The 461,373-nt window shown below is 62.6% G+C and carries 298 protein-coding genes and 13 pseudogenes (2 of these 311 cut by a window edge); 130 read left to right on the forward strand and 181 right to left on the reverse strand.

Annotated elements, in window-relative coordinates; translation table 11 throughout:
* The 8 genes from PCOSP_RS16080 to PCOSP_RS16115 form a co-directional block, all read right to left on the reverse strand.
* On the reverse strand, nucleotides 1-688 hold the 5' portion of the coding sequence (locus PCOSP_RS16080; protein WP_041023099.1) for an acyl-CoA dehydrogenase. Its footprint begins 440 nt before the window's first position; only the first 688 of its 1,128 coding nucleotides appear in the window; it begins with the start codon at nucleotides 686-688; its stop codon lies beyond the left edge, outside the window.
* A gap of 9 nt (nucleotides 689-697) precedes the next feature.
* A complete protein-coding gene (locus PCOSP_RS16085) occupies nucleotides 698-1,885 on the reverse strand; it encodes an acetyl-CoA C-acyltransferase (RefSeq protein ID WP_464708998.1) in 1,188 nt (395 codons plus the stop codon).
* Between the two features lie 12 nt (nucleotides 1,886-1,897).
* Nucleotides 1,898-2,659, reverse strand: a complete 762-nt coding sequence (locus tag PCOSP_RS16090) for an SDR family NAD(P)-dependent oxidoreductase (protein WP_139643051.1) — start codon at nucleotides 2,657-2,659, stop codon at nucleotides 1,898-1,900.
* A 16-nt stretch (nucleotides 2,660-2,675) separates the two neighbouring features.
* The gene (locus PCOSP_RS16095; RefSeq protein WP_464708999.1) at nucleotides 2,676-4,340 is read right to left on the reverse strand and encodes an AMP-binding protein; all 1,665 of its coding nucleotides are present in this window, start codon (nucleotides 4,338-4,340) and stop codon (nucleotides 2,676-2,678) included.
* Between the two features lie 241 nt (nucleotides 4,341-4,581).
* The gene (locus PCOSP_RS16100) at nucleotides 4,582-6,039 is read right to left on the reverse strand and encodes an ArnT family glycosyltransferase (protein ID WP_464711953.1); all 1,458 of its coding nucleotides are present in this window, start codon (nucleotides 6,037-6,039) and stop codon (nucleotides 4,582-4,584) included.
* A 67-nt stretch (nucleotides 6,040-6,106) separates the two neighbouring features.
* Complete coding sequence (locus PCOSP_RS16105) at nucleotides 6,107-6,400, reverse strand: lipid-A-disaccharide synthase N-terminal domain-containing protein (protein ID WP_041023770.1); 294 nt, start codon at nucleotides 6,398-6,400, stop codon at nucleotides 6,107-6,109.
* A gap of 1 nt (nucleotide 6,401) precedes the next feature.
* Complete coding sequence (locus PCOSP_RS16110) at nucleotides 6,402-7,145, reverse strand: glycosyltransferase family 2 protein (protein ID WP_024777317.1); 744 nt, start codon at nucleotides 7,143-7,145, stop codon at nucleotides 6,402-6,404.
* 30 nt (nucleotides 7,146-7,175) lie between these two features.
* Entirely contained in the window at nucleotides 7,176-8,147 is a 972-nt protein-coding gene (locus PCOSP_RS16115; RefSeq protein ID WP_464709001.1) for an NAD-dependent epimerase, read from the reverse strand.
* A 583-nt stretch (nucleotides 8,148-8,730) separates the two neighbouring features.
* On the opposite strand from PCOSP_RS16115, the gene arnB reads away from it, so the two are divergent.
* The 8 genes and pseudogenes from arnB (at nucleotide 8,731) to PCOSP_RS16155 (ending at nucleotide 17,527) form a co-directional block, all read left to right on the forward strand.
* Nucleotides 8,731-9,879: a UDP-4-amino-4-deoxy-L-arabinose aminotransferase gene (gene arnB / locus PCOSP_RS16120; protein WP_175385002.1), complete on the forward strand. Its 1,149-nt coding sequence runs from the start codon at nucleotides 8,731-8,733 to the stop codon at nucleotides 9,877-9,879.
* Nucleotides 9,876-10,895, forward strand: coding sequence for an undecaprenyl-phosphate 4-deoxy-4-formamido-L-arabinose transferase (arnC, locus tag PCOSP_RS16125; protein ID WP_139643069.1), 1,020 nt, complete (start codon nucleotides 9,876-9,878; stop codon nucleotides 10,893-10,895). The genes arnB and arnC overlap by 4 nt, the downstream gene beginning before the upstream one ends.
* Entirely contained in the window at nucleotides 10,892-12,883 is a 1,992-nt protein-coding gene (arnA, locus tag PCOSP_RS16130) for a bifunctional UDP-4-amino-4-deoxy-L-arabinose formyltransferase/UDP-glucuronic acid oxidase ArnA (RefSeq protein WP_175385001.1), read from the forward strand. The genes arnC and arnA overlap by 4 nt, the downstream gene beginning before the upstream one ends.
* On the forward strand, nucleotides 12,883-13,767 hold the full coding sequence (gene arnD / locus PCOSP_RS16135) for a 4-deoxy-4-formamido-L-arabinose-phosphoundecaprenol deformylase (protein WP_139643076.1): 885 nt from the start codon (nucleotides 12,883-12,885) through the stop codon (nucleotides 13,765-13,767). Before arnA ends, arnD begins: the two co-directional genes overlap by 1 nt.
* Nucleotides 13,764-15,401: pseudogene (arnT, locus tag PCOSP_RS16140) on the forward strand (lipid IV(A) 4-amino-4-deoxy-L-arabinosyltransferase); the annotation flags it as partial. The gene arnD and the pseudogene arnT, both read left to right, overlap by 4 nt.
* A 7-nt stretch (nucleotides 15,402-15,408) precedes the next feature.
* The gene (gene arnE, locus PCOSP_RS16145; protein WP_432779147.1) at nucleotides 15,409-15,753 is read left to right on the forward strand and encodes a 4-amino-4-deoxy-L-arabinose-phosphoundecaprenol flippase subunit ArnE; all 345 of its coding nucleotides are present in this window, start codon (nucleotides 15,409-15,411) and stop codon (nucleotides 15,751-15,753) included.
* A complete protein-coding gene (gene arnF, locus PCOSP_RS16150) occupies nucleotides 15,750-16,151 on the forward strand; it encodes a 4-amino-4-deoxy-L-arabinose-phosphoundecaprenol flippase subunit ArnF (protein WP_464709002.1) in 402 nt (133 codons plus the stop codon). Before arnE ends, arnF begins: the two co-directional genes overlap by 4 nt.
* Nucleotides 16,148-17,527 (forward strand): UDP-glucose dehydrogenase family protein, encoded by a 1,380-nt coding sequence (locus PCOSP_RS16155; protein WP_139643086.1) that lies wholly within the window; start codon nucleotides 16,148-16,150, stop codon nucleotides 17,525-17,527. The genes arnF and PCOSP_RS16155 overlap by 4 nt, the downstream gene beginning before the upstream one ends.
* A gap of 25 nt (nucleotides 17,528-17,552) precedes the next feature.
* On the opposite strand, the gene PCOSP_RS16160 is transcribed toward PCOSP_RS16155, so the two are convergent.
* Together PCOSP_RS16160 and pssA are read right to left on the reverse strand one after the other, a co-directional pair.
* Nucleotides 17,553-18,569: an AraC family transcriptional regulator gene (locus tag PCOSP_RS16160; RefSeq protein ID WP_139643090.1), complete on the reverse strand. Its 1,017-nt coding sequence runs from the start codon at nucleotides 18,567-18,569 to the stop codon at nucleotides 17,553-17,555.
* An 11-nt stretch (nucleotides 18,570-18,580) separates the two neighbouring features.
* A complete protein-coding gene (gene pssA, locus PCOSP_RS16165; RefSeq protein ID WP_464709004.1) occupies nucleotides 18,581-19,924 on the reverse strand; it encodes a CDP-diacylglycerol--serine O-phosphatidyltransferase in 1,344 nt (447 codons plus the stop codon).
* Nucleotides 19,925-20,117: 193 nt separating this feature from the next.
* On the opposite strand from pssA, the gene PCOSP_RS16170 reads away from it, so the two are divergent.
* The 4 genes from PCOSP_RS16170 to PCOSP_RS16185 all read left to right on the forward strand — a co-directional run bounded on the left by PCOSP_RS16170 (nucleotide 20,118) and on the right by PCOSP_RS16185 (nucleotide 22,879).
* Nucleotides 20,118-20,687 (forward strand): TetR/AcrR family transcriptional regulator, encoded by a 570-nt coding sequence (locus PCOSP_RS16170; RefSeq protein ID WP_139643663.1) that lies wholly within the window; start codon nucleotides 20,118-20,120, stop codon nucleotides 20,685-20,687.
* Between the two features lie 57 nt (nucleotides 20,688-20,744).
* On the forward strand, nucleotides 20,745-21,224 hold the full coding sequence (locus PCOSP_RS16175) for a nuclear transport factor 2 family protein (RefSeq protein ID WP_175362715.1): 480 nt from the start codon (nucleotides 20,745-20,747) through the stop codon (nucleotides 21,222-21,224).
* Nucleotides 21,225-21,743: 519 nt separating this feature from the next.
* Nucleotides 21,744-22,046, forward strand: coding sequence for an IS3 family transposase (locus PCOSP_RS16180; RefSeq protein ID WP_047230570.1), 303 nt, complete (start codon nucleotides 21,744-21,746; stop codon nucleotides 22,044-22,046).
* Nucleotides 22,043-22,879 carry an IS3 family transposase gene (locus PCOSP_RS16185; RefSeq protein WP_254705043.1) on the forward strand — a complete coding sequence of 279 codons (837 nt, stop codon included), beginning with the start codon at nucleotides 22,043-22,045 and terminating at the stop codon, nucleotides 22,877-22,879. Before PCOSP_RS16180 ends, PCOSP_RS16185 begins: the two co-directional genes overlap by 4 nt.
* Before the next feature lie 273 nt (nucleotides 22,880-23,152).
* Here PCOSP_RS16185 and PCOSP_RS16190 read toward each other — a convergent pair whose 3' ends face one another.
* Nucleotides 23,153-24,214, reverse strand: coding sequence for a zinc-binding metallopeptidase family protein (locus PCOSP_RS16190; protein ID WP_175362716.1), 1,062 nt, complete (start codon nucleotides 24,212-24,214; stop codon nucleotides 23,153-23,155).
* Nucleotides 24,215-24,463: 249 nt separating this feature from the next.
* On the opposite strand from PCOSP_RS16190, the gene PCOSP_RS16195 reads away from it, so the two are divergent.
* A complete protein-coding gene (locus PCOSP_RS16195) occupies nucleotides 24,464-24,865 on the forward strand; it encodes a hypothetical protein (protein WP_024777662.1) in 402 nt (133 codons plus the stop codon).
* Between the two features lie 9 nt (nucleotides 24,866-24,874).
* Here PCOSP_RS16195 and PCOSP_RS16200 read toward each other — a convergent pair whose 3' ends face one another.
* From PCOSP_RS16200 to PCOSP_RS16260, 13 genes and pseudogenes are all read right to left on the reverse strand, one after another.
* Nucleotides 24,875-25,486 carry an RraA family protein gene (locus tag PCOSP_RS16200; RefSeq protein ID WP_464709005.1) on the reverse strand — a complete coding sequence of 204 codons (612 nt, stop codon included), beginning with the start codon at nucleotides 25,484-25,486 and terminating at the stop codon, nucleotides 24,875-24,877.
* Nucleotides 25,479-26,300, reverse strand: a complete 822-nt coding sequence (locus PCOSP_RS16205) for an IucA/IucC family C-terminal-domain containing protein (RefSeq protein WP_265067898.1) — start codon at nucleotides 26,298-26,300, stop codon at nucleotides 25,479-25,481. Before PCOSP_RS16205 ends, PCOSP_RS16200 begins: the two co-directional genes overlap by 8 nt.
* Nucleotides 26,301-26,304: 4 nt before the next feature.
* Nucleotides 26,305-28,188, reverse strand: a complete 1,884-nt coding sequence (locus PCOSP_RS16210) for an IucA/IucC family protein (RefSeq protein ID WP_464709007.1) — start codon at nucleotides 28,186-28,188, stop codon at nucleotides 26,305-26,307.
* Nucleotides 28,185-28,967 carry an HpcH/HpaI aldolase family protein gene (locus PCOSP_RS16215; protein ID WP_464709009.1) on the reverse strand — a complete coding sequence of 261 codons (783 nt, stop codon included), beginning with the start codon at nucleotides 28,965-28,967 and terminating at the stop codon, nucleotides 28,185-28,187. The genes PCOSP_RS16210 and PCOSP_RS16215 overlap by 4 nt, the downstream gene beginning before the upstream one ends.
* Nucleotides 28,961-30,817: an IucA/IucC family protein gene (locus tag PCOSP_RS16220; protein WP_464709010.1), complete on the reverse strand. Its 1,857-nt coding sequence runs from the start codon at nucleotides 30,815-30,817 to the stop codon at nucleotides 28,961-28,963. The genes PCOSP_RS16215 and PCOSP_RS16220 overlap by 7 nt, the downstream gene beginning before the upstream one ends.
* Before the next feature lie 16 nt (nucleotides 30,818-30,833).
* Nucleotides 30,834-32,204, reverse strand: a complete 1,371-nt coding sequence (locus PCOSP_RS16225; RefSeq protein WP_175385066.1) for a DHA2 family efflux MFS transporter permease subunit — start codon at nucleotides 32,202-32,204, stop codon at nucleotides 30,834-30,836.
* A gap of 32 nt (nucleotides 32,205-32,236) precedes the next feature.
* Nucleotides 32,237-33,447 (reverse strand): annotated as a pseudogene (locus tag PCOSP_RS16230) (type III PLP-dependent enzyme).
* Entirely contained in the window at nucleotides 33,440-35,224 is a 1,785-nt protein-coding gene (locus PCOSP_RS16235) for an IucA/IucC family protein (protein WP_464709012.1), read from the reverse strand. The pseudogene PCOSP_RS16230 and the gene PCOSP_RS16235 overlap by 8 nt, the downstream one beginning before the upstream one ends.
* Nucleotides 35,225-35,397: 173 nt before the next feature.
* Entirely contained in the window at nucleotides 35,398-36,774 is a 1,377-nt protein-coding gene (locus PCOSP_RS16240; protein ID WP_175362724.1) for a diaminobutyrate--2-oxoglutarate transaminase, read from the reverse strand.
* Nucleotides 36,775-37,091: 317 nt separating this feature from the next.
* Nucleotides 37,092-39,514: pseudogene (locus PCOSP_RS16245) on the reverse strand (TonB-dependent siderophore receptor).
* A gap of 67 nt (nucleotides 39,515-39,581) precedes the next feature.
* On the reverse strand, nucleotides 39,582-40,526 hold the full coding sequence (locus PCOSP_RS16250; protein ID WP_175384986.1) for a FecR domain-containing protein: 945 nt from the start codon (nucleotides 40,524-40,526) through the stop codon (nucleotides 39,582-39,584).
* The gene (locus PCOSP_RS16255) at nucleotides 40,526-41,035 is read right to left on the reverse strand and encodes a sigma-70 family RNA polymerase sigma factor (RefSeq protein WP_175362726.1); all 510 of its coding nucleotides are present in this window, start codon (nucleotides 41,033-41,035) and stop codon (nucleotides 40,526-40,528) included. The genes PCOSP_RS16250 and PCOSP_RS16255 overlap by 1 nt, the downstream gene beginning before the upstream one ends.
* A gap of 468 nt (nucleotides 41,036-41,503) precedes the next feature.
* A pseudogene (locus PCOSP_RS16260) lies at nucleotides 41,504-42,024 on the reverse strand (SgcJ/EcaC family oxidoreductase).
* 185 nt (nucleotides 42,025-42,209) lie between these two features.
* Between PCOSP_RS16260 and PCOSP_RS16265 the strand changes: the two are divergent.
* From PCOSP_RS16265 to PCOSP_RS16280, 4 genes are read left to right on the forward strand one after another with little or no spacing between them, the layout of a single operon-like run.
* The gene (locus tag PCOSP_RS16265) at nucleotides 42,210-43,394 is read left to right on the forward strand and encodes a sensor histidine kinase (RefSeq protein WP_139643156.1); all 1,185 of its coding nucleotides are present in this window, start codon (nucleotides 42,210-42,212) and stop codon (nucleotides 43,392-43,394) included.
* Nucleotides 43,391-44,059 carry a response regulator gene (locus PCOSP_RS16270; protein ID WP_139643159.1) on the forward strand — a complete coding sequence of 223 codons (669 nt, stop codon included), beginning with the start codon at nucleotides 43,391-43,393 and terminating at the stop codon, nucleotides 44,057-44,059. The genes PCOSP_RS16265 and PCOSP_RS16270 overlap by 4 nt, the downstream gene beginning before the upstream one ends.
* The gene (locus PCOSP_RS16275; RefSeq protein WP_175384984.1) at nucleotides 44,056-46,368 is read left to right on the forward strand and encodes an ATP-binding protein; all 2,313 of its coding nucleotides are present in this window, start codon (nucleotides 44,056-44,058) and stop codon (nucleotides 46,366-46,368) included. Before PCOSP_RS16270 ends, PCOSP_RS16275 begins: the two co-directional genes overlap by 4 nt.
* Complete coding sequence (locus PCOSP_RS16280) at nucleotides 46,365-46,829, forward strand: response regulator (RefSeq protein ID WP_024777679.1); 465 nt, start codon at nucleotides 46,365-46,367, stop codon at nucleotides 46,827-46,829. The genes PCOSP_RS16275 and PCOSP_RS16280 overlap by 4 nt, the downstream gene beginning before the upstream one ends.
* 190 nt (nucleotides 46,830-47,019) lie before the next feature.
* Here PCOSP_RS16280 and PCOSP_RS16285 read toward each other — a convergent pair whose 3' ends face one another.
* The 3 genes from PCOSP_RS16285 to nirB form a co-directional block, all read right to left on the reverse strand.
* On the reverse strand, nucleotides 47,020-47,460 hold the full coding sequence (locus tag PCOSP_RS16285) for a CBS domain-containing protein (protein WP_139643164.1): 441 nt from the start codon (nucleotides 47,458-47,460) through the stop codon (nucleotides 47,020-47,022).
* Nucleotides 47,461-47,667: 207 nt separating this feature from the next.
* Nucleotides 47,668-48,045: a nitrite reductase small subunit NirD gene (gene nirD, locus PCOSP_RS16290; RefSeq protein ID WP_464709015.1), complete on the reverse strand. Its 378-nt coding sequence runs from the start codon at nucleotides 48,043-48,045 to the stop codon at nucleotides 47,668-47,670.
* Nucleotides 48,045-50,606, reverse strand: coding sequence for a nitrite reductase large subunit NirB (gene nirB / locus PCOSP_RS16295; protein WP_464709016.1), 2,562 nt, complete (start codon nucleotides 50,604-50,606; stop codon nucleotides 48,045-48,047). Before nirB ends, nirD begins: the two co-directional genes overlap by 1 nt.
* Here nirB and PCOSP_RS16300 point away from each other — a divergent pair.
* Nucleotides 50,596-50,769 (forward strand): hypothetical protein, encoded by a 174-nt coding sequence (locus tag PCOSP_RS16300; RefSeq protein ID WP_175362731.1) that lies wholly within the window; start codon nucleotides 50,596-50,598, stop codon nucleotides 50,767-50,769. The genes nirB and PCOSP_RS16300 overlap by 11 nt on opposite strands.
* A 370-nt stretch (nucleotides 50,770-51,139) precedes the next feature.
* On the opposite strand, the gene PCOSP_RS16305 is transcribed toward PCOSP_RS16300, so the two are convergent.
* Nucleotides 51,140-51,757, reverse strand: a complete 618-nt coding sequence (locus PCOSP_RS16305; RefSeq protein ID WP_175362732.1) for a TetR/AcrR family transcriptional regulator — start codon at nucleotides 51,755-51,757, stop codon at nucleotides 51,140-51,142.
* Nucleotides 51,758-51,843: 86 nt separating this feature from the next.
* Here PCOSP_RS16305 and PCOSP_RS16310 point away from each other — a divergent pair, with 86 nt between their 5' ends.
* The gene (locus PCOSP_RS16310; protein ID WP_464709018.1) at nucleotides 51,844-52,476 is read left to right on the forward strand and encodes an NAD(P)H-dependent oxidoreductase; all 633 of its coding nucleotides are present in this window, start codon (nucleotides 51,844-51,846) and stop codon (nucleotides 52,474-52,476) included.
* Nucleotide 52,477: 1 nt separating this feature from the next.
* On the opposite strand, the gene PCOSP_RS16315 is transcribed toward PCOSP_RS16310, so the two are convergent.
* Entirely contained in the window at nucleotides 52,478-54,049 is a 1,572-nt protein-coding gene (locus PCOSP_RS16315; RefSeq protein ID WP_464709020.1) for a L,D-transpeptidase family protein, read from the reverse strand.
* 177 nt (nucleotides 54,050-54,226) lie between these two features.
* Here PCOSP_RS16315 and PCOSP_RS16320 point away from each other — a divergent pair, with 177 nt between their 5' ends.
* A complete protein-coding gene (locus PCOSP_RS16320) occupies nucleotides 54,227-54,907 on the forward strand; it encodes a murein L,D-transpeptidase catalytic domain family protein (protein WP_464709021.1) in 681 nt (226 codons plus the stop codon).
* A gap of 220 nt (nucleotides 54,908-55,127) precedes the next feature.
* Nucleotides 55,128-56,084 carry a class I SAM-dependent methyltransferase gene (locus PCOSP_RS16325; RefSeq protein ID WP_175362735.1) on the forward strand — a complete coding sequence of 319 codons (957 nt, stop codon included), beginning with the start codon at nucleotides 55,128-55,130 and terminating at the stop codon, nucleotides 56,082-56,084.
* Here PCOSP_RS16325 and PCOSP_RS16330 read toward each other — a convergent pair.
* From PCOSP_RS16330 to PCOSP_RS16350, 5 genes are all read right to left on the reverse strand, one after another.
* Nucleotides 56,053-60,726, reverse strand: a complete 4,674-nt coding sequence (locus tag PCOSP_RS16330) for a dermonecrotic toxin domain-containing protein (RefSeq protein ID WP_464709023.1) — start codon at nucleotides 60,724-60,726, stop codon at nucleotides 56,053-56,055. The genes PCOSP_RS16325 and PCOSP_RS16330 overlap by 32 nt on opposite strands.
* Nucleotides 60,723-61,172 carry a hypothetical protein gene (locus PCOSP_RS16335; RefSeq protein WP_464709025.1) on the reverse strand — a complete coding sequence of 150 codons (450 nt, stop codon included), beginning with the start codon at nucleotides 61,170-61,172 and terminating at the stop codon, nucleotides 60,723-60,725. The genes PCOSP_RS16330 and PCOSP_RS16335 overlap by 4 nt, the downstream gene beginning before the upstream one ends.
* A 146-nt stretch (nucleotides 61,173-61,318) precedes the next feature.
* Nucleotides 61,319-61,921 (reverse strand): LysE family translocator, encoded by a 603-nt coding sequence (locus PCOSP_RS16340; RefSeq protein ID WP_041024012.1) that lies wholly within the window; start codon nucleotides 61,919-61,921, stop codon nucleotides 61,319-61,321.
* 51 nt (nucleotides 61,922-61,972) lie between these two features.
* Nucleotides 61,973-62,809, reverse strand: a complete 837-nt coding sequence (locus tag PCOSP_RS16345; RefSeq protein ID WP_139643189.1) for an AraC family transcriptional regulator — start codon at nucleotides 62,807-62,809, stop codon at nucleotides 61,973-61,975.
* Nucleotides 62,810-63,028: 219 nt separating this feature from the next.
* Nucleotides 63,029-63,454 carry a GlcG/HbpS family heme-binding protein gene (locus PCOSP_RS16350; protein ID WP_139643191.1) on the reverse strand — a complete coding sequence of 142 codons (426 nt, stop codon included), beginning with the start codon at nucleotides 63,452-63,454 and terminating at the stop codon, nucleotides 63,029-63,031.
* Nucleotides 63,455-63,670: 216 nt separating this feature from the next.
* On the opposite strand from PCOSP_RS16350, the gene PCOSP_RS16355 reads away from it, so the two are divergent.
* Nucleotides 63,671-64,756, forward strand: a complete 1,086-nt coding sequence (locus tag PCOSP_RS16355; protein ID WP_139643193.1) for an aromatic ring-hydroxylating dioxygenase subunit alpha — start codon at nucleotides 63,671-63,673, stop codon at nucleotides 64,754-64,756.
* Entirely contained in the window at nucleotides 64,753-65,703 is a 951-nt protein-coding gene (locus PCOSP_RS16360) for a PDR/VanB family oxidoreductase (protein ID WP_464709027.1), read from the forward strand. The genes PCOSP_RS16355 and PCOSP_RS16360 overlap by 4 nt, the downstream gene beginning before the upstream one ends.
* Before the next feature lie 116 nt (nucleotides 65,704-65,819).
* On the opposite strand, the gene PCOSP_RS16365 is transcribed toward PCOSP_RS16360, so the two are convergent.
* The 4 genes from PCOSP_RS16365 to PCOSP_RS16380 all read right to left on the reverse strand — a co-directional run bounded on the left by PCOSP_RS16365 (nucleotide 65,820) and on the right by PCOSP_RS16380 (nucleotide 71,361).
* Complete coding sequence (locus PCOSP_RS16365; RefSeq protein WP_139643199.1) at nucleotides 65,820-66,533, reverse strand: GntR family transcriptional regulator; 714 nt, start codon at nucleotides 66,531-66,533, stop codon at nucleotides 65,820-65,822.
* A gap of 420 nt (nucleotides 66,534-66,953) precedes the next feature.
* Nucleotides 66,954-68,831: a feruloyl-CoA synthase gene (locus PCOSP_RS16370; RefSeq protein ID WP_464709028.1), complete on the reverse strand. Its 1,878-nt coding sequence runs from the start codon at nucleotides 68,829-68,831 to the stop codon at nucleotides 66,954-66,956.
* A gap of 143 nt (nucleotides 68,832-68,974) precedes the next feature.
* The gene (locus PCOSP_RS16375; protein ID WP_464709029.1) at nucleotides 68,975-70,423 is read right to left on the reverse strand and encodes an aldehyde dehydrogenase; all 1,449 of its coding nucleotides are present in this window, start codon (nucleotides 70,421-70,423) and stop codon (nucleotides 68,975-68,977) included.
* Nucleotides 70,424-70,530: 107 nt separating this feature from the next.
* Nucleotides 70,531-71,361, reverse strand: a complete 831-nt coding sequence (locus tag PCOSP_RS16380; RefSeq protein WP_464709031.1) for a p-hydroxycinnamoyl CoA hydratase/lyase — start codon at nucleotides 71,359-71,361, stop codon at nucleotides 70,531-70,533.
* Nucleotides 71,362-71,576: 215 nt separating this feature from the next.
* On the opposite strand from PCOSP_RS16380, the gene PCOSP_RS16385 reads away from it, so the two are divergent.
* Nucleotides 71,577-72,062, forward strand: a complete 486-nt coding sequence (locus tag PCOSP_RS16385; protein ID WP_139643205.1) for a MarR family winged helix-turn-helix transcriptional regulator — start codon at nucleotides 71,577-71,579, stop codon at nucleotides 72,060-72,062.
* Between the two features lie 152 nt (nucleotides 72,063-72,214).
* Here the strand turns inward: PCOSP_RS16385 and PCOSP_RS16390 are convergent, their stop codons facing one another.
* On the reverse strand, nucleotides 72,215-73,519 hold the full coding sequence (locus tag PCOSP_RS16390; protein ID WP_139643208.1) for an OprD family porin: 1,305 nt from the start codon (nucleotides 73,517-73,519) through the stop codon (nucleotides 72,215-72,217).
* 311 nt (nucleotides 73,520-73,830) lie between these two features.
* On the opposite strand from PCOSP_RS16390, the pseudogene mhpT reads away from it, so the two are divergent.
* A pseudogene (gene mhpT / locus PCOSP_RS16395) lies at nucleotides 73,831-75,041 on the forward strand (3-(3-hydroxy-phenyl)propionate transporter MhpT).
* 5 nt (nucleotides 75,042-75,046) lie between these two features.
* Here the strand turns inward: mhpT and PCOSP_RS16400 are convergent.
* Nucleotides 75,047-75,682: a hypothetical protein gene (locus tag PCOSP_RS16400; RefSeq protein ID WP_464709032.1), complete on the reverse strand. Its 636-nt coding sequence runs from the start codon at nucleotides 75,680-75,682 to the stop codon at nucleotides 75,047-75,049.
* Between the two features lie 238 nt (nucleotides 75,683-75,920).
* Here PCOSP_RS16400 and PCOSP_RS16405 point away from each other — a divergent pair, with 238 nt between their 5' ends.
* Nucleotides 75,921-76,772: a CAP domain-containing protein gene (locus PCOSP_RS16405; protein WP_139643216.1), complete on the forward strand. Its 852-nt coding sequence runs from the start codon at nucleotides 75,921-75,923 to the stop codon at nucleotides 76,770-76,772.
* Nucleotides 76,773-76,805: 33 nt separating this feature from the next.
* Here the strand turns inward: PCOSP_RS16405 and PCOSP_RS16410 are convergent, their stop codons facing one another.
* Nucleotides 76,806-77,699, reverse strand: a complete 894-nt coding sequence (locus PCOSP_RS16410; RefSeq protein ID WP_464709034.1) for an NAD(P)/FAD-dependent oxidoreductase — start codon at nucleotides 77,697-77,699, stop codon at nucleotides 76,806-76,808.
* 137 nt (nucleotides 77,700-77,836) lie between these two features.
* Between PCOSP_RS16410 and PCOSP_RS16415 the strand changes: the two genes are divergently transcribed.
* Complete coding sequence (locus PCOSP_RS16415) at nucleotides 77,837-78,286, forward strand: Rrf2 family transcriptional regulator (protein ID WP_139643222.1); 450 nt, start codon at nucleotides 77,837-77,839, stop codon at nucleotides 78,284-78,286.
* 63 nt (nucleotides 78,287-78,349) lie between these two features.
* Here PCOSP_RS16415 and mqo read toward each other — a convergent pair whose 3' ends face one another.
* From mqo to pedF, 10 genes are all read right to left on the reverse strand, one after another.
* The gene (gene mqo, locus PCOSP_RS16420; protein ID WP_139643224.1) at nucleotides 78,350-79,993 is read right to left on the reverse strand and encodes a malate dehydrogenase (quinone); all 1,644 of its coding nucleotides are present in this window, start codon (nucleotides 79,991-79,993) and stop codon (nucleotides 78,350-78,352) included.
* Nucleotides 79,994-80,500: 507 nt separating this feature from the next.
* The gene (locus tag PCOSP_RS16425; RefSeq protein WP_464709036.1) at nucleotides 80,501-81,871 is read right to left on the reverse strand and encodes a hybrid sensor histidine kinase/response regulator; all 1,371 of its coding nucleotides are present in this window, start codon (nucleotides 81,869-81,871) and stop codon (nucleotides 80,501-80,503) included.
* A complete protein-coding gene (gene ercA, locus PCOSP_RS16430; RefSeq protein WP_464711954.1) occupies nucleotides 81,855-83,012 on the reverse strand; it encodes an alcohol dehydrogenase-like regulatory protein ErcA in 1,158 nt (385 codons plus the stop codon). Before ercA ends, PCOSP_RS16425 begins: the two co-directional genes overlap by 17 nt.
* Before the next feature lie 131 nt (nucleotides 83,013-83,143).
* Nucleotides 83,144-83,215, reverse strand: a complete 72-nt coding sequence (gene pqqA, locus PCOSP_RS16435; RefSeq protein ID WP_003243383.1) for a pyrroloquinoline quinone precursor peptide PqqA — start codon at nucleotides 83,213-83,215, stop codon at nucleotides 83,144-83,146.
* A gap of 238 nt (nucleotides 83,216-83,453) precedes the next feature.
* The gene (gene exaC, locus PCOSP_RS16440) at nucleotides 83,454-84,974 is read right to left on the reverse strand and encodes an acetaldehyde dehydrogenase ExaC (protein ID WP_139643228.1); all 1,521 of its coding nucleotides are present in this window, start codon (nucleotides 84,972-84,974) and stop codon (nucleotides 83,454-83,456) included.
* Nucleotides 84,975-85,246: 272 nt separating this feature from the next.
* Nucleotides 85,247-87,022 (reverse strand): PQQ-dependent methanol/ethanol family dehydrogenase, encoded by a 1,776-nt coding sequence (locus PCOSP_RS16445; RefSeq protein WP_175364156.1) that lies wholly within the window; start codon nucleotides 87,020-87,022, stop codon nucleotides 85,247-85,249.
* A gap of 288 nt (nucleotides 87,023-87,310) precedes the next feature.
* Complete coding sequence (locus PCOSP_RS16450; RefSeq protein ID WP_464709037.1) at nucleotides 87,311-88,237, reverse strand: quinoprotein relay system zinc metallohydrolase 1; 927 nt, start codon at nucleotides 88,235-88,237, stop codon at nucleotides 87,311-87,313.
* A 16-nt stretch (nucleotides 88,238-88,253) separates the two neighbouring features.
* Nucleotides 88,254-89,012: a quinoprotein dehydrogenase-associated SoxYZ-like carrier gene (locus PCOSP_RS16455; protein ID WP_464709038.1), complete on the reverse strand. Its 759-nt coding sequence runs from the start codon at nucleotides 89,010-89,012 to the stop codon at nucleotides 88,254-88,256.
* 10 nt (nucleotides 89,013-89,022) lie between these two features.
* Complete coding sequence (locus PCOSP_RS16460) at nucleotides 89,023-89,898, reverse strand: substrate-binding periplasmic protein (RefSeq protein ID WP_464709039.1); 876 nt, start codon at nucleotides 89,896-89,898, stop codon at nucleotides 89,023-89,025.
* Between the two features lie 5 nt (nucleotides 89,899-89,903).
* The gene (pedF, locus tag PCOSP_RS16465; RefSeq protein ID WP_139643242.1) at nucleotides 89,904-90,365 is read right to left on the reverse strand and encodes a cytochrome c-550 PedF; all 462 of its coding nucleotides are present in this window, start codon (nucleotides 90,363-90,365) and stop codon (nucleotides 89,904-89,906) included.
* Between the two features lie 253 nt (nucleotides 90,366-90,618).
* Between pedF and exaA the strand changes: the two genes are divergently transcribed.
* Both exaA and PCOSP_RS16475 read left to right on the forward strand, forming a co-directional pair.
* On the forward strand, nucleotides 90,619-92,484 hold the full coding sequence (exaA, locus tag PCOSP_RS16470) for a quinoprotein ethanol dehydrogenase (RefSeq protein ID WP_139643245.1): 1,866 nt from the start codon (nucleotides 90,619-90,621) through the stop codon (nucleotides 92,482-92,484).
* Nucleotides 92,485-92,625: 141 nt separating this feature from the next.
* On the forward strand, nucleotides 92,626-93,267 hold the full coding sequence (locus PCOSP_RS16475; protein WP_464709040.1) for a pentapeptide repeat-containing protein: 642 nt from the start codon (nucleotides 92,626-92,628) through the stop codon (nucleotides 93,265-93,267).
* Between the two features lie 16 nt (nucleotides 93,268-93,283).
* Here PCOSP_RS16475 and PCOSP_RS16480 read toward each other — a convergent pair whose 3' ends face one another.
* A complete protein-coding gene (locus PCOSP_RS16480; protein WP_139643252.1) occupies nucleotides 93,284-93,922 on the reverse strand; it encodes a response regulator in 639 nt (212 codons plus the stop codon).
* Complete coding sequence (locus PCOSP_RS16485; protein ID WP_464709041.1) at nucleotides 93,919-95,178, reverse strand: sensor histidine kinase; 1,260 nt, start codon at nucleotides 95,176-95,178, stop codon at nucleotides 93,919-93,921. Before PCOSP_RS16485 ends, PCOSP_RS16480 begins: the two co-directional genes overlap by 4 nt.
* A 374-nt stretch (nucleotides 95,179-95,552) precedes the next feature.
* Here PCOSP_RS16485 and PCOSP_RS16490 point away from each other — a divergent pair, with 374 nt between their 5' ends.
* The 6 genes from PCOSP_RS16490 (at nucleotide 95,553) to PCOSP_RS16515 (ending at nucleotide 100,751) form a co-directional block, all read left to right on the forward strand.
* Nucleotides 95,553-96,719 carry an ABC transporter substrate-binding protein gene (locus PCOSP_RS16490; protein WP_464709042.1) on the forward strand — a complete coding sequence of 389 codons (1,167 nt, stop codon included), beginning with the start codon at nucleotides 95,553-95,555 and terminating at the stop codon, nucleotides 96,717-96,719.
* A gap of 27 nt (nucleotides 96,720-96,746) precedes the next feature.
* Nucleotides 96,747-97,736, forward strand: coding sequence for a YVTN family beta-propeller repeat protein (locus PCOSP_RS16495; RefSeq protein WP_464709043.1), 990 nt, complete (start codon nucleotides 96,747-96,749; stop codon nucleotides 97,734-97,736).
* Nucleotides 97,733-98,464 (forward strand): ABC transporter ATP-binding protein, encoded by a 732-nt coding sequence (locus tag PCOSP_RS16500; protein WP_139643268.1) that lies wholly within the window; start codon nucleotides 97,733-97,735, stop codon nucleotides 98,462-98,464. The genes PCOSP_RS16495 and PCOSP_RS16500 overlap by 4 nt, the downstream gene beginning before the upstream one ends.
* The gene (locus PCOSP_RS16505; protein WP_139643272.1) at nucleotides 98,461-99,252 is read left to right on the forward strand and encodes an ABC transporter permease; all 792 of its coding nucleotides are present in this window, start codon (nucleotides 98,461-98,463) and stop codon (nucleotides 99,250-99,252) included. Before PCOSP_RS16500 ends, PCOSP_RS16505 begins: the two co-directional genes overlap by 4 nt.
* 244 nt (nucleotides 99,253-99,496) lie before the next feature.
* Complete coding sequence (locus PCOSP_RS16510) at nucleotides 99,497-100,030, forward strand: PQQ-dependent catabolism-associated CXXCW motif protein (RefSeq protein ID WP_139643276.1); 534 nt, start codon at nucleotides 99,497-99,499, stop codon at nucleotides 100,028-100,030.
* Between the two features lie 55 nt (nucleotides 100,031-100,085).
* Entirely contained in the window at nucleotides 100,086-100,751 is a 666-nt protein-coding gene (locus PCOSP_RS16515; RefSeq protein ID WP_041021386.1) for a response regulator transcription factor, read from the forward strand.
* 142 nt (nucleotides 100,752-100,893) lie between these two features.
* Here PCOSP_RS16515 and nahK read toward each other — a convergent pair whose 3' ends face one another.
* The 5 genes from nahK to PCOSP_RS16540 form a co-directional block, all read right to left on the reverse strand.
* Nucleotides 100,894-103,536, reverse strand: a complete 2,643-nt coding sequence (nahK, locus tag PCOSP_RS16520; RefSeq protein WP_241802048.1) for a hybrid sensor histidine kinase/response regulator NahK/ErcS' — start codon at nucleotides 103,534-103,536, stop codon at nucleotides 100,894-100,896.
* Entirely contained in the window at nucleotides 103,466-104,629 is a 1,164-nt protein-coding gene (gene nosP / locus PCOSP_RS16525) for a nitric oxide-sensing protein NosP (RefSeq protein ID WP_464709044.1), read from the reverse strand. The genes nahK and nosP overlap by 71 nt, the downstream gene beginning before the upstream one ends.
* A 183-nt stretch (nucleotides 104,630-104,812) precedes the next feature.
* A complete protein-coding gene (locus PCOSP_RS16530; RefSeq protein WP_464709045.1) occupies nucleotides 104,813-105,997 on the reverse strand; it encodes a porin in 1,185 nt (394 codons plus the stop codon).
* Between the two features lie 323 nt (nucleotides 105,998-106,320).
* Nucleotides 106,321-107,595, reverse strand: a complete 1,275-nt coding sequence (locus PCOSP_RS16535; protein WP_464709046.1) for a glucarate dehydratase family protein — start codon at nucleotides 107,593-107,595, stop codon at nucleotides 106,321-106,323.
* Nucleotides 107,592-108,989: an MFS transporter gene (locus PCOSP_RS16540; protein ID WP_464709047.1), complete on the reverse strand. Its 1,398-nt coding sequence runs from the start codon at nucleotides 108,987-108,989 to the stop codon at nucleotides 107,592-107,594. Before PCOSP_RS16540 ends, PCOSP_RS16535 begins: the two co-directional genes overlap by 4 nt.
* Before the next feature lie 108 nt (nucleotides 108,990-109,097).
* On the opposite strand from PCOSP_RS16540, the gene PCOSP_RS16545 reads away from it, so the two are divergent.
* Nucleotides 109,098-109,994, forward strand: coding sequence for a LysR family transcriptional regulator (locus PCOSP_RS16545; RefSeq protein WP_464709048.1), 897 nt, complete (start codon nucleotides 109,098-109,100; stop codon nucleotides 109,992-109,994).
* A 682-nt stretch (nucleotides 109,995-110,676) separates the two neighbouring features.
* Complete coding sequence (locus PCOSP_RS16550) at nucleotides 110,677-111,111, forward strand: nuclear transport factor 2 family protein (RefSeq protein ID WP_464709049.1); 435 nt, start codon at nucleotides 110,677-110,679, stop codon at nucleotides 111,109-111,111.
* Nucleotides 111,112-111,249: 138 nt separating this feature from the next.
* Here PCOSP_RS16550 and PCOSP_RS16555 read toward each other — a convergent pair whose 3' ends face one another.
* Complete coding sequence (locus PCOSP_RS16555) at nucleotides 111,250-112,173, reverse strand: LysR family transcriptional regulator (RefSeq protein ID WP_139643297.1); 924 nt, start codon at nucleotides 112,171-112,173, stop codon at nucleotides 111,250-111,252.
* 127 nt (nucleotides 112,174-112,300) lie between these two features.
* Between PCOSP_RS16555 and PCOSP_RS16560 the strand changes: the two genes are divergently transcribed.
* Together PCOSP_RS16560 and PCOSP_RS16565 are read left to right on the forward strand one after the other, a co-directional pair.
* Nucleotides 112,301-112,507, forward strand: a complete 207-nt coding sequence (locus PCOSP_RS16560; RefSeq protein WP_003202537.1) for a tautomerase family protein — start codon at nucleotides 112,301-112,303, stop codon at nucleotides 112,505-112,507.
* Between the two features lie 306 nt (nucleotides 112,508-112,813).
* Nucleotides 112,814-113,548 carry an SDR family NAD(P)-dependent oxidoreductase gene (locus tag PCOSP_RS16565; RefSeq protein ID WP_464709050.1) on the forward strand — a complete coding sequence of 245 codons (735 nt, stop codon included), beginning with the start codon at nucleotides 112,814-112,816 and terminating at the stop codon, nucleotides 113,546-113,548.
* A 121-nt stretch (nucleotides 113,549-113,669) separates the two neighbouring features.
* On the opposite strand, the gene PCOSP_RS16570 is transcribed toward PCOSP_RS16565, so the two are convergent.
* Both PCOSP_RS16570 and PCOSP_RS16575 read right to left on the reverse strand, forming a co-directional pair.
* Nucleotides 113,670-115,799, reverse strand: a complete 2,130-nt coding sequence (locus tag PCOSP_RS16570; protein ID WP_464709052.1) for a TonB-dependent siderophore receptor — start codon at nucleotides 115,797-115,799, stop codon at nucleotides 113,670-113,672.
* 288 nt (nucleotides 115,800-116,087) lie between these two features.
* Complete coding sequence (locus tag PCOSP_RS16575) at nucleotides 116,088-117,491, reverse strand: aminotransferase-like domain-containing protein (protein WP_139643305.1); 1,404 nt, start codon at nucleotides 117,489-117,491, stop codon at nucleotides 116,088-116,090.
* A 136-nt stretch (nucleotides 117,492-117,627) separates the two neighbouring features.
* Between PCOSP_RS16575 and PCOSP_RS16580 the strand changes: the two genes are divergently transcribed.
* From PCOSP_RS16580 to PCOSP_RS16655, 16 genes are all read left to right on the forward strand, one after another.
* Complete coding sequence (locus PCOSP_RS16580) at nucleotides 117,628-118,794, forward strand: MFS transporter (RefSeq protein WP_175363591.1); 1,167 nt, start codon at nucleotides 117,628-117,630, stop codon at nucleotides 118,792-118,794.
* A 225-nt stretch (nucleotides 118,795-119,019) separates the two neighbouring features.
* Nucleotides 119,020-119,691: a GntR family transcriptional regulator gene (locus PCOSP_RS16585; RefSeq protein ID WP_139643311.1), complete on the forward strand. Its 672-nt coding sequence runs from the start codon at nucleotides 119,020-119,022 to the stop codon at nucleotides 119,689-119,691.
* Nucleotides 119,692-119,938: 247 nt separating this feature from the next.
* Complete coding sequence (locus PCOSP_RS16590) at nucleotides 119,939-120,742, forward strand: hypothetical protein (protein WP_464709053.1); 804 nt, start codon at nucleotides 119,939-119,941, stop codon at nucleotides 120,740-120,742.
* Between the two features lie 114 nt (nucleotides 120,743-120,856).
* Nucleotides 120,857-121,789 carry a 4-hydroxyproline epimerase gene (locus PCOSP_RS16595; RefSeq protein WP_464709054.1) on the forward strand — a complete coding sequence of 311 codons (933 nt, stop codon included), beginning with the start codon at nucleotides 120,857-120,859 and terminating at the stop codon, nucleotides 121,787-121,789.
* On the forward strand, nucleotides 121,786-122,904 hold the full coding sequence (locus PCOSP_RS16600) for an NAD(P)/FAD-dependent oxidoreductase (RefSeq protein WP_139643319.1): 1,119 nt from the start codon (nucleotides 121,786-121,788) through the stop codon (nucleotides 122,902-122,904). The genes PCOSP_RS16595 and PCOSP_RS16600 overlap by 4 nt, the downstream gene beginning before the upstream one ends.
* 149 nt (nucleotides 122,905-123,053) lie before the next feature.
* On the forward strand, nucleotides 123,054-123,290 hold the full coding sequence (locus PCOSP_RS16605) for a 2Fe-2S iron-sulfur cluster-binding protein (RefSeq protein WP_175363589.1): 237 nt from the start codon (nucleotides 123,054-123,056) through the stop codon (nucleotides 123,288-123,290).
* Nucleotides 123,287-124,543: an FAD-dependent oxidoreductase gene (locus PCOSP_RS16610; RefSeq protein ID WP_464709055.1), complete on the forward strand. Its 1,257-nt coding sequence runs from the start codon at nucleotides 123,287-123,289 to the stop codon at nucleotides 124,541-124,543. Before PCOSP_RS16605 ends, PCOSP_RS16610 begins: the two co-directional genes overlap by 4 nt.
* A gap of 175 nt (nucleotides 124,544-124,718) precedes the next feature.
* The gene (locus tag PCOSP_RS16615; protein WP_139643329.1) at nucleotides 124,719-125,468 is read left to right on the forward strand and encodes an AraC family transcriptional regulator; all 750 of its coding nucleotides are present in this window, start codon (nucleotides 124,719-124,721) and stop codon (nucleotides 125,466-125,468) included.
* Between the two features lie 231 nt (nucleotides 125,469-125,699).
* Nucleotides 125,700-126,518: an ABC transporter substrate-binding protein gene (locus PCOSP_RS16620; RefSeq protein ID WP_139643332.1), complete on the forward strand. Its 819-nt coding sequence runs from the start codon at nucleotides 125,700-125,702 to the stop codon at nucleotides 126,516-126,518.
* 10 nt (nucleotides 126,519-126,528) lie between these two features.
* A complete protein-coding gene (lhpI, locus tag PCOSP_RS16625) occupies nucleotides 126,529-128,307 on the forward strand; it encodes a cis-3-hydroxy-L-proline dehydratase (RefSeq protein ID WP_464709057.1) in 1,779 nt (592 codons plus the stop codon).
* On the forward strand, nucleotides 128,300-128,965 hold the full coding sequence (locus PCOSP_RS16630) for an amino acid ABC transporter permease (protein WP_047702931.1): 666 nt from the start codon (nucleotides 128,300-128,302) through the stop codon (nucleotides 128,963-128,965). The genes lhpI and PCOSP_RS16630 overlap by 8 nt, the downstream gene beginning before the upstream one ends.
* 9 nt (nucleotides 128,966-128,974) lie before the next feature.
* The gene (locus tag PCOSP_RS16635) at nucleotides 128,975-129,625 is read left to right on the forward strand and encodes an amino acid ABC transporter permease (RefSeq protein ID WP_041024840.1); all 651 of its coding nucleotides are present in this window, start codon (nucleotides 128,975-128,977) and stop codon (nucleotides 129,623-129,625) included.
* Nucleotides 129,618-130,340, forward strand: coding sequence for an amino acid ABC transporter ATP-binding protein (locus PCOSP_RS16640; RefSeq protein ID WP_024777747.1), 723 nt, complete (start codon nucleotides 129,618-129,620; stop codon nucleotides 130,338-130,340). Before PCOSP_RS16635 ends, PCOSP_RS16640 begins: the two co-directional genes overlap by 8 nt.
* A 106-nt stretch (nucleotides 130,341-130,446) precedes the next feature.
* The gene (locus PCOSP_RS16645; protein WP_464709058.1) at nucleotides 130,447-131,475 is read left to right on the forward strand and encodes a trans-3-hydroxy-L-proline dehydratase; all 1,029 of its coding nucleotides are present in this window, start codon (nucleotides 130,447-130,449) and stop codon (nucleotides 131,473-131,475) included.
* A gap of 168 nt (nucleotides 131,476-131,643) precedes the next feature.
* Nucleotides 131,644-132,561, forward strand: a complete 918-nt coding sequence (locus tag PCOSP_RS16650) for a dihydrodipicolinate synthase family protein (RefSeq protein ID WP_055137750.1) — start codon at nucleotides 131,644-131,646, stop codon at nucleotides 132,559-132,561.
* 257 nt (nucleotides 132,562-132,818) lie between these two features.
* Nucleotides 132,819-133,376, forward strand: a complete 558-nt coding sequence (locus PCOSP_RS16655) for a DinB family protein (RefSeq protein ID WP_464709059.1) — start codon at nucleotides 132,819-132,821, stop codon at nucleotides 133,374-133,376.
* Nucleotides 133,377-133,438: 62 nt separating this feature from the next.
* On the opposite strand, the gene PCOSP_RS16660 is transcribed toward PCOSP_RS16655, so the two are convergent.
* The 5 genes and pseudogenes from PCOSP_RS16660 to PCOSP_RS16680 form a co-directional block, all read right to left on the reverse strand.
* On the reverse strand, nucleotides 133,439-134,503 hold the full coding sequence (locus PCOSP_RS16660; RefSeq protein ID WP_254705014.1) for a 2,3-butanediol dehydrogenase: 1,065 nt from the start codon (nucleotides 134,501-134,503) through the stop codon (nucleotides 133,439-133,441).
* Between the two features lie 81 nt (nucleotides 134,504-134,584).
* Nucleotides 134,585-135,697 carry an acetoin dehydrogenase dihydrolipoyllysine-residue acetyltransferase subunit gene (locus PCOSP_RS16665; protein ID WP_464709061.1) on the reverse strand — a complete coding sequence of 371 codons (1,113 nt, stop codon included), beginning with the start codon at nucleotides 135,695-135,697 and terminating at the stop codon, nucleotides 134,585-134,587.
* Nucleotides 135,697-136,713, reverse strand: coding sequence for an alpha-ketoacid dehydrogenase subunit beta (locus tag PCOSP_RS16670; RefSeq protein ID WP_139643351.1), 1,017 nt, complete (start codon nucleotides 136,711-136,713; stop codon nucleotides 135,697-135,699). The genes PCOSP_RS16665 and PCOSP_RS16670 overlap by 1 nt, the downstream gene beginning before the upstream one ends.
* A gap of 35 nt (nucleotides 136,714-136,748) precedes the next feature.
* Complete coding sequence (locus PCOSP_RS16675) at nucleotides 136,749-137,726, reverse strand: thiamine pyrophosphate-dependent dehydrogenase E1 component subunit alpha (RefSeq protein ID WP_047702923.1); 978 nt, start codon at nucleotides 137,724-137,726, stop codon at nucleotides 136,749-136,751.
* A gap of 3 nt (nucleotides 137,727-137,729) precedes the next feature.
* Nucleotides 137,730-138,811, reverse strand: a pseudogene (locus tag PCOSP_RS16680) (ATP-NAD kinase family protein).
* A 345-nt stretch (nucleotides 138,812-139,156) separates the two neighbouring features.
* Between PCOSP_RS16680 and PCOSP_RS16685 the strand changes: the two are divergent.
* Nucleotides 139,157-141,037, forward strand: coding sequence for a sigma-54-dependent Fis family transcriptional regulator (locus PCOSP_RS16685; RefSeq protein WP_464709063.1), 1,881 nt, complete (start codon nucleotides 139,157-139,159; stop codon nucleotides 141,035-141,037).
* A 10-nt stretch (nucleotides 141,038-141,047) separates the two neighbouring features.
* Here PCOSP_RS16685 and PCOSP_RS16690 read toward each other — a convergent pair whose 3' ends face one another.
* The 3 genes from PCOSP_RS16690 to PCOSP_RS16700 all read right to left on the reverse strand — a co-directional run bounded on the left by PCOSP_RS16690 (nucleotide 141,048) and on the right by PCOSP_RS16700 (nucleotide 143,054).
* Nucleotides 141,048-141,380, reverse strand: coding sequence for a hypothetical protein (locus tag PCOSP_RS16690; RefSeq protein ID WP_373682438.1), 333 nt, complete (start codon nucleotides 141,378-141,380; stop codon nucleotides 141,048-141,050).
* Nucleotides 141,381-141,483: 103 nt separating this feature from the next.
* On the reverse strand, nucleotides 141,484-142,695 hold the full coding sequence (locus PCOSP_RS16695) for a cytochrome c biogenesis protein DipZ (protein ID WP_464709064.1): 1,212 nt from the start codon (nucleotides 142,693-142,695) through the stop codon (nucleotides 141,484-141,486).
* A gap of 95 nt (nucleotides 142,696-142,790) precedes the next feature.
* Complete coding sequence (locus tag PCOSP_RS16700; protein WP_175363581.1) at nucleotides 142,791-143,054, reverse strand: DUF2790 domain-containing protein; 264 nt, start codon at nucleotides 143,052-143,054, stop codon at nucleotides 142,791-142,793.
* A gap of 232 nt (nucleotides 143,055-143,286) precedes the next feature.
* Here PCOSP_RS16700 and PCOSP_RS16705 point away from each other — a divergent pair, with 232 nt between their 5' ends.
* The 4 genes from PCOSP_RS16705 (at nucleotide 143,287) to PCOSP_RS16720 (ending at nucleotide 150,722) form a co-directional block, all read left to right on the forward strand.
* Nucleotides 143,287-144,027, forward strand: coding sequence for a response regulator (locus PCOSP_RS16705; protein WP_139643369.1), 741 nt, complete (start codon nucleotides 143,287-143,289; stop codon nucleotides 144,025-144,027).
* Nucleotides 144,024-145,346: an ATP-binding protein gene (locus tag PCOSP_RS16710; protein ID WP_464709065.1), complete on the forward strand. Its 1,323-nt coding sequence runs from the start codon at nucleotides 144,024-144,026 to the stop codon at nucleotides 145,344-145,346. Before PCOSP_RS16705 ends, PCOSP_RS16710 begins: the two co-directional genes overlap by 4 nt.
* Nucleotides 145,347-146,205: 859 nt before the next feature.
* Nucleotides 146,206-148,005: a thiamine pyrophosphate-requiring protein gene (locus PCOSP_RS16715; RefSeq protein WP_464709066.1), complete on the forward strand. Its 1,800-nt coding sequence runs from the start codon at nucleotides 146,206-146,208 to the stop codon at nucleotides 148,003-148,005.
* 143 nt (nucleotides 148,006-148,148) lie between these two features.
* Complete coding sequence (locus PCOSP_RS16720; RefSeq protein ID WP_464709068.1) at nucleotides 148,149-150,722, forward strand: bifunctional diguanylate cyclase/phosphodiesterase; 2,574 nt, start codon at nucleotides 148,149-148,151, stop codon at nucleotides 150,720-150,722.
* Nucleotides 150,723-150,862: 140 nt separating this feature from the next.
* Here PCOSP_RS16720 and PCOSP_RS16725 read toward each other — a convergent pair whose 3' ends face one another.
* The 3 genes from PCOSP_RS16725 to PCOSP_RS16735 form a co-directional block, all read right to left on the reverse strand.
* Nucleotides 150,863-151,909: a class I SAM-dependent methyltransferase gene (locus tag PCOSP_RS16725; protein WP_464709069.1), complete on the reverse strand. Its 1,047-nt coding sequence runs from the start codon at nucleotides 151,907-151,909 to the stop codon at nucleotides 150,863-150,865.
* 272 nt (nucleotides 151,910-152,181) lie between these two features.
* Nucleotides 152,182-153,267: an alpha/beta hydrolase family protein gene (locus PCOSP_RS16730; RefSeq protein ID WP_464709071.1), complete on the reverse strand. Its 1,086-nt coding sequence runs from the start codon at nucleotides 153,265-153,267 to the stop codon at nucleotides 152,182-152,184.
* Between the two features lie 358 nt (nucleotides 153,268-153,625).
* A complete protein-coding gene (locus tag PCOSP_RS16735; protein ID WP_139643387.1) occupies nucleotides 153,626-154,633 on the reverse strand; it encodes an NAD-dependent epimerase/dehydratase family protein in 1,008 nt (335 codons plus the stop codon).
* A gap of 110 nt (nucleotides 154,634-154,743) precedes the next feature.
* Here PCOSP_RS16735 and PCOSP_RS16740 point away from each other — a divergent pair, with 110 nt between their 5' ends.
* Entirely contained in the window at nucleotides 154,744-155,352 is a 609-nt protein-coding gene (locus tag PCOSP_RS16740; protein WP_464709072.1) for a TetR/AcrR family transcriptional regulator, read from the forward strand.
* Between the two features lie 36 nt (nucleotides 155,353-155,388).
* Here the strand turns inward: PCOSP_RS16740 and PCOSP_RS16745 are convergent, their stop codons facing one another.
* From PCOSP_RS16745 to PCOSP_RS16835, 19 genes are all read right to left on the reverse strand, one after another.
* Nucleotides 155,389-156,624, reverse strand: coding sequence for a hypothetical protein (locus PCOSP_RS16745; RefSeq protein ID WP_464709073.1), 1,236 nt, complete (start codon nucleotides 156,622-156,624; stop codon nucleotides 155,389-155,391).
* The gene (locus PCOSP_RS16750) at nucleotides 156,621-158,150 is read right to left on the reverse strand and encodes an acyl-CoA dehydrogenase family protein (protein WP_464709075.1); all 1,530 of its coding nucleotides are present in this window, start codon (nucleotides 158,148-158,150) and stop codon (nucleotides 156,621-156,623) included. The genes PCOSP_RS16745 and PCOSP_RS16750 overlap by 4 nt, the downstream gene beginning before the upstream one ends.
* Complete coding sequence (locus tag PCOSP_RS16755) at nucleotides 158,147-159,133, reverse strand: SDR family NAD(P)-dependent oxidoreductase (protein WP_175386388.1); 987 nt, start codon at nucleotides 159,131-159,133, stop codon at nucleotides 158,147-158,149. Before PCOSP_RS16755 ends, PCOSP_RS16750 begins: the two co-directional genes overlap by 4 nt.
* A complete protein-coding gene (locus PCOSP_RS16760; protein WP_139643398.1) occupies nucleotides 159,130-160,347 on the reverse strand; it encodes a beta-ketoacyl-[acyl-carrier-protein] synthase family protein in 1,218 nt (405 codons plus the stop codon). Before PCOSP_RS16760 ends, PCOSP_RS16755 begins: the two co-directional genes overlap by 4 nt.
* The gene (locus PCOSP_RS16765) at nucleotides 160,344-160,601 is read right to left on the reverse strand and encodes an acyl carrier protein (protein WP_055134400.1); all 258 of its coding nucleotides are present in this window, start codon (nucleotides 160,599-160,601) and stop codon (nucleotides 160,344-160,346) included. Before PCOSP_RS16765 ends, PCOSP_RS16760 begins: the two co-directional genes overlap by 4 nt.
* A 16-nt stretch (nucleotides 160,602-160,617) precedes the next feature.
* Entirely contained in the window at nucleotides 160,618-161,397 is a 780-nt protein-coding gene (locus tag PCOSP_RS16770) for an outer membrane lipoprotein-sorting protein (RefSeq protein WP_464709076.1), read from the reverse strand.
* Nucleotides 161,394-163,754 carry an ABC transporter permease gene (locus PCOSP_RS16775; protein WP_464709078.1) on the reverse strand — a complete coding sequence of 787 codons (2,361 nt, stop codon included), beginning with the start codon at nucleotides 163,752-163,754 and terminating at the stop codon, nucleotides 161,394-161,396. Before PCOSP_RS16775 ends, PCOSP_RS16770 begins: the two co-directional genes overlap by 4 nt.
* A complete protein-coding gene (locus tag PCOSP_RS16780; protein ID WP_464709079.1) occupies nucleotides 163,751-164,437 on the reverse strand; it encodes an ABC transporter ATP-binding protein in 687 nt (228 codons plus the stop codon). The genes PCOSP_RS16775 and PCOSP_RS16780 overlap by 4 nt, the downstream gene beginning before the upstream one ends.
* An 18-nt stretch (nucleotides 164,438-164,455) precedes the next feature.
* Nucleotides 164,456-165,586: a hypothetical protein gene (locus tag PCOSP_RS16785; RefSeq protein ID WP_139643410.1), complete on the reverse strand. Its 1,131-nt coding sequence runs from the start codon at nucleotides 165,584-165,586 to the stop codon at nucleotides 164,456-164,458.
* Nucleotides 165,583-166,035: an SRPBCC family protein gene (locus tag PCOSP_RS16790; protein ID WP_422775802.1), complete on the reverse strand. Its 453-nt coding sequence runs from the start codon at nucleotides 166,033-166,035 to the stop codon at nucleotides 165,583-165,585. The genes PCOSP_RS16785 and PCOSP_RS16790 overlap by 4 nt, the downstream gene beginning before the upstream one ends.
* Before the next feature lie 14 nt (nucleotides 166,036-166,049).
* Nucleotides 166,050-168,662 carry an aminotransferase class III-fold pyridoxal phosphate-dependent enzyme gene (locus PCOSP_RS16795; protein ID WP_464709080.1) on the reverse strand — a complete coding sequence of 871 codons (2,613 nt, stop codon included), beginning with the start codon at nucleotides 168,660-168,662 and terminating at the stop codon, nucleotides 166,050-166,052.
* Nucleotides 168,659-169,687: a fatty acid desaturase family protein gene (locus PCOSP_RS16800; protein WP_464709081.1), complete on the reverse strand. Its 1,029-nt coding sequence runs from the start codon at nucleotides 169,685-169,687 to the stop codon at nucleotides 168,659-168,661. The genes PCOSP_RS16795 and PCOSP_RS16800 overlap by 4 nt, the downstream gene beginning before the upstream one ends.
* Entirely contained in the window at nucleotides 169,684-170,706 is a 1,023-nt protein-coding gene (locus tag PCOSP_RS16805) for a hypothetical protein (protein WP_464709083.1), read from the reverse strand. The genes PCOSP_RS16800 and PCOSP_RS16805 overlap by 4 nt, the downstream gene beginning before the upstream one ends.
* Before the next feature lie 12 nt (nucleotides 170,707-170,718).
* The gene (locus PCOSP_RS16810) at nucleotides 170,719-170,985 is read right to left on the reverse strand and encodes an acyl carrier protein (protein ID WP_139643421.1); all 267 of its coding nucleotides are present in this window, start codon (nucleotides 170,983-170,985) and stop codon (nucleotides 170,719-170,721) included.
* 43 nt (nucleotides 170,986-171,028) lie between these two features.
* A complete protein-coding gene (locus PCOSP_RS16815; protein WP_464709084.1) occupies nucleotides 171,029-172,729 on the reverse strand; it encodes an AMP-binding protein in 1,701 nt (566 codons plus the stop codon).
* A gap of 249 nt (nucleotides 172,730-172,978) precedes the next feature.
* A complete protein-coding gene (locus PCOSP_RS16820; RefSeq protein WP_464709085.1) occupies nucleotides 172,979-174,433 on the reverse strand; it encodes an amidase in 1,455 nt (484 codons plus the stop codon).
* A gap of 12 nt (nucleotides 174,434-174,445) precedes the next feature.
* On the reverse strand, nucleotides 174,446-175,720 hold the full coding sequence (locus PCOSP_RS16825; RefSeq protein WP_464709086.1) for an MFS transporter: 1,275 nt from the start codon (nucleotides 175,718-175,720) through the stop codon (nucleotides 174,446-174,448).
* Between the two features lie 11 nt (nucleotides 175,721-175,731).
* Complete coding sequence (locus PCOSP_RS16830) at nucleotides 175,732-176,664, reverse strand: SphA family protein (RefSeq protein WP_464709087.1); 933 nt, start codon at nucleotides 176,662-176,664, stop codon at nucleotides 175,732-175,734.
* Nucleotides 176,665-176,735: 71 nt separating this feature from the next.
* Nucleotides 176,736-177,692, reverse strand: coding sequence for a helix-turn-helix domain-containing protein (locus tag PCOSP_RS16835; RefSeq protein WP_139643435.1), 957 nt, complete (start codon nucleotides 177,690-177,692; stop codon nucleotides 176,736-176,738).
* A gap of 180 nt (nucleotides 177,693-177,872) precedes the next feature.
* Between PCOSP_RS16835 and PCOSP_RS16840 the strand changes: the two genes are divergently transcribed.
* Both PCOSP_RS16840 and PCOSP_RS16845 read left to right on the forward strand, forming a co-directional pair.
* Nucleotides 177,873-178,880 carry a GlxA family transcriptional regulator gene (locus PCOSP_RS16840; protein ID WP_464711956.1) on the forward strand — a complete coding sequence of 336 codons (1,008 nt, stop codon included), beginning with the start codon at nucleotides 177,873-177,875 and terminating at the stop codon, nucleotides 178,878-178,880.
* A 47-nt stretch (nucleotides 178,881-178,927) separates the two neighbouring features.
* Nucleotides 178,928-179,833 (forward strand): hypothetical protein, encoded by a 906-nt coding sequence (locus PCOSP_RS16845; RefSeq protein ID WP_464709088.1) that lies wholly within the window; start codon nucleotides 178,928-178,930, stop codon nucleotides 179,831-179,833.
* Nucleotides 179,834-179,847: 14 nt separating this feature from the next.
* On the opposite strand, the gene PCOSP_RS16850 is transcribed toward PCOSP_RS16845, so the two are convergent.
* Complete coding sequence (locus PCOSP_RS16850) at nucleotides 179,848-180,786, reverse strand: LysR family transcriptional regulator (RefSeq protein ID WP_464709089.1); 939 nt, start codon at nucleotides 180,784-180,786, stop codon at nucleotides 179,848-179,850.
* Nucleotides 180,787-181,147: 361 nt separating this feature from the next.
* On the opposite strand from PCOSP_RS16850, the gene PCOSP_RS16855 reads away from it, so the two are divergent.
* From PCOSP_RS16855 to PCOSP_RS16865, 3 genes are all read left to right on the forward strand, one after another.
* Nucleotides 181,148-181,798 carry a response regulator transcription factor gene (locus tag PCOSP_RS16855; protein ID WP_139643441.1) on the forward strand — a complete coding sequence of 217 codons (651 nt, stop codon included), beginning with the start codon at nucleotides 181,148-181,150 and terminating at the stop codon, nucleotides 181,796-181,798.
* Nucleotides 181,799-181,898: 100 nt separating this feature from the next.
* Entirely contained in the window at nucleotides 181,899-182,276 is a 378-nt protein-coding gene (locus PCOSP_RS16860; RefSeq protein WP_139643444.1) for a response regulator transcription factor, read from the forward strand.
* Between the two features lie 634 nt (nucleotides 182,277-182,910).
* Entirely contained in the window at nucleotides 182,911-184,113 is a 1,203-nt protein-coding gene (locus PCOSP_RS16865; protein WP_464709090.1) for an NAD(P)/FAD-dependent oxidoreductase, read from the forward strand.
* A 218-nt stretch (nucleotides 184,114-184,331) separates the two neighbouring features.
* Here the strand turns inward: PCOSP_RS16865 and PCOSP_RS16870 are convergent, their stop codons facing one another.
* Complete coding sequence (locus PCOSP_RS16870; RefSeq protein ID WP_464709092.1) at nucleotides 184,332-185,279, reverse strand: hypothetical protein; 948 nt, start codon at nucleotides 185,277-185,279, stop codon at nucleotides 184,332-184,334.
* 139 nt (nucleotides 185,280-185,418) lie between these two features.
* Nucleotides 185,419-185,877 (reverse strand): metallophosphoesterase family protein, encoded by a 459-nt coding sequence (locus tag PCOSP_RS16875; RefSeq protein WP_464709093.1) that lies wholly within the window; start codon nucleotides 185,875-185,877, stop codon nucleotides 185,419-185,421.
* A gap of 117 nt (nucleotides 185,878-185,994) precedes the next feature.
* Here PCOSP_RS16875 and PCOSP_RS16880 point away from each other — a divergent pair, with 117 nt between their 5' ends.
* From PCOSP_RS16880 to PCOSP_RS16890, 3 genes are all read left to right on the forward strand, one after another.
* Complete coding sequence (locus PCOSP_RS16880) at nucleotides 185,995-187,563, forward strand: sensor domain-containing diguanylate cyclase (protein WP_464709095.1); 1,569 nt, start codon at nucleotides 185,995-185,997, stop codon at nucleotides 187,561-187,563.
* Nucleotides 187,564-187,682: 119 nt separating this feature from the next.
* Nucleotides 187,683-189,683 (forward strand): peptidase U32 family protein, encoded by a 2,001-nt coding sequence (locus PCOSP_RS16885; protein ID WP_464709096.1) that lies wholly within the window; start codon nucleotides 187,683-187,685, stop codon nucleotides 189,681-189,683.
* Between the two features lie 409 nt (nucleotides 189,684-190,092).
* Nucleotides 190,093-191,832 (forward strand): dipeptidase, encoded by a 1,740-nt coding sequence (locus tag PCOSP_RS16890; protein ID WP_464709097.1) that lies wholly within the window; start codon nucleotides 190,093-190,095, stop codon nucleotides 191,830-191,832.
* Nucleotides 191,833-191,911: 79 nt separating this feature from the next.
* On the opposite strand, the gene PCOSP_RS16895 is transcribed toward PCOSP_RS16890, so the two are convergent.
* On the reverse strand, nucleotides 191,912-192,139 hold the full coding sequence (locus PCOSP_RS16895; protein ID WP_464709099.1) for a DUF3079 domain-containing protein: 228 nt from the start codon (nucleotides 192,137-192,139) through the stop codon (nucleotides 191,912-191,914).
* Nucleotides 192,140-192,327: 188 nt separating this feature from the next.
* Between PCOSP_RS16895 and PCOSP_RS16900 the strand changes: the two genes are divergently transcribed.
* The 4 genes from PCOSP_RS16900 to PCOSP_RS16915 are packed head-to-tail and all read left to right on the forward strand — an operon-like array spanning nucleotide 192,328 to nucleotide 195,446.
* Nucleotides 192,328-192,858 (forward strand): iron transporter, encoded by a 531-nt coding sequence (locus PCOSP_RS16900; RefSeq protein WP_464709100.1) that lies wholly within the window; start codon nucleotides 192,328-192,330, stop codon nucleotides 192,856-192,858.
* 2 nt (nucleotides 192,859-192,860) lie between these two features.
* Nucleotides 192,861-193,220 (forward strand): cupredoxin domain-containing protein, encoded by a 360-nt coding sequence (locus tag PCOSP_RS16905; RefSeq protein ID WP_464709101.1) that lies wholly within the window; start codon nucleotides 192,861-192,863, stop codon nucleotides 193,218-193,220.
* A 22-nt stretch (nucleotides 193,221-193,242) separates the two neighbouring features.
* Nucleotides 193,243-194,097 (forward strand): FTR1 family iron permease, encoded by an 855-nt coding sequence (locus tag PCOSP_RS16910; protein WP_464709102.1) that lies wholly within the window; start codon nucleotides 193,243-193,245, stop codon nucleotides 194,095-194,097.
* Nucleotides 194,085-195,446, forward strand: a complete 1,362-nt coding sequence (locus tag PCOSP_RS16915; protein ID WP_464709103.1) for a 4Fe-4S binding protein — start codon at nucleotides 194,085-194,087, stop codon at nucleotides 195,444-195,446. The genes PCOSP_RS16910 and PCOSP_RS16915 overlap by 13 nt, the downstream gene beginning before the upstream one ends.
* Before the next feature lie 274 nt (nucleotides 195,447-195,720).
* Here the strand turns inward: PCOSP_RS16915 and PCOSP_RS16920 are convergent, their stop codons facing one another.
* The 12 genes from PCOSP_RS16920 to PCOSP_RS16975 all read right to left on the reverse strand — a co-directional run bounded on the left by PCOSP_RS16920 (nucleotide 195,721) and on the right by PCOSP_RS16975 (nucleotide 212,234).
* Nucleotides 195,721-197,340, reverse strand: coding sequence for a methyl-accepting chemotaxis protein (locus PCOSP_RS16920; RefSeq protein WP_175386222.1), 1,620 nt, complete (start codon nucleotides 197,338-197,340; stop codon nucleotides 195,721-195,723).
* A gap of 110 nt (nucleotides 197,341-197,450) precedes the next feature.
* The gene (locus PCOSP_RS16925; RefSeq protein ID WP_464709104.1) at nucleotides 197,451-198,146 is read right to left on the reverse strand and encodes an anaerobic ribonucleoside-triphosphate reductase activating protein; all 696 of its coding nucleotides are present in this window, start codon (nucleotides 198,144-198,146) and stop codon (nucleotides 197,451-197,453) included.
* Nucleotides 198,143-198,304 carry an anaerobic ribonucleoside-triphosphate reductase gene (gene nrdD, locus PCOSP_RS16930; protein WP_139643483.1) on the reverse strand — a complete coding sequence of 54 codons (162 nt, stop codon included), beginning with the start codon at nucleotides 198,302-198,304 and terminating at the stop codon, nucleotides 198,143-198,145. Before nrdD ends, PCOSP_RS16925 begins: the two co-directional genes overlap by 4 nt.
* Nucleotides 198,305-198,333: 29 nt before the next feature.
* Nucleotides 198,334-200,349 carry a ribonucleoside triphosphate reductase gene (locus tag PCOSP_RS16935; protein WP_464709105.1) on the reverse strand — a complete coding sequence of 672 codons (2,016 nt, stop codon included), beginning with the start codon at nucleotides 200,347-200,349 and terminating at the stop codon, nucleotides 198,334-198,336.
* Between the two features lie 261 nt (nucleotides 200,350-200,610).
* Nucleotides 200,611-201,603, reverse strand: coding sequence for a GTP 3',8-cyclase MoaA (gene moaA, locus PCOSP_RS16940; RefSeq protein WP_464709106.1), 993 nt, complete (start codon nucleotides 201,601-201,603; stop codon nucleotides 200,611-200,613).
* Between the two features lie 25 nt (nucleotides 201,604-201,628).
* Nucleotides 201,629-202,573 (reverse strand): peptidylprolyl isomerase, encoded by a 945-nt coding sequence (locus PCOSP_RS16945; RefSeq protein ID WP_464709107.1) that lies wholly within the window; start codon nucleotides 202,571-202,573, stop codon nucleotides 201,629-201,631.
* A 10-nt stretch (nucleotides 202,574-202,583) separates the two neighbouring features.
* Nucleotides 202,584-203,264, reverse strand: a complete 681-nt coding sequence (gene narI / locus PCOSP_RS16950; RefSeq protein ID WP_175363906.1) for a respiratory nitrate reductase subunit gamma — start codon at nucleotides 203,262-203,264, stop codon at nucleotides 202,584-202,586.
* Nucleotides 203,257-204,012, reverse strand: coding sequence for a nitrate reductase molybdenum cofactor assembly chaperone (gene narJ, locus PCOSP_RS16955; protein ID WP_464709108.1), 756 nt, complete (start codon nucleotides 204,010-204,012; stop codon nucleotides 203,257-203,259). Before narJ ends, narI begins: the two co-directional genes overlap by 8 nt.
* 2 nt (nucleotides 204,013-204,014) lie before the next feature.
* Nucleotides 204,015-205,553, reverse strand: a complete 1,539-nt coding sequence (gene narH / locus PCOSP_RS16960; protein ID WP_448643246.1) for a nitrate reductase subunit beta — start codon at nucleotides 205,551-205,553, stop codon at nucleotides 204,015-204,017.
* Between the two features lie 10 nt (nucleotides 205,554-205,563).
* Complete coding sequence (locus PCOSP_RS16965) at nucleotides 205,564-209,331, reverse strand: nitrate reductase subunit alpha (protein ID WP_464709109.1); 3,768 nt, start codon at nucleotides 209,329-209,331, stop codon at nucleotides 205,564-205,566.
* Between the two features lie 226 nt (nucleotides 209,332-209,557).
* Complete coding sequence (locus tag PCOSP_RS16970; RefSeq protein ID WP_464709110.1) at nucleotides 209,558-210,955, reverse strand: NarK family nitrate/nitrite MFS transporter; 1,398 nt, start codon at nucleotides 210,953-210,955, stop codon at nucleotides 209,558-209,560.
* The gene (locus tag PCOSP_RS16975) at nucleotides 210,933-212,234 is read right to left on the reverse strand and encodes an MFS transporter (RefSeq protein WP_217505838.1); all 1,302 of its coding nucleotides are present in this window, start codon (nucleotides 212,232-212,234) and stop codon (nucleotides 210,933-210,935) included. Before PCOSP_RS16975 ends, PCOSP_RS16970 begins: the two co-directional genes overlap by 23 nt.
* A gap of 306 nt (nucleotides 212,235-212,540) precedes the next feature.
* On the opposite strand from PCOSP_RS16975, the gene PCOSP_RS16980 reads away from it, so the two are divergent.
* From PCOSP_RS16980 to PCOSP_RS16990, 3 genes are all read left to right on the forward strand, one after another.
* Nucleotides 212,541-214,340, forward strand: a complete 1,800-nt coding sequence (locus tag PCOSP_RS16980; protein WP_175386238.1) for a HAMP domain-containing protein — start codon at nucleotides 212,541-212,543, stop codon at nucleotides 214,338-214,340.
* Nucleotides 214,337-214,984 (forward strand): two-component system response regulator NarL, encoded by a 648-nt coding sequence (gene narL / locus PCOSP_RS16985; RefSeq protein WP_175363901.1) that lies wholly within the window; start codon nucleotides 214,337-214,339, stop codon nucleotides 214,982-214,984. The genes PCOSP_RS16980 and narL overlap by 4 nt, the downstream gene beginning before the upstream one ends.
* Before the next feature lie 648 nt (nucleotides 214,985-215,632).
* Nucleotides 215,633-216,310 (forward strand): Crp/Fnr family transcriptional regulator, encoded by a 678-nt coding sequence (locus PCOSP_RS16990; RefSeq protein WP_175363900.1) that lies wholly within the window; start codon nucleotides 215,633-215,635, stop codon nucleotides 216,308-216,310.
* A 63-nt stretch (nucleotides 216,311-216,373) separates the two neighbouring features.
* On the opposite strand, the gene PCOSP_RS16995 is transcribed toward PCOSP_RS16990, so the two are convergent.
* From PCOSP_RS16995 to norR, 8 genes and pseudogenes are all read right to left on the reverse strand, one after another.
* Nucleotides 216,374-216,751, reverse strand: coding sequence for a putative zinc-binding protein (locus PCOSP_RS16995; RefSeq protein WP_464709111.1), 378 nt, complete (start codon nucleotides 216,749-216,751; stop codon nucleotides 216,374-216,376).
* A gap of 1 nt (nucleotide 216,752) precedes the next feature.
* Nucleotides 216,753-217,226, reverse strand: coding sequence for a ubiquinone anaerobic biosynthesis accessory factor UbiT (gene ubiT, locus PCOSP_RS17000; RefSeq protein WP_464709112.1), 474 nt, complete (start codon nucleotides 217,224-217,226; stop codon nucleotides 216,753-216,755).
* Nucleotides 217,220-218,110: a U32 family peptidase gene (locus PCOSP_RS17005; RefSeq protein WP_139643520.1), complete on the reverse strand. Its 891-nt coding sequence runs from the start codon at nucleotides 218,108-218,110 to the stop codon at nucleotides 217,220-217,222. Before PCOSP_RS17005 ends, ubiT begins: the two co-directional genes overlap by 7 nt.
* A gap of 10 nt (nucleotides 218,111-218,120) precedes the next feature.
* A complete protein-coding gene (gene ubiU / locus PCOSP_RS17010) occupies nucleotides 218,121-219,116 on the reverse strand; it encodes a ubiquinone anaerobic biosynthesis protein UbiU (RefSeq protein WP_139643523.1) in 996 nt (331 codons plus the stop codon).
* An 81-nt stretch (nucleotides 219,117-219,197) separates the two neighbouring features.
* Nucleotides 219,198-220,444, reverse strand: a pseudogene (locus PCOSP_RS17015) (molybdopterin molybdotransferase MoeA).
* On the reverse strand, nucleotides 220,441-220,995 hold the full coding sequence (gene moaB, locus PCOSP_RS17020) for a molybdenum cofactor biosynthesis protein B (protein ID WP_175363897.1): 555 nt from the start codon (nucleotides 220,993-220,995) through the stop codon (nucleotides 220,441-220,443). Before moaB ends, PCOSP_RS17015 begins: the two are co-directional and overlap by 4 nt.
* Before the next feature lie 88 nt (nucleotides 220,996-221,083).
* Nucleotides 221,084-221,731, reverse strand: coding sequence for a pyridoxamine 5'-phosphate oxidase (gene pdxH, locus PCOSP_RS17025; protein ID WP_464709113.1), 648 nt, complete (start codon nucleotides 221,729-221,731; stop codon nucleotides 221,084-221,086).
* A 190-nt stretch (nucleotides 221,732-221,921) separates the two neighbouring features.
* A pseudogene (gene norR, locus PCOSP_RS17030) lies at nucleotides 221,922-223,453 on the reverse strand (nitric oxide reductase transcriptional regulator NorR).
* Between the two features lie 160 nt (nucleotides 223,454-223,613).
* Between norR and ytfE the strand changes: the two are divergent.
* On the forward strand, nucleotides 223,614-224,291 hold the full coding sequence (gene ytfE / locus PCOSP_RS17035; RefSeq protein WP_464709114.1) for an iron-sulfur cluster repair protein YtfE: 678 nt from the start codon (nucleotides 223,614-223,616) through the stop codon (nucleotides 224,289-224,291).
* Between the two features lie 134 nt (nucleotides 224,292-224,425).
* On the opposite strand, the gene PCOSP_RS17040 is transcribed toward ytfE, so the two are convergent.
* Both PCOSP_RS17040 and PCOSP_RS17045 read right to left on the reverse strand, forming a co-directional pair.
* A complete protein-coding gene (locus tag PCOSP_RS17040) occupies nucleotides 224,426-224,866 on the reverse strand; it encodes a hypothetical protein (RefSeq protein WP_175363850.1) in 441 nt (146 codons plus the stop codon).
* 22 nt (nucleotides 224,867-224,888) lie between these two features.
* Nucleotides 224,889-225,994 (reverse strand): annotated as a pseudogene (locus PCOSP_RS17045) (NnrS family protein).
* 658 nt (nucleotides 225,995-226,652) lie between these two features.
* Here PCOSP_RS17045 and PCOSP_RS17050 point away from each other — a divergent pair.
* Nucleotides 226,653-227,336 (forward strand): Crp/Fnr family transcriptional regulator, encoded by a 684-nt coding sequence (locus PCOSP_RS17050; protein WP_139643547.1) that lies wholly within the window; start codon nucleotides 226,653-226,655, stop codon nucleotides 227,334-227,336.
* A complete protein-coding gene (locus PCOSP_RS17055; protein ID WP_464709115.1) occupies nucleotides 227,333-227,533 on the forward strand; it encodes a protein DnrP in 201 nt (66 codons plus the stop codon). Before PCOSP_RS17050 ends, PCOSP_RS17055 begins: the two co-directional genes overlap by 4 nt.
* 4 nt (nucleotides 227,534-227,537) lie before the next feature.
* Here PCOSP_RS17055 and PCOSP_RS17060 read toward each other — a convergent pair.
* The 6 genes and pseudogenes from PCOSP_RS17060 to PCOSP_RS17085 form a co-directional block, all read right to left on the reverse strand.
* Nucleotides 227,538-229,375, reverse strand: a pseudogene (locus PCOSP_RS17060) (nitric oxide reductase activation protein NorD).
* A 180-nt stretch (nucleotides 229,376-229,555) separates the two neighbouring features.
* Nucleotides 229,556-230,983: a cbb3-type cytochrome c oxidase subunit I gene (locus tag PCOSP_RS17065; protein ID WP_139643557.1), complete on the reverse strand. Its 1,428-nt coding sequence runs from the start codon at nucleotides 230,981-230,983 to the stop codon at nucleotides 229,556-229,558.
* Between the two features lie 3 nt (nucleotides 230,984-230,986).
* Nucleotides 230,987-231,427, reverse strand: coding sequence for a c-type cytochrome (locus PCOSP_RS17070; RefSeq protein WP_464709116.1), 441 nt, complete (start codon nucleotides 231,425-231,427; stop codon nucleotides 230,987-230,989).
* Between the two features lie 236 nt (nucleotides 231,428-231,663).
* Nucleotides 231,664-231,921 carry a cytochrome C oxidase subunit IV family protein gene (locus PCOSP_RS17075; protein WP_175386257.1) on the reverse strand — a complete coding sequence of 86 codons (258 nt, stop codon included), beginning with the start codon at nucleotides 231,919-231,921 and terminating at the stop codon, nucleotides 231,664-231,666.
* 12 nt (nucleotides 231,922-231,933) lie between these two features.
* Nucleotides 231,934-232,518 (reverse strand): cytochrome c oxidase subunit 3 family protein, encoded by a 585-nt coding sequence (locus PCOSP_RS17080; protein WP_175386259.1) that lies wholly within the window; start codon nucleotides 232,516-232,518, stop codon nucleotides 231,934-231,936.
* Entirely contained in the window at nucleotides 232,502-233,305 is an 804-nt protein-coding gene (locus PCOSP_RS17085; protein WP_139643565.1) for a CbbQ/NirQ/NorQ/GpvN family protein, read from the reverse strand. Before PCOSP_RS17085 ends, PCOSP_RS17080 begins: the two co-directional genes overlap by 17 nt.
* Nucleotides 233,306-233,503: 198 nt before the next feature.
* Between PCOSP_RS17085 and PCOSP_RS17090 the strand changes: the two genes are divergently transcribed.
* The 11 genes from PCOSP_RS17090 to PCOSP_RS17140 all read left to right on the forward strand — a co-directional run bounded on the left by PCOSP_RS17090 (nucleotide 233,504) and on the right by PCOSP_RS17140 (nucleotide 242,786).
* The gene (locus PCOSP_RS17090) at nucleotides 233,504-235,183 is read left to right on the forward strand and encodes a cytochrome D1 domain-containing protein (protein WP_139643568.1); all 1,680 of its coding nucleotides are present in this window, start codon (nucleotides 233,504-233,506) and stop codon (nucleotides 235,181-235,183) included.
* 24 nt (nucleotides 235,184-235,207) lie between these two features.
* Nucleotides 235,208-235,519, forward strand: coding sequence for a c-type cytochrome (locus tag PCOSP_RS17095; protein WP_175363857.1), 312 nt, complete (start codon nucleotides 235,208-235,210; stop codon nucleotides 235,517-235,519).
* A gap of 157 nt (nucleotides 235,520-235,676) precedes the next feature.
* Nucleotides 235,677-236,006: a c-type cytochrome gene (locus PCOSP_RS17100; RefSeq protein WP_175386261.1), complete on the forward strand. Its 330-nt coding sequence runs from the start codon at nucleotides 235,677-235,679 to the stop codon at nucleotides 236,004-236,006.
* The gene (locus PCOSP_RS17105) at nucleotides 236,003-237,181 is read left to right on the forward strand and encodes a cytochrome D1 domain-containing protein (RefSeq protein ID WP_464709118.1); all 1,179 of its coding nucleotides are present in this window, start codon (nucleotides 236,003-236,005) and stop codon (nucleotides 237,179-237,181) included. Before PCOSP_RS17100 ends, PCOSP_RS17105 begins: the two co-directional genes overlap by 4 nt.
* A 2-nt stretch (nucleotides 237,182-237,183) precedes the next feature.
* Nucleotides 237,184-237,642 carry an Lrp/AsnC family transcriptional regulator gene (locus PCOSP_RS17110; RefSeq protein ID WP_175363860.1) on the forward strand — a complete coding sequence of 153 codons (459 nt, stop codon included), beginning with the start codon at nucleotides 237,184-237,186 and terminating at the stop codon, nucleotides 237,640-237,642.
* The gene (ahbB, locus tag PCOSP_RS17115; protein ID WP_139643581.1) at nucleotides 237,639-238,151 is read left to right on the forward strand and encodes a siroheme decarboxylase subunit beta; all 513 of its coding nucleotides are present in this window, start codon (nucleotides 237,639-237,641) and stop codon (nucleotides 238,149-238,151) included. The genes PCOSP_RS17110 and ahbB (PCOSP_RS17115) overlap by 4 nt, the downstream gene beginning before the upstream one ends.
* The gene (locus tag PCOSP_RS17120; RefSeq protein ID WP_139643583.1) at nucleotides 238,144-238,587 is read left to right on the forward strand and encodes an Lrp/AsnC family transcriptional regulator; all 444 of its coding nucleotides are present in this window, start codon (nucleotides 238,144-238,146) and stop codon (nucleotides 238,585-238,587) included. Before ahbB (PCOSP_RS17115) ends, PCOSP_RS17120 begins: the two co-directional genes overlap by 8 nt.
* The gene (gene ahbB, locus PCOSP_RS17125; protein WP_139643586.1) at nucleotides 238,562-239,095 is read left to right on the forward strand and encodes a siroheme decarboxylase subunit beta; all 534 of its coding nucleotides are present in this window, start codon (nucleotides 238,562-238,564) and stop codon (nucleotides 239,093-239,095) included. The genes PCOSP_RS17120 and ahbB (PCOSP_RS17125) overlap by 26 nt, the downstream gene beginning before the upstream one ends.
* 151 nt (nucleotides 239,096-239,246) lie before the next feature.
* The gene (gene nirJ, locus PCOSP_RS17130; RefSeq protein WP_464709119.1) at nucleotides 239,247-240,428 is read left to right on the forward strand and encodes a heme d1 biosynthesis radical SAM protein NirJ; all 1,182 of its coding nucleotides are present in this window, start codon (nucleotides 239,247-239,249) and stop codon (nucleotides 240,426-240,428) included.
* A 25-nt stretch (nucleotides 240,429-240,453) separates the two neighbouring features.
* Nucleotides 240,454-241,293, forward strand: a complete 840-nt coding sequence (cobA, locus tag PCOSP_RS17135) for a uroporphyrinogen-III C-methyltransferase (protein ID WP_175363863.1) — start codon at nucleotides 240,454-240,456, stop codon at nucleotides 241,291-241,293.
* Nucleotides 241,290-242,786 (forward strand): cytochrome D1 domain-containing protein, encoded by a 1,497-nt coding sequence (locus tag PCOSP_RS17140; RefSeq protein WP_464709120.1) that lies wholly within the window; start codon nucleotides 241,290-241,292, stop codon nucleotides 242,784-242,786. Before cobA ends, PCOSP_RS17140 begins: the two co-directional genes overlap by 4 nt.
* Before the next feature lie 326 nt (nucleotides 242,787-243,112).
* Here the strand turns inward: PCOSP_RS17140 and PCOSP_RS17145 are convergent, their stop codons facing one another.
* Nucleotides 243,113-244,579: a hypothetical protein gene (locus tag PCOSP_RS17145; protein ID WP_464709121.1), complete on the reverse strand. Its 1,467-nt coding sequence runs from the start codon at nucleotides 244,577-244,579 to the stop codon at nucleotides 243,113-243,115.
* 204 nt (nucleotides 244,580-244,783) lie between these two features.
* On the opposite strand from PCOSP_RS17145, the gene PCOSP_RS17150 reads away from it, so the two are divergent.
* Nucleotides 244,784-247,441, forward strand: coding sequence for an excinuclease ABC subunit UvrA (locus tag PCOSP_RS17150; protein ID WP_464709122.1), 2,658 nt, complete (start codon nucleotides 244,784-244,786; stop codon nucleotides 247,439-247,441).
* A gap of 384 nt (nucleotides 247,442-247,825) precedes the next feature.
* Complete coding sequence (locus PCOSP_RS17155) at nucleotides 247,826-248,554, forward strand: LuxR family transcriptional regulator (protein WP_139643606.1); 729 nt, start codon at nucleotides 247,826-247,828, stop codon at nucleotides 248,552-248,554.
* An 82-nt stretch (nucleotides 248,555-248,636) separates the two neighbouring features.
* On the opposite strand, the gene PCOSP_RS17160 is transcribed toward PCOSP_RS17155, so the two are convergent.
* On the reverse strand, nucleotides 248,637-249,236 hold the full coding sequence (locus PCOSP_RS17160; protein WP_139643608.1) for a LysE family translocator: 600 nt from the start codon (nucleotides 249,234-249,236) through the stop codon (nucleotides 248,637-248,639).
* Nucleotides 249,237-249,827: 591 nt separating this feature from the next.
* Here PCOSP_RS17160 and PCOSP_RS17165 point away from each other — a divergent pair.
* Nucleotides 249,828-250,601: an acyl-homoserine-lactone synthase gene (locus PCOSP_RS17165; protein ID WP_139643611.1), complete on the forward strand. Its 774-nt coding sequence runs from the start codon at nucleotides 249,828-249,830 to the stop codon at nucleotides 250,599-250,601.
* Between the two features lie 32 nt (nucleotides 250,602-250,633).
* Nucleotides 250,634-251,500: a helix-turn-helix domain-containing protein gene (locus tag PCOSP_RS17170; RefSeq protein ID WP_139643615.1), complete on the forward strand. Its 867-nt coding sequence runs from the start codon at nucleotides 250,634-250,636 to the stop codon at nucleotides 251,498-251,500.
* 56 nt (nucleotides 251,501-251,556) lie between these two features.
* Here PCOSP_RS17170 and PCOSP_RS17175 read toward each other — a convergent pair whose 3' ends face one another.
* From PCOSP_RS17175 to PCOSP_RS17185, 3 genes are read right to left on the reverse strand one after another with little or no spacing between them, the layout of a single operon-like run.
* Nucleotides 251,557-254,640, reverse strand: coding sequence for an efflux RND transporter permease subunit (locus PCOSP_RS17175; RefSeq protein WP_464709123.1), 3,084 nt, complete (start codon nucleotides 254,638-254,640; stop codon nucleotides 251,557-251,559).
* Entirely contained in the window at nucleotides 254,637-255,731 is a 1,095-nt protein-coding gene (locus PCOSP_RS17180; RefSeq protein WP_434007080.1) for an efflux RND transporter periplasmic adaptor subunit, read from the reverse strand. The genes PCOSP_RS17175 and PCOSP_RS17180 overlap by 4 nt, the downstream gene beginning before the upstream one ends.
* An 8-nt stretch (nucleotides 255,732-255,739) precedes the next feature.
* Nucleotides 255,740-257,170, reverse strand: a complete 1,431-nt coding sequence (locus PCOSP_RS17185; RefSeq protein WP_464709124.1) for an efflux transporter outer membrane subunit — start codon at nucleotides 257,168-257,170, stop codon at nucleotides 255,740-255,742.
* A gap of 339 nt (nucleotides 257,171-257,509) precedes the next feature.
* Between PCOSP_RS17185 and PCOSP_RS17190 the strand changes: the two genes are divergently transcribed.
* Entirely contained in the window at nucleotides 257,510-258,850 is a 1,341-nt protein-coding gene (locus PCOSP_RS17190; RefSeq protein ID WP_464709125.1) for a diaminobutyrate--2-oxoglutarate transaminase family protein, read from the forward strand.
* A 616-nt stretch (nucleotides 258,851-259,466) separates the two neighbouring features.
* On the opposite strand, the gene PCOSP_RS17195 is transcribed toward PCOSP_RS17190, so the two are convergent.
* The 9 genes and pseudogenes from PCOSP_RS17195 to PCOSP_RS17235 all read right to left on the reverse strand — a co-directional run bounded on the left by PCOSP_RS17195 (nucleotide 259,467) and on the right by PCOSP_RS17235 (nucleotide 339,671).
* Nucleotides 259,467-261,428, reverse strand: coding sequence for a MacB family efflux pump subunit (locus tag PCOSP_RS17195; protein ID WP_464709126.1), 1,962 nt, complete (start codon nucleotides 261,426-261,428; stop codon nucleotides 259,467-259,469).
* A 2-nt stretch (nucleotides 261,429-261,430) separates the two neighbouring features.
* On the reverse strand, nucleotides 261,431-262,582 hold the full coding sequence (gene macA, locus PCOSP_RS17200) for a macrolide transporter subunit MacA (protein ID WP_139643634.1): 1,152 nt from the start codon (nucleotides 262,580-262,582) through the stop codon (nucleotides 261,431-261,433).
* A 78-nt stretch (nucleotides 262,583-262,660) separates the two neighbouring features.
* Nucleotides 262,661-293,557 (reverse strand): non-ribosomal peptide synthase/polyketide synthase, encoded by a 30,897-nt coding sequence (locus PCOSP_RS17205; protein WP_464709127.1) that lies wholly within the window; start codon nucleotides 293,555-293,557, stop codon nucleotides 262,661-262,663.
* 807 nt (nucleotides 293,558-294,364) lie between these two features.
* Nucleotides 294,365-307,522, reverse strand: a complete 13,158-nt coding sequence (locus tag PCOSP_RS17210) for an amino acid adenylation domain-containing protein (RefSeq protein ID WP_464709129.1) — start codon at nucleotides 307,520-307,522, stop codon at nucleotides 294,365-294,367.
* Nucleotides 307,519-325,905, reverse strand: a complete 18,387-nt coding sequence (locus PCOSP_RS17215) for an amino acid adenylation domain-containing protein (protein WP_464709130.1) — start codon at nucleotides 325,903-325,905, stop codon at nucleotides 307,519-307,521. Before PCOSP_RS17215 ends, PCOSP_RS17210 begins: the two co-directional genes overlap by 4 nt.
* A complete protein-coding gene (locus tag PCOSP_RS17220; protein WP_464711958.1) occupies nucleotides 325,821-326,816 on the reverse strand; it encodes a condensation domain-containing protein in 996 nt (331 codons plus the stop codon). Before PCOSP_RS17220 ends, PCOSP_RS17215 begins: the two co-directional genes overlap by 85 nt.
* 75 nt (nucleotides 326,817-326,891) lie before the next feature.
* A pseudogene (locus PCOSP_RS17225) lies at nucleotides 326,892-336,567 on the reverse strand (non-ribosomal peptide synthetase); the annotation flags it as partial.
* Nucleotides 336,568-336,877: 310 nt separating this feature from the next.
* Nucleotides 336,878-338,575, reverse strand: coding sequence for a cyclic peptide export ABC transporter (locus tag PCOSP_RS17230; RefSeq protein ID WP_139650322.1), 1,698 nt, complete (start codon nucleotides 338,573-338,575; stop codon nucleotides 336,878-336,880).
* Nucleotides 338,576-338,609: 34 nt separating this feature from the next.
* Nucleotides 338,610-339,671, reverse strand: coding sequence for a TauD/TfdA family dioxygenase (locus PCOSP_RS17235; protein ID WP_139650323.1), 1,062 nt, complete (start codon nucleotides 339,669-339,671; stop codon nucleotides 338,610-338,612).
* A gap of 346 nt (nucleotides 339,672-340,017) precedes the next feature.
* Here PCOSP_RS17235 and syrB1 point away from each other — a divergent pair, with 346 nt between their 5' ends.
* Genes syrB1 through PCOSP_RS17250 form a run of 3 tightly spaced genes read left to right on the forward strand, consistent with a single transcriptional unit; the run spans nucleotide 340,018 to nucleotide 344,086 of the window.
* Nucleotides 340,018-341,862: a syringomycin E biosynthesis L-threonine--[L-threonyl-carrier protein] ligase SyrB1 gene (gene syrB1 / locus PCOSP_RS17240; RefSeq protein WP_464709131.1), complete on the forward strand. Its 1,845-nt coding sequence runs from the start codon at nucleotides 340,018-340,020 to the stop codon at nucleotides 341,860-341,862.
* A 17-nt stretch (nucleotides 341,863-341,879) separates the two neighbouring features.
* Entirely contained in the window at nucleotides 341,880-342,815 is a 936-nt protein-coding gene (gene syrB2 / locus PCOSP_RS17245; RefSeq protein ID WP_139650325.1) for a syringomycin E biosynthesis L-threonyl-[L-threonyl-carrier protein] 4-chlorinase SyrB2, read from the forward strand.
* Nucleotides 342,816-342,874: 59 nt separating this feature from the next.
* The gene (locus tag PCOSP_RS17250; protein ID WP_139650326.1) at nucleotides 342,875-344,086 is read left to right on the forward strand and encodes an alpha/beta fold hydrolase; all 1,212 of its coding nucleotides are present in this window, start codon (nucleotides 342,875-342,877) and stop codon (nucleotides 344,084-344,086) included.
* A 249-nt stretch (nucleotides 344,087-344,335) separates the two neighbouring features.
* On the opposite strand, the gene PCOSP_RS17255 is transcribed toward PCOSP_RS17250, so the two are convergent.
* The gene (locus PCOSP_RS17255; protein ID WP_464709132.1) at nucleotides 344,336-344,695 is read right to left on the reverse strand and encodes a GFA family protein; all 360 of its coding nucleotides are present in this window, start codon (nucleotides 344,693-344,695) and stop codon (nucleotides 344,336-344,338) included.
* Between the two features lie 146 nt (nucleotides 344,696-344,841).
* Entirely contained in the window at nucleotides 344,842-345,183 is a 342-nt protein-coding gene (locus tag PCOSP_RS17260) for a carboxymuconolactone decarboxylase family protein (RefSeq protein WP_024780206.1), read from the reverse strand.
* Between the two features lie 108 nt (nucleotides 345,184-345,291).
* Between PCOSP_RS17260 and PCOSP_RS17265 the strand changes: the two genes are divergently transcribed.
* On the forward strand, nucleotides 345,292-346,197 hold the full coding sequence (locus PCOSP_RS17265) for an AraC family transcriptional regulator (protein WP_464709134.1): 906 nt from the start codon (nucleotides 345,292-345,294) through the stop codon (nucleotides 346,195-346,197).
* 44 nt (nucleotides 346,198-346,241) lie between these two features.
* Complete coding sequence (locus PCOSP_RS17270; RefSeq protein WP_464709135.1) at nucleotides 346,242-347,051, forward strand: HD domain-containing protein; 810 nt, start codon at nucleotides 346,242-346,244, stop codon at nucleotides 347,049-347,051.
* On the opposite strand, the gene PCOSP_RS17275 is transcribed toward PCOSP_RS17270, so the two are convergent.
* From PCOSP_RS17275 to cynR, 3 genes and pseudogenes are all read right to left on the reverse strand, one after another.
* Complete coding sequence (locus tag PCOSP_RS17275; protein WP_139650329.1) at nucleotides 346,984-347,439, reverse strand: hypothetical protein; 456 nt, start codon at nucleotides 347,437-347,439, stop codon at nucleotides 346,984-346,986. The two genes, PCOSP_RS17270 and PCOSP_RS17275, sit on opposite strands and share 68 nt — an antisense overlap.
* A gap of 197 nt (nucleotides 347,440-347,636) precedes the next feature.
* Nucleotides 347,637-348,047: pseudogene (locus PCOSP_RS17280) on the reverse strand (site-specific integrase).
* Between the two features lie 12 nt (nucleotides 348,048-348,059).
* Nucleotides 348,060-348,950, reverse strand: a complete 891-nt coding sequence (gene cynR, locus PCOSP_RS17285) for a transcriptional regulator CynR (protein WP_175364045.1) — start codon at nucleotides 348,948-348,950, stop codon at nucleotides 348,060-348,062.
* Nucleotides 348,951-349,060: 110 nt separating this feature from the next.
* Here cynR and PCOSP_RS17290 point away from each other — a divergent pair, with 110 nt between their 5' ends.
* The 3 genes from PCOSP_RS17290 to PCOSP_RS17300 all read left to right on the forward strand — a co-directional run bounded on the left by PCOSP_RS17290 (nucleotide 349,061) and on the right by PCOSP_RS17300 (nucleotide 350,597).
* The gene (locus PCOSP_RS17290; protein ID WP_139650330.1) at nucleotides 349,061-349,720 is read left to right on the forward strand and encodes a carbonic anhydrase; all 660 of its coding nucleotides are present in this window, start codon (nucleotides 349,061-349,063) and stop codon (nucleotides 349,718-349,720) included.
* Between the two features lie 40 nt (nucleotides 349,721-349,760).
* Nucleotides 349,761-350,231 (forward strand): cyanase, encoded by a 471-nt coding sequence (gene cynS, locus PCOSP_RS17295; protein WP_041024129.1) that lies wholly within the window; start codon nucleotides 349,761-349,763, stop codon nucleotides 350,229-350,231.
* 111 nt (nucleotides 350,232-350,342) lie between these two features.
* Nucleotides 350,343-350,597 (forward strand): DUF2790 domain-containing protein, encoded by a 255-nt coding sequence (locus PCOSP_RS17300; RefSeq protein WP_139650331.1) that lies wholly within the window; start codon nucleotides 350,343-350,345, stop codon nucleotides 350,595-350,597.
* A 1,031-nt stretch (nucleotides 350,598-351,628) separates the two neighbouring features.
* Here the strand turns inward: PCOSP_RS17300 and PCOSP_RS17305 are convergent.
* The 8 genes and pseudogenes from PCOSP_RS17305 to PCOSP_RS17340 form a co-directional block, all read right to left on the reverse strand.
* On the reverse strand, nucleotides 351,629-352,105 hold the full coding sequence (locus PCOSP_RS17305; RefSeq protein WP_024777265.1) for a nuclear transport factor 2 family protein: 477 nt from the start codon (nucleotides 352,103-352,105) through the stop codon (nucleotides 351,629-351,631).
* A 253-nt stretch (nucleotides 352,106-352,358) separates the two neighbouring features.
* Nucleotides 352,359-352,904, reverse strand: coding sequence for a TetR/AcrR family transcriptional regulator (locus PCOSP_RS17310; protein ID WP_218938881.1), 546 nt, complete (start codon nucleotides 352,902-352,904; stop codon nucleotides 352,359-352,361).
* A gap of 193 nt (nucleotides 352,905-353,097) precedes the next feature.
* Nucleotides 353,098-353,523, reverse strand: a pseudogene (locus tag PCOSP_RS17315) (transposase); the annotation flags it as partial.
* Between the two features lie 649 nt (nucleotides 353,524-354,172).
* Nucleotides 354,173-355,783: an AAA family ATPase gene (locus PCOSP_RS17320; protein WP_464709136.1), complete on the reverse strand. Its 1,611-nt coding sequence runs from the start codon at nucleotides 355,781-355,783 to the stop codon at nucleotides 354,173-354,175.
* A 27-nt stretch (nucleotides 355,784-355,810) separates the two neighbouring features.
* The gene (locus tag PCOSP_RS17325) at nucleotides 355,811-356,332 is read right to left on the reverse strand and encodes a 4Fe-4S single cluster domain-containing protein (protein ID WP_464709137.1); all 522 of its coding nucleotides are present in this window, start codon (nucleotides 356,330-356,332) and stop codon (nucleotides 355,811-355,813) included.
* Nucleotides 356,333-356,962, reverse strand: coding sequence for a DUF2997 domain-containing protein (locus tag PCOSP_RS17330; protein WP_464709138.1), 630 nt, complete (start codon nucleotides 356,960-356,962; stop codon nucleotides 356,333-356,335). It abuts the gene before it with no gap.
* A 2-nt stretch (nucleotides 356,963-356,964) separates the two neighbouring features.
* Nucleotides 356,965-357,957: a hypothetical protein gene (locus tag PCOSP_RS17335; protein WP_464709139.1), complete on the reverse strand. Its 993-nt coding sequence runs from the start codon at nucleotides 357,955-357,957 to the stop codon at nucleotides 356,965-356,967.
* A 240-nt stretch (nucleotides 357,958-358,197) separates the two neighbouring features.
* Nucleotides 358,198-358,623: a hypothetical protein gene (locus PCOSP_RS17340; RefSeq protein WP_464709141.1), complete on the reverse strand. Its 426-nt coding sequence runs from the start codon at nucleotides 358,621-358,623 to the stop codon at nucleotides 358,198-358,200.
* 220 nt (nucleotides 358,624-358,843) lie between these two features.
* Here PCOSP_RS17340 and PCOSP_RS17345 point away from each other — a divergent pair, with 220 nt between their 5' ends.
* The 3 genes from PCOSP_RS17345 to PCOSP_RS17355 all read left to right on the forward strand — a co-directional run bounded on the left by PCOSP_RS17345 (nucleotide 358,844) and on the right by PCOSP_RS17355 (nucleotide 361,343).
* Nucleotides 358,844-358,969 (forward strand): hypothetical protein, encoded by a 126-nt coding sequence (locus tag PCOSP_RS17345; RefSeq protein ID WP_464709142.1) that lies wholly within the window; start codon nucleotides 358,844-358,846, stop codon nucleotides 358,967-358,969.
* Between the two features lie 56 nt (nucleotides 358,970-359,025).
* Nucleotides 359,026-359,418 (forward strand): hypothetical protein, encoded by a 393-nt coding sequence (locus PCOSP_RS17350; protein ID WP_464709143.1) that lies wholly within the window; start codon nucleotides 359,026-359,028, stop codon nucleotides 359,416-359,418.
* 299 nt (nucleotides 359,419-359,717) lie between these two features.
* Nucleotides 359,718-361,343 carry a methyl-accepting chemotaxis protein gene (locus PCOSP_RS17355; RefSeq protein WP_175364035.1) on the forward strand — a complete coding sequence of 542 codons (1,626 nt, stop codon included), beginning with the start codon at nucleotides 359,718-359,720 and terminating at the stop codon, nucleotides 361,341-361,343.
* A gap of 92 nt (nucleotides 361,344-361,435) precedes the next feature.
* Here PCOSP_RS17355 and PCOSP_RS17360 read toward each other — a convergent pair whose 3' ends face one another.
* From PCOSP_RS17360 to PCOSP_RS17390, 7 genes are all read right to left on the reverse strand, one after another.
* Entirely contained in the window at nucleotides 361,436-361,621 is a 186-nt protein-coding gene (locus PCOSP_RS17360; protein ID WP_175364036.1) for a DUF1289 domain-containing protein, read from the reverse strand.
* 27 nt (nucleotides 361,622-361,648) lie between these two features.
* Nucleotides 361,649-362,575: a CDF family Co(II)/Ni(II) efflux transporter DmeF gene (gene dmeF, locus PCOSP_RS17365; protein WP_464709145.1), complete on the reverse strand. Its 927-nt coding sequence runs from the start codon at nucleotides 362,573-362,575 to the stop codon at nucleotides 361,649-361,651.
* An 8-nt stretch (nucleotides 362,576-362,583) separates the two neighbouring features.
* Nucleotides 362,584-362,859, reverse strand: coding sequence for a metal/formaldehyde-sensitive transcriptional repressor (locus PCOSP_RS17370; protein ID WP_139650336.1), 276 nt, complete (start codon nucleotides 362,857-362,859; stop codon nucleotides 362,584-362,586).
* 230 nt (nucleotides 362,860-363,089) lie between these two features.
* Nucleotides 363,090-363,869, reverse strand: a complete 780-nt coding sequence (locus PCOSP_RS17375; RefSeq protein WP_464709146.1) for a hypothetical protein — start codon at nucleotides 363,867-363,869, stop codon at nucleotides 363,090-363,092.
* 62 nt (nucleotides 363,870-363,931) lie between these two features.
* A complete protein-coding gene (locus PCOSP_RS17380; RefSeq protein WP_464709147.1) occupies nucleotides 363,932-365,824 on the reverse strand; it encodes an FUSC family protein in 1,893 nt (630 codons plus the stop codon).
* Between the two features lie 65 nt (nucleotides 365,825-365,889).
* Entirely contained in the window at nucleotides 365,890-366,798 is a 909-nt protein-coding gene (locus tag PCOSP_RS17385) for an efflux RND transporter periplasmic adaptor subunit (RefSeq protein WP_464709149.1), read from the reverse strand.
* Nucleotides 366,799-366,808: 10 nt separating this feature from the next.
* Nucleotides 366,809-366,997: a DUF1656 domain-containing protein gene (locus PCOSP_RS17390; RefSeq protein ID WP_139650340.1), complete on the reverse strand. Its 189-nt coding sequence runs from the start codon at nucleotides 366,995-366,997 to the stop codon at nucleotides 366,809-366,811.
* A 126-nt stretch (nucleotides 366,998-367,123) separates the two neighbouring features.
* On the opposite strand from PCOSP_RS17390, the gene PCOSP_RS17395 reads away from it, so the two are divergent.
* On the forward strand, nucleotides 367,124-367,918 hold the full coding sequence (locus tag PCOSP_RS17395; RefSeq protein ID WP_464709151.1) for an AraC family transcriptional regulator: 795 nt from the start codon (nucleotides 367,124-367,126) through the stop codon (nucleotides 367,916-367,918).
* Nucleotides 367,919-368,075: 157 nt separating this feature from the next.
* Here PCOSP_RS17395 and PCOSP_RS17400 read toward each other — a convergent pair whose 3' ends face one another.
* The 3 genes from PCOSP_RS17400 to PCOSP_RS17410 form a co-directional block, all read right to left on the reverse strand.
* A complete protein-coding gene (locus PCOSP_RS17400) occupies nucleotides 368,076-368,687 on the reverse strand; it encodes an aspartyl/asparaginyl beta-hydroxylase domain-containing protein (protein WP_024780235.1) in 612 nt (203 codons plus the stop codon).
* 117 nt (nucleotides 368,688-368,804) lie between these two features.
* On the reverse strand, nucleotides 368,805-370,175 hold the full coding sequence (locus PCOSP_RS17405) for an MFS transporter (protein ID WP_139650342.1): 1,371 nt from the start codon (nucleotides 370,173-370,175) through the stop codon (nucleotides 368,805-368,807).
* Complete coding sequence (locus tag PCOSP_RS17410) at nucleotides 370,172-371,176, reverse strand: cupin-like domain-containing protein (RefSeq protein ID WP_139650343.1); 1,005 nt, start codon at nucleotides 371,174-371,176, stop codon at nucleotides 370,172-370,174. The genes PCOSP_RS17405 and PCOSP_RS17410 overlap by 4 nt, the downstream gene beginning before the upstream one ends.
* A 362-nt stretch (nucleotides 371,177-371,538) precedes the next feature.
* Between PCOSP_RS17410 and PCOSP_RS17415 the strand changes: the two genes are divergently transcribed.
* The 11 genes from PCOSP_RS17415 (at nucleotide 371,539) to PCOSP_RS17465 (ending at nucleotide 414,857) form a co-directional block, all read left to right on the forward strand.
* Nucleotides 371,539-377,799, forward strand: a complete 6,261-nt coding sequence (locus PCOSP_RS17415) for an amino acid adenylation domain-containing protein (protein ID WP_464709152.1) — start codon at nucleotides 371,539-371,541, stop codon at nucleotides 377,797-377,799.
* A complete protein-coding gene (locus PCOSP_RS17420) occupies nucleotides 377,745-387,665 on the forward strand; it encodes a non-ribosomal peptide synthetase (RefSeq protein WP_464711959.1) in 9,921 nt (3,306 codons plus the stop codon). The genes PCOSP_RS17415 and PCOSP_RS17420 overlap by 55 nt, the downstream gene beginning before the upstream one ends.
* A 3-nt stretch (nucleotides 387,666-387,668) precedes the next feature.
* Nucleotides 387,669-392,114, forward strand: coding sequence for an amino acid adenylation domain-containing protein (locus PCOSP_RS17425; protein ID WP_464709153.1), 4,446 nt, complete (start codon nucleotides 387,669-387,671; stop codon nucleotides 392,112-392,114).
* Nucleotides 392,115-392,125: 11 nt separating this feature from the next.
* Entirely contained in the window at nucleotides 392,126-400,309 is an 8,184-nt protein-coding gene (locus tag PCOSP_RS17430; protein ID WP_464709155.1) for an amino acid adenylation domain-containing protein, read from the forward strand.
* Nucleotides 400,264-401,247, forward strand: a complete 984-nt coding sequence (locus tag PCOSP_RS17435; protein ID WP_464711961.1) for a thioesterase domain-containing protein — start codon at nucleotides 400,264-400,266, stop codon at nucleotides 401,245-401,247. Before PCOSP_RS17430 ends, PCOSP_RS17435 begins: the two co-directional genes overlap by 46 nt.
* 663 nt (nucleotides 401,248-401,910) lie before the next feature.
* The gene (locus PCOSP_RS17440; RefSeq protein ID WP_464709156.1) at nucleotides 401,911-403,173 is read left to right on the forward strand and encodes a glycosyltransferase; all 1,263 of its coding nucleotides are present in this window, start codon (nucleotides 401,911-401,913) and stop codon (nucleotides 403,171-403,173) included.
* Nucleotides 403,174-403,266: 93 nt separating this feature from the next.
* Nucleotides 403,267-410,532, forward strand: coding sequence for an amino acid adenylation domain-containing protein (locus PCOSP_RS17445; RefSeq protein ID WP_464709158.1), 7,266 nt, complete (start codon nucleotides 403,267-403,269; stop codon nucleotides 410,530-410,532).
* A gap of 92 nt (nucleotides 410,533-410,624) precedes the next feature.
* Nucleotides 410,625-411,812, forward strand: a complete 1,188-nt coding sequence (locus PCOSP_RS17450) for an FAD-dependent monooxygenase (protein ID WP_464709159.1) — start codon at nucleotides 410,625-410,627, stop codon at nucleotides 411,810-411,812.
* Nucleotides 411,813-412,307: 495 nt separating this feature from the next.
* The gene (locus tag PCOSP_RS17455) at nucleotides 412,308-413,135 is read left to right on the forward strand and encodes a helix-turn-helix transcriptional regulator (protein ID WP_139648462.1); all 828 of its coding nucleotides are present in this window, start codon (nucleotides 412,308-412,310) and stop codon (nucleotides 413,133-413,135) included.
* Nucleotides 413,136-413,219: 84 nt separating this feature from the next.
* Entirely contained in the window at nucleotides 413,220-414,644 is a 1,425-nt protein-coding gene (gene adeC / locus PCOSP_RS17460) for an AdeC/AdeK/OprM family multidrug efflux complex outer membrane factor (protein WP_139648460.1), read from the forward strand.
* A gap of 60 nt (nucleotides 414,645-414,704) precedes the next feature.
* Entirely contained in the window at nucleotides 414,705-414,857 is a 153-nt protein-coding gene (locus PCOSP_RS17465; RefSeq protein ID WP_434007070.1) for a hypothetical protein, read from the forward strand.
* A 176-nt stretch (nucleotides 414,858-415,033) separates the two neighbouring features.
* On the opposite strand, the gene hemN is transcribed toward PCOSP_RS17465, so the two are convergent.
* The 3 genes from hemN to PCOSP_RS17480 all read right to left on the reverse strand — a co-directional run bounded on the left by hemN (nucleotide 415,034) and on the right by PCOSP_RS17480 (nucleotide 418,279).
* Entirely contained in the window at nucleotides 415,034-416,422 is a 1,389-nt protein-coding gene (gene hemN / locus PCOSP_RS17470) for an oxygen-independent coproporphyrinogen III oxidase (RefSeq protein ID WP_464709161.1), read from the reverse strand.
* The gene (locus PCOSP_RS17475) at nucleotides 416,419-417,741 is read right to left on the reverse strand and encodes an oxygen-independent coproporphyrinogen III oxidase (RefSeq protein ID WP_249776329.1); all 1,323 of its coding nucleotides are present in this window, start codon (nucleotides 417,739-417,741) and stop codon (nucleotides 416,419-416,421) included. The genes hemN and PCOSP_RS17475 overlap by 4 nt, the downstream gene beginning before the upstream one ends.
* A 94-nt stretch (nucleotides 417,742-417,835) precedes the next feature.
* A complete protein-coding gene (locus tag PCOSP_RS17480) occupies nucleotides 417,836-418,279 on the reverse strand; it encodes a CopD family copper resistance protein (protein ID WP_139648454.1) in 444 nt (147 codons plus the stop codon).
* Between the two features lie 383 nt (nucleotides 418,280-418,662).
* Between PCOSP_RS17480 and PCOSP_RS17485 the strand changes: the two genes are divergently transcribed.
* Entirely contained in the window at nucleotides 418,663-423,948 is a 5,286-nt protein-coding gene (locus PCOSP_RS17485) for a putative Ig domain-containing protein (RefSeq protein WP_464709162.1), read from the forward strand.
* A 26-nt stretch (nucleotides 423,949-423,974) separates the two neighbouring features.
* A complete protein-coding gene (locus tag PCOSP_RS17490) occupies nucleotides 423,975-424,271 on the forward strand; it encodes a hypothetical protein (RefSeq protein ID WP_464709163.1) in 297 nt (98 codons plus the stop codon).
* 297 nt (nucleotides 424,272-424,568) lie between these two features.
* On the opposite strand, the gene PCOSP_RS17495 is transcribed toward PCOSP_RS17490, so the two are convergent.
* From PCOSP_RS17495 to PCOSP_RS17505, 3 genes are all read right to left on the reverse strand, one after another.
* Nucleotides 424,569-426,149, reverse strand: a complete 1,581-nt coding sequence (locus PCOSP_RS17495) for an aldehyde dehydrogenase (NADP(+)) (RefSeq protein ID WP_464709164.1) — start codon at nucleotides 426,147-426,149, stop codon at nucleotides 424,569-424,571.
* Between the two features lie 13 nt (nucleotides 426,150-426,162).
* On the reverse strand, nucleotides 426,163-427,155 hold the full coding sequence (araD1, locus tag PCOSP_RS17500; protein ID WP_139648448.1) for an AraD1 family protein: 993 nt from the start codon (nucleotides 427,153-427,155) through the stop codon (nucleotides 426,163-426,165).
* Nucleotides 427,156-427,311: 156 nt separating this feature from the next.
* Nucleotides 427,312-428,634: an MFS transporter gene (locus PCOSP_RS17505; RefSeq protein WP_139648446.1), complete on the reverse strand. Its 1,323-nt coding sequence runs from the start codon at nucleotides 428,632-428,634 to the stop codon at nucleotides 427,312-427,314.
* A gap of 193 nt (nucleotides 428,635-428,827) precedes the next feature.
* Here PCOSP_RS17505 and PCOSP_RS17510 point away from each other — a divergent pair, with 193 nt between their 5' ends.
* From PCOSP_RS17510 to PCOSP_RS17520, 3 genes are all read left to right on the forward strand, one after another.
* Nucleotides 428,828-430,564, forward strand: coding sequence for an IlvD/Edd family dehydratase (locus tag PCOSP_RS17510; RefSeq protein ID WP_175364113.1), 1,737 nt, complete (start codon nucleotides 428,828-428,830; stop codon nucleotides 430,562-430,564).
* Between the two features lie 201 nt (nucleotides 430,565-430,765).
* Nucleotides 430,766-431,485 (forward strand): FadR/GntR family transcriptional regulator, encoded by a 720-nt coding sequence (locus PCOSP_RS17515; protein ID WP_024776976.1) that lies wholly within the window; start codon nucleotides 430,766-430,768, stop codon nucleotides 431,483-431,485.
* Between the two features lie 138 nt (nucleotides 431,486-431,623).
* Nucleotides 431,624-436,327, forward strand: coding sequence for a dermonecrotic toxin domain-containing protein (locus PCOSP_RS17520; RefSeq protein WP_464709166.1), 4,704 nt, complete (start codon nucleotides 431,624-431,626; stop codon nucleotides 436,325-436,327).
* Between the two features lie 166 nt (nucleotides 436,328-436,493).
* On the opposite strand, the gene PCOSP_RS17525 is transcribed toward PCOSP_RS17520, so the two are convergent.
* From PCOSP_RS17525 to PCOSP_RS17560, 8 genes are all read right to left on the reverse strand, one after another.
* Nucleotides 436,494-438,869: an efflux RND transporter permease subunit gene (locus PCOSP_RS17525; protein ID WP_175385702.1), complete on the reverse strand. Its 2,376-nt coding sequence runs from the start codon at nucleotides 438,867-438,869 to the stop codon at nucleotides 436,494-436,496.
* 43 nt (nucleotides 438,870-438,912) lie between these two features.
* Nucleotides 438,913-439,965 (reverse strand): WD40/YVTN/BNR-like repeat-containing protein, encoded by a 1,053-nt coding sequence (locus tag PCOSP_RS17530; RefSeq protein WP_139648437.1) that lies wholly within the window; start codon nucleotides 439,963-439,965, stop codon nucleotides 438,913-438,915.
* Between the two features lie 650 nt (nucleotides 439,966-440,615).
* A complete protein-coding gene (gene pepN, locus PCOSP_RS17535) occupies nucleotides 440,616-443,273 on the reverse strand; it encodes an aminopeptidase N (protein WP_464709168.1) in 2,658 nt (885 codons plus the stop codon).
* Between the two features lie 13 nt (nucleotides 443,274-443,286).
* Nucleotides 443,287-444,117, reverse strand: a complete 831-nt coding sequence (locus tag PCOSP_RS17540; protein WP_024776981.1) for a DUF2797 domain-containing protein — start codon at nucleotides 444,115-444,117, stop codon at nucleotides 443,287-443,289.
* Complete coding sequence (locus PCOSP_RS17545) at nucleotides 444,114-444,374, reverse strand: YeaC family protein (protein ID WP_041024166.1); 261 nt, start codon at nucleotides 444,372-444,374, stop codon at nucleotides 444,114-444,116. Before PCOSP_RS17545 ends, PCOSP_RS17540 begins: the two co-directional genes overlap by 4 nt.
* Before the next feature lie 69 nt (nucleotides 444,375-444,443).
* Nucleotides 444,444-445,319 carry a rhomboid family intramembrane serine protease gene (locus tag PCOSP_RS17550; protein WP_175385700.1) on the reverse strand — a complete coding sequence of 292 codons (876 nt, stop codon included), beginning with the start codon at nucleotides 445,317-445,319 and terminating at the stop codon, nucleotides 444,444-444,446.
* Nucleotides 445,316-446,290, reverse strand: coding sequence for a metallophosphoesterase (locus PCOSP_RS17555; RefSeq protein ID WP_373682516.1), 975 nt, complete (start codon nucleotides 446,288-446,290; stop codon nucleotides 445,316-445,318). Before PCOSP_RS17555 ends, PCOSP_RS17550 begins: the two co-directional genes overlap by 4 nt.
* A complete protein-coding gene (locus PCOSP_RS17560) occupies nucleotides 446,287-447,177 on the reverse strand; it encodes an NAD(+) kinase (RefSeq protein ID WP_024776985.1) in 891 nt (296 codons plus the stop codon). Before PCOSP_RS17560 ends, PCOSP_RS17555 begins: the two co-directional genes overlap by 4 nt.
* 103 nt (nucleotides 447,178-447,280) lie before the next feature.
* On the opposite strand from PCOSP_RS17560, the gene PCOSP_RS17565 reads away from it, so the two are divergent.
* Nucleotides 447,281-448,246 carry a DUF1853 family protein gene (locus PCOSP_RS17565; protein ID WP_464709170.1) on the forward strand — a complete coding sequence of 322 codons (966 nt, stop codon included), beginning with the start codon at nucleotides 447,281-447,283 and terminating at the stop codon, nucleotides 448,244-448,246.
* Between the two features lie 131 nt (nucleotides 448,247-448,377).
* Here PCOSP_RS17565 and PCOSP_RS17570 read toward each other — a convergent pair whose 3' ends face one another.
* The 3 genes from PCOSP_RS17570 to PCOSP_RS17580 all read right to left on the reverse strand — a co-directional run bounded on the left by PCOSP_RS17570 (nucleotide 448,378) and on the right by PCOSP_RS17580 (nucleotide 450,741).
* On the reverse strand, nucleotides 448,378-449,661 hold the full coding sequence (locus PCOSP_RS17570) for an arsenic transporter (RefSeq protein ID WP_139648427.1): 1,284 nt from the start codon (nucleotides 449,659-449,661) through the stop codon (nucleotides 448,378-448,380).
* A gap of 37 nt (nucleotides 449,662-449,698) precedes the next feature.
* Complete coding sequence (locus tag PCOSP_RS17575) at nucleotides 449,699-450,049, reverse strand: metalloregulator ArsR/SmtB family transcription factor (RefSeq protein WP_139648425.1); 351 nt, start codon at nucleotides 450,047-450,049, stop codon at nucleotides 449,699-449,701.
* A gap of 134 nt (nucleotides 450,050-450,183) precedes the next feature.
* On the reverse strand, nucleotides 450,184-450,741 hold the full coding sequence (locus PCOSP_RS17580; RefSeq protein WP_139648423.1) for an NADPH-dependent FMN reductase: 558 nt from the start codon (nucleotides 450,739-450,741) through the stop codon (nucleotides 450,184-450,186).
* A 183-nt stretch (nucleotides 450,742-450,924) separates the two neighbouring features.
* Between PCOSP_RS17580 and PCOSP_RS17585 the strand changes: the two genes are divergently transcribed.
* Together PCOSP_RS17585 and PCOSP_RS17590 are read left to right on the forward strand one after the other, a co-directional pair.
* Entirely contained in the window at nucleotides 450,925-451,158 is a 234-nt protein-coding gene (locus PCOSP_RS17585) for a hypothetical protein (protein ID WP_024776992.1), read from the forward strand.
* 78 nt (nucleotides 451,159-451,236) lie between these two features.
* The gene (locus tag PCOSP_RS17590; RefSeq protein WP_139648421.1) at nucleotides 451,237-452,130 is read left to right on the forward strand and encodes a LysR family transcriptional regulator; all 894 of its coding nucleotides are present in this window, start codon (nucleotides 451,237-451,239) and stop codon (nucleotides 452,128-452,130) included.
* On the opposite strand, the gene PCOSP_RS17595 is transcribed toward PCOSP_RS17590, so the two are convergent.
* The 4 genes from PCOSP_RS17595 to PCOSP_RS17610 all read right to left on the reverse strand — a co-directional run bounded on the left by PCOSP_RS17595 (nucleotide 452,096) and on the right by PCOSP_RS17610 (nucleotide 455,240).
* On the reverse strand, nucleotides 452,096-452,710 hold the full coding sequence (locus PCOSP_RS17595) for a GNAT family N-acetyltransferase (protein ID WP_139648419.1): 615 nt from the start codon (nucleotides 452,708-452,710) through the stop codon (nucleotides 452,096-452,098). The genes PCOSP_RS17590 and PCOSP_RS17595 overlap by 35 nt on opposite strands.
* 281 nt (nucleotides 452,711-452,991) lie before the next feature.
* Nucleotides 452,992-453,744, reverse strand: coding sequence for a DNA polymerase III subunit epsilon (dnaQ, locus tag PCOSP_RS17600; RefSeq protein WP_139648417.1), 753 nt, complete (start codon nucleotides 453,742-453,744; stop codon nucleotides 452,992-452,994).
* 196 nt (nucleotides 453,745-453,940) lie between these two features.
* On the reverse strand, nucleotides 453,941-454,393 hold the full coding sequence (gene rnhA, locus PCOSP_RS17605) for a ribonuclease HI (RefSeq protein WP_024776996.1): 453 nt from the start codon (nucleotides 454,391-454,393) through the stop codon (nucleotides 453,941-453,943).
* A gap of 88 nt (nucleotides 454,394-454,481) precedes the next feature.
* Entirely contained in the window at nucleotides 454,482-455,240 is a 759-nt protein-coding gene (locus PCOSP_RS17610) for a class I SAM-dependent methyltransferase (RefSeq protein ID WP_175363698.1), read from the reverse strand.
* Nucleotides 455,241-455,305: 65 nt separating this feature from the next.
* Between PCOSP_RS17610 and gloB the strand changes: the two genes are divergently transcribed.
* The 4 genes from gloB to PCOSP_RS17630 all read left to right on the forward strand — a co-directional run.
* The gene (gloB, locus tag PCOSP_RS17615; RefSeq protein WP_464709172.1) at nucleotides 455,306-456,073 is read left to right on the forward strand and encodes a hydroxyacylglutathione hydrolase; all 768 of its coding nucleotides are present in this window, start codon (nucleotides 455,306-455,308) and stop codon (nucleotides 456,071-456,073) included.
* Nucleotides 456,074-456,172: 99 nt separating this feature from the next.
* Complete coding sequence (locus tag PCOSP_RS17620) at nucleotides 456,173-457,624, forward strand: transglycosylase SLT domain-containing protein (RefSeq protein WP_175363696.1); 1,452 nt, start codon at nucleotides 456,173-456,175, stop codon at nucleotides 457,622-457,624.
* A gap of 236 nt (nucleotides 457,625-457,860) precedes the next feature.
* Entirely contained in the window at nucleotides 457,861-459,693 is a 1,833-nt protein-coding gene (locus PCOSP_RS17625; RefSeq protein WP_139648411.1) for an extracellular solute-binding protein, read from the forward strand.
* On the forward strand, nucleotides 459,690-461,373 hold the 5' portion of the coding sequence (locus PCOSP_RS17630; RefSeq protein WP_175363695.1) for an extracellular solute-binding protein. The gene runs 170 nt beyond the window's last position; the window shows 1,684 of its 1,854 coding nt (coding positions 1-1,684); the start codon lies at nucleotides 459,690-459,692; its stop codon lies beyond the right edge, outside the window. The genes PCOSP_RS17625 and PCOSP_RS17630 overlap by 4 nt, the downstream gene beginning before the upstream one ends.

Consider the following 461,373-nt stretch of genomic DNA (forward strand, 5'->3'; position numbering starts at 1 on the left):
AGCCTTCACCCTCCTCCCCCAGGCGATTGGCGACCGGGACTTTCACATCCTCGAACAGGATCTGGCAGGTGTCGGAGGCGTGCTGGCCGAGTTTGTCCTCGACCCGCGCCACGCTGTACCCCGGTGAATCGGTGGGCACGATGAACGCGCTGATGCCCCGCTTGCCTGCACTCGGATCGGTCACCGCGAACACGATCACCACCCCGGCGTTCTGCCCGGAGGTGATGAACTGTTTGCTACCGTTGAGCACGTAATGATCGCCGTCCAGTCGTGCCCGGGTCTTGAGGCTGCTGGCGTCCGAGCCGGCCTGGGGCTCGGTCAGGGCAAAGGCGCCGAGCATCGCGCCGCTGGCCAGGGGCGTGAGAAACCGGGCCTTCTGCTCATCGCTGCCGAACTTGAGGATCGGCACGCAACCCACCGAATTGTGCACGCTCATGATGGTCGAGCACGCCCCGTCGCCGGCGGCGATTTCTTCCAGGGCCATGGCGTAAGTCAGGTAGCCGGTGTCGCAACCGCCCCACTGTTCCGGCACGAGCATGCCGAAGAAGCCCAGTTCGGCCATCTCGGCGATAGCTTCCCTGGGAAAGCGGTGCTCGCGGTCCCACTCGGCGGCGAACGGTTTCAAGCGTTCCTGGGCGAACTGCCGGGCCACGTCGCTGATTTGTGTCTGTTCTTCAGTCGGGAGCATGGTGATTCCTTAATACAGGCATTCAACGGCCATGGCCGTGGCTTCGCCGCCGCCGATGCAAATCGCCGCAACGCCGCGCTTGAGGCCCTTCTGGCGCAGGGCCGAGAGCAGCGTCACCAGGATCCGTGCCCCGGAAGCACCAATCGGGTGGCCCAACGCACAGGCACCGCCGTGGATGTTGACCTTGTCGTGGGGAATTTCCAGCTTGGCCATGGTCACCAGCCCTACCACGGCAAACGCTTCGTTGACTTCGAACAGATCGACTTCATCCAGCGACCAGCCGGTCTTTTGCATCAGCTTCTTCACCGCGCCAATCGGTGCGGTGGGGAACAGGCTCGGCGTATCGGCAAACGCCGCGTGGCCGTGAATCACCGCCAGGGGGGTCAAGCCGCGCTGTGCCGCCTGGCTCTGGCGCATCAGCACCAGGGCAGCGGCACCGTCGGAAATCGAGCTGGCGTTGGCCGCCGTCACCGTGCCGCCCTCGCGGAATGCCGGCTTGAGGGACGCGATCTTGTCGATTCGCGCCTTGGGCGGCTGTTCGTCGTGGCTCACCGTGACCTGTTCCTTGCCGACCATGACCTGCAGCGGCACGATCTCGGCGTCGAAACTGCCGTCCTTGATCGCCTGCTGGGCGCGGGTGGTGGACGCAATGGCGAAGGCGTCCTGGGCCTCACGACTGAAACCGTTGGCTTCGGCGCAATCCTCGGCGAAGGTGCCCATCAGGCGGCCCTTGTCATAGGCGTCTTCCAGGCCGTCGAGGAACATGTGGTCCAGGACCTTGCCGTGGCCCATGCGCAAGCCGCTGCGGGCACGGTCGAGCAGATATGGGGCGTTGGACATGCTTTCCATGCCGCCGGCCACCACCACCTCGGCACTGCCGGCCACGAGCATGTCATGGGCGAGCATGGTCGCTTCCATGCCCGAGCCGCACATCTTGTTCAGGGTGGTGCAACGGGTCGATTTGTCGAGCCCGGCACCCAACGCCGCCTGCCGCGCCGGAGCCTGGCCCTGGCCGGCGGCGAGCACGCAGCCGAACAGCACTTCTTCGACGGAGCCCGGGGTGATACCGGCGCGCTCCACGGCGGCCTTGATCGCGGCCGCGCCCAGTTGCGGGGCGCTGAGGCTCTTGAGTTCGCCTTGGAAACCGCCCATTGGCGTGCGGACGGCGCTGACGATGACAATCGGATCGTGGGTCATGACAAATTCTCCTTACTTCGCTGCCATGCGCAAGGCACCGTCGAGACGGATCACCTCGCCGTTGAGCATGCTGTTTTCAATGATATGCCTGACAAGCGCCGCATACTCGGCGGGTTTGCCCAGGCGCGGCGGAAACGGCACGCCGGCGGCCAGGGATTCACGGACTTCCGGGGTCATGCCGGCCATCATTGGCGTTTCGAAAATTCCCGGGGCGATGGTCATCACGCGGATGCCGAAACGCGCCAGTTCCCGGGCGGCCGGCAGGGTCAGGCTGGCAATGGCGCCCTTGGATGCCGCATAGGCCGCCTGGCCGATCTGACCGTCGAAGGCAGCCACCGACGCGGTGTTGATGATCACGCCGCGCTCGCCGTCGGCATCGGCCTCGGTTTCGGCAATGGCCGCAGCGGCCAGGCGCAGCAGGTTGAAGCTGCCGATCAGGTTGACGTTGATCACCTGGCTGAAGCTGGCGAGCCCGTGGGGGCCGTTCTTGCCGAGGATCTTTTCGCCACGCACGATGCCGGCGCAGTTCACCAGGCCGTTCAGGCCGCCAAATGCCTCGACAGTGGCCTTGACCGCCGCTTCGGCCGCCGCCTCGTTGCTGATATCCGCTACTACGCTCCGGCAGCCGAGCTTCTGCGCCTGGGCGGCCACGGCCTCGGCATTGAGGTCTACCAGCATCACCTTGGCGCCGGCCTTGACCAACAGCTCGCCGGTGGCCGCACCGAGGCCGGACGCACCGCCGCTGACGAGGAAAATTTTATTGTCGATCTGCATCATGGTTTCCTTGGGTTCAAGCTGAAACGTTCTGCGCCGCCGCTTCTTGGGCTTTGGCAATTTCCTGGTTGCGCAAGATAAAGCGCTGCAGCTTGCCGCTCGGGGTTTTCGGCAAGTCGCTGACAAATTCGATTTCACGGGGATATGCATGGGCGGCCAGGCGCTTGCGCACGTGTTGGCGCAACTCTTCGGCCAGTTCTGGCGCGGCACGGTACTGGGCACTGAGCACGACGAAGGCCTTCACCAGCTCGGTACGCTCCGGGTCGGGTTTGCCAATCACCGCGGCTTCGACCACCGCCGGGTGTTCGATCAAGGCGCTTTCCACGTCGAAGGGACCGACGCGGTAGCCCGAGGTGGTGATCACGTCATCACTGCGACCGACGAAACTGATGCTGCCGTCCGGGTTCAACTCGACGGTATCGCCGCTCAGGTAATAATTGCCGACGAACGCCTTGGTGGGCCCGCCCTCATAACCGGCGAACCAGCACATCGGCGACTGGCTACGGTCGACGGCGAGAATGCCCGGCTGGCTGACGCCCAGCTCCTGGTGACGGTCATCCAGCACCACGATCCGGTGGCCCGGCGAGGCAAAGCCGGCCGCTCCCAGGTGCACCGGATGTTCAAGCCCGTGGTGATTGCACAGCACCATGCCCAGTTCGGTCTGGCCGTAATGGTCGTGGATCACCACATCCAGGTTATCGGCGAACCAGCGGATCACCTCCGGGTTCAGCGGCTCGCCGGCGCTGCTGACGATGCGCAGCCGCCCCTTGATCGAGCGGGCGAACTGCTCGCCTCCGGCAATCAACAGGCGATAGGCGGTGGGCGAGCCCGTGAGGTTGGTGATACCGTATTTGTTGATGACCCGGCACGTGCTTTCCAGGGTGAAGGGACCATCGTAGAAGGTGATGGGATGGCCCATCGCCAACGGGCCGGTCACGCCGAAGTAGATACCGTAGGCCCAGCCCGGATCGGCAACGTTCCAGAAAGCATCTTCGGGACGCAGGTCCACGGCGTCACGGGTGTAGCTCTGGAAGGCAACGATGGCCTTGAGCGGCACGGACAATGCCTTGGCCGGCCCGGTGGTGCCGGACGTGAACATCAGCAGGAATGGGTCTTCACCGGTGAGCATGACCGGCTCGCACTGGTTGGAGTGGTTCGCCACCTCAGCCCAGAAACTGTAGTCGCCCCGCACGATCCCCCGGCCTTGTTCGCCGCCGACGGTGACGACGGTGGGACAACCGGTCACTTCGTTGAGCTTGGGCCGGTTGACGCTGTCGGTAACGACGATGCGAGCCCCGGAGCTGCCGAGACGGTGCTCGATGGCCTTGGGTCCGAATGCGGTGAACAATGGCTGATACACGGCCCCGATGCGCCAGGTGGCGAGCACCACGATCAGCAGTTCCGCGGTACGCGGCAGCAGGCCGGCTACCTTGTCGCCCTTGCCCACGCCCTGGGCCAGCAGGAAATTGGCGAAGCGTGCAGCGTTGTCCTGCAGGTCACGGTAGGTCCAGGTCGCATCGCTGCCGTCACGGCCCTCCCAGAACAACGCGATGCGACCCGGCAACGCGTGCCGGTCGCAGCATTCGACGCAGGCGTTCAACGCCTCGAGCGAACCGTGGAGTGCGGCATCGACAGTGTGCAGGTAATCGAACTGCGACGTGGCGGACGAGTAATCGCGCATGACTAGAATCCCTCTGTACTTTTTATTGGTTGGGGGAACCGTGGACAGAGGAATACTCGCGCCGAAGGGCTTGGGCGGCAATGGTCAAAGCTATCAAGTTGGCTGACTGGTTTGGCCATGGTTTGGGGGTGGGTTGCCGGTCATGGCCCTATCGCGAGCAGGCTCGCTCCCACAGGAGATCTGTGCTCACCGCGAAACCCTTGTGGGAGCGAGCCTGCTCGCGATAGCAGTCTCCCAGTCGCTACAAAGGCTGCTTCCACGCAAATGAATACACCTTCCCCGGTGCCGGAGGCTGGCACCGCTGGTTATCCGCATCGGCCCCCACCAGGAACCACTCGGCCCTGGAGGTCTCGCCGACGCTGTGGGCCTTTTGCGGGTCGTAGCAGCGCGCCAGGTCCCGCGCAGGCACCAGCGCATAGGCCTGCGGGTGGCTACGAAGCCACAGCGCGGATTGCTCCAGGGATTGATCGCTATAGAAACCGAAGTGCACGATGGGTTGTCGGGCGAACAACCAGTGCCCTTCACGCCAGCCCACCAGCACCAGTTCGGCGTTGTTGCTCAATCGCGCGACGTCAGCCATGAGGGTTTCGTGGGGGTTGACGCCCTCCTTGTGGGGCTCGACGAAGCCGCGGACAAACCAGGCACACAGCCACACAACAGTCAGGACAACGAACACCGTCCTGCCCCGCGGGCGCCGGCTGAACCAGCAGCGCAACATCCACGGAACCAGCGGCGCCACCAGCAGGATCAACCCTGGCAATGCCGGAAAAATATACAGCTTGCGCTTGCCGCTGCTCAGGCTGAAGAACAGCAGCACCAGCAGCACCCACCCGAGCAGCACCAGCACCCGCCCATCGTGCTTGAGCAATTGCCTGCGCCAGGCCGGCACCAGCCAGGGCAGCATGAAGAAAATCGGCAACCAGTACTTCGGTATCACCTCGACGAAGAAGTACCAGAAGGGTTCACGATGCTCCCACGCGTTGGCATAGCGACCCGCCGTTTGCTTGAACAGGATTTCCTGGGCATAGGCCAGGCTGTCGGCACTGCCCTGCGCCACGATCAACAACAGCGGGCCCAGCCATACCGCAATGGCCGCCAACGCCACCAGCAGCCCCAGCCACCAGGCAGCGGCTTTTCCGGGCATCGGCGTCACACCTTTCCAGCCTTTACGCACCGCGTAGGCATAAGGGATCAGCATCAACACCGGCAGAAAGCCGACCCCTTTGCTGATGATGCCAAACCCCATCGCCGCACAGGCGATGTAATACCAGCGCCAGTCCGGCCCGAGCAACAGGTGCCGGCACAGGCCATAGAGACCGAGAATGGTCCAGAGCGCGAGAAAACCATCGATCTGTCCAGTGCGCAGAATACTGTAGGTCTGGTAGGTCGCCAGGAACAGCAGCGCCGCAATCACTCCGATGCGCCGCCCCCATAGGCGCCGGCCCAGGTCATACAGGCAGGCCGTGGTCACGCTGCCGGCCAACAGCGCGGGCAAGTACAGGGCAACTTTTGGCAGGTGGGTCAGTTGCACGAACAGCGCCACCGCCCACATGAACAGGGGCGGCTTGTCGGCGTAGATTTCCCCGGCCCGATGGGGAATGAACCACGAGCCGTTCTGCAGCATTTCCAGGGCCACGCCGAGGAAACGTTCTTCATCGACATTCAGCGGTTGCCGCCAGCCGAGCCCGGCACCCACCATGACCAACGCCAATAGCGCAAAACCCAGCCATTCCCATCGTGGGGAAGATAATCGTATCCGCACCGTTTCAGCCCCTTTTGTCCAGCTCAAGGCCTTTGTGCTCGTGCTGCCTGGCGATCAACTGCAAGTTGCGCAGGTACACGATGAAGCCGAAGGACTGGCCGAGGATGAAGACCGGGTCTTCGCGATAAATGGCGTATGCCAGCAGTAACGCACTGCCGACAATGCTCAGGTACCAGAATCCCACCGGAATCATGCTGCGCTTCTTGTATTCACTGTAAAGCCACTGCAGGGCAAAGCGCCCGGTAAAGACCAACTGGCCCATGAATCCCACAGCCAACCACATCGATTCCCTGCCCATGTCAGGCCTCGCTTTCTTGCGCGTTAACGTCCAGACGGGTGCGTTTGATCAACCACCACACTCCCAACAAATCGACGATGCCCACCAGGGCCCGGTCCAGGTTCCCGTAGTTGGACACCCCTGCCCCGCGTTCACGGTGATTGACCGGCTGAACCAGCATCCGGCCGTTATGACGACGGATCAGGGCAGGAATGAATCGGTGCATGTGATCGAAGTACGGCAGGCGCAAAAAGGCCTCGCGCTCGATCAATTTGATGCCGCATCCGGTATCCGGGGTCTGGTCTTTCAGCAGACTGGCACGCAGCTTGTTGGCAAACCGCGAGGCCCAGCGCTTGCTCGCCGTGTCGCGACGGTTCACCCGATGCCCCGCCACCAGCTTGACGCCTGCGGGCTTGCCTTCCGAACCGCGCACCAGGTCGAGCATTTTCGGCAGATCGGCCGGGTCGTTCTGGCCATCGCCATCCAGGGTCGCCAACCAGTGCCCGCGAGCCACCACGGCGGCATGGTGGATGGAGGTGCTCTGTCCCAGGGAGCGGGCATGGCTGAGCACTCGCAGCTGAGGGTAGCCCTGGCCTTGCAGCGTGCGCAGTTCGGCCGCAGTGGCGTCGGTGCTGCCATCGTCCACTACGATGACTTCAAAGGCCTCGTTGACCAGCGCTGCGCGCACCTCCTCCAGCAACGGAATGAGATTGCCTGCTTCGTTCTTCGCCGGGATCAAGACGGATACATAAGGGGTTTCGTGCATGGTTTTCCTATGGACATTCGAAATGCGCGGTTAAACGCGGTAATAGTCGCGGTACCAATCGACAAACGACCGCACACCGCTGGACAGCGAAGTCAGCGGGCGAAACCCCACCCGATCTTCCAGGTCACGGGTATCCGCCCACGTGTTGAGCACATCGCCTGACTGCAACGGCAAGAAGTTCTTGATGGCGCGGATGCCCGTCGCCTCTTCGATGCATTCGACAAAATGCAGAAGCTTCACCGGCGAACCGCGTCCGATGTTGTAGACCTTGTTCGGTGCGCCGCTTTCGTCGGTAGGCGGGCGTGGCAGCAATCGCACGAGGCCTTCGACGATGTCGTCGATGTAGGTGAAATCCCGAGACATCGCACCATCGTTGTACACATCGATGGCGCGGCCATTCAGGATGGCGTCAGTGAACTTGAACAGCGCCATGTCGGGTCGGCCCCAAGGCCCATACACGGTAAAAAAGCGTAGGCCGGTCGTGGGAATGCCGTAGAGATGGGAATAGGAATGCGCCATCAACTCATTGGCACGCTTGGTCGCGGCGTAGAACGACATGGGTCGATCGACCGGGTCGGTCGTGGCATACGGCAGGTGATCGTTCAATCCATACACCGAACTACTCGAGGCATAGATCAAGTGCGCCGGCTCATGGGCACGGCAGGCTTCGAGGATGTTGAGAAAGCCCACCAGATTGCTTTGCGCATAGGTATCCGGACTGTCGATGGAATAACGTACGCCGGCCTGGGCAGCCAGGTGAATGACCTGCTCGAAACGCTGTTCGGCAAACAGATCCAGCAGTGCTTGCTTGTCGGCCACATCGAGCCAGCGGAACTGAAAGTTGGAACAGGCCTCCAGTTGCGCAAGCCGGGCCCGTTTCAACTCGATGCTGTAATAGCCATTGAGGTTATCGATACCAATGACCTGATGGCCGTCGGCGCATAAGCGTTTGACGGTATGAAAGCCGATGAAGCCAGCGGCGCCGGTGACCAGGACTCTCATGCGCCGGACTCCTGCCCAACCAGGAGGCAGGAGAACGCCTTGAAACTGACATACCTGCTACTCAAAACAGTCACTTGCATACTTCACTCTGTTTGATGGCCCGATTTTTCGGAACTTGCAGAGCTTTTATCAAACTTAAATGACGGTTTTGTGATCGAAACATGACTTGCTGGAAGCGCGAATGCGCGAACGTGAAAGCCATCAGGGTCGCCAGCCTGTTGATAGGACTAAAAAGACATGTGCCTAGGCAGAATAAAATGTAATACAGATGAAAAATTACCTGTAAGCATTCTGCCACTAGCCATGTAAGAGTCAGGCTCGAATGTGAAAACTTCCTAATTAAGTGAAGTTTTTTTTAATCAGCTTTTTTTCACACTTCTTTCAAAAAAAACCGCCTAACCTCAATAAATACGGGCTAACTCGTCTTGAGTGCCTCCTGCCCAAGCAACGCTGAAACACTTCCTACGGTGCTTTCCTTACGAGGTAACTCCTTGATACGGCCCTATTTTTAGCGTCTACGCTGTCGTTGGATCCAATCTCTCGTTTTCAACGCTTACTTACTCTTCAGATCCTTGGGGTACCCATGAGTCAATCGTTTCTTCCCTTCTCTCGCCCCAGCATTGGCGATGAAGAGATTGCCGCTGTAAATGAGGTACTGCGCTCCGGCTGGATCACCACGGGCCCGAAAAACCAGCAACTTGAAGAGCAGTTCGCCGCCTATGTCGGCTGCCGGCACGCCGTTGCACTTTCTTCGGCCACCGGCGGTATGCATATCGCGTTACTTGCATTAGGCATTGGCCCGGGCGATGAAGTCATTACGCCGTCCCAGACCTGGGTGTCGACGGCCAACATGATCTGCCTGCTAGGCGCCACACCGGTGTTCGTCGACGTGGACCGCGACACGCTCATGAGTGATCTGTCGAGCATCGAAGCGGCCATTACCTCGCGTACCCGGGCGATCATCCCGGTGCACTATGCCGGCGCCGCGTTCGACCTCGACCCTCTCCATGGGTTGGCGGAAAAACACGGCATCGCCGTTATCGAAGACGCCGCGCACGCGGCTGGCACCCTTTACAAAGGGCGTCACGTCGGCGCCAAGGGCACGGCCATTTTCTCATTCCATGCGATCAAGAACATGACCTGTGCCGAAGGCGCCATGTTCGTCACGGACGATGAAGCACTCGCCGCCCGGGTGCGCATGCTCAAGTTCCACGGCCTCGGCGTCGACGCCTACGACCGCCTCACCCATGGTCGCAAGCCTCAAGCGCAAGTGATGGAACCAGGCTTCAAATACAACCTGGCCGACATCAACGCCGCCATCGCTCTCGTGCAATTGGAGCGCCTGGACGACATCAACGCCAAGCGCACCGACTTGGCCAAGGCGTACCTGCAACGACTGGAAGGTTCAAAGGTGCAGCCATTGGCGATTCCGGCGTATGCGCAGCAGCACGCCTGGCACCTGTTCGTCCTGCGCATCGATGCCGAGCGCTGCGGCCTGGACCGCGAAGCGTTCATGAAAGCCCTGCAGGCGCAGAACATCGGCACGGGCATCCATTTCATCGGAACGCACCTGCACACCTACTACCGCCAGCGCTTCCCCGACGTCCATCTACCCAATACCGAATGGAACTCGGCACGCCTGTGCTCGATTCCGCTGTTTCCCGACATGACCGGCGATGACGTGAATCGCGTCGTCGACACCATTGAAAACGTCTTGGACGCACACCTGTGAAACCTTACCCGATCAATTGCGTGTCGATTGTCATACCGGTCTACAACGAAGAAGAGAGCCTGCCCGAGTTGCTTCGACGTACCGAAGCGGCGTGCCGGCAACTGCACCACAAATACGAAATCGTGCTGGTCGACGATGGCAGTCGGGACGAGTCGGCGCAGATACTGGAAGAAGCCGCGACGCTGCGGGGCAGCCCGATCGTCGCGGTGATCCTGAACCGAAATTATGGTCAGCACGCCGCGATTATGGCCGGTTTCGAACACTGCCAGGGCGACGTCATCATCACCCTCGACGCTGACCTGCAAAACCCGCCCGAAGAGATTCCGCGCCTGGTGGCCCAGGCCGAACTGGGCTATGACGTGGTCGCCACGGTACGCAATAACCGCCAGGACTCGGCCTTGCGGCGCTGGCCGTCGAAGCTGATCAACCTGGCGGTGCAACGCTCCACCGGCGTTGCCATGAGCGACTACGGCTGCATGCTGCGCGCCTATCGGCGGTCCATCGTCGACGCCATGCTCGCGTGCCGCGAACGCAGCACCTTCATCCCGATCCTCGCCAACAGCTTTGCCCGGCACACCACGGAGATCCTGGTGAGCCACGCCGAGCGCGAGCACGGGGAATCGAAGTACAGCGCCATGCGCCTGGTCAACCTGATGTTCGACCTGATCACCTGCATGACCACCACACCTCTGCGGCTGCTGAGCATCGTTGGTTTCGCCATGGCCGGCCTGGGGGTGCTGTTCGCCATGGCCTTGATCGTGCTGCGGCTGGTCTTCGGCGCTGGCTGGGCCGGTGGCGGGACGTTCGTGCTGTTCGCCGTGCTGTTCGTGTTCACCGGTGGGCAATTCATTGGCATGGGTTTGCTGGGCGAATACCTGGGGCGGATGTACAGCGACGTGCGTGCGCGCCCGCGGTTCTTCGTCGAAAAGGTCCTGCGTGGACAACCCGCCACGCCGGCCCCCGTTATCACCGTTGACGGCCTAACCTCCACTTCTTCAGATCAGGTTCTCTCATGAGCAAAAAAGCCGTAGTTTTCGCCTATCACGATATTGGCTGTGTCGGCATCGAAACCCTGCTCAATTCCGGCTTCGACATTGTCGCGGTGTTTACCCACGCCGATGACCCCAAGGAGAACACCTTCTACGGCTCCGTCGCCCAATTGTGTGCACGCAAGAGCATCCCGGTTCATGCTCCCGAAGACGTCAATCATCCGCTGTGGATCGAGCGCATCGGCAAGCTGGATCCCGATTACCTGTTCTCGTTCTACTACCGTCATTTGTTGAGCGAACCGCTGCTCGCCATTGCCCCTAAAGGCGCGTTCAACCTGCACGGTTCCCTGTTGCCACGTTATCGCGGGCGGGCGCCGGCCAACTGGGTACTGGTCAACGGTGAAACCGAAACCGGCGTGACCTTGCACCGCATGGTCAAACGCGCGGATGCCGGTGCGATCCTGGCCCAGCAAAAAGTTGCCATCGAGCGCAGCGACACCGCGTTGAGCTTGCACGGCAAATTACGCCAGGCGGCCAGCGACCTGCTGCGCGACACGCTGCCCAGCCTGCTTGCCGGTGAAGCCAGCGAAAGGGAGCAGGACGAATCCAGGGCCACGGTGTTCGGTCGGCGCACGGCAGCTGACGGCAAGCTGGTCTGGCAACGCCCGGCCGAGGAACTGTTCAATCTGGTCCGGGCCGTGACCCAACCCTATCCCGGAGCGTTTTGTGCCGTCGGTGAACACAAGCTGATCGTCTGGAGCGCGGAAGTCGTCGAGGGCAACGAAGGCCAGGATCCGGGGCGCGTCATCAGCGTCGATCCACTGCGCATTGCGTGTGGCGTTGATTCCCTGGTGATCACCTCGGGCCAACGCAACGAAAACGGCCTGTACCTTGGCGGGCCACAACTGGCCAACGAACTGGGACTGGTTGACGGCTCGGTGCTACGCGGCACGGAGTCTCGCCGGGGGCCACGACGCACACGGGTGTTGATCCTGGGCGTCAACGGCTTCATCGGCAATCACCTGTCGGAACGACTGCTGCGCGACGACAAATACGACGTCTATGGCCTGGACATCGGCTCCGATGCCATCGAACGCCTGCGCAGTCATCCGCGTTTCCATTTTGTCGAAGGCGACATCAGCATCCATTCCGAATGGATCGAATACCACATCAAGAAATGCGACGTCATCCTGCCGCTTGTAGCCATCGCCACACCCATCGAGTACACCCGCAATCCGCTGCGGGTGTTCGAGCTGGATTTTGAAGAGAACCTGAAACTGGTTCGCTACTGCGTCAAGTACAACAAGCGGGTGATCTTCCCCTCGACGTCCGAAGTCTATGGCATGTGCCAGGACAACAACTTCGACGAAGATACCTCCAACCTCGTTGTCGGCCCGATCAATAAGCAGCGCTGGATCTACTCGATTTCCAAGCAACTGCTCGACCGGGTGATCTGGGCCTACGGCCAGAAAGGCCTGAAATTCACCTTGTTCCGCCCCTTCAACTGGATGGGCCCGCGCCTGGATCGATTGGATTCGGCACGCATCGGCAGTTCCCGGGCGATTACCCAACTGATCCTCAATCTGGTGGAAGGTACGCCGATCCGCCTGTTCGATGGCGGTGAGCAGAAGCGTTGCTTCACCGACATCGCCGACGGTGTCGAAGCACTGGCGCGGATCATCGACAACGAGAATGACGCCTGCAACGGGCAGATCATCAACATCGGCAACCCGGACAACGAAGCCAGCATTCGCCAATTGGGCGAGGAGCTGCTGCGACAGTTCGAGGCGCACCCGTTGCGCGACAACTTTCCGCCTTTCGCCGGGTTCCGCGATGTCGAAAGCAAGGCCTTCTACGGCACCGGTTACCAGGACGTCTCACACCGCAAACCAAGCATCGCCAATGCCAAGCGCCTGCTGGACTGGACGCCAACCGTGCAGATGAGTGAAACCATCGGCAACACGCTGGACTTCTTCCTGCGCGAAGCCATGCTCGAAATCGCGGACAAGCGTTGATGCAGGCGGGTCTTCGAATCGATGTCGACACCTACCGAGGCACGCGCGATGGCGTGCCGCAGTTACTGGAGATTCTCCAGGAAGCACAGGTCAAGGCGACGTTTTTCTTCAGCGTCGGGCCGGACAACATGGGCCGTCATCTGTGGCGCCTGCTGCGGCCGCAGTTCCTTTGGAAAATGCTGCGCTCCAACGCCGCGGGACTCTACGGCTGGGACATCCTCCTGGCCGGCACCGCCTGGCCCGGCAAGCCTATCGGCCGCGACCTCGGGCACCTGATGCGTCAGGCCCGGGCGGCTGGCCATGAAGTCGGCTTGCACGCCTGGGACCACCATGGCTGGCAGGCCAACGCCGGACGATGGGAACAAGCGCGGCTGATCGAGCAGATTCGCCGAGGGGTAGACAGCCTCAGCGATATCCTCGGTGAGCCCGTTACGTGCTCGGCGGCGGCCGGTTGGCGCGCGGATGAGCGTGTGATCGAGGCCAAGCAGGCGTTTGGCTTTCGCTACAACAGCGACTGTCGGGGGCAGAGCCTGTTCCGGCCCGCGCTGGCCGGTGGAAGCCTGGGCACGCCGCAGATCCCCGTTGATCTGCCGACCTTCGACGAGGTGGTCGGCCCAAGCGTCATGGCCAAGGACTACAACGCTTTCATCCTTGAGCGCTTTGCCGCCGGAAAACTCAACGTCTACACGATCCATGCCGAAGTCGAAGGGATACTGATGGCCAACCATTTCCGTCAATTGCTGGCGCAGGCGCGCCAACGAAGCATCCGCTTTCAGCCCCTGGGCGATCTGCTGCCCACCGCCGTTGACGGCTTGCCTGCCGGTCGTGTGAAGCGCGGCACGCTCGAAGGTCGTGAAGGCTGGCTGGGAGTGCAAGGCGCATGAGCAAGCCTTGGGCACTACCCCTGCTGCTGGCGACCTGCCTGTTGGCATACCTGCTGCCGCTGGGCAGTCATGGGCTGTGGATTCCCGACGAAACCCGCTACGCCCAGATCAGCCAGGGCATGCTGCTGAGCGGCGACTGGGTCTCACCCCAGTTCATGAGCCTGCGCTACTTCGAAAAACCAGCGGCCGGCTATTGGATGATCGCCGTCGGCCAGGCACTGTTCGGTGAGAATCTGTTCGGTGTGCGCATTGCCTCGGCCATCAGCATCGGGCTCAGCGTGATGCTGTGCTACCTGCTTGCCCGCCGTCTCTGGAACGACCCTCGCAAGAGTTTCGTCTGCGCGCTGTTGTACATGAGCCTGACCGTGGTCGCTGGCGCCGCGGGCTATGCCAACCTCGATCCGCAGTTCACCTTCTGGGTCAACCTGAGCCTGGCGGCGTTGTGGTTTGCCCTGGACAGCGGTGCCCGCAGCCAACGCCTGATCGGCTGGACGATGCTGGGGCTGGCATGCGGCATGGGTTTCTTGACCAAGGGTTTTCTCGCCTGGTTGTTGCCGGTGCTGATCGCCCTGCCCTGGATGGCCTGGCAAAGACGCTGGCGTGAATTGCAGGTCTTCGGGCCGCTGGCGATTGCCGTGGCCATTGTTGTCAGCCTGCCCTGGGCCTTGGCGGTGCACATCGAGGAACCGGATTACTGGCGGTTCTTCTTCTGGCACGAGCATATCCGGCGCTTTGCCGGGGACGATGCCCAGCATGACGCCCCCTGGTGGTTCTATCTGCCGCTGCTGGTGGCGTTCAGCCTGCCATGGGTGGCCCTGTTGCCCGCTGCGTTGCGGCAAGCGTGGCAGGCACGGCGCCAGGCGAATATCGCGTTCCTGTTGTTGTGGCTGTTGATGCCGCTGCTGTTTTTCAGCCTCAGCAAAGGCAAGTTGCCGAGCTACATCCTGCCGTGCCTGTTGCCGTTGGCGCTGCTCCTGGGCCATGCCCTGGCGGACCGGCTGGAACACAAGCAGGGCCGCGCCCTTGCCATCAACGGCTGGCTCAACCTGGCGCTGGGCCTGCTGATGCTAGTTGCCCTGGTCTACCTGCAACTGAAAAAACCGCTGTACGACCACGAACCGCAACACCTGGCATTGCTCTCCCTCGGCCTGAGCGGCTGGATCGTGACCAACCTGTTACAAGTCCTTCAACCGTTGCGCTGCTGGGCTGCCCCGGCCTTCGGCAGCCTGCTGCTGATCGGGTTGCTACCGGCCGCGATGCCCGCGTCCGTGGTCACCAACAAGATGCCCGATCAGTTCATCCTCGAACATCTCGATGCCCTCAGCCATGCCGACAAGTTGCTGAGCAACGATCTTGGCGCCGCGTCCGCCCTCGCCTGGCGCCTGAAGCGTAAGGAAGTGGCGTTGTACAACACCATTGGCGAGCTGAAATATGGCCTTGCCTACCCTGACGGCCTACACCAACGGGTCGACCCGCCACAGATCGAGCAATGGATGCGTGACGCCCGTCGAAGCGGTTCGGTCGGCGTGGTCATGCGGGTCAAGGGAGAGGAAGAACTTCAGGAAATCGAACGGTTGCCCAAGGATGGGAAACGTTATGAACGGGGCAACCTGCTCATCCTGATTTTCCCCAGGACGCGTCATGAGCCTGTTGCTGTTATTGGTGGCCTGCGTGCTGACGTGCCTGGGACAGATTGCCCAGAAGTACGCCGTCGAGAGCTGGCGTGGCCGATCATCGGGCTGGGGCGAGAAACTGTGCTCGCCGTGGCTGTGGCTGGCGCTTGCGGCGCTGGGGGCCGGGCTGCTGGTGTGGTTGCTGGTATTGCAGCGCCTCGAAGTGGGCATCGCCTACCCGATGTTGAGCCTGAATTTCGTATTGATCACCCTTGTGGCCCGATTTGTATTCCATGAGCCCGTCGACCGTCGTCATTGGCTGGGCGTCGCCCTGGTGATCGTCGGCGTGATGTTGCTGGGGCAGCACGCATGAATCTTCGTCGCGGTGTCATCTTTGCACTGGGCAGCGTGTTGCTGGTCAGCATCGCGCAATTGGCTTTGCGCTGGAGCATGAGTCGTCTTCCGCTGCCCGGACAGTGGCTCACCGGCAGCCTCGATCCAACGGCGCTGGCCGTGGTCGTGGGCGCCATTTTTGCCTACGCCTTGTCGATGCTCTGTTGGCTGGTTGCGCTGCGAGACCTGCCGTTGGGCCGCGCCTATTCGCTGCTGAGCATCAGCTATGCGCTGGTGTACCTGCTTGCCGCCGCGCTGCCGCTCTTCAATGAAGGCTTCAGCCTCTCGAAAAGCCTCGGAGTGACCCTGGTCATCCTCGGCGTCCTCACCATCAACTCTCGCCCCGCTCAAGCATCCGCACCCAGGAAGGTCGTATGAAAATCAGTGTATTCGGTAGCGGCTATGTCGGTCTGGTCCAGGCAGCCGTCCTGGCAGAGGTCGGTCATGATGTCGTCTGCATGGACATCGACTGCGAAAAGGTGTCCGCCCTCAATCAGGGACACGTCAGCATCTTTGAACCTGGCCTGGCCGCGTTGGTAAAGGACAACCTGGACAACGGAAGGCTGCGTTTTACCTGCGAGGAACAGCCGGCCGTGGAGCATGGCAAGGTCCTGTTCATTGCCGTAGGCACGCCTTCGCACCCGGACGGTTCGGCAGACCTGAGCAGTGTCTTCGCAGTGGGTGAAGCCATCGCCCGGCACCGTAGCGAGCCCGTCATCGTCGTTGAAAAATCCACGGTCCCCGTGGGCACGGGGGATGCCCTGCGTGATCGGATGAACGAGGCCCTGCGACGCCACAGCCGGATACTGGATTTCGATGTCGTCTCCAACCCGGAGTTTCTCAAGGAAGGCTCGGCCGTCGCCGATTGCAGGCGTCCTGACCGGATCGTCATCGGGTGCGAGCGGGATGATGTCCGTGACGTGATGCGTGAACTCTATGGGCCGTTCAATCGCAACCATGAACGCATCATGTTCATGGACCTGCGCAGCGCCGAGCTGACCAAGTACGCGGCCAACTGCATGCTTGCCACCAAGATCAGCTTCATCAACCAGATCGCCGAGCTGGCCGAGCACCTGGGCGCCGACGTCGAATCGGTACGCCTGGGCATCGGTGCCGACTCGCGCATCGGCTATGACTTCATCTACCCCGGCTGCGGCTATGGCGGCTCCTGCTTTCCCAAGGACATGCGCGCATTGATCCACAGCGCCCAGCAGGCCCAGTGCTCCAATGACCTGTTGCAGGCGGTGGAAGCGATCAACCAGCGACAGAAGCAAAAACTGTTCGAGCGAATCAATGCGTTCTACGAAGGTGACCTGCAAGGCCGGACGTTCGCGGTGTGGGGCCTGGCTTTCAAGCCCAACACCGATGACATGCGGGACGCGCCCAGCCGGGTACTCATGGAGGCACTGTGGGAAGCCGGCGCTCATGTACGGGCATTTGACCCGGAGGCCATGCGCCAGACCCAGTCGTTGTACCAGGATCATCTCAATCTCAGCCTGATGGGCACACCGGAAGCGACCCTCAGCGGTGCCGATGCGCTGATCATCTGCACCGAGTGGCAACAGTTCAAGGCACCGGATTTCGACCTGATCCAGAAACGGCTCAAGGCCCCGGTGATCTTCGATGGCCGCAATCTGTACGACGCAGAGCGCCTGGCGCAGCGGGGGTTCCAGTACTTTCCGATAGGCCGTGGCGATTCGTGCAAGTTGCCGATCTCGCATCAAACAAAGTGGGAGCCCCGTATCGCGCGCTGAAAGCTGAAAGCCGGGGCCCGATGAATCAGCGGGGGTCGTTGAGAATCAAGCTGCGATAATGCCCCGGATTGGACCCGGACCACTTGCGGAACGCCTTGTAGAACGAACTGGCATCGGCGAAGCCCAGGCGCGAAGCAATGTCGACGAAACTGATGGAGGGTTCGGCGAGCCAGGTGATCGCCAGCTCCTTGCGCACGCTGTCCTTGAGTCCCTGATAGGTCTGCCCTTCTTCCGCCAGGCGCCGGCGCAGGGTCGACGCCGACACGCACAACTGCTGGGCCAGGGCTTCGGTTTCCGGCCATTGCTCGGCCGGCAACTGGCGCAGGTCGTGCCGGATCCGGCTGGCAAGGCTCTGCGGGTCGCGGTATTTGACCAGGATATTGGCCGGTGCCCGGGCCAGGAAACGCTTGAGTTCTTCGACACTGCGGCGGATAGGCAGGTCCAGGTACTCGGCGGCGAAGATCATCCGGGTACGGGGGCGGTCGAAGCGCAGGTTCTGGGAAAACATCACCCGGTAGTCGTCGCAGAAGTCCGGCGCCGGGCAGCGCAGCTCGACGGACAGAATGGGAATGCGCCGTCCAGCCAGCCAGCAGGCCACGCCATGGACGATCATCCAATAGGTGAAGTAGGTAAAGGCCCGACGTGGCTCCTGATCGTCTTCCAGCAAGACGATTTCCGCCAGGCTCTGCTGACGCACCCACTGGGCCGGCAACTGTTCAAGCATCAGCGACAGGAACCCCAGCCCCGCCGTCAGGCCGGCCGCCAGGGTTGGCTGCGCCATGGCGCACTGGCACAAGAACGCCAGGCTGCCGGACTTGAGCTTGCGCGGGTCCATGCCGAAGAACTCATCGTCCAGGCGCCTTGCGAGCAAACGCCAGAGCCGCGCATAGGCAGCGGCCGGCACCCGCGCCTGAGGGTTTTCGAGCCACGCGGGAGCAATGCCGACCTTGCTCAGCACTTCATCGGTGGCAGGGCCTGGGGCGCAGCTTTGCAGCAGCGCCTCACGCACCAGCTGGATGGAGATGGTGTCTTTTTCGGCCATGGCGCCGGTGTTCACAGGATCCGGTAAAGCAGCCGCTCGATCCGCACCCGGCTGACCCGTTTCAGGAACTTGGCCACCGCCGCCGGGTAGTCCGGCAACGCTTCCAGGTCCAGGTAGCGTTCGATTCTGCGGGTATGCCGGTAGATCTGCTCGAGCTCGGCCTGACGCGGTTCCAGCAACTCCCCCTTGGGGTCGTCCAGCAACAAGGCGTTTTCCAGGTCCAGGCGAAAGGCCCGCGGATTCAGGTTGTTACCGGTCAGCAGCGTGTAGCGCTCGTCGACCCACATGCCCTTGAGGTGATAGCTGTTGTCGCCGTCACGCCACAGGTGCAGGTTCAACTGACCGCTGTCGATGTAGCGCTGATGCCGCTTGGCGAAGCGACGCAGGCTGATTTCATACAGGTAAGGCAGCGCGGCGATGATCTTGAACGGCTCGCTCGGCGGGATGAAGAAGTCGTTGGCGGTCTTGTCGCCAACGATGATATCGATCTTGACCCCACGGGCCAGGGCGCGGTTGAGCTCCCGGGTCACCGCCAGGGGCAGGTTGAAGTAAGGCGTACAAATGGTCAGTTGCTGGCGGCTGCTGGCGATCAGTTCGCCGATGACCCGACTCAACGGATTGTTCTTGCCAACGCCCAGCAACGGGCTTACCGACAGACCACTCTTGTCGAGGCTACCGGCCGTGGTGTCATAGGCCGCGTACTTGAGTCGACTGCGCAGGTCGCCAATGTCCTTGCGCAAACTGCGGGTGCTGGGCAGGTTCGGCAGGTCCAGGCGATGCACCGCCTTGGAGGTGATCAGGCCGTGCTGCACCAGGTGATGCATCGAATCGGCCAGCGCCGTGTTCTGCAGCAGGTGATAGCGGTCGTAGCGGTACTTGTCGAACTTTTGCAGGTAGACGTTGTTCAGGCTCGCGCCGCTGTAGAGCACGCAATCGTCGATCACGAAACCTTTCAAATGCAGCACCCCGAACAGTTCACGGGTCTGCACCGGCACACCGTAGATCGGCACTTCGCTGGCATGGATGCGCGTCTGCTCCTGGTACCACGCCGAGTTGCCCGGCTGCTTCTTGGCGCCGATCAACCCGCGTTGGGCCCGCAACCAGTCCACCACCACGACCACGTCCAGTTCCGGACGCGCCGCTTTGGCGGCATGCAAGGCATCGAGGATTTCCTGGCCGGCTTCGTCCTGTTGCAGATACAGGGCGACGATGTAGATGCGCTGGGTGGCCTGGGCGATTTTCTCCAGCAGGCAACGGCGGAACTCGGCTGCGCCATCGAGGATGGTCACGGCATCGGCGGTCAGTGCAAAGCTGCGCAGCTTGGGCAGCAGGGAGCGTTTGAAAAGCGACGGCATAGGGCTCGCAAAAGGTCGATTCCGAAGAGCCGCTGAGCTTACACCATGGCGGATGGGTTTGGGACTCTGAGGGAGCACAGCTTGCTCGCGATCACGATGGCGGAGCCCCATCGCCAGCAAGCCATGCTTCAAAAAGGGCAACCACAGGAAAAAACATTTGACCAAGAAGAACGATCGTTCCACTGTATTCGCCATGAACGAAATCATCAGTAACGACACACGAGACATCATCCTCGATGTCGCCGAAAAGTTGATCTATAAAAGTGGCATTGCCGCCACTGGCATGGATCTTCTGGTGAAAACCGCCGGCGTCTCCAGGAAAAGCATCTACCGCTATTTCGCCAACAAGGACGAGCTGATCCTGGCCGCCCTCGCGCGAAGGGACGAGCGCTGGATGCACTGGTTCAGCACCGAGGTCGACAAGGCCCCTACCCCGGCTGCACGGTTGTACAACCTGTTCACCGTGCTCAAGGGCTGGTTTGACAGCGACGGCTTCAGAGGCTGCGCGTTCATCAATACCAGCGGTGAAACCGGAGACCCACAGGACCCGGTTCGCCAATTGGCGAAGTTGCACAAGCAGAAGTTGCTCGATTACGTCACCCGGTTGTGCGTTGAACAAGGCGCCGAAAATCCCGAAGCCCTGGCCCGACAACTGCTGATTCTGATCGATGGGGCCATTACTGTCGCACTGGTCATGGGCGATCACAGTGCCGCCGATCACGCCCAGGACATGTTGAGAGTGTTGTTGGTTGAAAAGAAGTAGAAATCCTGCCTCATCGAAGGTCATGAAACTTGATTCATCACTCGCTGGAGAATTGCCATGTCTTCCCCTGCTGAAGCTCGTCCGCCGTTGCCGCCCTTCACCCGTGAATCGGCCATCGAGAAAGTTCGCCTGGCCGAGGACGGCTGGAACTCTCGTGACCCACAGCGAGTGTCCCTGGCCTACACCCTGGACACCCAATGGCGCAACCGCGCCGAATTCGTCCATAACCGTGAAGAAGCGAAAGCCTTCCTGACCCGAAAATGGGCCAAGGAACTGGATTATCGGCTGATCAAGGAACTCTGGGCATTCACCGACAACCGCATCGCCGTGCGTTATGCCTACGAATGGCACGACGATTCGGGCAACTGGTTCCGCTCCTATGGGAATGAGAACTGGGAGTTCGATGAACAAGGCCTGATGTGCAACCGCTACGCCTGCATCAACGACCTGCCGATCCAGGAAAGCGAACGCAAATACCACTGGCCCCTGGGCCGCCGACCGGATGATCACCCCGGGTTGTCCGAACTGGGGTTGTAGACACAACACCTGCCAATACCTGAGCTCAATGTGGGAGCGAGCCTGCTCGCGATAGCGGTGGGTCTGCTTGCTCCGGTGTTGAAGGTGCCGCCGTCATCGCGAGCAGGCTCGCTCCCACAGAGAACCTGCGGTGGGACTCAAATCCTGCTGCACCGTGGGCCAATTGTGGGAGCGAGCCTGCTCGCGATAGCGGTGGGTCTGCCCGCTCCAGTGTTGAAGGTGCCGCCGTCATCGCGAGCAGGCTCGCTCCCACAGAGAACCTGCGGTGGGACTCAAATCCTGCTGCACCGTGGGCCAATTGTGGGAGCGAGCCTGCTCGCGATAGCGGTGGGTCTGCTTGCTCCGGTGTTGAAGGTGCCGCCGTCATCGCGAGCAGGCTCGCTCCCACAGAGAACCTGCGGTGGGACTCAAATCCTGCTGCACCGTGGGCCAATTGTGGGAGCGAGCCTGAACTGGCCTAATGATTTTGGACACTTCAATCGGGCGCTATGATGGCGCCCAAATCTGAGGTGTTTGGCTATGCGTAAATCTTATTCCAGTGAGTTCAAGCTCAAGGCTGCCAGCATGGTGCTGGACGAAGGCCAGTCAGTTCCTGAGGTCTGTGCCAGTCTGGATATTGGCCCTACTGCCTTGCGCCGTTGGGTCGACCAGGTTCGCAAAGAGCGCTTGGGGTCGACCCCGGAAGGGGCCAAGGCGATTACCGCCGATCAGCGAGAGATCCAGCAGCTCAAAGCGCTGCTCAGGCAAAAAGACCTGGACATTGAAATCCTAAAAAAGGCCAGTGCTCTCCTGCTTTTGGACTCCAAAGATCATTCTCGTTGATCAACGAGCTGGACGAGCAGTACGGCGTTAACAATTGCTGCCGGGCGTTTGGAGTCAACCGCAGCAGCTTTTACGCCTGGCGTCAGCGCCAAGGCAAGGTGAAGCCTGAGCGGGAGAAACTGAAAGCCGTGCTGATCGAACATCACAAGGAATCCAGAGCGTCCGCAGGGTCTCGTACTCTTTCCAAGGAGCTGCAAGCCAAGGGGCATCGCGTTGGGCGCCATATGGCTCGCAGTTTGATGCGCGAAGCCGGTGTTGCCAGTCATCAGCGGCGTCGGCACAAGTACAAGTCTTGCGGCGTGGAAGCGCTGGTGGCGCCGCATGTGCTCAAACGCAAGTTTGATGTCACTGCGATCAACCAAGTGTGGTGCGGCGATGTCACGTACATCAAGGTCGGCAGACGCTGGATGTATTTCGCAGCGGTTTTGGATCTATTTGCTCGTCGGATCGTGGGATGGTCATTTTCAATGATTTCCGACGCCGCTCTGACCTGCGAAGCGTTGCGGATGGCGGTTCAATTGCGAGGGCGCCCAAAAGAGGTGTTGTTTCATTCTGATCAAGGTTGCCAATACACCAGCCACAAATTCAGGAATGAGGTGCGCAAACAAGGGCTTCTGCAAAGCATGAGTCGCAAAGGTGAGTGCTGGGACAATGCCCCGATGGAGCGTTTCTTTGGCAGCCTGAAGTCAGAGTGGGTGCCCGAAGCGGGCTACAGTTCGGAGCATGAAGCCCGCGTGGATGTGCAACGCTATGTGATGCGATACAACAACGTCAGGCTCCATAGCTACAACGATTACCGGTCGCCGGTAGCTATGGAGAAACTGGCGGCGTGAAACCTTAACTGGTGTCCAGAATTACTTGACCAGTTCAGCCTGCTCGCGATAGCGGTGGGTCTGTTTGCTCCAGTGTTGAAGGTGCCGCCGTCATCGCGAGCAGGCTCGCTCCCACAGGGAAGCTCGGTGAGACTCGAAACTTGCAGGCACCTTGGTCCCATGTGGGAGCGGGCTTGCTCGCGAAGGCGGTGTGTCAGTCGACAGGATCATCACTGATCTACCGCTTTCGCGAGCAAGCCTGCTCCAACAATAGGGGTCACTGGCCGCAGGGCCTCATCGATTGAGCAGGAACTCCAGCAACGTCCCCGCGCAGGCTTCAATGCTGCCTTCCAGGATCAGCTCATACCCATGGGTGTTTTCCGTGGGTATCGCGATACAACCTCCCATGGCCGACACGCCGCTGCCCATGACGGCGCTGGCATCACTGGCAAAGTCCACAAGCAATGCAAATTGCGGCGCCAGGCCGCAGCGTTCGCCGGCACGGTACAGCTGGTCGACAATCCAACGGCTGTAGCAGCCTTTTTCGTCCCCCGTGTTGATGATCGGGTTGACGCTCAGCCGGGTTCCGTACTCCTGAACCACCGGCCCGACCTCAACTGCTACGGTCACCTCGCCCGGTAAGTGGGCGGCGGCGTATAGCGCTCCGGCGTTGGACTCTTCTTCCTGGGTGGTGAACACGAAATACACCTCACCGACCAGCTCTGACCGGCGTTCGGCCAACAGCGCGGCGGCCTGCAGGGTCGCGACCATCGGCGCACGGTCGTCGAGAAAATGCGCGGCAATGGCATCGCCCACCCGAAACGGCCGGCGCCAGTGCTGGCTCAGCACCACCCGCGTGCCGGGGCGCACACCGTGGCGGTGCAATTGTTCCCGGGAGCAACGGGTGATCACGTGGACATCTTCCCAGTGCACATTCCCGGACAGGACATCCGCCCCCTGATGGGTTTCGGCCGTGCTGTGCATGGAGCCGAACGACAACACACCCGGGATGAAATCCCGATCGCCCAGGATGTCCACCGGGCACACGCCGAAGTTGATCGGGTTGGCACCTCCCAAGGCCACCACCCGCAGTGTTCCATCGGGTTCGACGCGTTTGACCAGCATGGCGATTTCGTCCAGATGCGCCATGACCCTGACCGGCGTTTGGCGGCCGCTACCGCTGGCGGTACCCTCGATCAATCCGATGACGTTTCCGGCCGGGTCGACCCAGGTCTTGTCGCAATGGGGCTCCAGTTCCCGCAGGCAGATTTGCCGGACTTCGTCTTCTTGCCCGCCCGGTCCGCGGGCCATCAGCAGCGCTTCCAGCATTGGTAATGTCGACAGGTTCACTTGCATCGATCAGGTTCTCCTTATGCTTGCCAGAGTCGTCGCTGTGGGAGCGGACCGAAACGTACTTGTCTCTCTTGAGGGGGCTGGCTCTGGAAAAATTTGATCGAATCGGCGGATAAACAGACGAGCGGGCCAGGCCAGGTGACAGACCGGCGGGCATATGGCAGGGTTGACCCCAGTATCGCCAGGCATCACATTGCCTGGGCCGCCGATGACCAAAGGGCGGCTTTGTCGTAGCGCAGACTTGTGGAGCCCATGACCGCGTCGATTCCGATCCGCCCCCCCTGCCCGCCTGGCGTCTGCGATTGCGGGCGCGATGCCTTGCTGGAAACGGCGGGCAGCGATCTGCGCATCCTTTGCCTGAATCGCCAGGAAGAAAAGCGCTTGCTCGAGCGGCTGGAAAACATCCAGGACCTGGCCGAGCTCGAACGGTTGCAACAGCGGCTTTACGAAAACCTGGGCATCCGCCTGACCATCGAGCCGGGCTACAACGAAGTCCGGACCATGCGCGGTATCGCCATCGAGTTCCAGGAACAACCCGGTCTCTGCCGCAAGATTCGCCAATCGATCCCGGCCGCCATTCGCCGCGGGCTGGAAAAGCGCCCGGAAATCGCCTGGCGCCTGCTGGACGCCCACGATTTGTTCCGCGACGCCTGAGGCTCAGCCTCAGCGCCGGATCCGGTGCAGGAACTCGGTTCTTTTCTGCCGATCCGCCTGCTCTTTCGCCAGCAGCTTGGGCAGCAGATCGGTGGCCTGTCGCACCCCGAGGATGAACACGCCGTCATCATCGCCGATGGCAATGTCCCCCGGATGCACAGTGACACCCGACACCCGGATCGGCTGATTGACTTCGCCGCCGAGCCCAAGGCTACGGGTCGTGAAAGCGCTGACACTGCGACTGAACACCGGCAGGCGATGGGCCCGCAGGGCGGCCACATCGGTCACCGCGCCGCACACCACGACGCCGGCCAGGCCTTTGATCAGTCCGGCCAGGGTGCGCAATTCTCCCCAGCAAGCGCAATCGGGGTCACCCACGCATTCCACCACCAGCACATCCCCCGGCTCGCTCAACAGCAAGGCTTCGCGCAAGACACTGCCGTCGGGTGTGAAGAGCCTGACCGTGACCACCCTGCCGAGCATGCGCAAGTTATCGAACAGCGGGCGAATACCCCGCAGGTAACCGCTGTCGGTGAAGTGCCCCAGGGTGGACGAAGCGATACCCCGGTACTGTGCCAACAGCGAGTCAGTGACCTGCGCTGGCGCGATTGAATCATTCATGTCTTGTTCTCTTGCGCAGCAACGGGCAGGCCGAACAGTATTCGACCGGGTTGCTCGCTTGGTAATAGAAACAGCACGTGCGCCGCAATCGCCGACAGCCTCCATCGGCAAGGGGCATGGGGGCGCGACGAAAATGCTGCAACGGGTTGTAATCCAGGCCGAACAGCCCAGGATCGGCCTGGTTCAGCAGCCAGTCGAAGTCGGCGTCGATGCGCCGGCGCGTGGACGCGTCCCGCAGGCTGTCCATGCGTTTTTCATACAGCGAATAGACCCGCACCGCCGTGTTTTCCCAGAGGATGCGTCGGGAGATGCCGCTGACCTGGGCGAACCGATCCCACAATGGCTTGAGCAGCCCGGCGAACAGGCTGCCGACCACCGCTTCACGCCAGGCCTGCCGCTCGCCGGCGGCATAGGTCCAGGGCTCCAGGTCCAGCAATGGCATCGACGAGGTCCAGCGTCCCTCGTCGTGACCGTATTCGATGACGCTGTTGTCCAAGGACATCAGCAGCCCCTTGTCGCATGCCGACAGCGCATACAGGCAGGTGTTGGTGGTGAGGAACGACATTCGCTTGCTCAACAGCGAGGCGGTGATTGCCCGGGACGGTGAGCCAAGGACCGGCGTCAGCTCGTCCAACAGCCGCAGGCACACACCGCCATTCAACAGTTCATGGGCCGCCAGGGAACGCGACGAATCGCGTTCCCCTGCCGGTTTCAACCGCAAGGGGCCGCTGAGCACCGCCCACTCGCCAGCCGTAAACCGGCGGGCCGCATCGGTGAATGCCGGTTCGATCCCGAGCCCACGAGTGACCGCCATGCCCTCAGGCCTCCAGCGACAGCCGGCGGAACGGGTTGACCACCTCGCCCTTGCCGAACGGCATGCTGCCCGGCCCACCGGCCCGCTCGATCATGGGCGTGAGCAACAGTTTCTGCGGCCAGTTTGGCGAGTCGAACAACTGCGCCTTGAGCATCGCCCGGGCCTCGGCGTCGAAGTCGATGGTCTCGATCAACTCGTCCAACACGTCCCGCAAGGCCTGCCACAAACCATTCACCGGCATTGAGTAGACCTGCGCCAGGGTGTCCATGATTGCGCGCATGTTGACCTGGATGCCCAGGGTCTGCAGCCAGAACAGCAGGTCTTCAGGACGCTCGTGGTACAGCGTGTTGGCGTGGCCTTTCTTGATGCGGTACACCGGGTCCGCCATGCCGTTGCGCTCCAGCCACGGCACGAAGATCCGCAGCGAATCGTGGTCGCGCAGCAGCAGGCCTTCGGCATGGCCGTCCTTCCACACCAGCACCGCGTTCTGGCCGTGGACTTCCCCCAGCATGCCGAGGCGAAACATGCGCAAGTTGATGTCGAAGAAGCTGCGGGCCAGTTCGCGGAACAGGGTCATGACCGACTCGGCGTCCGCCGGCAGGTTGCGATACCGCATCCAGTCGTCGAAGAAGTGGCGGTTGCTGCCCGGCAGCGGCGTGCCCAGGGCGGCCATAGGCAGCAGGCGGGTGTCGGCATCGTTGAGCAACGCGCTCGGGTAACCTCGGACCATGGCCGACAGGTGCCTCGGCGCCTCGTCGAACAACGTGGCCTCGGGTGGCATGAACGCCCACCACTTGCCCTCATCGCACAGGTGCAGCGACTGACGCAGGGTCGCGTCTTTGTCCAGGACCTCGTGGAGCAAGGCTTCGCTCAGGCCGCCATTGATCATCTTCACCGCCGGCAGATAGCGCGACGCGCCCAAGGAGTGAATGGCCATCGGCAGCTTGAGGTAGTCGGCGCTGTCGAAGCACGAAGTCATGGAGCGCAGCGACGAGGTGGCGAAGAAATCGCCCTCGTTGAAGCTCAAGCGCTGGCAGTCACCCTTGGCGAATACCTCACCCAACTGTTTGTCGAGCACATGTTCCCACTGCCATGGGTGGACCGGCAGCGCAATGTGGCTGTCGGCCAGGCCCCTTGCCTGCATTTCTCCGGCGAGTCGGGCCTGCATAGGCTCAGGCAACAGATAACGTGCCGGATAACACTGCGCCAGGTCCCCCACGCCTCCACCGCATTGCAGAAGCGTGCGGTCCACCGCCACCCAGTTCAAGGCCACCGGGCGGGCGAATTCGGCCTGGTAGCGCAGGTATTCCTCGTCGTCGAGCCCTTGCTTGGCTTTGGCCAATGGGTGATAGGGACGATCGCGCAGCGAAGCCCATTGTTCCATGGTGCGGAAAAACGTCGCCGGATCCTGGGCCATCAACTCACGGTCATCCACCGTATGGGACAGGGACAACGCCGTCTGTTTGACGCTGGTGCGCAGCACATCGAGAAACAGCGCCAGCCCTTTATCGTTGTCCTTGAAGCGCTCGGCCATCGAGCCGAACGCGCGCTTCATGAAGTCTTCCGGGGAGAGCACGGTCCATTGTTCCTCCTGCCGGGCCAGCACCGCTGTGCCCGGCACTTTTTCCCACTGCTGGGTGATGCCCGCACGCAGGGCAACGCTGATGAAGCGCTGTTCGGTCGGGTCGTAGCACCAATCCCAGATACGCTGCTGCGGGGTCAGCCCGGCGAGCGTCGGCGCTGTCGGGTGGGCCTGCTGCCAGTCGCTGATGCGTACCAGGGGCAACGGCTCGCTGCCGAAGAAATGTTCGGCCAGCAAGCAATCCACCAGATCCTGCATGACGATATCGGCGGCTTGGGCCAGGGCTTGTGAGGTCAGGCGAGTCATCTTGATTCATGTCCTTCTGAAGAAAGTGTGGCCAAGCGGCCCTGGAGGGCGCGAAACGCAATGCCGCGCTCGTCGCCCAGTACAAAGGTGTTCACCCCTCGGGTACGCCAGCGGGCGTGGTCGTCGGGTTGGCGGGGAATGGCGCAATAGGGAATGCCGGCATCGCGGGCCGCCTGCCAGGTGTCCAGCAGCGCCTGTTGTACCGCCGGCGTGTTGATCTGCCAGGGCGTGCCAAGAGACTGGGACAGGTCCGCCGCGCCTTCGAGGATCATGTCCAGGCCGGGCACCGCCGCGATGTCCGCCGCACGCCGCACGCCTTCGGCGCTTTCAATCATCGCCACCACCATGATTTGCGCGTTGGCCAGTCCCACGTACTCGGCCAGGCTGTGTTTGCCAAACGAACCGGGGCGCCCGGCATTCAGGCTGCGCCGCCCCAACGGCTGGTACTTGCATGCGGCAATCGCATCGGCCAGTTGTGCCGGGCTTTCAATCATCGGCAACACGACGCCCTGGGCGCCGCCATCGAGCAGACGTAGCAGGGTTTTCGGATTCAGGTCCGCCACCCGCACCAAGGGTGTGACGGCGTAGGCTTCGGCCATGCGGATCATGTGCTCCACGGTTTCCGGGTTGATCAGCACATGTTCCATGTCGATGATCACGAAGTCGTAGCCCGCCTCGGCGATCAACTCGATTGCCATGGCCGACGGAATCGAACTGATCAGGCCATAGGCGGCCTGTCCCGCACCGAGCTTGAGTTTCAGTTGATTGGTTCTCAGCATGTCTGCGGCCTGAAGGCGTGCAGTGGATTGGGCACCGACTTGAAGCGCCGCTCCCCGTCCCCCAGCAGGCGACGCTTGGTCAGCTCTTCCACTTCATAGGACGGTGCGAACACGTCGAACAGTCCGAAGCGCTCGCGGTGTTGCGGGTGCGCAGCCTGGTAAGCCGTGATGACGTCGGCGGTCATCTGCCAGAAGCGGGTTTCATCCAGCTGATAGTGCTGGCGCAGGAAAATCGCCATCTCCGCCAGGCAAATGAAGAAGAAACAGTCGCAGGAGAAATCCCGCACCGCATTCACGTCATCGGTGAGGATGAACGAGTTGCGGTTCAGCTTTGCATGGCTGGCGGGCAATGGCACCAGGGTCGGGCACAGCTGCGGCCGCGCCAGGTGCGCCGGGGAGTAACGCACCCCATCGTGGAAGTCCTTGAGGGCGATGCGTTGCGGCCAACCGTCCCGGGTGATCAGCACGATGTTCTGGCCGTGGGACTCCATGCCGATGCCTTCGGCGTAGAGCATGTGAATGATCGGCGGCACCGTGACTTCCAGCAGCCGCCGGGTCCAGGCCTGCAAACCGTACTGGGCAATCCAGGCATCGATGAACGGCAGTTGCTCGCCCTGGCCGTAGCGGTTTTCCACGTGGCTCAGCCCGTTGAACGGCACCGCTTGCTCATCGGGTTTGAGATAGGCATGAATGCTTTCACGCCAGATCGCGCCGAGGGTGCCATAGGCTTGAGGCGCGCGGGTGGCCGGCAGGTGGTCGTAATTGAAGCTGACGCCGGCCACCTCACCGAGGATGACGAAATCCAGGGCACGGGCGGTGCTGTCGGTGGCGATCAGCTGCTGCAGCCAGTCGGTGATGATCGGGCCGTTCATCACGGTATGCCGCGCCAGAATGCGTGTGCTGGAGGTGTTGGTCATGCTCATCGCCAGCTTCACATAGGGGCGCTCGGGTGCGCTGGCGTTGGCCAGGGTGCGGATCGATTGCTGGGCCTTGTACTGCTCCTGCGAGGTGCCCAGGTAGATCAATTCGCCGCTGAGCAGCTCGGGGTAAAACCTCGGGACAATGGTGTTTTCCCACTGCCATGGGTGGACGGGAAGCACCCAGTAAGCGTCCGGCGACTGACCGCGGCCTTCGAGGATCGTGGCCAGCTGTTGCAGGCGCGTCTCCCCTGCTTCCTGGCGGATGAACGCGTCGAAATCCATCTTGCCGGAATGGTTCATCGCCCCGCAGGACTTGGCCACGGCCAGCCAGACGATGGCGATGGGGCTGGCGAACTCCGGCCCGTAGCGGGTGTTGTCGTGCAGGGAGAAACCGATCCGCGATTTGTAGCACGGGTGGTAGCTGTGGGCGTCCATGAAGTGCTGTTCCAGCGCATCCACATCCAGCCGATGGGGCGCACGTGGTGCACGGTAGCCTTGGCTGCGGGATTGCAGATCCTTGAGCTGGGTCTGTTCCAGTTCCTGGATAAAACGTGGCAGGTGGGCGCTGCCTTCGAATTCGCCGAGCAGTTCCGCCAGGGCCTGGTGCAGGTCGGGCGCCTGGGATTGGCCTGCGGCATCGACGCGCTCAAGGCTGGCGTGATCCAGGCGGATCAGCTCGAAACTGCTGCTACGCAGGCCGTTGCAGTGGTATTGCACCGGTTGTTGCGCGGCATCGGTGCCCTGCACGATGAAACGATACCGGCCGTTCGCAAGCGCCTGGCACTGATACGCCAGCACGTCTTCGTACAGCAGGGTTTGCAGCAGTTGACCGACCACCCGCTGTTGGACTTTTACCCGGACATCGGCATCGGTGCCCGCCAGCCAGGCGCCTGGGGCGGTGGACTGCGGGGCTTGTTCAAAAATCGTCATGGGAATTCCTTATCGATTAACGTTGTTCGAGGGCCGCGGATGGCGCCGGGGCCGTCCGTTCCGGCATGGGGAAGCGCCAGGCGCAGGGCAAGGCCAACAGGATCAGCACGCCGGTGGCGATAAACACTTCGCTGACAGCACCCGAGGTTCGCAGCGCAGAACCCGCTTCGGCGCCCAGGCGCATTTCCAGCCAGAGCGAGGCGATCACGATGGCCAGCGACGACACGAGGCGCCGGGAGATGTTGTTCATCGCCGCGCCCTGGGTGACCATCGGCTCCGGCAAGGCGTTGAGCCCGGCGGTGGTCACCGGCATGTAGGAAAGCCCCAGCCCGGCACCGCGCGCCATCATCAAGACGAACACCGTGGCGAGGGTGGCCTGCGGGCCGAGCATGCCCAGGGCCAGGGTCGAGGCGCCGGTCAGCAACATGCCCACCGACACCACGGCCCGTGGCCCATGCCGGTCGAGCAGCTTGCCGCCCATCTGGCCGAACAGGCTGGCGAATCCGGCGGTGCACAGCAGGGCCAACCCGGTCCAGATCGCGCTGTAGCCCAGCACCATCTGCACCAGGAGCGGCACCAGCACCAGGCACTCGAACATGCCCACCGATTGCACCACGGCGATGATCACGCTCAGGCGGTAGCCGCGCAGGTTGAAGATCCGCAGGTTGAGCAGCGGCTCCGAACGGCTCAGCTCGACGCGCACGAAGGCGATCAGGCACAACGCGCCGGCCGTCAGCATTGCCAGGTTGAGCGGATCCAGCAGGCCGTCGGCGTGGTGCAGGCGACTGGTGGCGACCATCAGCAAGCCAATGCCCGAGGCGATCAGCAGATACCCGGCGAAATCGAACGGCTTGCGCTCCGGCGGTTCGGAAGCCGGCAACACGCCCAATCCCAGGATCAGCGCCACCAGCCCGATGGGCACGTTCATCAGGAACAGCGAGCGCCAGCTGAACCACTCCAGCAGCAGGCTGCCGCACAATGGCCCCACCGCCGGGGCGAGCATCACCACGGCACTCCACAGCCCCGTGACCCGCCCCCGCTCGTCCTTGGCATACACCGAGAAAATGATTGCCAGGGACAACGGGATCATCAGCCCGCTGGCGATCCCCTGGACCACCCGCGCCGCAATCACCAGCACTATCGAGTCAGCCACCGCGCCCATCAGCGAACCGCCGATGAACAGCGCCACGCCCCACAAGTACAAGCGCTTGCGGCCGAGGCGATGGCTCAGGAAGCTGGTCAGCGGCATGGTCATGCCCATGGCGGTCATGAAACCCGCGACGATCCAGGTCGCCATCAGTGGTCCGATGGCGAACGCCGCCATGAACGCCGGTAACGCCGGGTTGAGCGAGCTGTTGTTGAGGCTGACCGTGAGGGTGCCCAGCATGACGTTGATCACCACCCAGTGACGCGGCACCGTCACAACCGCGCTCCAGTCGCAGTGGCGCCGACAAACTGCTGCAGCGGACGCGGATGACACAGGAAGTCCGCGTGGGAGATGTTGTAGCCATAGGCACCGGCCATGGGCAGTACCAACAGGTCCCCCACCTCGGCCCCTTGCAACTGGCGGCCGCGACTCAGTACATCCTTGGGCGTGCACAGCTGGCCGACCACGGTCCAGGCCTGCGCGGTGTCCGGCTGCGGCTTGCGCCGACGTGGCAGGTGAATGACCGGATGATCGTGACTCTGGGCCGCCGGCAGACGGAACTGGTGGGTCCCCCCCCGACAGACCAGGAAGTGCTCGCCATGGCTGGTCTTGGTGTCCAGCACTTCGATCACGTAGTAACCACAGAATGCGCTGATGAAGCGGCCGGGCTCGAAGCGCACCACCGGTGGCTGCTCATGCTGCGCCAGGGACTTGCCCAGGTGCCGGCACAGACGCTGCCAATCGAAGCGCTGCCCGCTCAGGTAGTCGACACCAATGCCGCCGCCGACGTTCAGGTGGGTCGGCTGCTCATCCCCGGTCGCCAACGCCTTCCATTCGGTCCAGCGCTGCAGGTAGAAATCCAGCAACTGCTCGTGACGTTCCACCGAGTTCTGATGGGACATCGCATGCACATGGAAGCCTTTGAGGCTCAGGTGACTGAACGCTTGCACCCTTCGCACGGCTTCCGGCAGTTCCGCTTCGTCGATGCCAAAGGGCGTCGCGGTGCCGGCCATCGCCAGTTTGCTCGACAGGGTCGACGGCAACTGCGGGTTGATGCGGATGAACACCGGTTGGACGCGACCGGCCTGTTGCGCAAGACGTTGCAGGCGGTCGATCTCATTGAGGCTTTCCAAATGGATGGCCTCGACCCGGTTCTCCAGGGCGGCACGCAGATCCGAATCGAGTTTGCCCGGCCCGGAGAACACGTAGGGCTTACGCGTCGGGCATGCCACGACCCGCTCGATCTCGCCGCCCGAGGAAATTTCGAATCCACTGACCAGGGGGCCAGGGCCGCGAGCATCGGCGCTTCGCTGTTGGCCTTGATCGCGTAATACAGCTCCACACCGGCGGGCAGCGCGGCCATGACGTCGCTGACATGACGGGTCAGCGCCTCAAGGTCATAGACAAACAGCGCCAGTGGGTCTTCGCTGGTGCGTCGGGCCGCATCAATGGCGGCCATCACTGTTTCAGGCAGATCACGCATAACGCACCTCCTCGCCCCAGGGCGAACGCAGGCTGACGTAACCGGCCTGACGATCGGCCTTGGCGGCCAGGCGCACCTTCAGATTGGTTTTGCAGGAAATCGATTCGCCGGCGATCAACGCGTCCAGTTCCGGCGCCGGCCGTACCAGTTCCTGACGAATGCTGCGCAGTTGACGCGCCACCCGTTCCCACATCAACGGGGCCAGGTGCGGACGCTCCCAGCTCAGGGCCAGCACCGCTTCCGACAGATTATTGATCAGCAGGCAATAACTGATGCGACTCCAGCCCTGCTCACGGCTGTAGACCAGCGACTGGCGCACCCGGGGATGCAGGCCGACGTCAATGCCGGACATGCCCAGTTCCTCGGTCAGCTTGACACCTTCGAAGTCCCGCAGCAGCAGTTGCTGTGGCTGGCCGTCGTCGTGAATCAGCACGCTGTTCTGCAGATGGGGTTCCATCACGACGCCATGGTTGAAAAACAACGCCAGCACGGGACGCAGCAGCAGCGCCTGGTAGCGGTCGAACCAGTCGAGCAATTGCCCGTCATCCAATGTCCGGCCGTTGAAACCTTGCAGGAATTCATGGACCAGCGGCTGGGAATGAATATCCCGAGCAAACAGCGTACCGGCCATGATGCTCACGTCTGCGCCGCCGCGACGGCAGAAGTTCTCGCGCAGGATCGCGCCGGTCTGCTCGCGGAACCAGTGGCTGTCGGCTTCGCTCGCATGCTTGGGCGCCCAGCTCAACGAACCCGGCTCGGCCACGGTGGACAGGCCACCCAGGGTTTGCGGCTGGGTCTGCTGCAAGCGCTGGAACAACTGGTCGATAATCAGGGTGCTTTCCAGCTCATACCAGGCGTTCTTGCGCACACAGTTGGTGATGCGCACGTTCAACGAGCCCTTGATGAAATAGTCATGCCCTTCGATGTACCAGGTGCGCATGGAGGCCGTCGGGCTGGCCAGCGCGCCAGTGGTGCCCAGGTCCCGCAGCTCGCCCAGTTCCAGTTGCTGTTGCACCCGCCGGTCCTGTACGAACAGCTGTGCCTGGACCGGGTGCAGGCAGATGATCGCCCGGTCCGGCCGGGCACGGCTCTGATCGGCGAATCCGGCCAGCACTTGCTCTTCGGTCAGCCCGTTGGCGGAGATCCGCAGTCCTTCGCGCGGGACCTCGAACAGGTGCAACGCTGTCCGGGCCTGGAACTCGGGAGCGTAGGTTTCCTGGGCCAGGTGGGCTGGCCAGAGCCGCGCCTTGGGCGCCGGATGATTCGGATGACCAAACCACAACCCCTGCTCGCTGGCCAGGTAGTTGCTCAGTGGCGCCGGACCATTACCGTCGATGTTGTGGGCGACGATGGCGGCGGTCAGGGACTGGCTTTGCAGCACCTGTTCGAGCAACTCGTCGTTGCTGGCGCGGGTCATGTGCTCACAGGCGCCGAGCAGTTGCGCGACGAACTCGGGGAACGCCAGGTTGCTCCACGACGTATCGCCCTGACGCGCATACACATCAGACAGGTAGCGATGGCTGCCAAGACGATCGCGACGATCCACCAGCACGAAGAACTGTTGGCCGTTGGGCAGGCTGATGGTCAGGGGAATCCCCTTCGATTGCAGCCCTTCCAGATAACTTCCAGGTGCAATGCCGCGCATATCCTGGGGCCAGTGATAATCCAGGCAGTTTTCCGGCAGCGCGAACTCCTTGATCAAACAATTGAGCAAGGCACGAGTGCTCGCCAATTCGCTGACGCGGTGGGATAAAGCAGTACGATCGGGATATTGCATAGTTGCTCCTCGTAACCTGCGGGTTACGGATGACTTCATGTCTGGGCAAGTTCGCTTTGTGTTCAGCGACAAGACAATAGGTGCCCGCCTTCCCAACTCTGGGAAATTTGTTTAATGCCGTTTAACCAGTGACTGATATGACTGATATAGCCAGGTATATATCGAGTGGTTGTTTAATGGCGCTCTTGCGAAAGTGCAGCCTGCAACGCTTGTTCAAATCGTTCCATTGCCAGGGCACATTGCTCATCGTCGATGATTAACGGCGGCAACAACCGGATCACGTTGCCCTGGCGCCCCCCTCGCTCCAGCAACAGTCCGTGGTCGAAGCAGTGTTTCTGAATGGCGACGGCGAGGATGGGGTCGCCCGGGTAGCTGTTCAGGCGGTCGGGGGCCTGGCGCTCATCGACGATCTCGATGCCCAGCATCAGCCCACGCCCTCGCACCTGGCCGAGGGCCGGATAACGTTGCTGCAGCTCCACCAGTCGAGTCTTGAGCCAGGCGCCACGACGTGCGGCCTGGGCTGGCAGGTCCTGTTGCTGCAAGGCGTTGAGCGTCGCCAACCCCGTGGCCATGGCCATCTGGTTGCCCCGGAATGTCCCCGTGTGAGCGCCCGGCTGCCACGCATCGAACTCACGCTTGAGGCCCAGCACCGCCAGCGGCAATCCCCCTCCTACCGCCTTGGACATGACAATGATGTCCGGCTCGATCCCGGCGTGCTCGAAGGCGAACATCTTGCCGGTGCGACCAAAGCCCGCCTGAACTTCATCGATGATCAGCAGGATACCGTGCCGCTGGGTGACCTCGCGGATACGGCGCAACCATTGGGGCGGGGCGCAGTTGACGCCGCCCTCACCCTGCACCGCCTCGAGGATCACCGCCGCTGGCAGCGACACACCACTTTCCACATCCTCGATGAACTGGGTGAAGTAATAGCCCAGCGCTTCGATCCCGGCTTCACCGCCGATGCCCAGCGGGCAGCGATACTCATGGGGGTACGGCATGAATTGCACGCCCGGCATCAAGGACGCCACAGCGTCTTTCGGCCCGGTGTTACCCGTCACCGACAACGCACCGTGGGTCATGCCGTGATAGCCGCCGCTGAAGCTGATGATGCTGCTGCGCCCGGTGAACGTCTTGGCCAGCTTGAGCGCCGCCTCTACCGCGTCCGCCCCGGACGGCCCGCAGAATTGCAGGCAATAGTCGCGTCCCTGCCCCGGCAGCAGGCTCAACAGCTTTTCACTGAAGGCGTCCTTCTGCGGTGTGGTGAGGTCCAGGGTGTGCATGGGCATGCCCGAGGAGATGAAGTAATCGATGCTGGCCATGACGTCAGGATGGTTATGCCCCAATGCCAACGTCCCGGCCCCCGCCAGACAGTCGAGGTAGGTCTTGCCTTCCACGTCCGTCACCCAGACGCCATGGGCCTTGGCGATGGCCAGGGGCAACTTGCGCGGGTAACTGCGAACATTGGATTCGAACTGGCCTTGGCGGCGCAGATAATGTGCATTGTCCTTCTGCAAAGAATCGATGCGTACAGCGCTTTCATTCAACATGAGAATCAATCCTGATTAAGTCCCGATATGCAAATTATTCTCATTCGCTGATGAGTGCAATATTTAATTTCAAATAAATTGGGAATTTTTCGCGATCCATTTTTATTAAATGACGCGCAGGGGAAATTCACCGAAATGAATTGGAGTATTCAGGAATAAACATAGGGACAAGGCACTTTAATATCAGCACCGAAAGCAGTGTTAATCAGCTTTTATATCGAATTACAGGCCTCAAATAATTGCAGATTAATATCAACCAATATCAGAACGATATATAACAATAGGTAAATAGCTCCGTCCCTGGAGCTGTACACCGTTTAGAAATCCACGGTAGCCGACAGAAGGCAGGTGCGCGGGGTCGACAATGTCAGACCGGGCTCGCTGTCATCCGAAGCCCCGGCTGAACTCCAGTAGCGTTTGTCCGCCACGTTCTCGACGTTGGCACGCAGGGTGATGTTCTTTTCATCGACCTTGAAGCCGTAACGTGCACCGACGTCGAAGCGTACCCAGGAATCGATTTCCTTGGTGTTGGACTGGTCCAGATACTGCGAGCTGGAATAGATGCCGCGGCTAGTCAGGGTCAGGCCCTGCACAGTCGGCACGTCCCACTCAGCGCCCAGATTGATGTTGTACTTCGGCGTGGCCGGCGCGCGGTTGCCGTCGTAAGTGCCGCCGGTGGTGTTGGTCAGCTCGCTGTCGATGTACATCACGCCACCTAGCAGGCGGGTGCCTTTGAGGGGTTCACCGAAGACGCTCAGTTCCACGCCGGTGTTTTCACGCTTGCCATTCGGACCGAAGACACGTGTCGTGGCGTCGGTCGCGTAGGCCGGCTGCTTGATCTGGAACAGAGCGGCAGTCAAGGCGAACGGACCGGCGTCGTACTTGGCCCCTACCTCGACCTGGCGACTGATGAATGGCGGGAAAATCTCATCCTCGTTGATCGAGGTTGACGGCGCGATCTTGCCCTGGCTCAGGCCTTCCATGTAGTTGGCATACAGCGACAGTTTATCGGTGGCCTTGAACAGGATGCCGCCCGATGGCGAGACTTTTTCCTCATCATAGGCAGTTGCACCTTTGATCCCTGCGGTCCAGTCATCCACTTCCACCCGCTGCCAGCGGGCACCAAGGGTCAGCAGCAAGCGGTCATCGAAGAAACCCAGGGTATCGGATAGCGCCACGCCGCTGAAGTGATTCTCGGTGTAGACCTTGTCATCCTTGCGCGTAGGAGTACTTGGCGTCGTGGTTTCCACCGGGTCATACAGGTTGCTGCTGCCGTTGGCATAGCGGGCACCGCCGTTGGTGAAGTCCATGTAGAAATAGCTGGCGGCCAGGTTGACTTCATGACTTACCGGCCCGGTGTGGAACCAGTTGCGCACCCCGACATTGGCCGTACGGACACTTTCATCCCGAGAGAAATCACGGGGGAAACAGTGAAATCGCCAGCATCATTGGTGATCGAAACATTATGCCGAAGAAAATCATGATGACTCTCACGCGCACCGACACCGCCGTATAGCATCGTTGAGTCACTGACATCGTACTCGGCGTTCACCATGCCGAAGGTGTCGTTGGTGCGTGCCTTGCTCCAGGGCTGGGCATAGTTGCTGCGCACATCGCTGGCATGGGGGACCTGTGCGTTGGCGCCGACCTGCACACGTTCCTGCGGCGCATCGGTATCGCGCTCGGTATGGCCGATGTCCGTGGAGAGACGCAGCCGTTCGCCGCGAAAGTCCAGGCCAACCACCGCCATCTCGCGGTCCACGCTCTGGTGATCCCATTCGGTGTCGCCGGACTGCTTCACACCGTTGAAGCGAATGCCGAACTTGTTGTCTTCGCCAAAACGTCGGCCGACATCCACGGCACCGCCGAGCTGGTTGTTGGACGCGTAGCTGCCGGTGAACGAGGTGATGGGCTTGTCGGTGGCGTGCTTGGGCACCACGTTGATCCCGCCGCCTACGCTGCCTCGCGGCGAGATGCCGTTGATGAGCTGGCTCGGTCCCTTGAGGATGTCGACGCGTTCAGCCATTTCCATGTCGATCGTATAGGTCGGCAGGATGCCGTAGAGGCCGTTGTAGGCCACATCGCTGTTGAACAGACTGAAACCGCGGATAGTGAACTGCTCATACCGCCCACCCGCCGGGTTGGTCGCACGCACCGAGGGGTCGCTGTTGACCAGGTCGCCCAGGGTTCGGGCCTGTTGGTTCTTGACGGTCTCGCTGGTGTAGGTGGTCATGCTGAACGGCGTTTCCATGAAGTCGCGCGAGCCCAGCAAGCCTTGGGAACCACGACGCGCGACCTGGCCACCGGCGTACGCCTCGCCCTCCTCCGAACTGGCGGCGCCGAGGATCGAGGTGGGCGCCAGTTGCAGACTCCCCCCTACCTGCGCCGGGGCCAGGATATAGGCCTGCTCACCCACCGATTGCAGTTGCAGGCCGGAACCTTGCAACAACCGGGCAAACCCCTCCTCCACCCCATATTCGCCCGAGAGTCCGGCGCTGTTGCGACCACTCACCAGCGCCGGATCCACCGACAGGTTGACACCCGCCAACCCGGCGAAGCGGGTCAGTGCCGCGCTGAGGCTGCCGGCCGGCACCTGGTAGCTGCGCCGGGCCGCTTCTTCGGCATGGCTGGATGAGATGAAGAACGGGCTGGCGCTCAGGCTCAGCATGAGACTCAGGTTCAACAGCGGACGCCAGCCGGCAAGGGCCGGGCGAACATGCAAAGGGACTACTGCGGACATTGGAAGGAGCTCTCGTTTTTGTGCACTTGCCTTGAATGACAAGCGAGACAAAAAAAGGGGACAGGCTTCAGGCGATATTTTTTCGAAGCGTCAGAGTGACCCAATAACGGGTGCGCATCTGGATATCCAGGGGCAAGCTGGCCGAAAGTAAAGCGAGGACTTTATCGGTGTTTTCCAGACGGAAACTGCCGGTTACCCGAAGCGACTCCAGGGCGTCGTCCCAGCGCAGCACACCCGGACGATAGCGGCCCAGCTCACGGAGAAAGTCCCCCAGCGGCTGGTTCTGCGCCACGAGCACCCCGTCGCGCCAACCCGGTTGCGTGACGTCGAGCCCGACCACTGGCCCTGCGCCTGCTGCGTGGAGGCTGGCCTGCTGGCCCGCCTCCAGCCGCAGCACAGGTCCGTGCAACGGTTGCAGCTGTGCCGAACCGCTGACCACCGACACCCGGCAACCTTGCTCACCCAGGCGCACGCAGATTTCACCCCGCTTGACGGTAATCAGCCCATAGGGCGCCTGGACAGCCAAGGGCGTGACACCGCTGACCTTCAGGGCCATTTCGCCCTGCACCAGCACCAGGCGCCGGGCCTTGAGGTCCAGGTTCACGGCGCTGTCGGTGTTCAGTTGCAAGAGGCTGCCATCGACCAGCGACCAGCTCCGCTGTTCGCCGGTGGCGGTGTGCAGATCGGCGCGCCAGGCGTCCAGTGGCAACGCCCGGCCCAGCATCCAGGCCGTTGGAACCAGCGCGGCGACACCCAGTGCGCGCTTGAGTACGGCACGCCGGGGCAAGGATGGACGATCCAGGGTCGCCATGCCCAGCGAAGGCGGTACCCCGGCGAAGCGCTGACGCAGTCGCTGGGCCTTCTGCCAGGCCGCTTCGTGGTGAGCGCTGCTGTCGCGCCAGCGTTGCAGGCCGGCGGAGTCGAACTCGTTGCCGCCGAACTCCATCAGGGTCAGCCAGCGGGCAGCCGCCCGGGCGACCTCCCGAGCCTCGGACGACGGGGCCGGACGCATCAAAAGTCCACCAGCAGGCAATGCTCATAGGCTTGGGCCATGTAGCGCTTGACGGTGCGTTCGGACACCTGCATGCGCTCGGCGATTTCCCGGTAACCCAGGCCTTCGAGCTGACTCCACAAAAAAGCCCGCCGCACCTGGGGCGGCAGGCCATCGAGCAATTCGTCCAGGGCATGCAGGGTTTCCAGCAGCAGCCAGCGTTGCTCCGGCGACGGTACGCACGCTTCGGGCAGGCTTGCCAGGGCATCGAGGTAAGCCTGCTCCAGATTGCGACGGGTATAGAAATTGCTCAGCAGCCGCTTGCCCACTGTGAGCAGATAGGCCCGTGGTTCATGCAGGTCCGCCAGGGGTTGGGCACTGGACAATACCCGCAGGAAAGTATCCTGGCGCAGATCCGCCGCATCCCAGGCATTGCCCATGCGCCGCCTCAACCAGCCTTCCAGCCAACCGCCATGGTCACGGTACAACGCGTGAAGGGAGTGCTCCGCCGGCGTAGCTGCATCAAACATGTCAAGAAGCCCTGCGCATGGAATGTCTTAAATGAGACTGATTCTAATTAATGTTCGCGAGCTAATCCAAGTCCTTTGTGCGGCGAGATGTGTAAATAAAGGCGAAATCGAGGGCTCTAGGCCAACCATCTCTTGTGGGAGCGAGCCTGCTCGCGATAGCGGTCTGCCAGTCAACACCAATGCAAGCTGACCCATCGCTATCGCGAGCAGGCTCGCTCCCACAGGGGAATTGTGGGCCTTCAGGACTTTCGCAGACGCCGCGCAATACTGTGGGGCGGCGGCCAGACGCTGGGATTGGATTCAACCGGGACATGGTGGGAGCGAGCCTGCTCGCGATAGCGATGGGTCAGTCAACATCGATGCAAGCAGGTCTACCGCTTTCGCGAGCAAGCCCGCTCCCACAGGGATCTTTCTGACACACAAAAAAAAGCGCCCTTGGGATCAAGGGCGCTCGGGTGGCGTGGGATATCAGTGGCTGGCGTGCAGGACTTGCGGCACTTCCGGCATGGCCGAAGAGTGGTGGTTGATGATCTTCCACTGACCGTTCAGGCGCTCGTAGAGGTAGGTGTAGCGCGCCTGCACATCCTTCTTGCTGCCATCGGCATTGGTCAGGGTGAAGGTGTAGACCCCACTGTCCATCGCCGCGTCGGGACCCAGGTGGCGGATTTCCCGGTAGTTGATCTGCCCACCGGCTTGCCCGCCAGGAAGTGCTCGAAATAATCCTGGATCTGCGCCGGCGTGGTGCGCACTTTGTTGGAAAGGGTCGGTTGCAGAATCGCATCCGGCGCGTAGAGCCTGGTCATTGCGCTGGCACTGCCGCTCTGCAGGGTCTTGTTCCATTGGTCGAACAGCGCAGCGATCTCCCGATCGTTCACGTTCTTGGGTTGTTCGGCCACGGTGCGATACACAAAAGGCGTGGCATCGGCGGCATGGACAAAAGGCGTGGTCAGGACAAAAAAAGTGGCGAGGGCCAGGGTTTTCATTTTCATCGTAGCGTTCCTTTCGGTATTAATAGCGTCGGTTTCAATGGCCCCACTTTGCCGTTCGCAACGGCCCCCGCCATCGGCCAACCGGTGCCAATCGACTATGCCGATCGGCAGATAGGCCCGGCGCCGATGACGCGCTCTAATACCCACGTCGCGACCGGACCGGTCCCTTTCACGCTGGAGCCTCCATGCAAAGCCCACCCCATGATCCCGGCAGCGCCCTGGCCATTCGCAGCCAGTATCGTCAGTCGCAAAGCCGCGCCGCGCGCCTGGGCCTGTTGTTGGGCACTGGCCACGAACTGACCCGATTGCCCTTGGCGCAAATGCGCCAGCGTGTTGTGCAAAGGGCCTGCGCGTTCATCGCCATGGACCATGGCCTGCTGCTGGAGTGGACACCCGATCACCCGGCAAGCGCCCTCGCCAGCCATGGCAATGGCGAGCGACTCGATTGGCTCGCCAGCCTCGCTCATTCGCCACTATCCGGCCCGCAGTGGCTCGAATACCCCGACAGCCCCCTGCCCCAGGTCCTGCGGGTCCCGCTGCGAGCCGCCGACGGGACAGTGTTCGGTGTGTTGTTGCTGGGCAACAGCGTGATCATCAGCGCGCCCGACAACGAAGACATCGAATCCCTGCAATTGCTGGCGACCCTGCTGGCCGCGCACCTGGAGAACCATCGGCTACTCGAAGCCCTCCAGGCCCGCGAGCGCACCATGTCCGAACTGGTCCACCGGCTGTTCACGGCCCAGGAAGACGAACGCAAGCGCGTGGCGTATGACCTGCATGACGGTCTCGCGCAGAACCTGGCCGGCCTGCATCAGCGCTTGCAGGGGTTCGCCGGACGCTGTCCGGTGTTGCCGCCCGACCTGGCGAGCGAACTGCAAACCATCCTGGCGTTGGCCCAGGGTTGTGTCGGTGAGGGCCGGCAACTGATCGGCGGCCTGCGCCCCCATGTGCTGGATGATTTCGGCCTCTACAAAGCCGTCGACAAGGAAGCCGATCGCCTGCGCGAGGCCGGCCTGACAGTGGATTGGGTCGAACACAGCGCCGCGCGTCTGCCGGGCAATACCGAAATCGCCCTGTTCCGCATCGCCCAGGAAGGCATCAACAACATCCTCAAGCACGCCCGGGCCGGCCACGTGAGCCTGGGACTCTCGATCAGCGACGGCCAGGTGGCCCTGCGGGTGGAAGACAATGGCCGTGGCTTTGCCCTGGAGCAACCCATCGAAACCAACGGCACTCGCCATCTGGGCCTGGCTGCCATGCAGGAGCGGGCCATCCTGCTGGGCGGCCAACTGACATGTTTGAGCCGGCCCGGCGACGGCACCCGATTGCAGGCCAGCGTGCCGCTACCCCTCCACGGAGCACATCCATGACCTCTCCTTTACGGCTGCTGCTGGCCGACGATCACGAAGTCACCCGCGCCGGGTTCATCGCCCTGCTGGCCGGCAATGCCGGGTTCGAGGTCATCGCCCAGGCCCGCGACGGCCAGGAAGCCCTCGACCTGTGCGAACAGCTGCAACCGGACATCGCCATTCTCGACATCCGCATGCCGGTGCTCAACGGCCTCGGCGCGGCGCGCATCCTGCAGCAGCGCCAGCCAGGCATCAAAGTAGTGATCTTCACCATGGACGACAGCCCCGACCATCTGGAGGCGGCCATCGGTGCCGGCGCCGTCGGCTATCTGCTCAAGGATGCCAGCCGTGATGAAGTGCTGGACGCACTCAAACGGGTCGCCCGGGGCGAAGAAGCACTGAACAGTTCAGTCAGCGCGCGCCTGTTGCGGCGCATGACCGAACGTGGCAGCAGCGGCACTGCACAGCTCCAGGCCCTGACTGCGCGGGAACGCCAAGTGCTGGGACTGGTGGCGGGCGGCTTCAGCAACCGTGAAATCGGGGAAAAGCTCGGCATCGCCCCCGGTACGGCCAAGGCCCATGTGGAGCGGGTCATCGGCAAGCTCGGGGCTGCCGACCGGACCCAGGCCGCCGTGCGAGGCATCGCCCTGGGATTGGTGGCACAACCCGCCGGGCAATGGCCATGAAATACCTCGCGGCCCGCCGCTGGGCCGACCTGCCGCTGCGGGGCAAGGCGTTGGTGGTGATTTCCCTGCCGCTGGTGGTGCTGCTGCTGTCGCTGGTGCTGATCTACATCACCGAGCGCCAGACTGCCCGGGCCGAAGAAGATGTCCGTCGGGTACTGCGTGTCCAGGGCGATATTCAGACGGTGCATACCCTGCTGGCGGAAGCGGCGGCCAGTGTACGTGGCTACCTGCTGACCCGACGCGAGGACTTCCTGCCCGGCTATGAACAGGCCACGCTGCTGATCGAGGCTGCCCTGCAACGCCTGGACCACAATGTCCGCGACGCCAGGATGCGCGAACACCTCCAGACCATCACCCCGCTGATCGATGAGAAACTCAACGGGCTGGTGGAACTGCGCAGCGGCAAGAGTGGCGACACCGAGGCCATCACCGCGCTCCTGATCAAGAACAAGCAAGTGCTGGACGTGCTGCGCGAACAGATCAACGCCATGCGCATCCGCGAGGATGCCCTGCTCGCCGAGCGCAGCGCCGCCGCGTCGGCCACTCGCATGCGATTGTTGCTCGCCACCTTACTGGCGGCGGTGTGCGGCCTGTTCGGCGCGATTGTCGCGGTGCTGTTCCTGTCCAAGGGCATCGTGGCTCGGGTGCAGCAGGTACAACGTAACGCCCAGCGCCTGGCATTGGGCCAACCCTTGCTGCCGCAACCGCCGGAGCAGGATGAAATCGGCCAGTTGGGCACCCGCCTGGTGGAGGCCGGACAATTGCTGGCCGAGCGCGAGCGGGCGCTGCGCGACAACGAGGAGCGCCTGCGGCTGATCATCGACGGCGTGAGGGACTACGGGATCTTCGCGCTGGACGCCAAGGGTTACGTGACCACCTGGAACGCCGGCGCCGAACGGATCAAGGGCTACACCGAGCAGGAAATCATCGGCCAGCATTTTTCGCTTTTCTACCTGGCCGAAGAATGCCCGGCGCATCCGGAGATGGCCTTGCGCGAAGCCATGCGCGACGGCCATTACATGGAAGAAGGCTGGCGTTGTCGCAAGGACGGCAGCCGCTTCTGGGCCAGCGTGGTCATCACCGCTCAGTACGACAGCACCGGCGCCCTGCGCGGCTTCTCCAAGATCACCCGTGACATCACCGACCGGCGTGCCGCCGAGATGGCCCTGAGCACCGCCCGCGAGGAAGCAGAGAGCGCCAGCCGGGCCAAGAGCGAGTTCCTCTCGCGCATGAGCCACGAACTGCGCACGCCCTTGAATGCCATCCTCGGCTTCGCGCAACTGCTGGACATGGACTCCACGGCCGGTCAGCGTCCCCAGGTCAGCCACATCCTGCGCGCCGGCCAGCACCTGCTGGCGTTGATCAACGAGGTGCTGGACATTGCCCGGATCGAGGCGGGTCGCTTGCCGCTGAACATCGAGCCAATTCCCCTGGCGACGGTTCTGCACGAAGCCCTGACGCTGGTTTCACCCATGGCTGCCGACGCCGGCATTCACCTGGCCGAGCTGCCGCCGCTGCCCGATGGCAGCGGTGTGCTGGCCGACCGTCAGCGGTTGGTCCAGGTGCTGCTCAACCTGTTGTCCAACGCCATCAAATACAACCGGCCCGAGGGTGAAGTGCGCATTGAGGTGGCCGTCCTGGACAAACGGGTGGACATTGCCGTCAGCGATACCGGGCGCGGCATCGCCCCGGAGCAGTTGGACCAGTTGTTCAAGCCGTTCGAGCGCCTGGGCGCCGATCCCCAGGTCGAGGGCACCGGGCTCGGCCTATCCCTGAGCAAAAGCCTGCTGGAGATGATGCAGGGCAATCTTCAGGTGCGCAGTGTGCCGAACGAAGGGTGTTGTTTCACCTTGCAGTTGCCAGGCGCCCAGGTCGTCACCACGCATTTGCCGCCTATCGCGGCCCTGGCGGTTACCCGCCCGCCCGTTGAATACCATGGCAGGGTCTTGTGCATCGAGGACAACCTGTCGAGCCTGGCGTTGATCGAAACCCTGATGCAGCGCCGCCCCGGCATCCAACTGCTGTCGAGCATGCAGGGCCAGATGGGCCTGGATCTGGCACGCCAGCATGCGCCGCAACTGATCCTGCTGGATGTGACGCTGCCGGACCTGGAAGGCCTGGAAGTCTTGCGTCGCTTGCGCCAGTCCCCGGCCACCGCGTCCACCCCGGTACTGATGATCACCGCCGATGCCAGCGACCTGACCCATCGCGCCCTCCAGGATGCCGGTGCCACGGCGATCCTGACCAAACCCATCCATATCCAGGCCTTCCTGGCCCACCTTGAACGTTATTTACCGGAGCCTGCATGAATCGAGACCTGCGCATCCTGATCATCGACGACCAGCGCCCCAACCTGGACCTGATGGAACAACTGCTGGCCCGCGAAGGGTTGCACAATGTGCTGAGCAGCACCGAGCCTCTGCGCACCCTGGATCTGTTCAACAGCTTCGAGCCGGACCTGGTCATCCTCGACTTGCACATGCCGGCGTTCGACGGTTTCGCCGTGCTGGAACAACTCAACAGGCGCATCCCGGCCAACGATTACCTGCCGATCCTGGTATTGACCGCCGACGCCACCCGGGACACCCGCCTGCGTGCCCTGGCCCTCGGTGCCCGGGACTTCATCAGCAAACCCCTCGATGCGCTGGAAACCATGCTGCGCATCTGGAACCTGTTGGAAACCCGGGCGCTCTACAAGGCCTTGCGCGAGTTGATTCCGGCCCAGCAGATCGAGCTGTTGCGCCAGCATCGGCCAGGGCCAAGCCAGTAGGCGCTGTGGGCTGTGGGCTGTGGGCTGTGGGCTGTGGGAGCAAGGCTTGCCCGCGACTGCAGTAGGTCAACCAGCAAAAATGTCGCCTGGTCTGCCCCTATCGCGAGCAAGCTTTGCTCCCACAGGGTTTGCGCCGGCTGCCTGGCATCAAGGCAAGTCCTTGCTCCCATAGTAACCTGTGGGTACGGCCTCAATGACCGCGAATGTAATGCTCCAACTGCCGAATCAGATCCGCTTGTTCGACGATGGCCTGCTTCACCAGGTCGCCAATCGACAGCAGACCGATCAACTGCCCGTTATCCAGCACCGGCAAGTGCCGCAGGTGGCTGTCGGTCATCACTTCCATGCAGCGCTCGATGCTCTGCTGGCTGTCGGCGGTGACCACCGGCGCGCTCATAATGGTGCGCACCGACGTCCCCACCGAGGAGCGTCCGTGCAGCACCATTTTGCGCGCATAGTCCCGCTCGCTGAACACCCCCACCACCTGGCCGTCCTCGATCACCGGCAACGCGCCGACGTTCTTCTCGGCCATGATCCGCAGGGCTTCGAGCACCGTTTGGTCAGGCGCAATGCTGTGGACGTGCTGGTTTTGCACACTCTTGAGTTTCACCAGTTGAGCGGCGGTTTTCATTATCGATCCCCAACTTCACATAAAGGGCAAACAGCAAAATTCGATTCAGACACAATCCCTGTGGCGAGGGGATTTATCCCCGTTGGGCTGCGAAGCGGCCCCTGCATTCCGATTGATACACCGCAGCGGCAAAAATATTTGGGGCTGCTGCGCAGCCCAACGGGGATAAATCCCCTCGCCACAAAAGCAGTGTTCCCGAAGGCGCGATCAATCCTCGCCAATCTCCACCACATCACCATTCAACCGCACCGGCCACACCCGCAGGCGCTGTTCCGGGTATTCCAGGCAATGGCCGTCTTCCAGGCGGAAATGCTGCTTGTACATCGGCGAGGCAATCACCAGATCCCCCTTGATGCTGCCCAACAGGCCGCGGCCGATGACATTCGCGCCCGACTTGGGGTCGCGGTTGTCGATGGCGTACAGCGGCTTGTCCTGCTGTTCGGGCAGATACAGCAGCGCCACCTGGCTGCCGTCGTGCCAGGCGACCACGCCGGAGTTGGGGACCAGGTCTTCGCGGCTGCACAGGGCACGCCATTGTACCTGGGCTGCGGCGGTGGGAATACGAACGACGTTTGACTGGCTCATCAGAGCACCTCCTCGGTGACGGGAATCAGGTGAAGTTCGCCGGCGTGAACCGGGCGACGCTGGCCGCGCTCGCGGACAAAATGCACATCCGGATCGCCGCGCTTGTCGTTGACGAACGTGCGGAAACGCTTGAGTTTTTCCGGATCCTTGAGGGCGTTGGCCCATTCGCATTCGTAGCGGTCGACCACCAGTTGCATCTGGGCTTCGAGCTCGGCTCCCAGGCCCAGGCTGTCGTCGATGATCACGTCCTTGAGGTAGTCCAGGCCGCCCTCCAGGCTTTCACGCCAGACCGATGTGCGTTGCAACTTGTCGGCAGTGCGGATGTAGAACATCAGGAAACGGTCGATGTAGCGGATCAGGGTTTCGTCATCCAGGTCGGTGGCGAACAGCTCCGCATGCCGGGGGCGCATGCCACCGTTGCCGGCGATATAAAGGTTCCAGCCTTTTTCCGTGGCAATCACGCCGACGTCCTTGCTCTGGGCCTCCGCGCACTCGCGGGTGCAACCGGACACCGCGAACTTGAGCTTGTGGGGCGAGCGCAGGCCCTTGTAGCGATCTTCGAGGGTCAGGGCCATTTGCACACTGTCCTGCACGCCGTAACGGCACCAGGTGCTGCCCACGCAGGATTTCACCGTGCGGGTGGATTTGCCGTAGGCATGGCCCGTTTCGAAACCGGCTTCGATCAGCTCGGCCCAGATGTCCGGCAACTGGTGCAGTTGGGCGCCGAACAGATCGATGCGCTGGCCACCGGTGATCTTGGTGTAGAGGTCGTATTTCTTCGCCACCACGCCGATGGCGATCAGTTTGTCGGCGGTGATTTCCCCGCCGGCAATGCGCGGCACCACCGAATAGGTACCGTTTTTCTGCATGTTCGCCATGAAGGTGTCGTTGGTGTCCTGCAACGGCACCAGCGACGGATCCATGATCGGTTGGTTCCAGCACGAAGCCAGGATCGAGCCCACCGCTGGTTTGCACAGGTCGCAACCGGTGTGCCCACGGCCGTGTTTGGCCAGCAATTCGTCGAAGCTGATGATCCCTTCCACCCGCACCAGGGCGTACAGCTCCTGGCGGGTGTAGGCGAAGTGTTCGCACAGGCTCTTGTCGACAGTGACGCCACGGGCGACCAACTCATGTTCGAACACCTGCTTGACCAGCGCGGCGCAGCCGCCGCAACCGGTACCGGCCTTGGTGTCGCACTTCAGTTGTCCCAGATCCGTGCAGCCGCCGTCGATGGCCGCGCAGATCGAGCCTTTGGTGACGTTGTGGCACGAGCAGATGGTCGCCGCTGCGGGCAGCGCGGCCGGGCCCAGGGTCGGTGCGCCTTCGGAGGTGGGCAGGATCAGGCTGGCGGCATCCTTGGGCAACGCAATGCCGTTCTGCATGTACTGCAGCAAGGTGTCGTAGTAGCTGTTGTCACCCACCAGCACCGCGCCGATGACACGCTTGCCATCGGCGTCCACCACCAGTCGCCGGTAACTGGCGCTGGTTTCGTCGATGAACTGGAAGCTGCGCGAGCCCGGCGTGTGGCCGTGGGCGTCGCCGATGGAGCCAACGTCGACGCCGAGCAATTTGAGCTTGGTGGACATGTCGGCGCCGGTGAACGGCTCGCCGCTGTCGCCGCTCAGCTGGGCCGCGACGCTGCGGGCCATCTGGTAACCCGGAGCGACCAGGCCGAAGATGTTGCCGTTCCAGGCCGCGCATTCGCCGATGGCATAGATGTCCGGGTCGCTGCTCAAGCATTGGTCATCGATCACGACGCCACCGCGCGGACCGATCTGCAAATCGCTCTGGCGGGCCAAGGCATCCTGGGCGCGGATACCGGCGGAGAACACGATCAGGTCGGTTTCCAGGAAGTCGTCGTTACCGAAATTCATCCGATAGCGGTAGTGCTCACCAGCGCTGATGGATTGGGTGCCCTTGGACAGGTGCACGCCGACACCGAGTTTTTCGATGCGCGCCTTGAGGGCCAGGCCGCCCTGCTCATCCAATTGCACCGGCATCAGCCGTGGGGCGAATTCCACCACGTGGGCTTCCAGGCCGAGAGTCTTGAGGGCATTGGCCGCTTCCAGGCCCAGCAGGCCGCCGCCAACCACCACGCCACGACGGGCATTGGTCGCAGCGGCGCGGATCGCGTCCAGGTCTTCAAGGGTGCGATAGACCAGGCGGGAGTCACCGTCGGCGCCTTCGATAGGCGGCACGAACGGGTAGGAGCCAGTGGCGAGTACCAGCTTGTCGTAGCCGATGCGTTCCTGGCCGGTGACAACCTGACGGGCCTGGCGATCGATCTCCAGCACCGGTACGCCCAAGTGCAGCGTGACGCCGGGGGTCTGGTACAACGAGGCTTCGCCGAGGGCCAGGGATTCGGCGTCGCGGCCAGAGAAATACTCGGACAGGTGCACGCGGTCATAGGCACGCATCGGCTCTTCGCTGAACACATGCAGACGGTAATGGTTGAGGGCACCGCGCTCGATCAATTGTTCGACGCAGTGATGGCCGACCATGCCATTGCCGATCACGATCAGCGTTTGCAGCTTGTTCAGGGAAGCAACGTTGGAATTCATAGAAAGCACCCGACAAAAGCCCATCACGGTTTTGAAAGCAAAAAAAAAGACGCCTGAAACCTTGCGGTTCCAGGCGTCTTTGCCTGTTCTGTGCGGTATCGACCCGACGACTGCGCCCGATCTACCGTTATTCCCCGGCCTGCTGGCGCTCGATCTTCGTTGACCGACGGGGTTGCCCGCTCGATTGTATTCGCGGCGGGCCTGGGGGATCTCTTGCAGCGAGCGTGCCAACCCTCATATTCCACAGGCTCCAACCGGCTCTACCCTTGTGGGGACGGGCTTGCCCGCGAAGAGGGCCTTCCCCTCACCCTGGAAATCCAGAATCCGCAGCACCGGGGCAGCTGCCTTCCCATGGTGCGACCCGAGGCTGCTGGCTTCATAAAAGTGCAGTGTTTCTTGCAGGATCAGAGTTGAACAGGCAGGCCTCATCGCGAGCAGGCTCGCTCCCACAGGGTCTGGTGACGAACACAGAAGCTGCGTCTGCCATAAGTCCGATGTGGGAGCGAGCCTGCTCGCGATTACGGTGCTCAGTTTTAAGGAGTGCGGGCGGCTCTCTGCACCATCGCGACGATACTCACAAACAGCTCTTCCTTCGCTTCGTCAGCGCTGACCTCACCGATGGCGGCCGCGTTGGACAGCGCCTCTGCTGCTCCCAGCATCGCTCGCAGGCTCGCCTGGGTGATCGTTCTCGTACCCGCGAACGGTTCGAGGACGGTCCGGCATTTGTCGAGAAATATCGCTTCGTACTCCCGCTTGATGTTTTCCAGCTCCGGTGAACTGGTCAGCGCAGCAATCACGCCCGGAATTTCCCGCCCCTGCTGCAACACGCATTCGACATAGGAAGAGGCGATCACCCGGGCCCGGTCTTTCAGCGTCGGTTCGCTCGCTTCAAGGGCTGCGTCCATGAGCCCTGTCTGGCGGACATCGAAATCCTGGTAGAGCGCCGCCAGCAGCCCGGACCGACTGACGAAATGATCATAGACGATGGGTTTGGTCACTCCGCCCTGATCCGCGAGTCGGGCCAGGGTCAACGCGTCACTGCCCTCTTCCCGTACCAGCCGCCAGGCGACGTCCAGTAGCTGTCGTTGCCGGTCCTGCCGGGATAAGCGACGACGAGGTACAGACTGCGATTTTTCACCCGTGCTTGACATGCTTACTTTACCAACCGTAACTTACTAAGAGTAACTTAACTAAGCATAACCGCTTCCCCGTCGTTGTTACCAGCAGGAGTTTTGCCATGCACGCACTCATCGTTGTGGCTCATCATGACCCACGTTCCCTTACCCATAGTCTTGCTGGAAAAATAGGCCAAGGCCTGACCCACGCCGATCCCAACCATACCTTCGAGATAGCCGATCTGGCCGCTGAAGGCTTCGACCCGCGCTTCAGTTTCGCCGACCACGCAGTCCATCGCCGCGAAGCTTCGCCACCGCCAGACGTACTGGCCGAGCAGGCGCGAATCGAGCGTGCCGATACGCTGGTACTGGTCTACCCCATTTATTGGTGGTCGATGCCCGCGTTGCTCAAGGGCTGGATCGACCGAGTATTTTCCAACGGCTGGGCATTCGATTTCAGCCTCGACAAGCCGTTTATCCAGAAGTTGCAGCACCTGCGCGTCCATCTGGTGGCGGTCGGTGGAGCCGATGCCGACTCCTTCCTGCGTCATGGCTATGGCAAGGCGATGACCACGCAAATCGATCATGGCATTTTTGATTATTGTGGCGCCCAGGTACTGAGCTCGCACCGTTTGCTCGACTCGGAAATCATCGATCCGCAACTGCACTTGCAAGCCGCCGTCGGCATTGGCCAGCGGTTGTTCGCGACGGTGGACAAGACGGTACAGCTCCACCCGAGTGCCACCCCCGCGTGACTCAGAGTGCTCGACCGCGGGCCGCGGACAGCTTCACATCCCGCCCATAGACATCCGGGATATACACCGCCTGGCCCTGGCTGTCCGCCTGCACCGTCCAATAACCCAACAGGATCGGCATGGGTTTGGCCAGCCTGAACTCATAGGTCCGCCCATCGGCCAGCAGGGTGTCGGTGCGCAGGCGTTCGGCCGGAGTCAACAGCAGGTCCCGCAGATGCATCACTTGCTCGATCCGCACACATCCCGAACTGAACGCCCGCGGTCCCTTGCTGAACAAGGCCTGGCTGGGCGTGTCGTGCAGGTACACGGAAAACGGGTTGGGAAAGCGAATTACCAGTTTGCCCAACGGATTCTTCGGGCCAGCATCCTGACGCAGCATCAGGTCGCCCGGATGATCCCAGTCGATGTCTTCCGCCATCAGTGGCAGGCCATCGCGATCGATGATCTTCAGGTTCTGGCGGCTGAGGAACTCAGGATCGCGGCGGATCTCCGGCAGCTTGTCTTCTTTCAGAATGGTCGGGGGAATGGTCCAGGTGGGATTGAGGGTAAGCCTCGTCACCCGGGATTTGAGCAGCGGCGTTTCCCGCTCCGCCCGGCCCACCTGGGTGCGGGTTTGCCAGACCGGCGCGCCTCCCTGGTACACCGTCAACTGGGCCGCCGCGACGTTGACCAGCACACTGTCAGGTTCCAGGTCCTGGGCCAGCCAGCGCATGCGCTCCAGATTGATTCGCAGTTGCTCGCGGCGCATGGCCGGGCTGACATTCAGCTCGGTGACGGTCCAGGGCCCCACCACGCCATCGGCTTGCAGTGAATGCCGGAGTTGGAAGCTTTTCATCGCGTCCACCAGGCTCGGGCTGTAATGCTCGTCGCCCACGGCCGGCGGCGCACTCAGGTAACCTTCGCTGAACAACCGTCGCGCCAGGGCCGGCACCCGGGTGTCCTGCTTGTCCGGTTGCAACAGGGCCCCTGTGGGCACCGGCTGCCATTCGGACAAAGGTTGTTGCCGCTGCTGGGCATAAAGCCTGCGCAGGTTGCGATAAAGTTCCAGGCTTGGGCGGGCTTGTTCAAAGGCGGCGGCCAGGTTGTTCAAGCCCGGCCCGGCAATGGCCAGGATCATGGCCTGGCGGTCCTGGGGCTGCGGGCTGGCCTTCCACACCGGCTCCAGGCGGTCCTGGGGCAAATAGCCAAAACGCAGTTCATGCAAGGCTTGCAGGTAGCGCTGACTGATGGCGATGTCGACACAGGCCGGGCTCAGGGAGGTATCGGCGGCCGGCAAGCTGTAGCGGGCCGGGTCCAGTCCATCGTCGGCCAGTTGCTGCAACTGAACCCGCAAGGCCATCAGCCGTTCGTCGTCCGACCAGATGGCCTGGCCGGCGTTTTGCTCGTAGAACGCCTGCAAGCTCAGCATCGTCGGAAAGTCGACACCGCCGGCCAGCACCGGACAAGCCTCCGATAACCGCACCAGCGTGGCCTGTACCGGTGGCAGATCGCCAAACGAAACGTCACCGGCTGTCGCGACCAATGGCGAAGCGAGCAATAAAAGGCTCAAGTAACATACGGGCTTTTTGAACAACTGCTTTACTCCAATCCATGGCCGTCTCGTTGACGGTTGACTTTGCGACAGGTACGACCCGCCATCATGATGCACACGAACAATTACGGACGGGATGCCGCACACACACATCAGCCTGTAAACCCGCGTGGATTCTTTTCAGCCACGCTCACGCTCATTCGCCGGCTCTGCCTGGCCATGGCAGCGCTAGGCGCGGTATGCGCTCCGGCGCTGGCCGCGCAGGCGAATGCTCAACAGCTTTACAACAGCCTCGCCCACGCCGCGCCGGAACTCAATCCCCTGGCACTCAAAAGTGCCTTGAGCGCCATGCAATGCGCGGTCGCCAACGGTGCGCGCCAGGCCCGTCACCTGGCGGTGATCGACTATTCCCAACCGTCCACAGCCCGGCGCCTGTGGATCTTCGACCTGCGCCAGAAGAAGCTGGTACTGCGCGACCTGGTGGCCCACGGGCAGAAATCCGGGGAGAATTTCGCCACGCAGTTCTCCAATCGCCTGGGCAGCTACCAGTCCAGCCTGGGGTTGTTCCGCACGCAGGAAAGTTATCAGGGCACCCATGGTTATTCGCTGCGCATGGACGGCCTGGAGCCTGGCTTCAATGACCAGGCCCGTGACCGAGCCCTCGTGATCCATGCCGCCGACTACGTGAACCCGTTGTGGAGCTTGCGCCAGGGTCGTATCGGCCGCAGCCAGGGTTGCCCTGCTGTGCGCCCCCAGGTGGCGCGCCAGGTGATCGACAAGCTCAAGGGTGGGCAATTCATGTTTTCCTGGTACCCGGACCCAAGCTGGCTCAAACGTTCGGCCTACCTCAACTGCCAGCCGCAACAGGTGGCGAGCATTCTGGCGACCAGTGGTGGCTGACTGTAGTCCGCTATCGCGAGCAGGCTCGCTCCCACAAGGCATCGAGTGACCGCCGATTTCGCGGGCGCAAAAGGACCAATGTGGGAGCGAGCCTGCTCGCGATAGCGGCCTCACATTCCACAGCCTGATTGGCTGACACACCCCAGGCCACTTCGCCACAGATTGCGCCCGGTGCCACTGTGGTTAAAATGCCGGCCTTTCGAATCGCCGGCATTGCCTGATGAACCCTGAAGCCCTTCAAACCCTGCAGACTCACTTACTGACCGCCCTGGCGTCCGTGCCGGAAGAAACCCGTCGCCTGTTCCACGGCCGCGGGCGCTGCTGGCCGGGGCTGGAGCAGATCACCGTCGACTGGCTCCAAGGTGTGGTGCTGGTTTCCTTGTTCAAGGAGCCTGCGCCTGAACAGTTGGACGACCTGCTGTCGACGCTGCTCGCCATCGCTGCCACGCCGGCATGGCAACACAGCAAGGCTCATACCCTGGCGGTGCAACACCGTTATCTGCCGCAGAGCCTCACCCAATGGCTGGTGGGCGAGCCCATCGATGAATGGACCCTGACCGAAGGCGGCTTGCAGTACCGGATCGACCTGGGCAAGAAGCAGAACAACGGCCTGTTCCTCGACATGCGCTACGGCCGTGACTGGGTCCGGGCCAATGCCGCCGGCAAGCGCGTGCTGAACCTGTTCGCCTACACCTGCGGTTTCTCGGTGGCGGCAATCGCCGGTGGTGCGCAGCACGTGGTCAATCTGGACATGTCCCGCGCGGCCCTGAGCCGGGGTCGCGACAACCATCGCTTGAACGGGCATGACCTGGGCCAGGTGAGCTTCCTCGGCCACGACCTGTTCAAGTCCTGGGGCAAGGTGATCAACAGCGGCCCCTATGACCTGGTGATCATCGATCCGCCGACCTTCCAGAAAGGCAGTTTCCTGCTGACCAAGGATTACCAGCGGGTGCTGCGCCGGCTGCCGGAACTGCTGGCCGCCGACGGCACCGTCCTGGCCTGCAGCAATGACCCGGCCACCGGCCCGGACTTTCTCATCGACGGAGTTACCCGCGAAGCCCCTGGGTTGGCCTTCAGCGAACGCCTGGCCAACCCGCCGGAATTTCCCGACGTCGACAGTCAATGTGGCCTGAAGGCCCTGGTCTTCAAAGCGGCAGCACCGGCCACCAGGCATTGACCAGGCCCATGGTCACCCGACGCACCAAGGCCTCGACTTCCCGGCTCTTGACCGAACGGTAGATGGCCATGGTGCGGCGCAGTTGATCCTCGGTGAGGGTCACCGGCCGGCCGGCGGCCCAATCCACATCCGCGACGGCTTCTAGCCCGATACGACGCCAGACCGTTCGCCCGCCTTCCGTGACCGGCTCCAGGGCGCTGGGCAACTCGGGGTCCGGGTGTGCCAGGTTGTCCAGCATCACCTGGGGCCATCGGGAGGGATTCACCGGCCCGCTGAAGGCATTCACCAGGTCGTCATCGAGGGTTTCCCAGATCGCCAGCCCTTCAGCCCATTGGGGCGACATCAATTCCAGGTAGGGCCGCCACAGCATCTCGCCCGGGCTCGGGGTCTGATCGTTGCTGTTGAACGTGTCCTGGGCATCGCTGAGCCAGTCAATGAACGCGTCCCGGGTCATCTGCGCTTCGAGTTGCGCGGGGTCGGGAAATCGCTCCATCAACACGTATTCCCAATTGGACAGGTGATCCGTCAGGAAACCGGCAAAAGGCGCACCGTGTCGGGAAAGGCGCGCGCGCATGACCGACTGGAACATTCTGAAGTGCAGTTCCAGTTCGGGGAGGTCCGGCTGCTCCCTGTCCAGAATACGGGCTTGCAGACGCGTGCGCAGTTGCCGCAGTTGCTGGTCGAAGTCGCCGATCAACGTCGGCAGACGGTCATAGGCGCCCGGAGAGCCCATGTAATGCTGCAAGACCGCAGCCGCCCGCTGGCGAACGCTGAATGACAACCCGGCGGTTGTTCCACTATCGGCATCGCGCACGAGCGTAGAGAACCAGTCGATGAAGCTGCGCATCCCCGGATCATCGCGAGCGACCTCCAGGGCCCTCTGGAGCGAGGGCGAAATGTACAGCCAATCATCGATAGTGTATCGGAAAGACTCGGGGAAAATCACCCGAAGGGCGTTGGCCTGGACACTGGGCAGCGGGTTGTCGTCGAGCCAGACCCCAAGGGAGTCCAGGTCGCTCAAGCGGGCGAGCACAGGCAACAGGTCATCCTGGATGCTGGTGATGCGATTGCCGCTGAGGTCGACGACGAACGTATCGGAAATGAACACCTCGGTGTGCCTGGCCAGCACTGACAATGCCAGTTGAGGCACCCGATCGAGCCCGGTCCGGCTCAACTCCAGGGTCATCAGGTTCACCAGCTCTGGCAGATCAGGCAGGTCCCGGCAGTTATTTTCGTTCAAGCGCAGTTCTTGCAAAGCCGTGGCGGTGCGCAGGAACACGCTGCCCTCTTCATCCAGGCGCAAGCCGCAGCGCGCCAGGTTCAGCGAGCGCAAATCCGGCAGCGAAGAGGTCAGGGCCTGCAACTGTTCAGGTGTGAAACTCAGGTTGTCGGCCCATATGACTTCACGCAGGGAGGGTATTCCGGCCAGGCTGCCGATGGCGGCAATCACCTCGGCATTGGTGCCCGCCTGTGCGCTGCCGATCCCCGACAGGTCCAGGGTCCACAAAGGGATATAGGGATCGGTACCCAGCAAAGGTGCGAATACATTCGCGTCCAGGTGCAGCGGGTTGCGGCTCAACGACAGATCCACCAATGCCCATAGCTGCGCCACCGCAACGGGGACAGCGGTGAGATGATTGTCCTGCAGGTTCAGCGAATCGACGCCGGGGAACATCCGCAGGAAATCCGAAGGATCCTCCACCAGCCCCAGGTTGGTCAGGATCATCGTCTCGATATGTTCCAAGCGCACAGTCACCGGAGGCAGCCGGCCGAGGTTGACGTTTTCGATCCGCACCACCAGTTCACTGCCCTCGCTGCCCGGATCAGGTGCGCGCTGCCAGGCACGGCGGATAATCCGGGCAACGCTCCGACGTTGCGCCAACAGTGCCTCACGGTCCAGCGTCTGCTCGACGGGATGGTGAAATCCTTCCTGCTCTTCCCACTGGCGCAACCCTTGGTCCAGGGTGGTCCAGTCGTTCTCCAGGCGGTTGATCAAGTCATCGAAGCGAACGCCTTCGAGTTGGGCCTGCTCGACCAGACCAAACCGCAACCGTGTCAGGGCATCCCCCGCGTGAGCCGGATACAGCCGTTCAAGCCGCTGGTTCAAGCTACCGCTCCAGTCTTGCAGCGGCAGCCGGCCACGGCCGCTGAGCGGATAAACCAGGTGCCCGTTCAACCACAGAGGCCGCGACCCAAGGCTGCCCAGGCGGCGCATCGCCAGGTAGGGACGCAACGCTTGCCGGTCATCCAGGGCTTGCACCAGCAACTGGTTACGTAACTCGTCCGCCTCCCAGATGTTCAAGCCCAGCGCCCTGCGGGCATCGTCCGGCATCGCCCTTAGCAGTGCACTTTCCAGGTCCATGGCGCTTGCCAGTTCCTCGCCGGTTTCGTCAAAGGGGCGATACCGGTCACCTTCCTGGCGGATGACTTTGAACGAACCACCCTGCCCCACCTCAATCGGGTCCGGCAGCTCGCGCAGCCACAGGCGCAGGTGCAGCCGCCCCCGCAACGAAGGGGTATTGGCCAGCAGGTTGATGACGATGCGGTCTCGATCGACCGTGCTTTCACCTCGCGCCAAGGCGCGCAAGGCCCGACTCAGGCGCAGTTCGCGCAAGGCTTCGGCCCCCTGCTTGCCGAGTGTTCCAGTCACCCGCCCTTCGAGTAAACGCTGTCGATCCTGACCTGATACGTTGCGGACAAGCTCGTTGGCAATGGACTCAGGCAAACCCGGGAACGCCCGGATCAAGGGAACGGCCAGCGGGTCAAGCGCGATTGACTTTGCCATGGCCAGGGTCACCCGCTTGGCATCGCGCTCCAGGCGCGCGGCCCAGCGCGCGGCCAACAAGCGACTGCGCTCCAGCGGGCGCAAGCCGAGGCTGTTCTGGCCCAGCAGCGCGGTCTGCTCATCCACGTTCAGCCCATCCAGGATTCGAGCGGCCCAGTTATCCCGCGCGAGATCCGCTCGCATTAACAGGATAGAGCGCGTGTCGGCCGCATCGCCCACAGGGTAAATTCGCATCCCATCGTGGTAGCGCAACGTCATGTCTTCCGGCCAGCCCGGCAGCTCCGCGAGGGTCTGGACGATGCGAAAATGCATGCCCTGGGGGGCTTCGCCACGGCGTAGACGGTCAATGGTGTGCCGCACCCATTGCCAGTTCCGGGCCTCATCCAGGGCATCGGCCAAGATGGCTGGCATCGGCTGTGCCTCGACTTGCAGGTAGCGCAAATGCGCCTCGCTGATGCCAACCTGGCGTTGCACGCTGAGGACCGTAGGGTTGTCCAGTTCGGCAGGTGTCTCGGCAAACGTGCGCAGCAACTCCAGATTACCGCGCTGCAACGGGTTGCGATGCGCCCACTGCCAGCCACGGGCGCGGCTCCATTCCAACGGCGGCGTGACGCCCCTGTGCCCCGACGGCAGGCGCAGGCTCAGATTGTCCTGTGTGCCTTGTACTTCGAAATAACGATCCTCGATCCGCACCCAGGCCGCGTCGGTCGTGCGCCAGACGCCCCAGGCGTCCTGCTCGGCCTCCACCGGCGGCAGGCGCCGCGCTTCGAAGGGACGGACGTCGCCATTCCACAACCGGGTGCTACCGTCCGCCACGGGCATGGGTTCAATGGCTGCACCTATGAACCCCAGGTAGGCGCCTTGAGCGACCCCGAACAGCACATTGAAAATATGCTCGATCCCCTCTTGTGCGTGGCCTTCGTTGAACGCCTGGATACCTTCGAAAATCTCATACGCCAGGCGCACCCCACCGACCACCGCGGCCCCCATGCCGATGGGCACGCAGAACGGGAAAAAGGTGGCCGCGAGCATCAGCGAACGCTCGAGCAGACTCTCCCAGTATTCCAGCCGTGCCAGCAGCGCCCGCCAATCCTGATCCCGGGTCGACACCATCAATGCCGAGGCGTTGCCCAGCGCATGGCCCCGCCACTCATGGTAGGCGGCGTGCCAATGATCCTCGCGCACCTCATTCAGGCCCCAGGCGACCCTGGGCACGGGGATCCGAATGCGACGGGGATTGCCGCTCTCACCCTGCTCGCCCTCACGCCAACCGGTGATGCGAGCATGGATTTCCTGGAACAGATTGGGGTTGTCGGTGATCGTCCACTCCACCTGATCGTGCAGGGCCTCCCCCAGGCTCGCCTGCAGACGCAGCGGGAAGTATTGCGTCAGGCTCTGGCGATAGCTGCGTTTACGGACCCGCTCGGTCAGCTCCGACGATAGCGCCTGCAAACTTGCGAACTGTTTGAGCGGAGCCACGGTATCGTGGGGCATGTGCAGGACGATCGGACGAACACCGCTGGCGTCGCTCGCCAGCCCCCAGTACACCCGGGCGCCGAACAACGGCGCGGACAGCAGCTCCAGCGCCTTGACCTCGCAGGCCAAGGGCGTCACGGGCCGCGCTTCCAACTGGACACCGGCATGGGCCAATAGCCGTTCACCGGTGCTATCCAGGCGTCCGGCCAACTTCGCCTCGTAGGCATCATGAGCCAACAGGCTGCGTGCATACGCCATGTAGGCCTTTGCTACGACCGGAGTCTCACCGGCGATGCGGGGCAGCCGCTGTTCGAGCTTGCGCCGATATGTCCCACCGACGTCCACCTGCCGACAGAGGCTGGCGAAACTGGCCGGCGTCATATCCAGTGGCGCACGGTTCGTTGGGCTGTCCCCCTGGTTGAATTCTCCCGGCCTGCCCTGGATGAACAACTCACCCTTCTTATCGAAATCCCCCCGATAACCGCGTCAGCGGGAGGGTAGTTGCCCATGGCCGCTTCGATCACCGACAACGAGGGATCGGTCACGAAAGGCCCACGCCTGACCCGTGCCCGGCGTATGGCATCGGCGACGCTGCCGCCGCCATTCACCCGGATCCAGCCTTGGAGCTGCGGCTGCACCTTGAGCAGATCGAGGGTAAAGGCATAGGGCGATGGCAAGTCGGTAAGCAACGCATTCAGCGCATCGCTGTCGCGCTGCAGTTGCCGGGTGAGTACCTTGAAGCGTTCCTGCTGGGGTCGTGTGGCTCGTTTCAGCCAGGCGGGCAGCCGGGCCTGGATGAACTCGACATGGGTATCGAGGGTAGACATGGTGGACCTCCATCCTTGGGGGCGATTGGCAATCGAGATGCGCTCAACCGGCGCGAACCCGATGCTCCAAGAAATGGCCGTTTTTTAAAACCGCGCAACCGTTGCAAGGGGTTGCGGGCTTTGGTAGCCACGGAGGTCACCTCCCCTCACACCAGCAAGGTCAGCCACGCCGAGGCCAGCAGCAACAGCGCCATGGTCCGATTGAACCGTCCCATCGCCACGGCGGAACGGCAGAACCTGGCAGCACCGAGGCCCAGGTAAGCCCAGACGGTCATGCAGGGAATCGAGATCGCAAAAAATGCCAGGGACAGCCACAGGACCCGCACGGTACGGTCGGCTTCGGCGCCGGCAAACACGCTGACCACCGCCAGCGCCATCATCCAGGTCTTCGGGTTCACCAACTGCAAGCCGGCCGCCCCGACCAGACCGAGCCTCGGTCCCTCGACGGGCTGGTCGGGATCGATGGCCTGGGCCGGCGCGCTGAAAATCTGCCAGGCCATCCAGCTCAGCCAGGCGATGCCGGCCCAGGACAGTGCCGTTTGAATCGTCGCGTGGCGGGCCAGCACGTCCCCCAGCCCCGTGCCCACCAGCAACACCAGCAAAGCCGCCGCGGCACAGGCCCCGAGGATGATCGGGACGGTGGTCGGCAGGCCAAAGCGCGAGCTGTGGCTCAACACCAGGATATTGGTCGGGCCGGGGGTGATGGAGGCGACAAACGCGAACAAGGCAAACGGCAGTAACTGGTCCATGGAGCAATTTCTCGGTGAAGGATTAACCTTATCCTCCCCCGTGGACCGGGCTCAGTCTGGAACAATTGAGCAGCGCTTGCGGTAGTCCGCCGGGCTCAAGCGATAGGCGCGCTGGAACCAGCGGCCCAGGTGACTCTGGTCGGCAAACCCGAGCTGGGCCGCCACGGCCACAGCGCTCTCGCCGCGGGCCAGCAGACGTCGCGCCCTGGCCAATCGCAACTGGATCAGATAAGCGTGGGGGGCCAGGCCGAACGCTGCCTTGAACGCACGGGTCAGACGGAACCGATCGACGCCGGTGACCCGCGCCAGATCATCCAGGCCGATGTCTTCGTTCAGGTGGCTGTGCAGATAATCGCGAGCCTGCTGCGCAACCAACGGCAGGCGTGGGTCGGGGTTGATCCGCGCCCGCCAGTGCAAGTGCTGGGTCAGGTTGGCCAACAGAGTGTCGAGCGCCGTCTGGCGGACGATGCGGATTTCCTGGTCGTGCAGGCTCTGGAACGCCAGGGCCGTCGCGTTCGCCAAGCGTGCATCGTCGGCCAGGGTGGCGGCGAACCCCAGCTGTGCGTTGTCTGGCGCGACGTCGAACAACGAGCGCAACTCTCGCTCCAGCCAGTGGGGCTCCAGGTATAAGGTGCGATAGGTAAAACCGCCGACCTGGGGCGCATGCCCATCATGGAGTTCTCCAGGTTCCAGCAGGAAAACCTTGCCCGGCGTGCTGTTGTGCTGCTGGCGGCGGCAATGGAACTGCTGTACACCCTCCTCGGTCACGCCGACCAGGTACGCATCATGCCAATGGGGATCGTAGGCATGCCCTTCAAAATGCGCGCGCACGGTCTCGATACCGGACGTGGCGTCCTGCTTGAGATCGATCCAGTTGCGCGAGGTCATGGGTAATCCTGTTCGATTTATCCGTTTGAGCAGATTAACTGCTCAGCGCGAGGCCTGTCTGGAAGATTTGTGCAGCGAATTCTGAAGACCCTGCGCAGATCCCTGTGGGAGCGAGCCTGCTCGCGATGACGGAGTTCAGCCACTGCAGGGTCGACTGATAGACCGCTATCGCGAGCAGGCTCGCTCCCACATTGGACACACTGGCGCTCCCCACTCCGATCAAGGATCAGGAACCAGGGCCGGCAACACCGCTTCCAGCGCCAGTCGCGCCAGTTCGGCGTCCTGCTCGGACTTGACCCCGGATACGCCGATGGCCCCGATGCACTGTCCATCATGGCGAATGCTCACACCGCCTTCGAGCATGCCATGCAGATGTGGCGCACTGAGGAAGGCGTAGCGACCTTCATTGATCATGTCTTCGAAAAACTTGCTGTCACGCCGGCCCATGGCGGCGGTGCGGGCCTTTTCCGTGGCGATGTAGGCCGACAACGGCGAGGCACCGTCCAACCGCAACAGGCCAAGGGGATGGCCGCCATCGTCCACCACACAGACCGACACGGCCCACTGGCGCTGATGCGCCAGCTCCTTGGCTGCTACCAACAACTGTGCAACATCTTGTTCAGTGAGGACTGCCTTGGTTTTCATGAATCACTCCGATGTGCCACGCAAGAACCCGTGTCGCAGTATGTCCTTGGCGCCAGTTCGAGCCAACCCGTGCGAAATCCTGCTCGTCGAGCGACAACACCAATGGATCCACTAAAAATGAAATCCCCCTCAATTCGTCGATAATACGTTGACAACAAAACTAGTTAAGAGACTTAATGGATCCATAGAAAAACAAAAACCACCTGGAGACCCGTCATGTATCCCAAGAACGCCTGGTACGTTGCCTGCACCCCCGAGGAAATCGCCGAGAAGCCCCTGGGTCGTCAGATCTGCGGCGAGAAAATGGTTTTCTACCGTGGCCATGAAGGCAAGGTCGCCGCTGTCGAGGACTTCTGCCCCCACCGCGGCGCCCCGCTTTCCTTGGGCTACGTCGAGAACGGCAACCTGGTGTGTGGTTACCACGGTCTGGTGATGGGCTGCGATGGCAAGACGGTCGAGATGCCAGGGCAACGGGTGCGCGGATTTCCTTGCAACAAGACCTTTGCCGTACAGGAACGCCACGGATTCATCTGGGTCTGGCCCGGCGACCAGGCCTTGGCCGACCCGGCACTGATCCATCCTCTGGAATGGGCGGAAAATGAAGAATGGGCCTATGGCGGCGGCCTGTTCCACATTCAGTGCGACTACCGCCTGATGATCGACAACCTGATGGACCTGACCCACGAGACCTATGTGCATGCCTCGAGCATCGGCCAGAAGGAGATCGACGAGGCGCCACCGGTGACCACAGTCGAAGGCGACGAGGTCATCACCGCCCGACACATGGAAAACATCATGGCCCCACCGTTCTGGCGCATGGCCCTGCGTGGTAACAACCTGGCCGACGACGTACCGGTGGACCGCTGGCAGATCTGCCGCTTCACCCCGCCCAGCCATGTCATGATCGAAGTCGGCGTGGCCCATGCCGGCAACGGCGGCTATCACGCCGCGCCGCAGTTCAAGGCGTCGAGCATCGTGGTGGATTTCATTACGCCGGAAACCGAAACGTCCATCTGGTATTTCTGGGGCATGGCCCGGCATTTCCAGCCCAAGGACGAAGCCCTGACCGCGAGCATTCGCGAAGGCCAGGGCAAGATTTTCAGCGAAGACCTGGAGATGCTCGAGCGCCAGCAACGCAACCTGCTGGACCATCCGCAACGCAACCTGCTCAAGCTCAACATCGATGCCGGTGGCGTGCAGTCGCGTCGGGTGCTGGAACGCTGGATCGCCCGTGAGCGCGAGTCCCAGGCGGGGTTGATTGCCAGTACCCATCAGCCACAACCCGCGGAGCAACGGCCATGATCGAAGTTCAGGTCGCGGCGCGGCACAACGAAGCCCTGGACATCTGCAGCTACGAGCTGACCCGTGTCGACGGCCAGCCTTTGCCCGCCTTCACGGCCGGTGCCCATATCGATGTGCATTTGCCGGGTGGGGTGATTCGGCAGTATTCGCTGTGCAACCACCCCGAGGAACGGCACCGTTATCTCATCGGCGTGCTCAAGGATCCAGCGTCGCGGGGCGGCTCAAGCAGCCTGCACGAGCAGATCCTGCCCGGCGTGCGGTTGTTCATCAGCGAACCGCGCAATCTGTTCCCCCTCGCCCTCCAGGCCCGGCGCCATCTGCTGTTCGCCGGAGGTATCGGCATCACGCCGATCCTGGCCATGGCCGAGCACCTTGCGCAGAGTGGCGCGATGTTCGAATTGCATTATTGCGCCAGGTCCCTGGAGCGGGCCGCCTTCGTCGAGCGCCTGGGTCAGGCTCCGTATGCCGATCGGGTGTTCCTGCATTTCGACGAAGCGCCCGAGACCGCACTGGATACTGCTCGGGTGCTGGCGTCGCCCAGCGAAGACGTGCACCTTTATGTCTGCGGCCCCGGCGGGTTCATGCAACATGTGCTGGACACCGCCAGGGCCCAGGGCTGGCAGGACGCCTGCCTGCACCGCGAATACTTCGCCGCCGCCCCCACCGATACCCGCGCCGACGGCAGCTTTGCCGTGAAGCTGGCCAGCAGCGGCCAAGTGTTCGAAGTGCCCAAGGACCGCAGCGTCGTGCAGGTGCTGGAAAGCCATGGCATCGAGATTCCGATCTCCTGCGAGCAAGGTGTCTGCGGCACCTGCCTGACCCGCGTACTGGAAGGCGTGCCGGAACATCGCGACATGTTCCTGACCGAGGCCGAGCAGGCTTGCAACGACCAGTTCACGCCGTGCTGCTCCAGATCGAAGACGCCGTTGCTGGTGCTGGACCTCTAGTCCCCCAGCCTACCCTATCCCTGTGGGAGCGAGCCTGCTCGCGATGGCGCTGGATCAGTGAAAGACCTGTAACTGATACACCGCCATCGCGAGCAGGCTCGCTCCCACAATGGTATTCACTCGGAACGCAAGATCACCTTCATCCGCTCATCCGCCAAGGTCGAGCCGAACACCTCGGCGTAGCGCAAGGTGGCGTTGGCATGTTCGCGCATGATCGCCTCGGCCCGCGCGCCCTGGCGATGGATCAGCGCGTCGAACACCGAGTGGTGTTGCATGTGGGCATAGTTGAAGCGCCGATACTCGCCGGCCATGTTCTGCCGATCCACCGCCAGGGCGGTGACTGAGGCGAATGGCAGATGATCGTTGCGAGCCAGCGCATCGGCAATGGCCGGGTTGTGGCTGCCCTCGACTATCACCTGGTGAAAGCGCATGTTGAGGTCGTGATAGACCTCCAGGTCTTCCTCGGTCACGTAGCCCTTGGCGAACAGTTCGTCGCCCTGCACCAGGCATTGTTCGAGGATGGCGCGGGCCTCTGCGTCGAGGCCTCGTTCGGCGGTCTGGCGCGCGGCCAGGCCTTCCAGCACACCGCGCACTTCCACCGCGCCGGCAATGTCCTCGGCGCTGACCGAACGCACCTGGAACCCACGCCCGCCGAAGCGCACCAGCAACCCCTCCTGCTCCAGCGTCCTGAACGCCATGCGAACCGGCATTCGCGACACGCCGAACCGTTGCGCCGTGGGAATCTCCATCAACCGCTCACCGGCCGCCAGCTCGCCAGAGGCAATCATTCTGCGCAACGCAACCAGCACCGTTTGGCCGGGCTTACTCATCCGGGGTACTTCCAGGGAAAAGAGACCGCCATAGTAAAAGCAAAACCCCGTGGGAGCGAGCCTGCTCGCGATGACAGTAGATCAGCCATTGCAGCGTCGACTGATAGACCGCTATCGCGAGCAGGGCTCGCTCCCACAGGGGATTTGGGGCCGGACGCGGAATGTGTGTCCACTGCAGAAGCCCTGTGGGAGCGAGCCTGCTCGCGATGGCGGTGGGTCAGCCACTGCAGCGGCGACTGATAGACCGCTATCGCGAGCAGGGCTCGCTCCCACAGGGGATTTGGGGCCGGACGTAGAATGTGTGTCCATTGAAGAACCAGTGTGGGAGCGAGCCTGCTCGCGATAGCGGTGGGTCAGTCGCTGCAGAATCGACTGGTAGACCGCTATCGCGAGCAGGCTCGCTCCCACTGGGTTGGGTGTTTAACGGGTAGGTGTTGCCCGCAGGATCGACTCATCTTCGCCGCGGTATAGCGCTTCGACTTTCGCCGCCCGCCATTGCAACACCGCCCGCTGGTTGATGGAGCCCTTGTCGGTGATTTCGCCGCGGTCGATGGACGCCGGTTCATCGAGCAAGGCGATCCACTCGACTCGGCTGGCATTGCCGCTGGCCCCGTGGTTGAGGCGTTGCAGCCAGTCGGCGAACCAACGACGGACCGGGGCGCTGGCGAGTACCTGGGCATCGCTGGCGTCCGCGGGCAGGCCCGACAGGCGTCGGCATTCGGGAAGCCGCGGGAATACCAGGGCGCCCAGGCATTCGCGATCCGGCGCGGTCACCACCAGGTCCTGGACGTAGGGCGTGCCTTCCAGCACCGCACGGTTGCGCAACGGCCCGACGCTGACGAACACGCCGGAGGACAGCTTGAAGTCCTCGGCAATCCGCCCGTCGAACATCAACCCCAGTTGCGGATTGGCCGGATCGGCCAACTTGATCGCATCGCCCGAGCAATAGAACCCGTCCTCGTCGAACACCTCGGCCGTCTGCTGCGGCGAGCGCCAGTAGCCGGGCATGATGTGCGGCCCGCGAAAGCGGCCTTCGAACTTGCCGTCCACCGGCACCAATCGCACTTCGCAACCCGGCGCCGGCAGGCCGATGTAGCCGGCCATGGACAACGGTCCAGTGGTAAAGGTGCAGGACGGAGAGGCTTCGGTCATCCCCAGCCCGGCCATCATGCGGATCCGTTCGCCGCAATGCTGCTCGGCCACTTTGTCGAGCCGGTCCCAGGTGCTCTGCGACAGGCCGGCGGCGGCAAAGAAAAACAGGCTGACGCGCTTGAAGAAGCGCTCGCGCAACTCGCCATCGCGCTCCAGGGCACTGACCAGTTCCTCCCAGCCCTTGGGCACGGTCAGGTAGGCAGTCGGCGAAATCTCCTTGAGGTTGCGCAAGGTTTCAGCGAATCCCTGGGCGGTGGGCTTGCCGTCATCCAGGTAAAACGTCCCGCCGTTGTACAACACGATGCCAACGTTGTGACTGCCGCCAAAGGTGTGGTTCCACGGCAACCAGTCCACCAGCACCGGCGGTGCTTCGCCGAACACCGGAAAGGTCTGCAACAGCATCTGCTGGTTGGCACAGAGCATGCGCTGGGTGGTGACCACGGCCTTGGGCAGTTTGGTGGAACCTGAGGTGAAGAGAAACTTGGCGATACTGTCGGGGCCCGTAGCGGCAAAGGCATGCTCGGCCTCGGCACCGCCGGGCTGCGCCAACAGGCTGGCGAAGCTTGCCCGGGAGCGCCCCGCCATCTCGCCATCCACCGTGATCAACGGCACATTCGCCGGTAATACCGCATTGACTGCACGTTCAAACGGCGCAGCCTGGCTGACGAACACCAGCCCCGGCTGCAGCAGGTCGCAGACATGCCGCAGCTTGGCAAAATCCTGGGACAACAACGAATAGGCCGGCGACACCGGACAATAGGGAATGCCGGCATACATCGCCCCGAGGGCCATCTGCAGGTGTTCGATGTCGTTGCCCGAAAGCAGGGCCAGGGGTTTGTCGGCAGACAATCCATAAGCCAGCAGGCCCTGGGCAATGGCGCGGACGCTGTCGAGCATTTCGGCGTAGCTGACCCGACGCCAGTCACCCCCTCTCTGCCGGGCAGCGATAAAGGTCTGTTGTGGGCGCACCTGGGCCCAATGCACCAGCCGGTCGAGCAAGCGCGCCGGCAATGGGGCCAGGGCTTCCAGGGAGCGCATGTGCAAGATGCCCTGCTCCTCACTGACCTCAACCGCAGGGTGACCAATCGACACCTGGCGGTAGAGCCCGGAGCCGGGTTGGGAGGACGATCTGAACTCGGAACTCACGTACATTTCCTCCACCAAGGCACACTCGGGTCCCGCGATGCGAGTGGAGTGTGGCAGCGTCTGGCTGCGACCTTGTTATTGTTATGTCTGGCCTGCATCGGGCGGCGGTTTTCGAGGCACCGCCACCCGCAATGCGATGGATATCAGATCGGGTAGTGCCGGGGACCGTTCTGCAAGGTCACCCAACGCAACTGGGTGAAATGCTCGATGGACGCCTTGCCGCCGAAGCTGCCGTAACCACTGGACTTGACTCCGCCGAAGGGCATCTGCGCCTCGTCGTGCACGGTCGGACCGTTGATATGGCAGATGCCCGATTCGATCCGTTGAGCCAAGGCCAGTGCCCGGCTGGTGTCGCGGCTGAAAATGGCCGCCGACAGGCCGAATTCGGAATCGTTGGCCAGGCGGAGCAAGGCTTCGTCACCGCTGCCGCGCAACAACACCGCCACCGGACCAAAGGACTCTTCACGGTACAGGCGCATGTCCGGCGTCACCCCATCGAGCAGGGTCGGTTGCAGAATGCTGCCCTCCAACTGGCCGCCCGCCACCAGCGTGGCGCCTTTGGCCAGGGCATCGTCGATCATGCCCTTGATGCGCTGGCCGGCACTGACGTCGACCAGCGAACCCAGCACCGAATCACCGCTGGCGGGGTCACCGGCACGCAAGGTGGCGATCTTCGCCTTCAACCGGGAAACGAAGGCATCGGCCACGCTCGTGTCCACGATCAGTCGCTCGGTAGACATGCAGATCTGGCCCTGGTTGAAGTACGCCCCGAAGGCAGCCGCTTCCACCGCGGCGTCCAGGTCGGCGTCGTCCAGTACGAGAAACGGCGCCTTGCCGCCCAGTTCCAACAGCGCCGGCTTGAGGTGACGGGCCGATAACTCGCCTACGATACGTCCGACGTGGGTCGAACCGGTGAAGTTGACGCGGCGCACCGCCGGGTTAGCGATCAGTCGCTCAACGATCACCGCAGCGTCCGCAGGCGCATTGCAGATCACGTTGACCACACCATCACCCAACCCGGCGTCCTGCAGCACCTGGCCGATCAAGCGGTGCACCGCCGGGCTGATCTCCGACGCCTTGAGCACCACGGTGTTGCCGCAGGCCAGGGGCATGGCGATCGCGCGGGTGGCGAGAATCACCGGGGCATTCCATGGTGCAATGCCCAGCACCACGCCGCAGGGCTGGCGCAGGGCCATGGCAAAACTGCCGGGCACGTCCGAAGGAATGATTTCGCCGTTGATCTGAGTGGTCATGGCGGCGGCTTCGCGCAGCATGTTCGCCGCCAGGTGCACATTGAAGCCATACCAGTTGGCCATGGCGCCGGTTTCGCCGGCGGCGGCGATGAACTCAGCGCTGCGGGCCTGCAACTGCTCGGCCGCCCGCAGCAGACGGCTGCGACGTTCGTTGGGGGCCAGCGCGGCCCAGGCGGGAAACGCGGCATGCGCGGCGGCCACGGCCGCGTCGGCGTCTTCCACCGTGGCGGCGGCCACACGGGACACCACTTCTCCAGTCACCGGATTGCAACGCTCGAAAGTCCGACCGTCACGGGCGGGGCACGACTGGCCGCCGATCAACAGGGGCACGTCCAGCATGGTGATTCCTCTTTATTGTCTTTATCGGGAATACGTTCACGGTAGCGCCAAGGGCCTTTGACGAACAGCCTGCGGGCGCTTCTGGAGCCACCCGCTGCGCCTGCGTCTCAGCGCTTGTAGGCCTGCAGGCCCGGCTTGATGCTCTTGTCGTCGAGGAACTGCTTCATCCCTTGTTCGCGACCGCCCTCTTTGTCCAGCAGGCGCGACTGGTCGAGCTTGGCGTACAGGTAGTCTTCGTTCTGCTCCCAGGTCAGTTCGCGGCAACGCTTGAAGCCGTGCTTGGCCGCCCGTAGTACCACCGGGTTCTTCTCCAGCAGGTTGCGCGCCAGCTCTATCGTGACCTCACGCAGTTGCGCCAGGGGTACGCTTTCGTTGACCAGGCCCATTTCGGCGGCCTTCTGCCCACCGAAGGTCTTGCCGGTCATGATGTAGTACAGCGACTGGCGATGCCCCACGGTATCGGCCATGGCCTTGCTGACGAGGTTGCCAGGCGGGATGCCCCAGTTGATTTCCGACAGGCCGAACGTGGCTTCGTCGGCGCAGATCGCCAGGTCGCATGCCACCAGCGGGCTGAAACCACCACCGAAGCACCAGCCGTTGACCATGGCAATGGTCGGCTTGGCGTACATGCGCAGCAGTTTCCACTGCCACTGCGAGGCTTCGCGACGGATCTTCTCCTGGAGGATTTCCGGTCCGGCGTCCACCTCACGGAAATACTCCTTGAGGTCCATGCCGGCGGTCCAGGCATCACCGGCTCCGGTCAACACGAGTACGCCGGCCGCCGGATCCTGCTCCAGGGCTTCCAGCACGTCGATCATCTCGCGGTTGAGGGTCGGGCTCATGGCATTGCGTTTTTCCGGGCGATTGAGGGTGACCCAGGCAATGCCTTCCTCGACGTCGACTTTGACCGTTGTCCAACGACCTTCGTAATTGCTCATGACACGTGCTCTCTTGTTCTTTGGCTGAAGATGAACAAAAGCTAAACCGCAAAACTAGTTATGTCAATTAACTATTAATCGGTTTACCCAGGTTTTTTCGTTCACAAAAATGAAGCCTTAGATCAATGAATTCGCAATCGACCATAGCCATCGCGGCATAACCTCGGCAAACTGGATAGCCTTGTTAATAATTAACCTTGAGGATGCTTTTTTCGATGGCCAAGTCTTCCAAGCTTGCCGAACCCGCCGGGAGCGCAACTGACGGCGGCGACGTGCCGGCGCCGCTGGACTCCGCGCTGGATGACCTGATCGGTTACGCCCTGCGTCGCGCCCAGCTGAAACTGTTCCAGAACCTCATCAGTCAACTGGCCGTTCATGACCTGCGGCCGGCCCAGTTCTCGGCGCTGGCGATCATCGACCAGAATCCGGGCCTGATGCAGGCCGACCTGGCCAAGGCCTTGGCGATCGAACCGCCACAAGTGGTGCCGCTGTTGAACAAGCTGGAAAGCCGGGCGCTGGCCGTGCGGGTGCGCTGCAAGCCGGACAAACGCTCCTATGGGATATTCCTGAGCAAGACCGGCGAAACCCTGCTCAAGGAACTCAAGCAGATCGCCGCCCAGAGCGACCTCGACTCCACGGCCGCCCTCTCCGGTGCGGAGCGGGAAGAATTGTTGCGGTTGTTGAAGAAGGTCTATCAGTAGCAGGATGCTTTTGTGGCGAGGGGATTTATCCCCGCTGGACTGCGCAGCAGTCCTTTGAACGGTCTCCTCGGTGAGCCGGCCCTTTCGGGGCTGCTGCGCAGCCCAGCGGGGATAAATCCCCTCGCCACAAGAACCCTGGATCCCCCCATCCTTCACCAAATGGGCACGCTGTACGTCACCAGGAACCGTGTCTGGTTTTCATCGCGAAACGCCGCGCTGCCCGGAAAATCATTGCGATAGATCGACTTGCGCGCAAGCAACCCGACATCCTTCAGCGGGCCGCTCTGGATCACGTACCCCAGCTCCATCTGGAACTCGCGCTCCTTGCGATCATCGGCACCGAGGGCGGCCAGGTCAATGTGGTCACCGCGTACATAGCGCAAGCGCGTCCTCAACCCGGGCACGCCGACCGCGGCGAAGTCGTAGTCATGGATCGCCTGCCAGGTGCGCTCCCGGGCATTGAGGAAATCCGAACTCATGGTCATCTCGCTCAACCCCATCAACTCGGTGCCGGACACGTAGGGCGTGGCGGTATCGCCGCTGGCGTGCATGTAGCCCAGGCTGACCCGATGACCGCCCCAGCGATAGCCGACCAGCGCCGAGACATTGCGGTTGTCCACCTTGCCGGCCTTGGCGGCACCGTCTTCACGGCTGAAGAAACTGCGCAGGTCCGTGGTCAACATGCCGTCGCCCAGGGTCAGGTTATGCAGCAACGCCAGGGTGTCCTGCTGATACAGGTCCGCCACTTCGGCGTGATAGGCGCGCAGGCCGAGGTCTTTGGTGATCTGGTAATCACCGCCGACATACGCCATGTGGGAGGCAGTGGCCGCACCGTTGAAACGGCGATTGGGTGACGCGATGCTCATCGGCTGGTAATCGGTGGAGTCGCGTCGGTTGATGCGATCGATGTAGCCGGTGTTCAGCGTCAGCCCCTCGATGTCCTTGGAACTGAGGGTCGTGCCGCGGAAGGTCTGCGGCAGCAACCGTGACGGGCTGGCGAACGCAAACGGCAGGAAAATCGACACATCGCCGGTCTTCACGAGGGTCTGGCCGAAGCGCAGCTTGCCAGTCAGCGCCAGGCGTGAATACTCGTCCGCCGCGCGCTTGTCGCTGCTGGACACCGGCAGCAGTTCGGTGCCGCTGCGATCGGGCGAAGAGTCGAGCTTGATCCCCAGCAATCCCCGGGCATCCACGCCGACACCGAAGGCACCGGGGGTGAAGCCCGACTCCATGTTCATGATCACCCCCTGGGCCCATTCCCTGGCCGCCGTCTTGGCACCGTCATCCTTGTAATCGCGGTCCATGTAGTAGTTGCGCAGGGTCAAGGTGCCATGGCTGTCGTCGATGAAGCCCGCGGCCCACGCAGTGGTCGAGGATAGGCCCAGCCCCAGGACCAGCAGATGAGCGAGACGTGTAAAGGGGGCTGCTGCACAAGCACCCCGGACAAGGTTCGGCATGTTCGAAAGTCCTTTTTATTGTTGTTGTTTTTCTGCGGTCCCCACAGCTGGATGAGGACACGGAACAGAAGAATGGAAACCGAGCGCCCTCCCCGTCAATCCGAAATGACCGATAATCGAACATTAATATCATTAACCATTTTTACGGTTTTTCTAAAATCAATATTCAACTTACTGATTTTGTTAGTAATACCTGAAAAATACCGCACCAATTCGACACGATTCATTTTTTAGTTAGCTTTGTTAATCTGATTCGGCTTACCGGCTGGCTGAGAGTCGGGCCCCTGACAAAAACAATAAGAGGACTTGTCATGAATCATCCGGCGCGTCGTGCGACGCTGACCATCGCCTTGTGTTTCATCGTTGCGCTGATCGAAGGTTTCGACCTGCAATCGGCCGGTACCGCGGCTGCCGGCCTGCGGCAGACCTTCGTGCTGGACCCGAAAATGATGGGCTGGGTGTTCAGTGCGGGCATCATCGGGCTGCTGCCCGGGGCCTTCTTCGGGGGCTGGATCGCAGATCGCATCGGCCGCAAGAAGATCCTTGTCGGCGCCGTGCTGGTGTTCGGTGTGTTTTCCCTCAGCACCGCTTATGTCGAGCAGTACGCCAGCCTGCTGCTGGTGCGTTTCATGACCGGCCTTGGCCTGGGCGCCGCCCTGCCCAACCTCATCGCCCTGTGCGCCGAGGCCGTGGGCGAACAGCGACGGGGCACGGCCATCAGCGTGATGTATGCGGGTGTGCCGCTGGGGGCGCGTTGGCGGCCGTGGTCGCGATGCTGTTCGGTGAACACTGGCAGATGACGTTCTTCATCGGCGGCCTGGCGCCACTGCTGGTCGTACCGCTCATGCTGCTGTGGCTGCCGGAATCCAGCGCCTTTCGCCAGGCGCAGGATGTCGGCGCCGAGGCGCGTACCTCGACTGGACAGGCGTTGTTCGGTGACGGTCGGGCCCGTACCACCTTCGCGCTCTGGCTGAGTTATTTCTTCACCCTGACGGTCATGTACATGCTGCTCAACTGGCTGCCGTCGTTGCTGTTGGAACAGGGCTTCAGCAAGCCCCAGGCCGGGCTGGTACAGATGCTGTTCAATATCGGCGGAACCCTCGGCTCGTTGCTCGGCGGCCTGTTGCTGGACCGCTGCAACGGGATCAAGGTGGTGCTGTTCGTCTATGCCGGGTTGTTGAGTGCCCTGGCCGGGGTCGGCTTGTCGGTCGGTATCGTACCGATCGCCGTCGCCGGATTCTGCGCCGGCCTGTTTGTCATGGCCGCACAGTTGGTGCTGTACGCCTTGGCGCCGCCCTCTTATCCGACGGCCGTACGTGCCACCGGCGTCGGTGCGGCAGTTGCCATCGGCCGACTGGGCTCGGTCGCTGGCCCCCTGGCTGCCGGGCAGATCCTGGCGGCCGGGGCTGGGACCACGGGGGTGTTACTGGCGACGTCGCCGGGGTTGTTGATCGCGGCGTTGGCGGCAATCAGCGTGATGGTTCGCGCGGTGCCGCTGGGTGGGGTGCAGGCGGCGCGTTGACTGTCTCAATCCGTGGTGCTGGCCGCCAGCACGCTGAGTGTCCGGCGTCGGGGGTTCCAGATGCTGAGGCACCACACGCCCCACCACTCCAGGCCGTCGTCGAAATAATCACTCCAGGGGTCCCGGGCGGGATCGGGCTCGTCGCTGGCCAGCCAGTCGAGGTTGAAATTGTCGACCCAGTTCAGTACTTCCACCTCGACGCCCGCCTCAAGCCCGAGCAGGCCGAGCCACTCCCTGAACAGCGCTTGTAAGTGACCATCGCCGAAGCGGGTGCCGTAAGGCGGCTCGCAAAAGGCCTCATACAAGGCAAAAGGCGGTGGATTGTGCGCCTCCCTGTCGGTTCGCATAAGTTGCGCGACCTCCTGCCGGTCCAGCGGCTTGGCTCGGGCTTTGTCCAAGTCCCAGCTCATGCCGGGAGGCGCGGTATCGGCATAGCGAGGATCGAGGATCATCTGGCGATGTCGCTCCAGCCACAGATGCCTGATGGCGAGGAATAATTGATCCACGGCCTGGCGGTGATGCACCGGGGTGATCACCTCACCAACCTCCGGGGCGAGCACGATAAATTCAAAGGCGCACCCGGCCTCTTCCATCCGCTGGCGCAGCGATGCGCTGGCCTGCTGCTCGATCACTTTCAACATGACGGGCTCCGTTGATCTTCGAGGCACCCCCACCTGGCGCTAGGCGATACTTCAGATTTTATGGCTTTGAAATGACAATCATGGATTTATTCGGCAGAAAACTGATCCCACTACATGAGGATTGTCCCAAACGGTACCAGACGGTACTGTCCCGGGATTTTAAAAGAGCGTGAATACCGTTGCCCCAGCGGGGCAAAAATTGCGCATCATAGGCGCCGTCCGCTCAAGGGAGATTTACATGCGTGCCATTTCATCCATCCTGCGCCTGGCCGTGCTGTCGCTGGGGCTGGCGTTCACCGTCGGCGCCGTGGCGACCGAAGAGACGAAACTGGTCGAGTCCATCAATCTGTATCGCAGCCAATCCCAAAGCTGCTCGGGCCAGGCCTCCCTGGAGTTGCCGCCGCTGGCGATGGACTCGCGGTTGATCCTGTCGGCCAACGGCATTGGCGATCTACAGCAAGCGCTGGCACGCGCGGCCTATCCGATGGTCAACGTGCAGGCCATCAGCCTGTCCGGCCCCCGTGACGCACAAGCGGCGATGAAAGCCGTACAGGAAAGCTTTTGCCAAGTGGTGTTGGACCCACAGTTTGTCGACATCGGCGTCAGCCGGCTGGATCGCGAATGGCGCATTGTGCTGGCGCGCCCCTTGTTGTCGGGTCGCCTTGCGGACTGGCAGGGCGAAGGCCAGAAGCTGCTGAAGCTGATCAATAGCGCCCGGGCCCAGCCGCGCCGGTGCGGGAGCGAGGCCTTCGCCGCGACCACACCACTTGCCTGGAACGCCACCCTGGCCCTCGCCGCCGTGAACCACACCCGGGCCATGGCGAACAACAATTTCTTCGACCACAAGGACCGCGATGGCCGCATGCCGGGCGACCGCGCCGAACTCGCCGGCTATCTCGGCCAATTGATCGGCGAGAACATTGCCGCCGGGCAGGACACGGCCCTGAAGGTGGTGGACGGTTGGCTAGCGAGCCCAGGACACTGCGCCAACCTGATGAACCCACAGTTCCGCGAGCTGGGCGCCGGTTATGCCGTGGACCCGAAGAGCGATGCGGGCATCTACTGGACCGCCATGTTCGGCACTCAATAGCGTGCTAGAGGGGCCGCGCAGCGGCCCCTGGACTTACTCCTTCGCAAATATCAACGACCGATGCACCCCCGACCCGGCCCTCACTCCATCGCCCACGGACAGCGCGACCGACCCGAATGGCATCGCCGCATCGCCGCAGGCAAACACCCCCGGTACGCTGGTTTCGCGGGTCAGATCAGTCTGGATAAAGGCTCCGAGTGGACCGTCTTCCAGCTCGCAGCCAAGGGACGCGGCCAGCGAGCCAGCCACGCGGGTATGCGGCAAAACAAACAGTCCGTCGATCGCCATCACTCGGCCATTTGCCAGAACGACATTGGCCCGCTCTCCCTCTATCCGTTCGACACGTTCCGACACCAGGGTCACCCCCCGCTGCTCAAGACTGGCCCGCTGTTCCGGGTCGGGCTCGAACGCGCCATTGAGAAAGAACGTGGTAGGCCCCCAATCCGGGAGCATCAGCGCATGGTGCAGCGACATTTCTGACGTTGCTAACACGCCAATAGGGCCTTGCTGCAGTTCATAACCGTGGCAGTAGGGACAATGGAAGACGCTTTTACCCCAGCGCTCCGCCAACCCGTCCACCGCCGGCAGATCATCGATGACCCCCGTGGCCAATAGCAGGCGCCGGGCGCTGTAGGATTGGCCCTGGGCAGTCTCCAGGGTGAAACCACCCGCCTCGGGAACGGCGCTGATGGCAGTGTCCGAGCGCCATTCCACGGTGGAATAGGCCATGAGCTGGGATCGGGCGTCATCGGCGATGTCACCGGGCGCCCGGCCGTCCTGGCCAAGAAAGCCATGGGAGGTTGCGGCGAACCGGTTGCGACGCTGGCCGGCGTCGATCACCAGCACGTTGCGCCGGGCACGGGCCAGTTGAAGCCCTGCGGACATACCGGCGTAACTGCCGCCTGCGATGATGACGTCGTAGTGCATGATCGATCTCCAAGGGAAGGGTCGACGGGATGAAAGTCTCGACACATCGTAAGTTCCTTGAAAAGCACCTGTCAACGATCTCGTAACTTTTGCCATTACAGGCGATACTCGCAGCCGAAGCCACAGAAAACGCCATCATGAGAACCGACACCCGCCTATCGCGCATGCTCCACGTCCTGATCCACATGGACCGCCACCAGCAATCCGCCACCTCGGACACCATCGCCCAGATGTTGGGCACCAACCCGGTGGTGGTGCGCAGGACCATGGCATTGCTCAAGGAACAGGGCTATGTCACCTCGGAAAAAGGCCATCGGGGCGGCTGGACCCTGAGCAAGCCCCTGTCGGAGATGACCTTGCTCGACATCCACCAGGCCTTGGGCAGTACCTCGATTTTCTCCATCGGCTTGTCCACCGACCACCCGCAATGCCTGGTGGAACAGGCGGTGAACGGCGCGTTGACGGAAGCCTTCGATGAGGCCCAGGCGTTGCTGCTCAAGCGTTTGGGCAGCATTACCCTGGCGCAATTGGCGGAGGATTTTGACCGGCGCTTCCGAGACACGCCCACGCCCGCGCCTCACCGCTGACCCCAGCATAAAAAACGCCGCTCAATGAGCGGCGTTCTTGTACAGCACCAGACAATGTCCGGTTTACAGCGCCATGTCGGCCGCTGGGTTGCCGTCGTTTTTGGCTGCCGGCTTGGCCGGTGCCGCCGGGGTACCTGGCTTGCCGATCGCCGGTGGCGGATCCAGTTGCAGGACCTCGCTGGTGTAAGCCCATTCCTGAGCCACGCGCTCAGGGCTGTCGTTGAGCTTGGTGCCGTAGCTTGGCACGATCTGGTGCAGCTTCTCCTGCCAGGCCGGGCTGGCGACCTTGTCCTTGAAGACCTTCTCCAGCACGCTCAGCATGATCGGTGCTGCGGTCGAAGCACCTGGCGAGGCACCCAGCAGGCCGGCGATGCTGCCGTCCTGGGAAGCAACCACTTCAGTACCGAGTTTCAGCACGCCGCCCTTCTCTTCGTCACGCTTGATGATCTGCACGCGCTGGCCGGCCTGCCACAGGCGCCAGTCTTCCTGCTTGGCTTCCGGGAAGTATTCCTTCAGTGCATTGAAACGGTCTTCGTCCGACAGCATCAGCTGGCCGGCCAGGTATTCGACCAGTGGGTACTGTTCGATACCGACCTTGGTCATCGGCCAGACGTTGTGGGTCGTGGTGCTGGTCAGCAGGTCGAAGTACGAACCGTTCTTCAGGAACTTGGTGGAGAACGTCGCGAACGGGCCAAACAGGATCACACGCTTGCCATCGAGCACGCGGGTGTCCAGGTGCGGAACCGACATCGGTGGTGCGCCAACCGAAGCCTTGCCGTAGGCCTTCGCCAGGTGCAGTTGGGCGACGGTCGGGTTCTCGGTCACCAGGAACGAACCACCCACCGGGAAGCCAGCGTATTCGCGGGCTTCCGGAATATCGGACTTCTGCAGCAGATGCAGAGCACCGCCGCCGGCGCCGATGAACACGAACTTGGCGTCGGTCTCGGTTTCGGTACCGTCCTTCAAGTTCTTGTAGGAAACGCGCCAGGTGCCGTCTTCATTGCGGGTGATGTCTTCCACTTCGCTGGACAGTTTCAGCGAGAAGTTCGGCTTGGTTTGCAGATAGGCGGCAAACTGGCGGGTGATTTCGCCAAAGTTCACGTCGGTACCCAGTGGGCTCCAGGTGGCCGCGACTTTCTGGCTCGGATCACGCCCTTGCATCATCAGCGGAACCCACTTGCTGATCTGCGCGGGGTCTTCGGAGTACTGCATACCGGCGAACAACGGGCTGGCCTGAAGGGCTTCGTAGCGCTTCTTCAGGAAAGCGATGTTGTCGTCGCCCCACAGGAAGCTCATGTGCGGCGTGGAGTTGATGAACGAGCGCGGGTTCTTCAGCACGCCGTTCTTGACCTGCCAGGACCAGAACTGACGGGAGATCTGGAAGGCTTCGTTGATCTCGATGGCCTTGGCGATCTCGACCTTGCCGTCCTTGTCTTCCGGCGTGTAGTTCAGCTCGGCCAGCGCGGAGTGACCGGTACCGGCATTGTTCCAGCCATTCGAACTTTCTTCGGCAACACCGTCCAGGCGCTCGACCATTTCCATGGTCCAGCCCGGCTCCAGCTCATTGAGCCAGACGCCGAGTGTCGAGCTCATGATGCCCCCACCGATGAGCAGGACGTCCACTTTTTTTGCCTCGGCGGCGTGCGTGGTCGCAAGACCCATCGCCATCGCCAGGCCCAGTAGCGCCGTGTGTGTTTTCTTCAACATGTGTGTATCCCTAGGATGGAACGCCATTCCGCCCTCCGGTCTGTTCAAGGATAGACCACGCCTATGGCCGGCAACGCCAGCGTGACGGGTTCGAATGGACTGGAGGATGGACCTACAGGGCCGCGCAATACAGCGGCCTCGGTTTATGTCTCTCCGGCACTGACTTCTTGTAGGTCTTGGCTTCAGCTGGGTGAGGGACACTGCAAAACGGTCTTGATCGGGGCTGGCGTGGCCGTGCCCGATTGTCGCAGCGGGGGGAGTTTACATAATGAAATAACCAGACCGAAGCCTCTTTTTACATTCGGGGCGAAAACGCCGACCAAATGGCGGCGTTTTGATGGCGGTCTTCAGCTCGAAAATATTTGAGGGTTACTTGCAAAACCCTGTGGGAGCGAGCCTGCTCCGGGCGGCGATCCGACGATGACGGCGGCACATTCAACATCAATGCAAGCTGACCCACCGCTATCGCGAGCAGGCTCGCTCCCACAGAGGGGGTTGCGGTGGAGGCTAGCCCAGCAACTGGCTCAACACCGCCCGCAACTTGCCCGGCTTGACCGGTTTGTTGAGCAGCGGCGCATTCAGTTTGCGCAGGGCGCGACGGCACTGGTCGCTGCGGTCGGCGGTGATGATCACCGCCGGGATGGTCTGCTGGAAATGCTCACGCAGGTGCTTGACCACTTCGCACCCGACCACCCCGTGATCCAGGTGGAAATCCGCCAGGATCAGCTCCGGTGCGTGGCCTTGCAGCACGTCGATAGCAGCCGCTTCGTCGGTGGCGGTCAGCACGTCGCAGCCCCACTGCCCCAGCAACGCGGCCATGCTTTGCAGGATGCTGAGTTCATTGTCGATCACCAGCAGCCGGCGTCCGGGCAACGGGTTGCCGGTCATCGCCTGGACGGGCGTCTCGGACAACGGCAACGGTTTTTCATCCGACAGCGGCACTTCGATGCTGAACACCGAGCCGCGTCCTGGCCGGGAACGCACCTGGACCCGATAGCCGAGAATATGGGCGATGCGCTCGACGATCGCCAATCCCAACCCCACGCCTTTGCGATCCGCCGCCCGGCCCACGTCCAGCTGGTTGAACTCGAGAAAAATCGATTCCAGGCAGTCGGCGGCAATGCCGCGTCCCGTGTCCCAGACCTCCAGGCTCAGGCGCCCTCCCCGGCGCCTGGCGGCCAGGAGAATGCCGCCGTGGTCCGTGTAGCGGCAGGCGTTGCTGAGCAGATTGCGCAAGATCCGCGTCAGCAGACGCAGGTCGGTCATGACCACTTCATCACCGAAGCGCGCGCGCAGCGCCAGTCCCGCGGCGCCCGCCACCGATTGAAACTCGGAAACCAACGGCGCCAGCAACTCTTCCAGCCGATAGGACGCAACGTCCGGGCGAACCGCAGCCTGGTCCAGCCGGGAAATGTCCAGCAGGTCGGTGAGCAGGTCTTCCGCGCCCTCCAAGGCCTGGTGAGTGCGTTCCACCAGGACCTGCTCGGGGGTCGGCAACTGGCGCTCGCGCAGCGTGGCAATCAGCAGGCGCGCGGCGTTGAGCGGCTGGAGCAGGTCATGGCTGGCGGCGGCCAGGTACTTGTCCTTGCTGCGGTTGGCGGCCTGGGCGGCGTCGCGGGCGTCGCGCAACTGCTGCTCGACGAGCTTGCGCTGGGCGATCTGCTGCTGCAGGTTGTGATTGGCTTCCAATAGCTCATCGGTGCGTTCGGCCACCCGCTGCTCCAACTGATCGTTGAGTTGTTGCAGGCGCTGGCGGGCCAGCTCCAGGTCTTCGAGGCGCGCCGCCAGTTCGGGATAATGGCTCTTGCGCGTCGAATGGTTGCCCAACCCCAGCAGCCCGGCCAGGGCTTTTTGCTGTTCGTCAGAGGGCTTCGCCATAGACGACCTCGACATCCCGCTGGCTCGACTCCCGAGGGTTGGTGAGAATGCACGGATCATGCATCGCGTGCTGGGACAGGAAAGGAATATCCGAAGTGCTCACGCCATGCAGTCCCAGGGTTTCGTGGAAACCGATGGTGCGCTTGAGCGCGATCAGGTGTTCCACCAATCGCGTGCGGATCTGCCGATGATTCAATCCACGGCAGTCGATCCCCAACGTTTCGGCGATCACCTTGAAACGGTCCGGCGCCGAGTTGTAGTTGAACGCCACCACATGCTCCACCAACACCGCGTTGCACAACCCATGAGGCAGGTCCAGGAAGCCCCCCAGGCTGTGGGACATGGCGTGCACGGCACCGAGAATGGCATTGGAGAACGCCAGCCCGGCCTGCATGCTGCCGAGCATGATCTTTTCCCGCAGGGCGACATCCGCCGGGTTGGCAATCATCTGCACCAGGTTGTTGTTGATCAGCCGCATCGCCTCCAGCGCGTGGGGGTCGGTGAGCGGGCCGTGGCCGGTGGAGACGAAGGCCTCGATAGCATGCACCAGCGCGTCGATGCCAGTACAGGCCGACAGAAACGGGTCCATGCTCAGGGTGGTTTCCGGGTCGATCAGCGAGACATCCGGCACGGCGGCCTTGCTGACGATGGAAAACTTCATGCGCTCCTGCTGGTTGGAGATGATCACGAACTGCGAAACATCGGCCGAGGTCCCGGCTGTGGTGGGGATCAGGATCAGCGGTGGGCTGGGCACGTGCAGGGTGTCGACGCCTTCGAATTCGAGAATGTTGCGGCCATGGGCGACCACGATCCCGATGGCTTTGCCGCAGTCCATGGGACTGCCGCCACCGACCGCGACGATGACGTCACAGTGGTTTTCCCGGTACAGCTCGGCACCGAGCATCACTTCCTCGACACGGGGGTTGGGCGAAACGCCACTGTAGATGCAGTAATCGATCCCCAGGGCCTGGAGGCTGGCCTCGACATCACCCACCCAACCGGCGGCGATGACGCCTGGATCGGTGACCACCAACACCTTTCGCGCGCCGAAGGTCTGGGCGTAATTACCGACATTGTGCCGGCAACCGGCACCGAACATGATTTCAGGAGAAACGAACTTGCGCAGCGGACTGAGGCTCATCTTTTCGGGTACATGGCTCATTGGTAAGCCTGTTCTTATTGTGTTGGATACCCAGAGCCTAAAGCATCCCGCCGTTAATGCAATCAGACCAATGGGTAGCCCGGCCTGAACGCTTCAGGCCGGGCCGACGCTTATCGATTGGCGAAGTACATCGTCACTTCGAAGCCGATACGCAGGTCGGTGTACGCGGGTTTAGTCCACATGGGTCTTTCCTCTTCTTGTACCGGGCGATTCCGGCAAGGTCATTAATGCACGGGGTGCCGTGGGTTCGAATGCTACTTTCGAAGCGGTGGAGGGGGTGCGTTGGTAGCAGGTCCTACACATCAAATGTGGGAGCGAGCCTGCTCGCGATGGCGGCGGGTCAGCCAACACAATCGTCGACTGATCCGGCCTCATCGCGAGCAGGCTCGCTCCCACAGGGTTCAGCGCTGTTTCCGAAAGTTAGAAAAAGCCCAACGGATTGATGTCATAGCTCACCAGCAGGTTCTTGGTCTGCTGGTAGTGGTCGAGCATCATCTTGTGGGTTTCACGCCCCACGCCAGACTTTTTGTAGCCACCGAACGCCGCGTGGGCCGGGTACAGGTGGTAGCAGTTGGTCCACACGCGCCCGGCCTTGATCGCCCGGCCCATGCGGTAGGCGCGGTTGATGTCGCGGGTCCACAGGCCGGCGCCGAGGCCGAACTCGCTGTCGTTGGCGATCGCCAGGGCTTCGGCTTCGTCCTTGAAGGTGGTTACACCCACCACCGGGCCGAAGATTTCTTCCTGGAACACGCGCATCTTGTTGTGGCCCTTGAGCAGGGTCGGCTGGATGTAATAACCGCTCGACAAGTCACCGTCCAGACGCTCGGCCGCGCCACCGGTCAGCAGTTCGGCACCCTCCTCGCGGGCGATGTCCAGGTACGAAAGGATCTTGTCGTATTGCTGCTCGGACGCCTGGGCGCCGACCATGGTGTCGGTATCCAGCGGATTGCCACGCTTGATCTTGGCGATTTTCTTCATCACTTCGGCCATGAACGGCGCGTAGATCGATTCCTGCACCAGGGCGCGGGACGGGCAGGTGCAGACTTCGCCCTGGTTGAAAAACGCCAGCACCAGGCCTTCGGCCGCCTTCTCGATGAACGCCGGCTCGGCCTGCATGATGTCTTCGAAGAAGATGTTCGGCGACTTGCCGCCCAGCTCCACGGTGGACGGGATAATGTTCTCGGCGGCGCACTTCATGATGTGCGAACCCACCGGGGTGGAGCCGGTAAAGGCGATCTTGGCGATACGCTTGCTGGTCGCCAGGGCTTCGCCGGCTTCGCGACCAAAACCATGGACGATGTTCAATACACCGGCCGGCAGCAGGTCGGCGATCAGTTCGGCAAAGACCATGATCGACAGCGGCGTCTGTTCCGCCGGCTTGAGCACGATGCAGTTGCCGGCGGCCAGGGCCGGAGCGAGTTTCCAGGCTGCCATCAGCAACGGGAAGTTCCACGGGATGATCTGCCCGACCACGCCCAGCGGTTCATGGAAATGGTAGGCCGTGGTCAATTCGTTGATCTCGGCCGCGCCGCCTTCCTGGGCACGGATGCAACCGGCGAAATAACGGAAATGATCGGCCGCCAGCGGTACGTCGGCATTGAGGGTTTCGCGCACTGCCTTGCCGTTGTCCCAGGTTTCGCTGACGGCGAGGATTTCCAGGTTCTGCTCGATACGGTCGGCGATCTTCAGCAGCACCAGGGAGCGGTCTTGCACCGACGTCTTGCCCCAGGCATCGGCAGCAGCATGGGCCGCATCCAGGGCCTTGTCGATGTCGGCGGCGCTGGAGCGCGGGAATTCGGCGATCACCTGGCCGTTGACCGGTGAAGTGTTGGTGAAGTATTCGCCATGCACCGGCGCGACGAATTCGCCACCGATGAAGTTGCCATAGCGCGGCTTGAAGGAAACGACGGCGCCTGGGGTTCCGGGTTGTGCGTAGATCATGATGGGCCTCTGCCTGGTCGATGCCTGTCACGGGACAGGCGATAGGCCGATGGTAGAGAGCCCCGCCGGCCAGACGAATGCGTCGTTGGCAGGAGGGGCTCTCGTTATTTGGTCGTAGGTTTTCCGCAATTTCTGAATGGGTCTGGCTTTTGTGGGAGCGAGCCTGCTCGCGATGGCGGCGGATCAATCAACCTGGATGTTGAATCTCATGGCCCCATCGCGAGCAGGCTCGCTCCCACAGGTTGCGCATCTACAGTGGATGTAAGATCAGCTCAACGCTTGGTCACCAGATCCTTCGGCAGCTTGAAGGTCCAGAGCATCCCACCCTGGTTGAAGTCCTTCACCCGCTTGGCCACTTCGCCGCCCCACAGCGGCACCGCGCCGCCCCAGCCGGACACCACGGAGACGTACTGCTCGCCATCCATTTCCCAGGTAATCGGCGAGCCGAGCACGCCGGAACCGGTCTGGAATTCCCAGACCTTTTCCCCGGTCTTGGCGTTGAAGGCCTGGAGGAAGCCTTCAGGCGTACCGGTGAATACCAGGTTGCCCTTGGTGGTCAGCACCCCGCCCCACAGCGGCGCGTAGTTCTTGTGGCGCCAGACTTCCTTGCCAGTCTTCGGATCGATGGCCCGCAGCACGCCGATGTAGTCCTCGTTCAGCGGCTTGATGGTGAACCCGGCCCCGAGGAACGCCGCGCCTTTCTTGTAGGCGATGCCTTCGTTCCAGATGTCCATGCCCCACTCGTTGGACGGTACGTAGAACAGCCCGGTGTCCTGGTTGTAGGCCATGGGCATCCAGTTTTTCGCACCGAGGAACGCCGGGGCGACGAACACCGAACTGCCCTTGGCTTCAGTGCCCGGCGCGCCCGGACGGCTGGCCTCGTTGTAGATCGGCCGACCGTCCTTGTCCAGGCCACTGGCCCAGGTGATCTTGTCGACGAACGGGAAGCCACGGATGAACTTGCCGTTGGTGCGATCAAGCACATAGAAGAAGCCGTTACGGTCGGCGGTGGCCGCAGCCTTGATGTCCTTGCCGCCTTCCTTGTAGTTGAAGGAGATCAGCTCGTTGACGCCGTCATAGTCCCAACCGTCGTGGGGCGTGCTCTGGAAGTGCCACTTGATGCTGCCGTCGTCCGGATTCAGGGCCAGGCGCGACGAGGAATAGAGGTTGTCGCCAGGACGCAGGTGGGAGTTCCATGGGGCCGGGTTGCCGGTGCCGAACAGCAGCAGGTTGGTTTCAGGATCGTAGTAGCCGCCGAGCCAGGGCGCAGCGCCGCCGGTTTTCCAGAGGTCTCCCGGCCAGGTCTTACCGGCCTCGCCGCCGGAAATGCCATTCTCGACCGCCTTGCCGTCCTTGTAGACGTAGCCCATGTGCCCTTCCACGGTCGGCCGGGTCCACAGCAGCTCACCGTTTTTCGGGTCGAAGGCACTGATCTGGCCCACCACGCCAAACTCGCCGCCCGCCACGCCGGTGATCAGCTTGCCGTTGACGACGATAGGGGCAGCGCTGATGGAGTAGCCTTCCTTGTGGTCGGCGACTTTCTTGCTCCACACCACCTTGCCGGTGTCCTTGTTCAAGGCGACCAGCTTGGCATCGAGGGTGCCGAAGAACACCAGGTCGCCGTACAACGCCACGCCACGGTTGATCACGTCGCAGCAGGGACGGATGTCATCGGGCAGGCGCGCATCGTACTGCCAGAGCTTCTTGCCGGTACGGGCGTCCACCGCGAACACCCGCGAATAGGATCCGGTGAGGTACATCACCCCATCCTTGATCATCGGCTGGGCCTGCTGGCCGCGCTGTTTTTCACCGCCGAAGGAGAACGCCCAGACTGGCCGCAGGTCCTTGACGTTGTTGACGTTGAGGGTATCGAGTGGGCTGTAGCGCTGGCCCTGGACGCCCAGGCCATTGGTGACGATCTGTTGCGGGTTCTTCGGGTCCTGGAGAATTTCCTGATCGGTCACGGCGGCCAGGGCCGAACCCGACAGCAGCATGGCACTGAGCAGCAGGCTCACGGCGAAGGGTTGGCGACGTGCGGGATGAGTCATGACGGCTACCTCTGCGGTTATTGTTATACCCGGGAAATTTTCCCGGTCTGCCACAGATTCTTGGGCTCGGGGCCGCTGCCAACAATTGCACGCTGTGTTGAGTTTTCTAGTTCCTTGGTACATGTAAGAGACACACACAATCCCTTGTGGCGAGGGGATTCATCCCCGCTGGGCTGCGCAGCAGCCCCAAAAATAGTCCAGTCGCCACAAAATCGGAATGCCTGAAAAGGGGGCCGCTTCGCAGCCCAGCGGGGATGAATCCCCTCGCCACAGGTTTCATCTGCCCTGCTATTTGGCATCCACCCGCTTCATCCCCACCCGCTCATACCGCGGATAAAGATGACTGACACTGCGAATCAGCTCATAGCGGCTCAGACTGATCCCGGCAAAGCGCTCGGGAATGGGGCTGCGGATCATCTCGGCCATGTCGTCGCCCCGGGTGGCGCCGTCGCGCATCAATTGATCGAGCCAGCCCAGGTAGTCGCGCATCTGCGCAAAGGGCCCGGCATCGCTCGCCACCGGCCCATGGCCGGGAACGATCAGCGTCCAGGGCAAGGCCTGCAAGGTGTCCAGGTCCTTGAGCCACACCTCCAGTCCCGGGCTGTTTGGCGTGGTCAGGGCCCGCTCGTAGAACACCAGGTCGCCGGCGAACAGCACGCCGGTGGTTTCGTCCAGGATCGCCAGGTCAGCCCCGGTGTGACCGGCCAGTTGCAGTAGCCGCAGCGAATGATTGCCCACCTTCAGCGTACCGGGAGCCAACACCTGGGTCGGCAGCAGCACCTCGGTGCCACGCATCCAGTCGCCCACCAACCGGTACATGTTTTCCGCCATGGCGTCGCCTTGCTGGCGGAGCAGGTCCGTGGTGCCTGCCAGCGCGCCGATAGGTACGTCGCTGAAGGCCTGGTTGCCCAACACATGATCCGGATGATGATGGGTCAGCAGCACCTGGACCACCGGTTTGTCCGTGGTCGCCGCGATGGCCTGGCGCAAGGCTTCCCCGTAGCGCTTCGACGGCCCGGTGTCGATCACCACCACACCGGCGTCGGTGACGATGAAGCCGGTGTTGACGATGTTGCCACCGTTGTCCTTGGCGAAATTCTCGGTGCTGCCTTCCAGCAGCCACGTGTCCTCGGCGATCTGCCGGGGCTTGAGCGAATAGTCCGCCGCGCTGGCCCACACCGGCAGGCACAAGCAGAGCAATAACATCCAGCGCATGGCGCGCTCCTTGGGGTCAGGGGATCGCCGCCTCGAATTGATTGCCGCTGTTGTCGCGCAACATCAAGCGGGTCTGCCCGGGGCCTTGTACGTCGAAGCCCAGGTTGGGGTTTTCGCTGACTGCCGGGAACAGCTCCAGGCGCGCCAGCACCCGGTTGTCGGCGTCGAGCAATTGAGCCTGGTTGAGGAAGAATTCAGGAATGCCGCTGACCAGGCCGTTGTCCATCGGATGGGCCACTTGCACGCGCAGGCGACTGGTGTCGCCCCGGGGATAACGGGCACCGAGCACTTCGCCCAGGTGTTCCTCCCACCCCGGCTGGGTGCGCACCACACTGGGCGCGGTACAGCCACCGCCGGCCGCGTCGATCAGGGTCGAACCAACGTGCCACAGGCCGTCGCGGGTCTGTACGGCGGCGCGCAATGGGGTGGCTTGCTCGATGCGGATGCGGATCGACAACCAGGGCAACACTCGCTCCCCCGGCTGGAAATCGACGATCCTGGGCAACGGATTGAGTTCTGCCCAGGCCAGTATCCGGACCACATCACCGGTAAAAGCGCGGGCATCGATTTCCAGGGGCACCTGGCGGGCATCTTCGGCAAAGGGAGGCGCCAACAGCCGGACCCGCTCGTCGAACACGAACGGTGCGTCGCCCAGCAGTTGCTTGTGATAGAACGCCCACATCACCGACGGAACCGGGTCCTTTCCCGGTTCGACCGCTGCCAGCGTCATCATTGGCAAGCCGAATCCCAGCAGGCAACACGCGAGCCATTTCATCCCTGCGCTCCTATTGATACATCTCCGGCACGTCGTAACGCAGGCCGTAATGGGCATAGACGGCCTTGAGGCTGCCGTCGCGGATGAGGCCTTCCAGCGCTTCCTCCACTGCATAGGCCAGTTGCCGGTTGCTTTCATGCACCGCCATGCCGATTTCCCAGCGCTGCTTGCCCATGTTCGGGTAGGCGTTTTCCGCCAAGGCCAGTTGCGCATCGGCGGCCTCGTGGACCTGCCAGTCGACCTCGCCGCGCATGGCCATGACAGCGTCGACCTCACCCGCCTGCATGGCCTTGAACGCCTGGCCGACGCTGGGGTAGTGATGGGTCCTGGCACTGAGCATGCCGTTGAACACCGACGTCAGGTAGAACGACGGCACGCTGTCGACTTCGACCCCGATGGGATGCTGCTGGAACACCGCGACGCTGCCCACCGAATCCAATCGACGGCGGTCATAGGCCACTTGCCAACACTCCTGCTGGTAAGGCCCGAACATCACCACCTGGGCATTTTCCAGCTCACCGATGTCGTTGCGTCTTTGCACGTAGTCGTGATCGTAGGGCACGCGCATCATCATGTCGGCCAGTTGACGGCCGTGCAGCGGACTGCTGCGCCAGATGTAATCGCGCAGGTCGTCGTCAAGCTTCTCGCCGGGGGGCGCCCAGATCAGCTTCAGCCGCACACCCAGCGCCTTTGCCAGGGCCTGGGCCAGTTCCACATCGACGCCCCTGGGTTGGCCGTCGGCTTCGAAGCTGTACGGTGCGAAGTCCTTGTAGACCGCCACCTTCAACTCACCGGCGGCAATCATCTGGTCGTAGCTGCGCACTTGCGCCTGCACGGCCTGGCTACACAGCAGCATGCTGCAGATTATCCACGCGAACAGGCGCATGGCGATCACTCCTCGACGTGCACGCTGTCAAGGTAGGTGCGCACCGCCCAGAGCGCTTCCTGGCTCAGGTAATCGGCCATTTTCGGCATGTAGACCCGACCGTCGCGCACCGCGCCATGGCGCACCCGTTCGACGAACCATTCGTCACCGGCTTCGGCGGCGTCCAGCATGCGCAGGTCGGGCGCGATCCCGCCGGACTTGGCTTCCAGGCCGTGGCAGGCCGCACAGTTCTGGTTGTACGCCGACGAGCCGATCTCCAACGCCCGGTCATGCTCGGGCGAAGTGCGGTAGGGGTTCACGGAAGCCCAGCCGTCGCCGTCCAACGCGACGCCAGTATCCTTGATCGGGGTCAGGCCCTTGGTCTCCACTGCCTGGGGCACTACGTTGCCATGGGCCCATACGGAGCCTGCGCCGGCCAGCCCCATCAGCAAAGCGGTAGCGATGATGGCGTTGCGTTTTGTTGTCATTGTTATGCCCTCTGGATTGCACGCTGACCTCTCTACAGAGGCCGTGCCGTCATCTTAGGAATCGAGCCGCTCCAGCCGAATGCTGCTTTGGTGGCCGGGTCCTAGTTCCTTGGTAGCAGGCCGTCCGACGCAAGTCGCAAAGACAGGCGGCTCGGGAAGTCTTCCCGGCAAAGGCGGGACTTTTTCCGTATCGGCAGGCCCCCGGCGCGACCCAACCTAGTCATGCCTAAACCTTTCACTGGGAACTGCCACCATGAGAATAAAAACGCTACCCGCCCTCTCCTCCCTGACGGTCGCCTTGCTGCTGGCCGGCAGTCTGTCGCTGAGCCCCTTGGCCAGCGCCGCAACGCCGGGAGTCAGTTGGGAAGACATTGCCAACGATCACCTGACCACCAAGGACGTGCTGCAATACGGCATGGGCACCAACGCCCAGCGCTGGAGCCCGCTGGCCCAGGTCAACGACAAGAACGTGTTCAAGCTGACCCCGGCCTGGTCCTACTCATTCGGCGACGAGAAACAGCGCGGCCAGGAATCCCAGGCCATCGTCAGCGACGGCGTGGTCTATGTCACCGGTTCGTATTCACGGGTATTCGCCCTCGATGCCAAGACCGGCAAGCGCCTGTGGACCTATAACCACCGGCTGCCGGACAACATTCGCCCGTGCTGCGACGTGGTCAATCGCGGCGCGGCCATCTATGGCGACAAGATCTACTTCGGCACCCTGGATGCACGCGTGGTCGCCCTCGACAAAAACACCGGCAAGGTCGTATGGAACAAGAAGTTCGGCGATCACGCCGGCGGCTACACCATGACCGGCGCCCCGGTGCTGATCAAGGACAAGACCAGCGGCAAAGTGCTGCTGATCCATGGCAGTTCCGGCGATGAATTCGGCGTCGTCGGGCAGTTGTTCGCCCGCGATCCCGACACGGGCGAGGAAGTCTGGATGCGCCCCTTCGTCGAGGGCCACATGGGCCGCCTCAACGGCAAGGACAGCACCCCCACCGGCGATGTGAAGGCGCCCTCCTGGCCCGACGACAAGACCACCGAAACGGGCAAGGTCCAAGCCTGGAGCCACGGCGGCGGCGCGCCCTGGCAGAGCGCCAGTTTCGACCCCGAGACCAACACCATCATCGTCGGCGCGGGCAACCCCGGCCCGTGGAACACCTGGGCCCGGACTGCCAAGGATGGCAACCCCCACGACTATGACAGCCTCTACACCTCCGGCCAGGTGGGCGTCGACCCGAGCACGGGCGAAGTGAAGTGGTTCTACCAGCACACGCCCAACGATGCCTGGGACTTCTCCGGCAACAACGAGCTGGTGCTGTTCGACTACAAGGACAAGGACGGCAAGGTCATCAAGGCCACCGCCCATGCCGACCGCAACGGTTTTTTCTACGTCGTGGACCGCAACAACGGCAAGCTGCAGAACGCGTTCCCCTTCGTCGACAACATCACCTGGGCCAGCCACATCGATCTCAAGACCGGTCGCCCCGTGGAGAACCCCGGCCAGCGTCCGGCCAAACCGTTGCCCGGCGAAACCCGCGGCAAGCCGGTGGAAGTCTCGCCGCCGTTCCTGGGCGGCAAGAACTGGAACCCCATGGCGTACAGCCAGGACACCGGGCTGTTCTACGTCCCGGGCAACCAATGGAAAGAGGAATACTGGACCGAGGAGGTGAATTACAAGAAAGGTTCGGCCTACCTCGGCATGGGGTTTCGCATCAAGCGCATGTACGACGATCACGTCGGCAGCCTGCGGGCGATGAACCCCACCACGGGCAAGGTGGTCTGGGAGCACAAGGAGCCGTTGCCGTTGTGGGCCGGCGTACTGGCGACCCAGGGCAACCTGGTGTTCACCGGCACCGGTGACGGCTTCTTCAAGGCGTTCGATGCCAGGACCGGCAAGGAACTGTGGAAATTCCAGACCGGCAGCGGCATCGTCTCCCCGCCCATCACCTGGGAACAGGACGGCGAACAGTACATCGGCGTGACCGTCGGTTATGGCGGTGCAGTGCCGTTGTGGGGTGGTGACATGGCGGAGCTGACCAAGCCCGTGGCACAGGGTGGCTCATTCTGGGTGTTCAAGATTCCAGGCTGGGACAAGGCCACGGCGCAGAAGTAGCGCGCCCCCCTCAAAAATCAATCCCATCCCCCTGTGGGAGCGAGCCTGCTCGCGAAGCGGTGTGTCAGTCGACATCCATGCAGGCTGATCCACCGCTTCGCGAGCAGGCTCGCTCCCACAGAGCTTACCGAGTCTACTGCCATGAATTACTTACCCCTTGCATTGCTGCTCGCCCTCAACGCCCACGCCGACGACACCGAAGCTCCCCTGACCCTCAACGGCTGCGTCATCGCCGAATCCAGCCAATGTCCCGGTGCCGATTTACGCGGTGCTCAACTGGCTAATCAGGACTTGCGCAAGATGAACCTCAGTGGCGCGGACCTGCGGGGTGCCGATTTGCGCCATGCCCGGCTGGACCTGGCCAACCTCGAACGGGCTCGCTTGCAGGGGGCCAACCTGACCCGCGCCAGCCTGCAACAAAGCAACCTGCGCCTGGCGGACTTCACCGATGCCACGCTCAAGGCGATCCAGGGCTGGGGGCTGTTCGCCCAAGGCGCACAATTCCAAGGTGCCGACCTGAGTGCCGCGTACCTGCAATTTTCCCGGCTGTCCGGTGCGCGCCTGCACGACGCCAACCTGCAAGCCGCCGACCTGGAAATGGCCTGGCTGAGCAAGGCTGACCTCAAGGGCGCCGACCTGCGCGACGCCAACCTGCAGGAAGCCAAGCTGGGGGAAAGCAACCTGGAACAGGCCAACCTGAGCGGCTCACGTCAGCACTACGGGAATTTCCAGGGGGCGAATATGGAGGGTTGTACCGGGTGTCCAACGTCTTGGGCCGAGTAACTCACAGTGCCCACGATCACCCCGCCACCCGCACCACGCCCATGTCGATCCCCAAATGCACCAGCTCGGCATGGGAACTGACCTGCAGCTTGCTCTTGAGCAGCGTCAGGTGATTGGACACGGTCTTGGCGCTGATGCACAGCTGCTCGGCGATCGTGCGTGCGGGCGTGCCCTTGGCGAGCATGACGAAAATTTCCAGCTCGCGTTGGGTCATGCATTGCAGGCGCGGGTCGGCGTCGTGCCGGGAGCTGGCACAGGCCAGTTGGGTCGCCAGGGATTGTTCGATATAGGCATGGCCGGCCAATACCCGTCGCACCGCCTCCACCAGCACCTGGGGCGCCGAATTCTTGGTCAGGTAACCCGCGGCGCCGGCGTCCAGCGCCTGGCGTACCAGCGGTAACTCATCGTGCATGCTGAAGAACAGCACGCGCAGTTGTGGCAGGCGTTGGCGCAGGCGCCGCGTGGTTTCCAGGCCACTGATGCCGGGCAGGCCGAAATCCATGATCACCAAGTGCGGCACCTGCTCCTGCACCTGGCACAGCGCCTCTTCACCCGTGGCCGCCTCGCGGACCTGCAAGTCTGGCATCAGGGCCCGCAGAAGGCTGGCGAACCCCTGCCGAACCACCGCATGGTCATCCACCAATAAAATATTCATCGCGCCTCCAGGGGGATATTCAAAGCCAGCGCCCAGCCGGCACCGGGGCGGCAGATGACACGCAGCTCGCCGCCCAGGCTGCGAGCCCGTTCGGACATCGAATGCAGGCCGACACCCGGTCGGGGCGGCTGCGTCGCCCCCTGGCCGTTATCGCGCACCAGCAGCCGCAGACGTCCGCCGCGCTGACGCAGACGAATCCGTACCCGGGTGGCGCTGGCATGACGGGCAACGTTGGTCAGCGCCTCCTGGACCAGGCGATACAGCTGGGTCTTGTCTGGCCCGGACAACAACGGCAACGCGGCGTCGATCCGCAGCTCACAGGCAATGCCATGGGTGTCCTGACACTGCCGCGCCAACAATCCGATGGCTTCGTCCAGCGGCAAGTGCTGCAACACCACCGGGTACAGGTCGTGCACCAGTGCCCGAAAACCCTGTTGCAAGTGCTCGCAGTGATCTTCGAGCTGGCTGACCGTCTGCTCCAATACCAACGGCTGGTCGGTGACCAGGCGCAGCAGGCAGGCACGGGCGCGGATGCCAGCCACGTATTGGCCCAGATCGTCGTGCAGGGCCTGGGCCAAATGGGTACGTTCCTGTTCCTGCACAGCCAGCAGTGCCTGGGTGAGCCGGGTGTTATCGGCCTGGGATTGGGCCAGGGCGGCAGTCATCCGGTTGAAGTGTCCCGCCAGTTGCCGCGCCTCCGGGATGCCTTCGGCGGGCAGGCGCACCCGCAGATCGCCGGCCGATACCTGGCGCAGCGCGTCGAGCAAGTCATCCAGCAACCGCATGCCCCGATGCACCGCCCAGCGGATCACCAGCAGGCTGAGCGACAAGGCCATGGCGCAGACGCCCAGCAGTTGCACCAGCGAATCAAGGATTTCTTCGATTTCATCCCGAGGATCGACGGCGATCCAGGCCCGACGACCGTCGCGCAGATCCACCACCTGAGGCGCCGGGCCATCGACCAGCACTTGCCGGCCGAGCCAGGCCTTCAGCCCGCTGTCGACGCCCGCCGGCAGGCTTTCCCCCGCCGCCAGCCAGCGCACCCGCACATGGCGCAGGCTCCCGGTCAGACGCATCTGGAGGCTGGCCGGGTCGCGCTCGGCGGTTTCGCGCAGGTATTGCACCACGGAACCGGCCGATTGCAGCTCGCGCTTTACGTCGGTCATGGCTTGATGCAGCAACAGGCCCCCACAGGCCAGCGTGACCAGGCCGAAGAAGGCCACCACCCACAGATTGATCCGCCACAGGGCCGACATGCTCAACACCCCATCACTGAATCGACACATGTCACTTGTGGGAGCGAGCCTGCTCGCGATGAGGGCGGCACATCCACCCTCTCTGTCGGCGGGACCACCGCTATCGCGAGCAGGCTCGCCCCCACAGGGGGGCGGCGGTGACTGCCGGGCAAGCGGTCGACCCCAATCAAGCTCAGGATGAGCAACAGCGGCAGAAGCAACGCCTTGAAAGTCCGCACGGTCTGTCCGCTCCCTGATGAATGACGGTTGTCCGCATCCTAAAACGCCAACATTGACGACGAGTTACTACCTTGGTACTGCCCCGGCGGTACTTTCTGCATATTTCCCCCCGATCAAGGGCTTCCTATGCTGGCGCTACCTGCAATGGAGGTGTCATGCGCCGGCTCGTCAGTTTCACCTTGATCGCCCTGATGGCAGCCACCGCCGCCCAGGCCGAGGACGCGATGCCGTTGCAGGTGCGCATCGGCTACCTCGGCTATCGCCCCGACCCAGGCCCGCTGCTGTCCAACGTCATTGCCGAACCTGCCGATGCCGGGCTGCGCGGCGCCGAGCTGGCGATCATCGACAGCAACAGCACCGGCCGTTTTCTCAAGCAGGAATACCGCCTGGAAAGCGCCAGCGTCGACAGTCCCGAAGCCTTGCTCCAGGCCGCTCGTACCCAGCACGACCAGGGCCTGCGGCTGTTCGTGGTCAACGCCCCGGCCGCCAGCCTGCGTCAGCTCAGCGCCGCCCTGCCCGACAGCCTGCTGTTCAATGCCGGCAGCGCTGATGACAGCCTGCGCACCACCGACTGCCTGGGCAACGTGCTGCACAGCCTGCCCGACCGGGCCATGCTCGCCGATGCCCTGGTGCAATTCAGCGTCGTGCGCAAATGGCAGAAGGCATTGTTGATCGTCGGGCAGACACCCGAAGACCAGGCCTATGCCAGTGCCCTGCGCCGGGCCATGAAACGCTTCGGCATGAAGACCGTCGCCGAGAAAGCCTGGCAGTTCGATAACGACCAGCGCCGCAGCGCACAGGCCGACATGCCGCTGTTCACCCAGACCGCCGAATACGACGTAGTGCTGGTGGCCGATGAGCGTGGCGACTTCGGCGAGTACCTGCCCTACCAGACCTGGTACCCGCGTCCGGTGGCCGGCACCCAGGGTCTGACGCCCACCGGCTGGCACAAGACCGTGGAAACCTACGGCGCCGCGCAACTGCAAAAGCGCTTCGAAGCCCTGGCCGGGCGCTGGATGAACGACCGCGACTTCGCCGCCTGGATCGCCGTGCGCAGCGTCGCCAGCGCAGTGAGCAAGCTGCGCCAGGCCGACCCGTTCGCCATTCGCCAGTTGGCCTTGAGTGATCAGTTGCCCCTGGACGGTTTCAAGGGACGCAAGCTCAGCTATCGCCCCTGGAACGGACAACTGCGCCAACCGATTCCCCTGGTCCAGCCGCGGGCCCTGGTCAGCACCTCGCCACAAGACGGCTTCCTGCACCCCACCAATGAAATGGACAGCCTGGGCTACGACCGGCCCGAAGTGAGCTGTCGCTACCCCTGATCGACAACAACAATAAGGAAAACCGCCATGCGCCGCCCGCTGTTCCAACCGATCCTGCTCCGTCAGGTGCTCGCCCTCGGCGCGGTGTTGCTCGCCACCGGCCCTGCCGCCGCCAGCACCGCCTGGGTCTCGAACGAAAAAGACAACAGCCTGAGCCTGATCGACATGCAGAGCCTGGAAGTGGTCGAAACCCTGCCGGTGGGCCAGCGTCCGCGGGGTTTGCTGCTGTCCCACGACAATCGCCTGCTGTACATCTGCGCCAGCGATTCGGACCGGGTCCAGGTGATGGACGTCGCCACCCGCAAGATCATCAAGGAACTGCCATCCGGCAAAGACCCGGAACAATTTGCCTTGCACCCCAACGACCGCTGGCTCTACGTTTCCAACGAAGACGACGCCCTGGTGACCGTCATCGATACCCAGACCTCCGAGGTGCTGGGCCAGATCGGCGTCGGTGTCGAGCCCGAGGGCATGGCCGTCAGCCCCGACGGCAAGTGGACGGTCAATACCAGTGAAACCACCAACATGCTGCACTGGATCGACACCAGCACCCAGACCCTGGCCGACAGCACCCTGGTGGATCAGCGACCACGCTTCGTCGAGTTCAATCGCGACGGCAGCCAGCTCTGGGCCTCGGCGGAGATCGGCGGCACCGTGACGATTCTCGATGTCGCCACGCGCAAGGTACTCAAGACCCTGACCTTCCAGATCAAGGGCGTTCACCCGGACAAGGTCCAGCCGGTGGGCATCAAGCTCAGCGCCGACGGCCAGTTGGCCTTCGTCGCCCTGGGCCCGGCCAACCATGTGGCGGTGATCGACGCGAAGACCTTCGAAGTCCTGGATTACCTGCTGGTGGGCCGCCGGGTCTGGCAACTGGCATTTACCCCGGACCAGCAACAGTTGCTGGCCACCAATGGCGTCAGCGGCGATGTCTCGGTGATCGATGTGCAGAGCCGCAAGGTGCTCAAGTCAGTAAAAGTCGGGCGCTACCCCTGGGGTGTGGTGGTGACGCCATGAACGCCCTGGAGGTCAGCGATCTGAGCTTTGCCTACGGGCCTCGCGAAGCCCTCAAGCAGATGAGTTTCAGCCTCGCCGCCGGGCGCTTCGCCGCACTGCTGGGCCCCAACGGCGCCGGCAAATCGACGCTGATCGCCCTGCTCACGCGCCTCTACGATGTGCAGCATGGCGAGATCCGTGTCGGCGGCCATTCCTTGCAGCATTCGCCACGGCCGGCCCTGCAACAGTTGGGCGTGGTGTTCCAGCAAAGCACCCTGGACCTGGACTTGAGTGTCGAACAGAACCTGCGCTATCACCTCGCCTTGCACGGTTTGTCGCGGCGCGAAGGGATGGCCCGAATCGACGCCGAGCTGGCTCGGCAGCAGTTGACCGAGCGACGCCATGAACGGGTCCGAGCGCTCAACGGAGGGCATCGTCGCCGGGTGGAAATCGCCCGGGCGCTGTTGCACGAACCTCGCCTGTTGCTGCTGGACGAACCCAGCGTCGGCCTCGACCCGGCCAGCCGCCAGGCTCTGGGCCGGCACATCCGCCAACTGTGTGACGAGCAGGGCATCAGCGTGCTCTGGACCACCCACCTGCTGGATGAAGTACAACCCTGCGACGATCTGCTGATCGTGCACCAGGGCCGCCTGGTCGCCAGCGGCCGTGCCGAGGCCGTGAGCCAGGAACATGGCGGTACCTTGGGTTCGGCCTTCACCCGCTTGACCACCTCGGGAGCCCAGGCATGAACGCGTATTGGCAATGTTTCAGCGGCATCGTCATGCGCGAATGGCTGCGCTTCGTATTGCAGCGCACACGGCTACTGAGCGCCCTGGTACGCCCGCTGTTGTGGCTGCTGGTGTTCGCCGCCGGTTTTCGCGCGGCACTGGGCATCGCGATCATTGCGCCCTATGACACCTACATTCCCTACGAGGTGTACATCGTGCCTGGCCTGGCCTGCATGATCCTGTTGTTCAACGGCATGCAGGGTTCGCTCTCGATGGTCTACGACCGGGAAATGGGCAGCATGCGGGTGCTGCTGACCAGTCCCCTGCCCCGGGCTTTCCTGCTCGCGAGCAAATTGCTGGCGACGTCGTTGATCTCGTTGCTGCAGGTCTACGCCTTCCTCGCCATCGCCTGGCTGTATGGCGTCCAGCCGCCGGCCATGGGTTTGTTACTGGCGCTGCCGGCGCTGTTACTGGTGGCGCTGATGCTCAGTGCCCTGGGCTTGCTGTTGTCCAACGCGATCCGCCAACTGGAGAACTTCGCCGGGGTGATGAACTTCGTGATCTTCCCGATGTTCTTCCTGTCCTCGGCGCTGTATCCGCTGTGGAAGATGCTCGAAGCCAGCCCCTGGCTGTACTGGTTGTGTGCGGTGAACCCGTTCACCCATGGCGTGGAACTGGTGCGTTATGCCTTGTATGGACAGTTCAACCTGCTGGCGATGACGGTGTGCATGGGGTTGACCCTGGTGTTCGCCCTGCTGGCGGTGTGGACCTTCAACCCGCAGCATGCGGCGCTGCGCAAGGCCGGTTGAACCCGTCTCTGCATGCCTCTCGAAAGTGAACCCACTGTGGGAGCGAGCCTGCTCGCGATAGCGGTGCTTCAGTCACATGCTTACTGACTGATCAACCGCTATCGCGAGCAGGCTCGCTCCCACAAGGTTCGGCGGCGTGCATGACTGAATTTACGACTTTAGTACTGCTTTCCCTGTCCATGGTCGCATTCCCAAGACCGCGACCCTGTCATGTAATGGACGCATAACAATAAGGACCAATCCTATGCTCCGTTTACTGACGGTCGTCTTGCTGGCCCTGTCGTTGAATGTCGCGCTGGCCGACACGGCGCTGTTTTCCCCCCAGGGCTATCGCATCGACCGGTATCGCAGCCCCACCCCCGACGCAGTGGAAGGCGCCCGGACGGTCGATACCCCGGCGTTGCAGCAATTGCTCGAACAGACCCCCACCCCGGTGTTGATCGACGTCTACCGTCGGCCCTGGGTCCAGGGACGCTTCATCGACAACGAGCCCCACACCAATCTCCCCGGCAGTCTCTGGCTGGCCAATACCGGCGACGGCGAGCTCGACCCGACCTGGCAGGATTACTTCGCTCACCACCTGCGCCAGGCCACCGCCGGGCGTGCGGATCAACCGTTGGTCTTTTATTGCCGCTCCGATTGCTGGCTGAGCTGGAACGCGGTAAAACGCGCCGCAGCCATGGGCTATAAGCATTTGTATTGGTATCGCGACGGCGTCGATGCATGGGAGGCTGCCCACCTGCCCCTGCAAGCGGCGCAGCCTGAACCCTTTCCCTGATCTTGAACGTGCGTGCAACTGCTCCAGCCCCAACACAATAACGAGGTGAATGGCCATGTATAAAATCCTGATAGCCGACGATCACCCACTGTTTCGCGAAGCCATCCATAACGTCATCAGCGACGGTTTTCCGGGCAGCGAGGTCATGGAAACCGCCGACCTGGACAGCGCCCTGGCCCTGACCGCCGAGCACGACGACCTGGACCTGATCCTACTGGACCTGAACATGCCCGGCATGCACGGCCTCAATGGCCTGATCAACCTGCGCAACGAGGCCCCGACCATTCCCGTGGTGATCGTCTCCGCCGAACAGGACAAACAGATTGTCCTGCAGGCCATCACCTACGGCGCGGTGGGGTTCATCACCAAATCCTCGCCGCGCTCGCAGATGACCGACGCCATCGAGCAGATCCTCAACGGCAACGTGTACCTGCCACCGGACATCATCCGTACCCAGAAGAACCCGGTAGGCCGGCGCCTGAACGAAACCCCGGCCTTCCCGCCCGAACTGCTCCAGGCCCTGACCCGCAAGCAACTGCTGGTGCTCGAGCGCATGACCAAGGGCGAATCGAACAAACAGATCGCCTACACCCTCGACATCGCCGAAACCACGGTCAAGGCCCACGTCTCGGCGATTCTGCGCAAACTCAATGTGCACAACCGGGTGCAGGCGATTCTCAGTGCGGGGGATATTGATTTCGGGGCGTATCTGCGGCGTTGATGTTCTGCGCCCTTGCGGGGAAAAACTTTGTGGGAGCAAGGCTTGCCCGCGATGAAGGCCAAGTGTTCTTTCTGACACTCCAGCGCCTGCATCGCGAGCAAGCTTTGCTCCCACAGTTGCTTTGCCACAAAAAGTGTTCGGCTCAGGGACGGTTGGATTGGGCCAGCAAATGACTCATCGCAATCTTCAGCTTCATCGGCCGCACCGGCTTGTGCATCAGGGTGTGCCCACGCTCGCGGATCTGTTGCTTGAGTTCGTTGCTGTAGTTGGCGGTGATCAGCATCGCCGGGATCGCTGAACTGCGGCTGGCGTTGATCCGGGCCACGGCGTCGACGCCGTTCTGGTCGTTGTCCAGATGATAGTCGGCGATCAACAGGTCCACCTCGGCGTGGTCGCTGCCCACCTGACGCGCCAAGTCCTGCTCCGACAGCGCGGTGATGACCCGACAGCCCCAGCCTTCCAGCAACGTGCGCATGCCTGCACAGATCGCCGCGTCGTTATCCAACACCCAGATCCGCGCCCCGCGCAAGCGCTCGAGCATCGGCTCGCTCATGTCCACGCACGGCACCGGCTTGGGCGCGGTGGCGCTCAACGGCACGTCGATAGCGAACATCGACCCCTTGCCCGGCCACGACCGTACATGAATCCGGTGACCGAGGATCCCGGCGATCTTCTCGACAATCGCCAGGCCCAGGCCCAACCCACGGTCCTGGTCCGGACGCTGTACATCGCCGCGCTTGAACTCCTGGAAGATTTCTTCCAGGCGCTCCTCGGCAATACCGATGCCGGAGTCCCAGACCTGGATCGACACCCGCTCGCCGTGGCGCCGGCACCCCAACACCACGCGACCGCTAGGGGTATAGCGGATGGCATTGCTCAGCAGGTTGCGCAGGATCCGGGCGAGTAATTGCATGTCACTGCGCACCAGCACCGAACACGGCACGAAGCGCAGCGCCAACCCCTCGCTGCGGGCGACCTGGGCGTACTCGGCGGCGAGGTTGTCGAGCAGTTCGCTGAGGGCGAACGGCGCGATGTCCGCCTTGATCACCCCGGCATCGAGCTTGGAGATGTCCACCAGGGTACCCAGCAGGTTCTCCACGTCCTGCAAGGAATTGCTGACGTTGCGCACCAAGTGCGCATTCGCCACCGGCTCACGCCGTTCGAGCAAGGCGCTGGTGAACAGTCGCGCGGCGTTGAGCGGTTGCAGCAGATCGTGGCTGACCGCCGCCAGGAACTTGGTCTTCGACAGGTTGGCCTGCTCGGCCTCGCGCTTGGCTTCACGCAGGCGCAGTTCCACGCGGCTGCGCTCATCAATCTCGCGCAACAACTGTTCGTTGAGCGTCGTCAGTTCAGCCGTGCGCTCCTGGACCCGCTGTTCCAGGTTCTGGTAGGCCTGGTGCAGCGCCTCGGCGGTGCGGCGCCGTTCGGTGATGTCGCGGATCAGCACGAAAATCCCCACCACCTCGCCATTGGCCAGGCGGTTCGGCACGTAGGAACGCAACATGTAGCGTTCCTGGTTGTTGATGTTGGTTTCGGCGAATTCGAACGTCACGCTCTCCCCGGCGAGCGCCCGGGCCACGTAGGCCTCCAGGCGCTGGTAATGCTGCTCGCTGTGGGCTTCGCGCAGGCTCTGGCCGAGCATCACGCCACGGGGCCAGCAATACCACTGTTCGTAGACCTTGTTGGTGAATTCATAGACCAGGTCGGCATTGACGTAGGCGATCAGCGCCGGCACATGGTCGGTGATCAGGCGGATCCAGCGCTCGCTTTCGCTCAACGCCTCGGCATGCTGGTAGCGCTCGGTAATGTCGGTGAAAGTGTTGACGTAGCCACCGGTGGGCAGCGGATGGGTGCGGATTTCCAGGACCCGGCCATCGGAGAGGCGCTGCTCGCGTTCATGAATCAATCGACCATTGCTGTCGCGGCTGGCCGGGGTCAATAGTTGCAGTTCGCTGTCGGCAATCACTTCGTTGAACGGCCGGTGTGCCGCCACCGGGGCCAGGCCGCTGAGTTCCAGGAAGCGCCGGTTCCACAACTCCAGCACGCCCTGGGCATTGACCATCGCCACGCCCTGGGAGAGGTTGTCCACCGCACGCTGCAACAGGTGGGATTTCTGCGCGATGGCCTGCTCGCGGCGCACGGTTTCACTGAGTTTCACGTCGGTGATGTCGGTGAACAGGATCACCCGGCCACCCTCCTGGGTCGGCCGCTCGCTGACCTGCAACCAGCGGCCGTTCTGCAGCCGGTACAGCACATGTTCATCGTCCTGGCCGCGGTTTTCTTCGCTGAACAAGCCGTTGGCGGTCATCAGGCGCTTGACCTCGCCCAGGCGCATCCCGGCCATGATACGCACCCGACTGTGGGCCCAGAACGCCTTGAAGCGGCTGTTGAACAGGACGATGCGCTGTTGTGCGTCGAACAGCACGAACGCATCGGAAATACTCTCGATGGCATCGATCAGGTGCCGATGGGCCGTTTCCGCCCGCAACCGCGCCTCACCGAGCAGATGATTGCCGGCCTTGAGCTCGGCCATGGCCTGGTTCAGCGCATCGGTGCGCTCGCGCACCTGCTCGGCCAGCACCACTGAATGCTGGAACGCCGCATACGGGTCACTGCCCCGGGTCACGCCGGATTCCACCCGCTCGATCAGCGCGGCGTTGATACGCTGCAACTTGTGATTTTCGTGTTGCAGTCCGGCAATCTGCGCCTGCAGATCAGCGATGACCGGGGACGCGATGTCGGGCAATGGCAACTCCGGTAAAGGTCTGGTTGATGTGCATGCCATTGAACTGTTCTCCGTAGGTGTTGAAACCCATCACCCGTTGTTTGCGCAGGAACTGGCCGATCTGCTCCAGGCCGCCACGACCTTCCAGCTCCAGGCGCCTGAGGAAGCAGTCGCAGCCGATGGTCAGCAACAGATCGCCGAGCCGCGCCTGCAAGCCGTCAAAGAGGTTTTCCAGGTTGTTCAGCAAGGGGCCCGGAGTCATGGCCGTGAGGACGATGCCGTTCTCCACCGCGCAGTAGAAACTCAGGCTCATGTCCGAGTGCACCTGTTGGACGGCCCGCACGTAATACTGGTCGTTGATGCGTACCGCCAGCGGATGGGCGGCAAACACCCGGTAGTCGAGGGCGCTCACTGGCACGCCGATATGCCGGGCGTATTCCTCCGCGGCGGGTTCGGCGTTGAGTTCGTAGACCCGGCGCGAAGCGCTGTCGGCACCGGTCACCACCAGTTTTTCTTCCCGGGGCAGAATGTGATGGGTGGTGAAGACCTCGAATTCCAGCCAGGTATTGATCAACACCACCACGGCCGCGCCGCTGTGGAACTGACCCTCGAAGTACACATGGGTGTGGGTCAGGTAATTGTCGTCACCGGCCGAGCCACCAAAATGCGGGATGTCTCCCAGGGCAGCGCTCAGCGCCGCCAACACCATCTCTTCGCGGCTGGAGAGGCCGTCGAGCAGGGTCAGTGCGAAACTGTGACCCTTGATCGGGGCCAGAGCATTGCTGCGGCAGCCGCTCGCCAGTCGCTCGACCATCTGCTGGGCGTCGATCAGGCTGAAGTCGCCCATTTCACCGATCAGCTCGGCAGCAATGGAAAAATGCCGGTGATCGAACCCCACCGCCGTCACGCAGTTACGGCCATAACCCTGGGCGGTGATTTCCCCTGCACTGGTGCAACCCACCAGGCGAATCCCGCCGAAGCTCTGCGACAACGCCTGGCCGAGGGCCGGCAGATCGTATTCTGCGGAACAGAAAAACAGCACGAAGCCCAGATACGGATGCAGCAACTGCCGCGCCAGTTCCTGGGCCACTTGCTCGACATCCATTGCCTGGGACATCGCGCTTACCACGCCTTCGCTCTGGGCCTGCTGCATCTTCGCCTCCGTGACAGGAGCCTTGAGTGTACGAAGCCGCGCCGGGCCCACGAATGCTACTTGGGTAGCGGGTGTGCGCTTCCATGGGATGAGAACGGTGGCGGCCCGGGCCGCGATGCGCACGGCTGGGGCCACCACAAACTCTCGAACACCGAATCCCTTTGTGGTGAGGGGATTCACTTTTTACCAGGTCAACACAGCCCCCACCGCAAACGTATCGGTGTCTTCATTTTGGGCGCTGGTGTCGTGGCCGTTGATTTCGAACTGGTTGTACTCGGCCACGAGCTTGAGGTTGTCGTTGATGTCATGGAACAGCGCAATGCCGCGGGTTTCGTAGTCGGCGCCGCTGCCCACCACGCCGTTGCCATCGTCATCGGTCTTGCCGTAGGACAGCGCCAGGCGGTTCTTGCCCAGCTTGTAGGAGCCTTGCAGCAGATAGCCCTTGCTGTCGACGTTGCGCAACGTCGCTTCGCCGGCGTTGTTGGTGAAGAACGGGTTGATGCCCTTGGCCGTGAACCCGGAGCCGGTGAGCGACAGGCCGCCCATCTTCGCCTGCACGCCATAACCCAGACCTTTGGAGGTCACCGATTCGACGGTGGAGTCGGTGTTGTCAGAGGTCTGGTAGCTGCCGTTGAGCCAGCTGTAGATCTTTGCGCCGCCGAGGTCGAACTGGTAAGTGATCTCGCTCTCGGTGCGCGGGTTTTCCTGGTAGGCCTTGCCGGTGGCGCTGTTGTCGTTGGTGTCCACCGGGTCCATGATCCCCACCGCCACCCGCAGCCCGTCCATGACCGGGGTGCGATAGGTGATCTGCGAGGTCGGGAACGGATAGGGGTAGCCGCTGCCAATGTTGCCGAACGACACGCCACCGCCGTCCACCAGTCCCAGGGTGTCGCTGACCTGACCGTAGCCGGCGAGCAATTCGTCGAGCAGGATGTTGGAGCGGGCGAACAGGCCGAAGTCCTTGCCGATCAACACCTCGCCCCACTCCGGGTTGGCGACGGTGCCGTAGAACTGGCGCACGTCGATGGCAGTGTCGGTGCCGTTGGTTTCGCTGTCGTTGATAGTCACCCAGAACGAGGTGCGAGCGCCGAGCTTGAGGTCATCGACCTGCTTGCTCATGTTGAAGCCCAGATAGTTTGGCAGGAAACCCATCTTGACCCGCGCCTGGCGCCGGTCGTATTGGTCCCCTGCCCGGTCCACGTCGCTGTTGACGTAGAAGGCGTTGATGTAGCCGTCGGTGGAAAAGGTGGTCTGGTCCTTGTCGTACAGCATGATTTCAGCCTGGGCCCAAGGCGTCAGGCCGAGGGTCGAGAGGCTGGCGATGACCGCAGGCATAAAACGGCGACGGGTATTCTTATTGTTGTGCATGGCGCGCTCCGCAACAGGGGACGGGATGTCGGAGGCGATTATCGAAAGGCTGCGGGCCCCGCCATACGCTGCCTTGGAGGCAATTGGCGGGTGCTTTGGAAGCGCCGGCCCGGCGCGGCAGTTTGGGTGTACGACTGCACTGCCGGCGGACGCGGTACTTTGGGTGTGGGCTGGCACATCTACTTGTGGCGAGGGGATTTATCCCCGCTGGGCTGCAAAGCAGCCCCCCATTCTGTCTGGCATACCGAGTTGTCGGGTTTTAGGGCTGCTCCGCAGCCCAGCGGGGATAAATCCCCTCGCCACAAAGGCCTCCTTGCTTCAGTTCAGAACCTCGGCTTGACGGTCTTCCAGTCCGGTCGGTAGCGCTGCATCTGCCGCACATCGTCGCGCTGGCGAATGCCGCAGCGCAGGAACTGTTCATGCAACATGCCCAGTTGGTCCCGGTCCAGCTCCAGCCCGAGTCCCGGTGCCCGGGTGATTTTCACGCAGCCATCGACAATCGGCAGCTTGCCCCCCTTGATCACCTCCTCATCCGGCTCTTGCCATGGGTAATGGGTGTCGCAGGCATAGTCCAGGTTCGGCACCGCGGCGGCCACGTGGGCCATGGCCATGAGGCTGATGCCCAGGTGCGAGTTCGAATGCATCGACACGCCGAGGCCAAAGGTGTCGCACATTTTCGCCAGCGCCTGGGTGTCCCGCAGGCCACCCCAGTAATGATGGTCGGCCAACACGATCTGCACGCTGTTCAGCGCTACGCTGCGGCGAAACTCGTCGAAATCGGTGACCACCATGTTGGTCGCCAACGGCAGGCCGGTGCGCTTGTGCAGCTCGGACATGCCCTCCAGCCCCGGCGTCGGGTCTTCGTAATACTGCAGGTCATCGCCCAGCAGCTCGGCCATGCGAATGGAGGTTTCCAGCGACCAGTTGGCATTCGGGTCGATGCGCAACGGGTAGCCGGGAAACGCCTGTTTCAGCGCCTTGATGCACGCCACTTCATGCTCCGGTTCCAGTGCACCGGCCTTGAGCTTGATGCTCTTGAAACCGTAGTCGGTGATCATGCGCCGGGCCTGGGCGACGATCTGCTGTTCAGTCAGCGCCTCGCCCCAGCTGTCCGGCGGATACGGCGAATCGATGTGCTCGGCGTACTTGAAAAACAGGTACGCACTGAACGGTATTTCCTCGCGAATCGCGCCGCCCAGCAGATCCACCAACGGCACGTTCAGGTAATGGGCCTGAAGGTCCAGGCAAGCCACTTCAAATGCCGAGTAGGCGTTGCTCACGGCCTTGCTCGCATGGGAGCCCGGCGCCAGTTCGGCGCCGGCGACACTGGCGGGCCGTTGCGCGGCGACGGTGGCCTGGACGATGGCCCGCAACTGGTTGAGGTCGAACGGGTCCAGGCCGATCAACTGGTCCTGCAGTTGCTGCTGGATCGCCAGGGCCGGGGCATCGCCGTAGCTCTCGCCCAAACCGATGTAGCCGTTGTCACTCTCGATCTCGATGATCGAGCGCAGCGCAAATGGCTCATGGATGCCGCTGGCGTTGAGCAATGGTGGATCGCGAAAGGCAATGGGGGTGACGGTGACGCGTTTGATCTTCATACAGCGGCTCCCGATGGGCCAGGGTTCAAGGCTCGGTGGTTTTCCTGCGGACGGGCCTGCGCGGGGGTTTCGCGCTTGCCGGACAATGAGCTGGGCGTGTCACGCCCCGGCGAAGTGCGGGCGAAAAAGATCACCACGGCGGCGATCAGTGAGGTAATCGCCAGGCCGTACAGGCCGCCCTCGATGGAGCCGGTGGTCTGCTCGAGGAAGCCGAATGCCGTCGGTGCAACGAAGCCGCCGAGGTTGCCGATGGAGTTGATCAAGGCAATCACCGCCGCCGCGATGCGGGCGTCCAGGTAACCCTGGGGAATCGGCCAGAACAACGCCGACGCCGCCTTGAAACCAATGGCCGCGAAACAGATGGCGACGAAGGCGAAGATTGGCCCGCCGGTGGTGGACATGAACATGCCGAACGCCGCAATCACCAGGGTCGCCGCGACCCACGCCTGCTGGAATTTCCATTTGCCGGCCAGGGCTGCGAAGCCGTACATCGCCACGATGGAAATGATCCACGGGATGGAGTTGAGCAAACCGACCTGGAAATCCCCCAGGTTACCCATTTTCCTGATCATGCTCGGCAGCCAGAACGTGGCGCCATAGATCGTCAGGGCGATGGAGAAATAGATGAAACAGAACAGCGCGATCTGCCGGTCGGCGAGCAGCTTGAACATCGATGGCTTGACCACCTGTGCGGCTTCCCGGGCCCGCTGTTCTTCGGCAATCGTCGCGCTCAACACGGTTTTCTCTTCGGCGGTCAACCATTTGGCCTGGTTGGGGTGCGATTGCAGCCAGAACCAGACAAACCCGCACAGCACGATAGAGGCAAAACCTTCGATCAGGAACATCCACTGCCAGCCATGCAGGCCCAGGCCGCTGACATTCAACAGCGCACCTGACACCGGCCCGGAAATCACCGAAGCGATGGCCGAACCGCTGAGGAAGATCGCCATCGCCTTGCCGCGCTCGTTGGCCGGCAACCATTGGGTGAAGTAGTAGATGATGCCGGGAAAGAACCCCGCCTCCGCTGCGCCGAGAATGAAGCGCAGCACGTAGAAACTGGTTTCGCCGCGCACGAAGGCCATGGCCATCGCCGCCGCGCCCCAGGTGAACATGATCCGCGTCAGCCAGGCCCGGGCGCCGTAGCGTTGCAGGAGCATGTTGGACGGTACTTCGAACAGCGCGTAGCCGACGAAGAACAGCCCGGCGCCAAGGCCGTAGGCGGCGGCACCAATACCCAGGTCGGTTTCCAGGTGGCTGCGCACGAAGCCGATGTTGACCCGGTCGATGTAGTTGACGATGAACATCACCACCACCAGGGGCAGTACATGACGTTTGACCTTGGCCGCGGCGCGCGCCAGGGTACTGTCATCCGTGGAGTCCGGTACGTTGTTCAAGGGGAGCCTCCCAATCGTTGTTTTTGTGGGGAACGGCTCGATGATGGACGGGGCACATTGTTCCCGTCTAATCTAACTTGGCACTTGATTGATACCTGGATTGAATCAATGTTTGAACTGGCCCAGCTGCGCTGCTTTACCACCGTCGCAACGGAACTCAATTTCCGCCGCGCCGCCGAACGGTTGAACATGACCCAGCCGCCCTTGAGCCGGCAGATCCAATTGCTGGAACATCACCTGGGCGTCGAACTGTTCACCCGCAGCACCCGCAGCGTTGCCCTCACCGCCGCCGGCCGGGCTTTTTTCATCGAGGCGCAGAACCTGCTGGAGCAGGCGCAACAAGCCGCCACGGCCGCCCGGCGCTTCGCCCAGGGCGACATCGGCTCGGTCACCATCAGCTTCGTCGGCAGTGCGGTGTACGAGTTCCTGCCCAAGGTCATTGCCGAAGCACGGCTGAAACAGCCCCAAGTGAAAATCGTCCTGTCGGAAATGAACACCTACCAACAGCATGAAGCCTTGCGCGCGCGACGCATCGACCTGGGCATCGTCCGCTCGCCACTGCTGGAAACCGGCTACGCCACCGAATGCCTGGTGCGCGAGCCCTTTGTCCTGGCGGTGCCTGCGAGTCATCCGCTGGCCCGTGCCGAATCCGTCAGCGTCCAGGACCTCGATGGCGAGCCGTTTCTGATGTATTCCCACTCCGCCTACCCACCCTTCAACGAATTGCTCACCGGCATGCTCCGCTCGGCCCGGGTCGCGCCGCAATTCGTGCAATGGCTGGGCTCATCACTGACGATCCTGGCGCTGGTCAACGCCGGCATGGGCCTGGCGCTGGTGCCGCGCTGTGCCACCAGCGTGGTGTTCAAGCAGGTTGTGTTCCGGGAAATCGATCTGGGCGAAGGGGTACAGAGCGAGTTGCATCTGGTGTGGCACGAAGACAATGACAACCCGGCGTTCACCATGTTACTGGAAGGGATTCGGGGGCGGTTCGGGGGTGATTTCTGAAGCATAAGTGAATCGCCTGCCAGACAGGCTCAGATAACCTGCCCCAACTGAATAAAGAGACCAAATACCGCCTGAAAGTCTTATATAAAACTGTCAAACCTGACAGTTCTCTATTCAATAAAAATAAAAAACAATCACGTCTCCGCCCCCTTCGGAGAACGCGAAATGCGAAACCACACTTGTACTGAACAGAGCTTTAAAAATTATCGTCCTGACGACTTAATCTTCATTGAAGGTAAGGACGGTTCAAGTAAAAAAGTTTACTTCAAATTTGTTTTTGCTGGACGACTTAGCTATAAAGATATGAATTCCAATGAGTACTCAGTTGAAGTTTCAGAATTATCTGACACCTATCAAATCAGTTAACTTCCTGTCAGAAGCCAGGGGGTTCATCTATTCATTTCAGAGCCTGATTGCAACTATCAGGCTCTTTTTTTACGTTCCACGCACACGGTCAACAAAGGAACATCCGCCCTTACGGTCCAACGGGTCGTTCCTGAGTGCCTCTGCACAACCCAGCAGGAGCATGCTCCCTCTCCACAAGGCCTGCGAACGATGCGCACGCTTTGCCACGACCCACACCTTCGCTATCCTCACGCTCAAAACAGTTGTACGATGACAGACGAGCACATTCCAAAGCGCTCACACTATTCCTCATACCTACAACAACAAGGAAACACCCATGAAGAAAGCGACATTGCTCATCAGCTTCCTGTGCCTGTTCAGCGGCTACGCAGCCACGGCCGTTGCTTCGGCCGAGCAAGACGTGGCCCAGGCCGTCGACCACCTGACCCAGGCCATGCTGCACAAGGACATTCCCCAGCTTCAGGCCTTGGCTGCCGAGAACCTCACCTACGGTCACTCCAGCGGCAACATCCAGGACAAGAAAGCTTTCATCGCCGACATCGAAACCGGCAAGAGCGCGTTCAAGACCCTGGAAATGAAGAATCAGAAAATCACCCTGTCAGGTGACACCGCCCTGGTGCGCAACCATTTCTCGGCCCAGGCGATCAAGGGCACCGACATCGTGCCGACTGAAATCGAGAACTTTCAGATCTGGCAGAAGCAGAAGAATGGCAAGTGGCTGCTGATCGGGCGGCAGGCGTTCAAGTTCTAATCACTTCCACAGGGTCTGTCAGTAGACAGTGATCTTGCGGTCAACCCAGGACCCAATGTGGGAGCGAGCCTGCTCGCGATGGCGTCAGTTCAGTGACTACCGCTATCGCGAGCAGGCTCGCTCCCACAGGGATTGCCCTTAGCCGCCAGCCCACTGCTCCCGATGCTGCAACAGGAAATCGACGAAGGCGCGAACCCGTTGGGGCATGTAGCGGCCATGGGGATAGAGCAAGGTGAAGGGACGTGAACGACCACTGAATGGCTGCAGCACTTCCACCAGGTCTCCGTCCGCCAGTTCCTGCTCGACTATGAAGCGGTAGGTCTGGAACAGTCCCGCGCCATGCTTGGCCAGCGTCACCCCACCCAGCACATCGTCCGAACAGCAATAGTTACCCTGACCGAATACCTCCCGCTCCTTGCCGTCGACATTGAACAGCCAGGAAATTCGCCGGCCGCTGCTGGGCAACTCGAACTGGATGCATTCGTGATCGTCCAGGTCTTCGAGGGTGCGCGGCGTGCCGACCCTGCGCAGATAGTCCGGTGCCGCGACCACCACCAGCTTCGCATCCTCCAGCAAGCGTGCAATCAGAGAAGAGTCTGGCTGGGCGCGGACCCGAATCGCCAGGTCATAGCCCTCGGCGACGAAGTCGATATTCCGGTTGCTCAGGTGCACGTCCACGCTGACTTGCGGGTACAGCGCACGGAATGCCGGCAGCAAGGGCAGGATCCGGTGATGACCATAGGTCGTGGGCAGGCTGATGCGCAGTTGCCCGGACGGCATCGATTGCGCCCCCATCATCTCCTGTTGCGCCTCCACCAGTTGGGTCAACGCCTGCCGGCACTGCTCGAAATAGGTCTTGCCGGCGTCGGTCAGGCGGATGCTGCGGGTGGTGCGTACGAACAGGCGCGAACCCAGGCGTTCCTCCAGGCGAAAAATCGAACGGCTCACCGCCGCCGGGGTCACGCCTGCCACCTGGGCCGCTGCCGTGAAGCTGCCCGCTTCGGCTGCCAGGCAAAACAGTTCTATGCTGCCCAACTGCAGGTCTTCGAAATGTCGCTTCATAATTCGTTACACCGTGTATCAACTGAAGATCGCAGAAGTCTGTTTATCAGCCCGTGGCGTATAAATACAGTGGCTTCGGTCGCGCTGGGAAACCTGCGCGCCTTCTCTCAACCAGCAGGAGTGCAACATGCCTTTCGTCAATGTGCGTATCACCCGCGATGGCGTCACCCGCGAACAGAAAGCCCAGGTGATCTCGGAGATCACTGAAACCCTCCAGCGTGTACTGGGCAAGGATCCGCACCTGACCCATATCGTGATCGAGGAAGTCGATACGGATAACTGGGGTTATGCGGGCATGACAACCACGCAATACCGAAGTCTTCCCAAGGAGTGAGGATCTGCTTTCATCGAGCCCGGCTGATTGACCGGGCTTTTTTATGTCTGTCGGCCCTATTTCCCCCTGTGGGAGCGAGCCTGCTCGCGATAGCGGTGTGTCAGCTGAAAATTGTTCTACTGACAGACCGCTATCGCGAGCAGGCTCGCTCCCACAGGGGCTTGGGTTGAATGGAAGATTGATTACATCAAGTATCAACTCAAGTACCACCCGCCCCGTTTATCAATCTCCAGCGCATCAATACCCTGATCTCAACCAGCGCCACTACCGGCGCAGCGGTTCAACTCAACGATCAGGAGTCACATCATGAGTCTCAACAAAACCGTCATCATCACCGGCGCCTCCAGCGGCATCGGCCTGGGTCTGGTCAAGGCGTTTCTGGACCGGGGTTATAACGTGGTCGGCAATGCCCGTTCCCGCGCGGGGCTGGACGACGCCGCCGGGCGGTTCGATCATTCGGCCCGTTTCATCGGTGTGGCCGGCGATATCGCCGCCCCTGCCACGTCGACCCAGCTCATCGCCAAAGCCATCGAAGCGTTCGGCGCCGTTGATGGGCTGGTGAACAATGCCGGGTTCTTCCTGCCCAAACCCTTCACCGAATACAGCCCCCAAGACCTGGAGTCGTTGCTGGACACCAACCTCAAGGGACTGGTCTACGCCAGCCAGGCGGCCGCCGCGCACATGATCGGTCGCCGGCAGGGCTTCATCATCAACATTTCCGCCGCTGTGGCCCTGCAGCCGAATATCCAGGTGCCAGCCGCACTGCCGGTGTTGATCAAGGGCGGCGTCAACCAGATGACCCGGGCCCTGGCCCTCGAGCTGTCGCCGCACAACATCAAGGTCAACGCCGTCGCGCCCGGGATCATCGATACGCCGATGCATGACCCGGCCCATCGCGAATTCCTCAACCACCTGGCCCCGGCCGGCCGCGTGGGCACCATCGGGGAAATCGCCGAGGCCGTGCTGTATCTGGCGAGCGCCGACTTTACGACCGGCGCGGTACTGCCGGTGGATGGCGGGATGAGCACGGGTAAGTGGTAGGCATCGCCACAGCCCCATTGTGGGAGCGAGCCTGCTCGCGATGGCGGTGTGTCAGCTGGAAATTATTGACTGACAGACCGCTATCGCGAGCAGGCTCGCTCCCACAGGGAGTGCACTTGCTTTAGAGGGTATAGGAAATGCCCGCCTGCACCGTTCGCGGTGCGCCCGGGTAGGCGTAGACGTTGCCGAAGGCGCCTTCCTCGTAATCGGCGTCGAACAGGTTCTTCAGGTCCAGGTTGAGGCGGATCCGTTCGTTGACCTTGTAGTAGCCGAGCAGGTCGACGACGGTATAGCTGTCCATCGAGAACGCATTCGCCGCGGTCTGGCCCGCCCGCTCATCCACGTATCTGACCCCTGCTCCCAGGCCCAGCCCCTTGAGGCCACCGTCCTGGAACTCGTAGACGTTCAACAGACTGAAGGTGTTCTTCGGCACGTTGAGCAGGCGGGTGCCGCTGGGGATACTGGTGTCCTTGGTCACTTCGGCATCGACATAAGCATAGCCGCCGATCATGCGCCACTCCGGTGTCAGGTTGCCCGCCACGTTCAGGTCGAAGCCACGGCTGCGCACTTCGCCTGCCGCCACACTGAAAGTCGAATCCACTGGATCGGTGGTAAGTACGTTGCGTTTTTCGATCTGGTAGATGGCGGCATCGACACTCAGCTGACGATCCAGCGCTTCCCACTTCACGCCCATCTCATAGGACTTGCCCTCTTCCGGCTTGAATCCGCCACCCTGACGGCTGGCACCGGTGTTGGGCTTGAAAGAACGGGCAGTGTTCGCGTAAACGGCCACTGTGTCAGTCAGGTCGTAAATCACCCCGACCCGCGGCGTGACCGCGCTGTCATTCTTGTCCCAGTTCCTGCCATTGGGCACGAAGGTCTCGTACTCATGTTCAAAGCGCTCGAAACGCGCCCCCGCCAACAGCTTCAGGCGCTCGGTGAGCGCCACCTGATCCTGGACGAACACACCGAATGTCTTGAGGTTTTCCTGGTCGTCGGTGGGGGTACGTGTCAGTGCCGGACGAGGCTGACCATACACCGGATCGAAGATATCGATCGGGTAGGCACCCGGCCCGGCGGCGGAACGCTGAATGATCGACTGATAGTCGTAGTCTTCGTACTCGACGCCGGTCAACAACGTGTGCTCGAACCCGCCGGTTGAAAAGTGCCCGGTGAGGTTGAGCTGCGTGTCCCGGTCGGTCCATTCCAGTTTGCGGTAATTGAAGTTACGGCCCAGGGTGCGGCCGTCGGCGGCGATGCCGTTGCCTTCCACCGCGTTGCCCTGCAAGGTGCCGTCGAGCCACTGGGTGCCACCGGCCAGGGTCCAGTCGTCGTTGAGCATGTGCTCGAAACGCAGCTGCGCCATGTTGTTGTCGTTGTGCAATTTGCCGGCGTCTTTTTCGCCGAAGAAGGTATCCCGGGAGGCCGTGCCACGCTGGCCAGCGTAATGCGTCAGGCCACGGTCCAGCGGATGGTTGTTGCGCATGAAGTCGCCTTCGAACGTCAGGCGGGTGGTGTCGTTGACCTGCCAGCTCAGCACCGGCGCGACGCCATAACGCTCGGTCTCGACATGGTCGCGGAAGGTGTCGCCACCCTCACCGATCACGTTCAGGCGATAGGCCAGGCGCCCCTCCTCATCCAACGGCCCGGATGCATCCAGCGTGCCGCGACGCATGCCCTGGTCGTTGAGCTGGCTGCCCAGGGTCACCGTGCGCTCGGCCAGCGGTTGCTTGGACACCACGTTGAATGTGCCGCCTGGATCGCCACGGCCGTACAGCATGGTCGCCGGGCCGCGCAGCACTTCAAGCCGCTCGATGGTATTGGCGTCGGGCATGTTCGGGTAGCCACGGTTGATCGGGAAACCGTTGCGGTAGAACTCTCCGGTGGTGAAACCGCGCACCGTGAACGTGGTCAGGCCCTGGCCGCCGAAGTTGTTGGCCCGCCCCACGCCACCCGCGTAATCGAGGGCATCCTGCAGGCGTGTAGCGCCGAGGTCTTCCACCACGTCGCGGGACACTACGCTGATGGATTGCGGGGTTTCATGAATGGCGGTGTCGGTACGCGTGGCGCTGGCCGAACGGGTGGCGTGATAGCCGTTGACGGGCCCCTGCGCGGTTTCAGTGTCCGAAAGCCCCACGATGTCCGTGGCCTGCAACTCCAGCGGCGTCGGGTCCGGGGCGATGGGCTCATCTGCCCAGGTGGAAACGGAACAAGTCTGGAGCACACACAGTGAAACGAGAATCCGACGCATCGAAACACAACCTTAATGGAAAAACCGACCGTCTCCGGACAGTCGACAAGAATGTGTCGCGAAAGATACAGCAACTCATTCCTGTTTGATACAAATTCCCATTAGCATTCCGCAGCCTGCGGTCACCATCGCCACTCGAGCGCCATCAAATCAAGGATCAACAACGAAGCACTCTGTGGGAGCAAAGCTTGCTCGCGATTGGAGATCTCAGTCGGTAACAATGTTGGCGAGTCTGTCGCCATCGCGAGCAAGCTTTGCTCCCACAGAATCATGCATTCCTACCAACTCTCACAGAGCTTCATTTCTCTGTTCAGCCAGCGACGCCTCTTCGATTCGCCGGAAAAACGTCTGCGCACGAACATCCTGAACGAACGCCACGTTCAGCCGCAGCCAGTCGCACGTCTCCCCAGCCGGCATGAAACTGGCGCCCTGTGAGAGCTGGACCTGCGCTTCACGAGCGATCTGCAGCACTTGCTCGCTCTCCACATATCGGGGCCTGGCCCACACGAACAGGCCTCCGGTCGGCTCGGCGAAGACCTCCCAATGCGCCTGGTCAAGCTGGCGCAGCGTACTCGCCATCTGCTTGTTCAAACGCTGGCGCAAGCGTTGCAGCAACTTGCGATAAGCGCCATTGGCGAGCAGTGTCGCCACGACATTTTCCGCCAACAGCGAGCAGCCGATGCCGGTCACCATCTTGACCTCGGCCAGCCGGTGGATGACGTCGGGCTGGGCGACGACGTAACCGATGCGCAGCGAACTGGACAACGTCTTGGAAAAGCTCGCCAGGTAGATCACCCGGTCCAGGCCATCCAGAGTCGCCAGGCGGGACGTCGGCCCATTCTGGAAGTCGGCGTAGATGTCGTCTTCGATGAGGCGGAAATCGTGCTGGTTGGCCAGTTGCAGCAGTCGATACGCGACGCTCGGCGCGAGGCTGGTGCCGGTGGGGTTCTGGTACATGCTGTTGATGAAAAAGTAGGTGGGTTTGTGCTGTTCGAGCAAGTGCTCCAGGCTCTCGATATCCGGGCCTTGGGGACCTCTCGGCACCGCCACGGTCCTGACCCCGTGCAACCTCAACAAATTGAACAGGTTGTAGTAACCAGGGCTTTCCACCAGGACCAGGTCGCCGGGCTTGAGCAGCGTGCGCACCAGCAGGTCGAGGCCATGACTGGCGCCTTGGGTGGTGAGGATCTGCGCAAGATCGGTGTGTATGTCGATCAGGCCCAGGCGTTTCTGGATGTGCTGGCGCAGATGAACAGAGCCCAGGGGCGTGCTGTAGTTGAACAGTGCCTGATTGTCGCTGCGCACCACCTGGCGGATCGCCTGACCCAGATCGGCGTCGTCGCGCCAGGTGTCGGGCAGCCAGCCGCAGCCGAGCTTGAGCTGCGTCGATTCGTTGTCGAATAACGTCCATGCCCCCTCACCCGTTTCAACATCCGTTTCCAGGGGCCGAGATACCTGGTGCGCGACGAAGAAACCCGATCCATGCCGGGACTCCAACACCCCGCTGGCAACCAGTTGGTCATAGGCCTTGATCACGCACGACAGGCTGACGTCGTTTTCCTGGGCCAGTTGCCGGATGGAAGGCATTCGGGCACCGGGGCGGATGCGATGGCTGCTGATCCAGCCCACGAGCTGAGTCATCAATTGCCGGGTCACGGGTTCGACGGCATTTCGGTCGATGTTCAGGTCCATGCTGGGTGCTCTTGAAGTGTTCGCCGATTTCAAGCGAACAGTTAATCACAAAACCCCTAGGCCTGTTCCTTGTTCCCGCGAAGCCCGGCAGTGATAGTCCAGCGGACGCCTACTCAACGACTCCCGGGGAACACGCTTGGACGCACAACATCGACACTCATGGGGACTGGCTTTCGGCCTTTGCCTGATCACCCTTGCGGTCAACCTGCAGGCGCCGCTATATACCACCTATGCCCAGGCATCCGGCTACGGCGCCGGTGCCACGGCGGTCGCCTTTTCGTGCTATGTGCTGGGGGTGTTGCCGGTGCTGCTGGCCTTCGGCGGGCTGGCCGACCGGGTCGGACGCCGGCCCCTGATACTGCTGGCGCTGGGTTTGTCGATGCTGGCGACGGTCGTCACCTCCATCTGGCCAAACCTCGTCGCGCTGGGCCTGGCGCGGCTGATGATGGGCGTGGGCACGGGCCTGGCCTCGGCTACTTCGACGGCCTATATGACCGAACTGATGGCCGGCGGCGATAGCCGCTCCGCTGCCAATCGGATCACCGCCAGCACCTCCCTGGGGTTCGGCCTGGGGGCCGCATTGACCAGTCTGTTCCTCTTTGTCCATCAGAGTGTCGTGCCCGGCAGTTTCTGGCTGCAACTGATTCTGGCCGGTATCGCGATCGTCGTGGTGTCCAGGCTGCCGGACCCTGCCGCCAGAACGACTCGGGCGCCGATGCTGCGCCTGCCGCTGTTCCCCGCCGGCAGCCTGCCCTATGGCTTCTCCATGCTGCTGGCCTGGGCGACCTCGGGCCTGGTCATCGCGATACTGCCCTCGGTGCTGGCACGCCACGATCTGCAGCAATGGTCAGGCCTGTCGACCTTCACGGTGATCAGTTGCGGGTTGCTGTTCCAGCCCTGGGCCCGCCGCATGCAGCCGGCCAGGGCCACCGGGTTTGGTTTACTGGTACTGCCCTTGAGCTATGCCCTGCTGGCCTGGGGCGCGAGCACCGGTTCGCTGATCGCGGTGTTGCTCGGGGCGCTGGGGGCCAGCAGTGCATGCTACGGTTTTCTGTACCTGGGCGGGCTATCGGCGATCACCGCACTGGCCGGCCAGGAAAAGGCCCGGGTCAGTGCCGGGTTCTTCCTGTTCGCGTACGTCGGGTTCAGCATTCCGGTGGTGGTCACAGGCCTTTTGGCTGACCGATTCGGCGCCGATGTGGCGTTGGTCCTGTTCGGGGTGGCGCTGTCGCTGGGTGCGTTGGTGACGGGATGGGTCATCGTGCGGACAGAGGCGTATGTCACCCGTATGTCCCACGGCTGACACATCCCCCTGTGGCGAGGGGATTTATCCCCGCTGGGCTGCGAAGCGGCACCCTGGATTAAAGCGGCACCCAAATTGCGTGATTTTGGGGCCGCTTCGCGCCCCAGCGGGGATAAATCCCCTCGCCACAAGGGTTCACTCGTCTGGAGGGTAGCGTCAAGATCCGAGACACCACCTCCGCCAAGTCGTATACCATATCCCCAACTCAGCAACCGACCCGCCGCCGTGACTTTATCCAAGTTCAAACTGCCCGACCTGGGCAACACCCCTTCTACTTCGGAAATCATTACCCGTCACCTGCGCGAAGCCATCGTGGCCGGGCATTTTGCCGAGGACGAGCCGATTCGCCAGGACGATATCGCCCGTCAGTTCAACGTCAGCAAGATCCCCGTGCGCGAAGCCCTCAAGCGGCTGGAGGCCGAGGGGCTGGTGATGTTCCAGCGTAATCGCGGCGCGATGGTCACGCGGATTTCCGAGGTGGAGCTGGCGCAGATGTTCGAAGTGCGGATGTTGCTGGAGGACAAGGTGCTGCGCCTGGCGATTCCCAACATGACCGAAGACACCTTCGCTCGCGCCGAGGCGATCTGCCGCGAGTTCATCGGCGAGGACGACGTCGGGCGTTGGGCCGAACTCAACTGGCAGTTGCACGCCTGCCTCTACGAGCCGGCACAACGGCCCTTCCTGGTCGGCCTGATCCGCTCGGTCCACGACAAGCTGGAGCGATACCTGCGCATGCAGATGAGCCTGTCGGCCGGCAAGGAACGCGCCGATCACGAGCACCGGGAAATCCTCGATGCCTGCCGTGCCGGTGATGTTGAACGGGCGGTGAAACTGCTGGACGAACACATCGCCGGTGTCTGCAAGACGCTGTTCGAGTTCCTGCCTTCCAGCCATTGAAGCTGATCGCTAAAAGACAATGCCGGGGCGCTGAGCGACCCGGCATTTTTTTTGCGCATATACATATGTACCACCAGGGTCCTGCCATGCGGCGCCAGAATCGGTGACTTCTTAATCAGAGATAGAACGCACCTCCAATCATGACCGACACCATTGTAGACACCCTGACGGTGACAGCCTCGATCACCAATGAACATTGGGCTGGCACCGACGACACCCTGTATGTGTCCATGGCCCCCTCAGCCAGATGCAATTATTCTGTGAAGCCCCGCGAGTCGGGCAGACCATCACGGTGGAAATCGACCTGCCCAGACTGTTCGGCCGCCCCCGGATCTCATTGTCCGAAATCGACGGCGTGACCTTCTACCAGAGGCCCGAAGCCCACCCGATCGCCACCGATGACTGGGAACTGGAATCCGTGCTGATCAAGGCCAATGACATCTACACCAACCTGTCCTTCAAGCAGGTACGCCGTTGGCTGAAGAATTCATCCTCGCACTTGCTGGCCGTATGGTCAGGCCATGTGCATTTTTCCGACTGGATGAATTCCGACAAGCGATCGATTGATCTCAACGCCCAGACCTACCCGATCAGATGGATGCCCTTCATTGGCGATCTCATGCACTGGCGTTGTTATGACCCGTCGAAAATCGACGGCGTCGGTCAACTGGTGGGAATGTGGGATGGCCAACTGATCGGCAATCAATTGAAATCGCAAACCAGCGAAATACTCGCGCCCAACGACCAGTCCAATAGCTACACCTGGGTGTATACCCCGGAGAACTCCGTCATCTATAAACGCTGGGAACATGCTGACCGGGCCAACTACATCCGGCACAGCCAACTCGGCAGTGGCAGGCCGGTCACGTGCGCAGGGGAATTCAGGATCAGGGAACATCGCATGGAACATGTGATTGCCATGGTCAACGATGCCTCCGGGCACTACCGCCCCGACGGAGGTGCCTGCCTGCGCTACGTGGCGGAAAAGTTCGAGACCCTAGGCATCAATACGGAACACATCGAGTGGCAGTGGAGATACGCGTCCGACTGATGAGCGCCCCCTGCACTGTGCCGATTTCGTCATGGGCGACAGATAAAACCATCAAGCCGCTCCCCCCTGTTGCGGGCCACGCTTGCGCTCACTTATCTGAACGGAAGTGGTCCCATGAAGCGCATCACTGTGATCGATTCCCACACCGGCGGTGAGCCGACCCGACTGGTCACCGACGGTTTTCCCGATCTCGGCCAGGGCAGCATGGCCGAGCGCAGGCAGCGCCTGGCCTCGCAGCATGATGCCTGGCGTGCCGCCTGCGTGCTGGAACCTCGGGGCGGCGACGTGCTGGTGGGCGCGCTGCTCTGTGAACCGGTAGACCCGAGTGCCTGCGCCGGGGTGATCTTCTTCAACAACAGTGGTTACCTGGGCATGTGCGGCCACGGCACCATCGGCCTGGTGGCATCGCTGGCCCACCTGGGGCGGATCGGCCCGGGCGTGCATCGCATCGAAACCCCGGTGGGCACCGTCCAGGCCACCTTGCATGAGGATCGTTCGGTCAGCGTGCGCAACGTGCCCGCCTATCGTTACCGTAAGGCGCTGCGCCTGGATGTACCCGGTATCGGCCCTGTGGAAGGCGATGTGGCCTGGGGCGGCAACTGGTTCTTCCTTATCGCCGACCACGGCCAGCGAGTGGCGAGCGACAACCTCGACGCATTGACCGCCTACACCTACGCTGTGCAGCAAGCGCTGGAACAGCAAGGCTTTCGTGGCGAGGACGGCGGGCTGATCGATCATATCGAGCTGTTCGCCGACGACCCGCAAGCCGACAGCCGCAACTTCGTACTCTGTCCCGGCAAGGCCTACGACCGCTCCCCTTGCGGCACCGGCACCAGTGCCAAGCTGGCGTGCCTGGCCGCGGACGGCAAGCTGCAACCCGGTCAGAGCTGGCGCCAGGCCAGTGTGATTGGCAGCGAGTTCGAAGGTTCTTATGAACAGGCGGGCGAGCGCATCGTGCCGACGATTCGCGGCCGTGCCTATATCAGCGCCGAAACCACGCTGATCATCGAAGCGGATGACCCGTTCGCCTGGGGCATTCGCCTGTGACCGAGGGCCTGATCGCCGACGTGATCGTCATCGGTGCCGGCATCATCGGTGCAGCCTGTGCCCGGGCCTTGTCCCTGCGTGGATTGAAGGTGGTGGTGCTCGACGCCGGCTGGCACGGCGCGACTGCGGCCGGCATGGGGCATCTGCTGGTGCTGGACGACAATCCGGCGGAACTGGCCCTCAGTCAATACTCCCTGGGACGCTGGCGCGAATTGGCCCATCTCCTGCCCGAAGGCTGTGCCTGGCGCAACAACGGCACCCTGTGGCTGGCGGCCAATCCGCAGGAGATGGCGGTCGCCAACAGCAAGTACCTGAATCTGCTGGCTCACGGAGAAGCCTGCGAGCTGATCGGACGCGGGGCCCTGCGTCAGCGCGAACCCGAGTTGCGCGAGGGTCTGGAGGGCGGCCTGCTGATCAAGGGCGACGGCATCCTCTACGCTCCCGCCGCCGCGCGCTGGATGCTGGACAGCCCGCACATCCGCCAGCAGCGTGCGCAGGTCGCCGAAGTGGACGGCTCGCGGGTACACCTGGACGACGGGCGCTGGTTGAGGGCCGAGGCGGTGATCCTCGCCAACGGTATCCAGGCCACCGAACTGTGCCCGGAGCTGCCGATCGAGCCGAAGAAAGGCCATCTGCTGATCACCGATCGCTACCCCGCCACCGTCACCCACACCCTGGTCGAACTGGGCTATGTCACCAGTGCCCACAACGCCAGCGGCCCATCGGTGGCGTGCAATATCCAGCCCCGTCCCACCGGGCAACTGTTCATCGGCGCCTCGCGGCAGTTCGGCACCGTCGACCCGCAAGTGGAAGGCTGGATGCTGGCGAAGATGCTCAAGCGCGCCGTCGACTACATGCCCGGGCTGGCACAGCTCAACGGCATCCGCGCCTGGACCGGCTTCCGCGCCGCCAGCCCCGACGGCCTGCCGCTGGTGGGACAGCACCCGCAACGCAAGGGCCTGTGGCTGGCGGTGGGACATGAAGGACTGGGAGTCACAACGGCCCCCGCGACGGCTGACCTATTGGTGGCACAGCTGTTCAACGAAGCCTCGCCACTGGCCCCTCAGGCCTACCTGCCGGAGCGTTTCCTGGGAGAACCTGTGTATGTCAGCTAAATCCCTGTGGCGAGGGGATTTATCCCCGTTGGGGCGCGTAGCGGCCCTGAAGTCTGGCTACTCGATGTGTCAGGGTAATCCAGAGGGGCTGCTGCGCAGCCCAACGGGGATAAATCCCCTCGCCACGGCTTCATATTGGAATCCTCCCGATGCCTGAATTATTCCTGGACGGCCGCCCACTGACGGTCACCCAAGGCACCAGCGTCGCCGCCGCCCTGGCCTTGGGCGCCGACGGTTGCAGTCGCACCTCGGTCAGCGGCCAGCGACGTGCGCCCTTGTGCGGCATGGGTATTTGCCAGGAATGTCGGGTAACAATCGACGGCCAGCGCCGCCTGGCCTGCCAGACCCTGTGCCGCGACGGCATGCACGTGCAGACCCGACCATGAACGAAACCACCGACCTGCTGATCATTGGCGCCGGCCCCGCCGGCATGGCCGCCGCCCTGGCTGCGGCCAGCCGCGGCGCGTCTATCGTGCTGCTGGACGACAACCCGTTACCTGGGGGGCAGATCTGGCGCGACGGCCCCCAGGCCAGCCTGCCCACTGCGGCACGCCGCCTGCGCGAGCGGTTGCAGGCGTGCGCCAATGTGCGCTGCCATGCCGGCACCCGGGTGATCGCTTGCGCCGCCGATAAAACCCTATTGGTAGAGAATGCCGAGCGCGGTTGGCAGATCACCTACCAGCGCCTGATCCTGTGCACCGGCGCCCGTGAGTTGCTGCTGCCCTTCCCCGGCTGGACCCTGCCCGGCGTCACCGGTGCCGGCGGCTTGCAGCCGCTGATCAAGGCGGGCCTGCCGGTGCGGGATGAACGTCTGGTGATCGCCGGGAGTGGGCCGCTGCTGTTGGCCAGCGCCGCCACGGCCAGGCATCAGGGTGCCCACGTGTTAAGGATTGCCGAGCAGGCCAGCCGTGCCGCCGTGACCGGTTTCGCCGCGCAATTGCCGCGCTGGCCGGGCAAGCTTCTGCAAGCGTTCGCGTTGTTCGACCGGCACTACCGCACAGCAAGCCATGTGCTGGAGGCCTTGGGGCAAGAGCGGCTCGAAGGCGTGCGGTTGCTGCAACAGGGCAAGATCGTCGAGCTGGCCTGTGACCGGTTGGCGTGTGGCTTCGGGCTCATCCCCAATACCCAGCTCGGCCAGGCCCTGGGCTGTGAGCTTGCCGAACATGCCCTCGCGGTGGATGCCTGGCAGGCGACTACCCGCCAGGACCATTACGCCGCCGGTGAATGCACCGGTTTCGGGGGCAGCGAACTGGCACTGGTGGAAGGCGCCATCGCCGGTCACGCGGCGGTCGGCGATACCACGGCCGCCCAGCGCCTGTGGCCGCGTCGAGAGCGCTGGCAAGGTTTCGCCCGGACGCTGAACAAGGCCTTCGCCCTCGATGGGCAGTTCAAGTCCCTGGCCCGGGCCGACACCTTGGTCTGCCGGTGCGAGGACGTGCCCTACGGCGATCTGGTCGGCCACGTGAGCTGGCGCGAAGCCAAGCTCGCCAGCCGTTGTGGCATGGGCGCGTGCCAGGGCCGGGTCTGCGGCGCCGCCCTGGAGTATCTGTTCGACTGGACGCCCCCCACCCCACGCCCGCCGTTCAGCCCGGCGCGGATCGAAACCTTGCTGGGGCTGGAAGAAACCCCACCCAACTAGGCCGAACAAGCGCAGCTCCTTGTGGGAGCGAGCCTGCTCGCGATGGCGTTTTTCAGATACAGATAGGTTGCTGACACAGCGCCATCGCGAGCAGGCTCGCTCCCACATGAGTTGGCCGATCATTCTGCTGCTACTCTTGCGCAACCCTTGCCCCCACCCGAGATGATGCCGCCCCATGTATCCCTCGCTCATGTCCTTTACCCCCTGCGACCTGGGCACCCTGCTGCACAGCCTGCAATCCATCGCACCGCTGCTCGACACCCTGACGGACGTGGTGTTCTTCATCAAGGACACCCAGGCCCGCTACGCCTTCGTCAACCAGACCCTGGCCCGGCGCTGCGGCTTCAAGCACAGCGCCGATCTGCTCGGTCTCACTGCCGAGCAGGTGTTCCCCGAGCGCTTCGGCCCGCTGTATACCGAACAGGATCGACGGGTGCTGGCCAGCGGTCGGGAGTTGGCCGACCAACTCGAACTCCACCTGTACTACGGCAATCAGCCGGTGTGGTGCCTGACCCATAAAATCGCCCTGCGCGAACCCAGCGGCCAGATCGTCGGCCTGGCCGGCATCTCCCGGGACCTGCAACTGCCGCAGTCCAGCCACCCAGCGTTTCAGAAACTGGCGGCGGTGGATGCCCATATCAAACATCACTTCGCCCGCCCCATCAGCCTCGCCGAACTGACCACCATCGCCGGGTTGTCAGTGGCGCAACTGGAGCGGCACTGCAAACGCATTTTCCAGCTCACGCCCCGGCAAATGATTCACAAGGCGCGTCTGGAAGAAGCCTCGCGCCTGCTGCTGGACAAGGACCTGCCCATCACCGACATCGCCCTGCGCTGCGGCTACACCGACCACAGCGCGTTCAGTCGCCAGTTTCGCGCCTTGACCAGCCTGTCGCCGAGCCAGTATCGGGAAAGCCGGCACTGAATCTGTTCCCTAACAGGGCGCCGGAGCGCCCATTGCTCCCATCTGTAACACCTGACTGAAACGGCCTCCGGCACCTTTCGAGCCCACCCCCTCTTATTACTGTTTTGTAATCAACGAGTTACCCATAAGCGCGAGAAACTCGCCAGACAGGCACGCCGATTGCTTATCTAATATCGTATACGAAATCCTCAATACGATATCTCACCGCATTTATTCGACAGCGAGGCATTTATGAAAAACCCTGCATTGGCCGTAGCGTTAAGTGTTGTCCTGGCACCTCTGTTCATCACCCCCGCCTATGCCGACAAGCTCGATGACATCATCGGCTCCGGCAAGCTGCGCTGCGCGGTGACCCTGGATTTCCCACCCATGGGCTTCCGTGACGAAAGCAACAAGCCGGCGGGTTTCGACGTGGACTATTGCCACGACCTGGCGAAGGTCCTGGGGGTAGATGCCGAAGTCGTGGAAACGCCGTTCCCGGACCGGATCCCGGCGCTTATTTCCGGCCGTGCCGATGTCATCGTCGCCTCCACCTCCGACACCCTGGAACGGGCCAAGACCGTTGGCCTGACCGTGCCCTACTTCGCCTTCCAGATGGTGGTGCTGACCCGCGACAACACCGGCATCAACAGCTTCGCCGACCTCAAGGGCAAGGCCGTGGGCAATACCAGCGGCACCTACGAAGCCATCGCATTGGAGAAGGACCAGAAGAACTGGGGCAGCGGCAGTTTCCGTGCCTACCAGTCGCAGAACGACACGCTGTTGGCCGTCGCCCAAGGGCACATCGACGCGACGGTGGTAACCAATACCGTGGCCGCCGCGACCATCAAGTCCGGCAAGTACAAGAACCTGAAGATCGCCGGTGACGCACCTTATGTCATCGACTACGTGTCCCTCGGCGCCAAGCGCAGCGAGTTCGGCCTGATCAACTACCTCAATCTGTTCGTCAACCAACAGGTGCGCACCGGCCGTTACAAAGAGCTGTTCGTCAAATGGGTCGGCACCGATATTCCGCCGGCCAACCTGACCGTCCCGCAGGTCTATTACTGAGGATCGGGGCATGCCAAGCACGCCTATCCGTGTCGTGGGCCGCAGTCTGGTGGAGGGTGCCGCCCAGGGCGCCCTGCTCTTTGCCGATGTGGGCTTGAGTTTCTGGGGCGGTGTGGATCCGGCCAGCGGTGAAGTCATCGACCGGCATCACCCGCTCAGCGGCCAGCGCCTGGCCGGGCGCGTGCTGGCGATTCCCAGCGGGCGCGGCTCGTGCACCGGCAGCAGCGTCTTGATGGAGCTGATCAGCAACGGCCATGCACCCGCCGCCCTGGTGCTGGCCGAAACGGATGAGATCCTGACCTTGGGCGTGCTGGTGGCGCAGTTGATTTTCCAGCGTTCCCTGCCAGTGGTGCAGATCGGTCGTGAAGCCTTCGAACGTTTGCGCGGCCAGGGTTTCGTGCGCATCGAAGGCAATTGCCTGACCCTGACCGGCCGCCGCCCCGACGATCGCTGGGATCAGGCCGACGTTCCCTTGCCGCCGCCCATGCCGTCTACGGTCAACCTCACCGAACAGGACCGGGCACTGCTCGACGGCAACCACGGCAAGGCCGCCCAGGTGGCGATGCAAATCGTCTTGCGCATGGCGGAAATCCAGGGCACCACGCAGTTGCTGGACGTGACCCAAGCCCACATCGACGGTTGCATCTACACAGGCCCGGCCAGCCTGCGCTTTGCCGAGCAACTGGTGCAGTGGGGCGCCAAGGTGCGCGTGCCCACCACTCTCAATTCCATTTCCGTGGACCAGCGCCGCTGGCGGGAACTGGGCATAGATCCGGCCTTGGGTGAACCGGCGAGTGCCTTGGGCGATGCCTACATGGCGATGGGCGCGCAGCTGAGTTTTACCTGCGCGCCGTATCTGCTCGAGACCGCGCCCAAGGCCGGCGAGCAGATCGTCTGGGCCGAGTCCAACGCGGTGGTCTACGCCAACAGTGTGCTCGGGGCTCGCACGCAGAAGTACCCGGACTTTCTGGATATCTGCATTGCCTTGTGCGGCCGCGCGCCCTTGACCGGTTGTCACCTGGACGATCAGCGCAAGGCCAGACTGATCGTCGACGTGCCGGGATTAGCCACTGTCGACGACAGCTTCTATCCGCTGCTGGGCTATCACATCGGCGGCCTGACCGGCCGGCGTATTCCATTGATACGCGGCCTGGAACATGCCGCGCCGACCCTGGATGACCTGAAAGCCTTCGGCGCCGCATTCGCCACCACCAGTGCCGCGCCGTTGTTCCACATCGCCGGGGTCACACCGGAAGCCCTCGACCCGGTCGATGTCGTGGAAGCGGACTGTCCGATACCGATGGAAACCGTCGATGCCGCAGGCCTGCTTGCCAGTTGGCGCGAGCTCAACAGTGCCCGGGACAACCGGGTGGACGTGATCTCCTTGGGCAACCCGCATTTTTCCCTCAGCGAATTTGCCACCCTGGCGGCGCTCTGCGTCGGCCGGAGCAAGCACCCGGACGTGGTGCTGGCCATCACCTGCGGCCGTGCGGTACTGGAACAGGCCCGCCAGGCAGGTCACCTGGGCGCCATCGAGGCCTTCGGCGCCACGCTGGTGACCGACACCTGCTGGTGCATGCTGGGCGAACCGGTCATCCCGCCCGCTGCCACCACCCTGATGACCAACTCCGGCAAATACGCCCATTACGCGCCCGGCCTGGTGGGACGCGGGGTGCACTTCGCCAGCCTCGCGGCCTGCGTCGACGCCGCGTGCAACGCCACCGCCACTGGTCAGCCGCCGCTCTGGCTGCAACCCGCCACCCGCCAGGGGAACCCCTTCCATGTTTGACTACAGCTTCCAATGGCGCCCGGCCCTGCGCGCGTTGCCCGACATGCTCGCCGGAGCCTGGGTCACGTTCGAGACCGCGGCGCTGTCGATGATCTTCGGCGTGCTGATCGCGCTGCTGCTGACGGTGATGCGCCAGGCGCGCCATCCATTGCTGCGGGGCATCGGCAATGGCTGGGTGTCCATCGCCCGCAACACGCCGTCGCTGTTCCAGATCTACATCCTCTACTTCGGCCTCGGCTCCCTCGGTTTGCACGTCAGTTCGTGGCTGGCCTTGCTGGCCGGGATCACCTTCAACAATGCCGGCTACCTGGCGGAGAACTTTCGCGGTGGCCTGAAGGCCGTGCCCGGCACCCAGATGCGCGCCGCCCGCTCCCTGGGCATGAGCGCGTTCCAGGCCTATCGGATGATCATCGTCCCGCAACTGCTGCGCATCGTGTTCTACCCGCTGACCAACCAGATGGTCTGGGCGGTGCTGATGACCTCACTGGGGGTGGTGGTCGGCCTGAACAACGACCTTACCGGGGTGACCCAGGAATACAACGTCAAGACGTTCCGCACCTTCGAATACTTCGCCCTCGCGGCCGCGCTGTATTACCTGATCGCCAAGCTGATCGTCGGGCTCGCCCGGCTGTTGTCCTGGCGCCTGTTCCGCTACTGAGGGTTGGTCATGTTTGCAACAAGCCTCACCGTTAACGACCTGTTGTTCTTGCTCGACGGGGCCTGGGTCACGCTGCAGCTGACCGCCTGGTCGATCCTGCTCGGCACCCTGGCCGGGTTACTGTTCGGCCTGCTCCGGGCGCTGTTGCCCCGGGCTAGCCTGCCGCTGGCCTGGGTACTGGACGTGTTTCGCAGCGTGCCGTTGCTGATCCAGTTCGTGCTGTTCAACTCGCTCAAGAGCATCGTTGGCCTGAACCTCAGCGCCTTCGCCGTCGGCTGCATCGTGCTCGGGGTCTACGCCGCCGCGTACTTCACCGAAATCGTCCGTGGCGGGGTGCTGGCGGTCCCGCTGAGCACCCGGCGGGCCAGCCGTTCACTGGGCTTGAGCTACCTGCAGGACCTGCGCTTCATCGTCCTGCCGATTGCCACGCGCGTGGCGTTTCCCGGCTGGCTGAACCTGGTGCTCGGGGTGATGAAGGACACCGCGCTGGTGATGTGGATCGGCATCGTCGAGCTGCTGCGTGCTTCGCAAACCATCGTCACGCGCATTCAGGAACCCCTGCTGGTGCTGTGCATCGCAGGCCTCATTTACTACGTCATGAGCCTGGTGGTCGCCCGCCTCGGCGCACGCCTGGAAAGAAGGTGGCAGGAAAATGATTGAGATCGAGAACGTGCATAAATCCTTTGGCGACCTGGAAGTGGTCAAGGGTGTGAGCCTCACCGTGGACAAGGGTGAAGTGGTGTCGATCATCGGTGGCTCGGGGTCCGGCAAGTCGACCCTGTTGATGTGCATCAACGGCCTGGAGCCGATCCAGCAAGGCAGCATTCGCGTGGACGGCGTCGAGGTGCATGACCGTGCCACCGACCTCAATCACTTGCGGCAGAAGATCGGCATCGTCTTCCAGCAATGGAACGCCTTCCCGCACCTGACGGTGCTGGAGAACGTGATGCTGGCGCCGCGCAAGGTGCTGGGCAAGAGCAAACAGGAGGCCGAGGCCCTGGCGGTGAAACAGCTGGAGCACGTGGGCCTGGGGGACAAGCTCAAGGCCTTTCCGAACAAGCTCTCCGGCGGCCAGCAACAGCGCATGGCCATCGCCCGGGCCCTGGCGATGTCGCCAGACTACATGCTATTCGACGAAGCCACCTCGGCCCTGGACCCGCAACTGGTGGGTGAAGTACTGGACACCATGCGCATGCTCGCCGAGGACGGCATGACCATGGTGCTGGTGACCCACGAGATCCGTTTCGCCCGGGACGTCTCCGACCGCGTGGCGTTCTTTTGCAATGGCCGGGTGCATGAGATCGGGCCGCCGGACCAAGTGATCGGCAACCCGATGCAGCGGGAGACGGCGGCGTTTCTCAAGTCGGTGAAATAGCCCATGGCCCTATCGCGAGCAGGCTCGCTCCCACACAGGATTTGTACCCTGTGGGAGCGAGCCTGCTCGCGATGAGGCCGGAACGGACAACACAAGGAACAACCCAATGCGCTCATCAAAAATCATCCACGTCGTCAGTTGCCACGCCGAAGGCGAAGTCGGCGATGTGATCGTCGGCGGTGTCGCCCCTCCACCCGGCACCACGGTGTGGGAACAGTCGCGCTGGATCGCCCAGGACCAGACCCTGCGCAACTTCGTTCTCAACGAGCCCCGTGGCGGCGTGTTTCGCCACGTCAACCTGCTGGTGCCGGCCAAGGACCCTCGGGCGCAGATGGCCTGGATCATCATGGAGCCGGCCGACACCCCGCCGATGTCCGGCTCCAACTCCCTGTGCGTGGCGACCGTGCTGCTGGACAGCGGCATCCTGCCCATGACCGAACCCCAGACCCGCCTGGTACTCGAAGCCCCTGGCGGGTTGATCGAAGCCGTCGCCGATTGCCGCGACGGCAAGGTGCAACGGGTGGAGATCAAGAACGTGCCCTCCTTCGCCGACCGTCTCGACGCCTGGATCGAAGTCGAGGGCCTGGGCTCGCTGCAGGTGGACACCGCCTATGGCGGTGACAGTTTCGTCATCGTCGACGCCCAGCGCCTGGGCTTCGCCATCCGCCCTGACGAGGCCGCCGACCTGGTGGCCGTCGGGCTGAACATCACTCGGGCCGCCAATGAGCAATTGGGCTTCGTCCACCCGCTGAACCCTGACTGGTCGCACATCTCGTTCTGCCAGATCGCCGCGCCCGTCGCCATGGAGGCAGGCGTCGCTACGGGTGCCAACGCCGTGGTGATCCAGCCCGGCAAGATCGACCGCTCCCCTACCGGCACAGGCTGCTCGGCACGCATGGCGGTGTTGCAGGCCAAGGGGTTGATGCAGGTGGGCGAGCGGTTCATCGGGCGCTCGATCATCGGCTCCGAATTCCATTGTCGCATCGACTCGCTGACCGACGTGGCCGGGCGCCCGGCGATCTATCCGTGCATTGCCGGACGGGCGTGGATCACCGGGACGCATCAACTGCTGCTGGATCCGGCTGATCCATGGCCGCAGGGCTATCGGCTTTCAGATACGTGGCCTGGCGCATGATTTTCGAACTCACATCGATCCCTTGTGGCGAGGGGATTCATCCCCGTTGGGGCGCGAAGCGGCCCCAATCTGGCGACTCGCTGCGCCAGACAGATACAGGGGGCTGCTTCGCAGCCCAGCGGGGATAAATCCCCTCGCCACAGTACTACCATCAACTGGAGACACCCCATGAGCAAACGCATCAACTGGAGCGGCGTATTCCCCGCCGTTACCACCCAATTCAACGACGACTTCTCCATCAACCTGGACAAGACCCATGAGGTCATTTCCAACGTCATCCGTGACGGCGTCTCGGGCCTGGTGGTCTGTGGTTCGGTGGGGGAAAACACTTCGCTGAGCGCCGAAGAAAAAATCGCCGTGACCGAAGTCGCGGTGGACGCCTCCCGGGGTCGGGTGCCGGTGATCTGCGGCGTGGCCGAGTTCACCAGCGTGCAGGCGGCCAAGGTCGCCAACGCAGTGCGCAAAGTCGGCGTCGACGGCGTGATGCTGATGCCGGCATTGGTCTATGGCTCCAAGCCGTTCGAAACCGCCGAGCACTTTCGCTATGTCGCCCGGCATGCCGACGTGCCGCTGATGGTTTACAACAACCCACCGATCTACAAGAACGACGTGACTCCGGACATCCTGATTTCCCTGGCCGATTGCGACAACGTGGTGTGCTTCAAGGACTCCTCCGGCGACACCCGGCGGTTCATCGACGTGCGCAATGAAGTGGGTGATCGCTTTGTCCTGTTCGCGGGCCTCGACGACGTGGTGCTGGAAAGCCTCGCCGTGGGCGCCGAAGGCTGGGTCTCGGGCATGTCCAACGTGTTCCCGAAGGAAGGCGAAACCATCTTCCGCCTGGCCCGCGCCGGGCGTTTCGCCGAAGCGATGCCGATCTACGAATGGCTGATGCCGATCCTGCACCTCGACGCCCGCGCCGACCTGGTGCAATGCATCAAGCTGTGCGAAGCCATCGCCGGCCGCGGCAGCGCCCTCACCCGCCCACCACGCCTGGCCCTGCCGGAAGAAGATCGGGTGTATGTGGAACAGATCATGGCCAAGGCCCTGGCGAATCGACCGGTGCTGCCGGATGTGGGGCTCTGACCCGAGGCAAATGAAGTCCCCTGTGGGAGCGAGCCTGCTCGCGATAGCGGTCTGTCTGGAATAGCTATGCTGGATGTACCGCCGCTATCGCGAGCAGGCTCGCTCCCACACTGACCGAGGTGTATGGAGGATTATCAGCCAGCACATCAACCCACTGTGGGAGCGAGCCTGCTCGCGATAGCGGTCTGTCTGGAACGGCTATGCTGGATGTACCGCCGTCATTGCGAGCAGGCTCGCTCCCACAAGGAAGGCTTACCATGAATTATTTCCTCGCCCAGGCCCTGAACAACCAGTGGGCCAACCACCGGCTGCTCGGCACCTGTGCGCAGTTGAGCGAGGACGAATACCTGACGCGACGCACGGGGTTCTTTCCGTCCATACAAGCCACGCTCTGCCATATTCTGGAGGTGGACCGCTATTACCTCACCGCCCTGGAAGGCGATCGTGACGGTCAGATCAAGGATTTCTCCGAGACCTTGGCCTTTGCCAAGCTGGTGCAATGCCAGGCCCGCACCGACCGGCGACTGGTGGCGTTCTGCGAATCCCTGCGGGAGAAAGACCTCGCCCGATCCGTCGAATTGGTACGCGCCGACGGTGCCGTGGTGCCCGAGCGTATCGACCGGTTGCTGCTGCACCTGTTCGAACACCAGATTCACCACCGTGGACAGGTCCACACGATGCTCAGCGATACCGACGTCGAACCGCCGCAACTCGACGAGTTCTTCCTCGACTGCGACCGCAGGTTTCGGCAAACGGAAGAGCGCCAGCTGCAACTCGACGAAAGCCGCGTCTGGCGAGACTATTTACCGGATTGAACCCACGGCAAAAAATGCGATGGCCGCCGCCGGCCATCGCCAATCGCCCACATCAGGAAAAATCAGCTCCGCGCCGGCGACACGATGATTTTCACGTTATGCTCCTTGTTGTTGACCAGTTCCTCGAAGCCCTGCCCGACGATCTGCTCCAACTGGATACGCCCGGTCACCAGGGGTGAGATGTCCAGGCGGCCATCGGCGATGAACGCGATGACATCGGCAAATTCGCCGTTGTAGGCCAGCGCGCCGAGCACCTGCTTCTCGGTGGACACCAGTTCGAAGAAGTTGAATTCGCTCGGTTCCTCGAAAATCCCCACCAACACGCATTTGCCGGCCTTGCGGATCAGGTCGATGGCGAACTTGGCGGTGTGCTTGTTGCCGATGCACTCGAAGCTGACATCGGCGCCCAGCCCCCCGGTCAGGCGGCGCACTTCAGCCAACGCATCGCACTGGTTGGGATCGATGACATGACTGGCGCCGACCTCCAGGGCCTTGGCCTTGCGCGCGCTGGACATTTCCAGGGCAATCACCTGGGCCGCCCCGGCGGCCTTGGCACACATGATGGTGCACAGGCCAATGGTCCCGGCGCCCACCACCACGACGTTCTGGCCCAACAGGCTGCCAGCCTTCTTCACCGCGTGCATGCCCACCGCCAATGGCTCGATCAGCGCGCCGGCCTCGGCAGGAAAACCGGCAGGCAACTTGTAGAGCAGATTGGCCGGCACATTGACCAGCTCCGCGAACGCGCCATTGTTCATCAGGCCGGTGAACGCCAGGTTTTCGCAGATGTTGTAGAGCCCGTGGGTGCAGTAGTAGCAGGTGCCGCAGTGCTGGCAGGCATCCGCCGCCACCGGCTCGCCAACGCTGAAGCCCTCTACCCCGGCCCCCAGTTCGACGATTTCGCCGCAAAACTCGTGGCCGAGGATGCACTGGCCCTTGATACCAGTCAGCGGGTGTGGCGCGTCCACCGGGATGAACACCGGCCCGGCGACGTACTCATGCAGGTCGGAGCCGCAGATGCCGCACCACTGCACGCGGATCTGCACCCAGCCGGCGGGCGGCGAAACGGGCAACGGTACGTCTTCGACGCGGATATCGTTACGGCCATGCCAGACGGCGGCGCGCATGCTGCGGGTAGGCGTGATTGAAGCGTTCATAGCGTTTCTCCAGAATGCTTGGGGGCGACGACTCGCGCGTCGCCCGTTCGATCAGTGCTGTTCAATGAACTCAAGGATCAATCGATTGACTTGCTCGGCCGCTTCCATCTGCACCATGTGGCCTTGGCCGCTCAGTATCTCCACCTGGGCGTCCAACCCCTCGCCATGGGCCGCCGGGATGATCGCGTCGTCACTGCCCCAGATCACCAGGGTCGGCACGTGACCGGCCTGCACCACTTCGCGCAAGTCCATCCGCTGGCGGCCGTCGGCGAACAACGTCGTCGACAGCTGCTTCAATGCCGCGTCCACGCCCTCCAGGCGCTTGTACTTGAGCATGTCGTCGAGCATCTGCCGGTTGACCAGCTCGGCGTTGGAGAACAACTGCATCAACTGCGGCTTGAGGGCGTTGCGGTTGGAAGCCTCGACAAAGCCTTGCAGGTAGCCGCCGTTGATCTCAGGGCCGAGGCCGGCACTGCCGATCAGCGTCAGGGAACGCACCCGCTGGGGCATCAAGCGTGCGGTGTTCAGCGACACGGCACCGCCCATGGAATGCCCCACCAGATGCGCGACGCTGATGTCCAGGTGATCGAGCAAGGCCAGCACCGCGCCGCTCAGCTCATCCAGGTCACCCCGTTCCAGGGTCTTGCCGGACTCGCCATGGCCCGGCAGGTCCAGGGCGATCACCCGGCGGCCGGCCGCCAAGGCCTCATGGTTGAACAGCCAATTGTTCAGGTCCCCGCCAAAACCGTGGACCAACACCAAGGGCATGCCGCCTTCGCCACGTTCAAAGTAGCGAATCACCCGGCCATCCAGCTCGACCTTCTGCGGTTTCGCGCCAGTGTCTTCATCGCCGGTGTCGCCCGGCACGAAACTGGACTGGAACTGCTCGATGACCGCATCGATCTCGGCGTCGCTGGCCTCGCCGTCGACGACAATGCCCAGCAAGGCGCCGACCGCCAGGGTTTCATCCTGCCGCGCAACCTGCCGGCGCAACACACCGGAGAACGGCGCTTCGACACTGCTGGAAATCTTGTCGGTCTCCACATCCAGCACTTCGTCGCCCTTGGTAATGGCCTGGCCCTCCTCCTTGAGCCAGGCATCGACCCGGCCTTCAGTCATCGACAGCCCCCACTTGGGCATGGTCAGGGTATGAATCTGGCTCATCAGCGCTTGCTCCACTCGATCACGTTGAGCACGGCTTGTTCGATCTTCGCCGCGTCAGGGATGTACAGGTCTTCCAGGGAATCGGAGAACGGCACCGGCGTGTGCGGCGCGGTGACCATCTCGATCGGCGCCTTCAGCGCACCGAAGGCTCTCTGCGCCACCAGCGCCGAGACATCGGTGGCCATGGAGCAGCGTGGGTTGGCCTCATCGATGACCACCAGGCGCCCGGTCTTCTCCACGCTTTCGAGAATGCTGTCCTCGTCCATCGGGCTGGTGGTGCGCAGGTCGATGACCTCGCAATCGATACCGCGCCCGGCCAGGCTACGCGCCGCGTCCATGGCGGTGTTGACCATGCGGCCGTAGGACACGAGGGTCACGTCCTTGCCGTCGCGCAGGAAGTTGGCCTCGCCGAACGGGATGGTGTAGAGCTCTTCGGGCACCTCGCCCTGCATGCTGTACAGTAATTTGTGCTCGCAGAAGATCACCGGATCGTTGTCGCGGATCGCCTGGATCAGCAAGCCCTTGGCATCGTAGGGCGACGATGGGCACACCACTTTCAGCCCGGGAATGTGCGTCCACAAGGACGTGAGCATCTGCGAGTGCTGGGCCGCGGCGCGCAGGCCGGCCCCGACCATGGTGCGGATCACCAAAGGCGTGGAGGCCTTGCCACCGAACATGTAGCGAAACTTCGCCGCCTGGTTGAGGATCTGGTCCAGGCAGCAGCCGGCGAAGTCGACGAACATCAATTCGCACACCGGGCGCACACCGCAGGTCGCGGCCCCAACCGCCGCGCCGACGTAACCGATTTCCGATAGGGGTGTGTCGAGCACACGGCCGGGGAACTGGTCATAGAGGCCCTTGGTGACGCCGAGCACACCGCCCCAGGCGTCGTTTTCACCGGGCGCCCCGGCGCCACCGGCCACGTCCTCGCCCATGATGAACACGCTGGTGTCGCGGCGCATTTCCTGGGCCAGGGCTTCGTTGATTGCCTGCTGATAGCTGATTTTTCTCGCCATGATGGAATTCTCTGTTCTTGTTTTATGAAAGGCGTTCAGGGGTAGGAGACGTAGACGTCGGTGAGCAGGTCCGCCGCCGCAGGCTTGGGATCGGACTTGGCCTTGCGCACCGCGTTTTCGATCAGCAGTTCCACTTCCCGGTCGACCTGGTCCAGTTGCTCGGCCGAGAGCAACCCGGCCCGGGTGGTGCGCTCGCGGAACTGCATCAGGCAGTCCTGGTTTTCACGGAAGTGCTTGACCTCATCCGGTGCCCGATATGTTTGCGCATCGCCCTCGAAATGGCCGTAATAGCGGGTCAGCTTGACCTCGATCAGCGATGGCCCTTCCCCGGCCCGGGCACGCTCGATGGCCGCCCCGGCGGCTTCGTGAACGGCGAAGAAGTCAAAACCGTCCACCGTCACCCCCGGCATGCCGAACCCGGCGGCGCGGTCGGCGATGTGATCGCAAGCCACCGACCAGTTGGAGGCCGTGGCCTCGGCGTAGCCATTGTTCTCGGCGATGAACAGGCACGGCAGGTTCCACACCGAAGCCATGTTCATGGCCTCGAACACCGCGCCTTCGTTGGAGCCGCCGTCGCCGAAGAACACCACCGCGACACTGTCGGTGCCCTTGAGCCTCGCTGCCAGCGCCGCACCGACCACCAGCGGCGCACCGGCACCGACAATGCCGTTGGCGCCGAGCATGCCCTTCTCGAAATCGGCGATGTGCATGGAACCACCCTTGCCTTGGCAGACCCCAGTTTTCTTGCCGTAGATCTCGGCCATCATTCCGTAGACATCCACGCCTTTGGCAATGCAATGGCCGTGGCCACGGTGGTTGGAGGCAATGCAGTCGTCATCGCCCAAGTGAGCCATGACCCCGGCGGCCGACGCCTCTTCGCCGGCATACAAGTGGACAAAACCGGGAATCTCGCCGGTGGCGAATTCCACGTGCAGGCGCTCTTCGAACGCGCGAATGGTGCGCATCACCTGGTAGGCGTGCAGCAGTTGATCGTGGGTGAGCGGTGTCGACATTTTTTATTCTCCAGGGGTGTCTTGAAGGCTGACTTGCAGGTTCAGGGGGTGTTGCGGATGTTCACGGCCGATGCCCAGCAGGCGCTGTTGCGCGGCGTAGGCCAGCACCGCGTCGACATCGATGCTCAGCGGGCCGCCGGCATCGAGGGTGACCGTAGGACGGTCCTGCGGGTTGAACTCGATTTCCCGTTCGCCATCCAGGGCCAACGTGCCGCTGGACAGCGCCAACGGCTGGGCCACACCTGGCTCCAGGCGGCCGGCCGCGAGCACGCCGCAGCCCTGCAACAGGCCTGGGGCCAGCGGCACCAGCAGCGCTTCGGGCGATTGCGGGTCCAGGCGCATCCAGGCCCCGCCCGGCTCCTGCCGCGTCACCGGCAGCCACAAGCCACACAAGGCCGACAGGCCAATGGATTGCGGCTCGGCAAAGGTCACGAAGACTTCGGCCAGGTCCGCCGCCCGGCTGATGGCTCGGGCGCCGACGAAGCGCAGCGGCGACACGGCGACGTCCACCAGCGCGATTTCCCGCAGACCGCGACGGGCCTCGCACACCAGCAAGCGCTTGTTGCGCCGCAGGCCGATCTGTTCGGGGATCCGGCCACTGGCGTACAACCCGCCAGCGAGCCCTGCCGTGGTGGCCTCGCGCAACTCGGGGAAGGCGTTGTTGGTACCGGTGGACAAGGTCAGCAACGGGATGTCACCCACCTCGGCGGCCACGGCCTTGTGGGTACCGTCCCCCCGAGCACGGCAATCAGCGCCACCTCGCGCTCGGCCATCAGCCGTGCAGCCCTGCGGGTGTCTTCGACGGTCTGGCGCAAGGTCAGGTCGAGAAACTCCAGGGTCGGCCAATGACTGTCGCGCGCCTGGCGGCTGTGACTGTTCTTCAGCACGGCAGCAGCGATGCCGGTCATGTCGGTGGGCATCAGCACCTGTTCGATGCCGGTGGCGCCGAAGGCCGCCAGCAAGCGCTGAATCACCGAGACCTTGTCGGTGCTGGAAAACAGCCCGGCGTTGGCGGTCAGGCGCCGCACGTCGCGTCCCGAAGCCGGGTTGGCGATGATGCCCACGGTCAGGGGGCGGCGGCTCATGGTGCTACCGTGAACGTGAGGGGCAAACGACCTGGGCAGGAAGACATAACGTACCTCGGTTCTTATTATTGGAAGACCCGTCATGCGGGCCCAGGGCATAGAGCAAGGGCGGTGCCAGTTGCAGGAATAATCCAGCGAATGCCCGAGCCAGAGCCCTCGAAGCGAGATAAGCGATGAACCGGGACAAGGCCCCGTGAGACGCCACATGTCAGCCTGCACTAGCCGTTGGCGAGACCGTGAGACGTGGCGTCTCACGCCAGCAGCCAATCCCGCCAGGCTTGTCTGGGCCCGGCGAACGGCGCTTAATGGGTGCACAACGATAAGAAGCTGAACCGGAGACCAGTCATGCTTTCCGCTCACTCCAGGGCCCATGTGGATTGCGTCAGCCGCGTCGTGAAGAACGCGGACCAGTTGCCACAGCTGCCCGTCCCTGACCTGATCCTCGACTCCTGGCGTCGCTCCATGGAGCAGCATCACCTCGACCCCGGCTCGTTGCAGGGCCCGCGCATCCTGTCCGAGGATGTGCTCAAGCAATGCCGGGAACGCTCCGAGCTGTTCCTCAATATCGCCAGCGAAGAAGTGGCGCGCCTCCATGGCCGGGTACGGGATGCCGACTACTGTGTGCTGCTGACCGATGCCCAGGGCCAGACCATCGACTACCGCGTCGAAACCGCCATTCGCAATGACTGCCGCAAGGCCGGGCTTTACCTGGGCACCTGCTGGTCGGAGGGCGAGGAAGGCACTTGCGGCGTGGCGGCGGTGCTCACGGCCAAGGCGCCGGTGACGGTGCACAAGCGCGATCACTTCCGCGCCGCGTTCATTGGCCTGACCTGCTCCGCCGCACCGGTCTTCGACCCCCAGGGGGAACTGCTCGGGGTGCTGGATGTGTCGGCGGTTCGCTCACCGGATGAGCGCCGATCGCAGCACTTGATCCGCCAGATGGTGGTGCAGAGCGCCCGGGAAATCGAACAGGCATTCTTCATGAGCAGCGCCCAGGGCTATTGGGTGCTGCGAGCCCATCGCAACGCCGGCTACGTCGACAGCCAGCCCGATTATCTGTTCGCCTGGGACGACGACGGCTGCCTGCAAGCCCTGAACCCCGCCGCACGCCAGTACCTGATGCAGCAGTACGGCCAGTTGCCGCAGCACATCAGCCAGGTCTTCGATCAACAATGGTTGCACCGTGCCCGGGACGAGAGTCTTTATCCCTTCGGCCGTCAGGGCGCCGAGTCGCCCCTGCATGGCCGCGTGAGTGCACCGCGGCATCGGGCGCAACCGCGTGCGCGGGTGGCGATGGCGTCGGTCGACATCGATCCTCGCCTGGCAGACAGCCTGCGCCTGGCGGTGCGGGTCAAGGATCGCAACCTGCCGGTGTTGATCCAGGGCGAAACCGGCTCCGGCAAAGAGGTGTTCGCCCGCCAGCTGCACCAGGCCAGCCAGCGCCGTGAGCGCCCATTCGTCGCGCTGAACTGCGCCGCGATTCCTGAAAGCCTGATCGAGAGCGAGTTGTTCGGCTACGTGGCCGGGGCTTTCACCGGCGCCTCAAGCAAGGGCATGCAGGGCCTGTTGCAGCAGGCCGACGGCGGCACGCTGTTCCTGGATGAAATCGGTGATATGCCGCTGGCCTTGCAGACCCGCCTGCTGCGGGTGCTGGCAGAGGGCGAAGTGGCGCCCCTCGGTGCGTCGCGCCGCAAAGCCGTGGACATCCAGGTGATCTGCGCCACCCACCGCGACCTGGAAGCCCTGGTCAGCGCCGGCGAGTTTCGCGAGGACCTGTATTTCCGCCTGGGCGGCGCCCGCTTCCAACTGCCGCCACTGCGCGAGCGCAGTGACCGGCTGACGCTGATCAACCGCATTCTCGAGGAAGAATCGAGCCGTTGCGGCGGCGCCGTGCAATTGAGCAGCGGTGCCCTGGAATGCCTGCTCGGCTACCACTGGCCGGGCAATGTCCGTCAGTTGCGCCATGTGCTGCGCTACGCCTGCGCGGTGTGCGAGAGTTCCGTGATCCAGCGCGCTCACCTGCCTGAGTCATTGCACGGCACTCAAGGCGCCGCTCCTGCGCCGGAACCCAGTGCCAGCCCGGAACGCCAGGCCCTGCTCGACGCCCTGGTGCGCCATCGCTGGAAACCCAGCGCGACCGCCCGGGCGCTGGGCATTTCCCGGGCCACCCTGTACCGAAGGGTGCACCAGCATGGCATCGACATGCCTGGCCGCAGCCCGGCATGAACGGAATTGACTAGCGGCGCGCCAACTCGTGACGCACGCACTGCTCGTAGTAGGTCTGCTTGACCGCGGCGGGCTTGAGGCGAGACGTGCTGTCATAGGTCTGTTCGGTGATGCCCAGGGCGGTCATGCGCATCCATGGCCGGGGAAACTTGCGCACTTGCAGCTTTTTCCGGGCGCCGTACAGGGAGACACCGGAGAGTTTGGAGGCTTGTGCGCCCGCCGCGATGTCCGCGCCCCAGCGACATACGGACTGCTGGTTTTGCGTCAGCGCCCGGGCCTGGGTGTCGAGCGATACGCTGGCCAGGAGAGAGGTTGCCACGACCCATATGGCCGCGCCCCACATAGAAAATCGCATAGGTTTGTCGTCCAACGTTCTGAAATAAAAGAAGTTTGACAACCTTAAAACGAACGATGGGCCAGTACTCGACTGGCCCTTCGCCACAGCTTTACTGGCTCGCCTTGGCCTCCTGCAGCAACTGTTGGATCACCTGCTCCTGCTCGCCGTAGCGGCCTTCGCCGAAGTGGCTGTAGCGCACCTGGCCCTTGGCATCGATGAAATAGTGCGCCGGCCAGTACTGGTTGTTGAAGGCACGCCAGATCGCGTACTGGTTGTCGATGGCCACCGGGTAGTTGATGTCCAGTTTGCGTACCTGCTGGCGTACGTTGTCGATGATCTTCTCGTAGCCGTATTCCGGGGTATGCACGCCGATCACCACCAGGCCGTCCTTCTCATACTTCTTGGCCCATTCGTTCACGTGGGGCAGCGTGTGCTGGCAATTGATGCAGTCGTAGGTCCAGAAATCCACCAGCACCACCTTGCCCTTCAGCGATTCGCTGTTCAGCGGCGGTGAGTTCAGCCATTGCACCGCACCGTCCAGCGAAGGCATGGCGCCCTGGGAATCGAGGTTCGGCATCGGGTTGGCGCTGGCCTTGCTGACCACGTAGTCGATTGCCTGTGGCACCTTTTCCAGCACGCGTTGCTCCAGGCTCGCGGCGCTTTGGGAGGAAGTGTTGGCCAACAGCCGATCATCGACGCCGGTAGCGATCGCCACGGCCGCCAGCAGCACAACCAATCCGCTGCCACGACGCAACCACGCGGTCACCGGCAGCGAGAGCTTCAGCCGTGCGGCCAAGCCACGTCCGGCGAAGATCAGGGTTCCCAGCGACAAGGCACTGCCGAGGCCGTAGGCGAGCAGCAACAGGCTGGTCCCGGCGCTGGCGCCCTGCAGCATGGCGCCGGTCAGGACCACCCCGAGTATCGGTCCGGCACAGGGCGCCCAGAGCAGCCCGGTGGCGACACCGATCAATACCGATGCCAACGGCCCATCCAGTCGCCCGGCACCCGCATCGACGCGATTGCCCAGGCTGACCAGCGGCCGCGCCAACCAGGTGCCAACCCGGCTGAAGATCAGCGACAAGGCGAACAGCACCATCACCCCCAGGGCGACCTGCCGTCCCACGCTGCTGGCACGCAGCACCCAGTCACTGCTGACCACCGCCAGGCTCGATACCAGGGCGAATGTCAGCACCATGCCACCGAGGGTCAGCAACATCGAGCCCGGCGTACGGTTGGCCCGGGCGAACAGAAACGGCACCACGGGGAGAATACAAGGGCTGAGGATCGTCAGGATCCCGCCGAGGAAAGCGATCAGAAGCATGGCATCACCTCATGGGCAGCAGGCCGTCTCGGGCCATTCGTTAAATATTTATCGATTAAAAACAGTTAGTTATCAATCATTATTAATGTTTAACCTCAATTATCGTTATTGCAGTGGTCAGCCAACTTGCGGTATTCCAGTGCTTGGTGATGCCCCGCCGAATCCAGGTAGGTCATGTGGGCATTGACCACGCCGCAGGCAGGCCCGGCGTCTTCGGAGATGGTGAGCACCTTTTGGATGTCCAGGTGGTTGCCGTAGGCGTAGGTCTGCGCCTGGACATTGCTTTCGGCCCGGGCCGACAGGGTGCAGATGTTCAGTGCGGCGAAAAGGCAGGCGGCGTAGATGGCTTTGGTGTTCATGGCGGTATCCTCGATTCATTCAATGGGTGTGTTTGCTGTCGAGGCCGTGTGTGTCGCCTCGTTGGGAGCCATTGAATGCCCCTGAGGTATCCCGCCTGTATCGAGCCAGGGGGCTTTTTGCATCGCTGTGTATCCGCCGGGCGCCAGATACACTGCAATACAAACCGCCGCGAGCCGGGCCCGCCGGCCCCTGTATTCTGATCACAACGAAACGCCGAGAGGACTGGACACCATGGATCATGTCGATCACGTATTGATAGTGGATGACGATCGCGAGATCAGAGAACTGGTGGGCAACTACCTGAAGAAGAATGGCCTGCGCACCACCGTCGTCGCCGATGGCCGGCAGATGCGTGCCTTTCTGGAAACCACGCCGGTGGACCTGATCGTGCTGGACCTGATGATGCCGGGCGATGACGGCCTGGTCCTGTGCCGGGAACTGCGCGCCGGCAAGCACAAGGCCACGCCGGTGCTGATGCTCACCGCCCGCAACGACGAAACCGACCGCATCATCGGCCTGGAAATGGGCGCCGACGATTATCTGGTCAAACCCTTCGCCGCCCGGGAGCTGCTGGCCCGGATCAACGCGGTATTGCGCCGCACTCGAATGTTGCCGCCCAACCTGGTAGTGACCGAAAGCGGCCGCCTGCTGGCGTTCGGTCGCTGGCGCCTGGACACCACGGCGCGTCACCTGCTGGACACCGACGGCACCATGGTCGCCCTGAGCGGCGCGGAATACCGGCTGTTGCGGGTGTTCCTCGACCACCCACAGCGAGTGCTCAACCGTGACCAATTGCTGAACCTGACCCAGGGCCGCGACGCCGATCTGTTCGACCGCTCCATCGACCTGCTGGTCAGCCGCCTGCGCCAGCGTCTGCTGGATGACGCCCGCGAGCCGGCCTACATCAAGACCGTGCGCAGCGAAGGCTATGTCTTTTCCTTGCCGGTGGAAATCCTCGAGGCTGCGACATGAGTCTGCCGCTACGTTGGCCGCGCACCCTCGCCTCGCGGCTGTCGCTGATTTTCCTGATCGGCCTGATCCTGGCCCAGGGCTTGTCGTTTGGCGCCCAATATTACGAGCGCTACCAGACCGCCAAGTCCACCATGCTCGGCAATCTGGAAACCGACGTCTCGACCTCCGTCGCCATCCTGGACCGCCTGCCCGCCGCCGAACGCCCGGCATGGCTGCCCAAGCTCACCCGGCGCAACTACGGTTACCTGCTGAATGAGGGTCAACCCGGCCAACCGATAGCCCGTGAAGACGCGCCGATCTCGGTGAATTCGATCGAGGACGCCATCGGCCAGGCCTATCCCCTGACCTTTATCGACATTCCGGGACCGCAGAAGCATTACCAGGCGCACCTGCGCCTGAGCGACGGCAGTCCGCTGACCATCGATGTCCGGCCGGCCATGATGCCCCTGTCCCCCTGGTTGCCGGTGGTGTTGCTGGGGCAGTTGGCGTTGCTGATCGGCTGTACCTGGCTGGCCGTGCGCATCGCCGTCGGCCCACTCACCCGGCTGGCCCAGGCCGTGGAAACCCTCGATCCGAACGCCCACAGCGTACGCCTGGATGAGCAAGGCCCGACCGAAGTGGTCCATGCGGCCAAGGCGTTCAATGCCATGCAGGACCGTATCGCCGCCTATCTGAAGGAGCGCATGCAGTTGCTGGCGGCGATATCCCACGACCTGCAGACCCCCATCACCCGCATGAAGCTGCGGGCGGAATTCATGGATGAGGGCATTGAGAAGGACAAACTCTGGAGCGACCTGGGTGAGATGGAGCATTTGGTGCGCGAAGGCGTGGCCTATGCCCGCAGCATCCATGGCGCCACCGAGGCCAGCTGCCGCATCAGCCTGGATGCGTTTCTCGACAGCCTGGTGTTCGACTACCAGGACACCGGGCAGGATGTGCAATTGTCCGGAAAGAACGCCGCCGTCATCGACACCCGCCCCCATGCCTTACGCCGGGTGCTGGTGAACCTGGTGGACAACGCGCTGAAGTTCGGTGGCGCGGCGCGGATCGAGGTGCAGGCCGAGAACAATGGCCAACTGGCGATCCAGGTCCTGGACCGCGGCCCCGGCATCAACGAGCAGGAACTGGCCGAAGTGCTCAAGCCGTTCTACCGGGTGGAAAGCTCGCGCAACCGTGAAACCGGCGGGACCGGGCTGGGACTGGCCATCGCCCAGCAACTGGCCACGGCCATGGGCGGCTCACTGACCTTGAGCAACCGAGAAGGCGGCGGCCTGTGCGCCGAACTGCGCCTGAACCGCAGCACCTCGTTCGGCAGTTGACCTTGGGCTGACCGGCCTACCGCTATCGCGAGCAGGCTCGCTCCCACAGGTTTCCGAGGTGTTCACCCAATGGCGTAAACCCTCAATCCCCCGTGGGAGCGAGCCTGCTCGCGAATGCGGTGGCTCAGCTTGCATCAATGCTGGCTGTACTGCCGTCTTCGCGGGCAAGCCCGGCTCCCACAGGTTCCGCGGGCGCTCACCGAATCGCCTACACCACAAATCCCCCGTGGGAGCGAGCCTGCTCGCGATAGCGGTGGCTCAGTTTGCATCAATGCTGGCTGTACCGCCGTCTTCGCGGGCAAGCCCGGCTCCCACAGGTTCCGCGGGCGTCCACCAAATCGCGTACACCACAAATCCTCTGTGGGAGCGGGCTTGCTCGCGAATGCGGTGGCTCAGCTTGCATCAATGCTGGCTGTACTGCCGTCTTCGCGGGCAAGCCCGGCTCCCACAGGTTCCGCGGGTGTTCACCAAATCGCGTACACCACAAATCCCTTGTGGGAGCGAGCCTGCTCGCGATAGCGGTGGCTCAGTTTGCATCAATGCTGGCTGTACTGCCGTCTTCGCGGGCAAGCCCGGCTCCCACAGGTTCCGTGGGTGTTCACCAAATCGCGTACACCACAAATCCTCTGTGGGAGCGAGCCTGCTCGCGATAGCGGTGGCTCGGTTTGCGCATTCTTCACCGGCAAGCCCCACGCCCGCGTGTATCCGCGACGCCCTCTATGCCATGAGCGCCAGCCGGCCATCGCCCCTCGCCTTCGAAAATCGAAACCTTGGAAGACTTGCGTCGGTCCAGTCCTGTGTAGCCACCCAACGCTGCACGCCGCCCCCAGCGGCTGCGGCCCAGCAATGAGGGACAGACATGAGCATGACCGTCGGTGATTTTCTGGTGGAACGTCTTTATGAATGGGGCGTTCGCTGTATCTATGGGTATCCGGGCGATGGCATCAATGGCGTTTTCGGCGCCTTGAACCGTGCCAATGGCAAGATTCGCTTCATCCAGGCCCGTCATGAGGAAATGGCCGCGTTCATGGCCTGTGCCCACGCCAAGTTCACCGGCGAGCTGGGGGTGTGCATCGCCACCTCGGGACCGGGTGCATCGCACCTGGTGACGGGCCTCTACGACGCCCGGATGGATCACATGCCAGTGCTCGCCATCAGCGGCCAACAGGCCCGCGCCGCTCTGGGCGGGCATTACCAGCAGGAACTGGACCTGGTCAGCCTGTTCAAGGATGTGGCCGGGGCGTTCGTCCAGCAGGCCAGCACACCGTCCCAGGTGCGTCATCTGCTTGACCGCGCCGTCCGCACCGCCGTCGGCGAGCGCCGTGTCACCGCGCTGATCCTGCCCAATGACCTGCAGGAAATGGAATACACCCCACCGCCTCGCAAACACGGCACGGTTCACTCCGGCGTCGGTTACCGCAAACCCAAGGTCGTGCCCTACGAAGAAGATCTGCGCCAGGCCGCCGAGGTCCTCAATGCCGGCAAGAAAATCGCCATTCTCGTGGGCGCCGGTGCGCTACAGGCGACAGACGAAGTGATCGCCATCGCCGAAAAGCTCGGTGCCGGCGTGGCCAAGGCGCTGCTCGGCAAAGCCGCGGTGCCGGATGACCTACCCTGGGTCACCGGGTCCATCGGGCTGCTGGGCACCGAACCCAGCGATAACCTGATGGCCGGCTGCGACACCCTGCTGATGATCGGCTCCGGTTTCCCCTATGCCGAGTTCCTCCCCCCCGAAGGCCAGGCCCGAGGGGTGCAGATCGATATTCAGCCGGACATGCTCAGCCTGCGTTACCCCATGGAGGTCAACCTGCAAGGCGACTGCGCCGACACCCTGCGCGCCCTCCTGCCGCTGATCGAGGAAAAGGCCGACCGTGCCTGGCGCAAGAAAATCGAGCACTGGCGAGCGGATTGGGACAAGACCCTGGAAAAACGCGCGCTGGTGTCGGCTAAACCGATCAACCCGCAGCGGGTCACGTTCGAGCTGTCCCCCCGGTTACCCGATCGGGCCATCATCACCTGTGACTCGGGCTCCTGCGCCAACTGGTATGCCCGGGACATCCAGATCCGTCGCGGCATGATGTGTTCGTTGTCCGGTGGCCTGGCGTCCATGGGGGCTGCGGTGCCCTATGCCATCGCGGCGAAGTTCTGTCATCCGCAACGGCCGGTCATCGCCCTGGTGGGCGACGGCGCGATGCAAATGAACAACATGGCCGAACTCATCACCGTCGCCAAGTACTGGCGCACCTGGGCCAATGGCACCTGGATCTGCGCGGTGTTCAACAACCAGGATCTGAATCAGGTGACCTGGGAGCAACGCGTCATGGAGGGCGACCCGAAATTCGAGGCGTCCCAAAACATCCCGGACGTGCCTTATCACCTTTTTGCCGAATCCATTGGCCTGAAGGGCATCCTTGTCGAGCAGGAAGACCAGGTCGCCGCGGCCTGGGAGCAAGCGCTGGCGGCCGAACGCCCGGTATTGATCGAATTCCGGACCGACCCCGACGTGCCGCCCCTGCCACCCCATATCAAACTGGAACAGGCGAAAAAATTCGCCTCGACCCTGCTCCAGGGTGACCCGAACGAACGAGGCATCGTGGTGGAAACCGCCAAACAGGTCCTGGGCGCCCTGCTGCCGGGTCATCGCAAGGATAAGGAGTAAACGCGTCAACAGCAGTCATCACACCCCGCGCCAATACTTGACCGTCTAATCAAGTGACCGAATGTCAGGCCAGTTAAGTTAATTGGCCTGGCAGCCGATACAGAGGCGTGCGGGATATTTCGCGTTTAGCTGATGACTTGTTTATGACTGAAGATGCAGGCAACGACTCCACCGACTTTTCCCCGGGCAAGCCAACCCGAAGCTTCACCCGACGCACCTTCCCGGCCATCATGTTCCTGCTGTTCGTCATGTCCGCGCTGGCAATCGCCGTGTTGCTCAACATCACCGCTGCCCAGGACAAGCGTGCCCGGGAACAGAGCCTGTTTTTTGCCCAGCGGGCCCTCGACGGCATCCGCACCGGCATCGGTCGCGACCTGAACGACTACTCCAAATGGAGCGATGCTTACCGGCATCTGCACCTGACGGTGGACAAGGCCTGGGCCTACGACCAGGAAAATGTCGGCAGCAGCGTCTATTCGCTCTACGGCTATCAGGCTGTATTCGTCATTTCCCCCAAGGGGAAGACGGTTTACTCGGTGATCAATGGCCAAATGAGCAATGCCGATGCCAACACCTGGCTGACGGGCGACCTGGAGGGTTTGGGAAAGACCGCCAGCGCTTCGAAAAACCGGGATGAAGTCATCGTCAAGTTGCTGCATCACGACGGCGCGCCCGCGTTCGTCGCCGCGTCGGCCATTACTACCGGCACGGACAACAGCGTGCGAGAGATTCCAGGACCGCCCAGCCTGATGCTGTTCGTGAAAGTCCTCGACCCGGCCTCGCTGGAAAGCCTGGCTCGGGACTTCGCCCTCCCCGATGCCTACATCGCCCATAAGCCGGGCCCGGATGGCACGGCCGAATTATCCCTTGGCGAAAACATCCACGAGGCCCTGGCCTGGCGACCGCCAACCCCCGGCAACGATCTGCGCAAGGTACTGTTGCCCTTGCTGGTGCTGGCGCTGCTGATCCTGGGAATCCTGGCCCTCGCCGTGTTGCGCCACGCCCTGATGATGCTGCGCGCCCAGGAACACCAGTACGACAGCCTCCTGGCCCACCGCAAGGCGCTGGAGCGCAGTGAAGAACGCTTCCGGGACATTGCCGAAGTGTCCTCCGACTGGCTGTGGGAGGTCGATTCGGCCGGGACCTTGACCTATCTGTCGGAACGCTTCGAGCAAGTGACCGGATTCAGTCCCGCCGAGTGGCTGGGCAAGCCCCTGCACCGCCTGCTGCACCCTCACGGCGGGTCGATTTCCATTGCACAGTGGCTGCTCGGCGGCGCCAACAACGCGTCATCGAACCCGCTGTTGTGCGAGTACACCGCACGCAATCAACGCATACGCACCTGCAAACTCTCGGTCCGTGCCATTGAAGCCGGCGCCCTGGGGTTTCGTGGCACCGCCACCGATATCACCGATGAACTGCGGGCATTGGCCCAGATCAAGCATCTCTCGCTGCACGACCCGCTGACCGGGTTGGCCAACCGCAACCGGCTGTTCGATTGCCTCAGCGAGTACCTGGACCCGGTCAGCGGTGTGTCGCTGGCGGTGTTGAACCTGGACATGGACCGCTTCAAGCCGGTCAATGACTCCCTGGGCCATGCCGTGGGCGACAAAGTGCTGAAGGAGGTGGCCCATATCCTTCTGCAGAACGTACGCGACTCCGACCTGGTGGCCCGTCTGGGCGGTGACGAGTTTGTCATTGTCATGCCCGAACCAGGCAATGCCCACGACCTCGATCAACTTTGTGGACGCCTGATCGACTGCATGCAACGCCCCATGCACCTGGACGGCAATACCCTGTACCTGGGCGTGAGTATCGGTGTGGCCTGGGCGCAACCCGGGGACAGCCGTGCCGATGAGCTGTTGCGCCAGGCCGATATCGCCTTGTATGCGGCCAAGGCAGCCGGCCGCAACACCTGGCGCGTCTACGTGGAAGCCATGGGTAACGTGGCCCGCGATCGCCGACGCTATGAACAGCAACTGCGTGACGCCATGCACCGGGACCAGTTGGAACTGCGTTATCTGCCACGTTTCGATATCAACGCCGAGCAGTTGTACGGTTTTGAAGCCCAGACGTTCTGGCACCATCCCGAAAAAGGTGAGCTGGGTGGCTCCGACTTCATTCCGGTTGCCGAAGCATCCGGCCAGTTGGAAGAGTTGGGGGCATGGATGTTGGTCAACGTCTGTGAGGAAGCGGCGAGCTGGCCGACCCCCGTCAACGTATCCATCGCGGTTTCGCCGAAATGGTTCAGCAGCAACTTCTTGCTCAATCAAGTGCAGACAGCCCTTGAGACGAGCGATCTGGCCCCCCATCGACTGACCCTGGAAGTGGCCGAGGGCATTCTGCTGGTGGACCACAAGACCGTCGCCACCACCCTGCATGCCCTCAAGGACCTGGGGGTGCGGATCAACATCGATAAGTTCGGCACCAACATTGCCTCCCTTCGCGAAGTCTTGAATCAGCCGTTCGACGGCATCCGCTTCGATCGCAATATCCTTTCGCAATTGGGCCTGGAGCATGATCAAGAAGGCGTTCTGGCGATGATCCGGCTGAGCCGCAGCGTGGGACTGATGGTCACCGCCGAAGGGATCGAAAACGCCCGCCAATTCAGACAATTGCGCAGCGTTGCCTGCGACCATGTCCAGGGCCCCTACTTCGGCTCGGCACTGGCCCGCTCGGAAATGGCCTCGTTCTTCACCACTCCCCGGTGGCTATAAAGCAGCACCGATAGCCTTCCGTGGGAGCGAGCCTGCTCGCGAAGGCGTCAACACAACCACCTTCGCCATCAACGGATAGACCGCTATCGCGAGCAGGCTCGCTCCCACAGGAGTCCGAGTGAGTACGTGTCCCCGCACGACTACTTGCGAGCCTCCAGGATCAGGTTGAAAGGCGTCTCCGCTGCCCGCCGGAAGTGCCTGAAACCCGCCTCGGCAAATATCTCCCGCAACCTCGCCTCCCCGGCCTGCGCCCCCAGGCCCAGGCCCACTTCCTGGGACAGCGAGTTCGGTGTACAGATGAACGTGGAAGCGGCATAGAACAGTCGTCCGACCGGGGTCAGGTTCTCGTCCAGCGTGTCTTTGGCATAGGGCTCGACCAGCAACACCGTGCCGTCTGCCTTCAGCGACTGATAGGCGTGCTGTGCAGCGCCGACCGGGTCCCCCATGTCGTGCAGGCAATCGAAATAGCAGATCAGATCGTAATCATTTCCCGGGAAGCTCTTCGCGGTGCTTTGGACAAAGCTGACGCGGTCGTCGACGCCGCCCTCTTTGGCACGCTCCGTCGCCGTGGCGATGGAGGGTGCGTGATAATCGAACCCCACAAAGCGCGAGGCCGGAAAAGCCTTCGCCATGACGATAGTCGAAGCACCATGCCCGCAGCCGATGTCCGCCACCTTCGCACCGGCAGTGAGCTTATCGACGACACCTTCCAGCGCCGGCAACCATTGCGACACCAGATAGGATTTGTACCCGGGCCGGAAAAAACGCTCGGTACCGTGGAACATGCAGGGATGGTGGTCACCCCAGGCCAGCCCTCCATCTCCGCGCATGGCCGCCACCAGTTTGTCCTTGTCGTGGAACATGGACGCGACCACCATGACGCCGCCCGCCACATACACCGGCGAATCCTCGATGGCCAGCGCCAACGCCTGTTCTTCAGGCAAGACGAACTGGCCCTCGTGGTGCTCCATGTACCCGGAAGCCGCATGGGCGCTGAGCCATTCCTGGATCAGACGTGGATTGCAGCCCGTTCTGGACGCAAGTTCCTGGGAGGTGACCGGCCGGCTATCCGCCATGGCTTTATACAACCCCAGTTCATCGCCAACCATCACGTTGGCGAGCATTGCCGAGGCGCCCATGTCGGACACCAGCTTGCCCATGAACTCGTTAAGTTTTGCCTCGTCCATTACGTACCCTCCTGTGAGAAGGCCACCGTCGACACGGGCATGCAGGACCTGAAAACTGTAGCGGTGGTCGGATGGATTGACACCCGGCTGCGCGCTGCCGCATCACCGAGTGGGAAACACCTGGCAAACGTGGGAACACGCGCCTGGCTACCCGCCCAATGATCTGGGCGGGCTTTCAGTCTAATCCTGGAGAAGCGCTCATGGTGCCTGACGCGACACTCGGTGTGCTCGCTCTTTGCGAGCAGGCTCGCGCCCACAGGCGTCCGGGTTATCTATAGGCTGAGCCGCTCTTCCGTCAACCGTTGGGCACGTGCCTCCGGACTGCCTGATGGTTGCGCGAGAAACTCGGTAATCAGCGATGTAATCTGGTGCTGGATCACCCCACGCGGACGACCGTTGTCACCATCGCGGCAAATGATGCCATCGCCAGGTACGTCCTCTTCCAGCAACGCCTGCGCGCCAGGCTTGCACATCGACAGGAAGCTGAAATGGCTGGCATCGCTGATTTCGATGTAACGGTTGGACGCCGGCGCCAGGCGTTTTGCCAGGTTGGCGGACTCCAACTGGGCGGGAAGATCGTGAGACGGTACGCCGGCGGCGATCACCAGCGTGGGCACTGGTAACATTGCCAGGCTTGCATCGGTCAGGCCTCGTGAAAGGCCCAGGTCCAATGTGACCACTGCGGTGACACGTTCATCGCGCCAATCGGCAGCCAGCGCCGCCTTCGATTCCGAGCTGCTTGCAGGGTTTATCTGTTCGTAGACAGTGCAACTGCTCAATTGCGGATGAACCCTGCAATCCTCGGCAAAGCGGTCCGGATCAAAGCGCGCCCCCGCGACCTCCAGTGCAGTCCAGCCGCCCAGGGAATGGCCCACGACAGCAATTCGGCGCTTCGCGACCACGCCGAACTTGTCAGGTTGGGTGGTCACCGCATCGATGACCCGGCGCAGATCCTCGGGACGTTTCCACAACTGCGCCGCGGCTTGGGGACTACGGTCATGGGTCGTGGTGCCAGGATGGTTGACCGCCGCCACGATGTAGCCCCGATGGGCCAACGCACTGGCCAGCCAGGTCTGGTTGCCCCAGTTGCCCCTGAATCCGTGGGAAAGCACCACCAACGGGTGCTCGCCTGCGGTTGGCGGCGCATTCCGAACAGCAGAACTACCGACAAAGACCACGTCATCGGCGATCAACTGCGCGGGCGCGGTGGTTGGACTGGGGTACCAGACGACCATCTCCAGTTCACGGCCGTTGTGCGTGTCCGGCAGTGTCGAAGCGTAGAAACCGATAGGACTTTCATCCGCGAGCGCGATGGTCGTCATGCAGGTCAGAAGCAAGGCGCCGAAAGTTGTTTTCAATGTTTTTATCTTCCTTGATCAGAAAAAGCGCGGAAACTTGAACGCGCTATCAGGCGCGGTCTTCACCCCATTGGCGGTGAAGATAAGTCGCACGGGCATTAAAGCCCATCTGGCATTCCCGCACATAGTTTTGATAACCAGCTCAACGGGCAATTTGAAGGAGCGACACGCTCGTATTTCGCGAGCAGGCTCGCGAAAGCGCCGGGTCAGCCTGCATCCGTATTGGCTGGGCCACCGCCATCGCGGGCAAGCCCGGCTCCCACAGGTACAGCGTCGTGCACAGATGTTGCGTTCACGCAGTCCAATGTGGGAGCGAGCCTGCTCGCGAAAGCGGCGCATCCGTCGCTGAAAGACCGAATCATTCCACCGCCAGCTCGCGCAACACGCCCCCCTCCTGTTCCAGGCGTTGTTGATACGTCGCCGCGTTCAGCAGTTGATAGGGAAAGCAGAGGCCCGGCGCGGTAGGCGGCTGTCCGTCCAGGCCGAGCAGCCGTTCAAGGAGCAACGCGATACTGAGGCCGGTCAGCGGTGCCGTGCCCGCGGGGTGGACGAGTGCGTGGCGTGTGCGCAACGCTTCGCCCTTCTGGTCCTCGCCAGCCAGTTCGATAATGATCTCTGTCGACATGGGTTCACCCTGACGTCGGGTCGAGCTCTGTCCGATGGCCATGTTGAACTGGACATTGGGCGCACCCGTGGCCGCTGCCAACCCGACGACGTCGATCGAAGAAAACCCGCTGGCTTCGATGTCCCTGCCATCCACCGCGCGGAAGCTGGCCTTGGCTTCTTCGCCTTCGCGCCAGACATACACGCCCTCACGCCGTGTCAGGGCAGCGGGAAGCATCCTGTTCAGGTGTTCGAAGTCGGTCGCGACCGTCGGGCCCCCAGTGTCCTGTTCATCGACCAATGCACTGATCCTGATGTCGTGCACACGGCTAAAGGCCTCGGCCACCCTCAGCGTCGATACCGTCGTGGCGCCGACCATCCATTCATACCCGAGGACGATCGGCGCGGCATCGGGCCGGTGCATGTACGTCGCGATTTCCGGTGCGATCTCGAAAATGCCGGAGGATATGCTGAGGTGCGGCACGCCACGCTTTTGGGCGTAACGCAGTCCCGCAAGGGCGCGGTCCATGTAGAAAACCACCACGCCGCTGACAGCGCGATCACCGAGCCCCAGGTCGTCTGCCGAAGCATCGATCAGCACGCCCTGGGCGTTGCCGAACTGTTCCGCGGCCCGTTGGGCCTTAGTGAGATCGCGGCCACCGATCAACAGCGGCACGCCGGGATGGGCGGCGCGCAGTGCCTGGGCAGTATGATGGCCGATGGCGCCAGAACCGCCCATGAACAGGATAGGATCAAGAGTCATGGTATGTTCTCCTTGCGTTGGGAACGAAACCTACCATTAGTAGGAAGAGTCATCCCGAACATACACCTCGATACCTACCATTGGTAGGTTTATTTATCTGGAGCGACGAAGTGCAAACCGACATCGAATCCCCGGGCGCCTCTTCTACCCGCAGGCTTTCAAAAGCCGAGCGGCGGCGACAGTTGCTGGATACCGCCTTGCTGGTCGTGCGCGAAGAAGGCGCCGACCGCTTGACCCTGGGGCATCTTGCGGTGCGCGCAGGTGTGTCCAAGCCGGTGGTCTACGATCATTTCGGCACTCGCTCGGTCCTGCTGATCGAACTCTATAAATGGATCGATACCGAGCGGGTCAACGCGTTCCGTGACGCGATGGCAGGTACCGAGCGGCCCCTGGAAGAAACCGCGCAGATGCTCGCCAGTGCCTATATCCAATGCGCGGCCGACAACACCGACGAGTTCTTCGCGGTGGGTGCGGCGCTGGCGGGAAGCAACGAAAAAGCCGCGGTCTTCCAGGAATTGCTGGATAACTGCGTGCAAATGTTCACCGGTGTGCTCAAGCCCCACACCGCGCTGCCCGCGACCGAACTGGAACGGCGTTGTACCGGCCTGGTCGGTGCGGGAGAAGCGCTTGCGGGAGCCTTGATGCGCGGTCGGCATGACAAGGACGAAGTGACCCAAGCGTTCGCGGCGCTTATCCGCGGCGTTTTACGGGAGACGTGAGGCCCGGACACCGGCGCGGACATGACGGGATGCAGCTCAGAACGAATAACGCACAGCATTCACCCACCGGCTTTGCTCGTCGAAATATCCGAAGCTCTGCCGACTACCATCGAATAGGTCCAAGCCGGTGCGCAACTGCCAATGGGCATCGAGGTCGTAACGCACTTCCAGGGCAGCGTATTGTGCGGAATTGCGCAGGTCCTGGGCCAAATAGCCCGTCAGGTAAAGCCGGCCCTGCCACATCTCCCGCCGGATCGCCAGGCTGACTATTTCAGAGCGGTCCTGATCGACGGCGTCCTTCACCTCGTCCTTCCAGAGGTTGTAGTACTGCATGCCGAAGAACCAATCGCCGCTCAGGTAATCGACCCCCAACAGCAGTTGTTGCTGGCGGTTTTTTTCAAGTTCCAGCACACCCGTCGGCGCCCTCGAGTAGCGATACGCGTCGGGAACCAACGCCGCCTCTCCCTTGAACACCACGGGGCCGATCGGCATGGCGAACGAACCACCGAACAGGGTACGGCGTTTCAGGGACTCACGATAACTCAGGCCGGCCTGGGACAAGCGGGCGGTGTAGCTCTCCTCCGTTTGCCATCCATGCCAGGCATTCAATGAATAGTCGATGCCCTGAAGGTTACCGCTCCATTTCAGGGCCGGTGTCCAGTCAGCGGGCTTACGCCAGTCCGGGTCGTCCGCCTCTGTCCGGGGAATGCCCGCCAAGGCATTCTCGACAGTCGGTTCGGCGAAACGGGAACCGGCATCGGGCAGCAGGTCCTTGCGCGTCTGCGGAATCACCAGCAGTTGTAGCGATTGATCCTCGAACACCGAACACTCGCTGTTGAGCATCGCCAGTGGCCGACGCTGTTGGACATAGTCGCCAAAATAACCTTCGCGTCGGTCGAACGCATGAATCACATCCAGGACCCTCAGGCGATCGGCACTGCCCCAGACCACTTGTTGTACACCCAACGTATTGGTGCAACGGTCGCCCTGATACTCGGCGAACAACTCACGAGGTTCCACTTCGTGATAGTCGCCGTCGAGTTGGTTTTCCTGCAACGCCCGGACTTGCACCTTGTACCGCCAGCCCGAATCATCCTGCCAACTGCCACCCAGCAGAGCTGAATACTCGTTGAGGCCCCACTCGCCCTCGCGCGTCAGTGCTTGCCGGGTTTCCAGGCGGCCACTGATATCCAAGGCCTCCAGCGAGGCGCCCTGGCAAGCGCTGCTGAGCAAACTCATCGCCAACCCGGCCTTCAATGCGGTGCGCTTCATAGGCCTTCCCGTGACATGAGCAGAGGATCGATGGTGCTGTCTTCACCAGGCTGGGGCTCATCGCACAGGCCTGCGTTGGCATTGATCCACTCGGCCAGTCCGGGCATTGCCCGCACCGGTGAGCGGGCCCGCTCCCAGGTGTGCAGCGCCTGTTCCAGGCGGAACTCGACCCATCGCCTGGATGACTCATCCAACGGCTGGGCGTAGAGCATCAGCCAAGCCACGCATTCCCCCAGGCGGAGCGTGCCAGCCGATAAGCGTTCCATCGGGCCCGCGTCGGCCAGCCATTGGCGAAGTCGCTGGGCGGCGATCTTTCCGGGCGTTGTCTGCTCCAGGTAGTCAAGCGTCGTGACGGGCTGCTCCTGTACCCGTTGGCCGATAAAGGTCGCCAGTGTTTCCGACGGTCCTTCGAACAGGCGGGTAATGCGCGCATCGCGCCATAGCTGGCCAATGGGATTATTGTCGCAGTACCCCCGAGCACCGAGCATCTGCAAGGCGGCGTCACTGACTTCACCGAGCATCTCGCTGGCCACCCATTTGACCGCGGCCAGTACCTGCGGCGGCGCCTCGGGCAGGCCCTGATCCAGGCGAAGCGCGAGATCGTCGACCCAACCGCCAATGGCGGTCGCGGCACACAGCGCATCGTCCACGACCCGTTGCGTGTGCTGGTGGTCCCAAAGCCGGTGACTGCCCAAACTGCGCCGGGTGCTGTAACGCATCATCAGTTGCAGACACCGCCATAGCCCGCCGACACAAGTGGCCGCGATGCCCAGGCGCCCATAGGCCATGGTGTCGCTGGCCACGGCCATGCCGGCGAACGGACTGCCCAGCACCCGGTCCGCGTCCACCAGCGCGGCGTCGAAATGCACTTGATTCTGCACCATACCTTTAAGCCCCAGGGTCAGCGCCTCGCTGCCCTGACGCATGCCTGGTTGCTCGGCATCCAGACACAAGCCGACGAAACCGCAGTCGCGCCCCTGTTCATCGAGATGCCGGGTGAATACCGAGATCACCCCAGCCCAGGCGGCTGAGCCCGACCAGGACTTGGTCCCGTCCACCCTGAAACCCTCCCTCTCCCGCCGGGCCGTCGCCGACAGGCCGAGAGGATTGGAGCCCGCGCCGTGTTCGGTCAACGCAAACGCGGCGAGTATTCGTCCGCTGGCCAATTGCGGCAAATAGCGCTCTTTCATGGCCGGCGAGCCAAAACGCTGGATCGGTCGAATGCCCAGCCCGTTGTTGAGCCCCACGAAAAAGGCCAGCGTCAGATCAATCGCTCCCAACTGACGCTGAACCCGCAGCAGTTCGAAATTCGATAACCCCAACAGGCCACCGTCGCGTTCGGCCACCTGCATGCCCAGCAAGCCTTTGTTGCCCAACGCCAATACCCAATGCGGCGGCAGGCAACGACGCTCGTCCACCAAGCGGAAATCCAGGCGCTTGGCCCAGTTCCGCAGCCAGGCATTCAACTGCACCACCGCCGGTGTATCGGCCAGGACACCCACCTCGGGCATCATCCTTTCGTTCAACGCTCACGCTCCTGTAGACGGGTCAACCAATGGGCCGTCTCGTGCACCAGATCTTCCAGCGACTGGCTGGGAACAAAACCCAATTGCTGTCGGGCCTTGTCGGTTCGGTAATGGACCTGTCGGCCCAACAAGGCCACCACGTCAGCCGATAGCCGCAGCGGGACCCGGCCAATCAGCAGATCCAACGGGCGCAGCAAGGCGACGATCCAAGCCAGTGACCGGGGGCGCCAGCGTGGCGCCCTGACGCTCAGCGCATCCGCCATGCAGCTGAAGAGCTCGCGGTAACTGGTGTTGTGGGCGCTGAGGATGTAGCGCTCGCCACGCTGCCCGCGGTCCATGACGGCCTGCAGCCCCTCGACCAGGTCCCGCGCACCGATAACGGCGATGCCGCCGGGCGGAATGAACGGCAGACGCCGGTACTGGAGATCGAGCATGACCTTGCCCCAGCCGTGCAGCACATCGCAGTGGGAGGCAATGACCGCCGACGGGCAGGCAATCACGATGTCCATGCCTTCGGCGCAGAAACGGCGTACCTGTTCCTCGGCCTCACGCTTGCTGTGCATATAGGCCAGGCGAAACGCGTCGCCGTTATAGGCCATGGTTTCATCCGCTTGCCGGGCCGGGTAGCCCACGGCGGCAATGGACGACACATGCAGGATGCGGCCGACACCGGCAGTGCGGGCGGCCTGCAATAAATTGACCGTTCCCTGCACATTCACCGCGAACATCCGTTGGCGCTCGCTCTCATAGGGCAAGGCCAGGCCGGCGGCGTGATAGATCCTGGTCACGCCACGGAGTGCCGGGGCAAGGCTGGCCGGAACTAGCAGATCGCCCTCACGCCAGTCCAGGCGTTCACGCAGGCCCGCCAGCGCCGGAGCCGGGTCCTCTGGCAGCACCAGCACTGCCACGGCTTCCCCCTGCGCCAGCAACCTGCGCACGATATGACTGCCCAGGCACCCACTGGCTCCCGTGACCAGAATCATCGACGCGACCCCGTGGCCAGCGCCAAGGAAACGTTGAGCCCCCCAAACGCAAAGGAGTTTTTCAGCCAGGCCTGGACGTTCGCCTGACGCGTGCCCTCGGTCACATAGTCCAGGTCGCATTCCGCATCCCGCCCCAGGTAGTTGAGGGTGCCGGGAATCTGCCCATGCATCGAGCCCATCAGGCCGCCAATCAACTCCACCACACCCGCTGCCCCCATCAGGTGACCGATGGCCGACTTCACCGAGGAGACGCACAGCTGCGATGCATGGCTGCCAAAAACCTGCTTGATCGCCGCGGTCTCGCAACGGTCGTTGAGCAACGTGCCGGTTCCATGGGCGTTGATATAGCCGAACGTCTCGGCGGGCAGCCGGCTGTCCGCGATGGCCTGGCGCATCGCCTGGGCCGGGCCGTCCACAGAAGGCTTGAGCAAGTCGCCGGCGTCGCTGTTGACGCCGTAGCCCAGCACCTGGGCCAGGATCGGCGCCCCCCGCGCTTGGGCGTGGGCCAGGGTTTCCATGACCAGGACACCGCCGCCCTCCCCCAGCACCATGCCCCGGCGACCGGAAGAAAACGGTCGGCAGGTATCCGGGGCCATCGCGCGCAAGGCCTCCCAGGCTTTCCACACCAGCGCGTTGAGACAGGCATCCGTGCCCCCCGCCATGACCAGGTCGGCATCACCGTGACGTAGGAGGCGATAAGCCTCGCCAATCGCCTGGGTCGAAGACGCGCATGCCGTGCTGATCGTCAGGGCGGGCCCTTTGAAGCCGTACTTGAGGCTCAAGTGGCTGGCGGCGGCGTTCGCCATGACCCGTGGCACGGTCCAGGGCGCCAGGGTGGAACTGCGGGCCTGATACAGATCCAGGTAAGCGCTGTGCAGCGACTCGCTGCCACCCACCGCCGTGCCCATGTAAACCGCACAGCGCGTCGGATCAACCTGTGCCAGGTCGATCGCGGCCATGTCCGCGGCCTCGGCGGCGGCCAGCAAGGCGAACTGGCTGGCACGGTCCAACAGCAGCAACTCGTTGGCACTGAACCGCCCGACCAGGGCGTCTTCGGGCGCCGCGCCGGCGTTGCAGGCCGCACCGACCGCCTCGCTCAGACTGGGCACCGGGCCAATGGCACCACGTCCCTGGGCCAGACCGTCCCATAAAGCCTGGCGGCCGACGCCGAAAGGCGAAACACAGCCGACACCGGTGATGACAACGGCGTTCACGAAACGGCTCGCTGGGTGGACAACTGTTCGGCCAATATTTCCACCAGGCGATGCACTGAACTGATGTCGGTATGGCTGTAGGCAGAGAGATTGACGCCAAAGCGCTTTTCAATCGCGTAAGTCAGCTTCAACACGTCCAGCGAGTCGAGCCCCAGCTCTTCCACGCTCAGTTGGACGTCCATCTCCGTGATATCCAGTTCCAGGGTGCTGGCCAGTAGATCCAATACCAGTGCTTGCAGCGATTGCGTCGACATAAATGACTACCCGGGATCAGTGTTCAGTGCGCAATGCACGTTGGGTGAACTCAGCGTCAGCGACGCCGAGATTGATGCTGACCTTCTCGACGATCAGGCGTGTGCTCTTGTTCGCAGCCAGGTTGTGCATGGTCTGCACCGTCGGCCTGCTGAAGCCATCGACGAATTGCAGGCCCTCGGTCTTGAGCTGTTTGACCAGCACGCCCTGGCGATCGAAATAGTCCACCTGCACCGGGTAGCGACTGGCCTCTTCGAGGTAGTAGACCTTGCGCGAATAACCGGACACGTCCGCCTCTTCGCTTTTTGCCTTCGCCTCGATACGCCGACAGGCCGGCCAACTCAGGCAAGGCTCGGGAGACGCCAGGCTGGTGAACTGATAGCTGTCCAGCTTGTAGTCTTCGAAATCCTCGTAGGTGAAGTCCGTGCCCATGAACCAATTCTGCTTTTGCGAGCCCGCCAGGCGCCGCAGGCTTTTGGTCGACGGGGTGTAGGACCAGATATCGTTGATGGCCTTGCCACTGTCTTCGATCAGCAGCGCAACGTTCTTCACGGCTGCCGGAGCGGTAAAGCGCACCAAGGTCCCCGTGCGATCGCTCATTCGCTTGTCCAGGCGGCTGAGCTGGCGGGTGAACGTCAAGCGCTCGCCTTCCAGCAACTCCATGCGGTAATCGACCCTTTCGTCCGCCGCTTTCATGCGGCGATCGGAATCGCGCATGACTGAAAGCGCGTCGTCGGCATGGGCTGACCCGATGCACATCATCAACAGGGAAAAAGTAACAGGCAGCTTGTGGTTCATCCGAAGTTCCTGAGCTTGAGAGTGTCAACCGCCGGGATGCGGAATACGTGGCGAATGGCAGGCATCGCCGCAAAGGGAATGATCACCAACGCCGGCAGGATGACTCGCCAGAAATCGCTGAAGGCAGGGTCGGTGTTGATCTTGAACCAGACATCGGTCAAGCGATGGTTGAGGACGGCGCCAAGGCCATACCCCAGGGGGATGGCGACAATGCCAGCGACCACGGCGATGCTCAGGGTTTCACAGAGCATGATCAGCGACACGCTGCGGTCGCTGAAACCGAGGATCCGCAGTACACCGTACTCACCGCGCCGCCCCACGATGCTGAAGTTCATGCTGGTGATGGCAAACAACAGGGCGATGGCGATGCTCATCAACGCCGAGATATGGATGATCACCCAGATGTGCGAGCTGATTTCGAGAATGGAAGCGACAATGTTCTGCTTGGACGTTACCCGTACCACGCCCGGTAAGGCATAGATCGCGGCGTCGTCCAGGCCGCTGCTTCCCGCATCGATCAGGTAGGCGCCGGTGAATTGCTCATCGAGGGCCAACATGCGCTGGGCGAAACGTCGGGTGGTAATGATTTCGCCCGGCAGCGCCCCGGAAAACACCCCGACAACCTTGGCCGGATAGAGATTGCCGCGCACCTTGAGGGTCAGCCGGTCTCCCGGACCCACATCCTGTGCGATAGCGATACGGCGCTCGATCACCAAAGCTTCAAGGTCGCCGTCCAACAGCATCCGGCCTTCCATGAGGTTCACATGACGCACGCCGTCCGCCGGTTCGATACCCAGCAGACTGGCGTTGTCCAACTGCCCCTGGCCGCTGACCTGGGCACCGCCCTTGACGAAGGTCGACCAGCGACTGCCTGGCGCCAGGCCATTGAGACGGGCGATGTCCTCGTCCCACCAGGCCACGTCCAGGTCCACCACGCGGCTCCAGTTGTCACGCTCGACGTTGCTGATGGCGGTGCGTTCCATCGACGTCAGGGAAATGTAGAACGCGATGGTGATCGCGATACTCGCTGACATGGCCAGGACCGTCACCAGACTGATGCGCCAACTGCGCAGCAAGTTGCGTAACGAATAGCGGAACCAGAAAGGTCCGCCAATGTGTCGCAGGCAAGCCACCATGCGCAGCGCCAGGGTTTGCTCCTGACCGGCGCCGACATCACGCAGGGCGTCCATGGGTGTGATGCTGAGGATGGAACGCATGGGCAGGTACATGCCCAGTGCAACGGTGCCGCACAGCAACAGGCCGGCTCGCCACAGATAAGGTGGCTTGAACATCAGTTGTGGCTCGGGCATGCCGATGGCTCGCGCGTAGTTCAAGCCGAACGCATACATGTCGAACAGCGCAAAGCCACAGCCCAGGACCAACGCCAGTGCGATCAACATCAGTGCCGGCAAGCCGTAGGCACAGGCTACCTGTCGACGGCTATAGCCCAGTGTCAGGAACATGGCGATCAGCGGCCGCTCTTCCTTGGCCCACTGATACATGAGGAAGAACACCACCAGGGTCGACGACAGCGCAAAAATCAGCACCACTGTAGGCAGGAAAACCTTGAAGGTGTTGAGGTCCAGTTCAAGGAACTTCTGGCTGAACTGCTCCTGGCGTGGCAACACATAATCCACCGCCAGGCGTGACTGCGCGCGCTCGGTGATGCGCTGCTTGACCTGCGTGAGCGACGCGTCCGGCGACAGGCTGAACAACAGGCTGTTGATCGCCGAAAAACCCAACTGCTGGTGCATCAGCGCCTGGTCGGCGAACAACACGCACAGCGAACCGTTGCTGGGTACATAGACGCTGGGGTTGAGGGGCGCAACCAGGTATTCGGGACTTTCGACAATCCCGACCACCTCCACCGGGTACTCGGCCCGCCCCGCGGTGAAGTTGAAGCGATCCCCCACGCCCTTGCCATGGAACTGCGCGCAGTTTCGCTCCAGAGCGATCCCGGTGGTCTCCATGGCATCGGGCAGGCGTCCCTGCAAAACCTTCAAGCGGTTGACCGCCAGGAAGTCCTGCGCGGGTGCACTGACCATCAATCCAGCGACCGGCTGCTCACCGCCAAGGGGCGCCAGCCCGGGCATCAATAACCGATGATGAATGGCGGTCACGCCGTCGATGTCATCGAACGCCGGCAGGTTGATCAGGTCATCGGGGGCAAAGATCACCTCCAACTCCGCCATGGCGGCATTGGACTGGATGTCCTCGACGGTGCTGAACAAACTGTCGATGGCCGAGTAGGCGCCCACCAGCACGCCAAAGGTCGAGGCACAGATCAGCGCAATGGTCAGCAACCGATAGCGAATCACCAGAACCGAGCGAAGCACATGCCGTACCAGCATGTTCATGAGTCGGCCCTGTGCAGATTGCCCGAGCGCATCTCGTAGACATGATCGGCATGTTGCCCCAGTCCGGGGTTGTGCGTGACGATCACCACGGTGATCTGTTTCTCTGCCTGCATCTGGCGCAACAGTTCGAACACCCGCATCCCGGTCTCTTCATCCAGGCTGCCAGTGGGCTCGTCCGCAAGAATCAATTGCGGTTCCTTGATCAGCGCCCTCGCGATTGCCACCCGCTGCTGCTGGCCGCCCGACAGCTTGGAGGGGAATTTTTCGGCGTGCTCATGCAGCCCGACTTTACGCAGGTACTCCTCGGCACGCGCATGGTCCCGTGGCGTGACCGAACGGATCGGCTCAAGCCCGGTCAACACGTTTTCCTTGACCGTCAACGTCGGGATCAGGTTGTGAAACTGGAAGATGAAGCCCACGCGCTCGGCCCGGAACCGGGTCAAGGCTTTGAAGTCCATGCTGTCCAGGCTCGCGTCTCCCACGCGCACCTGGCCCTCATCGGCCCGATCCAAGCCGCCGAGTATATTGAGAAGCGTGGTTTTGCCCGATCCGGATATACCCCGGATCACTGTCATGCTGGCGCGGGAAATGTCCAGGTTGATGCTGTTGAGCACCAGGCTGCGCTCATCGCCGCTGGGGTAGAATTTCTTCAGCCCACTCAAGGAAATCAAAGGGATATCCATTTCGTCTACAACTCCAGTTCAGAGCGCTGCTTCAGCCAGATCGAGTCCGAAAACACCATAGCGCTTGGTCCGGCGCATCCCGACATTGCGCGCCAGCACGTAGCTGGATGGGTTGCGGTCGTCGATCCACATGGTGTCCACCCGATCGAAACGCGGTTCGGCATAACGGACGATTTCATCACCGATCAACCGCCCGAGACCGCGCCCCTGTACCGACGGATCGGCGCCGATCAAGGCAATGACCGCCCCATTGACGCTGCGTTTGTAGCGCCCCAACTTGAAGAGGTCGAACAAACCGAAGTGGCCCTTGAGCTGGCTCAGTATCTGGTTCAGATCCGGCAAAATCACAAAGAACGCCACCGCTCGGCCGTCGAGCTCGATCAGCTTGATCCCCTCCAGGTCGATGAAGGCTTTCACGCTGTCGATATGAAACTTGAAGCTGGGCTGGGAGATCGGCGCGACTTCGTAGTTTTCGGCAAAGGCGCTGTTGAACAGGCAGCGAATCTCTTCCAGATTGGACTTGAGGTCGGCACGCGTCGCCGTGCGCACACTGAACTGGCTGCCGGGCAGCACTTTTTCGCTGCGGCTGGCCTTGCGTCGCGCACGATACTGCTCGGCATCGACACCGTAGGTGCTGAAAGTGAACGCCAGGTCGAACCCTACCTGCTTGAGGGTCTCGGCATACCAGAGCGGGTTATAGGTTTGCAGCAGCGTCGGGGGACGCCCGTCCAGGTCTTCCAGCAGCAGCGCGGCGTCCTGGGTCGAGGTGTAGCTGTAAGGCCCCAGTAGCCTGGACTTGCCGCGAGCCCGGGCCCAATTGGCAACCGCTTCGAACAAGGCTCGCGCAACGGCAGGGTCAGGGGTCACCTCAAAAAAGCCGAAGAACACATGCTCGTCGCCGAAACGCTGGTTGTACTCGGCATGGATGCTCACGCTTATCCGGCCTTGCGCCTGGCCCTGTCCGTCCACCGCCAGGAAATGCTCGATCTGCGCTTCGCGAAAGAACGGGTTGTGGCGTGGCGACAGGATGCGCTTCATGTCGCTGCGCAGGGGCGCCACCCACTTCGGATCGTCGGCGTACAAGCGGAAAGGCAGTTCGATGAACTGCTTCAGGCGCTTGGCTGTGTTCACTACTTCAATCGAGATCATGAGGCGTCCAGTAGTTGTTGCATATTGCGATGACGGGCTTCGAAGATGCGGTCCATGTAGGCATCCACAAACAACCGCTCCAGTAATGCTCCCCCTATCGCCTTGTAGGTGACCCGATCGGTATAGAGCGTGCCGCCGGCCGCCGCTGCGACACGATGCTCGTGCCGGAAGGCACTCAACGGCCCCTTGATCATCTCGTCGATGAAGTATTCATTTTCCTTGACCTCGCGAATGCCCACGGTCCAGTTGGCCGGGATGAACCCGAACATCCAGTGCCGGAAACGGAACTGGCGCCCCTGGGCGATCCGTAGATCGGCGATGTCGATGTTGCCCAGCGGGGTGACGCGCTCAGGGAAAATCTTCGGGAAATTGACCCCCTCCATGCAGAAATCGAAGACCTCCGCACAACTACGCCCCTTGATCAGCGTGGTTTTTTCCAATACCGGCATTCGGGCTTCCTCGGTCAGATAGGTTCGGCGGTGGCAAGATTGAAACGCTCGGCGTATCGCTGCCAGGCGACAGGGTCGAGGGCTTTGTCAAAACTGCGGAAGCCGGCAAGCTTGAACCCATGGCGGCTGGACAACGCCTGGACCAGTTCCAGGTCATCGTTGCTCAGGTCCAGGCCGAGGCTGGTATGCCGGGAGAGCCCCTCCAGGGCGAGCATCATGGTTTCGGCCATGCAGGCGTAAGCCAGGTCGTCGGGGATGCCGTAGCGCGAGCCGAGTCGGGCGTCGCCGGGCATTTCGACGATGCCCCCATCGAGCACCAGCACGTCCGGGCGGCGAATGGCGATGTCCTGGCTGACATTGGCCGGCCTGGAGATGTCGCACAGGATGGCATCGGCGGCGATATCGTCCGCGCTGATGAACCGTTCGGCACTGTTGGTCGCGATCAACACCAGATCGGCGTCGGCCAGCGACTGTTGGACATCGTTGCTCCAGCGCAACGCCGTGTGGCGACCGTTTTCCGCCAGGAGCAGCGAGCCGAGGCTGGCACTGTCCTGCTCGTCCAGGCGCTGCGCGATATGCGCCAGCACGCTACCCGGTGCCGCCGTCGCCTGCGCGCTGTAGGCCACGAGCTGGTTGATCACTGAAGCGAAGCGTGGGGTGTTGAAGCGTGCGCTCTTGGGGTTGCCCACCAGGGTGACCTGGCCGGCCTGCGCCACGATCAATCGTGCGATGGCCGAACCGATGCTGCCCGTCGCACCGACGACGGCGACGCGCATGTCCTGCATCCGTCGCCCGGTCATGCGCACCGCGCGACAGGCGGCTTCTACCGCCGTCAGCAGGGTGTAGCTGTTGCCGGTGGTCAGGGCCACGCCTTTATCCAGCAGGCGCATCCCTCCTCCCGTCACAATCGAAGTGTGCCCGCCCAATCCCACCAGGGTGGCGCCGCGCTGCCGCGCCATGTCGATGGCCTGGCCAATCACCGCACACGACTCCTCCACGGGCATCTCGGCAAGCTGGGCCGCCGAACGCGGCACCATGATGAAGTCGCCCGTGACCGTGCGGCCCGTGGCGGGCGATGTCAGCGTTACCGTGGAGACGAAGAATGGATCGAGCAGCGGGTTCAAGCGCTGTTCCAGCAGCTGCAACGACGACTGCGAGTAGTGGCTGAGGCTTTCATCGAACTCGGCATAGTTCGACAGCTCCAGCGGATGGAGGACGAACGCGAAGTGGTTCTCCGCCACCGGCTCGCTGAAATCCACCCCGTGCCTGGCTTGCCCGGCTGGACCCGCGGGGCTGGGTTCTGCGTCCAGCAGGTGCGCCAGCAGCGTGCCTGTGCGCCCGTCCTCGACCCATTGCAGGGTCCGGGCCAGGGCCTGGATGAACCGCTCACATTCGGCACGGCCGGCGATCAATGGCGGTTCGACACGCATCACGTTGGCGCCATTGAGTGTCGGCGCCACGCGTATGCCTTCGACGTTGAGCAGGTAACTGGCCAGGATCGGCACCAGGCTCTCCTGCTCGCCCATGATGCCAGTGAAACCACCGTGGAATTGCGGATAGTGGCTGCGATCAAGCTGGAACTCGATGCCAATCAGATAACCTGTGCCACGCACTTCCTTGATGAACGAGGGGTGTCGTGCGGCCAGGGCCTTGAGCTGTTCGAGCAGGTACTGTCCGTTCTCACGCACGTTGTCCAACAGGCCCTGGCGCTCGTGCAGCAGATCCAGCACTTTCAGGCCGATGCGACAGGCCAGCGTGTTGCCGCCGAAAGTGGACGAATGCTTGTTCTGGAAGTCCGCGCTGTAGGCGTTCTCGCTCAATAGACACGCACCGATGGGCATGACGCCGCCACCCAGGGCCTTGGCGAGCAGCAAGCAATCGGCTTGCACACCGGTACTGGCGAACAGGCTTCCGGTACGCCCCAGTCCGGTCTGCACCTCATCGATAATCAGCAATGTGCCGCTGCGGTCACAGGCTGCCCGGACTTGCCGCAGGTAATCGGCCGGCGGCAGATTGATGCCGCCCTCCCCCTGGACCGGCTCGACAATGACCGCCGCATAGGCGCCCGGATATTGCTGCAACTGGGTCTCAAGGGCGTGGATATCGCCGTAGTCGACAAAGTCGAAACCCGGCAATGGGGCCTGGAATCCCGCCTGGTATTTGTCCGAGCCGGTGGCAGAGAGCGCCCCCAGGGTCTTGCCGTGGAAACTGTGATACGTCGACAGAATACGTTTGCGTCCGGTCTTGATCAGACACGCCTTGAGAGCAGCCTCGACTGTCTCCGCGCCACTGTTCTGGAAGGTCACGCTGCGGTACTGACCCGGTGCGATGGCAAGCAGCCGTTGCGCCAGCAGCCCGCTTGCTGCGAGGCTCGACGGCTGGACGAAGATCGGTTCCCGGGTCTGCTGGAAACTGGCCAGCTCCGCCAGCAACTCGTCCGGGCTGTGACCGAACGGCAACGCACCGTAAGCGCCGAGAAAGTCCAGGTAGTCACGGCCTTCTTCGTCGTACAGATAGCAGCCTTCGCCTCGGACGAAGGTCTTATCGAGCCCGACCCGGCGAATCAGTTCACCAATCTCGGGGTTCACGTATTGCTCAAACGGACTGATTTGCTGCCAGCGACTCATGACGGATTCTCGGTGGAATAAGGCGTGGAAACGGAGGATGAATGGCCGCAGGTCTGCCGATAGAGATCTGCCGCCATGCCTTGGGCCGCCACGATGCGTTCATGGGCAGGCCGCATGGCGTGATAGGGCAACGCCGGAAACAAATGATGAAGCGCGTGATAACGCTGGCTCAGGGGCTCGAACAACTCCAGCCATCGCCCCTGGACGGCATGGGTCGAGGAATCGCTCAGTTGCCACTGCAAGGACACCGGCTGACCGCTGGAGGCATAGCGATGGGCCAGGCAGGTGCGGAACATGTTGATCCCCAGCACCCCATAGATGACAGCCAGGAACAGGCCGATACGGGACCAGGGCAACCATTCGGTCCCCGCCATCAGGACCAGCCCCCAGGCATACAGGCTGGTCAGCCCCTCGAGCAGACGGTTGTATCCTGGTGAAGCACCGAACCGTGCGGCGCTGTTTCGATAGGCCGCATGCAGGGTGACGGCGCTGTAGCGCTCGATCACCACCCGGCGTAGCGACGGAATGCACCATGACATCGGCCCGACCAGGGCAAATCGCACCAACAGCAACAGCGGCGTCAGGAGCGTGCCCACCAGCAGGGTGAACAGGCTGCGGCCAAACTGTCGTTGAAACGGCAGGTACTCCGGATCCTGTCGGGTGCCGTATCGCGTCAGCGTGTGGTGGTCCATGTGGCTCAGGTACAGAAACGACGGCAACAGCAGTGGAATCCCACAGGCCAGGTTCCACATCAGGTTGAATCCCGGTACTGCTCGCCGAGGCATATGGACCAGTTCGTGGATGAACATGGCCGACCGATACAAGGTGAACACCGCCACCGAATAGAGCGCCAGCCACGTCGGAAAGCGGCTGACTTCCAGCAATGACAAGGCGGTCCAGAACAGCGCGATGCTCACCCCGAAATCCAGGCGGTAACGCCACCCGTGATGGCGCCGCAAGTCCTCGATCAATGGGCGCAACGCCGCGATAAACGCTCGCCCCTCCCGCTCGGGGACAGTCTTCATCGACGTTTCCAAATGACACCGTCCAGGTAGAAGTGATGAAGAACGACGATCAGGGGCACCAATCCAACCGAGGGCAGTTCCAGGCTCAGGACCAGCAGACTGGCCAGACCCAGGGTACTCAGCCAGACCCAGGGCCTGGCGCCCATGCGCCTTACCCAGCCATGGGCCACCCCCACCGCACCGGAGGGTGTTGGCTGCGCCTGGGTTCTGCGCAGGCCCGCCAGGACCGTCGAGGTGCAGACCAGGTGGTATTGCAAGGCATGGATGCTGGTGCCGATCAGAATCAGCGCATACAGGTCATCCACCAGCAGGTACGCGGTGTTGTACAGCCCCAACGACACCGCCAGCATCACCAGCACAAAACGGGGCATGCCTTCCCCCTGTTGCCGATGGGCCCACTCGGCCACGATGAACTTCACGGTCATGACCGCAAATATCCCGTAGGCGAGCCAGGCCCAGTACGGATCGAGCGCCGGTGTCGGGATGGAAATATTGGCGAACGGCAGCGCCTGCCCGAACAGCTGGTAGTCGCCGAAGTGGAATCCGCCATGGGTGATGCGGTACATCAAAGGAGCTGCGAAGCCCGCCAGCACCATGTCGCGAACCGGCTGGGTCGAATGCCGGTACCCGGCCTTCTTCGCATAGAGCGCGGCCACACCGAAGTGTTGCTTGCACACATGGTAGGGCTGCCAGTACACCCAGATTGCGACCAGCCAGGGCAAGGCATTCATCGCATACAACCCGACGCAAACCACCGAGATCAGGAGCAGGCTCGCCCAGAAGCGCACCTTGTGGCGCTGGTATTCAAGCGGTTCGGCGAACAACCGGACGTGGGTGTGCAACACATGGGGAATGTCCAGGAACAGTGCGAACAGCAACGCACCGATCAGGAACGCCGGGCCCTGCATGATAGCCAGCAGCAGCGCCACCGAAATAAGCGGACCGCCAATCAGGATCGCCAGCGTGTCGGCTCGCGCACTGACGAACCACGCTGCCTTGTCAGAGATGGTATTGGACATGCTTTTGCCCCTTCAGACCGCGGCAGACAACTCGAATGTGCTGGCGTTTTCGAGCAACTGCGCCAACTCCTGGAGGGTGGTCATTGCGTCGATCAGAGACGCGGAAAAATCCGCCGACAGTTGTCCCCGAAGCTCCGACAGCAGCGTCAACTGGCCCATCGAGTCGAGCCCCAGGTCCAACAGCGTGTCGCTGGCCTTCAATGGGTAGCCATTGAGGTGGGCCGGCAGAATGCCTTGCGTCGAGAGGCGGTGGATGGTCTGGCAAATAACATCAAACACAGGTGCTCCTTGCACGTATGCAATCCGTGCTGCTAGGGAAGGATCAGGCGGATACAGCGTCTGTAGCGACCGCTGCGGGGTTCAATTTGCCACTCAGGTACAACCGACTCAGCGCCTGGCGCTGGATCTTGCCGCTGGTGGTCTTGGGGAAATCGGCGCGACGGATCAACACCAGGTCGTCGACTTGAACGCCGGCATGACGCGCCACTGTCCGGGCGACTTCGCGACGCAGTTCCTCCAGGTCACGATTGCCCAACGCATTGACGGCGATCACCACCACGACGCTCTCTTTGACATGCCGACTGTCAATGCAGGAAAACGCCGCGACAGAACCTGCCGCAAGACCCAGTCCATGCTCCAGCGACCATTCGACGATATGCGGGCTGACGTTCACTCCCGCACGGGTAATCAGGTCCTTGGTCCTGCCGGTAATGTAGACCTCGCCACCCAGCATGAAGCCCAGGTCACCCGTGTCGTACCAATCGCTGGCCTGCGGGCGTACGGGCTCCATCTTCAAGTACCGGCGAATCACGCTGCTGCCACGAATCTGCAGACTGCCCAGCAGGCCTTCGCTCACTTCCAGGCCGTGTTCGTCCACCACCCGCAATTCGACGTCACCGACCGCGACGCCGTTGCCCAGATAGGCCGCGGCGCCGGGCGCACCTTCAGGTTGCTCGCGGACCACACCGTCGGCATGCAGGCTCTGGGTATCCAGCCAGCGCACGCGCAACGCCTGGCCTGGAGCATTGAGGGATACGGCCACCACGGCTTCTGCCATGCCGTAGGCTGGTTGCAGTACCCCAGCTTGCAGGCCATAGGCGCTGAAGGCCGCTTCGAACTGGCGAAGATGCGCGTGGAAAACCGGTTCGGCACCGACCCATGCGTAGCGCCAATGGGACAGGTCCAAATCGCCATCGCGCAGGCGCCCCGCCAGACGGCCGAGCAACGCGAAGGCCGAGGTCGGCGCCGGTGACAAAGTGCCTTTGTAGCGCGACAGCGCATGAAGCCAGGCCATGGGCTGACGGCTGAATTCACTGGTGGGCATCAACACCAGGTCGATGGAGCACCACCAGGCCAGGGTCAGGGCAGAAAGCCCCATGTCATGATGCAGGGGCAACCAGCTCACCATGCGATCCGCCGCTGCGACGGCCACGCGTTCGGCGATCGCCTGGCAGTTGGCACTGAGCATGGCCTGGGTGATGCAGACCGCTTTCGGCGCGCCGGTACTGCCGGAGGTAAACTGCAGGATCGCGAGGCTTTCGGGACGGCTGAGCACCGGCTCATCGACTGGCGTTTCCACGGCCTGCATACGTTCGACCAGGGCGACGTCCGTCAAGACCCGCTCCGACCACGCTGGCGCAAGCTGCTGCGCGATGTGCTCAGAGGTAAGGATCAAGGCCGGATCGAGCAATGCCAGCATCGCTTCTATTCCTGCCCCTTCGCGTTTGCTTTCGTGGGGCAATTCGTGCGGCAGCAAGGCAATCGCCAACCCCTCGGCCCAGCATGCGAGCACCATGACCAACACTTCAACGCTGGAAGACAGGGCAATGGCAACTATCTGTTCAGGCGCCAAGGCATTCTGGCGCAAGACTTGACGTGCACGAGCCACCCGGGCGAGCATTTCGGACTGTTTCAAGGAGACAGCGGCATCCTGCGCCAAGACCGTGGTCAGGCGAGAAGATGGGCAAGAGAGGAATTTTTCTATCAGGCACAGGCGAGCAGGCGCAACTAATCCGTCAGTCATATTTTCAGTCCTTGAAACATTCAGCAAAGGTTACTGATTGTAGGACAATGGGTCAATATGGCTTTTTGATATTGATTTGAAATTATTGCCTTGGTCTTGTGCCTTCATGGTATTTCGTGACAGAACAACCGCTCTACATCGCGGGTTGTAGCCACCCCGAAAGGGCACGAACCGTCTTGCAAAAAATTGTCGATGCCCGCCCCGTCGTGGCGGACACCGCCAACCAGCTCCGCTTCTAGCCAGTCATGCTCACCAACAAGCATTCACCGCCGGCATCCGCCCCCGCCACGGCTGGGCCCGCTCCAGTTGCGCTGCCAGGGCCAGCAACGTGGCTTCCTCACCAAAGCGCCCGGCGAAATGCGCGCCCATCGGCAACCCCCTGGCACTCCAGCCTAACGGCACCGACATCGCCGGTTGTCCGCTGGCATTGAACAAGGCCGTAAAGGGCGAGTAGCTGTGGTAGCGCTCGATCAATTGATCAAGGCTCAGGCACACGTCCTGGATATCCAACTCGCCAATCGGTGCCGGCTCACGGGTCAAGACCGGCGTGAGGATCAGATCGTAATCCTGCATGAACAACGCCAGTTGCCGGCCCAGGCCGTGTATCCATTCCACGGCCGCCGCGTACTGGGCGCCACTCACATTACCCTTGTCCCGCAGGATGATCCGGGTGCGCACTTCCAGTTCTTCGGCCTGGACCGCAAGGCCGCGCATCTGGCCCAGCAGATCGACGTAGTGACGGGTGCTTGCACCGATGATAGTGAACACCTGGTCGAGAAACTCCGGCAACACCACCGGCAGGCTCACCGGCTCGACACGATGCCCCAGGGATTCGCACAACCGTGCCGCCTCGCCCACCGCCCGCAAGCTTTCAGGCGACGTCGGCCAGGGGCCGAGCTGCTCGACCAGGGCGATACGCAGCGGTTTCGGATCGCGCTGCACTGCGGTCACATAAGGCAGCGCCTGCACCGGGGCAGCATAGGGCGCGCCGAGATCCATCCCGGCGGTCGCGTCCAGCAACGCCGCGCTGTCACGCACCGACAAGGTGATCGCATGAGGCGTGCCCATCCCCGCCCAGCCCTCCCCCACAATCGGTCCCGACGGCAATAAGCCACGGCTGGGCTTGAGGCCGAATACGCCGCAGCATGAGGCCGGCACCCGCAATGAACCGCCGCCATCGTTGCCATGGGCGAACGGCACCACCCGGGCCGCCACCAACGCCGCCGCACCACCGCTGGAGCCTCCGGCACTGTAATCGGTGTTCCAGGGGTTGCGAGTCGCGCCGAAACGCGTGGACTCGGTGGAGTACGACGTACCGAACTCCGGCGACGTGCTGGTGCCAACCAACTGGCACCCTGCCCGCCGCAAACGCATCACGACTTCCGCCTCGAAATCTGCCCGAGCGCTTCCCAGGGAGCGGGAGCCATTGGTCATCGCCGCCCCGTTGACCGGCGAAAACAGATCCTTGATCAAGGTCGGCACGCCGGCCAACGGGCCCTGTCCCGTTTGAGCCGTATCCGCTTGCGCCCGCGCCGAGTCGTACAGCCGCTCGGCCACGGCATTGAGTTGCGGCTCGACCCGCTCCAGGCGCTCGATAGCCACCTCGAGCAATTCGCCAGGCCGGACCTCGCCGCGCCGGACCCACTCGGCCAGCCCCATGGCGTCTTCGCGATCCATCAACTGGTGGATGTCTTGCATACTCATGCTTCGGATTCCTTATTCATGACGATGGGCGTGAGCCGGGCGTGTTGAATCGACAGTAGTTGCCTGGTCGTGGCCGCGAGCGCGCAGGCCGGCGATCACCCAGAGGAGTGCCGCGACCAGGCCGGCGAAGACCATCCATTGAATGGCGTGGCGCAGGTCTCCGGCGAAGACCATCACGAAGGCCACCACCAGCGGGCTGACGAACTGGCCGATATAGAGGAACGAGGTGAACCCGCCCAACCCCCGGCCGCGGGTGCTGGCGGTCAAGGCGTTCATCACCGGCGCCATCACATTCGGCACCAGCAACCCGGAACCCAGCCCCTGGATGAAAACCGCCACCAGTACCGCGTTGTAGCTCTGCCCACGCATCAGCAGCCATAGCCCCAGACTGATGAGGCCCAGCAGCAAGGCGTTGCAGCCGGCGATACCCAAGCGGCGGCGCAACAGCGGCCACGTCAATGAACCCACCAGGGTGGCCAGCAGGCTCAGGCCCGCGGCCAGGCCGATCATCGTGCTCGACGTGATGCCCAGACTGACCAGCAGCATCGGCGCTTGCACCGGCACGACGAACGTCAGGACCATGCCGCCCAGAATCATCAGGTAGCCGACTACCAACTGCCGCACCGCGACCTTGGTCGGGCCCGTCTCATCGACCGGCTGCCGCACCACCTGATGCCTCGCCAGCGGAGGTTCCCACAACACCTTCAGCATCGCCGGCACCAGCAGCAACGGCAGCAGATAGAGCAGGAACGGTGAACGCCACGAGTGCTCCCCCAGCGCGCCGCCCACGACGAAGAACAGCGCGCCTACCAGGCCGATCGTCACCACCTGCCGGTTGACGTAGCGCAAGCGTTCCTCGCCGTGCCAATAGTCGGCGATCAGGGTCGCGCAGCAGGTCATGACGGCCGCCTCGGTGCAGCCGAACAACAGCCTTGTACCGACAATCGCAGGCAGGCTGTCGAGCAGCGCCGGCAACGCGCCGAGCAAGGCGTACAGCAAGGTGGCAAGCACCAGCAACGCCTTGCGCCCGATGCGGTCGGCCAGCCAACCGGCCAGTGGCGCACACACGGCAATCGCCAGGGCCGGCCCAGTGACGGCCAGCGGCACGAGCAGATCGGCACGGGGCTCGACGGGACCGAATTCGGCGCCCAACCGAGGCAGGATCGGTGCGACCATGACTGACCCCATGATGGTCAGGCTGCTGCCCAGCATCAGCACCAGGCCTTCACGCCGGCCAGCCTGGCGCGACGGGGTCGCGGCCGTTGAAGCGGAACTTGATTGGTTCATGGCGAGCCCCTTCAGAAACTTTGAGAAATGCGCAACGCCGCGGTATAGCCCTCGGCGCGGTTGCGCGCGTCGAACTCCTTGTAGACGTGCAGCCAGACCGGCGGAATGCCGGGTTTGAAGTAGCTCACCGCCGGCCCGACAGCCATCACCCGGGCGCGATTTCCGCTCTCCAATCCCGGTGCATCGTCATCAGTGAACTGGCGGTAGTAGTACCCGCCCACACCCATGGTCCAGGGCCCGACGTGCTGGCCCACGGCGAACTCGTGGCGGTACTCGACGCCGTTCTTGTAGTCGGTGGCGTTGTTGCGGGTGTTCACGTCGACTTCGAAGCTTGAGGACACTTCAAAGCCGCTGTCGGACAGGTAGGTGGCGTTGACGATGGGTGAGAACGTCCAGTGATTGAGCCCCGGTGAAATCAGCCGATTCTTGTCGTAGTCGCCGGTGGGCGCCTGGATCTGGAACTGGGTGTTGACGAACAGGTTCGGCGACAAGGTCCATTGCAGGATCACCGGCAGGAACTGGACGTCCGCCAGGCGAAATGGATCGGCCTCGAGATCCAGCGGGCCGACGGGTGTCTGCACCTGTACCGAGGCGTCCATCTTGAAGAATGGCACGACGGTGCCGAAGCCGTACTTGGCGCCCAGCACGGTGTAATCGGTCATGCGCATGTAAGCGACGCCGATGGACAGCACGTCCAGGGAGAAGTTGTTGTCCGCCGAATGGCCGTGGCGGTCTTTCTGCACGTTGGCCGAGTAGAACGCCGTACGCAGGCCGACGGTCCCGAAGGGCGTAGCCGGCGGCATCATGCCCGCGCCGAAATCATAGACCCCGACCGCGGTGGTCGGCGCGCCGTTTTCGGTGCCATGGGCGCCGGCGCAGAGGCCCAGCATCCCCAGGGTCAACCAGGTAAAGCGCAAGACGTTTGTTTTGTTGTTCTGATTCATCGAATGCCCCTTCCGACCGTATGGTGGTGGGGTCATCCTAGGGAGCAGGCCCTATCGGCCGTTATCCGTTTTCAGCACAGATGCGTGCGACGCAGGGTTTGCGAAGGTGTCTCGCCGAACAGGACCCGATAGTCGCTGGAAAACCGGCTCAGGTGCCAGAAGCCCCAGCGTGCCGCCACCTCTTGCACACCCTGGACTTGATCGCCGTTGCGCAGCTCACGGCGCACGGCATTGAGGCGCAGTGCCCGCAAATAAGCCACGGGATTGATGCCCAGGGTCTCCTGGAAGCAATACTGCAATTTGCGCCGGCTGGCACCGATGTGGTTGCACAGATCAAGGATCGACAGCGGCTCGTCGACATGGGCCAACGCGTACTCCCGGGCCCGGTCGACCATGCGCTTGCGCGCCGTGGGGCTGAGGGGCGGTGCCTCGTCCGGCGCCACCAGTTCCAGCATGTGCAGCATCACCGTATCCCGCAGGCCGCGACGGATCGACTCGTAGCCCAGCAATGATTCCCGTCCCTGGTCGCTTTCCAGCTCGCCGAACAGGGCCGCCAGTTCAGCCGGCAGCGTCGAGTCGCCGAGGCGGTAACACTTGGGAAGATCGGTAATTCGAAAACGACTGCCCTGCCGCTCCAGCACATGCGCCAACGCTTGCTCGTCGATGGCGACACCCAGCACGTCCAGATGCTGGGGCGTGCGCAACTCAGGCAAGTTCTGCCCCCGGGCCACCAACAGGCTGGGCTCGAGGATCGGATGCCCGGAGCAAAAGACCGGACCGTCCGCCACCAACGGCATGCTGAAGGTGATGGCCCCTTCCCAGGCCGTCCCACGCTTGGTCATGGCCTGGTTAGAGCGGTCGCGCACCAATTGCATCCAGTCGGAACGGAATTCGATCAACTCGCCTTCGAAACGCCCTGGGGTCAGTTGGTCGTAACAGACCTGCCAACCGCCCATGTTCCGGGCATGCTCATCGATGTCGACGGTACGGAACCGATTGACCGGCGATGCGATGTTGTTGTTATTCATTGACCCGACCTTCATCGATTCCTGGGCTGGTTGGGCAAAGATCAGGCAAGTTCCATTCCGTCTCCCAGGCGCACCGAGCAATTGTGCCGAAAATGGATAATCGACCCGGCATGGATTGCCTTCCGGTGTATAAAGCACAATGAAATCGACCTCTTGAACCTCCACGCCACCATGAACGAAATGCCCCGTGACATCGACCTCGCCAACCGGTCGATCACCCAACCACGCACGTTGGTCTTCCTGGCCTATCCGCATATGGGCCTGTTGGACCTGACCGGCGCCCAGACGGTGTTCTGGGCGGCAACCAAAGCCATGGCCGAACGCGGCCTGCCCGGCTACGCCGTGCATACCGCCAGCCTCGCCGGCGGATTGATGCGAACCGCCGAGAGCCTGGTCGTGGAAACCTGCTGCCTGCGCCAGTTCGACGACGTCCTGATCGACACGTTGATCGTCCCCGGCGCGCCCGACATCCGCCAGGCGATGATCGATTGCGTCGACCTGGTCGACTGGCTGCGCCATGCCTCGGCCAAAGCCCGACGCACCGCATCGGTGTGCAGCGGCACGTTCCTGATGGCCCAGGCCGGCTTGCTGGACGGACGCCGCGCCGCGACCCACTGGGCCATGTGCGACATGCTCAGGGACTGCTTCCCGGCGGTTGAAGTGGACCTGGACGCGATCTTCATCCAGCAAGGCCACGTGTGGACCTCGGCGGGGGTCAGCGCCGGCATCGACATGGCCCTGGCGCTGGTGGAAGCCGATTGCGGTCGCGACGTCGCCCTGCAGGTGGCCCGGGAGCTGGTGGTGTTTCTCAAGCGCCCTGGTGGCCAGGCGCAGTTCAGCCAGCTGTTGCAACTGCAAACCCAGGACAGCGCCGGCTTCGACGAGCTGCACCTCTGGATTGCCGAACACCTGGGCGACGACCTGACCATCGAACGGCTGGCCCGCCAGGCGCGGATGAGCCCGCGCAATTTTGCCCGGGTCTACAAGCGCCGGACCGGGCGAACCCCGGCCAAGGCCATCGAGCTGTTCCGCCTGGAAGCCGCGCGAAGGCTGCTGGAAGACTCCCAACGCAACATCGACCAGATCGCCCGGTCGTGCGGCTTCGGTGACGAAGAGCGGATGCGTCATACCTTCCAGCGCCACCTCTCGATTTCACCTCGGGACTACCGCAAGCGCTTTTCCCGCTGACCGGGCCGGGGCTCACAACGATTACCTCAACGAGCATGACTTCGTCCATGAGTGACTTCTCCTACACACAGTACATACGTTTCTGGACCCCATACTCAGGCATCGGCCCGCGTGAGCAAGCGCCGATGCTCCCCCAAGAACAGGCTTGGGCCCATGACTACGCGGCCCATCACCGCTTCAACTGGATCGTGGTGCTGATGCCGCCGCTGTGCTTCGGCCCCCTGTTGCCTCCCATCGCATTCATCCTGGGGCTGTTGCTCTATCGAACGCTGTTTGCCCCTGACCTGGACGTGGACCCCATCATCGGTGAGTCCCTGGGATGGCAGGTGGTCGCGATGGTGCTTTTCACCACGACCTGGGCGCTGCGTAATTTCCTGCGGGACAAACACGACCCGACCAAACGCTATTGGCAGTCCATGCCGGACCGAGGACTGGTCGAGCTTGAGCGCCATACCCTGGTCTCGGGCTTCTGCCTGTGGTCCAGCGACTATGACCCGGACTGCAACACCCTCATGCTCTGGGTCAACGATAAAATCGAGCACGTGCAAGACAGCGGTGTATCGCAGTGGATCCTGGCCAAGACCGAGGCAGGGCACTGGCTGGTGCTCAAGGAGCAATTCCCGGGCAACTTCACCTACGCCCGGATTGGACGGACGCCTGCGCCGGCCAAGCAGCTGCAACCACGGGCGCATCTGGCGATTGCCTTTGCCCCCGGCACCCAGCTGCCGTTGGGCCGGCGCTTCGACGGCCCAACGATCCCCTTGATCGACACGTCGTACTGGCTGGCTGGCGATGAACTCAAGCGCCTTGCCGAGGTGGCCCATCACTGGCGCTTTTTTCCTCCAGAGCGCTACGCCGTGGTCAACGAGCGGGATGCCGAATGGGTGCAGCGACTGGTGGCGAAGGCGCAAGCCAACATCGACCCCGAGGGATACGCCTCGAAAGACGATTAGCCGGCCCGCAGCGCTCAAGCGACTTTCCTGGCGTCCAGATGCTCGGCGCGCGCGGCCACGAACGCGCTGCAACGGGAGCGCAACCAGCACTCCCCCGGATCATTGTGAGAGGCTCCTCCCCAGACCATCGACAACGCGTGCTCGGGCAAGCGGATCGGCGCCGGCTCGGCCCTCAGGCCCGCGCTCACCGCCATTGCCTGGGCCACGTAGTCCGGCACGATGGCGATCATGTCGCTGTGGGCCAACAGCACGGGCAAGGCGCTGAACTGAGGCACGGTCAGCACCACCCGACGTTGGCGCCCGATCAGGCTCAAGGCGCGATCAGAATCATCGATGACATTACCCATGGACGACACCACTGCGTGGGGTCGTTGGCAGAACTCGTCCAGCGATAATTCGCCGGGCTGCGAATCAGCCCGCAGCAGCATCGGCCGGATCTGGCGCAAGTCCTTGCGCCGGGCATTGGCCGGCAGCTCCAGGGTGTGGCTGATACCCAGGGTGATTTCCCCACTGGTCAGCAGTTGGGACATCTGCCATTGATCGGCCCGGCGCACCACCAATGTGGTGCCCGGCGCCTCGACCCGCAGGCGGCGCAACAGCTCCGGCAGCAACGCGTATTCAACGTCATCGGACAGTCCGACATGAAAGGTCGCCTCACTGGTGGCCGGATCGAACGCCTGGCAGCGACTCAGGGCCGCGGCGATGCCATCCAGCGCCGGGCTCAGGTTGGCAAATATCTCCTGGGCCCGTGACGTCGGCTCCATCAAGCGGCCCGAACGGATGAACAAGGGGTCATCGAACATCAGCCGCAAACGAGCCAGTGCGCTGCTGATCGTCGGTTGACCGAGAAACAGCTTTTCACCGACACGACTGACATTGCGCTCATGCATCAAGGTCTCGAAGACAACCAGCAGATTGATGTCAGCACGACGCAGGTCATTTCTGTTCATCATAGTCGTCGCCCCAGGCGCCAGGCCATTGAGTCAGGAGAGGACAGAATCATCGTCGGCCTTTTCATCGAGACGCACCGGCGACGGTATGCCTGGCAGGTTATGTCCGCCGTGGTGCGCTTGTCTGTTGTACCTAGGGACAACCCATTCAACCTTTAGGCAAGCCCACCGATACTTCGGTATGCAGCGCTTCAGGACCGTGGCGCAATTTCAGGGTTTTATGTCCTACCGGGTGGCCAGCGGCACTTTTAAGATGCAACGATTTCCATGACGCGGAAAGCCGGACTCAGTGAGGCCACCCAAGGCACTTCGTTGCGGTTCGCGTGGCCCCTACTCACTTGTACTAGATCGTTTCGGACACCCAATGACGCCCACCTACTCCACCTGCCAGGCCATCAACGATGAGCCGCTCGTTTATATCGTCGACGACGATCAACCGCTGCGCGAAGCCCTCGGCGGCCTGTTGCGCTCCATTGGCCTGCAGGTCGCGTTGTTCGGCTCGGTGACGGAGTTCATGCAACACCCTCGCCCCGACCAGCCCAGTTGCCTGGTGCTGGACGTGCGGCTGCGAGGCATCAGCGGCCTGGACTTTCAGCAACAGCTGGCAACGACCAATATCAACCTGCCGATCGTGTTCATGACCGGCTACGGCGATATCGCCATGACGGTGAAGGCCATGAAAGCCGGCGCAGTGGATTTCCTGAGCAAACCTTTCCGGGAGCAGGACTTGATCGATGCAGTGTCCGCCGCCCTCCAGCGGGATCGGTTACGCCGCGAGTCCGACCTTAGCCGTCGGGCGCTCCAGGACTGTTACGCCACCTTGACCGCCCGAGAACAACAGGTGATGGGCCTGGCCGTGTCGGGCCTGATGAACAAACAGATCGCCGGGGAAATCGGCCTGAGTGAGATCACGGTCAAGATCCACCGGGGCCAGGCCATGCGCAAAATGTGCGCGCGCTCGTTCGCCGATCTGGTGCGCATGGCCCAGGCACTGGACATGCATCGCGCCGGGTGAACGTTCATACCCAGGTATAACTTGGCGGGGTGGCAGGACAAGGTATCTTGCAGGGAAGACGGGGCCTTTATGGCGACCTGACATCACCTTCGGTACCTAAATGTCCAATACCGCAATTATTTCAGTGGTCGATGATGATGAGTCCGTTCGAATCGCATTGGACGGTCTCTTGCGCTCCAGCGGCTATACCGTTCGCACCTATGCCAACGCCTTGGACTTCCTGTCCTCCGGCGGTCCCGAACAGACCGCCTGCCTGATCTCGGATATCACGATGCCCGGCATGAGCGGCATCCAGATGTATAACCAACTGGCCGACCAAGGCGTTCACATCCCGGTCATTTTCATCACCGGGCATCCCGCCCCGATGCCCCGGGTCAAGGCCGGTGCAGCGGAGCCGGTGGCATTCTTTCCCAAGCCGTTTCGCTGCGCTGAACTGATCGCCAGCATCGAATCGGTGCTCAATCGGCCGGTCGACTGAATAACCACACATCCTTGTGGGAGCGAGCTTGCTCCGGGCGGCGATCCGACGATGGCGGTGGGTCAGCTTGCATCTATGTTGAATGGACCGCCGTCTTCGCGGGCAAGCCCGGCTCCCACAGGTTCCGCGGCGTGCACAAAAGCAGCGTCCAACCACCAATCCTCTGTGGGAGCGAGCCTGCTCGCGATGGCGCCGGGTCAGCTTGCATCCATGCTGGAGGCAAGCCCGGCTTCCACAGGTTCCGCGGCGTGCACAGAAGCAGCGTCCAACCGCCAATCCTCTGTGGGAGCGAGCTTGCTCGCGATAGCGCCGGGTCAGCTTGCATCCATGTTGAATGGACCGCCGTCATCGCGAGCAGGCTCGCTCCCACAGGTACTGCTGCGTGCACAAAAGCAGCGTCGAACCGCCAATCCTCTTAACCATATCTCTAACACCTTCGTATAGATCCTTCATACGCAGACATGCCGCCGCTGACCTTATGTAGAAGTGTCGGACGCCGAACCGACGAATACCATTTCCTACAGCGAACCGAAGCTGAATGCATGAAGCCACGCACGTTCGGGTACCTCGCGACACGGTCACGCTGAAACAGTTGAACAATTCAACGTATCGATTTTGTCTTCGGGAGCACATCATGAAACAGCATATTCTGGTAGTTGGCGCAGGTTTCGGCGGGGTATGGAGCGCGTTGAGCGCGGCCCGCCTGTTGGACCAGCATGATCGCAACGATGTGCAGATTACTGTGCTGGCGCCCCAGGCGGAGCTGCGGATCCGGCCACGTTTCTACGAGCCTGACGTCCATACGATGAAGGCCCCGCTGGACGAGTTGTTCAACGCGGTCGGGGTGAATTTCGTGCAGGGCTCGGCGGACAGCGTCGATGCCGAGCGCAAGCAAGTGGGCTATCGCGACGCCTCCGGCATCCAAGGCACGCTGAACTATGATCGGCTGGTGCTCGCCGCCGGCAGTCAGTTGATGCGCGCTGACTTCAAGGGTGTGATCGAGCACGCCTTCGATGTCGATGAAATCGAGCAGGCAACCCGCCTCGAAGCTCATATCAAGTCCCTCGCAGACCGCCCGGACAGTCCCGCCCGCAACACCGTGGTGGTGGCCGGCGGCGGCTTTACCGGGATCGAAACCGCAACCGAAATGCCCGCCCGCCTGCGCGCCGCCTTGGGCGAACAGGCCAACATCCGGGTGATCGTCGTCGACCGCGCACCGCAGATCGGCGCCTCCCTGGGCGAAGGCATCCGCCCTTCCCTTATCGAAGCCTCGGCTCACCTGGGCATCGAATGGATTCTCAACGCCTCGGTCGAATCGGTGGATCCCAGCGGCGTCACCCTGTCGAACGGCCAGCGCATCGAGTCCAACACCGTGGTCTGGACCGTGGGCTTCCGCGCCAGTCCGTTGACCGAACACGTACCCGGCACCCGCGATCGCCAGGGCCGGTTGCACGTCGACGGCAACCTGAAGGTGTTGGGCCAGGACCATATCTTCGCCGCCGGTGACGTGGCCTATGCCGCCACCGACACCGTGGGCAACTACGCGGCGATGTCCTGCCAGCACGCCATTGCCCTGGGCCGCTATGCCGGCAACAACGTCGCTGCCGACCTGCTGGGCGTGGCTCCGATGACCTACAGCCAGCCCAAGTACGTGACCTGCCTGGACCTCGGAGCCTGGGGCGCGGTGTACACCGAAGGTTGGGATCGCCAGCTCAAATTGGTGGGCCAGGAAGCCAAGGACCTCAAGACCCAGATCAACTCGATATGGATCTACCCGCCCGCCGCCGACCGCGCGGCGGCCCTGGCAGCGGCCGACCCGTCGATTCCGGTGGCGTGATTTCACTTTCCGACTCCGGCCAGATCCCTCCTTTCTGAGCCGGTTTTTCCCAGACACCCGCTATGGAAGGTTCGGCGGGTGTTTTTTGCCGGCCAATACTGAGGTGACTGACAGGCCGCCATCGCGAGCAGGCTCGCTCCCACAGGGATGGTGAAACAGTGACCTCGCGACCAGCCCACAACCAGTGTGGGAGCGAGCCTGCTCGCGATGGCGGCGGATCAGCTGACGACAATCGGCGCATCCTCAGGCTCATCCACCGACGCCGCGACCTCCGGGACAAACGCAAAACCTGCTGCCTCCCAATCCCGCCAGTCAGGTGTCTCGTCCGGCAGCCAAGGCCATGGAATCGGCGCGATCGGCACGGCAGTCCATTTGCCTTCCACCTCCGCCTGCCAATACCACCACGCCTCCACCTGGCCGGCCTGCTCCACAGCCAAAGGCAGGAAGTCATCGTCCCCGCGCTCAAGTGGGACCAGCTTCCAATCCGGGCGGAGCTTCTTCTGGATACGAAGCAGACGTTGCGTCTGCAGGTCCAATAGAACGGCAGGCAACTCGTCATAGCTGCAACTGCGACGCTTGTTTTCAGCGCCCACGAATTTGGAGAATCCCAGTGACTGTTGCCCCACTGCCAGCGCGTCCAGTTCCTCACCGGTACGCACATGGAAAACGATGGCACCCAGGTCCAGTGCACTGTCATTGAGGCTCGCTGCCGGCCCCATCTGCGCAAGGATGTAGAACTGGGAAGGAAATACTGCCTCCTTGAGATTCCTGTCCTGGATGATGTTCCACCGGCACGTCTTGTTCAGCCGCCAGTTGTCCGGGGATGCCGTGCTCTTGATTTCCAAGGTCACGCCCCAGGTCAGTTGCAGGTCGAACACATCGCCGTGAGGCTGCACCTGGTAGTGTTTTTCAATGCTGCGGGTCAGATCGCCTTTGCGCGGGGTATAGGTGGTCAGCGCTCGTACCGTATCACCGACGATGTCGTCGCAATGGGCAATCAACTTCTTTGCCACCAGGTACTCGATCAGCACGCCTCGTAATACGGGCACATTCATATTGGAGAAGGCCCACTGCCAGAAATCATTGGCCGTGTGGGGCGTGATGGCATCGCCCATGGAGAAGGTCGTTCCTGCTTCCAGAAAGCGCTTCAGATTATCGATTTGCATGTCATCCCTGTCATTGAGCCCAAATGAAGGCTAAATGATGGCGCCTTTCCGCAGGTAATTCCACTTCGCCCCTGTTCGGTAATAAAGCCAATGGCTTCCTCGACAGCGGTCCTCCTCGCACCAGCCCCGCACCCTTTCATCACTCCAGTAACGAGACGATCCGCGGCTCGATCGAGCCTGCACTCACCTCCAGCAACCCCAGCGTCACCGGCAGTTTGAAACGCCGCCGGCCGGCGCTGCCGGGGTTCAGATACAAGCGCTCGCCACGCCATTCGATACCCGGCTTGTGGGAGTGCCCCGTGATGACCACCTTCACCCCCGGGTCGAGTGAAGCCGGTACATCGGCAATGTCATGCACCAGCAGAACCTGCCACCCACACAGATCGAATTGCAGGCTATCGGCAAGCTGCCTGGCCCAATCGGCATCCAGGTCGTTGTTGCCGCGCACCACATACAGCGGAGCAATGCATGCCAGTTGTTCGAGGATCCCGGGGCTGCCGATGTCTCCGCCATGAATGATCCGATCGCATCCCGCCAGCGCGGCAAGCGCTTCGGGGCGGAGTAATCCGTGGGTATCGGAAATGACACCAACTTTCATAAGAGCTTCCCACTGCGTCTGTGCCAACGTCGATCTCGCAACTGGCTAATGTGCTGGAATTGAATAAGATAGGCTGCGCATCCATAGTGCGCAGACTTGTCGTAAAAGGAAATGTTGATGCTCGGACGCAAACGGCCGGAGCCAAAAGGCGAAAGCCCTGTCGAGGATTTCGACCCCCAGGCTGCGCGGCCAGGCGCGGCATTGAGGCTGACCATCAGTTTCATGCTGGTGGTGGTGATAGCCTTCCTGTCCGTTGAAGGCTGGAGGACATGGCGTGACTACCGTGCTGCATTTTCGGCCGCCCGCGATTCGGTGACGAACCTGGCGCGGGCGACGGCCCAGCATGCCGAAGACACCATCCGCCAGGTGGACGTCGTCACCGCCGCACTCAGCGAGCGAGTGGAAGGCGACGGGTTCGAAAACATCGATATCCCGCGCCTCCATAAACTACTGGTGCAGCAATCCGCCATCATGCCGCAACTGCACGGGCTGTTTATCTATGGGCCCGATGGGCAATGGGTGGTCACGGACAAGGAGACGATCCCGGAACCGGCCAACAACGCGGACCGTGACTATTTCCAGTACCACCGCACCCACACGGATCGAAACGTACGCATCGGCGAAGTCATCAGGAGCCGGTCCACCGACGACCTGATCATTCCCATTTCCCGACGCCTGAACAATCCCGACGGTTCGTTCGCCGGCGTGCTGCTTGGAACGATCAAGGTCAGCTACTTCGTGGACTACTACGGCGACTTCAAGATCGACGACAAGGGCGCCCTGGTCCTGGCCCTGCGCAACGGCACCATTCTGGTACGGCGCCCCTTCGTCGAGACGGTGATCGGCAAGAGCCTGGTCAATAGCGTGATCTTCAAGAACTTCCTGCCGACATCGAACCAGGGTACTGCCGAAGCCCGTGCAGTGATCGACGACACCGAACGCCTGTACGGCTACCGCGCCCTGACTACGTACCCGTTGGTGGTGGAAGCCGGCCTGTCCCGGGACTCCATCACCGCGCCCTGGCGCCGCGACCTGCTCAAGACCGGCTTCGTGCTGGTTTTCCTGATCGCCACCCTGGTCGGCTTCGGCCTCATCGTCCTGAGCCAACTGCGCTACCGGATCACCATGGAAAAGCAGATCCGTCATGCGCACCAGAGCATGCGGGACATGGCGCTGACCGACAGCCTCACCGGGTTGGGCAACCGTAGGAAGCTGGACCTTGCCTTGACCGATGAGCTGCGCCTGGCCAAGCGCCAGGGCTCTTCCCTGGCCCTGATCATGCTCGATGTCGATTACTTCAAGCGCTTCAACGACAAATACGGGCACGCCGCCGGGGATGACTGCCTGCATGCCATTGCCGGGGCGATCCAGGACGCGGTCAAACGACCGGGGGACCTGGCGGTCAGGTACGGTGGCGAAGAACTCACCGTGCTGCTGCCCAATACCGACGGCACTGGTGCCGCCAAGGTCGCCCAGGACATTCTTGACGCCATCAGGGCGCTGGACATCGAACATGTCGACCATCCATTGGGCATCGTCACGGCCAGCGCCGGCATCACCACTACCCAGCCGGGCACGGTGGACGTAACGCCCGCCATGTTGATCAAGGCCGCCGACGCCTTTTTGTACCTGGCCAAGAACACCGGGCGAAACCGTTGGTGCAGCGCCAGCGCAACGTCGGCTTGACCCTGTTGGGAACCGCCGTGCATCGGTCCGGATCGCACAAATCCAAGTCCACAGGTGTCGGCAAGGCGCCTGACGGCTACAATGGTCGCTTCGACCGTGACCAGCCTGACTAAAAATACATGTCTTTGCCCAAACATCATCTGGAATTGCTCAGCCCTGCCCGCGACGTGACCATCGCCCGCGAGGCCATCCTGCATGGCGCCGACGCCGTGTACATCGGTGGCCCGAGTTTCGGCGCGCGTCACAACGCCTGCAACGAGGTGGGCGATATCGCCCGGCTGGTGGAGTTCGCCCACCGCTACCACGCCCGGGTGTTCACCACGATCAACACCATCCTCCACGACAACGAGCTGGAGCCGGCCCGCCAGTTGATCCACCAGCTGTACGATGCGGGTGTCGATGCGTTGATCGTCCAGGACCTGGGGGTGATGGAGCTGGACATTCCGCCGATCGAACTGCACGCCAGCACCCAGACCGACATCCGTACCCTGGCCCGGGCGAAGTTCCTCGACCAGGCCGGCTTTTCGCAACTGGTGCTGGCCCGCGAGCTGAACCTGCAGGAAATCCGCGCCATCGCCGACGAAACCGATGCTGCCATCGAATTCTTCATCCACGGAGCGCTGTGCGTGGCATTCTCCGGCCAGTGCAATATCTCCCACGCCCAGAACGGACGCAGCGCCAACCGTGGCGACTGCTCCCAGGCCTGCCGCCTGCCCTACACCCTCAAGGACGACCAGGGTCGGGTCGTCGCCTACGAAAAACACCTGCTGTCGATGAAGGACAACAACCAGAGCGCCAACATCCGCGCCTTGGTGGAAGCCGGCGTGCGCTCGTTCAAGATCGAGGGGCGCTACAAGGACATGGGCTATGTGAAGAACATCACCGCCTACTACCGCCAGCGCCTGGACGACGTCCTCGAAGACCGCCCCGACCTGGCCCGCGCGTCCAGCGGTCGTACCGCGCACTTCTTCGTGCCCGACCCGGACAAGACCTTCCACCGTGGCAGCACCGACTACTTCGTCAGCGAGCGCAAGATCGACATCGGTGCCTTCGACTCACCGACCTTCACCGGCGTGCCGGTGGGCGTGGTGGAAAAAGTCGGCAAGCGCGACCTGCAGGTCGTGACCTTCGATCCGTTGTCCAACGGCGACGGCCTGAATGTGCTGGTCAAGCGTGAAGTGGTGGGCTTCCGGGCCAACATCGCCGAGCCCAAGGGCGAATTCGAAGAAGACGGCCAGAAGCGCTACCGCTACCGCGTCGAGCCGAACGAAATGCCAGCCGGGATGTACCAGTTGCGCCCCAACCACCCGTTGAGCCGCAACCTGGACCATAACTGGCAGCAAGCCCTGCTCAAGACCTCATCCGAGCGCCGTGTCGGCCTGGCGTGGAACGCGCGCCTGCGCGAAGAGCGCCTGGAACTGACGGCCACCAGCGAGGAAGGCATCCGTGCCAGCGTCGCCCTGGACGGACCGTTCGGCGTGGCCAACAAGCCGGAGCAGGCCCTGGAGCAATTGCACGACCTGCTCGGCCAACTGGGTACCACCGAATACCACGCCACCGCCATCGAGCTGGATGCGCCCAAGGCGTTCTTCATTCCCAACTCGCAGCTCAAGGCGTTGCGGCGCGAAGCCATCGAAGCCCTGACCGCCGCCCGCGTCAAAGCTCACCCACGCGGTGGCCGCAAGGCCGAGACCAGTCCGCCACCGGTGTACCCGGAGTCGCACCTGTCGTTCCTGGCCAACGTCTACAACCAGAAGGCCCGGGACTTCTATCATCGCCATGGCGTCAAGCTGATCGACGCGGCGTTCGAGGCTCACGAAGAAACCGGTGAAGTGCCGGTGATGATCACCAAGCACTGCCTGCGCTTCTCGTTCAACCTCTGCCCCAAGCAGGCCAAGGGCGTCACCGGCGTGCGCACCAAGGTCGCGCCGATGCAGCTCATCCATGGGGATGAAGTCCTGACACTGAAGTTCGACTGCAAGCCTTGCGAGATGCATGTGGTCGGCAAGATCAAGGGCCACATCCTCGACCTGCCGTTGCCGGGCAGCACGGCGCAGCCGGTGGTCGGGTACATCAGCCCTGAAGACCTGCTCAAGACGATTCCTCGCGCACCGCATTAAGCAATGCCGCAATGGCCTGTGGGAGCGGGCTTGCTCGCGAAAGCGGTGGATCTGTCGCTGAAACGCTGACAGGACTGCCGTCATCGCGGGCAAGCCCGGCTCCCACAAGATCAGGTGGCATATGCAAAGACCGCATACACCCTGAGTCCTCTGTGGGAGCGAGCCTGCTCGCGATAGCGGTGGGTCTGTCACGCAGATGTTGAATGTGCCGCCGTCATCGCGAGCAGGCTCGCTCCCACAGTGGCGCTGCCCGCCTGGTTGTTTTTCATTTCTACGCCGTTTTTGCTTGAGTGTGCGACAAATCCACCTCATAGGCTCCCTGCCCGCTGGGCAGCAGTGTTAGGTTGCGTAGTTGTTTCGCCAATGAAACATCTTCCTTCAACTCGCCTGCAAAGGAATGCCCCCAGCAATGGACTTCTCGCTCAAGCACCTGGCTGTGACCACCCTGCTGCTATCCAGCTTCGCAACACTCTCCGCGCCAGCACTCGCCAACATCACCGCGCAGCAGAGCGCGACGCTCGTCAAGACCCTCGCTGACACATCGGTCACCGACTTCAGGCAATTCCTGGGCAGCGTGGCCAAGAGTGACCTGGCCAAAACCGCCGACCTGGGTCCGGCCATCAACGCCTTTCTCGACAACAAGCCCCTTTCAACCGAACAGCAGAATGAAATCCATCGTCTGCTGGGCATCTACGCGCGAGTGAAATACGGCAGCGCCGCCACCGAAACCCTGAAAGAACTGGTAGCGATCCCGACCTACCGCAAGGACGGCGTGGCCCAGCACGAGAATCCCGAATTCCTCAAGATCGCCGACAAGATCAAGAGCCTCGCCCAGACCTTCAATCTGAACTTCCGCAACATCGACAACCGTGTCTATGAAATTTCCCTGCCAGGCAGCGGCGACGAAGTCGTGGGTATCCACGCACACGCCGATGTGGTCCCGGTGACGCCGGAAAACTGGGTGCTGAAGGACGGCACACGGCTCGACCCGTTCAAAGTCACCCTGGTGGGCGACCGCATGTATGGCCGAGGCACGGAGGATGACAAGAACGGTATCGTCGTGGCGCTCTATGCCATGAAGATCATCAAGGAAGAGAAGCTGCCCCTGGCGAGGAACTTCAAGCTGTTGGTGGACACCACCGAGGAAACCACCGGCGACGCGATCCCCTACTACTTCGAACACAATCCGACGCCGAATTACAACCTGGCCCTGGATGGCGGCTACCCGGTCGTGATTGCCGAAAAAGGCTACGGAACGGTCATGGCAAACTTTGCCCGCCGCCCCGCACAAGGCAAGGGCGCCGAAATTACAGCCCTGACCGGCGGCCTGGCAACCAACCAGATTCCATCGACATCGGTGGCCACCTTCGTCGCTGACAAGCCTGCCGAACTGGCCGCCAGCCTGCTCAAGGCCGGTACCGATTATGCCAAGCGCAACGGCGGCAACTTCGAGGTCGCCAGCAAGGTCGTCGGCAAAGACGTCCAACTGACCTTTACCGGTGTTTCCGCTCACTCGTCAGAACCCGAGTCGGGCGTGAACCCGGTAGCGCGGATGCTGGACTTCATCAACGGCCTCGACGGCAAGGTCGCACTCAAGCACAACCACATCACCGACGCCGCCCGCTACGCCGCTGACAACTGGGGCCTGGACTACCTGGGCAAGCAGTTGGGGATTGGCTTCTCCGACGCGTTCATGGGCCCGCTGACCGCCTCCCTGACCTACGTCGGCATGGATGAGAAGACCTTCAAGCTCGCCGTCAACCTGCGTGTTCCAGTCGGCAAGCCCACTGAAGCGCTCAAGTCCGAAATTGCCGACAAACTGGCTGCCTGGAGCAAGAAGTCCCACGTGGCGGTGGCCTTCGATTACTCCATCGACGAACCGATGTACCGCAACCCCGAGGGTGAATGGGTCAAGGCGCTATTGGCCGTGGCCACCGAGAACCTGGGCATGGAGCACAAGTACGGCACCTCGGCGGGCGCCACTTCGGTCCACGACCTGCCCAACGGCGTGCAGTTCGGCCTGGCAATGCCCGACGTCAAATACACCGGGCATAACGACAACGAGTTCAAGACGGTCGAGCAGTTCATGTTGGACTTGCAGATCGTGACCGAGATGATGGGGCGGATCGGGCAGATGCCGAAGCTCTGAGTACACCTGCCGGCCAGTTATTTCCAGGCTGGCAGGTTTTAATGTGGCGAGGGGATTTATCCCCTAGCCACAGAGTGTTTTATTCCTTCAGGGAACCGGCGCTCGGGTCCACGACCTTTGCTGTTATGTCAGTCAATTCCAATCCCCACTCCCCATGCAGGTACCAATCCTCCCCGATCATCTCAGCCGGATGCATGGTCCGGTCGGCGCCGTTGCCACAGGCCAGGGCGTTCGACGCGCAGTAACGGTCGCAGCCCCAGCAGATGCGTTCAGGGTGTTTGGGACTTACGGGAAAGGGCTTGGCCATGGGAACCCCGCTGACAGATGGGTGTAGCTGCACCCTACCGCGCCCGTCCCGGACAGCCCTTGATTTCGATCAAGAACCGTCCTCTCATCGCCCTCGCAGAATCACACTGAAAATTGACAATAATCATTATTATTCGCAGCGAAGCTCCCTAGACTCCGGCCAACTCTTACGTCGTCCAGGAAGTCATCATGCGCACGCTCGTTCCCCTGTCTCTCGCCCTCCTCGTTCTCGCGCCACTGGCCCAGGCCAAGGAATACCCCATCGGCGAACCGCAACTGTGCCCGGGACTGGAAGTCGGCGCGGTGTACCTGCAACCGATTGAAATGGCCCCGGCCGGTATGATGCGCGCCACCACCGATTCCGATGTGCACCTGGAAGCGGATATCCGCGCCACGGCGGACAACCCGCAAGGCTTCCAGGAAGGCAGCTTCGTGCCTTACCTCAACGTGTCGTTCCTGCTGAAAAAACAGGGCAACGACACCGAGCTCAAGGGTGACTTCCACGCCATGGTCGCCAATGACGGACCGCACTACGGCGACAACGTGAAGCTGCTCGGCCCCGGCAAATATCAACTGACCTTCACCCTCCTGCCCCCCGGCGGTCATGGCTCTCTCGGTCGTCATACCGATAAGGAAACCGGTGTCGCGCCGTGGTTCGAACGATGTGAATTGCACTACGAATTCGTCTACGCCGGGATCGGCAAGAAAGGCGGATATTGAAGATGGCCCGCCGAACCTGCGGGCTGCCTGTCGCGAGGCATGGACGCCTGGCCTGGCTGATGCTGGCGGGCCTGCTGCCCTCACTGGCCCAGGCCGAGCTGCCGACCTATGAACTCAGCCTGCGCGACGGTCATTTCACCCCAGCGCTGTTGGAAGTAGCGGCCGGACAGCGCTTCAAGATCGTGCTGAAAAACGTCGGCCAGGGTCCGGCGGAGTTCGAGAGCACGCCATTACGCGTGGAAAAAGTGCTGTCGCCCGGGGTCACCACCTTTGTCGTGATCCACCCGCTGCGTCCGGGGCGCTATCCGTTTTTCGATGAATTCAATCCGCAACTGCCCGAGGGCGGCATCCTGGCCCAGTAATCGGTCAGCAGGAGGCGTTTGCATGACTCAATCGATGTTTATTGTCTGGCGCGAAAGCGTCGAGGCCTTGTTGGTACTCGGGATTCTCCAGGCCTGGGTCAGCCGGCAGCGACAGACCCGGCAACTACTGCGCTACGTCTGGAGCGGCGCAACCCTGGGCCTGCTGCTTTCGGCTGGGCTGGCCGGTCTGATCCTGCTGGCCGGCGAAGCCATGAGCGGCGCGGCCAACGAATGGTTCCAGGCCTCATTGGCGCTGTTCGCCAGTGTGCTGATCGTGCAGATGGTGAGCTGGATGCACCGCAACGCCGGCACGCTCAAGCAGGAACTGACCCGTCACGCCGATCAGCGCCTGGACCGCCAGGGTGGCCTGGGCCTGCTGGTCCTGGCGCTGTTGGCCGTGAGCCGAGAAGGCAGTGAAACCGTGGTCTTCCTGTATGGTGCCGGGGCCCGCCTGCAGGGGCCGCAGTTGGGCCTGTTCGCCATTGGCGCGGTGGCTGGGCTGGTACTGGCGCTGCTGACCGTTTCCTTGCTGCACAGCAGTCGACGGTTCATCTCATGGCCACGTTTCTTTGCCATCAGCGAGGCAATTCTTTTGTTGCTGGGAGCGGCGTTGCTGGTCAGCGGTATCGAACGGGTCGGCGGACAGTTGCTTGCGATGGACTGGCCTGAGGCAGTGTATCGCGGCATCGGCGATGCCCTGTGGGACACCAGCGCGATCCTGGATGATGGTCATGGGTTCGGTGGTTTCCTGGCCGATTTTGCCGGGTATCGGGCGAGTCCCAGTGCACTGACGTTGCTGTTGTGGATCGGTTATTGGCTGACCGTCGTCGGCTGGCTGCGGCCACGCAAGGTGGAAACCCTGCCATGCCCGACCTGAATGCCTGGCTCCAGCGCCTGGGTGACGGCATGCGCCGCCACGGCGCGATCATTCGTGCGGTGCAATGGGCGGTGGTGCTGTTCTATGGGGTGCTGCTGGTGATACCTGCATTCCTGCCCTTGCCGGACAGCCAGGCGCGCCTGTTCGACAACCTCACGTTGCTGGCTCAGTTTCTGTTCTGGGGCCTCTGGTGGCCCTTCGTGTTGCTGTCGATCGTGCTGTTCGGCCGGCTCTGGTGTGGCGTGCTGTGCCCCGAGGGCGCCTTGAGCGAATGGGCCAGCCGATATGGCAAAGGCCTGGGCATGCCGCGAGGCCTGCGCTGGGCCGGTTGGCCGACCCTGGCGTTCTGTTTGACCACGATCTATGGCCAACTCATCAGCGTTTATGACTATGCCCAGGCTGCGCTGCTGATCCTCGGCGGCTCGACCGTCGCGGCGGTGCTCGTCGGCCTGCTGTTCGCCCGGGGCAAACGGGTGTGGTGCCGCTACCTGTGCCCGGTCAGCGGCGTCTTTGCCCTGCTCGCCCGCCTGGCGCCGGTGCATTTTCAAGTGGACGAACAACGCTGGCTGGAAAATCCCGGGCCCCGTCAACCACCGCCCAACTGCGCGCCCTTGCTGGACATTCGTCGCATGCGCGGCGCCGCCGACTGCCACGCCTGCGGTCGTTGCAGCGGCCAGCGCGATGCCGTACGCCTGATCGCCCGGTCCAGCAACCAGGAAATCCTTCGCTCGACACCGAACAGCGTCTCGCCGTGGGACGTGCGCTTGCTGTTGTTCGGCGTGATTGGCCTGGCCATGGGCGCTTTCCAGTGGACCGTCAGCCCGTGGTTCATCGCCTTGAAACAGAACCTGGCCCAATGGCTGGTCACCCACGACCTGCTCTGGCCCCTCCAGGACAACGCACCGTGGTGGCTGTTGACGCACTATCCGCAGCTCAATGACAGTTTCAGTTGGCTCGATGGGTTGTGCATCCTTGCCTACCTGGGCATGAGTGCCTTGCTGCTGGGGGGTTCGTTGACGCTGCTGATACGCCTGGCGGCGAGAATATCGGGGGATGCTGCACACTATTGGCCTCTGGCCATCACCTTGGCGCCCCTGGGTGGTGCAGGGCTGTTCCTCGGCTTGTCGGCCACCACGGTGAAACTGTTGCGCTATGAAGGGTTGTTGCTCGACTGGGTGCAGCCGGCGCGGGCCGCGCTTTTACTGGCGGCGATCGCCTGGAGCCTGTGGCTGGGTTGGCAACGCCTGGAACAGGTGCCCCCGGTTCGACGACTACCCACCATGACATGCCTGGCATTGGCCTGCGGCCTGGTGGGATATGGCTGGTGGTTGCAATTCTGGGGATGGTGATCCCACAAGACAGTGTATACACCGCCAGAACCTGTGGGAGCGAGCCTGCTCGCGATAACGCCGGCACATCCAACATCATCCTGGACTGACCCACCGCTATCGCGAGCAGGCTCGCTCCCACATGGGGTTTGCGGCGTACACAGCATCCCGTACAACGCAAAACCTGTGGGAGCGAGCCTGCTCGCGATGACGCCGGCACATCCAACATCATCCTGGATTGACCCACCGCTATCGCGAGCAGGCTCGCTCCTACATACCTTTCACCCCGACTCGGCTACACCTTGAACCGCGCCACCGTCTCATGCAGCGAGCCGGCCATCTGCGCCAGGTCCTGGCCGGCCGTATCGGTGTGCCTTGCCCCCAGCAGCACCTGTTCCGACAGGTTGCGAATGCCCACCAGGTTGCGGTCCACCTCTCGGGCCACCAGGGCCTGTTGTTCCGTGGCGCTGGCGATCATAAGGTTGCGCTCGTTGATCTGCGAAATCGAGCGGGCGATTTCATCCAGGGCGTCGCCGGAACGCTGGGCGACTTGCAAGGTGTCCTGTACCCGCTCGCTGCTGCTTTGCATGGCCGTCACGGCATGCCCACTGTCCTGGCGGATGTTGCCGATCATGTCCTCGATTTCCCGGGTCGAATCCTGGGTGCGATGGGCCAGCGCGCGGACTTCGTCAGCCACCACCGCGAAGCCACGCCCGGCATCGCCGGCCCGGGCGGCTTCGATGGCGGCGTTCAGGGCCAACAGGTTGGTCTGCTCGGCGATACCACGGATCACATCCAGTACCGAGCTGATGTCCTCGACCCGTCCCGCCAACTGCTGGATGCGCGCCGACGTGTCCGTCACGCCGTCCGCCAGCGCCGAGATGGAAGCGACCGTCTGCTGAACCTGCTCACGGCCACGCTGGGCGGTCTGCTCCGAGACTCGCGAGGCTTCGCTGGTGCTCACGGCGTTGCGCGCCACCTCGTCCACCGCCGCCGTCATCTGGTTCACCGCCGCCGCAGCCTGCTCGATTTCCATGCCTTGCAACTGCAACGTGCTGTTGGTCTGGCTGCTCACCGCACTCAGCTCTTCGGATGAACTGGCCACCCGATCCACCGAGGCCGCAATGTGCCTGACCATGGTGTTGAGGTTCTGCTGCATGTCGTGCATGTTGCTCATTACACTGTCATTGGCGCCGACGCCTACCGGCACGCGGATCGTCAGGTCGCCCTGGGCGATGTGGCTCAGCACCCGCGCGGCGTCATCGGGCTCGCCGCCCAACGGACGGGTCACGCTGCGGGTCACCAGTATCGCCACGGTACTCACCACGGCCAGGCAGGCCAGGACCAACATCAGCATGTTGCGCCGCGCATCGCTGTAACGCGCCTGGGCCAGGCGCTCGCGTTCGGCGAATAACGTGCCTTGCATCGCCATCAGCCCTTCCAGGCTTTTGTACACCTCAAGCTCCGCCGGGATCACCCCTTGCCTGAGCTGCATCATCGCCTCATCCATCGCGCCCTGGCGGATCAGCGCCTGCACCTGGACGAATGCGGCCACGTAGGCCTCTCGACGCTTCTTCAGTTCGGCAAAAGCCGCCTTGCCTTCGGGCTGAAACAACAGCGGCTCCAGCGTCGCGAAAGCCTGGGTGATGCGTTGCCGCGTGGCATCGATGGATTGCTGCACCTGCACGTTGTTCTTGTCGATCAGCAAGTCCCGGGTGTTCCTGGCGTTATCGCGCACGCCCGTGGCGATCACCATGATCGGGTCGATCTTCGGCCAATCCTGCCTGACGATCTGCTCGGCCTGGTCGCGCAGCACAGCCAGATCGTGCAAGGCATACAACGCCAGAGCGATCAAGGCCAGCGGCGCGATGGCAAAGCCAATCACGATACGTTGGGCGGTGGTGAGTCTGGTCATATCAAATGCTCCCTGTTCAACTACCTGCCGATCCGGCAGCGCATTTGAAAACCTTGGAAAAAAGTGAGCGGGTCATTCCGAGCCGCGGTGTCGTTCGTCCTGGCGCAGGCTTAGCTGCGCAACACGAACGAGGGAAACAGCTCCCGCAGGGCGGCCCACAGTTCGGGCTGCAAGGCGTGTGCCGAAACGCTGGAGAGGTGCGGGTCGAGCATCCGGGCCGTGCGCACCAGTTGCACGGCGAAGCGGGTCACACCCCGCTCGCTCAGGCGCCGGGCCAGGGTCAACAGCCGCTCGGGGTCGAACAGATGCCAATGCACCGTGGTGCGACATTCGTAATCCACACCGCTGTCCAGCAGATGGTCGAGGCTGCGCCAGTTGGCCGCGCCACTGCCTTCAACCCGGGTCACGTCCAGGGCATCTTCGGGCAGTGCCTTGATGTCGAAGCCCACCCAGTCGGCTTGCCCGACCACCTTGGCGAACGCCGCCGGCTTGATGCCGGCGCTGTGCAGGCCGATGCGAAAGCCCATCTGCCGCACCTCCGCCATGGCCGAGGCCAGGCCGTCCTGCAAGGTCGGCTCGCCGCCGCTGAACACCACGGCATCGAGCAGGTCCTGGCGGCGTTGCAGGAACGCCAGCACCCGGCACCAATCCACTTCCTCGCTGCCACGGGGCGGGATCAGTTGCGGGTTATGGCAATAACGACAGCGCCAGGCGCAGCCCTGGCAAAACAGTACGCAAGCCAATTGGCCCGGATAATCGAGGGTGGTCAGGGGCACCATGCCCCCGACCCGCAGCACTCGACTCATGGACGCCCGGCCGCGCGTTCAGTGAAATGCACCCGCTCGCGGTGCTCGGACTGCTTGCCCGGGTTGAACGCCGCCACCGGGCGGTGATACCCCATCACCCGGGTCCAGACTTCACAACGTTGGCGCTGGGCCTGCGGAAGGTTGCTCGATTCATTCATGGTGAAACTCCTTGCGGTGGATGATCGGATCAGTGGACGCTGCGTGCCTGCTGCTGTTGCAGCAGCAACGCCTCGTCGCATTTGGGACAGAACTCGTGTTCACCGGCCAGGTAGCCATGCACCGGGCAGATGGAAAACGTCGGCGTGACCGTCAGGTACGGCAGCCGGAAACGCCCCAGGGCCTTGCGCACCAATTGCTTGCAGGCCTGGGTGGATGAAATCTGCTCGGCCATGTACAGGTGCAACACGGTGCCGCCGGTGTACTTGCATTGCAGTTCGTCCTGCAGTTCCAGGGCTTCGAACGGGTCCTCGGTAAACCCCACCGGCAATTGCGAAGAGTTGGTGTAGTACGGCGCGACCGGACTGCCGGCCTGCAGGATATCGGGGTAGCGCTTGAGGTCTTCCTTGGCGAAGCGGTAGGTGGTGCCTTCGGCGGGCGTGGCTTCCAGGTTGTAGAGGTGGCCGGTCTCCTCCTGGAAACGCAGCAGCGTCGCCCGTACATGATCGAGCAACTGCAGCGCGAACTCGCGTCCCTGCCCGGTGTGCAGCCCCTGCTGGTCATCGGTGAAATTGCGCAGCATTTCGTGCAGGCCATTCACGCCGATGGTGGAGAAGTGATTGCGCAAGGTGCCCAGGTAACGCTTGGTGTAGGGATACAGGCCGGCGTCCATGTGGTGCTGGATCACCTTGCGCTTGACCTCCAGGCTTTCCTTCGCCAGTTCCATCAGGGCATCGAGACGCTGCAACAGTGCGCTGGTGTTGCCCTTGTACAGGTAGCCCAGCCGTGCGCAGTTGATCGTCACCACCCCCAGCGAGCCGGTCTGTTCCGCCGAACCGAACAAGCCGCCACCGCGCTTGAGCAGCTCGCGCACATCCAGTTGCAAGCGGCAGCACATTGACCGCACCTGGTTGGGTTGCATGTCCGAGTTGAGGAAATTCTGGAAGTACGGCAAGCCGTAGCGGGCCGTCATTTCGAACAGGCGGTCGGCGTTTTCGCTGTCCCACGGGAAATCATGGGTGATGTTGTAGGTCGGGATCGGGAAGGTGAACACCCGCCCTTTCGCATCGCCGGCTTGCATTACCTCGATGTAGGCGCGATTGATCAGTTCCATTTCCGCTTGCAGGTCGCCATAGGCGAACGGCATCTCTTCACCACCGATGATCGGAATCTGTTCGCGCAGATCCTGCGGACAGACCCAGTCGAACGTCAGGTTGGTAAACGGCGTTTGCGTGCCCCAGCGCGAGGGGACGTTGAGGTTGTAGATGAACTCCTGCAACGACTGGCGGATCTCGTCGTAGCTGAGCCGGTCCTTGCGCACGTAGGGCGCCAGGTAGGTGTCGAACGAGCTGAAGGCCTGGGCCCCGGCCCATTCGTTCTGCAGGGTGCCGAGGAAATTCACCATCTGCCCCAGGGCACTGCTCAGGTGCTTGGGCGGCCCGGCCTCGACCCGCCCCGGTACACCGTTGAGGCCTTCGTGCAATAGCGTACGCAGGGACCAACCGGCACAGTAGCCGGCGAGCATGTCCAGGTCATGGATGTGCAGGTCGGCCTCGCGGTGCGCCTCGCCGATGGCCTGGCTGTAGACTTCATCGAGCCAATAGTTGGCGGTGACCTTGCCGGAGACGTTGAGGATCAACCCGCCGAGGGAATACCCCTGGTTAGCGTTGGCCTGCACGCGCCAGTCTTCACGATCGAGGTATTCGTTCATCGACGTGGCGACTTCCACCAGGGTGCGGCGGTCCCGGCGCAGGCGCCCGTGTTGCTCGCGGTAGACGATGTAGGCGCGCATGGCGAGGAAGAAACCGGCGTCCATCAGCACCCGCTCGACCCGGTCCTGGATCTGCTCGACGTTCAATCGTGACTGCCCTTCCAATCGGGCAAGCACGGCGTCGAGCAGCGCTTCGGCTTCAGCCTCGGCGTATTCGCCGGTGGCCTTGCCGGCGGCGATCAGCGCCTGGCGGATCTTGTCCGCATCGAAGGCGACCACACTGCCGTCGCGCTTGTGCAGGCGGTTGCACCCTACTGAGATCAACGTACTTTGCATTTGGGCTCCAGACACTACATATAGGCCTTTCAAGTTCATAAAACACAATATGCAGTGGAGAGTACGGGTTGAAGGCTGGTTTGCAATTGACTGATGTCAAGAATCGGGGGAGTCAATTGATAGGGATGTGACTGGGCTGCCGTCATCGCGAGCAGGCTCGCTCCCACAGGGGACCTGGGTGAGCACAAATCTCGCAATCAACTCAAACCCATGTGGGAGCGAGCCTGCTCGCGATAGCGCCAGCACAGGCAACGATGCTCCTCACCCCCCACTCATGTTCATGAACCGTACGATCTGCACCTCCCCACCCGGGTTGAAGTCGTGGCGCAGAGGCTTGCCGCGCAAGGCGTGTTGCACCGCCTGGATCACCGGCTGGTCCTCCAGCGGATAGCGCCGCAGCAGGCCACGCAGGTCGAGGGAGTTCTCTTGTCCAAGGCACAGCAGCAAGCGACCTTCAACGGTCATGCGCACCCGGTTGCAACTGGCGCAGAAGTTGTGGGTGTTCGGCGAAATGAAGCCGATCCGCGTGTCAGGATGGCGCTCCAGGCGCACATAACGCGCCGGCCCGCCGCTGTTCTCGGCGCTGTCGAGCAACCGGTGATGACGGGCGATCGCCGCCCGGACCTCTTCGCTGGAACAGAACGACTCGCCCCGGGAACGTCCTACCTCTCCCAAGGGCATTTCCTCGATGAAGCTGATGTCGATGCGTTGCTCGATGGCGTACTGCACCAACGCCGGCACCTCATCGAAATTGCGCCCCTTCATCACCACGCAGTTGAGCTTGATCCGCTCGAACCCGGCCGCCTTCGCCGCTTCGATGCCAGCCAGCACCTGGTCGAGGTTGCCGTTACGGGTGATGGCCCGAAAACGCTCGCCGTCCAGGCTGTCGAGGCTGATGTTCATGCGCTTGACGCCGGCATCGACCAGCGGCCTGGACAACCGCCCCAACTGCGAGCCATTGCTGGTCATCACCAGCTCCCGCAGGCCGGGCAATGCCGCGATATCGCGGCACAACCCGACGATACCCGGGCGAATCAGCGGCTCGCCGCCGGTCAGGCGGATCTTCTTCACTCCCAGGCCGACGAACAACCGCGCCAACCGCTGGAGCTCTTCCAGGGTCAATACCTGCTGACGCGGCAGGAAGGTCATGTGCTTCGCCATGCAATACACACAGCGAAAATCACAACGATCGGTCACCGACATCCGCAAATAATCGATCTGGCGCCCAAATCCATCCTGCAGCACAGCGTTCATGAATGCCCCCTGTTCGAGTCGATGCTCACTGCACCAGCGGCGAGTCGGCGCCCTGAAGATGAATGCCGCGAATGTCCGCTGCACCGATCAGGGTTTGCAGGTACTGCACCAGCGCTTTCTGCCAGACGCCCTGCTGCAACTGGGTGCGGATCGCCGTCGCCACCGCCTCGTAAGGCAACGGCTGGCCGTCGATGCGCTGGTCGATGCTGATCACGTGCCAGCCATAGCGACTCTCCAGGGGTTTGCCGCACAGTCCCGCCGGCAAGGCGAACAACTGACGCTCAAGCTCAGGCACGGTCTGGCCCTTGCTGATCTGTCCCAGCGACCCGCCCTGCTCCTTGGACGGGCAAGCCGAATATTTCTGGGCCAGGTCGGCGAAGCTGCCCGGGGCCTGGTCCAGTCTTTCCAGCAGCAGCTCGGCCTGGACATGGGCGAGGCTGCGTCCCTCGGCATCGTCCGGTGCGCATTCGAGCAGGATGTGCCGCACCGCCAGCAACGGTGCGCTGTGAAAGCGCGCCCGGTTGCTTTCGTAGTAGCGCAGGCAGGTCGCTTCGTCGCATTGCGGCACCTGCACCTCGCGCTCGAGCAGCAGCCGCGTCGCAGCCTCCTCTTCGTTTTCGCCAGCACCGACCTGCAGGGACAGGCCCAGCTCGGCGATGCGTTGCTGGAGCAGTTCCCGAATCACCAGGGCCCGCGCCGCCTGGTAGACCGCGTCCTCCCGACTCTGCGCCGGGTGGTACTGCAGCTCCTGGGCCATCGCCTGCGGGGTGATCGACACCCCGTTGACGCTGATGATCGGCCACTCCTGTTCACTGCTGGCAATCAACTGCGGCGACTCTTCGTCAACCGTCACCGGATCGAACTGCACCGCCCCAAGGGGCGCGACATCCGCCACGGGCGCCGCGCTTGCCGAAGATCCACAGCCGCCGCTGCCGCCATTACCGCCACCACATCCGCATCCACTGGCCATGATCGCCTCCTCAGAATTTCTGCCGAACGATTTGATAACGCCGTCCCAGGTACCAGACCGGCGCACTGACGATGTGCACCAGACGGGTGAACGGAAACAGCACGAACAGGGTCAGGCCGAGCAGCACATGGAGCTTGTAGACCAGGCCCACTGGCGCTATCGATGTGGCGGCGTCGACCGGACGCAACATCACGGTGTTCTGCGCCCAGTCGGCTAGCATCACCATCACCGAACCGTCCATGTGGGCGGTGGAGGCAACGATGGTCATCAGCCCCAGCACCAGTTGCACCAGCAAGACCACCAACACCAGGATGTCCGAGGTGTTGGACGTAGCGCGAACCCGTGGGTCGCTCAGCCGGCGGTTGAGCAGCATCAGCAAGCCGATCAGGCCCAACGCGCCGAAAAAGCCACCGGAAACCATCGCCAACAACTGTTTGTTCTCGGTACTCAGCACATGGTGGTAGACCGCCGACGGCGTCAGCAGCCCCACAAAGTGGCCGGCCAGCACGAACAGCACGCCGACGTGGAACAGGTTGCTCGCCACGCGCATGCCGCGTTTGTTCAGCATCTGGCTGGAGCCGGCCTTCCAGGTGTACTGGGCGAGGTCGAACCGCGCCCAGCTGCCGAGCAGACAAATCGCCAGGGCGACATAGGGGTAGACCCCGAACAACAACAGATCCCACTTAGACATTGCCCACCTCCCCGGCTGGCGCAGCGGCCCGCCCTTCATGCTGAAAATCCACCCAGTGCAACGGCACCGCACTTTCTTCCCGGGCCCTGCCCGGCGCGCTCGGCAGCGAACTGCAACGGTCCTGCTGTTCGGCCTTCATGAAATCCACCGCCTCTTCCTCCCAGACCCGGTCCAGGGCTTCCAGGGAATCGTCCCGGGGCTCGGCTTTCACTTGCTCACGCAACTCGGCGACCGCGCCGTGGGGTTCGGCCCCGGCGATTTGCAGCAAGGCCCGGAAGCAACTGGCGTAGGCGCTTTCACGCTCATCCAGGCGTGCGGCGAGCAAGGCCAGCAGGTGCGCGACATCCGCGAGGCCCTCGCGGGCCTCGAGGTCTTCGCGGGTGGAGAGATATTCCAGGTACAACGGGATGTAGTCGGGCAGCTCCTTGACGCCGATGGCGAAACCGGCCGCCTCGTACTGGGCCATCATGTCCACCATCGCCTGGCCCCGGTCGCGGGATTCGCCGTGGACATGTTCGAACAGCAGCAGCGACAGCGAACGTCCGCGACCGAACAACGCGCCGTAATGCTCCTGGCCGTCCATCAGGTCCTTGGCGCAGATCACCTCCAATAACTCGAACAATCCGGCGCGCTGGTTGGGACTGATTTCCCGCGCCTGGAGAATCGCCTCTTCCAGCTCGTCGCGACCGCCCACCAGGGTCTCGGTCGGGTAGTCGAGCAACAACGAAATCACCTTGAGAATGCGCATGCTCAGTCCTCCCACAACTGCACGGTCTTGATCACGTCACGACGGTTGGCTTTCTTGCCGCCGAACATGTTGGTGTCGGAACTGCCGCTGCAACCGCTTCCGAAGCTGAAACCGCACCCGGAGCGCTCGGCGAACGCGTCACTCATGGCGTCTTCGCGGTGAGCACTCGGCACGACGAAACGGTCTTCGTAGTTGGCGATGGCCAGGTAACGGTACATCTCGTCGACCTGATTCACGCTCAAGCCGACATCGGCCAGCACTTGCAGGTCCTTTACGCCGTCCACCTGTTCGGAACGCTTGTAGGCACGCATCGCCAGCAGGCGCTTGAGGGCCAGCTTGACGGGTTTCTCATCGCCGGCGGTCAGCAGGTTGGCCAGGTAGCGCAGTGGAATGCGCAGGCTGTCGACGTCCGGGATCACCCCGTTCATGCCCACGGTGCCGGCGGCGGCAGCGTTCTGGATCGGCGACAGTGGCGGCACGTACCAGACCATCGGCAAAGTGCGGTATTCCGGGTGCAGAGGCAGCGCAAGCTTCCAATCCACGGCCATCTTGTAGACCGGCGAGCGTTGCGCCGAATCGATCACCGACTGCGGCACGCCATCGGCCAGGGCCTGGCGAATCACCGCCGGGTCGTTCGGGTCGAGGAAGATCTCCAGTTGCTTCTCGTACAGGTCCTGTTCGTTGGCGGTGCTCGCCACTTCGCTGATGCGGTCGGCGTCATACAGCAGCACGCCGAGGTAGCGGATCCGGCCGACGCAGGTTTCCGCACAGACCGTTGGCATCCCGGCTTCGATGCGCGGGTAGCAGAAGATGCATTTTTCCGACTTGCCGCTCTTCCAGTTGAAATAGATCTTCTTGTACGGGCAGCCGCTGATGCACATGCGCCAGCCGCGGCATTTCTCCTGGTCGATCAGGACGATGCCGTCCTCTTCGCGCTTGTAGATCGCGCCGCTCGGGCAGGACGCCGCGCACGCCGGGTTCAGGCAGTGCTCGCACAGGCGCGGCAAGTACATCATGAAGGTGTTTTCGTACTCGCCGTAGATGTCCGCCTGGATCTTGTCGAAGTTCTTGTCCTTGCGCCGCTTGGCGAACTCGGTGCCGAGAATCTCCTCCCAGTTCGGGCCCCACTCGATCTTCTCCATGCGCTTGCCGGACACCAGCGAGCGCGGCCGCGCGGTGGGCTGGTGCTCGCCCAAAGGCGCGGTGTGCAGGTGCTGGTAGTCGAAGTCGAACGGTTCGTAGTAATCATCCAGGCCTGGCAGGTCCGGGTTGGCGAAGATGTTCGCCAACACGCGGAACTTGCCGCCGATGCGTGGGTTGATCGAGCCGTCGGCATTGCGCACCCAGCCGCCCTTCCACTTGTCCTGGTTTTCCCATTCCTTGGGGTAGCCGATGCCGGGTTTGGTCTCGACGTTGTTGAACCAGGCGTATTCCATGCCTTCACGGCTGGTCCAGACGTTCTTGCAGGTGATCGAACAGGTGTGGCAACCGATGCATTTGTCCAGGTTCAGGACCATGCCGATCTGTGAACGAATCTTCATTTCAATCTCCTCAATCCAGCTCAGTCGGCAGGGGACGCGGCAGGTCATCGCCGCTGGAACCGTCGAGCCAGTCGACCTTGGCCATCTTGCGCACCACGACGAATTCGTCGCGGTTGCAGCCGACCGTGCCGTAATAGTTGAAGCCGTAGGCCTGCTGGGCGTAGCCACCGATCATGTGGGTGGGCTTGAGCACCACGCGGGTCACCGAGTTGTGATGGCCGCCACGGGTCTTGGTGGTTTCCGAACCGGGCACGTTCACGATCCGTTCCTGGGCGTGGTACATCATCACCATGCCCTCCTTGACCCGCTGGCTGACCACCGCCCGGGCGGTCAGCGCGCCGTTGGCGTTGAAGCACTCGACCCAATCGTTGTCCTCGATGCCGGCGCGCCGGGCGTCGATCTCGGAGAGCCAGATGATCGGCCCGCCACGGCTCAAGGTGAGCATCAACAGGTTGTCGGTGTAGGTGCTGTGGATGCCCCACTTCTGGTGCGGCGTGATCCAGTTGAGGACGATCTCGGGCTCACCATTGCTGCGCTTGCCCTTCACCCCTTCGATGGTCCGGGTGTTGACCGGGGGCCGGTAGCTCATCAGCTGTTCGCCGAACGCCTGCATCCACGGGTGATCCTGGTAGAACTGCTGGCGGCCGGTGATGGTGCGCCATGGGATCGACTCATGAACGTTGGTGTAGCCGGCGTTGTAGCTCACGTGATCGTCTTCCAGGCCGGACCAGGTCGGGCTGGAAATGATCTTGCGCGGCTGGGCCTGGATGTCGCGGAAGCGGATCGCCTCGTGCTCCTTGGATACAGCCAGGTGGCTGTGGTCGATGCCAGTGAACTCCGACAGCGCCGCCCAGGCCTTGACCGCCACGTGGCCGTTGGTTTCCGGGGCCAGGGACAGGATCACTTCGGCGGCGTCGATGGCACTGTCGATTTTTGGCCGGCCCTGGCTGATACCGGCGTCCACTTCGTGGTGGTTCAGCTCGCCAAGGAATTTCACCTCGGTGTCAGTGTTCCAGTTGATGCCCTTGCCGCCGTTGCCGAGCTTCTCGAGCAGCGGGCCCAGGGAGGTGAATTGCTTGTAGATGTTCGGGTAGTCGCGCTCCACCACTTGCAGGTTCGGAGCGTTCTTGCCCGGTTGCGGCGCCTCGCCGGCGGTTTTCCAGTCGGTGCCGCCAAACGGCTGGGCCAGCTCGCCGACGCTGTCGTGCATCAGGGGTACGGTGACCAGGTCTTTCTCGACACCCAGGTGTCCGACCGACATGGCCGAGAACGCCTTGGCGATACCCTTGTAGATTTCCCAGTCCGAACGCGACTCCCAGGCCGGATCGATGGCCGCCGACAACGGATGGATGAACGGGTGCATGTCCGAGGTGTTCATGTCGTCTTTTTCGTACCAGGTGGCGGTCGGCAAGACGATGTCGGAATACACGCAGGTCGAGGACATACGGAAATCCAGGGTGGTCACCAGGTCGAGTTTGCCGATGGCGCCCTCGTCGATCCATTCGGCCTCGGTCGGCTTGCAGTCGCCGACTTGGCCGATGTCCTCGTTCATCACGCCGTTCTTGGTGCCGAGCAGGTACTTGAGCATGTACTCGTGGCCCTTGCCCGAAGAACCCAACAGGTTGGAGCGCCAGATGAACATGTTGCGCGGGAAGCTCACCGGGTTGTCGGGCTGTTCACAGGCAAAGCGCAGCGACCCGTCCTGCCAGGACTTGACCACGTAGTCCTTGGGTTCCATGCCCGCGGCGGCGGCATCGCGGCAGATGTGCAACGGGTTGGTGTTGAGCTGCGGCGCGCTGGGCAACCAGCCGGCGCGTTCGGCGCGGATGTTGTAGTCCAGAGCGTGCTCGGGGAATTGCGACTTGTCCGCCAGGGGCGAGAGCACGTCGTGCATGCTCATTTTCTCGTGGCGCCATTGGGAGCTGTGGCCATAGAAGAAACTGGTGCCGTTCATCTGCCGTGCAGGACGATTCCAGTCCAGGCCGAAGGCCAGGGGCAGCCAGCCGCACTGCGGGCGGAGTTTTTCCTGGCCGACATAGTGAGCCCAGCCGCCGCCGGTCTGGCCGATGCAACCGCAGAGCATGAGCATGTTGATCAGCCCGCGGTAGTTCATGTCCATGTGGTACCAGTGGTTCATTGCCGCACCGACGATGATCATCGAACGTCCACGGGTCTTGTCGGCGTTGTCGGCGAATTCACGGGCGATCTGGATCGCTTTCTCGCGGCTGACGCCGGTGATCTGCTCCTGCCAGGCCGGGGTGCCGGGCACCGAGGCGTCGTCGTAGTCCTTGGCCACGTTGGCGCCGCCCAGGCCACGGTCGATCGCCAGGTTGGCCGCCGACAAGTCGAACACCGTGGCGACTTTCGCCACGCTGCCGTCGGCCAGCACCACGCTGTGTACCGGTACGCGGCGGAACTGCACCGCGTCACCGGCCACGTGCTGGAAGTGCTCCTGGGTTTCGCCGGCGAAGTACGGGAAGGCCACTTCAGCCACGTCACCGCCGATCAGGCTCAGCTTGAGGTCGATCTCGCGCCCCTCGTCGCCTTCACGGGGCAGGATGTTCCACTTGCCCTTCTCACCCCAGCGATAACCGATGGAGCCTTGGGGCGACACCAGTTCGCCAGCCGCATCGAGGGCGATGGTCTTCCACTCGGGGTTGTTGTCCTGGCCGAGGTTATCGGTGAGGTCGCTGGCCCGCAGGAAGCGGTCCGGCTGGTAACCCGCGCCCGGCGCCGTGCCGAGCATCGGCTTGAGCATCACCAGCACTGGCAGGTCGGTGTAGCGCTTGGCGTAGTCGGTGAAATAGGCGCTCGGCTTGTCCAGGTGAAATTCCTTGAAGATCACATGGTTGAAGGCCTGGGCCAGCGCGGCGTCGGTGCCCTGCTTGGGGTTGAGCCACAGGTCGGTGAGCTTGGCGACTTCCGAATAGTCCGGGGTGATTGCCACGGTCTTGGTGCCCTTGTAGCGCACCTCGGTAAAGAAGTGCGCGTCGGGGGTACGGGTCTGCGGGACGTTGGAGCCCCAGGCAATGATGTAGTTGGAGTTGTACCAGTCGGCCGATTCCGGCACGTCGGTCTGCTCGCCCCAGACCATCGGCGAGGCTGGCGGCAAGTCGCAGTACCAGTCGTAGAAGCTCAGGCACACGCCACCGATCAGCGACAGGTAGCGAGCGCCGGCGGCGTAGCTGACCATCGACATGGCCGGGATCGGTGAGAAGCCCACCACCCGGTCCGGGCCGTGTTGCTTGACGGTATAGACGTTGGCCGCGGCGATGATTTCGTTGACTTCTTCCCAGTTGGAACGAATGAAGCCACCCATGCCGCGCTTGCTTTTATACGAGTCGGCCTTGGCCTTGTTCTCGACGATGCTGGCCCAGGCTTCCACCGGCGGCAGGGTCTGCCGGGCTTCACGCCACAGTTTGAGCAACGGCTTGCGTACCTTCGGGTACTTGAGCCGGTTGGCGCTGTAGATGTACCAGCTGTAGCTGGCGCCACGAGGGCAGCCGCGTGGCTCGTGGTTGGGCAGGTCGTTGCGGGTGCGCGGGTAGTCGGTCTGCTGGGTCTCCCAGGTGATCAGGCCGTTCTTGACGTAGATTTTCCACGAGCACGAGCCGGTGCAGTTCACCCCATGGGTGGAGCGCACGATCTTGTCGTACTGCCAGCGGGAACGGTAGACGTTCTCCCAGTCCCGGGACTCCTTGCGGGTCTCGCCATGCCCCTCGGAAAACTCGCCTTGCTTGCGGTTGAAGAACCGCAGTTGATCCAGTAAATGACTCACAGTGTCTTTCCTCTCAGGCTTGCTCCGCGGGGTCTGCGCCCCGCCCACGCACTGGTGGCCTGTGTGGCTAATTAGCGCACTCAATTTCGGCGCCAGGACTCGTCAAGCTGCGTTGCCATTCCTCGCCGTAGCGGGCTACGACTCGTCATGGCGCCTTGCCCGACGAGTCCTGACACTCGAACTTGAGCACGCTAATTAACCGTACAGGCCACTGTTTGAATTCGTCTTAGCAGGGAGTCGCGGCGCCCTTGCGCGCGTACCACCACCAGGTCACCACGATGCAGCTCAGGTAGAAGCCGACGAACATGTAGAAGGCCATCTCCGGGCCGCCGGTCAGGGCCATCGAAGTGCCGAAGGACTTGGGAATGAAGAACGCACCGAAGGCACCCATGGCCGAGCTGAAACCCAACACCGCGGCCGATTCCTTGCCGGCGTTTTTGAGCGCTTGCTCACGCTGCTCGGGCTTATTGCCCAGGGCGGTTTTTTCGTGAAGGGTGCGGAAGATCACCGGGATCATGCGGAAGGTGGAACCGTTGCCCACACCGGTGGTGATGAACAGCAACATGAACATGCCCAGGAAGCCGTAGAAGCTGCCGCCCTGGCCGCCTTGCGGCAGGAAGTGCAGGACGCCGAACACCATCGCGATCATCAGCACGAAGTTCCACAAGGTGACTTTCGCGCCACCGAGCTTGTCCGCCAGCCAGCCACCCAACGGCCGTACCAGTGCACCCACCAGGGGGCCGAGGAAGGCAAACTTGAGGGCGATGACGTCAGGGAACGAGGTCTTGATCAGCAGTGGGAACGCGGCGGAGAAACCGATGAACGAGCCGAACGTGGCCAGGTACAGCCAGCACATCAACCAGTTGTGCTTGCGCTTGAAAATCACCGCCTGCTCGCTGAACGAAGCACGGGCACTGGACAGGTCGTTCATGCCGAACCAGGCAATCAGCGTCACAGCGAGGATGAACGGCACCCAGATGAAGCCGGCGTTCTGCAGCCACAACGAACTGCCGTCGGCCAGCACCTGGGGTTGACCGCCCATGAAGCCGAACACCCCGAAGGAAATCACCAGCGGCACGCTGAACTGCATCACCGACACGCCCAGGTTGCCCAGGCCGGCGTTCAACCCCAGGGCGGTGCCCTGTTGGGACTTGGGATAGAAGAAGCTGATGTTGGACATGCTCGAGGCGAAGTTGCCACCACCAAAACCGCAGAGCAGCGCGATCAGTACGAACACGTTGTAGGGCGTGGTCGGATTCTGCACGGCGAAGCCCATCCACAGCGCAGGTATCAGCAGCGACGCGGTGCTCAGGGCGGTCCAGCGCCGTCCGCCGAAGATCGGCACCATGAACGAGTAAAACACCCGCAAGGTCGCACCGGACAACCCCGGCAGTGCCGCCAGCCAGAACAACTGGTCGGTACTGAAGCTGAAACCGATGGCATTCAGGCGCACGATCACCGTGCTCCAGACCATCCACACCGCGAAGGCCAGCAGCAGCGCCGGGATCGAGATCCACAGGTTGCGACGCGCGGTCTGTTTGCCACTGCGACCCCAGAAGGCCGGGTCTTCGGGGCGCCAGTCATGAATGACCGGGCCTTTGTCAGGCGTTTGCAGAACGGACATGTTCTTCTCCTTGGGCAATGCTGGAAAACGGGGGTTGGCTGGCAAGCGGTTGCTTACCGAGCAGCGGGCGCTTGCGGATTTCGCTGAGGTACATCCAGATCAGGGAGACCCAGACCACGCCGTACAGCAACATGAAGCAGGACGAGCGCACGCCGGTGAGATCCACCAGGGCACCGAACAGGATCGGCAGCACGAAGCCGCCCAGGCCACCGGCCAGGCCGACAATGCCGGACACCGCGCCCATGTTTTTCGGGTAGTCGTTGGCGATGTATTTGAAGACCGAGGCCTTGCCAAACGCGAAGGCGACGCCCATCACGAACAGCAGCACGGTGAACAGCGTGGCACTGAGGCCGATGTGAAAGTCGACGATGCCGTTGACGGTGTGCACTTGCAGTTGGGTCTGCGGGTACGACAGCAGGAACAGGCAGATCCAGCTGACCCACAGCACCCACCAGGTCACGCTCTGGGCGCCCCAGCGATCCGACATCCAGCCGCCGACGGCCCGCAGCACGCCGCCCGGCAGGGAGAAACACGCGGCCAGCAGCGCTGCGCTTTGCAGACTGAAACCGTATTCCTGCACGTAGTATTTGGTCATCCACAGGGCCAGGGCCACGTAACCGCCGAACACGATCGAGTAGTACTGGCAGTAGCGCCACACGGCCGGTTCTTTCAAGGCCTTGAGTTGTTCACGCAGGCTCGCGCCGCTGACGCTGCGATGTTCTTTTTTCTCAGCGGTGAGGAACCAGAACAGCAGCGCGGTGATGAACAGGATGGCGCTGAACACCTTCGGCACCAGGTGCCAGGTGCCCAGGGCGATCAGCGCCGGAGCCAGGAACTTGGTGAGCGCGGATCCGGCGTTGCCGGCGCCGAACACGCCCATGGCGAAGCCCTGGTTCTGTTTGTCGAACCACTTGGCGACGTAGGCGATGCCGACTGAAAACGAACCGCCGGCCAGGCCGACGAACAGCCCCAGCACCAGGAACTGCCAGAACTCGGTCGCCAGGGTGATCAGGTACAGCGGCAACACGCAGGACAGCATCAACAGGAAGAATACGATCCGCCCGCCGAAGCGATCGGTCAGGATCCCCAGAGGCAGGCGTACCAGCGAACCAGTCAGTACCGGGGTGGCGGCCAGCAGGCCGAACTGGGTCTCGTTGAGCGCGAGCATTTCCTTGATCGGAACGCCCAGCACGGCAAACATCATCCAGACCATGAAGCACACGGTGAAGGCCAGGGTACTCATCCCCAGTACCAGCCCTTGTTGCACTTGCGCTCGCATCACGCTGCACTCCCCTCGATTCGATGAGCGCAGCCTAGTGATGCGAACCCGGTAAAAACTTGACCTGGGTCAACGTGCCCAGGAGCCGTTCTAGCCTATGCTGGGCCCGTCTACCTCCAAAGGGGTAGACCTTGAAATTGATAAAACCCTTTGTTTATCAATATCTTGACCGAGCAGGCCGAAGCTTTTATCGAAACGGAACGGCCAACAACTCTTTAGAGGTAGTGCACCCAGGACGGCTGCAACACCCCTCGTCCGGGACGCTCCCATGCCAGGCTTGAACAGATTCTTCCAGGGCCAGCCACAATGATGAGCTGGCTGCGCAGCTCCCTGCCCGCGCGCGCCGGGGTCGCGGTGATTCTCATCGCCATCCTTGCCCTGGCCAGCTCCCTGAGCGCCGGCTTGATCGCCTGGTTCAGCCAGGGCGACGCAGCGGCGATCAACACCGCCGGTTCTGTGCGCATGGAGACCTACCACCTCAGTTGGAAGCTGGCGGCCGGTGCCACCGGGGACATCGCCCCGATCATCGACAGCCTGCAACAACGCCTCGACAGCCCTTCCCTTCATGCCGTGCTGGAAGACGGCCCGACCACCGCCCTGCATCAGAGCTATCGCGACCTCCTGCAACGCTGGAACCAGACACTTCGCCCTGCCGTCGAGCGCGGCGATTCGGCGTTTTTCCAGGCCAGCGCCGACTCGTTCGTCGAGCAACTGGACCAGTTCGTCACCCTGTTGCAACGCCAGAGCGAACACAAACAGGGCTGGCAACAGACGATCCAGGGCATGGCGCTGTTCAGCACCATGATCATCCTGCTCATTGGCCTGTACGAACTGCAATACAGCGTGGTCACGCCATTGCAGGAGCTGGTGGTCGCGACCCAGCGTTTTCGTCGTGGCGAATTCCAGGTGCGGGTCAATCACCAATCCGAAGATGAACTGGGCCAATTGGCGACCAGCTTCAATACCATGGCCGAAACCATCGAGCAGTCCCATCGCACCCTGGAAGATCAGGTTCGCCAGAAGACCCTGAACCTGCAGCACGCCAACGCCGCGTTGGAGTTGCTGTACCAAAGCAGTCGCAGCCTGGCCACCCGCCAGGCCAATGCCCAGGGCCTGGACGAATTGATCCAGCGCTTCCAGCAACGGCTCCCGGGCCTGCGCCTGTCGCTGTGCCTGCAGGGGCAGTTGCAGGCACCCGCGCGGCAACTGCTGGCCATTCATGGCGCCAACAACCGCGAGGTCTGCGCCAGCAGCGACTGCGCCACCTGCGAGAAACATCATGGCGCCCGCCCGCAAACTTTCAGCATCAGCAACCAGGGCAATGAGTTGGGAGAACTGAAGGCGCACTTTGTCGACGGACACGCAGCGCAGCCCTGGGAAACCGCATTGATCCAGGCCCTGGCCAACCTGATCGGCACGTCGCTGTCACTCAAGCGCCAACGCGAGCAGGACCATCGCCTGTTGCTGCTCGACGAGCGCACCATCATTGCCCGGGAACTGCACGACTCCCTGGCCCAGGCCCTGTCCTACATGAAGCTGCAAGTCAGTCGCATGCAGACCCTGATGCGTCGCGGCGAACCGGTGCAGACCCTGGAGACAGTCACCGGTGAGTTGCGCGAAGGCCTCAACAACGCCTACCGGCAGTTGCGCGAATTGCTCACCACCTTCCGCCTGCAGATCCATGACGACGGACTGATCCATGAGCTCAAGGAGACCGCCGAAGAGTTCTCTCACCGTGGCGATTTCCAGGTGCACCTGTTCGTCGACACCCTGGCCTTCGAGCTCTCGGCCAGCGAGCAGATCCACATCCTGCAGATCACCCGCGAAGCCTTGTCCAACTGCCTGCGCCATGCCCATGCCGAAAACGCCTGGCTGCAGTTGCGCCAGGAAGGCGAAACAGTCCAGCTGTCGATCGAAGACGATGGCCGTGGTTTCAGCGGTGAGGTGGACCAGCGCGAGCACCACGGCCTGAACATCATGAACGAACGGGCCCGCAGCCTGCGCGGCCAGTTGCAGATCCTCTCCCGAACACCCCAGGGCACCCATATCCAGGTGCGCTTCCAACCGGAATTCCTGGGCCAACCCACCGAAGGCCTTGCTACATGAACGCTCCCCTGCGCCACACCCTGCTGCTGGTCGACGACCATCCGATGATGCGTCGCGGGATCCGCCAGATGCTTGAACTTGAAGATGATCTGCAGATAGTCGGCGAAGCCAGCCATGGCGAGGAAGCCCTGACGCTGATCGAGCCGCTCAAGCCCGATCTGGTGCTGCTGGACAACAACATGCCGCAGATGAACGGCATCGAGACCCTGCGCCGACTGCGGGCCATGCACTACAGCGGCAAGGTGCTGTTGTTCACGGTGTCCGACGCCGAGGACGACATTCGCGATGCCCTGCGCCTGGACGCCAATGGCTACCTGCTCAAGGACATGGAACCCGAATTGCTGATCCAGTACATCCGCGACGCCCTGGGCGGTGCCCTGGTGATCAGCCCCGGCCTGACCCGCGTCATGGCCCAGGCCCTGCGCTCCCCGCCGCGCCAACCCGAAGTGGAACTGACCGAGCGCGAACGCCAGGTGCTCAAGACCATCGCCAGCGGCCACAGCAACAAGGTCATCGGGCACAAACTGGGCATCACCGAAGGCACGGTCAAGGTCCATGTCAAGAACCTGCTGCACAAGCTCGGCTTGCGCTCGCGGGTCGAGGCGGCGGTCTGGGCGATGGAGCATCTGCGCGGAGCCGGCTGAATCAGATTCCCCACCTAGTGCTTGCAGGCAGTGTGTCTGACACAGATCCCCTGTGGGAGCGAGCCCTGCTCGCGATGGCGTCAGCACAGCCAACATCCGGCCAGCTGACCCACCGCTATCGCGAGCAGGCTCGCTCCCACAGTAGTTTCTGGTGCCGGTTAGCTCTGCGTCCGACATAAGTCCCCTGTGGGAGCCAGGCTTGCCCGCGATGGCGTCAGCACAGCCAACATCCGGCCAGCTGACCCACCGCTATCGCGAGCAGGCTCGCTCCCACAGTAGTTCCGGGTTTCTGTTGGGTTTGTGTCTGGCACTGATCCCCTGTGGGAGCGAGCCCTGCTCGCGATGGCGTCAGCACAGCCAACATCCCGGCAAGCTGACCCACCGCTATCGCGAGCAGGCTCGCTCCCACAGTAGTTCCGGGTTTCTGTTGGGTTTGTGTCTGACACAGATCCCCTGTGGGAGCGAGCCCTGCTCGCGATGGCGTCAGCACAGCCAACATCCCCGCAAGCAGACACACCGCTTTCGCGAGCAAGCCCACAGAGGTTGAGTTCGCCATAGGGCCAACCCATCCCTCTTCAGAGGTAGGCCTGCCGAGGCATAGGCCGGCGACGCGAGGGGTTCTACCATGACGGTACGCGGAGGTACGCCATGCTGACTCACCCTTCCATCGTTCTAATGTTGCGCCGTCACCACTTGTTCAGTCACTTGCCGGAGCGCGTCTTCGAAGACGTGTGCAACCTGGCCGTGCTCAAGCGCCTGGAGTGCAACAGCACGCTCATGCACCAGGGCGACCCGGCCAAGCGGTTCTTCCTGTTGATCAGCGGCCAGGTCAAGTTGTTCCGGGTCACTGGCGAGGGCCAGGAGAACCTGGTGGAGATCATCCAGCCCGGCCAGACCTTCGCCGAGGCGCTGCTGTTCAGCCAAGCCCGTTGTTATCCGGTGAGCGCGGCCGCGATCAAGGACAGCGTGCTGGTGAGTATCGAAGGCACCCATTATCGCAAGGCCCTGGAAGACCAACCCAAGGTCTGCCTGGCGATTCTGGCGAGCATCAGCATGCATTTGCACCAGCGCCTCAAGGACATCGACAACCTGACCCTGGCCAGCGCCAGCCGGCGTGTCATCAATTTCCTGTTGCAGGAACGCGATCCCCGCGACGGCCAGGTGGTGCTGCAGGTTTCCAAGCGCTTGGTGGCCTCCAAGCTGGGCATCCAGCCGGAAACCTTCTCGCGCATTCTCCATCGCCTGGTGGACGGCGGCCTGATCGCCATGGAGCGGCGCAACATTCGCATCCTGGCCGAGGATGCGCTGGCGGACTATCAGCAATAGCGCAACGACGACAGTTCCTTGGCGAGTGAGCCTGCTCCCTCGCCAAGGATCATGTTGTGCTCTCTAATCTGTCTCTGGCACACCCGCCATCATCGTCACCAGATACTCAAACAGCACATCCCCCTGCTCCTCCGTGCAATCGACCCCATACCGCTTGCGCAAGCCCAACTGGCTCAGGATCACAGGCACATCCGCCTTCAACCCGTGTTGCTGCAAACAGCCCTGCACGCATTGCAAGGGGCAGCCGTCCAGCGCGATGATCCGCCGTCCCGAGCGTGCCTTGTTGACCAGCGCCGCGACATGCCCACCTACCCCGACGATGCAGGACATCTCGGCCAGGCCTGCGCGGTCCAGGCGCAGGGCGACGGTATTGGCCAGTTGGGCCACGTTGGAGCAGCCGGAGCAGGAGTACACTAGGGGCAAATCATCAAGTGCCTTCATCTCATCCCACCGTTGCCAGGCCTTTTCCCGCCCGCTCCAGGTTGCGCCACAACCAGCGCGGCAACACATCCGGGTCGAGACTGTCGATCAGGTTCTTCAGTGCCAACCCCAGTTCGGTATCACCTTCGATGACCAACCGCCGTCGGAAGAACAGCGTATCGGGGTCTTCCTGGCGGCTGGCCAGCAACAGGAACTCGCGCCAGTTGCCGCTGATGGTGACCTGGGCTTCGGCCCGTCCGGCAATGCGCAGCCCCTCGCGCCCCAGCGTCAGGTACCAGCGCAAGCCCAGGTCAGGCACTCGCAGACACAGCCAGCGATCACGCAGCACATCGAACCCGCCATCGCGCAGCGGTTCGGCCAGGCACCGATTGAGCGCCTGCTGCAACGCCAGTCGCTGGACCACGAACGGCACCTTGCCGATCAGCGGCAGCAAGCGATCAGCACCTTTGAGCATCCACTTCTTCGGACTCAGCACAGCCCCGCCTCCTCTACTTTCAGCATGCCGGCGTGACCATGCCAGTAGCCGTTACATCCTTCCACAAACAACGGTGGCGCCTCGCCCCGGCGGACCCGGTCGAAGGCACTGACCACCTCGGCCATGCCCTGGGCCCGTGGGCTCAGGCGCAGCACGTCGGCACCGCATGCTTGCAGGGCGCTGTAATCGGCCAGCAGGTTGCTCACCTCGCCAGACATGGTCTGGATGCCGTTGAGGGTGAACAGTTGCTGGCCTTCCTGGCTGCTCAACGCCAGGCCGTCGGGGTAGTTGATGCAACAGAACTGGCAGTCGTCCTTGGGCCGGTTTTCCGCCCGGGCGGTGAAGCAGCGCGCCGAGTAAGCGAGGGGCAGATGACCGTAGGCGAAGATCTCCAGCTCGGGTACGTCGCGATCCATTTCCCGCACTTGCTCCAGCACATCGCTGACCAGCGCCGCCGAACACTCCACCGGCGGCACCCAGCGGATCATGCCGCTGTCGAGCAACTGCGCCAGGGCGTGACCGTTGTACAGGTTCAGCGCCGGGCCAGCGACAAACGGCAGTTTGCGCTCGGACAGCACTTGCACGGCGCCCATGTCGTTGGCCTCCACCAGCAATTGGCCGTTGTCGCACAGGCGACGCAACGTGGAAAACTCCGAGGCTGCCTCAATCAGCGTCAGACTCGACAGCACGATCTGGGCCTGGCTGCACGCCTGTAGTTCGCGCGCCAACCCCAGCCATTGGTCCAGGGAAAAGGCCCGGCGCTTGGAGCACACCGTTTCCCCCAGGTAGATCACATCCAGCGGCAAGGCCGACATCTCGGCGTAGAAATTTCCCAGTTGTGTTTTGTCCCAGTAGAACAGGACCGGTCCCAGGCTGAGCTTCATCTGGCCTTCCTCATTGCCATGATCGATGGTAGGCGCCCAGGGTGGTCTGGCTGCCTTCCGACAGACCTGCCAGCACCTGGCGCCATTCTTCGCGCACGCGGAAACGCTGCGGCGCGGCCCGGTGAGCATCCAGCGCGGCGCGCCAGACCCGGGTCACTTGTTCCACGTAGGCCGGGCTGCGCTGGCGGCCTTCGATTTTCACCGCCTCGACGCCGATGGCCGTCAGCTCCGGCAGCAGGTCCAGGGTGTCCAGGCTGGTAGGTTCTTCCAATGCATGGAAGCGCTTGCCGCCCACCAGGAAGCGACCTTTGCACAGGGTCGGGTAACCGGCCGACTCCTGTGGGGTGTAGCGGTCGATCAGCACTTCGCTCAAGCGTGCGCTCAACCCCTCGGCATCTTCACTCCAGCGCACGGCCTTCGCCGGCGAGCAGACGCCACAGAGATTCGGTGATTCGCCGGTGATGTAAGAGGAAAGGTGGCAACGTCCCTCGGCCATGATGCACAGGCTGCCGAAGCCGAAGACCTCGATGGGCACCGGGCTGCCCGCCGCCACCTGCCGGACCTGGGCCAGGGACAGCACCCGAGGCAACACCGCACGGCGGATGCCATAGCGTTGGGCGTAGAACGCCAGCGCGGCGGCGTGGGTCGCCGAGCCTTGGACGGACAGGTGCAGCGCCAGGTTCGGATGGCGCTGGCTGGCGTAGCCGAGCACGCCGGGGTCGGCGGCGATCAGGGCGTCCACGCCGAAATCGGCGGCACGATCCACCGCTCGTTGCCAGCGTTCCCACCCCTTGGGTTGCGGGTAGGTGTTGACGGCGACATAGAGCTTGCGTTGATGCTGGCGAATGTGTGCGACAGCTGCGTCGAACTGTTTGTCGTCCATGTTCAGCCCGGCGAAATGCCGGGCATTGGTGTCATCGCGAAAGCCGACATAGACGGCATCGGCGCCTTGGCGCACCGCCGCTTTGAGGGCAGGCAGATTCCCTGCCGGGCAAACCAATTGCATGGGGCATCCTCGTGAGAAAACCTGGGGCGCCGCCAGTCTAGCCAGCCGTCAGCCGGCGACCTTGACGGCAATCAATTGCCGTCAATGCATCAGCTCGGCGAACGGCAGGTACATCACCCGGTCGTGCTTGTGCACCTGGGCTTCGCACTCCACCACCGCCAATCCATCGGCCCAGCAGGCGGCGGTCAACATGGCCGAGCTTTGCTGAGGGTGCGGCACCACGCACAGATGACCTTCGGCGTCCGGCACCAGCCGGGCCCGCAGGTACTGGCGGCGACGATTGCGTTGCAACCAGTCGAAACCGGCCGGCAAATACAAGGACACGGGCAGCACCTGAGCCATGCCCTGGGCGCGAAACAGGAACGGCCGCACCACCACCAGCGCCGTGATCAGCGCCGCCGACGGATTACCCGGCAAGCCGATCCAGGGGTACCGGCCACCTCGCCGAAGGCCAGGGGTTTGCCCGGCTGTATCGCCAGGCGCCAGAGGTCGATGCTGCCGAGGCGCTCGATGGCTTGCTTGAGATGGTCTTCCTCCCCCACGGAGACGCCGCCGGAGGTCAGCAGCACGTCGCAGTCAGCGGCTGCCAGGCCCAGCGCCTGCTGGCTGGCCTGGAGTCGATCGGGCATGACGCCGAAGTCATGCACCTCGAAACCCCAGCCACGCAACAAGGCGGCAATACTGCGGCGATTGCTGTTATAGATCTGCCCTGGCGCCAAGGGCTCCCCCGGCTCCCGCAGTTCGTCGCCGCTGCTGAGCAGGACGACCCGCAATGGACGATAGACCTCCACCTGAGCGATCCCGGCGCCGGCCAGCAGCCCCAGCTCCTGGGCCCGCAAGCGAGTACCGGCCTCGAACAATCGTTCGCCTCGCCGCAGCTCTTCACCCTCCTTGCGCACATGGTCGCCTTGGCTGACCGACGGCACCCAGACCCGCTCGCCCTCCTCCCGGCAGCTCTCCTGGGGTACTACGGTGTCGGCACCCGGCGGCACTGGTGCGCCGGTGAAAATCCGTACCGCCTGGCCTTCCCGCAACGGCTCACCCGGCCCGTCGCCGGCGGCGATTCGCCCCCTCAACGCCAGGTATCCCCCGGCGGGAGACAGATCGGCGGCCCGCAGCGCGTAACCGTCCATGGCGCTGTTGTCCCAGGCAGGCAGGTTCATCGGGCAAAGCACATCGGCAGCCAGCACACGACCCAGGGCCTGGTCCAGGCCGATCCGCTGGATCGGTGGTGGCGGCGGTGCCTGGTCGAGCAGGTGACGGATGGCTTCATCCACCGGCATCAGCGTACCGCTGTCGCACGCCGATCCACATACGCGGCCGCTCATGAGCGCGTCTCGCAGGCCACCGGCTCGACGCCCGCCTGGGGCTTGAGATGAGGGGTGAAGTTGCACGGCCCGGTGCGACTGTCCAACTGCCCGGCCAGGATCTGCTCCCAACCAGTCCGGCAAGCGCCCGGCGAACCCGGCAGACAGCACACCAGCACGCCGTTGCTCATGCCGGCCAATGCGCGGGATTGCAGGCTGGACATACCAATCTCCGCCAGCGAGACCTGACGGAACAATTCGCCAAAGCCGTCCACCTGCTTGTCCAGCAACGGTGCCACCGCTTGTGGCGTGTTATCGCGGGCGGTGAAACCGGTGCCGCCAGTCATCAATACCACTTGCACCTTGGGGTCGGCGATCCACTGCGAAACCTGGGCGCGGATCTGGTAGATGTCGTCTTTCACCAGCCCCCGGTCGATCAATACGTGACCGGCAGTCTGCAGCTGATCGACGAGGGTCTGGCCGGAGGTGTCGGTGTCGAAGCTGCGGGTATCGCTGATGGTGAGCACCGCAATGTTCAGCGGTTGGAAGAGGCGTTGCGTCAGATGGGCCATGATCAGCCGTCCTGTCAGAAAAGATGGCCCAGCCTGCACCGCAATCCGTGCCGGGCCTATTCCTCCATGGAGGTACCTCCCCTGGCGCTCAGGGCGCCAGGCGGCTGCACTGCCAATCGCCAACCTGCCGGCGATAGTCGAGACGGTCATGCAAGCGATCGGCGCGACCCTGCCAGAATTCCAGCCGCTCCGGTCGCAGGCAATAGCCGCCCCAATCCCCGGGGCGCGGCACCGCTTGGTCGGCGAAGCGTTGCTCGGCGTGTGTCAGCAAACGCTCCAACGCGGCACGATTGTCCAGCGGTTGGCTTTGCGGCGACGCCCATGCTCCGAGCTGGCTGGCCAGTGGGCGCGAATGGAAATAGGCATCCGACAGTGCCGGGTCGAGTCGGCGGACTTGCCCTTCGATGCGCACCTGACGTTCCAGGCCCGGCCAGAAGAAGGTCATCGCCGCCCAGGGGTTGACTGCCAGATCCTGGCCCTTGCCACTGTCGTAGTTGCCAAAGAACGTGAAACCGTCTTCGCCGAAGCCTTTGAGCAGCAGCACCCGGGCATGGGGACGGCCCTGCTCGTCCACAGTGGACAGGACCATGCTGTTGGCCTCGACCGGCGGGCTTTCGGTTTCCCGGGCCTGTTGCATCCATAGCCCGAACAGCGCCAGCGGATCATCGGGGACATGGGCTTCGTCCAGGCCTTCGCGGGTGTACTGGCGGCGCATGTTTGCCAGGGACAGGGGCATGAGAGTGATCTCCACAGGGGTTTGGCCCAGTGTGGGTGCTATGACGTGGGCCGACCTTGATCGTCGTCAATGCGGGTTCCTGTGGTGATCTTGCCGACGCTATCGCGAGCAGGCTCGCTCCCACAGGTCCAGCGCAAATCCTGTGGGAGCGAGCCTGCTCGCGATGAAAGCGACTCGGTCCCCCCTGTCTCTACTTGAGCCCCAACCGCCGCGCCAGTTTATGCAGGTTGCTCGGGTCCACCTCCAACAGCCGAGCCGCCCCGGCCCAATTCTGCCCGCAACGGTCCAGGGCCTGGAGAATCGCCTGGCGCTGGCACGCATCGACGGTTTCGCTCAAGGGCTGGAGCGGCGCATCGATCAACGCCTCGGGCTGTTCGAGCAGAACCCGTGCACCGGGGACACTGGCATTGACGTCGAGGTCCAGCACCTGTGGTTCGAGCGTCATGATCAAGCTGCGACTGGCGCCCCGGCTGAGCTGCTTCAGTGCCGCGCGGCTGATCACATGCTCCAGCTCCCGCACGTTGCCCGGCCAGCTATACGCCAGCAGCGCCTGCTCGGCGGCAGGAGACAGGCGCAAGCCACGCAAACCCAGTCGCGTGCGGTTCAGTTCGAGAAAATGCCCCGCCAGCATCAGCACGTCGTGACCGCGCTCGCGCAGCGACGGAATCGGCACCGGATAGACTGAGAGGCGGTGATACAGGTCGGCGCGAAACAACCCGTCGCGAATGCTGTCGGGCAGATGTCGGTTGGTGGCGGCGATGATCCGCACATCGACGTGCAGCGGCTTATCCGCGCCCAGGCGCTGGATCTCGCCGTTTTGTAGCGTGCGCAGCAACTTGGCCTGCACGCTCAGCGGCAACTCGCCGACCTCATCGAGAAACAGCGTGCCGCCATTGGCCGCATCGAAACGCCCGGCGCGGTCGGTGGTCGCACCGGAAAACGCGCCTTTGACGTGACCGAACAACTCGCTTTCCGCCAGGGACTCCGGCAATGCCGCGCAATTGACCTGAATCAGTGGCTTGTGACTGCGCCGGGACAGCCTGTGCAGGCGCCGCGCGAACAGCTCCTTGCCGACGCCGGTTTCCCCCAGCAGCAACACCGGCAGCTCGGAATCGGCCAGGACGTCCAGTTCGTTGAGCAACTGTTGCAGGCCCTCGCTGCGACCGAGGACCTCGCCCTCTTCGACGGGCAAGTGCAGGTCCGGCGAATCGCTGCGCGAAGCCCGCAGACTGCGGTTCTCCTGCTCCAGCCGGGTCACCCGCACCGCCGCCTCGATCTGCAGGGTGCAACGCTTGAGTTCCTCGCGGGCACGGCTGTCGAAGGTGCCGGCGTGCAACGCATCCAGGGTGATCGCCCCCCAGAGGCGCCCTTCCACGTACAGACTTACCCCATGCAGTCGTGCACCGGCAGCGGTTCGCCGACGTGGTGATCGAGCAAGCCGTCATAAGGGTCCGGCAATCGACTGTCGGGCTCGAACCAGGTGGGCTCGCGCGAGGCCATGATTGCCGCGAGGCGCGGATGCTGGGCAATCACGAAACGACGGCCCAGTGCCTCATGGACCAAGCCAACGGTGGCTACGGGCCGGAGGCTGTCATCGTCCAGGCGCAGCAACCCCACGGCACCACTGTTGAAATATTCGCGCAGGGTCTGCACCAGACGCTGCAACCGCACGGCATTGGGCAACTCGACGATCAGGTCGGCGGCCAGGCTTTCACGCAGCATGGTAATGATGACCCTCCAGGGTTGGTTTGACCCTTTCCCACTCGGGTCATAATCACCCGATAACGAAACAAATACTTTTAATATCAATCAGTTAAAAATGGCACGTCGGCTGCAATGCCGAATCATCTGTCCCTAGCGGGATTCAACCCAAGGAAACATGATGAGCCTCGAACTGCTGGAACAAAGCCTGGGCCAATTGGCCTGCGACATTCCCGGTGCCACCCGTACCTTCCATCATTACAGCCTCGATTTCTGTTGCGGCGGGCAAAAGACCTTGCGTGAAGCCGCGCTGGGCAAAGGCCTGAACCCGCTGCTGATCGCCGACGCCCTCAAGACGCTACGAGCCGCCGGGGAGCTAGGCCATGACTGGCGCGACGAACCCCAGGCTAAGCTGATCACTCACATCCTGGAGCGCTACCACGCCCGCCACCGTGAACAACTGCCGGAACTGATCCGCCTGGCTCGCCGCGTCGAGCAGGTGCATGGTGCCCGCCCCAGCTGCCCGAACGGCCTGGCCGATCACCTCCAGGACCTGTATCAGGAACTCGAAGGCCACATGCTCAAGGAAGAACAGGTGCTCTTTCCAATGCTGCAACAAGGCCTCGGCGAACGGGCCTCGGCGCCGATCCAGGTACTGCGCTACGAACATGACCAGCATGGCGAGGCCCTGGAAACCATGCTCGCCCTGACCGACCAGATCACCCCGCCCGCCGACGCCTGCAACACCTGGCGCGCCTTGTATCGCGGCCTGGTGGAACTGCGTGACGACCTGATGCAACACATTCACCTGGAAAACAACGTGTTGTTCGTCAAGGCGATGAGCCCTTCCAACCACTAGCCCACCAACCCCTGACCCTGTGGGAGCGAGCCTGCTCGCGATAGCGGTCGGTCAGTTGACTCAGCGCTGACTGACCCTCCGCTATCGCGAGCAGGCTCGCTCCCACAGAAGAATCCTCCACTACCTGCGTTTAGTCAGAACTGCCAGTAGAACATCCCCTTCGCCAGCACAACGATCACCAGCATATGCCCCAGGATGCTGCGTCGCAGCCAGCAGGCACGGGCCGGGTTCAGGCGGCCGCGCTTGAGCCAGTAGGCCAGCAGCAGGTAGTGCCCGATGATGCTCAGGGCCAGCAGGATCTTCAGGCTGAGCAGCAGGCCGAAGCTGCTGCTCAGCGGCTGGCTCAACGCCCCGCGATGCTGCCAGGCCAGGCCGATGCCGGCGCCGTACAACAACAGCACCACACCATGCAACACCCGGCGCGAACGCTGGGCGATGGCCTGGTCGGCGGCATCCCGGGTGCCTTGGGCCAGTGGCCGGCGGGCGGTGTGCCAGATGCAGACCTCGAAGAACAACGTGCCAATGAAAGCAATGGCCGCCAACAGATGCGTGACCAGCAGGACCCCATACATCATCGATCGTCTCCGTTCATTCGGCTCATCCCGGATGCCCATCCACCCGAGCCCGGCAGAGCATTGGCCCATATCGCCAGGCATAGAGCCCGAACGCCAGCGTCCAGCACACCCCCGCCAGCCACAACGCGCCCAACGGGAATACCAGCACCAGCAACACCCGGCTCAGGCAGGCCAGATTGAGCAGGATGAACGCCAGGGTCATGCCCAGCGGCGGTTCCAGGGGACGCCCGGTATGGCCAAGGCTGACGCGGGCAATCATCGCCAGGATCAGTCCGGCCATGGCGCCGATGGTCAGGCTGTGCACCGCCAGGCTCGGGTTCAGCGGCGCACCGAAATGCCACAGCGCCATGCCCAGGCAAGCCAACGCCAGCCAGGCGTAGGCCAGGTGCAACGACCACAGCAGCGGCACCCGCCACAAATCCCGATCATGCCAACGGATCAAGCGAATCCCATGTCCCGTCGCCAGTGCGGCAAACACCAGGCCGGTCCAGGCATTGGCCGACAACGCCGCACCGCTGGCATAGAGCAGCGCCACCAGGGCCGAACCGGCCAACAGCAATCGATCGAGCCACGGCCAGGGCGCAACGCCCTTGACGCGCCCCAATCCGCGCTGGGTAAAGAACGGAATCACCCGTCCGCCGATCAGCCCCATCATCGCCGCCACCAGCCACAGGCCGGTGAGCACGCTTTGTCGTTGCACGCCGTCATCCTGTTGAACCAGGCCGTACACAGACAACCCATCGGCGGCGGCCAACAACAGCAACACCAGCACGATCGGGTAATTGCGCTTCTGCCGCACGCGCCATAGCGTGACGCCCATCAGCGCCGCCACCGCCAGGGCGAAACCCACTTCCAGTACCGCCAGCAACGGCCAGGGTGCATCGACCAGCCAGGCCAGCGCGCCCCCAGCCACACCAGCGCCAATGCCACCAGGCGCTTGCCGCTGAGCCCTGGCGTCCCCGTCCAGGTCTGCACCGCCGTCAGCAGGAACCCGGCGATGATCGCCAGGCCAAAGCCGAACAGCAGCTCATGGCGGTGCCAGGCCAACCAGCCTCCCGCCGGTTGCCAGGCCGACAGCCGCCCGCTGAACACTGCCAGCCACAACGGCACGACACACAACGCAAGCACACAGCCGGCGAGGAAAAACGGCCGGAACGCCAGACGCCATAAAGGCAGGATGGCCATGGCCTTGCGACGGTCAAGCACTTGCATACTTCACTCCTTAACCCCTCCCGGGAATGGCCCAGGAACGAGGGTCGACATTCAGATCCGAATGATCGGCTATCGGTCCCGACGGGGCTTGTCTCAGATCAAGCAAGCCCTCGGCGGTCCGCTTCGAGCGGGGACTTGCAAGGGGCTTGCCGAAACCGCACGAAGCGCGTGCCCATCCTTCAAAGAACAACCCTCTTCCCCTGTGGGAGCGAGCCTGCTCGCGATGACGGCCTGGCAGTTGGCATCGAGTCGGCTGACACACCGCTATCGCGAGCAGGCTCGCTCCCACAGGCGGACAGGGTATTTATGACCGTTTCGTGGTTATTTTTACCCGGCAAGGCCGAGGTAGTTTTGACCCTGATCAACGGAAACCGCCGACACACAAGGCCGGCAAGCATGGCCCGGCTCTTGCTCAGGCACGGCATACCCCTTTTGCCGAGAACCCCATGAAACCTATCGCCCTCCCTCTCATCTGGTTCCTCCTGCTCTCCTGCGTCGTGGCGCTGGCGAGCGGCCTTTCGCTGAACCTCGTCTGACCCCGACCGATTTTTCGCTTACCACAAGGATTCACGCCATGGTGCTCCACCGCGTCCATCACCAGATTCTGCGCAGTCATCATCTGTTCGAACCGCTCAATGACGAACAGCTCGACGAACTGATGGGTTCCAGCCAATTGCTGAACATCGACAAAGGCGACCCGCTGTTTCGCCAAGGGGAACCGGCGCAGGCGTTTTACTTCGTGATTGCCGGAGCCGTGAAAATCTATCGCCTGACCCCGGACGGCCAGGAGAAAGTGTTCGAAGTGATTGGCGAGCGCCAGACGTTCGCCGAAGCCATGATGCTGATGGACACATCCAACTACGTCGCGTCCGCCGATGCCGTCTGCCCGACCCAGTTGTATCGCCTCTCCAACGCCACCTACATACGGCTCTTGCAAAGCAACAGCCGGCTGACCTTTGCCCTGCTCGGCAAGCTCTGCGTGCGCCTGCACCAGCGGGTCAACGAGATCGAAACCCTGTCGCTGAAAAACGCCACGCACCGCGTGGTGCGCTACCTGCTGACGCAACTGGTTCGCCTGCAGACCGTGGACAGCCAGTTCGAACTGCCAATGGCCAAGCAGTTGATCGCCGGCCACCTGTCCATCCAGCCGGAAACCTTCTCGCGGATCATCCGGCGGCTGATCGACGAAAAGATCATCACCCAGGACGGCCGCCAGATCGCCATTCTCGACCGCCTGCGCCTGGAGCAGTTCGAATGAGCGCCCAGGCCACTTGCTTGTACTGCCAACAGGCCAACCCGGCGGATGAACCCGAGTGTCGCCAGTGCGGCATGCCCTTGCCGGACAGCACCGCGGTAGCCACGGAGCGCCGGTTGCGACACTTCACCTGGTTTTGCGTCGGGTTGACGATTTTCTGCATCGTCATGTTCTTCTGGTTACCCCGCGACATCGTCTGAGGCCTTAGTCCTGGGTCAATTGCCGGTACAACTGCGGCAGACGCAGCGGCAGCTGTTCGGGCTGGCGGATCAAGGTGTAGCCGTTGCCGCCGAACATGTACGGCAAGTAGTCCCCGCTTCGCGATCGATGGTGATGCAGAACGGCGTCAGTCCCTGGCGCCGCGCTTCCAGCACGGCCTGGCGGGTGTCCTCCACGCCGTAGCGTCCTTCGTAGAGGTCCAGGTCGTTGGGTTTGCCATCACTGAGAAGCAACAGCAGTTTGTGCCGCCGCTTGCAGCCCGCCAGCCGTTGTGTGGCCTGGCGGATCGCCGCGCCCATGCGCGTGTAGTAGCCGGGCTTGAGCGCCTGGATACGGCCACGGGTGTGGTCGTCGTAGCGTTGATTAAAGGCCTTGAGCTCATGCATCCGCACATGATGGCGGCGCAACGACGAGAAGCCGTACAACGCGAAATCGTCCCCGAGTACCGACAGGGTTTCACCGAACAGCAGCAAGCTGTCGCGGATCACATCGATCACTCGGTGCTCGTCGTTGAGGTGGGCGTCGGTGGACATCGACAGGTCGGCCAGCAACAGGCAGGCCAGGTCGCGACGGGTCTGGCGCTGCTCGATGAACAAGCCGCGCTCGCTGCATTGGCCGTGCTGGCGCTCGACGTGGAAATCCAGCCAGGCCTGCAAGTCCAGCTCCGAGCCCTGGGTTTGCTGGCGCAACCATTGTCGGTCGTTACGCAGGTGTTCGAACTGGCGACGCAAGCGCTGGGCCGGCGTTCGCAGGCGTGACGGCAGGGGCTGGAGTTCGCAATCCCTGGGAATGAAGGTTTGCAGGCTGACGAAGTCGTCCTGCAGGCGATGCTTGCGATAGTCCCATTCCGGCAGCCGGATGCCTTCGCCCAATGGCACGTCATCCACATCCGCCGGCGGCAGGTCCAGGTGCAGCTTCAAGCCGCCGCCCTTGCGCAACCGTGTGCGCGACAGGGTCAACTGGTCCAGGTCTTCGGCGACCCGTGCCGCGTTTGGGTCCTCGCTGTCGTCGGACCAGCGATCCAGGTCCACGTGCTCGGTCCAACTGAACAGGTTTTCCAGGCGAACGATCAGCAGCCCTCCGTCCCGGGTGGTTTCGTCGATCCGCTCGGCGCGTTTGCGTCCGCCCTGCTGCTCACCCGGCGGGGTCGCCAAGTATTGCTCGGATTCCTCAAGATTGCCGGTCTGGGGATTGCCCAAATGCCGGGGTGGATACAGCCACAGCGGTAACGGCCAGGCCGCCCGTTCGCTGCGGGGAAAATGCTCGACACTGCCGGGGTCGCGCAAGGCCTGGCACAGGGCACGCTCCAGCAAGGCTTCGTCCGGGTTCAACTCCGCCGGATCGGGGCGCAGGGACAGGTGTGCCTCCATCAGCCGCCGATAGCGAGGACGTAACGCCGGGTAGCGCCGCAACACGACTTGGGTCCAACGCTGATTGTCCCGCCCCCAGTGTTTCATCGGCCCCGACTGCGCGGCCAGCAAGGCCAGCCAGCGATACAGCTCTTCGTTCAAGCCGGCATCGGGAAACACCGCCAGGCTCGCGGGCAGACGCAAGTTATCAGCATCGCACCAGGCCAGCGGCGTTTGTTTGCAGGTGCCGGCGATCTGCTGGAGCAGGTTGCGGCGCAACAGCAGGTCGCGATCACTGACCGCCTCAACCCCCTGGTGACGAGCGCCGCCGGTGGCGTGAAACAGCACTTGCAGGGATCGCTGCCGATCACTCAGCTCAACCCGTGCCTCGGGAAAATCGGCACTGGCACGCCGCGTGATGAAACGGTGCCAGACACTGCCGACCCACTCTTCCAGTTCGAGGGTGAATGCCACGGTTATTCTCCTCTTGTGGCGAGGGGATTTATCCCCGTTGGGCTGCGCAGCAGCCCTTAGATCCACCGCTGAGGTGTGTCAGGCAGACTGCAATTCAGATTTTTTGGGTCTGCTGCGCAGCCCAGCGGGGATAAATCCCCTCGCCACAAATCATGGGCCGGTTTCAGTGGTTGTGATCACTCACGAAGACACCACCGCTGCCGGAATGCGTTGAGCCGCACGCCCGCGCTGCCTGAAGCTCAACAGATAGCAGAGCAACCCCAGCAGGAAGCCAACCCCGCTGACCAGCCGTGCCCAGAACAGCGGACGCAAGTGATCGGTCGTGGCCATGAATGGCAGGGCACTGCCGTCCGCCGCCCAGCGTTGCAACCACACCTGGACAATACCGGCCGCAGTGAGGAACAAGGTGATCATCACCATCGACAAGGTCATCAGCCAGAAGCCCCAGATTTCCAGGCGCTGGGAGCGCTCGTCCGCCGCCTCGCCCAGACCGCGCAAACGAGGCATGGCGTAGCTGATCAACGTCATTACGATCATCGCGTAGGCTCCGTAGAAGGCCAGGTGGCCGTGGGCCGCCGTCAGCTGCGAACCGTGGGTGTAGTAGTTGACCGGTGCCAGGGTGTGCAGAAAACCCCATACCCCCGCGCCGAAGAACGCGGTGACCGTGGTGCCTTTGGCCCACAAGGTCGCGGCGCGGTTCGGGTGCTGCCGGCGACGGTTTCTTACCATGCTGAACGCGAAGATCACCATCGCCAGGAACGGCAGCGGCTCCATTGCCGAGAAGATCGAACCCACCCACAGCCAAACCTCCGGCGCGCCGATCCAGAAGAAGTGGTGACCGGTGCCGATGATCCCGGTGATCAAGGCCATGGCGATGATCACGTAGAGCCATTTCTCCACCACTTCCCGGTCCACGCCGGTGACCTTGATCAGCACGAAGGCAAGCATCGCGCCCATGATCAGCTCCCAGACGCCTTCGACCCACAGGTGCACCACCCACCACCAGTAGAATTTGTCGCGGGCCAGGTTCTCCGGGTTGTAGAAGGAGAACAGGAAGAACACCGCCAGGCCGATCAGGCCAGTCATCATCACCATGCTGACGGTGGTCTTGCGCCCTTTGAGCAGGGTCATGCCGATGTTGTAGAGAAAGCCCAGGCACACCACCACGATGCCCATCTTGGTGATGGTCGGCTGCTCCAGGAACTCGCGGCCCATGGTCGGCAGCAGGTCGTTGCCGGTGATCCTGGCCAAGGTGGCGTAAGGCACCGACAGGTAACCCAGGATGGTCAGCACCCCGGCCGCGGCGAACACCCAGAACAGCACCCGCGCCAGCATCGGGCTGTGCAGCTCGCGGTCGGCCTCCTCCGGTATCAAGTAGTAGGCCGCGCCCATAAAGCCGAACAGCAGCCAGACGATCAGCAGGTTGGTGTGGACCATGCGGGCCACGTTGAAAGGAATCAGCGGGAACAGGAAGTCGCCGACCACGTATTGCAGCCCCATGATCAAACCGAACAGCACCTGCCCCAGGAACAGCATCAGGGCAAACACGAAGTAGGGTTTGGCGACGGCCTGCGAGGCGAATTTCAGATGCGGATTAGCCATGCTCATCTCTCAGCCCTCCTTGTTTGGCGGCCAGCCATTGGTATTGATCTTCGAACTCCACTTGAGGAACTCGGCGATGTCGTCGACCTCCTGCTCGCTCAGGTGGAACTGCGGCATGGCCCGGCGCCCGGGTACCCCCAGGGGTTGCATTTTCATCCAGGCATGCAGGAACGGCTTGAAGGCTTCCTCGCCGCCGCGGCGGTTGACCACGTTGCCCAGCTCCGGCGCGAAGTACGCGCCCTCGCCCAGCAGCGTGTGGCAGCCGATGCAGTTGTTGCGCTCCCAGACGCCCTTGCCGCGTATCACCGATTCAGTCAATTGCGCCTGGTTGCTGCGCTCCGGAAAGGTCTGTTCCGTGTGGTAGGTCAGGGCCAGGAATATCAGGAAAAAGAACACGCTTCCCCCGAAATAAATATTCCTGGCCATGCCTTTGGTGAAGGTATCTGACATGGTCACTTCCTCATTGCTTGGCGTGTTCATTCTAGGAAGCGAGGGGCCTGGAACCGCTTGATGGCGATCAAGAATCTCCGATGGTTTTAGTGGGTTGTTCCGGGTAGATGAGCTTAATCGTTTTGATCGTTCCCACGCTCCTGCGTGGGAACGCCGTCAGGGACGCTCCGCGTTCCGCTTTTGGAAGGTGACGCAGAGCGTCACGGGATGCATTCCCACGCAGAGCGTGGGAACGATCAGCTCGTGAAAGAGATGACGATCCCTATAGCGGTCGCCAACACCACCGCCCAACTCAACACCAACCACCGCCACAATCGCGGCGCATGGCGCAGCTCCATGAAGCCGTCGGCGATCAGCCAGGCCTTGGTGACCGCCACGCTGAGCAGGGCAACGGAGACGACAGCGGAACCGGCGAACTGGCCCAGGGCGACGGTGCCGCCGCTCAGCACGGCCAATGCCGTCCAGCAAAGAATCAGAACAAGGGAATTCGACACGAGCGCCTCGGCTCAATCCAGGATGTAGACCAGTGGAAACAGCAGCACCCACACCAGGTCCACCATGTGCCAATACAACACGCCGGACTCCAGGCCGCTGTACTGCCGGGCACCATAGCGCCGTCGCCGACAGCCCTCGGCCAACCAGCCGAGGATCATCATGCCCAGCAGTACGTGGAGGAAATGGAACGCGGTAAGGATCCAGTACAGGGTGAAGAAGGTATTGTGCTCAAGGCCCAGGCCACTGGCCGAGAGATGGGCATATTCGCTGAGCTTGATACCCACATAGCCTGATGCAAACAGCAACGCCATGCACAGGAGCAGAGCACTCCGGCGCGGCCGATCCAGCTTGATCTGCTCCAGGGCCAGCGCGGCGAACAGCCCGGCGGTCAGCAGGCTCAGCGTCATCGCCAACCCCGTGGAGCGATCCAACAATTGCCGGCCTTCGCTGAAGATTTGCGGATACAACGCCTGGGCGACGGCAAACGCCAGCATCAGCAGCGCGAACACCGAGAGCTCGGCGAGAATGAAGAACCACATCGCCAGATCCCCCGGCAGACGCCGGGGCATAACAGTGGTTTCAGCCGAAGTGGACATCGACCACATCCATCAAGGCGGCGACGGTCTGCGGATCATCACTCAACGGCTCGGCCAGACAGGCCAGGCAGGCCTGGCGCGGATTCATGCCGGCGCCGATCATCCGCGCGGCGAAAATCAACAGGCGGGTCGAGGCCACTTCTTCCAGGTCATGCTGATCGAGCCTGCGTAAAGCCTGGCCCAAGCGTACCACCTGGGCGGCCAGCTCCAGGTTCACGCCCGCCTCACGGGCGACGATACGTTCTTCATCCGCCACGGACGGATAGCCGAAACGCATCGCCACGAAACGCTGGCGCGTGCTGGGCTTCATGCCCTTGAGCAGGTTCTGATAGCCCGGGTTGTAAGACACCACCAGCATGAAGGATCGAGGTGCCTGGAGCACTTCGCCGGTGCGCTCCAGGTACAACTGCCGACGGTCGTCGGCCAGCGGGTGCAACACCACTGCGGTGTCTTGCCGTGCCTCGACCACCTCGTCCAGATAACAGATGCCGCCCTCGCGCACCGCCCGGGTCAGCGGCCCGTCCTGCCACCAGGTGCCCTGGGCGCCGATCAGGTGGCGGCCCACCAGGTCGGCGGCGCTCAGGTCATCGTGGCAAGCCACGGTGTACAGCGGCAGTTTCAGGCGGTGGGCCATGTGCTGGACAAAACGGGTCTTACCGCAGCCCGTCGGCCCCTTGATCAGCACCGGCATGCCGTGCTGCCAGGCCTGTTCGAACAGTGCCTGTTCGTTGTCCTGGGGTTGATAGAAGGGTTCGTCCGGATGGGGTGAGAGCAGACTCAGGTTCATGGCGTGTCCTGCGCGAACAATACGATTGCCGCTCACGCTACGAGGGCCTGCGACAACCTGGCAAGGCGCTCGGCGGGCAAACTTGATCGACGTCAAGCGAGTAATCAGCGACCAGGGAATAGCCTTGCATCGCACCCGGAACCTGCGCGCCGAACATCCATTACAGCGCAGCGCGGGTCATGCCTGAGGAGAAATGGAATGCTGATCAGCCACAAAAAATCGTGGGTCTTGAGGGTCACGGCGCTGTGTACGGCGCTGGTGGCGCCCCACGCCTTCGCCGACCAATCCGCCGCCCCGGACCAACCGCGCATGGTCAAGACCGAAGGCGCGCCGGATCTGAGCCAGGCCGACTTCGACGCGGCCAAGGAAATCTACTTCCAGCGCTGCGCCGGCTGCCATGGCGTCCTGCGCAAGGGCGCCACTGGCAAACCGCTGACCCCGGACATCACCCAGGCACGTGGCCAGGCCTACCTGGAAGCGCTGATCACCTACGGCTCGGCCGCCGGCATGCCGAACTGGGGCACCTCCAATGCGCTGACCAAAGACCAGATCACGGTGATGGCCAAGTTCATCCAGCACACCCCGCCGACGCCACCGGAATGGGGCATGGCGGAAACCCTCAAGACCTGGAAAGTGCTGGTCAAGCCTGAGGATCGGCCGACCCGGCAGCTCAACAGCCTCAACCTGCAGAACCTGTTTTCCGTCACCCTGCGCGATGACGGCAAGATCGCCTTGATCGATGGCGACACCAAGAAAATCGTCAAGCTGATCGACACCGGCTACGCGGTGCATATTTCCCGCATATCCGCCTCGGGACGCTACCTGCTGGTGATCGGCCGGGACGCCAAGATCGACATGATCGACCTGTGGCCGAAAGAGCCGACCAAGGTCGCGGAAATCAAGGTGGGCATCGAGGCCCGCTCGGTGGAGACCTCCAAGTTCAAGGGTTACGAAGACAAGTACACCATCGCCGGGTCCTACTGGCCGCCGCAGTTCACCATCATGGACGGCGAGACCCTGGAGCCGAAGCAGATCGTCTCGACCCGAGGCATGACCGTCGACACCCAGCAATACCATCCCGAGCCGCGTGTGGCGGCCATCATCGCCTCTCACGAATGGCCGGAGTTCATCGTCAACGTCAAGGAAACCGGCAAGGTGATGCTGGTCAATTACCAGGACATCAAGAACCTCACCATCACCAGCATCGACGCCGCGCCATTCCTCCATGACGGCGGTTGGGACAGCAGCCATCGCTACTTCATGACGGCCGCCAACAACTCCAACAAGGTGGCGGTGATCGACTCCAAGGAGCGCAAGCTCACCGCCTTGGTGGACGTCGGTAAGACCCCGCATCCGGGGCGCGGCGCCAACTTCAATCATCCGCTGTACGGGCCGGTCTGGGCCACCAGTCACCTGGGCGATGCCGGGGTTTCGATGATCGGGACCGACCCGCTCAAGCACCCTCAATATGCCTGGAAACAGGTCGGCTCGCTGCAGGGCCAGGGCGGCGGTTCGCTGTTCATCAAGACCCATCCCCAGTCCCGTCACCTGTATGTCGACACCACCTTGAGCCCCGACGCCAAGCTCAGCCAGTCGGTGGCGGTGTTCGACATCGACAAGCTCGACGCCGGCTACACCGTGCTGCCGATTGCCGAGTACGCGGGCATCAAGAAAGGCGCCCTGCGCGTGGTGCAACCGGAATACAACAAGGCCGGCGACGAGGTCTGGTTTTCGGTCTGGAGCGGCCAGGAGGACGAGTCGGCACTGGTGGTGATCGACGACAAGACCCTCAAGGTCAAGGACGTGATCAAGGACAAGCGCCTGATCACCCCGACCGGGAAATTCAACGTCTACAACACCCAACATGACATCTATTGAGCTCCATCAATAAGAGGAAAAACCATGAGACCTATTCTGGTCGCGCTGGCACTGACCGCCCTCTCCAGCCTGCAACCGGCGCTGGCTGAGGATGGCCCGACACTGTTCAAGAGCAAACCTTGCTCGGCCTGTCACTCCATCGACACCAAGGTGGTCGGCCCGGCCCTCAAGGACGTCGCGGCAAAAAACGCCAGCGTCCCCGGGGCACAGGACGTGCTCGCCAAGCACATCAAGGAAGGCACGCAAGGTAACTGGGGACCCATGCCGATGCCGGCCAACCCGGTGACTGAAGAGGAAGCCAAGATCCTCGCGGCGTGGGTGTTGAGCCTTAAGTAACCCTGCGAGAGACACTTTGTAGCGAGGGATTTGTAGCAAGTGGACCTGTGGCGAGGGGATTTATCCCCTCGCCACAAATCAATCCCTTAGCCACAGATCACCCCCCTAGCCACAGATAATCGTTGTTGCTCGCACCCTTTCAATTCAGGAGGACGTCATGGAACGACACAGCGCTGCAACCTGGATGATGACACTGCTCCTGACCTTTTCTGCCTGCGCGCTTGCCGCCCCCGGGCCTCAGCGCCAGGCCCAATTGCAACACCTGCTGGACCAGGACTGTGGCGCCTGCCACGGCCTGTACCTGACCGGCGGCCTCGGCCCGCCCCTGACCCAGGCCGCCCTGGCCGGAAAATCCCGCGACAGCCTCATCGCCACCGTCACCCAAGGTCGCCCCGGCAGTGCCATGCCCGGCTGGGCACCGCTGCTCGGGCCTGACGACATCCGCTGGCTGGTGGACCGGCTCCTGCAAGGAAAAACCGACCCATGATCCGTTCCCTCCTGTCCTATACAGCCGCTGTGCTGTTGCTGTCGGCCTGCGCCCAGGCACCGCTGCGCGGCACCGGTGACCTCGGTGTGGTGGTGGAACGCGCCAGCGGCAGCATGCAGGTCATCGAAAGCGACGGCCGCACCGTGCTCGGTCGTGTCGAAGGGCTGGGCGACCTCTCCCATGCTTCAGTGGTGTTTTCCCGTGACCAGCGCTATGCCTACGTGTTCGGTCGTGACGGCGGCTTGAGCAAGGTCGACCTGCTGACCCTGAGGATCGAGCGGCGCATCCTCCAGGGCGGCAACAGCATAGGCGGCGCGATCAGCCAGGACGGCAAGCTGATTGCTGTCTCCAACTACGAACCCGGCGGCGTCAAGGTGTTCGACGCCCGGACTCTGGAACAGGTCGCCGACATCCCGGCCACACCCTTGCCGGACGGCAGCAAACGTTCCCGGGTGGTCGGCCTGGTGGACGCACCGGGACAGCGCTTCGTGTTCAGCCTGTTCGACACGGGCGAAATCTGGACGGCCGACTTCAGCCAGGGCCAGGTACCACGCATCGAGCGTTTTACCGCCATTGGCCAGCAGCCTTATGACGCGTTGATCACCCCCGAGGGCCGCTATTACATGGCGGGTTTGTTCGGCGAGGACGGCATGGCGCAGCTCGACCTGTGGCATCCGGAACGCGGCGTGAAGCGCGTGCTGGGGCATTACGGGCGCGGTCAGGCGCGGCTCCCGGTTTACAAGATGCCCCATCTGGAAGGCTGGGCCATGGCCGACGGACAGGCTTTCGTGCCCGCCGTCGGGCATCACCAGGTGCTGGTGATGAATGCCCGCGACTGGCAGCAGACCGACGCCATCGCCGTGGCTGGTCAGCCGGTGTTTGTCACGGTACGCCCGGACGGACGACAGTTGTGGGTCAACTTCGCCTATCCGGACAACGACCGGGTCCAGGTCATCGACACTCAGACCCACGCCATCGTGGCTGATCTGCGGCCGGGGCCTGCAGTGTTGCACATGGAATTCACCGCTCGCGGCGACCAGCTATGGCTGTCGGCTCGGGATGGCAACGACGTACAGGTCTGGGACCCCTACCGGCTCGAACGCCTGGCGACCCTGCCCGCCCTCAGCCCCAGCGGCATTTTCTTTACCAGCCGCGCGCATAAACCGGGGTATTGACCATGACGGAGAACTCACTGGCCCGTCGCCTGATCGACCGTTTCCAGCATGGCATGCCGTTGTGCGCCGAACCCTATCGGGCGATGGCCGACGCCCTCGGCTGCAGCGAAGCCCAGGTCCTTGACTGCCTGCAACACCTGCAAGTAGCCGGCACCCTGTACCGGGTCGGCCCGGTGTTCGAACACACCCGGGCCGGTACCAGCACCCTGGCGGCCCTGGCCGTGCCCGAGGACCGCTTGCAACAGGTGGCCGCCCGCGTCAGCCAGTATCCCGAGGTCAACCACAACTATGCGCGGGAGCATCGCTACAACCTGTGGTTCGTCCTCACCGGTCCCGACCGCGCTCATCTGGACAACATTCTCCGGGAACTGGAGCACGACACCGGCCTGATACCGCTGGACCTGCCCATGCTCACCGCCTACCGCATCAACCTGGGCTTTGCCCTGGAGGCCACCTCATGAACCAGCCTTTGAGCGAACACCAGTCGTTGGCCCTGCGCCGTCTTCTGGAGAGCGGCCTGCCGCTGACGCCGCGCCCCTTCCAGGCCCTGGCCGAACAGGTCGACGCCGACGAACAACAGGTGCTCGACCGGATAGGGCAATGGCAGGGACAAGGCCTGTTCCGCCGGGTCGGCCTGGTGGTCAACCACCGCGCCCTGGGTTTTGCCGCCAACGCCATGCTGGTGCTGGACGTGCCGGACGCCTTGGTCGATGAAGTCGGTCGCCGCCTCGGCAAGGCCCCGGGCATCAACCTGTGCTACCAGCGGCCACGGCGGCTGCCCCAGTGGCAGTACAACCTGTTTTGCATGATCCATGGCCGCCAGCGAGACCGGGTCGAGGCCCAGGTCCAGGCATTGCTGGCCGAGCATCTGCTGGACGATCTGCCTCACCAACTACTGTTCAGCACCCACCTGTTCAAGCAGTGCGGCGGTCGCTTCACCCCACCGGCAGGAACCCGTATCGATGGATGACCTCGACCGCCGCCTGATCAACCGCCTGCAGTTGGGCCTGCCGCTGGTGCGCCAACCCTGGCAGGCACTGGCCCTAGAGCTGGGCAGCAGCAGCGACGAACTGCTCGACCGGCTGCACGAACTGCTCAACGACGGCGTGCTCACCCGTTTCGGCCCGATGTTCGATGTAGATCGCCTGGGCGGCGCGTTCACCCTGGCAGCGCTGGCAGTGCCCGAAGCCCGCTTCGAAGCCGTTACCGAGCGGCTCGCGGCGATGCCCGAGGTGGCCCACAACTATCGCCGCGAGCATCACCTGAACATGTGGTTCGTGCTGGCCTGCGCCAGCGAACAGGCCATCAGCGAAAGCCTGCTGCGCATCGAGCGCCTGACCGGCCTGGTGCCACTGAACCTGCCCAAGGAGGAGACTTACCATGTCGGCCTGTATTTCCCCGTCTGAACCATCGCTGCAAGCGCCACCGCGGTTGAATGAAACATCTCTGGCGCGGCGCCTGGTCGAACTGACCCAGGAAGGCTTGCCACTGCTGGAAGACCCGTGGGCCTGGCTCGCGGAGCAACTGGAGCTGAGTGTGGAATCCACCCTCGACCTACTCAAACGTCTGCAAGCCGAAGGTGCCATCCGCCGCATCGCCGCCGTTCCCAACCACTACCGCCTGGGCTATCGCCACAACGGCATGACCGTCTGGGACGTCGCCGACGCCGACATGCCGCGCCTCGGTTCGTTGCTGGGCGCGCAGCCCTTCGTCAGCCACTGCTACCGGCGCCCGCGCAGGCCTGGCTGGCGCTACAACCTGTTCGCGATGGTCCACGGCCGCAGCCGCGCGGAAATCGACAGTTACCGCGACCATCTGCGCTACCTGCTGGGAGATGCCTGTGCCGCCGACGACATGCTGGTGAGCAGCCGCATCCTGAAGAAAACCGGCCTGCGCCTGATGCCTGTCAGTTAAACCAGGACCTGTAGGAGCAAAGCTTGCTCGCGATTGGGGCAAGTCAGTCGACCGCTATTGGCTGTTCCACCTCTATCGCGAGCAAGCTTTGCTCCTACAGGTTTGTGCACTGAGCACATAGATCGAGAATCGTGTATCGGAAGGAGCGACCATGTTGAGGATCAGCCATTATCTGCGCGCCCTGGCCGGCCAGTGCCCCGCTCCACGCACCGCCCCCGCGGGCAGCAGCCGGGCGCCGGTGGTGATCTGGAACCTGCTCAGGCGCTGCAACCTGACCTGCAAGCACTGCTACGCCACCTCGGCCGACAGCGTGTTTCGTGACGAGCTGGACACTGCTGCCGCGCTCAAGGTCATCGACGACCTGCATGACGCCGGTGTGCGCGTACTGATCCTCTCCGGCGGCGAACCGCTGTTGCGCGAAGACCTGTTCCAGCTCTGCGCCCATGCCCGCGACAAAGGCTTCTTCCTCGCCCTGTCCACCAACGGCACGCTGATCGACCCGAGCAACATCGAGCAGATCCGCGCCGCGAACTTCGACTACGTCGGCATCAGCATCGATGGCCTGGAAGCGACCCACGATGCCTTCCGCCAGCTCAAGGGCAGTTTCGCCCGCTCCATGGCCGCCATCCGGCTCTGCCGTGAGCAGGGAATCCGGGTCGGACTGCGCACTACCCTGACCCAGCAGAACCATGCCCAACTGCCCCGGCTCCTGGACCTGATGAATGAGTACGACGTGCAGAAGTTCTACCTGTCGCACCTCAACTACAGCGGCCGGGGCAAGCGCAGCCGCAAGCTCGATGCCCATCAGCAGATGAGTCGCGAGGCCATGACGATGATCTTCGAGCGGGCCTGGCGCGACATCGAACAGGGCCGCGAAAGTGATTTCGTCAGCGGCAACAACGACGCCGATGCAATCCTGCTGCTGCAATGGGTCGCCCGCCGTCAGCCCCATCGTTATGGCGAACTGGAGCGGATGCTGCGGGCCTGGGGCGGTAACGCTTCGGGCAGCGGTATCGCCAATATCGACAACACCGGCGAGGTCCACCCCGACACCTACTGGTGGCAGCACTCGGTGGGCAATGTCCGCCAGACGCCGTTCAAGGCCCTCTGGCTGGACCGCCCCGACGCGCTGCTGCTGAAACTGCGCGAGCATCCGCGAGCTGTCGGCGGTCGCTGCGGACAATGCCGCTGGCTGGCCATCTGCAACGGCAACACCCGTACCCGGGCCTGGGCCGATGGCGACCTGTGGGGCCAGGATCCCGGTTGCCATCTCAGCGACAAGGAAATTGGCCTGGATGCGATTCCCAGCGTGGCGATGCCTTGCACCCGATAATTTGAGTCCGAACCAAGGAAACCTCATGCCCGTCCCCCTCGTTCTACCCGCGGCGCTACAATCCCCTTTCAGACCGGGCGAAGTCGCTCTGGTTGGCGCCGGCCCCGGTGACCCTGGCCTGTTGACGCTGCGTGCCTGGAGCCTGTTGATGCAGGCCGATGCGGTGGTCTATGACCGCCTGATCAGCCCGCAATTGCTCGGCCTGATCCCCCTGCCGTGCGCCCGGCATTATGTCGGCAAGGCGGCTGGCTGCCACAGCCTGCCCCAACCGCAGATCAACGAACTGCTCGCCGATCTCGCCGACCAGGGTCAACGGGTGGTCCGGCTCAAGGGTGGCGATCCGTTCATTTTCGGCCGTGGCGCCGAGGAGCTGGAGTACCTGCTGGCCCGTGGCATCGATTGCCAAGTGGTACCTGGCATCACCGCCGCGTCCGGTTGCAGTGCCTACGCCGGCATCCCGTTGACCCATCGCGACCTGGTCAACTCCTGTCGCTTCATCACCGGCCACCTGCAACGCGAAGGCGACCTGGGCCTGCCGTGGCAAAGCCTGGCGGAGGCCAGCCAGACCCTGGTGTTCTACATGGGGCTGTCGAACCTGGGCACCATTGCCGCGCGGTTGATGGAGGCCGGCCTGGCAGCTGACACCCCGGCGGCACTGGTCAGCAACGGCACCCGCCCCGACCAGCAAGTGCTGCGCGGCACCCTCGCGCAACTGCCGGAGTTGGCAAGAAGTTGCGCCGAAGGCCTGCCGACCCTGACGGTGATCGGCCAGGTGGTCGGGCTATTCGCCCACCAACCGCTGCATCATCCGGCGCGCCTGCTGCCCCTACCCACCCGGCCTCAACTGTCGAAGGTAGCGCCATGAGGCGCTGGTGGGTGATGCCGTTGATGTGGGTCGGCGCAGCCCATGCCAACGTGACCGGCGGGCCGGACCTGGAACAGGCCGAGCGCGATTACCAGCAGCACTGCCAACAGTGCCATGGCGCCAATCGCATCGGCGGCGCCGGGCCCGCGCTGTTGCCCCAGAGCCTGAGCCGGATCAAACCCGACGAAATCCGCCAGGTAATCGAAAAGGGTCGCCCGGCCAGCCAGATGGCAGCGTTCGGCGCGGTGCTCGAGCCTGCACGGATCGACGGCCTGACGCTATATCTCCAGCGCTCGCTCGCCGTCGAGCCGACCTGGAGCGAAGACGACATCCGCCAAAGCCACCGAGTGCTGGCGGATGTCGCCAGCCTGCCCGATAAACCCCAGCACAACGCCGACCCGTTGAACCTGTTCGTGGTGGTGGAAGCCGGTGACCATCATGTCGACATCGTCGATGGCGATCGCTTCGAGGTGCTGGCCCGCTTCGCCTCGCACTTTGCCGTGCACGGCGGGCCGAAGTTCTCCCCTGACGGGCGCTTCGTCTATCTAGCCTCCCGGGACGGCTGGATCAGCCTGTATGACCTGCACAACCTAAAGTTGATCGCCGAGGTGCGCGCCGGGCTCAATACCCGCAACCTGGCGGTGAGCAAGGACGGGCGCTGGGTGCTGGTGGGCAATTACCTGCCCGGTAATCTCGCGGTGCTGGATGCCCGGGACCTGTCGTTGGTGAAGATGATCGAGACGGTGGGCCGCGATGGCAAGGCCTCGCGGGTCAGCGCGGTCTACACCGCTCCGCCGCGCAACAGTTTCATTGTCGCCTTGAAGGATGTGAAGGAAGTCTGGGAGCTGTCCACCGGTCCGAAGCCGGACTTCGTGCCGAGGCGTATCGAGGTACAGGACCAACTGGATGATTTCTCCTTCTCGCCCGACTATCGCCAGTTACTCGCCACCTCCCGCCAGGCCCAGGGCGGACAGGTGATCGACCTGGACAGCGGCCGCGTGGTGACCGACATCGCCTTGCCGGGGATGCCTCATCTGGGCTCGGGCACCTATTGGAAACGCGACGGGCGCTGGCTGTTCGCGACGCCCAACATCAGCAAGGGACTGGTGTCGGTGATCGACCTCGATACCTGGAAAGTCATCAAGCAGATACCGACCTTGGGGCCGGGCTTCTTCCTGCGCAGCCATGCCAATTCCCGCTACGCCTGGACCGACGTGTTCTTCGCCCAGGGCAACGATGCCATCCACCTGATCGACAAACAGACCCTGGAAATCGCCCACACCCTGCGTCCCATGCCCGGCAAGACCGCCGCCCATGTCGAGTTCACCCGTGACGGCCGTTATCTGCTGCTGAGCATCTGGGACACCGACGGTGCGCTGATCGTGTATGACAGCAATACGCTCGAGGAAATCAAGCGCCTGCCCATGAACAAGCCTTCGGGTAAGTACAACGTCGGCAACAAGATCGAGTTTGTCGAGGGTACATCCCACTGAACAGCGGTCATTCGTTAAGGATGGCCCCCCGACCTCAGCCTGACCCCATATTGACCCTGCCACCGCTATCGCGGGCAAGCCCAGCTCCCACAAGTCCAGCGCCCGGCGTCAATGCTGCATTCACCGCAAATCCACTGTGGGATCGGGCTTGCCCGCGAAGGCGTCGGTCCAGTCTGCATCCCTGCGGAATGTGCCACCGCCATCGCGAGCAGGCTCGCTCCCACAGGTCCGGCGCCCGGCATCAATAGTGCATTCACCGCAAATCCACTGTGGGAGCGAGCCTGCTCGCGAAGCACCAGGCCAGACAACGCAAATCAGACAATCATTCAGTGCAACCCATAGGAATAAAGCCCACCATCATGATTGTCGAACCAATTGCCTTTGCCCCAGATCACCCGGTCCTGTGCCGGCTGAAACCCGACGATGCCCAGGTAGCCATCAATGGCCAGGCGTTTCCAGGACTGGCCCCAGTCGTTGGAGTAGAACACCCCGTCGGCCGAAATGGTCGCGTCCGACCACCAGTAGAGCCAGCGCGGCGGGTGGTGTGCGCTGGTGGTGTTGATCAGCAGGCTGTTTTGCCCAACCCAGAAATGCTCCTCGCGCACCCGGCTCTCCGAGGCCAGGGGTGCAAACGGGCTGGGCAACTCGCTCAAGGTGCGCCAAGTCAGCGCGCCGGTGTCCAGTTCGGCGATAACGTCGCGGCCACCGTTGCCTTGGTCGATCAGTCCGATGACCCGTCCGCTGTCGTTCTGGATCAGCATGCTGACAAACAGATTGTCCTCACGCTGTACCTCCACTACCCGCCACTCCCCCGCTTCACGCTGCAAACGGGCACGGGTAGTCAGGTTGAACGCAAGGTTGTTGCTGACGCCGTCGGGGTTGCTGGCCCAGAAGCGCTGGGACACCCAGATGAACGCATGCCGGTCATCCAACTGCAGGACGTTGGTTCGCACCTCCCCTTGCTCGCCCAGGTCGGTGCGCCATTCAGTGATGCCGGGGTGTTTTTCGTGCACTGACTCAGCGGACACCAGCAACGACTCGGACGCCACGATCGGTGTGCTGCTCATGCCACGATCGGCAGAATAGAAGACCCCGGTGGGAACGACACCCGGGGTCGTCTCGCCGCCGAAGTCATCGGCAGTAGCCGGCCGGCCCCAGGCCCAGACTTCATCCGCGCCGTGAAAATACGGCTTCAGATTCCAGGCCAACGAGTCGGCGCCGGCAAACCAGCCTTTGCTCAACCAGGTCCAGTGCTTGCCTTGATCGTCGCTGCGCAAGACCACGGTCTGGCTGACGTCGTCGGCGTTGGCACCTTCAGGCCGGTCCAGGCCGGTCAGCAGGAATACACTGGCGCCGTCCGGACTGGCGACCAGGCAAGCCGCGCCGCTGACGTGAGCCACCAGTTGGAACTGCCCCTGGGCATCCAGGCGTGAAATGAAGGAGGTTTCTTCTTCACGGACGATGAGATTGGCGTAATACCCTCCCGGCTCTGGCGCTTTAGGTCTGCCATAGACCACAGCGTCCAGGTTCACCACCTCGGCGCCGGGTTTCAACTGGTTGGCGTCACCGTCCAGGCGCCCGACCAGCCAGGTGCTTTGCCCGGTCACGGCGACGCCCGTGCAGTACTGGGTCATCGCCCGCAGTCGGGTATCCTTCACCGCGCCGAGCTGTTGCCGGTCCGGGCTGGCACCACCCCATTCCAGATTGGCGCTGGCGAGTATCCACATGTACCACAGCCCGGCAACGCCCAGCAGCGCGACAAACAGCGTAATGAGGCGTTTCGATCGAGGCATGAGAAGTCCATATCCATGGGAAAACTGAGAAGCTTTTCGCATTTCTCTCAGTGCTAGTAAATTTTTATCGCACGAAAACCGCTAAAGCCTGTCGCATGATTTTCATCGCTGTGACTCAGATTGCATTTTGCACTCGTCGAGCGATGCAGTTTCGCCGCGCCACCTTGACGGGTTAAGGTCGCACTGAACCACAAGGAACACCCGATGCCCCCACGCGCCAGCCTGGATAGCTCTGCCCCACCACTCGAGTACAGCGGTTTCGTCCGGGTGCGTGGCGCGCGCGAACACAACCTCAAGAACATTGATGTCGATATCCCGCGCGATGCCCTGGTGGTGTTTACCGGCGTGTCGGGCTCGGGCAAGTCGTCGCTGGCCTTCTCGACGCTCTACGCGGAGGCCCAGCGTCGCTACTTCGAATCCGTCGCGCCGTATGCGCGGCGTCTGATCGACCAGGTGGGCGTGCCGGACGTGGGCAGCATCGAGGGGCTGCCGCCGGCGGTGGCTTTGCAGCAGCAACGCGGTACGCCCAGTGCGCGATCCTCGGTGGGCAGCGTCACCACCTTGTCGAGCCTGATTCGCATGCTGTACTCCCGGGCGGGCAGCTATCCGGCCGACCAGCCGATGCTCTATGCCGAGGACTTCTCGCCCAATACGCCACAGGGCGCATGCCCGCAATGCCATGGCCTGGGGCTAGTCTACGAAGTGACCGAGGAGTCCATGGTACCGGACCCTTCGTTGACCATCCGCGAGCGCGCAGTCGCAGCCTGGCCGATGGCCTGGCAGGGGCAGAACCTGCGGGATATCCTGGTGACCCTGGGCTACGACGTCGATATCCCATGGCGCGACCTGCCGAAAAAGCAGCGCGACTGGATCCTCTTCACCGAAGAGACACCCACTGTCCCGGTATACGCAGGGCTTACGCCGGCCCAGACCCGCGCCGCCCTCAAACGCAAACTCGAACCCAGTTACCAGGGCACTTTCAGTGGCGCCCGGCGCTACCTGCTGCATACCTTCATGCACTCGCAAAGTGCCCAGATGCGCAAACGCGTGGCGCAATACATGCGCGCCAGTGCCTGCCCCGAATGCGCCGGCAAACGCCTCAAGCGCCAGGCACTGACCGTCACGTTCGCCGGCCTGGACATTGCCGAGCTGTCGCACCTCTCCCTGTTGGAACTGGCCGATGTGCTCAAGGGTGTAACGGCTGCGGATTATCTGGAGCAACCCGAAGAATCGACCGACGTCCTCACGCACCGGCAAACCCGAGAGGCTCGCGAGCAACGGGCTGCCAGGGGCGAAAGCCCCCACGCAGGCGGGCCGGACGCGCGCCATACGCCCAATCTGTCCCTGGAAAAACGCTTGGCCGCGCAACGCATTGCCGCCGAATTGCTGGAGCGGATCGTCACCCTGATCGACCTCGGCCTGGGCTACCTGGCCCTGGAGCGCAGCACCCCGACGCTGTCTTCCGGCGAGCTGCAACGCCTGCGCCTGGCAACCCAGCTCAACTCCCAGCTGTTCGGGGTGATCTATGTGCTGGACGAGCCTTCCGCCGGCCTGCACCCTGCCGACAGCGAAGCGCTGTTCGACGCCCTGCAACGTCTCAAGGCCGCTGGCAATTCGGTGTTCGTGGTCGAACACGACCTGGACACCATGCGCCGCGCCGACTGGCTGGTCGACGTGGGCCCGGATGCAGGTGAACAGGGTGGCAAGATTCTCTACAGCGGCCCGCCTGGTGGGCTTGCCCAAGTACCCGAGTCGCGAACCCGCGCTTATCTCTTTGCCGAAAAGACTCATGTCTCGCGCAGTCCTCGAGCGCCGGACGACTGGTTGCGCCTGGAGGGCATCACCCGCAACAATCTCGATAACCTGAGCGCAGCGTTTCCCCTCGGTTGCTTCACCGCCGTGACCGGCATTTCCGGCTCTGGTAAATCCAGTCTGGTCAGCCAAGCCCTGCTGGACCTGGTAGGTACCCACCTGGGCCTGGCCAGCCACGACGCCGAACCGGATGAGGCAAGCCTGGAAGACGAACCCGAACAAGCCAGCGGCGGACGTGTCACCGCCGGACTCGACGCCATCAAGCGTCTGGTCCGGGTGGACCAGAAACCCATTGGCCGCACGCCGCGCTCCAACCTCGCCACCTACACCGGCTTGTTCGACCACGTGCGCAAGTTGTTTGCCGCGACGGAGCAGGCCCGTGAACTGGGATTCGATGCCGGAAGGTTTTCTTTCAACGTCGCCAAGGGCCGTTGCGAAACCTGCGAAGGTGAAGGCTTTGTCAGTGTCGAGTTGCTGTTCATGCCCAGCGTGTATGCACCCTGCCCGACCTGCCAAGGTGCGCGCTACAACCCGCAGACGCTGACCGTGAACTGGCAGGGATTGAACATCGCACAGGTATTGCAATTGACCGTCAACCAGGCGCTCGAGGTATTTGCCGGGCAAGCGGCGCCAAAACGCGCGTTGCAGGTCCTGCAGGATATCGGATTAGGCTACCTGCGCCTGGGCCAACCGGCCACGGAACTGTCCGGCGGCGAGGCGCAACGCATCAAGTTGGCAACGGAACTGCAGCGCAAAGCCCGAGGGGCTACGTTGTACGTACTGGATGAACCGACCAACGGACTGCACCCCCAGGATGTGGATCGCCTGCTCGTGCAGTTGAATCGCCTGGTGGATGACGGTCATACGGTGGTCGTGGTGGAGCATGACATGCGGGTGGTGGCGCAAAGCGACTGGGTCATCGATATTGGCCCGGGAGCGGGTTCCCAGGGTGGGAAAATGGTGGTTTGCGGAACGCCAGGCCAGGTGGTCGACTGTGCCCAGAGTCGAACGGCAGGGTTCCTGAAAAGGGCATTGCAGCCTGAAAATTAAAGCTTTTTCAATGTCACTGGCTGTATCGGAAAAGCTGTCTATACTACCTCCCAGTTAATCGTTTCAGTACATATAGTTTAACTAGCGGTCTCGCTGCCCATGGTGTGAGGCCGTACTTGCCAGGAGGCACAATGACATCGATTCATCGATCAAAGCAGCAACATCATGGGGTGCTGGAACAGCATGACCACCCCTTGATAATCCCCCTGATGAACAGGGAGATGCCTCTCGCCCCGAGCGCCTTCGTAGCACTGAGCAAAGCCCCGACCTGTTCGTGTCGTTGTTGAGCCGGCTCTGAAAACTTTCACTCCCATTTGGCGACTCTAAAGGTATAGAGCCTGGCTACGTCAAAGTCCTACATTCAAACTTTCGAGCTCGCTCATCATGCTCAAGCCCATTTCAAGTCATCTGTTCAATTTAATCCAAGAGGTGGAGAACAACATCTCGGGCGTGAGCGAAGAGGAGTACACCGAGATACTGGGATGGATATTTTCCAAGCTGGGGATCGATAAGTTCGCCTACGTCCATCTGGAGCCCACACCGTCCAACAACTCCAAGGTTTCCATCTATAGCAACTACCCATCCGAATGGGTGGACACCTACCGCAAGAACTCACTCTACAAATCAGATCCGGTCATGGCTAACACGGCCATCACCGCTATACCTTTTTTCTGGAATGAAATACCGGCGGAAATAGACAACAACCCCGAGATATTCGACCAGTCAGCCTCCTACGGCATCAAACAGGGTTACACCGTTCCCATCCATGAACCCGGTCGAGCATTCGGCTCCCTTCACCTGTCTTCAGAAGAGAATGATCCCGACTTCCCCACCATCGTCCGCTCGAACCTGTTCATCATCAAAACTCTCAGCGTCATCGCCAATCAATATCGGCCCATGGAAATCGCCAGTGAAAGCAACTTGAAACTATCCCCCAGGGAAATTGAATTCCTGCGCTGGCTCGCACTGGGGAAAAACTACAAGGAGATAGGCTTGATCATGAACATCACCGAGCGAACAGTGAAGTTTCATGCAAAACAGATGACCGAGAAAATGGATTGCACCAATGTCAAACAAGCAATGATCAAAGCGGTGCAACTTAACTTCGTTTAACTCCCCTTCCTCATAGCCCCTACGATGCCGGCGACGGTCTTGTCGAGACCCGACGCCATGCCCGACATTACCGAACACACACTCAGGCGAACAAAACCTGTGATGCGATGTTGAAAAGCATCCCGCATGCGAACAAACCAATCACCAACGAAATAGCCCGACTCAAAAGCCGGCCGGAAACAATGGTGTGGAGCTTACGTCCACAGAAGGCGCCGATCGCGATCCAGACCAGTCCGACCGGAAAGATAATAGCCGTGAACAGCATCATGAATGGCAGGTAGTTGTTCAGCGACAGAAACGTTCCAGTCGGTGCAACAAAGGAAACGAAGAACAGCCCTTTCGGATTGGTCAACGTCGCCACAAACAGGTCAGGCACATTGATACCCACCGAGTTGCCAGGTAGATGATCCTTTACCGAAAACCACAGTTTCAGGGAAATATAAAACAAAAAGCACACTGCAAAGCATTTGGTCGCAATGACCACCCAGGAATGATCAGTCATCAAAAGATCGATGGACACCCCCCATATCGTCATCTGAATGACATAAGCCAGCCATTCGGCCACGACAAACCTCATGGAGCGGGCGTTCAACCCTCTCTTTATCCCGGTTTGCAGCAGCAATGAATTTGTCGGTCCTGGAACCAGCAAGACAGTCATCAGTGAAAACGCGATATAAGACATAAGGTCATCCATGCCAGGAGCCGCGATGGCTCGTCTTTTTCAGGTTTGGAAAGGTCTTCTACGCACAACATCAACTTTTTAGTTGTATGACATCAGACCAATTTCCCCGTACTTAGAGCAGTTACACTAAAGTCACGCCAGCACTCGATTGTACTTTCCACCTACTACTCATACAGTCGTTTAAACATCCAGCAGGGGCTGCGACCTGCTATTTAAGAACGCTCCCACACCTCTATTACAAGCTGGTTACTTATCTTGATCCTGGCGTCAATTTTTCGACCCAAGAGCTATCAGTGTGTTATCGACCTTTTAGGCTACCGTCAAAAAAACAGACACTCACTCCCTGCCTGAATCCGCCGCCTTGCTGCCTCTCAACGACATCTAGCGCTTATTTCAATCCGGTACTTTTTTGGACTCTAGACGATACTAAACCACCCTCTCCCATCCTCTTTCCGAACACTATTCATCGCATTTATCCAGCAACTAATTAGACTATACACTCTACAAAATCACACACTGTACTTTAGGACAGTTGAAATGATTTAGTGCAAAGTTAACAGTAGCTTCACCCACAACCAAGAAACGTCATCCATGAACTACTCCTCCTGTATTCATCATCTTTCCGGCGTATCTACCCGCATCGCTTCCTACTCAAAAATCCCACCCCAGACGCTACAGCAGATACTTGCCATTCGTAAAACCGCCTTCATCGACAGAAAGAAGTGGGACATTGAAAGTTATCAGGGCACCGATTACGAATGGGATGAATATGACGATCCTGACGCATTCTATATTTATACTCACACCCATGAACGTGTCACCGGCTGTGTACGTTTACGCCCATCCAACAAACCGACTCTCATGAGTGGCGCTCTAAGTTTCATTCTCCCCGAAGGCAACATCAGGCCGCACTCAAATCACTGTTGGGAAGCCACCCGATTTGCACTTTCGGCAGATAAAGCCTCAGCAGGAGAAGTCACCCAGGCCAACATAGACGTTCGCACGGTGGCACTTTTCCTGTCAATGATAAAGTTTGCACAACTGCAAAATATAGACACCTATGAAATTGTCGTTGACACCATGATGGAAAAAATCCTGAAACGCTCCGGATGGACCGTTGCCAGGCACAACACTGCGTTGGGCTCAAAGGGAGAAACCATCATCTACGGCACCCTGCCATGCACGCCTGGCACTTATACAGAAGTGCTCAGAAAGAATGCCATCCAGACAATCACCGTCCACGAACAATTCCTTATGGCCAGCCGTTCGTCAGACACCTCCCATAAACCCTTTGATATCGACCAAACATTCACCGACCGAAACATTCCAGCAAAAAAACACATGCATACTGAGCTGCATCTATAACACCAAGACTCTGGCATGAAATTGGAGAAAGGATGAACCTACAACGACTATTCCCGCATGTTGGCAAAGTGATTGCCAGTACTGGAAGCCGCAACTTTCCTCGTTTGTTGCACGATCTGATACTTACCGAAATACCTGTCGATGCAACGCATATTACCGAGCAAAGGATAGGATCGAGCCATATTTCTGAACCCAGCACTTCCAGCATAGGCGGCGTTGGTATGGACAGCGCCTGCATCGACGCTGTCATAGATGCTCATACCGCAAAGCCTTTTTTCCTGGCCGATGATATTTTCTTCGAGGATTCGACTCCTCACAAAGTCCCCAATTTTTCTCGCTGTCTGCTCAATCGTGAACAATCGGACAGCCTTCCCCGTCACAACACCACCACCCAACTGCACCTGACCACCCGAAAAAACGGCATCCGCTACGTTCTTTCCGTCTACCGCTCACCTTTTTCCAGCGGCTTTACTGCACAGGAACATGCGCTGCTGAAAGATTTTTCCTCCCTTCTGTTGCCCATGGTCGAAGAGCATGTTGCCGCCCTGGTGCCAGCTGAGGTCAACCGACAGGATGCTTGCCTCCCATTGGAAGGTCCGGAAAACGGCGGGATGGAAGCACTACGCCAGAGATTCGCCGACCGACTGGCTTTGTCCGGATTGAGCTTGTCCTCCCGTGAAACCGAAGTGTGTGTAGGTTTACTGGCCGGTCGCACTGCCCCGGAACTGGCGGAACAACTCAACCTGAAAGTCAACACCGTCGAAAGTTATCTGAAACGTGCTGCCATAAAAATGGGCATTGGTGGACGCCGCTCGCTCATCCGCTGGATGCACTCGATGGATGCCACGCCATCGGGCATCGAGTGGAATGGTGCCCCCGCTATTCGCCAAGCTGTATAAAACGTCCCCCCAACCTTTGCTCGGTCACTGCAATCGAGCGGGTGTTGGGGGATGATTTACACCCTCGCATTCCCGCCTTCCACTGTCTTGCCCGTTGACCTGCGCGTGCGGTGTTTCAACCACTCCAACACATCGTCGACATAAGTGAAAATCACCGGCACCACCAACAGACTCAACAGCGTCGAAGTCAGCAAGCCGCCCATGACCACCACAGCCATCGGCTGCCTGAAGCTGGGGTCTTCACCCATGCCCAGCGCGGTGGGCAGCATGCCTGCGCCCATTGCGATGGTGGTCATCAGGATGGGGCGGGCACGCTTGTGGCAGGCATCCACCAACGCGTCATATCGACCCAGGCCATAATCGCGGCGAGCCATGATCGCGTACTCCACCAACAGAATGGAGTTCTTGGTCACGATCCCCATCAGCATCAGCAAACCGATGACCGATGGCAGGGAAAAGCTGAAATTGCATACCAACAACGCCACCAGAGCGCCGCCCAAGGAGAGCGGCAGCGCCGATAGAATCGTGGCCGGCTGCAGGAAATCGTGGAACAGCAACACCAGGACCGAGTAGATACAGAACACACCGATGGCCATGGCCAGGCTGAAGCTCCCGAACAACTCAGTCATCAGTTGCAACTCGCCCTGCTCCACCCTTTTTACCTCGGGTGGAAGATTGCGCATCGCCGGTAGTTGGCTGGCCTCGGCCATGACTTCACCCAGGTTGCGCCCGTTGAGTTCGATGGACAGGGTGATATTGCGCAAGCGATCGAGCCGACTGATCTGCGCCGGCCCACTGCCCATGCTGATCTCTCCCAGCGAGGACAGGGCGACTTGGCCGTCACGGCCGGTCACCCGTAGCTGGTTGATACTCTGCAAATCGTCGCGCAGCAGCGAATCCATCCGTACCCGCACATCGACCTGGCGCTGCGACAAATTGATTTTCCCCAGTTGCGAGGAATATTCGCCGTAGGTCGCCATGCGCAAGGTATCGGCGATCTCCTGGCTGGTGATCCCCAGCTCCGCCGCGCGGGCGAAGTCCGGGCGCATCTGGATTTCCGGGCGTTGCAGGGCGCTGCTGGAGGTGACGTTGCCGATCCCGTGCAGCTCGCGCAGTTGCGGTTCCAGCGCACTTGCCGTTCGCTCCAACAGGTCTCCGTCGTCGCTGGCCAGGACGATATTGAGTTTCTCGCCGCTCCCGTCGCCCCCGACATTGATCCGTACTCCGGGCAATGTACGCAGCACCTCGCGCATCTGCGCTTCGACTTGCACCTGCTTGAGATCGCGCTGGTTCCGGTCCACCAGATCCACCGTCAGGATGGCATCGCCGGCGCCGGTTATATCTGCCGGCCCGGCCCCCGAATTGCTGGCCGTCCCCACCGAGATGAACACATGCTTGACCTGGGGCATCTCGCTCAGCCTTTCGCTGGCCTGCAACGCCATCCCGGTGGTTTGCTCCAGCGTCGTACCGGGAGGCAATTCCAGGGTTATCCGGCTGCGACCGACGTCCTGGGCCGGCAGGAAACTGGTGGGCAACAACGGCACCAGTGCGAGGGCTCCGATAAAAAACAGGCTGGCCAGGACCATCGTGGTTTTGCGGCGGGACAGACTGGCATGGATCCAGCCCAGGTAGCGGGTCATCAACGGGCCGTCGTGCTCGGTATCGGTCTTGGCCTTGAGGAAATAGGCCGCCATCATCGGGGTCAGGACCCGGGCCACCAGCAGCGAAAACAACAGCGCCACCGAGGCGGTCACGCCGAACTGGCGAAACAGTTTGCCAGCCACCCCGCCCATGAAGGCTGTGGGCAGAAACACCGCGACCAGGGTGGCGGTCGTGGCGAGCACCGCCAGGCCGATCTCGTCCGCAGCTTCGGTGGCCGCCTGAAGCGGGGTCTTGCCCATGCGCAGGTGCCGGGCAATGTTCTCGATTTCGACGATGGCATCGTCCACCAACACGCCGATGACCAGCGCCAGGGCCAGCAGGGAGACGGCATTGAGCGTGAACCCGGCCAAGTACATCACGCCAAAGGTGGGGATGATCGACAACGGCAACGCGGTGGCGACGATCAGCGTGGCGCGCCAGTCCCGCAGGAACCACCAGACCACCAGCACCGCCAGCAGCATGCCTTCGTACAACAGGTTCATCGAGTCGTGGTAGTTGGCGAGCACGGCCTTGACCGTATCGCTGGCCTCATCGATGCGCACATTGGGATGCTGCTGCACAAACTCGGTCATGCGCTTGCGCACGTCGTTGGCCACACCGATATCGGAGAACCCCAGTGACCGGGTGATCTGAAAACCGATCACCGGCTTGTCATCGCGAAAAGCCCGGCTGCTGCGCTCGGCGTGGGTGTCGTGAATGTCCGCCAGTTGGTTCAATGCCAGCAGACGCCCATCGCCGCTGGGAATATCGATGGTGCCGAGGACAGCCGGATCATCGATGGCCCCCAGGGTGCGCACGGCCTGCTGGCCGCTGCCCAGATTACCCTGGCCACCGGAATTGTCCTTTTGCATCGCCCTCAGCTGCGCGGCGACGTCCGCGACACGAATGCCCAACCCGGCCATCAAGGCTGGATCGAGATTGACCTGGACCTCCCGATCAACCCCGCCGATACGTGAAATCAAGGCCACGCCCGGCACCGACAGCAGCTGTTTGCTCAGCTCATTATCGACAAACCACGACAGCGCTTCCTCATCCAGGGCGTCGGAGGCGATGACATAGGTCAGCAGCGGCGACGCACTGGTGGTCAGCCGCGACACCGAAGGCGTATCCAGGCTGGCCGGCAACTGCGGCATGGCGCTGTCGACCGCGTTGCGCACTTCGTTGAGCGCCTCGTTGCCGTCCTTGTCGATGTCGAAACTGACGCTGATGCTGACGGCCCCGTCGGTGATCACGGTCGTCACATGCTTGAGCAGGCGCAAGGACGTGAGCTTGTCCTCGATCTTGCGCGCCACCTCGGTTTCCAGCTGTTCGGGGGCCGCCCCCTCCAACGAGGCGCTGATCACCACCACCGGCAGGTCCATGTCCGGAAAGTCCTGGATGGCTAGCTTGCCAAAGCCCAACAGACCGAAGAGCGTAAGCAGAATGAACAGCATCACCGCCGGGACCGGATAACGGATCGACAAGGCTGAGATATTCATGGCTGAGCGACCTGGGATTGCACGAGGGTCACACTCGCGCCGTCATTGAGGAAGGCGCCACCGGCGCGCACGATACGGGCTGCCTGATCATCCAGGCCACTGAGTATCTCCACCGCCTCGTGCATTCGCCTGCCCACCACCACCGGTCGCTGGACCACATGCATGTCGTCGTTGAGGGTGAACACATAAGAGCGGCCATCACGCAGGATCACCGCCGTGTCCGGCACCGTGAGGGCTTCGCGGGGTGCCAGTTCGATCTGACCGCTGGCGTACATGCCGGCCTGGGCGGGGCTGCCGGTGGGCAGGGAGATGTACACCAGAGCGCGGCTGGTCTTGGTGCTCAAGGTAGGCGACACCAACCGTACCTGCCCTTCCAGGCTCTGCCCGCCAGGCAGCGTCAGTCGGGCAACCTGACCGGCCTGGACCTGGGCCAACTGGCGGGCGTCCAGCTCGGCCTGCCATTCGATGCGACCGTCGCGTACCAGGCGAAACAGCTCGTCGCCGGCGGACAACACTTTGCCGAGCAGCGCGGTGCGCGCGGAGATGATGCCGTCGTCCACTGCCACGATGCGGGTCTGCCGGAGCCTGATCCGGGTGCTCTGCAATTCCGCCCGGGCTCCGGCCAGATCAGCCTCGGCCAACGCTACCTTGATGCGATAGTCTTCGCGCTGCTGCTCCGACAAGGCGCCGCCCTGGCCGACGACCCGGGCACGTCGGTCATTGGACCGGGCCTGTTCCAGGTTCGCCACTGCCTGGGCGACCAATGCCTTCTGCTTGCTTTCCTCGGCAAGCACCGTGTCAGAGGCCAGCGTCGCCAGCAATTGACCCTTCTTTACCCGGCTGCCTACATCGGCATCGAGGCTGGCGATACGCAGACCACTGGTCTCGGCATTGATGACGGCCTCCTGCCAGGGTGCCAGTGCACCGTTGGCGAACAGCAGTTGCGGCCAGAGCTGGGGGCGGACCTGGACCACCTCCACGCTCAGGCTGCTGATGCTGGGGGCGGCCGCGACCGGCTCGGCGCCACGGCGAAACGTCAGCAGGATCGCCACGACCGCGAGCACGACGATGGTCAGCAGGATTTTTCGCAACGTCGGCCTCACACGCCTTCTCCATTCGATGTCGGGTGCCGAGCCAGGGGCTGACTGGCTTGCCATCCGCCGCCCAGAGCTTTGTACAGGGCGATCCAGTAGCGAACCTGATCCTGTTGCAAGGTGATCAATTCGATTTCCGCGGTCAGCGCCTGGCGGCGCGCGGTTTCGCGGTCGAGCAGACTGACGCTGCCAGCCTGCCAATTGCGGTCGATGGCCTCGAACGACTCACGAAAGCCGGCGGTGGAACGCTCGACATCGGACTCCCGTCGCCGCGCCGCATCGAGGCGTACCAGCGCCTGTTCGACTTCCATGACACTGGTGCGCAGCGTCTGGCGATAAACCGCGAGGGCCGCGTCGTAAGAAGCCCTGGCACCGTCCACCGCCGCGCGACGTTTGCCACCGTCTAGCAGTGGGACCGACAACACCGGGCCCAGCGACCAGGAACGGTTGTGCTGCCCCACCGTGTTGCCGACCGAAAAGGTGCCGGACAGGCTCAGGCTCGGCAGCCGGTCGGCCTGGGCCACGCCGATCTCGGCATTTGCCGCCGCCAGCTCTCGTTCGCTGGAGGCTACATCCGGGCGCTGGCGCAGCATGTCGGCAGGAATCTGCAGCACGTTGAGTCCGGCGGGTTCTGGCAGTTGCGCCGGGGTCTTGCCGAGCACGCCGATCAGCCGCTCTTCATCGCCCCCGGTCAGCGCCACCAGGCTCTTGAGCAACACCTCGCATTCGCTTTGCTGCTGGACCAAAGCCGCCGCGCTGCTGGCGGCACTGGCATCGGCCAGGGCGGCATCGGCGGACGACGTGAAGCCGGCACTGAACGACTGACGGGTGATGCGCGCCGTGTCCTGTTGCGACTGAGCCTGATCCCTGTAGGCCAGCACCAGTTTCTGGCAGCCACGGTATTGCACGTAGTAGTCGCCCACCTGTGCCGCCAGTGAGACCCGAGCGTCATGCCAGTCATCCACCCGCGCCTCGACCCGCGAACGGGCCGCTTCGTTATTGCGCCGCAGCTTGCCGAACAGGTCGATCTCCCATGCCGCGTCCAGCTCGGCGGAAGCACCTGAACCACCCAGGCGCTGGGTCCCCGTCTGTTGGCCGCCACGACCTTTGGATAACCGGCCATCGACCCTGGGCATGGCATCGGCCGCATCGCTGTCTGCGGTCGCCCGTGCCAGCGCGATATTGGCCCATGCCTGATCCATCGACGGGCTGTCGGCTTCGGCCAGGCGCAGCAGCTCGGCCAATGCCGGGTCGTCGAACTGCTGCCACCAGTCAGCCAAGGCGGCCACGGACGCACCATGGGGCAAGGGGGCCTGCCACTGGGTCGCAACCGGGACGGCCGGCACCCGATAATCCGGGCCCAATACGCAGCCACTCAGCAGCGCCGCACACAGAGTCGCCAGCAGTAGGTTTTCCCGGGGCTTGAAGGCATGCATAGGTTTTTTGGAGGCCTGGCAAAAGTGAACGAACCGTTCGGGGACGCGGCAGATTTGATTCGGTTATTTAACCCTGGGGCCGGTTTTGTGTCTGGCGTGGGAAACGGGGACAGGTGCCGGCCAGAAAGCTCGCGATAAATTCAGAGGCCTGCTGAAATGGCCCGGACTTGCGAATACCACCCCCTGTGGGAGCGAGCCTGCTCGCGATAGCGGCGGTACATGCACCCTCGATGCGACTGCCCTACCGCTATCGCGAGCAGGCTCGCTCCCACAGGGTCTTGCGCAGAACCTGCGGATGTCCTGCGCCCCTCCCTTTCCATAGCCAACGGATGATCGAACATGGAAGCACTCAGTTACCTCGAAAATATCGAGTCGAATGCGCGAACCTATGCGCAGACTTTCCAGCGGCTATTTGTCAGCGGCAAGGGGATGCGGATCAAGGACGCCAGCGGCCAGGAATTTCTCGATTGCCTGTCGAACGCCGGAACCCTGGCCTTGGGGCACAACCCGCCGGAAGTCCGCGACGCCGTGATGGCGTTTCTCGCCAGCGATCATCTGCAGCAGGCCCTCGACCTGGCGACACCGGCCAAGCATGCGTTCGTGCAGGAGCTGTTCTCGATGCTGCCGGCGAACATGTGCGAGACCAGCAAGATCCTGTTCTGCGGGCCCAGCGGCTCGGATGCGGTCGAGGCCGCCATCAAGCTGGCACGCCATTACACCCGGCGCTCGCCGTTGATGGCTTTTCACGGCGGGTATCACGGAATGACCGCAGGGGCCCTGTCGGCGATGGGCAAGCTGTCGCCAAAAACCGGTGACGGCCTTATCGCCCAGGGCACGCACTTCCTGCCGTTCCCCTATCGATTCCGCTGCCCCTTCGGTACCGATGGCGCACACACCGATCAGTTGTCCATCGACTATATCCGCACCGTGCTGTCGGACCCTGAGGGAGGCGTTGCCAAACCGGCGGCGGTGATCGTCGAGGTGGTGCAAGGCGAAGGCGGCTGTATCCCGGCCTCGGCCAACTGGCTGCGGGCGCTGCGGGAAATCACCCTGGAGCAGGACATCCTGTTGATCGTCGACGAAGTCCAGACCGGCCTGGGCCGTACCGGCAGCACCTTTGCCATCGAGCACGCGGGTATCGTGCCGGACATCCTGGTGCTGTCAAAAGCCATCGGTGGCGGCTATCCCCTGGCTGTCGTGGTCTATGCCGAACACCTGGACACCTGGGGCCCGGGAATGCATGCAGGGACGTTTCGTGGCAATCAGGTGGCGATGGTCGCCGGGGCTGCGACCATGCGCCAGATCAGGAAAGACAACCTCGTCGCGAATGCCGCCCGGATGGGCAAGCGGCTGGAGAACGGTCTCCAGGAGATCGCGCGGCGGTTTCCCTTCATCGGCGACATCCGCGGTCGCGGCTTGATGATCGGCGTGGAAATCACCCAACCGACCACCACCCAACGCGCCGGCCAGGCGGATGGCGCCCTGGCACACGCCATCAAGCTCAAGTGCTTCGACAATGGCTTGATGATGGAAACCGGAGGACGCCACGGCGCGGTCCTCAGATTCCTGCCGCCCCTGACCATCACCGAGGGTGAAGTCGACATGGTCCTGGACCGGTTTGAACAGTCAGTCGGAAAGGTCGTCGAAACACGCCCCCAAGTGGCGCGTGACACGGTCTGAAAGACAAGCCTTTTCGGCAAATCGCTAGTCCGCTGACATCCGCTCCCTTTGTGGGAGCGGGCTTGCTCGCGAAGGCAGCGGCATATCCAACATCAGTGCAAGCTGACCCACCGCTTTCGCGAGCAAGCCCGCTCCCACACTTGACCTGTGCCAACCGCGATATCTGCAACAACACCCATCACACTGTGGGAGCGAGCCTGCTCGCGAAGGCGGCAGCATATCCAACATCAGTGCAAGCTGACCCACCGCTATCGCGAGCAGGCTCGCTCCCACACTTGATCTGCGCCAACCGCGATATCTGCAACAACACCCATCACACTGTGGGAGCGAGCCTGCTCGCGATGGCGGCGGCATATCCAACATCAGTGCAAGCTGACCCACCGCTTTCGAGAGCAGGCTCGCTCCCACACTTGATCTGTGCCAACCGTGATATCTGCAACAACACCCATCACACTGTGGGAGCGAGCCTGCTCGCGATGGCGGCGGCACATTCAACATCAGTGCAAGCTGACCCACCGCTTTCGCGAGCAAGCCCGCTCCCACACTTGACCTGTGCCGAACGTGATATCCGCAACAAGCACCAATCCCACAGTTGATCTAGGTTGAACTCGCTACCTCAATCACGCGCCAGGGCATTGATCGGATCCAGCCGCGCCGCATTGCGTGCAGGTACGAAGCCGAACACGATGCCGATGAGTGTCGAGCAAACGACCGCGGTGATGATCGATCCCATCGAAAACACCATCTGCCATTCCTTGACGAAGATCGAAAAGACGTAGCCGATGCTGAACGACAAGCCGATGCCAATCGTCCCTCCGAGCAGGCAGACCATCACCGCTTCCACCAGGAACTGCTGGCGTATATCGGACTGACGCGCCCCCACCGCCATGCGGATGCCGATTTCACGGGTTCGCTCAGTCACCGACACCAGCATGATGTTCATCACGCCGATCCCCCCCACCACCAATGAGATGACCGCGATGAGCGAAAGCAGCAGGGCCAGCGACTGGCTGGTCTTCTGCACCGTCTGCATCACGCTGTCAAGGTTGTAGGTGAAGAAGTCCTTGGTGCCATGGCGCTGCGTCAGCAGCTTGACCACGTTGTCTTCCACCAGCTTGCTCGGCTGCCCGTCCTTGATCCGGACCGTGACGCTGTCCAGGAAACGCTGGCCCAGCAAGCGCCCCGCCGCTGTTTCATAGGGCATCCAGATGTTCAGGTTCTTGCTGGTGTTGAAGACGCTCTTGCGGTCCTCGGTCACGCCGATGACAGTGCAAGGCAGGTTGTCGACGAGGATCACCTTGCCCAGCGGGTCCGTGTGCGAGCCGAACAGTCGCTGGCTGGTATTATGGTCGATCACCACCACTTGCGACTGCCGCCGGGAGTCGTCCTTGTTGAACGCTACGCCCGAGCCGATCTTGATCCCGCGGACCTGGAAGTAACTCTCGCTCACACCGTTGACGGTCGCATTGACATCGATGTTCTGGTACCGCAACAACAGGTTGCGCCCAAGGTTGGGGGTGGCGCTGTCGATGTAGTACAGGTCGGCCAGCGCCGTGACGTCGGAGAGCACCAGGGTTTCGATGGCCGTCGAGCGGCTGTCGCCCCAGTCGGCCCCGGGCATGATCTCGATGGTATTGCTGCCGATCGCCTCGATATCCTTGAGGACATATTGCTTGACCCCTTCGCCGATGGCCACGATCGACACCACCGACGTGATACCGATGATGATGCCCAGCATCGTCAACAACGTCCGCATCCGGTGCGAGATCAGCGCCACCCATGCCATGTTGAACGCTTCGCTGAACAGCCCGAAGCTGGCGAGCAGCCGGTTCGACGGCTTGACCTTGGCCGGTGGGGTGCCTTGTGTCGGCTGGTCTTCCATGGACCGCTGCGGATTGGCCCGATCGCTGACGATCTCGCCGTCGCGGATCTCGATGATGCGTTGGGCGTAGGCCGCCACTTTCTCATCGTGGGTCACGATGATCACCGTGTGCCCCGCCGCGTTGAGTTCCAGCAGGATCTTCATCACTTCCTTGCCACTGGCGGTATCCAGTGCCCCGGTGGGTTCGTCGGCGAGAATGATTTCGCCGCCGTTCATCAAGGCCCGGGCGATACTCACCCGCTGTTGCTGCCCGCCGGAAAGCTGGCTGGGTCGATTGGCCAGGTGCCCGGTCAACCCCAGGCGCCCCAGCAACTCCCCGGCACGGTTGTGCCGTTGCGACTCGGCGGCACCGGCATAGATGGCCGGCATCTCGACGTTGTGCAAGGCACTCAGGTGGGGCAGCAAGTGATAACGCTGGAAGATGAAACCGAAGTGATCGCGACGCAGCTCCGCCAGCTCATGATCGTCCATCGAGCCAGTTTCGCGCCCATTCACTTTATAGCTGCCGGAACTCGGATGATCGAGGCAGCCGAGCACATTCATCAGGGTGGATTTGCCGGAGCCGGACGCCCCCGTGATCGCCACGATTTCCCCGGCATTGATCGTCAGGTTGATGTCCTTGAGCGCGATGAACGCCTTTTCGCCCGCTTGAAAGCTACGGGTGATCCCTTCGAGTTCCAACAGTGGTCGCGTCATGGTCAGGCTCCCGCCACGGCTGGGGTAGGCTCGCCGATGACGACCTTGTCGCCTTCAGCCAGGCCGTCCTTGATTTCAGCCCTGACGTTGTTATTGATCCCCGTCTGGACGTTACGCGGCTGGGCCTTGCCTTCGGCGTCGAGGACCCGGACCACGTAGCTGCCATCCTGGTTTCTCGGGCCCAGGGCCGCGACCGGAACCGTCAGCACCGCCTTGGCCTTGTCCAGGACAATGCGGACCTGGGCGGTCATCGAGATACGCAGGCGATGATCGGGGTTCGGCACGTCGAACAGGCTGTTGTAGAACACCGCGGTGTTCTGCTTGGGCGTCCCGGCGTTCTGGGTCTCGAGGAAGTTCTGCGGTGCCGGTTCAGTGCCGCGCAGCGTGGCGTAATAGCGTTTTTCCGCTTCACCGAGAATGGTGAAATACACCTCTTGCCCGGGCACGATATGAATCACATCGGCCTCGGACACCTGGGCCTTGACGGTCATGGTGTCCAGGTCGGCCAGCTTCAGCAGCACGGGCGCCAGTTGCTCGGCGATCACGGTCTGGCCTTCCTGGGTCACGATCCCCACGACGTAACCGTCGATGGGCGCGACGATGTGGGTATAGGCCAGGTTGACCCGGGCCGTTTCCACCTGGATCTGCGCGTCCTTGATCTGTGCATCGAGGGACAGCAGGTTGGCAGCCTCCACCTTGTAGTTCGATTCGGCGGTCTCGTATTCCTGCTTGGAAATCGCGTCGTCCGGTTGCAGCACCTTATAGCGATCGTAAGTGGCTTTCGCGTCCTTGAGTTGTGCCGCGGTGGCTTGCCGCTTCGCCTTCAGGTTTTCTTCGTTGACCTGGGCCTGGCGCAAGGCGTTCTGCGCCAGCAGCGGGTCGATTTCCGCCAGCCACTGGCCCTTCTTCACCTTGTCGCCCAGCTTGACCTTGAGCGACTTCAGTTGCCCGGACACCTGGGCACCGACGTCGACCTGCTTGACGCCCTGGAGCGTCCCGGTGGCCAGCACGGCGTTCTCGATGTCAGTGCGCTCGACCGTGGCGGTCAGGTACTCCGGCGGTTTGCCCGGCGACTGAGCGCTATAGAAAACCAGGCCGGTCACCGCGACCAGGACAAGCACGACAGCGATTTTTCGAAACTTCGACTTTTCCATAAATAACCATGAGTGCGTTGAGTTCAGGCCCGGCCAACGTAGCGCCGGGTTCCATGGGTGCGCCCGAAGGAAGGACGGCTAGACGTAGTCACTGGCCTCCTCCTCATCGAGCATGGGAAGGCCGTCCTGCCACCAGGCAGCCAGGTTATGTACGTGTGGTGCCTTGAGAATCGTGAAGTGGTTGCCCGGCCCGTACCAGATGCTCAGGTCCGGTACATGCTTGCGCCACCCTTCGATCATTTGCTGTTGCTCGCGCTTGTTGCCGGCGGTATCCAGGGTCGGATCATTCGCCAGCACCAGTCGCACCGGCCCGGTGTATTGATGTTGCGGTTGATAAACCGTACGCAGGGCCGTACCGAAGGCCCGCGCCGGACCACGCATCGAATCCACCGCCGAACGCTGTGGCAACATGCCGGCGCGGACCATGCCGGCATGCAACAAGCGCATCTGCGCCGTATCGTCCTGGGCACCGAACACCGTGGCATCGATACCGAGGGATTTGCCCGAGGCCAGTTGCATCGCCTCGATCAACCGGTTCAGCACGCCAGTCCCGGTATAAGGCCTGCCCACCACGCCGTTGCCGCCTGGCGATTCGCTGTCGATCAACGTCAACGAGGCCACCTTGCGGCCACGAGCGTGCAGGCGAGCCGCCATCTCGAAGACAATCCAGCCACCGAAGGAATGCCCCAGCAGATGCACCGGCCCCTCCGGTTGCACCTTGTCGATGGCTTCGAGGTAAGCCTGGGCGGCGGTTTCCACCAGGCTGAAAGGCTCTGTGCTGCCGTCCAGACCCCGATGTTGCAACCCATGGATAGGCCAGTCCGGGCCGAAGGCGTCGGTCAGGCCGATGAAACCGGTGACGCTGTCGCCGGCACCCGGTACGCAGAAGATCGGTGCCCGGTCGGCGCGCCCGCCCTGGATCGTCAGCAGCGGCTGGTAACCGCTCTTCGCTGAGGGCACCGGACGCGATGCGACGGTGTGGAGTGCAGCGCTGATGGCCTGGCCCAACGCCTGGACATGGGGCATCTGCATCATGCTCTGGTGGTTACCCGGAACCTTGACGCAATGCAGCTGCGACGTCGGCAGGACAGCGTCCCAACCCAGGTAGCCTGCGTGCTCGGGAGCGTCGTCCTTGCGCTCTTCGGCCACCAGCAGATGCACCGGTACGGAAATCGGGTACACCATGTAATGGGCCAACGCATGACCGTGGGCCACTTCGCGATCGAGGTACTGCCAGAGCTGCTCGGCACTGTAGACGGCCAGCTCGGCAGGCAGCACCGCCTCATCGCGGCAATGCTGCACCAGGCCGTCGAAATCGAATCGATCCAACTGTCCTTGCAGATCGACCAGTTTCTCCAGGATCGCTGCAAGTACTTCTTCGCCAGGCAACGCAGCCCTCCAGAACACATCGCAGCGGTCCAGCAGATGCAGCTTGTGGGCTTCGTCCAACGCCCAGCGCGACCGGCCCTGATCCACCAGCCGAGGCAAGTAGCTGTCGATCAGGCCGACGAACTCGACCTTCTCGTCCAGGCCGATCAGTTGGATCGCGGTCTCGTAGGCCAGCACACCACCAAACGACCAGCCGGCCAGACGATAAGGCCCTTCTGGCTGTACCGAGCGAATGATCCCCACCAGCCGCGAGGCCATGCATTCCATCGTCTGCAACTGCGGCTCGCCCCACTCGACGGCAGGCAGGCCATACACCGGGATATCCGGGTCGATGTGCTTGCCCAGCATCGGGAAGTACAGGTCCAGGCCACTGAACTCGTGCACCAGGAACAGCGGATTCTGCTGGCCGGTGGTGCGCACCGGTACGATGACCTCCTTGACCTGGACCTCCTCGGTGCGGGCCTGCAGCATCGCTGCCATCGACGCCACGCTTTCGTGCTGGAACAGCTCGGCCAGCGAGACGGTCAGGTTGGCCTGTGCCAACAACCCGACCAGCCGGATTGCCAGCAATGAATGACCGCCCAGCTCAAAGAAGTTGTCGTGACGACCGACCTGCTCCAGCTTCAGGACGTCGGCCCACAAGCCTGCCAGCGTGACTTCCAGGTCACCTTGCGGTGCCTCGTAGCCCTGGCGCCCATAAGCGTGCAGTTCCGGTACTGGCAACGCCCCGGTGTTGACCTTGCCGTTCAGTGTCAGCGGCAACGCCGTCAATCTCACATAGGCCGCCGGGATCATGTATTCCGGCAGCACGGAGCGCAGTTGGGCACGCAGGACGTCTGCATCGAGGCCCCCACCGTTCTCGTGCTCGGTGTAATACGCGATCAGGCGCTTGTCGCCCGGACTGTCTTCACGCGCAACCACCAGGGCCTCGCGCACCCCATGGCACTCGTGCAAACGGGCCTCGATCTCACCGAGCTCAATACGGAAGCCACGTATTTTGACCTGACCGTCATTGCGATCCAGGTATTCGATGGTGCCGTCGGGCAGCCAGCGGCCAAGATCGCCACTGCGGTACAGACGCGCGCTGCCCGAATCGCTGAACGGATCGGCAATGAAGCGTTCCTCGGTCAGGTCCGGCCGGTTCAGGTAACCGAGGGCTACCCCGACACCACCGATATGGATCTCCCCCGCGACACCCACAGGTACCGGTTGGCGCGCGGCATCGAGGATATACACCCGGGTGTTGGCAATAGGACGGCCGATCGGAACACTCGTTGCGCCATGGGGCACGGCAGTGACCGCATGGGTCGTCGCAAAGGTGGTGGTCTCGGTGGGACCATAGCAATTCAACAGCCGCAGCGAGGGAGCATGGGCCAACAGCCGCCGGAAGGAAGCCGGATCACCGCGCTCGCCACCGGACAGCAGGATCCGCAGGCCTGCCAGGGCATCCGGAATCAACATCAGGTATTGATTGAACATGGCGGTGGTGAGGAACAGCACCGACACTTCGGCCTCTGTCAGCGCCTGGGCGAATTGCGTCGGGCTGAGCAATGTTTCGTGATCGATGATCACGAGGCGCCCGCCGTTGAGCAACGCCCCCCACACTTCCATCGTACTGGCGTCGAACGCCGGGTTCGAGGCGAACGCCACGCGATCCTGTACACCGAAATCAGCGTAACCGTTGTTGATCGCCAATCGGCCTATGGCCTGATGCGGCACGATCACCCCTTTCGGGTGGCCCGTCGAGCCTGAGGTGTACATGATGTACGCCGGTGTATCGCTGGTCTGGTCGGGGAACACCGCCGGCCGTGCAGCCTGGAGCAATTGCAGCGTGTCCAGGTCCACTCGCGGCATGTCTTCCGGCAAGGCCCTGTCACGGGTCGTCAACACCAGCACCGCGGCACTGTCTTGCAACATGAAACGCTGCCGCTCCTCGGGCGCATGGTGATCCAGCGGTACATAGACGGCGGCGCACTTGAGGATCGCCAGTTCGCTGATGACGAGCTCGAACGAACGGTTCAGCATGATCGCGACCCGCGACCCTGGCTGGACACCCCGTTCAAGCAAGCAATGCGCCAGGTGATTGGCTCGCTCGTGCAGCTCCCGATAGGTGAGTTGCTGCGCCCCATGCTGAAGTGCAATCCCGTCAGGCCGGGCCCTGACCTGGGCTTCGAATAGGCCGTGGACCGTTTCCTCGCGGGGATAGACTGTGTTGGTCGCATTGAAGTCGACCAGCAGTTGCCGGCGCTCCGTTGCCGGCAATATCGACAGTTCACGCAAGGGAACCTCGGGCGCATGCTCAAGCGCATCGACCAGGCTTTCCAGCGCCGTGTGCATGTAGCCGCAGATGCGTTCTGCCCCGATGCGCGACTCCGCCAAGGCGGTCAGCACGAAGGCCTCGCCGAGATCGTCGATGTTCAGCGACAGTGGATAGTTGCTCCACTCCTCACCGCCGAGCCCCTCGATCCCGTTCCAGGCCGACTGGGCCTCCTGGGTGACCTGCGTCGCAGTGTGCCGGTAGTTCAGCAGCGCACTGAACAACGGCGTCGACGTAGCAACACCGCTGCAACGCTGTGCCAGCGCCAGCGACGCATGTTCGTGTCCCAGCAGCGCGGTGAGACGCGTATGCGTCGTCTTGACGCCTGCCCGTGCCCCGTCGACGCCGACGTCAACCCGCAGCGGCAAGGTGTTGATGAACAACCCCAGCGCCCGATCGGCCCCCTCACCGCCCTGCATCCGGCCCATCAGTACGGTACCGAACACCACGTCTTCGCGCCCGGACACAGCGCCCACCACCCGCGCCCAGGCCAGGTGATGCAGGCTCGCTGCGCTGACGCCAAGCAGACGCGATTGTGTCCGCAGACGACGATTCAAACTGTCGTCCACGCCCAACCGGGCCTGTTCGATGACATGGCTGTCGCCCTGCACATCCTGCAGGCCGAATGGCAGGGTCGGCTCCTGGATATCCGCGAGCATGTCCCTGAAGAATGCCTCGTGGGCGCTTTGCGTCACGCCAAGCCGGGCCTGGGCCACGTAGTTGCGATACGGCACGGCATCGCCCAACTGTGCCTGTTGCCCGAGCAAGTACGCTTGCATATCGTGCTGGATCACCTCCAGCGCGGTGTGATCGAGTGCAATGTGATGAAACAGCAGCAGCGCGACCCAGCGCTGGTGCTCGTCGTCATAGGCACAGGCAAGCCGCATCATGGGTGCCTGGCGCACATCGAGCCGATAGTGCCGAGGGTCGAAACGCTCACGAAGCTGAGCCATCACGTCCTGACCCGGCTCGACCGTACAGGTCTGCACCGCCAGTGACGCTTCCCGCAGCACCACCTGCACCGGCTCGCGCAAGCCGTCCCAGAGCACGGCCGTGCGCAGGATATCGTGGCGGTCGATCACGCCCTGCAGCGCGTTCACGAACGCATCCAGCCGGGCACGGTCATCGAGGTTGAACATGGCTTGCTGCACATAGAGATCGCCCTGCGGCGAAACCAGGTGGTGATACAGAATCCCTTCCTGCAACGGCGCCAGGGCGTAGATGTCCTGGACATTGCTCACGCCACCGGGCACGCCGGCGACGATGGCGTCGATTTCCTGCTGGGTCAGGTCGGCGAGCGGCAACATCTGCGGGGTGATCCGCTCACAACCCGGCACGATGCCGTTGTCCGGCACCACGATTTCCGTCGCGCCGCCCACGGCTGCCGCCAACGCGGCCAGGGTCGGCTGGCCGAACAGCACGCGCACATCGGCGCTCAAGCCGGCCTGGCGCATGCGCTCGATCAACGTGACCGCCAACAACGAGTGCCCACCCAATTCGAAGAAATGGTCATGACGTCCCACCTTTTCGACCTTGAGCAACTCGGCCCACAGCTGTGCCAGTGTCGTTTCCACAGCACCCTGCGGCGCTTCGTAGTCACGGGTAATGACCGACGACAGGTCCGGCGCCGGCAACGCCTTGCGATCCAGCTTGCCATTCGGCGTCAGCGGCAACGCCTCAAGTTGCACATAGGCTGCCGGCACCATGTATTCCGGCAGTTGCCCTTGCAACTGAGTTCGCAGACTTTCGATCTCGACGCGGTGCTCGTCACCGTGCACGGTGAAATACGCCACCAGGCGCTTGGCCCCCGGCGCGTCTTCGCGAGCCAGCACCACGGCTTCCTTGATCGCCCCGTGCTGGGCAAGCTTGGCCTCGATCTCGCCGAGTTCGATACGGAAGCCACGGATCTTCACCTGGTCATCGTTACGCCCCAAGTAGTCGATGTTGCCGTCCGCCAGATAACGCCCCAAGTCGCCGGTGCGGTACATTCGGGCATTCGGGCGGTCGCTGAACGGGTCGGCGAGGAAACGCTCGGCCGTCAACTCCGCACGGTGCAGATAACCCCGCGCCACCTGGACGCCACCGATGTAGATCTCCCCGGCCACGCCCATAGGCACCGGTTGCTGGTGGGCGTCGAGCAGATAGATCCGGGTGTTGGCGATCGGCTTGCCGATCGGCGTGCTGTCCGGCGTCTCGGCACCGGAACAGTCCCACGCCGTCACGTCGACGGCCGCTTCGGTCGGACCGTACAGGTTGTGCAACGCAGTTTGTGGCAATTGCGCCTTGAAGCGCCGTACCAGATGCCCCGGCAAGGCTTCGCCGCTGCACATCACCTGGCGCAGCCCTTCGCACTCGCCAGCCTCGCCATGGGCCAGGAACACGTCCAGCATCGACGGGACGAAGTGCAGCGTGGTGATGCCTTGGGTCTGGATCACTTCGCGCAGGTACGCCGGGTCGCGATGTCCACCGGGACGCGCCATCACCAGCCGCGCACCGGTGAACAGCGGCCAGAAGAACTCCCATACCGAGACGTCGAAGCTGAACGGGGTCTTCTGCAGCACCGCGTCCGCGGCGCTCAGTGTGTAGGCGTCCTGCATCCACAGCAGGCGGTTGACCACCGCGCCATGCTCGTTCATCACGCCTTTGGGCAGGCCGGTCGAACCGGAGGTGTAGATGACGTAGGCCAAATGGCTGGCATGCAGGCCCGAGACCTGCGGATTGCCGGTCGGCTGCGTGGCGCAGTCTTCGTCTTCGAACACCATCACCCTGGCGTCGGTCGCGGGCAGGCTCGCCTGCAAGGCGCGTTGGATCAGCACCACGGCTGGGGCGCTGTTTTCCAGCATGTAGGCCAAACGGTCGGCCGGATAATCCGGGTCGAGCGGCACGTAGGCGGCGCCCGATTTCAGAATACCCAGCAGCGCCGCGACCATTTCCACGCTGCGGTCCATGCAGACAGCCACGCGGTCATCCGGGCGAATGCCCAGGGCAAGCAACCGGTGGGCGATCTGGTTGGCTCGCTGGTTCAGTTGGGCGTAGCTCAGTTGTTGCGCTTCGAACACCACGGCGACGGCATCCGGACAGGTCGTGACCCGTGCCTCGAACAGGCCATGCAGGGTCAGGCCTTGCGGATAGTCGACGGCTGTAGCATTGAAGGCTTCCAGCAGATGCCGGCGCTCAGCGTCTTCCAACAGCGGGATCTGCGCCACCAGGGCCTGCTCATCGGCAACCATGGCGTGCAAGATGCATTCGAGATAACCGAGGTAGCGCTCCATCGTGGCCTGGTCGAACAGTGCCGTGGCGTACTCCAGCGAACCGAACAGGCGCCCGTCGATCAGGGCCATGTCCAGCAGCACATCGAACTTGGCGGTGCGGCTGGTCACTCCCAACCCTTGCAGTGACAGCTCGGACAATTCCATCCCGCCGGTTTCGCTGTTCTGCCATGACAACATGGCCTGGAACACCGGGCTGTGGGACAGGCTGCGCAATGGCCGGACCACTTCCACCACCTGTTCGAACGGCAGATCCTGATGCGCCTGGGCGCCCAGGGTCTGGGCCTTGACCCGTTGCAGCAAGGTCTCGACGGTCAGTTCGGGCGAAACCTCGACGCGCACCGCCAGGGTGTTGACGAACAAGCCGATCAAGTCTTCGACCTCCGCCTGCATGCGGTTCGCCGTCGGCGTACCGATGACGACATCATCCTGCCCGGACATCCGACTCAGCAACGCGGCCCACGCGGCCATCACCGTCATGAACAACGTGGCGCCATGACGCTGGCTCAAGGCCTTGAGGCCTTCGGTCAGCGCTTCATCGAAGGCGATCCCTACCGCATGACCGGAATGATCCTGCTGGGCCGGCCGTGGCCGGTCCGTCGGCAAGGTCAGCAATGCCGGTGCACCGGCCAGGGTGTCCTGCCAGTAGTGTTCCTGGCGGCTCAACACCTCGCCGGTGAGCCAGCGCCGCTGCCAGACGGCGTAGTCGGCGTATTGCACCGACAAGGCCGGCAGCGGGTCGTCCTGGCCTTGGCTGAACGCCGCGTACAGCACGCCCAGCTCACGGGTCAGGATATCGGCGGACCAGCCGTCCGAGACGATGTGGTGCAGGGTCACCAGCAACACATGGTCGGCATCGCCCATGCGCACCAGGCGACCACGGGCCAGCGGGCCACGGCTCAGGTCGAAGGCCTGCCGCGCCTCCTCCCCGGCCATGCGCGACAGCTCGGCCTCGGCATCCGGGTGGGCGGACAGGTCATGCCGTTGCAAGGCGAAACCGATGTCGGCCGGAGCAATGCGTTGCTCCACTTCCTGGCCTTGGACAAAGGTCGTGCGCAAGGCTTCGTGACGGGCGACGATGCGATCCAGGGCACGGCCCAGGGCGGCGGTGTCCAGCGCACCGCGCAGACGCAAGCCGGTGGGGATGTGATACGCCGCGCTGGCGTTGTCCAGCTGCGCGAGGAACCACAGGCGTTGCTGGGCAAACGACAGCGGCAATGCCTGCTCACGGGACACCGGCACGATGTCCGGACGGGTGCTGCGTGCCGCTCGGGCCAGCACTTGGGCCAACGCGCTCAGCTCGGGTTGGGCAAAGACCTCGTTCAGGCTCAGTTCCACCCCCAACTGCTCGCGCACCTGGGCAATCAAACGCATCACCAGCAACGAATGCCCACCCAGCTCGAAGAAGTGGTCGTGACGCCCCACCGCTTCGACGTTGAGCATTCCCTGCCAGATCTGCGCCAGGGCGACTTCCGTGGCTCCTTGCGGCGCTACATGCGTACGACTGGCGAAGGCCTCGGCATCCGGCGCCGGCAATGCCTGGCGGTCGAGCTTGCGGTTCGGCGTCAGCGGCAGCGCGGCCAGGCTGACGAACGCACTCGGCACCATGTACTCGGCCAGCAGCGTCGACAGCTCCGAGCGCAAGGCAGCAGCGTTCAGAGTGATGCCAACCTGCGGCACGACATAGGCCACCAGGCGCTTGTCCCCTGGCGTGTCCTCGCGCACGATCACCGCCGCTTCCTTGACCCCGGCGCAGTGACTGAGCCTGGTTTCGATTTCACCCAGCTCGATACGGAATCCCCGCACCTTGACCTGGAAGTCATTGCGCCCCAGGTACTCGATGCGTCCGTCGGGACGATAACGGGCCAGGTCGCCGGTCTTGTACATGCGGGCATCGGGCTGGTCGCTGAACGGATCGACGAGGAAGCGCTCGGCATTGATCGCGTCGAGGTTCAGGTAACCCCGGGCCACGCCATCGCCACCGATGTAGATCTCCCCCGCCACGCCGAATGGCACTGGCTGACGGTGCATGTCCAGCAGGTAGATACGGGTGTTCGCCATCGGCGTGCCGATGGTGGCGTTGCCGACCGCGCCGTCGGCGTCGTAGCGCATGTAGGCGGCGGTGCACGACACAGTCGCCTCGGTCGGGCCATAGGTGTTGATCAGCCGGGTATGGGCCGGGCGTACCGCGTCCCACATCTGCAGTTTCTGCATCGACAGGGCATCACCGGTGACGTTGACCAGGCGTACGTCGCACAGATGATCGCGGGCCTGCGCCGGCGTGCTGTGCCATTCAGCCGCCAGGGTATGCCAATGCGCAGCGGTCAGATGCACGAAGGTTGGCCGGAGCCCGGCGTCCTGCTGCAACTCGACACTGCCGAACAGCACACGGGTCGGCGCCAGGGTGGCGCCGGCGACCAGCGCCGGGAAAATCTCTTCCACCGACAGGTCGAAGTTCAACGTGTTTTGCTGCAGCACCGTGTCGGCCGGCGTCAGTTCGAACAGGCGCACGGCATCCACGCAGTAGTTGACCAGGCCCCGGTGTTCGATCATCACGCCCTTGGGCGCACCGGTCGAACCCGAGGTGTAGATCACGTAGGCCAGGTGACGCACGCCAAGGCTCGCCACCACCGGGTTGTCTTCGCGGCCTGTGGCAATGCCGCTGCGCACCCGTTCGACGTAGTCGAGCAGCACCACCGGCGTAGCCAGTGGCGGCAAGCGGTCTTGCAGTGCGCGCTGGGTCAGCAGCGCTACCGGGGCACTGTCGGCAATCATGTAAGCCAATCGTTCGGCCGGATACGCCGGATCCAGCGGCACGTAACCGCCGCCGGCCTTGAGTACCGCCAACAGGCCCACCAGCATTTCGGCGCTGCGCTCGACACAGATCGCCACGCGGTCGTCCGGACGGATGCCCAGACCGATCAGGTGATGGGCCAATTGGTTGGCCTGGCGATTCAGTTCGGCGTAGCTCAGGCGCTCGCCTTCAAATACCACGGCAATGGCCTGCGGCCGGGTCGCGACCTGGGCCTCGAAGAGTTGATGGATGGTCTGTTCACGGGGGTACAGTGCCTGGTTCGCGTTGAGCCCGACCAGCAGATGCTGGCGTTCGGCGTCGTCCACCAGCGGGATCTGCTCGATCAGCGTCTGGTCACTTGCCGCCATGGCACGCACCACCCGCTCGAAATAACCGAGGTAACGCTGCACCGTGGCCTCGTCGAACAAAGCCGTGGCGTATTCCAGGGCGCCGAAGATCTGCCCCTGGGCCTCGCCGAGTTCCAGGGACAGGTCGAACTTGGCGATATTGCTCGCCACACCAAGGCTTTCGAGCTTCAGGTCGCCCAACACCAGCTCGCTGTTGTCCAGGGTCTGCCAGGACAACATGGCCTGGAACAGCGGGCTGTGGGACAGGCTGCGTACCGGATTGAGCACTTCCACCACCTGCTCGAACGGCAGGTCCTGATGCGCCTGGGCACCAAGGGTCTGGTGCCTGACCCGCGCCAGCAAGGCCTCGACCGTCGGTGCGCCCGAAACATCGATACGCACGGCCAGGGTGTTGACGAAGAAGCCAATCAGCCCTTCGACTTCCGATCGTGTGCGGTTGGCCACCGGCGAACCGATCACCACGTCGTCCTGCCCGCAAAGGCGACTCAACAGCGCCGCCCAAGCTGCCATCAACGTCATGTACAGGGTGACGCCGTGACGCTGGCTCAAGGTTTTGAGATTGGCCGTCAGCTCAGCGTCGAACGCCAGGGGCAGCGCCGCCCCGCTGTAGTCCTGCTGCGCCGGGCGCGCCCGGTCCGTCGGCAACATCAGCAGCGCCGGCGCATCGGCCAGGGTTTGCTGCCAATAGCGGCTCTGGGTCTGCAACACCTCGCCACTCAACCAGCGGCGTTGCCACAGGGCATAGTCGCCGTACTGCACGGCCAGCGTCGGCAGCGGATCGTCCAGGTCATGCCGGAACGCTTCGTAGAGCGCTGCCAGCTCCTTGACCAACACCCCCATGGACCAGGCATCCGAAACGATGTGGTGCATGGTCACCAGCAGCACATGTTCCTCGTCACCCAGGCGGATCAATCGGCCACGGATCAGCGGGCCATGCTCCAGGTCGAAGGCGTCGACGGCTTCCCGCGCCGCCAAGGCGTGTACTTCGGTTTCGGCATCGATCCGCTCGGAAAAGTCATGCTGCAGCAAGGCAAAACCGCTATCGGCCGCGGCGATACACTGCCAGGGCTCCTCGCCCTGGGCCTGTACGAAAGTCGTGCGCAACGCCTCATGGCGGGCAACGATGCGATCCAGTGCCCGCTGCAGGGCGACGTGGTCCAGCGTGCCGCGCAGGCGCAGGCCGGCCGGCATGTGGTAGGCCGAGCTGGCCCCTTCCATCTGCGCCAGGAACCACAGGCGTTGTTGGGCGAACGACAGCGGCAAGGGTTCGTCGCGGGAGGCCCTGACAATCTCGGGCAATGTGCTGCGCCCCGCCTGAGACACGGCCTGCGCCAGTTCCATGAGTCCGGGATGAGCGAACAGAGCGGTGAGGCTCAGCTCCACGCCCAGGCGCAAACGGACCTGGGAGATCAGTTGCATCGCCAGCAATGAATGGCCACCCAATTCGAAGAATTGGTCGTGACGGCCGACCTGTTGCAGGCCCAGCAGGTCCTGCCAGATCTGCGCCAGGGTCGTTTCGATTTCGCCTCGGGGGGCTTCGTAGCCGCGGGTGATGACCGAATCCAGGTCCGGGGCCGGCAAGGCCTTGCGGTCGAGCTTGCCGTTGGGGGTCAGCGGCAGTGTGGCGAGAAGTACGTAGGCCACCGGGACCATGTATTCCGGCAACTGCGCTTGCAGGTGGCGGCGCAGGGTTTCGATGTCCACCGTTTCTGACTGGGTGAAATAGGCGACCAGACGCTTGTCGCCTGGTACGTCCTCGCGGGCCAGCACCACCGCCTCCTTCACGGCCTCGTGCTGAGCGAGCTTGGCTTCGATCTCGCCCAGTTCGATACGGAAGCCGCGGATCTTCACCTGGTCGTCGTTGCGACCCAGGTATTCGATGTTGCCGTCCGGCAGGTAACGGCCGAGGTCGCCGGTCTTGTACATCCTGGCGTTCGGTTCGCTGCTGAACGGATCCTTGAGGAAACGCTCAGCCGTCAGGTCATCACGATTGAGATAACCACGGGCGACACCCGCGCCGCCGATGTAGATCTCACCCGGTACGCCCAGCGGTACGGGCTGTTTGTGTTCATCCAACAGGTAGAACTGGGTATTGGCCACCGGTTTACCGATATGCGCGGCAAACCCGTCTTCACGGGCCATCGACACCCAACTCGAATAGGTCGTGGTTTCCGACGGACCGTAGAGGTTGCACAGGCGTTTGACTGAAGTCTGCTCGAACAGCGCCTCCACCAGGCTGCGCTTGAGGGCTTCGCCGGCCACGTTGACTGTATCGACACCCTCACCCAGCCCACCGGATTCCAACAACGCCTTGAGCGCCGACGGCACGGTGTTGATCAGGGTGATGTCGTGCTCGCCTTGCTGCAGTTCCAGCACATTAGTGACGACTTCGATGCTGCCGCCCGACGTCAGCGGCGCGAAGCATTCGTAGACCGCCAGGTCGAAGTTCAGCGAGGTCGAGAACAGGGTTTTGGACAGGGTTTTGGCATCGAATGACCGATGGGCCCAGGTCAGGAAATTCACCGTATTGCGGTGTTCGATCATCACACCTTTCGGCAAACCGGTGGAACCGGAGGTGTAGATCACGTAGGCCAGATGCGCCGACGTCAGGCCATCGACCTGCGGATTGGGCGCCGCCTCGTCCTGCCAGATGCCTTTGTCGAGATCGATCAACGGGATTGCCGTCTCGCCCAGCAAGCCACGTGTGGCCGTCTGCACCAGGATCGCCGCCGGAGCACTGTCCTCCAGCATGTAGGCAATCCGATCCGCCGGATAGGCCGGATCCAGTGGCACGTAACCGCCACCGGCTTTCAGGATCGCCAGCAACCCAACGACCATGTCGAGACCACGTTCGACGCAGATCGCCACCCGCGAGTCCGGCTGCACACCCTGCTTGCGCAGGTAATGGGCCAACCGGTTGGAGAGTCCATTGAGTTCGCGATAGTTGAGCTGGTGCCGGCCATGACGCACCGCCAGCGCATCCGGCGTGCGCCGCACCTGGTCCTCGAACAAGCCGTGAATGGTCTGCTCCAGTGGATACTCGGCGTCAGTGGCGTTGAACGCCACCAGCAATTGCTCGCGCTCGTCGGCAGGTACAATCGACAACTCGCGCAACGGCGCGTCAGGTGCATGCTCCAGCGCCTGCACCAGGCTCTCCAGCGCCCTATGCATGTAGCCGCAGACACGTCGCGCACCCACTTCGACCACCGCCTGGGCCGTCAGCAGGAAACCTTCGCCGAGGTCGTCGACGTTCAGGCACAACGGGTAGTTGGTCCGTTCTTCCATGCCCAGGGTGTGAATCCCGTGCCAGGCCGAGATGGCCTGCTCGGACGCGGCTTCACCGGCGCTGTGCCGATAGTTCAACAGCGTGCTGAACAATGGAAGAGAGGCCGGTACGCCGCTGCAACGCTGGGCCAAGGCCAGGGAAGCATGTTCATGCCCCAGCAACCCGCTCAACCGGGCGTGGGTGGCCTTCACGCCTGTACGGACGTCGGTTTGCCCCACACTCACCCGCAGCGGCAAGGTGTTGATAAACATCCCCAGCGCCCGGTCTGCACCGTCGCCGCCCTGCATCCGGCCCATCAGTACGGTGCCGAACACCACTTCTTCACGCCCTGAGACGCGCCCGACTACCTGGCCCCAGGCCAGGTGGACCAGGCTCGCCGCACTCACCCCGAGCTGACGGGCCTGCGCCCGCAAGCGCTGGGCCAATGCCGCATCCACGCCTTGTTGCACTTCTTCGATGCCGCTGCCGTCGCCCTGCACATTCAGCAGACCGAACGGCAACGTCGGTTCGTCGATGTCACCCAGCATGTCGCGGAAGAACGCTTCGTGCTGTTCGCGACTCACGCCCAACCGGGCCTGGGCGACATGATTGCGGTACGGCACAGCCGGTGCGAGCAGCTCTGCCTGATCCAGCAGGCTGGCCTGCATTTCATGCACCACCACCTCAAGGGCGGTGTGGTCCAGCGCCACGTGATGGAACAGCAGCATGCCGACCCAACGCTGGTTCGCCAGATCCTGGGCATAGGCCAGCCGCATCAACGGTGCCTGGGCAATGTCGAGGCGGTAGTGACGCGGGTCGAAGCGTTCGTGCAACTGTTGCACTGCATCGCCCGCCGCCGGATCCAGGCCGATTTCTTCAAGGGCCAGCGTCGCGTGGCGCCAGACCACCTGCACCGGTGACTCCAGGCCCTGCCAGGCCATGCTGGTGCGCAGGATATCGTTACGCGACACCACGCTCTGCAAAGCCTGGGCAAAGGCTTGCAGGCGCTCGCGACTGTCAAAGCCGAACATCACCTGCAACACGTAGGGGTCGCCCTGCTCCGCGGCCAGGTGATGGTAGAGAATGCCTTCCTGCAACGGCGCCAGGGCATAGATGTCCTGCACGTTGGCGACGCCGCCAGGCACTGCGGCCACGATCCGGTCGATGGCCTCCTGGTCCAGATCGGCCAGGGGCAACATGTCCGGGGTGATTCGCATGCAGCCAGCGGGAATGAGGTTGGCCGGCACCACGATGTCTGCGTGTCCGCCGACCGCAGCAGCCAGCGCAGCCAATGTCGGCTGGCCGAACAGCACCCGCACGTCGGCGCTCAGATCCACCTGGCGCATGCGCTCGATCAACTTGACCGCCAGCAGCGAATGACCGCCCAGCTCGAAGAAATTGTCGTGGCGACCTACTCGTTCGAGCTTGAGCAAATCCTGCCAGATCCGGGCAATGGCGCTTTCCACTTCCCCTTGGGGAGCTTCGTATTCGCGGCTGATCACCGCCGATTGATCCGGTGCCGGCAACGCCTTACGGTCCAGCTTGCCGTTGGTGGTCAACGGGAAGGCGTCGAGCACCACGAAGGCGCTTGGCACCATGTAGTCGGCCAGCGAGCCCAGCAACTGCGTGCGCAGCTCGGCAGCTACTGGCTGCGCGTCCTCCCTGGCGATGACATAAGCCACCAGGCGCTTGTCGCCCGGCTCGTCCTCGCGGGCGATGACCACCGCCTCGCTGACCCCTTCGCAAGCCGCCAGCGCGGCCTCGATCTCGCCCAGCTCGATACGGAAACCACGGATCTTCACCTGGTCGTCGTTACGGCCCAGGTATTCGATGCTACCGTCCGCCAGCCAGCGACCGAGGTCGCCGGTCTTGTACATGCGGGCGTTCGGTTCATCGCTGAACGGGTTCTTCAGGAAACGTTCGGCGGTCAGTTCGTCGCGGTTAAGGTAACCGCGGCTCACACCCGCGCCACCGACGTACATTTCACCCACCACGCCCACCGGCACCGGCTCGCGCCGGGCGTCGAGCACGTACAGTTGCAGGTCGGGAATACGTCCGCCAATCGGGCTGACGCCGACCAGCTGGGCATCCGCCGCGCACAGTGCACGGTAGGTCACGTGCACGGTGGTTTCGGTGATGCCGTACATGTTCACCAACTGCGTACCGGCGTTGATTGCCCGGGCGTACCACGGTTTGAGGATGCCGGTTTCCAAGGCCTCGCCACCGAAGATCACCTGGCGCAGGCTGTGGCTCAGGTCGCTTTCGCCCTGGGCCGCGATCAATTGGCGGAACGCGCTTGGCGTCTGGTTCAGCACCGTGACGCCCGCTTTGCACAACAGCGCATAACACTCCTGCGGCGAACGGCTGACCAGTTGCGGCACCACCAACAAGCGGCCGCCGTGGGTCAGCGCGCCCCAGATTTCCCAGACCGAGAAGTCGAAGGCGAAGGAATGGAACAGTGCCCAGACGTCCTGCGGGCCGAAGTCGAACCACGGCTGGGTGGCCGAGAACAGCCGGGCCACGTTGCGGTGCTCGACCATCACGCCTTTGGGCAAACCAGTGGAACCGGAGGTGTAGATCACATAAGCCAGATGACTGGAATTCAACCCCTTCACCTGCGGATTGCGCACGGATTGCTCCTGCCAGTCGCTACCGTCGAGATCAACCACAGCGACCGGACTGTCGGCCAACAAGCGACGTGTCGCGGTCTGTGCCAACACCGCAACCGGCGCACTGTCCTGCAACAGATAGGCGAGACGTTCGGCCGGATAGGCCGGATCCAGCGGCACATAACCGGCGCCCGCCTTGAGGATGCCCAACAGGCCGACGATCATGTCCAGGCCACGCTCGACACAGATCGCCACCCGATCATCCGGGCGAATGCCCAGGGCCAGCAAATGATGCGCGAGCCGGTTGGCCCGGGCATTGAGTTCACCGTAGGTCAGCGTCCGGCTCTCGAACACCACGGCCACCGCATCAGGGTGTGTCGCCGCACGTGCCTCGAACTGCCCATGGATCAGCGCATTGTCGGCATAGACCACATCCGAGGCATTCCAGGTTTCCAGCAGTTGTCGGCGCTCGGCCGGCGGCAGGATCTGCAACTCGCCCAATGGCGCCAGGGGCGACTGCTCCAGCGCCTCCAGCAGATGCTCCAGCACGCATTGCACATAGTCGCAGACACGCCCGGCGCCGATCGACGCTTCAGCCATGACGGTCAGGTTGAAGCCTTCGCCCAGGTCATCCACCGACAACGTCAACGGATAGTTGGTCCGCTCTTCGCCGCCCAGAACCTGGATACCTTCCCAGGCCGCGATGGCTTCGCTGGAAGCCGTCTGCGCACCAAGGTGACGATAGTTCAGCAGCGCGCTGAACAACGGTGCCGGCGCGGTCACGCCACTGCAACGCTGGGCCAGCACCAAAGAGGCATGCTCATGGCCGAGCAAAGCGGTCAAGCGTGCATGGGTCGCCTTGACCCCGGCACGTACACCCTGCGTGCCCAGTTCCACCCGCAACGGCAAGGTGTTGATGAACATCCCCAGTGCCCGGTCGGCCCCCTCGCCGCCCTGCATCCGGCCCAGCAACACGGTGCCGAACACGACATCGTCCTTGCCCGAGACACGGCCCAGCACCTGCGCCCAGGCCAAGTGATACAGGCTCGCCGCGCTCACCCCGAGTTGACGGGCCTGCGCCCGCAAGCGCTGGCTGAGCGCTCCATCGACCGGCTGACGGACTTCTTCGATCCCACGTCCGTCGCCCTGCACATCCTGCAGGCCGAACGGCAACGTCGGCTCGGTCACATCGCCCAGCATCTCGCGGAAGAACCCTTCGTGCTCTTCGCGGCTGATGCCCAGACGGGCCTGGGCTACATAGTTGCGATACGGCACCGAGGCTGCCAGCAGATGCTCGCGCCCCATCACATGGGCCTCGATTTCCGCCGTGAGCATGGCCAGGGACGTCGCGTCGTCGACCATGTGGTGGAACAGCAGCATGCCGACCCAGCGATTGTTCGCCACGTCTTCGGCATAGCCGATGCGCATCATCGGCGCCTGACGGATGTCCAGGCGATGATGGCGAGGGTGCAGGTGCTCGCGCAGTTGTTGCGCGATATCTCCCGCCGCCGGGTCCAGCACGATCTCATCGAGCCCCAGTCGGGCCTCGCGCCAGACCACTTGTACAGGCTCGTCCAGCCCTTCCCAGACCACGCCGGTGCGCAGGATATCGTGGCGAGACACCACGTCTTGCAACGCCCTGGCGAAGTCGTCCAAGCGGGCGCGGCTGTCGTAGGTGAACTGTACATATTGCAGATAGGGGTCGCCCTGGGCCGCAGCAAGGTGGTGATACAGGATCCCCTCCTGCAATGGGGCGAGGGCATAGATATCCTGCACATTGCGTACACCGCCCGGCACCGACGCGACGACGCGGTCGATACCGTCCTGGTCCAGATCGACCAGGGGCAACATGTCCGGTGTGATCCGTGTGCAGTCGGCGGGAATGCGGTTGGCCGGCACCACGATTTCGCGCACGCCGCCTACGGCCGCCGCCAATGCCGCCAGCGTTGGCTGGCCGAACAGCACGCGGACATCGGCAGCCAGGTCGATCTGGCGCATGCGCTCGACCAGTTTCACTGCCAGCAGCGAATGGCCGCCCATTTCAAAGAAGTGGTCATGACGGCCGACCTGCTCCACCTGCAGCAGGTCTTGCCAGATCCGCGCAATCGCTGTCTCGACCTCGCCTTGGGGCGCCTCGTATTCGCGGGTCACCACCGAGGACTGGTCGGGCACCGGTAACGCCTTGCGGTCCAGCTTGCCGTTGGTGGTCAGCGGGAATACCGTCAACATCACGAACGCGCTGGGCACCATGTATTCCGCCAGGGAACCCAGCAGCTCGGCGCGCAGTTCGGCCGCCGACGGTGGCTCGCCCTCTTCGGCAATTACATAGGCCACCAGGCGCTGGTCCCCCGGCGTGTCCTGGCGCGCCAGAACCACGGCTTCGCGCACGCCGTTGCAGGCGGCCAGCTTGGCCTCGATCTCACCCAATTCAATACGGAAGCCGCGGATCTTCACCTGGTCATCGTTACGCCCGAGGTATTCGATACTGCCGTCCGCCAGCCAGCGACCGAGGTCACCGGTCTTGTATAGGCGGGCGTTCGGCTCATCGCTGAAGGGATTGTCGAGGAAACGCTCGGCGGTCAGCTCCTCGCGGTTCAGATAACCGCGGCTCACACCCGCGCCACCGACGTACATTTCGCCGACCACACCGACCGGTACGGGTTCGCGTTGTGCGTCGAGCACATACAACTGCAAGTCAGGGATGCGTTTGCCGATAGGGCTGACGCCGGTCAGTTGGGCGTCGGCAGCACACAGTGCACGGTAGGTCACGTGCACGGTGGTTTCGGTGATGCCGTACATATTCACCAGTTGCGTGCGGGCGTTGGCTTGACGAGCGTACCAAGGCTTGAGGATCCCGGTTTCCAGCGCTTCACCGCCGAAGATCACCTGCCGCAGGCTGTGGTCCAGGTCGCTCTCGCCCTGGGCCGCGATCAACTGGCGGAACGCGCTCGGCGTCTGGTTGAGGATGGTCACCCCGGCCTCGCACAGCAACGCATAGCAGTATTGCGGGGAGCGGCTGACCAGTTGTGGCACCACCAGCAGACGGCCGCCCTGGGTCAGTGCGCCCCAGATTTCCCAGACCGAGAAATCGAAGGCAAAGGAATGGAACAGTGCCCAGACGTCTTGCGGGCCGAAATCGAACCACGGTTGGGTGGCCGAGAACAATCGCGCGACGTTGCGGTGTTCGACCATCACGCCTTTGGGCAATCCGGTAGAGCCGGAGGTGTAGATCACATAGGCCAGGTGACTGGCCCCAAGGCCCGGTACATCCGGGTTATGTCGTGGCTGCTGCTCCATTTCGCCGGCTTCGAGCGGATCGAGCAGCACGGTCGGCACGCTCAATGGCGGCAGGGTTTCACACCACTCACGCTGGGTTACCAGCGCCACCGGGCGGCTGTCGTGCAGCATGTAGGCGATGCGTTCCGCCGGATAGGCCGGGTCCAGCGGCACGTAGCCCGCCCCCGCCTTGAGGATGCCCAACAGGCCGACAATCATGTCCAGGCCGCGCTCGACACAAATCGCCACCCGGTCGTCCGGGCGAATACCCACGGCCAACAGGCTGTGGGCCAACTGGTTCGCGCGGGCATTGAGCTGACCGTAGGTCAGCGTCTGGTCTTCATGGACCACCGCCACGGCGTCCGGCTGGGCCATTGCCCAGGCTTCGAATTGACGATGGATCAGGGCGTCTGCGGCATATTCGGCATCCCGGGTGTTCCAGGTTTCCAGCAACTGCCGGCGTTCAACTGGCGGCAGGACCGTCAAGGCGTGCAGCGCAGTGTGCGGCGCTTGCTCCAGGGCGGTGACCAGGCTGTCCAGTGCCATCTGCATGTAACCGCAGATGCGTGCGGCACCGATCGAGGTATCGACCAGGGCCGTGAGGGAGAAACCTTCCCCAAGATCATCGACGTTAAGGGTCAGCGGGTAGTTGGTACGTTCGTCACCATTGAGCGCCTCGATCCCGTTCCAGGCCGTGAGGGCGTCCTGGGTCACCTCGGCGGCGCTGTGCCGGTAGTTGAGCAAGGCGCTGAACAGCGGCGTCGGCGCCGCCACGCCACTGCAGCGCTGGGCCAGCGCCAGGGAGGCATGTTCATGGCCCAGCAAATCCGTCAATCGGGCGTGGGTCGCCTTGACCCCGGTACGAACATCCTGAGCGCCCACGTCCACGCGCAACGGCAAGGTGTTGATGAACATCCCCAGGGCCCGGTCGGCCCCCTCGCCGCCCTGCATCCGGCCCAGCAATACTGTGCCGAACACCACCTGCTGGCTGCCGGACACCTTGCCCAGCACCTGCGCCCACGCCAGGTGCACCAGGCTGGCGGCACTGACGCCTAATTGCCGGGCCTGGGCCCGCAGACGCCTGGACAGCTCAGGATCCACCGCCTCGCGGACCTCAGCAATGCCATGGCCGTCCCCCTGCACATCCTGCAAGCCGAAGGGCAGTGTTGGCTCATCGATATCGCCGAGCATGTCGCGGAAGAACGCCTCGTGCTCCGCCTCGCTCGCACCCAGTCGTGCCTGGGCCACATAGTTGCGATAAGGCATCGCTTCGCCCAATCGCTCGCCTTGCCCCAACAGGTGCAGTTGCATTTCATGCTGCATCACATCCAGCGCGGTATGGTCCAGCGCCATGTGGTGGAACAGCAGGATCGCCACCCAGCGGTCCTGGGCCTCGTCCTGGCTGTAGACCAGTTGCAACATCGGTGCACGGCGCAGGTCCAGGCGGTAGTGGCGCGCATCGAAGCGGCTCGCCAGTTGCGTGGCGACATCGCCGGCCGTGGCGTCGGCCTCGAAGCGCTGTGGCTCCAGCTTCACCTGGCGCCAGACCAACTGCAGTGGTTCGTCCAGGCCTTCCCAGGCCACGCTGGTGCGCAGGATGTCGTGGCGGTCGATCACCACCTGCAACGCCTCGACGAACGCCTCGAAGCGTTCGAGGCTGTCGAAGGCGAACTGCGACTGGAGCACGTAGGGGTCGCCCTGTTCGGCGGCCAGGTGGTGATAGAGAATGCCTTCCTGCAACGGCGCCAGCGGGTAGATGTCCTGCACATTACGGGCACCACCCGGCACGGTCGCCACGATCTGGTCTATCGTATCCTGGGTCAGGTTGACCAGCGGCAACAGCTCCGGAGTGATGTGTTCACAATCCAGCGGAATCAGGTTTTCGGGGACCGCAATTTCCTTGCCGCTGCCCACCGCCGCAGCCAGCGCGGCCAGGGTTGGCTGGCTGAACAGCACCCGCACATCGGCACTCAGACCGGCCTGGCGCATGCGTTCGATCAGGGTCACCGCCAGCAGCGAGTGACCGCCGAGTTCGAAGAAGTGATCGTGACGACCGATCTGCTCAACCTTGAGCACCTCGGCCCAGAGCCGGGCCAGGGTCTGTTCCACTTCACCCTGCGGGGCTTCGTATTCACGGCTGGCATAGGCCTCGGCGTCTGGCGCCGGCAGTGCGCGACGGTCCAGCTTGCCGTTGGCGGTCAATGGGAAGGATGGCAGCACGACGAAGGCGCTGGGGACCATGTACTCGGCCAGCGTGCTGGCCAGTTGGCTACGCAGCTCGTGTACCGACAGGGTGATGTCCGCTTCCGGAATCACATAACCCACCAGGCGTTTCGGCCCGGCTTCGTCCTGCCGCGCCAGCACCACGGCGTCTTTCACGCCGGCACATTGGCCCAACCGGGCCTCGATCTCGCCCAGTTCGATACGGAAGCCACGGATCTTCACCTGGTCGTCGTTACGCCCCAGGTAATCCACGGCGCCGTCGGCACGCCAGCGCGCCAGGTCGCCGGTGCGGTAGAGCAAGGCCGCCGGATCGGCGCTGAACGGGTCGGCGACGAACTTCTCGGCGCTCAGTTCCGGACGGTTCAGGTAACCAAGGGCTACACCGTCACCACCAATGTACAACTCGCCCGCCACACCCACTGGCACGGGTTGCTGTTGGGCGTCCAGCACATAAACCCGACTGTTGCCGACGGGACGACCAATCGGAATTCCCCCCTCGCCCACGGTACGGATTTCGTGCGTGGTGGTGAACGTGGTCGCTTCCGTCGGGCCATAGCCGTTGAGCAGATGCTGCGGTGCGCCATCTTTCAGGACGCGACTGATTACCGCCGGATCCAGCACGTCGCCACCCACGATCAGGTAGCGCAGCTGTTTGAACACCGGCAGCATGCCCGCAGCGTACTGGTGGAACAGCCCGGCAGTCATCCACAGCACGCTGACCGATTGCTCGGTCAACAGCGCGGCAAAGCGCGCCTGGTCCAGCAGCACATCCTGTTCGACCACCACCACGCAACCGCCGTTGAGCAACGGCGCCCAGACATCCAGGGTACTGGCATCGAACGCCGGGTTGGAAGCAAACGCCACCCGATCCCCGGCGTTGAAATCCGCGTAGCCGTTGTTGATCACCAAGCGGTTGATCGCCCGATGCGGCACCAGCACGCCTTTCGGGGTGCCGGTGGAGCCGGAGGTGTACATGATGTAGGCAACCGCTTCGGCGCTCAGGGTCAGATCGAGGTTATCGGCGGACTTGTCCAGCTCGACGGTATCCAGGTCGACACGCACAGGGCCTCGCGTCGCGGTCGTGGCACTCAGGGTCAGCAGTACCCGCGCCCCGCTGTCTTCGACCATGAACTGCTGGCGTTCCAGGGGCGCGTGGATATCCAGCGGCACAAAGGCAGCGGCGCATTTGAGCACTGCCAGTTGGCTGACCAACAGTTCAAGAGAGCGCTCCAGCAAAATCGCCACGCGCTCCCCCGGCTGTACACCCAGGCCGACCAGATGACGGGCCAGGCGATTGGCCCGGTCGTTCAGCTCGGCGTAGGTCAGGCTGTGCTCGTCATGCACTGCCGCCAGCGCCTCGGGATTGGCCTGCACCCGTGCCTCGAACAGACCATGGACGGTCCTGTCCTGCGGATAGCTGCGGGTCGTGGCATTGAATTCCACCAGCAGTTGGCGACGCTCGGCCGACGGCAGGACCGATAGGCTGTTCAATGGCGTCTGTGGCGCCTGCTCCAACGCAGACACCAGGTTCTCCAGCACCACGTTCATGTAGGCGCAGATCCGCTGCGCGCCGATCTGCGGCAGCGCCAGCGCGGTCAGGTGGAAATCTTCGCCCAGGTCGTCCACCGACAGCGTCAGCGGGTAGTTGGTGCGCTCTTCGTTGCTCAGGATCTCGATGCCGTTCCAGGCCGCCAATGCATCGGCCGAAGTCACATCCGCGCCGCTGTGCCGATAGTTGAGCAAGGCACTGAACAGCGGCATCGGCGCGACCACGCCGCTGCAACGTTGGGCCAGGGCCAGGGACGCGTGCTCATGCCCCAGCAGGCCGGTCAACCGGGCATGTGCGGCCTTGGTACTGCCGCGCACATCCTGGTCGCCCACGTCCAGCCGAAGCGGCAAGGTGTTGATGAACATGCCCAATGCATGTTCGGCACCGTCGCCACCCTGCATCCGGCCCATCAACACAGTGCCGAATACTACGTCCTGTTTGCCGGATACCTGGCTCAGTACCCGCGCCCAGGCCAGGTGATGCAGGCTCGCCGCACTCACCCCCAACGTCCGGGCCTGGGCCCGCAGACGGCGACTCAGGTCTGCGCAAAGGTGCAACCCGGCCTCCTCGATATCGCTGCCGTCGCCGCGTACATCCTGCACACCGAAGGGCAGCGTCGGTTCGTCGATGTCACCGAGCATGTCGCGGAAGAATGCTTCATGTTCCTCGCGGCTGACACCCAGGCGAGCCTGGGCCACGTAGTTACGGAAAGGTGCCGCTTCACCCAGTTGATCGCCCTGGCCCAGCAGATGCGCCTGCATTTCGTGGCGCACCACTTCCAGTGCCGTGTGATCCAGTGCCATGTGATGGAACAGCAACAGCGCGACCCAGCGCTGGTTGGCCGGGTCATGGGCAAAGGCAATGCGCATCAGCGGTGCCTGTTGCATGTCGAGACGGTAATGCAGTGTGTCGAAGCGCTCACGCAGCTGTCCGGCGATATCGCCCGCCTCGGCGGCCAGTACCACCTCCTCGACCGCCAGTTGCGCTTTGCGCCAGACCACCTGCACCGGCTCGTCCAGGCCTTCCCAGACCACCGACGTACGCAGAATGTCATGGCGATCGATCACCGCCTGCAGCGCATGGGCAAATGCGTCCAGGCGCCCATGGTCGGTGACGGTGAACGTCGCCTGCAACACATAGGGGTCACCGGTGGCCGCTGCAATGTGGTGGTAGAGAATGCCTTCCTGCAACGGTGCCAGGGGGTAGATGTCTTGCACATTGCGCGCACCACCCGGCACCGTCGCAACGATGCGGTCGATGGCCTGCTGGTCCAGAGCGACCAGCGGTAGCATCGACGGCGTGATCCGAGTGCTCCCCAGCAGAATGCCGTTGTCCGGTACCTCGACATCGCGACCGCTACCGACCGCGGCGGCCAGCGCCATCAAAGTCGGCTGACCAAACAGCACACGGATGTCCGCCGACCAGCCGAGCTGGCGCATGCGCCCGATCAGGCTGACGGCCAGCAGCGAATGGCCGCCCAGCTCGAAGAAGTGGTCGTGACGCCCCACTTGTTGCAGGCCCAACAGGTCCTGCCAGATCTGCGCCAGGGCGATTTCAGTCTCACCTTGTGGAGCTTCGTAGCCGCGGGTGATGAGTGCATCGTGTTCCGGCGCCGGCAAGGCCTTGCGGTCGAGCTTGCCATTGGGGGTCAGCGGCATGGCATCGAGACGCACATAGGCCACAGGCACCATGTATTCCGGCAATTGCCCTTGCAGGTGGCTGCGCAGGGTCTCGATGTCCACCGCTTCTGACTGGGTGAAATAGGCGACCAGACGCTTGTCGCCTGGTACGTCCTCGCGGGCCAGCACCACCGCCTCCTTCACGGCCTCGTGCTGAGCGAGCTTGGCTTCGATCTCGCCCAGTTCGATGCGGAAACCACGGATCTTCACCTGATCGTCGTTACGGCCCAGATATTCGATGTTGCCGTCCGGCAGGTAACGGCCGAGGTCGCCGGTCTTGTACATCCGGGCGTTCGGTTCGCTGCTGAACGGATCCTTGAGGAAACGCTCGGCAGTGAGGTCATCACGATTGAGATAACCACGGGCGACACCTGCGCCACCGATGTAGATTTCACCCGGCACGCCCAGCGGCACCGGTTGTTTATGCTCATCCAGCAGGTAGAACTGGGTGTTCGCCACAGGCTTGCCGATGTGGGCAGCAAAGCCGTCTTCACGGGCCATCGACACCCAACTGGAATAGGTCGTGGTTTCCGAAGGCCCGTAGAGGTTGCACAGACGCTTGACCTGAGTCTGTTCGAACAACGCTTCCACCAGACTGCGCTTGAGGGCTTCACCGGCCACGTTCACCGTATCCACGCCCTCGCCCAGCCCACCGGATTCCAGCAAGGCCTTGAGCGCCGACGGCACGGTGTTGATCAGGGTGATGTCGTGCTCGCCCTGTTGCAGTTCCAGCACATTAGTGACCACCTCGATGCTGCCGCCCGACGTCAGCGGTGCGAAGCATTCGTAGACCGCCAGGTCGAAGTTCAGCGAGGTCGAGAACAGGGTTTTGGACAGGGTTTTCGCATCGAACGAACGATGGGCCCACGTCAGGAAATTCACCGTATTGCGGTGTTCGATCATCACACCCTTGGGCAACCCGGTCGAACCGGAGGTGTAGATCACATAGGCCAGATGCGACGAGGTCAGCTCGGCAACCTGCGGATTCGAGACGGACTCGTCCTGCCAGAGCCCGCTACCGAGATCGATCACAGGCATCTTGGCACCAGCCAACAACCCAAGGGTCGCCGTCTGGACCAGGACCACGGCCGGCGCGCTGTCTTCCAGCATGTAGGCAATCCGATCCGCCGGATAGGCCGGATCCAGTGGCACGTAACCGCCACCGGCCTTGAGAATCGCCAGCAAGCCCACGACCATGTCGAGACCACGCTCGACGCAGATCGCCACCCGCGAATCGGGTTGCACGCCCTGCTTGCGCAGGTAATGCGCCAAACGGTTGGCCCGTTCGTTCAGCTCGCGATAGCTCAGGCGCTGATCGCCATGCAGCACCGCCAGCGCATCCGGCGTGCGCTGCACCTGATCCTCGAACAACCCATGAACGGTCTGTTCCAGCGGGTACTCGGCCTCGGTGGCGTTGAACGCCACCAGCAGTTGCTCACGTTCCGCTTCAGGCAGAATCGGCAAGCGATACAACGCCGCCTGGGGCGTCTGCTCCAGCGCCTCCACGAGTTTTTCCAGGACCGCATGCATGTAGCCGCAGACCCGCTGCGCGTCAACCTGCGCCGCTCCCTGCACCGTCAAGCGCAAACCGTTGCCCAGGTCGTCGACGTTCAATGTCAGTGGATAGTTGGTACGCTCTTCGCCATCCAGGGCATGAATACCCTGCCAAGCATCCGTCACCTGCGCCGAAACGTCGCCCATGGCGCTGTGTCGATAGTTGAGCAAGGCGCTGAACAGCGGCAACGGCGCCGCCACGCCGCTGCAGCGCTGGGCCAGTGCCAGGGAGGCATGTTCGTGACCCAACAGCGAAGTCAACCGGGCATGGGTGGCCTTGACGCCCGCCCGCACGCCCTGGTGCCCCACCTGAATCCGCAACGGCAAGGTGTTGATGAACATCCCCAAGGCGCGATCGGTGTCGGTACCGCCCTGCATCCGTCCCATCAGCACAGTGCCGAATACCACATCCTGCTTGCCAGATACCTTGCCCAGCACCTGGGCCCAGGCCAGGTGCACCAGGCTGGCGACGCTTACCCCCAACTGACGGGCCTGGGCCCGCAAACGCAAGTCCAGGGAAGCCGCCACCGATTGCCGGGCCTCTTCGATATCATGGCCACTGCCCTGCACATCCTGCAGGCCGAACGGCAACGTCGGTTCGTCGATATCGCCGAGCATCTCGCGGAAAAACACCTCATGTTCTTCCCGGCTCATACCCAGGCGTGCCTGGGCCACATAATTGCGATAGGGCACCGCGTCGGCCAGTTGCCCGACGTCGCCCATCAGATGCGCCTGCATCTCGTGCTGCACCACTTCCAACGCCGTGTGGTCGAGCACCATGTGATGGAACAACAACGTCGCAACCAATCGATGATTGGCGGCATCCTGTCCATAGGCCAGGCGCATCAACGGTGCCTGGCTGACATCCAGGCGATGGTGTCGTGGGTCGAAGCGCTGCTGCAACTGTGCCACGGCATCCCCGGCGGCCGGATCGAGGTCGACCGCTTCAACGTGCAGCTTCGCCTCGCGCCAGACCACTTGCACCGGCGACTCCAAGCCTTCCCAGACCACGCTGGTCCGCAGGATGTCGTGACGATCGATCACCCCCTGCAACGCCTCGACGAACGCATCGAGCCGTTCGCGGTGGTCGAAGGCGAACTGTGACTGCAAGACATACAGATCGCCCTGTTCGGCCGAAAGATGATGGAAGAAGATGCCTTCCTGCAGCGGCGCCAGCGGGTAGATATCCTGTACGTTGCCAGCGCCGCCCGGCACCGTCGCGACGATGCGGTCGATGGCTTGCTGGTCCAGCGCCACCAGGGGCAGCATCGGCGGCGTGATCCGCGTGCAGCCCGGCAGGATGCCGTTGTCCGGTATCTGTATTTCGCTGCCGCTACCCACCGCTGCCGCCAGCGCCATCAAGGTCGGCTGGCCGAACAGCACGCGCACGTCGGCGCTCAAACCGACCTGGCGCATCCGCCCGATCAGGCTGACGGCCAGCAGCGAGTGGCCGCCGAGTTCAAAGAAGTGGTCGTGACGGCCGACGCGCTCGACCTTGAGCAGATCCTGCCAGATCTGCGCCAGGGTGGTTTCAACTTCACCTCGGGGGGCTTCGTAGCCACGGGTGATGACCGAATCCAGGTCCGGGGCCGGCAAGGCCTTGCGGTCGAGCTTGCCGTTGGGAGTCAGGGGCAAGGCGTCGAGGTGTACGTAAGCCACGGGAACCATGTATTCCGGTAGCTGCCCTTGCAGATGAATGCGCAGAGCCTCGATGTCCACCGCTTCCGACTGAGTGAAATAGGCAACCAGGCGCTTGTCGCCGGGCACGTCTTCGCGTGCCAGCACCACGGCCTCTCTCACAGCGTCATGTTGGGCGAGCTTGGCTTCGATCTCGCCCAGTTCGATACGGAAGCCGCGGATCTTCACCTGGTCGTCGTTACGACCCAGGTATTCGATGTTGCCGTCCGGCAGGTAACGGCCGAGGTCGCCGGTCTTGTACATCCGGGCGTTGGGCGTGGCGCTGAACGGATCCGTGAGGAAACGTTCGGCGGTCAGATCATCACGATTGAGATAGCCACGGGCGACACCGGCGCCGCCGATGTAGACTTCACCCGGAACGCCTAGCGGTACCGGTTGCTTGTGCTCATCCAGCAAGTAGAACTGGGTATTCGCCACCGGTTTGCCGATGTGGGCAGCAAAGCCGTCTTCACGGGCCATCGACACCCAACTGGAATAGGTCGTGGTTTCCGAAGGGCCGTAGAGGTTGCACAGGCGCTTGACCTGAGTCTGTTCGAACAACGCTTCCACCAGACTCCGCTTGAGCGCCTCACCGGCCACGTTGACCGTATCGATGCCATCGCTCAAACCACCGGATTCCAATAGCGCCTTGAGCGCCGACGGTACGGTGTTGATCAGGGTGATGTCGTGCTCGCCTTGCTGCAGTTCCAGCACATTAGTGACGACTTCGATGCTGCCGCCCGACGTCAGCGGTGCGAAGCATTCGTAGACCGCCAGGTCGAAGTTCAGCGAAGTCGAGAACAGAGTTTTGGACAGGGTTTGCGCATCGAACGAACGATGGGCCCAGGTCAGGAAATTCACTGTGTTGCGGTGTTCGATCATCACGCCTTTCGGCAAACCGGTGGAACCGGAGGTGTAGATCACGTAGGCCAGATGCGCCGAGGTCAGCTCAGGCACCTGCGGATTCGAGACGGACTCGTCCTGCCAGCGCCCGCTACCGAGGTCGATCACCGGCATCGAAGCACCGGCCAACAAACCAACCGTTGCCGATTGGGCCAGCACCACGGCCGGAGCGCTGTCTTCCAGCATGTAGGCAATCCGATCTGCCGGATAGGCCGGATCCAGCGGCACGTAACCGCCACCCGCCTTGAGGATCGCCAGCAAGCCCACGACCATGTCGAGGCCACGTTCGACGTAGATCGCCACCCGCGAATCCGGCCGCACGCCCTGCCTGCGCAGATAATGCGCCAAGCGATTGGCCTGCTCGTTCAGCTCTCGGTAGTTCAGGCGCTGCTCGCCATGCAGCACCGCCAGCGCTTCCGGCGTACGCTGCACCTGTTCCTCGAACAGCCCATGAATAGTCTGTTCCAGCGGGTACTCGGCATCGGTGGCGTTGAACGCCACCAGCAGTTGCTCGCGCTCCGCTGCGGGCAGAATCGGCAAATCAGCCAGCGACGACGCAGGCGCACACTCCAGCGCCTGGGCCAAAGTCGCCAGCGCCGTTTCCATATAGGCACAGATCCGCGGCGCGTCGATCCCGTTCACCGCCTGGACGGTCAGGCTGAAGTCCTCGCCCAGATCATCCACAGAGAGCATCAGCGGGTAGTTGGTCCGCTCCTCGCCACCGAGCACCTGGATACCGTTCCAGGCAGATACCGCTTCAGTCGAAGTCGCCGTACTGGTGTGACGGTAATTGAGCAAGGCGCTGAACAGCGGCGCAGGTGCAGCCACACCGCTGCAACGCTGGGCCAAGGCCAGGGAGGCATGCTCGTGGCCGAGCAATGCGGTCAACCGTGCATGGGTCGCCTTGACCCCGGCGCGTACATCCTGCCCGCCAATGCTAACCCGCAGCGGCAAGGTGTTGATGAACATGCCCAAGGCGCGGTCGCCCCCTTCGCCGCCCTGCATCCGCCCCATCAGCACGGTGCCGAACACCACATCGTCCCGACCCGACACACGGCCCAGCACCTGCGCCCAGGCCAGGTGAACCAGACTCGCCGCACTCACGCCGAGCAGACGCGCCTGGGTCCTCAAGCCCAGACTCAGGCTGCTGGCGAGTGTCAGTGTGGCATCCTCGATGCCCGGTCCTGCGCCCTGCACCTCTTGCAGGCCGAATGGCAGGGTCGGTTCATCGACATCGCCCAGCATCTCGCGGAAGAACCCTTCATGGGCTTCAGCACCTATGCCCAGGCGCACCTGTGCCACGTAGTTACGAAAAGGTACCGGCTCAGGCAATTCATCGGCCCGGCCGAGCAGGAATGCCTGCATCTCATGCTGCACCAGCTCCAGGGCTGCATGGTCAAGCGCCATATGATGGAACAACAGAATCGCCACCCAGCGGTTGTTAGCCCGATCCTCAGCACAGACCAGGCGCATCAACGGCGCCCGTCCCACATCCAGACGGTGGTGTCGGGTATCAAAACGCTGATGCAATTGCCACTCGATATTGCCCTCGGCCGGATCGAGCGCCAGCTCCTCCAGCGTCAGAGTGGCCTCGCGCCAGACCACTTGCATCGGTTCCTCCAACCCTTCCCACACCACCGAGGTGCGCAAGATGTCGTGGCGATCGATCACGCCTTGCAAGGCCTGGAGAAAATCGTCCAGGCGAGCCCGCTGGTCTACGCCGAACAAGGTCTGCAACACATAGGGATCACCCTGCTCTGCGGCAAGGTGATGGTAGAAAATACCTTCCTGCAACGGCGCCAGCGGGTAGATGTCCTGGACATTGCCGGCGCCACCGGGCACGCCGTCGACGATCCGGTCGATCTGCTCTTGAGTCAGGCTCGCCAGCGGCAACATGTCCGGTGTGATGCGGAACGCCGGGCTCAACCAGTCGCCACCGTTTCTCTCCACCAGGGCGAGCAGTTCATGCTTATGGACGGCCAGACTGTCCCATACCGTGCTCTCCAGCCCTTCGTCATCGCCCTCGATCACAAGGTTTTCGCCATCCTGCTGGAGACGAATCGGGTGCTTGGAAAGCGCTGCCATCAGTTCGCTGAATTGCATCGAAGGACCTGCTTTTCTGGTTCGGAGTGGTTGACGATCAATGTGGTTTTCAGACACGGCGTGTCGCCTGGACGCGAGGATTGGCGGTGGACGGGCCGATCACCGCGTGCGGGCCAATGCAATGAATATCGTCATGTGCAACCGAAGGAGATCCCTCTCCGGGACTGTCTCCTTACAGGCCAAAAAAAATTAGAGCATTCAGTAGGGCATGTCTGTCATGGGAAGCAGGGACAAGTCCCGACGACGAACAGGTGGATGCCAACCCTGTGGAAACCGGGCTTGCCCGCGATGGCGGTGGCACATTCAACATCTGTGTGACAGACACTCCGCTTCGCGAGCAAGCCCGCTCCCACAGAGGGATCTGGGGTGAACAGGATTGGCGAGGCGATGCGGAAAAACTGTGGGAGCGAGCCTGCTCGCGATGACGGTGGTACGGCGAACATCACCACAAGCTGACCCACCGATATCGCGAGCAGGCTCGCTCCCACATTGGATTCAGGGTGTACGCAGCATCTGCATACCCCGCCCAACCCTGTGGGAGCCAGGCTTGCCCGCGATGGCGGCGGCACATCCAACATCTGCGTGACAGACACTCCGCTATCGCGCGCAGGCTCGCTCCCACATTGGACTTGGAGTGAGCTGGCCTTTGCGGACACCGCCAGACCTGTGGGAGCCGGGCTTGCCCGCTCCCACAGAGGGATTTGTCAGCAGGATTTGCGCGGCGCCGCGGAAAACTGTGGGAGCGAGCCTGCTCGCGATGACGTCAGCCCAGCCGACATCGCCGCCAGCAGACAGGCCCCCAGGGGTTCAGATGCGTCGCTGGCGCGTGAGCGCCGGAATCTTCGTCTCGGGCACTTCGATGCGTTGTACCTGCCCCACCGCCGCGGCCACCAACGCCAGCGTCGGCTGACCGAACAACACACGGACATCGGCCTCCATGCCTTCCTTGCGCATGCGTTCGATCAGCGCCACGGCCAACAACGAGTGTCCGCCCAGTTCAAAGAAATGGTCATGGCGACCAACGCGCTCGACCTTCAGCAACTCGGCCCACAGCGCGGCAAGCTTCATCTCGGTGTCACCCATGGGGGCTTCATAAAGACGCAGGGAAAACGCGCTGCTATCGGGTGCCGGCAAGGCCTTGCGGTCGAGCTTGCCGTTGGGGGTCAGGGGCAGTTCATCGAGGTGCACGTAGGCCACGGGGACCATGTAGGCCGGCAGTTGCCCTTGCAGATAGCTGCGCAGAACCTCGATATCCACCGCTTCCGATTGAGTGAAATAGGCCACCAGGCGTTTGTCGCCCGGCACGTCTTCACGGGCCAGTACCACCGCTTCTTTCACCGCGTCGTGTTGAGCGAGCTTGGCTTCGATCTCGCCCAGTTCGATGCGGAAACCACGGATCTTCACCTGGTCGTCGTTACGGCCCAGGTATTCGATGTTGCCGTCCGGCAGGTAACGGCCGAGGTCGCCGGTCTTGTACATCCGGGCGTTCGGTTCACAGCTGAACGGATCCTTGAGGAAACGCTCGGCAGTGAGGTCATCACGATTGAGATAACCACGGGCGACACCGGCACCACCGATGTAGATTTCTCCTGGGACACCCAATGGCACCGGCTGCTTATGCTCATCCAGCAGGTAGAACTGGGTGTTCGCGACCGGCTTGCCGATGTGGGCAGCAAAGCCGTCTTCACGGGCCATCGACACCCAACTCGAATAGGTCGTGGTTTCCGAAGGGCCGTAGAGGTTGCACAGGCGTTTGACTGAAGTCTGTTCGAAGAGCGTTTCCACCAGACTGCGCTTGAGCGCTTCACCGGCCACGTTCACCGTGTCCACACCCTCGCCCAGCCCACCGGACTCCAACAGCGCCTTGAGCGCCGACGGCACGGTGTTGATCAGGGTGATGTCGTGCTCGCCGTGTTGCAGTTCCAGCACATTAGTGACTACCTCGATGCTGCCGCCGCTAGTCAACGGTGCAAAGCACTCGTAAACCGCGAGATCGAAGTTCAGCGAGGTCGAGAACAGGGTTTTCGACAGGGTTTGCGCATCGAACGAACGATGGGCCCAAGTCAGGAAGTTCACCGTGTTGCGGTGTTCGATCATCACGCCTTTCGGCAAGCCGGTGGAACCGGAGGTGTAGATCACGTAAGCCAGATGCGCCGAGGTCAGCTCGGCAATCTCTGGATTCGAGACGGATTCGTCCTGCCAGCGCCCACTACCGAGGTCGATCACCGGCATCAAAGCACCGGCCAACAAACCAACCGTTGCCGATTGGGCCAGGACCACGGCCGGAGCGCTGTCTTCCAGCATGTAGGCAATCCGATCCGCCGGATAGGCCGGATCCAGCGGCACATAACCGCCGCCCGCCTTGAGGATCGCCAGCAAGCCCACGACCATGTCGAGGCCACGCTCGACACAGATCGCCACCCGTGAATCCGGCCGCACGCCCTGCTTGCGCAGGTAATGCGCCAAGCGGTTGGCCTGCTCATTCAGTTCGCCGTAGCTCAGACGCTGATCGCCATGCAGCACTGCAAGCGCATCCGGCGTGCGCTGCGCCTGCTCTTCGAACAACCCATGGACGGTCTGCTCCAGCGGATACTCGGCCTCGGTGGCGTTGAACGCCACCAGCAGTTGCTCACGTTCCGCTGCCGGCAGAATCGGCAGATCGTGAAGTGGTGCCCCCGGTGTCTGCTCGAGCATTCGGATCAGGCCTTGCAGCGCGTGCTGCACATAACCGCAGATGCGTTGTGCGCCCATCTGTGCCGGCGTCATGACCGTGAAGCTGAATGCCTCGCCCTGGTCATCGACGTTCAAGGTCAGCGGATAGTTGGTGCGCTCCTCGCCACTGAGTATCTGGATACCCTCCCAGGCCGACAACGCTTCGGTCGACGTCGTCGCCCCGGTATGACGGTAGTTGAGCAAGGCACTGAACAGCGGCGTCGGTGCTTCCACGCCGCTGCAACGTTGCGCCAGGGCCAACGAGGCGTGCTCATGGCCGAGCAACGCGGTCAAGCGTGCATGGGTCGCCTTCACGCCCGCACCGACAGCGGTTTGCCCCAGGTTCACCCGCAGCGGCAAGGTATTGATGAACATCCCCAGCGCCCGGTCGGCACCCTCGCCGCCCTGCATCCGGCCGACCAGCACAGTACCGAACACCACGTCGTCCTTGCCCGACACCTTACCCAGCACCTGCGCCCAGACCAAGTGATACAGGCTGGCCGCGCTCACGCCCAACTGACGGGCCTGGGCTCGCACCCGTCGACTCAGATCGGCATCGACGTCCTGGCGAACCTCTTCGATGCCACTGCCGTCGCCTTGCACATCCTGCAAGCCGAACGGCAGCGTCGGTTCGTCGAGGTCACCCAGCATGTCGCGGAAGAACGCTTCATGAGCCTCACGGCTTACGCCCAAGCGGGCCTGGGCCACGTAATTGCGATACGGCACCGATATTGGCAAACGCTGTGCCTGCCCGAGCATGTACGCCTCGATTTCCGCCGCCAGCGCCGCCAGGGAGGTGGCATCGTCCACCAGGTGATGGAACAGCAGGATGCCCACCCAGCGTTGATTCATCGGATCTTGCGCATAGGCAATTCGCATCATCGGCGCCTGGCGCACGTCCAGGCGGTAGTGCCGCGGGTCGAAACGCTGATGCAGTTGCATGGCGATATCGCCTGCCGTCGGGTCCAGCGGTACCGCTTCCACACCCAGCTCCGCGTTACGCCAGACCACCTGCACCGGCTCGGCCAGGCCTTCCCAGACCACACCGGTGCGCAGGATGTCGTGGCGGGCGACGACCGCTTGCAACGCTTGGGCAAAATCCTCCAGGCGGGTGAAATTGTCGAAACCGAACATCACATATTGCAGGTAGGGATCACCCTGGGCGGCGGCGAGATGGTGATACAGAATGCCTTCCTGCAACGGCGCCAGGGCATAGATGTCCTGCACATTGGCGACGCCGCCGGGCACCGTGGCAACGATCCGCTCGATGGCCTCCTGGTCCAGGTCGGCCAGGGGCAACATGGCGGAAGTGATCCGCGAACAACCGTGCGGGATCCGGTTGACCGGCACCACGACGTCCGTGCACGTACCAACCGCAGCGGCCAATGCAGCCAATGTCGGCTGGCCGAACAGCACGCGCACATCGGCGCTCAAACCGGCCTGGCGCATGCGTTCGATCATTTTCACCGCCAGCAGCGAATGACCGCCCAACTCGAAGAAGTTGTCATGGCGACCGATCCGCTCCAGGTCCAGCAAATCCTGCCAGATTCCGGCAATGGCGACTTCGACTTCACCTTGCGGCGCCTCGTACTCACGGGTAATGACCGACGCCAGGTCCGGTGCCGGTAGCGCCTTGCGATTCAATTTGCCATTCGGCGTCAGCGGCAATGCCTCAAGTTGCACATAGGCTGCCGGCACCATGTATTCCGGCAGTTGCCCTTGCAACTGAGTTCGCAGGCTTTCGATCTCGACGCGGTGCTCGTCACCGTGCACGGTGAAATACGCCACCAGGCGCTTGGCCCCCGGCACGTCTTCGCGAGCCAGCACCACGGCTTCCTTGATCGCCCCGTGCTGGGCAAGCTTGGCCTCGATCTCGCCGAGTTCGATACGGAAGCCACGGATCTTCACCTGGTCATCGTTACGCCCCAAGTAGTCGATGTTGCCGTCCGCCAGATAACGCCCCCGGTCGCCGGTGCGGTACATTCGGGCATTCGGGCGGTCACTGAACGGGTCGACGAGGAAACGCTCGGCCGTCAACTCCGCACGGTGCAGATAACCCCGCGCCACCTGGACGCCACCGATGTAGATCTCCCCGGCCACGCCCATAGGCACCGGTTGCTGGTGGGCGTCGAGCAGATAGATCCGGGTGTTGGCGATCGGCTTGCCGATCGGCGTGCTGTCCGGCGTCTCGGCACCGGAACAGTCCCACGCCGTCACGTCGACGGCCGCTTCGGTCGGTCCATACAGGTTGTGCAAAGACGTCCGTGGCAATTGCGCCTTGAAGCGCCGCACCAGATGGCCCGGCAAGGCTTCGCCGCTGCACATCACCTGGCGCAACCCCTCGCACTCGCCAGCCTCGCCATGGGCCAGGAATACGTCCAGCATCGACGGTACGAAGTGCATCGTGGTGATGCCTTGGGTCTGGATCACTTCGCGCAGGTACGCCGGATCGCGATGCCCGCCCGGACGCGCCATCACCAGCCGCGCGCCGGTGAACAGCGGCCAGAAGAACTCCCACACCGAGACGTCGAAGCTGAACGGGGTCTTCTGCAGCACCGCGTCCGCGGCGCTCAGTGTGTAGGCGTCCTGCATCCACAGCAGGCGGTTGACCACCGCGCCATGCTCGTTCATCACGCCTTTGGGCAGGCCGGTCGAACCGGAGGTGTAGATGACGTAGGCCAAATGGCTGGCATGCAGGCCCGAGACCTGCGGATTGCCGGTCGGCTGCGTGGCGCAGTCTTCGTCTTCGAACACCATCACCCTGGCGTCGGTCGCGGGCAGGCTCGCCTGCAAGGCGCGTTGGATCAGCACCACGGCTGGGGCGCTGTTTTCCAGCATGTAGGCCAAACGGTCGGCCGGATAATCCGGGTCGAGCGGCACGTAGGCGGCGCCCGCTTTCAGGATGCCCAGCAGCGCCGCGACCATGTCCGTGCTGCGGTCCATGCAGACAGCCACGCGGTCATCCGGGCGAATGCCCAGGGCAAGCAACCGGTGGGCGATCTGGTTGGCACGGTGGTTCAACTGCGCGTAACTCAGCTGCTCTGCGTCAGCCACCACTGCAATGCCGTCTGGTGACGCCAGTGCCTGCGCTTCGAACAGACCGTGCAAGGTCAACCCTTGCGGATAGTCGACGGCCGTGGCGTTGAACGCTTCCAGCAGGTGTTGGCGCTCGACTGCCGGCAGGCTCTCCAGCTCGTACGGCGGCGTGTCGGATCCTTGCTCCAGTGCGGTTACAAGGCTCTCGAGGGTGGTTTGCATGTACTCACCGATGCGTTGCGCACCGATTCCGCGCGCCACCTGCACCACCAGGCTGAACCCTTCGCCCTCATCATCCACGGCCAGCGTCAACGGGTAGTTGGTACGTTCCTCACCACCGATGGACTCGATCCCCTGCCACGCCGACACCATCTGCGCGGTGACTTCGACCGAGCAATGGCGATAATTGAGCATGGCACTGAACAGCGGCGTCGGCGCTACCACGCCACTGCAACGCTGGGCCAGGGCCAGCGGAGCGTGTTCATGACCGAGCAGTGCGGTGAGCCGTTGATGCGTGGTTTTCACACCCTCCCGCACACCGCACCCAACCAGGCTCACCCGCAACGGCAGGGTATTGATGAACATGCCCAGCGCATGATCGGCACCCTCTCCGCCTTGCATCCGACCCAGCAGCACCGTGCCGAAGACCACTTCGTCGCGTCCGCTGACACGGCCCAGCACCTGTGCCCAGGCCAAATGCATCAGGCTCGCCGCACTGACACCCAACTGCCGCGCCTGGCCACGAAGACGACGACACAGCCCCGCCTCCAGCGCCAGCTTTACCTCCTCCACGCCGTTACCGTCACCTTGCACATCCCGCAGGCCGAACGGCAGCGTCGGCTCATCGATATCGCCAAGCATGTCGCGGAAGAACCCTTCGTGCTCCTCCTGGCTGACGCCGAGGCGCGCCTGGGTCACGTAGTTGCGGTAAGGCACCGCAGCACCCAACTGGTCGGCCCTGCCGAGCAAGTGGGCCTGCATTTCCCGCTCCAGCACCTCCAGCGCGGTATGGTCCAGCACCGAGTGATGGAACAACAGCATCGCCACCCAGCGCTGATTGGCGACATCTTCGGCGAACACCAGGCGCAACAACGGCGCCTGGCGCATATCCAGCCGGTAATGACGGGCATCGAAACGCTCATACATTTGTGCAACAACTTCTGCGCCGTCAGCTTCCGGTTCGAATGCCTCGAAGCTGAGTTGCGCCCGACGCCACACGACCTGCACCGGTTCGTCGAGCCCTTCCCAAGCCATCGATGTCCTGAGGATGTCATGGCGATCGATCACCTGCTGCAACGCCTGGGCGAAGCTGTCCAGACGACTGCGGTCATCAAAACCGAACAGCGTCTGCAACACGTAGGGGTCACCTCTGTTTGCGGTCAGATGGTGATACAGGATGCCTTCCTGCAACGGCGCCAGGGGGTAGATGTCCTGGACGTTGCCCGCACCACCCGGCACGCTCGCCACGATCCGGTCGATGGCCTCCTGGCTCAGAATGGCCAGTGGCAACATGTCCGGGGTGATCCGCTCGCAACCTTCGACAATGGCATTGGCCGGTACCACCACATCGCGATGCCCACCCACCGCAGCGGCCAATGCCCGTAGCGTTGGCTGGCTGAACAGGTCGCGCACGTCTACCGACAGACCGGCCTGACGCATCCGCTCGATCAACCTCATCGCCAGCAGCGAATGACCGCCCAGTTCGAAGAAATGATCGTGACGGCCGACCCGTTCCACCTTCAACAGGTCCACCCACAAGCCGGCCAGGGTCTGTTCGATTTCCCCCTGCGGCGCCTCGTAGGCTTCGCTCGCGTAGGCCTCGGCATGCGGCGCGGGCAGCGCCTTGCGGTCCACCTTGCCGTTGAGTGTCAGAGGGAAAAGCGGCAGGAACACGAACGCGCCGGGCACCATGTACTCGGCCAGGGTTGCGGACAACTGCTCCCGCAGCCCGGCCACAGTCAACATGACTTCCGGCTGCGCAACGACATAGGCCACCAGGCGTTTCTCGCCCGATTCATCGGCCCGCACCATCACCACGGCATCCTGCACCCCTGCACAGGTGACCAGTCTGGCTTCGATTTCACCCAGTTCGATCCGGAAACCCCGGATCTTCACTTGATCGTCGTTACGCCCCAGGCACTCCAGGCTGCCTTCCGGCAACCAGCGGCCAAGGTCGCCCGTGCGGTACAACAACGCACCAGGCTCGTCGCTGAACGGATCGGCAATGAATTTCTCCGCAGTGAGGTCGGGGCGGTTCAGATACCCCTTCGCCACGCCTTTGCCGCCGATGTAGATTTCGCCGACGACACCCAACGGAACCAGTTGCTGACGCGCGTCCAGCACGTACACCTGGGTATTGGAGATCGGTCCGCCAATCGGCACGCTCTGCGCGTCTTCGGCCACCGCCTTCACTTCCAGCGTAGTGGCGTAGGTGGTGGTTTCAGTCGGGCCATAGCAATGCACCAGGCGCAACGCCGGCGCCAGGCTCAGCAGGCGCCGGAACGACGCCACATCGGCCCGTTCGCCACCGCACAGCAGAATACGCAGACCAGCCATGGCCTCAGGAATCAGTTGCACGTACTGATTGAAGATCGCCGTGGTCACGAACAACACCGTGGCCCCCGAGTCACTCAGCACCTGGGCGAAACGTGCCGGCTCAAGCAGCGTCTCATGGTCGATCACCACCACCTGCCCACCGTTGAGCAGCGCGCCCCACACGTCCATGGTACTGGCGTCGAACGCCGGATTGGAGGCAAAGGCGATCCGGTCATGCTCATTGAAGTCGGCATAACCGTTGTTGATCACCAACCGATTGATTGCCCGGTGTGGAACCAGTACGCCCTTGGGCTGCCCCGTGGAGCCCGAGGTGTACATGATGTAGGCAATCGACTCGCTGGACTGTTCAAGCCCTGGATTGTGGGTGGCCCCGTGCGGTTCCAGCGTGTCCAGGTCAACGCGGCGCACGTTCGGAGGTATCGACTCGCTGCTGGACGTCAATACAAAGAACGCCCGGCAATCCGCGAGCATGAATCCCTGCCGCTCCAGCGAAGCATTCCGGTCCAGCGGGACGTAGGTCGCCGCGCACTTGAGAATGGCCAACTGGCTGGTCAGCAGATCGATCGAACGCGGCAACAAGATCGCCACACAGTCGTTCGGTCGCACGCCAAGACCGATCAGGTGATGGGCCAGGCGGTTCGCTTGCGCGTTCAGCTCCCCATAAGTCACTTGCCGCTGTCCATGTTTCACCGCAATTGCCTGCGGCAAGTGGGCCGCCCGGGCCTCGAACAGCGCCAGCACGGTCTCGTCCTGAGGATAGATGCGCCGGGTGGCGTTGAAGTCCACCAGCAACTGGTCGCGTTCGACCTGCGGCAGGATTTCCAGACGGTTGAGCGGGGTTTTCAGCGCTTGCTCCAGCGCCTGCACCAACCGCTCGAGCGCGGTGTGCATATACGCACAGATGCGGCTTGCGCCAACGCCTTGCGACACCAGGGTACTCAGGGAAAAGCCGTCGCCCAGGTCGTCCACCGACAGCGTCAGCGGATAGTTCGTGCGTTCTTCGCTGTCCAGGGCTTCCATGCCCTGCCAGGCGGCCGTGGCCTGCGCCGAGATGACCCCGGCGGCGCTGTGCCGATAGTTCAGCAAGGCACTGAACAGCGGGGCCGGAGCCGCGACGCGGCTGCAACGTTGCGCCAGGGCCAGCGAAGCATGCTCATGACCAAGCAATGCAGTCAGCCGCTCGTGGACCGCCTTGACCCCGGCCTCCGCGCCCTGTTCATCCAGCATCACCCGCAGCGGCAAGGTGTTGATGAACATCCCCAGGGCCCGGTCGGCGCCTTCGCCGCCCTGCATCCGCCCCATCAGTACGGTGCCGAACACCACATCCTCGCGCCCGGACAAGCGCCCCAGCACCTGTGCCCAGGCCAGATGGTGAAGGCTGGCCGCACTCACGCCCATCCGGCGTGCCTGGGCCCGCAGACGGCGACTCAAATCGACATTCACCGCGAGCCGCGCTTCCTCGATACCGCGACCGTCACCCTGCACCTGCTGCAAACCAAGGGGCAGCGTCGGCTCATCGACATCACCGAGCATGTCCCGGAAAAAGGCCTCGTGCTGTTCCTCGCTGATACCCAGGCGCGCCTGGGCCACGTAATTGCGGTACGGCATCGCTGCCGGCAATTGTTCCTGCTGCCCCAGCAGGTGCATCTGCATTTCCTGTTGCACCACGTCCAACGCGGTATGGTCCAGGGCGATGTGGTGGAACAACAGCATCGCCACCCAGCGCTCGTTGAGCGGGTCATGGGCAAATCGAAGACACATCAGCGGAGCCTGGCGGATATCGAGGCGATGATGACGGGAATCGAAGCGCGAATGCAGCTGGGCCACGACGTCGCCATCCGATGCTTGTGCATCGAACGGTTCGACGCTCAGGACGGCCTTGCGCCAGACCACCTGCATCGGCTGTTCCAACCCCTCCCACAGCACCGAAGTCCGCAGAATGTCGTGGCGATCGATCACGCCTTGCAGCGCTTGCGCGAAGGCATCCAGGCGCGGCTTGTCCTGGAAGGCGAACATCGCCTGCAGCACATAGGGGTCGCCCTGTTGCGCCGAGAGGTGGTGATAAAGAATACCGTCCTGCAGGGGCGCCAGCGGGTAGATGTCCTGGACATTCGCGGCACCGCCCGGCACCGTTGCGACGATGCAGTCGATGGCATCCTGGGTCAATGTGGCCAGGGGCAACATGTCCGGGGTGATCCGTTCACAACCGGGAGCGATACCGTTGGCCGGCACCTGGACTTCATTGCCGCTGCCCACCGCCGCGGCCAGTGCCGCTAGGGTCGGTTGGCCGAACAACACCCGTACATCGGCGCTCAAGCCGACCTGGCGCATCTGCTCGATCAGGTTGACCGCCAGCAGGGAGTGACCGCCCAGTTCGAAAAAGTGATCGTGACGCCCCACCCGCTCGACATTGAGGATCTGCGTCCACAACTTCGCCAGGAGGGTTTCGGTTTCGCCCACGGGCGCCTCATAACCGCGCGTCAGGATCGACGCCTGGTCCGGCATCGGCAAGGCCTTGCGATCGAGCTTGCCGTTGGCAGTCAGTGGCAAGGCATCGAGCCGCACATAGGCAGCCGGTACCATGTAATCCGGCAAGCGGGTTTGCAGGTGGGTGCGCAGCGCTTCGATATCCACGTTGTCGCAAGGCGGTTGCAATGTGAAGTAGGCGACCAGGCGCTTTTCCCCCGGCACGTCTTCACGAACCAGTACCGCCGCGTCTTTTACGCTCTCGTGTTGTGCCAGTCGGGCTTCGATCTCGCCCGGCTCGATGCGGAACCCGCGGATTTTCACCTGACCGTCGTTCCGGCCCAGGTATTCGATGTTGCCGTCTGGTAAATAGCGCCCCAGGTCACCGGTGCGGTACATCAAGGCCTGTGGGTTGAACGGATCAGGGATGAACTTCTCGGCGGTCAGCTCCGGCCGGTTCAAATAGCCGTTCGCAACGCCCAGGCCGGCGATATACAACTCGCCGGGTACACCGTGGGGCACGGGCCGATGCTGGGCGTCCAGCAGGTAGACCCGAGTGTTGCCGATCGGACGACCAATCGGAATGCTGCCCGCGTCGACCGACTTGATCTCGTAGGTGGTCGAGAAGGTGGTGGCTTCCGTTGGTCCGTAGCCGTTGAGCAGATGCTCCGGTGCGCCGTGTTCCAGGACGCGGCCAATCACGGTCGGATCCAGCACATCGCCGCCGACGATCAGGTAGCGCAGTTGCCTGAACACTGCCATCAGGCTGGCGGCGTACTGGTGAAACAGCCCCGCCGTCATCCACAACACATTGACCGACTGTTCAAGCAGGAACGTTGGCAGCCGTTCCTGGGACAGCAATACGTCCTGCTCCACCACAATCACACAACCGCCATTGAGCAACGGTGCCCAGACTTCCAGGGTGCTGGCGTCGAAAGCCGGGTTCGAAGCGAACGCCACGCGATCCTGCTCGTTGAAGTCGGCATAGCCGTTGTTGATGACCAGCCGGGAAATGGCCCGGTGCGGCACCAGCACGCCTTTCGGTGTGCCAGTGGAGCCGGAGGTGTACATGATATAGGCCGGTGCTTCGCTCGACTGCGGCGGCGCCCCGTTCCAGGTCGGCAGTCCCTCCAGGTCGAGGCTATCGAGATCCACCCGCCGCACGCCATCGGCCAGGCTCTCGGTACCGTGGGTCAACACCAGCACGGCCCGACTGTCCTGCAGCATGAACTGCTGGCGCTCCGCGGGTGCATTGACGTCCAGCGGCAGGTAGACCGCCGCGCACTTGAGGATCGCCAGTTGACTGATCAACAGGTCCAGCGAGCGCGGCAGCACGATGGCCACCGTATCCTGGGGCCGCACACCGAGGTCAATCAGATGCCGGGCCAAGCCATCGGCTTTGGTATTCAGTTCACGGTAGGTCAGGGTCTGTCCTGCCTGTACTGCCGCCAGCGCATCCGGACGGGCCTGCGCCTGCGCCTGAAACAAGGCATGAACCGTTTGCGCCTGCGGATAAGCGCGATCGGTGTGGTTGAATGACTGCAAGACTCGCTCGCGCTCCTCCTGCGGCAGCACCGACAGGTCGTTGAGCAGTGACTCCGGAGCGCATTCCAGTGCGGTGATCAAGTACTCGAGCGCCGCCTGCATGTAATTGCAGATGCGTTGTGCACCGATCTGCCCGCTCGCCTGCACCTCCAAGGCAAAGTCATCGGAGAAATCATCCACCGAGAGGATCAGCGGATAGTTGGTCCGTTCCTGCGCGCTCAGGGCTTCAATACCCTCCCAGGCCTGGAGCACTTCCGGCCCGGGAACCTGGTCCGCACCCGCGCTGTGGCGGTAGTTCAACAGTGCGCTGAACAGCGGCGCCGGCGCCGCCACGCCGCTGCACCGTTGTGCCAGGGCCAGGGAGGCATATTCATGACTGAGCAAGGCGCTCAGCCAGCCATGGGTGCTTTTCACCCCGTCGCGCACGCTCTGCGCGCCCACGCCCACCCGCAACGGCAAGGTATTGATGAACATGCCCAGCGCCCGGCTCAGGCTTTCACCGGCCTGCATGCGCCCCAGCATCACGGTACCGAACACCACATCTTCACGCCCCGAGACGCAGCCCAGCACCTGGGCCCAGGCCAGATGGAAGATGCTTGCCGCGCTGACCCCGAGCTGACGCGACTGCATCCGCACCCGGCGACTGAGCTCCTGGCTCAGCGGTTGATGGTGCTCTTCGATGGCGCTGCCGTCGCCCAGCACATCCTGCTGGCCGAACGGCAAGGTCGGCTCATCCAGATCACCCAGCATCTTGCTGAAGAACGCCTCATCGGCCTGGCGCTGACCCGCCTGGCGGGTTCGCGCCACATAGTTACGGTAAGGGATAGCCGGCTGCAATTGCCCGGCCTGTCCCATCAACCAGGCTTGCATTTCGTTCTGCACGACCGCCAATGCGGCATGGTCCAGAGCCATGTGATGAAACAACAGCATAGCGACCCAGCGCTGGTTGGCGGGGTCCTCGGCACACACCAGCAACAGCAGCGGTGCCTGGCTGAGATCCAGGCGATAGTGACGAGGGTCGAAACGGGCTTGCAGTTGCGTAAGGACGTCGCCCTCGGCCAGCTCGGCGCTGATGTCCTTGACGCCCAGTCGAGCCTGACGCCAGACCACCTGGAGCGGTGCCTCCAGATTCTCGCGGACGATGGCCGTGCGCAGGATGTCATGGCGATCGATCACGTGTTGCAGGGCATCGACAAAGTCCGACAGACGCTCGCGATTGCTGATGCTGAAATGCGCCTGCAGGACATAGGGATCGCCCTGGGTCGCGGTCAAGTGGTGATAGAGGATCCCTTCCTGCAAGGGTGCCAGCGGATAGATATCCTGCACATTGGCCGCCCCGCCCGGCACCGTGGCGACGACGCGATCGAGGGTCGGTTGATCCAGTGTGACCAGCGGCAGCATTTCTGGCGTGATCCGAGCGCAATCGACAGCAATGCCATTGGCTGGAACGTCGACCTCAGCGGTCTTGCCGTCGTCATACTCGCCGCTGTTGATCAACTCGATCAGTTTGGCTTTGTGCTCTCGCAACAAGGCCAGTACCGCCGGCTCCTTCAATGACTGTTTCCGGCCCCGTACAACGAGCTGGTCGCCGTTGACCGAAAGCTGTACGTCTTTTTCTTTTAATGTCGCCAACAGTTCGATCACACTCACAGGACAATCTCCATTTTTTCTGTCATGGCCGCGTATTCCGAGAGCGTGGGTTGCTCGAACAGCGTCCGTACATCCGCTTCCATGCCCTCCTGGCGCATCCGCTCCATCAGGCTGACGGCCAGCAAAGAGTGCCCGCCCAGCTCGAAGAAGTGATCGTGACGGCCAACGCGTTCCACGTTGAGGACCTCGGCCCACAGGCGGGCCAGATTGATTTCGGTCTCGCCGATCGGGGCTTCGTAACCACGGGTGATGACCGACGTCAGATCCGGTGCCGGCAACGCCTTGCGGTCGAGCTTGCCGTTAGGGCTCAACGGCAATGCGTCGAGGCGCACGTAGGCCATCGGCACCATATGGGCCGGCAGGTGTGCCAGCAGGTAGACACGCAGTGCCTCGATGTCCGTCGTTTCGTCCGGCGAACAGGCGGTGAACCAGGCCACCAGGCGCTTGTCGCCCGGCACCTCTTCACGCACCAGTACCACGGCCTCCTTCACCACCTCGTGCTGGGCGAGCCTGGCTTCGATCTCCCCCAGTTCAATGCGGAAACCGCGGATCTTCACCTGATCGTCGTTACGCCCCAGGTATTGCAGGGTGCCGTCGGGCAGCCAGCAGCCGATGTCGCCGGTCTTGTACAGGCGGGCATCGGCCCGCTCGCTGAACGGGTCGGCGATGAAGCGTTCGGCACTGAGCTGCGGCAGATTGAGGTAACCGCGTGCCACGCCGACGCCACCGATATGGATCTCACCGGGAACGCCCACCGGCACCAACTGGCCGTAACTGTCCAGCACATGCAATTGCATGTTGCGGATCGGCCGGCCGATCGGAATCGAGCGGTTGCGGTAGGTGTCCAGATCGGGATCGACGGTGTGCCAGGCAACCACGTCACTGCACTCGGTGGGCCCGTAGCTGTTGATGATCGCTGGCCGTGGCAGCGGCAGTTTTTCCAGCATGGCGACTTGGATCGGTTCGCCACCCAGTACCACCCGTTTCAGGCAGGCCAGTGACGCGTGGCGATCGGCGTCCACCAGTGCATGGAAGGCGCTGGGGGACATGTTGAGGCAGGTGATCCCGGCCTCGGCGACCTGGGCGACGATGGCGCTCGGGTTGAACGGTTCTTCGGCCAGGTGCAACGAGGCGCCCACCATCAACGGGGCGAGGATGTTCTTCTGGGTCAGGTCGAAGTTATAGGACGAGGCCAGCAGCACCGCATCGCCGGCATGGAAGGCCAGGTCGTCGAGGTACCAGTCCAGCAGGTTGTTCAAGCCGCGATGTTCGACCATCACACCTTTTGGCAGCCCGGTGGAGCCAGAGGTGTAGATTACGTAGGCCAGGTGGCCCGGCGTCAGATCCGTTGCCTGCGGGTCGTGGTCCGGTTCGTCCTGCCAGACACCGGCATCCAGGTCGATCAGTGGCACCGCCCCGTGGGACAGCAGGCCCCTGGTCCGGGCTTGCGTGAGTGCGGCAATCGGTGCGCTGTTTTCCAGCATGTAGGCCAGGCGATCCGCCGGGTAAGCCGGATCCAGCGGTACATAGCCACCGCCGGCCTTGAGCACCGCCAGCAGGCCGACCACCATGTCCGCGCTACGCTCGACACAGATCGCCACCCGCGAATCCGGCTGTACGCCCTGTTTACGCAGGTAATGCGCCAACCGATTGGCCCGGGCATTCAGCTCGCGATAACTCAGGCGTTGTTCGCCATGCACCACCGCCACGGCCTCAGGCGTGCGATGCGCCTGGGCTTCGAACAGCTCGTGAATGAACGATTGCTGCAGGTCATCGGCTTCGTTGGCATTGAATTCCAGCAGCAACTTGCGGCGTTCGTCGTGGGGCAGGATGGACAACCGATGCAACGGCGCTTCAGGTGTCTGCTCCAGCATCACGATCAGACTTTCCAGCGTCTGTTGCACGTAGCCGCACAGGCGCTGCGCACCAATGCGTGCCGGCGTCATGACCGTGAAACTGAATGCCTCGCCTTGGTCGTCGACGTTCAAGGTCAACGGGTAATTGGTCCGCTCTTCACCACCGAGCACCTGGATACCGCTCCAGGCCGACAGCGCCTCGGTCGAGGTCAGCGCGCCGGTATGGCGGTAGTTGAGCAAGGCACTGAACAACGGCGTCGGTGCTTCCACGCCGCTGCAACGTTGCGCCAGGGCCAACGAGGCGTGCTCATGGCCGAGCAACGCGGTCAAGCGTGCATGGGTCGCCTTCACGCCCGCACCGACAGCGGTTTGCCCCAGGTTCACCCGCAGCGGCAAGGTATTGATGAACATCCCCAGCGCCCGGTCGGCACCCTCGCCGCCCTGCATCCGGCCCACCAGCACAGTCCCGAACACCACGTCGTCCTTGCCCGACACCTTGCCCAGCACCTGCGCCCAGACCAGGTGATACAGGCTGGCGGCGCTCACGCCCAACTGACGGGCCTGGGCTCGCACCCGTCGACTCAGATCGGCATCGACGTCCTGGCGAAGCTCTTCGATGCCACTGCCGTCGCCTTGCACATCCTGCAAGCCGAACGGCAGCGTCGGTTCGTCGAGGTCACCCAGCATGTCGCGGAAGAACGCTTCATGAGCCTCAGAGCTCACACCCAGGCGGGCCTGGGCCACGTAGTTGCGATACGGCACAGAGGCCGACAGGTGCTGCCCCTCGTCGAGCATGTGCGCCTCGATTTCCGCAGACAGCACCGCCAGCGACGTCGCGTCGTCCACCAAATGATGGAACAGTAGGATCGCCACCCAGCGCTGGTTCGCCGGGTCTTGCGCATAAGCGATGCGCATCAGCGGCGCCTGGCGGATGTCCAGGCGATAGTGCCGCGGATCGAAACGCTGGTGCAGTTGCATGGCGATATCGCCTGCCGTCGGATCCAGCGACACCGATTCGACCTGCAACCGAGCATCGCGCCAGACTACCTGCACCGGCTCGGGCAGGCCTTCCCAGACCACACCGGTGCGCAGGATGTCGTGGCGGGCAACGACCGCTTGCAACGCCTCGGCAAAACTTTCCAGGCGCGTGAAGCTGTCGAAACCGAACATCACATATTGCAGGTAGGGATCACCCTGGGCGGCGGCGAGATGGTGATACAGAATGCCTTCCTGCAACGGCGCCAGGGCATAGATGTCCTGCACATTGGCGACGCCGCCGGGCACCGTGGCAACGATCCGCTCGATGGCGTCCTGGTCCAGGTCGGCCAGGGGCAGCATGTCCGGGGTGATTCGCGTGCAGCCAGCGGGAATGAGGTTGGCCGGCACCACGACTTCGTGGACACCGCCCACGGCCGCAGCCAACGCAGCCAGGGTCGGCTGACCGAACAACACCCGGACGTCGGCGCTCAGGTCGACCTGACGCATGCGCTCGATCAACTTCACCGCCAGCAGCGAATGACCGCCCAATTCGAAGAAGTTGTCATGGCGTCCGATCCGCTCCAGGTCCAGCAGGTCTTGCCATAGCGCGGCGATGGTCGTCTCGACCGTCCCCTGCGGAGCTTCGTATTCACGGGTTGCCACCGCCGACCGATCCGGTGCCGGCAAGGCCTTACGGTCCAGCTTGCCGTTGGTGGTCAACGGGAAGGCTTCGAGCATCACGAAGGCACTCGGCACCATGTAGTCCGCCAGCGAACCCAACAACTCGGCACGCAGGTCGGCAGCGGATGGCTGCACGTCTTCCTTGGCGATGACATAAGCCACCAGGCGCTTGTCGCCCGGCTCGTCTTCGCGGGCGATGACCACCGCTTCGCTGACACCCGCACAGGCCGCCAGTGTTGCTTCGATCTCACCCAATTCGATACGGAAGCCACGGATCTTCACCTGGTCATCGTTACGGCCCAGGTATTCGATGCTACCGTCCGCCAGCCAGCGACCCAGGTCGCCGGTCTTGTACATGCGGGCGTTCGGTTCATCGCTGAACGGGTTCTTCAGGAAACGTTCGGCGGTCAGTTCGTCGCGGTTCAGGTAACCGCGGCTCACACCCGCACCACCGACGTACATTTCACCCACCACGCCCACCGGCACCGGCTCGCGCCGCGCGTCGAGCACGTACAGTTGCAGGTCGGGAATACGCCCGCCAATCGGGCTGACGCCGACCAACTGGGCATCCGCCGCACACAGTGCACGGTAGGTCACGTGCACGGTGGTTTCGGTGATGCCGTACATGTTCACCAGTTGCGTACCGGCATTGATTGCCCGGGCGTACCACGGCTTGAGAATGCCGGTTTCCAATGCTTCGCCGCCGAAGATCACCTGGCGCAGGCTGTGGCTCAAGTCGCTTTCGCCCTGGGCCCCGATCAACTGGCGGAACGCGCTTGGCGTCTGGTTCAGCACCGTGACGCCCGCCTCGCACAACAGTGCGTAGCAGTCCTGTGGCGAACGGCTGACCAGTTGCGGCACCACCAACAAACGACCGCCATGGGTCAGCGCGCCCCAGATTTCCCAGACCGAGAAGTCGAAGGCGAAGGAATGGAACAACGCCCAGACGTCCTGCGGGCCGAAGTCGAACCATGGTTGCGTGGCCGAAAACAACCGCGCGACGTTGCGATGCTCGACCATTACCCCTTTCGGTAAACCAGTGGAACCGGAGGTGTAGATCACATAGGCCAAGTGCCTGGACGTCAGCGTCTCGAGACCAGGGTTGTGCTGCGGTTGTTGCGCGATACCCGCTGTTTCAGGCTGATCGAGCAGCAATACGGAGGCAGACAGCCCGGGCAGATGAGCTAACAGATGCGACTGGGTGAGCAATGCCACCGGCGCGCAGTCGTCGAGCATGAACGCCAGGCGCTCCTGAGGATAAGCCGGATCCAGCGGCACATAACCGGCACCCGCCTTGAGGATGCCCAACAGGCCGACAATCATGTCCAGGCCACGCTCGACGCAGATCGCCACCCGGTCATCCGGACGAATGCCCAGGGCCAGCAGGCGATGGGCGAGCTGGTTGGCCCGTGTGTTGAGTTCGCCGTAGGTCAGCGTGCGGTCCTCGAACACCACAGCCACGGCGTCGGGTTGCGCCGCCGCCCAGGCCTCGAATTGCCCGTGGATCAATGCATCATCGGCATACACCGCGTCCGAAGCATTCCAGGTCTCCAGCAACTGCCGACGCTCGGCCGCAGGCAACACCGTCAGGCTGTGCATCGGCGTTTGCGGGGCGTACTCCAAGGCATCCACCAGGCTTTGCAGGGCAACCTGCATATAGCCACTGATGCGTTGGGCACTGAGCTGCGCATCCACCTGGACCGTCAGGCTGAAATCGTCACCCAGGTCATCGACATTCAATGTCAGCGGATAGTTGGTCCGTTCCTCGCTGGACAGCCTCTGCATGCCGCTCCAGGCCGACAACACTTCGTCCGTTATCTGAGTCGCACTGTGCCGATAATTCAGCAGTGCGCTGAACAGCGGGGTTGGCGCGGCCACGCCGCTGCAACGCTGAGCCAGGGCCAGCGACGCATGCTCGTGGCCCAACAGGCCGGTCAAGCGCCCGTGGGTCATGCGGACCGCGTCACGCACACTCTGCTCATCCACCGGCACACAGACCGGCAAGGTATTGATGAACATGCCCAGCGCCCGGTCGGCTCCTTCGCCGCCCTGCATCCGGCCCAGCAATACCGTGCCGAACACCACTTCTTTCTGTCCGGTCGCCATGCTCAAGACCTGGGCCCAGGCCAGATGGACCAGGCTCGCGGCGCTCACACCGAGCAGTCGCGCCTGGGTCCGCAGACGAAGGCTCAGCGCTTGACCGAGCGCTTCGCTTACTTCCCCGATGCCGCGTCCGTCGCCTTGCACCTGTGCCAACCCGAAGGGCAGCGTTGGCTCATCGACGTCAGCCAGCATCTCGCGGAAGAACGCCTCGTGTTCCGCCTCGCTCATGCCCAGTCGGGCCTGGGCCACGTAGTTGCGATACGGCACGGCTTCAGTCAGTTGCCCGGCCTCGCCGATCAAGTGCGCCTGCATCTCGTGTTGCACCACTTCCAGCGCAGTGTGGTCCAGCGCCATGTGGTGGAACAGCAGGGTCGCCACCCAACGCGCCTGAGCTTCATCCTGGGCATAGACCAGCTGCAGCATCGGTGCTCGACGTAGGTCCAGGCGATAATGGCGAGCATCGAAGCGGCTCGCCAGTTGCGTGGCGACATCGCCGGCCGTGGCATCGGCTTCGAAGCATTGCGGCTCCAGCAGGACCTTGCGCCAGACCATCTGCAGCGGTTCGTCCAGACCTTCCCAGGCCACGCTGGTGCGCAGGATGTCGTGACGGTCGATCACCCCCTGCAACGCGTCGACGAACGCGTCGAGACGCTCACGGTTGTCAAAGGCGAACTGCGATTGCAGCACATAGGGGTCGCCCTGTTCGGCGGCCAGGTGATGATAGAGGATGCCTTCCTGTAGCGGCGCCAGCGGGTAGATGTCCTGCACATTGGACGCGCCACCCGGAACGGTGGCGACGATCCGGTCGATCGTTTCCTGGTCGAGGCTCACCAACGGCAGCATGGCCGGGGTGATGCGCCCACAGCCGGACTCGATGAGATTCGCCGGCACCTCGACTTCCTTGCCGCTGCCGACGGCGGCCGCCAGCGCCGCCAGGGTCGGCTGACTGAACAGCACCCTCACATCGGCGCTCAAACCGACCTGGCGCATGCGCTCGATCAGGGTCACCGCCAGCAGCGAATGGCCACCGAGTTCAAAGAAGTGGTCGTGACGCCCCACCTGCTCGACCTTGAGCACCTCGGCCCAGAGCCGAGCCAGGGTGGTTTCGATCTCGCCCAGTGGGGCTTCGTATTCGCGACTGGCATAGGCATCGGCATCCGGGGCCGGCAGCGCGCGGCGGTCCAGCTTGCCGTTGGCAGTCAATGGGAAGGATGGCAGCATCACAAAGGCGCTGGGGACCATGTACTCGGCCAGCGTGCTTGCCAACTGGCTGCGCAGGTCGTGTACCGACAGGCTGACGTCCGCTTCCGGAATCACATAACCCACCAGGCGTTTCGGCCCGGCTTCATCCTGCCGCGCCAGCACCACGGCGTCTTTCACGCCGACGCACTGGCCCAGCCGCGCCTCGATCTCGCCCAGTTCGATACGGAAACCACGGATCTTCACCTGGTCGTCGTTACGCCCCAGGTAATCCACGGTGCCGTCCGTGCGCCAGCGCGCCAGGTCGCCGGTGCGGTAGAGCAAGGCCGCCGGATCGGCGCAGAACGGGTCGGCGACAAACTTCTCGACGGTCAGCTCGGGGCGGTTCAGATAGCCGAGAGCGACACCGTCACCGCCGATGTACAACTCGCCGGTCACGCCCATCGGCACGGGCTGCTGGTTCGCATCCAGCACGTAGACGCGGGTGTTGCCGATAGGACAACCAATCGGGATACCACCCTCGCCCACGGTTTGGATTTCATACGTGGTCGTGAACGTCGTGGCTTCTGTCGGACCATAGCCGTTGAGCAGATGCTGCGGCGCGCCGTCTTTCAAGACGCGACCGATCACCGCCGGATCGAGCACATCTCCGCCCACGATCAGGTAGCGCAGCTGTTTGAACACCGGCAGCATGCCCGCGGCGTACTGGTGGAACAACCCAGCGGTCATCCACAGCACACTGACCGACTGCTCGGTCAACAGCGCCGCAAAGCGCTCCTGGTCCAACAATACATCCTGCTCGACCACCACCACGCAACCGCCGTTGAGCAACGGCGCCCAGACATCCAGGGTGCTGGCGTCGAACGCCGGGTTGGAGGCAAACGCCACCCGGTCCTGCTCGTTGAAATCGGCATAACCGTTGTTGATCACCAAGCGGTTGACCGCCCGATGCGGCACCAGCACGCCCTTCGGTATTCCGGTGGAACCGGAGGTGTACATGATGTACGCGACTGATTCGGCGCTCAGGGTCAGATCGAGGTTATCGGCGGATTCATCCAGCTCGACGTTATCCAGGTCCACCCGTTGCACACCTTCAGGCACAACCATCGTGCTCAGGGTCAGCACCAACCGTGCGCCACTGTCCTGGACCATGAACTGCTGGCGTTCGACCGGTGCGTTGACATCCAGCGGCACGTAGACGGCAGCACATTTGAGCACGGCCAATTGACTGACCAGCAGGTCAACCGAACGCGCCAGCCCGATGGCCACGCTGTCGCCCAGTTGGGTGCCCAGACCAGTCAGGTGGCGAGCCAGGCGGTTGGCCCTGGCGTTGAGTTCGCGGTAAGTCAGGCCATGCCCGGCATGGACCACGGCAACGGCGTCGGGATGCACCTGCACCTGGGCTTCGAACAGGCCATGGACGGTGCTGTCCCGTGGATAGCTGCGAGTGGTCGCGTTGAAGTCTGCCACCACCTGCTGGCGCTCGTCCGCCGGCAGGATCGACAGACTGTCCAATCGCGTCTGCGGTGCCTGCTCCAGGGCCTCCACCAAATGTTCCAGCGCGACGTTCATATAGACACAGACCCGCTGTGCGCCGATCTGCGGTACAGCCAGCGCCGTCAGGCCGAAGCCTTCGCCCAGGTCGTCCACCGAGAGGCTCAGCGGATAGTTGGTGCGTTCTTCGATGTCGAGGGTCTCGATGCCTTCCCAACCGGCCAGGGTCTCGCTCGAATGCTCGTCAACCGCGCTATGCCGATAATTGAGCAACGCACCGAACAACGGCATCGGCGCGGCTACGCCGCTGCAACGCTGGGCCAGCGCCAGGGAGGCATGCTCGTGCCCCAGCAGGCCGGTCAACCGGGCGTGAGTGGCCTTCACGCCGTCACGCACGCCCTGGTCGCCCACATCCACCCGCAACGGCAAGGTGTTGATGAACATGCCCAGCGCCCGATCAGCCCCATCGCCACCCTGCATCCGCCCCATCAACACGGTGCCGAACACCACATCCGGTTTGCCGGACACCTGGCCCAGCACCTGCCCCCAGGCCAGGTGAACCAGGCTGGCCGCACTCACGCCGAGCTGGCGCGCCTGGGCTCGCAGACGCAGGCTCAACGACAGGTCGACAGGCAGCCTGGCTTCCTCGATATCCCGTCCATCCCCCTGCACATCCTGAAGACCGAACGGCAGCGTCGGCTCGTCTACATCACCGAGCATCTCGCGGAAGAACGCTTCGTGCTCCGCTTGGCTCACGCCCAGGCGAGCCTGGGCCACATAGTTGCGATACGGCACAGCCGCGGCCAGCGGCTCGGCCTCGCCCAACAGATGCGCCTGCATCTCGTGCCGCACCACCTCCATGGCGGTGTGGTCCAGCGCCATATGGTGGAACAGCAGCATCGCGACCCAACGCTGGTTGGCCGCGTCCTGGGCAAACACCAGGCGCATCATGGGCGCCCGGGTGATATCGAGACGGTAATGCCGTGGATCGAAACGCTCCTGCAACAGGGTAGCGACATCGCCCGCCCCGGCTGCCAGCGCCACCTCATCCACCGCCAGCGGCGCGTTGCGCCAGACCACTTGCACTGGCGAATCGAACCCTTGCCACACCACGCTGGTACGGAGGATGTCGTGCCGGTCGATGACATGCTGCAACGCATCTGCAAAGGCCGACAGCCGATCCCGACTGCATACTTCAAACAGGATTTTCAACACATAGGGATCGCCCTGCTCGGCGGCCAGGTGATGGTAATGGATACCTTCCTGCAGCGGCGCCAACGGGTAGATGTCCTGCACATTGCGAGCGCCGCCCGGCACCGTTGCCACGACCCGGTCAATCGCCTCCTGATCAAGCTGGATCAGCGTGAGCATGGCTGGCGTAATCCGTTCACAGCCGCAGGCGATCAGGTTCGCAGGCACCTTGACCTCCTTGCCGCTGCCGACGGCCGCGGCCAGCGCCGCCAGGGTCGGCTGGCTGAACAGCACCCGCACGTCAGCGCTCAAACCGGCCTGGCGCATGCGCTCGATCAACGTCACCGCCAACAGCGAGTGACCGCCCAGCTCGAAGAAATGATCATGACGACCGATGCGCTCGACGTTGAGCAGGTCTTGCCATAGCTGTGCCAACGTGGCTTCGACTTCGCCTTGCGGGGTCTCATAGGCCCGTGTGGCGAGTGAGTCAAGATCCGGCGCCGGCAGTGCGCGACGATCCAATTTGCCGTTGGCGGTCAGCGGCCATGCGTCGAGGCGCATGTAGGCCACCGGCACCATGTACTCCGGCAGTAGCCCTTGCAGATGGGCGCGCAACGCCTCGATGTCCACGTCCTGCGCTTGAGTGAAGTAAGCCACCAAGCGTTTCTCACCCGGCACGTCTTCGCGGACCAGGACCACGCAGTCCCTCACAGCATCATGTTGTGCGAGTCGGGCTTCGATCTCGCCCAGTTCGATGCGGAAGCCACGGATCTTCACCTGGTCGTCGTTGCGACCCAGGTAATCCACGGCGCCGTCGGCACGCCAGCGCGCCAGGTCGCCGGTGCGGTAGAGCAAGGCCGCCGGATCGGCGCTGAACGGATCGGCAACGAATTTCTCGGCGGTCAGTTCCGGACGGTTCAGGTAGCCTTTCGCTACGCCATCGCCACCGATGTACAACTCGCCGGTCACGCCCATCGGCACGGGCTGCTGGTTCGCATCCAGCACGTAGACGCGGGTGTTGCCGATAGGACAACCAATCGGGATACCACCCTCGCCCACGTTCTTGATTTCATAAGTGGTGGTAAACGTCGTGGCTTCGGTCGGGCCATAGCCGTTGAGCAGATGTTGCGGTGCGCCATCTTTGAGCACGCGCGCGATTACCGCCGGATCCAATACATCGCCACCCACGATCAGGTAACGCAGTTGCTTGAACACCGGCAGCAGGCCGTCGGCGTACTGGTGGAACAGCCCGGCGGTCATCCACAACACGCTGACCGATTGCTCGGTCAACAGCGCCGCGAACCGCTCCCGGGACAGCAACACATCCTGCTCGACCACCACCACGCAGCCGCCGTTGAGCAACGGCGCCCAGACGTCGAGGGTACTGGCATCGAAGGCCGGGTTCGAGGCGAACGCCACCCGGTCCTGCTGGTTGAAATCGGCGTAGCCGTTGTTGATCACCAAGCGGTTGATCGCCCGATGCGGCACCAGCACGCCCTTCGGCATCCCGGTGGAACCGGAGGTGTACATGATGTACGCAACCGACTCGGCATCCTGGGTCAGGTCCAGGTTATCGGCAAACTCGTCCAGCTCGACGGTATCCAGGTCCACCCGTTGCACACCTTCAGGCACAACCAGCGTGCTCAGGGTCAACACCAGCTGTGCGCCACTGTCCTGGACCATGAATTGCTGGCGCTCGACCGGTGCGTTGATATCCAGCGGCACATAGACGGCAGCACATTTGAGCACGGCCAATTGACTGACCAGCAGGTCGCTCGAACGTGCCAAGCCAATAGCCACGCTGTCGCCCAATTGAGTACCCAGACCGATCAGATGACGGGCCAGGCGGTTGGCCCTGGCATTGAGGTCGCGGTAAGTCAGGCGTTGCTCGTCATGGACCACGGCAATGGCATCGGGATGCGCCTGCACCTGTACTTCGAACAAGTCATTGACGGTCCGGTGCTGCGGATAACGACGGCAAGTGGCGTTGAACCCCATCAACACTTGCCGGCGCTCGACTTGCGGCAGCACCTCCAGACTGTGCAGGCATGTCGTGGGGTTGAACTCCAGGGCCTTGGCCAGGCTGTGCAGGGCGGTTTCCATGTAGGCACAGATCCGCTGCGCGCCCACGCCGTGGCTGGCCAGGACGGTCAAGGCGAAGTCTTCACCCAGGTCATCCACCGACAGGGTCAGCGGATAGTTGGTGCGTGCTTCACCGCCCAGGGTTTCGATGTCCTGCCAGGCCGCCAGGGTGTCCTGTCCGTTGGCTTGTTCGCTGGAGTTACGGTAGTTGAGCAAGGCACTGAACAGCGGCGTCGGCGCGGCCACAGCGCTGCAACGCTGGGCCAGTGCCAATGGGGCATGCTCATGCCCCAACAGGGCGGTCAGTCGACCGTGCACTTCCTTGACGCCGGCCTTGACGTCCCGCTCATCGACACCGACGCGAAGCGGCAGGGTATTGATGAACATGCCCAACGCACGATCGGCCCCTTCGCCGCCCTGCATCCGGCCCATCAGGACCGTGCCGAATACCACATCGCTCCTGCCCGAGACCCGGCCCAGCACCTGCGCCCAGGCCAAGTGGTGCAGGCTCGCCGCGCCCACGCCCGACTGGCGGGCCAGACGCCGCAGGCGACGGCTCAGGTCGCTGTCGAGCAGCTGTGTCGCCGTCTCGATATCGTCACCGTCGCCCTGTACATCGTGCAGGCCAAACGGCAGCGTCGGCTCATCCACATCGCCGAGCATGTCGCTGAAGAAGCCTTCATGTTCTTCACGACTCACCCCCAGGCGGGCCTGAGCCACATAGTTGCGGTACGGCGCGGGGGTGTCCAACTGGTCAGCCTGACCCTGCAGATACGCCAGCATTTCGCGCTGCACCACTTTCATCGCCGCATGATCGAGGGCGATGTGATGGAACAGCAGCATCGCGATCCAGCGCTGGTTGGGCTGATCTTCCGCGAACGCCAGGCGCATCAGCGGGGCCTGGGTCAGGTCAAGGGCATAGTGCCGGGCATTGAAACGACTGTGCAGTTGTTCGCTGACGGCACCGGCCTGTGGATCCGCAACGAACGCCTCCAGCCCCAGACGCGCCTCGCACCAGACCACTTGCTGAGGCTCATCGAGGCCCTCCCAGACGATGGCGGTACGCAGGATGTCGTGGCGATCGATCACCACTTGCAGGGCCTGGACAAACTCATCCAGGCGCGCGCGGTTGTCGAAGGCGAACTGCGACTGCAATACATAGGGGTCGCCCTGTTCGGCAGCCAGATGGTGATAGAGGATGCCTTCCTGCAACGGCGCCAGCGGGTAGATGTCCTGTACGTTGCCCATGCCACCCGGCACTTTCGACGCGATATGGTCGATGGCCTCCTGATCCAGGTGGGTCAGTGTGAGCATGTCGGGGGTGATCCGCGTGCAACCCGGCGGGATACCGTTGTCCGGCACCACGATTTCGCTGCCACTGCCCACCGCTGCCGCCAGCGCCATCAACGTCGGCTGGCCGAACAGCACGCGCACGTCGGCGCTCAAGCCGGCCTGGCGCATCCGCTCGATCAGGCTGACGGCCAGCAGGGAATGACCACCGAGTTCGAAGAAGTGGTCATGACGGCCGACGCGCTCGACCTTGAGCACCTCGGACCAGAGTTGTGCCAGGGCAATCTCTGTTTCGCCTTGCGGGGCTTCGTAACCACGGGTGATCAGTGCATCGTGTTCCGGGGCCGGCAAGGCCTTGCGGTCGAGCTTGCCGTTAGGGGTCAACGGCATGGCATCGAGGCGAACGTAGGCCACGGGGACCATGTATTCCGGTAGCTGCCCTTGCAGATGGCTGCGCAGGGTTTCGATATCCGTTGTGTCGCTCGCCGGCGTGAAGTAGGCCACCAGGCGCTTGTCGCCCGGCACGTCTTCGCGGGCCAGTACCACCGTTTCTTTCACCGCGTCGTGTTGAGCGAGCTTGGCTTCGATCTCGCCCAGTTCGATGCGGAAACCACGGATCTTCACCTGGTCGTCGTTACGGCCCAGGTACTCGATGTTGCCGTCCGGCAGGTAACGGCCGAGGTCGCCGGTCTTGTACATCCGGGCGTTTGGAACAGCACTGAATGGATCTTTCAGGAAGCGTTCGGCGGTGAGGTCATCGCGATTCAGATAACCCCGAGCCACACCGGCACCACCGATATAGATTTCCCCAGGAACACCCAATGGCACCGGCTGTTTGTGCTCATCCAGCAAGTAGAACTGGGTGTTGGCGACCGGTTTGCCAATATGCGCGGCAAACCCGTCTTCGCGAGCCATCGATACCCAACTGGAGTACGTCGTGGTTTCCGAAGGACCATAGAGGTTGCACAGGCGCTTGACTGAAGTCTGTTCAAAGAGCGTTTCCACCAGACTGCGCTTGAGGGCTTCACCGGCCACGTTGACCGTGTCCACGCCCTCGCCCAGCCCACCGGACTCCAACAGCGCCTTGAGCGCCGACGGCACGGTGTTGATCAGGGTGATGTCGTGCTCGCCGTGTTGCAGTTCCAGCACATTAGTGACCACCTCGATGCTACCGCCGCTAGTCAACGGCGCGAAGCACTCGTAGACCGCCAGGTCGAAGTTCAGCGAGGTCGAGAACAGGGTTTTCGACAGGGTTTGCGCATCGAACGACCGATGGGCCCAAGTCAGGAAGTTCACCGTGTTGCGGTGTTCGATCATCACCCCTTTCGGCAAGCCGGTGGAACCGGAGGTATAGATCACGTAAGCCAGATGCGCCGAGGTCAGCTCGGCAATCTCTGGATTCGAGACGGATTCGTCCTGCCAGCGCCCGCTACCGAGGTCGATCACCGGCATCGTTGCATCAGCCAACAACCCAAGGGTCGCAGCCTGGGCCAGCACCACGGCCGGCGCACTGTCCTCCAGCATGTAGGCAATCCGATCCGCCGGATAGGCCGGATCCAGCGGCACATAACCGCCGCCCGCCTTGAGGATCGCCAGCAAGCCCACGACCATGTCGAGGCCACGCTCGACACAGATCGCCACCCGCGAATCCGGCCGCACGCCCTGCCCGCGCAGGTAATGCGCCAAGCGGTTGGCTTGCGCGTTCAGCTCGCGATAGCTCAGGCGTTGCTCACCATGCCGCACCGCCATCGCATCCGGCGTGCGCTGCACCTGCTGCTCGAACACCCCATGAACGGTCTGCTCCAGCGGATACTCGGCATCGGTGGCGTTGAACGCCACCAGCAGTTGCTCACGCTCCGCTGCGGGTAGAATCGGCAGATCGGCCAGCGACGACTCAGGCGCATACTCCAGCGCCCGGGCCAGACTCGCCAGCGCGGTTTCCATATAGGCACAGATCCGCGGCGCGCCGATCCCGCTCACCACCTGGACGGTGAGGCTGAAACCTTCGCCCAGATCGTCCACCGACAACATCAGCGGGTAGTTGGTCCGTTCTTCACCACTGAGCACCTCAATACCGCTCCAGGCAGACGGGGCCTGGTTCGCATCGGTGTGACGGTAGTTGAGCAACGCACTGAACAGCGGCGTCGGTGCCGCCACCCCACTGCAACGCTGCGCCAGCGCCAGGGACGCATGCTCATGCCCCAGCAGCGCGGTCAAGCGGCCATGGGTCGCTCTCACGCCTGCACGGACGGCGGCCTGCCCCAGGTTCACCCGTAGCGGCAAGGTGTTGATGAACATCCCCAGGGCGCGGTCGGCGCCCTCGCCGCCCTGCATCCGGCCCATCAGCACGGTGCCGAACACCACGTCGTCCCGGCCTGATACACGGCCCAGCACCTGCGCCCAGGCCAGGTGGACCAGACTTGCCGCGCTCACACCAAGCCGGCGTGCCTGAATCCTCAGGTCATGACTCAAGCTGCTGGCGAGCGCCAACGTGGCTTCTTCGATCCCCTGTCCTGCGCCTTGCACATCGTGCAGGCCGAACGGCAACGTCGGCTCGTCCACGTCGCCAAGCGTGTCGCGGAAGAAACCTTCGTGCTCCTGCTGGCTGACGCCCAGGCGCGCCTGGGCCACATAGTTGCGATAAGGCATCGCCGCCGCCAACTGCCCGGCCTGTCCGAGCAAGTGCGCCTGCATCTCATGGCGCACCACTTCCAGTGCGGTGTGATCGAGCGCCATGTGATGAAACAACAGGGTCGCTACCCAACGCTGGTGGGTTGCATCCTGAGCAAAGCGGATGCACATCAACGGCGCCTGGCGGATATCCAAGCGGTGGTGCCGCGCATCGAAGCGTGCTTGCAACTGACCGGCGATGTCACCGTCCTCATCCCGCAGCAACACCTGCTCGACGCCGAGCGACGCGTTGCGCCAGACCACTTGCACCGGCTCGTCCAAGCCCTCCCAGGCCATGGCTGTGCGCAGGATGTCGTGGCGATCGATCACGCCTTGCAAGGCCTGGGTGAAATCGTCCAGGCGTTCGCGGCTGTCGAAGGCGAACTGCGCTTGCAGCACGTAGGGGTCACCCTGTTCGGCCGCCAGGTGATGATAGAGGATGCCCTCTTGCAACGGTGCCAGCGGGTAGATGTCCTGCACATTGGCCGCACCGCCCGGTACCGTCGCGACGATACGGTCAATGGCATCCTGGTCCAGCGATACCAGTGGCAGCATGGCCGGGGTGATGTGTTCACAATCCGAAGGAATCAGGTTTGCCGGGACACTCACTTCGCTGCCGCCACCGATGGCCGACGCCAGCGCAGCCAGGGTCGATTGATTGAACAGGATACGCACATCGGCACTCAGGCCGGCCTGACGCATCCGTTCGATCAGGCTGACGGCCAGCAGGGAGTGGCCGCCCAGTTCGAAGAAGTGATCGTGACGACCGATGCGCTCGACCTTGAGCAGGTCCTGCCAGATCTGCGCCAGGGCGGTTTCAACTTCGCCTCGGGGGGCTTCGTAGCCACGGGTGATCAGTGCATCGTGTTCCGGAGCCGGCAAGGCCTTGCGGTCGAGCTTGCCGTTGGGGGTCAACGGCATGGCATCGAGACGCACATAGGCCACAGGCACCATGTATTCCGGCAATTGCCCTTGCAGGTGGCTGCGCAGGGTCTCGATGTCCACCGTTTCTGACTGGGTGAAATAGGCGACCAGACGCTTATCGCCTGGTACGTCCTCGCGGGCCAGCACCACCGCCTCCTTCACGGCCTCGTGCTGGGCGAGCTTGGCTTCGATCTCGCCCAGTTCGATGCGGAAACCACGGATCTTCACCTGATCGTCGTTACGGCCCAGATATTCGATGTTGCCGTCCGGGAGATAACGGCCGAGGTCGCCGGTCTTGTACATCCGGGCATTCGGTTCGCTGCTGAACGGATCCTTGAGGAAACGCTCGGCGGTGAGGTCGTCGCGATTGAGATAGCCACGGGCGACACCGGCACCACCGATGTAGATTTCTCCTGGGACACCCAATGGCACCGGCTGCTTATGCTCATCCAGCAGGTAGAACTGGGTGTTCGCGACTGGCTTGCCGATATGGGCGGCAAAGCCGTCTTCCCGGGCCATGGAGACCCAACTGGAATAGGTCGTGGTTTCCGAAGGACCATAGAGGTTGCACAAGCGCTTGACTGAGGTCTGTTCGAACAGTGCCTCCACCAGACTGCGCTTGAGGGCTTCACCGGCCACGTTGACCGTGTCCACGCCCTCGCCCAGCCCACCGGACTCCAACAGCGCCTTGAGCGCCGACGGCACGGTGTTGATCAGGGTGATGTCGTGCTCGCCGTGCTGCAGTTCCAGCACATTAGTGACCACCTCGATGCTGCCGCCGCTAGTCAACGGTGCAAAGCACTCGTAAACCGCCAGGTCGAAGTTCAGCGAGGTCGAGAACAGGGTTCTGGACAGGGTTTTCGCATCGAACGAACGATGGGCCCAGGTGAGGAAGTTCACCGTGTTGCGGTGTTCGATCATTACGCCTTTCGGCAAACCGGTGGAACCTGAGGTGTAGATCACATAGGCCAGATGCGACGAGGTCAGCCCTGCAATCTCTGGATTCGAGACGGATTCGTCCTGCCAGCGCCCGCTACCGAGATCGATCACCGGCATCGTTGCATCAGCCAACAACCCAAGGGTCGCAGCCTGGGCCAGCACCACGGCCGGCGCGCTGTCCTCCAGCATGTAGGCAATCCGATCCGCCGGATAGGCCGGATCCAGCGGCACATAACCGCCTCCCGCCTTGAGGATCGCCAGCAAGCCCACGACCATGTCGAGGCCACGCTCGACACAGATCGCCACCCGCGAATCCGGCTGTACGCCCTGCCTGCGCAGATAATGCGCCAAGCGATTGGCCTGCTCGTTCAGCTCTCGGTAGTTCAGGCGCTGCTCGCCATGCAGCACCGCCAGCGCTTCCGGCGTACGCTGCACCTGCTCTTCGAACAACCCATGGACGGTCTGCTCCAGCGGATACTCGGCGTCGGTGGCGTTGAACGCCACCAGCAGTTGCTCACGCTCCGCTGCGGGCAGAATCGGCAGATCGGCCAGCGACGACTCAGGCGCACACTCCAGCACCTGGGCCAGACTCGCCAGCGCGGCCTCCATATAGGCAGCGACTCGCCGCGCACCGACGCCACTCACCGCCTGGACGGTGAGGCTGAAGCCTTCGCCCAGATCGTCCACCGACAGCGCCAACGGATAGTTGGTGCGCTCCTCGCCACCCAGCGCCTCAATGCCTTGCCAGCCAGAGGACGGTTGCAGTGCGAGGGGCTCAGCCATCGAATGACGATAGTTGAGCAAAGCACTGAACAATGGCGTCGGTGCAACCACGCTGCTGCAACGCTGGGCCAATGCCAGGGAAGCGTGCTCATGCCCCAGCAATCCGGTCAGCCGCGCATGCGTCGCCAATACACCATCGCGCACGCTCTGCGCCCCCACCTGCACGCCCAGCGGCAAGGTATTGATGAACATCCCCAGCGCGCGGTCGGCGCCCTCGCCCCTTGCATCCGGCCCATCAATACGGTGCCGAACACCACGTCTTCGCGACCCGATACCCGGCCCAGCACCAGGGCCCAGGCCAAGTGATGCAGACTTGCCGCGCTCACGCCCAACCGACGGGCCTGGCCGCGCAAACGACGGCTAAGATCGATGGCAACCTCTTGCCTGGCCTCCTCGACCTCGCTGCCGTCGCCACGGACATCCTGCAACCCGAACGGCAAGGTGGGTTCATCGATGGCACCCAGCATGTCGTGAAAGAACGCTTCGTGTTCTTCACGGCTCACACCCAGGCGGGCCTGGGCCACATAGTTGCGGTACGGCACCGCGTCGCCCAATTGGTCAGCCTGGCCCGACAAGTGTGCCTGCATTTCGTGGCGCACCACTTCCAGTGCGGTGTGATCGAGCGCCATGTGATGAAACAACAGGGTCGCCACCCAGCGCCGGTTAGCCCCGTCCTGGGCAAACCTGATGCGCATCAGTGGAGCCTGGCGGATATCCAGGTGCTGCCGGGTGTTCAACTGAACGGCAACGTCGCCGTCCTCAGACAGCAGCTCCACCTGTTCAATGCCCAGCGAGGCCTCGCGCCAGACCACTTGCACCGGCTCGTCCAAGCCCTCCCAGGCCATGGCCGTGCGCAGGATGTCGTGGCGATCGATCACGCCTTGCAAGGCCTGGGTGAAATCGTCCAGGCGTTCGCGGCTGTCGAAGGCGAACTGCGCTTGCAGCACGTAGGGGTCACCCTGTTCGGCCGCCAGGTGATGATAGAGGATGCCCTCTTGCAACGGTGCCAGCGGGTAGATGTCCTGCACATTGGCCGCGCCGCCCGGCACGGTCGCGATGATGCGGTCGATGGCGTCCTGGGACAACGTCACCAACGGCAGCATGTCGGGGGTAATGCGTTGGCAATCCGGCGCAATCAGGTTGGCCGGAACTTTTACCTCATTGCCGCCATCGTTGCCGACAGCCACCGCCAGCGCGGCCAGGGTCGGTTGGCTGAACAACACGCGCACATCGGCACTCAGGCCGACCTGGCGCATCCGCTCGATCAGGCTGACGGCCAACAGCGAGTGGCCGCCGAGTTCGAAGAAGTGATCGTGACGACCCACTTGTTGCAGACCTAGCAGGTCCTGCCAGATCTGCGCCAGGACGGTTTCGGTCTCGCCTCGGGGGGCTTCGTAACCACGGGTGATCAGTGCATCGTGTTCCGGGGCCGGCAAGGCCTTGCGGTCGAGCTTGCCGTTAGGGGTCAACGGCATGGCATCGAGGCGAACGTAGGCCACGGGGACCATGTATTCCGGTAGCTGCCCTTGCAGATGGCTGCGCAGGGTTTCGATGTCCGCTGTGTCGTTCGCCGGCGTGAAGTAGGCCACCAGGCGCTTGTCGCCCGGCACGTCTTCACGGGCCAGTACCACCGCTTCTTTCACCGCGTCGTGTCGAGCGAGCTTGGCTTCGATCTCGCCCAGTTCGATGCGGAAACCACGGATCTTCACCTGGTCGTCGTTGCGGCCCAGGTATTCGATGTTGCCGTCCGGCAGGTAGCGGCCCAGGTCGCCGGTCTTGTACATCCGGGCGTTGGGCGTGGCGCTGAACGGATCCGTGAGGAAACGCTCGGCCGTCAGGTCATCGCGGTTCAGGTAACCCGCGCGACACCGGCACCACCGATGTAGATCTCACCCGGTACGCCCAGCGGGACCGGTTGCTTGTGCTCATCCAGCAGATAGAACTGGGTGTTCGCGACTGGCTTGCCGATATGGGCGGCAAAGCCGTCTTCCCGGGCCATGGAGACCCAACTGGAATAGGTCGTGGTTTCCGAAGGACCATAGAGGTTGCACAAGCGCTTGACTGAGGTCTGTTCGAACAGTGCCTCCACCAGACTGCGCTTGAGGGCTTCACCGGCCACGTTCACCGTATCCACGCCCTCGCCCAGCCCACCGGATTCCAGCAACGCCTTGAGCGCCGACGGTACGGTGTTGATCAGGGTGATGTCGTGCTCGCCGTGTTGCAGTTCCAGCACATTAGTGACCACTTCGATGCTGCCGCCCGACGTCAGTGGCGCAAAGCATTCGTAGACTGCCAGGTCGAAGTTCAGCGAAGTCGAGAAGAGCGTCTTCGACAAGGTTTGGGCATCGAACGAACGATGGGCCCAGGTGAGGAAGTTCAACGTGTTGCGGTGTTCAATCATCACGCCCTTGGGCAACCCGGTCGAACCCGAGGTGTAGATCACGTAAGCCAAGTGCGATGAGGTCAGTTCAGTGACTTCAGGATTCTGGACGGATTCGTCCTGCCAGCGCCCACTACCGAGGTCGATCACCGGCATCGAAGCACCGGCCAACAAACCAACCGTTGCCGATTGGGCCAGCACCACCGCCGGCGCGCTGTCCTCCAGCATGTAGGCAATCCGATCTGCCGGATAGGCCGGATCAAGTGGCACGTAACCGCCACCCGCCTTGAGGATCGCCAGCAAGCCCACGACCATGTCGAGGCCACGTTCGACGCAGATCGCCACCCGCGAATCCGGCTGTACGCCCTGCCCGCGCAGATAATGCGCCAAACGATTGGCTTGCTCGTTCAGCTCGCGATAGCTCAGGCGTTGCTCGCCATGCCGCACCGCCAGCGCATCCGGCGTGCGCTGCACCTGATCCTCGAACAACCCATGAACGGTCTGTTCCAGCGGATACTCGGCATCGGTGGCGTTGAAGTCCTGCAGCACCTGCCTGCGCTCGTTTTCAGACAGGATTTCCAGATCGTTGATCGCGGATTCAGGCGCACACTCCAGTGCCTCCACCAGGCTCGCCAGGGCCGTCTGCATATAGGCACCGACCTGACGCGCATCAACCCCACCGGCCGTCTGCACGCTCAGCAGGAAGCCTTCGCCCTGATCGTCCACCGACAACATGCATGGATAGTTGGTCCGCTCCATGACCTCCAACACCTGCGTACCCGCCCAGCGGTCGACACTGTCGCCGTCCTGGAGCGGGCTGTGCCGATAGTTCAGCAACGCACTGAACAGCGGTAGCGAAGCCGGCACGCCACTGCAACGCTGGGCCAAGGCCAGCGAGGCGTGTTCGTGGCCCAACAGGGCCGTCAGGCGGGCGTGGGTCGCCTTGACCCCGGCACGCACGTCCTGCCCGCCCACGTTGACCCGCAACGGCAGGGTATTGATGAACATGCCCAGGGCGCGGTCCGCGCCCTCGCCGCTCTGCATGCGCCCCAGCAGTACGGTGCCGAAGACCACGTCCTCGCGACCGGACACACGCCCCAGTACCCTTGCCCACGCCAGGTGATGCAAGGCTGCCGCGCTCACGCCCAGTTGGCGCGCCTGCTGCCGCAGACGCCGGCAAAGATCTGGATCGAGGTTCAGTTTGACCTCTTCGATACCCCGGCCATCCCCCTGGACTTCCCGCAGTCCGAACGGCAGCGTCGGCTCGTCGACATCAGCGAGCATGTCGCGGAAGAAGCGCTCATGCTGCTCACGCGGCACGCCCAACAGCGTTTGCGCCACGTAATTACGGTAAGGCATGGCCGCTTCCAGGCGGTCGCCCTCGCCATTGAGGAACGCCAGCATTTCCTCCTGCATCACGTCCAGGGCGGTATGGTCCAGGGCGATGTGGTGGAACAGCAGAACCGCGACCCAGCGCTGGTGCACACTGTCCCAGGCGCAGGCCAGGCGCATCAATGGCGCCTTGTCGAGGTCCAGCCGGCAATGGCGCGGATCGAACAACCCTTGCAACTGCGCCGCGATATCGCCCCTGGCCGGATCGAGGGCCTGCTCTTCGAGCGTCAACCGGCTCTGGCGCAGAACCACCTGCAACGGCGCCTCAAGACCTTCGCGCAGCAGCGCGGTCCGGAGGATATCGTGCCGGTCGATTACGGCCTGCAAGGCAGTGACGAAGCCGTCGAGTTGAGCACGGCTGTCCATGGCGAAGGTGGCTTGCAGCAGGTAGGGGTCGCCTTCTTCGGCGGCGATATGGTGATAGAGAATGCCTTCCTGCAACGGCGCCAGCGGGTAGATGTCCTGGACATTGCCGACACCGCCCGGTACACCGGCGACGATCCGATCGAGGGTAGCCTGGTCCAGCGTCACCAGCGGCAGCATCGACGGAGTGATCCGTTCGCACCCCGCAGCAATGCCGTTGGCCGGCACGCTCACCTCGGTACGACCGCCCACTGCCGCCGCCAGGGCAGCCAAGGTAGGTTGACCGAACAGCACCCGCACATCGGCGCTCAGCCCAGCCTTGCGCATCAGTTCGATCAGTTTTACCGCCAGCAGCGAATGGCCGCCCAGTTCGAAGAAATGATCGTGTCGCCCCACCTGCCCGACACCGAGCACGTCAGCCCACAACCCTGCCAGCGTGGTTTCCACCTCGCCCAGTGGCGCTTCATAGGCACGGCTGGCGAAGGCGTCCGCTTCCGGGGCCGGCAGCGCGCGGCGGTCGAGTTTGCCGTTGGGCGACAAGGGCAGTTTGTCCAGGCGCACGTAGGCCGCCGGAACCATGTAGTCCGGCAGCAGCGCCTGCAAGTGCGCGCGCAGTGCATCGGCCTCCGGCGCCGCATCCGCCACCTGGGCGGTGATGTAGGCCACCAGGCGTTTCTCGCCGGGTTGGTCTTCACGGGCGACAACAACCGCCTCCTTGACTTCGCCGTGTTGGCAGAGCCGGGACTCGATCTCACCCAGCTCGACACGGAAGCCACGGATTTTGATCTGATCGTCGTTGCGTCCCAGGTACTCGATATGACCATCGGGCAAGTAGCGGCCCAGGTCACCGGTCTTGTACAGGCGAGCCTGTTTATCGGCCGCGAACGGATCGCGGACGAAGCGCTCGGCAGTCAAGTCATCGCGGTTCAGGTAGCCACGGGCAACACAGATGCCGCCGATGTGAATCTCGCCGGCCACACCGACCGGAACCGGTTGCTGCTGTGCGTCCAACAGATAGACACGGGTGTTGGCCACCGGTTGCCCGATGGCCGGCAGCGTCGGCCAGGCGGCGACATCGTCCGGCAACGTCAGGGCGGTGGCGACGTGGGACTCGGTCGGCCCATAGTGGTTGTGCAAGCGGCAGCCGTCCAGGCGCTCGAACAATGCACGGATCTGTGGCGTGATGCGCAACTGTTCGCCGGCGGTGATCACGTCTTTCAAGTCGCAGGTCAGCGGCGTGCCTTCACGCTCGCCGGCAACCGCTTCGGCCAGGGCCTGCAGGGCGATGCACGGCAGGTACAGGCGTTCGATGCGCTGTTGGCAGATGTGTTCGAACAGGCGGTGGAAATTCAGGCGGATGTCGGCATGGATCAGCGACAGCTCGCCGCCGGCACACAAGGTGCTGAAGACTTCCTGGAACGCCACGTCGAAGCCGAGCGCGGCAAACTGCAAGGTGCGCGCAGCGGCCCGTCCCTGCTGCGCGGCTTGGTCGATCTGCCACTGCATCAGGTTGACCAGGGCGCGGTGCGGCATCGCCACGCCCTTGGGCTGGCCGGTGGAGCCCGAGGTGTAGATGACATACGCCAGGCTGTCGGGGTTGAGGCCGATCACCTGTGCGTCCGGGTTGGTGGACGGCTGGCGGTCGATGCCGGCGGCGTCGCGGTCCTCACCGTCGAGCAGCAAGGCTGACACGCCCGCCGTGGGGAAGCGCTCTTGCAGGCTGCGCTGGGTCAGCAGCACCTTCGGTGCGCTGTCCTCCAGCATGTAGACCAGGCGCTCGGCCGGGTAAGCAGGATCCAGCGGCACATAGCCCGCCCCGGCCTTGAGGATACCCACCAGCCCCGCGACCATTTCCAGGCTGCGCTCCACGCAGATCGCCACCCGGTCGTCGGCACGGACACCCAACTCGATCAAGCGATGGGCGATCTGGTTGGACAGCCGATTCAATTCGTCGTAGCTCAGGCGCTGCCCCTGATACGTCAGCGCAACGGCTTCCGGATCAGCCTCGGCATGGGCCTCGAACAGTTGATGGAGCAGCAACCCCGACGGGTACTCCGCATCGAAGGCGTTGAAATCGTGCAACAACTGCTGGCGTTCGTTGGCGGGGACAAAGGCCAGCGTGTGCAGCGGGGTGTTGCCATCCTGGTCGAGGGCATCGGCCAATGCTTCGAGCACGGTGTGCACGTAGCCGCAAACCCGCTGCGCACCGATCCCGGCCACGGCTTGCACGGTCAGTCCAAACGAATCACCGAGATCATCCACCGACAGCGACAGCGGGTAGTTGGTCCGTTCTTCGCCGCCGAGAATTTCCGCTCCGGCCCAGATTCTGGCCTGGCCCGCATCCTCGCTCGCCTGTGCCGCCACGGCGGTCTGCCGATAGTTCATCAGCGCACTGAACAGCGGCGCCGGCGCCGCAACACCACTGCACCGTTGTGCCAACGACAACGGCGCATGTTCGTGGCCCAGCAGCGCCGCCAGGCGGCCGTGGGTCGCCTGCAGCGCGGCCAACACACCCTGGTTCCCCGCCTCGACCCGCAACGGCAGGGTGTTGACGAACATGCCCAAGGCATGTCCGGCCTCCTGTCCGCTGTGTAACCGGCCCATCAATACGGTGCCGAATACCACGTCCTGACGGCTGGACAAGCGCCCCACCACCTGGCCCCAGGCCAAGTGGTGCAGGCTGGCAGTGCTCACCCCAGGCGCCGGGCCTGGGCACGCAGACGCCGGGCCAGCCCGACCTCCAGCGCCAGCGTCGCCTCTTCGATGCCGCTGCCGTCGCCCTGCACATCCTGCAGGCCGAACGGCAGGGTCGGCTCGTCCACGTCGCCGAGCATCTCGCTGAAGAACGCCTCATGTTGCTCGGGATGATTGTCCAGGCGGACCTGAGCCACGTAGTTGCGGTAAGGCACCGACACCGGCAGCTCCGTCGCACGACCTTGCAGGTACGCATCGATTTCCTTGCCCAGCATGCCGAGGGAGGTCGCGTCATCAATCAGGTGATGGAACAGCAACACCGCCACCCAGCTGCCGCTGACGGCATCTTCGGCAAAATGAATACGCATCATCGGCGCCTGGCGCAGATCGAAGCGGGTATGGCGCGGATCGAAACGGACCTGCAACTGGTCGGCGATGTCGCCTTCGGCCGGGTCCAGGACCAGCTCTTCGACCCTCAGGCGCGCCTCGCGCCAAACCACCTGTATCGGTTCGCCGAGCCCTTCCCACGCCACCGAGGTGCGCAGGATGTCGTGCCGGGCGATGACCGCCTGCAAGGCTTGCGCGAACGCGTCCAGCTGCTGGCGGGTGCCGAAGCGCAACAGGGCCTGCAACAGGTACGGGTCACCTTCGCTGGTCGCCAGGTGGTGATAGAGAATGCCTTCCTGCAACGGCACCAGGCCGTAGATATCCTGCACATTGTCCACGCCGCCCGGCACGGTTGCGACAATACGATCGATTTCGTCCTGGGTCAGGGTCGCCAGGGGCAGCATGTCTGGGGTGATGCGCTCGACGTCGCGGGGAATCCGGTTCTCCGGCACCCGCACGCCGCCGCTGTTACTGGTCGCAGCAGCCAGGGTCTCCAGCGTCGGCTGGCCGAACAACACGCCCACGTCGGCGTTCAGGTCCAACTGGCGCATGCGTTCGATCAGCTTGACCGCCAGCAGCGAGTGGCCGCCCAGTTCGAAGAAACGGTCATGACGACCCACCTGCTCGACGCCAAGCAGCTCGGCCCACAGCGCAGCCAGGGTGATTTCCACATGGCCCACCGGCGCTTCATAGCTGCGTCGGGCAAACGCCTGCGAATCGGGTGCCGGCAGCGCCTTGCGGTCGAGCTTGCCGTTGGTGGTCAGCGGGAAGGCTTCGAGCATCACGAAGGCGCTCGGCACCATGTAGTCCGCCAGCGAGCCCAGCAGCTCACTGCGCAACTCGCCAGCAGACACGCGGGCGCCGTCTTCGGCAAGCACATAGGCCACCAGGCGCTTGTCCCCCGGCTCGTCTTCCCGGGCGATCACCACGGCCTCGCGCACTTTCGTGCAGGCCGCCAGCCTCGCTTCGATTTCACCCAGTTCGATACGGAAGCCGCGAATTTTCACCTGCTCATCGTTGCGCCCCAGGTATTGCAGTTCACCGTTGTGCAGCCAACGACCAAGGTCGCCGGTGCGGTACATCCGCGCGTTCGCATCGGTGTCGAACGGATCGGGCAGGAACCGCGTTTCATTGAGCTCCGGCCGGTTCAGGTAGCCTCGCGCCACACCGGCGCCCCCTACGTACAACTCGCCCTCCACGCCCTTGGGCACCGGCTTGCCATACTTGTCCAGCAAGTACAGGCGCAAATCGGGAATCCGCTTGCCGATCGGGCTGACACCGATCAACTGGGCATCGGCCGCTTGCAACGCACGATAGGTCACATGCACCGTGGTTTCGGTGATGCCGTACATGTTCACCAGTTGCGTGCCGGCATTGGTTGCCCGGGCGTACCACGGCTTGAGGATGCCGGTTTCCAAGGCCTCGCCACCGAAGATCACCTGGCGCAGGCTGTGGTTCAGGTCACTTTCACCCTGGGCCGCGATCAACTGGCGGAACGCGCTCGGCGTCTGGTTCAACACCGTGACACCGGCCTCGCACAACAGCGCATAGCAGTCCTGCGGCGAACGGCTGACCAACTGCGGCACTACCAGCAGACGACCGCCGTGGGTCAGCGCGCCCCAGATTTCCCAGACCGAGAAGTCGAAGGCGAAGGAATGGAACAGCGCCCAGACATCCTGCGGGCCGAAATCGAACCACGGTTGCGTGGCCGAGAACAGCCGCGCAACGTTGCGGTGCTCGACCATCACCCCTTTGGGCAAGCCGGTCGAGCCCGAGGTGTAGATCACGTAGGCCAGGTGATGGGATGCCAGGGTGCCGATATTCGGATCATGCCGTGGTTGCTCGGCAAAACCTGCGGCTTCTGGCTGATCGAGCAGCAGCACCGGGACAGCCGGCGCAGGCACTCGGTCTTGCAACGCAGCTTGGGTCAGCAACGCCACCGGCGAGCTGTCCTCGAGCATGAAGGCCAGACGGTCCAGGGGATAGGCCGGATCCAGCGGCACATAGCCGGCACCGGACTTCAGGATGCCCAGCAGGCCGATGATCATGTCCAGGCCACGCTCGACGCAGATTGCAACCCGGTCATCCGGGAACACACCCAGGGCCAGCAGCCGATGGGCGACCTGGTTCGCCCGGGTATTCAGTTCGCCGTAGGTCAGGCTCTGGCCTTCATGGACCACCGCCACCGCGCCAGGCCGCGCGGCGGCCCGCGCTTCGAACAGACCATGGATCGTGCGGTCGTGCTCATACCGCTGCGCATCGCTCGTGTTCCAGACCTGGAGCAGACGGGCCTCAGCCGGTGTCGGCAGGACAAAGTCCTGGATCGGCAGCGTATCGTCACTCAGTCCTTGCTCCAGCACGTGGACGAAGCGCTCGGCCATTGCCTCGATTTCGTCGGCCTGCAGGAATGCCTGGTTGTAGATCCAGTGCACCCAGGCATTTTTTTCGTTGGGGTTGGTCCGGAAATGAATCGCCAGGGGCATCTGCTCCTGACCGTTGGAACTCTTCACCGAGTAGGCCGTGGCGTCGCCGAACCGGTATAGATAGTTCTCTTCCTCGTAGGAGAACGACACATCGAACAGCTGGGCACGATTGTCACGCCGCAGCTCCAAGGAGCGGTGAATGTCGCTTAACGGAAACCGCTGATAGCGATAGTCCTGCTTGAGCGCGCGCGCCACTTCTTGGATCAACTCGCCGAACGACAGGTCATCGGCGAATCTCAAGCGCATGGCACTGACCTGGGTGAACAACCCCACGGTTTGCTTGAAGGTCGGATTGGAGCGATTGAGGATCGGCAGGCCCACCACCAACTCGTCGCGCTGGGTGGTGCGGACAAAGTACACGTACAGCGTCGCCAGCAGCACCGGGAAACGCGAGACCTGATGGGTCAGCGCCAGGGCGTCGATCCGCTCGTTCAGCGTCTGTGGGAAAGACGTCATGGCATGAGCGCTGGGCACCACGGGCTCGACAAAGCGATCACGGTAACGGGCAGTGAACAATGGATCCGGCACATCCCGGTATTTATCGAGCCAGTAGGCCTGGTCCCGCTGGAAACGGTCCGATTCGTGGTAACGGGCGTCATCCTCGATGAACCCTGCATAGGATGGAGCCGACAGGTCAGGTTCGCGGTTTTCTTCCAGCGCGTTGTACAGGTCACTGAGGGACGCGAGCATCAGGTTGATGCCCCAGCCGTCCTGGATAATGTGGTGCAGGTTGACGACGAAATAGAACGAAGCGTCATCGAGCTTGATCAGGTAGAAGCGGAACAGCGGCCCCTTATCGAGCTCAAATGCCACTTCCAGCCCCTGTTGTACCCAGGTCTGGGCCGCAGTCTGCGGTTCGGGGCGATTGGAGAAATCGATCAGCGGGACCCGCACCTCCAGCGACTCCACCAGGGTCTGCATGGGCACGCCGTCGCCACCGACGTCGCAGTGCAGGACCGTGCGCAAGGCATCGTGCTTGCGGACCAACAGCTCGACGGCCTGCTGGATACGTTCAGGGTCGACAGCACCCCGGATGTGAAGGTAGCCGCCCATGGTGTACAGGGGTGAATCGCCCTTGGTCATCTGGTCCAGCCAGATGTCCCGCTGGGACGCCGTCAGCGGATAGGTCGCAGCAAGCTCCAGGGGCTGGTTCATACGCGGCCTCCTGTCACTTGCACTCCGGCAGGCTCTGGATGACGGCTGGCCGAAAGGCCCGTTGCGACAACAACGCCCACAGCAAAGAAAAATGTCATACGTTCCTTCTCAGATATTTGTCAGTGCTGCCCGGGGCAAACGCAACAGGGCACGCCTGGAGTTGATGATGCAGATCCGCGCAGACAGCCAGCGCCACCCGGCAGGAGGTTCACTGCTGTCGGGTGGGTTCGATGTCAGGCGTCTTTCATGGGTTGGCGGAGATGTTGTCGCGACAACATCGCCAGCCGGACGGTGCAGTCAGAACAGCCATTCAGGCGCGCTTGTCGCGAATGGCGCAGTTGATATCGGAGGCAATGTGCCCGTCCGCCAGCTTGATGATCCGGTCGGCCAACTGGAAGTACTGGTCGTCATGGGTAATGATCAGCACCGTCTTGCCGCGCCGCTTGAGGTCGGGCAGCAACTCTTCGTAGAAGAATTTCTTGAACGGCGGATCCTGGTCGGCCGCCCATTCATCGAGCACGTACACCGGCCGGTCTTCCATGTAGGCGCATACCAGGGCCAGGCGTTTCTGCTGTCCGTAGGACAACGCCTTGAGGGTCGAATAACCCAGCCCTTCGATCTTGATCTTGTCGGCCAACCCGAGGGTTTCCAGGTATTTGCTCGCCAGATCCGGGTTGCCATCCTCTTCGTCGGGGCCGATGAGGCGATTGAACAGATGAAAGTCCGAGAACACTGCGGAAAACAGATCACGGTATTCACTGCGGCTCTCGTCAGTGATCGCCACGCCGTCGAGCAGCACCTCGCCGCTTTGCGGGATGTAGAGCCCGCACAACACCTTGGCCAGGGTGCTTTTGCCGCAACCGTTGCCGCCAACGATGTAGATCAGTTCACCCGCCTGTACCGTCAGGTCGATGGGTCCCAGGGAGAAACCGCTTCCGGCATGCGGGTCCTGGTAATGCATCCGCACGCCCTTCAACTCGATGCTGTCCCAGGTCTTCTTGTGCTCGAGCAGATGCACCTTCGGCGCTTCGACTGCTACGGGTTCGGGATGCGGATCATTGATCGCGAAACCGAACTCCGCCAGCCGGGTACAGGCGACCCGGCCCGCCGCCAGCACCGGCATCGCCCCCACCAACAGCGACAGCGGCCCCATGATGTAGAGCACCGCCAGCACACTGGCGGTCATCACCTTGGGATCGACCGTGCTGACCAGCGGCGCGGCGAACAACAGGCAACCAATCAGCAACGACAGGGTGAACTGGCCCACGTTGTCGGCGGCGGTGTACCACAGGCGCTCGACGAAGTTGTAGCGCGCCACCCGGGTCGAAGACGCCTCGATAGCGGAGCGGCCAAACCAGCGACGACGGATGCCGTTGAGCTTGAGTTCCTTGAGGCCGAACACCAGGGCGTGAGTGTATTCGTTGAACGCGGTGAACTCGTCCCGAACCCGATTGGTGGACCTAACGCCGCTGGCGAAGAAGAACAGGTACAAGCCCACGCCCAGGATCATCAGCGAAACCGTCAAGGCCAGGACCACCCATGACAGGTACGCCAGGTAAGCGATACCGAACAAGAACACCGTCGCTTCCACCAGCACCGTGGGCATGACGATCAGCGTCGTGTTCAATTGCGGGATGTCGTTGGTCAGCATGGTCAGTACGTTGGGCGGGCCGCGCCGGTCCACCTCTTCCAGCGGCGTGGCGAGGATCTTGCGACACAGGGCGATGCGCAACCGGGTCATGATCCGCATGCTGGCGTAGGCCGGGAACAGCGCAGCACCGTTGCGCAGGATCAGCGCTATGGCACTGAGCCCGACGAACCAGTACAGCGCCTGCATGCGATCGCCATCATTGTGGATCGCCTGGTTGATCACACTCACCACCGCGATGGATGCGACCCCGCTGATGACACCACAAATCAAGGTGAAAAACGTCAGCCAGGGGTGGTTGCGCCACAGCAGGCGCATGACCGACCCCGGCTTGGGTTTCTTCTCTTTCTGGTTTTTCATGGGTTGCTATCCTCGAATGAACTCGCGATATGGCTCAGGCCGGCTGCCAGACGTCGCCCCGGGCGGTCATCTCGCCCATCGCCACGACAATGAGGCGCGGCTCCTCGTAAGGATCACGGGCATGGGCGGCCAGCATGTTGTCGAGCATGACCACGTCGCCCTTGCGCCAGTCGAACCTGACGGCGCAGGCCTCATAGGCGTCGCCGACCAGGGTCATGACCTCGTCTTCAATCGGTGTTCCATCGCCGTAGCTGACCATGCGCGGCAAACGGTCCGCGCCGAACATGTCGAGCAGGTCTTCGCGCATTTCCTCGCCGAGGCAGAACGGATGGTGCAGCTGCACCTGGTTGAAGAACGCCGCCTCGCCGGTTTGCGGATGCCGGATCACCGCCGGGCAGAGGGTGCGCACTTGCAGGCTGTCGCCGTCGAGCCATTCGAAATCGGTGCCCTGCTCCTGGCAACGCCGTTCGACTTCGCCGCGGTCGGTGGTGCCGAAGAACGACTCCCAGCTCGGTTCGACGCCAGCGGTAAAGGTGCGGCTGTACATCAGCCCTTTTTGGGCGAAGCGAGCCACCACGTCTTCGGGCAGGTGCCGTAGCACTTGTCGGATGTCCGCCAGCGGCGTCGCACCACCAACCCGGGAAGGCTGTTCGCAATAGAACCACTGCTTGCGTGGCCAGCTTTCCAGGTGCGAGCTCTCGTTGTGGTAGAGGATCATTTCCCGTTCGGGATAGGGCGTGGAGCGGTAGACGTTACGTCCGCCCTCCTTCTTCGGCAGGTCGCCGTAGCTGCCGTGCAACCCAGGAGACAAGGCTTCGGCAAACGCTTCGAAGGCCGGCACCGAGGCGAGCTCGAAACCACGAAACAGCACCGCGCCATGGCGACACAGCAAGGCCTCGATGGCCTCGCGATGGGTGCCGGCCCATTCCGATGGATCCAGGCCAGGGGCGATCGCCTCGATCACCACGGGCAGGCTCAGGCCGTCGGCGAGCAGCGACAATCGGACCTGCCCATCGACTGGCTGACCGGGCCAGGAAAGCGAATCCGCCGTCCCGTCATCGCTCATCACGGGCGAAGCGTTAGTTTGAAGACTCATGAATAACTCCTGAACCACGGATCCTCGGATCCACGTCGTACGGGGCAAAACCAATGCGCCCCACTGTCGGGCAAGGATAAAAACACTGATCCACGGTGATGTCTGGCACCGCAAACCGGGACAGACCCGACACCCCCGGTTACACCACCGGTGTCGACGCTCATCCCAAAGCGGCTTGTCCCCATTTCCCGCGACAGACGCCGGCATGAGTCGGTGCTGAAATGCGGCAGCTGCGAATCGCACAGGCGCATTAAACGATCCCGTGGGCCGCAGTGACGTCTCGAGTGCAACGGTTTTCGCAAATGCGCAAATACGCTGCACCTGGCAATTAACAGGAGCGTTAGTCATGCCGATTAAGAACACTGGCGGATCGGTCAACCCCGCGCCAGCCCCCCTCACGCCCGGTGCATTCCTGCATGAAATCTTTACCGCCCGGGCCCGTGAATTTCCCGAGCGAACGGCCGTCTCCGACGCCACTCGCGCGTTGAGTTATGCGCAACTCGATGCGGCCTCGTCGCAACTGGCAGCGCGTCTTCGCCAGGAAGGCGTCAAGGACGGCATGCTGGTCGGGATGAGCCTGACGCGCAGCGTCGACCTGGTCGTCAGCCTGCTGGGCATCCTCAAGGCCGGCGGCGCCTATGTCCCGGTCGACCCGCAATACCCCGGCAAGCGCGTCGAACACATCGTGCGCGACAGCGGCCTGAGCCTGATGATCGGCGAGCCCGCCGACCTGGCGCAAAGCCCGTCCGTGCGCGTCCTGCCCCTGGCCGATCTGCTGGCCGGCCCGGCACTGGAACCGATTGGCGAGGTCGACCGTCGCAACCCCGACCAGGCGCCGGCCTACGTCATCTACACCTCCGGCTCCACCGGTGAGCCCAAGGGTGTGCTGGTGGCCCACGCGAACGTCAGCCGCCTGTTGGAAAGCACTCAACGTGAATACGCTTTCAACGAGCACGACGTCTGGTCGATGTTCCACTCCATCGGCTTCGATTTTTCGGTCTGGGAGATCTGGGGCGCGCTGGCCCACGGTGGCCACGTGGCCGTCGTGCCTTACGATGTGTCGCGCTCGCCAACCGCCACCCGTCAATGGCTGGTCGATCTGGGCGTGACCGTCCTGAGCCAGACCCCCTCTGCCTTCCGTGGCCTCGAAGAGGCGGACCGCCAGGCCAAGGCGCCATTGGCGCTGCGCTACGTGGTCTTCGGCGGCGAGGCGCTGCCGGCCACGGTATTGCGCCCTTGGGTCGAACGCCATGGCGACCGGAAGCCTGCGCTGATCAACATGTACGGCATCACCGAAGCCACGGTGCACACCACCTTCAAGCGCGTGCTGGGCCAGGACCTGGAAAGCGCGGCCATGGTCTCGATCGGTGCCCCGCTGGATGGCTGGCGCCTGAACCTGCTCGATGCTGATCAACAACCCGTACCCCAGGGCACCGCCGGTGAGTTGTACATCGAAGGCGCCGGTGTGGCGCTGGGTTACCTGAACCGCCCGGCCCTCAACAGCGAGCGCTTCGTGCAACTGCCGGGGACGTCAAGCCGCGCCTATCGCACCGGCGACCTGGTGGTATTGGGCGATGACGGCGAGTACCGCTACGCCGGTCGTTGCGACGAGCAACTGAAGATCCGCGGTTTCCGCATCGAGCCCGGCGAGGTCGAAGCCTGCCTGCAAACCAGCCCCGCCGTGGCCGCCGCCCATGTGGCCGGTCACGACTACGGCGACGGCGACTGGCGCCTGGTCGCCTACGTAGTACCGGCCCAGGGCGTGAAGGCCTGGACCGAACAGACCCGCAGCGAAGTCGCCGCGCTGGTGGCCGCCAACCTGCCGGACTACATGCGTCCGTCGGCGTACATCCCCCTGGCGCAACTGCCGGTCACCGATCACGGCAAGATCGACAAGCAACGCCTGCCCTCGCCCGAATCCGTTGAAGCCACCGTGCAACATGCGGTCGACGGCCTTACCGAGCAGGAGCAGTTCGTGCTCAAGGTCTGGTCGCAGGATATCGGTCTGAAGAACATCGGCCTGAACGATGACTTCTTCGACTTTGGCGGTACCTCCCTGGCACTGATTCGCTCCCTGAGCACCTTCAAGGCCCACTACAAGGTCAACCTGGACCCCGGTGTGCTGGCCAACGGTGCGACCGCCAAAGTATTGGCCGACTGCATCCAGCGCTCCCTTGTCCAAGCCCATTGACCGAAAAGGAACAGCCCATGAGCAAGAAATTCGCCTTGACCCCGGAAGAACGCGCGTCCTTCGAGAAGAACGGTTTTATCGGTCCTTTTGACGCCTATACCCCCGAAGAAATGAAAGAAACCTGGAAACGCACCCGCCTGCGCCTGCTCGACCGCAGTGCCGCGGCCTACCAGGACCTGGATGCGATTTCCGCCGGCACCAACATCGCCAACTATGATCGCCACCTGGACGACGAATTCCTCGCCAGCCACATCTGCCGTCCGCAGATCTGCGACCGCGTCGAAAGCATCCTCGGTCCGGATGTACTCTGCTGGCGCACCGAGTTCTTCCCCAAATACCCAGGTGACGAAGGCACCGACTGGCACCAGGCCGACACCTTCGCCAACGCCTCGGGCAAGCCACAGATCCTGTGGCCGGAGAATGAAGACTTCGGCGGCACCATCACCGTCTGGACCGCGTTCACCGACGCCAACATTGCCAATGGTTGCCTGCAGTTCATTCCTGGCACCCAGAACAGCATGAACTACGACGAAACCAAACGTATGGCCTACGATCCCGATGCCAACAACAGCTCGGTGGTCAAAGATGGCGTGCGCCGTGGTTTCTTCGGCTACGACTATCGCCAGTTGCAGATCGACGAGGACTTCAAGCCTGACGAGTCCGCCGCCGTGCCGATGCAGATGAAGGCCGGCCAGTTCATCATTTTCTGGTCGACCCTGATGCACGCCTCCTACCCCCACAGCGGCGAGTCCCAGGACATGCGCATGGGCTTCGCCTCACGCTATGTCCCGTCCTTCGTGAAGATCTACCCGGACTCCGAGCACATCGAGGAGTACGGCGGTCGCATCAGCCTCGAGAAATACGGCGCGGTCCAGGTGATCGGGGACAAGACCCCGGAATACAACCGCCTTGTCACCCATACCACCCGAGGCAAGAAATTCGAAGCGGTCTGATTTTTCAGTGCCATAAGACAGTGGCATGCGTAACGTGCCTGACAGGAGTCCCCCAATCCATGACTATTTCCACTGACGCAGCGACGCGCCTGTGCGAGACCGTGAGGATGCTTAGGCACCTTGCCATCCATCTGCCCGATCCCATTTGCCTGAGCTTTCTCGCTCAGGCAAATGAGCCGCCACCCGACCAGGCCTCCCCCAGCGTGAGAGCCACGGAACGGGCGGTCAGCGCCACCTTCGCACGCATCGGTGTCAAAGCCGTGCAGTACGTGCACGATGGCGAGGCGCAGCTGTCTTCCTTCGAGATGTTTATCAGCAAGAAAATCTGCCAGGCGCTGGATTTTTCCTATGACCACTTCGACGAGTTCGAAAGCGTCAGGGAATTCGGGCGCCTGGTCAGACACTTCGATTTCAGTGGTTCGGTGCCCGAGGTTGAAACGGTGCACCTGATCACCCGCGACAACGTTGCGTTGTCGGTGCATGCCAGCACGGATCAGAACCGCCCGGCGATCGTCCTGGCATTGCCCTGCGGCATGCCGTTCGACCTGTGTCGCGACTGGTTCAACGCCCTGAGCGAGCGATTCTTCGTGGTCACCTGGGAAACCCGGGGGCTGTTCGGTTCCTGCACCTCGTTCGACCAGCTCTCCGTGGACACCGATGCCCAGGTCGGCGACCTGATCAACGTGATGAACCACTACGAGCTGCCCAATGCGCACTTGATGGGGATTTGCGGCGGCGCGGTGATCGCGTTGAGCGCGGCAGCCATCCACCCTGAGCGGGTGAACTCCCTGAGCCTGTGGCACGGCGACTACAACTTGGGCGACAACAGCCTGCGCACCGCCCATCAGCAGAATTTCGAATGGCTGATGGAGTCGGCCGCCGTCGACCGCAACGAAGCCAGCGACTTGCAGGCGTTATTCCTGGACCAGGCGACACTGGCGACCATCCCGGACTCGATCGCCCATGCGGCGCTCTATCCCTATGTCAACGAGGAGCTGTTCTACCGTTATGCGCGGCTCAACGATGCGTTGAACAAGACCGAACTGCAGTCACGGTTGGGGCAGATCAGCGTACCGACACTGGTGGTCGCCGGCGACGCCGACGAAACCACCCACATCGGCGGCTCCCAGCGCATTGCCGAGTCCATCAGCGACGCACTGCTGCACGTGGAGAGCAACGGCAGTCACCTGGCATTCTTCGAGTCGACCCATCACTCGAAACAGACCGCCTTCCGCTTCCTTGAATCGACCCTGGAATCGGTCGCCGTCTGAGCTGCAAGACAGAGGCCTGCCCTGATGCCAGTCAATCAAGGCTCAAACCTGTGGCAGCAAAGCTTGCTCGCGACTACGGTACGTCAGTCAGCAACAATCTTGACTGGTCTGCCGCTATCGCGAGCAAGCTTTGCTCCCACAGGGTTTGCGCCGCTAGCTGGCATCACGCTCTGCCCGCCTTTGGACTCATGACCTGAGCACGGTGCCAACCATTGAGGTCGGCACCCTGTGGTTGAACAGGCAGTGTGCTCAAGGCGGGCTGACCACGCTTCTACTCTTGCCATCGACATGACGCAACGGCACTGCGCGGTAATCCAACCCATCGATACAGCACGCATTCACACTGAGAATCTCAGGATTGCTACGCCGTCGGTGGTACACATAGATACCGCATGTCCCGCAAAAGTAATGCTGGGCCACGCCGCTGTTCCAGCGATACAGACGTAGCACGTCTTCACCACGGCTGATGCGAAACTGCTCCCGCGGCACCGTAGCCATCAACGCATTGCGCTTGCTGCACAGCGAACAGTCGCAACTGATCAGTTCTTCAATTTCGGCCTCAAAAGCAAAGCCAACCGCTCCACAGTGACAGGCGCCCGTGTAGTTCATCGTGGGTAATCTCCATTGTCAGTGAGTTCGCCGCCTCATCGTAGTGGATTACCCGCCGCGTTGCGTCGGAGGTTCGAAGATCCTGCAGGCATTAAAAAGCCCCGATACCGCACGGTACCGAGGCCAGGTGCCTGCACCCGCAGGCTTTATTTTTTCAGCGAGTCGTACGCTTCCAACGTGCGTAACGAATAGATGTAGGCAGCGCCAGCGTTGAGCGAAATGGCGGTTGCCAAGGTAGCCGCCACTTCTTCGCGGCTCGCTCCAGCCTTGATCGCCGCGTCCGCGTGAACCGCGATGCAGCCGTCGCAGCGAGTGGTGACAGCGACGGCAATCGAAATCAATTCTCGGGTTTTCCCATCCAGCACATCGTTTTCGGCGGAGGCTTCGCCAAGGGCCATGTAGGCCTTGACCATTTTCGGGTTGCTTTTTCCGAGCGAGCCGAAAGCCTTCTGAATGGTGGGTAGCAGTTCGGACCAGTTGTTGAACATCGCATGACTCCTGAGCAAGTTGGTGTACTGTTTCGACAGGCTCAGTCTCCCTCCAGGGCGAGATTCGAGTTTGTCCGATCCGCTCAAATTTTTATGCGAAGCGCTCAAATGAATTCGATCGATAAACTCATCAGCTTGGCCAACGTGCGAGGCAGTGTGGATCTGCGGTGTCAGTTTCAAGGCGATTGGGCACTCGATCATCAGCAGGAAGCCTTGGGAAAAGCGCCCTATCACATTGTGTTGACGGGAGAGTGCCGCGTCGAACTTCCGGACGGCCAGCGCCTGCCAATGCGCGCAGGAGACATTCTGCTTCTGCCTCGTGGGGCACCGCACCTCCTGCATGGCTTCGGAAGAACGGCTGAGCCGCAAACCCCGAGGCTGGTGTCCGGTGGAACGCTGCCGCTTTACCGCATTGGCCGCGGGAGCACGGACCTGGACATGCTTTGCGGAAGTTTTCACTACAATCGTGCCTCCCTGTTGTTCAGCGCCCTCCCCGAACATCTCGTGATACCCAGTGCGGCTCTCCCTGCAAGCGCTCCCCTGCCGGCCCTGGTCGACATGTTGCGAGGTGAAGCCGATAGCGATCAGGTTGGGGCGCATTTCTTACTCGATGCCTTGTCCCAAGCGTTGTTCACCCTGATCCTGCGCGCTCACCTCGCGAGCCACGGCCAACACACCGGCACCCTGGCCTTGTTGTCCGAAAAGCAGCTAGGCCGCGCCTGGCAGTCAATGCTGGCGGACCCGGGCTACGAATGGACAGTGGATGCGCTTGCCGAGATTGCGAGCATGTCCCGTGCAACGTTCATGCGGGCTTTCGTGCGGGTAGCCGGCGTTTCGCCTTGGGTCTTGTTGACGCAGGTTCGAATGGAACTGGCCTTCAGCCTGCTGAGCCATTCGCACTTGGGACTGACTGACATTGCATCCCAGGTGGGGTATCAATCCCAGGCGGCTTTCAGTAAGAAGTTCAAGGAGGTATATGGTGAGGCGCCGGGGCGGGTGCGGCGTGGGATGTAATTGATCGTCCGGGTAGAGCGCTACATTAATGCGCAGGAGCAGCAATGACGGAACAGCCAGAAGAAAACAGCCTATTCCGAGTCAGGACACCCGACGATCTCGACGCGCCTGACGCACTGGGTTTTACCGCCTGGGCTCGCGTCTGGACGGAGCTTGGGGTCAGATGCGTACCGCGAGAGGCACACCAGGAACTCATTCGACATTACGACGAGCCACACCGCGCGTACCACAACCGCCAGCATTTGGCTGAGTGCCTCCAGGTGCGTCGACTCGTCAACGCGGCCTGCCAGGCACCCGCCGTAGTCGACCTCGCGCTGTGGTTCCACGACGCGATCTACGACCCCCTACGCAGCGACAACGAGTTGCGCAGCGCCCAATGGCTGGACGAAGTGGCCCGTGATAGTGGCCTGGACGACGAAACGCGCCGCAGGCTTTACGACCTGGTCATGGCGACGCGACACGACAGTGCCCCGCAGTCGTTAGACGAGGCGGTGTTGGTGGACACGGATCTGGCGATCCTCGGGGCGTCGTTCGAGCGGTTCGAAGAGTACGACCAACAGGTCCGCCGCGAGTACCTGCACGTGCCGATGTCTATATATCGCCAAAAGCGACGTCAGATCCTGGAGGGCTTTCTAACGCGCGACCGCATTTATGCCACCGCCCCTACTTCGACGCATTCGAGCAGCAGGCACGCGCAAATCTTGCCCGCGCCATCGGCCGTCTCGATTGACATCGGATTCATGCAGCAGCATCGGCGCTTACTTGCACGCGCCTCGTCGACAGGGCTTACCGTATCCGATACAGCACAGCAGCCCCTGACTTGGGTTCGAAAGCCGGCACAGTGCGCTGCTTGAGGGGCATACCCGTCGCATCCCAAACCAAGGTGTCCGATGGGTACTCGTCCTTGCGGGTCATGGTGTCGATCTGCTTGACGATCACCTCCGAGCTTGCAGGCACTTCAGGGTTCCACCCGAATACGCCAACCCTCCCGTAAAACACGGCAGGTGCATCGACATCAAGACGCCGGTCGGGACACATCACCAGGCCGCGATCAAGCATGACCCGCAACGCGCCGACAGGTACCGCCTTCACCGTGGGCGTGGTGCGCTCGGTGCTGTGGCCTGGGCAGACGTTGGCCGAGCGGGTCACCATGTCCTCGACCACTTCACGATCAGATTGGGCCTGCGCCGAAAAGGCAACGGCAGACAGGGCAAGCACTACAAGATTTGATTTCCAGGGCACCCGAAACCTCCTATGTAAAAAATACTCCAGCGTTGCGGACCGCCCCCGGTAAGAACAGCCTGTTGCCTGGGGCACACTTGAAGACTACAACGGCGTTGGTTTGTTCCGCTTGCTGACTGATACCCCTGGCTCTGGATATCTGTCACATTAATTTGTCCGCTTCTGGCCGGTTAGCGACGGTCTGACTTCGACCGTCGCTATGCATGGTCAAACCTCAGTCTGTTCCGCCATCTCGTATGGCCGAGTAATAACTGAACCGCCCGCCGGTCTTCGTCCTACGATAGATCAGTGATTCGTTCGTCTCATTGTGTGGGTGCCATACATTGCCGGATCAAGCCGTACGGCTTTCACCCCAGTCTTTGACGATACGACCGTATTGACGAGTGGATAGATGGTCTGAAGTATGCAGCCGGCTAGGAAAAAAGCAGTCCTCGCTGCGTAGCTGGGCCCGATGTATCCAGATCGAAGAGAGCCAGGTCTCGGGTTCTTTCCGCAATTTGAAGCCTTACTCGGATGGCCCAGATATCTCTCAGTCGGAGTGGTGCAGTCTGTTTTTTTATTGAGCCTGTTATTACCACGTCACAGGCTGGGCTTAGCTCCGTCCAGATTGACGAGCACAGCTATTGCACATTTAGCTGAACGGATACCTCTTTAGCCACCTCGATGAAAACTCGCATCGCTGCGCTCTGAAAGGCATCTTTGCGCCGCAAAAGGACGGCGGTGCGCTGCAAGCGCTCAGGCTCCAGTGCGATGGCCACCAGATCGTCATGGGCCAACGCGATTTTAGCCGGCAATAAAGTCGATAGATTCGTCCTACGAACGATTTCGATCACTGCACCGAGGGCATTGGCCTCCATTTGCACCTGAGGGCGAATCGCGTGTTTGCGGCAGTAGCGATCGATTTGTTCGCGGGTTGCAAACTCTGGGCTGAGCAGAATCAGGGACTCGGCATTCAGAGCCTGTAATCCAATGGACCGCTCCTCGGCCAAGCGGTGTCTGCGACTCACCACTAAAGCGAGGGTTTCGTTCAGCAAAGGGATGGCATCAATATTCGGTGTATTTATTTCATCGAACGCGATCCCCGCGTCCAATTCTCCAACCAAAAGCAATTCCTCAATGCGCTCTTGGGAAATCTCCTTCAGGTTGAGAGTGATCTTAGGATACCGAGAGTGAAATGCTTCGATCACGGGCCCTACCAGATAAGTCGTGAACGTGGGCGTCACGGCCACGCGCAATGAGCCTCGAGAGAGGTCGCTCACATCGTGGATGGCGCTTTTAGCATCTCGCAATTCCTGATAAGCACGGCGCGCATACAGAAGATAGACGTCTCCCGCGTCAGTCAAGCGAGTTGTGCGTCCTGAGCGGTCGAACAACTGGGCTCCAAGACTTTCTTCCAACTGTTTCACCTGCTGCGATAGGGCTGGCTGAGACACGTGCAGCGCCGCTGCGGCCTTCGTGAAGCTGAGATGTTCCGCAACCGCGAGGAAGTATTGGATGTGACGAGCAAGCATGATTTCACTCATAAGATAATCTGATGCACACCATAATAAATGAGACTTTTATCTTATGTAATGTGTTGCTTAATCTTTGTTTCACACCCAGAGACATTGAGACAGCAACCATGAAAGCGATCATCGACGGTTTTCTGAAATTCCAAAAAAACGCCTTCCCTGAGCGGGTCAAACTGTTCAAGGACTTGGCTAATCAGCAGAGCCCAAGAGCGTTGTTCATCTCTTGCTCAGATAGCCGATTGGTGCCTGAACTCGTCACCCAGCGCGAGCCAGGCGATCTGTTTGTAATCCGCAATGCCGGCAACATCGTGCCGTCATATGGCCCGGAGCCGGGTGGCGTTTCGGCCTCTGTTGAATATGCGGTCGCCGCTCTCCAGGTCGCAGACATCGTGATCTGCGGCCACTCCGACTGCGGCGCGATGACCGCCATAGCAACGTGCAAGTGTCTGGATCACATGCCTGCCGTTGCCGGATGGCTCCGTTACGCCGACTCGGCCAAGGTGGTTAACGAAGCCCGCAAACATGCGGATCTACCGAGCAAAGTTACGTCCATGGTGCGTGAAAACGTCATCGCGCAACTGGCCAACCTCCAGACACATCCATCCGTTCGCCTGGCTCTCGAAGAAGGCCGCGTCACCCTGCATGGTTGGATCTATGACATCGAGAGCGGGCGTATCGATGCCTTCGATGGCAATACCGGGACTTTCGTGCCCCTCGCAGACAACCCCGAAGTTCACGCCGTTTCCCAGCAAGCCAGGCACGTCGCCTGAAACCCGTACCTGTAACCCTTACTAACCTAGGAGATTCGCCATGATCCAGACTCAAGCCACCCGCACCGCGCGCCAAGAACTGACCGAAACCATCATTTTGGCTAAGGCTCGCAAGGACCTGTCCTTCGCCGAGATCGTTGACGGCACCGGCCTGTCCGAAGCCTTCGTCACTGCCGCCCTGCTCGGCCAGCATCCGCTGCCTTCCAGCGCCGCCCACGTCGTGGGCAAGAAACTCGAGCTTGATGCTGATCAAGTCGCTTTGCTGCAATCGATGCCAGTTCGCGGCAGTTTTTTTGACGGCGTACCGTCCGACCCGACTATCTATCGTTTCTACGAAATGATGTCGGTATACGGCACCACCCTCAAAGCTCTGGTTCACGAAAAGTTCGGCGACGGCATCATCAGTGCCATCAACTTCAAGCTGGACATCAAGAAAGTCGAAGATCCGGAGGGCGGCCATCGCGCTGTGATCACCCTGGACGGCAAGTACCTGCCTACCAAGCCTTTCTGATGTAAGTCAGCCCGGCGTCTGACGGCAACCGGGCTACACCTCAACCCTTTTTACGACTGAGCACCGCTCAAGTGCTTTGGTCTTCTCACGCCCTCACTACAGGTGTTCACTATGAAACTGTTACTCGTGTTACTCCTAGGCTCCATTGGCTCTGTCGCTATGGCCGATGAGCAAGATACTCAGACTGCGCATATTACGGTCGAGCCCTATCGCTACTCTCAACACCTGGACATCGCTCACATTGTGTCGATTACTCAGATACCCGATAGCTGCGATGTAGTGCCGGCGCAGATGACTTACGACGACTCCAAGGGCGACCGGCACATCATGGAGTACCACGTTATAGGTACCGGCTGTACGAATTGACTCTTCTCCCGTCCGCTCATCTGGCGCTAGATCGCTCGGCGCCAGGGACGGGGGCTCAAACACCCGCTGTCTCCTGTCCTTCTGAGAAAATAACTCTTCGCTACTTGCGCCCATACAGCGCGCTTCCCGCCTCTACTCGGCAGTAATAGCACGGAAGTGCATTTACTCAGTCCGTATCCACTACCAAGAACCGCCAACGGCTGACTGCCAAAATCCAGCTCACCGCGAGTTCCCGCTTGCTACAAACGGAGTAGCGAGAGGAAATCGGCCAACGTGGCACTTCTGTCACTCTCATGTCGACGTAAGGCAAAATCAGAAGCGGAACCCTTACCTTGAATCCTCTATTCGGGCCAGCACACCTTGCCGTGTCTTCAGGCGGGGAAGCCATACGACCACGAGCGCTGTTGCTTGAGCGAGATGGATTGCGTTCAGTCTGTAAGTGCGGCAGTCATCAGCGCGCACCACTTGGCTGCGCATGGATCTGAGAAACAACTTGCTACCACCTCGTGCATTACGGGGAATCAGTTGCCGCCGTTAAGAATAGGGCCACAGCACCGCGCCGACTGGACTTGATTCGTATAGTCCAGATCAATCATGGAGCATCACATTGAGAATCGAGTACACAAAAGTGCAGGTAACTCTATTTCCCTAAACGGTAGTGCCTGAAAATTACGCACCTCTCGTCTGTCCCGCCGGTACTGATGCCTGCTTTAGCCGGCTGCCCTCAGAACCCTTACGAAGCCTTTGCAGCCTCATGGATGGACCTGATGGAGCAGGCATTGCTAGAGGACTTCAGTAATAGACTCATGGCTGGAAAACTGCGACCGCTAGACCTTTCGCGAAGCAGGCGGTGAGGATCGTTGGCAGGTGGAAGAGCTGGATAGGACCGGCAAAGAATTGGAGGATAGAACTTTGGAGGGACTGCGGGCGGTTACGGGTTAGAGAATTTTTGATGAAGAAACTATTTATAGCGTTAGGCTCAAAAACCGACCTGAGCCTTTTCAACAAAAGGATCAGGTCGGTTGAAATATTTACAGACCGAGGTCAGACAGGCTTGGATGGTCATCTGGGCGGCGTCCCAGTGGCCAATGGAACTTGCGTTCGCTCTCCTTGATAGGCATGTCGTTCACGCAGGCGAAGCGACGGTGCATCAGGCCATCCGCTTCGAATTCCCAGTTTTCGTTACCGTAAGAGCGGAACCAGTTACCTGAATCATCATGCCACTCGTATGCGTAACGTACAGCGATGCGGTTGTCGGTAAACGCCCAGAGCTCTTTGATCAGGCGATAATCAAGCTCTTTTTTCCATTTGCGAGTAAGGAAACCTTTGGCTTCTTCGCGGTTGGTAGCAAATTCCGCTCGGTTGCGCCATTTGGTATCCAGTGTATAGGCAAGCGATACTTTTTCGGGATCGCGGCTGTTCCAGCCATCTTCAGCGAGTCGGACTTTCTCAATCGCCGTTTCACGAGTGAACGGAGGAAGTGGCGGACGAGTTTGTGCATTGGACATGGTAGTGCCTCCAGGACAATTGGATGTATCGGTTTATTTAACGTTTTCGGAACTCAGCAGAGCGGTACAACTTTCTTTCAGCGATCATCATCACAACATCAACGCGTCACGATAATCGCGATTTACATCAGCATCTCAACAATCCAGCTATGCGAACGGATACGAGCAGCCACGCAGACTAATATGCGTCAGGGGCATATTTGAACCGCACGTCTTGCGAAGATGTCAGAAAGTCACTTTCTTGAAGCGACACCTATTCAATCAGCAACTGTGCAACTTTTTTTGCGTCATCGACGGCACTGTAATCGCCCATCACGCGCGCCATGGTGATTGCGCCTTCGATTAATATGAGCAGTTGTCTCGCCAAGACGACTGGGTGCTCCGTATTCAACTGCTCGGTCAGCTCGAGTGTGTAATTGAGTAATTTCTGCTTATGCAGTTTGGCAATATGGCGAATAGGATCATCGGGGTCCCCAACTTCTCCGGCAGTATTAATGAAAGCGCAGCCTCGAAATCCGTCTGACTCAAACCATCCCTTGAGCACCGTGAATATATTGAGAATACGCTCTTGCGGAGTATCCGCTCTGTCGCATTCCGTTCTGAACCATTGCATCCAACGTACATCACGAGCATTCAGTGCAGCAGCTGCCACTTCATCTTTGGTCGAAAAATAGCGATAAATACTTTTGCGAGCGACACCTGAGGTCTTCACCAGAAGATCCATGCCCGTCGCATGAATGCCATTCTGATAAATAAGTTTCTCAGCGGTCGTTAGAATCTTTTCTCGGGTATCTGTCATTTTCATCTCCACGGACTCAATGTAGAACGATCGTTCTCCTCGGTCAAGCCTCGCTTGAATTTTTTTTGAGCGACTGTCGAGCACTGACGATACGAGGGACCGCATAGCCGGGCCTGATGCATCCAGTCTGCGACAAAAAACCTTGTCGCTCAGTTTCTCGAACTGCACTGGCCTGCTTTTTCTGCTGCATCAGCCCCAGCTCTTTGACCAGACCTGCGTCCATGCAGCGACGCAGCACTTCATTAAACAGCCAGCGAAACAGATCGCTGTCCCGGAAACGGCCGTGTCGATTCTTGGAAAGCGTCGAGTGATTAGGTACTTCATCCTCAAGGCTCAACCGGCAGAACCAGCGATACGCCAGGTTCAAATGGGCCTCTTCACACAAGCGCCGTTCGGAGCGAATGCCATAGCAATAGCCCACGATTAGCATGCGGATCATCAGCTCAGGATCAATCGAAGGACGCCCGATCGGGCTATAGAAATCGGCGAGGTAGTGGCGCAGGTCACTCAGATCGAGACATCGATCAATGCTGCGCAGCAGATGATTTGTTGGGATGTGGTCTTCAAGGTTGAACGAGTAAAACAGCCGCTCCTGCCCACTCGATAACTGTCCCATCATGCTGCGAATCCTCCCGCTGGCCGATGTGCAGATTGTCTTCCGCGTCGGCGGGAAGCACTAATTTTTCCGACGCGCTGTGCTGTGTTTGAGCTATGTTCGCGCGGGCAGAGATCTGACCATGGCTGGTCATTCCCAACCTAGTTTTCTGTAGGGGGTCATGCCTTGTTCAGGAAAGTGAGTCAGGTATTCACCCCACTGCATGTGCGCATAATATTTAGTCATCGCCTCGAAATGACTTTCAGCCTCGACCTCCCAAACAAGCTTTGCTTCTGAATGCATAAGCGCACGCGCACTATCACCGTGAGCACCAGCTAGGCAAAAGGTCTAACAACCATCAGGTTCCTGCCAAAGTTCGTGATTCATCTTCGAGTCTCAGTTTTCTAGGGTTGTCATGATGCCCCAAACTCTGACGGCATTCCGCGACGGATCGATTCGCTACAAGAACTGAATCCGAATGCCGACTTTTTCAACAGGATCGGCCAGAAGCAGCCCTTCGCGCATGCACGCTTTGAGCCGATAGCTGCCTCGCTCACCGAAATCCAAATCCAGCAGTTCGGAATTCTGTTTCGAGGGAAGAAATGTTGCCCCGTCCAGGCCATCAGCCGCGATATGGAGAATAAAGCCATACCCACTGAAAAATCACCGCAAATTAAAAATCAATTTTCCTGCCGCCGATTTGAGTTTCCGTATCATTCTGACCGACAACCATAGCTGAAGCGCTAATTGCATTTTGATTCGCCCAATCACGAAGTTTTATAAACTCGTCTTTGCGCATTTTGCTCATGGGTACTAAACGCGAAATAGTAGTTTCAAAATCAACCATGGTCAGGTCGCTTACATCATCAGGGTTATTCATCCGTCGTGAGAATGCTTCAATCAGCGAGTCCCCAACCCAAGCTTCGATTTCAGCACCAGAAAGCACAACGTCTTTACCAAAATTCGACTCGCCCCCTAGAGCAGACAAACGATCCAAATCAAATTTTTCTGGGTCTCGTCTCAATTTTTTCAAATGTATTTCAAGAATCTTCTTTCTTTCCAGTTTCGACGGAAAATCAACAAAAAATATTTCATCGAATCGCCCCTTTCTCAACAACTCCGGAGGTAAGTTGTTGATGTTATTTGCGGTAGCAAACACAAAAACAGGCGCCGTTTTTTCTTGCATCCAAGTCAACAGTGTGCCGAATACGCGTGTAGCCGTGCCCCCATCAGATGATCCTCCGGAAGAGCCGGAAAGTCCTTTTTCAATTTCATCGATCCATAGGATGCAGGGTGAAATAGCTTCGGCAGTACGTAGTGCTGAACGGATATTGGATTCTGAAGAGCCAACCACCCCTTGGAATATTTTTCCCATGTCCAAACGTAATAAGGGCATATTCCATGACGACGATACGCATTTCGCCGTTAGAGACTTACCGCAACCAGGAACTCCAGTTAAGAGCAGCCCCTTCGGGGTTCCGACACCGAAATCCTTAGCAATCTGTCCAAAACACTGGCTACGCAAATGGAGCCACTTCTTAAGCGTTGCCAGGCCGCCTACATCCTCAAGACTTACTTTTGAATCAATGTATTCTAAAATACCTGTTTTCCGTATAATTTGCTTTTTTTCGGAAAGCAGATCCTTTACTGTACTTTCATTTAAACTCAGGCTGGATACCAGCGAGCGAGACAAGCTATTGTCAATTTCTAATCCCGTGAGGCCCAAAGCGGCATCAATAAGTTTATCTTTGGTTTCGCCAGAGAGATCAATTTTAATGTTGTTACTGCCTTGCCAGGAGTTAACAAAATTATTTATCTGATCCTTAACTTCATCTCTTGATGGCAAAGGAAAATCAATCAACGTGATTTCCTTTTGAAGATCATTGGCAATTTCAAAGCTGGGCGCCACGACAATGCAGTTGCTGCGATATCCACGAGAGCGGATATTAATGGCCAAATCTCGAAGCCGACGACGATAGACAGGATTTGAGCTTGAGGTAAGGTAGTTATGAGCATCACAAAAAACAAAAATATTTTTGCTGCCCTCCTCTTTCGCTTTTTCTTCGCAAAAGTCCAAGGCCATTTTCAGATCAAAGGTTTTATCCCCAGCCACGACGCCATTTATCTGGACCCCCAGCGTCGAGTTCCAAACGAACAAACGATGACTAAGCGCCTTGGCAATTTCAGAAACTTCATTGAGCGCACGCTCTTCCTCGAAAGTTTCAATCACCAAAATCGCATAACGCGCTTTGAGGTAATCTGTTATCTGCTTGGTACGCCTCATGCCTATTACCCCTGCTCTTGAACTGAGTTATCCATGCATCGGAAGACCGGTTTTGGTAACGCCAGAATTTGAAATAGCAAACTCGACGACTCTTCTTGTACGAAAAAAATCAACACTGACTCTGTCACTGGTTTTAATAATCTGCTTGTGCTGATAGGGATGCTTCGCGTTATGTCGATACCGCCCCGCCAGCGTCAGGTCTACGACTTTAACAACTCGAATCATGGCTTCATTCTGGAATATTTCTTTTGGCGTATAGCCTGTATAAAGTACCCAGTCTTTCTCGCCATTCACGGCCTGTATTAATTGCTCCAAGGCCGGCGCCTGATCGAGCGGCTCCCCTCCAGAGAGGGTAACCCCAGCGATGTCTAATGCATTTATCTTCTGTGCCAATTCATAAATAGGTATCAGCGTACTCGCTTCGCGAGGGTGGGTGCTCTGATTGAAGCAGCCCTTACAATTCAGCGCACAACCCTGCACCCATAATGTCAAGCGTAACCCGGGGCCGTTAACGCGGCTCAACTCCATATGGTGTACGTTGATTTTCATTTAGAAATTCGCACTGAGAATTTGAAGGGTTTGCTCTTCATGGACTACGGTATATTCCGGTTTCCACTCAGTCATAAGCTCCGCAGTAGGGCTAGAAAGTAGAGATTCAAGCTCTTCAGTAAGTTTTATGCAGATATCTCCTTTCACCCCACGCACTTCCTCCGTAACTTTATCGCCCGTAAAGGTGACATAAATGCTGTATTCGTGGTTAGGTCCAAATTCAATCTCGAACCCTTGAAGAGTTTCTTTCACTCTTGCTGGAACACCTGATGCTTCTATGCGCTTGATGGTTTCATCGATGGCGACGCTGATGTAGGCTTTCTGAAATTTTAAAGCCAAATCAGTCATTATCGTTTCATCGCCGGCCGAAAGAGTTCCACGTTCGATGAGGAGTTTATAGGAGTCCTTCTCAATTTGGCAGACAAATAGATTGTAGTTATCCGCTTGACCACAAATAGCTCTAAATTGTTGCTTGCCCATGTAACCTATTTTGCTCAACACCTTTTTACTGAAGTCGCTGACAAATACCGAAACCAGATCGGTCGTTGGGCTAAGGCCCATCTTGCCGAACGCTTTGGCAATAGCTTCTTCATCAACATAAGAAAATTCAAACGTTGTACAATGAGACATTGTTAAAGCTCCAGCCTGCGACGGAGAACATCTTCTTCAGCGTTCTGGATAGCAATTAATACGTCGGGGGCAACCTCAATGTTGCGCATAGGTGCCTTGGATACAAGCGTAGCCTCAGGCGCAACGGTTTTTGAACCCGAGGTTGGTGTTCCAGAGTTGACAACCACTCGACGTCTTTGGGCTGCCGGCGATGCACCACTATCACCAAGGAGACCTGCATCAATCGTTTCCAACAGCCTTCTTATTACCAGAGTTGGATTTGATGTGAGCTTTTCATATAGTCCAATGCGCAACAAAACATCGGCTCCATCATTGAATTGTAATTTAACGAAGTAATTTTGATTTTCATCGCCAATGACGCCAATGCGCGAGACCTGACTCAGATCCCGTGACAGTTTTCTCCAGAGCTCACCATCAAACGTTGCTACAGTTAATCTTGTCGCTGTTGCGGCAAAAGCATTGCTACCAATTTCAACCTCGTCCGCATCAAAATTCTGGTAGCTAACCAGAATTTTCTCCCCTACAGGAAATCCCAGAGCGGTTGCCAAGTATTCATTGGTCGAAAAATCGATATCGGCATGAAACTTTAAGCTTTTTGACAGAACATAAAGACTAAAGAGGCCTATTAATCCATAACCTATTGCATTCGACGCGTGTTCCGGCGCAAGAAATACAAAAACTGCTAAAATGAAAACAATGATCCCGTAACCGTAATTTATGGCCGTTTTTGTGCTGAGTTTTTTATCTCTATAACCCTGAAATGTTTTGCCGGGAATATATTTTTTTGAAGGTGCAAATAGCAGGGTACATGCACCAAAAAAAGTCAGACAAATTAGCCCTATTGCAGCTTGGCGCTTTTGCCCATTTTGCAACCCGTCAATAAACATCCACGTACCAGTAACGATAAAAATAGGTAAAGATGCCAGTACTGCAAGTCCGGTTTTCTTACCTTTGGTGGCCATCATCATAGCCCACATCGGGATAGTCTTTATCATTCACAAACCTTCTAGATTTGATGTAGAAGCGCGGCAGGGAGGGGATGATTGTAGAACTACTCATCGTTTTATACTACATGACGATCTTTGGTTTATCACGCACTAGAATGGTCTAAAGTAGCCACACGTTTCGAGCTAATTTCGACCATTGCCGATCTGAAAGTGGCGATTCGATCCAAAACGGATCATGCGAAGACGCTCTTTTACCGCTTACTCCAGTTCGTTCGGCGAGCTCGTCAATCAGCGTTTCATGGCTTCACACTCGTTGCGCAAGTCGCTATTGCTGATAGAGCCACAGCTTTCCCCTTTCGTCTTGGCATAGCAAAAAAGGCGCTGGTCGCTGTCGCTAATGCTACCGCAGCTCTCGCCCTTGGTTTCCGCATAGCAGGTATTACGGAGGTCACTGTTGTTGATCATGCCGCAGCTTTGCCCCTTCGTCTTGGCATAGCAATAATTGCGCTGGTCGCTGTCGCTGATGTTACCGCAGCTTTCGCCCTTGGTTTCGGCATAGCAGGTATTACGCAGGTCACTGTCGTTGATAGAGCCACAGCTTTCCCCCTTCGTCTTTGCATAGCAATAATTGCGTTGATCGCTGTCGCTGATGTTGCCGCAACCAGCATAAGCGTATCCACTTAACATCATTAACATTGCAATAATGACCTTCATCTTCCTCTCCATTGATTGCCAGGGCGCCCCCGGCGCTTATTGATCCAAGATAATTCGCGATAAAAGGCTATCATATTGACATCAATCTGTGGATAAGTTCCATGATCGGATATGAGGGCCGTAGCTCCCCAACCTGCATATAGTTGCCGCCCACTGCTTGGCGACGATTCGTTGAAAAGGCACCGGAAATACCGCCTTTCGCGCCACACTCGATTGCGACATGGTGATGCTCAAGGATTTTTCGCCGCTGCTCGCCATCCCCTTGCGCGACGGCTATGACTTGATGGATGTGTTGGCTCGACGCTTGCGGGCACAAGCTAAGGGGTGGAAGAAAACGAGCGCTTAGACGTCATTTTTTTGCCATGAAATGAAAGGGGACTGAAATGAAAGGGGTGGGGGTGAATGAGTCTTGATCTGCACATAGAAGCTGATAGCGTTTTGATGGTTCCGATGCTGAGCATGGCATTGATAAAGGCCGGTGCGATAGAGGTCAATAATCTGAACGGCGCTTTGGTGGCCGTCTTCGCCTCAGGGCTAAGGCTGACAGCAGAAGACGAAACCACTGACTTCACGATATACGCCGAAGACAAGAAAGGGCTTGAATTCAAAGTCGGTTTGCGTTGCAGCATTAGAATCAAAGGTCCTGAACCTGAGGGTCAGTCATCTATGAGCGAATTGGAAAAAATCGCTGAGTCCATTGCTCAAATTTGCTCATCCCTCTTCCTGCTAACCTTCCAGTATGAGAGTACGTTGTACTGGCGGGACGTAATGGGCCTGCATCGTTCCCGGGATTAAGGTCGCCGAGAAATTTGCCCGTCCTGCTATGGGGCGGAAGCAGCCGCTGACCGCTTTTGGGCGATTTCTGCCTGTTGTGAAGGCAGCTTCTGGCCACTTTCTACCACTCGCGAGAGGCTACAGCCGGCCAGAAGCCTGGAGTCGCTCCAGCGCTGCTCGACTGAATCTCGGGCCATCTCATGATTCTCAAAAAAACCACAAACAGCTCACAAAATTTTCATCCGCTTTCGCCAACCCTGTAATCGCTGGCGAAGGGCCAGCTCTCGAAGGCGTTACGTGGTACGCCACCGGAGCCAAACATGAATTTGAGATCGCTCAATATCGCGCGCAGAGCTGCATTCTGCTTCGGTGCTATCACCTTGCTTTTGATCGGGCTGGGAGGCTTCTCCTACGTTCAAGTCGGTCAATTGCGCGCCGCAGAACAAGACATAGAAGAAAAATCACTGCCTAGCATTCAAGTGGTCGATGACATTCAAATTGCACTTCTGCACGCTCGCCTCGAGAGCATCAGAATGCTGGCCAGCACCGATCCCTCAGTCAAAAGCGCGTCGCAAGCCAAAGTACGACAAGCCATGGAGACCCTGCAGTCGCGCAGCGAATACTATCGGCAGAATCTGATTACAAGCGATGAGGACCGCGCGCAGCTCGATGACGCTCAAATCGCGATGAACACCTACATCGATGGATTGAAGCAAGTCATTGCATTGGACACTTCCGACCATGACAAGGCCGTTGCCTTAGCCAACTCCGAGCAGGCAAACCGCGCCACGGCCTATCAAGAAAAACTCACGCTCATGCGCGAGCTGAACGCAAAAGAGACGGAGCAGTCAGGCGCCATTGCAACGGCGGTGTATAGCCATAGCGTCAACGTCCTGATGATTGTGGTAGTCGTCGCGCTGATTCTCACCATCTTCCTCGCTATCGCCTTGACCCGCAGCATTGTCGATCCGATCAATACATCGCTGAAACTGGCTGAAGACATTGCCGAAGGGGATCTGACCCGGCAGCTTGAGGTTACCGGGAAAGATGAAGCATCCCGTCTGATGCAGGCGCTAAACATCATGTCGGAGAAGCTGCGGCGAACTGTCCTGGAGATTTCCGGTGCATCTACGCAACTGAGCACTGCCGCTGTCGAAATGACGTCCATTACTGAAAGCGCTGACCGGACATTGCAGCAACAGAACAGCGAAATCGAGCAAGCCGCTACCGCAGTCAACGAGATGAGTGCGGCCGTTGAAGAAGTGGCCCGCAATGCTACGTCAACCTCTCAGGCAGCCCAGCAGTCGAGCCTGTCGGCAGACTTGGGCAATGAACGTGTGACTGAAACCCTGGCGGCCATGCGCAACCTGACGAGCCTGGTGGAAGGTTCATCCGCACAAGTGCTGGCGCTGGCCGGCCAAGCCCAAGACATCAGCAAAGTGTTGAGCGTCATCCGGGGCATTGCCGAGCAGACCAATCTCTTGGCATTGAACGCCGCCATCGAAGCGGCGCGAGCAGGCGAGCAAGGTCGAGGCTTCGCCGTGGTTGCCGACGAAGTCCGCGCCTTGGCGCATCGTACGCAAACCTCCACCCAGGAAATCGAACAGATGATCGCGGCGATCCAGGCAGGCTCTTCTGCCACGGTGGAGTCGATGCACAAAAGCACCCAGGAGGTGCATAGCACCCGGAAAACTGCCGAAGACGCCGGGCAATCCTTGCAACAAATCACCCATGCCGTACTGGAGATAAACGAACGCAACCTGCAAATCGCAACGGCGTCCGAGCAACAGGCGCATGTAGCACGTGATGTGGATCGAAGCCTGGTCAGTATTCGCGATCTGGCGGTGCAAAGCAGCGAAGGAACCCGTCAAACCCTCATTGCCAGCAACGAGCTGTCGCAACTGGCAGTGAACCTGAACAACCTGGTGCTGCGTTTCAAGACTTGACCACTCGCCGTCTCTCTGGAAGGTCCGGACAGGGGCTTCCAGGGAATCACCGCCTTGGCCCATTTCCAAGCGGGTACTCACCCTTTCCCGGGCTATTTCGCCTTCTTCTTTTTAATGCTTTTCATCCGAGCGGACGCTTTCTGCACGGTGGTGATTTTCTCGGGCCGTTTCATGCTCCGCCATTTGCGTATTTCGTCCCTGGTACGCCCACAACTCACGCACATCTCACTGTTCAACTGACAAAGTGAAACGCAGGGATTTTCAATGTCTTTGGCCATGCTTGTTCCGGAAATAATGGCGAGCGGCTAGTTTCCCAGCGTCCTGTATTCGATCGTGAGATGAGTCACCTCATGGACCGCAACCAACGTGGCACGCACCTCATCGGCAGAAAACCCTCGCGGCCCCTGCACGCTGACGATGGCGGCACGCGCTGCAGGTCCCACCCGCCATACATGCAGGTCGGTTATCTGGAACTGGGCTGCTTGATCAAGGAGCTCCCGGATTTCTTCGGCGACGTGCTCATCCGTCTTATCCAGCAGCACCGACGCGGTATCTTTCATCAGGGACCACGCCCAGCGGGCAATGACGAGCGACCCAACAATCCCCATGAGCGGATCGAGCCATACCCACCCCAGGAACCTGCCGGCCAGCAACGCAACGATGGCCATGACTGACGTGACTGCATCGGCGAGCACGTGGACATAAGCGGAGCGCAGGTTGTTGTCCTGGCCGTGGGAGTGGCCGTGATGGCCATGGGAGTGATCATGGGAATGACCGTGATCATGACCGCCCCCGGCCAGAAGCAAGGCACTGGCAATGTTCACGAACAGTCCGATGACCGCGATCACGGTCGCCGTTGTGAACTGCACCTGGGACGGTTCGAAAAGCCGAAGGACCGATTCGACTCCGATGCCTAACGAAATCAGGCCAAGGATCAACGCGGAGGCGAACCCTCCCAGGTCACCCACCTTGCCGGTACCGAAACTGTAGGCGGAATTCTCCGAATGCTTGCGTGCGTAAGCATATGCCGCCGCCGCGATTCCCAGTGCGCCGGCGTGGGTTGCCATGTGGAAGCCGTCCGCCAGAAGCGCCATCGAGCCGGTGATGTAACCGGCGGCGATCTCGCCCACCATCATCACGACGGTGAGCGTCACCACCCACAATGTGCGCTTGGCATTGGCGTCGTGAGCGGCGCCCAGGAAATTGTGGCTATGAACGGAATGAGTGCTCAAGGTATCTCTCACTTTGAATACCGACGTATGGCTTCGAGCAGTTCCTCTACGCCCTGTGCCCGCTCCTGATCGGTAAGGCCAGGCTTGGCGACATGCTCCCGGGCATGGTCCTCGATGATTTCGTCGAGCAGACCGTTTATCGCCCCACGGGTCGCCGCCACCAGGTGCAAGGTCTTCGCGCAGTCGGCCTCGCCCTCCAGTGCGCGTTCGATTGCCTGTACCTGCCCGGCAATACGCTTCACGCGCTTGAGCAGATCTTCTTTTCCCGCCTGCGCATGCGACATAGCATACCCCCCTACCCTATATTGGCGACGAGCATACCACGTAGACAGGTCTTTCATCAGTTGAGGATCAGACAGCGCAGAACCTGTAGGAGCAAAGCTTGCTCGCGATTGCGGTAAGTCAGTCAGCAGCGATGTTGACTGGTCTGTCGCTATCGCGAGCAAGCATTGCTCCTACAGGTTTGTGGCTTGATTGGGATACCAGGGGAGACGCCGCCCGACAGCGCCGATATCTACAAGCCCGCCGCCTGTGCGATCTGCAACCGCCAGTTCTCGGCGTCCTGCCAGTCGTTGCCAAACGACCAGGTTGTCCAGCAAGGCGTGCCGGAGCCGATCTGAAACTGAATCTGCAAGGTAAAGGTGTGGTGGGTCGTACTGGACGTATAGGTGGTGGAGTTTGACGTGCCTTTGCCGATCTCGCCGCCAAAGTGCGTGCTGCTGACCCTTCGCTCACTGTGGGTGGTATGAGTGTTGGAGGTATGGACGGTCTGGGTTTTCTCGTCGACCCGTACCTGACGGACCACCTGCGGCGCATCGATCAGCGCATGCTGGTAGCCGGACACCTCTGAATAGAGATAGAGCACGGCGGTTTCCGGAAACAGTCCGAGCATGCTCTCGCCGCGAGAGATCCAGCGATACGGCCCCAGGGCCTGTTCGGCAAGGAAGTCCGTGCACGTCTTGTGCAAGACGACGCCGACGTTATCCTGAACACGCTTGAGTTCGCGACTTTCCTTGCGCCATAACAACCCCAGCGGCAGGCTGAAGACCCAGGTCACGCACCAGAGCAGTCCCGCGAGAATCGGGCCACCGAAGTAGTGCCCCTGCGCCACCCATTTGATCAGGAAGTATCCACAGACGAGCCCTTGGACGATCTTGAACGGTTTGAGCACCACGCGCTTGCGCTGCGCCAGGCGCTCTTCGGCGGGAGGGATCAGTTGGCGGGCCTGTTCAACGCTTGGGGAAAGTGGAAAGTGGGTGATTTCAGGGCGGGTAGCGATTTCGCCATGGGACATGTGAAGGGTTCCTGTGACTGCCGTGTCAGTGCCGGAGCGGCGTAAAGCGGGCACTATAGCGACTACTGGACAGGCTGCCCACGCAGGCGTCGGTCAAATGTGCGCTGATTCGCGCTTGCGTAGGTTTCGAGCAACCCCGCCAAAGCCAGGTAGCCAGCCGCCAGGTCATGGGCGTCAAGGCGGGTCAGTGACCTGGACGTTCGACGGGCCTGGACCGCGCTGATCGCTGGATGGGAGGCGGACCGGGAAATCCGTCGGTCGCCCCGTCGTGCGCACTTGCCCACCGATGATTCAGGGTCCAGGTCGCGGGTTTGACGTTGCAGTCGAATCCATTGTCGGCTCAATTGCAGGGCCGTCGAACCAGCCTGCGCAGACTGCTGATCATGTGCCCCCGACAGCGCCTGCAAGGTCACCAATCGGTGCTGCTGCCTTGCCTGCCACTTGAGCAGGTCCATCCGGTGTCCATGACGAAGCAGTCGCCGGGTGTCCTGGAGTATCGCCCTCTTCAGGACGTGCGGGTGGCGGTGGGGTTTTCCCGGCAGTAACAGGAAGGCCAACAGGCATATGGCAAGCGCCACGATCCAGGCGAGAGCCTGGTTGGCGAAGTCGGCGAAGTCGTACCGGGCGGCCAGGCCTGTGCTGACGAGCGTGTTGAAGCCGATCAGATAAGCGATACCTTGCAGGGCATGACGCGGGCGGGTCGTGGCCTGAATCCCCACGGCCCAGAACGCAATCATCACGACCGTGAGCAATGCGAGCCCACTGATGTGTGGCAACACCAGGAACTTGCACGCTGCTGCCGCCACTATTGCGTAGACGGTGCCCTCGAAGAAGCGAGCCAGGCCTTGAGCAGGCGCCGGGCTGGTGGCCAGCAAAGTACAGCACGGTCCCGATACCGCCAGCAACGTTGGCCCTTGGTCCCAGGCAGACAGGTACCAGAAAGCTGCGATTGCCAATGTCGCCAACAGCGCTCGCACGCCGTTACGCAGCGCGTCGCCATAATGTCGGTGAAAACCCACCGCGCGGGCAGGCATCTGACGCCCATGCTCAAGGCTGGCGAAGCTCGACAAGGCGCTGGACAGGTCTGCCAACTGTTCCTTCAGGCGCTGTTGGCTCGTGTTGTTTTCCGGCCATTGCGCAAGGCGGTGTTGCATCTCCCGGACTTCATCGGCCGCCACGCAAAAGCCCGGCAATGCGTCGGCCAACCGTTGCAGGTCCATGCCCGTTCGGGCGAACGAAGGCGAAACAGGCTGATCGGTCGCGCCTTCGTCCAGAACCACGGCATGCAGATACGCCAGCCCTGCCTGCAGGGCCGCAAGCCTGGAACGGATCAGCAAGGACTCACCTCGGCCGATCCCGAGCAGTTCGTCCACCTTGCTGATGTCGATGGCGAGCGGGCGTTGCGCAATCGCCGGATCCGCACTGTGTTCCCCCTTGAATCGCGTGGCCAGCAACCGCACGGTGCGAGAGCAGACGTCGTGGAGGGCCCGGTTCAGTTTGGGCTCGACGGTCTTGCGGCTGAACAAGGTGGCCACCAGGCTCAGGCTCAACACCCCCAGTGCGACCGCCGTGCAGCGCGCCACGATATGATCGAAACCCAACTGCGGCGTGACGATGGCGGGGCCCAGGGCAAGGCAGACCGTGTAGCCAGCGACGACGGCCGCCGTGGCGTGATAGTGCCGAAGCAGGGTCATGGCCCCCACACAGAGACCGAGCCATACCCCGATCCCGAGGATGAGCAGCAACATTTTCTGGGCGAACATGCCGGTCAGGAGCAACGCAACGGCCAGTCCCACCACGGTTCCCAGGACCCGATTGAAACCCTTGCCGACCACCGCGCCTTGAAGCGGATGGATCAGCAGCAGCACCGTCGAAGCCGCCGAGAATGGCGCCTCCAGATGTAACTGGAAGCCCAGCCATAGCGCCAGAGAGGCCGCCGCAAGACTGCGCAACATGTAGCCAGATGCCAGGGGACTCCATGATCCGGCCCATGCGCCGAGCGTTCGCCATGCGCGGCCCTTCACAGGAGCGCCTGAAGCCACTGCGTCAGCCTCCAACGTGGCCCTGCCCCCGTCTCGGCGACCTCGATACTGGCGGTCATCCCGGCTGCCAGCTCCACGTCCGGCGGCACGTGGTCCAGCTCGATCCGTACAGGCACCCGTTGGGCCAGGCGTATCCAGCTGAATGTCGGCGCCACTTGAGGCAAACCATTGTTGCCGCGCTGTTCGTTGCCGTCGGCGATACCCCTGCCCATGCTTGCGACGTGCCCTTCGAGCAACGGCGAAAAGCCCATGAGCTTGATCGACGCCGCAGCGCCCACTCGAATACCCGCCAACTTGGTCTCTTCGAAATAGCCGGTGACCCAGAAGCTATGGCTATCGACCACAAAGATATTGGTGTCACCCGCCGAGGCGTAGTCACCTGGCTGAAGGCGCAGCTGGGTCACGTATCCATCGACCGGTGAGCGAATGGTCGTGCGGTCCAGGTCAAGCCGCGCCTGGGCCAGCTGGCTCTGGGCGGCGTCCAGACGCGCCCTGGCCACCGCCAGATCCCGGGCGGCGTTGTCGATCTCCTCCCGCGCAATGGCATCGCCGAGCTGGTTGCGACGCTTGAGCTGTGCGCTGCGCTGTTCGAAGACACTGCGCGCCTCGGCAAGCTCGGCCGTGCGCTGTTGCTGGGCAAGCAGATAGGCGCTGCGATCGATCTGATACAGCGAAGCGCCCTTGGCGACCCATTGGTTGTCTCCCACGAGCAGTCGTTCAACCTGGCCAGACACCTCGGGGGCGATACGAATGACGTGCGCACTGACCCGCCCGTCCCGCGTCCAGGGTGCCAGCTCATAGGTGCGCCACAACTGCATGCAGAACAGCAGTGCAATCAGGCCGAGCCCAAGGGTTACGAGCATCTTGAGGAAATGATTGATGGTCATCGCGCCGCCCTCAACACTTCAGGACCAGGATCGAGAGGACAATCAGCGACACGAAGAAGCGCGCCATGCTCGGGTGCCAGGTCCAATCCAGCCAATGCCGCATGCTCCGCTCCAGCACGCCGTACACCAGCACTGCGACGCCCAGGTAGAGCAGCAAGGGTGGAAGGTAGAGGTGGGCAATCGTGATTTCGCTCAGCATCGTTGAGTCTCACCGGAGGCAATCACCTTGATGGCCTTGATGACGATGGTAGGGACTGCGAGAACGTGCCGATATTGAGTATGCTGCCAATCTATAATCAAATTCGGACAATCCGGATGGAGTGCCATGGACGAGACGAATCGCTATGCGGTTGATCAGTTCGAACTGGATAGCTTCGACCAGCCCGCCGTCGCGCTGATGTTGGAGAACCAGCGAAACGACACCGAATTTCCCGTGCACACCCATCGCAAGGGCCAACTGGTGGTGGCTTATCACGGGGGCATCGTATGCACCGTAGAGGATGGTGTCTGGATGGTGCCGTCGGGTTTCGGCGTATGGATTCCGGGCGGTATCGCCCATAGCAACCGGGTGACTGCCAACGGCAAGATCGGCTATTTGTTCGTAGAGCCCGGCGCCGCCGCTCTACCGGAGAAATGCTGCACGCTGGTGCTTTCCCCATTGATCCTGGAGTTGATCCTGCACCTGAGCGCACAGGCCCAGGACTATCCGCCCACCTCTGCCAACGCACGCGTGGCGAGCGTACTCCTCGAACAATTGGCGCTGGCCCCTTCGGAACAGCTGTACCTGCCGCTTCCCGCCGCCACGCAATTGCGTTTCATCGCCCGCGGCTTGGCCCAGGACCCGTCGAATCGTTGCACCATGGCCCAGTGGGCACGCCAGGTCGCCATGAGCGAGCGGTCCCTGGCGCGTCTGGTCAAGAGCGAAACAGGGCTGACCTTTGGCCAATGGCGCAAGCAATGGCAAATCATCGTGGCGTTGCAGAGCCTTGCCGAAGGTGAGTCGGTGCAACGAACCGCAGAAGCGCTCGGGTACGAGTCGGTCAGTTCGTTCATCAGCATGTTCCGCAAGACACTGGGCTCGTCGCCGGCGCGTTACATCCGCAGCACCGCGATGCGTTAGCCGGAACCGCGCAAGCCAAGTGCGAACACAGATGCGCCGTGATGCCAGGACGACGCTCCCCTTTCAAGGGAGAGTCCGCTCGCGATGACGTCGGTCCAGCCGGCGATGATATCGGCTGGCACACCCCCCTACGAGCAGACTTGGCCCCACCCAGACCTCACGCCGCCATGTGCTTCTCGCGATAGAACTCAAGATAAAGCACGGTGCGGTGCGCCCGTGAAGCGTTGACGGCGAAGTGGTCGAGGGAGCCGTCGAAGATCACCAGGTTGCCGTTGGTGCTCTGGTTGAAGTTGCCATTGACGTTGAGGTAGGCATAGTTCTGGGTGGTCGGGGCATCGATGGTCAGTTGCATGTGCAACAGGCCTTCTTCCCAAGTGCCGGTGTGCGAGTGGGTGCCAAGGAAAACGTTGGGCTCCATGCGCAGCAAGGCGCAGAGCTTGATGCCGGGGATCTTGCTCAGCAGGTCGATGGTCCCGGGCATGGCGGCGCGGGCATAGGGGATCGGGGTGTCATAGGCGACCAGGCCGTATTGGGTCCATTCCGGCATGACGTCCATGTCATCACCCCAGCCCCAGAGCCAGCCATACTCACCGCCGGCCTCCATGTGCGCGGCCACTTCATCGACGATCTCGGTGATCGACTTGCCCACGCGGTTGATGGTCAGGGTCGGTGCATCGAGGGCCAGGAACTCCTCGCGGATCACTTCCCAATTGTCGGCAAGGTTCTTGAGGTGCGGAAAACGGCTGGAATCATAAAACGACGGGCGCATAGGTGCTCCTTTTGTTGAGGGTTGTCGATTCCGGTGGCGATGAGGGGCGCAGCGGACCAGCCTGAGAAGGTTGACCCAGCGGGCCCGGCCTGTCTGTCACGGGAATCCGGTACAGCATCACAGCGGGTCGACCTGCGGGCCGTCGGCCATCCGCACCACGGCCACTGGCGTGGGCGCTTCGTCCAGGCGACGCATCGGTCCGTAGAGCAGGACACCCAGCGGCAGTAGCGCAAACAGCGCCCCGGCGACCACGAACAGCATCCCCACGCCACGTCCCGGGCCGGTCCCCAGCCAGCGCCCGATCGAATCGGCATACAGTCCGCCAGGCATCAGCGCCGGCTGGAACCAGTGATCGACCAGGAAACCGCCGACGATGACGGCCAGGCTGGTGGCGGCAATGGTCAACATGCTGATCAAGGCAAACACACTGGCGCGGCTGCCGGCGGGAATCCGGCGCATCCACAGCGCATTCACACTGGCGTCGGCGATGCTGGCCATGGTGATCGCCACGAATGCCAGGGCGCAGTAAGCCACCGCCTGCGAGACCATCCCCAGGGCTACGACGCACCCCGCCAGCAACAGGTCGGCCACCGCCACCATTGCCATCAAACGGCGCGGATTGCCCATGGAAATCAACAACCCCGCACCGGCCAAACCACCCAGGGCCGCCCAGGTATAGGCCATGCCCAGGACCTGGCTGCCCAGGGTCGACAACAGCAACGGCGTCATCATCAAGGTCGCCAGGGCCAACAGCGCGCTGCGCATCATGGTGTACACCAGCAGCCCGGCCATCAGCCGCTCGGCGACGAAGAACTTCAGCGCCGCGGCGACATTGCCCAGGGCTCCGCCGAACACCGTGCCCTTGGCCAGCGCGTCGTGATGGGCCGCTGGCGGCCGCACATGGGAAAACGCCTTGATCACCAGCAGCGTGCCGGAACAGAACGTCACCAGGTCCACCGCCAGGATCGTCACCAGCCCGGCCTTCGCCATGATCGCCCCGGCCAAGAGGGGCGCCACCAGGGCCGAAGCGTTCTTGCTGATGCTGATCAATCCCGAGGCCCGGGTGAACTTATCCGGGGCGACAATCGTGCTGACAGCCGCCTGGTAGGCCGGCTTGCGGAAGGCACTGACAATCGATGCCAGGCAATTGAAGATGTACAGGTGCAACGGCTCCAGACGCTCGAACCAGAGCAACGCCATGACGCCCAGCAGCAGCACCGCCAGGCTGACATCGCAACAGACAATGATGACCCGGTGGCTGATCCGGTCCGCCAGCCCTCCCGCCAGTGGCAGGAACAGTACCGCCGGCAAGGTGGCCGCCAGTACCACGTTGGCGAACGCCACCGCCGAACCGGTGTGGGTGTACACCCAGACGCCGAGGGCGAACTCCATCAGTGCCGTGCCGATGACCGCCAGAGACTCGCCACACCAGAGGAAATAGAAACCCCGTCCCAGATCGAAGCCCTTGCGGTCGCTCACCAGGCTCATGTGCGCACATCGCGGGACGTGGCGACATCGACCAGCTTGCTCATCAACCGGTAGACCATGGAGTACGCCACCGCACCCACCACCAGGGGCGCGTAGCGGGAAAACAGGTAGTTGCGCAGCACCCGTCTGGCGATGGGCGAGCTGATGTTGCCGCTGACATGCAGAGGTGTCGGGAACGTGGCCGCGACCGTGGCGCCAAATGCGTCGTCCATGGACTGGACCGCATGCCACCAGTAGACCGGGATGTACAACGCATCACCCGGCTCCACCACCGTGCGCAGGGCACGCAGGTCCCGCGTCCCGGGAAAACGCCCGGTATCGATGTCGTACAGGTAGCCCGCTTCCTCGATCACCGGCCGCAACGCCCGCCAACTGGTTTCGTCCGGCGGCAGCAGCAGGACTTCCTTGGCCCCGACCACCTGGGCCATGAACGTCTCGTCGGTGACATGGAAATGCCAATCGGTGTAGGAGTTGCGGTACAGGAAACTGCGATGGGGAGGATAGGCCCGGGTCTTGCCCAACTGAGGCATGAACGGCAGGCCACCGACGTCCTCCTTCAGCCGCTCGATGGCCGAGCCTTCGGAGAAACGGCAACTGTCGGCCACCAGCGGCGAATCGCCCTCGCCCAGGCTGTCGAGGAACTCATGGAACGGCATGTCCCGGTAGACCGTGTTCGCATACTCGGTCAGCTCGGCCTTGACCTTGGGATTGGACCAGCCGATGACCTCCGAGACGATCTGCGAACGAACCACCACGGCACTGTTGTGGGAGTGAGCCTTGAGGTAGTCCAGGCGATTCCACTTATGGAAGGCCGGCCAGTGCCGCACGGCATTCTTGATCAGGCAGGGCCGGTTGCGATTGACGTAGCGGCGGGTGAAATCCTCTTTGGAAATCGCCAGCGCATCGATCACTTCGACCGCCCCTGCCTGCGGGTGATTGGGAAAACGGGACAGGCTCCAGAACTTGGAAACCGGACGCTCCGATTCGGCGATCAGTGACATGTTCAACCCTCGCAAACTCACTCAGGGTCGTTGGTATAACAGACTCGCGCGACCACGCCCAAGCGTCGCAAAGCCGCGTTTCCCGCCGTTGTCCCTGCTTCCCATGACAGACATCGGGAAGCGGATCCTCTAATTTTTTCCCACATTGTGAAGGGACATCAGGCGTGACCGGACGGCAGGACGGCCCATCGACAGCCGCACCGCAGCCCCCGACGCCCCCATCGCATCAGGCGCCTGCCCACGGCCCCGATGTCCCTCCCCACGACTATTTGCATCCGCCGATTGGCAGTCGCCCAGGCCTTCATGCACCGCCATTCGAACGGAGACAAACCTCAATTGATTCTGCCTGCAGGTGCTCCGAAATGGATTCGTCGACCGAAAAGCTGCCCACGCAAGACTGCGCCACCCACGAACTGGCCTCCGTCCAGCAGGGCATCTGGCTCGACCAGATCGCACACCCGGACCTGCCCTACTACAACATCGGCATGTCCCTGGAAATCAAGGGCGAAATCGACATCCCGCTGTTCGAGAAAGCCATCGAGCTGGTCGCCAATAACCATGACGCCCTGCGGCTGAGCTTCAGCCATGAGGGCGGCATCGGCCGCCAACGGGTCTTGCCCGAGGTCAAGGTCAAGCTGGACATCGTGGAGTTCACCGAGGCCGAAGCCGACGCCGGACTGGCGATGGAGTACCTGCGCAACGCTTTCCGCCAACCGTTCCCGGAACTGACCGGCCAACTCTGGGAAGCGCGCATGGTGCGTTGCGGCCCGAACCGTCACTACTGGCTCAACCGTTATCACCACCTGGTCACCGACGGTATCGGTGTGGCGTTGATCGGTCATGCCGTGGGCGCTGCCTACAACGGCTTGCTGGCTGGTAACGACGAAGTCGCCGAAGGGCATTCCTACCTGTCGTTCCTGGAGGACGACCGCGCCTACCTGCAATCGTCACGCTACGAGCGCGACCGCGAGTTCTGGCAGGAAACCTACGCGCAATTGCCGCCGTCGCTGCTGCAACGCCGGGCCGACTTCAAGACAGGCCAGGCCAATGAACTGGCCCCCAGCGCCCAAGTCCAGGCGATGCTGCCGCGGGCGCTGTACAACGCCCTGACGGAATTCGCCAGCGAGCGCAGCCTGTCGGTGGCCCATGTGCTGATCAGCGTGGTCGCCACCTATTTCTGCCGGACCGTGGGCGTCGACGAGATGGTCATCGGCATGCCCGTGCACAACCGTACCAACGCCCGCACCAAGGAAACCGCGGGGATGTTTTCCTCGGTGAGCCCGATTCGCCTGCCCGTCGACCTCGACGCCTCGCTGCTGGACCTGATGCACGCCGCCGGCGGCCAACTGCGCCGCTGCTACCGCCACCAACGCTTCCCGATTGCCGAACTCAACCGCATCCTGCGCCTCGCACAGGCCGGGCGTCGGCAACTGTTCGACGTTTCGCTGTCATTCGAAAGCCTGGACGGTGACGACCAGTTCGGCGGCACCTCTTCCACCGTCATCACCATGGACAACGGCTACGAACAGACGCCCATGGCGATCTTCGTGCGTGACTACCACCCATTCGAAGACGTGCACCTGGACTTCAACTTCAACACCGCCTACTACAGCGTGGAAGAAGCCCGCCTGCTGCAACAACGCATCGTCTCGATGCTCGAAGCGGTACTTGAGCAGCATGACACGCCGGTGGGCGACTACCCGCTGATGAGCGCGGCCGAACGCCAGCGCCTGCAAGTCGAGTTCAATGCCACCGCCCGCGAGTATCCGCGGGATGTGTTGATTCACACCCTGTTCGAACAGCAGGCCGAGCAACGTCCTCATAACTGTGCCGTGCGTGGCGACGGCGGGCCGCTGCTCAGCTACGAACAGCTCAACCGCCAGGCCAACCAGCTCGCCCATCGCCTGATCGAACTCGGCGTGAAGCCGGATGCCAGAGTGGCTGTGTGCCTCAAGCGCAGCCCGGAAATGGTCGTCGCCCTGCTGGGCGTGCTCAAGGCCGGCGGCGCCTATGTGCCCATCGACCCGGACCTGCCGAGTGCGCGCCAAGCCTATATGCTCGAAGACAGTGCCCCCCGCGCTGTACTGAGCAGCCACGCCTTGCTGAACCAGTTGCCGCCATTGAATATCCCGGCGCTGGCGCTCGATGACGAGGACGTCCTGAGCGCCCTTCCCACACACAATCCGGATTCGCAGGCGCTTGGCCTGACGCCGCAGCACCTGGCCTACGTGCTCTACACCTCGGGTTCCACCGGCACCCCCAAGGGGGTGATGAATGAACACCTCGGCGTGGTCAACCGCTTGCTCTGGGCCCGTGACGAATACGGCGTCGACGCCAGCGACCGGGTCCTGCAAAAGACCCCGTTCGGTTTCGACGTGTCGGTCTGGGAGTTCTTCCTGCCCTTGCTGGCCGGCGCCGAGCTGGTCATGGCCCGTCCCGGCGGTCATCAGGAACCGGCTTACCTGGCCCAGGTGATGCGCGAGGCGAGCATCACCATGCTGCACTTCGTGCCGTCGATGCTCGACCTGTTCCTGGAGCACCCCGACAACCGTGACTTCCCCGAACTGCGTCGGGTGCTGTGCAGTGGCGAAGCCCTGCCCCGTGCCCTGCAACGGCGTTTCGAACGGCAGCTGGCCGGCGTTGAACTGCATAACCTCTATGGTCCGACCGAGGCGGCCATCGACGTGACCGCCTGGCACTGCCGCCCCAGCGATCCCGGCGAGAGCGTGCCCATCGGCAAACCGATCGCCAACATCCAGATGCACGTGCTCGATGCCCGTGGCAGACCGCAACCGTTGGGTATCGCCGGGGAAATCCATATCGGCGGTATCGGCGTGGCGCGCGGGTATCTCAACCTGCCGCAACTCAGCGCTAAAAGCTTTATCGCCGACCCGTTCAGCAATGCCCCGAACGCGCGGCTGTACAAGACCGGTGACCTCGGTCGCTGGCTCGCCAACGGCGCGCTGGAGTACCTGGGCCGCAATGACTTCCAGGTGAAGATCCGCGGTTTGCGCATCGAGATCGGTGAAGTCGAAGCGGCCCTGGCGCTGTGCCCCGGTGTCCGCGAGGTGGTGGTGATTGCCCGCGAAGACCATCCCGGCCAACCCGAGAGCAAGCGCCTGGTAGCCTATGTCTGCGGCGAACCGGTTCCTGCCGAGCAACTGCGCAGCGCCCTGCTCAAGCACCTGCCCGAGTACATGGTGCCCAGTGCTTTCGTGCACCTGGACGCCCTGCCGCTCACCGCCAACGGCAAGCTCGACCGTCGCGCCCTGCCCGAGCCCGGCCTGGAAGCCCTCGCCAGCAAGGCCTATGAAGCGCCGCAAGGTGACACCGAAGTCGCCATCGCCGAGATCTGGAAAAACCTGCTGCACCTGGACCAGGTCGGCCGTCACGACGGCTTCCTCGAACTGGGCGGCCACTCCCTGCTCACCGTGCAACTGCAAGCACGCCTGCACCAGGACCTCGGCGCCGAGATCGACCTGCGCACCCTATTCGCCCAGACCTCCCTGAGCGAACTGGCCCAACACGTCGAACAGGCCGGTCAATCCCGGCTCCAGGCGATTGCCGTGGTTTCTCGCGAGCAACCGCTGCCGCTGTCCCTGGCCCAGCAACGCTTGTGGTTCCTCGATCAACTGGACCATGCCGCCAGCGTCGCCTACCACATGCCTGCCGCCCTGCACCTGCGCGGCAGCCTGGACCGAGACGCCTTGCAGCGGGCCCTGGACCGCATCGTCGCCCGCCACGAAAGCCTGCGCACCACCTTCGAACGCCTGGACGGCGAAGTACGCCAGCGTTTCGCCCCGGCCGACATCGGCTTCGCCCTGGTCGAGCACGACCTACAAGCCCTGGCCCCCGAAGCCCGGCAACCGGCCGTTGAACAGCTGTCCCAGGAAGAAGCCCGCGCCGCATTCGACCTGAGCAGCGGCCCGCTGATTCGCGGACGCCTGCTGCGTCTGGCCGAGGACGAGCACATCCTGCTGGTGACCCAGCACCACATCGTCTCCGACGGCTGGTCGGTGGCGGTGCTGATCGGTGAGTTCAATGCGCTATACGCGGCGTTCAGCCAGGACCGCGAAGATCCGCTGCCGCCCCTGGCCCTGCAATACGCCGATTACGCCGCCTGGCAACAACAGCACCTGCAAGGCGAACGCCTGCAAGCCCAGACGCAATTCTGGAAGGAGCATCTCACCGGTGCCCCGGCGCTGCTGGAACTGCCGGCCGACCACCCACGGCCCCAGGTGCAGAGCTACCAGGGCGCCGCACTGGCGCTGCAACTGCCCGCACCGCTGAGCGCGCGCCTACGGCGCTTCAGCCAGCAGCGCGGCCTGACCCCGTTCATGACCCTGCTGGGGGCCTGGTCGATCCTGCTGTCGCGCCTGAGCAATCAGTCGGAGGTGGTGGTCGGCACGCCCGTCGCCAACCGTCCACGGCGCGAAACCGAAGCGCTGATCGGCTTCTTCGTCAATACCCTGGCCCTGCGCATCGACGTGCCGGCCGACAGCCCTGTCGAGCAGTTGCTCGAACGCATCAAAGCCACCACCCTCGACGCCTACGGCCATCAGGACCTGCCGTTCGAACAAGTGGTCGAAGCCTTGCAACCGGAGCGCAGCCTCGGTCATAGCCCGCTGTTCCAGGCCATGCTGGTGCTCGGCAACACGCCACAGGACCAGACTTTGGAATTGCCAGGCTTGAGCCTGAGCCCACTGGCCCAGCCCACCGGCACCACCCAGTTCGATGTGAGCCTGTCCCTCAACGACGACGGCGAGACCATCAGCGGCCAGTTCGAATACGCCACCGACCTGTTCGACGAAAGCACCATCGCCCGTTGGGGCCAGCACCTGCTGCACTTGCTCGACGGGATGCTGGAGGACGCCACGCAGCCGGTGGCAACGCTGCCCTTGCTGGATAACCAGCAACGCCGACAATTGCTCGGCGGTTTCAACCAGACCCACGCGCCGTTTGCCGAAGGCCGACTGCTACAGGAATGGTTCGAGCAGCATGTACAGGCACGCCCCCAGGCCATCGCCGTGCAGGCCGAAGAGTTCCGTCTCAGCTATGGCGAACTCAACACCCGGGCCAATCGCATCGCCCATCGCCTGATCGCCGCGGGCCTGCGTCCGGATGAACGGGTCGCCCTGTTGGTGGAACGCAGCCCGGAAATGATCGTCGGCATCCTGGCCATTCTCAAGGCCGGCGGCGCCTACGTGCCGCTGGACCCGAACTATCCGCAGGATCGCTTGCAGCACATGCTCGACGACAGCACCCCGCGGGTCCTTCTCACCCAGGGCTACCTGATCGAAACGATGGCCGAACAACTGCCGGCGCTGCACATGCCGCAGCTGTTGCTCGACGACCCGGCGGACGGGGACGACAGCAACCCAAGGGTCGAGGGCCTGACCTCCCGGCATTTGGCCTACGTCATGTACACCTCCGGCTCCACCGGCAAGCCGAAAGGCGTGATGCTCGAACACCGCTCGGTGTGCAACCAGATCGGTGCCCTGCAGGAACGCTACGGCCTCAACCCCCAGGATCGCATCCTGCAATTCGCCACCATGACCTTCGACATGTCAGTGGAAGAGATCTTTGGCGCCTTGCTGTCCGGCGCCACCCTGGTGCTGCGCAGCGATGCCTGGATCGCCGGCACCGCTGCCTTCGCCGCGCTCTGCGAGCAGCATGCAATCAGCGTCGCCAACCTGCCGACCGTGTTCTGGCAACAGGTCGCCCGAGACGCCCATGTCGCCCTGCCCGTTTGCCTGCGTCAGTTCATGATCGGTGGCGAAGCGGTGGGCAAGCAGGCCGTGAGCCAGTGGTTCGCCCGCGCCGGCCATCGCCCGGCGCTGTTCAATGCCTACGGCCCGACCGAAGCCACGGTCAACGCCTCGATCCGCCGCATGGAAAGCGAGCACGACGATTTCCGTTCCATCGGCAAGCCGCTGCGCAACACTCAACTGCATGTGCTGGATGCGCTCGGCAACCTGGTCCCCATGGGCGTCGCCGGGGAAATTCACATCGGCGGCGTCGGTGTCGCTCGCGGCTACCTCAATCGCCACGAGCTGACAGCCGAGCGTTTCATCGCCGACCCGTTCAGCACCGATCCGGACGCACGCCTGTACAAGACCGGCGACCTGGGACGCTGGTGCGCCGACGGCACCCTGCAGTACCTGGGACGCAACGACGACCAGGTGAAGATCCGCGGTTTCCGCGTGGAACTGGGGGAGATCGAAGCCGTGCTTGCCGGGTGCCCCGGTGTCCGCGAAGCGGTGGTGGTTGCCCAGGAAAGCAAACCGGGTCAATCCGACAGCAAGCGCCTGATCGCCTACCTGTGCGGTGAGCCAGTACCGGTGGAACAACTGCGTGCCGCGTTGCTGGCGGCGCTGCCCGAGTACATGGTCCCCAGCGCCTTCGTCCAGCTTGAAACGCTGCCGCTGACCCCAACGGCAAACTCGACCGCCGCGCCCTGCCCGCACCGGGCCAGGAAGCGTTCGCCAGCCGCGCCTACGAGGCCCCACGGGGCGAGATCGAACAGATCGTTGCCAACGTCTGGCAAGACCTGCTGGGCATCGACAAGATTGGCCGTCACGACCGCTTCTTCGAACTCGGCGGGCATTCGCTGCTGGCCGTGAGCCTGATCGACCGCTTGCGCCAGCATGGCCTGAGCGCCAGCGTGCGCACCGTGTTCACCGCCCCCAGCGTGCGGGAAATGGCCCAGGCCCTGAGCCGCAGCCATGACGTGCCGTTCCTCGCACCGGCCAACCGGATTCCGGACGCCTGCACCGCCCTGACGCCCGACATGCTGCCCCTGGTGGAACTGAGCGAGGCCCAGCTCGAACGCATCGTCGCCGCCGTACCGGGCGGGGCCGCCAATATCCAGGACATCTACCCGCTGGCCCCGTTGCAGCAAGGCATCCTGTTCCATCATCTGCTGGGACACGAAGGCGATGCGTACCTGGTCCGTTCGCTGATCGAATTCGACAGCCACGCGCGTCTCGAGGCCTTTATCGGTGCCTTGCAGCAGGTGATCGACCGCCACGACATCCTGCGCAGCGCCGTGCATTGGGTCGGCCAGCCGCAGCCGGTACAGGTGGTGCAACGCCAGGCCACGCTGCCGCTGCAGCACATCGCCCTGGCCGCCGATGAAGACCCGCGCGCTCAACTGGAACGCTTGAGCGATCCCCGGCACCTGCGCCTGGACTTGCAGCAGGCGCCGCTGATGCGGGCCTGCATCGCCCGGATTCCGCACTCCGAACGCTGCTTGCTGGCCCTGCTCGACCACCACATGATCAGCGACCATGTGTCCCTGGGCATCGTCCTCGAAGAAGTCCAGGCCCTGTTGCAAGGCCAGGGCGACAACCTGCCGCCGCCGATGCCTTATCGGGAATTCGTCGCCCAGGTCCTGGCGACGTCGCCCCAGGCCCATGAAGCCTACTTCAGCCAACGCCTGGGGACTGTCGACGAACCCACCGCGCCGTTCGGCGTACTGGATGTCCAGGGTGACGGCAGCCAAGTCGCCGAAACCAGCGTGCGCCTCGATCCGGCACTGAGCCAGCGGATCCGCACCCAATCCCGTGCGGCCGGCGTCACGCCAGCCGTGCTGTTCCACATCGCCTGGGCCCAGGTACTCGGGCGCTGCACCGACCGCGACGACGTAGTGTTCGGCACCGTGGTAGCCGGCCGCCTGCAAGGCTCGGTGGGCGCCGACCGGGCGCTGGGGGTGTTCATCAATACCTTGCCGGTGCGGGTCCGACTGGCCGGGTTCGGGGTGGCCGCGTTGGTGGACGAAACCTACCGCGACCTCAGCGAACTGCTGAACCACGAACAGGCCTCCCTGGCCCTGGCTCAACGCTGCAGTGGCGTCGGCCCTGGCCTGCCGCTGTTCACCACACTGCTCAACTACCGCCATCAAACCGACGGCGGTTCGCTGGCCAACACCGATCAGGTCCTGGCCTGGGACGGTGTGCGCTTCTTGAGCAACGAAGCCCGCACCAACTATCCGGTCGAAGTGGCCGTAGCGGATGAAGGGGATGATTTCTCCGTGACTGCTCAGGCTATCGCCGGCATCGATCCGCAACGCATCGCCGCTTATCTTGGTCAGGCCGTAGCCGCCTTGGTGGATGCCCTGGAGCAAGCCCCTGGTCGTCTCACCAGCAGCCTCGACGTGCTGCCCGCCGGCGAGCGCCAGTTGCTGCTCGAAGACTTCAACCGCACCGCCAGCGATTTCGGCCCGGCGCAACCGATCCACCAGCTCTTCGAAGCCCAGGTGCAGGCCAACCCCGACGCCGTGGCCCTGGTCTGCGAAGACCGTCAGTTGAGCTATCGCCAGCTCAATCGTCGCGCCAACCACCTGGCCCGGCAACTGCTCGACCTGGGCGTGCAACCCGATCAGCGCGTGGCCATCTGCGCCGAGCGCAGCCTGGACATGATCGTTGGCCTCTTGGGCGTGCTCAAGGCCGGTGCGGCCTACGTGCCCATCGACCCGGCCCACCCGGCCGAGCGCATGGCGTTCATGCTGCAGGACTGCCAACCCCAGGCGCTGTTGACCCAATCGGCGCTGTCCCTGCCGTCCGGGGAACTGCCGGTGGTGCTGCTGGACACCGTGGAATCGTTGCAAGCGGCCGACGATGCGGCGTTCGACAGCAACCCTCAGGTAGCGGGCCTGACCGCGGAAAATCTGGCCTACGTGATCTACACCTCCGGTTCCACCGGCCAGTCCAAGGGCGTGATGGTCGAGCACCGTTCGGTGTTCAACTTCTGGCACGTGCTGACCCGCACCACCCACCAGCACTGCCCGTCACCGGCCACCGTGGCCCTGAACGCCGGGTTCTTCTTCGACATGTCGATCAAGGGCATCTCGCAGCTGTTCTCCGGCCATCGCCTGGTGATCATCCCGCAACTGATCCGCGCCAGCGGCAGCGAGTTGCTGGACTTCCTCGAACAGCACCAAGTGCATGCCTTCGACTCCACCCCGTCGCAGCTCGACACCCTGCTCGCCGCCGGCCTGCTGGAACGTCAGAGCTACCAGCCGGTGAGCGTGCTGCTCGGTGGCGAAGCGATCAACGCCGCCACCTGGGACAAGCTGCGCAACTGCCAGAGCATCCGTTTCTACAACATGTACGGCCCTACCGAGTGCACGGTGGACGCCACCATCGACCTGATCCGCGACTTGGGGGAACGGCCAAGCATCGGTCGGCCGTTCGCCAACGTCCAGGTCCACGTGTTGGATGCGCGGGGTGAGCCGGCACCGTTGGGGGTGGCCGGGGAAATCCATATCGGCGGCGTCGGTGTGGCCCGGGGTTACCTGAATCGGCCGGAGCTGAGCGCCGAGCGTTTCATCGCCGATCCGTTCAGCAGTGAGCCGAACGCCCGCCTGTACAAGACCGGCGACCTCGGTCGTTGGATGGCCGATGGCACGCTCGAATACCTGGGCCGCAACGACTTCCAGGTGAAGATCCGCGGCTTCCGTATCGAGTTGGGCGAGATCGAGAACGTGCTGCTCGGCTGTGCCGGGGTCACCGATGCCGTGGTCATTGCCCGGGACGATAATCGCCTGGTGGCCTATCTGTGTGGCGAACCGAGCAGTGCCGAGCAACTGCGCAGCGCCCTGCTCAAGCACCTGCCCGAGTACATGGTGCCCAGTGCTTTCGTGCACCTGGACGCCCTGCCGCTCACCGCCAACGGCAAGCTCGACCGCCGCGCCCTGCCCGAGCCCGGCCTGGAAGCTCTCGCCAGCAAGGCCTACGAAGCACCGCAAGGTGACACCGAAATCGCCATCGCCGAGATCTGGAAGAACCTGCTGCACCTGGACCAGGTCGGCCGTCACGACGGCTTCCTTGAACTGGGCGGCCACTCCCTGCTCACCGTGCAGTTGCAAGCCCGCCTGCACCAGGACCTCGGCGCCGAGATCGACCTGCGCACCCTGTTCGCCCAGACCTCCCTGAGCGAACTGGCCCAACACGTCGAACAGGCCGGTCAATCCCGGCTCCAGGCGATTGCCGTGGTTTCTCGCGAGCAGCCGCTGCCGCTGTCCCTGGCCCAGCAGCGCTTGTGGTTCCTCGATCAACTGGACCATGCCGCCAGCGTCGCCTACCACATGCCCGCCGCCCTGCACCTGCGTGGCAGCCTGGACCGCCAGGCCTTGCAACGGGCCCTGGACCGCATCGTCGCCCGCCACGAAAGCCTGCGCACCACCTTCGAGCGCCTGGACGGCGAAGTACGCCAGCGTTTCGCCCCGGCCGACATCGGCTTCGCCCTGGTCGAGCACGACCTGCAAGCCCTGGCCCCCGAAGCCCGGCAACCGGCCGTTGAACAGCTGTCCCAGGAAGAAGCCCGCGCCGCATTCGACCTGAGCACCGGCCCGCTGATTCGCGGACGCCTGCTGCGTCTGGCCGAGGACGAGCACATCCTGCTGGTGACCCAGCACCACATCGTCTCCGACGGCTGGTCGGTGGCGGTGCTGATCGGTGAGTTCAATGCGCTATACGCGGCGTTCAGCCAGGATCGCGAAGATCCGCTGCCGCCCCTGACCCTGCAATACGCCGACTACGCCGCCTGGCAACAACAGCACCTGCAAGGCGAACGCCTGCAAGCCCAGACGCAATTCTGGAAGGAGCATCTCACCGGCGCCCCGGCGCTGCTGGAACTGCCGGCCGACCACCCACGGCCCCAGGTGCAGAGCTACCAGGGCGCCGCACTGGCGCTGCAACTGCCCGCACCGCTGAGCGCGCGCCTGCGACGCTTCAGCCAGCAGCGCGGCCTGACCCCGTTCATGACCCTGCTGGGGGCCTGGTCGATCCTGCTGTCGCGCCTGAGCAATCAGGCGGAAGTCGTGGTCGGCACGCCCGTCGCCAACCGTCCACGGCGCGAAACCGAAGCGCTGATCGGCTTCTTCGTCAACACCCTGGCCCTGCGCATCGACGTGCCGGCCGACAGCCCTGTCGAGCAGTTGCTCGAACGCATCAAAGCCACCACCCTCGACGCCTACGGCCATCAGGACCTGCCGTTCGAACAAGTGGTCGAAGCCTTGCAACCGGAGCGCAGCCTCGGTCATAGCCCGCTGTTCCAGGCCATGCTGGTGCTCGGCAACACGCCACAGGACCAGGCTTTGGAATTGCCAGGCTTGAGCCTGAGCCCACTGGCCCAGCCCACCGGCACCACCCAGTTCGACGTGAGCCTGTCCCTCAACGACGACGGCGAAACCATCAGCGGCCAGTTCGAGTACGCCACCGACCTCTTCGACGAAAGCACCATCGCCCGTTGGGGCCAGCACCTGCTGCACTTGCTCGACGGGATGCTGGAGGACGCCACGCAGCCGGTGGCAACTCTGCCCCTGCTGGATAACCAGCAACGCCGGCAATTGCTGGAGACGTTCAACCCTGCCCCCGTCAGCCTGGATGAAAGCCCGAGTCGCTTCCCCCATGCTGTCTTCGCCGCACAGGCGGGTCGCACGCCAGATGCAGTGGCGCTGGTCGGTGCCGGGCAAACCCTGAGCTACGCCGAACTCAATGCCCAGGCCAACCGCGTGGCCCACGGTTTGATCGCCCTGGGCGTGCGGCCCGACGACACCGTCGGCCTCTGTGCGCGTCGCAGCCCGGAGATGGTCATCGGTCTGCTGGGCATCCTCAAGGCCGGGGCGGCCTATGTGCCGCTGGACCCGCAATACCCGGCGCAACGCCTGACCCACATGCTCGCCGACAGCGCGCCACGGGCCCTGGTGCGCCAGCAAGGCCTGGACGAGTTGCCGGTGCCCCTGGGCCTGGCCACCCTCGAACTGGGCAGCACGGCACTTCTGGAGCAACCGGCCCATGACCCGCAAGTGAGCGAACTGAATGTGGGCCATCTGGCCTACGTGATCTATACCTCCGGTTCCACCGGGCTGCCAAAAGGGGTGATGGTCGAACATCGCGGCCTGCGCAACCTGCTGGACTGGTACATCGACGACCTGGCCTTCCATGCCGGCGACGCGGTGCTGCTGGCCTCGTCCTATAACTTCGACCTGACCCAGAAGAACATCCTCGCCCCGCTGATGGTCGGCGCCTCGTTGCACCTGGCCGAAGAACCGTTCAACCCGAACGCCATCGTCGCCCAGATCGCCGAGGCCGGGATTACCCACCTCAACATGTCCCCCAGCGCCTTCCACGCCCTGGTGGATGCCGACCGGCACGAAGCACTGGCCTGCCTGAAACGGGTGGTACTGGGCGGCGAGCCGATCCAGGTCGCCATGCTGGAAAAACTGCCGCTGCCACGGCCGGCGATCATCAACAGCTACGGGCCGACCGAGTGCAGCGACGTGGTCGCCTGGTACACCGCCGACGCCGATCTGGACACCTACCGCAACCGCTCGATTCCGATCGGCCGACCGATCCGCAACATGCAATTGCATGTGCTGGACAGCCACGGCCAGTTGCTGCCCCTGGGCGTGCCCGGCGAAATCCATATCGGCGGTGTCGGTGTGGCACGGGGTTACCTCAACCTGCCGCAACTCAGTGCCGAACGCTTCATTGACGACCCGTTCAGCGAGCGGGCCGGAGCCCGCCTGTACAAGACCGGCGACATTGGCCGCTGGTTGCCCGACGGCACCCTGCAATACCTGGGACGTAACGACGATCAGGTGAAAATCCGTGGCCTGCGGGTCGAGCTGGGGGAAATCGAAGCCGCCCTCGCCGCCCTTGCCGGGGTCCGCGAAGCGGCCGTCATCCCCCGTGACCACCAGACCGGCAAACGCCTGGTGGCCTACCTGTGCGGTGAACCGGCGGCCGCCACAGAATTGCGTGCCGAACTCCTCGGCCGCCTGCCCGAGCACATGGTACCCAGTGCCTTCGTGGTGCTGGACGCCCTGCCACTTACGCCCAACGGCAAACTGGACCGCCGCGCCCTGCCTGAACCGGATCAGGACGCCTACGCCAGCCAGGCCTATGAGGCACCGCAAGGCTCGGTGGAACAGACTATCGCCGATATCTGGCAACAACTGCTGGGCCTCGAGCAGGTCGGCCGCCACGATGGGTTCTTCGAACTCGGCGGCCATTCGCTGATGGCGGTCAGCCTGATCGAACGCCTGCGCGAACACGGCCTGAACGCCGACGTGCGCAGCGTCTTCGGCGCACCGACCCTGCGGGACCTTGCCTCGGCCCTGACCGACACCACCAGTACGGCCTTCCAGGCCCCGGCCAACCGTATCCCGGCTGATTGCAGCAGCCTGACGCCGGACATGTTGCCCCTGGTGGACCTGACGGCGGACCAGCTCGAACGCATCGTCGCTGCGATACCTGGCGGCGCCGCAAACATCCAGGACATCTATCCCCTGGCCCCGTTGCAGCAAGGCATCCTGTTCCATCACTTGCTCGGACACGAAGGCGACGCCTATCTGGTGCGCTCGTTGCTCGAGTTCGACGACCGCCAGCGCCTCGATGCCTTTATCGGCGCCTTGCAGCAGGTGATCGATCGCCATGACATCCTGCGCACCTGCGTGCAGTGGGACGGCTTGCCCCAGGCGGTGCAAGTGGTGCAACGCCAGGCGCGCCTGCCGGTGCACAGCGTCACTCTGGACAGTCACCAGGACCCGCTCAGTCAACTCGAAGCCCTGAGCGACCCACGGCAACTGCGCCTGGATCTGCGCCAGGCACCGCTGATGCGGGCCTGCATCGCCCGGGATCCGCGTTCCGAACGCTGGATGCTGGCGCTGCTCAATCACCACATGGCGAGCGACCACGTCACCCTGGAAATCGTCCTGGAAGAAATCCACGCAATCCTCCACGGACACGGCGACAGCCTGGGCACACCGCAGCCTTATCGCGACTTCATCGCCCAGACCCAAGCCACGCCGGCCCAGGTTCACGAGGCCTACTTCAGCCGCCGGCTGGCGGATGTCGATGCGCCCACCGCGCCCTTCGACCTGCTCGAAGTACAAGGGGATGGCAATCACATCGAAGAAGCCAGCGTGCAACTGAGCCTCGAACTCAACCTGCGCCTGCGGGCTCAGGCCAGGGAACGGGGCATCACCCCGGCGGCGCTGTTCCATGTGGCCTGGGCGCAAGTGCTGGCCCGCTGCACCGGGCGCGACGACGTGGTGTTCGGCACCGTGGTCGCCGGGCGCCTGCAAGGCTCGGCGGGGGCCGAACGGGCCCTGGGGGTGTTCATCAACACCTTGCCGGTGCGGGTGCAACTGGCCGGCGCTGGCGCCAACGACAAGGTCCTGGCGACCCATCGCGACCTGATCGAACTGCTGGCCCACGAACAGGCCTCCCTGGCCCTGGCCCAACGTTGCAGCGACGTGCCCAGCGCTTTGCCGCTGTTCACCACCCTGCTCAACTATCGGCACCAGCGCGACGACAGCCAGTTGCAATGGCCGGGCATGCGCATCCTCAACAGCGCCGAGCGCACCAACTACCCGCTGACCCTGTCGGTCAACGACTATGGCGATGCCCTGGGGCTGACGGTACAGAGCGTCCGGGCAGTGGACCCACAACGCATCTGTGCGCTGATGCAACGGGCCCTGGAACAACTGACCCAGGCCTTGATGTACACGCCACGGATTCCACTCACGCAACTGGACGTGCTGCCGCCCCAGGAACGCAGCCTGCTGCTGGAGACCTTCAACCAGACCCGCGAGGACTACCCGACACACCTGTGCATCCAGCATCTGTTCGAAGAGCAGGTGCTCCGCACACCGGACGCCTGTGCCCTGGTCGACGCTCGGCAAGCCTTCACTTACGCCGAGCTCAATGCCCAAGCCAATCGCCTGGCCCATCACTTGATCGCCACCGGGGTTCAACCGGGGGATCTGGTGGCGATCTGCGTTGAACGCAGCGCGGCGATGATCAGCGGCCTGCTGGGCATTCTCAAGGCCGGCGGCGCCTACGTGCCACTGGACCCGAGCTACCCGGCCGACCGCCTGGCGTCAATTGTCGAGGATGCTCGGCCGCGCCTGCTGCTGGCCGATCCGGTCGGTCGCGCCGCCATCGGCACGCTGCAGGAAGGCACCCGCTACCTGGCCATCGAACAGGCCCTGGCGGCGCAGACGAGTACCCGCGATCCGCGCTGGGATGCCACCGGCCTGACCCCGGCGCACCTGGCTTATGTGATCTACACCTCCGGCTCCACCGGCAAACCCAAGGGGGTGATGATCGAACATCGCAACCTGGTTGCTTCGACGCTGGCCAGGCGCACGGTGTATGGGCCATCGATCGACAAGCGCTTCCTGTTGCTCTCGTCGATTGCCTTCGACAGCTCCGTGGCAGGGATCTTCGGCACGTTGATCAGCGGCGGCACCTTGTGCGTTCCGGCGGCCGAAGCCGCTCGCGACCCGCAAGCCATCGCCCGCTTCATCGGCGAACAGGCCATCACTTCACTGCTGTGCGTGCCGTCCCTGGGCCGTCTGGTGTTGGCGAGCCTTGCCAGCGAAAACGGGCACGGCAGCCTGCGGGAGATGATCGTTGCCGGCGAAGCCTGCCCGGCACAATTGGTTCAGGAATGTGCGGGCCTGGAACCGGCCATCGCCTTGTACAACGAGTACGGCCCCACCGAAGCCACCGTCTGGGCCACGGTGCATCGCTGCACCGCCCAGGACCAGGGCACGGTGCCAATCGGTCGTGCCATCCCGAACAGCCGCCTGTACGTGCTCGACGAACAGGGCCGGCCGGCACCACTCGGCGTGCCGGGTGAACTGTACGTGGGGGGCGCGGGCGTCGCCCGAGGCTACCTGGACCGTGCGCAACTGAACGCCGAACACTTCCTCACCGACCCGTTCAGCCCGGACGACGAGGCGCGGATGTACCGCACCGGCGACCTGGTGCGCATGCGCGCCGACGGCGTACTCGACTTCCTCGGACGCAACGACCAGCAGGTCAAGATCCGCGGTTTCCGCATCGAGCCCGGCGAAATCGAAGCCCTGATGCTGACCCTGCCGGGGGTGCGCGAGGCGGCCGTCATCGCTCGCGAAGACAGCCCCGGGGCCCTGCGCCTGGTGGCCTACCTGAGCGTCGAGCCGCACCTGGCCGGCCGCAATGCCAGCAGCACCTTGCGCCCGTACCTGACCTCGCAGTTGCCGGACTACATGGTCCCGGCGGCGTTCGTGGTGGTCGAACAATTGCCGCTGAGCCCCAACGGCAAGCTCGACCGCCGCGCCCTGCCCGCGCCTCGCAGCGAGGACTTCGCCTACCGCGAGTACGAAGCCCCCAGCGGCGAAACCGAAGAACTGCTGGCGCAGATCTGGGCCGAGCTGCTGGGCCTGGAGCGGATCGGTCGGCACGACGACTTCTTCGAGCTCGGCGGTCATTCGCTACTGGCGGTGCAAGTCACCCTGCGGGCACGAGAAACCTTCGCCGTCGAAGTGCCCCTCAGGAGCCTGTTCGAGCACCCGTCGCTGCTGGCACTGGCCGACCTGATCAACACCCTGCAACTGGCCCAGTACGAGTCGGATGAATTGATGGACCTGCAACAAGAAATGGCTTCGCTGTCTGAAAGCGAACTGCTCGCTATCGTCTCCAAGGATGCTTAACAATTGAACGAACATAACGATAGTCTCGACCAGTTGAAACGTGCCGCACTGCTGCGCCTGCTCAAGCAGCGCGGCGCCACACGGGTCATCGAAACGGCTCCCGACGACATCACCGGCGCGGATCGCGAAGGTCCGCTGGCGCTGTCGTTCGCCCAGCAACGGCTGTGGTTCCTCGATCAGCTGGACCCGACGGCCAGCGCCGCCTATCACATCCCCGCCTCTCTGGTGCTGCGCGGCACCCTCGACCGTACCGCGCTGAAGAACGCCCTCGATCGTCTGGTGGCGCGGCATGAAAGCCTGCGCACCACCTTCCGCCGCGACGGCGAACACCCGGTGCAGGTGATTGCCCCGGCCGACTGTGGCTTCAACCTGCAGGAACAGGACCTGCGCCACCTGCCTCGGGACGAGGCCGGGCGGCAAGCGGCCCGACTGGCAGAAGAGGAAGCGGCCCGAGCGTTCGACCTGCTGCACGGCCCGCTGATCCGCGGCACATTGCTGTGCCTGGCCGACGATGAGCATCGGCTGTTGATCACCCAGCACCACATCATCTCCGACGGTTGGTCCATCGGCCTGCTGGTCAAGGAATTCGCCGCGTTGTACCAGGCATTCAGTGCCGGCCAACCCGATCCGCTGCCGCCACTGGCCCTGCAATACGCCGACTACGCCGCCTGGCAGCGCCGTCAACTGCAGGGCGAGCGCCTCGACCAGCAAGTGGAATTCTGGCGCGCTCACCTGGCCGGCGCCCCGGCGTTGCTCGCGCTGCCCACCGACCGGCCACGTCCGGCGGTGCAAAGCTACCGGGGTGAAACCCTGGGCTTCGACCTGCCCGCAGCGCTGTCCGCTGCCATCGCCCGGTTCGCCCAGTCCCGCGCGGCAACGCCGTTCATGACCCTGATGGCGGCCTGGGCGGTGTTGCTGGCACGGATCAGCGGCCAGCAGGACCTGGTGATCGGCACCGTTGCCGCCAACCGCGACCGCCAGGATGTGCAGTCACTGATCGGTTTCTTCGTCAACACCCTGGCCCTGCGCATCCGCCTGGAAGCCAACCCAACCCTCGAACAGGTGTTGCAACAGGTCAAGGACCTGATGCTGGAGTCCTCCAGCCGCCAGGACACCCCGTTCGAACTGGTGGTCGAAGCCCTCAAGCCACCCCGCAGCGCCAGCTACAGCCCGGTGTTCCAGACCATGCTCTACACCAACGCCGGGGGTGCCGGCGGCCAGTTGCAATTGCCGGGGCTGGACCTGGAGTTCCTGCCGTCACGCAAGGACAACACCCAGCACGACCTGTCCCTGCACATCGACGAAGGTGGCCCGAACCTGTCCTGCAGCCTGTCGTATTCCACCGCGCTATTCGATGCCGCCACCGTCGAGCGTCTCGCGGCGCGCTTCGAACGCCTGCTGCAGTGTTTCACCGAAGCACCGGACACCCGTGTCGGTGCAGTGGAACTGGACCCGACCCTGCTCCTGCCGCCCATCACCGCGCTGACGCCAGTGCCGCAGCGCATACCGCTGTCCTATCACCAGGAACGGCTCTGGTTCGTCGACACCTTCGAGACCGGTTACCTCTACGACGCCAACCCGGTCTATCACAACATCCCATTGCTGCTGGAACTGACCGGCGAGATCAACCAACCAGCCCTGCAAACCGCCCTCGACGCCCTGCTGGCCCGTCACGACATCTTGCGTTGCCGGGTGCTGAGCGACGGCGCAAGTGCCTGGCAGTGCTTCGACGGGCCGGCCACCCTGGCCCTTGAACGGCTCCAGGGCAACCCGGACACCCTCGCCGCTCAGGCTCTGGCCGCGACCCGTCGGCCGCTGGCCATGAACGGCGGCAGCCTGGTGCGCGCCAGCCTGGTGCAGGCGGACGAACGCACCGCCGTGCTGGCGATTGCCGTGCATCATTTGCTGGCCGACCGCACCTCCATGCAATTGCTCAAGCGCGACCTGCTGGCCCTCTATGCGGCCGCGTGTGCCGAACGCGACGCCGAGCTGCCGGCCCTGCCGCTGGGCTATGGCGACTTTGCCGCCTGGCAACGCCAACTCCCGGCCGCGGTGCTGGAGAACCTGCGGGCCTATTGGAGCTATCAGTTGCGCGGCAAGCTGCAAGCCCTGGAACTGCCGCTCAATCGCCCGCGCATGGCCGTGCATGTGTTCGCCGAAGCGACCCACGCCTTCACCCTCGAAGCGCCACTGGTACGCCGCCTCGACGCCCTGGCCCGGGAGGTCGGCGTGAGTACCGACAGCCTGGCCCTCAGCGCCTTTACCGCGTTGCTGCGCCGCTATGCCGGCCACGACGAACTGGTGATCGGCACCACGGCCGCCTGCCGCGAGCCCGGCCTGAACGACGTCGTCGGGCCGCTGGACAACCTGCTGGTCATGCGTGGGTTCTGCGACAGCGACACTACCTTGCAACAGCTCTGGGAGCAGACCAGCCACAACCTGACCCAGGCCCTGCGCCATCGCCATATGCAGTTCGATCAGTTGGTACTGGCCCTCAACCCGGCCAAGGACATGAGCCGCACCGCGCTGTTCGACGTGCTGTTCAACTTCCAGCACGACACCGACGCCAGCACGCTGGTCGCAGGGCTGGCGGTCAATACCCTGGAAAGCAACCTGGGCTACGGCAAGAACGACCTGCACCTGCTGATCAGCGCAGGTGAACAACGCTGGGCCGGGCATGTGGTGTACAACGCGGAGTTCTTCGACGCCGGGTTCATCCAACAGTTGATGCGTCACTACGTGCGCCTGCTGGAAGCCTTTGTCGAGAATGCCCGGCAGCGCGTCGACGATGTTCCCCTGCTGGACAGCGCCGAGCGGCAGCGGCAGATCATCGACTTCAACGACAGTGAAGCGGCCTGGCCCGACACCCTGACCCTGCAGCAGATTTTCGAGGAGCAGGTTCGCCAGACCCCGGAACGCATTGCCGTCAACCTCGGCGAGGAACAGCTGAGCTATCGCCAGCTCAACGAACAGGCCAACCGCCTCGCCCATCGTTTGCGCGCCGCAGGCGTGCGGCCCCAGGAACTGGTGGCCATCACGCTGGAGCGCTCGGTGCAAATGATCGTCGCCACCCTGGCGGTGCTCAAGGCCGGCGGCGCCTATGTGCCCATCGACCCGGCCTCACCCCAGGAGCGCATCGCCTACGTGCTGCGCGACAGTGGCGCCGGCAAGGCCATCGCACGCCAGGACATGGCGCCGGCGCTGCAGGCGCTGGGTATCGAAGTCCTTGATCCGACCCTCGGCAACGTCGACGCCAGCGTCGCCAACCCGACCCACGTCAACACCCCGGAGCACCTCTGCTATGTGATCTACACCTCGGGTTCCACTGGTGAACCCAAGGGTGCACTGCTCGAACACCGTAACGTCGTGCGCCTGCTGCACAACAATCGCCCGGACTTCCAGTTCGATGCCGAGGATGTCTGGTCACTGTTCCACTCCAACGCCTTCGACTTCTCGGTCTGGGAAATCTTCGGTGCGTTGCTCCATGGCGCACGCCTGACCCTGGTGCCCGAGGCCCTGCGGCGTGATCCGGTAGAGCTGCTGGGTTTCCTTGAACGCGAACAGGTGACAGTGCTGAACCAGACCCCCTCGGCGTTCCATCAGCTCAGTGCCGCCGCGCTGGCGACGCCGGATGTGCGCCTGGCGCACTTGCGCTACGTGATTTTCGGTGGGGAAAGCCTGGAGCTGGGCAAACTCGATGCCTTCCACCGTGCCTTCGGGCATGTGGCCCTGGTGAACATGTATGGCATCACCGAAACCTGCGTCCACGTCACCTACAAAGCCATTGGCGCGGCCGACATCGCCGCAGGCATCTCCAACGTCGGCAGGCCGATTCCAACCACCGTGGCCTACGTGCTCGACGCCCAGCAGCGGCTGCTGCCCGTCGGCGTGGCGGGTGAGATCTGCGTCGGTGGCCTGGGGGTCGGCCGCGGCTATCTGAACCGTCCGGCCTTGAGCGCTGAACGCTTCATTGCCGACCCGTTCCGTCCCGGCGAGCGGCTGTATCGCTCCGGCGACCTGGGCAAGTTGCTGGACAACGGCGAGATCGTGCACCTGGGCCGGATGGACGCCCAGGTGAAGATCCGCGGTTTCCGCATCGAGCTGGGGGAAATCGAAGCCAAGCTGCTGGCCTGCGAGGGCGTGCGGGAAGCCAAGGTGCTGGCCCGTGATGATGCGAACCAGGGCAAGCGTCTGATCGCCTATCTGATTCCCCGTGCGGGCGCGGTGCTGGAAGTGGCCGCCTTGCGTAAGCAATTGGGCGCGACCCTGCCCGACTACATGATCCCGACGGCCTTCGTCAGCCTGCACGCCTACCCGCTCACGGCCAACGGCAAACTCGACCAGGAGGCCTTGCCCGAGCCGGACCTGGGCGCCATGTCCGAGCGCGGCTACACCGCCCCGAGGGCGCCACCGAAACCGCCCTGGCGCAGATTTTCCAGGAATTGCTAGGCCTGGAGCGCGTGGGTCGTCGTGACAGCTTCTTCGAACTGGGTGGGCACTCCCTGCTGGCTGCGCAACTGGTTTCCCGGGTGCGGCAACAGTTGGGCTGCGAGCTGATGCTGCGCGAGCTGTTCAGCCACCCCACCGTGGAAGAACTGGCACGGGTGGTAGGTCACCCGCTCACCGCCGAGGCCGAGACCATCGGCCTGGTCGACCGCAACGGGCCGCTGGCGTTGTCGTTCGCCCAGCAACGCCTGTGGTTCCTCGACCAGCTCGATTCCGGCGCCGGCAGCGCCTATCACATGCCGGCCGCCTTGCTGCTGCGTGGCGATCTCGATCGTGTTGCCCTCAAGGCCGCGCTGGATCGCCTGGTGGCCCGGCATGAAAGCCTGCGTACCACCTTCGAACGCCGTGGCGAACAGCCGGTGCAGGTCATTGCCCCCGCGGACTGTGGCTTCGCCCTGGCCGAACAGGACCTGCGCGTACTGCCCTACGAACAAGCCAGCGTCAGTGCATCGCGCATCGGCAACAACGAGGCCCTGGCGCCGTTCGACCTGAGCCGTGGGCCACTGATTCGTGGACGCCTGCTGCGCCTGGCCGATGACGAACACATCCTGCTGATCACCCAGCACCACATCATCTCCGACGGCTGGTCGGTGGGTGTGCTGGTCAAGGAGTTCGCCGCCCTCTACCGGGCCTTCAGCCAGCAGCAGCCCGATCCCCTGCCGGCGTTGCCGATCCAATATGCCGACTACGCCGCCTGGCAGCACCAAGCCCTCGACGGTGAACGGTTCAATCGCCAGGCCGAGTTCTGGCGCGAACACCTGGAAGGCGCGCCGGCCCTGCTGTCTCTGCCCACCGACCGCCCAAGGCCGGCGATGCAGAGCTATCGGGGCGGCGACGTTGCAGTGGCCATCGCCCCGGCACTGCGCGAACGCCTGGAGCACTTCTGCCAGGCGCACAACGTGACCCTGTTCATGGCGCTGCTCGGTGCCTGGTCGGTGCTCATGGCGCGCCTGGGCAACGAACGGGACGTGGTCATCGGCGTACCGACGGCCAACCGCAGTCGCACCGAGACCGAAAACCTGATCGGTTTCTTCGTCAACACCCTCGCCCTGCGCGTAGACCTGTCGCAGAACCCGAGCGTGACGCAACTGCTGGAGCAGATCAAACAGACCACCCTGGCGGCCCACGAGCACCAGGACATTCCTTTCGAGCAAGTCATCGAAGCCGTACAGCCGCCGCGCTCCCTTAGCCACAACCCGCTGTGCCAGGTCGCCCTGTCGCTGGACAACACCCCGGGCGGTGGCGAATTGAGCCTGCCCGGCCTGACCTTGGTGCCTGTGGCCCAGGCCCATGAAACCTCCCAGTTCGACCTGATGCTGACCCTGGGCAATGACGGCGGCACGCTGTCGGGCGTGATCGAATACGCCAGTGACCTGTTCGACCGCGTCACCGTAGAGCGTTTCGCCCAGCATTTCCAAATCCTGCTGGAAGCCATGGTGGCGGATGTCGAACAGCCCGTGCTCGGTTTGCCGTTGCTCAGCCCCGCACAGCGCCAGGCCTCGCCTGCGGCCTTGCCACCCAAGGCCGTGTTCACCCCCGAACCGTTGATTCATCAGCGCTTCGAACAACGCGCCGCGGCCCAGCCCCAATCCATTGCCCTGGTCTTTGGCGACACGGCGTTGAGTTACCAGGCCCTCAATCGCCGGGCCAACCGCATCGCCCAGACGCTGCTGGCCCAGGGCGTGCGCCCTGACGACCGGGTGGCGATCCTGGCCCAGCGCGGCGTGGAAATGGTCTGCGCGGTACTGGCGGTGCTCAAGGCCGGTGCGGCCTATGTGCCGCTGGACCCGGCCTACCCCGCCGAACGACTCGGCTACTTGCTGGACGACAGCACTCCGGTCGTGCTGCTGGCGCAACCGACGTGCCTCGCCGCGCTGCCCGAGCATGCCGTGCCGGTGGTGAATCTCGACGATGACCCCACGGCAGATGACCTGGCGGAACTGGACCGCAATCCGGACGCCCAGGCGCTCGGCCTGACATCGCGGCACCTGGCCTATGTTATCTACACCTCGGGTTCCACCGGTTTGCCCAAAGGGGTATTGGTGGAGCACGGCAACGTGGCGCGCCTGTTCGACGCCACTGCCGAACTGTTCGACTTCGGTCGCAACGACGTCTGGACGCTGTTCCACTCCTTTGCGTTCGACTTCTCGGTCTGGGAAATCTGGGGCGCGCTGAGCTATGGCGGCAAGCTGGTGGTGGTCCCGAACGAAGTGGCCCGTTCACCCGACGATTTCTATGCGCTGGTCTGCCAGCAACAAGTGACCGTGCTGAACCAGACGCCGAGCGCCTTCCGCCAGTTCATCGAAGCCCGTGAGCGCAGCGACCTGGAACACGGCCTGCGGGAAGTGATTTTCGGCGGCGAGGCCCTGGACTTCCGCAGCCTGCGGCCATGGACCGCACGCACGGCCCTGTCCCGCACGCGCCTGGTGAACATGTACGGCATCACCGAAATCACCGTGCACGCCACCTACTACCCCGTCAGCCAGGAGGAAATCGACGCGGGCGCGCCAAGCCTGATCGGCCCGCCATTGCCCGACCTGTGCCTGCGGATTCTCGACGACTACGGACAACCGGTGCCGGTGGGAGTCAATGGCGAGATCTACATCGGCGGTGCCGGTGTGGCCCGGCATTACCTCAATCGCGACGAACTGAACGCCGAGCGCTTCATTCCCGACCCGTTTGCGACACAAGTCGATGCCCGGCTCTACCGCACCGGCGATATCGCCCGCTACCGTGCCGACGGCGGGGTGATCTATGTGGGCCGCAACGACTCGCAGATCAAGATCCGCGGTTTCCGCATCGAGCTGGGCGAAATCGAAGCCCAACTGCTGGCCTGCGCCGAAGTCCGCGAAGCCCTGGTGACCGTGCGCGAAGACCAGCCCGGCGACAAGCGCCTGGTGGCGTACCTGATCGCCCATGAAGGGGTCGTCGTAGAGTCGTCGGCCTTGCGTAGCCAACTGGCGAGCGTGTTGGCCGAACACATGGTGCCCAGCGCCTTCGTGACCCTCGCGGCCTGGCCGCTGACCACCAACGGCAAACTGGACCGCAACGCCTTGCCGGTGCCGGATGCCTCCGCCGCCGCGAGCCAGCGCTACGAGGCACCGCTGGGCGCCATCGAAATCACCCTGGCCAATGCCTGGCAGGAGTTGCTCGGGGTAGAACGGGTGGGTCGCCAAGACCACTTCTTCGAACTCGGTGGCCATTCCTTCCTGGTCATCAGCCTGATCGAGCGTCTGCGCCAGGCCGACCTGCAACTGGACGTGCGCACGGTGTTCTCGGCGCCAACCCTCAAGGCCATGGCCGCGGTCCTGGCCGGCGGCAACAACACGCAGCGAGTCGTACCGGCGAACCTGATCCCCGCCGACTGCACCGCCATCGAGCCGCAAATGCTGCCGCTGGTAACCCTCAGCCAGCAGGAAATCGAGCAGATTGTCGCCGATGTTCCCGGCGGCGCCGCCAATGTGCAGGACATCTACCCACTGTCGTCGTTGCAGGAAGGCATCCTGTTCCATCACCTGTTGCAATCCGAAGGTGACGCCTACTTGATGCGCACGGTGGTAACGTTCAATCGGCGCCAGTTGCTCGATGACTTCCTCGCTGCGGTGCAGGTGGTGATCGACCGCCACGATATCCTGCGCACCGCCCTGCGTTGGCAGGGCCTGCCGCAGCCGGTGCAGGTCGTCCATCGCCAGGCGCAATTGCCGGTGGTGACCCTGGATTGCCTCCCTGGCGAAGATGCTTTGCAGATCCTGCGTGACACGACCGACACCCATCATCTGCGCCTCGACCTGCAGCGGGCACCGCTGATTGCCGCGTACATCATCGAGGATGAGCCTCGTGGACAATGGCTGCTGGCGCTGCTCGACCATCACCTGGTCAGCGACAACGTGACGCTGCGGTTGATCATGCTGGAGATCCAGGCGGTCCTGGCCGGCCAGGCCGACAGCCTGCCGCCGTCCCAGCCTTACCGTAACTTCATCGCCCAGGCCGCCAGCGTGTCCCAGGCCGACCACGAAGCCTACTTCCGGCGCTTGCTGGCGGATGTCGATTCCACCACCGCGCCTTATGGTGTGCTGGATGTGCGTGGCAACGGCGCCGGGATCAAGCGCGCGGTCAAGCACCTGGGCGATGAGCTCAGTGCCCGGGTGCACCGCACGGCGCGCCAGCAAGGGGTGCCAACCTCGGTGCTGTTCCATGCGGCCTGGGGCCTGGTGGTCGCCGCGACCAGCGGCCGTGACGACGGGATTTTCGGCACGGTGCTGTCGGGTCGCTCCCAAGGCACCGCCGGTGCCGACCATGCGCTGGGGATGTTCATCAACACCTTGCCGATGCGCATCCGCTTGCAGCAGCACAGCGTCAGCGACATTGTCCATGACGCCTACCAGCAACTGAGCGAACTGCTGACCCACGAACAGGCCTCCCTGGCCCTGGCCCAGCGTTGCAGTGCGGTGGACGCTTCGTTGCCGCTGTTCACGGTGATCCTCAACTGCCGTCACGGCGACCTGGTGAACGCCTCCGGGGAAAACGTCGAGGACATGGGCGAGCACGAAGGCATGCACTTCATCGCCTCGGAAACCCGCACCAACTACCCCATCGAAATCGCCGTGGCGAATGTGGCTGACGGCTTCTCCCTGACGGCCCAGTCCATCACCGGCATCGATCCGCAACGCATCGCCGCCTACCTGGGCCAGGCCGTGGCCGCCCTGGTGGACGCCCTGGAGCAATCCCCCGAACGCCTCGCCAGCAGCCTCGACGTGGTGCCCGCCAGCGAACGTCAGTTGCTGCTCGAAGACTTCAACCGCACCGCCAGCGATTTCGGTGCGGCGCAACCGATCCACCAGCTCTTCGAAGCCCAGGTACAGGCCAACCCCGACGCCGTGGCCCTGGTCTGCGAAGAGCGCCAGCTGAGCTATCGCCAGCTCAATCGTCGCGCCAACCACCTGGCCCGGCAGTTGCTCGCCCTCGGCGTGCAACCCGATCAGCGCGTGGCCATCTGCGCCGAGCGCAGCCTGGAAATGATCGTCGGCCTGCTGGGCGTGCTCAAGGCCGGCGCGGCCTACGTGCCCATCGACCCGGCCCACCCGGCCGAACGCATGGCCTTCATGCTGCAGGACAGCCAACCCCAGGCGTTGTTGACCCAGTCGGCGCTGTCCCTGCCGTCCGGGGAACTGCCGGTGGTGCTGCTGGACACCGTGGAATCGTTGCAAGCGGCGGACGATTCGGCTTTCGACAGCAACCCACAAGTACCGGGCCTGACTGCGGAAAATCTGGCCTACGTGATCTACACCTCCGGCTCCACCGGCCAGTCCAAGGGCGTGATGGTCGAGCACCGTTCGGTGTTCAACTTCTGGCACGTGCTGACCCGCACCACCCATCAGCACTGCCCGACCCCGGCCACCGTGGCCCTGAACGCCGGGTTCTTCTTCGACATGTCGATCAAGGGCATCTCGCAGCTGTTCTCCGGCCATCGCCTGGTGATCATCCCGCAACTGATCCGCGCCAGCGGCAGCGAGTTGCTGGACTTCCTCGAACAGCACCAGGTGCATGCCTTCGACTCCACCCCGTCGCAGCTCGACACCCTGCTCGCCGCTGGCCTGCTGGAGCGCCAGAGCTACCAGCCGGTGAGCGTGCTGCTCGGTGGCGAAGCGATCAACGCCGCCACCTGGGAGAAATTGCGTAACTGCCAGAGCATTCGTTTCTACAACATGTACGGCCCCACCGAGTGCACGGTGGACGCCACCATCGACCTGATCCGCGACTTGGGCGAACGGCCAAGCATCGGTCGCCCCTTCGCCAACGTCCAGGTCCATGTGCTGGATGCGCGAGGCGAACCGGCACCGTTGGGGGTGGCTGGAGAAATCCATATCGGCGGCGTCGGTGTGGCCCGGGGTTACCTGAATCGGCCGGAGCTGAGCGCCGAGCGTTTCATCGCCGATCCGTTCAGCAGTGAGCCGAACGCCCGCCTGTACAAGACCGGCGACCTCGGTCGTTGGATGGCCGATGGCACGCTCGAATACCTGGGCCGCAATGACTTCCAGGTGAAGATCCGCGGCTTCCGTATCGAGTTGGGTGAGATCGAGAACGCCCTGGTGGCTTGCCCGGGTATTCGCGAAGCCGTGGTGATCGCCCGTGAGGACAGCCAGGGCGACGCGGAGAGCAAACGCCTGGTGGCCTATGTCTGCGGCGAGCCGGTCCCGGCCGAGCAACTGCGCAGTGCGCTGTTGAGCGGATTGCCCGAGTACATGGTGCCCAGCGCCTTCGTGCACCTGGACGCCCTGCCGCTCACCGCCAACGGCAAGCTCGACCGCCGCGCCCTGCCCGAACCCGGTCAGGACGCCCTCGCCAGCAAAGCCTACGAGGCGCCGCTGGGTGACACCGAGATCGCCATCGCCGAGATCTGGAAAGGCCTGCTGCACCTGGATCAGGTTGGTCGTAACGACGGCTTCCTCGAACTGGGCGGTCACTCGCTGCTCGCCGTGCAGTTGCTGTCCAGGCTGCGCCGCAAACTGGGCGCGCGGATTACCTTGCGCGAACTGTTCGACGCACCGACGGTGCGTGGCCTTGCGGCGCTGGTCCACAGCGCGTCGCCCAATGAGACGGCATCGATTCCACTGGCCAATCGCTCGGGACGGCTGCCGTTGTCCTTCTCCCAGCAACGGCTTTGGTTCCTCGATCACCTGGACCATGCGGCCGGCGCCGCCTACCACTTGCCCCTGGCCCTGCGCCTGACGGGCTCGCTGGATAAGGCCGCCTTACAAGCCACACTCGACCGCCTGGTGGCGCGCCATGAAACCCTGCGTACCCGTTTCGAGCTGGTGGACGGCGAGCCGGTGCAAAAAATCGCCCCGGCCGACTACCGCTTCCAGCTGGAGCAACAGGACCTGCGCCCGATGCCGGCCGACGAACGCACGGCCACGCTGGAGCACCTCGGTCACCTCAACGCCACGCAGTTGTTCGACCTGGGCCAGGGACCGTTGATGCGCGGCCACCTGGTGCAGCTGGCGGACGACGAGCATGTGCTGTTCATGACCTTGCACCACATCGTCTCCGATGGCTGGTCCAACAGCGTCCTGGCCCGGGAAGTGAGCGTGCTCTACAGCGCATTCGCCCAAGGCCAGAAAGACCCGTTGCCACCGCTGGCGCTGCAATATGTGGACTATGCCGCCTGGCAGCGAAAATCCCTCGAAGGCCCGGCGTTGCAGGCGCAGATCGACTTCTGGCGACAACATCTGGAAGGCGCGCCCGCCCTGTTGAACCTGCCGCTGGATCGTCCGCGTCCGGCGATACAGAGCTATGCCGGCGGTATCGTCGACTGTGCCTTCTCCGCATTCCTCAGTGCCGAACTGCGTGCCTTCAGCCAGGCCCAAGGCACCACGTTGTTCATGGTGCTGCTGGCCGGCTGGTCGGTGTTGATGAGCCACCTGAGCGGACAGCACGACGTGGTGGTCGGCACGCCGGTGGCCAACCGTCAGCGGCCGGAGCTGGAGGCGCTGATCGGTTTCTTCGCCAACACCCTGGCGTTGAGGATCAATACCGGGCGCGACAGCCGTATCGACGGGTTGCTGGCGCGGATCAAGGACCAGACACTGGCGGCCTACAGTCACCAGGACCTGCCCTTCGAACAGGTGGTCAGTGCATTGCAGCCGACTCGCAGCATGAGCCACAGCCCGTTGTTCCAGGTGATGTTGAGCCTGGACAACACGCCACCGGCGCCGCTGCAACTGCCGGGGCTTGCGGTGCAAACCCTGGAAAGCCCGCACAACACCAGTTCGACCTGTCGCTGTCACTGGTCGACAATGGCGAGCGCATCGGCGGCAGCCTGCAATTTGCCAACGACCTGTTCGACCGAGAGACCGTGCAAAACATCGCCGGACTGTTCGCCAAGGTGCTGGAAAACCTGGTCACCGACCCACGGCAGTCCATCGGCCAACTGCTGGAAAACACGCCGCCGCTGGTGCGCTCGGTCACCGCCGTGGCCTCGCCGACCGGCACCGAAGACAGCCCGGTCCCGGCCTTGCCTTACGAAGCCCCTCGGGGCGAGACCGAAATCGCCATCGCGGCGCTCTGGCGGGACCTGTTCAAACAGGAGCGCATCAGCCGTCACGATGACTTCTTCAGCCTCGGCGGTATTTCGTTGATGGCGGTGCAGATGGCTTCGCGCTTGCGCAAGGTACTTGGCAAGCCCATTGCCGTGCGCGACCTGTTCGTCGAACCGACCATTGCCGGTTTCGCCAGGACCCTCGATGGGCAAGCCCGACCGGGGGCCAACAGCAACCTGGTGCCGATCCGTCGCAGCGGTTCCCAACGGCCGCTGTACCTGGTGCACCCACTCGGTGGCGAAGTGCAATACGCACGGGACCTGGCACCGTCGCTGGATCCCCAGGTTCCGGTCTATGGCTTGGCCGCCAGTGGCCTGGTGGCGGGAGAAGCGCCGCTGTCGGACGTTCCGTCCATGGCCACGCGTTACCTGGCGAGCATCCGTCAGGTCCAGCCGCAAGGTCCGTACCGGATTGCCGGTTGGTCGGCCGGAGGTCTGATCGCCTATGAAATGGCCCGTCAACTGCTCGCCAGCGGTGAGGTCGTGGAATTCCTTGGCATCATCGATGCGTCGGCCCGTCCTGAACCGGTGCCGACACACGAGGTGAGCGAAGCGCAGTTCCTGATGGCCTGGCTCCCCGCGCAGATCGCCCCCGACCTGCTCGGACAACTGACAGAACTGGCACAGCACTCGGCCATCGACGCGATGCTGACGCTGTGCATCACTCACCGCCTGTTACCGGAGGAACTGCCCCACGACATCGACGCCGCCCTGCTGCGTACTCACCTGGGGGTTGCCTATGCGATGCGGCAGGCCATCGGCGCCTACGTCAGCCCACCGAGCCCGCTCGAGGTATCGCTGTTCACCGCGAGCGAACAGCAACGCAACGACCCGACCCTGGGCTGGCGCGGGTTGCTCAATGACCAGGTGAACGTGACCGCCCTTCCCGGCACCCACAACACCGTGGTCAAGGCCCCTCATGTGGCCAGGTTGGGCGAGGCGATGTCCCAGGCCTTGAAAGCTCGCGCCATGTCATAGGATCGGGTTTGTGCAAGTCAGTCAGCATGGACGCTGGCTGACCTACCGCTATCGCGAGCAGGCTCGCTCCCACAGGAGATTTGGGGTGTACGCAGCTTTTGCATACACCACCAGCCCCTGTGGGAGCCGGGCTTGCCCGCGAAGACGGCGGCACATTCAACATCTGCATAACAGACACCCCGCTATCGCGAGCAGGCTCGCTCTCACATTGGACTTGAGGTGTACGCAGCCTTTGCATACACCACCAGCCCCTGTGGGAGCCGGGCTTGCCCGCGAAGACGGCGGCACATTCAACATCTACATAACAGACACTCCGCTATCGCGAGCAGGCTCGCTCCCACAGGAGATTTGGGGTGTACGCAGCTCTTGCATACACCACCGGACCCTGTGGGAGCGAGCCTGCTCGCGATGACGGCGGCACATTCAACATCTGCATAACAGACACTCCGCTATCGCGAGCAAGCTCGCTCCCCCACTGGATCGCGGCTGCACGCCTACCAACCGTCGAGTGTCCCCATTTTCCGCCACAGACTTTTGCTCCCCGCCAATGCTTAATGCCCCCCGACAGGCTGAACCGTTTTAGTGGACGGAGTCCACGGACAGTCTCTGATCGCTGCTGATCAGGGTGGCCTATAACCGCAAGATCACTTTGGAGGGAACCTTATGCATGTGATCATTACGGCCGTCGGCTCAGCCGGTGACGTTCATCCATTTGTCGGCATCGGGCGTACGCTCGTGGCACGCGGGCACCGGGTCACGTTTTGCGCCAGCGCGGCGTTCGCGCCGTTGATCGAGCGCTGTGGTTTCACCTTCTTGCCATTGGGTACCCGTGAGGAATATGACGAGGTCATGGCTGACCCGGCGCTGTGGCATCCGCGCACGTCACTGCCTACCCTCTGGAAAACCATCGCCAGCACCCTGCGCGAACAGTACCGGCTGCTGGAACAGGCCTGTGACGACGAAACGGTCATGCTGGGGTCCTTGTGGGCATTCTCCGCGCGTCTGCTGCAGGAAAAACTCGGTATCCCGCTGGTCACCGCGCAGGTGTCGCCGTTCGGTTTCTGGTCGGCCGCCGCGCCCTCGACCCATCCACCAGGCACCAACCTGCCGGCATTCGTGCCCTATCCCGTTAAAAGGCTGCTGCTGGGGGTGATCGAACGGGCATTTCTCGACCGGGTCATGGCCCCGGAACTCAACAGCTTCCGCCAGGAGCTGGGGCTCGCGCCGACCAAACGCATTATCAGCCAATGGATTTCCTCGCCTGATCGGGTGCTGGGGCTGTTTCCGGAGTGGTTCGCCCCCGTGCAACACGACTGGCCTGCACAGACCGTCCTGACCGGCTTCCCGTTGTTCGATGAGTCCGGGCTCCAGCCGCTCGACGCCGAACTGGAAGACTTTCTGAACGAGGCTTCACCGGTGGTGTTTACCCCGGGTTCGACCATGGTCAATGGCGAGCAATATTTCACCGCAGCGGTTCAGGCACTGAAATTGATCAACCGTCGCGGCGTGTTCCTGACCAGCCAGCCGGTGGATCCTTCAGTGTCCAGCGAAGGCAGGATCCTGGTACGGCGCTACGTGCCGATGAGTCGCATCCTGCCCCACAGCGCAGCGCTGGTGCATCACGGAGGTGTCGGGACCACGGCCCTGGCCATGGCCGCCGGCGTGCCGCAGATCGCCACGCCATTCGCTCACGACCAGTTCGACAACGCTGCACGAATGGAGCGCCTGGGCTGTGGCTTGCGGGTCTTCCCGCCTGCCTCCGCCGAGTCGCTGGCCGCGGCGCTGGAAAAGGTCTTGAACAGCCAGGAAGTACGCGCCAGTTGCGACCGCTATCGCACACTGATTCCGAGCGGTGACAGCGCCAGTGAAGCGGCAGCCCTGCAGATCGAGGCGCTCGCCCGGACTGCCAGGTCACGCGCAGCCTAAGGCCGACATCGCCCAGCGCAATCATGGATGAAACAGCCACCGACAGAAGAACGCCAGCCGTTTTTCTGTCTGGCTTTGAAAAGGACGACGAACATGGACGTACTCTACCCGCTTACCGCCCCGCAGCTGGACATCTGGCTGGATCAAGTGCTGCACGGCGACAGCCCGCTGTACAACATAGGCGGGTATGCCTGCATCAACGGCCCGGTCGATGCCGCAAGGTTGAAACAGGCCATCGACCACGTGGTCAGCCGCCACGACGCCTTGCGCATTCAACTGGTGCCGGGCTCGGCGGAGCATCCCCTGCCGCGCCAACGCTTCCTGGAATCGGCCAGCGCACCGCTGACGTTGCACGATGTCTCGGCAGAAGCCGATCCGCAGGCCAGCGCCCTGGCCCTGCTGCAAGTCAACCTGCAAACGCCGTTTTCCTTTGACGGCGGATTGCTGTTTCGCACGGACCTGATCAAGGTTCGCGACGACCTCCATTACTTTTTCGTCAACGGCCACCACCTGGTCATCGACGGCTGGTCCTTCGCCATGATTGGCCGAGCGATCAGCGAAACGTATACCGCCGCACTGGACCCAGCGGAAACGCCCATGCCGGCGCCGACCTACCAGGCGTATGTCGAGCAACAGAAGAACCACAAGGACTCACCTGCCTTCCAGCGTCAGCGCCAGTACTGGCTGGACAAATACCGCAGTGTGCCCGAACCCCTGCTCGCGCCCCGCCACCCGGGTCGATTCGAGCAACGCCTGGCCCCCAGCCAGAACCACGCCTGGCGCTTGCCCCGTGCGCTCTACAATCGTCTTGGCGAACGGGCCAAGGCCTGCGGACAGGCGACGGTTTTCCATGCCATGCTGGGGCTGCTCTACAGCTACTTCGCGCGCATTGCGCAACGGGATGAAATCGTGATCGGCATGCCGGTCCTCAACCGTGCCAACGCCACACACAAGGCCACCCTCGGCCTGTTCGTCGGCATGAGCCCGGTACGCCTCAGCCTGGGCACCGAACTGAGTTTCAGTGAGCTGGTGGCCAGGATCGCGTTGACACTCAAGCAGGACTATCGCCATCAACGTTATCCGTTGAGCGAACTGAACCGTGAGCTGGGCCTGCAGAACGTGGGCCGCCGGCAATTGTTCGACCTGGTGGTGTCCTACGAGCAAGACCAGGACACCTGGTACGGCTCCGCACCCGCCCAACCGGTCAAGCTCAGCAATGGCTACGAACAGATGCCCCTGGCGATGCACATTCGCGAAGCCGCGCCGGACGACGACGTATGGATGCATTTCATCTACAACGAGGCCTGGTTCGACGCGGCGCAGATCGAGGCCTTGCAACAGCGCTTCATGACCGCACTGCACGGTGTGGTCGATGATTTCGACGTGCCGGTCAAGGCCCTCGACATCATGCCTCCCGTTGAGCGCTACCGGGTGGCGAATGAATGGAACCACACCCCTGTCGACTACCCCAGGGACGTACTGCTTCATCAACTGATCGAAACCCAGGTAGCCGCGCGCCCCGAAGCCACAGCGGTACGTTTCGAAGACCGGACGCTGACCTACGACGAACTGAACCGACGGGCCAATCAGGTGGCCCACGCCCTGCTCGAAACCGGTATCGGCCCCGACGCACGGGTCGCCATCTGCCTGGAGCGCAGCCTGGAAATGGTGGTGGGCCTGTTGGGCATTCTCAAGGCGGGCGGCGCCTACGTGCCCCTGGACCCGGGCTATCCTGCCGACCGCTTGCGCCACATGTTGAGCGACAGTGCCCCCAGCACCCTGATAACCACGCGCGCGTTGCTCACGAACCTGCCCGCCGTGACGATGCCAGTACTCTGCCTGGACAGCGATCTCGAGCAACTGTCCCGCCAACCGCAGCACAACCCGGACCCCGTCGCCCTGGGATTGACCCCGCGGCACCTGGCCTACGTGATCTACACCTCCGGCTCCACCGGCCTGCCCAAAGGCGTCATGAACCAGCATGACGGGGTGGTGAACCGATTGCTCTGGGCCCGCGACGCTTATCAGGTCGATGAACACAGCCGTGTCCTGCAAAAAACCCCGTTCAGTTTCGACGTGTCCGTCTGGGAGTTTTTCCTGCCGCTGCTCAGTGGCGCGCAACTGGTGGTCGCCGCTCCCGGCGGGCATCAGGACCCCCGCTACCTCCTGGACATCATGGCGAGTGCCGGCATCACCCTGCTGCACTTCGTACCATCGATGCTTCAGGTCTTCCTCGATCAGGTCACGGCGCAACCGTTGCCAGACCTGCGAAAAGTCCTGTGCAGTGGCGAAGCCTTGCCCTATGCCTTGCAGACGCGTTTCTTCGAGCGCCTGCCAGGGGTGCAGTTGCATAACCTGTATGGCCCCACCGAGGCGGCCATCGACGTGACGGCCTGGCATTGCCGACCCGATGTGCACCCGGGCATCGTTCCCATCGGCCGGCCGATCGCCAATACCCAGCTGTACATCCTCGACGCCAACCTGCAACTGTTGCCACCGGGCATCGCTGGTGAGCTTCACATCGGCGGTATAGGGGTCGCACGGGGTTATTTGAACCGTGAGCAACTGACCGCCGAACGGTTCATCCGCGACCCGTTCCAGGCCGACCCGCAGGCGCGCCTGTACAAAACCGGCGACCTGGGTCGCTGGCTGCCCGACGGCAGCATCGAATACCTGGGCCGCAACGATTTCCAGGTGAAAATCCGAGGCCTGCGTATCGAACTCGGTGAGATCGAAGCGCACCTGGCGGCTTGTGCAGGCGTCAAGGAAGTCGTGGTCATTGCACGCCAGGAAACCGAAGGCGATGCCTGCCTCAGCGCCTACCTGGTGGGCGAGTCCGGCTGTGTGCTGTCACCCCAGGCCCTGGGTGCAACCTTGCGCCAGCACGTGCCCGACTACATGGTGCCCCGGCACCTGATCCAGCTTGAACAATTGCCCTTGAACGCCAACGGCAAGCTCGACCGCAAGGCCTTGCCGGAACCCGCACAATCCTTCGGCAGCACCGACGCGACCGCGCCGCGCAACGCCCTGGAACAGGCATTGGCCGAACTCTGGGCGGACAATCTGCAACGCCCCGTGCCCGGTGTCCACGACAATTACTTCATGCTCGGTGGCGACTCCCTGAAAGTCATCCACTTGCAGATCAAGGCCCGTGAACACGGGATCGCCCTGACGCTGGCACAGGTCTATCAGCACCCGACCATCGCTGAACTGGCCCAGAGCCTGCAGGCGCAGGCCGTCGCGCCGGCGGACCTGGCGCCCTCGGCCCATGTCGCCCCGTTCGCCCAGGTGCCGGAGGCGATCCGCCTGGCCAATGAAGGTGAGTTCGAGGATGTTTTTGCCGCCTCGCAACTGCAGGTCGGGATGATCTACCACTCGATGATGCACCCGGATTCGGCGATCTATCACGACATCTTCCGCTACCGCCTGCGCCTGCGCTGGGATCCGCTCGCCTGGGACCGGGCCTGCCGCGCGTTGATCTGCCGTCACCCGGCATTGCGCATGTCGTTCGACATCGGCCATGCCGAAACCCCGATGGCCCGGATTCATTCAAGCGTCGAACCGCCGGTGCAAGTCATCGACGCCGTGTCACTGAGCCCTGAAGCCCGGGCCCAGGCGATTGCTGCCTATGTGGAGGAGCGCAAGCGCTACCGCGAAGACTGGCAACGGGCGCCGCTGTATCAGTTCTGCGTGTTTGTCGCGGCCCAGGAAATCGACCTGGTGTTGAGTTTCCATCATGCGATTCTCGATGGCTGGAGCGTCGCTACCCTCATGCGTGACCTGATCACGCTATACACCTCGGAACCCGGCACGGACGTATTGCCCGCCCTGACCACGACACCCGCCGACTTCGCCGTCCTGGAGCGGGAAGCCATGGCGTCCGACGTCCACCGCCACTTCTGGAGCGAATACCTGCGCGATGCACCGGCCGCCTCCATGACCAGTTGGGTCTCCGTGGTCGCCCCCGACCCGGTTCAGCACCGCTCGGCCTGGCGGGAACTGCCCCCGGCGGACCTGGCGCGGCTCGAGGCGTTCTGCCGCGTCCAGGACCTGCCGTTGCGCGCGGTCCTGCTGGCAGCCCACGGTTTCGCCCAAGCCATTCTGTCCAACCAGACGGAAGTGCTGTGTGGCGTCATCAGCCACGGTCGTCCGGAATTCGAAGATGCGGCCTCGGTGCTGGGCCTGTTCCTCAATACCCTGCCCATCCGTTTCGACACCCAGGGCTGCAATTGGCTCGAGGTGATCCGCGCGCTGATCGCCCAGGAGCAGCAGGTGTTCGCCCATCGGCGCTATCCCTTCGCACTGATCCATCGCGAAACCGCCGTGGCCCTGAACGTGGTGTTCAACTACGTCGACTTCTATGTGCTCAAGGACATGCTGACGCAGGACGAGGGAATCCTCACCGAATGGGACACCACCGAAGCCAGCAACTATGACCTGCTGACCACCATCGGTCGCCATCCCGCCAACGGCTCACTGATGCTGAAAATGGACTACTGCACGGCGCGGGTCGCCACCAGCCAGGTCGAGGCCTATGCCGACTACCTGCTGCGCACCCTGGAGCTGATGATTGCCGGGCCCGGTTCCGCGCCAAGCATACCGGCCTGGCTGCCCAACCCCGTCCAAGCCATGCCGACGGCCGTCACGGCAATGCCCCATGACAATCTGTCGTCCTTGTTGCTGGACCGCCTGGCGGGCCACGACGAACGAATCGCTGTGAGCTTCGAGCAGACCCACCTGTCCTATCGCCAACTGAGCGACACCTGCGCGCAACTGGTGAGTTGGTTGCACCGACACGGCATCGGACAAGGCGATCGGGTGGCGATCATGATGCCCCGCTCGCCCGAGCTGATCGTTGCCCTGCTCGGCGTGGTGCAGGCGGGCGCGGCGTATGTGCCGATTGACCTGAGCTACCCCCATGAACGTATCCGGCTGATTCTCGAAGACTCCCAACCGAGCCTGCTGCTGTTTGCCGATGCGTCGGCCACCCTGGCGAACACCCTGGCAGGCCAGACAGTCAAGCGTCATTGGAACGACGTGGTCGCCGGATTCGATGACGACCTGGCCCGCAGTCATGAGCTGGTGGCCCAGATTGCCGCCGGCATTGCAGGCGAAGATAACGCCTACCTGCTCTATACCTCGGGCTCGACGGGACGCCCCAAGGGCGTGGCCATGCCACACCGTGCGCTGACCAACCTGGTGCTCTGGCAGAACCGCCAGCAGGACACCGGCAAACCGTTGAAGACACTGCAGTACGCGCCCATTTCGTTCGACGTATCGTTCCAGGAGATTTTCTCCACCCTGTGCGGCGGTGCAGAGCTGGCCATGATCGACGAAGGGCTGCGCTATGACTTCATCCGGCTGCTTAAATTTATCCAGCTGCAAGACATCAATCGGCTGTTCCTGCCCTACGTCGCCTTCCAGGGGTTGGCGGAAGTTGCCCAGCAACTCGATCTCCGCCCCGCCTCGCTGCGCCAGATCAGCGTGGCCGGCGAGCAGCTGAAAATCACCGCCGAAATCCGCAACCTGCTGGACAGTCTCGACGATTGCCGAGTGGAAAATCACTACGGCCCGACGGAAGCCCATGTGGTCACTTGCCTCAAGCTGGAAGGCGCCGCAGCGTCCTGGCCGAGCATGCCGCCGATTGGCACCGCCATCGACAGGGTCCGCATGCATGTCCTGGATGCCACGGGCAACGCCTGCCCGGTCGGGGTCACAGGAGACTTGTTCATCGAAGGCATCTGCCTTGCGAACGGCTACTGGAATCGACCTGACCTGACTGACGAGCGCTTCATCTATCGCCAGTTGGACGGCAAGACCCGGCGTCTTTATGAAACCGGCGACATCGGGTTCTACCTGCCTTCGGGTGACCTCGTCTATCAGGGCCGCAGCGACGCGCAGGTGAAGATCCGCGGTTATCGCGTCGAACTGGGGGAAATCGAGGTGGCCATGCTCGGCTCCAGCCGGTTCGGTGCCGACATCCAGCAGGTGGCGGTCATCGACAAGGCGGCAGCGGACGGCAGTCGTTATCTAGTGGGCTTCGTCCAGGCCATGCCGGGGCGCGAGCCGGACCTGGATCAACTCAAGGCCGAGATGCGCCTGGCGCTGCCCGACTACATGGTGCCGAACACCCTGGTCGGCATCGCGCGGATCCCCCTTGGCCCCACCGGCAAGATCGACCGCCGACAACTGCAGAAGGTCGAGGTGCAAACCACCCTGCTACGCCCGTTCACCGCGCCCAGGAACGCCACGGAAGACCTGTTGCAAGCCTACTGGCAAGAAACCCTGGGCCTGGAAGACATCAGCGTGCACGACAACTTCTTCGAGCTCGGCGGCAATTCGCTCAAGGCCGTGCAACTGGTTGCCATGCTGACCCGGCACCAGGGCCTGGAGCCGTCACTGTCCGACTTCATCCAGGCTCCGACCATTGCCGAATTCGCCCAGGTCCTGCAGCGGACCGACGCCGCGCCCTCCGACACCGGCGCGCTGGTGGATTTCAAGAATGCCAGCCGGGCGCCGACGCTGTTCCTGGTCCACCCCATCGGTGGGCATGTGCTGTGTTACGCCGCCCTCGCCCGGACGCTCAAGGATCAGGTTCATCTCTATGCGCTGCAAGCGCCAGGGACCTGGGATGCCCGTGAGCCGCTGCAATCGGTGCAGGCCCAGGCCGTGTGCTACGCGGACGCCATTGAACAGGTCGCCCCCCAAGGCCCGCTGAACATCGGCGGCTGGTCCTACGGCGGCATCGTGGCCTATGAGCTGGCGAGCGAGTTGCGGCGGCGCGGACGGCGCCTGCACAACGTGTTCCTGCTGGACACCATCGTGCGCGTCAAGCAGGGCGAGGTCCGAATAGAACGCAGCGAGTTCATGAACTGGTTCATGTGGGAATTGCTCAGCGGCGACGGCCAGAAGGAATACGACTACCAGGCCCTGGACTTCTCTTCCATGACTGACGCGGACGCCTTCGATGCGATCAAGCAGCATGGTATCGAGCAAGGCATTTTCGACAACAACATCACCCGGACCGCCTTGACGCAATTGTTCCAGGTCTTCCATGCCAACTGGCAATCGCTGCTGGACTACCGCTTCCCGCCGATGGACCTGCCGATCACGTTGTTCGCCGCGGATGTCGAGCTGCCCGACGTGCTGCAGGCGCCCCATGAGCAGGTGGGCACTGCCTTTCACGACCCGTATCGCGGCTGGCGGACGATTGCGCCCCAGGTGCAGCGGGTGGCCGTGGAAGGCGACCACCTGACCATGATGCGCGAGCCGCACATCGAGCGGGTGGGCGACATCATCCGCTCACGAATGGACGCGGCCCGGGCTGCACATGCCGGTGCCCTGGCGGCGTTGGCCTAGCAGTTGAATCTGTGGCGAGGGGATTTATCCCCTCGCCACAATGATTCATACAAATCTCAAGTGAATAGCACCACGGAACAGGTGAAACCAACATGACAACACCCAGGAAAGCCATCGTGGCAGGCGCCGGTATCGGCGGACTGACCGCAGCCATCGCCCTTCAACGAGCGGGCTGGCAGGTCAAGGTCTTCGAAGCGGCCCAGACGCTGCGCACCGGCGGCACCGGTCTGTCCATCATGGCCAATGCCATGGCGGCGCTGCACTCGATCGACGCCCACGTTCCGGTGGAGCAGGCAGGCCAGGCGATCCGCCAGTTTTTCTTCAAGAAGCACAACGGCGAGCCCATCACCCGCATGCCGATTCACGAGGTCGGCGAGCAACTGGGCCATCCCAATGTGAATATCCAACGCCCGTTGCTGCTGCGCGCCCTGGCCCAGCAGCTCGCACCCGACAGCCTGACCACCGGGTTGCGTTGCGTGGGCTACAGCCATCGCCCGGATGGCGTGGCGGTGCAGTTCGAAGATGGCAGCACCCAGGAAGCCGACCTGCTGATCGGCGCCGATGGCCTGAATTCGGTCATCCGCCGGCAGATGCTCGGCGAGACACCTACACGCCCCTCGGGCTATATCGCCTGGCTCGCGGTAACGCCGTTGCGCCATCCGGTGATGACCGAGGGCTATGTGGCCCATTACTGGGGTCGCGGCAAGCGGTTCGGGCTGTGTGACGTAGGGGATGGCCATGCGTACTGGTGGGGCACCTGCAACCGTGCCAATGCGGCTGACGACGCCTTGAACGTCAATAAACAGGAAGTGCTCGCCGCCTATGCCGGCTGGGCACCGGAGGTCGTTGCCGCCATCGAGGCCACGCCCGAGAGTGACCTGCTGAAAATGCACGCCCGGGATCGTCATCCCGTGAAGCAATGTCGCGATGGGCACGTGGTGCTGCTGGGCGATGCCGCTCATCCGATGCTGCCCAGCCTGGGCCAGGGTGCGGCACAGGCCGTTGAGGATGCCGTGGTGCTTGCCGATTGCCTGGCGCAGGCGCCGGACCTTGGCAGCGCGCTGGCACATTACCAGGCGTACCGACTCCCCCGGGCCAACGGCATCGTCAATGCCGCACGTTTCATGAGCGGTATCGAACAGGCCGAATCGACATTCGCCTGCTGGGCCCGGGAATGGTACTTCCGCCTGACACCACAGAGCAGCTGGCGCAAAAAGAACCTCGACATCCTGTCGTTCAAACCCGGCCTACAACCGGTTGCAGCCTACGTCAATGACTGAAATCGACTCACGCATAGACAAAAATGAAAAAAAATTCAAAAATAGGAGGCGTCCTACAGATTTGGAACTTTAATTCTGGGCGTTTACCCCTAGAAAAAAAGCGCTATCGAGGCGTCGAAAACCAGACACAGGAAGCAGCCAACGGCCCACCCGCTTCTATAACCTTATGTTTTTAGGGGTTAATTTTAAAATCAGCCAATCAGGCTGGCTAACCGTACTGACCAGGCATTTTGCAAAGGGAGAGGTTTTTGCCAGGAATCGTCAGCTAAAACAGGACCGTCGGACTGTCCCTGTTTTCCCTTACAGACTTTTCCTACATGAGAATGCTTAATAGTCCCACCGGCTGAATCGTTTTTCATGTGAATGGATTCACAGGTGATTTTGATCCTCAGGTCTTAAATCCAGAAAAGGCTTCAGCATTTTAGGAAGCGATCGGATTTTTCTCCGTCGACGGTCACTGAGATGCAAAGCAGTTTCGATATGCAGGATAAGCATATGAATCGACATGCGGTTTTTGGAGGTGCGCAAAACACGCACATCTACGCGGAGCTAGGGAAGCTGATTTCAAGTGTCGGACACGAGAGTTTCTTGACCAACATGCACCAACTGATCGAAACATCGGTGCCTGTCAGTCGACTCGAACTGAGTGAGTGGACAATTGACGATGCCCAGGCAACGGTCCTCGATGTGCAGTTGCTCGGGGATGCAGGCCAGCCGAAAAGCCCGCAGATGCAATCCGTCTGCCCTACCACTGCAATACAGCGCAACGACCACCCCCTGGTGAAACGGGTGCTGGAAGTGGACGACGCCCTGCTGATCCACCTGGGCGCACGGATGAAGAACGAAAGAGACAACAACTGCCTGGGTACTTCCCATCAATGCAGCCTGATTTCGCGCAAGGGCAATCGTCGCTGCGTGATCTCGTTGCACCGGCCCCAGGCACAGCGCGACTTTTCCCTGCAGGAACTGTCCTTTTTGAAATACCTCTCCGAGACACTGTTGCCGCTGGGGGAGCGTCATGCCCACCTCAATCGGCAATCGTCTCTCAGGAGCCCGGGCAGCGCCACCTCTCATCCACTGAACATCGCTGACCAGACACAATTGCAACGGGATTTCGATGAACGATTGAGCCCTTGTGACGTGACCCTGTCGGTGCGGGAAAAAGAGGTCTGCCTGGGACTCCTGGCAGGCGGCACCGTCCCGGAGATAGCGGAAAAGCTGCAGGTCAAAAACAGCTCCATCGAAACCTACCTCAAACGCGCCGCCGCCAAACTTGGCGTCAGCGGACGGCATGGGCTGGCGAAATGGATGATCGGATCCTGATGCGCAGGCACCGGCGCGCACGGATCTAACCGAACCCCTGCCCGTGCCACCGGGGCCTGGCAGGCATCACGATGAGACAGGTCGATGCGTAAACTTCTGAGCCCTTTGACGGCCGCGACACTCCTGCTCGGCGGTTGTTCGCTGATCCCGGACTACCAGCGCCCCGATGCCCCCGTCGCCGCGCAATATCCCCAGACGTCCGCCTATGCCCCGGCCCTGTCGGGACCTGCCGCGGCCGATCAGGGCTGGCGGGACCTGTTCCATGATCCGGCGCTGCAGCAAGTCATCGAAAGCGCGTTGATCAACAACCGCGACTTGCGCGTGGCGGCCCTGAACGTCGAGGCCTACCAGGCGCAATACCGGATCCAGCGCGCGGACATCTTCCCGGCGATCAGTGCCAACGGCACCGGCTCGCGCCAGCGGCTGCCGGGCAGCCTGACGGGAACCGGCAAACCGGGGATCAGCAGCTCATATTCCACCACGCTGGGCATCAGCGCTTATGAGCTGGATCTGTTCGGACGCATACGCAGCCTCAGCGACCAGGCGTCCCTCATCTATCTGTCCAGCGAAGAAGCTCGCCGCAGCACCCAACTGAGCCTGGTGGGCAGTGTCGCCAGTGCCTACCTGACCTGGCGTGCCGACCAGGAATTACTGGCACTGACCCAGGACACGCTGCAGTCCTATGAACAAAGCCTGCGCCTGACAGAACGAAGCAATCAGGTGGGCACCGCCTCGGCCCTGGCCCTCAGCCAGTCTCGTACCTCGGTGGAAGATGCCAGGGCCCGCCTGGCCCAGTTCCAGCGCCAGGTTGCCCAGGACTTCAACAATCTCACCTTGCTGGTCGGCACTTCGGTCGCGGATGACCTGCCCGCCCGCCCCCTGGCTTCAGAGCTGCTGAGCGAGGTTCCGGCCGGCCTGCCTTCGGACCTGTTGCAACGCCGTCCGGATGTGCTTGAGGCCGAGTACCTGCTGCAAGCGGCCAACGCCAATATCGGCGCGGCCCGTGCTGCCTTCTTCCCGAGCATCAGCCTGACCGCCAACGCCGGCACCTCGAGCAATGAGTTGTCCGGGCTGTTCAAGAGCGGGTCGGGCAGCTGGCTGTTCCAGCCCCAGATCAACCTGCCGATTTTCAATGCCGGCAGCCTTCGGGCGAGCCTGAACTATTCGAAAATCCAGAAGGATATCCGCGTCTCCCAGTACGAGAAGTCGATCCAGACGGCTTTCCGGGAAGTCTCCGACGGCCTGGCGGCGCGCAAGACCTACAAGGAACAGTTGGTCGCGCAGACCGATCTGGTACAGGCCAACCAGGACTACTACAGGCTGGCGGAGCGTCGCTATCGTATTGGCGTCGACAGCAGTCTGACGTTCCTCGATGCACAACGCTCACTGTTCAGCGCCCGGCAGACCCTTATCGTCGATCGACTGTCGCAGCTGCTCGCCGAGGTCAACCTGTACAAGGCGCTGGGTGGGGGTTGGGTCGAACGCACAAACACCATGACTGTGAGGTGAACGAAGATGGGCACATTCGAACCTGGAACACTTGTCCGTTTACGCTCGGGAGGCAAGACCATGGTGGTCAAGCCTGCCTCATCGATCGCCCAGTTGCCCGACACCCTGCTGCTGCTTTGCGAGTACCGGGCCAAGAATCGGCTGGTGCAGGGTTTCTATGCCGTGCGCGACCTGATCCCGGCGTCTGCGACACCCGACGGTGAAAGAACCTGACCTGGCTCGGGCACCTTCAACACCCACGCAAGCTGACCTATCGCCATCGCGAGCAGGCTCGCCCCCACAGGGGATTGGCGCCGGACGCAAATGCCGAAAGCGCCCCGGATAATGTGGGAGCGAGCCTGCTCGCGATGACGGCGGCACAGCCAACATCGTAGAGCTTCATCACGGCCTTACACCGTTCGCGAATACTGGACCGTCGGGGCTGCTTCCAGGTAGGCGTCGAAGGCCATGGCAACGCTACGCATCATCAGTTGTCCCTGGGGCAGCAGTACCAGCGCGTCGGGGTGGATTTGCAGCAATCCGTCACGCACCTGTTCCTGGAGCCGGGACAACGCGCCGGCGAAGTATTCGCTGAAGCAAATGCCGTGGCCAGTCTCGATCCGGCTGACATCCACGCGCCCATGACACATCAATTCGCTGATGACTTCACGCCGCAAGCGGTCGTCATCGCTCAGGCGATAGCCGCGCTGCACCGGCAGCAGGCCCTGGTCCAGGCGGGCGTAATACTGGGACAGCTCCTTGACGTTCTGGTTATAGCTGTCGCCGACCTTGCCGATCGAGGACACGCCCAGGCCGATCAGGTCGCAGTCCGCGTGGGTGGAGTAGCCCTGGAAATTGCGCTGCAGGGTACCCTGCCCACGGGCACGCACCAGCTCATCGTCCGGCAGCGCAAAGTGGTCCATGCCGATGTAGACATAACCCGCCTCGCTCAGCCGATTGATGGTCAGTTCGAGCAGCTCCAGTTTGCGCTCTGGCGGGGGCATGTCTTCAGGGCGGATCATCCGCTGCGCCCTCACCCGCTGCGGCAGGTGCGCGTAGCTGTAGGCCGCAATCCGGTCGGGGCGCAGGGCAATGATCTTGTCCAGGGTAGTATCGAAACTGGCGAGGGTCTGCAACGGCAGACCATAGATCAGATCGACGCTGACCGACTTGAAGCGCGCCTCCCGGGCCGCCGCCACCAATGCCGCGACCTGGGCCTCGCTTTGTACCCGATTGACGGCGGCTTGCACCTGGGCATCGAAATCCTGGATGCCGAAACTCAGGCGGTTGAAGCCCAACTGACGCAGCCCCTTGACCTGCTCGGCAGCGATGGTCCGCGGATCGACCTCGATGGAAAACTCATGGGCGTCGCTGTCGTCCATGTCGAACGACTGGTGCAGGCAGGCCATCAGCTCGGCCAGTTGTTCGTGGGTCAGATAGGTCGGCGTGCCGCCCCCCAGATGCAGTTGGGTCAGCTTGCGCGTGCGATCGAACAAGCTCGCTTGCAGGGCGATTTCACGCTTGAGGTAGGTCAGGTATTCGGCGGCGCGATGGGTCTTGCGGGTGATGATCTTGTTGCACGCGCAGTAGTAACACAGGCTCTGGCAGAACGGGACGTGGATGTACACCGACAACGGCTTGGGCACCAAGGCCTGGTTGCTACGCCGGGCAGCCTCGCGGTATTCATCCATGGCAAATGCCTGGTGGAACTGCGGCGCCGTGGGATAGGAGGTGTAGCGCGGTCCCGGGCAATCGTACTTCTCGACCAGGGCACGATTGAACGTGGATGGGGCATTCATGATGGATTCAACCTTTCAAAAGGCTTGGTCGGTATCGGTTCGAAGGGCATGGCAAGTGCATCGTCAGGGCACGGGTCGAACAGACTGCAAATCGCGTCCACGCTCAATCGACCGGCCGGCAGGATGCCGATGAAGCGGCTCGACAACTCGATCAATCCATCGACATTCAAGGCTTCCAGCTGCGACCAGATCGACGCGAAATGGTCGCGAAAAACCAGTCCGAAACGGGCCTCGATGGCGGGGATGTCCAGTTCCAGGTCACAGGAAAGCTGTTCGGTTACCGCCGCCCTGACCTGAGCCCCAGCCTCACAACGCCAACCGCGACAGACCGGCAGTTGCCCGGCCCCCAGTTGCTGGCGGTACAGCAACAAATCCTCGGTGTTCTGCACGTACAGATCGTCGATCTGGGTGATGGCCGCCAGCCCGAACCCCACATGGTCACAGCAACCATGCCGGGTAAAACCCTGGCAGTCATGGTGCAAGCGCCCATGCTCCTGGGCGACCGCCAGGTCATCGTCGGCCCGGACAAACAGTCCTTTCCCAATGTAGTGATACCCCGCTCCGATCAGCTGTTCGCAGCTGATCCGGCGCATGGCCTCCTTGTCCGCCTGGCTGCAAAAACTGCCGGCCATGGTGGCGTCCGTCAAACGGTAGCGATAAGGCGCCCGAGCGTAATCGAACACGTGCAGCCGATCCGGCTCCAGTTCGATCAAAGTGGCCAGCTTCAATGCGAAGCTGTGGGGTGTCTGCCAGGCGTGACCATAACCGAGGTCAATACTGATGGAGCGAAAGCCGAAAGTCCGCGCCGCGTCGATCAATGAATGGATCGGTGCCGGATTCTGGTAGCAATCCACCGACAGGTCGCGGTCGGCGCCCATGTCGGGGACACCGATGCTGACGTGGGTGAAGCCCTGGTCGCGGATCAGGCCCATGGTCGACCAATCGGTGTGATGCAGGTCCAGCTCGATGCCCCGGTCGCCGCTCTCGGAAAAGTCGAAGCGCTTGCGCAATTCCCCCATCAGCCGCTGTAGATGAACGATCACCGGCGTGCCGCCGGTCAGCCAGAACTGATCGACCCGCCGGCCCGTCCCCAGGTGACAGCCGACCAGGCCCATCTCGTACATCAGCGATTGCAGATAGACATCGATCCCGGCGCACTGGCAAACGCTGGCAAGGGGTGAACACGACGCCAGCCTCAGGCGCGACGGCAGGTGCACCGACAACGATAGGGGTCGCCGTTTCTGGCGGCTGTGGCGCAACCCTCGGAGCAGATCGAGGGAGCCGACGCCTCCGTGGAATTTATGTAGCAGGTCGAACATGACAATCTCCGAGTGGCTGCGCGGGGATATTGTCCGGCCTCACCCCCCAAGCCACCTTGACCTGTATCAAGCGCCTTGAACCCATGCCACCCTGTTACCAACTGACGTAGAACATGCCCTTGGCCAACAGCACGATCGCCACCAGATGCAGGAACACCCGAGTGTGGATGACTTGGACGTAGCGTGCGTTCATGTGCCCGCGCCTGAACAGCCACATGGCCCAGAGAAAATGCCCCAGCACACTGCCCGCCAGCAGGATCTTCAACCCCAGCAACAGACCGAACGACGATTGCCACGGCGAGATCAACAACGGCCAGTAGCGCAACCAGACCATTCCAACCCCCGCACCGAACAGCACCAGCAGCACCCAGGGCATCAACTGGCGGGCACGCCGGCTGATGCCCTGTTCGAGCAGCACCATGACTTTGGCGGGCAATTGCTGGCGGATGCTCTCCAGGAACAGCACCTCGAAGAACACCGTGCCGATGAACACCAGGGCGGCGAAGAGGTGCAGGGTCAGGAACAGCGGATAGATCATGGGGGCCGTCCGGTTGCGCTCGATGGTTTACCCGAGACTAACGCGTGGGCCGGATCCCCGGGTTGATGCCAATCAAGCAACCGCTCATCAAGCCACCACTCCCCTGTGGGAGCGAGCCTGCTCGCGATTGGCGGCTGCACATTCAGTATCGATACCAGCTGATCCATCGCTATCGCGAGCAGGCTCGCTCCCACAGAGGGCGCGGCGTCAATGAAACGTAACTTTCCCGCACAAGGTTCCCGACCGCTGATCAGGTAGTTCAGCTTTTTGACACTTCCCCGACATTCGGTCACAACTTTCACGCTCCGTCAGGTCATAACCCTGTGGTCGCCGATGGAATATTGGCATCTACCGTGGTTCCAGCCCGATACGGAGATAAGCTCATGATTTTCAACGTACAAAATTTTGGCGCCAAAGGAGACGGTATTACCGATGACACCGCGGCCATCCAGGCAGCGATAGACGCGGCGGCAGCGGCAGGTGGGGGGCAGGTGTATGTGCCGGCGGGGACCTATATCGTTTCGGCCGGCGAAGAACCTTCCGATGGTTGCCTGATGCTCAAGAGCAACGTCCACCTGTATGGCGACGGCATGGGCGAGACCACCGTCAAGGTGGCCGACGGTTCCGACACCAAGATCACCGGCGTCATCCGCTCCGCCTACGGCGAAGAGACCCACGATTTCGGCATCAGCCAGCTCACCATCGACGGCAACCGCGACCACACCACCGGCAAGATCGACGGCTGGTTCAACGGGTACATTCCCGGCGAAGAAGGCTACGATTCCAACGTCACCATCGACAGCGTGGAGATCAAGGACTGCTCGGGGTACGGCTTCGACCCCCACGAACAGACCGTCAACATGGTCATCAAGAACAGCGTGTCCCACGGCAACGGCCTGGACGGCTTCGTGGCCGACTTCCTCAGCGACAGCACCTTCGAAAACAACGTTGCCTACGACAATGACCGGCACGGTTTCAACGTCGTCACCAGCACCCACGACTTTACCCTCACCAACAACGTCGCCTATGACAACGGCGGCAACGGCATCGTGGTGCAGCGCGGCAGCGAGAACATCCCCTCCCCCAGCAACATCACCATCACCGGTGGCGAGGTGTACGGCAACGGCGCCGAAGGGGTGCTGATCAAACTGTCCAGCGAAGTGACAGTCACCGGCGTCGATATCCACGACAACGCCAGCGCCGGGGTACGTATCTACGGCAGCAACCACGTCGAGATCATCGACAACACCCTCAACAGCAATTCCCTGGGCGGCGCCGTTCCCGAGATCATCATCCAGTCCTACGACGACACCCTGGGTGTCTCCGGCAAGTACTTCAACGGCAGCGATAACACGATCCAGGGCAACCTCATCAGTGGCAGCGACCTGTCGACCTATGGCGTGGCCGAGCGTAACGAAGACGGCACCGATCGCAATGCGATCATCGCCAACACCATCAGCCACACCAGCAAGGGCGCGACGCTGGTCTATGGCGATGGTAGCTACGTCAGTGCCACGGAACCGATGACCACCGTACAAGGCACCGCCGGCAACGACACGCTGCTGGGCACCAGCGCCAGCGAGATTTTCTACGGTGGCGCCGGTAACGACACCATCAACGGCGCAGCCGGCGGCGACATCCTGGTGGGCGGCGCGGGCATCGATAAACTCACCGGCGGCACAGGCGCCGATACGTTCCGCTTCTCCAGTCAGTCCGACAGCTACCGCAACGCAACCACCAGCTTCGATGACACCATCACCGACTTCGATGTCACCCAAGACAAGATCGACCTCGCCGGCCTGGGCTTTACCGGCCTGGGCAACGGTCGTGGCGGCACTCTGCAGATCAGCTACAGCGCCAGCAATGACCGCACCTACATCAAGGATTTCGACGCCGATGCCAGCGGCAATCGCTTCGAGCTGATTCTCTCCGGCAACCTCGCCAGCACTCTGACGGCCAACAACTTCATCTTCAACCGGGTGGTCACCGGCACCAGTGGCAACGACACGCTGACGGGCAGCGACTCGGCCGATACCCTGCTTGGCCTGGCGGGCAACGACAGCCTCAGTGGCGGCGCCGGCGACGACAAGCTCGACGGTGGGGCCGGCATGGACACCCTCACCGGCGGTGCCGGGGCGGACACCTTCGTGTTTTCCAGCCGCCTGGACAGCTACCGCAACTACAACACCGGCGGCGCCAACCTGGGCGACCTGATCACCGACTTCAACGTCGCTTCCGACAAAATCGACCTGTCGGCCCTGGGCTTCACCGGCCTGGGGGATGGCAAGAACGACACCGTGTACCTGGTGCTCAACAGCGCCGGCACCAAGACCTACATCAAGTCCCTGACCGCCGACGCCAATGGCAACCGCTTCGAAGTGGCCCTGGACGGCAATTACCTGAACACGCTGACCAGCGCCAACTTCGTCTTCGCGACGACGTCACCGACCAACCATGCGCCGGTGGTGGCGACGCCGTTGCTGGACCAGAATGCGACGGAGAACACACCGTTCAGCTACGTGGTGCCTGCCACCAGTTTCAGTGACCCGGACAACGACAGCCTCAGCTATACCGCCAAACTGGCCGACGGCAGCGCCCTGCCCAGTTGGCTGGTGTTCGATGCCGCCACGCGCACCTTCAGCGGTACGCCAAGCGACACCGCCTCGGGCACCTATTCCATCCAAGTCACCGCAACCGATGGCAGCAACGCCACTGTCAGCGACAGTTTTACCCTCGCCGTGCAGGACGTGCCCACCTCCGTCGTCATCAATGGCACGCCGAACAACGACACGCTGACCGGTACCGCGGCCAACGAGCAACTGTTCGGTGGCGCCGGGAACGACACTCTCAATGGCGGCGCCGGGAACGACATCCTGGTCGGCGGTACCGGGGTAGACAAACTCACCGGCGGCGCGGGTGCCGACGTGTTCCGCTATACCTCGAAGCTCGACAGCTACCGCACCAGTTCCACCAGCGCCAGTGACCAGATCCTCGACTTCGATGTGGCCGCCGACAAGATCGACGTCTCGGCGCTCGGCTACACCGGCCTGGGCAATGGCTTGAATGGCACCCTGCAACTGACCTACAGCGCCTCGACCAACCGTACCTACCTCAAGGACCTGACCGTCGACGCCAACGGCAACCGCTTCGAAGTGTCGCTGGCGGGCAATCTGGTCAGCAGCCTGACGGCCAGTCACTTCGTATTCGCCGACCAGAACAGCCCCGGCAACGTGGCGCCGGTCGTGGCCATTCCGCTCCTCGACCAGAATGCCAGCGAAAGCACGCCGTTCCGCTACACCGTGGCCCACGACAGCTTCACCGACGCCAACCAGGACGTCTTGACCTACACCGCGACCCTCGCCGATGGCAGGGCCCTGCCTACGTGGCTGAGCTTCAATGCCACCAGCCTGACCTTCAGCGGCACGCCGACCAGCACCGCTGCCGGTAGCTATGACGTGCTGGTCAAGGCCACCGATCCTTCAGGTGCCTCGGTCAGCGACAACTTCGCGCTGGTGGTCGCCGACGCACCGGCCAACACCATCACCGGGACCAACAGTGCCGAAACCCTCAACGGTACGACCGGCGCGGACCTGATCCTGGGCCTGGGCGGCGACGACACGATCAAGGCCGGCACCGGCGCGGACATCGTCGACGGCGGCGCCGGACGCGACTCCCTGTACGGTGGCGACGGCGCCGATACCTTTCGCTACACCAACGTGCTCGACAGCTACCGCGACTACGACACCGGCGGCGTGACGGCCACCGACACGGTCTATGACTTCACCGTGGGCGTGGACAAGATCGACGTGTCCAGCCTGGGCTTCATCGGCCTCGGGGACGGCACCAACGGCACCCTGTACATGACCCTGAACTCGGCCGGCGACAAGACCTACATCAAGTCCGCCGAAGCCGACGCCAATGGCAACCGCTTCGAGATCGCCCTCAGCGGCAACTACCTCAACACCCTGACCGCCAGTGATTTCGTGTTCGGCGAGCGCGCCCAGCAAGACATCCTCTACCTGCCGACCCTCGGTCAATCCAATGCGCGCCTGCTGCGCATGACCGAGGACGACGATCAATCCGGCACCTCCATGCTGGTCAACGACCTGGACCGCTACACCACCTACGACGTGCGCAGCCAGTTCACCGACGCCGACGGCAATGGCATCGATATCGCGGTGGGCGGCAGCACCGTCAACGGCTTGTCGACACTGAGCCCCGAAGAGCTGAAGTTGTGCTGGTGGCTGACCGACACCAACCAGCCCGGGCCCGCGCTGTTGCGCGCCGTGACGTTGCTGAAGGATCAGCTCACCGAACTCAAGTCCATCGATAACGTCACCATGGGCATTATCTGGGGCCAGGGCGAGGAAGCCGCCCAGGAGATCGCTCGCGCCACCGACAAGCAGGCTGCAGCCGCTGCCTACAAAGCCGCGACGCTGAAGGTGTTCGACTACCTGCATGCCCAGTTCGGCAATTTCAGCGTGTACCTGATGGAAACCGGCCACTACGAACAGGACGCAGCGCGGGCCCGTGGCTATTCCGAGGACAAGATTGCTTCGATTGTCGAAGGTGTCGGCTATGTCCGCGCCGCCCAGGAAGCCATGGCGGCCGAGCGCGCCGACGTCAAGCTGGCGGTGGACTACACCGACCTGCCGTTGCGCTATGAAGTCGATCCGCTGGTGTACCCCGACGACGTCTGGCATCTGCACGAGGAGTCGGCGGAAATCGTCGGCCAACGACTGGCCGACTACATCGCCGATGACCTGGGCTTTCATGGCAATCCCAACGACAACAACAGCGTGCAGGACATCTTCGACCACGCCAACCAGGGCGGGATGATCACGGGTACCGACCAGGCGGACACCCTGGTGGGCAGCTCGGGCAACGATACCTTGGACGGTGACCTGGGAGCCGACACCATGACCGGTGGCGATGGCAACGACATCTACGTGGTCGATAACGCGTTCGACAGCGTGGTGGAAACCAACACCTCGGCCTCGCAGATCGATACGGTAAAGGCCTCGGTCAGTTGGACCCTGGGGGCCAATCTCGAGAACCTGGTGCTCACCGGCGTCTCGGACATCGATGGCACCGGCAATGAACGACGCAATTTCATCACCGGCAATATCGCCGACAACGTGCTCGACGGTGCCGCCGGCAACGACAGCATGAGCGGCGGCGATGGCGATGACACGTACTATGTCGACAACACCGGCGACACGGTGATCGAGACCAACAGCAATCCGCTGACCGGAGGCATCGACAGCGTGCACAGCCGCCTGGCGAGCTACACCCTCACCAGCAACGTCGAGAACCTGTACATCGACACCCCCGACGCGGCCAACGGCACGGGCAACACACTGGACAATACGCTGTTCGCCGGGGCCGGAAACAATGTGCTGGATGGGCGTGAAGGCAACGACACGGTGTCTTTCGCGCAGTCGCTGGCCGGGGTCACCGTGACCCTCTCGACATCCGCGCAACAGAACACCGTAGGCTCGGGCCTCGATACGTTGAAGAATGTCGAGAACCTGACCGGCAGTGCCTACGCCGACACCCTGACCGGCAACAGCGCCGGGAACATCCTGGATGGCGGTGCAGGCAACGATACGCTGGTGGGAGGCTCGGGGGATGATCGACTGATCGGGGGGCCGGCACCGACAACCTGACTGGTGGCACCGGCGCGGACACTTACGTGTTCAACGCACTGGCGGACATGGGGACCGGCGCGGCGCGTGATGTGATCAACGGCTTCAAGAGCACCGAACTGGACCACTTGGACCTCACCGGCCTGGACGCCAACCCACTGACCGCCAACATCGATGCCTTCACTTTCATTGGCAACAACGCCTTCGACGCCACCAACGCCACCGGTCAGCTGCGCTTTGCCGACGGCATTCTCTACGGCAGCGTCAACGCCGACGCTACCGCCGAGTTCGAGTTCGAACTGGTCGGCGTCAAGGAGCTGCACGCCAGCGACTTCACGGCGTGAACTTTATGTGAGGGCTGGGCATGTCCGAATGCCAGTCAGTTAAGCCATACACTTGTGGGAGCATAGCTTGCTCGCGATTGCAGTAAGTCAGTCAGCAACAATGTCGACTGGTCTGTCGCTGTCGCGAGCAAGCTTTGCTCCCACAGGTTTCCGCGCCGCCATCGCGAGCAAGCCCGCTCCCACAGGGTTCCGTGGCGTGTGCAAATCCTGCACTCACCCAGAAACCACTGTGGGAGCGAGCCTGCTCGCGATGGCGGCCGTCCATCCAACCTCAATGGAGCGGTCACCCCGCGATCGTCAGAGCGCCTCGCGCCCCGGTACTCCGTCCACCAACCGCAGGATCCCCAATGGATTGGCATTTTTCAGGGGTTCCGGCAGCAGGTTGTCGGGGTAGTTCTGGAAGCACACCGGCCGCAGGAAGCGGTCGATGGCCAGGGTGCCCACCGACGTGCCACGGGCATCGGAGGTGGCCGGGTAAGGGCCGCCGTGGACCATCGAATCACACACCTCGACACCCGTCGGGTAACCGTTGAGCAGGATCCGGCCGACTTTCTGCTCCAGCAACGGCGTCAGTTCGCTGAACCGCTCGAAATCACCCGGCTCGCCGATCATGGTCGCGGTCAGTTGGCCGTGCAGGCCGTTCAGCGCGGCGCTGAGTTGCGCCTGGTCGGCCACTTCGACGAACACGGTGGTCGGGCCGAACACCTCTTCCTGCAACGCCTCGTCCCCTTCGATCAACAGGCTGGCGTCGGCCTTGAACAATTGCGGCCGGGCCTGGTTGCCTTCCTGTGCGCGCCCGGCCAGGTGCTCGATGCCCGGGTGGGCCAGCAACTTCTGCAAGCCCTTGCCATAACTCTGCAAGGTGCCGGCATTGAGCATGGTTTGTGGCGCCTGGTCACCGATCAGCGCGGCGACCTGTTGGGTGAATGCAGTGAACTGCGGCGAGCGGATGCCAATCACCAGGCCCGGGTTGGTGCAGAACTGGCCACAGCCCATCACCACCGAGGCGGTCAGGTCGCGAGCAACGCTGTCGGCGCGGGTCGCCAGCGCTTCAGGCAGGACGATCACCGGGTTGATGCTCGACATTTCGGCGAACACCGGGATCGGCTGTGGACGCGCGGCGGCCATGTCGCACAGGGCACGTCCACCCCGCAGGGAACCGGTGAACCCCACGGCCTGGATCGCCGGGTGTTTGACCAGCCATTCACCGACGCCACCGCCGTAGATCATGTTGAAGACGCCGGCCGGCATCGCGGTTTTTTCGGCGGCGCGGATGATCGCATCGGCCACCCATTCGGCTGTCGCCATGTGGCCGCTGTGGGCCTTGAACACCACTGGGCAGCCAGCCGCCAGGGCCGACGCGGTGTCGCCACCGGCCGTGGAAAAAGCCAAAGGGAAATTGCTGGCGCCGAACACCGCCACCGGGCCCAGGCCGATGCGGTACTGACGCAGGTCCGGGCGCGGCAGCGGTTTGCGCTCCGGCAAGGCCCGGTCGATACGCGCACCGTAGAAATCACCACGGCGCAGGACCTTGGCGAACAAGCGCATCTGCCCGCTGGTACGGCCCCGCTCACCCTGGATCCGTGCGGCAGGCAATGCGGTTTCACGGCAGACCACGGCGACGAACTCATCGCCCAAGGCGTCCAATTCATCGGCAATGGCCTCAAGGAACTCGGCCCGGCGCACCGCGCTCAGGCTGCGGTAGGCCGGGTAAGCCGCGGCGGCGGCCCTGGCGGCGGCGTCGACCTCTTCCGCCGTGGCCTGGATGAAATCACCCGGCAAGGCTTCGCCAGTGCTGGCGTCGAGGCTCTGCAAACGCGTCTGGCCGGCCGCGCTGCGCGCCCCACCGATGTAGTTGTGACCAAGGATCTGGTTCATCGCAAGTCTCCTCTTAAAGTGTGCCGATAGTACCCGGGTTGAACACCGCGTCCACCGGGGCTATGCCGTTGACCAGCGGCGCGCCGAATTCGGCCTGGCTGATTTCGAACACGTCACCCGGCTGGGTACGGATGCCATCGGCGAACGACAGGGTCGCGGTGCCGAAGAAGTGAACATGCACATCCCCCGGACGCAGGAACTGACTGTACTTGAAATGGTGGAATTCCAGGTTTTCGAGGCTGTGGCACATGTTGGCCTCGCCGCTGAGGAATTCGTTCTGCCACAGCACTTCGCCGTTGCGCAGGATACGACTGGTCCCGGATAGATGTTGAGGCAATTCACCGACACGAAGTTCCGGCCCGAAACTGCAGCTGCGCAGTTTCGAATGGGCCAGGTACAGGTAATTCTTGCGCTCCATCACGTGATCGGAAAACTCGTTGCCCACCGCAAAGCCCAAGCGATAAGGCTTGCCGTCGAGACCGATGACGTAGAGGCCGCTGATCTCCGGCTCTTCGCCGGCGTCTTCGGCGAACGGCGGCAACGGGAACGGATGCCCCGGACGGACGACGATGCTGCCGTCGCCCTTGTAGAACCACTCCGGTTGCACGCCAGCCTGGCCGGCCTCGGGTTTGCCACCTTCGACGCCCCACTTGAAGATGCGCATGGTGTCGGTCATAGCGGCTTCGTCGCCGGCCTGCTGGTGCATCTTGTCCCGGGCCGAGGCACTGCCCAGGTGGGTCAGGCCGGTGCCGCTGACCAGCAGGTGCGCCGGGTCCGGATGATCCAGCGGCGGCAGGATGCGCAGCTCACCGAGCAACCGCGCGTAATCATGCTCGGCACCGAATCCCAGGCCGTTGACCTGCTCTTGCAGCTTCACACCCGCCCCGATGGCCGCCAGCGCCAGCTCACGCACGGTCGTCGCGCATTGCACTTCCCGCACCCGGTCGCCGTCCACCACACCGACGCGGCGCTCACCGTTATCCAATTCGAACTGAACTAAACGCATGGTTTTCTCCTGTAAACAAAACTCAAATACAGCACCAGCCCCCCTGTGGGAGCGAGCCTGCTCGCGATGACGGCGGCACATTCAACAGGGTGCAAGCTGACCCGACGCTATCGCGAGCAGGCTCGCTCCCACAGTGGATCGGGGCGCCCCCCTGAATCAGGTACGCGTCGCTCCCCGCGCACTGGCCGCGAACTGGTCCGCCGGCAGTACATGCTTGCGCTCCAGCAAGCGATACACCACGCCGGTCAACACCAGGCCGAACACCATCACACCGGACAGGAAGTACAGCCCCGAGGCCAGGTTGCCGGTGTATTCCTTCAGCGCACCGATCACGAACGGCCCGATATAGCCACCCAGGTTGCCCACCGAGTTGATCAACGCGATGCCCGCCGCCGCACTGGCGCCGGCAAAGAATCGTCCCGGCAAGGTCCAGAACACCGCCGTGCAGGAAAACAGTGCAAATGCCACCAGGCACAGCGCCGCCAGCTGCAACACCGGCACCGACAGCCAGGCGCTGAAGAACAACCCCATGGCGCCCAAGACATAGAGCACCGCCAGATGACCATAGCGATCATTCAAGCGGTCGGAGCTGCGAGGAATGATCAGCAAACCGATGATGCCGAAAATATAGGGCACCGAAGACACGAAACCGGTCACCAGGTCGCTGCCGCCGAACTGCTTGATCAGCGTCGGCAACCACAGGCCCAGGCCATAGATACTCAGGGTCACCGGCAGGTAGAACAGCGCCAACAGCAAGACCCGTTTGTCCTTCAGGGCATGCAGCGGATTACCGTGACGGGTCTGGCCGTACTCCTGCAGGTCCTTTTTCAGTTCACCGGTCAGCCAGTCTTTCTCGGCCTGGTCCATCCACTTCACCTGTTGCGGGCCATCCGGCAGGTAGCGCAGCACCGGCCAGGTCAGCAACACCGCCGGCAGGCCGATGACAATGAACAACCACTGCCAGCCGTGCAGGCCCAGGACACCGTCCATGCCCAGCAAGCCGCCGGACACGGGACCGGTGATCATCATGGCGATGGGTTGGGAAAGAATGAACAGGCCCAGGATCTTGCCGCGGTGGCGAACCGGAAACCATTGGGTGATGTAATACAGCACACCGGGGAAGAAACCGGCTTCGGCGGCGCCGAGCAAGAAGCGCATCACATAGAAGCTGTGGGGCCCCTGCACAAACGCCATACCGATGGTGATGGCGCCCCAGGTGATCATGATCCGGGCGAACCAGCGCCGGGCACCGAAGCGTTCGAGCATGAGATTGCTGGGAATCTCCAGCAGGAAATAACCGATGAAAAACAGCCCGGCGCCCAGGCCGTAGGCGGCATCGCCAATACCCAGGTCGGCGCCCATGTGCAGCTTGGCAAAGCCCACGGCAGAGCGGTCTACATAGGCGATCAGGTACAGCAGGATCAGGAAGGGAATCAGTTTCAGCGTGATGCGACGGATAAGCCGCAATTCCTGGCTCATGGGACCGGTCTCCGATTGTTGTTGTTATGGAACCTCGGGGGATTTCTCTCGCGAATGCACGCCAGGACAATCCCTCCATTGAGCAGGACTATATAGTAATACTATTTACCCAACAACACTTCCAAACCGCGTAAATTGCGCTTATGTTACGCTTCATCCAGAACAATATAGTCATACAATAAGAGAATCGATCATGTCTGATAAAAAACCCTCCCTGCGCTCGGCCCAATGGTTTGGCACCGCCGACAAAAACGGCTTCATGTACCGCAGCTGGATGAAAAATCAGGGCATCGCCGACCATCAGTTCCATGGCAAGCCGATCATCGGCATCTGCAACACCTGGTCGGAACTGACCCCGTGCAACGCGCATTTCCGGCAGATCGCCGAGCACGTCAAACGCGGCGTGATCGAAGCCGGGGGTTTCCCGGTGGAATTCCCGGTGTTCTCCAACGGCGAATCGAACCTGCGCCCTACCGCCATGCTGACCCGCAACCTGGCGAGCATGGACGTGGAAGAGGCGATTCGCGGCAACCCGATTGACGGCGTGGTGTTGCTCACCGGCTGCGACAAGACCACCCCCGCCCTCCTGATGGGCGCCGCCAGTTGCGACGTACCGGCCATCGTCGTCACCGGTGGCCCCATGCTCAACGGCAAGCACAAGGGCCAGGACATCGGTTCGGGCACGGTGGTCTGGCAATTGAGCGAACAGGTGAAGGCCGGCACCATCACCCTCGACGATTTCCTCGCCGCCGAGGGCGGCATGTCCCGCTCGGCCGGCACCTGCAACACCATGGGGACCGCCTCGACCATGGCGTGCATGGCCGAAGCCCTCGGCACGTCGCTACCCCATAACGCCGCGATTCCAGCCGTGGATGCACGCCGCTATGTGCTGGCCCACATGTCCGGCATGCGCGCCGTGGAAATGGTCCGCGAGGACCTGAAGCTGTCGAAGATCCTGACCAAGGAAGCCTTTGAAAATGCCATCCGCGTCAACGCGGCCATCGGCGGCTCCACCAACGCGGTGATCCACCTCAAGGCCATCGCCGGGCGCATCGGCGTGCAGCTGGACCTGGACGACTGGACCCGCATCGGTCGCGGCATGCCGACCATCGTCGACCTGCAACCCTCGGGACGCTTCCTGATGGAAGAGTTCTACTACGCCGGTGGTTTGCCCGCCGTGCTGCGTCGTCTCGGTGAAGCCAACCTGATCCCCCACCCGAACGCCCTGACCGTCAATGGCAAGAGCCTCGGCGAGAACACCAAGGACGCCCCGATCTACGGTAAGGACGAAGTCATCCGCACCCTGGACAACCCGATCCGCGCCGACGGCGGTATCTGCGTGCTGCGCGGCAACCTGGCGCCATTGGGGGCGGTGCTCAAGCCCTCCGCCGCCACCGCCGAGCTGATGCAGCATCGCGGTCGCGCGGTGGTGTTCGAGAACTTCGACGAGTACAAGGCGCGAATCAATGACCCGGAACTGGAGGTAGATGCCAGCTCGATCCTGGTGATGAAGAACTGCGGGCCCAAGGGTTATCCGGGCATGGCCGAAGTCGGCAACATGGGCTTGCCGGCCAAGCTGCTGGCTCAGGGCGTGACCGACATGGTGCGGATTTCCGACGCTCGCATGAGCGGCACCGCCTATGGCACCGTGGTGTTGCACGTGGCACCGGAGGCCGCGGCCGGCGGTCCTCTTGCAGCGGTGAAAGAAGGTGACTTCATCGAGCTGGATTGCGCCAGCGGCCGCCTGCACCTGGACATTTCCGACGCCGAACTCGCCGCCCGCCTGGCCGACCTGGCCCCGCCACAACAACTGCTGGTGGGTGGCTACCGTCAGCTGTACATCGACCATGTGCTGCAAGCGGACCAGGGCTGCGACTTCGACTTCCTGGTGGGCTGCCGCGGCGCCGAGGTGCCGCGACACTCCCACTGACCCATCAGCCCCTGTGGGAGCGAGCCTGCTCGCGATGGCGGCGTGTCAGCCAACATGGATGCTGGCTGACAGAGCGCTATCGCGAGCAGGCTCGCTCCCACAAGGGATCTGTGTCCACCTCAAAAAATCGCACTAGCGACCCGTCCTCGCTGCGCCTGCTATCATGCGCAGCATCTCCTCCACAGGATCGCGCCGTACCCCATGGATTACCGCAAACCCTCCGACCGAAAAAGCATGCACGCGCGCATCGTCCAGGAACTGGGCATGCAGATCGTGTCCGGACGCTTCAAGCCCGACGACAAGCTGCCCGCCGAAGCCTTGCTGTGCGAAGAGTACGCCGTGAGCCGTCCGGTGCTGCGTGAAGCCACGCGGGTGCTGGTCGCCAAGGGCCTGGTGTATTCGCGGCCGCGAGTGGGCACGGTGGTCAAGGCCCGGCGGGAATGGCACATGCTCGATCCGGATGTGTTGCACTGGCTGATGCAGAGCAGCCCGCAGAATGAGTTCTTCGGTTTGCTGACCAGCGTGCGCAGCATCATCGAACCGGCCGCTGCTGCCCTGGCCGCACAGTTCGCCACCGACGCCGACATCGCCGCCATCCGTGAAGCCTATGAGCGCATGGACGCGGCACCGACGCCCGAAGCGCTGCTGCAACCGGACCTGGATTTCCATAGCCGGATCGCCGACGCCACCCACAATGACCTGCTCGCCAACCTGTGCAACATGCTGTCGGTGGCCATTGCCGAAGCACTCAAGCATTCCAACCAGCGACCCAACCTGCATGAGCTGGCGATGCCACGGCACAAGGCGATCCTCACCGCCATCGAAAACCGCGACGCCCTCGGTGCCCGCCATGCGACGTTGGTGCAACTGGACGACGCCCGCAGCGCGCTGAACGTGGTACTGGGCAACGAAACCAACTGATCCGCCATCGTTGCCGAACAGCCCCGGCACACTTCTTCCCAGGCACGGTGGTATCTATGTACCACCCGCACCGGACTGAGCAGTCGATACTTTTCACGCCGTCATCCCGACGGCCATGTTTTGTGAAAAGGACTTCTCATGACCACCCTCTCCACCGCTGACGCGATCCCCGCGCTGGCCCAAAACGTCAGCCTGCACTTCGCCAGTCGCCCGACCTTCGAACAGGTCGCCCGAGGCATGCTCGAACAAGCGATCAAGCAAAGAGACCCCTGGCTGAAGATCGACCTCTCCAAGACCCAATTGGCGATGCCAGACCCGGTCACGCGCGGTTGGCACTTCCAGCCCTTGATGTCCGCGGTCCTCGATTACCTGGCCACCGGCACGCCCCCGGACTTCGCCCCACAGGGCGCGCTTGACTGTTTTCTCTCCGACAGTCCGCCACGCCGCCTTTGGTCAGGCGCTCGGGGACTGGACATGCAGCTCATCAAGAAATCCATACTTGAACTGGCCTGGACCCTGCCGATCGGGTTGGAGGATGCGCTGGTCCGTTACTGGAACGAGGGCATCGACAGCGGTGACCAGACCGCGACAAGTGGCCGAACCAGCCGCTGGTGCTGGCTCAGCGACGTACTCAGGAACACACTGAGCATCCGTGGGCTGCAACAACCCGGGCTCACGGATACGGCACGGGAAGCCCTGGACCAGATCGTCCGTTGGCCAGACCGGGCGCTGCGTTTTTGTCGCAACCGACAGGCACCGGTGTACGCCTACACCCTGGAAACCTGGCTCACCCAGGACAGCACTCGCACCGTGCTGGTCGGCGGCGATATCCTCCTGGTCCGCATCAAGAACGGCACCACCGAATTCCTGCTGTGCAGCCCCGGCAGCGCCGTCAAGTCTTTTGCTTCCCTGGAGGCCTTCAATCAGCATTGGGGCGAATGGATTGCCCGCCAGTACACCGTCGACACCATCACTTGCCAACGCTACGAAATCGGCGGCAACGTCTTCGAGCGCCAGGCGGCGATGTTGCTGGAGCAGCAATTGGCCGACCTCAAGGCTGTGCAACTACCTGCCCGAATCGACCTGCAAGACCTGAAGCGCCTCTACGCCGACTTGAGCGACCCGGCGCGCTCGCTGCTGGAGGCTCCCCGGCCATCGCCTGACACTTCGGCACGCCTTGGGTCGCTGTTGCCCGAATGGCTGAAAAACGCCTCCATCGTCGACCAGACGACCTTCCAGCACTACAGCCTGGTCCTGGCCAGCGCAAAAAAACGCCATCAGGGCCAGACCTTTCTCGGTGGCATCGACGACATCAAGGCCTTCACCGTCGACGCCTTGCTCGGCCGCCTGCGGCAGACCAACGACAACAGTTCGGACAAGCGGCCATCGAGCCGCTACCAGCCCGACGATGTGGTGCTGACGTTCAGCGTTTCGGCGGGCTATCCCGGGACCATCGGCGTCACCGAGAAGCGACCGATGAGTCTGACCGAGCTGGCCATCCACAATCTGGTCGCCCGCCCCAGCGGCACCTTCACCCTCAGCCATCGCCAGGGCCAGACGCTGCCGGCCTGGCTGACGCCGGGCTTCATAACCGGGTTGATCGAACAGGTCGACATTGGCGCGACCTATCCTCGCTATCTGCAACAACATTTACTCGGCGATTCGCCCCAGGCGCAGAACCGGCAACGGATCTTCGCCGAACAGATCCCGGCGCAACTGATGCTTGAGGCGCTGAAGCAGCAGCTGAACCGCGAAAATGGCGTGACCCTCCGAGGCTTGCGCCTGCTGGAAGCCGTCCTGCAACCCGACGCAGCGAGCCAGCAGGTCGAGGGTCGCCCGGTGGTGATTCGCCACCTGGGTTTGCTGCGCAAGCCCCAGGCCCGGCCCGATATCGTGACCAACATGTTCATCATCGAAGCGCAGGACATCGCCACCGGCCCGCACCTGTTGTATCGGCCGCTCTACGCACCCTCGCTGCAAGAATTTCCCACACGCGAAGCGCTGTTGCAGGCCATCGCCGCCACCGGGAGTCTGCAGGACAGCATCCTGACCTGGTTGCCTGACGCCGCACGCCCGATCTACGCCAACGGCGGATTCCTGGAACCCCATATTGTGCGGTTCTTCACCGGCGACGAATTCAGTCTCCCCGACAAACCCGCTCCAGCCGCCCTCGCCGTCGACGATACCCGCGGCGAGCTGTTGCAATCGCTGCAGGAGGGCGAGCTGATGCAGTACCTCTACGGCTGCAACGCCCAGGCACTGGTCACCCAGGCCGACCGGGATTCGGTGTCCAACAGCGAGAGCCGCTGGGCGGTGTTGCTCGAAGGTGGCGGCCTGTTGTTCAACACCTTGCTGTTTCCTTTGCTACGCGGCCCGGCCATGACCACCGTCTGGCTCTGGAACCTGATGGCCAGCGCCCAACAAGACATTCCGGCGCTGACCAGTGAAGACCCGGTGGCCCGGGAGCTGGCTGCCGTCGATCTGCTCGTCAACCTGGCCCTGCTGGTGAGCCAGTTGCCCGCCGGTCATGGGCCTGCGACTCGTGCGGTCGTACCCGAATCGATAAAGGAACAAGCCATGCGCCCTGTCGCGCCCCGCGCCATCGCCGAGCAATGGCCGGCACCAGAGGCGCCCACCCTCGTGGAGGGAACCGTCACCTTGCCTGACGCCAACACCGACATCGGCAGGCGCCTGGACTTCAGTTTCGCCAGGGCCAGTGGACGCCTGACGCCGGCACTCGAGGCCAGGCTACAGCGTTTGCAGGTTTCGCCCCCCTCTTCCCCCCTCGCACCGATTGAGAACGGCCCCTACAAGGGCCTGTACGTGATCGACAATAAATGGCATGCGAAGGTTGAAGGTGCCCTGTATCGGATCACGCCTGAAGCGGGTGGCAGCGCAACCATCGTTGACCCGCTCGATCCACTGGCCCCCGACAAGAACGGTCCGCCGCTGCGAGTCGATACAAACGGACTCTGGCACCTGGATCTGCGCCTGCGCCTGCTCGGTGGCTCACCGCCCAAGCGGGTGGAAGCACAGCGTCGCATCAACCTGCAGCGAGCCCAGCAGTTGACTGATGAACTCGACCAGGTGGTGGCACAAGAAGTCGATCGACAAAAAGCCCTGGACGTGGCCCAGCAAGTCATGACCCGGACCGAAGAAGGCAGCAACTACACCGAAACCCAGCGGGCGGCGAAACGCAAGCTGTTCTATGACCTGCTCCAGGAGCAGACCGATATCTACCTGAAGCTGGCGGACAGCGCATCCGAACGCGCCATCCTGGGCATCGGCTTTCCGTCCGGCTACATGCACAGCCTGATGGAAAACGTGATCAACAATGCCCGCAAGGCGTTCCTGATCACCGAAAAGGAGCGCGTGGCCATCCAGCGAGTACATCCCCAGTTTGGAGAGCATGCCGACATCAGGGAAATCGTCGACCGCGACTACGAAGCCTACATGAAGTACCTCGATGCCAAGAGTGACATCAACGACCGAGCGATCTACTGGTTGGAACTCAAGGACAATTACCTTGAGCAACTATCGAACCTTGATGCGTCGGGCGCACGGGCATTTGAACGACTGACCAGCAACCGGCCCCTGGATGAGAAGAACGCCATCGGTAGCAAAACCATGCAGCTCTCCACGCTCCCCGTACTGTCGGTGAAAAACCGGCAATCCGCCCTGCCCAACCGCCTGCTTCGCGTTCTCATGCCATTGATGGAGCACATGCGCTCCCATTGGGACCTGCAAACATACGAAGTCTCCCCGGCGGAAAAACTCGAAGTGCTGGAAAGCCTGACCGAGCATTACGGCAAGACCCTGGATACGTTGAAGGGGACAAAGGCCCTTTACCTGGACGACATCAACGAGTCCTATTTCGACAGGCTGGTCAAACTGGTCGAGGGCCTTTACCAGGAGGTCTCCAGCAAACTCGCCGCCGAAATCAAACCCGAGCCAAAACCGCGCAAGCGTACGCCGAAACGCCCCAGGACCGGCGCCGGGCTGCCACAGAAAAAGTTGATCAGAACCCGCCACAATGGCGTCTTGATCGGCGACCTGAAACCCGCCGGCACGAGCCTGCCCATCGAAGTCGTCGAAATGCGCTCCGAAGCCAACAACCAAGTACTCGCCACCTATTCGCGCCACGAGGATGTCTGGGATGTGGTCGATGTACGCCGCCCGACCCCGGCGCCCCAGACGCGATCGATCAAGGCGATCCGGGCCCACGGGCGAGCACTGCTCGACGAGCTGGACAAGCGCATGAGCCGCGCTGAAAGCTACAAGACCCACTGCCGCCATCCTCAGGAAATCGAGGAAATCCTGAACAATGAAGCGAGTCACTTCCGCACACTTTCCGAAGAACTCGATCGTGCCCTCACCGCATCGCCAACCTCACGCACCCCGGCAAACGAGGCCCTGGGCCAGCTGTTGTCAGACGCCGCCGCCAACCTGACCGCTAAGGGCAGTGACCTGCGTATCGAACTGAGCCTGAAACTGCCACCCACCGACGGCAACCTGCGGTTCCTGTTCGAGAAAAACCTGATCCAGGTGGCCCGGCTCGGCGACCGCACGGCCCTGCAAGGCGCCCGCAAGGACTTCCTTCAGGAATACGCCATCAACGACCGTGACGGCTTCGCGATCTGGTATGCACACTTTCATTACGAAGCGGCCGACACGCCGAAAGAAAACTTCAGCGTCGCGCACCTGAAGACCAAGGAACAACGCAAGGAGCACTACCACTCACTGCTGGCCAAGGCCACCAGCCCTTATGCGGTGGTGAACGTGCACCGGGGACAGATCAGCAAGTCGCTGGCGCAGAGCAGGTTCCTGCCGTTGGCGCCTTGATTGCTGGAGGGATAGCGTCCGCCTTTGTGGCGAGGGGATTTAGCGAAACGTCGCACCGCCCCGCTCTGTAGGAGCAAAGCTTGTTCGCGATAGCGACAGACCAATCAACATTGTTGCTGACTGGCTTATCGCAATCGCGAGCAAGCTTTGCTCCCACAGGTATCAGTCAGTGGGCAAACAACGAATTTCCCCGCTGCCCCGCCAGCTTCTCCGGCTTGATCAGGAACCGCGCCAACGCCGGCAACAGCCACAACGCGCCGAACATGTTCCACAGCAGCATGAACGTCAGCATCAACCCCATGTCCGCCTGGAACTTGATGGCCGAGAAGATCCAGGTGCACACCCCGATCGCCAGGCACAAGCCGGTGAACAGAACGGCTTTACCCGTGGACTTCAGCGTCTGGTAATAAGCTTCCTGCAACGGCAATCCGGCCCGCAGGAAGCTTTCCAGGCGGCTGTAGATGTAGATGCCGTAGTCCACGCCAATCCCCACGCCCAACGCCACCACCGGCAGGGTCGCGACTTTCACGCCAATGCCCATGAAGGCCATCAGGGCGTTACCCAGCACCGAGGTCAGCACCAGCGGCAGCACGATGCACAGGGTCGCCGCCCAGGAGCGGAAGGTGATCATGCACATGGTCGCCACGCAGATGTACACCAGGATCAGGATGGTCAGTTCCGATTCCTTGATCACTTCGTTGGTGGCCGCTTCGATGCCGGCGTTACCGGCGGCGAGGATGAACTCCAGGCCATCGCGGTTGTTTTCCTTGGCGAAGGCCTGCACCGCCTTCACCGCGCGGTCCAGGGTCTCGGCCTTGTGGTCGTTGAGGAACACCAGCACCGGTGCCAGGGAGCAGCTGTTGTTGTACAGGCCATCGGCCCGGGCAATGGAGTTGTTCAGCACGTCAGGGTTGCGCGACAGGGTTTCCCATTTCAGGTTGCCCTCGTTCATGCCCTTGATCATCTGCTTGGACACGGTCACCAGGGAAATCGCCGATTGCACGCCCTCGGTGTTCTGCATCTTCCACATCAAGTCATCGATCGGTGCCATGGCTTCATAGCGCGAGCAGCCTTCGGCCTTGGTCTTGACCATCACCACCAGCACGTCGGAACTGGTGGAGTAGTTGCTGATGATGAAGTTGTTGTCCTGGTTGTAGCGCGAGTCGGGACGCAGTTCCGGCGCACCCTGGTCGAGGTCGCCGATCTTCAGGTTCTGGCTGTACCACAGGCCCCCACCGAAGGCGAGCACCGCCAGGGCAATGGACACCGGCGCGACCTTGGGACTGGCGAAGTTCGACAGCGACCGCCAGAACGGATGCTCGCGGGTCGCGTCTTTCTTGCTGCGCTCGACGGCGCGTTTGCTGATGCCGACGTAGGAGATGGCCACCGGCAGCAGGATCAGGTTGGTGAACACGATCACCGCCACGCCGATGGACGCCCCGATGGCCAGCTCACGGATCACGCCGATGTCGATGATCAGCAAGGTAATGAAACCCACCGCATCCGCCAGGATCGCGATCATCCCCGGCAGGAACAGTTGCCGGAACGTGCGCCGCGCCGCGGTCAGGGCGTTGTCCGCCTCGCTGGACTGCAAGGCGATGCCGTTGATTTTCTGCACCCCGTGGGAAATCCCGATGGCGAAGATCAGGAACGGCACCAGCATCGAATACGGATCCAGCCCGAACCCGGCCGCGTGCATCAGCCCCAACTGCCAGACCACCGCCACCAGCGTGGTGCTCAACACCGCGACGGTGCTGCGCATGCAGTGGGTGAACCAGTACAGCAGAACCAGGGTGATGACGAAGGCCACGCCGAAGAACATCACCACCATGATCAGGCCATCGATCAGGTCACCGACCTTCTTCGCGAAACCGACGATGTGGATCTGTACGTTGGGGTTCTGGGCTTCGAACTTGTGGCGGATCTTGTCTTCGAGCTCATGGGAGAACTTCTGGTAGTCCAGCTTCAGCAACTTGCCCTGGTCCTGGGGATCCGGGTAGGACTCCAGCAACGGGATGTCGACGATGCTCGATTTGAAATCGTTGGCCACCAGGCGTCCGACCTGGCCGGACTTGAGCACGTTGTTGCGCAGCAGTTCGAGGCTGTCGGCCGAGCCGTTGTAGCTCTGGGGAATCACCTCGCCGCCGGCGAAGCCCTCTTCCGTCACTTCGGTCCAGCGCACGCTCGGGCTCCACAGCGACTTGAGGCCGGAACGGTCGACACCGGAAATGTAAAAGACCTCGTCATGGATCTGGCGCAGGGTCTCCATGTAGTCCTTGGAGAAGATGTCGCCGTTGGTGGCCTCCACGGAAATCCGTACGGTGTTGCCGAGGTTCGCCAGGTCGTTGCGGTGTTCGAGCATCTTCTCGATGAACGGATGCTCGAGAGGGATCATTTTTTCGAAGCTGGTGGACGGACGGATCAGCGTGGCCTGCCAGAACAGGAAAATACTGACCAACAGGCAAATGACGATCACTGCCGGGCGGTTGTTGAAAATCAGGCGCTCGAGGAACGTCGCCTTGTCTTGGTGATGACTGCTCATGGGGTCCGCCTTCTTGTTATTGTGCCCGACTCATATCCGCGGCTCATTTGTTCAGTTCAGCGCCGCTGGCGGTGGTGGTGCGTACGCCCCCCTGCCCAGCCAGGATCAGGTTGCCATTGCCCGCCGCCGTGACGGCTGCCACGGAAATCCGGTCCGGGCGGTTGAAGACGCTGAAGGTCACGCCGTCGTCGGTGCTGCGCACCACGCTGCCGCCGTTGCCGACGATCACGATGGAGCCGTCCGGCAACAAGGTCGCCCCTGACAAGCCAAACTCCAGGGCACCCCGGGCGGCCTTGAGTTCGATCTGCTCCCAGGAGCCACCGAAATCGGTGGAGCGATAGAGGTTGCCGCGCAAACCGTAGGCCAGCAGCGTCGAAGGCTGGGCGGTGCCGATGACACCGAAAAGCGAACCTTCGTATGGGCCTTCGAGCTTCTCCCAGGTCTGGCCCCAGTCGGCGGAGCGGAACATGCTGCCGGCCTCGCCGACGATGAACAGCCCGGCGTCTTTGACCGCGGCGATGGCGTTGAGGTGGAACTGATCTTCGTTGTCGAGACGGTCGCTGGCGTCTTCCCAGTGCTTGCCACCGTCGGTGGTTTCGAGCAACGCACCGTAGGCGCCCACGGCGAACCCCTGGCTGGCGTCCTTGAACCAGACGTCCAGCAGCGGCGCTTCACGGGTGAGGTCTTCGTACTGCCGGGTCCAGGTGCTGCCGCCGTCTTCGCTGGCGAGGATCTGCGCATCGTGCCCCACGGCCCAGCCATGCTTGTCATCGACGAAGAACACGGCGGTGAGCAGTTGGCGGGTCGGCACCTTGGCCTGGGTCCAGGAAGCGCCCTGGTCGTCCGAATAGACAATGTGCCCACGATCACCGACCGCCACCAGCCGCTGGCCGGCGTGAACCACGTCGAGCATCAGGGTCTTGCTGGCCTTGGCCGATTCGACCGAATAGATGACATCGGTTGTCGTGGCTGCAACGGCCAGCGCCGGTGCCGACAACACCACAGAGCCCAGCAGCGAGAGCGCCGAGGCCAGCAACGCGACTCGGCGCAGCACCGGCTGGTGGGCGCGACCCACGGCCATGACAGGCTCGTTCATAGACCTTTTCCCCCATTATTATTGTTAGGCCATTCGGCCTTTCAGGGCGCCGTAGGCAGCTCGATCGGGGCGCAAACCTGCAATCTAGAGCCACTTCGGAAGCTGACCTATCCTATCGGGCTTTCGGAAGGCCTGACAATCGACGCCGCGTTATCTTTTGTTAACCAGGGGGGTTGGCGCAGGGGGTGAATGGCGGGGTATTCGGTGGGGTGATGGCTGCATTTCACGGCATCGATCGTTCCCAGCTCTGCGTGGGAATGCAGCCATCGACGCTCAGCGTCCGCTTTGAGGCATGACGCAGAGCGTCACCAGATGCATTCCCACGCGGAGCGTGGGAACGATCAGGGCGCCTGCGATGCGCTCCAGTTATCGATCGTTCCCACGCTCTGCGTGGGAACGCAGCCATCGACGCTCAGCGTCCGCTTTGGGCCATGACGCAGAGCGTCACCAGATGCATTCCCACGCGGAGCGTGGGAACGATCAGGGCGCCTGCGATGCGCTCCAGTTATCGATCGTTCCCACGCTCTGCGTGGGAATGCAGCCATCGACGCTCAGCGTCCGTTTTGAGGCGTGACGCAGAGCGTCACCAGATGCGTTCCCACGCGGAGCGTGGGAACGATCAGTGCTCCTGCGTGGGAACGATCAATGAGTCAAGCCAGGCTCTTGCTCACCACCTCGAACACATCACTGGACAGCGCGCCAGTCGCCAGGATGCGCTCCAGCTCGGCTTTCATCAACGCCTGGCGGGCGCTGTCGTATTTGCGCCAGCGGGTCAGCGGCGCCAGTTGTCGCGAGGCGATCTGCGGGTTGAAGCCGTTGAGCTGGATGACCAGATCCGCCAGGAAGCGGTAACCCGAACCGTCGGCGGCGTGGAAGTTGATCAGGTTCTGCCCGGCGAACGCACCGATCAGCGCCCGCACCTTGTTCGGGTTCTTGATGTTGAACGCCGGGTGCTCCATCAGCGCCTTGACCCGCGCCAGGCCCCCCGGCAGCGGGCTGCCGGCCTGGACGCTGAACCATTGGTCCATGACCAGCGGGTTGCCCTTGAAGTTTTCCGCAAACACTTGCAGCGCCCGGGCCTTCTCGGTTTCGAACGGAGAATTGACCAGCACCGCCAGCGCCGTGAGGCGTTCGGTCATGTTGTCGGCGCTGTCGAACTGCTCCAGGGTGGCACTCAGCACCTCGGGCTTGTCCGTCAGCATCAGGTACGACAAGGCGATGTTCTGCAAGGCACGGCGGGCAAAATGCTCGGCTTCGGCCACATAAGGTGTGCGCTTCGACAGGTCGCGGTTGGCCTCGTAGCGCAACCACAAGGCTTCGAACAGGTTGTCGGCCAGTTGCTGGCGAGCGAACTCACGGGCGGCATGGATCGCCTCGACGTCAGCCACTTCGCTGATTTCCGTCAGATAGGCTTCGCTTGGCAGCGAGAGCATTTCCGCGACCATGGCCTGATCCAGGGATTCGTCCGACAGTACCGTGCGCAATGCGCTGACCAGACGTGGGTCCAGCACCAGGCTCTCGCCCTTCTGATGCTGGGCAATCAGTTCCTGCAACACCTGCACCGACAGTTGCTGGCCGGCATCCCAGCGGTTGAAGCCGTCGCTGTCGTGCTGCATCAGGAACATCAGTTGGTCGCGGTCGTACGGGAAGCTCAGCTTCACCGGCGCCGAGAAGCCCCGCAGCAAGGACGGCAGCGGTTTTTCGGCGATGTCGACAAACGTGAAGGTCTGCTCGGCCTCGGTCACCGAGATCACCCGGGACGTGCCGTTTGCCGCCGCCTCGCCGCTCAGGCGCAGCGGGATCTCGGCGCCCTGGCTGTCCAGCAGGCCCAGCTCGACGGGAATCACGAACGGCAGCTTTTCCGCCTTGTCCGGGGTCGGCGGGCAGCTTTGGCGGAAGGTCAGGCTGTAGGTCCGGGCGGCCGCGTCAAAGGACTCGCTGACCGCCAGCCGTGGCGTACCGGCCTGGCTGTACCAGCGCTTGAACTGGGTCAGGTCAACGCCGTTGGCATCCTCCATGGCCTTGACGAAATCGTCGCAGGTCACGGCCTGGCCGTCGTGGCGCTGGAAATACAGGTCGCTGCCCTTGCGGAAGCCCTCAGGGCCCAGCAGCGTGTGGATCATGCCGACCACTTCCGAGCCCTTTTCGTACACGGTCAGGGTGTAGAAGTTGGAAATCTCGATGAAGCTGTCCGGGCGCACCGGATGGGCCATGGGGCCGGCATCTTCGGCGAACTGATGGGTACGCAGGTAGGCCACGTCCTGGATACGCTTGACGGTGGCGGAGTTCATGTCGGCCGAGAACCCGGCGTCGCGGAACACCGTGAAGCCTTCCTTGAGCGACAGCTGGAACCAGTCGCGGCAGGTCACGCGGTTGCCCGACCAGTTATGGAAATACTCGTGGGCGACGATGGCCTCGACCCGCTGGTGCGCGGCATCGGTAGCGGTTTCGGCACGGGCCAGCACCGCGCTGGAGTTGAAGATATTGAGGCCCTTGTTCTCCATGGCGCCCATGTTGAAGTCGTTGACCGCGACAATCATGAAGATGTCCAGGTCGTATTCACGGCCGTACACCTCCTCGTCCCAGCGCATGGACTTCTTCAGGCTGGTCATGGCGTGCTGGCATTTGTCGATGTTTTCCGGCTCGACATAGATGCGCAGCGCCACGGTGCGTTCGGTCATGGTGGTGAAGGTGTCTTCGACGCACCACAGGTCACCGGCCACCAGGGCGAACAGGTAGGCGGGCTTCTTGAACGGGTCTTCCCAGGTCACCCAATGCCGGCCGTCCTCGCCGGGACCACTGGCAATCGGGTTGCCGTTGGACAGCAGCACCGGATAGCTGTGCTGCTCGGCCACCACGGTGGTGGTGAACTTGCTCATGACGTCCGGGCGGTCGAGGTAGTAGGTGATCTTGCGGAAACCTTCGGCCTCGCACTGGGTGCAGAACATGCCGCCGGATTTGTACAGGCCCTCCAGGGCCGTATTGGTTTCCGGGTGGATCCGCACAGTGGTGTCGACCGTGAACGCCTGGGCCTTGGGCTGCAAGGTCAGGTGGCTGTCGTCCAACTGGTAATCGCCCGACGCCAGGTCGGTGTCGTCGAGCTTGATGGAGACCAGTTCCAGATGCTGCCCGTCGAGCACCAGCGGCGGCAGCCCGGCACCGCGCTCGGGGTTGCGACGCATCACCAGTTGCGCATGGACCACGCTGTGGTCCTCGAACAACTCGAAGGTCAGGTGTGTCTCGTCGATCAGGTACTCGGGAGCCTGATAGTCCTTCAGGTAGATCATCTTCGGTTGTTCGGTGCGCATGGGTCGAATCCTTCTACTGATGCACGGCGAGCTGGTAAGCCGTGTATTTACGAATGTTGATCACGCCGGTGTCGAAAATCAGGTACTGGCCCTTGATCCCCAGCAGCGTGCCTTCGGCAATCGGGTCCTTGTCCAGGTTGAAGCTGACGATCTTGGCCGGGTATTGCTCCACCGGGTAACGGATCTCCAGCGGTTCGACGTCCGCTATGGTCTGGATCGCCTGCAGGCCGAATCGTTCCTGCAAGCCCTGCAGTCCCTGGGCGCAACTTTCAAACAACGAATCGCGGATCCGCGGCAGGTCCACCGCGACCGCATCGCCCTTGAGCAAGGCGCGCCAGTTGGTCTTGTCCGCCACCTGGCTGCGGAACAGGTCTTCGACGAACCCCGACTGCTGACGCGTGGCCACCCGCAGGATCGGCAACGCCTGGCTCGCACCCTGGTCCAGCCAGCGGGTCGGCAGTTGCGTGGCGCGGGTAATCCCGACCTTCACGCCCGAGGAGTTGGCCAGGTACACCACATGATCGGTCATGCAGAACTGCTCGCCCCACGCCGGCTCACGGCAGGTGCCCGCGTCGAAATGGCAGCGCTCGGGGCTCATGATGCACACATCGCATTGCGCCAGCTTGGTCATGCAGGGGTAGCAATAACCCTGGCTGAAACTGGTCTTGGTCCGGCGCCCGCAGTGGCTGCAGTGGATCGCGCCAAGAAACTCCAGGCGCACCGTGCTGCCGATCAACGGGTTGACCGGCACCTCGACATCGCCCAGGCGAAAGGCATATTGAACGGTCGGCCCGTCCAGGCGCGCCGACATTTTGCTGATTGCACCGCGGCCAATCTCGATCAATGGATGGCATCCGACTTGAACAGGATGTTCGGCACCTCGATCGACTTCGACTGGCACTCCTGCGGGCCCATGTAACCGGTGCGCTCTTCTTCGGGCAGGTTCTGGATTTCCCAGGCGATCATTGCCTGCAACGACAACTCGCGCTGTTCGGCGGTGAGCTTGTTGCCATCGGCCCATTTACCGATTTCCACGGCCAGCTTCAGGCTTTTGTAGATGTCCGGGGTGATGTTCTGGATCATTTCGTTGAACGAGGACATGGGGTCTCCGCGCGTTCGTTTAAGTGCCAATAATAAAAAAAGGTAAAGCTGACTATTGGGGCATTCGTATCATTGCCGGGGCATCTTACGGCGGGCGAAGAGCCCACCCAACAAGCCCGTGAAGCAGCCGACGAGCAGGCCGCCGACGTGGGCCCCGTTGGCGATTTCTCCGAAACCGATCATCGAGACCAGCCCGGACAGGCACAGCGCCAGCCACACCAGCATCATCACCAGGACCCCACGGGGCAAGTGATAAGTCGGGTTCGGCGACAGCAGTTGATAGATCCAGCAGTGTCCCAGCAGACCGTACAACACACCGGACAAACCGCCGAACAGCGTCGCACCGCTGAACAAATACTGGACGAAATTGGACACGAAGCTGAACAGCAGCGTCAGCCCGAGCAGGTTGATACTGCCCTGGCGCGCTTCGATCCGTCGCCCCAGCTCCCAGTACCACATGCCATTCATGGCGATGTGCAGGAAACCGAAGTGAATCAGCATCGGTGTCACCAGGCGCCACCACTGCCCCGCCGCCAGGCTGTCGGCCAGGGGCGAGAACTGGATGTAGTCACCGACGACACGAAACTCCAGGAAGGTCAGCCACCGCAGGGCCTGGAGATTGTCCCCCAGCAAAGTCACGGCGCTGACAATCAGGCTCAGCAACAGCACCAGGGTGGTGACGGGGCTTCGGGTCAGTTGCTCGACGATCCCGGGCCGCCGCGAGCCAGTGCCCATGGTCGGGAGTTCCAACAGTTGCTCCGGATCGCCCACCGGAAAGCGCGCGTACAGGGAGCGCACGTCTTCACCGATCTCGTCCGGCACCCAAAGCACCTGCTCGCCCGCTTCTTCGCTGACGCGATGGGGCACTTGCATGCGCTGCAACAGCTTGACGAAGCCGCTCAGGTCCACGGTCAAAGGCAGGCGCAACACCGCAACGAGGCTCATTTGACCATCTCCGGACGTTCCACATCGACCCAGACGAACTTGTGCGGGTCCAGATGGGTTTCCTGGTCCAGGCGATAGGCGGCCAACTTGCCGTAGAGCACGGCGCTGTAGTCCAGGCATGCCAGGTTCGCGCGGATCGGCGCGGGTTTGCCGCTGCGCCAGTAATGACCGACAAACAGCAGTGGCTCATCGGCGCCGTAGCGCAGCAGGTTGTTCTTTTCATCCGGGGACAGTGGCCTGCGTGCCACCGGCTCGGGCAAGGCATCGGGTTGGAACACGATGTCCCCGTAGGTTTTCGGATCGTCCTCCCAGAACTTGGTGCGGAAGAACGAACGGGTCAGGCCATCGCCCCCGGTCAGGGTCATGCCGTGGGGCAGGCGCATGTCGGTGCCACGCAGCAGGCGGTCGAACACCGTGCAGGCGAAACTGCCCGTCTGCGCCGAGGCCTGGAGAAAGTGTTCGTCGATCCGGGCGTCCGGGAACAGACCACGCAACGGTTCGATCAGGCCGGCGTCCCAGCAGGCGTGCACCACCCGGAAGCGACCGGCATCGATCAACAGCGGCAGTTCATAGAACCACTGGAGGAAATCGTGCCATTCGTCGGGGTACTGCTCGAACTGGGTCAGGGTTTCGTTGAGCAGGCGGGCATGGCGCGGCGTGTGTTCACGCACATACCGCTGGCCGCTGCCGGGCAGTGCCGGTGTGCTCCAGCCCAGGGCGTTGAACTCGTGGTTGCCCATGATGCACAACGCCTGGCCGGCCACGACCATGTCGCGGACGATATGCAACGCCTCGCGGATCCGCGGCCCACGGTCGATGATATCGCCCAGGAACACGGCCATGCGCGACGGATGGCGCCAGACCCCGCCCTGCTTGTGGTAACCGAGTCGGTCCAGCAGGTGTTCCAGGGTCAGGGCGCATCCGTGCACGTCACCGATCAGATCGTAACTGCGCGCAGGATCGAGCATCAGTCGCCTCTACCTCCCAATCGACTGCCCCAGCCGAGCTTGGTCCGGCAGACTTCGTAGTAATTGTGATCCAGCGGATGGATCAGGCGCAGCTTCTGCGCCTTCTTGCTGACGGTGATGGTGTCGCCCGGCGCGCAGGTGAAATGGTTCTGGCCATCGCAGGACACTTGCGGGTAGATCTGCATATCCTTGGACACGACGATTTTCAGCTCACTGTTGCCATCGACCACGATGGGTCGCCCAGACAAGGTATGGGGGTACATGGGCACAATCACAATAGCGTCGAGCTTGGGGTGCATGATCGGGCCACCGGCGGACAGCGCGTAGGCAGTGGAACCGGTGGGCGTGGCGACGATCAGGCCGTCAGCCTTCTGGCTGCAGACGAACTGGCCATCGATGTACAACTCGAATTCGATCATGCGCGTGGATTTGCCGGGGTGCAGCACCACGTCATTGAGGGCGTCGCCCTGGCCGATGGCCTCGGCGTGACGGCGGACCTCGGCTTGCAGCAGGAAGCGGTTTTCCACCAGGTAATGGCCGTCGAGCACCTCGGCCACTTTGGTTTCCAGCTCATCGGGGCGGATATCGGTGAGGAAACCGAGGCTGCCGCGGTTGATCCCCAGCACCGGAATGTTGTGCCGCGCCAGGGCTCGTGCGGCCCCCAGCAGGCTGCCGTCACCGCCAACCACGATCACCATGTCGCAGACTTCGCCGAGCATCTTGCGCGACGACGTCTGCAGGCCATGGCCCGGCAGCACTTCGGCGATGGTATCTTCGAGGATCACATGCAGGTGTCGCTCCAGGAGAAAACGTTTGAGGCGGCGAACGGTGTCCAGGACCTGCGAACTGCCCAGGCGACCGATGATGCCGATATTGCGAAATTGCTCCATGGGGCTCCTGCGAGGGTCTGCGGCGGGCGAAAAACCCGATTATGGGCGAAAGCGGCCCATAGACAAAATTCTTTAAGCCTTCTCTACAGGCTATGCTCGCAAAATGATCCTGCTTCCCGAATTGCTGGACCTGCCCCGCCGCTTGCGCCATCCCGAGGTGCGCGATCTTGCGTGGGTGATACTCGCCCCGCCGATGCTCATCGACACGCCCTGGCCCCAACGTCATCCCCTGACCGGCAGCGATTGGGTGCAACACCCCCACCGACTGGAACATTGGCTGCAGCAGCTGGACCGCGACAGCTACCCGCTGCTGCACTGGTTGTCCCAGGGACGAACCCAGCGCCTGGGCCTCTATTACGAACGGCTATGGCAATTTGCTGTGCAGCATGCGCCGGGCATCGAGCTGATCGCCGCGAACCTGCCGATCCGCCGCGAAGGCCAGACCCTGGGTGAACTCGACCTGCTGCTGCGCGATAAGGACGGCATCCATCACCTGGAACTGGCGATCAAGCTGTACCTCGGACCGCAACAGGGCGATGGCCGGGACACCGCGCAGTGGCTCGGCCCGGGCTGCCATGACCGGCTCGACCGTAAACTGACTCATCTGCGGGAGCACCAACTGCCGATCTCGGCGCGCCCGGAAAGCCGGGAAGCCCTGGGGGCACTGGGCATTGAACCGTCGGGGCTCGAGTTGTTTCGCTCCGAGCTCTGGCTGGGGGGCTACCTGCTCTATCCCTGGCCCGGACAGGCCGAACCGCCAAGCGGCGCGCATCCCAGGCACCTGCGGGGCAGTTGGCTGCGCCAACGGGACTGGCCGGCGTTCATTGCCCAGCGCCCGCCGGGCCGCTGGCAACCCCTGCCCCGCGCCGCCTGGCTGGCGCCGGCCCACTATCCGGCGGAGCAGACCTGGAGCATTGCTCAACTGGACGCTTGGCGAATGGCCCTGGACCCAATGGCGCCCGCACAACTGATGGTGCGCCTGAGTGAAAACGCCGAAGGTGAGTGGGAAGAGGCCGAGCGGGTGTTCCTGGTGGCGGATCTTTGGCCGGATGTGCCGGGCAATGGTTGAGTTTTGTGCTGCCTGGGCGGCCCCCATCGCGAGCAGGCTCGCTCCCACAATGGATCTTCAGTGAACACAAGTTTTGTGTTTGTCATACTCCCCTGTGGGAGCGAGCCTGCTCGCGATAGCGTCGCTACGGTCTAGAAGGACAAACGCAACGCCAACGCCGCCAACGTCACCAGCAACACCGGCACCGTCAACACCACGCCAACCTTGAAGTAGTAGCCCCAGCCAATCCGGATATCCTTGCGCGCCAGCACATGCAGCCATAGCAGCGTTGCCAGGCTGCCGATCGGCGTGATCTTCGGCCCCAGGTCGCTGCCGATGACATTGGCGTAGACCATCGCTTCCTTCACCGCGCCAGTGGCATGACTGGCGTCAATGGACAAGGCACCGACCAGCACCGTCGGCAGGTTGTTCATGACCGACGAGAGCAACGCCGTCAACACCCCGGTGCCCATGGCCGCGCCCCACACGCCGTAACCGGCGAACACGTCGAGCCAGCGGGCCAGGGAGTCGGTCAGTCCGGCATTGCGCAAGCCGTAGACCACCAGGTACATGCCCAGGGAAAAGATCACGATCTGCCACGGCGCTTCCTTCATGGCTTTGCGGGTGGAGATCTTGTGACCGCGAGCGGCTACGGCCAGCAGCAACGCGGCGCAGACAGCCGAAATGGCACTGATGGGAATGCCCAGGGGCTCCAGGGCAAAGCACCCCAGTAACAGAATCACCAACACGGCCCAGCCGGCATAGAACGTCGCGGTGTCGTGGATGGCACTCGCCGGATCGTCCAGTTGATGCGGGTCGTAGTCACGGGGGATATCGCGACGGAAAAACCACATCAGGATCGCCAGGCTGGCCGCCACGGCCACCAGGTTCACCGGCACCATCACCGCCGCGTAGCGGTTGAAGCCGATGCCGAAGAAGTCCGCCGAGACGATATTCACCAGGTTCGACACCACCAGCGGCAGGCTCGCGGTGTCGGCAATGAAACCGGCCCCCATCACGAAAGCCAGGGTCGCCGCCGGGGAAAAGCGCAGGGCCAGCAGCATGGAAATCACGATGGGCGTGAGGATCAGCGCCGCGCCGTCATTGGCGAACAACGCCGACACCAGCGCACCGAGCAGCACCATGTAGGCGAACAGCTTGCGCCCACTGCCCCGCCCCCACCGGGCCACGTGCAGCGCCGCCCAGGCGAAAAAACCCGCTTCGTCCAGCAACAGGCTGATGATGATCAGCGCAACGAAGGTACCGGTGGCATTCCAGATGATATGCCACACCAGAGGGATGTCGCTGATCTGCACCACCCCGCTCAACAACGCCAGCAGCGCGCCGAACGTCGCGCTCCAGCCAACGCCGAGCCCTTTGGGCTGCCAGATCACCAGGGTAATGGTCAGGAGAAAAATCAATGACGCGACAAGCATGCGCTACAGCCTTGGAAGGAGGGATTGATAAGAAACGTCAGCAGCAACGCGCCACCGGACGATCGGCCATCGCCGCCAGGCGCTCGACATCCGCCGCCAGCCAGGCCGCATTGGCCGCCAGCGCCTGCTCCAGCAACGTGCGGATCCAGGCGGGCAATTGCGGATGTAGACGGTAGTAGACCCACTGTCCTTGCCGTCGGTCACTGAGCAGGTCGGCATGACGCAACTGCGCCAGGTGCCGGGAGATTTTCGGCTGGCTCAGGTCCAGGGCGGCGGTGAGTTCACAGACACACAACTCCCCCTCGCGGGCCAGCAGCAACGCAATGCGGGTTCGGGTGTCGTCGGCCAGGGCCTTGAAGACCTCGACGGGATTGTGGGGATTGGACATGACGGAAAAAAGTCTGGGGAAGCGAAGGACGAATATATGGAAGCCCGAATATTCAGTAAAGCGGCGATTGGGGTGACCGATGAACCCATGGCGAGAGAGCTTGCCCCCTCGCCATCGGGATTATCGCAGGGGCATCAGACCTTTTTATGCTGCTCGACCCACTGACCATAGGCATTGATGAATGTCTGCAGGAACGGCTTCACCGACTCCGACACATGACCCGCCTCATCGAACGCCGTGCCGGCATTGCTCAGGTAGCCTTCAGGTTGCTGCATGCACGGCACATTGAGGAACACTAGAGACTGGCGCAGATGGTGATTGGCGCCAAAACCGCCGATGGCGCCCGGCGATGCGCTGATCACTGCACCCGGTTTGCCGCTCAGGCAGCTCTGGCCATAGGGACGCGAACCGACGTCGATGGCGTTCTTCAACGGTGCCGGCACGGAACGGTTGTACTCCGGGGTGACGAACAGCAAGGCATCGGCTGCGCCTACCCGTTGGCGGAAGGTGCTGTAGGCAGCCGGGGGCGAGGCATCAATGTCTTCGTTGTAGAGCGGCAGGTCGCCTATCTCGACGATCTCCAGCTTCAGGTTGGCAGGCGCCAGGTCCGCCAGTGCCAGTGCCAACTTGCGATTGATCGACGCCTTGCGCAGGCTTCCCACTAAAACGGCCACTGTATAGACATTACTCATTGGATGTTCTCGGCTAGGGATCAAAGGGGACTCTATTTATAGATGATCGGGCGGATTATTGGACCAGCGGAAAGTCGAAAACCGGCCGCTTGGACTATTTTTTTCTTGTAGGAAAACTTACCGCGCATGGGCAAGGTCTACAGAACCGTAAATCGAGTGATCTATTTCCAGAGGTTCTAAGCAATGGCAGCAGTACTTGTCGGACAATTTCATGCGCGGGACGCCGAAGGTCGCGTCTATTCGGTGCATGAATTCCAGGAATCGACCCCGTCGCCGGACGGAAACGGCAAGGAGCCTGTCACCACTTACAAACTGGCCATCGGTGATCGGGTCAGCAAGCTCGATGAGGACAGGTTCCTGCTGGTACAGTCCGGCATTGAATTGGTGCGCGAACCCGAAACGCAAATAGCTTTATGACATAAGCAGAAGTCATGCCCGGACTTGGGTTAGGATTCAGCCATTCAATGGCTCTCCCGCCGCACACGGACTTCTTGCATGCGACTACGCCACATCGAAGTGATCCAGGCGCTGCTGCAGACCGGCCACCTGGGCACGGCGGCCGAATGGCTGCAATTGCCGGTCGCTGAAGTCGAGTCGACCCTGCGCGATGCCGAAGCTCAACTGGGCTTCATGTTGTTCGCCAGCGTGCGCGGACGCTTGCAGGCCACTCGGGAAGCCCTTGAACTGCGCGACGGCATCACCGGCGTGTATGACGCCCTTGAGCCGGTGCAGCGCTTGGCCAGCAGTTTGAAACACTACCAGGCGCCGCCCCTGCGGATCATCTGCACCCCGCCACTGGCCCAGCAATTATTGCCCCGCAGCATGGCTGCCCTGCGCCGCCGCTACCCGGATGCGCCATGCACGCTGCTGAGCCAGCCGACCCGTGAGATCGTCCGCAGCCTGCTGCTGCGCGACAGCGACCTGGGTCTGAGCCTGCACGACCCCGAGCACCCCGATATCCATTGCCAGATGATCGCCCAGGGCAAACTGCAATTGCTCGCACCTCACGGCTGGCTGCAGCCACGACAAAAGTACATTTCGCTTCAGGATCTGGCGGGCCAGTCGTTGGTGGGGCTCGATGGCCAGGACCCGCTGAGCCCCGCATTCGACAACAAACTCGGAGCGCTGCGCCCGGCGCCGGTGATCCAGATCCGCGTCCAGACTCACCAGATGATGCGGGCCATGGTCGAGGCCGGCGAAGGCCTGGCCATCGTCGACCCCTTCACCGCCTCGGGCGCCAAGGATGGCGGGTTGGACGTATGCCCGGTGTCGCCCGCAATCCCCATCTGCCTCTACGCCCTGCACCTGACCGGTACGCCCCCGTCACCCACGCTTCAAGCGCTGCTGGAGCTGGTTACGGAACAAGCCGAGGCGTTGCTGAACCATTGACCGACATGCCCAACGGATCGTCGAACAACCGGTACCAGAACAACGCCACTTCGGCGGTATGCCGGTCGATCCCGCGATAGCGCAGCTGATCAATGCCGCCGAGCACATAACCGCAGCGCTCATAGAGCCGGCAAGCCCCCAGGTTGTTGTTCTGGGTTTCCAGCATGATCCCCGGCAGTTTTTTCTTGCGACTCCAGAATTGCGCCACGTCGAGCAAGGCCTTGGCCACCCCATGACGACGGGCCGGGGCATGCACCGCCAGTTCGTCGATGTGGGCAAAGCCGTTCCAGTTGGTACTGACCACCAGATGCCCTACCGGCTGGTCGTCCAGGTAGGCCATGAAGATTTCGCTGTCCGGCGCGTCGTGGAAGCTGCTGAACTCTTCCGGGTCGATGCCATAGCACTTCTGATAGGGGGCAATGGGCGTGACCAGCCATTGGCTCACGGGACGGCCGATCTGCGCGGTGCCATAGGCGCTGACTTCGAAACTGAAATCACTGCCCCATATATACGCAGCGAAGCCGTCATCGACGACCCGCACCGACAGGCCAGGGTGTTTGGGATTCATGACCGATTGCATACTGGTTAAAGTCCTCATTCCTTGAGCCAACCAACGGCACGTTGCAATCCATTGCCCTTGCCTCTCGAAACTGTGTACATCAAGCGGCTACCCATGGACTGCCGTTACCTCAGGTTAGAAGGTACTGGCGATTGTGGCGAGAAATGAACAATAAACAATGACCCCACCGTCCTGTGGGAGCGAGCCTGCTCGCGATAGCGGTGTGCCAGTCATCTCGTGAGTGACTGTTCGACCGCTATCGCGAGCAGGCTCGCTCCCACAGGGGTTCAATCGTCAATTCCTCACTGGCCGGCTTCAGCCAACTGCGTCCACAGGGCTGGAGCACCGGCGGACTTGGCGATGGCTTCCAGGCGCGCGACATGTTCGGCCAGGTCGGCTTCACTGGCACGAATGATCCGGGCGGGCCGACGGTCGGCGGGCAAGCGACGAATTTCGCTGGCCTGGGCACCCGAGCCTTCGCCGGTCCCATTGCCGTCCGACGCGTTACCGGCCAGGGACAGGCTGGTCTGGCCGCCGGTCATCGTCAGGTAGACGTCGGCAAGGATCTCGGAGTCGAGCAAGGCGCCGTGCAGTTCACGGCCGGAGTTATCGACGCCATAACGCTTGCACAAGGCGTCGAGGCTGTTGCGCTGCCCCGGGTGCCGCTCGCGAGCCATGAGCAGGGTGTCGAGAATGGTGCAATGCTGGCTGATATCGGCCCGGTCGTGCTGCCCCATCAAGGCGAATTCGTTGTTGATGAAGCCAACGTCGAACGCCGCGTTGTGAATGATCAGTTGCGCGCCCTGGATGAACTCGAAGAATTCATCGGCCACTTCGGCGAAACGCGGCTTGCCCACCAGGAATTCGTTAGTGATGCCGTGGACACCGATGGCGCCCTCGTCACTTTCGCGGTCCGGTTGCAGATAGACATGGAAATGGCGACCGGTCAGCCGCCGACCGATCAGCTCGACACAGCCGATCTCGATAATCCGGTGACCATCGGTCACCGGCATGCCGGTGGTTTCGGTATCCAGTACTACAGATCTGTTGGCCATCAGTGTTCAGCTCTCAACGGGCGTGCTTGCAAAGGCGGGGATGGTAACACGCTCAAGGAAAACTGCCGCAGTCAGAGCTGTGGGAGCAACGCTTGCCCGCGATGCAGTCGATGCGGTCTTTGGAGTAGAGGCGTCTGTTTCGCGAGCAAGCTTTGCTCCCACGGAGCCCCTCCCCGCAGGGGGCTTCGCTGAAGTATCAAGCCTGCTTGTAACCCCGCACCTCATCCACCCCACGGTTGGCCAACTGGTCGGCCCGTTCGTTGCCGTGGTGGCCGATGTGCCCGCGAACCCACTTCCAGGTCACGTTATGGCGGCTGACCTGCTCGTCCAGGAGCTTCCAGAGGTCGGCATTCTTCACCGGTTCCTTCGCGGCCGTCTTCCAGCCGCGCTTCTTCCAGTTGGCCATCCACTCGTTGATGCCTTTCATCACATATTGCGAGTCGGTCACCAGCAATACATCGCAGGGGCGCTTGAGCTCTTCCAGGCCGCGGATGGCGCCCATCAGCTCCATGCGATTGTTGGTGGTATTGGCTTCGCCTCCCCAGAGTTCCTTCTCCACGCCCTTGAAGACCAACAGCGCGCCCCAGCCGCCCGGGCCGGGATTGCCCTTGCAGGCGCCGTCAGTGAAGAGTTCTACGCTATCGCTCATGCCCATCCATCCAGAAAAAATGCAAAGGCCTGCCGGTCGGGACCGCCAACCTCCAGGTTGACCATGCCGGGCAGGCCATCAGAAACGGTTATGGCTCGATATGGCGACGATTGACCTTGGCCATCGGCAAGGGAATCAGCTTGCCCATCGGCTCGCGTCGCACCTGGCGCACCGGGCGCAGCCCGACTGCGATCTTGCGCGCCACCAGCAGATAGAAGCCGCCACCGGACAGTTGCCAGTCGCCGGCCCTGCGCTCCCACCCGGCCAGGCGGGCTTGCCACTTGGGCGACGCAAGCGGCGGACGATAGCACCCGAAGCGGCGTTTCTCCAGCGCGAAGCCCAGCAGGTTGAGCCAGTCGCCCACCCTGGATGCCGAGATGCAGCGGGCCTGGCGCAGGGCGTCATGGGCGAAAACGTGGCGCAGCCCCCAACTGCTCCAGGGATTGAGGCCGATGATCAACAGATGCCCACCCGGACGCACGCTGCTGGCGGCTTCACGCAGCAGGCCGTGGGGGGACAGGCAGAAATCCAGGCCGTGTTGCATCACCACCACATCGGCGGCGTGCTCGCTCAGCGGCCAGGCCTGCTCCTCGCAGACGATCTCCACCCCGGGCAGTGGCGCGCCCAGGCGCACATTGCGCTGGACCTGCGGTGCCGATGGCGGCGTCTGCGCCGACGGACCGTAATGCACCAGGTAACCGCCGAAGAAGCGACCCAGCTCGTCTTCGAGCATGCGCCGTTCCTCTTCCAGCAAAAATTGCCCGACGGGGCCGGACAGCCATTCACGGGCTGCGCTGATCAACGCCAGCCAGTCGGGATCAGCCTGAGCGAACGCTTCGTCAGTCATTGCATTCTCCAACGCGTCAGGAAGTTCTAAGATGCGCCTTTGTTTTCCGCTTGGCGAATTCCGCGATGATACAGATCAGTGCCCTGCCCGCCTTCACCGATAACTACATCTGGTTGTTACAGGATCACTCCAGCCGCCGCTGCGCCGTGGTCGATCCCGGTGACGCCGCGCCGGTCCAGGCCTGGCTCGATGCCCATCCGGACTGGATCCTGAGCGACATCTTGATCACTCACCATCACCATGATCATGTCGGCGGCGTCCAGGCGCTGAAAAATGCGACGAACGCCACCGTGCACGGCCCCGCCAGCGAGAACATCCCGGCGCGGGACGTGGCCCTCAAGGACAACGACCAGATCGAAGTGCTCGGCCTGGACTTCGCTGTCTACGCCGTGCCCGGCCATACATTGGGGCATATCGCCTATTACCACCATGGCTTGTTGTTCTGCGGCGACACCCTGTTCGCCGCCGGTTGCGGACGGCTCTTCGAAGGCACGCCGGAACAGATGCACCACTCCCTCGGCCGCCTCGCCGCCCTGCCGGACGATACGCTGGTCTACTGCACCCATGAGTACACCCTCAGCAACCTGAAGTTCGCCGCGGCGGTGGAGCCGGGCAACCCGGACATCGCCGCCCGCCTGGAAAAAGTCGGCCGGCAACGCAGCGAGGGCATCATGACCCTGCCCTCGACCCTGGCCCTGGAAAAACTCACCAATCCGTTCCTGCGCACCGCTGAAACATCCGTTAAACAAAAAGCAGACGAACGGAACGGCCAGCGAAACGGGACGCCGAGTGAGGTTTTTGCGGCCTTGAGGGCTTGGAAAGATAAGTTCTAAGGCCCCCATCGACTGATACAAAAATTCTGAATGGTTGACCTGTTGGGGTGCGCTTTCTAGAATCGGCCGACATTTTTGCCCGGAACTTACTTCCAGCCAATGTCGTCATCCATACGTAGGTCCGTCCCGTCAGCTACATTGACCCGCCTGGCTCAAGCCATCGCGGTGGCTGTGTCCGCCATCCTGGCGGGCTGCCAGAGCACGGGCCAGATGCCCCAGAACGACACAGCCAAGCCGAAGAACATGGCGGCCCGCGCCAAGCAGAAGCCGGTCTGGCTCAGCGAGAAGCCCAGCCCCCAGGTTCCCCAGGACATATGGGAACGCATGCGCCAGGGCTTCCAGTTGCAGGAGACCGCTGGGGTCAACCCGCGTATCGAGCAACAGCGCCTTTGGTTCGCCAGCAACCCGTCGTTCCTCGAAGGTGCCGGTGAACGCGGCAGCCTGTACATGCACTACATCGTCGAGCGCCTCGAAGAACGCAACATGCCGCTGGAGCTGGCGCTGCTGCCGGTGATCGAAAGCGCCTACAACCCCATGGCCTATTCCCGGGCCAATGCCGTGGGCCTGTGGCAGTTCATCCCGTCCACGGGGCGTTACTTCAACCTGCGCCAGACCCGCTTCTATGATGGCCGCCGCGACATCACCGCCTCCACCACGGCGGCCATGGATTACCTGACGCGCCTGCACGACATGTTCAACGGTGACTGGCTGCTGGCGCTGGCCGCCTACAACGCCGGCGAAGGCACGGTCAGCCGCGCCATCGAACGCAACGAAAAACTCGGCCTGCCCACCGACTACTGGAACCTGCCGCTGCCCGCCGAGACCCAGGCCTATGTGCCCAAGTTGCTGGCGCTGTCCCAGGTGGTGCTCGCCCCCGATGCCTATGGCGTGAACCTCAACCCGATCGCCAACGAGCCCTATTTCCAGGTCGTCGAGATCAACCAGCGCATGGACCTGTCCAAGGTCGCGGCGGTGGCCAACATCGACGAAGACGAGCTGTTCCAGCTCAACCCGGCCTTCAAGCAGCGCACCACCATCGATGGCCCGCAGCACCTGCTGGTGCCCACCTCCAAGGCCCAGTTGCTGACCGCCAGCCTGTCGACCATGCGCCCGGAAGAACTGATCAGCCAGCGCTCGCTCAAACCGGTTTTCGAAACCGCCGATGACAGCGAAGTGGAGGGAGTCAGGCGCAGCTACCGGGTCAAGCGCGGTGACAACCTGGCCCAGATCGCCAAGGCCAACAACGTCCAGACCAAGGACCTGCAACGCTGGAACAAGCTCAGCGGCAACAAGCTCAAGGTTGGCCAGACCCTGGTGATGCAGGATGCCAAGGCAACCAAGGCCACCGGCAAGCGCGTCAACACCGTGGTAGCCGCCAACAGCAAGGACCAGAAGAAGCAGCAGACCCAGTACAAGGTCCAGCAGGGCGACTCGCTGTACGTGGTAGCCAAGCGCTTCAATGTCGAAATGCAACACCTCAAGCGCTGGAACCCACGCATGGGCAAGGCCCTCAAGCCTGGGCAGATGCTGACGGTCTATTCCCCGCACTGACCTGTGGGAACCCCACAGACCTGTGAAGCAAAGCCCTGTGGGAGCAAAGCTTGCTCGCGATAGCAGTGCACCAGCCGACACAGTTGTCGACTGCCCCGCTATCGCGAGCAAGCTTCGCTCCCACAGGTTTGCCGCTTAACTGACCGGCATTCACCCCAGGCCGCCTTTTTCCTGCCGATACAAGCTGTTACTGTACAGGCCATAAAAGCCATAGCCGCCTGGATCGGATACCAGACTTGATACGTCCCCTCCTCCTGCTCCTGATCAGCCTGGCCCTGAGCTTCCCCGCCAGCGCAACCATCAGCGAAAGCCATGGCTACGCACAATTCGGCACGCTCAAGTACCCGGCCAGATTCACCCACTTCGACTGGGTCAATCCACAAGCGCCCAAGGGCGGTACCTTGCGGGTCATGGCGTTCGGCACCTTCGATACGCTCAACCCCTACACCTTCAAGGGCAGCAGTCCGGTCTCCACGCCCAATTTCCTGCAATACGGCATCAACGAGCTGAACGAGCCGCTGATGGTCGGCACGGGCCAGTACGCGCCCTCCGGCGATGAGCCCACGTCGAGCTATGGGCTGATCGCCCAGAGTGTGGAATACAACGAAAACCGTAGCTGGGTGGTCTTCAACCTGCGGCCCGAGGCGCGGTTTCACGATGGCGTGCCGATCACCGCCTATGATGTGGCGTTCTCCTACCGGACGCTGCTCAAGGAGGGCCACCCGCAATACCGCACCAGCCTGCAGGAAGTGCTGCGGGTCGATATCCTAAATCCGCTGAAAATCCGTTTTGTCTTCAAGCGCGCAGGCAATCCCTTGTTGATCCTGCGCCTGGGCGAGCTACCGGTGCTACCCCAGCATTACTGGGAGAACCGCGACTTCAAGGCCACCACGTTCGAGCCGCCCCTGGGCAGCGGCCCCTACCGCATCACCAAGGTGCAGCCTGGGCGCCAACTGGTGTTCGAGCGGGTCAAGGATTACTGGGGCAATGACCTGCCGGTCAATCGAGGCAAGTACAACTTCGACCGGATGGAGGTGGAGTTCTACCGCGATAGCGACGTGGCCTTCGAAGCCTTCAAGGCGGGCGAGTTCGACATCTACATCGAGCACCAGGCCAAGAACTGGGCCAACGGCTACGACTTTCCGGCGGTCAACCGCGGCGATGTGATCAAGGCGCAGATTCCCCACCAGATCCCGACCCAGACCCAGGGTCTGTTCATGAACACCCGACGCAGCACGTTTGCCGAGGTCAAGGTGCGTGAAGCCCTGGGGTTGATGTTCGACTTCGAATGGACCAACCGCACGCTGTTCAGCAACGCCTACAAGCGCACCCTCAGTTACTACCCCAACAGCGAATTCTCCGCCAGCGGCCTGCCGGTGGGGCACGAATGGCTGTTGCTCAAGCCGTACCGTGAACAATTGCCGCCGCGGCTGTTCACCGAGCCCTTCAGCCTGCCCCATACCGACGGCCGCGGCATTCCCCGGGAAACTCTGCGCAGGGCCCTCGGCTTGCTGAAGGAGGCCGGATGGACCCTCAACGGCCAGCGCCTGTTGAACGCCGACAGCAAGCCCCTGAGTTTCGAGATCCTGCTGGTGAACCCGAACCTGGAGCGCATCCTGCAGCCCTACATCGAGAACCTCACCAGCATCGGCATCCAGGCCCGCCTGCGCACGGTGGATCGTGCCCAGTACAAACAGCGCCTGGACCAATTCGACTTCGACATGGTCCTGCTGACCCTGAACCAGACGCTCAGCCCGGGTCTGGAGCAGTGGCAGTACTTCCACTCCAGCCAGGTCGGGGTCAAGGGCAGCAAGAACTACGCAGGGATCGCCAACCCCGTGGTCGACCACCTGCTGGAAAAGCTGCTCGCCGCCCAGACCCGCGACGAACAGGTCGCCGCCGGCAAAGCCCTCGACCGTGTGCTGTTGTGGCAACACTACTGCATTCCCAACTGGTATCTGAATTATCATCGCCTGGCCTACCGTAACCGGTTCGCCTTTGTCACCACGCCGCCCTACACCCTGGGCCTGAGCGCGTGGTGGCTGAAATCTTCGGAGAAAGATCAATGAAGCCTTTACGCGCCCTGCTCCTGCAGGCCGGCGGCCTGCTTTTCGCCGGGCTGGCCTGTGCCGCGCCGCAGCACGCCGTGACCTTGTACAACGAGCCGCCGAAATACCCGGCCGACTTCAAGCATTTCGACTATGTGAACCCGGACGCGCCCAAAGGCGGGATATTCCGCCAGGGTGGCTTTGGCGGGTTCGACAGCCTCAACCCGTTCATCAGCAAAGGCGTGCCGGCGGATGACATCGGCCTGATCTACGACACCCTGGCCAAGCAAGGCCTCGACGAACCCTTCACCGAGTACGGCCTGATCGCCGAAAAGATCGAGAAAGCCCCGGACAATGCCTGGGTGCGCTTCTACCTGCGCCCCGAAGCCCATTTCAACGACGGCCATCCGGTACGCGCCGAGGACGTGGTCTTCAGCTTCCAGACCCTGACCAAGGACGGCGCGCCGATGTTCCGCGGCTATTACAACGACGTCGCCGAAGTCATCGCCGAAGACCCGCTCAAGGTGCTGTTCAAGTTCAAGCACACGAATAACCGTGAACTGCCGCTGATCCTCGGCCAACTGCCGGTTTTGCCCAAGCATTGGTGGGCGGATCGCGACTTCAACAAGGGCAACCTAGAGATCCCCCTGGGCAGCGGTCCCTACCGGGTCACCGAGGTGAAAGCCGGGCGCTCGGTCCGCTATGAACGGGTCAAGGACTATTGGGGCAAGGACCTGCCGGTCAATCGCGGCTTCTACAATTTCGATGTGCTGACCACCGACTACTACCGCGACAACACCGTCGCGGTCGAGGCCCTGAAAGCCGGGCAGTTCGATTTCTGGCTGGAAATGACCGCCAAGAACTGGGCCAACGCCTACAACATTCCGGCCGTCACCGAAGGGCGGCTGATCAAGGAGCAGATTCCCAACGGCAACCCCACCGGCATGCAGGGTTTTGTCTACAACCTCCGCCGCCCGGTGTTCCAGGACGTGCGGGTGCGCAAGGCCCTGAGCCTGCTGCTGGACTTCGAATGGACCAATAAACAGCTATTCAACGGTGCCTATGCCCGCACCCGCAGCTATTTCGAGAACTCGGAAATGGCTGCCACCGGCCTGCCCGGCGAGGACGAACTGAAGATCCTCGAACCCCTGCGCGGCAAGATTCCCGAACAGGTCTTCACCGAAGCGTTCCAGCCCTCGATATGCGATGGCAGCGGCATGATCCGCGACCACCAGCGCCAGGCCTATCAATTGTTGCAAGAAGCCGGCTGGCGCATCGTCGACGACAAGATGGTCGATGCCCAGGGCAAACCGGTGGTGCTGGAGTTCCTGCTGGCCCAGACGGAGTTCGAACGGATACTGTTGCCGTTCAAGCGCAACCTGAGCGACCTGGGCATCGAGCTGGTGATCCGCCGAGTCGATGTGTCCCAGTACATCAACCGCGTGCGCTCCCGGGATTTCGACCTGGTGGTGGGCAGCTTCCCGCAGTCCAGCTCGCCGGGTAACGAACAGCGCGAGTTCTGGATGTCGGCCGCTGCCGACAAGCCCGGCAGCCGCAACACCATGGGCTTGAAGGATCCGGCCGTCGACCAGTTGGTGGAGCAACTGATCAACGCCGATTCGCGCAAGAGCCTGGTCGCCCACGCCCGGGCCCTGGATCGCGTGCTGCAATGGGGTTACTACGTGATTCCCAACTGGCACA

Source organism: Pseudomonas sp. MAFF 730105 (genome assembly GCF_055380705.1).

What these genes read in the sequence shown, in the direction of transcription:
- PCOSP_RS16425 (WP_464709036.1), bottom strand. Translation starts at nt 81,871, where the DNA reads ATGGCGAAGCCCTCTGACGAACAGCAAAAAGCCCTGGCCGGGCTGCTG.
- PCOSP_RS16405 (WP_139643216.1), top strand. Translation starts at nt 75,921, where the DNA reads ATGCGTGCCATTTCATCCATCCTGCGCCTGGCCGTGCTGTCGCTGGGG.
- PCOSP_RS16285 (WP_139643164.1), bottom strand. Translation starts at nt 47,460, where the DNA reads ATGAAAACCGCCGCTCAACTGGTGAAACTCAAGAGTGTGCAAAACCAG.
- PCOSP_RS17140 (WP_464709120.1), top strand. Translation starts at nt 241,290, where the DNA reads ATGAGGCGCTGGTGGGTGATGCCGTTGATGTGGGTCGGCGCAGCCCAT.
- PCOSP_RS16535 (WP_464709046.1), bottom strand. Translation starts at nt 107,595, where the DNA reads ATGAAGATCAAACGCGTCACCGTCACCCCCATTGCCTTTCGCGATCCA.
- PCOSP_RS17390 (WP_139650340.1), bottom strand. Translation starts at nt 366,997, where the DNA reads ATGCTGAGCGAAATCACGATTGCCCACCTCTACCTTCCACCCTTGCTG.
- nirJ (WP_464709119.1), top strand. Translation starts at nt 239,247, where the DNA reads ATGTTGAGGATCAGCCATTATCTGCGCGCCCTGGCCGGCCAGTGCCCC.
- PCOSP_RS17475 (WP_249776329.1), bottom strand. Translation starts at nt 417,741, where the DNA reads ATGTTCGACCTGCTACATAAATTCCACGGAGGCGTCGGCTCCCTCGAT.
- PCOSP_RS16380 (WP_464709031.1), bottom strand. Translation starts at nt 71,361, where the DNA reads ATGAGCAATTACGAAGGTCGTTGGACAACGGTCAAAGTCGACGTCGAG.
- PCOSP_RS17565 (WP_464709170.1), top strand. Translation starts at nt 447,281, where the DNA reads ATGATCCTGCTTCCCGAATTGCTGGACCTGCCCCGCCGCTTGCGCCAT.
- PCOSP_RS17370 (WP_139650336.1), bottom strand. Translation starts at nt 362,859, where the DNA reads ATGTCGCATGCGCAGGCGGGAAAAGAAGATCTGCTCAAGCGCGTGAAG.
- araD1 (WP_139648448.1), bottom strand. Translation starts at nt 427,155, where the DNA reads ATGCGTTTAGTTCAGTTCGAATTGGATAACGGTGAGCGCCGCGTCGGT.
- PCOSP_RS16895 (WP_464709099.1), bottom strand. Translation starts at nt 192,139, where the DNA reads ATGGCCAAGCCCTTTCCCGTAAGTCCCAAACACCCTGAACGCATCTGC.
- ubiU (WP_139643523.1), bottom strand. Translation starts at nt 219,116, where the DNA reads ATGCAATTGGTTTGCCCGGCAGGGAATCTGCCTGCCCTCAAAGCGGCG.
- PCOSP_RS16865 (WP_464709090.1), top strand. Translation starts at nt 182,911, where the DNA reads ATGAAACAGCATATTCTGGTAGTTGGCGCAGGTTTCGGCGGGGTATGG.
- PCOSP_RS17465 (WP_434007070.1), top strand. Translation starts at nt 414,705, where the DNA reads ATGGTGGTCAAGCCTGCCTCATCGATCGCCCAGTTGCCCGACACCCTG.
- PCOSP_RS17350 (WP_464709143.1), top strand. Translation starts at nt 359,026, where the DNA reads ATGAGTCTTGATCTGCACATAGAAGCTGATAGCGTTTTGATGGTTCCG.
- PCOSP_RS17265 (WP_464709134.1), top strand. Translation starts at nt 345,292, where the DNA reads ATGAATTCGATCGATAAACTCATCAGCTTGGCCAACGTGCGAGGCAGT.
- cobA (WP_175363863.1), top strand. Translation starts at nt 240,454, where the DNA reads ATGCCCGTCCCCCTCGTTCTACCCGCGGCGCTACAATCCCCTTTCAGA.
- PCOSP_RS16390 (WP_139643208.1), bottom strand. Translation starts at nt 73,519, where the DNA reads ATGCCGAACCTTGTCCGGGGTGCTTGTGCAGCAGCCCCCTTTACACGT.
- PCOSP_RS16255 (WP_175362726.1), bottom strand. Translation starts at nt 41,035, where the DNA reads ATGTTTGATGCAGCTACGCCGGCGGAGCACTCCCTTCACGCGTTGTAC.
- PCOSP_RS16975 (WP_217505838.1), bottom strand. Translation starts at nt 212,234, where the DNA reads ATGCGAGCGCAAGTGCAACAAGGGCTGGTACTGGGGATGAGTACCCTG.
- rnhA (WP_024776996.1), bottom strand. Translation starts at nt 454,393, where the DNA reads ATGAGCGATAGCGTAGAACTCTTCACTGACGGCGCCTGCAAGGGCAAT.
- PCOSP_RS17250 (WP_139650326.1), top strand. Translation starts at nt 342,875, where the DNA reads ATGACTATTTCCACTGACGCAGCGACGCGCCTGTGCGAGACCGTGAGG.
- PCOSP_RS16860 (WP_139643444.1), top strand. Translation starts at nt 181,899, where the DNA reads ATGTCCAATACCGCAATTATTTCAGTGGTCGATGATGATGAGTCCGTT.
- PCOSP_RS17445 (WP_464709158.1), top strand. Translation starts at nt 403,267, where the DNA reads ATGGACGTACTCTACCCGCTTACCGCCCCGCAGCTGGACATCTGGCTG.
- ahbB (WP_139643586.1), top strand. Translation starts at nt 238,562, where the DNA reads ATGTCGGCCTGTATTTCCCCGTCTGAACCATCGCTGCAAGCGCCACCG.
- PCOSP_RS17415 (WP_464709152.1), top strand. Translation starts at nt 371,539, where the DNA reads ATGGATTCGTCGACCGAAAAGCTGCCCACGCAAGACTGCGCCACCCAC.
- narH (WP_448643246.1), bottom strand. Translation starts at nt 205,553, where the DNA reads ATGAAGATTCGTTCACAGATCGGCATGGTCCTGAACCTGGACAAATGC.
- PCOSP_RS16845 (WP_464709088.1), top strand. Translation starts at nt 178,928, where the DNA reads ATGAGTGACTTCTCCTACACACAGTACATACGTTTCTGGACCCCATAC.
- PCOSP_RS16690 (WP_373682438.1), bottom strand. Translation starts at nt 141,380, where the DNA reads ATGTGGGGCGCGGCCATATGGGTCGTGGCAACCTCTCTCCTGGCCAGC.
- PCOSP_RS16935 (WP_464709105.1), bottom strand. Translation starts at nt 200,349, where the DNA reads ATGCAAAGTACGTTGATCTCAGTAGGGTGCAACCGCCTGCACAAGCGC.
- PCOSP_RS17455 (WP_139648462.1), top strand. Translation starts at nt 412,308, where the DNA reads ATGAATCGACATGCGGTTTTTGGAGGTGCGCAAAACACGCACATCTAC.
- PCOSP_RS16875 (WP_464709093.1), bottom strand. Translation starts at nt 185,877, where the DNA reads ATGAAAGTTGGTGTCATTTCCGATACCCACGGATTACTCCGCCCCGAA.
- syrB1 (WP_464709131.1), top strand. Translation starts at nt 340,018, where the DNA reads ATGCCGATTAAGAACACTGGCGGATCGGTCAACCCCGCGCCAGCCCCC.
- PCOSP_RS17520 (WP_464709166.1), top strand. Translation starts at nt 431,624, where the DNA reads ATGACCACCCTCTCCACCGCTGACGCGATCCCCGCGCTGGCCCAAAAC.
- PCOSP_RS17255 (WP_464709132.1), bottom strand. Translation starts at nt 344,695, where the DNA reads ATGAACTACACGGGCGCCTGTCACTGTGGAGCGGTTGGCTTTGCTTTT.
- PCOSP_RS17480 (WP_139648454.1), bottom strand. Translation starts at nt 418,279, where the DNA reads ATGATCTATCCGCTGTTCCTGACCCTGCACCTCTTCGCCGCCCTGGTG.
- PCOSP_RS16570 (WP_464709052.1), bottom strand. Translation starts at nt 115,799, where the DNA reads ATGCGTCGGATTCTCGTTTCACTGTGTGTGCTCCAGACTTGTTCCGTT.
- ytfE (WP_464709114.1), top strand. Translation starts at nt 223,614, where the DNA reads ATGAGCCTCGAACTGCTGGAACAAAGCCTGGGCCAATTGGCCTGCGAC.
- PCOSP_RS16910 (WP_464709102.1), top strand. Translation starts at nt 193,243, where the DNA reads ATGACTCAATCGATGTTTATTGTCTGGCGCGAAAGCGTCGAGGCCTTG.
- PCOSP_RS16745 (WP_464709073.1), bottom strand. Translation starts at nt 156,624, where the DNA reads ATGAAGCGCACCGCATTGAAGGCCGGGTTGGCGATGAGTTTGCTCAGC.
- ercA (WP_464711954.1), bottom strand. Translation starts at nt 83,012, where the DNA reads ATGAGCCTCAGTCCGCTGCGCAAGTTCGTTTCTCCTGAAATCATGTTC.
- PCOSP_RS17085 (WP_139643565.1), bottom strand. Translation starts at nt 233,305, where the DNA reads ATGAACCTGAGTCTGCTCTCACCCCATCCGGACGAACCCTTCTATCAA.
- PCOSP_RS17560 (WP_024776985.1), bottom strand. Translation starts at nt 447,177, where the DNA reads ATGGAGCAATTTCGCAATATCGGCATCATCGGTCGCCTGGGCAGTTCG.
- PCOSP_RS17195 (WP_464709126.1), bottom strand. Translation starts at nt 261,428, where the DNA reads ATGACGCGACCACTGTTGGAACTCGAAGGGATCACCCGTAGCTTTCAA.
- nirB (WP_464709016.1), bottom strand. Translation starts at nt 50,606, where the DNA reads ATGAATTCCAACGTTGCTTCCCTGAACAAGCTGCAAACGCTGATCGTG.
- macA (WP_139643634.1), bottom strand. Translation starts at nt 262,582, where the DNA reads ATGGAAAAGTCGAAGTTTCGAAAAATCGCTGTCGTGCTTGTCCTGGTC.
- PCOSP_RS17090 (WP_139643568.1), top strand. Translation starts at nt 233,504, where the DNA reads ATGCTGATCAGCCACAAAAAATCGTGGGTCTTGAGGGTCACGGCGCTG.
- PCOSP_RS17335 (WP_464709139.1), bottom strand. Translation starts at nt 357,957, where the DNA reads ATGATAAAGACTATCCCGATGTGGGCTATGATGATGGCCACCAAAGGT.
- PCOSP_RS17205 (WP_464709127.1), bottom strand. Translation starts at nt 293,557, where the DNA reads ATGCAATTCAGCGAACTGATGGCAGCGCTTTCCAAGCACCCGATTCGT.
- PCOSP_RS16095 (WP_464708999.1), bottom strand. Translation starts at nt 4,340, where the DNA reads ATGCGCGATTACTCGTCCGCCACGTCGCAGTTCGATTACCTGCACACT.
- PCOSP_RS16840 (WP_464711956.1), top strand. Translation starts at nt 177,873, where the DNA reads ATGCCCCGTGACATCGACCTCGCCAACCGGTCGATCACCCAACCACGC.
- PCOSP_RS16990 (WP_175363900.1), top strand. Translation starts at nt 215,633, where the DNA reads ATGCTGACTCACCCTTCCATCGTTCTAATGTTGCGCCGTCACCACTTG.
- PCOSP_RS16660 (WP_254705014.1), bottom strand. Translation starts at nt 134,503, where the DNA reads ATGCGCGCCGCCGTCTGGCATGGCCGTAACGATATCCGCGTCGAAGAC.
- PCOSP_RS17330 (WP_464709138.1), bottom strand. Translation starts at nt 356,962, where the DNA reads ATGTCTCATTGTACAACGTTTGAATTTTCTTATGTTGATGAAGAAGCT.
- PCOSP_RS16970 (WP_464709110.1), bottom strand. Translation starts at nt 210,955, where the DNA reads ATGTCCGTTCTGCAAACGCCTGACAAAGGCCCGGTCATTCATGACTGG.
- PCOSP_RS16765 (WP_055134400.1), bottom strand. Translation starts at nt 160,601, where the DNA reads ATGTCGACGCAATCGCTGCAAGCACTGGTATTGGATCTACTGGCCAGC.
- PCOSP_RS16410 (WP_464709034.1), bottom strand. Translation starts at nt 77,699, where the DNA reads ATGCACTACGACGTCATCATCGCAGGCGGCAGTTACGCCGGTATGTCC.
- pedF (WP_139643242.1), bottom strand. Translation starts at nt 90,365, where the DNA reads ATGACAACAAAACGCAACGCCATCATCGCTACCGCTTTGCTGATGGGG.
- pepN (WP_464709168.1), bottom strand. Translation starts at nt 443,273, where the DNA reads ATGCGCACCGAACAACCGAAGATGATCTACCTGAAGGACTATCAGGCT.
- pdxH (WP_464709113.1), bottom strand. Translation starts at nt 221,731, where the DNA reads ATGCCCCTGTCCCTGGCAAACATGCGCCGCCAGTACACCCGCGAAGGC.
- PCOSP_RS16555 (WP_139643297.1), bottom strand. Translation starts at nt 112,173, where the DNA reads ATGAAGCGACATTTCGAAGACCTGCAGTTGGGCAGCATAGAACTGTTT.
- arnD (WP_139643076.1), top strand. Translation starts at nt 12,883, where the DNA reads ATGCAGGCGGGTCTTCGAATCGATGTCGACACCTACCGAGGCACGCGC.
- PCOSP_RS17515 (WP_024776976.1), top strand. Translation starts at nt 430,766, where the DNA reads ATGGATTACCGCAAACCCTCCGACCGAAAAAGCATGCACGCGCGCATC.
- PCOSP_RS17355 (WP_175364035.1), top strand. Translation starts at nt 359,718, where the DNA reads ATGAATTTGAGATCGCTCAATATCGCGCGCAGAGCTGCATTCTGCTTC.
- PCOSP_RS16365 (WP_139643199.1), bottom strand. Translation starts at nt 66,533, where the DNA reads ATGAGTAAGCCCGGCCAAACGGTGCTGGTTGCGTTGCGCAGAATGATT.
- syrB2 (WP_139650325.1), top strand. Translation starts at nt 341,880, where the DNA reads ATGAGCAAGAAATTCGCCTTGACCCCGGAAGAACGCGCGTCCTTCGAG.
- PCOSP_RS16655 (WP_464709059.1), top strand. Translation starts at nt 132,819, where the DNA reads ATGAATTATTTCCTCGCCCAGGCCCTGAACAACCAGTGGGCCAACCAC.
- PCOSP_RS17110 (WP_175363860.1), top strand. Translation starts at nt 237,184, where the DNA reads ATGACGGAGAACTCACTGGCCCGTCGCCTGATCGACCGTTTCCAGCAT.
- narL (WP_175363901.1), top strand. Translation starts at nt 214,337, where the DNA reads ATGAACGCTCCCCTGCGCCACACCCTGCTGCTGGTCGACGACCATCCG.
- PCOSP_RS17590 (WP_139648421.1), top strand. Translation starts at nt 451,237, where the DNA reads ATGCGACTACGCCACATCGAAGTGATCCAGGCGCTGCTGCAGACCGGC.
- PCOSP_RS16385 (WP_139643205.1), top strand. Translation starts at nt 71,577, where the DNA reads ATGGCCAAGTCTTCCAAGCTTGCCGAACCCGCCGGGAGCGCAACTGAC.
- moaB (WP_175363897.1), bottom strand. Translation starts at nt 220,995, where the DNA reads ATGGCCCATCTGACGCAACGCCTCTTCCAACCGCTGAACATTGCGGTG.
- PCOSP_RS17375 (WP_464709146.1), bottom strand. Translation starts at nt 363,869, where the DNA reads ATGTCCCATGGCGAAATCGCTACCCGCCCTGAAATCACCCACTTTCCA.
- PCOSP_RS17530 (WP_139648437.1), bottom strand. Translation starts at nt 439,965, where the DNA reads ATGAACGAGCCTGTCATGGCCGTGGGTCGCGCCCACCAGCCGGTGCTG.
- PCOSP_RS16105 (WP_041023770.1), bottom strand. Translation starts at nt 6,400, where the DNA reads ATGGGCAGGGAATCGATGTGGTTGGCTGTGGGATTCATGGGCCAGTTG.
- PCOSP_RS17145 (WP_464709121.1), bottom strand. Translation starts at nt 244,579, where the DNA reads ATGCCTCGATCGAAACGCCTCATTACGCTGTTTGTCGCGCTGCTGGGC.
- PCOSP_RS16275 (WP_175384984.1), top strand. Translation starts at nt 44,056, where the DNA reads ATGAAATACCTCGCGGCCCGCCGCTGGGCCGACCTGCCGCTGCGGGGC.
- PCOSP_RS17290 (WP_139650330.1), top strand. Translation starts at nt 349,061, where the DNA reads ATGAAAGCGATCATCGACGGTTTTCTGAAATTCCAAAAAAACGCCTTC.
- PCOSP_RS16340 (WP_041024012.1), bottom strand. Translation starts at nt 61,921, where the DNA reads ATGGACCAGTTACTGCCGTTTGCCTTGTTCGCGTTTGTCGCCTCCATC.
- arnF (WP_464709002.1), top strand. Translation starts at nt 15,750, where the DNA reads ATGAATCTTCGTCGCGGTGTCATCTTTGCACTGGGCAGCGTGTTGCTG.
- exaC (WP_139643228.1), bottom strand. Translation starts at nt 84,974, where the DNA reads ATGATCTACGCACAACCCGGAACCCCAGGCGCCGTCGTTTCCTTCAAG.
- mqo (WP_139643224.1), bottom strand. Translation starts at nt 79,993, where the DNA reads ATGTTGAAGAAAACACACACGGCGCTACTGGGCCTGGCGATGGCGATG.
- narI (WP_175363906.1), bottom strand. Translation starts at nt 203,264, where the DNA reads ATGTCTAAGTGGGATCTGTTGTTGTTCGGGGTCTACCCCTATGTCGCC.
- PCOSP_RS16550 (WP_464709049.1), top strand. Translation starts at nt 110,677, where the DNA reads ATGAAGAAAGCGACATTGCTCATCAGCTTCCTGTGCCTGTTCAGCGGC.
- dnaQ (WP_139648417.1), bottom strand. Translation starts at nt 453,744, where the DNA reads ATGGCCAACAGATCTGTAGTACTGGATACCGAAACCACCGGCATGCCG.
- PCOSP_RS17450 (WP_464709159.1), top strand. Translation starts at nt 410,625, where the DNA reads ATGACAACACCCAGGAAAGCCATCGTGGCAGGCGCCGGTATCGGCGGA.
- PCOSP_RS16870 (WP_464709092.1), bottom strand. Translation starts at nt 185,279, where the DNA reads ATGCAAATCGATAATCTGAAGCGCTTTCTGGAAGCAGGAACGACCTTC.
- PCOSP_RS17345 (WP_464709142.1), top strand. Translation starts at nt 358,844, where the DNA reads ATGGTGATGCTCAAGGATTTTTCGCCGCTGCTCGCCATCCCCTTGCGC.
- PCOSP_RS16715 (WP_464709066.1), top strand. Translation starts at nt 146,206, where the DNA reads ATGAGCATGACCGTCGGTGATTTTCTGGTGGAACGTCTTTATGAATGG.
- PCOSP_RS17040 (WP_175363850.1), bottom strand. Translation starts at nt 224,866, where the DNA reads ATGATGTATGGGGTCCTGCTGGTCACGCATCTGTTGGCGGCCATTGCT.
- PCOSP_RS17235 (WP_139650323.1), bottom strand. Translation starts at nt 339,671, where the DNA reads ATGAGTCTTCAAACTAACGCTTCGCCCGTGATGAGCGATGACGGGACG.
- PCOSP_RS16635 (WP_041024840.1), top strand. Translation starts at nt 128,975, where the DNA reads ATGTTTGCAACAAGCCTCACCGTTAACGACCTGTTGTTCTTGCTCGAC.
- PCOSP_RS17055 (WP_464709115.1), top strand. Translation starts at nt 227,333, where the DNA reads ATGAGCGCCCAGGCCACTTGCTTGTACTGCCAACAGGCCAACCCGGCG.
- PCOSP_RS16485 (WP_464709041.1), bottom strand. Translation starts at nt 95,178, where the DNA reads ATGTCGGCCCTGTGGCGGATCAATCTGTGGGTGGTGGCCTTCTTCGGC.
- PCOSP_RS17495 (WP_464709164.1), bottom strand. Translation starts at nt 426,149, where the DNA reads ATGAACCAGATCCTTGGTCACAACTACATCGGTGGGGCGCGCAGCGCG.
- PCOSP_RS17505 (WP_139648446.1), bottom strand. Translation starts at nt 428,634, where the DNA reads ATGAGCCAGGAATTGCGGCTTATCCGTCGCATCACGCTGAAACTGATT.
- PCOSP_RS16160 (WP_139643090.1), bottom strand. Translation starts at nt 18,569, where the DNA reads ATGGCCGAAAAAGACACCATCTCCATCCAGCTGGTGCGTGAGGCGCTG.
- PCOSP_RS16240 (WP_175362724.1), bottom strand. Translation starts at nt 36,774, where the DNA reads ATGTTGAATGAAAGCGCTGTACGCATCGATTCTTTGCAGAAGGACAAT.
- PCOSP_RS17070 (WP_464709116.1), bottom strand. Translation starts at nt 231,427, where the DNA reads ATGTCAGATACCTTCACCAAAGGCATGGCCAGGAATATTTATTTCGGG.
- PCOSP_RS16305 (WP_175362732.1), bottom strand. Translation starts at nt 51,757, where the DNA reads ATGTCAAGCACGGGTGAAAAATCGCAGTCTGTACCTCGTCGTCGCTTA.
- PCOSP_RS16830 (WP_464709087.1), bottom strand. Translation starts at nt 176,664, where the DNA reads ATGAATCAGAACAACAAAACAAACGTCTTGCGCTTTACCTGGTTGACC.
- PCOSP_RS16560 (WP_003202537.1), top strand. Translation starts at nt 112,301, where the DNA reads ATGCCTTTCGTCAATGTGCGTATCACCCGCGATGGCGTCACCCGCGAA.
- PCOSP_RS16790 (WP_422775802.1), bottom strand. Translation starts at nt 166,035, where the DNA reads ATGCCGGTATTGGAAAAAACCACGCTGATCAAGGGGCGTAGTTGTGCG.
- PCOSP_RS17440 (WP_464709156.1), top strand. Translation starts at nt 401,911, where the DNA reads ATGCATGTGATCATTACGGCCGTCGGCTCAGCCGGTGACGTTCATCCA.
- PCOSP_RS16620 (WP_139643332.1), top strand. Translation starts at nt 125,700, where the DNA reads ATGAAAAACCCTGCATTGGCCGTAGCGTTAAGTGTTGTCCTGGCACCT.
- PCOSP_RS17100 (WP_175386261.1), top strand. Translation starts at nt 235,677, where the DNA reads ATGGAACGACACAGCGCTGCAACCTGGATGATGACACTGCTCCTGACC.
- PCOSP_RS17545 (WP_041024166.1), bottom strand. Translation starts at nt 444,374, where the DNA reads ATGTCCTCGTTCAACGAAATGATCCAGAACATCACCCCGGACATCTAC.
- PCOSP_RS17485 (WP_464709162.1), top strand. Translation starts at nt 418,663, where the DNA reads ATGATTTTCAACGTACAAAATTTTGGCGCCAAAGGAGACGGTATTACC.
- PCOSP_RS16815 (WP_464709084.1), bottom strand. Translation starts at nt 172,729, where the DNA reads ATGACTGACGGATTAGTTGCGCCTGCTCGCCTGTGCCTGATAGAAAAA.
- PCOSP_RS17400 (WP_024780235.1), bottom strand. Translation starts at nt 368,687, where the DNA reads ATGCGCCCGTCGTTTTATGATTCCAGCCGTTTTCCGCACCTCAAGAAC.
- PCOSP_RS17095 (WP_175363857.1), top strand. Translation starts at nt 235,208, where the DNA reads ATGAGACCTATTCTGGTCGCGCTGGCACTGACCGCCCTCTCCAGCCTG.
- PCOSP_RS16490 (WP_464709042.1), top strand. Translation starts at nt 95,553, where the DNA reads ATGCGCCGGCTCGTCAGTTTCACCTTGATCGCCCTGATGGCAGCCACC.
- PCOSP_RS16710 (WP_464709065.1), top strand. Translation starts at nt 144,024, where the DNA reads ATGAGTCTGCCGCTACGTTGGCCGCGCACCCTCGCCTCGCGGCTGTCG.
- narJ (WP_464709108.1), bottom strand. Translation starts at nt 204,012, where the DNA reads ATGCGCATTCTCAAGGTGATTTCGTTGTTGCTCGACTACCCGACCGAG.
- PCOSP_RS16350 (WP_139643191.1), bottom strand. Translation starts at nt 63,454, where the DNA reads ATGAAAACCAAGGCAGTCCTCACTGAACAAGATGTTGCACAGTTGTTG.
- PCOSP_RS16565 (WP_464709050.1), top strand. Translation starts at nt 112,814, where the DNA reads ATGAGTCTCAACAAAACCGTCATCATCACCGGCGCCTCCAGCGGCATC.
- PCOSP_RS17230 (WP_139650322.1), bottom strand. Translation starts at nt 338,575, where the DNA reads ATGAAAAACCAGAAAGAGAAGAAACCCAAGCCGGGGTCGGTCATGCGC.
- PCOSP_RS16445 (WP_175364156.1), bottom strand. Translation starts at nt 87,022, where the DNA reads ATGACTCATCCCGCACGTCGCCAACCCTTCGCCGTGAGCCTGCTGCTC.
- PCOSP_RS17165 (WP_139643611.1), top strand. Translation starts at nt 249,828, where the DNA reads ATGAACTACTCCTCCTGTATTCATCATCTTTCCGGCGTATCTACCCGC.
- PCOSP_RS17610 (WP_175363698.1), bottom strand. Translation starts at nt 455,240, where the DNA reads ATGACTGACGAAGCGTTCGCTCAGGCTGATCCCGACTGGCTGGCGTTG.
- PCOSP_RS17575 (WP_139648425.1), bottom strand. Translation starts at nt 450,049, where the DNA reads ATGTCCAATCCCCACAATCCCGTCGAGGTCTTCAAGGCCCTGGCCGAC.
- PCOSP_RS17175 (WP_464709123.1), bottom strand. Translation starts at nt 254,640, where the DNA reads ATGAATATCTCAGCCTTGTCGATCCGTTATCCGGTCCCGGCGGTGATG.
- PCOSP_RS16685 (WP_464709063.1), top strand. Translation starts at nt 139,157, where the DNA reads ATGCTTTCCGCTCACTCCAGGGCCCATGTGGATTGCGTCAGCCGCGTC.
- PCOSP_RS16515 (WP_041021386.1), top strand. Translation starts at nt 100,086, where the DNA reads ATGTATAAAATCCTGATAGCCGACGATCACCCACTGTTTCGCGAAGCC.
- PCOSP_RS16905 (WP_464709101.1), top strand. Translation starts at nt 192,861, where the DNA reads ATGGCCCGCCGAACCTGCGGGCTGCCTGTCGCGAGGCATGGACGCCTG.
- PCOSP_RS16155 (WP_139643086.1), top strand. Translation starts at nt 16,148, where the DNA reads ATGAAAATCAGTGTATTCGGTAGCGGCTATGTCGGTCTGGTCCAGGCA.
- PCOSP_RS16545 (WP_464709048.1), top strand. Translation starts at nt 109,098, where the DNA reads ATGTTTGAACTGGCCCAGCTGCGCTGCTTTACCACCGTCGCAACGGAA.
- PCOSP_RS16615 (WP_139643329.1), top strand. Translation starts at nt 124,719, where the DNA reads ATGTATCCCTCGCTCATGTCCTTTACCCCCTGCGACCTGGGCACCCTG.
- PCOSP_RS16400 (WP_464709032.1), bottom strand. Translation starts at nt 75,682, where the DNA reads ATGTTGAAAGTGATCGAGCAGCAGGCCAGCGCATCGCTGCGCCAGCGG.
- PCOSP_RS16320 (WP_464709021.1), top strand. Translation starts at nt 54,227, where the DNA reads ATGGCAGCGCTAGGCGCGGTATGCGCTCCGGCGCTGGCCGCGCAGGCG.
- cynR (WP_175364045.1), bottom strand. Translation starts at nt 348,950, where the DNA reads ATGCTTGCTCGTCACATCCAATACTTCCTCGCGGTTGCGGAACATCTC.
- PCOSP_RS17325 (WP_464709137.1), bottom strand. Translation starts at nt 356,332, where the DNA reads ATGAAAATCAACGTACACCATATGGAGTTGAGCCGCGTTAACGGCCCC.
- PCOSP_RS16755 (WP_175386388.1), bottom strand. Translation starts at nt 159,133, where the DNA reads ATGATTCTGGTCACGGGAGCCAGTGGGTGCCTGGGCAGTCATATCGTG.
- PCOSP_RS16650 (WP_055137750.1), top strand. Translation starts at nt 131,644, where the DNA reads ATGAGCAAACGCATCAACTGGAGCGGCGTATTCCCCGCCGTTACCACC.
- PCOSP_RS16180 (WP_047230570.1), top strand. Translation starts at nt 21,744, where the DNA reads ATGCGTAAATCTTATTCCAGTGAGTTCAAGCTCAAGGCTGCCAGCATG.
- hemN (WP_464709161.1), bottom strand. Translation starts at nt 416,422, where the DNA reads ATGAATGCCCCATCCACGTTCAATCGTGCCCTGGTCGAGAAGTACGAT.
- PCOSP_RS16695 (WP_464709064.1), bottom strand. Translation starts at nt 142,695, where the DNA reads ATGCTTCTGATCGCTTTCCTCGGCGGGATCCTGACGATCCTCAGCCCT.
- PCOSP_RS16795 (WP_464709080.1), bottom strand. Translation starts at nt 168,662, where the DNA reads ATGAGTCGCTGGCAGCAAATCAGTCCGTTTGAGCAATACGTGAACCCC.
- PCOSP_RS16920 (WP_175386222.1), bottom strand. Translation starts at nt 197,340, where the DNA reads ATGACCAGACTCACCACCGCCCAACGTATCGTGATTGGCTTTGCCATC.
- PCOSP_RS16800 (WP_464709081.1), bottom strand. Translation starts at nt 169,687, where the DNA reads ATGAAGACTGTCCCCGAGCGGGAGGGGCGAGCGTTTATCGCGGCGTTG.
- PCOSP_RS16530 (WP_464709045.1), bottom strand. Translation starts at nt 105,997, where the DNA reads ATGCACAACAATAAGAATACCCGTCGCCGTTTTATGCCTGCGGTCATC.
- PCOSP_RS16645 (WP_464709058.1), top strand. Translation starts at nt 130,447, where the DNA reads ATGCGCTCATCAAAAATCATCCACGTCGTCAGTTGCCACGCCGAAGGC.
- PCOSP_RS16110 (WP_024777317.1), bottom strand. Translation starts at nt 7,145, where the DNA reads ATGCACGAAACCCCTTATGTATCCGTCTTGATCCCGGCGAAGAACGAA.
- PCOSP_RS17150 (WP_464709122.1), top strand. Translation starts at nt 244,784, where the DNA reads ATGCCCCCACGCGCCAGCCTGGATAGCTCTGCCCCACCACTCGAGTAC.
- PCOSP_RS16675 (WP_047702923.1), bottom strand. Translation starts at nt 137,726, where the DNA reads ATGTCGACACCGCTCACCCACGATCAACTGCTGCACGCCTACCAGGTG.
- PCOSP_RS16880 (WP_464709095.1), top strand. Translation starts at nt 185,995, where the DNA reads ATGCTCGGACGCAAACGGCCGGAGCCAAAAGGCGAAAGCCCTGTCGAG.
- PCOSP_RS16510 (WP_139643276.1), top strand. Translation starts at nt 99,497, where the DNA reads ATGCTCCGTTTACTGACGGTCGTCTTGCTGGCCCTGTCGTTGAATGTC.
- PCOSP_RS16785 (WP_139643410.1), bottom strand. Translation starts at nt 165,586, where the DNA reads ATGATCTCGATTGAAGTAGTGAACACAGCCAAGCGCCTGAAGCAGTTC.
- PCOSP_RS16995 (WP_464709111.1), bottom strand. Translation starts at nt 216,751, where the DNA reads ATGAAGGCACTTGATGATTTGCCCCTAGTGTACTCCTGCTCCGGCTGC.
- moaA (WP_464709106.1), bottom strand. Translation starts at nt 201,603, where the DNA reads ATGAACGCTGTGCTGCAGGATGGATTTGGGCGCCAGATCGATTATTTG.
- PCOSP_RS16980 (WP_175386238.1), top strand. Translation starts at nt 212,541, where the DNA reads ATGATGAGCTGGCTGCGCAGCTCCCTGCCCGCGCGCGCCGGGGTCGCG.
- PCOSP_RS16775 (WP_464709078.1), bottom strand. Translation starts at nt 163,754, where the DNA reads ATGAACATGCTGGTACGGCATGTGCTTCGCTCGGTTCTGGTGATTCGC.
- PCOSP_RS16375 (WP_464709029.1), bottom strand. Translation starts at nt 70,423, where the DNA reads ATGCTGGACGTGCCCCTGTTGATCGGCGGCCAGTCGTGCCCCGCCCGT.
- PCOSP_RS16595 (WP_464709054.1), top strand. Translation starts at nt 120,857, where the DNA reads ATGAAGCGCATCACTGTGATCGATTCCCACACCGGCGGTGAGCCGACC.
- PCOSP_RS16665 (WP_464709061.1), bottom strand. Translation starts at nt 135,697, where the DNA reads ATGAGCCAGATTCATACCCTGACCATGCCCAAGTGGGGGCTGTCGATG.
- PCOSP_RS17215 (WP_464709130.1), bottom strand. Translation starts at nt 325,905, where the DNA reads ATGTTCATCAATACCTTGCCGCTGGGCGTGCAGGTGGGGGCGCAGAGC.
- PCOSP_RS16345 (WP_139643189.1), bottom strand. Translation starts at nt 62,809, where the DNA reads ATGACCTCGCGCAACTGGATCGATCTCAAGCAGGACGCCACGTCCGGT.
- PCOSP_RS16460 (WP_464709039.1), bottom strand. Translation starts at nt 89,898, where the DNA reads ATGCGCCTGTTCGCGTGGATAATCTGCAGCATGCTGCTGTGTAGCCAG.
- arnA (WP_175385001.1), top strand. Translation starts at nt 10,892, where the DNA reads ATGAGCAAAAAAGCCGTAGTTTTCGCCTATCACGATATTGGCTGTGTC.
- PCOSP_RS16250 (WP_175384986.1), bottom strand. Translation starts at nt 40,526, where the DNA reads ATGCGTCCGGCCCCGTCGTCCGAGGCTCGGGAGGTCGCCCGGGCGGCT.
- arnB (WP_175385002.1), top strand. Translation starts at nt 8,731, where the DNA reads ATGAGTCAATCGTTTCTTCCCTTCTCTCGCCCCAGCATTGGCGATGAA.
- PCOSP_RS16575 (WP_139643305.1), bottom strand. Translation starts at nt 117,491, where the DNA reads ATGGACCTGAACATCGACCGAAATGCCGTCGAACCCGTGACCCGGCAA.
- PCOSP_RS16855 (WP_139643441.1), top strand. Translation starts at nt 181,148, where the DNA reads ATGACGCCCACCTACTCCACCTGCCAGGCCATCAACGATGAGCCGCTC.
- PCOSP_RS16330 (WP_464709023.1), bottom strand. Translation starts at nt 60,726, where the DNA reads ATGACGCCGGCCAGTTTCGCCAGCCTCTGTCGGCAGGTGGACGTCGGT.
- nahK (WP_241802048.1), bottom strand. Translation starts at nt 103,536, where the DNA reads ATGGCATGCACATCAACCAGACCTTTACCGGAGTTGCCATTGCCCGAC.
- PCOSP_RS17585 (WP_024776992.1), top strand. Translation starts at nt 450,925, where the DNA reads ATGGCAGCAGTACTTGTCGGACAATTTCATGCGCGGGACGCCGAAGGT.
- PCOSP_RS16835 (WP_139643435.1), bottom strand. Translation starts at nt 177,692, where the DNA reads ATGAATAACAACAACATCGCATCGCCGGTCAATCGGTTCCGTACCGTC.
- PCOSP_RS17510 (WP_175364113.1), top strand. Translation starts at nt 428,828, where the DNA reads ATGTCTGATAAAAAACCCTCCCTGCGCTCGGCCCAATGGTTTGGCACC.
- PCOSP_RS16360 (WP_464709027.1), top strand. Translation starts at nt 64,753, where the DNA reads ATGATCGAAGTTCAGGTCGCGGCGCGGCACAACGAAGCCCTGGACATC.
- PCOSP_RS17595 (WP_139648419.1), bottom strand. Translation starts at nt 452,710, where the DNA reads ATGCAATCGGTCATGAATCCCAAACACCCTGGCCTGTCGGTGCGGGTC.
- PCOSP_RS16890 (WP_464709097.1), top strand. Translation starts at nt 190,093, where the DNA reads ATGGACTTCTCGCTCAAGCACCTGGCTGTGACCACCCTGCTGCTATCC.
- PCOSP_RS17580 (WP_139648423.1), bottom strand. Translation starts at nt 450,741, where the DNA reads ATGAGTAATGTCTATACAGTGGCCGTTTTAGTGGGAAGCCTGCGCAAG.
- PCOSP_RS16215 (WP_464709009.1), bottom strand. Translation starts at nt 28,967, where the DNA reads ATGCTGAGAACCAATCAACTGAAACTCAAGCTCGGTGCGGGACAGGCC.
- PCOSP_RS16205 (WP_265067898.1), bottom strand. Translation starts at nt 26,300, where the DNA reads ATGGCGGTCACTCGTGGGCTCGGGATCGAACCGGCATTCACCGATGCG.
- PCOSP_RS17185 (WP_464709124.1), bottom strand. Translation starts at nt 257,170, where the DNA reads ATGCATGCCTTCAAGCCCCGGGAAAACCTACTGCTGGCGACTCTGTGT.
- PCOSP_RS17270 (WP_464709135.1), top strand. Translation starts at nt 346,242, where the DNA reads ATGACGGAACAGCCAGAAGAAAACAGCCTATTCCGAGTCAGGACACCC.
- PCOSP_RS16820 (WP_464709085.1), bottom strand. Translation starts at nt 174,433, where the DNA reads ATGAGTATGCAAGACATCCACCAGTTGATGGATCGCGAAGACGCCATG.
- PCOSP_RS16100 (WP_464711953.1), bottom strand. Translation starts at nt 6,039, where the DNA reads ATGGTGGGTGCCGGGCTCGGCTGGCGGCAACCGCTGAATGTCGATGAA.
- PCOSP_RS16915 (WP_464709103.1), top strand. Translation starts at nt 194,085, where the DNA reads ATGCCCGACCTGAATGCCTGGCTCCAGCGCCTGGGTGACGGCATGCGC.
- PCOSP_RS16925 (WP_464709104.1), bottom strand. Translation starts at nt 198,146, where the DNA reads ATGAGTCGAGTGCTGCGGGTCGGGGGCATGGTGCCCCTGACCACCCTC.
- lhpI (WP_464709057.1), top strand. Translation starts at nt 126,529, where the DNA reads ATGCCAAGCACGCCTATCCGTGTCGTGGGCCGCAGTCTGGTGGAGGGT.
- PCOSP_RS16900 (WP_464709100.1), top strand. Translation starts at nt 192,328, where the DNA reads ATGCGCACGCTCGTTCCCCTGTCTCTCGCCCTCCTCGTTCTCGCGCCA.
- PCOSP_RS17305 (WP_024777265.1), bottom strand. Translation starts at nt 352,105, where the DNA reads ATGTCCAATGCACAAACTCGTCCGCCACTTCCTCCGTTCACTCGTGAA.
- PCOSP_RS16505 (WP_139643272.1), top strand. Translation starts at nt 98,461, where the DNA reads ATGAACGCGTATTGGCAATGTTTCAGCGGCATCGTCATGCGCGAATGG.
- PCOSP_RS16605 (WP_175363589.1), top strand. Translation starts at nt 123,054, where the DNA reads ATGCCTGAATTATTCCTGGACGGCCGCCCACTGACGGTCACCCAAGGC.
- PCOSP_RS16310 (WP_464709018.1), top strand. Translation starts at nt 51,844, where the DNA reads ATGCACGCACTCATCGTTGTGGCTCATCATGACCCACGTTCCCTTACC.
- ahbB (WP_139643581.1), top strand. Translation starts at nt 237,639, where the DNA reads ATGAACCAGCCTTTGAGCGAACACCAGTCGTTGGCCCTGCGCCGTCTT.
- gloB (WP_464709172.1), top strand. Translation starts at nt 455,306, where the DNA reads ATGATACAGATCAGTGCCCTGCCCGCCTTCACCGATAACTACATCTGG.
- PCOSP_RS16235 (WP_464709012.1), bottom strand. Translation starts at nt 35,224, where the DNA reads ATGCAATATCCCGATCGTACTGCTTTATCCCACCGCGTCAGCGAATTG.
- PCOSP_RS16450 (WP_464709037.1), bottom strand. Translation starts at nt 88,237, where the DNA reads ATGCGCTGGATGTTATTGCTCTGCTTGTGCCTGCCGGTGTGGGCCAGC.
- nirD (WP_464709015.1), bottom strand. Translation starts at nt 48,045, where the DNA reads ATGAGCCAGTCAAACGTCGTTCGTATTCCCACCGCCGCAGCCCAGGTA.
- PCOSP_RS16945 (WP_464709107.1), bottom strand. Translation starts at nt 202,573, where the DNA reads ATGGCCAGTGGATGCGGATGTGGTGGCGGTAATGGCGGCAGCGGCGGC.
- PCOSP_RS17260 (WP_024780206.1), bottom strand. Translation starts at nt 345,183, where the DNA reads ATGTTCAACAACTGGTCCGAACTGCTACCCACCATTCAGAAGGCTTTC.
- PCOSP_RS17155 (WP_139643606.1), top strand. Translation starts at nt 247,826, where the DNA reads ATGCTCAAGCCCATTTCAAGTCATCTGTTCAATTTAATCCAAGAGGTG.
- PCOSP_RS17080 (WP_175386259.1), bottom strand. Translation starts at nt 232,518, where the DNA reads ATGTCCACTTCGGCTGAAACCACTGTTATGCCCCGGCGTCTGCCGGGG.
- PCOSP_RS16270 (WP_139643159.1), top strand. Translation starts at nt 43,391, where the DNA reads ATGACCTCTCCTTTACGGCTGCTGCTGGCCGACGATCACGAAGTCACC.
- PCOSP_RS16770 (WP_464709076.1), bottom strand. Translation starts at nt 161,397, where the DNA reads ATGAACCACAAGCTGCCTGTTACTTTTTCCCTGTTGATGATGTGCATC.
- PCOSP_RS16210 (WP_464709007.1), bottom strand. Translation starts at nt 28,188, where the DNA reads ATGACTCGCCTGACCTCACAAGCCCTGGCCCAAGCCGCCGATATCGTC.
- nosP (WP_464709044.1), bottom strand. Translation starts at nt 104,629, where the DNA reads ATGCAGCAGGCCCAGAGCGAAGGCGTGGTAAGCGCGATGTCCCAGGCA.
- PCOSP_RS17340 (WP_464709141.1), bottom strand. Translation starts at nt 358,623, where the DNA reads ATGAAGGTCATTATTGCAATGTTAATGATGTTAAGTGGATACGCTTAT.
- PCOSP_RS17525 (WP_175385702.1), bottom strand. Translation starts at nt 438,869, where the DNA reads ATGAGCAGTCATCACCAAGACAAGGCGACGTTCCTCGAGCGCCTGATT.
- adeC (WP_139648460.1), top strand. Translation starts at nt 413,220, where the DNA reads ATGCGTAAACTTCTGAGCCCTTTGACGGCCGCGACACTCCTGCTCGGC.
- nrdD (WP_139643483.1), bottom strand. Translation starts at nt 198,304, where the DNA reads ATGAATGAATCGAGCAACCTTCCGCAGGCCCAGCGCCAACGTTGTGAA.
- PCOSP_RS16825 (WP_464709086.1), bottom strand. Translation starts at nt 175,720, where the DNA reads ATGAACCAATCAAGTTCCGCTTCAACGGCCGCGACCCCGTCGCGCCAG.
- PCOSP_RS17570 (WP_139648427.1), bottom strand. Translation starts at nt 449,661, where the DNA reads ATGCTTGTCGCGTCATTGATTTTTCTCCTGACCATTACCCTGGTGATC.
- PCOSP_RS17395 (WP_464709151.1), top strand. Translation starts at nt 367,124, where the DNA reads ATGGACGAGACGAATCGCTATGCGGTTGATCAGTTCGAACTGGATAGC.
- PCOSP_RS17105 (WP_464709118.1), top strand. Translation starts at nt 236,003, where the DNA reads ATGATCCGTTCCCTCCTGTCCTATACAGCCGCTGTGCTGTTGCTGTCG.
- PCOSP_RS16085 (WP_464708998.1), bottom strand. Translation starts at nt 1,885, where the DNA reads ATGACCCACGATCCGATTGTCATCGTCAGCGCCGTCCGCACGCCAATG.
- PCOSP_RS16725 (WP_464709069.1), bottom strand. Translation starts at nt 151,909, where the DNA reads ATGGACGAGGCAAAACTTAACGAGTTCATGGGCAAGCTGGTGTCCGAC.
- PCOSP_RS17050 (WP_139643547.1), top strand. Translation starts at nt 226,653, where the DNA reads ATGGTGCTCCACCGCGTCCATCACCAGATTCTGCGCAGTCATCATCTG.
- PCOSP_RS17120 (WP_139643583.1), top strand. Translation starts at nt 238,144, where the DNA reads ATGGATGACCTCGACCGCCGCCTGATCAACCGCCTGCAGTTGGGCCTG.
- PCOSP_RS17220 (WP_464711958.1), bottom strand. Translation starts at nt 326,816, where the DNA reads ATGCTGCCGTTGGTGACGTTGTCCCAGGACGCCATCGACCGCATCATC.
- PCOSP_RS17300 (WP_139650331.1), top strand. Translation starts at nt 350,343, where the DNA reads ATGAAACTGTTACTCGTGTTACTCCTAGGCTCCATTGGCTCTGTCGCT.
- cynS (WP_041024129.1), top strand. Translation starts at nt 349,761, where the DNA reads ATGATCCAGACTCAAGCCACCCGCACCGCGCGCCAAGAACTGACCGAA.
- PCOSP_RS16220 (WP_464709010.1), bottom strand. Translation starts at nt 30,817, where the DNA reads ATGACGATTTTTGAACAAGCCCCGCAGTCCACCGCCCCAGGCGCCTGG.
- PCOSP_RS16480 (WP_139643252.1), bottom strand. Translation starts at nt 93,922, where the DNA reads ATGAATATTTTATTGGTGGATGACCATGCGGTGGTTCGGCAGGGGTTC.
- PCOSP_RS17190 (WP_464709125.1), top strand. Translation starts at nt 257,510, where the DNA reads ATGGAAGCACTCAGTTACCTCGAAAATATCGAGTCGAATGCGCGAACC.
- PCOSP_RS16325 (WP_175362735.1), top strand. Translation starts at nt 55,128, where the DNA reads ATGAACCCTGAAGCCCTTCAAACCCTGCAGACTCACTTACTGACCGCC.
- PCOSP_RS17385 (WP_464709149.1), bottom strand. Translation starts at nt 366,798, where the DNA reads ATGACCATCAATCATTTCCTCAAGATGCTCGTAACCCTTGGGCTCGGC.
- PCOSP_RS16170 (WP_139643663.1), top strand. Translation starts at nt 20,118, where the DNA reads ATGAACGAAATCATCAGTAACGACACACGAGACATCATCCTCGATGTC.
- PCOSP_RS16280 (WP_024777679.1), top strand. Translation starts at nt 46,365, where the DNA reads ATGAATCGAGACCTGCGCATCCTGATCATCGACGACCAGCGCCCCAAC.
- exaA (WP_139643245.1), top strand. Translation starts at nt 90,619, where the DNA reads ATGAGAATAAAAACGCTACCCGCCCTCTCCTCCCTGACGGTCGCCTTG.
- PCOSP_RS16200 (WP_464709005.1), bottom strand. Translation starts at nt 25,486, where the DNA reads ATGAATGATTCAATCGCGCCAGCGCAGGTCACTGACTCGCTGTTGGCA.
- PCOSP_RS16495 (WP_464709043.1), top strand. Translation starts at nt 96,747, where the DNA reads ATGCGCCGCCCGCTGTTCCAACCGATCCTGCTCCGTCAGGTGCTCGCC.
- PCOSP_RS17380 (WP_464709147.1), bottom strand. Translation starts at nt 365,824, where the DNA reads ATGTTGCGCAGTCTTGCGGCGGCCTCTCTGGCGCTATGGCTGGGCTTC.
- PCOSP_RS17170 (WP_139643615.1), top strand. Translation starts at nt 250,634, where the DNA reads ATGAACCTACAACGACTATTCCCGCATGTTGGCAAAGTGATTGCCAGT.
- PCOSP_RS16670 (WP_139643351.1), bottom strand. Translation starts at nt 136,713, where the DNA reads ATGGCGAGAAAAATCAGCTATCAGCAGGCAATCAACGAAGCCCTGGCC.
- PCOSP_RS16355 (WP_139643193.1), top strand. Translation starts at nt 63,671, where the DNA reads ATGTATCCCAAGAACGCCTGGTACGTTGCCTGCACCCCCGAGGAAATC.
- PCOSP_RS16700 (WP_175363581.1), bottom strand. Translation starts at nt 143,054, where the DNA reads ATGAACACCAAAGCCATCTACGCCGCCTGCCTTTTCGCCGCACTGAAC.
- PCOSP_RS16640 (WP_024777747.1), top strand. Translation starts at nt 129,618, where the DNA reads ATGATTGAGATCGAGAACGTGCATAAATCCTTTGGCGACCTGGAAGTG.
- PCOSP_RS16885 (WP_464709096.1), top strand. Translation starts at nt 187,683, where the DNA reads ATGTCTTTGCCCAAACATCATCTGGAATTGCTCAGCCCTGCCCGCGAC.
- PCOSP_RS17320 (WP_464709136.1), bottom strand. Translation starts at nt 355,783, where the DNA reads ATGAGGCGTACCAAGCAGATAACAGATTACCTCAAAGCGCGTTATGCG.
- PCOSP_RS17065 (WP_139643557.1), bottom strand. Translation starts at nt 230,983, where the DNA reads ATGAGCATGGCTAATCCGCATCTGAAATTCGCCTCGCAGGCCGTCGCC.
- PCOSP_RS17160 (WP_139643608.1), bottom strand. Translation starts at nt 249,236, where the DNA reads ATGTCTTATATCGCGTTTTCACTGATGACTGTCTTGCTGGTTCCAGGA.
- PCOSP_RS17620 (WP_175363696.1), top strand. Translation starts at nt 456,173, where the DNA reads ATGTCGTCATCCATACGTAGGTCCGTCCCGTCAGCTACATTGACCCGC.
- PCOSP_RS16195 (WP_024777662.1), top strand. Translation starts at nt 24,464, where the DNA reads ATGACCGCGTCGATTCCGATCCGCCCCCCCTGCCCGCCTGGCGTCTGC.
- PCOSP_RS17550 (WP_175385700.1), bottom strand. Translation starts at nt 445,319, where the DNA reads ATGAGCCTCGTTGCGGTGTTGCGCCTGCCTTTGACCGTGGACCTGAGC.
- PCOSP_RS16705 (WP_139643369.1), top strand. Translation starts at nt 143,287, where the DNA reads ATGGATCATGTCGATCACGTATTGATAGTGGATGACGATCGCGAGATC.
- PCOSP_RS17405 (WP_139650342.1), bottom strand. Translation starts at nt 370,175, where the DNA reads ATGAGCCTGGTGAGCGACCGCAAGGGCTTCGATCTGGGACGGGGTTTC.
- PCOSP_RS16780 (WP_464709079.1), bottom strand. Translation starts at nt 164,437, where the DNA reads ATGGATATCCCTTTGATTTCCTTGAGTGGGCTGAAGAAATTCTACCCC.
- PCOSP_RS16630 (WP_047702931.1), top strand. Translation starts at nt 128,300, where the DNA reads ATGTTTGACTACAGCTTCCAATGGCGCCCGGCCCTGCGCGCGTTGCCC.
- PCOSP_RS16590 (WP_464709053.1), top strand. Translation starts at nt 119,939, where the DNA reads ATGCAATTATTCTGTGAAGCCCCGCGAGTCGGGCAGACCATCACGGTG.
- PCOSP_RS17310 (WP_218938881.1), bottom strand. Translation starts at nt 352,904, where the DNA reads ATGACAGATACCCGAGAAAAGATTCTAACGACCGCTGAGAAACTTATT.
- PCOSP_RS16415 (WP_139643222.1), top strand. Translation starts at nt 77,837, where the DNA reads ATGAGAACCGACACCCGCCTATCGCGCATGCTCCACGTCCTGATCCAC.
- PCOSP_RS16850 (WP_464709089.1), bottom strand. Translation starts at nt 180,786, where the DNA reads ATGATGAACAGAAATGACCTGCGTCGTGCTGACATCAATCTGCTGGTT.
- PCOSP_RS16175 (WP_175362715.1), top strand. Translation starts at nt 20,745, where the DNA reads ATGTCTTCCCCTGCTGAAGCTCGTCCGCCGTTGCCGCCCTTCACCCGT.
- PCOSP_RS16720 (WP_464709068.1), top strand. Translation starts at nt 148,149, where the DNA reads ATGACTGAAGATGCAGGCAACGACTCCACCGACTTTTCCCCGGGCAAG.
- PCOSP_RS16090 (WP_139643051.1), bottom strand. Translation starts at nt 2,659, where the DNA reads ATGCAGATCGACAATAAAATTTTCCTCGTCAGCGGCGGTGCGTCCGGC.
- PCOSP_RS16500 (WP_139643268.1), top strand. Translation starts at nt 97,733, where the DNA reads ATGAACGCCCTGGAGGTCAGCGATCTGAGCTTTGCCTACGGGCCTCGC.
- PCOSP_RS16455 (WP_464709038.1), bottom strand. Translation starts at nt 89,012, where the DNA reads ATGAAATGGCTCGCGTGTTGCCTGCTGGGATTCGGCTTGCCAATGATG.
- PCOSP_RS17410 (WP_139650343.1), bottom strand. Translation starts at nt 371,176, where the DNA reads ATGTCACTGATCGCCGAATCGGAGCGTCCGGTTTCCAAGTTCTGGAGC.
- PCOSP_RS16735 (WP_139643387.1), bottom strand. Translation starts at nt 154,633, where the DNA reads ATGACTCTTGATCCTATCCTGTTCATGGGCGGTTCTGGCGCCATCGGC.
- PCOSP_RS16190 (WP_175362716.1), bottom strand. Translation starts at nt 24,214, where the DNA reads ATGCAAGTGAACCTGTCGACATTACCAATGCTGGAAGCGCTGCTGATG.
- pssA (WP_464709004.1), bottom strand. Translation starts at nt 19,924, where the DNA reads ATGCCGTCGCTTTTCAAACGCTCCCTGCTGCCCAAGCTGCGCAGCTTT.
- PCOSP_RS17005 (WP_139643520.1), bottom strand. Translation starts at nt 218,110, where the DNA reads ATGAAGCTCAGCCTGGGACCGGTCCTGTTCTACTGGGACAAAACACAA.
- PCOSP_RS16225 (WP_175385066.1), bottom strand. Translation starts at nt 32,204, where the DNA reads ATGCTGGGCACCCTCACGGTCAGCCTCAACAACAGCTCGCTCAACCCG.
- PCOSP_RS16610 (WP_464709055.1), top strand. Translation starts at nt 123,287, where the DNA reads ATGAACGAAACCACCGACCTGCTGATCATTGGCGCCGGCCCCGCCGGC.
- PCOSP_RS16805 (WP_464709083.1), bottom strand. Translation starts at nt 170,706, where the DNA reads ATGTCCAATACCATCTCTGACAAGGCAGCGTGGTTCGTCAGTGCGCGA.
- PCOSP_RS16475 (WP_464709040.1), top strand. Translation starts at nt 92,626, where the DNA reads ATGAATTACTTACCCCTTGCATTGCTGCTCGCCCTCAACGCCCACGCC.
- PCOSP_RS16265 (WP_139643156.1), top strand. Translation starts at nt 42,210, where the DNA reads ATGCAAAGCCCACCCCATGATCCCGGCAGCGCCCTGGCCATTCGCAGC.
- PCOSP_RS16115 (WP_464709001.1), bottom strand. Translation starts at nt 8,147, where the DNA reads ATGAGAGTCCTGGTCACCGGCGCCGCTGGCTTCATCGGCTTTCATACC.
- arnE (WP_432779147.1), top strand. Translation starts at nt 15,409, where the DNA reads ATGAGCCTGTTGCTGTTATTGGTGGCCTGCGTGCTGACGTGCCTGGGA.
- PCOSP_RS16335 (WP_464709025.1), bottom strand. Translation starts at nt 61,172, where the DNA reads ATGTCTACCCTCGATACCCATGTCGAGTTCATCCAGGCCCGGCTGCCC.
- PCOSP_RS17360 (WP_175364036.1), bottom strand. Translation starts at nt 361,621, where the DNA reads ATGGCCAAAGACATTGAAAATCCCTGCGTTTCACTTTGTCAGTTGAAC.